This is a genomic window from Enorma phocaeensis, assembly GCF_900186505.1.
GTDB classification, from domain to species: domain Bacteria; phylum Actinomycetota; class Coriobacteriia; order Coriobacteriales; family Coriobacteriaceae; genus Enorma; species Enorma phocaeensis.
Genome location: NZ_LT891970.1, coordinates 308,754 through 770,126, shown reverse-complemented (window position 1 = coordinate 770,126; position 461,373 = coordinate 308,754). Strand labels below are relative to the sequence as shown.

At 62.0% G+C, this 461,373-nt stretch carries 387 protein-coding genes, 10 tRNA genes, 1 other RNA gene, 3 pseudogenes and 1 riboswitch (2 of these 402 running past the window's edge); of the genes and pseudogenes, 301 read left to right on the top strand and 100 right to left on the bottom strand.

Translation table 11 applies throughout. The annotated features are described in order from the left end of the window. From C1717_RS09535 to C1717_RS09510, 6 genes are all read left to right on the top strand, one after another. Nucleotides 1-365 carry the 3' portion of a J domain-containing protein gene (locus C1717_RS09535; RefSeq protein ID WP_102372933.1) on the top strand. It extends 259 nt beyond the left edge of the window, so the window shows 365 of its 624 coding nt (coding positions 260-624); its start codon lies off the left edge, out of view; its stop codon occupies nt 363-365. Between the two features lie 412 nt (nt 366-777). Then, nucleotides 778-1,245: a hypothetical protein gene (locus tag C1717_RS09530; RefSeq protein ID WP_245859621.1), complete on the top strand. Its 468-nt coding sequence runs from the start codon at nt 778-780 to the stop codon at nt 1,243-1,245. A 373-nt stretch (nt 1,246-1,618) separates the two neighbouring features. Then, nucleotides 1,619-3,457 (top strand): translational GTPase TypA, encoded by a 1,839-nt coding sequence (typA, locus tag C1717_RS09525; RefSeq protein ID WP_102372931.1) that lies wholly within the window; start codon nt 1,619-1,621, stop codon nt 3,455-3,457. Nucleotides 3,458-3,866: 409 nt separating this feature from the next. Further along, nucleotides 3,867-12,524 carry a metallophosphoesterase gene (locus C1717_RS09520; RefSeq protein ID WP_102372930.1) on the top strand — a complete coding sequence of 2,886 codons (8,658 nt, stop codon included), beginning with the start codon at nt 3,867-3,869 and terminating at the stop codon, nt 12,522-12,524. A gap of 619 nt (nt 12,525-13,143) precedes the next feature. Continuing rightward, the gene (locus C1717_RS09515) at nt 13,144-16,638 is read left to right on the top strand and encodes a SpaA isopeptide-forming pilin-related protein (RefSeq protein WP_102372929.1); all 3,495 of its coding nucleotides are present in this window, start codon (nt 13,144-13,146) and stop codon (nt 16,636-16,638) included. Further along, entirely contained in the window at nt 16,635-17,006 is a 372-nt protein-coding gene (locus C1717_RS09510) for a helix-turn-helix domain-containing protein (RefSeq protein WP_245859619.1), read from the top strand. Before C1717_RS09515 ends, C1717_RS09510 begins: the two co-directional genes overlap by 4 nt. A 112-nt stretch (nt 17,007-17,118) precedes the next feature. Here C1717_RS09510 and C1717_RS09505 read toward each other — a convergent pair whose 3' ends face one another. After that, nucleotides 17,119-18,033, bottom strand: coding sequence for a trimeric intracellular cation channel family protein (locus C1717_RS09505; RefSeq protein WP_102372927.1), 915 nt, complete (start codon nt 18,031-18,033; stop codon nt 17,119-17,121). 184 nt (nt 18,034-18,217) lie between these two features. Here C1717_RS09505 and C1717_RS09500 point away from each other — a divergent pair. The 13 genes from C1717_RS09500 to C1717_RS09440 all read left to right on the top strand — a co-directional run bounded on the left by C1717_RS09500 (nt 18,218) and on the right by C1717_RS09440 (nt 29,927). After that, nucleotides 18,218-18,308: transfer RNA gene (locus C1717_RS09500), tRNA-Ser, on the top strand. Between the two features lie 49 nt (nt 18,309-18,357). Then, nucleotides 18,358-18,448: transfer RNA gene (locus C1717_RS09495), tRNA-Ser, on the top strand. 78 nt (nt 18,449-18,526) lie between these two features. After that, the gene (locus C1717_RS09490; protein WP_180965914.1) at nt 18,527-19,447 is read left to right on the top strand and encodes a DUF4013 domain-containing protein; all 921 of its coding nucleotides are present in this window, start codon (nt 18,527-18,529) and stop codon (nt 19,445-19,447) included. A 371-nt stretch (nt 19,448-19,818) separates the two neighbouring features. Then, nucleotides 19,819-20,112 carry a 30S ribosomal protein S6 gene (gene rpsF, locus C1717_RS09485; RefSeq protein WP_102372925.1) on the top strand — a complete coding sequence of 98 codons (294 nt, stop codon included), beginning with the start codon at nt 19,819-19,821 and terminating at the stop codon, nt 20,110-20,112. Between the two features lie 87 nt (nt 20,113-20,199). Continuing rightward, a complete protein-coding gene (locus tag C1717_RS09480) occupies nt 20,200-20,664 on the top strand; it encodes a single-stranded DNA-binding protein (RefSeq protein ID WP_102372924.1) in 465 nt (154 codons plus the stop codon). 60 nt (nt 20,665-20,724) lie between these two features. Then, nucleotides 20,725-20,991, top strand: coding sequence for a 30S ribosomal protein S18 (gene rpsR, locus C1717_RS09475; protein WP_102372923.1), 267 nt, complete (start codon nt 20,725-20,727; stop codon nt 20,989-20,991). Nucleotides 20,992-21,011: 20 nt separating this feature from the next. Then, nucleotides 21,012-22,019, top strand: coding sequence for a YybS family protein (locus tag C1717_RS09470; RefSeq protein ID WP_102372922.1), 1,008 nt, complete (start codon nt 21,012-21,014; stop codon nt 22,017-22,019). 37 nt (nt 22,020-22,056) lie between these two features. Further along, nucleotides 22,057-22,587 carry a 50S ribosomal protein L9 gene (gene rplI, locus C1717_RS09465; protein WP_102372921.1) on the top strand — a complete coding sequence of 177 codons (531 nt, stop codon included), beginning with the start codon at nt 22,057-22,059 and terminating at the stop codon, nt 22,585-22,587. A 645-nt stretch (nt 22,588-23,232) separates the two neighbouring features. Next, on the top strand, nt 23,233-24,612 hold the full coding sequence (gene dnaB, locus C1717_RS09460) for a replicative DNA helicase (protein ID WP_102373123.1): 1,380 nt from the start codon (nt 23,233-23,235) through the stop codon (nt 24,610-24,612). 162 nt (nt 24,613-24,774) lie between these two features. After that, nucleotides 24,775-26,058, top strand: coding sequence for an adenylosuccinate synthase (locus C1717_RS09455; RefSeq protein ID WP_102372920.1), 1,284 nt, complete (start codon nt 24,775-24,777; stop codon nt 26,056-26,058). 62 nt (nt 26,059-26,120) lie between these two features. Beyond that, nucleotides 26,121-27,038 carry a DegV family protein gene (locus C1717_RS09450; RefSeq protein WP_102372919.1) on the top strand — a complete coding sequence of 306 codons (918 nt, stop codon included), beginning with the start codon at nt 26,121-26,123 and terminating at the stop codon, nt 27,036-27,038. A gap of 30 nt (nt 27,039-27,068) precedes the next feature. Then, complete coding sequence (gene purD, locus C1717_RS09445) at nt 27,069-28,373, top strand: phosphoribosylamine--glycine ligase (RefSeq protein WP_102372918.1); 1,305 nt, start codon at nt 27,069-27,071, stop codon at nt 28,371-28,373. Between the two features lie 450 nt (nt 28,374-28,823). Next, nucleotides 28,824-29,927: an ATP-binding protein gene (locus C1717_RS09440; protein WP_102372917.1), complete on the top strand. Its 1,104-nt coding sequence runs from the start codon at nt 28,824-28,826 to the stop codon at nt 29,925-29,927. A 502-nt stretch (nt 29,928-30,429) separates the two neighbouring features. Here C1717_RS09440 and C1717_RS10865 read toward each other — a convergent pair. From C1717_RS10865 to C1717_RS10930, 3 genes are read right to left on the bottom strand one after another with little or no spacing between them, the layout of a single operon-like run. After that, complete coding sequence (locus tag C1717_RS10865; protein WP_245859618.1) at nt 30,430-30,702, bottom strand: hypothetical protein; 273 nt, start codon at nt 30,700-30,702, stop codon at nt 30,430-30,432. A gap of 33 nt (nt 30,703-30,735) precedes the next feature. After that, nucleotides 30,736-31,290: an alpha/beta hydrolase gene (locus C1717_RS10860; protein WP_245859617.1), complete on the bottom strand. Its 555-nt coding sequence runs from the start codon at nt 31,288-31,290 to the stop codon at nt 30,736-30,738. Nucleotides 31,291-31,295: 5 nt separating this feature from the next. Continuing rightward, a complete protein-coding gene (locus C1717_RS10930; RefSeq protein WP_281255285.1) occupies nt 31,296-31,418 on the bottom strand; it encodes a hypothetical protein in 123 nt (40 codons plus the stop codon). Between the two features lie 3 nt (nt 31,419-31,421). Here C1717_RS10930 and C1717_RS10630 point away from each other — a divergent pair, with 3 nt between their 5' ends. Both C1717_RS10630 and arcC read left to right on the top strand, forming a co-directional pair. Next, nucleotides 31,422-31,565, top strand: coding sequence for a hypothetical protein (locus C1717_RS10630; RefSeq protein ID WP_180965913.1), 144 nt, complete (start codon nt 31,422-31,424; stop codon nt 31,563-31,565). A gap of 321 nt (nt 31,566-31,886) precedes the next feature. Further along, nucleotides 31,887-32,849: a carbamate kinase gene (gene arcC, locus C1717_RS09425; protein ID WP_102372915.1), complete on the top strand. Its 963-nt coding sequence runs from the start codon at nt 31,887-31,889 to the stop codon at nt 32,847-32,849. Between the two features lie 613 nt (nt 32,850-33,462). Here the strand turns inward: arcC and C1717_RS09420 are convergent. Beyond that, complete coding sequence (locus C1717_RS09420) at nt 33,463-34,113, bottom strand: GntR family transcriptional regulator (protein WP_102372914.1); 651 nt, start codon at nt 34,111-34,113, stop codon at nt 33,463-33,465. Between the two features lie 256 nt (nt 34,114-34,369). Here C1717_RS09420 and C1717_RS09415 point away from each other — a divergent pair, with 256 nt between their 5' ends. From C1717_RS09415 to C1717_RS09400, 3 genes are all read left to right on the top strand, one after another. Then, nucleotides 34,370-35,146, top strand: a complete 777-nt coding sequence (locus tag C1717_RS09415; protein ID WP_102372913.1) for an arginine deiminase family protein — start codon at nt 34,370-34,372, stop codon at nt 35,144-35,146. Between the two features lie 88 nt (nt 35,147-35,234). Continuing rightward, the gene (locus tag C1717_RS09410) at nt 35,235-36,716 is read left to right on the top strand and encodes a basic amino acid/polyamine antiporter (RefSeq protein ID WP_102372912.1); all 1,482 of its coding nucleotides are present in this window, start codon (nt 35,235-35,237) and stop codon (nt 36,714-36,716) included. 126 nt (nt 36,717-36,842) lie between these two features. Beyond that, nucleotides 36,843-37,676: a zinc ribbon domain-containing protein gene (locus C1717_RS09400; protein ID WP_219722309.1), complete on the top strand. Its 834-nt coding sequence runs from the start codon at nt 36,843-36,845 to the stop codon at nt 37,674-37,676. A 129-nt stretch (nt 37,677-37,805) separates the two neighbouring features. On the opposite strand, the gene C1717_RS10855 is transcribed toward C1717_RS09400, so the two are convergent. Beyond that, entirely contained in the window at nt 37,806-38,687 is an 882-nt protein-coding gene (locus C1717_RS10855; RefSeq protein ID WP_245859616.1) for a C39 family peptidase, read from the bottom strand. A gap of 658 nt (nt 38,688-39,345) precedes the next feature. On the opposite strand from C1717_RS10855, the gene C1717_RS09390 reads away from it, so the two are divergent. The 14 genes from C1717_RS09390 to C1717_RS09325 all read left to right on the top strand — a co-directional run bounded on the left by C1717_RS09390 (nt 39,346) and on the right by C1717_RS09325 (nt 53,722). Then, the gene (locus C1717_RS09390; protein WP_102372911.1) at nt 39,346-40,290 is read left to right on the top strand and encodes a zinc dependent phospholipase C family protein; all 945 of its coding nucleotides are present in this window, start codon (nt 39,346-39,348) and stop codon (nt 40,288-40,290) included. A gap of 199 nt (nt 40,291-40,489) precedes the next feature. Next, nucleotides 40,490-41,740 carry an MFS transporter gene (locus C1717_RS09385; protein WP_102372910.1) on the top strand — a complete coding sequence of 417 codons (1,251 nt, stop codon included), beginning with the start codon at nt 40,490-40,492 and terminating at the stop codon, nt 41,738-41,740. 132 nt (nt 41,741-41,872) lie between these two features. Further along, nucleotides 41,873-42,448, top strand: coding sequence for a QueT transporter family protein (locus tag C1717_RS09380; RefSeq protein ID WP_102372909.1), 576 nt, complete (start codon nt 41,873-41,875; stop codon nt 42,446-42,448). A 176-nt stretch (nt 42,449-42,624) separates the two neighbouring features. Further along, complete coding sequence (locus C1717_RS09375; RefSeq protein ID WP_102372908.1) at nt 42,625-43,812, top strand: glycosyltransferase; 1,188 nt, start codon at nt 42,625-42,627, stop codon at nt 43,810-43,812. Further along, complete coding sequence (locus C1717_RS09370) at nt 43,809-45,155, top strand: sensor histidine kinase (RefSeq protein WP_102372907.1); 1,347 nt, start codon at nt 43,809-43,811, stop codon at nt 45,153-45,155. The genes C1717_RS09375 and C1717_RS09370 overlap by 4 nt, the downstream gene beginning before the upstream one ends. A gap of 71 nt (nt 45,156-45,226) precedes the next feature. Further along, nucleotides 45,227-45,943 (top strand): LytR/AlgR family response regulator transcription factor, encoded by a 717-nt coding sequence (locus tag C1717_RS09365; protein ID WP_102372906.1) that lies wholly within the window; start codon nt 45,227-45,229, stop codon nt 45,941-45,943. Nucleotides 45,944-45,953: 10 nt separating this feature from the next. Beyond that, nucleotides 45,954-46,448, top strand: a complete 495-nt coding sequence (locus C1717_RS09360) for a YfcE family phosphodiesterase (RefSeq protein ID WP_102372905.1) — start codon at nt 45,954-45,956, stop codon at nt 46,446-46,448. A gap of 276 nt (nt 46,449-46,724) precedes the next feature. Next, nucleotides 46,725-48,137, top strand: a complete 1,413-nt coding sequence (locus tag C1717_RS09355; RefSeq protein ID WP_102372904.1) for a hypothetical protein — start codon at nt 46,725-46,727, stop codon at nt 48,135-48,137. Nucleotides 48,138-48,589: 452 nt separating this feature from the next. After that, nucleotides 48,590-49,348 (top strand): SDR family NAD(P)-dependent oxidoreductase, encoded by a 759-nt coding sequence (locus tag C1717_RS09350; protein ID WP_102372903.1) that lies wholly within the window; start codon nt 48,590-48,592, stop codon nt 49,346-49,348. A 157-nt stretch (nt 49,349-49,505) separates the two neighbouring features. After that, nucleotides 49,506-49,583, top strand: a tRNA-Asp gene (locus C1717_RS09345). 1,045 nt (nt 49,584-50,628) lie between these two features. Then, nucleotides 50,629-51,123: an RrF2 family transcriptional regulator gene (locus C1717_RS09340; protein WP_102372902.1), complete on the top strand. Its 495-nt coding sequence runs from the start codon at nt 50,629-50,631 to the stop codon at nt 51,121-51,123. After that, a complete protein-coding gene (locus C1717_RS09335; RefSeq protein ID WP_102372901.1) occupies nt 51,123-52,052 on the top strand; it encodes an HhH-GPD family protein in 930 nt (309 codons plus the stop codon). Before C1717_RS09340 ends, C1717_RS09335 begins: the two co-directional genes overlap by 1 nt. 109 nt (nt 52,053-52,161) lie before the next feature. Further along, nucleotides 52,162-52,701 (top strand): rubrerythrin, encoded by a 540-nt coding sequence (gene rbr / locus C1717_RS09330; protein ID WP_102372900.1) that lies wholly within the window; start codon nt 52,162-52,164, stop codon nt 52,699-52,701. A 433-nt stretch (nt 52,702-53,134) separates the two neighbouring features. Then, the gene (locus C1717_RS09325) at nt 53,135-53,722 is read left to right on the top strand and encodes a hypothetical protein (protein ID WP_102372899.1); all 588 of its coding nucleotides are present in this window, start codon (nt 53,135-53,137) and stop codon (nt 53,720-53,722) included. A gap of 485 nt (nt 53,723-54,207) precedes the next feature. On the opposite strand, the gene nth is transcribed toward C1717_RS09325, so the two are convergent. Then, nucleotides 54,208-54,867 carry an endonuclease III gene (nth, locus tag C1717_RS09320; protein WP_102372898.1) on the bottom strand — a complete coding sequence of 220 codons (660 nt, stop codon included), beginning with the start codon at nt 54,865-54,867 and terminating at the stop codon, nt 54,208-54,210. A gap of 2 nt (nt 54,868-54,869) precedes the next feature. Continuing rightward, nucleotides 54,870-56,243, bottom strand: coding sequence for a DNA recombination protein RmuC (locus C1717_RS09315; RefSeq protein WP_102372897.1), 1,374 nt, complete (start codon nt 56,241-56,243; stop codon nt 54,870-54,872). A gap of 221 nt (nt 56,244-56,464) precedes the next feature. Here C1717_RS09315 and mfd point away from each other — a divergent pair, with 221 nt between their 5' ends. The 8 genes from mfd (at nt 56,465) to C1717_RS09275 (ending at nt 65,252) form a co-directional block, all read left to right on the top strand. After that, entirely contained in the window at nt 56,465-60,052 is a 3,588-nt protein-coding gene (gene mfd, locus C1717_RS09310; RefSeq protein ID WP_102372896.1) for a transcription-repair coupling factor, read from the top strand. 150 nt (nt 60,053-60,202) lie between these two features. Beyond that, nucleotides 60,203-60,664 carry a MarR family winged helix-turn-helix transcriptional regulator gene (locus C1717_RS09305; protein ID WP_180965911.1) on the top strand — a complete coding sequence of 154 codons (462 nt, stop codon included), beginning with the start codon at nt 60,203-60,205 and terminating at the stop codon, nt 60,662-60,664. A gap of 269 nt (nt 60,665-60,933) precedes the next feature. Continuing rightward, complete coding sequence (locus C1717_RS09300; protein WP_102373120.1) at nt 60,934-61,359, top strand: PTS sugar transporter subunit IIA; 426 nt, start codon at nt 60,934-60,936, stop codon at nt 61,357-61,359. 135 nt (nt 61,360-61,494) lie between these two features. Further along, on the top strand, nt 61,495-61,989 hold the full coding sequence (locus C1717_RS09295) for a PTS sugar transporter subunit IIB (RefSeq protein WP_102372894.1): 495 nt from the start codon (nt 61,495-61,497) through the stop codon (nt 61,987-61,989). A gap of 104 nt (nt 61,990-62,093) precedes the next feature. Continuing rightward, nucleotides 62,094-62,954: a PTS mannose/fructose/sorbose/N-acetylgalactosamine transporter subunit IIC gene (locus tag C1717_RS09290; protein ID WP_102372893.1), complete on the top strand. Its 861-nt coding sequence runs from the start codon at nt 62,094-62,096 to the stop codon at nt 62,952-62,954. Between the two features lie 2 nt (nt 62,955-62,956). After that, nucleotides 62,957-63,811, top strand: coding sequence for a PTS system mannose/fructose/sorbose family transporter subunit IID (locus C1717_RS09285; protein ID WP_102372892.1), 855 nt, complete (start codon nt 62,957-62,959; stop codon nt 63,809-63,811). A gap of 114 nt (nt 63,812-63,925) precedes the next feature. Next, nucleotides 63,926-64,297 (top strand): hypothetical protein, encoded by a 372-nt coding sequence (locus tag C1717_RS09280; RefSeq protein ID WP_102372891.1) that lies wholly within the window; start codon nt 63,926-63,928, stop codon nt 64,295-64,297. 103 nt (nt 64,298-64,400) lie between these two features. Further along, a complete protein-coding gene (locus C1717_RS09275) occupies nt 64,401-65,252 on the top strand; it encodes a Cof-type HAD-IIB family hydrolase (RefSeq protein ID WP_102372890.1) in 852 nt (283 codons plus the stop codon). 54 nt (nt 65,253-65,306) lie between these two features. Here C1717_RS09275 and C1717_RS09270 read toward each other — a convergent pair whose 3' ends face one another. Further along, on the bottom strand, nt 65,307-66,305 hold the full coding sequence (locus C1717_RS09270; protein WP_102372889.1) for a YitT family protein: 999 nt from the start codon (nt 66,303-66,305) through the stop codon (nt 65,307-65,309). A gap of 515 nt (nt 66,306-66,820) precedes the next feature. On the opposite strand from C1717_RS09270, the gene C1717_RS09265 reads away from it, so the two are divergent. After that, nucleotides 66,821-68,860: a RecQ family ATP-dependent DNA helicase gene (locus C1717_RS09265; RefSeq protein ID WP_102372888.1), complete on the top strand. Its 2,040-nt coding sequence runs from the start codon at nt 66,821-66,823 to the stop codon at nt 68,858-68,860. Nucleotides 68,861-68,992: 132 nt separating this feature from the next. Further along, nucleotides 68,993-69,940 carry a homoserine O-acetyltransferase MetA gene (gene metA / locus C1717_RS09260; RefSeq protein ID WP_102372887.1) on the top strand — a complete coding sequence of 316 codons (948 nt, stop codon included), beginning with the start codon at nt 68,993-68,995 and terminating at the stop codon, nt 69,938-69,940. A 191-nt stretch (nt 69,941-70,131) separates the two neighbouring features. On the opposite strand, the gene C1717_RS09255 is transcribed toward metA, so the two are convergent. Together C1717_RS09255 and C1717_RS09250 are read right to left on the bottom strand one after the other, a co-directional pair. After that, entirely contained in the window at nt 70,132-71,814 is a 1,683-nt protein-coding gene (locus C1717_RS09255; protein ID WP_102372886.1) for a M26 family metallopeptidase, read from the bottom strand. A 65-nt stretch (nt 71,815-71,879) separates the two neighbouring features. Beyond that, a complete protein-coding gene (locus tag C1717_RS09250; protein ID WP_102372885.1) occupies nt 71,880-74,897 on the bottom strand; it encodes an insulinase family protein in 3,018 nt (1,005 codons plus the stop codon). 331 nt (nt 74,898-75,228) lie between these two features. Here C1717_RS09250 and C1717_RS09245 point away from each other — a divergent pair, with 331 nt between their 5' ends. The 8 genes from C1717_RS09245 (at nt 75,229) to C1717_RS09210 (ending at nt 85,225) form a co-directional block, all read left to right on the top strand. Next, nucleotides 75,229-76,377 (top strand): DMT family transporter, encoded by a 1,149-nt coding sequence (locus C1717_RS09245; RefSeq protein ID WP_245859614.1) that lies wholly within the window; start codon nt 75,229-75,231, stop codon nt 76,375-76,377. A 167-nt stretch (nt 76,378-76,544) separates the two neighbouring features. Next, nucleotides 76,545-77,699, top strand: coding sequence for a linear amide C-N hydrolase (locus C1717_RS09240; RefSeq protein WP_102372884.1), 1,155 nt, complete (start codon nt 76,545-76,547; stop codon nt 77,697-77,699). 212 nt (nt 77,700-77,911) lie between these two features. Continuing rightward, nucleotides 77,912-78,331, top strand: a complete 420-nt coding sequence (locus C1717_RS09235) for a DUF3830 family protein (protein WP_102372883.1) — start codon at nt 77,912-77,914, stop codon at nt 78,329-78,331. Nucleotides 78,332-78,333: 2 nt separating this feature from the next. Beyond that, a complete protein-coding gene (locus C1717_RS09230) occupies nt 78,334-78,858 on the top strand; it encodes a hypothetical protein (RefSeq protein WP_102372882.1) in 525 nt (174 codons plus the stop codon). Between the two features lie 325 nt (nt 78,859-79,183). Next, nucleotides 79,184-80,176: an IS30 family transposase gene (locus C1717_RS09225; protein ID WP_102371457.1), complete on the top strand. Its 993-nt coding sequence runs from the start codon at nt 79,184-79,186 to the stop codon at nt 80,174-80,176. A 491-nt stretch (nt 80,177-80,667) separates the two neighbouring features. Continuing rightward, nucleotides 80,668-81,744 (top strand): phenylalanine--tRNA ligase subunit alpha, encoded by a 1,077-nt coding sequence (pheS, locus tag C1717_RS09220; protein WP_102372881.1) that lies wholly within the window; start codon nt 80,668-80,670, stop codon nt 81,742-81,744. Nucleotides 81,745-81,756: 12 nt separating this feature from the next. After that, nucleotides 81,757-84,222: a phenylalanine--tRNA ligase subunit beta gene (pheT, locus tag C1717_RS09215; protein ID WP_102372880.1), complete on the top strand. Its 2,466-nt coding sequence runs from the start codon at nt 81,757-81,759 to the stop codon at nt 84,220-84,222. Between the two features lie 139 nt (nt 84,223-84,361). Beyond that, a complete protein-coding gene (locus C1717_RS09210) occupies nt 84,362-85,225 on the top strand; it encodes a hypothetical protein (protein ID WP_102372879.1) in 864 nt (287 codons plus the stop codon). Nucleotides 85,226-85,674: 449 nt separating this feature from the next. Here C1717_RS09210 and pyk read toward each other — a convergent pair whose 3' ends face one another. Next, nucleotides 85,675-87,144 (bottom strand): pyruvate kinase, encoded by a 1,470-nt coding sequence (gene pyk, locus C1717_RS09205; protein WP_102372878.1) that lies wholly within the window; start codon nt 87,142-87,144, stop codon nt 85,675-85,677. 311 nt (nt 87,145-87,455) lie between these two features. Beyond that, nucleotides 87,456-89,213 carry a sigma-54-dependent transcriptional regulator gene (locus C1717_RS09200; protein WP_102372877.1) on the bottom strand — a complete coding sequence of 586 codons (1,758 nt, stop codon included), beginning with the start codon at nt 89,211-89,213 and terminating at the stop codon, nt 87,456-87,458. Between the two features lie 174 nt (nt 89,214-89,387). Between C1717_RS09200 and C1717_RS09195 the strand changes: the two genes are divergently transcribed. The 25 genes from C1717_RS09195 to cpaB all read left to right on the top strand — a co-directional run bounded on the left by C1717_RS09195 (nt 89,388) and on the right by cpaB (nt 118,906). Next, entirely contained in the window at nt 89,388-90,752 is a 1,365-nt protein-coding gene (locus tag C1717_RS09195; protein WP_102372876.1) for a four-carbon acid sugar kinase family protein, read from the top strand. Further along, the gene (locus C1717_RS09190; RefSeq protein WP_102372875.1) at nt 90,731-91,885 is read left to right on the top strand and encodes an iron-containing alcohol dehydrogenase; all 1,155 of its coding nucleotides are present in this window, start codon (nt 90,731-90,733) and stop codon (nt 91,883-91,885) included. The genes C1717_RS09195 and C1717_RS09190 overlap by 22 nt, the downstream gene beginning before the upstream one ends. A 46-nt stretch (nt 91,886-91,931) precedes the next feature. Continuing rightward, on the top strand, nt 91,932-92,843 hold the full coding sequence (dapA, locus tag C1717_RS09185) for a 4-hydroxy-tetrahydrodipicolinate synthase (RefSeq protein WP_245859612.1): 912 nt from the start codon (nt 91,932-91,934) through the stop codon (nt 92,841-92,843). Between the two features lie 2 nt (nt 92,844-92,845). Continuing rightward, a complete protein-coding gene (pdxA, locus tag C1717_RS09180) occupies nt 92,846-93,901 on the top strand; it encodes a 4-hydroxythreonine-4-phosphate dehydrogenase PdxA (RefSeq protein WP_102372874.1) in 1,056 nt (351 codons plus the stop codon). A gap of 138 nt (nt 93,902-94,039) precedes the next feature. Next, on the top strand, nt 94,040-95,323 hold the full coding sequence (locus C1717_RS09175) for an SLC13 family permease (RefSeq protein ID WP_102372873.1): 1,284 nt from the start codon (nt 94,040-94,042) through the stop codon (nt 95,321-95,323). 78 nt (nt 95,324-95,401) lie between these two features. Further along, nucleotides 95,402-96,148, top strand: a complete 747-nt coding sequence (locus C1717_RS09170) for an SDR family NAD(P)-dependent oxidoreductase (protein WP_102372872.1) — start codon at nt 95,402-95,404, stop codon at nt 96,146-96,148. Nucleotides 96,149-96,256: 108 nt separating this feature from the next. Continuing rightward, the gene (locus tag C1717_RS09165; RefSeq protein ID WP_102372871.1) at nt 96,257-97,417 is read left to right on the top strand and encodes a sialidase family protein; all 1,161 of its coding nucleotides are present in this window, start codon (nt 96,257-96,259) and stop codon (nt 97,415-97,417) included. Nucleotides 97,418-97,513: 96 nt separating this feature from the next. Further along, entirely contained in the window at nt 97,514-98,011 is a 498-nt protein-coding gene (locus C1717_RS09160) for a NanQ anomerase/TabA/YiaL family protein (RefSeq protein WP_102372870.1), read from the top strand. Between the two features lie 8 nt (nt 98,012-98,019). Then, on the top strand, nt 98,020-99,210 hold the full coding sequence (locus C1717_RS09155) for an MFS transporter (protein WP_219722308.1): 1,191 nt from the start codon (nt 98,020-98,022) through the stop codon (nt 99,208-99,210). A gap of 111 nt (nt 99,211-99,321) precedes the next feature. After that, nucleotides 99,322-100,179, top strand: coding sequence for an AAA family ATPase (locus C1717_RS11010; protein WP_102373117.1), 858 nt, complete (start codon nt 99,322-99,324; stop codon nt 100,177-100,179). Then, entirely contained in the window at nt 100,107-100,610 is a 504-nt protein-coding gene (locus tag C1717_RS11005) for a DUF234 domain-containing protein (protein WP_180965910.1), read from the top strand. The genes C1717_RS11010 and C1717_RS11005 overlap by 73 nt, the downstream gene beginning before the upstream one ends. A gap of 115 nt (nt 100,611-100,725) precedes the next feature. Then, entirely contained in the window at nt 100,726-101,844 is a 1,119-nt protein-coding gene (locus C1717_RS09140; RefSeq protein WP_102372867.1) for an IS1249 family transposase, read from the top strand. Nucleotides 101,845-102,287: 443 nt separating this feature from the next. Continuing rightward, nucleotides 102,288-104,987, top strand: coding sequence for a cation-translocating P-type ATPase (locus tag C1717_RS09135; RefSeq protein ID WP_102372866.1), 2,700 nt, complete (start codon nt 102,288-102,290; stop codon nt 104,985-104,987). Between the two features lie 401 nt (nt 104,988-105,388). Further along, nucleotides 105,389-105,961, top strand: a complete 573-nt coding sequence (locus C1717_RS09130) for a zinc ribbon domain-containing protein (RefSeq protein ID WP_102372865.1) — start codon at nt 105,389-105,391, stop codon at nt 105,959-105,961. A 128-nt stretch (nt 105,962-106,089) separates the two neighbouring features. Then, a complete protein-coding gene (locus C1717_RS09125) occupies nt 106,090-107,709 on the top strand; it encodes a hypothetical protein (protein WP_102372864.1) in 1,620 nt (539 codons plus the stop codon). A 95-nt stretch (nt 107,710-107,804) separates the two neighbouring features. Beyond that, nucleotides 107,805-109,238: a zinc ribbon domain-containing protein gene (locus C1717_RS09120; protein ID WP_102372863.1), complete on the top strand. Its 1,434-nt coding sequence runs from the start codon at nt 107,805-107,807 to the stop codon at nt 109,236-109,238. A 68-nt stretch (nt 109,239-109,306) separates the two neighbouring features. Continuing rightward, a complete protein-coding gene (locus tag C1717_RS09115; RefSeq protein WP_102372862.1) occupies nt 109,307-110,317 on the top strand; it encodes a zinc ribbon domain-containing protein in 1,011 nt (336 codons plus the stop codon). 24 nt (nt 110,318-110,341) lie between these two features. Further along, complete coding sequence (locus C1717_RS09110; RefSeq protein WP_102372861.1) at nt 110,342-111,097, top strand: zinc ribbon domain-containing protein; 756 nt, start codon at nt 110,342-110,344, stop codon at nt 111,095-111,097. A 102-nt stretch (nt 111,098-111,199) separates the two neighbouring features. Continuing rightward, the gene (locus C1717_RS09105; protein WP_180965908.1) at nt 111,200-112,477 is read left to right on the top strand and encodes a zinc ribbon domain-containing protein; all 1,278 of its coding nucleotides are present in this window, start codon (nt 111,200-111,202) and stop codon (nt 112,475-112,477) included. 102 nt (nt 112,478-112,579) lie between these two features. Beyond that, nucleotides 112,580-113,230 (top strand): zinc ribbon domain-containing protein, encoded by a 651-nt coding sequence (locus C1717_RS09100; protein WP_102372859.1) that lies wholly within the window; start codon nt 112,580-112,582, stop codon nt 113,228-113,230. Nucleotides 113,231-113,440: 210 nt separating this feature from the next. Beyond that, complete coding sequence (locus C1717_RS09095; RefSeq protein WP_102372858.1) at nt 113,441-114,322, top strand: hypothetical protein; 882 nt, start codon at nt 113,441-113,443, stop codon at nt 114,320-114,322. Between the two features lie 152 nt (nt 114,323-114,474). Beyond that, entirely contained in the window at nt 114,475-115,269 is a 795-nt protein-coding gene (locus C1717_RS09090) for a LytR/AlgR family response regulator transcription factor (RefSeq protein ID WP_180965907.1), read from the top strand. Next, nucleotides 115,253-116,272 (top strand): ATP-binding protein, encoded by a 1,020-nt coding sequence (locus tag C1717_RS09085; RefSeq protein ID WP_102372856.1) that lies wholly within the window; start codon nt 115,253-115,255, stop codon nt 116,270-116,272. The genes C1717_RS09090 and C1717_RS09085 overlap by 17 nt, the downstream gene beginning before the upstream one ends. Before the next feature lie 51 nt (nt 116,273-116,323). After that, entirely contained in the window at nt 116,324-117,496 is a 1,173-nt protein-coding gene (gene rsgA / locus C1717_RS09080) for a ribosome small subunit-dependent GTPase A (RefSeq protein ID WP_180965906.1), read from the top strand. A 705-nt stretch (nt 117,497-118,201) separates the two neighbouring features. Beyond that, a complete protein-coding gene (cpaB, locus tag C1717_RS09075; protein ID WP_102372855.1) occupies nt 118,202-118,906 on the top strand; it encodes a Flp pilus assembly protein CpaB in 705 nt (234 codons plus the stop codon). Nucleotides 118,907-118,911: 5 nt separating this feature from the next. On the opposite strand, the gene C1717_RS10615 is transcribed toward cpaB, so the two are convergent. After that, nucleotides 118,912-119,178: a hypothetical protein gene (locus C1717_RS10615; RefSeq protein WP_180965905.1), complete on the bottom strand. Its 267-nt coding sequence runs from the start codon at nt 119,176-119,178 to the stop codon at nt 118,912-118,914. Between the two features lie 546 nt (nt 119,179-119,724). Here C1717_RS10615 and C1717_RS10610 point away from each other — a divergent pair. From C1717_RS10610 to C1717_RS09010, 13 genes are all read left to right on the top strand, one after another. After that, complete coding sequence (locus C1717_RS10610; protein ID WP_219722307.1) at nt 119,725-120,534, top strand: CpaE/TadZ family protein; 810 nt, start codon at nt 119,725-119,727, stop codon at nt 120,532-120,534. Next, the gene (locus tag C1717_RS09065; RefSeq protein WP_102373115.1) at nt 120,534-121,877 is read left to right on the top strand and encodes a TadA family conjugal transfer-associated ATPase; all 1,344 of its coding nucleotides are present in this window, start codon (nt 120,534-120,536) and stop codon (nt 121,875-121,877) included. The genes C1717_RS10610 and C1717_RS09065 overlap by 1 nt, the downstream gene beginning before the upstream one ends. Beyond that, complete coding sequence (locus C1717_RS09060; RefSeq protein WP_245859606.1) at nt 121,868-122,860, top strand: type II secretion system F family protein; 993 nt, start codon at nt 121,868-121,870, stop codon at nt 122,858-122,860. The genes C1717_RS09065 and C1717_RS09060 overlap by 10 nt, the downstream gene beginning before the upstream one ends. Further along, a complete protein-coding gene (locus C1717_RS09055; RefSeq protein ID WP_102372852.1) occupies nt 122,860-123,507 on the top strand; it encodes a type II secretion system F family protein in 648 nt (215 codons plus the stop codon). The genes C1717_RS09060 and C1717_RS09055 overlap by 1 nt, the downstream gene beginning before the upstream one ends. A 10-nt stretch (nt 123,508-123,517) precedes the next feature. Further along, nucleotides 123,518-123,706, top strand: coding sequence for a class III signal peptide-containing protein (locus C1717_RS09050; protein WP_102372851.1), 189 nt, complete (start codon nt 123,518-123,520; stop codon nt 123,704-123,706). 122 nt (nt 123,707-123,828) lie between these two features. Beyond that, nucleotides 123,829-124,359 (top strand): hypothetical protein, encoded by a 531-nt coding sequence (locus C1717_RS10515; protein WP_146003689.1) that lies wholly within the window; start codon nt 123,829-123,831, stop codon nt 124,357-124,359. A gap of 97 nt (nt 124,360-124,456) precedes the next feature. Next, a complete protein-coding gene (locus C1717_RS09040; RefSeq protein ID WP_102372849.1) occupies nt 124,457-124,645 on the top strand; it encodes a hypothetical protein in 189 nt (62 codons plus the stop codon). 106 nt (nt 124,646-124,751) lie between these two features. Beyond that, nucleotides 124,752-125,264 carry a TadE/TadG family type IV pilus assembly protein gene (locus C1717_RS09035; RefSeq protein ID WP_102372848.1) on the top strand — a complete coding sequence of 171 codons (513 nt, stop codon included), beginning with the start codon at nt 124,752-124,754 and terminating at the stop codon, nt 125,262-125,264. Beyond that, on the top strand, nt 125,236-127,281 hold the full coding sequence (locus C1717_RS09030; RefSeq protein ID WP_102372847.1) for a hypothetical protein: 2,046 nt from the start codon (nt 125,236-125,238) through the stop codon (nt 127,279-127,281). The genes C1717_RS09035 and C1717_RS09030 overlap by 29 nt, the downstream gene beginning before the upstream one ends. A 112-nt stretch (nt 127,282-127,393) precedes the next feature. Next, a complete protein-coding gene (locus tag C1717_RS09025; RefSeq protein WP_102372846.1) occupies nt 127,394-127,822 on the top strand; it encodes a hypothetical protein in 429 nt (142 codons plus the stop codon). A 2-nt stretch (nt 127,823-127,824) separates the two neighbouring features. Next, nucleotides 127,825-128,286 carry a DUF192 domain-containing protein gene (locus C1717_RS09020; protein ID WP_245859604.1) on the top strand — a complete coding sequence of 154 codons (462 nt, stop codon included), beginning with the start codon at nt 127,825-127,827 and terminating at the stop codon, nt 128,284-128,286. A gap of 1 nt (nt 128,287) precedes the next feature. After that, complete coding sequence (locus C1717_RS09015; RefSeq protein ID WP_102372845.1) at nt 128,288-128,545, top strand: DUF4160 domain-containing protein; 258 nt, start codon at nt 128,288-128,290, stop codon at nt 128,543-128,545. 9 nt (nt 128,546-128,554) lie between these two features. Then, on the top strand, nt 128,555-128,827 hold the full coding sequence (locus tag C1717_RS09010) for a DUF2442 domain-containing protein (protein WP_102372844.1): 273 nt from the start codon (nt 128,555-128,557) through the stop codon (nt 128,825-128,827). 119 nt (nt 128,828-128,946) lie between these two features. Here the strand turns inward: C1717_RS09010 and C1717_RS09005 are convergent. After that, nucleotides 128,947-129,020 (bottom strand) — tRNA-Gln (locus tag C1717_RS09005). A 53-nt stretch (nt 129,021-129,073) separates the two neighbouring features. Next, entirely contained in the window at nt 129,074-129,976 is a 903-nt protein-coding gene (locus C1717_RS09000; RefSeq protein WP_180965902.1) for a peptidoglycan-binding domain-containing protein, read from the bottom strand. A gap of 287 nt (nt 129,977-130,263) precedes the next feature. Here C1717_RS09000 and C1717_RS08995 point away from each other — a divergent pair, with 287 nt between their 5' ends. The 3 genes from C1717_RS08995 to C1717_RS08985 all read left to right on the top strand — a co-directional run bounded on the left by C1717_RS08995 (nt 130,264) and on the right by C1717_RS08985 (nt 133,796). After that, on the top strand, nt 130,264-131,031 hold the full coding sequence (locus C1717_RS08995; protein ID WP_245859602.1) for a response regulator transcription factor: 768 nt from the start codon (nt 130,264-130,266) through the stop codon (nt 131,029-131,031). Nucleotides 131,032-131,113: 82 nt separating this feature from the next. Beyond that, on the top strand, nt 131,114-132,892 hold the full coding sequence (locus C1717_RS08990) for a HAMP domain-containing sensor histidine kinase (protein ID WP_102372842.1): 1,779 nt from the start codon (nt 131,114-131,116) through the stop codon (nt 132,890-132,892). A gap of 109 nt (nt 132,893-133,001) precedes the next feature. Continuing rightward, nucleotides 133,002-133,796, top strand: coding sequence for a TVP38/TMEM64 family protein (locus tag C1717_RS08985; protein WP_245859601.1), 795 nt, complete (start codon nt 133,002-133,004; stop codon nt 133,794-133,796). A 35-nt stretch (nt 133,797-133,831) separates the two neighbouring features. Here the strand turns inward: C1717_RS08985 and C1717_RS08980 are convergent, their stop codons facing one another. Together C1717_RS08980 and galE are read right to left on the bottom strand one after the other, a co-directional pair. Then, nucleotides 133,832-134,839 carry a polyprenyl synthetase family protein gene (locus tag C1717_RS08980; protein ID WP_102372841.1) on the bottom strand — a complete coding sequence of 336 codons (1,008 nt, stop codon included), beginning with the start codon at nt 134,837-134,839 and terminating at the stop codon, nt 133,832-133,834. 90 nt (nt 134,840-134,929) lie between these two features. Beyond that, a complete protein-coding gene (gene galE, locus C1717_RS08975) occupies nt 134,930-135,991 on the bottom strand; it encodes a UDP-glucose 4-epimerase GalE (protein ID WP_102372840.1) in 1,062 nt (353 codons plus the stop codon). A 195-nt stretch (nt 135,992-136,186) separates the two neighbouring features. Between galE and C1717_RS08970 the strand changes: the two genes are divergently transcribed. Continuing rightward, nucleotides 136,187-137,464, top strand: a complete 1,278-nt coding sequence (locus C1717_RS08970) for a coiled-coil domain-containing protein (RefSeq protein WP_245859600.1) — start codon at nt 136,187-136,189, stop codon at nt 137,462-137,464. A gap of 89 nt (nt 137,465-137,553) precedes the next feature. Here C1717_RS08970 and cysE read toward each other — a convergent pair whose 3' ends face one another. Further along, nucleotides 137,554-138,255: a serine O-acetyltransferase gene (cysE, locus tag C1717_RS08965; protein WP_102372839.1), complete on the bottom strand. Its 702-nt coding sequence runs from the start codon at nt 138,253-138,255 to the stop codon at nt 137,554-137,556. 354 nt (nt 138,256-138,609) lie between these two features. Between cysE and C1717_RS08960 the strand changes: the two genes are divergently transcribed. Further along, nucleotides 138,610-139,656, top strand: a complete 1,047-nt coding sequence (locus C1717_RS08960; RefSeq protein ID WP_102372838.1) for a branched-chain amino acid aminotransferase — start codon at nt 138,610-138,612, stop codon at nt 139,654-139,656. A 363-nt stretch (nt 139,657-140,019) separates the two neighbouring features. Here C1717_RS08960 and C1717_RS08955 read toward each other — a convergent pair whose 3' ends face one another. Beyond that, a complete protein-coding gene (locus C1717_RS08955) occupies nt 140,020-141,099 on the bottom strand; it encodes a hypothetical protein (protein ID WP_102372837.1) in 1,080 nt (359 codons plus the stop codon). Nucleotides 141,100-141,513: 414 nt separating this feature from the next. Beyond that, nucleotides 141,514-141,603, bottom strand: a tRNA-Ser gene (locus C1717_RS08950). A gap of 86 nt (nt 141,604-141,689) precedes the next feature. On the opposite strand from C1717_RS08950, the gene tadA reads away from it, so the two are divergent. The 5 genes from tadA to bilS all read left to right on the top strand — a co-directional run bounded on the left by tadA (nt 141,690) and on the right by bilS (nt 148,621). Next, a complete protein-coding gene (tadA, locus tag C1717_RS08945) occupies nt 141,690-143,531 on the top strand; it encodes a tRNA adenosine(34) deaminase TadA (protein WP_245859598.1) in 1,842 nt (613 codons plus the stop codon). A 243-nt stretch (nt 143,532-143,774) separates the two neighbouring features. Continuing rightward, an RNA gene (gene ffs, locus C1717_RS08940) (signal recognition particle sRNA small type) lies at nt 143,775-143,870 on the top strand. A 58-nt stretch (nt 143,871-143,928) separates the two neighbouring features. Further along, nucleotides 143,929-145,701: an ABC transporter ATP-binding protein gene (locus tag C1717_RS08935; protein ID WP_102372836.1), complete on the top strand. Its 1,773-nt coding sequence runs from the start codon at nt 143,929-143,931 to the stop codon at nt 145,699-145,701. Continuing rightward, nucleotides 145,698-147,545, top strand: coding sequence for an ABC transporter ATP-binding protein (locus tag C1717_RS08930; protein WP_102372835.1), 1,848 nt, complete (start codon nt 145,698-145,700; stop codon nt 147,543-147,545). Before C1717_RS08935 ends, C1717_RS08930 begins: the two co-directional genes overlap by 4 nt. Before the next feature lie 536 nt (nt 147,546-148,081). Continuing rightward, nucleotides 148,082-148,621, top strand: a complete 540-nt coding sequence (gene bilS / locus C1717_RS08925; protein ID WP_102372834.1) for a flavodoxin family protein BilS — start codon at nt 148,082-148,084, stop codon at nt 148,619-148,621. A 3-nt stretch (nt 148,622-148,624) separates the two neighbouring features. Here the strand turns inward: bilS and C1717_RS08920 are convergent, their stop codons facing one another. Continuing rightward, nucleotides 148,625-149,134, bottom strand: coding sequence for an LURP-one-related family protein (locus C1717_RS08920; protein WP_102372833.1), 510 nt, complete (start codon nt 149,132-149,134; stop codon nt 148,625-148,627). Between the two features lie 145 nt (nt 149,135-149,279). Beyond that, nucleotides 149,280-150,122, bottom strand: a complete 843-nt coding sequence (locus tag C1717_RS08915; RefSeq protein WP_245859594.1) for a helix-turn-helix transcriptional regulator — start codon at nt 150,120-150,122, stop codon at nt 149,280-149,282. A 100-nt stretch (nt 150,123-150,222) separates the two neighbouring features. Here C1717_RS08915 and C1717_RS08910 point away from each other — a divergent pair, with 100 nt between their 5' ends. From C1717_RS08910 to C1717_RS08840, 15 genes are all read left to right on the top strand, one after another. After that, on the top strand, nt 150,223-151,158 hold the full coding sequence (locus C1717_RS08910) for an ABC transporter ATP-binding protein (protein WP_102372832.1): 936 nt from the start codon (nt 150,223-150,225) through the stop codon (nt 151,156-151,158). Between the two features lie 11 nt (nt 151,159-151,169). Further along, a complete protein-coding gene (locus tag C1717_RS08905) occupies nt 151,170-152,414 on the top strand; it encodes an ABC transporter permease (RefSeq protein ID WP_102372831.1) in 1,245 nt (414 codons plus the stop codon). Further along, complete coding sequence (locus C1717_RS08900; protein WP_102372830.1) at nt 152,401-153,621, top strand: ABC transporter permease; 1,221 nt, start codon at nt 152,401-152,403, stop codon at nt 153,619-153,621. The genes C1717_RS08905 and C1717_RS08900 overlap by 14 nt, the downstream gene beginning before the upstream one ends. Nucleotides 153,622-153,776: 155 nt before the next feature. Beyond that, nucleotides 153,777-154,958, top strand: coding sequence for a DUF362 domain-containing protein (locus C1717_RS08895; RefSeq protein ID WP_102372829.1), 1,182 nt, complete (start codon nt 153,777-153,779; stop codon nt 154,956-154,958). Nucleotides 154,959-155,160: 202 nt separating this feature from the next. Next, nucleotides 155,161-155,961 (top strand): PAQR family membrane homeostasis protein TrhA, encoded by an 801-nt coding sequence (trhA, locus tag C1717_RS08890; protein WP_245859591.1) that lies wholly within the window; start codon nt 155,161-155,163, stop codon nt 155,959-155,961. Between the two features lie 101 nt (nt 155,962-156,062). Continuing rightward, a complete protein-coding gene (locus tag C1717_RS08885; RefSeq protein ID WP_102372828.1) occupies nt 156,063-157,472 on the top strand; it encodes a hemolysin family protein in 1,410 nt (469 codons plus the stop codon). Between the two features lie 106 nt (nt 157,473-157,578). Beyond that, nucleotides 157,579-158,214 carry a hypothetical protein gene (locus C1717_RS08880; RefSeq protein ID WP_102372827.1) on the top strand — a complete coding sequence of 212 codons (636 nt, stop codon included), beginning with the start codon at nt 157,579-157,581 and terminating at the stop codon, nt 158,212-158,214. Nucleotides 158,215-158,388: 174 nt separating this feature from the next. After that, nucleotides 158,389-158,763, top strand: a complete 375-nt coding sequence (locus C1717_RS08875; RefSeq protein WP_102372826.1) for a YtxH domain-containing protein — start codon at nt 158,389-158,391, stop codon at nt 158,761-158,763. Continuing rightward, on the top strand, nt 158,763-159,551 hold the full coding sequence (locus tag C1717_RS08870; protein ID WP_102372825.1) for a hypothetical protein: 789 nt from the start codon (nt 158,763-158,765) through the stop codon (nt 159,549-159,551). The genes C1717_RS08875 and C1717_RS08870 overlap by 1 nt, the downstream gene beginning before the upstream one ends. A gap of 39 nt (nt 159,552-159,590) precedes the next feature. Further along, nucleotides 159,591-160,994, top strand: a complete 1,404-nt coding sequence (locus tag C1717_RS08865) for a polysaccharide deacetylase family protein (RefSeq protein WP_102372824.1) — start codon at nt 159,591-159,593, stop codon at nt 160,992-160,994. Between the two features lie 193 nt (nt 160,995-161,187). Then, a complete protein-coding gene (locus C1717_RS08860) occupies nt 161,188-162,348 on the top strand; it encodes a polysaccharide deacetylase family protein (RefSeq protein ID WP_180965900.1) in 1,161 nt (386 codons plus the stop codon). Between the two features lie 339 nt (nt 162,349-162,687). Further along, complete coding sequence (locus C1717_RS08855; RefSeq protein WP_102372822.1) at nt 162,688-164,535, top strand: magnesium transporter; 1,848 nt, start codon at nt 162,688-162,690, stop codon at nt 164,533-164,535. 3 nt (nt 164,536-164,538) lie between these two features. After that, a complete protein-coding gene (locus C1717_RS08850; protein ID WP_102372821.1) occupies nt 164,539-165,765 on the top strand; it encodes an Nramp family divalent metal transporter in 1,227 nt (408 codons plus the stop codon). 866 nt (nt 165,766-166,631) lie between these two features. Beyond that, the gene (locus C1717_RS08845) at nt 166,632-167,186 is read left to right on the top strand and encodes a hypothetical protein (protein WP_146003688.1); all 555 of its coding nucleotides are present in this window, start codon (nt 166,632-166,634) and stop codon (nt 167,184-167,186) included. Between the two features lie 336 nt (nt 167,187-167,522). Further along, nucleotides 167,523-168,407, top strand: coding sequence for a class II fructose-bisphosphate aldolase (locus tag C1717_RS08840; RefSeq protein ID WP_102372819.1), 885 nt, complete (start codon nt 167,523-167,525; stop codon nt 168,405-168,407). A 200-nt stretch (nt 168,408-168,607) separates the two neighbouring features. On the opposite strand, the gene C1717_RS08835 is transcribed toward C1717_RS08840, so the two are convergent. Then, the gene (locus C1717_RS08835) at nt 168,608-170,776 is read right to left on the bottom strand and encodes an acyltransferase family protein (protein WP_102373107.1); all 2,169 of its coding nucleotides are present in this window, start codon (nt 170,774-170,776) and stop codon (nt 168,608-168,610) included. 390 nt (nt 170,777-171,166) lie between these two features. On the opposite strand from C1717_RS08835, the gene pyrE reads away from it, so the two are divergent. The 4 genes and pseudogenes from pyrE (at nt 171,167) to C1717_RS08820 (ending at nt 174,085) form a co-directional block, all read left to right on the top strand. Next, nucleotides 171,167-171,853: an orotate phosphoribosyltransferase gene (gene pyrE, locus C1717_RS08830; protein WP_102372818.1), complete on the top strand. Its 687-nt coding sequence runs from the start codon at nt 171,167-171,169 to the stop codon at nt 171,851-171,853. 224 nt (nt 171,854-172,077) lie between these two features. Beyond that, a complete protein-coding gene (locus tag C1717_RS08825) occupies nt 172,078-172,632 on the top strand; it encodes a DUF5105 domain-containing protein (RefSeq protein ID WP_102372817.1) in 555 nt (184 codons plus the stop codon). 112 nt (nt 172,633-172,744) lie between these two features. Then, a pseudogene (locus C1717_RS11000) lies at nt 172,745-172,807 on the top strand (zinc-ribbon domain-containing protein); the annotation flags it as partial. A 90-nt stretch (nt 172,808-172,897) separates the two neighbouring features. Further along, nucleotides 172,898-174,085, top strand: coding sequence for an AsnC family protein (locus tag C1717_RS08820; protein WP_102372816.1), 1,188 nt, complete (start codon nt 172,898-172,900; stop codon nt 174,083-174,085). 46 nt (nt 174,086-174,131) lie between these two features. On the opposite strand, the gene C1717_RS08815 is transcribed toward C1717_RS08820, so the two are convergent. The 12 genes from C1717_RS08815 to trxA form a co-directional block, all read right to left on the bottom strand. Continuing rightward, nucleotides 174,132-174,791, bottom strand: coding sequence for an HAD family hydrolase (locus tag C1717_RS08815; protein WP_102372815.1), 660 nt, complete (start codon nt 174,789-174,791; stop codon nt 174,132-174,134). A gap of 8 nt (nt 174,792-174,799) precedes the next feature. Beyond that, on the bottom strand, nt 174,800-175,822 hold the full coding sequence (hypE, locus tag C1717_RS08810; RefSeq protein WP_102373106.1) for a hydrogenase expression/formation protein HypE: 1,023 nt from the start codon (nt 175,820-175,822) through the stop codon (nt 174,800-174,802). A gap of 125 nt (nt 175,823-175,947) precedes the next feature. Further along, complete coding sequence (hypD, locus tag C1717_RS08805; RefSeq protein WP_102372814.1) at nt 175,948-177,069, bottom strand: hydrogenase formation protein HypD; 1,122 nt, start codon at nt 177,067-177,069, stop codon at nt 175,948-175,950. After that, on the bottom strand, nt 177,066-177,356 hold the full coding sequence (locus C1717_RS08800) for a HypC/HybG/HupF family hydrogenase formation chaperone (RefSeq protein WP_102372813.1): 291 nt from the start codon (nt 177,354-177,356) through the stop codon (nt 177,066-177,068). Before C1717_RS08800 ends, hypD begins: the two co-directional genes overlap by 4 nt. Before the next feature lie 71 nt (nt 177,357-177,427). Continuing rightward, nucleotides 177,428-179,872: a carbamoyltransferase HypF gene (gene hypF, locus C1717_RS08795; protein ID WP_102372812.1), complete on the bottom strand. Its 2,445-nt coding sequence runs from the start codon at nt 179,870-179,872 to the stop codon at nt 177,428-177,430. 9 nt (nt 179,873-179,881) lie between these two features. Further along, nucleotides 179,882-180,325 (bottom strand): nickel-responsive transcriptional regulator NikR, encoded by a 444-nt coding sequence (gene nikR / locus C1717_RS08790; protein ID WP_102372811.1) that lies wholly within the window; start codon nt 180,323-180,325, stop codon nt 179,882-179,884. A gap of 1 nt (nt 180,326) precedes the next feature. Further along, complete coding sequence (locus C1717_RS08785; protein ID WP_102372810.1) at nt 180,327-180,575, bottom strand: hypothetical protein; 249 nt, start codon at nt 180,573-180,575, stop codon at nt 180,327-180,329. A 33-nt stretch (nt 180,576-180,608) separates the two neighbouring features. After that, nucleotides 180,609-181,403 carry a DeoR/GlpR family DNA-binding transcription regulator gene (locus C1717_RS08780; protein WP_102372809.1) on the bottom strand — a complete coding sequence of 265 codons (795 nt, stop codon included), beginning with the start codon at nt 181,401-181,403 and terminating at the stop codon, nt 180,609-180,611. A 10-nt stretch (nt 181,404-181,413) separates the two neighbouring features. Next, entirely contained in the window at nt 181,414-182,406 is a 993-nt protein-coding gene (locus C1717_RS08775; RefSeq protein ID WP_102372808.1) for a glycyl-radical enzyme activating protein, read from the bottom strand. Between the two features lie 120 nt (nt 182,407-182,526). Beyond that, nucleotides 182,527-184,950, bottom strand: a complete 2,424-nt coding sequence (locus C1717_RS08770; RefSeq protein WP_102372807.1) for a glycyl radical protein — start codon at nt 184,948-184,950, stop codon at nt 182,527-182,529. Between the two features lie 165 nt (nt 184,951-185,115). Next, nucleotides 185,116-185,628 (bottom strand): 6-phosphogluconolactonase, encoded by a 513-nt coding sequence (locus C1717_RS10995; RefSeq protein ID WP_425430945.1) that lies wholly within the window; start codon nt 185,626-185,628, stop codon nt 185,116-185,118. A 362-nt stretch (nt 185,629-185,990) separates the two neighbouring features. Further along, complete coding sequence (gene trxA / locus C1717_RS08760; protein ID WP_102372805.1) at nt 185,991-186,311, bottom strand: thioredoxin; 321 nt, start codon at nt 186,309-186,311, stop codon at nt 185,991-185,993. A 223-nt stretch (nt 186,312-186,534) separates the two neighbouring features. On the opposite strand from trxA, the gene C1717_RS08755 reads away from it, so the two are divergent. Continuing rightward, a complete protein-coding gene (locus tag C1717_RS08755) occupies nt 186,535-187,122 on the top strand; it encodes a hypothetical protein (protein ID WP_102372804.1) in 588 nt (195 codons plus the stop codon). Nucleotides 187,123-187,494: 372 nt separating this feature from the next. On the opposite strand, the gene C1717_RS08750 is transcribed toward C1717_RS08755, so the two are convergent. Beyond that, nucleotides 187,495-187,680, bottom strand: a complete 186-nt coding sequence (locus C1717_RS08750) for a DUF362 domain-containing protein (RefSeq protein ID WP_102372803.1) — start codon at nt 187,678-187,680, stop codon at nt 187,495-187,497. Between the two features lie 608 nt (nt 187,681-188,288). On the opposite strand from C1717_RS08750, the gene dnaK reads away from it, so the two are divergent. From dnaK to C1717_RS08685, 13 genes are all read left to right on the top strand, one after another. Next, a complete protein-coding gene (dnaK, locus tag C1717_RS08745; protein ID WP_102372802.1) occupies nt 188,289-190,196 on the top strand; it encodes a molecular chaperone DnaK in 1,908 nt (635 codons plus the stop codon). Between the two features lie 2 nt (nt 190,197-190,198). Then, complete coding sequence (locus C1717_RS08740; RefSeq protein ID WP_102372801.1) at nt 190,199-191,047, top strand: nucleotide exchange factor GrpE; 849 nt, start codon at nt 190,199-190,201, stop codon at nt 191,045-191,047. A 151-nt stretch (nt 191,048-191,198) separates the two neighbouring features. Further along, nucleotides 191,199-192,155 carry a DnaJ C-terminal domain-containing protein gene (locus C1717_RS08735; protein WP_102372800.1) on the top strand — a complete coding sequence of 319 codons (957 nt, stop codon included), beginning with the start codon at nt 191,199-191,201 and terminating at the stop codon, nt 192,153-192,155. 47 nt (nt 192,156-192,202) lie between these two features. After that, nucleotides 192,203-192,613, top strand: a complete 411-nt coding sequence (locus C1717_RS08730; RefSeq protein WP_102372799.1) for a heat shock protein transcriptional repressor HspR — start codon at nt 192,203-192,205, stop codon at nt 192,611-192,613. Nucleotides 192,614-192,851: 238 nt separating this feature from the next. Further along, nucleotides 192,852-194,030 carry an NAD(P)-dependent malic enzyme gene (locus C1717_RS08725; protein WP_245859585.1) on the top strand — a complete coding sequence of 393 codons (1,179 nt, stop codon included), beginning with the start codon at nt 192,852-192,854 and terminating at the stop codon, nt 194,028-194,030. A 214-nt stretch (nt 194,031-194,244) separates the two neighbouring features. After that, nucleotides 194,245-196,986: a sigma 54-interacting transcriptional regulator gene (locus tag C1717_RS08720; protein WP_180965899.1), complete on the top strand. Its 2,742-nt coding sequence runs from the start codon at nt 194,245-194,247 to the stop codon at nt 196,984-196,986. 46 nt (nt 196,987-197,032) lie between these two features. Further along, a complete protein-coding gene (locus tag C1717_RS08715; protein ID WP_102372797.1) occupies nt 197,033-197,518 on the top strand; it encodes a PTS sugar transporter subunit IIB in 486 nt (161 codons plus the stop codon). Between the two features lie 18 nt (nt 197,519-197,536). After that, nucleotides 197,537-198,316, top strand: a complete 780-nt coding sequence (locus tag C1717_RS08710) for a PTS mannose/fructose/sorbose/N-acetylgalactosamine transporter subunit IIC (RefSeq protein ID WP_102372796.1) — start codon at nt 197,537-197,539, stop codon at nt 198,314-198,316. Further along, entirely contained in the window at nt 198,309-199,172 is an 864-nt protein-coding gene (locus tag C1717_RS08705) for a PTS system mannose/fructose/sorbose family transporter subunit IID (RefSeq protein ID WP_102372795.1), read from the top strand. The genes C1717_RS08710 and C1717_RS08705 overlap by 8 nt, the downstream gene beginning before the upstream one ends. An 89-nt stretch (nt 199,173-199,261) precedes the next feature. Continuing rightward, nucleotides 199,262-200,488, top strand: a complete 1,227-nt coding sequence (locus C1717_RS08700; protein ID WP_102372794.1) for a hypothetical protein — start codon at nt 199,262-199,264, stop codon at nt 200,486-200,488. After that, a complete protein-coding gene (locus tag C1717_RS08695; RefSeq protein ID WP_102372793.1) occupies nt 200,485-200,889 on the top strand; it encodes a PTS sugar transporter subunit IIA in 405 nt (134 codons plus the stop codon). Before C1717_RS08700 ends, C1717_RS08695 begins: the two co-directional genes overlap by 4 nt. Before the next feature lie 165 nt (nt 200,890-201,054). Next, nucleotides 201,055-201,633 carry a xanthine phosphoribosyltransferase gene (locus C1717_RS08690; RefSeq protein ID WP_102372792.1) on the top strand — a complete coding sequence of 193 codons (579 nt, stop codon included), beginning with the start codon at nt 201,055-201,057 and terminating at the stop codon, nt 201,631-201,633. After that, nucleotides 201,633-202,970, top strand: a complete 1,338-nt coding sequence (locus C1717_RS08685) for a nucleobase:cation symporter-2 family protein (RefSeq protein ID WP_102372791.1) — start codon at nt 201,633-201,635, stop codon at nt 202,968-202,970. Before C1717_RS08690 ends, C1717_RS08685 begins: the two co-directional genes overlap by 1 nt. 81 nt (nt 202,971-203,051) lie before the next feature. Here the strand turns inward: C1717_RS08685 and C1717_RS08680 are convergent, their stop codons facing one another. From C1717_RS08680 to C1717_RS10730, 4 genes are all read right to left on the bottom strand, one after another. Beyond that, on the bottom strand, nt 203,052-203,858 hold the full coding sequence (locus C1717_RS08680; RefSeq protein WP_102372790.1) for an energy-coupling factor transporter transmembrane component T family protein: 807 nt from the start codon (nt 203,856-203,858) through the stop codon (nt 203,052-203,054). Then, nucleotides 203,842-205,656, bottom strand: a complete 1,815-nt coding sequence (locus C1717_RS08675) for an ABC transporter ATP-binding protein (protein WP_102372789.1) — start codon at nt 205,654-205,656, stop codon at nt 203,842-203,844. Before C1717_RS08675 ends, C1717_RS08680 begins: the two co-directional genes overlap by 17 nt. A gap of 15 nt (nt 205,657-205,671) precedes the next feature. After that, the gene (locus C1717_RS08670; protein WP_102372788.1) at nt 205,672-206,358 is read right to left on the bottom strand and encodes an ECF transporter S component; all 687 of its coding nucleotides are present in this window, start codon (nt 206,356-206,358) and stop codon (nt 205,672-205,674) included. Between the two features lie 8 nt (nt 206,359-206,366). Next, nucleotides 206,367-206,516, bottom strand: a riboswitch (FMN riboswitch). Between the two features lie 442 nt (nt 206,517-206,958). Further along, complete coding sequence (locus tag C1717_RS10730; protein ID WP_219722304.1) at nt 206,959-207,156, bottom strand: hypothetical protein; 198 nt, start codon at nt 207,154-207,156, stop codon at nt 206,959-206,961. Between C1717_RS10730 and C1717_RS10725 the strand changes: the two genes are divergently transcribed. The 4 genes from C1717_RS10725 (at nt 207,149) to proC (ending at nt 211,040) form a co-directional block, all read left to right on the top strand. Further along, on the top strand, nt 207,149-207,658 hold the full coding sequence (locus C1717_RS10725; RefSeq protein WP_219722303.1) for a Gfo/Idh/MocA family oxidoreductase: 510 nt from the start codon (nt 207,149-207,151) through the stop codon (nt 207,656-207,658). The genes C1717_RS10730 and C1717_RS10725 overlap by 8 nt on opposite strands. A 205-nt stretch (nt 207,659-207,863) precedes the next feature. Further along, nucleotides 207,864-208,823 (top strand): UDP-N-acetylmuramate dehydrogenase, encoded by a 960-nt coding sequence (gene murB, locus C1717_RS08660; protein ID WP_102372787.1) that lies wholly within the window; start codon nt 207,864-207,866, stop codon nt 208,821-208,823. A 96-nt stretch (nt 208,824-208,919) separates the two neighbouring features. Then, complete coding sequence (gene glyA, locus C1717_RS08655; RefSeq protein WP_102372786.1) at nt 208,920-210,170, top strand: serine hydroxymethyltransferase; 1,251 nt, start codon at nt 208,920-208,922, stop codon at nt 210,168-210,170. 81 nt (nt 210,171-210,251) lie between these two features. Continuing rightward, nucleotides 210,252-211,040 (top strand): pyrroline-5-carboxylate reductase, encoded by a 789-nt coding sequence (gene proC / locus C1717_RS08650; RefSeq protein WP_102372785.1) that lies wholly within the window; start codon nt 210,252-210,254, stop codon nt 211,038-211,040. Nucleotides 211,041-211,435: 395 nt separating this feature from the next. On the opposite strand, the gene C1717_RS08645 is transcribed toward proC, so the two are convergent. Further along, complete coding sequence (locus C1717_RS08645; protein WP_102372784.1) at nt 211,436-212,275, bottom strand: ABC transporter ATP-binding protein; 840 nt, start codon at nt 212,273-212,275, stop codon at nt 211,436-211,438. Nucleotides 212,276-212,735: 460 nt separating this feature from the next. Here C1717_RS08645 and ilvA point away from each other — a divergent pair, with 460 nt between their 5' ends. From ilvA to C1717_RS08620, 5 genes are all read left to right on the top strand, one after another. After that, nucleotides 212,736-213,956, top strand: a complete 1,221-nt coding sequence (ilvA, locus tag C1717_RS08640; protein ID WP_102372783.1) for a threonine ammonia-lyase — start codon at nt 212,736-212,738, stop codon at nt 213,954-213,956. 297 nt (nt 213,957-214,253) lie between these two features. Further along, a complete protein-coding gene (locus C1717_RS08635; protein WP_102372782.1) occupies nt 214,254-215,420 on the top strand; it encodes an Mbeg1-like protein in 1,167 nt (388 codons plus the stop codon). 419 nt (nt 215,421-215,839) lie between these two features. Next, the gene (locus C1717_RS08630; protein WP_146003686.1) at nt 215,840-216,802 is read left to right on the top strand and encodes a hypothetical protein; all 963 of its coding nucleotides are present in this window, start codon (nt 215,840-215,842) and stop codon (nt 216,800-216,802) included. Between the two features lie 658 nt (nt 216,803-217,460). Next, entirely contained in the window at nt 217,461-218,423 is a 963-nt protein-coding gene (locus tag C1717_RS08625; RefSeq protein ID WP_102372780.1) for a protein kinase domain-containing protein, read from the top strand. A 238-nt stretch (nt 218,424-218,661) separates the two neighbouring features. Then, nucleotides 218,662-222,045, top strand: coding sequence for a DEAD/DEAH box helicase family protein (locus tag C1717_RS08620; protein WP_144277182.1), 3,384 nt, complete (start codon nt 218,662-218,664; stop codon nt 222,043-222,045). Nucleotides 222,046-222,500: 455 nt separating this feature from the next. On the opposite strand, the gene C1717_RS08615 is transcribed toward C1717_RS08620, so the two are convergent. Then, nucleotides 222,501-223,493, bottom strand: a complete 993-nt coding sequence (locus C1717_RS08615) for an IS30 family transposase (protein WP_102372779.1) — start codon at nt 223,491-223,493, stop codon at nt 222,501-222,503. 313 nt (nt 223,494-223,806) lie between these two features. Between C1717_RS08615 and C1717_RS08605 the strand changes: the two genes are divergently transcribed. From C1717_RS08605 to xerA (C1717_RS08575), 7 genes are all read left to right on the top strand, one after another. Next, nucleotides 223,807-225,153, top strand: coding sequence for an AAA family ATPase (locus C1717_RS08605; RefSeq protein WP_204224173.1), 1,347 nt, complete (start codon nt 223,807-223,809; stop codon nt 225,151-225,153). 1 nt (nt 225,154) lies between these two features. After that, nucleotides 225,155-226,579, top strand: a complete 1,425-nt coding sequence (locus C1717_RS08600) for a vWA domain-containing protein (RefSeq protein ID WP_077071195.1) — start codon at nt 225,155-225,157, stop codon at nt 226,577-226,579. Beyond that, nucleotides 226,576-227,223, top strand: a complete 648-nt coding sequence (locus C1717_RS10720; protein ID WP_077071196.1) for an HNH endonuclease — start codon at nt 226,576-226,578, stop codon at nt 227,221-227,223. Before C1717_RS08600 ends, C1717_RS10720 begins: the two co-directional genes overlap by 4 nt. 33 nt (nt 227,224-227,256) lie before the next feature. After that, nucleotides 227,257-228,714 carry a type I restriction-modification system subunit M gene (locus tag C1717_RS08590; protein ID WP_102372777.1) on the top strand — a complete coding sequence of 486 codons (1,458 nt, stop codon included), beginning with the start codon at nt 227,257-227,259 and terminating at the stop codon, nt 228,712-228,714. Next, nucleotides 228,714-229,211, top strand: coding sequence for a hypothetical protein (locus C1717_RS08585; RefSeq protein WP_102372776.1), 498 nt, complete (start codon nt 228,714-228,716; stop codon nt 229,209-229,211). Before C1717_RS08590 ends, C1717_RS08585 begins: the two co-directional genes overlap by 1 nt. A 23-nt stretch (nt 229,212-229,234) precedes the next feature. Continuing rightward, nucleotides 229,235-230,359 carry a restriction endonuclease subunit S gene (locus C1717_RS08580; protein ID WP_102372775.1) on the top strand — a complete coding sequence of 375 codons (1,125 nt, stop codon included), beginning with the start codon at nt 229,235-229,237 and terminating at the stop codon, nt 230,357-230,359. Nucleotides 230,360-230,833: 474 nt separating this feature from the next. Beyond that, on the top strand, nt 230,834-231,832 hold the full coding sequence (xerA, locus tag C1717_RS08575) for a site-specific tyrosine recombinase/integron integrase (protein ID WP_102372774.1): 999 nt from the start codon (nt 230,834-230,836) through the stop codon (nt 231,830-231,832). Between the two features lie 88 nt (nt 231,833-231,920). Here xerA (C1717_RS08575) and C1717_RS08570 read toward each other — a convergent pair whose 3' ends face one another. After that, nucleotides 231,921-232,658 (bottom strand): restriction endonuclease subunit S, encoded by a 738-nt coding sequence (locus tag C1717_RS08570; RefSeq protein WP_146003685.1) that lies wholly within the window; start codon nt 232,656-232,658, stop codon nt 231,921-231,923. Between the two features lie 530 nt (nt 232,659-233,188). Between C1717_RS08570 and C1717_RS08565 the strand changes: the two genes are divergently transcribed. The 5 genes from C1717_RS08565 (at nt 233,189) to ilvC (ending at nt 239,196) form a co-directional block, all read left to right on the top strand. After that, on the top strand, nt 233,189-233,380 hold the full coding sequence (locus C1717_RS08565; protein WP_102372772.1) for a hypothetical protein: 192 nt from the start codon (nt 233,189-233,191) through the stop codon (nt 233,378-233,380). Between the two features lie 409 nt (nt 233,381-233,789). Beyond that, entirely contained in the window at nt 233,790-235,454 is a 1,665-nt protein-coding gene (ilvD, locus tag C1717_RS08560; protein ID WP_102372771.1) for a dihydroxy-acid dehydratase, read from the top strand. Further along, entirely contained in the window at nt 235,451-237,625 is a 2,175-nt protein-coding gene (gene ilvB, locus C1717_RS08555; protein WP_342745805.1) for a biosynthetic-type acetolactate synthase large subunit, read from the top strand. Before ilvD ends, ilvB begins: the two co-directional genes overlap by 4 nt. A gap of 1 nt (nt 237,626) precedes the next feature. Beyond that, complete coding sequence (gene ilvN, locus C1717_RS08550) at nt 237,627-238,103, top strand: acetolactate synthase small subunit (RefSeq protein ID WP_019239805.1); 477 nt, start codon at nt 237,627-237,629, stop codon at nt 238,101-238,103. A gap of 43 nt (nt 238,104-238,146) precedes the next feature. Next, complete coding sequence (gene ilvC, locus C1717_RS08545) at nt 238,147-239,196, top strand: ketol-acid reductoisomerase (protein WP_425430944.1); 1,050 nt, start codon at nt 238,147-238,149, stop codon at nt 239,194-239,196. Between the two features lie 484 nt (nt 239,197-239,680). Here the strand turns inward: ilvC and C1717_RS08540 are convergent, their stop codons facing one another. The 4 genes from C1717_RS08540 to C1717_RS08525 all read right to left on the bottom strand — a co-directional run bounded on the left by C1717_RS08540 (nt 239,681) and on the right by C1717_RS08525 (nt 243,884). Continuing rightward, nucleotides 239,681-240,154 (bottom strand): YbaK/EbsC family protein, encoded by a 474-nt coding sequence (locus C1717_RS08540; RefSeq protein WP_102372769.1) that lies wholly within the window; start codon nt 240,152-240,154, stop codon nt 239,681-239,683. Between the two features lie 219 nt (nt 240,155-240,373). Next, the gene (gene amrS / locus C1717_RS08535) at nt 240,374-241,321 is read right to left on the bottom strand and encodes an AmmeMemoRadiSam system radical SAM enzyme (RefSeq protein WP_245859583.1); all 948 of its coding nucleotides are present in this window, start codon (nt 241,319-241,321) and stop codon (nt 240,374-240,376) included. Further along, nucleotides 241,321-242,820: an AmmeMemoRadiSam system protein A gene (amrA, locus tag C1717_RS08530; RefSeq protein ID WP_102372768.1), complete on the bottom strand. Its 1,500-nt coding sequence runs from the start codon at nt 242,818-242,820 to the stop codon at nt 241,321-241,323. The genes amrS and amrA overlap by 1 nt, the downstream gene beginning before the upstream one ends. Before the next feature lie 131 nt (nt 242,821-242,951). Continuing rightward, the gene (locus C1717_RS08525) at nt 242,952-243,884 is read right to left on the bottom strand and encodes a LysR family transcriptional regulator (protein ID WP_102372767.1); all 933 of its coding nucleotides are present in this window, start codon (nt 243,882-243,884) and stop codon (nt 242,952-242,954) included. A gap of 159 nt (nt 243,885-244,043) precedes the next feature. Between C1717_RS08525 and C1717_RS08520 the strand changes: the two genes are divergently transcribed. Further along, a complete protein-coding gene (locus tag C1717_RS08520) occupies nt 244,044-245,501 on the top strand; it encodes a pyridoxal phosphate-dependent decarboxylase family protein (RefSeq protein WP_219722302.1) in 1,458 nt (485 codons plus the stop codon). Here C1717_RS08520 and C1717_RS08515 read toward each other — a convergent pair. Continuing rightward, nucleotides 245,498-247,390: a BglG family transcription antiterminator gene (locus C1717_RS08515; RefSeq protein ID WP_102372765.1), complete on the bottom strand. Its 1,893-nt coding sequence runs from the start codon at nt 247,388-247,390 to the stop codon at nt 245,498-245,500. The genes C1717_RS08520 and C1717_RS08515 overlap by 4 nt on opposite strands. 224 nt (nt 247,391-247,614) lie before the next feature. On the opposite strand from C1717_RS08515, the gene C1717_RS08510 reads away from it, so the two are divergent. The 6 genes from C1717_RS08510 to C1717_RS08485 all read left to right on the top strand — a co-directional run bounded on the left by C1717_RS08510 (nt 247,615) and on the right by C1717_RS08485 (nt 256,896). Further along, nucleotides 247,615-247,947 carry a PTS lactose/cellobiose transporter subunit IIA gene (locus C1717_RS08510; RefSeq protein ID WP_102372764.1) on the top strand — a complete coding sequence of 111 codons (333 nt, stop codon included), beginning with the start codon at nt 247,615-247,617 and terminating at the stop codon, nt 247,945-247,947. Continuing rightward, the gene (locus C1717_RS08505) at nt 247,937-249,337 is read left to right on the top strand and encodes a glycoside hydrolase family 1 protein (protein WP_102372763.1); all 1,401 of its coding nucleotides are present in this window, start codon (nt 247,937-247,939) and stop codon (nt 249,335-249,337) included. Before C1717_RS08510 ends, C1717_RS08505 begins: the two co-directional genes overlap by 11 nt. A 2-nt stretch (nt 249,338-249,339) precedes the next feature. Beyond that, nucleotides 249,340-250,656 (top strand): PTS sugar transporter subunit IIC, encoded by a 1,317-nt coding sequence (locus C1717_RS08500; RefSeq protein WP_102372762.1) that lies wholly within the window; start codon nt 249,340-249,342, stop codon nt 250,654-250,656. A gap of 75 nt (nt 250,657-250,731) precedes the next feature. Further along, nucleotides 250,732-251,034, top strand: a complete 303-nt coding sequence (locus tag C1717_RS08495; RefSeq protein ID WP_102372761.1) for a PTS sugar transporter subunit IIB — start codon at nt 250,732-250,734, stop codon at nt 251,032-251,034. 493 nt (nt 251,035-251,527) lie between these two features. Beyond that, complete coding sequence (locus C1717_RS08490) at nt 251,528-252,223, top strand: TetR/AcrR family transcriptional regulator (protein ID WP_102372760.1); 696 nt, start codon at nt 251,528-251,530, stop codon at nt 252,221-252,223. Nucleotides 252,224-252,225: 2 nt separating this feature from the next. Further along, on the top strand, nt 252,226-256,896 hold the full coding sequence (locus C1717_RS08485) for a 2-hydroxyacyl-CoA dehydratase (protein WP_102372759.1): 4,671 nt from the start codon (nt 252,226-252,228) through the stop codon (nt 256,894-256,896). 521 nt (nt 256,897-257,417) lie between these two features. On the opposite strand, the gene C1717_RS08480 is transcribed toward C1717_RS08485, so the two are convergent. Further along, nucleotides 257,418-258,596 (bottom strand): amidohydrolase family protein, encoded by a 1,179-nt coding sequence (locus tag C1717_RS08480; RefSeq protein ID WP_102372758.1) that lies wholly within the window; start codon nt 258,594-258,596, stop codon nt 257,418-257,420. Nucleotides 258,597-258,876: 280 nt separating this feature from the next. Between C1717_RS08480 and C1717_RS08475 the strand changes: the two genes are divergently transcribed. From C1717_RS08475 to C1717_RS08410, 14 genes are all read left to right on the top strand, one after another. Next, nucleotides 258,877-259,521: a hypothetical protein gene (locus C1717_RS08475; protein WP_102372757.1), complete on the top strand. Its 645-nt coding sequence runs from the start codon at nt 258,877-258,879 to the stop codon at nt 259,519-259,521. A gap of 285 nt (nt 259,522-259,806) precedes the next feature. After that, complete coding sequence (locus C1717_RS08470; RefSeq protein ID WP_146003684.1) at nt 259,807-261,555, top strand: serine/threonine-protein kinase; 1,749 nt, start codon at nt 259,807-259,809, stop codon at nt 261,553-261,555. Continuing rightward, nucleotides 261,555-262,142, top strand: coding sequence for a hypothetical protein (locus tag C1717_RS08465; RefSeq protein WP_102372755.1), 588 nt, complete (start codon nt 261,555-261,557; stop codon nt 262,140-262,142). Before C1717_RS08470 ends, C1717_RS08465 begins: the two co-directional genes overlap by 1 nt. Further along, complete coding sequence (locus C1717_RS08460; protein WP_102372754.1) at nt 262,139-267,829, top strand: hypothetical protein; 5,691 nt, start codon at nt 262,139-262,141, stop codon at nt 267,827-267,829. Before C1717_RS08465 ends, C1717_RS08460 begins: the two co-directional genes overlap by 4 nt. Before the next feature lie 85 nt (nt 267,830-267,914). Next, nucleotides 267,915-268,208, top strand: coding sequence for a WXG100 family type VII secretion target (locus C1717_RS08455; protein WP_102372753.1), 294 nt, complete (start codon nt 267,915-267,917; stop codon nt 268,206-268,208). Between the two features lie 85 nt (nt 268,209-268,293). Further along, entirely contained in the window at nt 268,294-272,916 is a 4,623-nt protein-coding gene (gene essC, locus C1717_RS08450; protein WP_102372752.1) for a type VII secretion protein EssC, read from the top strand. Between the two features lie 52 nt (nt 272,917-272,968). Next, nucleotides 272,969-273,262 carry a DUF4176 domain-containing protein gene (locus C1717_RS08445; RefSeq protein WP_102372751.1) on the top strand — a complete coding sequence of 98 codons (294 nt, stop codon included), beginning with the start codon at nt 272,969-272,971 and terminating at the stop codon, nt 273,260-273,262. Between the two features lie 57 nt (nt 273,263-273,319). Continuing rightward, on the top strand, nt 273,320-273,619 hold the full coding sequence (locus C1717_RS08440) for a hypothetical protein (protein WP_102372750.1): 300 nt from the start codon (nt 273,320-273,322) through the stop codon (nt 273,617-273,619). An 11-nt stretch (nt 273,620-273,630) separates the two neighbouring features. Next, entirely contained in the window at nt 273,631-275,073 is a 1,443-nt protein-coding gene (locus C1717_RS08435; protein WP_102372749.1) for a hypothetical protein, read from the top strand. Nucleotides 275,074-275,153: 80 nt separating this feature from the next. Continuing rightward, entirely contained in the window at nt 275,154-276,170 is a 1,017-nt protein-coding gene (locus C1717_RS08430) for a hypothetical protein (RefSeq protein WP_180965897.1), read from the top strand. Next, nucleotides 276,167-276,646, top strand: a complete 480-nt coding sequence (locus C1717_RS08425) for a hypothetical protein (RefSeq protein ID WP_102372747.1) — start codon at nt 276,167-276,169, stop codon at nt 276,644-276,646. The genes C1717_RS08430 and C1717_RS08425 overlap by 4 nt, the downstream gene beginning before the upstream one ends. 83 nt (nt 276,647-276,729) lie before the next feature. Continuing rightward, nucleotides 276,730-277,095, top strand: coding sequence for a DUF4176 domain-containing protein (locus tag C1717_RS08420; RefSeq protein WP_180965896.1), 366 nt, complete (start codon nt 276,730-276,732; stop codon nt 277,093-277,095). Further along, nucleotides 277,092-277,373, top strand: a complete 282-nt coding sequence (locus C1717_RS08415; protein WP_102372745.1) for a hypothetical protein — start codon at nt 277,092-277,094, stop codon at nt 277,371-277,373. The genes C1717_RS08420 and C1717_RS08415 overlap by 4 nt, the downstream gene beginning before the upstream one ends. Nucleotides 277,374-277,382: 9 nt before the next feature. Further along, the gene (locus C1717_RS08410) at nt 277,383-278,813 is read left to right on the top strand and encodes an FHA domain-containing protein (RefSeq protein ID WP_102372744.1); all 1,431 of its coding nucleotides are present in this window, start codon (nt 277,383-277,385) and stop codon (nt 278,811-278,813) included. 54 nt (nt 278,814-278,867) lie between these two features. On the opposite strand, the gene C1717_RS08405 is transcribed toward C1717_RS08410, so the two are convergent. Continuing rightward, nucleotides 278,868-279,653, bottom strand: coding sequence for a type III pantothenate kinase (locus tag C1717_RS08405; protein WP_102372743.1), 786 nt, complete (start codon nt 279,651-279,653; stop codon nt 278,868-278,870). A 795-nt stretch (nt 279,654-280,448) separates the two neighbouring features. Between C1717_RS08405 and C1717_RS08400 the strand changes: the two genes are divergently transcribed. Further along, entirely contained in the window at nt 280,449-282,185 is a 1,737-nt protein-coding gene (locus C1717_RS08400) for an OPT/YSL family transporter (RefSeq protein ID WP_102372742.1), read from the top strand. Between the two features lie 353 nt (nt 282,186-282,538). On the opposite strand, the gene C1717_RS08395 is transcribed toward C1717_RS08400, so the two are convergent. Next, entirely contained in the window at nt 282,539-283,759 is a 1,221-nt protein-coding gene (locus C1717_RS08395) for an IS110 family RNA-guided transposase (protein ID WP_245859336.1), read from the bottom strand. 232 nt (nt 283,760-283,991) lie between these two features. On the opposite strand from C1717_RS08395, the gene C1717_RS08390 reads away from it, so the two are divergent. The 5 genes from C1717_RS08390 (at nt 283,992) to C1717_RS08370 (ending at nt 289,748) form a co-directional block, all read left to right on the top strand. Then, a complete protein-coding gene (locus C1717_RS08390; protein WP_102372741.1) occupies nt 283,992-286,046 on the top strand; it encodes a DUF6020 family protein in 2,055 nt (684 codons plus the stop codon). Between the two features lie 160 nt (nt 286,047-286,206). After that, the gene (locus C1717_RS08385) at nt 286,207-286,491 is read left to right on the top strand and encodes a NifU family protein (protein ID WP_102372740.1); all 285 of its coding nucleotides are present in this window, start codon (nt 286,207-286,209) and stop codon (nt 286,489-286,491) included. A gap of 9 nt (nt 286,492-286,500) precedes the next feature. Beyond that, on the top strand, nt 286,501-287,322 hold the full coding sequence (lgt, locus tag C1717_RS08380) for a prolipoprotein diacylglyceryl transferase (RefSeq protein WP_102372739.1): 822 nt from the start codon (nt 286,501-286,503) through the stop codon (nt 287,320-287,322). A 126-nt stretch (nt 287,323-287,448) separates the two neighbouring features. After that, nucleotides 287,449-288,789, top strand: coding sequence for a phosphoglucosamine mutase (glmM, locus tag C1717_RS08375; protein WP_102372738.1), 1,341 nt, complete (start codon nt 287,449-287,451; stop codon nt 288,787-288,789). Nucleotides 288,790-289,007: 218 nt separating this feature from the next. Continuing rightward, a complete protein-coding gene (locus C1717_RS08370) occupies nt 289,008-289,748 on the top strand; it encodes a GntR family transcriptional regulator (protein ID WP_102372737.1) in 741 nt (246 codons plus the stop codon). On the opposite strand, the gene C1717_RS08365 is transcribed toward C1717_RS08370, so the two are convergent. After that, complete coding sequence (locus tag C1717_RS08365; protein ID WP_102372736.1) at nt 289,730-290,641, bottom strand: DMT family transporter; 912 nt, start codon at nt 290,639-290,641, stop codon at nt 289,730-289,732. The genes C1717_RS08370 and C1717_RS08365 overlap by 19 nt on opposite strands. A gap of 385 nt (nt 290,642-291,026) precedes the next feature. Between C1717_RS08365 and agaB the strand changes: the two genes are divergently transcribed. From agaB to C1717_RS08275, 18 genes are all read left to right on the top strand, one after another. Beyond that, a complete protein-coding gene (gene agaB / locus C1717_RS08360; RefSeq protein ID WP_102372735.1) occupies nt 291,027-291,503 on the top strand; it encodes a PTS galactosamine transporter subunit IIB in 477 nt (158 codons plus the stop codon). Nucleotides 291,504-291,609: 106 nt separating this feature from the next. Then, a complete protein-coding gene (locus tag C1717_RS08355; protein WP_102372734.1) occupies nt 291,610-292,413 on the top strand; it encodes a PTS mannose/fructose/sorbose/N-acetylgalactosamine transporter subunit IIC in 804 nt (267 codons plus the stop codon). Next, a complete protein-coding gene (locus tag C1717_RS08350) occupies nt 292,403-293,227 on the top strand; it encodes a PTS system mannose/fructose/sorbose family transporter subunit IID (protein WP_102372733.1) in 825 nt (274 codons plus the stop codon). Before C1717_RS08355 ends, C1717_RS08350 begins: the two co-directional genes overlap by 11 nt. Nucleotides 293,228-293,464: 237 nt before the next feature. Beyond that, complete coding sequence (locus C1717_RS08345; protein ID WP_219722301.1) at nt 293,465-294,469, top strand: SIS domain-containing protein; 1,005 nt, start codon at nt 293,465-293,467, stop codon at nt 294,467-294,469. Further along, entirely contained in the window at nt 294,469-295,344 is an 876-nt protein-coding gene (locus C1717_RS08340) for a PfkB family carbohydrate kinase (protein WP_102372732.1), read from the top strand. Before C1717_RS08345 ends, C1717_RS08340 begins: the two co-directional genes overlap by 1 nt. Before the next feature lies 1 nt (nt 295,345). Further along, nucleotides 295,346-295,774 carry a PTS sugar transporter subunit IIA domain-containing protein gene (locus C1717_RS08335; protein WP_180965895.1) on the top strand — a complete coding sequence of 143 codons (429 nt, stop codon included), beginning with the start codon at nt 295,346-295,348 and terminating at the stop codon, nt 295,772-295,774. An 88-nt stretch (nt 295,775-295,862) separates the two neighbouring features. Continuing rightward, nucleotides 295,863-296,975, top strand: a complete 1,113-nt coding sequence (locus C1717_RS08330; protein WP_102372730.1) for an SIS domain-containing protein — start codon at nt 295,863-295,865, stop codon at nt 296,973-296,975. Nucleotides 296,976-297,106: 131 nt separating this feature from the next. After that, nucleotides 297,107-298,168 (top strand): SIS domain-containing protein, encoded by a 1,062-nt coding sequence (locus C1717_RS08325; protein WP_102372729.1) that lies wholly within the window; start codon nt 297,107-297,109, stop codon nt 298,166-298,168. A gap of 79 nt (nt 298,169-298,247) precedes the next feature. Further along, nucleotides 298,248-299,369, top strand: coding sequence for an SIS domain-containing protein (locus C1717_RS08320; protein ID WP_180965894.1), 1,122 nt, complete (start codon nt 298,248-298,250; stop codon nt 299,367-299,369). A 104-nt stretch (nt 299,370-299,473) separates the two neighbouring features. Next, a complete protein-coding gene (locus C1717_RS08315) occupies nt 299,474-300,061 on the top strand; it encodes a hypothetical protein (RefSeq protein ID WP_102372727.1) in 588 nt (195 codons plus the stop codon). 18 nt (nt 300,062-300,079) lie between these two features. Beyond that, on the top strand, nt 300,080-300,742 hold the full coding sequence (locus tag C1717_RS08310; protein WP_102372726.1) for an HAD family hydrolase: 663 nt from the start codon (nt 300,080-300,082) through the stop codon (nt 300,740-300,742). A 137-nt stretch (nt 300,743-300,879) separates the two neighbouring features. Continuing rightward, a complete protein-coding gene (locus C1717_RS08305; RefSeq protein WP_102372725.1) occupies nt 300,880-301,686 on the top strand; it encodes a YebC/PmpR family DNA-binding transcriptional regulator in 807 nt (268 codons plus the stop codon). Between the two features lie 284 nt (nt 301,687-301,970). Next, entirely contained in the window at nt 301,971-302,522 is a 552-nt protein-coding gene (locus tag C1717_RS08300) for an Asp23/Gls24 family envelope stress response protein (RefSeq protein ID WP_102372724.1), read from the top strand. Further along, nucleotides 302,509-302,898 carry a DUF2273 domain-containing protein gene (locus C1717_RS08295; RefSeq protein ID WP_102372723.1) on the top strand — a complete coding sequence of 130 codons (390 nt, stop codon included), beginning with the start codon at nt 302,509-302,511 and terminating at the stop codon, nt 302,896-302,898. The genes C1717_RS08300 and C1717_RS08295 overlap by 14 nt, the downstream gene beginning before the upstream one ends. Nucleotides 302,899-302,967: 69 nt before the next feature. Next, nucleotides 302,968-303,540: an Asp23/Gls24 family envelope stress response protein gene (locus C1717_RS08290; RefSeq protein ID WP_102372722.1), complete on the top strand. Its 573-nt coding sequence runs from the start codon at nt 302,968-302,970 to the stop codon at nt 303,538-303,540. Nucleotides 303,541-304,014: 474 nt separating this feature from the next. After that, nucleotides 304,015-304,764 (top strand): methionine ABC transporter ATP-binding protein, encoded by a 750-nt coding sequence (locus C1717_RS08285; RefSeq protein WP_102372721.1) that lies wholly within the window; start codon nt 304,015-304,017, stop codon nt 304,762-304,764. Continuing rightward, a complete protein-coding gene (locus tag C1717_RS08280) occupies nt 304,757-305,443 on the top strand; it encodes a methionine ABC transporter permease (protein WP_102372720.1) in 687 nt (228 codons plus the stop codon). The genes C1717_RS08285 and C1717_RS08280 overlap by 8 nt, the downstream gene beginning before the upstream one ends. Before the next feature lie 53 nt (nt 305,444-305,496). After that, complete coding sequence (locus tag C1717_RS08275; protein WP_102372719.1) at nt 305,497-306,372, top strand: MetQ/NlpA family ABC transporter substrate-binding protein; 876 nt, start codon at nt 305,497-305,499, stop codon at nt 306,370-306,372. A 115-nt stretch (nt 306,373-306,487) separates the two neighbouring features. Here C1717_RS08275 and C1717_RS08270 read toward each other — a convergent pair whose 3' ends face one another. After that, nucleotides 306,488-306,925 carry a universal stress protein gene (locus C1717_RS08270; protein WP_102372718.1) on the bottom strand — a complete coding sequence of 146 codons (438 nt, stop codon included), beginning with the start codon at nt 306,923-306,925 and terminating at the stop codon, nt 306,488-306,490. Nucleotides 306,926-307,190: 265 nt separating this feature from the next. Here C1717_RS08270 and C1717_RS08265 point away from each other — a divergent pair, with 265 nt between their 5' ends. Continuing rightward, nucleotides 307,191-308,138 (top strand): undecaprenyl-diphosphate phosphatase, encoded by a 948-nt coding sequence (locus tag C1717_RS08265; protein WP_102372717.1) that lies wholly within the window; start codon nt 307,191-307,193, stop codon nt 308,136-308,138. A 423-nt stretch (nt 308,139-308,561) separates the two neighbouring features. Here the strand turns inward: C1717_RS08265 and C1717_RS08260 are convergent, their stop codons facing one another. Together C1717_RS08260 and C1717_RS08255 are read right to left on the bottom strand one after the other, a co-directional pair. Then, the gene (locus tag C1717_RS08260; RefSeq protein ID WP_245859336.1) at nt 308,562-309,782 is read right to left on the bottom strand and encodes an IS110 family RNA-guided transposase; all 1,221 of its coding nucleotides are present in this window, start codon (nt 309,780-309,782) and stop codon (nt 308,562-308,564) included. A 236-nt stretch (nt 309,783-310,018) separates the two neighbouring features. After that, entirely contained in the window at nt 310,019-311,413 is a 1,395-nt protein-coding gene (locus C1717_RS08255; RefSeq protein WP_102372716.1) for an NAD(P)/FAD-dependent oxidoreductase, read from the bottom strand. Nucleotides 311,414-311,626: 213 nt separating this feature from the next. Here C1717_RS08255 and C1717_RS08250 point away from each other — a divergent pair, with 213 nt between their 5' ends. From C1717_RS08250 to C1717_RS08225, 6 genes are all read left to right on the top strand, one after another. Beyond that, complete coding sequence (locus C1717_RS08250; protein WP_102372715.1) at nt 311,627-313,603, top strand: BglG family transcription antiterminator; 1,977 nt, start codon at nt 311,627-311,629, stop codon at nt 313,601-313,603. 2 nt (nt 313,604-313,605) lie between these two features. After that, the gene (locus C1717_RS08245) at nt 313,606-313,950 is read left to right on the top strand and encodes a PTS lactose/cellobiose transporter subunit IIA (protein WP_102372714.1); all 345 of its coding nucleotides are present in this window, start codon (nt 313,606-313,608) and stop codon (nt 313,948-313,950) included. Between the two features lie 83 nt (nt 313,951-314,033). Continuing rightward, nucleotides 314,034-315,434 carry a glycoside hydrolase family 1 protein gene (locus C1717_RS08240; protein WP_102372713.1) on the top strand — a complete coding sequence of 467 codons (1,401 nt, stop codon included), beginning with the start codon at nt 314,034-314,036 and terminating at the stop codon, nt 315,432-315,434. 17 nt (nt 315,435-315,451) lie between these two features. After that, entirely contained in the window at nt 315,452-315,742 is a 291-nt protein-coding gene (locus tag C1717_RS08235; protein ID WP_102372712.1) for a PTS sugar transporter subunit IIB, read from the top strand. A gap of 2 nt (nt 315,743-315,744) precedes the next feature. Next, nucleotides 315,745-317,064 (top strand): PTS sugar transporter subunit IIC, encoded by a 1,320-nt coding sequence (locus tag C1717_RS08230; RefSeq protein WP_245859580.1) that lies wholly within the window; start codon nt 315,745-315,747, stop codon nt 317,062-317,064. A 152-nt stretch (nt 317,065-317,216) separates the two neighbouring features. After that, on the top strand, nt 317,217-318,662 hold the full coding sequence (locus C1717_RS08225; RefSeq protein ID WP_102372711.1) for a DHA2 family efflux MFS transporter permease subunit: 1,446 nt from the start codon (nt 317,217-317,219) through the stop codon (nt 318,660-318,662). 380 nt (nt 318,663-319,042) lie between these two features. Here the strand turns inward: C1717_RS08225 and C1717_RS08220 are convergent, their stop codons facing one another. Further along, nucleotides 319,043-320,257 carry a phosphopentomutase gene (locus tag C1717_RS08220; RefSeq protein ID WP_102372710.1) on the bottom strand — a complete coding sequence of 405 codons (1,215 nt, stop codon included), beginning with the start codon at nt 320,255-320,257 and terminating at the stop codon, nt 319,043-319,045. 51 nt (nt 320,258-320,308) lie between these two features. Beyond that, entirely contained in the window at nt 320,309-321,031 is a 723-nt protein-coding gene (deoD, locus tag C1717_RS08215) for a purine-nucleoside phosphorylase (protein ID WP_102372709.1), read from the bottom strand. Between the two features lie 123 nt (nt 321,032-321,154). On the opposite strand from deoD, the gene C1717_RS08210 reads away from it, so the two are divergent. The 9 genes from C1717_RS08210 to C1717_RS08170 all read left to right on the top strand — a co-directional run bounded on the left by C1717_RS08210 (nt 321,155) and on the right by C1717_RS08170 (nt 334,772). Next, a complete protein-coding gene (locus C1717_RS08210; RefSeq protein WP_102372708.1) occupies nt 321,155-322,666 on the top strand; it encodes a M20/M25/M40 family metallo-hydrolase in 1,512 nt (503 codons plus the stop codon). Nucleotides 322,667-322,790: 124 nt separating this feature from the next. Next, on the top strand, nt 322,791-324,128 hold the full coding sequence (locus C1717_RS08205; RefSeq protein WP_102372707.1) for an MFS transporter: 1,338 nt from the start codon (nt 322,791-322,793) through the stop codon (nt 324,126-324,128). 106 nt (nt 324,129-324,234) lie between these two features. Continuing rightward, the gene (locus C1717_RS08200; protein WP_102372706.1) at nt 324,235-326,868 is read left to right on the top strand and encodes an ATP-dependent helicase; all 2,634 of its coding nucleotides are present in this window, start codon (nt 324,235-324,237) and stop codon (nt 326,866-326,868) included. Between the two features lie 66 nt (nt 326,869-326,934). Further along, nucleotides 326,935-328,278, top strand: coding sequence for a branched-chain amino acid transport system II carrier protein (brnQ, locus tag C1717_RS08195; protein ID WP_342745804.1), 1,344 nt, complete (start codon nt 326,935-326,937; stop codon nt 328,276-328,278). Nucleotides 328,279-328,430: 152 nt separating this feature from the next. Next, nucleotides 328,431-330,017: a glutamine-hydrolyzing GMP synthase gene (gene guaA, locus C1717_RS08190; protein WP_102373100.1), complete on the top strand. Its 1,587-nt coding sequence runs from the start codon at nt 328,431-328,433 to the stop codon at nt 330,015-330,017. 175 nt (nt 330,018-330,192) lie between these two features. Further along, nucleotides 330,193-330,390 carry a type II toxin-antitoxin system RelB/DinJ family antitoxin gene (locus tag C1717_RS08185; protein WP_180965892.1) on the top strand — a complete coding sequence of 66 codons (198 nt, stop codon included), beginning with the start codon at nt 330,193-330,195 and terminating at the stop codon, nt 330,388-330,390. A 116-nt stretch (nt 330,391-330,506) separates the two neighbouring features. Continuing rightward, nucleotides 330,507-331,031, top strand: a complete 525-nt coding sequence (locus tag C1717_RS08180; protein WP_102372703.1) for a type IV toxin-antitoxin system AbiEi family antitoxin domain-containing protein — start codon at nt 330,507-330,509, stop codon at nt 331,029-331,031. 14 nt (nt 331,032-331,045) lie between these two features. After that, nucleotides 331,046-331,849, top strand: coding sequence for a nucleotidyl transferase AbiEii/AbiGii toxin family protein (locus tag C1717_RS08175; protein ID WP_245859577.1), 804 nt, complete (start codon nt 331,046-331,048; stop codon nt 331,847-331,849). Nucleotides 331,850-332,231: 382 nt separating this feature from the next. Continuing rightward, entirely contained in the window at nt 332,232-334,772 is a 2,541-nt protein-coding gene (locus C1717_RS08170) for a DEAD/DEAH box helicase (RefSeq protein WP_102372701.1), read from the top strand. Nucleotides 334,773-335,371: 599 nt separating this feature from the next. On the opposite strand, the gene C1717_RS08165 is transcribed toward C1717_RS08170, so the two are convergent. The 3 genes from C1717_RS08165 to C1717_RS08155 all read right to left on the bottom strand — a co-directional run bounded on the left by C1717_RS08165 (nt 335,372) and on the right by C1717_RS08155 (nt 337,526). Next, nucleotides 335,372-336,202 carry a class I SAM-dependent methyltransferase gene (locus tag C1717_RS08165; protein ID WP_102372700.1) on the bottom strand — a complete coding sequence of 277 codons (831 nt, stop codon included), beginning with the start codon at nt 336,200-336,202 and terminating at the stop codon, nt 335,372-335,374. A 114-nt stretch (nt 336,203-336,316) separates the two neighbouring features. After that, on the bottom strand, nt 336,317-336,922 hold the full coding sequence (locus C1717_RS08160; RefSeq protein ID WP_102372699.1) for a class I SAM-dependent methyltransferase: 606 nt from the start codon (nt 336,920-336,922) through the stop codon (nt 336,317-336,319). Further along, nucleotides 336,909-337,526: a class I SAM-dependent methyltransferase gene (locus tag C1717_RS08155; RefSeq protein WP_102372698.1), complete on the bottom strand. Its 618-nt coding sequence runs from the start codon at nt 337,524-337,526 to the stop codon at nt 336,909-336,911. Before C1717_RS08155 ends, C1717_RS08160 begins: the two co-directional genes overlap by 14 nt. A gap of 486 nt (nt 337,527-338,012) precedes the next feature. Here C1717_RS08155 and C1717_RS08150 point away from each other — a divergent pair, with 486 nt between their 5' ends. From C1717_RS08150 to C1717_RS08140, 3 genes are all read left to right on the top strand, one after another. After that, entirely contained in the window at nt 338,013-339,005 is a 993-nt protein-coding gene (locus C1717_RS08150) for an IS30 family transposase (RefSeq protein WP_102371457.1), read from the top strand. A 196-nt stretch (nt 339,006-339,201) separates the two neighbouring features. Beyond that, nucleotides 339,202-340,503 (top strand): ATP-binding protein, encoded by a 1,302-nt coding sequence (locus C1717_RS08145; RefSeq protein ID WP_102372697.1) that lies wholly within the window; start codon nt 339,202-339,204, stop codon nt 340,501-340,503. A gap of 217 nt (nt 340,504-340,720) precedes the next feature. Then, complete coding sequence (locus tag C1717_RS08140; RefSeq protein ID WP_281255280.1) at nt 340,721-341,002, top strand: AAA family ATPase; 282 nt, start codon at nt 340,721-340,723, stop codon at nt 341,000-341,002. 72 nt (nt 341,003-341,074) lie between these two features. Here the strand turns inward: C1717_RS08140 and C1717_RS08135 are convergent, their stop codons facing one another. From C1717_RS08135 to C1717_RS08125, 3 genes are all read right to left on the bottom strand, one after another. Further along, nucleotides 341,075-341,443 (bottom strand): ACT domain-containing protein, encoded by a 369-nt coding sequence (locus C1717_RS08135; RefSeq protein ID WP_102372696.1) that lies wholly within the window; start codon nt 341,441-341,443, stop codon nt 341,075-341,077. 117 nt (nt 341,444-341,560) lie between these two features. Next, entirely contained in the window at nt 341,561-342,523 is a 963-nt protein-coding gene (locus C1717_RS08130; protein WP_219722300.1) for a DMT family transporter, read from the bottom strand. A gap of 744 nt (nt 342,524-343,267) precedes the next feature. Beyond that, complete coding sequence (locus C1717_RS08125; protein ID WP_102372695.1) at nt 343,268-344,374, bottom strand: IS110 family RNA-guided transposase; 1,107 nt, start codon at nt 344,372-344,374, stop codon at nt 343,268-343,270. 259 nt (nt 344,375-344,633) lie between these two features. Here C1717_RS08125 and C1717_RS08120 point away from each other — a divergent pair, with 259 nt between their 5' ends. After that, a complete protein-coding gene (locus C1717_RS08120; RefSeq protein ID WP_102372694.1) occupies nt 344,634-345,908 on the top strand; it encodes an ATP-binding protein in 1,275 nt (424 codons plus the stop codon). Between the two features lie 381 nt (nt 345,909-346,289). Here C1717_RS08120 and C1717_RS08115 read toward each other — a convergent pair whose 3' ends face one another. Then, a complete protein-coding gene (locus C1717_RS08115; protein WP_102372693.1) occupies nt 346,290-348,725 on the bottom strand; it encodes a hypothetical protein in 2,436 nt (811 codons plus the stop codon). Nucleotides 348,726-348,740: 15 nt separating this feature from the next. Continuing rightward, complete coding sequence (locus C1717_RS08110) at nt 348,741-350,618, bottom strand: DUF262 domain-containing protein (RefSeq protein ID WP_102372692.1); 1,878 nt, start codon at nt 350,616-350,618, stop codon at nt 348,741-348,743. 633 nt (nt 350,619-351,251) lie between these two features. Here C1717_RS08110 and C1717_RS08105 point away from each other — a divergent pair. Both C1717_RS08105 and fic read left to right on the top strand, forming a co-directional pair. Further along, the gene (locus tag C1717_RS08105; protein WP_102372691.1) at nt 351,252-352,544 is read left to right on the top strand and encodes an ATP-binding protein; all 1,293 of its coding nucleotides are present in this window, start codon (nt 351,252-351,254) and stop codon (nt 352,542-352,544) included. Between the two features lie 300 nt (nt 352,545-352,844). Continuing rightward, the gene (gene fic, locus C1717_RS08100; RefSeq protein WP_102372690.1) at nt 352,845-353,543 is read left to right on the top strand and encodes a protein adenylyltransferase Fic; all 699 of its coding nucleotides are present in this window, start codon (nt 352,845-352,847) and stop codon (nt 353,541-353,543) included. A 120-nt stretch (nt 353,544-353,663) separates the two neighbouring features. Here fic and C1717_RS08095 read toward each other — a convergent pair whose 3' ends face one another. The 5 genes from C1717_RS08095 to C1717_RS08075 form a co-directional block, all read right to left on the bottom strand. Next, nucleotides 353,664-354,854, bottom strand: coding sequence for a helix-turn-helix domain-containing protein (locus tag C1717_RS08095; RefSeq protein ID WP_102372689.1), 1,191 nt, complete (start codon nt 354,852-354,854; stop codon nt 353,664-353,666). Between the two features lie 214 nt (nt 354,855-355,068). Beyond that, a complete protein-coding gene (locus C1717_RS08090; RefSeq protein ID WP_102372688.1) occupies nt 355,069-356,967 on the bottom strand; it encodes an oleate hydratase in 1,899 nt (632 codons plus the stop codon). Nucleotides 356,968-357,140: 173 nt separating this feature from the next. Next, the gene (locus C1717_RS08085) at nt 357,141-357,755 is read right to left on the bottom strand and encodes a TetR/AcrR family transcriptional regulator (protein WP_102372687.1); all 615 of its coding nucleotides are present in this window, start codon (nt 357,753-357,755) and stop codon (nt 357,141-357,143) included. A gap of 377 nt (nt 357,756-358,132) precedes the next feature. Further along, nucleotides 358,133-359,344, bottom strand: a complete 1,212-nt coding sequence (locus tag C1717_RS08080; RefSeq protein ID WP_102372686.1) for an ATP-binding protein — start codon at nt 359,342-359,344, stop codon at nt 358,133-358,135. 127 nt (nt 359,345-359,471) lie between these two features. Then, on the bottom strand, nt 359,472-359,843 hold the full coding sequence (locus C1717_RS08075) for a transposase family protein (protein WP_146003682.1): 372 nt from the start codon (nt 359,841-359,843) through the stop codon (nt 359,472-359,474). Between the two features lie 227 nt (nt 359,844-360,070). Here C1717_RS08075 and C1717_RS08070 point away from each other — a divergent pair, with 227 nt between their 5' ends. Next, entirely contained in the window at nt 360,071-361,501 is a 1,431-nt protein-coding gene (locus C1717_RS08070) for an alanine/glycine:cation symporter family protein (protein ID WP_219722299.1), read from the top strand. Between the two features lie 72 nt (nt 361,502-361,573). Here the strand turns inward: C1717_RS08070 and C1717_RS08065 are convergent, their stop codons facing one another. The 6 genes from C1717_RS08065 to C1717_RS08040 form a co-directional block, all read right to left on the bottom strand. Further along, nucleotides 361,574-362,956 (bottom strand): ATP-binding protein, encoded by a 1,383-nt coding sequence (locus C1717_RS08065; RefSeq protein ID WP_102372684.1) that lies wholly within the window; start codon nt 362,954-362,956, stop codon nt 361,574-361,576. Between the two features lie 215 nt (nt 362,957-363,171). Continuing rightward, nucleotides 363,172-363,651 (bottom strand): PIN domain-containing protein, encoded by a 480-nt coding sequence (locus C1717_RS08060; RefSeq protein ID WP_342745811.1) that lies wholly within the window; start codon nt 363,649-363,651, stop codon nt 363,172-363,174. Nucleotides 363,652-363,689: 38 nt separating this feature from the next. Next, entirely contained in the window at nt 363,690-364,037 is a 348-nt protein-coding gene (locus C1717_RS08055) for a type II toxin-antitoxin system RelB/DinJ family antitoxin (RefSeq protein WP_102372683.1), read from the bottom strand. Nucleotides 364,038-364,163: 126 nt separating this feature from the next. After that, nucleotides 364,164-365,285 carry a HigA family addiction module antitoxin gene (locus tag C1717_RS08050; RefSeq protein WP_102372682.1) on the bottom strand — a complete coding sequence of 374 codons (1,122 nt, stop codon included), beginning with the start codon at nt 365,283-365,285 and terminating at the stop codon, nt 364,164-364,166. 60 nt (nt 365,286-365,345) lie between these two features. Beyond that, nucleotides 365,346-365,681, bottom strand: coding sequence for a type II toxin-antitoxin system RelE/ParE family toxin (locus C1717_RS08045; protein WP_102372681.1), 336 nt, complete (start codon nt 365,679-365,681; stop codon nt 365,346-365,348). A 165-nt stretch (nt 365,682-365,846) separates the two neighbouring features. After that, nucleotides 365,847-366,245, bottom strand: coding sequence for a hypothetical protein (locus C1717_RS08040; RefSeq protein WP_102372680.1), 399 nt, complete (start codon nt 366,243-366,245; stop codon nt 365,847-365,849). 514 nt (nt 366,246-366,759) lie between these two features. On the opposite strand from C1717_RS08040, the gene C1717_RS08035 reads away from it, so the two are divergent. From C1717_RS08035 to C1717_RS07995, 10 genes and pseudogenes are all read left to right on the top strand, one after another. Beyond that, nucleotides 366,760-367,353, top strand: coding sequence for a restriction endonuclease subunit S domain-containing protein (locus tag C1717_RS08035; protein ID WP_102372679.1), 594 nt, complete (start codon nt 366,760-366,762; stop codon nt 367,351-367,353). A 33-nt stretch (nt 367,354-367,386) separates the two neighbouring features. Next, a complete protein-coding gene (locus tag C1717_RS08030; RefSeq protein WP_102372678.1) occupies nt 367,387-368,907 on the top strand; it encodes a class I SAM-dependent DNA methyltransferase in 1,521 nt (506 codons plus the stop codon). 240 nt (nt 368,908-369,147) lie between these two features. After that, a complete protein-coding gene (locus C1717_RS08025) occupies nt 369,148-370,368 on the top strand; it encodes an IS110 family RNA-guided transposase (protein WP_245859336.1) in 1,221 nt (406 codons plus the stop codon). Between the two features lie 121 nt (nt 370,369-370,489). After that, on the top strand, nt 370,490-372,076 hold the full coding sequence (locus C1717_RS08020; RefSeq protein ID WP_180965888.1) for an IS3 family transposase: 1,587 nt from the start codon (nt 370,490-370,492) through the stop codon (nt 372,074-372,076). 95 nt (nt 372,077-372,171) lie between these two features. Continuing rightward, nucleotides 372,172-372,633: pseudogene (locus C1717_RS10925) on the top strand (restriction endonuclease subunit S); the annotation flags it as partial. Nucleotides 372,634-372,711: 78 nt separating this feature from the next. Further along, complete coding sequence (locus tag C1717_RS10920; protein ID WP_281255291.1) at nt 372,712-373,335, top strand: restriction endonuclease subunit S; 624 nt, start codon at nt 372,712-372,714, stop codon at nt 373,333-373,335. 158 nt (nt 373,336-373,493) lie between these two features. Beyond that, entirely contained in the window at nt 373,494-374,474 is a 981-nt protein-coding gene (gene xerA / locus C1717_RS08010; RefSeq protein ID WP_077071164.1) for a site-specific tyrosine recombinase/integron integrase, read from the top strand. Nucleotides 374,475-374,510: 36 nt separating this feature from the next. After that, the gene (locus C1717_RS08005) at nt 374,511-375,668 is read left to right on the top strand and encodes a restriction endonuclease subunit S (RefSeq protein WP_077071165.1); all 1,158 of its coding nucleotides are present in this window, start codon (nt 374,511-374,513) and stop codon (nt 375,666-375,668) included. After that, on the top strand, nt 375,665-379,048 hold the full coding sequence (locus C1717_RS08000) for a DEAD/DEAH box helicase family protein (protein ID WP_077071166.1): 3,384 nt from the start codon (nt 375,665-375,667) through the stop codon (nt 379,046-379,048). The genes C1717_RS08005 and C1717_RS08000 overlap by 4 nt, the downstream gene beginning before the upstream one ends. A 22-nt stretch (nt 379,049-379,070) precedes the next feature. Then, nucleotides 379,071-379,997 (top strand): restriction endonuclease, encoded by a 927-nt coding sequence (locus C1717_RS07995; RefSeq protein ID WP_077071167.1) that lies wholly within the window; start codon nt 379,071-379,073, stop codon nt 379,995-379,997. A gap of 123 nt (nt 379,998-380,120) precedes the next feature. Here C1717_RS07995 and C1717_RS07990 read toward each other — a convergent pair whose 3' ends face one another. Together C1717_RS07990 and C1717_RS07985 are read right to left on the bottom strand one after the other, a co-directional pair. Continuing rightward, complete coding sequence (locus tag C1717_RS07990) at nt 380,121-381,998, bottom strand: AbiA family abortive infection protein (RefSeq protein ID WP_275425383.1); 1,878 nt, start codon at nt 381,996-381,998, stop codon at nt 380,121-380,123. Between the two features lie 476 nt (nt 381,999-382,474). Further along, on the bottom strand, nt 382,475-383,452 hold the full coding sequence (locus C1717_RS07985; RefSeq protein ID WP_077071169.1) for a DUF4268 domain-containing protein: 978 nt from the start codon (nt 383,450-383,452) through the stop codon (nt 382,475-382,477). A 123-nt stretch (nt 383,453-383,575) separates the two neighbouring features. Between C1717_RS07985 and C1717_RS07980 the strand changes: the two genes are divergently transcribed. Further along, nucleotides 383,576-384,061, top strand: coding sequence for an McrC family protein (locus tag C1717_RS07980; protein ID WP_204224165.1), 486 nt, complete (start codon nt 383,576-383,578; stop codon nt 384,059-384,061). A gap of 167 nt (nt 384,062-384,228) precedes the next feature. On the opposite strand, the gene C1717_RS07975 is transcribed toward C1717_RS07980, so the two are convergent. Together C1717_RS07975 and C1717_RS07970 are read right to left on the bottom strand one after the other, a co-directional pair. Further along, nucleotides 384,229-385,191 carry an Abi family protein gene (locus tag C1717_RS07975; RefSeq protein ID WP_019129041.1) on the bottom strand — a complete coding sequence of 321 codons (963 nt, stop codon included), beginning with the start codon at nt 385,189-385,191 and terminating at the stop codon, nt 384,229-384,231. Nucleotides 385,192-385,414: 223 nt separating this feature from the next. Next, nucleotides 385,415-385,741 (bottom strand): hypothetical protein, encoded by a 327-nt coding sequence (locus C1717_RS07970; RefSeq protein WP_077071170.1) that lies wholly within the window; start codon nt 385,739-385,741, stop codon nt 385,415-385,417. Nucleotides 385,742-385,938: 197 nt separating this feature from the next. Between C1717_RS07970 and C1717_RS07965 the strand changes: the two genes are divergently transcribed. Both C1717_RS07965 and C1717_RS07960 read left to right on the top strand, forming a co-directional pair. Beyond that, nucleotides 385,939-386,607, top strand: coding sequence for a DUF3990 domain-containing protein (locus C1717_RS07965; protein WP_077071171.1), 669 nt, complete (start codon nt 385,939-385,941; stop codon nt 386,605-386,607). Then, nucleotides 386,588-387,280 (top strand): helix-turn-helix transcriptional regulator, encoded by a 693-nt coding sequence (locus tag C1717_RS07960; RefSeq protein ID WP_077071172.1) that lies wholly within the window; start codon nt 386,588-386,590, stop codon nt 387,278-387,280. Before C1717_RS07965 ends, C1717_RS07960 begins: the two co-directional genes overlap by 20 nt. A 32-nt stretch (nt 387,281-387,312) precedes the next feature. Here C1717_RS07960 and C1717_RS07955 read toward each other — a convergent pair whose 3' ends face one another. After that, on the bottom strand, nt 387,313-387,981 hold the full coding sequence (locus C1717_RS07955; RefSeq protein WP_102372676.1) for an MBL fold metallo-hydrolase: 669 nt from the start codon (nt 387,979-387,981) through the stop codon (nt 387,313-387,315). A gap of 187 nt (nt 387,982-388,168) precedes the next feature. Between C1717_RS07955 and C1717_RS07950 the strand changes: the two genes are divergently transcribed. From C1717_RS07950 to C1717_RS07905, 9 genes and pseudogenes are all read left to right on the top strand, one after another. Further along, complete coding sequence (locus tag C1717_RS07950) at nt 388,169-388,708, top strand: hypothetical protein (RefSeq protein WP_102372675.1); 540 nt, start codon at nt 388,169-388,171, stop codon at nt 388,706-388,708. A gap of 174 nt (nt 388,709-388,882) precedes the next feature. Next, nucleotides 388,883-389,557: a response regulator transcription factor gene (locus C1717_RS07945; protein WP_102372674.1), complete on the top strand. Its 675-nt coding sequence runs from the start codon at nt 388,883-388,885 to the stop codon at nt 389,555-389,557. A 132-nt stretch (nt 389,558-389,689) separates the two neighbouring features. After that, nucleotides 389,690-391,486: a HAMP domain-containing sensor histidine kinase gene (locus C1717_RS07940; protein ID WP_180965887.1), complete on the top strand. Its 1,797-nt coding sequence runs from the start codon at nt 389,690-389,692 to the stop codon at nt 391,484-391,486. Nucleotides 391,487-391,715: 229 nt separating this feature from the next. After that, nucleotides 391,716-392,384, top strand: a complete 669-nt coding sequence (locus C1717_RS07935) for a DUF4867 family protein (RefSeq protein WP_102372672.1) — start codon at nt 391,716-391,718, stop codon at nt 392,382-392,384. Nucleotides 392,385-392,525: 141 nt separating this feature from the next. Then, on the top strand, nt 392,526-393,017 hold the full coding sequence (locus C1717_RS07925) for an InlB B-repeat-containing protein (RefSeq protein ID WP_180965886.1): 492 nt from the start codon (nt 392,526-392,528) through the stop codon (nt 393,015-393,017). A 292-nt stretch (nt 393,018-393,309) separates the two neighbouring features. After that, on the top strand, nt 393,310-394,266 hold the full coding sequence (locus tag C1717_RS07920) for a tRNA dihydrouridine synthase (protein ID WP_102372670.1): 957 nt from the start codon (nt 393,310-393,312) through the stop codon (nt 394,264-394,266). 108 nt (nt 394,267-394,374) lie between these two features. Continuing rightward, nucleotides 394,375-396,537 carry a Tex family protein gene (locus tag C1717_RS07915; RefSeq protein ID WP_102372669.1) on the top strand — a complete coding sequence of 721 codons (2,163 nt, stop codon included), beginning with the start codon at nt 394,375-394,377 and terminating at the stop codon, nt 396,535-396,537. Between the two features lie 144 nt (nt 396,538-396,681). Further along, nucleotides 396,682-397,407, top strand: a complete 726-nt coding sequence (locus C1717_RS07910) for a DUF4241 domain-containing protein (RefSeq protein WP_102372668.1) — start codon at nt 396,682-396,684, stop codon at nt 397,405-397,407. A gap of 242 nt (nt 397,408-397,649) precedes the next feature. Next, nucleotides 397,650-397,958, top strand: a pseudogene (locus C1717_RS07905) (peptide chain release factor-like protein); the annotation flags it as partial. Nucleotides 397,959-397,970: 12 nt separating this feature from the next. Here C1717_RS07905 and C1717_RS07900 read toward each other — a convergent pair. Next, a complete protein-coding gene (locus C1717_RS07900; protein WP_102372666.1) occupies nt 397,971-398,693 on the bottom strand; it encodes a hypothetical protein in 723 nt (240 codons plus the stop codon). Nucleotides 398,694-398,820: 127 nt separating this feature from the next. On the opposite strand from C1717_RS07900, the gene C1717_RS07895 reads away from it, so the two are divergent. Further along, the gene (locus tag C1717_RS07895; protein ID WP_102372665.1) at nt 398,821-399,081 is read left to right on the top strand and encodes a hypothetical protein; all 261 of its coding nucleotides are present in this window, start codon (nt 398,821-398,823) and stop codon (nt 399,079-399,081) included. After that, complete coding sequence (locus C1717_RS07890) at nt 398,978-399,349, top strand: DUF4160 domain-containing protein (protein ID WP_342745803.1); 372 nt, start codon at nt 398,978-398,980, stop codon at nt 399,347-399,349. The genes C1717_RS07895 and C1717_RS07890 overlap by 104 nt, the downstream gene beginning before the upstream one ends. A gap of 67 nt (nt 399,350-399,416) precedes the next feature. On the opposite strand, the gene C1717_RS10600 is transcribed toward C1717_RS07890, so the two are convergent. The 4 genes from C1717_RS10600 to C1717_RS07875 all read right to left on the bottom strand — a co-directional run bounded on the left by C1717_RS10600 (nt 399,417) and on the right by C1717_RS07875 (nt 401,216). Continuing rightward, entirely contained in the window at nt 399,417-399,959 is a 543-nt protein-coding gene (locus C1717_RS10600; RefSeq protein ID WP_180965885.1) for a DUF4143 domain-containing protein, read from the bottom strand. Continuing rightward, nucleotides 399,947-400,315 (bottom strand): ATP-binding protein, encoded by a 369-nt coding sequence (locus C1717_RS10595; RefSeq protein WP_180965884.1) that lies wholly within the window; start codon nt 400,313-400,315, stop codon nt 399,947-399,949. The genes C1717_RS10600 and C1717_RS10595 overlap by 13 nt, the downstream gene beginning before the upstream one ends. A 334-nt stretch (nt 400,316-400,649) precedes the next feature. Then, nucleotides 400,650-400,931, bottom strand: a complete 282-nt coding sequence (locus C1717_RS07880; protein WP_102372663.1) for a type II toxin-antitoxin system YafQ family toxin — start codon at nt 400,929-400,931, stop codon at nt 400,650-400,652. Between the two features lie 6 nt (nt 400,932-400,937). Then, the gene (locus tag C1717_RS07875; RefSeq protein ID WP_102372662.1) at nt 400,938-401,216 is read right to left on the bottom strand and encodes a type II toxin-antitoxin system RelB/DinJ family antitoxin; all 279 of its coding nucleotides are present in this window, start codon (nt 401,214-401,216) and stop codon (nt 400,938-400,940) included. A gap of 235 nt (nt 401,217-401,451) precedes the next feature. On the opposite strand from C1717_RS07875, the gene C1717_RS07870 reads away from it, so the two are divergent. Next, nucleotides 401,452-401,817 (top strand): SWIM zinc finger family protein, encoded by a 366-nt coding sequence (locus C1717_RS07870; RefSeq protein ID WP_146003680.1) that lies wholly within the window; start codon nt 401,452-401,454, stop codon nt 401,815-401,817. 136 nt (nt 401,818-401,953) lie between these two features. Here the strand turns inward: C1717_RS07870 and C1717_RS07865 are convergent, their stop codons facing one another. After that, the gene (locus C1717_RS07865) at nt 401,954-403,174 is read right to left on the bottom strand and encodes an IS110 family RNA-guided transposase (protein ID WP_245859336.1); all 1,221 of its coding nucleotides are present in this window, start codon (nt 403,172-403,174) and stop codon (nt 401,954-401,956) included. A gap of 239 nt (nt 403,175-403,413) precedes the next feature. Between C1717_RS07865 and C1717_RS07860 the strand changes: the two genes are divergently transcribed. Both C1717_RS07860 and C1717_RS07850 read left to right on the top strand, forming a co-directional pair. Then, entirely contained in the window at nt 403,414-404,106 is a 693-nt protein-coding gene (locus C1717_RS07860; RefSeq protein ID WP_245859569.1) for a class I SAM-dependent methyltransferase, read from the top strand. 883 nt (nt 404,107-404,989) lie between these two features. Then, nucleotides 404,990-406,576: an IS3 family transposase gene (locus C1717_RS07850; protein WP_077071627.1), complete on the top strand. Its 1,587-nt coding sequence runs from the start codon at nt 404,990-404,992 to the stop codon at nt 406,574-406,576. A gap of 105 nt (nt 406,577-406,681) precedes the next feature. Here C1717_RS07850 and C1717_RS07845 read toward each other — a convergent pair whose 3' ends face one another. Continuing rightward, the gene (locus C1717_RS07845) at nt 406,682-407,902 is read right to left on the bottom strand and encodes an IS110 family RNA-guided transposase (protein ID WP_245859336.1); all 1,221 of its coding nucleotides are present in this window, start codon (nt 407,900-407,902) and stop codon (nt 406,682-406,684) included. 300 nt (nt 407,903-408,202) lie between these two features. Between C1717_RS07845 and bsh the strand changes: the two genes are divergently transcribed. Both bsh and C1717_RS07835 read left to right on the top strand, forming a co-directional pair. Continuing rightward, entirely contained in the window at nt 408,203-409,177 is a 975-nt protein-coding gene (gene bsh / locus C1717_RS07840; protein WP_102372659.1) for a choloylglycine hydrolase, read from the top strand. A 125-nt stretch (nt 409,178-409,302) separates the two neighbouring features. Next, the gene (locus C1717_RS07835; RefSeq protein ID WP_245859567.1) at nt 409,303-411,111 is read left to right on the top strand and encodes an MFS transporter; all 1,809 of its coding nucleotides are present in this window, start codon (nt 409,303-409,305) and stop codon (nt 411,109-411,111) included. A 144-nt stretch (nt 411,112-411,255) separates the two neighbouring features. Here C1717_RS07835 and C1717_RS07830 read toward each other — a convergent pair whose 3' ends face one another. Both C1717_RS07830 and C1717_RS07825 read right to left on the bottom strand, forming a co-directional pair. Then, nucleotides 411,256-411,498, bottom strand: coding sequence for an Rrf2 family transcriptional regulator (locus C1717_RS07830; protein ID WP_102372658.1), 243 nt, complete (start codon nt 411,496-411,498; stop codon nt 411,256-411,258). A gap of 23 nt (nt 411,499-411,521) precedes the next feature. After that, the gene (locus tag C1717_RS07825) at nt 411,522-412,028 is read right to left on the bottom strand and encodes an AAA family ATPase (protein WP_102372657.1); all 507 of its coding nucleotides are present in this window, start codon (nt 412,026-412,028) and stop codon (nt 411,522-411,524) included. Nucleotides 412,029-412,260: 232 nt separating this feature from the next. Here C1717_RS07825 and C1717_RS07820 point away from each other — a divergent pair, with 232 nt between their 5' ends. The 3 genes from C1717_RS07820 (at nt 412,261) to C1717_RS07810 (ending at nt 415,103) form a co-directional block, all read left to right on the top strand. Continuing rightward, a complete protein-coding gene (locus tag C1717_RS07820) occupies nt 412,261-413,547 on the top strand; it encodes a uracil-xanthine permease family protein (protein WP_102372656.1) in 1,287 nt (428 codons plus the stop codon). Between the two features lie 33 nt (nt 413,548-413,580). Further along, nucleotides 413,581-414,513: a GNAT family N-acetyltransferase gene (locus tag C1717_RS10915; RefSeq protein ID WP_102372655.1), complete on the top strand. Its 933-nt coding sequence runs from the start codon at nt 413,581-413,583 to the stop codon at nt 414,511-414,513. A gap of 113 nt (nt 414,514-414,626) precedes the next feature. Next, nucleotides 414,627-415,103, top strand: coding sequence for a hypothetical protein (locus C1717_RS07810; protein WP_102372654.1), 477 nt, complete (start codon nt 414,627-414,629; stop codon nt 415,101-415,103). An 86-nt stretch (nt 415,104-415,189) separates the two neighbouring features. On the opposite strand, the gene C1717_RS07805 is transcribed toward C1717_RS07810, so the two are convergent. After that, on the bottom strand, nt 415,190-415,756 hold the full coding sequence (locus C1717_RS07805; RefSeq protein WP_102372653.1) for a flavin reductase family protein: 567 nt from the start codon (nt 415,754-415,756) through the stop codon (nt 415,190-415,192). A gap of 145 nt (nt 415,757-415,901) precedes the next feature. Here C1717_RS07805 and C1717_RS07800 point away from each other — a divergent pair, with 145 nt between their 5' ends. From C1717_RS07800 to C1717_RS07625, 35 genes are all read left to right on the top strand, one after another. Beyond that, the gene (locus C1717_RS07800; protein WP_102372652.1) at nt 415,902-416,282 is read left to right on the top strand and encodes a winged helix-turn-helix transcriptional regulator; all 381 of its coding nucleotides are present in this window, start codon (nt 415,902-415,904) and stop codon (nt 416,280-416,282) included. 234 nt (nt 416,283-416,516) lie between these two features. Further along, nucleotides 416,517-417,272 carry a DUF3793 family protein gene (locus tag C1717_RS07795; RefSeq protein ID WP_102372651.1) on the top strand — a complete coding sequence of 252 codons (756 nt, stop codon included), beginning with the start codon at nt 416,517-416,519 and terminating at the stop codon, nt 417,270-417,272. A gap of 93 nt (nt 417,273-417,365) precedes the next feature. Beyond that, a complete protein-coding gene (locus C1717_RS07790; RefSeq protein ID WP_102372650.1) occupies nt 417,366-417,785 on the top strand; it encodes a flavodoxin in 420 nt (139 codons plus the stop codon). Between the two features lie 65 nt (nt 417,786-417,850). Then, complete coding sequence (locus tag C1717_RS07785) at nt 417,851-418,516, top strand: pentapeptide repeat-containing protein (protein WP_102373096.1); 666 nt, start codon at nt 417,851-417,853, stop codon at nt 418,514-418,516. Between the two features lie 170 nt (nt 418,517-418,686). Then, nucleotides 418,687-419,073, top strand: coding sequence for a GrdX family protein (locus C1717_RS07780; protein WP_102373095.1), 387 nt, complete (start codon nt 418,687-418,689; stop codon nt 419,071-419,073). Nucleotides 419,074-419,181: 108 nt separating this feature from the next. Beyond that, nucleotides 419,182-420,462, top strand: a complete 1,281-nt coding sequence (locus C1717_RS07775; RefSeq protein ID WP_102372649.1) for a glycine/sarcosine/betaine reductase component B subunit — start codon at nt 419,182-419,184, stop codon at nt 420,460-420,462. A 16-nt stretch (nt 420,463-420,478) separates the two neighbouring features. Beyond that, on the top strand, nt 420,479-421,795 hold the full coding sequence (gene grdB, locus C1717_RS07770) for a glycine reductase complex selenoprotein B (protein WP_102372648.1): 1,317 nt from the start codon (nt 420,479-420,481) through the stop codon (nt 421,793-421,795). Between the two features lie 230 nt (nt 421,796-422,025). Further along, complete coding sequence (locus C1717_RS07765) at nt 422,026-424,041, top strand: elongation factor G (RefSeq protein WP_102373094.1); 2,016 nt, start codon at nt 422,026-422,028, stop codon at nt 424,039-424,041. A 522-nt stretch (nt 424,042-424,563) separates the two neighbouring features. Next, nucleotides 424,564-424,638 (top strand) — tRNA-Thr (locus C1717_RS07760). 901 nt (nt 424,639-425,539) lie between these two features. Beyond that, nucleotides 425,540-425,624: transfer RNA gene (locus C1717_RS07755), tRNA-Tyr, on the top strand. A gap of 10 nt (nt 425,625-425,634) precedes the next feature. After that, a tRNA-Thr gene (locus tag C1717_RS07750) sits at nt 425,635-425,710 on the top strand. 4 nt (nt 425,711-425,714) lie between these two features. Then, nucleotides 425,715-425,791 (top strand) — tRNA-Met (locus C1717_RS07745). 87 nt (nt 425,792-425,878) lie between these two features. After that, nucleotides 425,879-427,069, top strand: a complete 1,191-nt coding sequence (gene tuf, locus C1717_RS07740; RefSeq protein WP_102372647.1) for an elongation factor Tu — start codon at nt 425,879-425,881, stop codon at nt 427,067-427,069. A gap of 369 nt (nt 427,070-427,438) precedes the next feature. After that, the gene (gene rpmG / locus C1717_RS07735; RefSeq protein ID WP_102372646.1) at nt 427,439-427,588 is read left to right on the top strand and encodes a 50S ribosomal protein L33; all 150 of its coding nucleotides are present in this window, start codon (nt 427,439-427,441) and stop codon (nt 427,586-427,588) included. A 15-nt stretch (nt 427,589-427,603) separates the two neighbouring features. Continuing rightward, a tRNA-Trp gene (locus C1717_RS07730) sits at nt 427,604-427,679 on the top strand. Between the two features lie 74 nt (nt 427,680-427,753). Then, a complete protein-coding gene (secE, locus tag C1717_RS07725) occupies nt 427,754-428,155 on the top strand; it encodes a preprotein translocase subunit SecE (protein ID WP_102372645.1) in 402 nt (133 codons plus the stop codon). A gap of 1 nt (nt 428,156) precedes the next feature. Then, a complete protein-coding gene (gene nusG / locus C1717_RS07720; RefSeq protein WP_102372644.1) occupies nt 428,157-428,693 on the top strand; it encodes a transcription termination/antitermination protein NusG in 537 nt (178 codons plus the stop codon). A gap of 118 nt (nt 428,694-428,811) precedes the next feature. Then, nucleotides 428,812-429,240 carry a 50S ribosomal protein L11 gene (gene rplK / locus C1717_RS07715; RefSeq protein ID WP_102372643.1) on the top strand — a complete coding sequence of 143 codons (429 nt, stop codon included), beginning with the start codon at nt 428,812-428,814 and terminating at the stop codon, nt 429,238-429,240. A 102-nt stretch (nt 429,241-429,342) separates the two neighbouring features. Continuing rightward, nucleotides 429,343-430,050 carry a 50S ribosomal protein L1 gene (gene rplA / locus C1717_RS07710; protein ID WP_102372642.1) on the top strand — a complete coding sequence of 236 codons (708 nt, stop codon included), beginning with the start codon at nt 429,343-429,345 and terminating at the stop codon, nt 430,048-430,050. A gap of 256 nt (nt 430,051-430,306) precedes the next feature. Then, nucleotides 430,307-431,404 carry a zinc ribbon domain-containing protein gene (locus C1717_RS10510; RefSeq protein WP_146003679.1) on the top strand — a complete coding sequence of 366 codons (1,098 nt, stop codon included), beginning with the start codon at nt 430,307-430,309 and terminating at the stop codon, nt 431,402-431,404. 317 nt (nt 431,405-431,721) lie between these two features. Beyond that, on the top strand, nt 431,722-432,072 hold the full coding sequence (locus C1717_RS07695; protein WP_102373093.1) for a PadR family transcriptional regulator: 351 nt from the start codon (nt 431,722-431,724) through the stop codon (nt 432,070-432,072). Further along, nucleotides 432,069-433,262 (top strand): permease prefix domain 1-containing protein, encoded by a 1,194-nt coding sequence (locus tag C1717_RS07690; protein WP_102372639.1) that lies wholly within the window; start codon nt 432,069-432,071, stop codon nt 433,260-433,262. The genes C1717_RS07695 and C1717_RS07690 overlap by 4 nt, the downstream gene beginning before the upstream one ends. A gap of 456 nt (nt 433,263-433,718) precedes the next feature. Beyond that, entirely contained in the window at nt 433,719-435,242 is a 1,524-nt protein-coding gene (locus C1717_RS07685; RefSeq protein ID WP_102372638.1) for a 2-isopropylmalate synthase, read from the top strand. A gap of 79 nt (nt 435,243-435,321) precedes the next feature. Further along, nucleotides 435,322-436,590 (top strand): 3-isopropylmalate dehydratase large subunit, encoded by a 1,269-nt coding sequence (gene leuC / locus C1717_RS07680; RefSeq protein WP_180965883.1) that lies wholly within the window; start codon nt 435,322-435,324, stop codon nt 436,588-436,590. Nucleotides 436,591-436,684: 94 nt separating this feature from the next. Beyond that, a complete protein-coding gene (locus tag C1717_RS07675; RefSeq protein WP_102372637.1) occupies nt 436,685-437,182 on the top strand; it encodes a 3-isopropylmalate dehydratase small subunit in 498 nt (165 codons plus the stop codon). Nucleotides 437,183-437,442: 260 nt separating this feature from the next. Then, entirely contained in the window at nt 437,443-438,552 is a 1,110-nt protein-coding gene (gene leuB / locus C1717_RS07670) for a 3-isopropylmalate dehydrogenase (RefSeq protein ID WP_102372636.1), read from the top strand. A 294-nt stretch (nt 438,553-438,846) separates the two neighbouring features. Further along, the gene (locus C1717_RS07665) at nt 438,847-439,467 is read left to right on the top strand and encodes a hypothetical protein (protein ID WP_102372635.1); all 621 of its coding nucleotides are present in this window, start codon (nt 438,847-438,849) and stop codon (nt 439,465-439,467) included. 134 nt (nt 439,468-439,601) lie between these two features. Continuing rightward, on the top strand, nt 439,602-440,249 hold the full coding sequence (locus C1717_RS07660) for a hypothetical protein (RefSeq protein WP_102372634.1): 648 nt from the start codon (nt 439,602-439,604) through the stop codon (nt 440,247-440,249). 269 nt (nt 440,250-440,518) lie between these two features. Then, the gene (locus C1717_RS07655; protein ID WP_102372633.1) at nt 440,519-441,100 is read left to right on the top strand and encodes a helix-turn-helix domain-containing protein; all 582 of its coding nucleotides are present in this window, start codon (nt 440,519-440,521) and stop codon (nt 441,098-441,100) included. A 27-nt stretch (nt 441,101-441,127) separates the two neighbouring features. Beyond that, the gene (locus C1717_RS07650) at nt 441,128-441,571 is read left to right on the top strand and encodes a helix-turn-helix domain-containing protein (protein WP_102372632.1); all 444 of its coding nucleotides are present in this window, start codon (nt 441,128-441,130) and stop codon (nt 441,569-441,571) included. Continuing rightward, on the top strand, nt 441,568-443,262 hold the full coding sequence (locus C1717_RS07645; protein ID WP_102372631.1) for a protein kinase domain-containing protein: 1,695 nt from the start codon (nt 441,568-441,570) through the stop codon (nt 443,260-443,262). Before C1717_RS07650 ends, C1717_RS07645 begins: the two co-directional genes overlap by 4 nt. A gap of 420 nt (nt 443,263-443,682) precedes the next feature. Continuing rightward, entirely contained in the window at nt 443,683-444,522 is an 840-nt protein-coding gene (locus C1717_RS07640; RefSeq protein ID WP_102372630.1) for a helix-turn-helix domain-containing protein, read from the top strand. Between the two features lie 13 nt (nt 444,523-444,535). After that, the gene (locus tag C1717_RS07635; protein WP_102372629.1) at nt 444,536-445,084 is read left to right on the top strand and encodes a hypothetical protein; all 549 of its coding nucleotides are present in this window, start codon (nt 444,536-444,538) and stop codon (nt 445,082-445,084) included. Between the two features lie 29 nt (nt 445,085-445,113). Beyond that, nucleotides 445,114-445,968 carry a hypothetical protein gene (locus C1717_RS07630; protein ID WP_102372628.1) on the top strand — a complete coding sequence of 285 codons (855 nt, stop codon included), beginning with the start codon at nt 445,114-445,116 and terminating at the stop codon, nt 445,966-445,968. Nucleotides 445,969-446,064: 96 nt separating this feature from the next. Continuing rightward, nucleotides 446,065-446,922 carry a DUF6591 domain-containing protein gene (locus C1717_RS07625; RefSeq protein WP_102372627.1) on the top strand — a complete coding sequence of 286 codons (858 nt, stop codon included), beginning with the start codon at nt 446,065-446,067 and terminating at the stop codon, nt 446,920-446,922. A 22-nt stretch (nt 446,923-446,944) separates the two neighbouring features. Here C1717_RS07625 and C1717_RS07620 read toward each other — a convergent pair whose 3' ends face one another. From C1717_RS07620 to C1717_RS07610, 3 genes are all read right to left on the bottom strand, one after another. After that, on the bottom strand, nt 446,945-447,118 hold the full coding sequence (locus C1717_RS07620) for a helix-turn-helix domain-containing protein (protein WP_102372626.1): 174 nt from the start codon (nt 447,116-447,118) through the stop codon (nt 446,945-446,947). 55 nt (nt 447,119-447,173) lie between these two features. Continuing rightward, entirely contained in the window at nt 447,174-448,124 is a 951-nt protein-coding gene (locus C1717_RS07615; protein ID WP_102372625.1) for a Fic family protein, read from the bottom strand. 77 nt (nt 448,125-448,201) lie between these two features. Beyond that, complete coding sequence (locus C1717_RS07610; protein WP_102372624.1) at nt 448,202-448,417, bottom strand: helix-turn-helix domain-containing protein; 216 nt, start codon at nt 448,415-448,417, stop codon at nt 448,202-448,204. Between the two features lie 287 nt (nt 448,418-448,704). Here C1717_RS07610 and C1717_RS07605 point away from each other — a divergent pair, with 287 nt between their 5' ends. Further along, nucleotides 448,705-450,021 carry an EcsC family protein gene (locus C1717_RS07605; RefSeq protein ID WP_102372623.1) on the top strand — a complete coding sequence of 439 codons (1,317 nt, stop codon included), beginning with the start codon at nt 448,705-448,707 and terminating at the stop codon, nt 450,019-450,021. 71 nt (nt 450,022-450,092) lie between these two features. On the opposite strand, the gene C1717_RS07600 is transcribed toward C1717_RS07605, so the two are convergent. Together C1717_RS07600 and C1717_RS07595 are read right to left on the bottom strand one after the other, a co-directional pair. Then, on the bottom strand, nt 450,093-450,692 hold the full coding sequence (locus C1717_RS07600; protein ID WP_180965881.1) for a DUF4230 domain-containing protein: 600 nt from the start codon (nt 450,690-450,692) through the stop codon (nt 450,093-450,095). Beyond that, nucleotides 450,685-451,533 carry a DUF4230 domain-containing protein gene (locus C1717_RS07595; protein ID WP_180965880.1) on the bottom strand — a complete coding sequence of 283 codons (849 nt, stop codon included), beginning with the start codon at nt 451,531-451,533 and terminating at the stop codon, nt 450,685-450,687. The genes C1717_RS07600 and C1717_RS07595 overlap by 8 nt, the downstream gene beginning before the upstream one ends. Before the next feature lie 445 nt (nt 451,534-451,978). Between C1717_RS07595 and C1717_RS07590 the strand changes: the two genes are divergently transcribed. The 5 genes from C1717_RS07590 to C1717_RS07570 all read left to right on the top strand — a co-directional run bounded on the left by C1717_RS07590 (nt 451,979) and on the right by C1717_RS07570 (nt 454,938). Continuing rightward, nucleotides 451,979-453,103 carry a hypothetical protein gene (locus C1717_RS07590; protein WP_146003678.1) on the top strand — a complete coding sequence of 375 codons (1,125 nt, stop codon included), beginning with the start codon at nt 451,979-451,981 and terminating at the stop codon, nt 453,101-453,103. Between the two features lie 23 nt (nt 453,104-453,126). Then, a complete protein-coding gene (locus C1717_RS10910; protein ID WP_219722295.1) occupies nt 453,127-453,501 on the top strand; it encodes a nucleotidyltransferase family protein in 375 nt (124 codons plus the stop codon). Continuing rightward, nucleotides 453,488-453,898 (top strand): HI0074 family nucleotidyltransferase substrate-binding subunit, encoded by a 411-nt coding sequence (locus C1717_RS07580; RefSeq protein WP_102372619.1) that lies wholly within the window; start codon nt 453,488-453,490, stop codon nt 453,896-453,898. Before C1717_RS10910 ends, C1717_RS07580 begins: the two co-directional genes overlap by 14 nt. A 54-nt stretch (nt 453,899-453,952) precedes the next feature. Further along, nucleotides 453,953-454,294, top strand: a complete 342-nt coding sequence (locus C1717_RS07575; protein ID WP_102372618.1) for an arsenate reductase family protein — start codon at nt 453,953-453,955, stop codon at nt 454,292-454,294. Between the two features lie 74 nt (nt 454,295-454,368). After that, nucleotides 454,369-454,938 carry an NAD(P)H-dependent oxidoreductase gene (locus tag C1717_RS07570; RefSeq protein WP_102372617.1) on the top strand — a complete coding sequence of 190 codons (570 nt, stop codon included), beginning with the start codon at nt 454,369-454,371 and terminating at the stop codon, nt 454,936-454,938. 77 nt (nt 454,939-455,015) lie between these two features. On the opposite strand, the gene C1717_RS07565 is transcribed toward C1717_RS07570, so the two are convergent. Continuing rightward, nucleotides 455,016-455,846, bottom strand: coding sequence for a mechanosensitive ion channel family protein (locus C1717_RS07565; RefSeq protein WP_102372616.1), 831 nt, complete (start codon nt 455,844-455,846; stop codon nt 455,016-455,018). Between the two features lie 280 nt (nt 455,847-456,126). On the opposite strand from C1717_RS07565, the gene C1717_RS07560 reads away from it, so the two are divergent. Beyond that, entirely contained in the window at nt 456,127-458,655 is a 2,529-nt protein-coding gene (locus tag C1717_RS07560) for an excinuclease ABC subunit UvrA (protein WP_102372615.1), read from the top strand. A 252-nt stretch (nt 458,656-458,907) separates the two neighbouring features. Continuing rightward, nucleotides 458,908-459,963: a hypothetical protein gene (locus tag C1717_RS07555; RefSeq protein ID WP_102372614.1), complete on the top strand. Its 1,056-nt coding sequence runs from the start codon at nt 458,908-458,910 to the stop codon at nt 459,961-459,963. Nucleotides 459,964-460,266: 303 nt separating this feature from the next. Here C1717_RS07555 and C1717_RS07550 read toward each other — a convergent pair whose 3' ends face one another. Together C1717_RS07550 and C1717_RS07545 are read right to left on the bottom strand one after the other, a co-directional pair. Further along, a complete protein-coding gene (locus tag C1717_RS07550) occupies nt 460,267-460,938 on the bottom strand; it encodes an AroM family protein (protein ID WP_102372613.1) in 672 nt (223 codons plus the stop codon). Between the two features lie 97 nt (nt 460,939-461,035). Continuing rightward, nucleotides 461,036-461,373, bottom strand: the 3' portion of a protein-coding gene (locus C1717_RS07545) for a DUF1177 domain-containing protein (protein ID WP_102372612.1). The gene runs 601 nt beyond the window's last position; only the last 338 of its 939 coding nucleotides appear in the window; its start codon lies off the right edge, out of view — the gene reads right to left on this strand; its stop codon occupies nt 461,036-461,038.

Here is a 461,373-nt window from a genome sequence, read left to right as displayed (position 1 = left end):
GTGCTTCGGGCGCGGGCGCTGGGAGCGACTCGCCGGCTCAGATTCGATTCGAGGCAGAGGCTAGGGCGCACGCTGCCGAGACCGCGCGGCTCACGGTGGCGGCGCAGCTGCGCACCATGTGCGAGCGGCGGCGCAGCATGGGCGGCTTGGCGGCGGTCGCCGCGCTCGCGATGCTCGTGACCTCCCGCATGCGCGGCACGCTCGGCATGCTCGTCTTCTCGGTGGCCTCGATGCTTACGGTATGGGGTATCGTGGACGTCGTGAGCCTGTCCAGTCAGATCGCGACCTTGCGCAAGCGCTCCGCCGACCTGCTGCGCCAGCGCGATGCCGCACGGAGGGTGGCCGAGGAGGCCTCCCGGCTGTAGCTGCACGAAGCCCGGCATCCGGTCCGCTTCCCGCTGGTGCCCCGTATGCGGCGATCATCGGCGCGTCGTGCACCGCTCAGGTTGAAATGTCCCCATAGCAGCATCTCGATTTCTTCGAAATAATCGAGATGCTGTCAGATAGCCGTTTTGGGGCTGTATCGGATCGATTCTGGCCAATCTGGGGCATCTCGATTGCCGAAGGCGCGGTTCCGTTCATCGAGCTCCCGAATAATAGCCATTTTCATCGTCGGAGCCCTCCTGAGCGTGCCCGACTGCCGGGAGGGACCGTCTCTGCATCATCGAGGTGCGGCAGAATGGACATTTTGCCGAGCGTCGCGGTCGTGCTACCCGTGCAGCCGCGGTTTCGCGGTGCATGCGCTACCATAGAGCGCAGCAAACGAGAGGAATGCCCATGCCCAAGAAGCCACAGCAACCGAGCCAGGTCTCACCGGAACTCGACGAGATGGTTTGCGACCTGATCGGCTACATGCTCGACGAGCTTGCCGACGGTGGCGATCCCGGTGTCATCACGTGCGTCGAGGATGCCGAGGGCACGCGCGTCGAAGCTTCGTTCACCGATGATGGCGAGGAGGCCTGCCTCGAGGCGGCACGGACGCGCATCGCGCAGAACGCTTCTGGCATGGCGAAGGAGAAGCTGGGTCCCATCGCGCGGTACGCCATCGGCTATGTGGGCGGCGTGCAGCTGGAGGACGGGTTCGCGGATGCGGTACTCGTGAGCTTCTACGAGCGCGGCCTTGCCGATGAGGAGGAGGTGCCGACGGGGTACTCGGCCTACGTTCTCTTCGAGGGCGCCGGCGAGGGCGATGGCTTCGCGTGGGCAGATCCAGCGCCAGCCGGTGCGGAGGAGCCGCTCATCTAGGTGGGAGACCGCTCAACGTTATCGTAGAGAATATGCATAACTATATAAAATAAATCGAAAATAATACGATTATATTTTATAAAGTGAAATTAATTTACGATTAGCCAATAAGAAATTCCTTAAACATACGACAGCGGTGCACAAGATGCATATTTGCTGCGAGGGCGCACGGCGGCATCGCTCGCAGCATAATGAGCCGAAAAGCTGCATGCGAAAGCACCTATGCACGTCCTCTGCACGTGGATTCGTAAAGATTCCGTCATCGGGGGCCATGTCGGGCACGGGCGAGGTGACAACGTGCCGCTAAGCGCTATAATCTGCTGGTTCACCGAATCAATCTGGTAATACCACCCTTACTAATATAGGAGCCTTCATGCGCGTCGAGAATCTGAGGAACATCGCTATCATCGCCCACGTCGACCACGGCAAGACCACGCTCGTGGACAAGCTGCTGCGCGCGACGGACGCCTTCCGTGCCAACCAGCAGGTCCAGGACCGCGTGCTCGACTCCAACGACCAGGAGCGCGAGCGCGGCATCACGATCCTCGCCAAGAACTGCTCCATCGAGTACAAGGGCATCAAGATCAACATCATCGACACCCCGGGCCACGCCGACTTCGGCGGCGAGGTGGAGCGCGTACTCAAGATGGCCGACGGCGCCCTTCTGCTCGTCGACGCCTTCGAGGGCCCCATGCCGCAGACGCGCTTCGTGCTCAGCCACGCCATCAAGACCGGGCTCTCGATCATGATCGTCATCAACAAGATCGACCGCCCCGGTGCCGACCCGGAGCGCGCCTACAACGACTGCCTCGACCTCATGGCCGACCTCGGCGCCACCGACGAGCAGCTCGAGTTCGCCATGGAGCACGTGGTCTACGCGAGCGCGGTGAACGGCTACGCGCGCCTCGACCCGCTGGCCGACGGCGACGACATGTACCCGCTGCTCGACATGATCATCCGCGAGATGCCGGCTCCCGAGGTCGACGAGACCGCGCCGCTCGCCATGCAGTGCGTGACCATCGACCACTCCACCTATGTGGGCCGCATCGGCATCGGCCGCATCTACTCCGGCACGCTGCACGACGGCGATACCATCCTCGTGGTGAAGAACGACGGCACCAGCTCCACCGCCACGGTGAAGCAGCTCTACACCTTCGACTACCTGGGTCGTTCCGAATGCCAGGAAGTCCATGCTGGCGACATTGCCGCCGTGGTGGGCATCGACCACACCGACATCGGCGATGTCTACACCGACCCCGAGAACCCGGTGCACCTCGATCCGATCGAGATCGACCCGCCGACGCTCTCCGTCGTGTTCGAGGCGTCGACCTCGCCGCTCGTGGGCCGCGACGGCGACATCGTGGGTGCGCGCCAGCTCAAGGAGCGCCTCGCCCAGGAGGCCGAGAACAACGTGACCATGCGCATCGAGGAACTCGAGGACAAGAGCGGTGTCGAGGTGTCCGGCCGCGGCATCCTGCACCTGTCCGTCCTCATGGAGACCATGCGCCGCGAGGGCTACGAGTTCCAGGTGGGCCGCCCACGCGTGCTCTTCAAGAAGGACGAGGCTGGCAACCGCATGGAGCCGGTCGAGCAGGCCGTGGTCGAGTGCCCCGACGAGTACTCGGGCAAGGTCATCGAGGTCTTTGGCAACGCCGGCGGCACCATGGTGAGCATGCAGGCGGGCAAGACCGTGACGCACCTCGAGTTCAAGATCCCCACGCGCGGCATCATGGGCCTCAAGAACCGCATCCTGAACGTCACCCACGGCGAGGGCGTGTTCTACCACACGTTCCTTGAGTACGGCCCCTACGCCGGCGAGCTGGGGCAGCGCAACAACGGCGCCATGATCTCCATGACCACTGAGAAGGCCGTGGCCTACGCGCTCGGCACGCTCCAGGAGCGCGGCACGCTCTTCGTCGAGCCCGGCACCGAGTGCTACGAGGGCATGCTCGTGGGCGAGCGCAGCAAGCCCGGCGACATGGTGGTCAACATCGCGCGCACCAAGAACCTGGGCAACCAGCGCAGCTCCACCGCCGACATCGCCGTGCAGCTCACGCCGCCGCGCACGTTCTCGCTCGAGGAGGCGCTCGAGTACATCGCCGACGACGAGCTCGTGGAGATCACGCCCAAGAACATCCGCCTGCGCAAGCGCATCCTCGACGCCACGGCCCGCAAGAAGGCCGCCGTCCGCGCCGGCCAGGTGAACAAGTAGCGCGTCCGACCCAGCGCGGGCGTCCGTTCCGGTCCAGCGCCGGAGCTCCTTCAAGCCGGCACGGGCGTTCTGCCCGGCCGGCTTGAGCTTTCTGTACGGCCGGCGCGGTCTTTCCGTCCATATCCGTGTATCTCGATAGATCCCGATTCATCGAGATACACGGATATGGACGCTCCCCGGGGGCTTTGTGGACCGCTCCGGTCATGGCCCCTGAACGGGCCGTTCCCCGTGGGCACATCGGCAGACAACCCTTCTACCTGCTGCCTTACCAAATCCTGAAACTCCTTTACCGCGCCCTGCAGGGCAGCTGACAAACCGTTCCTATGCTTGTCGTGGACTGTAGAGGTTCCGTGCGATAGCTGTGCGCAAACCGCGATGCGCGGATGATCGGGGAAGTCGAGGTACAGGTATGAACGATGCCGGCATGAAGGACCGCCGCCCAAGGGGAGATGCCGCAAGCGGCGTGAGACGTCGGCTCGTGGCACTGGCGGTGAGCTTCGTCCTGGTGGCCCAGGCGATGCTCTCGCCGCTTGCAAGCGTGGTGGCGTATGCCGAGAACGAGGGGGTCGCGTACGGCGGGTTCTCCTCGGGCGACGGCGCAGATGCCGCGCGGATTTCCACCGATGACGGCGAGCTGCGCATCGCCGTCCTCTCCGATATGCACTATTACCCCGTGAACTTCGTGAGCGACTGCGCCGACTACACTACCTACGTCGGCGGCGACCCCAAGATGCTCGAGGAGTCCGGCTCCATCGCCGACGCGGCGCTCGAGATGGTGCGCGAGGACGACCCGGATATCCTTATCGTCTCGGGAGACCTCACCAAGGACGGCGAGATCCAGGGGCACCGCGACCTGGCGGCCAAGTTCCAGGAGCTCGAGGACGAGACCGAGACCGAGGTCTTCGTCATCAACGGCAACCACGACATATATAACTACGAGGACGCATGCACGTTCGAGAACGGATACAAGGAGAGCGCGCAGACCACCACGCCCGACGAGTTCAAGGAAATCTACGCGAACTTCGGCTACAACGGCGATTTCGATGCGCGGTACTTCGCGAACCCCGTCTCCGGTGAGCAGGCCGGCGAGCTCTCATATGCCGTCGACCTCGGCCGGTTCACGATCGTCGCCATCGATTCCGGTATGTACAGCCCTGACGCCGGCACTGGTTACGACACCAACGAGCACATCACCGCGGGCCGCGTTGATGAGGACCTGCTTCCCTGGGTGACCGAGCGCGTGCGCGAGGCGGACGGCGAGGGCGACACCGTGATCGGGCTCATGCACCACGGTCTCGTGCCGCACTTTGAGGGCGAGGAGGACATTCTCTCCGAGTACGTCGTGGAGGACTGGCAGAACGTGGCGACCGAGCTGGCCGACGCCGGCATGCGCTACATCTTCACCGGCCATATGCACGCGAACGACATCGCGGAGTACACCACGGTGAGCGGGAACCGCATCACCGACCTGGAGACGGGCTCGCTTTCCTCTTGGAAGAGCCCCATGCGCACGGTGACCGTCGCCAAGGGCGAGCCGCTCGATGACGGCACCCAGCGGACGCACGAGACGTTCACCGTGAGCTCGCGCGGCGTGACCTCGATCGACTTCACCGACCATACGGGCCAGACCACACACATCGACGATTTCCTCGCCTACACCCAGGAGCGACTCTATCCCGAGACGCTCTTCAACAACATGGCCAACGGCATGCTCCGCCCCATGCTGCAGGAGATCGGGCAGACGGGTCTGCGGCAGTGGATCACCGAGATCCTACCCGACATCGACCTCGACGCGACGATCCTCGACCTCGTGCGCGGTGCGCTCGCAGGCGGCATGGATATCGAGCTCGGCACGGGTATCGGCCGCGTGCACGTGGAGTACCGCAACGGCGGCGTCCAGCTGTCGCCCTCTGGTACCGCGGGCCTCATCGGAGACATGACCATCACCGACGCGCAGCTGCTGCGGATCGTCTACGACGTGCTCGACAAGATCGAGGCGCGCTACATCGACGACCCCGATTGGCTGCTTGGGCAGGTCGACCAGATCGTCACGCGGGTGTCGAACTACGGGCTCTCCTCGCTCGACGGCGAGCAGCGCACGATCTACGACCTCGTCCTCGTCATTCTCACCGGCCATTACGCGGGGTCCGAGAACCCGCCCGCATGGGCGGCCGATGCCGTGGCGACCATCCGCCAGGGCGACATCGTGAGCGACCTCATCGTCCTGCTCGTCGACGACGTCATGCCGATCCTGGACGATGTCCTGGCGAACACGTCCATCGACACGGGCATCGCGTTCAGCGGCCTGTGGAAGACCGCGATCGACAGCGTGACCGATGACGGGAACCTCAAGGCGACGCTCGAGACGTTCGGATTCGACGAGACCGCCATCCGCGGGCTTATCGACGGGCTCATCAACGAGTACATGAGCCCGAGCTTCCTCACGGGCATGGGCAACCTCGTGGGGGACATCTGCGATTCCATGCTCTACGACACCAACGGCGCCGACGACACGATCGGCGGCGAGGGCCGCACCATCACCTTCGACGGGGCCACCGAGGCGCCCGCGCCCTCGGTGGAGAACGGCCTTCTGCCCACGCAGGTCACGATGACGCTGGGCGCAGACCCAACGACTTCGCGCAACATCCGCTGGTACACCGGCACCAACGTGGCTCAGGGCACCGTGCAGGTGGCCACGGATGCCGCCTTCGAGGACATCGTCGCCGAGGTCGATGCGAGCTCCGAGGAGGTCACAAAGCCCAGAACCCAGCTCAACCTTGGGCTCGTGACCACGTATGGCACCCAGCAGGCGATGAAGCACTCCGCCACGGTGACCGGCCTTGCCGAGAACGCCGACTATTTCTACCGCGTGGGCGATGCCGAGCACGGCTACTGGAGCGATGCCATCGCCTTCACCACGGGCGGCGAGGCGGATGACGCGGACGCCTTCACGTTCATCGACGTCAACGACTCCCAGGGCATGGTCGAATCGGACTACGATGTCTACCTGAACACCCTCTCCGCCGCGCGCGGGACCTTCCCCGATGCCGCCTTCACGATCCACGGGGGCGACTTCGTGGACGATGGCGCCAACGAGGACTACTGGACCTGGGCGCTCGATGACGATGCGAACGTGGCCCAGGGCATGGCCATGGCGCCGGCCGCCGGCAACCATGAGGCGAGAAGCGACGTCGAGGGCATCACGGACGCGAACCCCATCATCTCGCACTTCAACCTTGCGAACGTGCCGGAGGGTCAGGACCTCTCCACGGGCGTGTACTACTCCTTCGAGTACCAAAACGCCACGTTCGCCGTGCTCAACACCAATGACCTCGGTGCGGACGGTGGCATCTCGCAGGAGCAGTACGACTGGGCCTACCAGACGCTCTCCGCCGCCGATAGCGAGTGGAAGATCGTGCTGCTTCACAAGAGCCCCTATTCCAACGGGCCCCATCAGGCCGATGGGGACGTGGTGGCGATCCGTGCCCAGATGGATGCGCTCGCCGCCGCCTGCGACGTGGACGTGGTGCTCTCCGGGCACGACCATGTCTACAACCGCACGCCCTACCTCGTGCGCGGCGAGGCCCAGACCGTCACGACCGAGACCCAGACCTACCAGGGCACCAACTACGAGACCGCCGTCAACCCCAACGGCTGCGTGTTCATCATCGCTGGCACCTGCGGCGTCAAGAACTACGCGCAGGACACCACGGGTGGCATCCCCAGCCAGGTGGCGCTCGACCTGAGCGTCCCCGTCTACACCGGCTTCACCATCGACGGCGACCACCTCTACTACCGTGCCTATTCCGTGAACGGCGACACTTCGGATCTGGTCGACAGCTTCGCTATCTCCAAGGCGGAGGAGGAGACGCCCGCTTGGAAGCTGGTCGAGGAGCAGATCGCCGCGCTCCCCGAGCAGTCGGAGGTCGCACTGGGCGACGCCGCCTCCATCGAGGCCGCCCGGGAGGCCTACGACGGCCTTTCCGCCGAGGACCAGAGCCAGGTATCCAACCTGGACCGTCTCGTTGCGGCCGAGCGCATGCTCGCCCTGCTGCAGGACGTCGACGGCAAGCGGACGGTGACGGTCTCGGACCATGACGATTTCACCGCGGCGATCAACGACCCCGGCGTGGGCACCATCATCACCCAGGGCACGATCGAGTTCGATGAGGGCGGCCTGTTCGATGACGGCGACCGCGAGATCTACATCAGCCGCGACGTGGTGGTCCGCGGCACGGGCGAGCTCCGCTACTGCCGCTTCCATGTGCAGAACGGCGCGACCCTCGTGCTCGCCGACTCCGTCTACGTGAACAACACGCGCAGCCAGGGCTCCCTCTACGACGCGCTCAACCCCGTCGAGGTCAACGGCGGCGGCACCCTCATCACGCAGGACAGCGTGTCCCTGCGCACCGAGTACGGTACGGGCGGCAGCGACGAGGGCGTGGCCGTGAAGCTCATGGGGGCGGGCGCCACCGCGATTCTCGGCAGCTCGGGTACCTACTGGGGCTCCGAGGCGGCGGTGCTCTCCACCGCGAGCGGCACCACGCTCGTCATCAACGACGGCACGTATAACGCCAAGAACAGCAACCGCGTGGTCATCGACACCCACGGCGATGCCACGGTGAACGGCGGAACCATCTCGAGCATGTGGATCTCGGGCACGCTGCGCGTGAACGGCGGCACGTTCGAGCACCAGGACTCGGCGTCGAGCAACTGGACCCCGCTCGCCGTCTCGGGTGGCGACGCCTACATCACCGGCGGCACGTTCGAGTCCTATAACGGCCGCGACGGCAACGCCTCCATCAAGCTGGAGAATGGCGCCCGCCTGCACATCCTCGCCGATACCGATGGGGCCGTGCGGATCGGCGACGTGAGCGCCTACGTGGGCTCGCCCTCCACGACCGACTACGAGAACGTGCGCCTTGGTTACGTGCGCGCGAACGGCTGGAACGGTTCCGAGGACGGGATCTACCGTGTCGACGGGGCCGTGAGCGCGAGCTCCGTGGAGGAGATCGCGGCCCTCGGCGGCTCGCACCTCTCGACCGATGACGTCTCGGACAACGGCAGCTACATGACCGCGGTCCTGCCCGACGGCACGAGCACGGTCTTCGGCAGGTACTGGCTCTACGGCGGCAGCGGCGGCAAGGGCGCGCCCGCGGGCTCGGGCATCATCGGCTCCGGCGACGTCATCGTCTACGGCCCGGTGCGCACCATCCAGAACAACCCGGTCACGGGCGTGACCATCGACGGCGACGCCACGCGCCTCGTGGACCTCAACCAGGAGGGGGCCGACACGCTGCACCTCACGGGCTACACGACGCCGGCGAACGCCTTCGACAACGGCATCACCTGGAGCTCGGACGACGCGCAGACCGCTTCCGTCGAGGAGCTCAACGGCCAGGGCGTGGTCACGATCAAGCAGGCCGGTGGCGCCAACATCACGGCCACCTCCGACTCCAACCAGGACGTCTCCGCCTCGGTCGAGGTCATCGCCGTGCGGCCGGAGCTCGCGGGCGCCGACATGCTCGACGATGAGACCTCGACGGCGACCTATGCGGCTGACAAGGGTTTCGAGAGCGCCGCCTACGATGATCGTCTCACCTGGCAGTACTCGGTGAGCGACCAGACCATCGCGACCATCGACGCCGAGACCGGCGAACTCACCAAAGTCGCGGCCGGAAGCGTCATCGTGACCGCGACGCTCTGCCTCGACGGCAAGCCTACGGGCATCACCGTCGCCAAGGACGTCGTGCTCAAGGCGGTACCCGAGGCGCCCGAGGTTGATATCGTGAACGGGCTCATCGACGTCCAGGTGACCGACGCCAACGAGGCGATGGCCGCCGAGCACGGCCCCCAGACCTTCGAGGCCCTCATCGACAACTCCGAAGGCGCGAACGATTCCTACACCATCGGCGAGGTCTACTCCGAGGAGGTGGCTGCCGCCAACCCGCTCGAGGCATTCACGAACTTCCTCGGCGTCACGCGTGCTGCAAAGGTGTACAAGGTCGACGTGACCATCTATGCGGCGCCCTACGTGGCCGCCTTCGACGAGGCGCTCGGGCTCGAGGCGGGCACCCATGAGCTCGAGGGTGACGAGTCCGTGACCGTGACGCTGGTGTGGCGCGACGGCGACCCGTCTGCCGAACCCGCCGTCGAGGCCGGCTGGACGCTCGCGAATCCTGATGCCGCGACCATCGCGTTCAAGGTCATGTGCAAGTCCGCCCAGGCGGCTCCCGTGCTCACGGTGACGCCCGGCGCCGATCACGCGACGGTGACCGTTACTGGCGCTGACGGGGCTCAGCTCTACGGCGACATCCAGTGGTCCGATTACGAGACCGACTGGACCCCCAATACCTTCGAGACTCTCCCGCCCGGCACCAACGAGCTCCCGGTCAGGAGCGACGGCACCTTCTACATCCGTGCCGCGGGCGACGAGACCCACGACCCGAGCGAGGCCTCGAGCGTGACCATCAACAAGGTGACCTTCAAGGTCAACGAGGGCGAGGGTTCGTTCTCCGAAGGCTCCCCCACCACGTGGTACCTCGAGTCCGGCGAGGCCGTCGGTGCTGACAACATGCCGACCGTGACCCGCGACGGTTACGTCTTCGCTGGCTGGAAGACCGCGGACGGCACCGAGTTCGATGGTGCGACCACCGTCAACGGCGAGATGACGGTCACGGCGCAGTGGACCCAGCTCGTCACCCTCACCGTGACGCCCGCCGAGGGCAACACGGGCTTCACCTACGATGGCTCGGCGAAGACGTTCGGCTTCACCGTGGAGCCCGAGGGCGTCGCCGCCGACAGCTTCACGGTCGAGTACCGCGCGGCAGATGCGGATGAGACCGACCCCTGGACCGGCGAGGCGCCGGTGAACGCCGGCACCTACGACGTGCGCGTGACGCGCGGCGCGGACGGCACCTACGAGGCGTACTCCCAGCTCTTCGAGGACGGCCTCGTCATCGCCAAGGCGACGTACGCCACGCCCAGCGTCCTCTACTCCGACGGTGAGGCCGCGGGCTCCGTGCGCATCATCCTCCAGCACGGCGATGCCGATATGTACTACTGGAGCGAGAGCGACGACCTGAGCGATGCGCTCGAGGCCGAGGGCAACGAGTTCGAGGTGGACCATGCCGGGACCTACTACGTCTTCGCCCCGGCGGGCGGGAACCACAACGCGAGCGAGGTCAAGGAGGTCGAGGTGATCGGGGTCACCTTCGACGACGGCGACGGCATCGAGGGCGACGAGAACGAGGGCGCCGTCTTCACGGAGGGCGCGACCGAGGTCCTCATGGCCCCGGGTCATACCCTGCGCTCGTGGGGCGGCATGCCCAAGGTCTCGTGGGACGGCCATGAGCTCCTGGGCTGGGTCGCGCCCGACGGCAGCGAGGTGACCGACCTCACCGCTATCGAGGAGAGCATGACGCTCACCGCCCAGTGGAACCCGCCGGCGCCTGAGCCCGGTCCCGTGACGCCCACGGCTCCCACGGCCGAGCAGGTCTCCCAGATGCCGGGTATCTCGGTCTCGCTCCATGGCGTGAACGAGCTCAACAGCGAGGATGCCGAGGGCTCCCACCCGGATGTGACGTACGCGGCGACGGGGGAGAGCGCGCTCATCGCGGGCAGCCTCACGGTCGCCGAGCCCGTCCAGGACCAGCAGACCGGCGCCTGGACCGTCCAGGTGACGCTCGACGGCGGCGCGTACCTCGACAGCTACTCCGGCCAGTATGGCGAGCACTACTTCGCCGACCCCGCCGACCAGGTGGGCGAGCGCACCTTCGCCCTCGCCTACAACGAGACGACGGGTACATGGGCCGTGGCTGACGGTCAAGATGCCGCCTTCGCCTTCGATATCACGTGTTTGACGCTCCGTCCGGCGAACGCCGAGATCTACGTCGGCGGCGAGAGCGACACCGGCGGCCATTTCGTCGACCAGTACGTGGTTGACGGCCAGGGCAACGCCTACACGGTCGAGGAGCTCAACGCCCTGCTGAGCGATCAGACGGCGCGCATCGCCTACTTCGACGAGGGCGGTGCCGAGATTCTCGACGACACCGACCCCGGGACCTACGAGGCCCGAATCGTGCTCGACGGCACGTCGCGCTCGGGCGAGCAGGCCGTCGTCACAGTGGACGGCGAGCAGTATGTCTACGCGCTCGAGCCTGCCGATCTGGTGATCCGCAGCGTGTCCGATAGCGTCGAGGCCGAGCGCGGCAGCCTGAACGTCAACCTGCTCGGGGCGACCGATGCCGCGTCCGTCCGGGCGGCGCTCGCCGAGGCGTCCGGCGGCGTGGTCGCATCCCTGCCTGCGGGCACGACGGTCAACTTCAACGGCGACGCCGACGTTGCGCTCGCGGACGTCAGCGGCGTGACCCTACTCTCCGATGACCTGTTGCCCGGCCCGCGTGAGGGCGAGCTCGTTGCCCATGCCGAGGAGCAGCTGGGTGTGGAGATCGGTTCTGCCGACACCTATGACTTCCAATATCTCGACCTGGTCGATGAGAACCAGTCCAACGCCTGGGTGAGCTCCTCGCTCGGCACCGATGTCTACTGGCGCATTCCTGAGGGCGCCGACGCTTCGAGCGTACGGGTCTACCACTTCGCCGGCCTTCACCGCGACTACGACGCGGACGATGCCGAGGTCTCCGACCTCATCGAGGCGAGCACGGTGGAGACGGTATCCCTCCAGGTTGACGGGGAGAACGGTTTCGTGAGCTTCCATGTGGATGAGTCTGGCTTCAGCCCGTTCCTCATGACCTGGGAACAGATGGAGGACCCCGGCACTGATCCCGAGCCGGACCCCGATCCTGAGCCGGACCCCGATCCTGAGCCCGAGCCGGGCGATTCCGATTCGGGTGGCCCCAACGGAAACGTCGGCGGCTCCGGTGATATCGAAAGCGCGGGCGACGGCTCCCAGGTCAGCGGTTCGCAGGTCGCGAGCACCTCGGACGGAAGGCTCTCGTCCACGGGCGATAGCACCTGGCTGATTGCCGGCGGGGTAGCCCTGGTCGGCACGATAGCGGTCTGTGCCGGCGCCCTCATGCGCCGCGGCAGGCGGCACCGGGGCTAACGGCTACCACGGCGCAGTCCGCCACGGCCACGTGGAGGCGGCGCCACCGGGCATCGCATTAAAGCGGGTCCCTCGGCATCTGAGAAAGGTGCCGAGGGACCTCCTCGTTTGAAGGCCCCCGCTCGACCGGAGTGTACATAGTTCTGCATCTCGATGCATCGCGCGCGGTCGCCGCTCATCGAGATACATGAGGATAGCCATTCTGGGCCCAAAATCCGCCGATTCCATCCATATTCGTGTACCTCGATGAATCGGGGCCTGCCGAGATACAGGGATATGGACAGATCCAGGGAGCCCAGCGCGCGGGGGCACCTGTGCCGGCCGCCTGCGGTAGGCGGCCTTCCTTGGATTGTGACGCCCGCGAACAACGTGATGAATAAGATGCGCCATGGGGACAGTGCGCGCTCGCATGGTAGCCCGCCTTTCGAGGCCACCCCTCGACGCCGGCGCGCATGCCGTTAGGCACATGACTGCAACCGTCTGCCCGATGGTTTGCGCAAATGTATATAAAAACTAATGACCAGCTTGAAAAACACTTGCGTTTTTTTTTTCTTCGCTAGCCTAAAAAAAAGATGCATGTAATCGGATGAATATTGCATAAATGTGGTAGGGGGTACACATGCGGGGGAAGTCTTTGAGGGCACGGCTGGCGGCGCGGGCGTCGATGCTGCTCGCCGTCGCGTTCGTGGTGTTCAGCATCCCGATGATCGCCTATGCCGTGAACGGGTCGGGGCGCGCGTTCAGCGACCATACCGTTCCGACGGTCACGCCGCGTGGCACCACGATCAACCTGTTCGACTACTGGAACTCGAGCACGCAGGGCGAGAACCTCAACTGGGATACCGACCAGGGCATCAACGCCGGGCACCAGCTGCATTTCAACTCGGGTGTGTCTGGGAACCTGCTCAACTCCTGGACGGGCAACACCGGAAACCCCGGTGGCAGCCATCATGGCGCGCCGCTCGCTGGCATGCTCGAGAACACCTTGGTGAACGGCTACCCGAGCCTCAACGCTCAGACGATGAGCGGTGAGGCGAACATGGAGGGCGGCTGGCAGCAGGTGACGACCCCGGTCAGCTCCGAATCCCTCGCGTACCTGTTCAACAGCTACGACTACCGCACGAGCGGCGCGAACAACGTGCAGGGCAAGGCAGCCTACACCGACGTGCAGGGTCTGCTCCAGGTCGATGCGGACGGCTACTACTATTACGACAGCAAGGACAACTTTGCCTCGTTCAACGAGGGCACCAACTCCTTCACGGTGTATGACGCTCCCGCGGTCACCTACGGCAGCGAGCCGAACGTGACCTATGGCCAGTTCTTCCCCTTCGACAGCGCCGAGGATGTGTTCACGGAGGTCGGCGGAAACCTCGACGGCAGCCAGACGAACGCGGGCAGCCAGGACCTCAACCACTACTTCGGCCTCTCGATGACCTCGCGCTTCGTCCAGCGCGACGGCGGCACCAACAACGGCCAGGCCGTCACCTACGAGTTCTCCGGCGACGATGACGTCTGGATCTTCATCGACGGTGTGCTCGTGGCCGACCTGGGCGGCATCCACGACGCGGTGAGCGTGAAGATCGATTTCAAGACCGGGAGCATCAACGTCACCGCGGCCGACGGCACCACCGACGTTACGCCTTCGGACATGCGGACCATCAAGGAGTGCTTCGAGGAGGCCGGCCGGACGACGTCTGTCCAGTGGAGCGGCAACACCTTCGCGGACAACACGTACCACACCCTCAACTTCTACTATCTCGAGCGCGGCAACAACGCCTCGAACATGAACCTCAAGTACAACCTCGTGAGCGTCCCTGAGAGCGAGATCGTCAAGGTCGACCAGGACGGCACACCGGTCGAGGGCGCGACCTACGAGCTCTATCGGGCGAACGCGAACTACGAGAAAGAGGGCAACGCCGTCTATACCGGCACGACCGACGCCAACGGCCGCCTGGTCTTCACCGATGCCAACGGGTTCCCCATCGCCCTCGAGCAGCTCAAGAACGCGAGCAAGAACTACGTGCTCGTTGAGACCACCACACCCGATGGCTACCGGTCCGCGGACGAGGTGCACCTGTACTTCTCGGGCGGCAACCTGCTCGTTGACAACGAATGGGGCACGGGCGCCTACGCCCAGGCGAAGGTGACCACCACGCTTCCGGCGGACACGGTCTACGACGCCAAAACGGGCGACCCGATCGAAGTCGCCACGGACGGCCGCATGAACGGCACGGTCTTCGCGGTCGTGATGAAGCGCGACATGACCAAGGACTTCGATGACGAGACCGCCTGGTCGCCGGTCTCGGGCGACGCCATCGAGGGATGGACGGTCGCCGACGGCCACACCTGGGACGAGGTGCTCGCCGCCGCGCGGCGGAACCCCTACCAGCTGAGTGTCACGTCGAGCGGCGCCATCGAGGGCGATATCGAGAACATTCCCGGCGACGTGAACAAGTACCTCTACCAGATCAAGAACAGCGGCGAAGACGAGACCCAGGCCGAGTACACGATCTCGTACTACTACACCACCGCCACCTCGATCGACGGGGCGACGGCGGACAACACGCACCGTCTCTATTCCAACGGAGAGCGGGGGCATGAGGAGTTCGACCGCACCTTCTCCGTGCGCATCTACATGTCCAACATCTGGAACCGCCTCATCGTCCACAAGGTCGACGACGCCGGCAGCGCCATGAACGACGTCGAGTTCGCGCTCTACAAGGCCGCCGACGTGACCATCGAAGCCGACGGCACGGCCGAGCGTCCCGCGACGCAGCCGGTCGATACCGTGACGACGGGCGACCTGGCCGGTATCGGCTCGGGCTATGCGGTCTTCCCCTCGGGGAACAACGAGCTCATGACCGGTGACTACGTGCTGCTCGAGACGAGCGAGCCTGCGGGTCACGAGGCGAACAAGACCGCCATCCGCGTGACCGTGAACGACCAGGGCGTGTTCGCGCACGCCGGCACCGAGGACGACGGCGTGTCCGTGAGCCGCGGGATCGGCAGGGTCGTGCGCAGCATGCTCCAGTTCGCCGCCGGCGACAAGGTCGACGCGACCCTGCATGACGTCGAGGCGACGTTGCTCACCAACGACTCGACGGATTTCCTGACCGCGGACACTGTGTGGACGCCTTCCGCCGAGAGCATGCACCTGCAGTATGACAACGCGGGGACGGGTGCCGAGGACTACATCCCGGCGGAGGGGACCGGCAGCCCGTCGAGTCTCACGGTCGAGAGCGGCTGGTCGTCGCTGTCGATCCGGCAGTGCCTCGATCACGACGGCGACACGGAGTCGTTCAAGCAGGACCTCGGCGACCAGGAGCTCTCCGTGGTCTTCTCCAACAGCGTGACGGTCACGGTCGAGAACCCGCGCGTGGGCGTCGACTACGCGGTCGCGGGCGGCATCTCGGTCGAGAAGCAGCTCGAGGGCAAGGACCTCACGGCGGACAACCGCTTCGAGTTCGTGCTCACCGCTGCGGACGCCGCCTCCGCAGCGAAGGCCGGCATCACGAGCCCCGACCTGAGCGTCACCGTCCAGAACGAGGACGCCTCGATGGTTTCCGGCGTCGCCACGGCCCCCGTACCGTTCGACCTCGCCTGGCAGCGCTTTACCGCGGACGATGCGGACACGACGTACCGCTACACGCTCACGGAGACCGATACGGGCGTCGAGGGCTACACCTATGACGACACGGCCTACTCGATCGTGATCGGGACCGCGGTGGACCAGCAGACGGGTGCCGTCACGGTGACCACGACCGTCAGCGACGGGCTCGCCACCGAGCAGTACGTCTACTCCACGGTAGACGGCGCCTCCGGCGATCCGGCGACCATCACGTTCGAGAACTCCTATACGGAGCCCGAGCCCGAACCGGAGCCGGAACCCGAGCCGGAGCCCACGCCCGACCCCGGTGACGACACCCCGGACGATCCCGGCGATGGCTCCACGGGCAGCACGCCCTCCGAGGACCTGAGCCACGGCAACGGCGATGATGACGTGCTCGCCGCCACGGGCGACAGCACCCCGCTTCTCATCGGCGGCGTCGCCGCGGTGGGCGCGGTCGCCCTCGCCATCGGTGTGCTCGCCCGTCGCGCACGGGGCCTCAAGTGATAACCAGACCTCATGAGGGGGCCGCCCAAGCGGCCTCCTCCGCTACGGCTCCAGCTGTGGCCCCGCGGGTCGGGGCGGTCCCCACGACGGTGAACGGGCGGCACGCGTTCGCCGACGAGCGCACGCTCGTCCTCATCGCCCGCGCGACCGAGCGCGGGGAGGACATCCTGCTCAGCAAGCGCGAGATCGCCGAGCGGTTCGAGATGAACCAGCGATCCATCGACCGGGCGCTCACCCGGCTGAGGCGCGACGGCCTGGTGGTCTCGACGCCCCAGTTCAACGATGCCGGCGCGCAGGTGGGAAACGTCTACCGCGCGACCGAGGCGGGCATGGAGCGCGCGGTCGCGCTCACCAGCGGCACGGCGTAGCGGCGGGGCGGGCGCCTCGGGCTTCGGGACGCCATGGTGGCGGTTGCGCGTCCGCGTGCCGCTACCGATTCGGCCAGCATTCGAGCGCCTCGAGATGCGCCCACACGGCAACCTACATATCCAGGCGCCGCTGCTTGCGCTTGCGCTTGTTCTTGCGGAGGCGGGCGAGGGCCTGCGCGCGGCGCTCGCGCTCGCGGCGCGCCTCGATGTCGGCGAGCGTGCGCTCGCGGCGGTCCGCCAGCGCCTCGGCCGAGGCGACGACCGGCGTCTCCTGGCGCGGCGTCGACGGGCCGCCCTCGGCGCCGCGACGGTGACGGCGGCGCACCATGCGCGAGATGTCCACCTCGGTGGGCGTCTGGATGTTGAACTCGATCGAGAGCCAGCGCAGGAAGACGGTCACGCCGGTCGAGATCACGAGGGCGAGGATGTTCCATACGCCCAGCTTGCTGACGAGGAAGATGTAGGTCGCCGCGCCGAAGATGGCCGCGAGCGCGTAGAAGTTGCCGCGCTGGAAGATGATCGGCGTGCGCGCGAGGCAGATGTCGCGCAGCATGCCGCCGCCCACTGCGGTGAAGAAGCCCATCATGATGCACACGGTGGGGGCGAACCCGTACACATACGCCTTGTCGGCGCCGATGGCGGCGTACAGCCCCACCGAGAAGATGTCGAGCACGGCGATGATCTTGTCCGGCTTCTCGATGATGGCGGGGAAGACGAAGACCACGGTGGCGGAGACGAGGCACGCGGGCAGGGCGAGCGGCTGCTTCAGGATGTAGACGTCGCCCACCTGGAGGATGACGTCGCGGATGAGGCCGCCGCCGAGGCCGAGGAGTACGGCGAGCCAGAGGGCACCCACATAGTCGAGCTTGTTCTCGCGGGCGGTGAGCACGCCGGTGCCGGCGGAGACCACGACGACGAAGAGCTCGATCCACAGCGGGATGGAGGCGGGCTGCGAGGACGCCGTGGCGGTGACCGTCGCTGCGGTCGAGGCCGCGACGGGGGCCAGGGATGCGATCGCATCTGTCATCGGGGCCGCTCCTCTCGGGAATCAAGCACGGGGTCCATGCTATCTTACCTGCTGCGCGGCGGCTTGGCGCGTGCGCCTTGTAGACAAGTTGTGGAAGTCCGCCGCGGCCCGCACGCATCGCGTGGGCGGGAAAAACGTTGTTTGCAAAGCATGCGAGATACGGTACAATTTCGTGTGCTGTAACGGAGAGTTGTCCGAGTGGCCGAAGGAGCACGATTGGAAATCGTGTAGGCGCCAAAAGCGTCTCCAGGGTTCAAATCCCTGACTCTCCGCCAGATGCTTACCTCCGGCGCGGGCCCAGCTCGCGCCGTCTCACCCCGATGCGGAGGGGTGGCAGAGTGGTTGAATGCGGCGGTCTCGAAAACCGTTTGGCCCTTTCCGGGTCACGAGGGTTCGAATCCCTCCTCCTCCGCCAGTTCTGATTCGTAGGACCCCGTTCGGATATTCGAGCGGGGTTTGCTTGTATCAAGTGAGCGTGCAGATGGGAGGAGCGATGGAGACAAAGAGCTTCGGTCTTCTGGCATCATGGCGTACGCTCACCTCTTCTCAGGGTTGGTGGAAGCCGATTGCGCTGCTCACCTTGATGAGCTGGATTCCCATTGCTGGGCAGATCGCCGTGATGGGCTGCGCGCTCGAATGGGGCAGGTTCGCTGCTTGGGGATCGAATGAGCCTCCGCGTTGGGAGAGCATCAACTACAGCAAGCTCCTCAAAACAGGTGCTCGGGCATTCATCATCCAGGTTCTTATGGCCATCGTCTTTGGGTCGGCGCTCGGTTGGGCGTTCGACGGGCGCGGCGTGACCTTCTCCCCGTCCGGGGTTTGGCCCCGCGGCTCTTGGCTTGCGGACGAACCCGTGTATCGCATCGATGTCCTCGGCGCTATCGCCTGGGTGATCGGCGTGGTGCTCGTTGCCATACTTATCGCAGCGGTGCTTCGCGCCACGCTCTACGACGCTTTCTCTGCGGGATGGCGCCTTGACCGGATAACGCAGATGGTGGGTCGCGATCCCGGCGGCTTCGCGCGCACGGTGCTAGCCGTTGCCGCGGGCAGCGTGGCGATGGTCCTTGTGTATCTTGTATCGACGACTGCCGTCGGCATGGCGACGAGGGCCGGCTTTGCAGTGTTCGCGCTGCACCATGGGCATGGGCAGCTGCTATTCAACGGTAGGGCATTCCTCAACGGCCTCTTCTCCCTCGAGCCCTCTGTCATGCTGGTTGTGTCGATTGGAACGATAGCCTTGCAGTTCGTGCTGGGCGCCCTTGCGGTGTGCATGCAGCTCGCGGTGGTGCACGTCATGGCTACGTGGTTCCGTCGCTTCGAGGTGTGGCGCTGGGGCAACTCGTGCGATCCGCTTCCCGACGGCGTGCCTGCGTGCAAAGGGTTTAGGCAGCAAGAAGGTAGCGCAGGCGTATAAGGCGCTCGAGGTTTGCTTCCGCAGCCACGCTTCCCGTTCCATATAAGTATGGATTCCACGTGTGATCGTCCGCTGCATCGCGGCTGCCGTGTTCACCAGTGCACCTTTGGCGCCGGCTGCTACCAGCATAAGCAAGAACGGAGAAGGGTTCTTGTTGGGTTCCGGTTGGATATGCGGGAGGCTCCGGCGAGAAGATGGTTGGGGTGTCGGGGCAATATGCATACAGGGAGCGGCGTGAGATGTGTGGAGTCATGATGGCGTAGCTGCGCCTTCTTGTGTCCAGCAGCCCGAGCGGCTATAGTAACTGAGTCCTTTCCTGCTTCGGGCGCACCTTCACGACCTGAAGCCGTATGTCCAGAGGAGGTGACCACATGAAGGCCTATGAACTGCTGTTCTTCGTCAATCCTTCCCTCGATCCCGAGACCCGTCTCGCGGTGATGAAGCGTATCGACACCACCATCGCCGAGAGCAATGGCAAGGTTGACAACGTTGACGAGTGGGGCAAGCGCAAGCTCGCTTATGAGATCAACGACCTCACCGAAGGCGACTACACCCTCATCAACTTCCATGCAGAGCCCGCTTCCATCGCGGAGCTCGATCGTGTTCTGCGCATCACCGACGCGGTGGAGCGCCACATGATCGTCCGTCGCGACGACAAGGAGTAACACGCTGGTATGGAACGGGGCGCGAAAGCGCCTCAGGGGAGGCTCCCGCGCGGGACGCGCTCCCCAGCACGAGAGGTAGTGAGTCACATGAGCATCAACCGAGTTAACATCTCCGGCAATCTCACCCGTGATCCGGAGCTGCGCATGACGAGCGGTGGCACCCAGGTGCTCTCGTTTGGCGTGGCAGTGAACGACCGCCGGCGCAACCCGCAGACGGGCGATTGGGAGGACTATCCCAACTTCGTCGACTGCACCATGTTCGGCACGCGTGCGGAAGCGGTAAGCCGCTACCTCAGCAAGGGCTCCAAGGTCGCGATTGAGGGCAAGCTTCGCTACAGCTCTTGGGAGCGTGACGGCCAGCGCCGCAGCAAGCTCGAGGTCATCGTCGATGAAATCGAGTTCATGTCGCGCGGCCAGCAGGGTTCGGGGGACGGCTATGCTCCCCGCTCTTCATCCCAGGGCTATGGCCAGCAGTCCGCGCCGCGATCCCAGGCGCCCGTCCAGGCCCCGCCGCAGGTGAATGACGTCTACGACGACGACATTCCGTTCTAGGGCTTGGCCGAATGAGTGCGCTGGCGCCAGACGCCCGCGCAAAACGAAGGGTGTTTTGACATGGCTAATGATTACTCCGCACGTCAGCCGCGTCGTAAGTACTGCCAGTTCTGCAAGGAGCACACCGAGTACATCGACTACAAGGACACGCAGCTCCTTCGCAAGTACATGACCGATCGCGGCAAGATCAAGCCGCGCCGCGTCACTGGCGCTTGCACGCAGCACCAGCACGACATCGCGAACGCGATCAAGCGCGCCCGCGAGATGGCTCTTCTGCCGTACGCCGTCCCCGTGGTGTCCTCGCGCGGTAACCGCAACCGCGACTAGCCTTCCGCGAGCGTTACACGATGACTCCCAACGACCGTCGCGACACGCCGCAAACAGGGATCTTTCCCGCCGGGGTTCCCCATAAGGATGGGGCCCTGTGGTACGCCGAGATTGCTATCGCGGCGTTGATTGCGGCTTGGGGCGGCATGCTCGGCACGCTGTTTCTCGCCTTTGGCGTGAGGGTGCAAGCCGAGCGCTCCGGTGCGCGGTCGTTTATACCGAGTTTTGGTGCCGCTGCTGTGGGCTTGGTGCTCGCAGCGGTGCTGCTTGAGCTGGGTGTGTTGCCAACGGCGCTTGTTCCCGCATGCGCGGGCTTTGTCATTGCCGCCCTCATGTGGGCGCGGCGGGCAACGGTGCTTGCGGTAAGCGTCACGGTCGCCGTATGCGCAGCGCTTGGCTTGGCCATAGACGGTATCTCCCTCGCCATGCAGGGGATGGACGTCACGAAGGCCATGCCGGCGCTCCTTGTGGAGGCGTCGCGCCTCTCTGTGGGCACCAGCATCCAGGGCGACCTGGTTGTAGCGACTGCCGAGCCAATCTTCCGCGCGGTCTGGCCGTTCGTCTATGTGATGACGGCCCTGATCGATGTCGGGATGGCGGGACTCGGCTCCTTTTGGGGAGCGCAGCGCGGCGCGCCGGGCTTCGCGTCCCAGCAGGGGATGCCCCCGGCCAGGATGCCAAAGATCGCCCGGTTCGACGCTCCGCTGTGGGCGGTGGTGCTTCTAGCAGCCTCGATCGTGGGCATTGCCGTCGCCCAGGCCATGGGCAACGGGGCGGAGCTCCTGCTCGCCGCGTCGGTAACCCTGCTCCTCAGCGTGAGGTTCATCTTCGCGCTCCAGGGCTTCGGGGTGCTGTTCGGGCTCATGGACCGGTGGCGGCTCGGGTGCTTCATCCGCGCGGTGGCCATCGTGATCGCGGTATGGTTGGAGGCGATGTTCCTTCTGAGCATCGTCGGCCTCGTCGATGTGTGGGCGAACTTCCGCAAGCTTCCGCGGAACGACGCGCGCACGGAGGCACAAGATAAGTAATGCGCTGCCATATGCAGTGCGCAGGATAGGAGATCTCATGAAAGTCGTTCTTCTTGGTGAGATCAAGGGCAAAGGTGGAGAGGGCGATGTCGTAGAGGTCGCTCAGGGCTACGCCGAGAACTACCTGTTCCCTAAGAAACTCGCCGTTGCGGCTACCAAGGGCAACCTGAAGCAGCTCGAGGAGCGCCGTAACAACATCGCGAAGCGCGAGGCCGTGCGCATCGCCGATGCCAACAAGGTCAAGGAGACCCTCGAGGGCAAGCAGATCACGGTCGACGTGAAGGTTGGCGACGAGGGCATCCTCTTCGGCTCCGTGACCGCCGCCATGATCGCGGATGCCATCAAGGATCAGCTGGGCGTCGAGGTCGACCGCAAGCGCGTCGAGCTCGGTAAGCCCATCAAGGTCGCCGGTGCCCACGAGGTCGCCATCTCGCTGTATCGCGAGATTCGCGCCAACGTAGTGGTCCTCGTAGGCATCACCGCCGAGGAGGCCGCTGCCGAGGAGGCCGAGGAGGCTGTCGAGGCCGAGGATGAGGCCGTTGAGGCGACCGAGGAGGCCGCTGAGTAGCGTTCTGCTCGCATAGCGGGGACGGGCTGCCGGTTCGTCCCTTGGGGCTCGTATCGCGCTCCCTGCGCGGTGCGGGCCCTTTGCATGAGCGGCGCGCAGCGGGAGCCGCATCACGCGAGTCGCACGTGCGACATGGCTGCTGCTGCATGGTCTTTCATACACAGGCGCCAACTTTCAAGAAGAACTTGAAAGTTTCTCTTGACTTTTTCCAAGAGTAAGAAATCCACAGGTGGAATGGGGATAACGCTTCGGGAGACGCTTAGGAAGCGAGGGTAATCCACGAACGGTTCAACCATGCATCGCCTCCGGTTTGTAAGCTCTGTCCTGCGCAATGTATAGAACTAATGCATCTACCTGCGCCTTCACATAATGAACAACTATCGGAATGTAAATGCACTGCAAGTATCATGCTAGCGCTGAATAACAGCAGGTAGTCAAAGGTGCTGTGGAAAACTCAAGCTACTGCAACGACAAAAATGTGGAAAACGTTGATAACGCGATGCGCCGCAGAATGAGGCGCTCGTATTCTCCACATCGGCGTGTTGAAAGTTCACGCTGCTAAAATGGCCGCGAACTGCGGCCCGCACAGGACCCCGGATGTTCTACCATTGATGGCCCGCGACGCACGAGGAGAGGATGAGCGCGATGCCGGGTGACTACATGAGCGGTTCGATTGACCGCGGCGCCCACCAAGGGCTTCCCAACAACACCGAAGCCGAAGCGAACGTGCTTTCCGCCATGCTTCTATCGCCCGAGGTCATCGATGACGCCGTTTCGGCGCTCAGAATCGACGACTTCTATCGCCCCGCGCATCGCGAGCTCTTCGAGGCGATGGTCTCGATGAACGAGCGCGGCATTCCCGTTGACTCGATCTCGGTGCTCGATTACCTGAACTCGCAAGGCAAGCTCAGCGCCGTGGGCGGGGAGGCCTACATTCTGGAGTTGGTGGGCAATACCATCTCCCTTGTCAACTGGCAGCACCATGCCGAGATCATGCGTCGCGACTCGTTGCTGCGCGAGCTGATCTTCGCAGCGGGTAAGATCAGCGATCTCGCGTACGATGCGCCGCTCGATGCCAAGGAAGCGGTCGAGCAGGCCGAGAGCCTCGTGCTCAAGGTTACGGACCGCGAGGTCTCGAGCGCTTATCGCACGCTCACCGACTTCATGGTCGAGGCCTATAACGAGGCGTCCGAGGTCTGCGCTGCGGGAGGCCAGGCGCATGGCGTGCCGACGGGCTTCCCGAGCCTCGATCGCTTGCTGCTGGGCTTGCGCGAGGGCCAGCTCATTATCCTCGGCGCTCGCCCTGCCGTGGGCAAGACGTCCTTCGCGCTCAATCTGGCGCTCAACGCCGCGGCGGAGGGCTACACCGTGGGCTTCTTCTCGCTGGAGATGAGCGGCAAGGAAATCGCTCAGCGCCTTATCTGCGCCCAAGCGATGCTCTCCATCTCTGATTTCCGTACCGGACGCATCTCGCCCGAGCAATGGGCCAACATCAACGAGGCGACCCAGGAGCTCTCCAAGCTCGACATCCTCATCGACGATACGCCCGGAACCACGATCACCGAGATTCGCGCGAAGGCGCGCCGCATGCTCCACAACAAGGAGCGCGCCATCATCATCTTGGACTACCTGCAGCTTGTGAGCCCCCCAGCGGGACGTCGTGCCGAGAACCGCTCCGTCGAGGTTTCCGAGATGAGCCGAGGCCTCAAGATCCTTGCGAAGGACCTCGGCGTGCCGGTGATTTCGCTCTCGCAGCTCAGTCGTGCCGTAGAGAGCCGTACCGGCAAGAAGCCGCAGCTCTCTGACCTGCGTGAGTCCGGCTCGATCGAGCAGGACGCCGACATCGTCATGTTCCTCGACCGCTCGGCAGACGAGCAAGAGGCCTCGCGCGACGACCGCCCCGAGATGGGCGTCACCCGTGTCATCGTCGCGAAGAACCGCTCCGGCCCCATCGGTGACGTGGACCTCGCGTTCGTGCCGCAGTCGACTAAGTTCTACGAGCTGGACGGTTTCCACGAGGAATAGCGACGCCCGGTACCGGTTGGGTTTGACGTTTGGCGCATCCGCTGTCAACGTGAAGGAACGGTATCCGGACACGGTGGTTTACGTGAGCGGATATAATGGAAACGTTGTGTTACGCGCGCCCGCGCACGTCGTCTTGGCGCGCACGATTGATAGGAGTTGAGCATGGGCTCGGCAGTGCTGGTGGGAACCCAGTGGGGCGACGAGGGCAAGGGCAAGATCTGCGATCTGATCGCCCCTGATTTCGATTGCGTCGTTCGCTTTCAGGGCGGAAACAACGCGGGCCACACCATCGTGGTGGGTGAGCGCAAGTACGGCCTCCACCAGGTGCCATCGGGCATCATGTATCCGGATTGCATCTCGGTTATCGGCAACGGCTGCGTGGTGAACCCCAAGGTCCTGCTCGAAGAGATCGATATGTTCGAGGGCGACGGCATCTCCACCGCCAACCTCAAGGTTTCGGGCAACGCACACGTCATCATGCCGTACCACATGGTGCTCGACGGCGCCTACGAGGAGCTCCTGGGCAGCCACAACATCGGCACCACCAAGCGCGGCATCGGCCCGTGCTACCAGGATAAGATGGCGCGCATCGGCCTGCGCATGCAGGACCTGCTCGACGAAGGCGTTTTCCGTGACAAGCTCGGCCGCGTGCTCGACCGCGTGAACCCGCAGCTGGAGAAGATCTTCGGCCTGCCCACCTTCACGGTCGACCAGATCGCCGACGAGTACCTGGGCTACGCCGAGCGCCTGCGTCCTTACATCTGCGAGAGCGGCCTTCTGCTGAACGACCTCCTAGAGCAGGGAAAGTCCATCCTCTTCGAGGGCGCCCAGGCAACGCTTCTCGACATCGACCACGGAACCTATCCGTTCGTGACCTCTTCCAACTGCACCGCCGGCGGCGCGGTGACCGGTTCGGGCGTGGGCATGAAGAACATCGACCGCGTGCTGGGCATCATGAAGGCCTACATCACGCGCGTTGGCTCCGGCCCCATGCCCACCGAGCTCGCCTATGAGACCGAGGAGGGTCATATCCTCACCGAGCAGGGCTTTGAGTACGGCGTGACCACCGGCCGTCGCCGCCGCTGCGGCTGGTTCGACGGCGTCATCGCGAACTACTCCGCCCGCGTGAACGGCCTCACCGACATCGCCCTCACCAAGCTCGACGTGCTCTCCGCCTTCGATACCATCAAGGTCTGTGTCGCCTACGACGTCGACGGCGAGCGCTACACCACGATTCCCGAGCACGAGAGCCGCTTCGCGTCCGCAGTACCCGTCTACGAGGAGCTGCCCGGTTGGAAGGTGGATATCACCGGTTGCCGTCGCTTCGAGGACCTGCCGGTCGAGGCCCGCGATTACGTCTCGTTCATCGAGGATCTCGCCAAGACGCGCGTGTCGATCGTCGCCGTGGGCCCCGATCGCGACCAGACCATCATGCGCTCTTGGTAGGATCGCCCAGCGAGCAAGACAACGCTTCTGGTACGTCAGATCATCTGTTCAAGGAACGCCACATGAACCAGTTCGCCATCGTCACCGACAGCGCAGCCGATCTGCCGGCTTCGCTTGTCGAGAAGTACGGCATCAGGGTCGTGCCGCTGCACGTGACCTTCGGTACTACCGAGTATGCAGACGGCGTGGATATCGAGATCGCTGAGTTCCTCGATCGCTTGGAGCGTGTCGAAGAGCTGCCTATCACCTCGCAGCCTGCGCCGGCTGATTTCCTTGCCGTGTACAGCTCGCTTATCGACGAGGGCTACACGCAGATCCTCTCGATTCATCTCTCGGCTGCCCTCTCGGGTACCTGCGAGTGCGCCCGCGGCGCTGCCGCCTACATCGCGCAGGAGCGCGGCGCGCGCATCGAGGTTTTCGACTCCTGCTGCGCCACGGTCGAGCAGGGTGCCATGGTTCTCGAGGCTGCGTGCTGCGCGCAGGCGGGCGGCAGCATCGAGGAAGCGCTCGAGCGCGTGGGCGCCATCCGACGCACGGGCCGCATCTACTTCATTCCCGATTCGCTCGACAACCTGGTAAAGGGCGGTCGTGCAAGCAAGTTCCAGGGGATGGCGACCTCGCTGCTCAACATCAAGATCGAGGTCTCGCTCACCGAGACGGGCGCGATCGAGGTGCTCCATAAGGCGAAGGGCATGAAGAACGCCGTTTCCCACATCGTGAAGCTCATGGGCGAGCAGGCGGACGAGATGGGCCCGCTCGTGTACTACAAGCTGCATACCAAGGCCTACAAGGCGCTCGATTACATGGAAGAGGCGCTTGAGCGCTCGCAGGCGCCGATGCGCTGCCTCACGGTGGCGACCATCGGCCCCACCATCGCGACGCACGTTGGCCTGGGGGCGGTGGGGCTTTTCGCCTATCCGGAGGAGTTCCACAACCCTGAGCTCGACGGCATCGCCGAGTACCTGACGCCGAAGTTCTAAGCCGGGGCACTGCCGGCGGGAGGAGGAGCCATGACCGTTGACCATCAGACCATCGACATCCTGCTTTTGGGCAGCGGCGGCCGCGAGCATGCGCTTGCGATGAAGCTTGCCGAGAGCCCGCTGTGCGGAACGCTCTACATCGCGCCGGGCAACGGGGGCACCGCCCAGGTGGGCGAGAACGTGGCGCTCGCCGAGGACGATCCCGAGCAGGTTGCCGACTTCGCTCGCGAGACGGGAGTGGGCCTCGTGGTGATCGGTCCGGAGGCGCCGCTCGTCGCCGGTGTTGCCGATGCCGTGCGCGCGGCAGGCATTCCGTGCTTCGGCCCCGGGGCCGCCGGTGCCCGGGTCGAGGGTTCAAAGCGCTTCTCCAAGGAGCTTATGGGTCGCGCGGGCGTGCCGACGGCTGCCTACGGCTCATTCGCCGACGAGGCGTCCGCGCTCGCGTACGTGCGTGAGCAGGGCGCCCCGGTCGTGGTGAAGGCCGATGGCCTCGCCGCCGGCAAGGGCGTCATCGTGGCTACCGAGCTTGCCGAGGCCGAGGAAGCCGTGCATGAGTGCTTCGCCGGTGCGTTCGGCTCCGCGGGCTCCACGGTGGTCATCGAGGAGTGCCTGACCGGTCCCGAGTGCTCGCTTCTCGCCTTCACCGACGGCAAGACCGTGCGCCCCATGGCCACGGCACAGGACCACAAGCGCGCCCTTGAGGGCGATCGCGGTCCCAACACCGGGGGCATGGGCGTGTACAGCCCGGTTCCCATCGTGACCGACGACGAGCTCGCCGCCATGAAAGACGCCATGGCCGCCACCGTCGCCGAGCTCGCGGCGGAGGGCATCGACTACCGCGGCTGCCTCTACGGCGGCTTCATGCTCACCCCCGAGGGCCCCAAGGTGCTTGAGTTCAACGCCCGCTTCGGCGATCCCGAGACCCAGGTCATCCTGCCGCGCCTTGAGAACGATCTGGTCGAGGTCATGCTCGCCTGCGCTGAGCAGCGCTTGGACGAGATCGAGCTCGCGTGGCGCGACGAGTGGGCGGTCGCCGTGGTGATAACGAGCGCCGGGTACCCCGGATCGTACGAGAAGGGCAAGGTCATCACCGGCGTCAAGGATGCCGAGGCCATGGAGGGCGTCACCGTTTACCATGCCGGCACCGCGGTCCGCGAGGACGGCGCGCTCGTGACGTCCGGTGGCCGCGTGCTCGCCGTCACCGCGCTGGGCAACACGTTCGAGGCGGCCCGCGACCTCGCATATGCCGCCTGCGAGAAGATCGATTTCGAGGGCAAGACCCTTCGCCATGACATCGGCCTCAAAGCGCTTAAGGGCCGTGAGGCCTGGGCGTAAGGGCAGCTGACCCTTCTGATACTGGTAGTAGAACAATAGCGTGACGTTCATGCGGGCGTGGACCATGGGGTCCGCGCCCGTTTTCTGCTGATGCTCGAGTGCCGGTAGGTCCGCGCCGAGGCGGACGCGGATGGAACGTCCATTATCCGGGATCTCGATTCCCTGACTGAAATCGAGATCCTGCAATCGGGACATATCTGCTGCCAAAAGGTTCGATTCTGTCCATATCTAGGCATCTCGATGAAGGGGATTCGAGAATTGTCCATCGAGATCCACGGATTTGGACAGTTTCAACAAGGATGCGCGATAGTGGGGGCGTCTTGCCGACAAGGGACAGTCCGGAAAGGGCTCCAATCTCGAAGAGCAAAAAATAAAAAAAAGAGCAAAAAATAAAAAAGTCTCCTTAGCGACGGGTATGCTAACGGTAGGCCGCCGAGTACGGAGGATGCCATGCGGGAAACAGCCAACCCCTTCACTCCAACGTTTGGAAAGATTCCCGCCGTGTTGGCGGGGCGCGACGCGCTTATTCAGGAGCTTGAGACCGCTCTGATGTCTGGCGGCGGGGACCCAAATCTATGCAGCGTGTTCATGGGGCCTCGAGGTATCGGTAAAACGGTCCTTCTCGCGTATATGGCGCAGCGCGCAGAGTCAATGGGGTGGGTTGTGGCGAACGTGACGGCTCGTTCGGGCATGCTTGAGGATATTATCGAGCGTGCGACCGAAGCGGCGGACCGATACGTTGCCCATCATAGCGGGCCTCGACTCACGTCCATTACCGTTCCTGCACTCTTTGGAGCAACTTGGGAGTACAGAAAGCCTGCTTCCGGTAACTGGCGAACTCGAATGAACAACCTGCTCGATACGCTACAGCAACACGACATGGGTTTGTTGGTGACCATCGACGAAATTGATCCGAGGCTGGAAGAGCTGATAGATTTCACTGCTGTCTACCAGCATTTTGTTCGGGAAAACAGGCGCGTATCGGTGTTCATGGCAGGATTACCTGCGAATATATCGGCTTTGCTGTCCGATCGATCCGCTTCGTTCTTGCGACGTGCCGCACAGCACCAGCTCGGCCGCATTCCTGAACATGACGTTCGCCATGCAATCGAGGAAACTATTATCGAGGCGGGCAAAACGGTTGAAAGTGAAGCGCTCGACGTATTGACGAGTGCTTCCGACGGCTTTGCTTATATGGTGCAGCTCGTCGGGTTTCGGGCATGGGCTGCCGCGTCACAATCTAGGACGATCTCGTCAGAGCGAGCACGGGTTGGTGCCGAACAAGCGCGGAAAGACTTTATCTTTGGTGTGGTGAAGCGGACCTGCCAGGAGCTTTCCGATGGCGACCTTGCGTTTCTTGAGGCCATGCTCCCAGATCACGGAGCTCCCAGTAAGGTCGCAGATGTGGCTTCTCGCATGGGCAAGACTCCAAATTATGCGCGTGTATATCGGCAGCGCCTACTCGATGCTGGAGTTATTTCGGTGCCGAGGAGGGGAAGCGTTTCTTTTGAGTTGCCGTTGCTGCGCGAATATCTCGAGAATGAGACCATGTGAAATAAGAGTAGAAGCGTTATCTAGCTACGTCCGAATAAGTTCGAGCCTCGAATTGGAACTATTTTCGGGATTGACCAGGTGGAGCTTGCTCGCGAATCGCATCAACTCGGTTAGCGCTTGCCTTGGGACAGTCAATTTGAGGGATTGATTACTATACCGATTCAGGGCCTGTGCCAAGGGCGCATCCCGAGCGGCGGTCGCGTGCTCGTCGCCACTGCGCTGGACAACACAGTCGAGGCGGCCGCGGATGGAACGTCCGTTATCCGGGATCTCGATTCCCTGCCTGAAATCGAGATCCTGCAATCGGGACATATCTGCTGCTGAAAGGCTCGATTCTGTCCATATCTAGGCATCTCGATGAAGGGGATTCGAGAATTGTCTATCGAGATCCACGGATTTGGACAGTTTCGACAAGGATGCGCGAGGGCCGGCGCCTCGACGCGCCATGGCGGGGCTGTTGAACCGGCGCCTGCCACGGCTTGTTTCGAATGAGCCGGGCGGCCTACCCCTGCTGTGCCATCCATGCAAGCGCCTGCTGGTAGACCTGCATGCCGGCGGGATCGGTGACGTCGCGATCAAAGTCATGCGGCAGGAAGTAAACGGTCTTCATCACAGCGTGGGGCGCCAAGCGGGCAAGGGTCTTCGAAATACGCAGCGGAACGTCTTCGTCACCGCTGCTTGCTGCCACAAAAAGCGGCGGCAGCGTTGCGATGTCCTCGGTGGTAAGCGACCAAGCCATGGGTGTGCGTTCGGGCGTGCTGGCGTCGAGGCCCATCAGGTCGAGCCAGGCTCCCTCATGCTGGCGCGCCTAGACATAGAGCGCGTAGCGAAGCGGCTTGGGCCCGGACGTCACCGGTTCGTCTCCGATCATGCCGGCAACCGTGCTTTGCGCGACCGCGGGCAAGGCGACGTATGCCTTTGCCGGGTCGTGGAAGGCGCGATCGGTGAGGTCGTAGTAACCATAGAAGCTGAGGATGCCGAGCGGTTGCGGCAGCGGGCCTTCGTCGCGCGAGCGCTGGTGAATCTCACGAGCGAGCATAAGCGACAGGAACGCTCCGGCGGAGCGCCCAAAAAGGAAGTACCCATCGAGCTGACCTGCTTCAACGCGCCGAGCGATCGCATCTTCCCACGTGGCGTAGAGCGACTCAAGGGCATCGGGCAGCGCGCGTTCGGGTGCAAGGGGGTAATCAGCCGCGACAAGCGTGTACCCAGCGCCCGTGAGGGCGCGCACGTAGGGTGCGGGCAAATCATCGCGCTCGCCGTAGAGCATGCCGCCGCCATGCAGGTAGAACACGGCGATATTCCGGTTCGAAGCCGCGCTGGGCGGGACGACGGTCGTGAGTTCTGCGCTCGTGTCTGCCATGGCCATCAGCCCTTCCTCAGGGTGTAGATCTTGTCCGCGAGGATGATCTGCAGGTAGTCGTTGGGGTTCTTGACGTTGATGCGGTAGACCTCGCGCGCGCGTCCTACACCGAGTGGACCGACGACCACACGGTGCTCGAGGGGGTCGAGAACTGCTACCTCACCCCGCACATCGCCTGGTGCCCCTTTGAGACGCGCCATCGCATGATCGATATTGTGACCGACAACCTGCGCCACTACCTCGACGGCGACCGCATCAACTGCGTGAACCCGTAGGGTAGTGTCGGCCACGGGAGCGCAAGCGTGCATGAAAGATTCCCACTATGCATAAAGTTGGCTCTGAGGGAAGTTCCATGCATCCAGGGGCGAATGGGGCCGAATTTGATGCGAACGCGATGGTTTTATAGGCCATACCGTGGGGTTAAAGAAAAATCCACACGTGCTTACGCTGAGCGGCAAGAACATACCGCTCATCCGATTGCTAGCGCAATTCGAGTTGAGAAATGAATAAAAACGCGAACGTGGAGCATATAATCTCAGACCTACCCGCTCGAGCGCGGGTTGTTTGGCAGCTGGAATCGAAGGAAGGGAACGAATATGTCCAAGCCCATCGGCAAGCCCGACCGCATCGTGGTCGCCCTCGGCGGCAACGCCCTCGGCAACACGCCCGAGGAGCAGATCGAGCGCGTCAACAACACCGCCAAGGCGCTCCTGGGCCTCATCGAGCAGGGTAATGAGATCATCATCACCCACGGCAACGGCCCGCAGGTCGGCATGATCCAGAACGCCTTCGCCGCCGCCCACGAGGCCATCGGCACCCCGGCCATGGACCTGCCCGAGTGCGGCGCCATGAGCCAGGGCTACATCGGCTACCACCTGCAGCAGGGAATTGGCCGCGAGATGCATCGTCGCTATAAGCGCTGGCATGCCGCCACGGTCGTGACCCAGATCGAGTGCGACCCGGATGATCCGGCGTTCCAGAACCCCACGAAGCCCATCGGCCCGTTCCTCACCAAGGAGCAGGCTGACGCCCAGAAGGCCGAGCATCCCGAGATGACCTTCGTCGAGGATTCCGGCCGCGGTTGGCGTCGCGTCGTCGCCTCCCCGGAGCCCAAGAAGATCGTCGAGGCAGACTCCATCCTGAATCTGCTCGACAATGAGTTCATCGTCATCGCCTGCGGTGGCGGTGGCATCCCGGTCGTCCGCGACTACAACGACAAGGGCTGCTACAAGGGCGTCGCCGCCGTCATCGACAAGGACCTGGGCGGCGAGCTGCTGGCCGAGGACTGCGACGCCGACGTGCTCTTCCTGCTCACCGCGGTCGAGCATGTGGCCATCAACTTCGGCAAGCCCGACCAGAAGGAGCTCGAGGAGCTTACCGCCGACGAGGCCGAGAAGCTCGCTGACGAGGGCCAGTTCGGCAAGGGCTCTATGGAGCCGAAGGTTCGCGCCGCAATCAAGTTCGCGCGCAGCCGCAAGGGCCGCATGTGCATCATCGGCGCCCTCGACAAGGCCGCCGAGACCATGGCCGGCCTCTCCGGCACCCGCATCTACGCGTAAGCGCCTGCCGCATAGAATTTCAAGGGAGGCTCCCGGCATGTCCGGGGGCCTTCGCGTTTATCTGCGGCCATATGCCGCAGCGTTTTGAGAGCTCGATTTACCGGAGTGAAGCTGCGAGGTCGCTTCTCTCGGCGTCATCCGTGTTCGTGCAAATCCGGTAATCTATGATCTGAAATTCCGGTAGTCTCATCTATGTAAATCCGGTAATCAAATCATTGAAATTCCGGTACTAATGCTGGTTAACGTGGGAGGCAATCCTTCCGAACTTCGGAGGCCAACATCGTATCTCTATGGGGTGTCGCGAGTATCATGGGCTGAACTGCAGCTCACCGCTTATTCCCGACCGCATGGCGCAAAAGAAAGCATGCATCCATGGCATCCGCGTCTACACGCAAGCACCTGCGACATCCTAGAGCGAGCGCCTCTTGGAGGCCCCGACTTGGCTGGGCCTCCGTTTTTATTCGGAAGTCCTTCTTCTCCAATGTCTAGCCGTCGTGCCCGTTGAGCTACAGCGGTAGGGCCTGTCTCATTTTTGCTTCAGCCGATGCTCTTCCGGGCACTGTGCAGCTGGGCGTGCATGTATGGCGGATTATTTGCGTGGCTCTCGGCGCTGCTACCACACGGTGAACTCGGCATTCTCGGTACTCCAATGCACATCGCGAATATAATCTCGCACCGCGGTAGCGTCACCTGCCTCGAAAAGTTCGAGGATATGCCGATGCTCATCGTTCGCCTTGTGCAGGAGCCGATATGCCTCTTCACGGTCGACCGTGCTGTAGTCGCGTTTGATAAAGCATCGCTCCAGTTGGTGCAGCAGGTTGATAAGGCGGTCATTGCCGCAGAGCCGAACGTAGGTGGAGTGGAACTCACGCTGCAGGTCGTCGTATTTCAGCATGAGGTGGCTTTCGATGGCGAGATCCATCGACCCTACAAGGAAGCGCAGCTGCGAGAGGATGTCTTCGTCGAGCTTTGGGCAGGCGAGATACGCCGCTTGCCCGTCGAGGGGGGCGATGACCTCGAACACCTCAAGCGCGTTCTTGCGGTCGAATCCACGGACGCGAAACCCGCGGCGGGGAAGGTTGTCGAGATAGCCGTCGCTTGCGAGCTGGATGAGCGCTTCGCGCACGGGGGTGCGCGAAACCCCCATGGCATCGCAGATGGCTTGCTCGCTCACGCGATCTCCGGCAGAGAGCTCGCCTGAGTCGATGCGCCCGGCGATGTATGCGTAGACGTTGTCTTTAAGCGAGCTGCGCGGTGCGTCCAATTGGATCTCCTCGGTGACGGGACGGCGCTTCGTTGTGTATACCGTATGGGAAACATATCTGTAGGCAGGTAAGACAAGTATATCAAGCTCAATTTGCCATGGCATCGAGAGGGATTCCGGAACGCTCTCACGTTCACCGAGCAAAAACTACCGTTCATATTGTATACAATATACAACTAGGTTGGACGCACATAGGATGAAGGTGTCGAAAGGGGATGGAGGTCATCCCCGCACCGAGCTTTGGAGGTTCGATCCCATGACCAAGTTCAGCCACGTCATCATCCGCCGCCCCGGCAAGTCGCTCAGCAACGGCATCACGAGCGCCCCCGAGCTCGGCCAGCCCATCTATGAGCGTGCGATCGAAGAGCACTACGACTACGAGCATGCGCTCGAGCAGTGCGGCGTCGACGTCACCGTCCTTCCCGCCCTCGAGCAGTACCCGGACAGCTGCTTCGTCGAGGACCCGGCCGTCATCACCCGCTGCGGCGCAATCATCACCAACCCCGGTGCCGATAGCCGCAACGGCGAGAAGGACGAGATCGAGCCGGTCATCCGCCGCTTCTTCGATGACGAGCACGTCAAGCACATCGAGGCTCCCGGCACGCTCGACGGCGGCGACGTCATGATGGTCGGCGACCACTTCTACGTCGGCCGCTCGGCCCGCACCAACGAGGAGGGCATCCGCCAGTTCTGCGAGATCCTCGCCGGCTGGGGCCTCGAGGGCTCCGAGGTCCCGCTGGAGGAGGTCCTGCACCTCAAGACCGGCGTGAACTACATCGAGAACAACAACATGCTCGTCTCGGGCGAGTTCATCGACAAGCCCGACTTCGCCCAGTACAACAAGATCGTCGTGTCCGAGGAGGAGGCCTACGGCGCGAACTGCATCTGGGTCAACGACACGGTGATCGTGGCCGAGGGCTACCCGACCGTCCTGAAGGCGGTCCAGGACCTGGGCTACAAGACGCTCGTAGTCGACACCTCCGAGTACCGCAAGGTCGACGGCGGCCTCTCCTGCCTGTCGCTGCGCTTCTAGCGCTCCCCGTCCGCGAGGGCCGGTGAACCGGAAGGCCGGTCACCGGCCCTTGTATTCTGTATACAACCTGTAAGAGTAAGGAGTGATCATGGCTCAAGAGAGGGATAGCGCCGCGAGCGTGGGCGCCGACGGCATCATCGACCCCGAGGGCCTCGACCTGTTCCGCCTGACCATGATGGTGATTACCGCGAGCATCTGCGGCGGCATCTTCTCGCTTGCCGGCGATATGGCAGCAGGTGGGGCGAACTCCGGCGCGGTCATCGTCTCGTGGGCGATCTGCTTTATCGGTGTTTTTGCGCTGATGATGGTGTTCAACGGTCTTTCCCAGGCTCGTCCCAAGCTCACGGGCGGCATCTATGCGTACGCCGCTGCGGGCTTTGGCGACTACGTTGGCTTTAACTCGGCATGGGGCTACTGGATAAGCGCTTGCCTGTCCAACGTGAGCTTCGCCTTGCTGCTGTTCAGTGCGCTGGGCTACTTCTTCCCAGCTTTCGGCGAAGGCAATAACGTCCTATCCATCGTGTGCGCAAGCATCTTCTTATGGGTCCTCACCTTCTTGGTGACGCGCGGCGTCAAGGAGGCAGCGGGGATCAACGTCATCGTCACGCTTGCGAAGCTCGTACCGCTCGGCCTCTTCGTGCTCTCCATCGTGTTGCTGGGGAAGTTCGACCCTGCCATCTTCATGGATAACTTCTGGGGCGAGCCAGGCGGACCGAGCTTTGGCGAGCAGGTGGTCTCGACGATGATCGCGCTCGTCTGGGTCTTCACGGGCATCGAGGGCGCCGTTGTGATTTCAGGCCGTGCGAAGTACGTGAAGGATGTCGGGCGCGCGACGGCTTTGGGATTCATTGCCGTATTCGTGCTGTACCTCTTCATCTCGCTGCTCTCGCTTGGCATTATGCCGCGTGCCGAGATGGCCGAGCTCGCAACGCCCTCCATGGCGGGCATCCTCGAGCACGCCATCGGGCCCGTGGGCGCTGCGGTGGTGAACCTCGGTGTCATCCTCTCGCTCGTCGGGGCGATGCTCGGCTATGTCATTATTGCCGCCGAGACGCCGTTCGAGGCAGCGCGTCAGGGGACGTTCCCGCTGGCGTTCGCAAAGACCAACAAGCAGGGTGCGCCCATCGTGACGGTGCTGGTGAGCTCGGGTATCACCCAGCTCTTCCTCATCCTCTCCGTGATCGCGGCAAGCACCTATCAGTTCTTCTACACGTGCGCCGTCAACACGATCCTGATCCCGTATGTGTGTTCGGCAGCGTATTACATGGTAATCGGGTGGAAGAACGAGGACCTCGACGGCCCGCGTGCTCCTAAGCTGTGGGTTGTGCGCCTCTTTGGCACGCTCGGCTTCATCTACACCATCTTCTTGGTTTGGTCGACCGGGCTGCAAGGAGTCATGATAACGACCATCCTCTTCGCTCCGGCGATCGTCGTGTACGCGCTCGGCGAGCGCGGGCGCGGCAAGCCCGTGTTGCCGCTCGCACATGACAAGGTGATCGCCGTGGTCGTGGTCGTGGTTGCTGTTATATCCCTTTACATGCACTTTGCCGGCATCGCGCCGATTGTGTAGCCCAGCGTAGGAGGCAAACGCTACACTTATTCCTAAGGGCCGGGCGCCTCGTGCGCCCGGTGCCGTGTCTGCGCATGCTGCGTGCGGGCGTGGAGCCATAACGGCCTTGTGAAATGGGAGGAAATCATGTTCTGTCCTCATTGCGGCGCTCAGCTGCCCGATGGATCGGCGTTCTGCGGGAATTGCGGGTCACCGCTTAACGCGGCCCCCCAAGCCAATCCTAATCCGATGCCCGAGCAGCCCCCGGTACCGCCTGCGCAGCCGCCGGTGCAGCCGCCGGCAGGCCAGCCGGGTGGAGCCTATTACCAGGGGACGGCACCGCAGCAGGGTCCGGTGATGCCCGCGGTGCAGCCTGCTAAGCGCCCGTTCCATGTGACGCGCGGCATGACGATCGGCATCCTCGCGGTGGGCGTGGTGGCCATCGTCGCCATCGTGCTCGCGCTGGGCGGCATCTTCGGTGGCGGCCATGGCAGCGCGCAGTCAATCGCAGACAGCGTGGAGTCTGCTTTCACGAATTTGATCGCAAGCGATCTCGAGGGCGACGATTGGGAGCGGTTCGGATTGGACATCGTCTCCCTCATGCCCGAGGAGGCCGTCGAGGCGAGCATCGACATGCAAGGCTACGATTCGCGGGAGGATTTCGCTGAGTACATGGGGGAGTCCATGGGATCGTCGCTGAGCTATGCGACGACATATCTCGACATGGTCGACCTCTCGTTCGAGATCGAGGTTGGCAGCCGCCTGGATTCCGATGAGATCGACTCCATGAACGACAGCCTCGATGGCCTCGGCGTTGATCTTGAAGTCGAGGAAGCCTATGAGCTCGAAGGAAGCATCACCGCAACGCTGCTCGAGGATTTCGGTGGCTACGAGGCGGGCGAGTCGGAGTCGAGCGACATGGGCTACATCGGGATGTGCGCTGTCAAGATCGGTGGCTCTTGGTATCTGTGGGGCTACTAAGACCGAGCCGCCGGCGCGTGCTGAGCGTGCGCCGCGCGCAACGGTTCGAGGGTTCGCATCAGTCGGAGGGCGCTGCGCAGGCGGCGCCCTTTTTTGCGCGAAAGTCAGCCCATCGCCGAGCGTCACGGGCTACGCGGTGAACTCCCAGCACGCGGAGGCTTGGGAGAGAACGAGCGAAAGGTCCCAGGTTTGGGCGCTGCGGTAGCTGCTATTGGGGTCGTGCACCGTGACCCTGCCGTTCCCATCGATGCCGGAGAGCACGATGAAGTGGCCGGTTGTGGTGAAGTCCCCGGGTCCCATAGCGCAGATGACCGGGTGGCCTGCCTGCAGCGCTTCGGTAACGGCCGATGAGGAGACCTGAATGCTGGAGCCCGTGATGCCGAGCCCATCGGCTCCCTCAGACATGAACCTCCACTCGGTGGCGCCGGTGGGGGCGTAGTTGCCCTCGTCGGCATAGGCTGCCATCTGCGCAGGGTTGTACGAGGTGTCGCCGGTGAGGTAGATGTAGACCATCGTGAGGCAGGTCGGCCCGCAGCCGTTGATGGCGACCGTGTCGCCGGCGTAGGGCTTGGTGCTCCAGGCGGGGTCGATCTGGTAGAGGTAGGGCATGGTGCCTTGCTGCCACTCGCTCGCGGGTGTCGAGAGCGGGAGGCTGCCGGCATCAAGCGCGGCAAGGTCGAGGAGCCGTGCTTCTGCGGTGGCATCCGCTCCAATCGGAGCGGCGAAGAAAAGCGCCGAGACCAGCCATGCGGCGAGCGTTCCGCAGGCTGCGGTCGTGGCGGCGCGCGAGATGCTCACCGAGTTGCCGCTCCGGCTGTTCGACCATCCCCGCGATGAGCGGCGCGAGCCATAGCGCGAGGCGCCGGCAAACGATACGCTGCGGCTGCCGAGCCCTCTCGCCATCGAGAAGGACCCGCCGCGCCTCGTTTTGGACGAGAAGAGGCTGCCGACGGCGGAGCCGATCGCGCCGAAGACGGCAACGAAGACGGCGGCAATCGTTCCGAGGACCATAAGGGCGACTCCTCCGGGGCCTTGAGGTCCCGGACTTATCGAAGCGGCGCCGCGCTGCGGCCGCCGTGCACTATCGGTGCGCCGTGGAGGGCGTGCGGTGGCGCGGCTTCCAGCTCGCTGGGGGCGCGTGCCGCTGAGGCTGATGCTGCCGGGTCGCGCTCCGCCTAGTTGCCGGGATTCCACGGGTTTCGCCGGGCGCTTTCCGCGCGGGCGATGGCTCTCGGCGGGCTTTGGGCGTGCGGTTCTGGGTGCGGGGGCGCCCGTCTCCGTCTGCGCGATTCTCCGCGGGGGCTTATCGTCGTAGAGCGTTCCCTGGTAGATGCGTCGGCGTACCGGGTCATCGCTCCCTCGTGCATCCGAGGAATCGCGTACGGGGTTGTTCCGAGAGGAGGCGAGTCTTGCCGATCGCGGCATGGCGTTGCCAGCTCCGGTATAGGAGCCGCGACTGGAGTTGGACGGTTGCGCGACGGGCGTGGGTGATGGCGTGCGTTCGCCATCGAATCGCCGGCGTTCCGCCATCATCCCTCCCTTCAATCGTGCATGGCCCTAATACTACCGCATGATGGTGCGCAGCGCCGTCGGTGGTGCATAATGGGGACAGCTGGGGCCGCGATGCGAAAGTTGTTCGTGCGCAGGCTTCCCGGCGGAAAGGAATACCATGCCAGCACTCATCACGCATCGTCTCTTCGGCGAGGAAAGTATCGACACGCTGCCCCAGGGCATCATCGGGACGGAGGACGAGCGCATCGCCTTCCTGATCGCGAACCAGGGGCCCGACCCCTTCTTCTTCCGGGTGCGTACGCCCCAGCTCTCCGCATGCCAGGATCTCGGGCGCGCCATGCATCGCTGCCGGCCATCGCGGCAGTTCAGCGCGTTGCGTGACGGCGTCAGCCATCTGCAGCGGCACGATGCCGCGGTGGGGCGCGCCTTCGCGTTGGGCCTGCTCTCGCACTATGTGCTCGATCGCAACGCCCATCCGTTCGTCTATGCCCAGCAGTGGGGTATCCAGGCCGTCGACAGCACGCTCGAGAACGCGGGCAGTCAGGTCCACGCCGTCATCGAGAGCGATCTGGACGTGCTCATGCTCCAGCTCAAGCGCGGCGGGGTGACGGTCGATGACTACCCGCCGGCAAGCGTCCTCATCTCATCCGAGCGCATCGATAAGGTCGCCGGCACGCTGATGAGCTTCGTGGGCCTCAAGGTGTACGGGCTCAACGTGGGCGCGGCGGAGTACCATCGCGCTCTTGCGGACATGAGGATGGTCTACCGCATCATCGAGCCCGCCGGCACGCCGCTCTCGACGGCTATCGAGCGGGTCGAGGCCCTCGTGCGCGGCAACTCGCTTCTGGGTTCGCTTGCCCACCGCGTCACGACGGTACAGCCGTATCGCGCAGGCAACATGGGCCACGTCGCTTGGAGCAACCCCTTCACCGGCGACGAGTCTCATGAGAGCTTCCCCGAGGTCTTCGACCGTGCGCTCGAGGATTACCGCCAGAGCGCCGCGCGCTTCATCGAGTCCGGTGATATGGAGAGCATGACGCGCCATCTGAACTATTCCGGTCGCCCGCTCGACGTGTGCGAGGAGTTCGAACTGGAAGAATAGCGCCGGAAGAGAGGCGCCAGACGAGTGGAGCCCGGCGGGGTGCGATCGCTTCCTGCCGGGCTTCGCCCTGCTGCGTTTCGTCCTGCTGGCTCACGGTCCCCCATCGCATTCCCGAGCTTTACCAAATCCTGACCTCATCTGCGGCGCGTGTGCCGTACCATTGATGCATGTGTGCATGGGTAACGGGGAAGGAACGGCGATGAAGTACACGAAGCAAGAGCGCAACTGGGTGATGTATGACGTGGGCAACTCTGCCCTCGTCCTCTTCAACACCTCGGTCGTCCCCATCTACTTCGACGCCATCAACACGGCGGCGAACTCGGCGGAGCTGGTGACCGCCTGGGCGAATGCCCAGACCATCGCATCGCTCGTGGTGGCGCTGCTCATGCCGGTGCTCGGCTCGCTTGCGGATTTCGCCGGTAACAAGATCAAGTTCTTTCTCGGATTCTTCCTCACGGGCCTGGTGCTTTGTCTCGCTCAGGCGATTTCCATGGGGGCTATGCCGTTCCTCATCGTCTACGTGCTGTGCACCATCGGCCTCAATTCGTCGATGACGTTTTACGATGCCATGCTGCCGGACGTCACCACCGACGAGCGCATGGACGCCGTCTCCAGCTCCGGCTACGCATGGGGCTACATCGGCTCGTGCGTGCCGTTCATCGTGTGCATCGCGCTCATCCTGGGTGGGCCCGCGGTGCTCGGCCTCGATATGCTCCTGTGCGTGCGCATCGCGTTCGTGATCACCGGCCTATGGTGGCTCGCTTTCACGGTGCCGCTGGTGAAGAGCTACAAGCAGGTCTACTCCAAGCAGCTTGCACCGGGCGAGACCTTCGCCACCGAGGTGGTAAAGACCATCACCGGCCTGGGTCGCACGATGCGCCGCATCGCCGATGACAAGGCCATCCTCATCTACATGATCGCGTTTTTCTTCTACATCGACGGAGTGCACACGGTTATCTCGATGGCGACGACCTACGGCACGTCGCTCGGCATCGATTCCACCCAGCTCATTCTCGCCTTGCTCGTGACGCAGTTCGTGGCGTTTCCCTCGGCTATCGCCTATGGCAAGCTCGCCAAGAGCCAGGGCACGCTCAAGATGATCATCATAGCCGTAGCCGCCTACGTGCTGATCGTGCTTTTTGCGGCGTTCTTCCTCAAGTCCGCGCTCGAGTTCTGGATCCTCGCCATCGTGGTCGGTATGTTCCAAGGCGGCATTCAGGCGCTTTCGCGCAGCTACTTTGGCAAGCTCATCCCCAAAGAGCATGCCAACGAGTATTACGGCTTCTTTGATATCTTCGGACGCTACGCGAGCGTCATGGGAACTCTGCTAGTATCTGTCGTGACATCGCTCACGGGGGATGCTTCTTTAGGAGTGCTTTCCATCGGGATCCTGCTGGTCGTGGGCTTTGTCATGCTCATCCGGCTCTCCCGCATCAAGGGCATGGCGTAGCGGCTGTTGGGCACGGGGCCAGGCGCGATGGCCTTCGTGTGCGACGGCATCACCTTTGCCTCTGGCGTCCTATTGTGCCGGGCGTGTTGGATGTGCATCTAGTAAAGCCCTCCGACATAGAAGGTGAATGCCATGAAATCGAATGATGTCGCCCGTATAGGGGTCATCGCTGCCGTGTACGCGGCATGCACGCTCGTCGCTTTGCTGTTCCTGGGCAGCCTAGCGTGGGGTCCCATCCAGTTCCGCGTGTCCGAGGCGCTCTGTGCGCTCGCGCTCTTCACACCGGCCGCCATTCCTGGGCTCACGCTCGGCTGCGCCATCGCCAACGTCGCCAACATAGCGCTCTCGGGCACGGGCATGCTCGGCCTGCTCGACGTGGTCTTTGGCTCCCTGGCGACGTTCGCAGGGGCCTGGTTCACATGGAAGATGAGGAAGCACCCCCTTATCGCGCTTGCCGGGCCCGTGCTCGCTAACGCTCTGATCGTTCCGGCGTACCTGCCCATCCTGCTGCAGGCTACCGGTTTTTACACCATCCCCTTCACCTCGATCTCGCTTGATGGGGCATGGCCGCTCATGTATCTGTTCGGCTTGCTGACCACCGGTGCCGGCGAAGCAGTTATCATGTATGTGCTGGGGTACCCCCTTTCGCAATCGCTCGCGCGTGCTCCCTACTTCAAGGAGCTCTCTCCGTTCAAGCACGCAGCTTAAGCGGCGAGGAGGCGGCGGACACGCTTTGGCGAGGGTTCACGGTGAGCGCGGCGCCTGAGCCTATCGTGTCCCCGCGGCGGCGGATGCATGCCGTTCGCATGGTGGGATTGCGGCTGAGGGTACCGGATGCGCGCGTTCGGCAAGGCGCCCTGAACCCTGCCGGGAAAGGTCTCCTTATGGGGTCGGTCATCGTAATTCCCACCTACTGGGTGAGCGGCCATGCCGATGTGCATGCCTTTGGCAGCTACGACTACGCAACCCCGCTTGACAGCCCCGCACCCGAGCTTGCCCGCTGCCTTGCATCCCTCGAGCAGGTGCACGATGTCGCGCCCATCGTCCTGCTCGTGGTGTGCCCGCTATCTGCGACGACGGAGGTCTCGCGCCGCGTGGCGCAGATCGTCGCCGCGCACCCTTCGCTCGCCATCACGACGATCTGTCATGCTGAGGGCTCCAAGGTCATCGAGCGAATCGAGCGCATCGCGCCGCGCGGCGCGGGGGAGTGCATATCGCTGCGCGGGTACGGCGCGATTCGCAACATGGGTCTCGCCGTTGCGGCGATCAAGGGGTGCGACAAGGTCATCTTCCTCGATGATGACGAGGTTGCCTGTGACTCCGCGTTCATGGCGCAGGCGCGCTACGCGCTCGGGCATGAGACGCGTGCGCAGCTGCCCATCTTGGTGAAGAGCGGCTATTACTACAACGAGGCGGGATCGCCCTACGCCGAGGAGGGTAGGGCGGGGCTCGCGTCGCGCTGGTGGACCCGGCGGGCTGAGTTCAATGCCTGGATGCGCCACGCGCTCGGTGGCACGCGCATCTCGCGTTCCAACTACCTGTGCGGCGGCCTCTTCGCACTCGATGCCCGTGCGTTCACGCGGGTTGCGTTCGATCCCTATATCACTCGCGGCGAGGACCTGGACTACCTGTGCAACCTGCGCCTGCACGGGCTCGACGTCTGGTTCGACAACAAGTGGGCGGTGCGACGCCTGCCGCCCAAGGAGACGGGGACCGCGCAGCGCTTCATGGCCGACGTGTACCGTTGGTACTACGAGCGCGTCAAGCTTGCCGATGCGAGCCGCCACAACGACCTCACCTCGGTCACCGCGGCTTCGCTCATGCCGTATCCGGGGCCTTGGTTCTCGGACGAGTTGGATGGGCGGGTGCGCAAGACGGCGCTCGCCCGCGCCCTTGCCACCAAGGAGCGCGATGCCTATTGGGACATCTACTTGCATGGTCGCGCTCGCGCCGAGGCCTATGCGCAGGAGAACCGCGGGAAATACCTTCGCTTTCAGAGCTTCTGGCCCGCTATCATGGATGGCTTGTGGGGAGATTCCGCCCTTGCTTCCCGGTTGGAGGACCATAGATGAGCAAATCCGCGTCGCGTCCCGCATGGTTGTCGCGCGCGTCGTTCCTCGTGTGGGGCGTCGCTGCGCTCGCGACTTTCTCGATTGCCGCATACCTGGCCGTCCGGCTGGCGACCGGTCTTGATTCTGCGGTCGCCGCGATGTTCTGCGTGCTGCTCGCGGCGCTTGCCGCCCTGTGCGTCTACTTCGCCTTCAACCCGGACATGCTGCGCTCGCAATACACCGAGGCGACGCTCGCGATGGCCTCAGACATGCTCGAGGATTTGCAGGTGGGCCTCACGCCCGAGAGCGCTGGGGCGATCTGCCGTCGCCTGCTGCCAGAGACCCACGCGAGCACCATCGCCGTTACCAACGAGACCCATGTGCTCGCGTGCGTGGGCGTCATGGTGCGTGATTTCCCGCCTGGGTCGCTCATCCATACCCCCGCCACCCATTACGTGCTGGAGCACGGCATCATTCAGTCGTTTACGCAGGAAGTCATCCAAGTCGAAGAGGGCAGGACCTGCGAGATCCCGGCGGGTATCATCGCACCCCTCAAGGTGCGCGGCCGCGCCGTGGGTACGCTCAAGTTCTATTTCAGCACGCCGCATGCGGTGAACCGCACCCAGTATGCGCTCGTTTCGGGCTTTGCCGAGCTCATCTCCACGCAGCTCGCCATCCATGAGCTCGAGCTGCAGGACGCCCTCACGGCCCGCGCCGAGCTCCGTGCGCTCCAGGCGCAGATCAACCCGCATTTCCTCTTCAACACGCTCAACACCATCGCGTCGTTTACGCGCACCGATCCGACGCGCGCCCGCGAGCTCCTGCGCGAATTCTCCGCCTTCTACCGCTCAACGCTCGATAACTCCGGCTCGCTCATCCCGATCTCGCGCGAGATCGCGCAAACTCGGCGCTATCTCGTGTTCGAGAAGGCACGCTTTGGCGAGGATCGCATCGCCGACGAGTTTTCCATCGAGGAGGGGCTCGAGGACACGCTCGTGCCCGCCTTCATCGTGCAACCGCTGGTTGAAAACGCGGTCCGGCATGCTATGAAGGACGAGGGCCCCCTGCATATTCGCGTAACGGTGCGCGGATGCGAGGATGATGCCCTCTCCGTCGAGGTCGCCGACGATGGAGCCGGTATGGATGGCGAGACCGCGGCTCGTCTTTTCGACGGATCGATGCCCCAGGCCGACACCTCAGCGCCCCAGGGCGGGGGCGCCGGCGTGGCGATGCGTAACATCTCCGAGCGCATCAGGCGCTTCTACGGCCCGCGCTCGTTCGCGCGCGTGGACTCGCGCCCAGGTGAGGGCACCACGATCACCTTGCATCTGGATTTGCTGCAGAGTATCTTCCATGAGGGGTAGAATACAATCATTCACGGTTGAGGCGCACTTGATAGCGCTTGTAGATGAATAGATGAAGGGATCACAAGCCTATGTTGCGTGCGATGATCGTCGATGACGAGGCCCCTGCCCGCTCTGAACTGAGGTTTCTGCTGGAGCAGACTGGCAAAATCAACTCGATCACCGAGGCGTCGAGCGTTCGCTCTGCTATAGAGATGCTCATGGGGAACCGCATCGACGTCGTGTTCCTCGATATCTCGATGCCGGGCGCCTCGGGTCTCCAACTCGCTGAGGCATTGCATAAGCTCAAGAATCCGCCTGCGATCGTGTTCGTGACCGCCTACAGCGACCACGCGGTCGAGGCCTTTGAAGTCGATGCGGTCGACTATCTGCTCAAGCCTGTCGAGGAGGCCCGTCTTGATCAAGCGATCGAGAAGGTCCTCGCCCGTGCGAAGCCGCAGACGGAAAGCCGGGCAACCATCGAGCGCATCCCCGTGGAGAAGGGCGGCCGCAAGGTGCTCATCCCGGTCGATCAGATTCGCTACATCATGGCGAAGGACGACTATTCGTGCATCTTCACCGATGACGACCGCTTCCTCTCCACGACCTCGCTCGCTCAGTTCGAAGCCAAGCTATGCGACTTTGGCTTCTTCAGGGTCCACCGGCGCTACATCGTGAACCTTGCCTGCGTGGAGGACGTGGAAACGGTGCCCTCGGGCGCCATCCAGCTCGGTATCGCGGGCGTCGAGGACCGGGTGCCCGTGAGCCGCCGCCGCGTGGTGCCGCTCAAGAAAGCGCTGAGCCTGTAGGAGGGTGCCTGTGGAGGAGAACACCGCGCAGACGGCTGTCCGACGTGTCGACATCATCTCCGATACGCACGGCTACCTCTCCGATTCGCTCATCGCCGAACTCAAGGGCGCCGATCTTATCATTCATGCGGGCGATATCACCTCGGAGGATGATTGGGAGCGCCTTAAGATGCTCGGCCCGATCGTGGCCGTGCTGGGCAACAACGACTATTTTCGCGAGTACGGTCCCGAGGTAACGCGGCTCGTGCGCTTCTCGTTCGCAGGGCTCTACTTCGCCGTTTCCCATTATCGCGAGGACCTGCCGCTGCGCGAGGTCGACGTCGCGGTGTGCGGCCACACGCACCGGCCGGTCATCACGCAGGTGGGGAGCTGCCTGGTGGTGAATCCCGGCTCGCCTACATTCCCGCGCGGCGGCCACGGTCCCAGCATGGCGCGCCTCACGGTGGCCGCCGGGCGCGTGCTCACGGCCGATATCGTCGACCTGGCGCGCGACAGCTTCTGGTAAGAGGGCCCGCCGAGGGACCGTGCGACGGGTCGGGGCATTCAGGGCGACCTTCCGGTAACCAAGACGCAAACGAGTTAGAAAACAGCCCTGATGGCGGGATTGTTGTCCGTGCTCGGTCGGCGAATGAGGATGTTCGTTGCGACCCTGACGATCCCTCGATCGCTCTGCAGACCTCCGTGCTCGTCGATTACGATTCCCGCACAGCATTTCTCACACCAATCCGTCCTTATAATGGATACCAAGACTTACCATCTAACTCGCTCGAATGGATGTGCTATGGCTGAAAAGCGTTCCGAATTGGTTGTCGTGGAAAACGAGCTGCTCAAAGCCGAGGCCGAGCTTGTTGAGCGTTCTCTCAACGAGCGCGGCGTGTACGAGGCCGTCGCCGATATCGCGAGTGCTGATAAGTCTAGGGACGGCGCGGTAGAGAGCGAGTACTCGAAGTTCATAGAGCGGACGGGACTCGACTGGTTCTGCCCGCTCTGCAGCAACCAGGTCGACTTCAATCCGAGTGACAGCCCTGAGTCGACGTTGCAACGGTTCTGGTTCTCTTTCGTTCTGGGCACGATCGTCGGTGTGGCAGACTGTCTGTTCTATGTACGAAACGGCGTCGCTACGGCACATAGAGTTCAGCCGGCCGACGATAAGCAGCGCGGTGTCACCGTTCGCTTGTGTGCCAACGTACTCGATGGTACCGATATGGAGACCAAGGTTCGCCCGAGCTTGCGCGACAGTTACGTGTCCTCGTCCGTGTTCATGATGGAAACGAAGAAACCTTCCGTGGCGGCCGGCGCCGCGGCGGGGGCGTTCGTCGCCGGTGCCCCTGGCGCGCTCATCGGTGCGGCTATCCAACGCGATCGGAGGCGCGAGGCTATCGCCAAGGAGCGAGAGATGTTCTCAAACGCTCCGACGATGAAGGTTCCCACCAAGAAGATGTATCTTGACTTTCAATTCGCCACTGCAAGCGTCTTTGTCGACGAGCATTCGCCCAAGGCATATGACGAGTCTATCTTTATCGAGCAGGGCGAGGACGGGGAGCCTTTTTCCGAGGTGGAGGAAATTGCGTTTAGAGTTTACGCCCACTCGACTACCAACGCCGTCGTCTACGCTTCGGAACCGAATCATGAGCTATTGCTAAGGGCTGTTGCCGGCAAGGGTTTTTACAAGCAACGCGCATTCGGGCTCCTTCCGGGAAACGATATGTTCTCTAACCCCGATCATTTTAGCGAGCTCGTTGCTGAGGCCCATTCGCTTATGGATGTCGTGGATCCTATCAGCGACAAGGCACGTGACCCGCGATGGGCGCGGGCGAGGCAGGCCCAGCTTGCGTTGGTCCGCTACGGGCAGGAGCGTCGCTTGGGGGACTGGGCCGAGTTGTTCGACGTCATGCCGTCGGAAGACATGTGCGACTGTTTGCTTGATTCCGAGACGGCGGACGTAGCGTTCGAGCTGACCTTCAACAAGTACCGCAAGCTTGCGAACAAGGTCGATCAAATCAAGAAGCTCACAGAGGAGCGCGACAAGAAGATAGACGACATGGGCTCGTTCGGTCGTATCTTCGGCATGAGCCAAAAGGTCAGCGAGGAGTACGACAGGAAAATCAGGGAGCTGCAAGAGAAGCTCGATGATGAGGTCGAGGGCTTCGCCCAGCTGGGGCTCATCACGTCGCGCTACGGCTCGCGCAAGTGAGCGTTCGAGGATGCGCTTGAAACGGTTCTTTTGGTTACCGGCAGGTACTTTGGGCCGACTGTGTCGTGTCAGTAGTGATTTGACCATCGAGCCGTTAGTACCTGCTGGAGTGATTACGGTACTGTCGAGAAAAAAGACAAGGCGTCAGACCTAGAGATAGGGTCGAGAGCCTTGTTCATCTTAGCCGCAAGCGTTGGTTTGGAGCTGTAGTCCAACCGTTGTGATAATTGGCGATAAGTCGTGGTAATCCGGCCACGTGAAGTAAAGCACCCGGCCCCAAGCAAACGGGGTCGGGTACTTTTTGGGGTCGATTCAACGCCCAAAAACCCTCAAATACCCCTGTCCAACTGACCCAAAATTAAGCGCGACGACCGTTTGGCCGGCATCCCGATGGGATATAGAGGCTATATCGGCATATGCCGACGTAGACCAATCCGTCGATAGGAGTGAGGATGTTCGATCTTACGGGACGTGTCGTGGTGGTTTCCGGCGCATCATCGGGCTTGGGTTCCCAGATGGCGCGTGGGTTCGCTGAGCAGGGCGCCGACCTGGTGATCACGGCGCGCCGTATCGAGCGCCTGGAGGCACTTGCCGAGGAACTCCGCGGCGAGGGCGTGCGCGTGCTGCCCCTGAAGTGCGACGTGACCGACCATGCCCAGGTGGACGCCGCGGCGGCGGCCGCCGAGAAGGAGTTCGGCAAAGTCGACGTGCTCGTGAACTGCGCCGGCGCGGCCGAGAACGCGGGCGTGCTCGACATGACCGACGAGCAGTGGGACTTCACCATCGCGACCGACATGACGAGCGTGTTCTACGTCACGCGCGCCTTCGGCAACATCATGAAGAAGAACAACTACGGGCGCATCATCAACATCGCCTCGATGTACGGGCTGGTGGGCAACACCGCCATGGACACCGTCGCGTACCACACCTCGAAGGGCGGCGTGGTGAACTTCACGCGCGCCGTGGCCGCCGAGCTCGCGAAGTACAACATCACGTGCAACGCGATCTGCCCCGGCTACTTCGAGACCGAGCTCACCACCGATACGCTCAACACGGAGTCGTTCACACAGTACATGCAGGCCACGGTGCCGCTCGGCCGCTACGGCCGAGAGGGCGAGCTCAACGCCGGCGCCATCTTCCTGGCGAGCGACGAGGCATCGTACGTGACGGGCGTGATCCTGCCCATCGACGGCGGCTACACCTGCGTGTAGCGACGGGGGAGAGCGGGCGGGGCGGTTCTTGCGGCCGGCCCGGGCAGGCGGCCGGGGAGATTTGAGGAGACCTCGTCGCCTCATTTGGGATTTATCCCAAATTCCCCTTGCGCGCACGCGCGGCTCTTGGTACACTAGCTCTCGCAGCATTTGCTGAGGGGAGTTAGCTCAGTTTGGTTAGAGCGCCGGCCTGTCACGTCGGAGGTCGCGGGTTCGAGCCCCGTACTTCCCGCCATTGCTACGCAATAGCCCATCTGCCTCGTGCGGGTGGGCTATTTTCCTAGACCCCTCCACAACGAACAGCTGAATTCCCAGCGCCTCCACGCCCGCGCGAACGAGGGCCCCTGCATGCTCTTGGGGAGCATCGACCACGCGTTGCTAGGGACTCTCTGAAATACAACGCCGCGGACGGCCGGGCCTCCCTCTCGCGAAGCTTTTGAACCTCCCCGGTCCATCAGGGGCCCATCCGTTGGAAAAATGAGTGGCTCCATTCCCCCGAGCGCCCATTCGATGGAAAAATGAACGCCTTCGCCCCCTGAACGCCCACTCGTTGGAAAAGTGAGCGGCTTTTTCGTGCTCAAAAAATGCGCGAATGGGATGCCGTCGGAATAACCGCAGGTAGCCGGGTTGCCCGCCATCCGCTCCAGGCGGATTTTCCACACACTTTTCGATCGGATGGTCGCGGGGCCCCCATCGGCCTATATTCTGCATGGTTTCCAGCGCTTGCCGTCCCGTTCGGCGTTCAAATGATCGCCGAACGGGAGGAAGATGCCCATCCAGCGTTCAAATGATCGGCGAGTGGGAGGCGAAAGCCCATCCGGCGTTCAAATGATCGCCGAGTGGGAGCGGGGGCCCCATCCGACGTTCAAATGATCGCCGAGTGGGAGGCGGAGTCCCTCCGATGCCCGGAAGGTCCCTGTCGCAATGCGTGGTTGATCTTCCGACGCCTCCACGCGCGCGGGCGAGAGCTCTGCACGTCCCTGCGGAACATCAACCATGCGTTGCGGCAGGGCCTTTTGCTATCTGCGGCATCTGCGGGCAGGCTCTTTAGGATTCGTGCGGCATGCGTGGCGTCTACTTCAGGCAACCGGAAACCCCTCCTTAGCCTCGTTGGGGTTCTCGACGGGTTGAGTCCGTCGAGGCGCCCATGCTATCGCAGCGTTTGAGATATGTTGCTGGAATAGGAGCAATCGCCTTCATCGGCCGTGCGTTTGTATGGCATGATGATGGCTCGATTGCAATGAGTCGATTCGCTCTACGGTAGATTGACGGGAGACGTCGTGGACATCTCGAGGAAGACCGATTACGCCCTGCGCATGCTCTCGCTGCTCGTCGCACGTGAGGGCGAGCCGCTTTCCGTGAGGATTGCTGCCGAGCAGGTTGATGTGCCCTACTCCTTCGCCCGCTCCATCCAGCACGCGCTCACGCAGGCAGGCATCATCGCGAGCGTTCGCGGCGTGCATGGTGGCATGCGCCTCGAGGTGGATCCTGCCGAGGTGACCATGCTCGACGTCATGCGCGCAGTTGAGGGCGAGCTGTCGCTCAACGCCTGCACGGCACCGGGCGGCGATTGCGCGCGCATGGGCGTCTGCTGCTTCCATCCCCTGTGGTTGGGCGCCGAGCGCCTGCTCGAGAGCTACTTCCGGTCGGTTACGCTTGCCGACGTGGTGCTGTGGAAGCGCTTTCCCGCGGTGGATCCGAGCTTCTCCGACCCTGCGGCGTTTTGCAGCTATGCCGACTGCTCCTCGTTGCGCACGCACGGAGCGGCATCCTGATGTCGCCCGATGCTGCTGAGGCGTTCCGTTCGCTGGTGCGCGCGGAGGGCGTGCGCCTCTATCGCGATCTTCCTTGGCGTCGAACGCGCGACCCGTATCAAATCTGGCTTTCCGAGGTGATGCTCCAGCAGACCCAGGTCGCCCGCGTGGAGCACCGCATGCCTCAATGGCTTGAGCGCTTCCCTACCATCGAGGCGCTCGCGGCAGCCCCTGTGGCCGATGTGCTCGCTGCATGGCAGGGCATGGGGTACAACCGTCGCGCCCTCGCCCTCAAGCAGGCGGCGCAAGAGGTGGTCGAGCGGTACGATGGCGTGATGCCGCAGGACCTCGCGGCGCTCAAGGCGCTGCCTGGCATCGGACCTGCCACAGCTCAGGGCATTCGTTCCTTCGCGTTCGATTTGCCCGGCGTGTATCTCGAGACCAACGTGCGCACGGTCTTCCTGCACCACTTCTTCCCCGATGTGCCCGGCGTGCCCGATCGAGAGCTCGTGCCCCTCATCGAGGCGACCTGCCCTGGCGCCCCGGCCCCCTTTGCCGACCCGCAGGACGCTGCCGATACGCCGCGCGCGTGGTACTACGCGCTGCTGGACTACGGTGCCCAGCTCAAGAAGGAGCTTCCCAATCCATCGCGCCGCTCTGCGGGCTATGCGCGCCAGTCGCGCTTCGAGGGGTCGCGCCGGCAGAAGCGCGCGGAGCTGGTGCGCATCCTGCTCGATGCCCAGCACGCGGATTCAGGCGGGGTCACCCTTGCCGAGGCGGCACAAGCGCTCAACCGCGTAGAGCTGGCCGCCAAACGCCCGGCAGTGGCCGAGAAGATGGTCGAGGAGTTACTCGATGCACTGGTACGCGAGGGGTTCTGCACGGTTTCTGCTGTTCAGGACGGGGTTTCCAGCAAGGAGCTGACTGAGCGCATCTGGCGAATTGCGTAATTTAGATAGTGTCCTAATAAGGAATTGGAACCGCTTCCCGTTGGGTATAGAGTAGTCATAGCCGCATATCGCCGTGCGGAAAGAACCTCGAAATAGAAAGGGAAGAGCCATGGATTTCGAGAACTCTCAGACTAAGAAGAACCTCGAGACCGCGTTTGCGGGTGAGTCGCAGGCCCATACCAAGTATCGCTACTATTCCTCCCAGGCCAAGAAGGATGGCTACGTCCAGATCTCCAACATTTTCATGGAGACCGCTCTGAACGAGGCCGAGCATGCCAAGCTCTGGTTCAAGTACCTCCACGGCGGTGCGGTGCCGGGCACCCTCGACAACCTGAAGGACGCCGCTGCGGGTGAGAACTACGAGTGGACCACCATGTACGCTGAGTTCGCGAAGACCGCAGAGGAGGAGGGCTTCAAGGAGATCGCCGCCAAGTTCAAGGGCGTCGGCGCGGTCGAGAAGGCACATGAGGAGCGCTATCTCAAGCTTGCCGAGCGCATCGAGAAGGGCGAGGTTTTCGAGCGCGAGGGCGTCAAGGTGTGGAAGTGCGGCAACTGCGGCCATCTGCATGTAGGCCCGACCGCGCCCGAGATCTGCCCGGTCTGCAACCACCCGAAGAGCTACTTCGAGGAGCAGGTCGTTAACTACTAAGCGCTTGCTTTCGTGAACATCGATACCGTTTGGTAAGCGATTGGTTCCCAGTGTGGTCGGTGCCATGCTGGGAACCTTCTTTTTCTGTGGGGAAGCCATAGAAGCGTAGCGCGATCGAGATATGCCCTCGCGGCCGCATGGATGTCTGCGTCTCAAGCGCAGGCTTGGCATTTGAGGATGCCTTTCGCTTTGTCGGGCAGGTTGCGGGAAGCTTTCTGTTGGGTATCGGTAAGAACAGGGAGAGGAGGCGTTGGGCGTCCAAGCTGTAGCTCTCCTCGCTGGATCGCTGCAGGTAGCGACCGCATCCCCCGACTGCTCTTCGCGCCGCTCCAAAATAACCTCCCTCCCTCTGCCCGATTCCCTTGACCGCGCGAGTTCCCTCAGCCATGCTTGAGGCCCTCTCTCCCATGCATGCCCTGCGAAGGAGGCTTGCATGAATCTGTTCATCGAGACGCCCGAGCAGGTGTCTGCCCGCATGGCGCGCAACCGTCGGTGCGAGAGCGACGCGTGGCTCAAGGCGGTACAAGACGAGTACGCCGCTGAGCGCAGCAGCTCGAGCTGCGGCATGGGCCAAACCGGCGCTGCCGACGACCCGCTCGCTTCGTGGGAAGCTCCTGATTGGTCGGAGTTCCAACGTCAGATGCAAGACGATCGCCCTTGGTTCGACCCGCGCCGGCTTATGGGGAAGGGAAGCGCCAAGCGTCGCGCTCGGCAGCGCGAGGTTGAGGTGCGGGGAGACGTTGCTGCGACGAAGCAGCCTCAACCCGATCCCTCGTACTCGGTCGCGCAGGAATCCTACCGAGAGGAGCTCGCGTTCGATAAGAAGCGCGGTCGCAGGCGCCGGCTGCTCGCCGTGATGCGCGCGCTTGCGCTCATCATCATGATCCCGGTGCTGCTCTGCGCGATCTTTATCGGCTCGTATGTGCTCACCTGCATATTGAACGGCGCCTCGCCCGAGGAGGTGGTCGAGCTCCTGGGGTCCATGGTTTCCCGCATCAAGGAGTTCGTCCTCGCTCTGTGAATGCATGAAATGCGATGGCTGGATTAGGTGGCGACGGACAAAGTTTCGGTCGGTTTGATGAGGAGCGGGCCTCCCTTACCCTTCGAGTTGGATTCGAATTCGACGAGAAAGGGAGGCCCGAGATGGATCGCCGCCCGATGGCGGTGTAGGGGCGTAAACGAAATCGGGGTAGATTCAGATTCAGGGACCCTGAAACGTCCACATTCCCGCATCTCGACAAGGGGCCGGAAATCGAGATCCCGCTGATCGGACGGTTTCGGCCCTAGAGAGGCCGATTCCGTCCATCCGGAGGGATCTCGGCGGGATGGGGCCGGATCCAGGCGCGTCGAGATGCGGGCGGATGGCCGCTTCGGAGAAGGCCCCGCCGTGGCACGTGGCTGATATGCCGCGAGAGAGCGCGGGGCCCCTGCCCGCCCGCACGAGGAGGTCCCGGGGAATCAACTAAGTGTAGTGACAGAGCCTTTGCTTAAATGAGCATTAAGCGGCTACGCCCGTGCGCTGGGACAGATGTCTGCAAGCGGGCATTCGCCGCAGCGCGGCTTGCGCGCGTCGCAGATCTCGCGGCCGAGCATGATCCACTGATGGTTGACGTCGTTCCAGTACTCGCGGGGCAGGATCTTGAGGAGGTCCTGCTCCGTTTTGAGCGGTTCGTTGGCATGCGTTTTGGGTGAGAGCATGAGGCGGTGCGCGATGCGGTTCACGTGCGTGTCGACGGCGATGCCCTCGACGATGCCGAAGCCGACGTTGAGCACGATGTTCGCCGTCTTGCGTCCCACACCGGGGAGCTTCACGAGCTCCTTCATGTCGGCGGGGACTTGTCCACCATAATCAGCGACGATCATCTGCGCGCATTCGACTGCGTGCTTGGCCTTGGTCTTGTAGAAGCCGAGCGACTTGATGACCTCGGCGACCTCCGCCGGCGTGGCGCTGGCCATGGCCTCGGGCGTGGGCCACCGGCGGAAGAGATCCGGCGTGACCTTGTTCACCTGGGCATCGGTGGTCTGGGCGGAGAGCAGGACCGAGATGACGAGGCGGAACGGATTCTCATGGTCGAGAAAGCACTCGACCGGGCCGTAGCGCTCGTTCAGGCGGCGGCACACCTCGATGGCGCGCTCGCGTTTCGCGGCATTGGTCTCACGCGGCATGGCTAGTCCTCCTTAGCGGGCGCTGCCGTCTCCGCGGCGGCGCCATCGTTATCTGCGGGTCCGATGCCGAGCAGCCGCTCGGCCTCATCGAGGCTCTCGAGCTCGACGATGCCGTCGAGCGCTTTGCTCATCTTGTTGGCGCGCGCCCCGAGCAGCTCGTCCACCGTCTTACCCACGGTGTTGAGCTGCTTTTTGGCCCTGAGCAGCGACTCGTGGTAGCGGCCGAACTCGGTCTTCACCGCGGCGAGCACGTGCTGGATCTCAGCGGCGCGCTTCTGGATGGCGACGGTCTGGAAGCCCATCTCGAGACTGTTGAGCAGTGCGGCCATCGTGCTCGGGCCGGCGACGTTCACGCGGTAGGTGCGGCTCAGCTCCTCGATGAGGCCCGGACGGTTCACGATCTCGGCGTAGAGGCCCTCGAACGGCAGGAAGAGGATGCCGAAGGTCGTGGTCGCGGGCGGCTCCACGTACTTGTCGCGGATGTCTCTCGCCTCCTGCTTGATGCGGCCCTCGAGCGTCTTCCACGCGGCATCGATGGCGGCGGTGTCGCCCGCCTCCTCGGCGGCGCGCAGGTGCTCGTAGGCGTCGCCGGGGAACTTCGAGTCGATGGGGAGCCAGACCGTGTCGCCGTCGATGCCGGGGAGCCGCACGGCGAACTCGACGCGCGCGGTGCTGCCGGGGACCGTGGCGACGTTCTCCGCGTACTGGGCGGGCGAGAGGATCTCGCGCAGGATGGCGCCGAGCTGAATCTCCCCCATGATGCCGCGGGTCTTGACGTTGGCGAGGACCCGCTTCAGGCCACCGACGTCGCTGGCGAGGTTCTGCATCTCGCCGAGGCCGCGGCTCACAGCGGCGAGCTGCTCGTTCACGAGCTCGAACGATTGGCGGATGCGCACGGCGAGCGTCTCCTGAAGCTTCTCGTCCACCGTCGCGCGCATGCGGTCGAGCTGCGTGTTGGTGTCGGTGCGGATGCCCGCGAGCTGGCGGTCCACGACGGCGCGCATCTCGCCGAGCTCGCTTCTGGTCGTCGCGGAGACCCGGTCGAGGCGCTGCTCGACGTTCTCGCGGTTCAGGTTGAGCTGGCGCGCGGTCTCGGCGCGGAGCGCATCCATCTTGTCGCCGGTGCGATCGAGCTGGTGGGTGAGGGCGTCGATGCGCTGCTGGATAAGGGGGCTCGTGCTGGCGGCGTGCTGCATGAGGGCCGCGAGCGAGCGCTTCTCGTCCTCGAGCTCATCCTGCACGTCCGCGATTCGCTGCGCCAGCTCCTCCGAGCGCTCGGACTCGCGGCGCGCGAGCACGAGGGCTGCTATCGATGCCCCTGCAGCGGCGACGGCCGCGACAGCGGCGATGAGCGCGCAGATGAGAAGCGGGTCCATGCAAATCCTTCCGGCTGATGACGCGTCCCATTATACGTGCTCGGCAGGACCGCGCAGCGCCTTTCCGATTAGCGCTTCGCGCCAAGCTTGAGGAGAGTTTCGTGTAGGGGCGCCGGCTCGGTGCGCTGGGACCTATACTTAAAGCCCACATCGAGTCGCCCCGTGCGGGCGCGGAGCCTCCGCGTCCGCCGTTTCGCATGTCGCGTGCAGGAAGGATCCGCATGCTCATCCATCGCATCGCCGCACAGCTCTACACCGCCGAGGCCCCGCGCGCCATCGAGGGGGCGCTCGCCGCCGGCGAGGACGCCACGCTCGCCGTGTCGCAATCCGGACGCACCTTGCTCTTGGCAGCGCAGTTCGCGCGCAATCCGCGCCCGTGCGTCTACGTGGTGTCGGGCGAGGAGGCTGCCGACCGCGCAGCCCGAGCCCTCGCGGCATATGTGGGACTCGAGCACGTTGCGCGCTTCCCCGAGCGCACGGACTACCCCTGGCAGGACAAGCAGCCCGATGACGCCGTGGTGGCTACCAGGTGCGCCGCGCTCGGCCGCATCGCCCGCGGCGAGGCCTGCATCATGGTCGCCTCGGCTCGAGCGCTCCTGCGATGCGTCCCTCCGGCGGAGAGCCGCTATTGGGCATCGACGACCTTCACGGTGGGTGAGGAGCAGCCGTTTGAGGAGGTCCCTCGTCGCCTGGTGGGCATGGGCTACACAAGCGCCGACACGGCAGACGCTCCGGGTCTCTTCCGTGTTCATGGCGATACGGTCGACGTCTATCCTGCGCAGGCATCCGCTCCCGTGCGCATCGAGTTCTTTGGGGACGAGATCGACCGCATTCGCCGCATGGTCACCTCGACCGGACAGACCATCGGCGACGATGATTCCGTCGAGATTTTCCCCTGTCGCGAGCTGGCGCTCACCGACGACGCGGTGCATCGTCTGCACGTGGCTTTCTACCAGCTGGCGCAAAGCGATACCGAGCTTGCGGCCGTTTTGGAGCTCGCCGACGCCCGCGTGGTCACGCCCGAGCTCGACCGCTTCCTTCCTTTCATGTATGAAGGCACCGTGAGCCCGCTTGCGCACATGGGGCCGGATACCCTTGTGGTGCTCTCGGAGCCCCGATCGCTTTTCGACGACTGCTCGCGCGCGTACGAGGACCTGGAGCATCGCGCCAACGAGGCCGCAGGCGTGCGGTTGGAGGGAATCTATCTGCGCCCGCAGGAGCTCGACTTTGGTCGGCAGCAGCGCTTGAACTACGTGTCGATCATCCGAGCGGGCGGTTCGGTGACGGCAGAGCTCAAGATCGAGCAACCTGCGATCGCCGGCTCGGACGCGCGCTTCATTTCGCGCATTCAGGAGGTCACCGCCAACAAGTTCGCATGCGTGTTCGCCGCGCCGGACCGCGGGGCTCGTGAGTCGCTGGAGCTGAGCTTCACAGACGAGTCCATCACCTTCGAGGAGTCTCTCCAGGCGGCGCCGGAGAACCGCGGTGATATCGACCCCGCGGTGAGCGTGCGCGTCGCGGATCCTTTGAACGCGCGCCGCATCGAGCCGGCGGGGACGGGCGCGCAGGCCCCCGCCGCTCCGCAGACGGTGCCCACGCTCACGCGCGGGCGCGTGACCTTCGTGGACCTGCCATTGCCCGCCGGCGTGGTGGTACCTGAGGCGCACCTGGCGATCTTCTCCATCTCGGACCTGAATGCGCGCATGGATGCCCGTCGCGGCCGCAGGACGCGCCGCCGCGTGGATGTGACCGAGGTCACCTTCCCCTTCAAACCTGGTGACTACGTGGTCCATGCCACGCACGGCATCGCGCACTTCACCGAGATCGTGCGCCAAGAGGTGGCTGGCCGCGAGCGCGATTACTTCCTGTTGGAATACGCCGACGGCGATAAGCTCTACGTGCCGCTCGAGCAGGTCGATCGCATCACGCGCTACGTGGGCCCGGATGGCCAGAACCCGCGCCTCACGCGCCTCAACACCGCCGACTGGAGCCGCGCCACCACGCGTGCCCGCAAAAGCGCCAAGAAGCTCGCCTTCGACCTGGTGGACCTTTACACGCGCCGCTCGTCCATCACGGGCATCGCCTGCCCGCCGGACACGCCGGAGCAGCTCGAGATGGAGGCGAGCTTCCCATACGAGCCGACACACGACCAGCTCGACGCCATCGCCGACATCAAGGCCGATATGGAAGCTGCAAAGCCCATGGATCGGCTGCTTTGCGGCGACGTTGGCTTCGGCAAGACCGAGGTGGCCCTGCGCGCGGCGTTCAAGTGCGTCGACTCCGGCCGGCAGGTCATGGTGCTCTGTCCTACCACGATCCTCGCCCAGCAGCACTACCAGACCTTCTTCGAGCGCTTCGCACCGTTCGGCGTCGAGGTCGAGGTGCTCAGCCGCTTCCGCACCCCCGCGCAGCAGAAGCGCGCGCTCGCCGCATTCGCCGAGGGGAAGCTCGACGTGCTCGTGGGCACGCACCGCTTGCTCTCGAGCGACGTGAATCCGGCGAACCTCGGCTTGGTGATCATCGATGAGGAACAGCGCTTCGGCGTGCAGCACAAAGAGCAGCTCAAGAACTTGCGCGAGCAGATCGACGTGCTCACGCTCTCCGCGACGCCCATCCCGCGCACCATGCAGATGGCGATCAGCGGCGTGCGCGACATGAGCCTCATCACCACGCCGCCTACCGGGCGCCGTCCGGTCATCGTGCACGTGGGCGAGTACGACCCGGATGTGGTGAGCGCGGCGATTCGCTTGGAGCTTGGTCGCGGCGGCCAGGTGTATTACGTGAGCAACCGCGTGAAGACCATCGACGACGCCGTGGACCGCGTGCACGAGGCGGTGCCCGAGGCACGCGTGGCGGTGGCGCATGGCAAGATGAGCCCGCGCGAGGTGGAGGATGTCATGATCGAGTTCGCCTCGGGGCGCGTCGACGTGCTCGTGGCGACGACGATCATCGAGAGCGGCATCGACAACCCGCACACCAACACGCTGATCATCGAGGATTCGCAGCGCCTGGGGCTCGCCCAGCTCTACCAGCTCAAGGGCCGTGTAGGTCGTTCCGCGACACAGGCCTACGCCTACTTCATGTTCCCGGGAGAGCTCCCGCTCACCGAGGAGGCAACCGAGCGCCTGACCGCGCTTTCCGAGTTCCAGGAGCTTGGCAGCGGCATGCGCATCGCCATGCGCGACCTGGAGATCCGCGGCGCCGGATCCTTGGTGGGCGCCGAGCAGCACGGAAACCTATCGAGCGTGGGCTTCGACCTGTTCACGCAGATGCTCGGCCAGGCCGTGGCCGAGGCGCGCGGCGAGGTGGAGGGCGATATGGAGGCGGCGGGAGTTGCCATCAACCTGCCTGCCGACTACTTCCTGGACGAGGAGTACCTACCCGAGGTCGATCGGCGCGTGCTCGTGTACCGAAAGATCGCTGCGGCGGATACGCTTGCCGCCGTGGACGAGGCGCAGCACGAGTGCGAGGAGCGCTACGGGGAGCTGCCCGTTGCCGGCAGGAACCTGTTCGACCGCTCGCGACTGCGCATCCGGGCGGATCGCCTGGGGCTGGAGAGCATCTCGCTCACCGGCGGGCGGTTGGTGTTCCAAGGGGTCGACGTCCCCAAGGCGGCGGCGTTTGACCTGCGCAACCGGCTGGGTGCGGTGAACTTCCCCAAGAGCCGCAAGCTCTCGGTGCCGTACAAGGCGGGCGCGGGCTCCGGTTCCGGCGTGGGTCGCGGGCTCGACGCCGCGGATGAGCGCGGAGTGGTCGCGGCGGCACTCGGCGTTCTCTGCGAGTTGGGGCCGAGCGGTGACGACGATTAGGCAGCGGAAGAAGCTGTACACGGAATCACAGTGTTCGGAGGCGCTGAGGTATGATAAAACAGTTAATGATGTTATCTATTGCATCGTGTGTGCCGGATGCGCGTTGACCGATCGATTAGGCATGCGCTTTGGATATCGGAAAAGGTAGACATGGACTACGAGGAAGCGGCGCGAAAACTCATCGTATACTCCCAGGGCCTGGCCAAAGGGTCGCTGGGCACGGCCCGCTCGCTCGCAGTTGGGGAGGCACCCGTCCTGCAGTATCTATGCGACGAGGGCGGGGAGATGAACCCGTCGCTCCTTGCCGACAAGCTCGGCTATACGCGGCCCCGTATGACGCGAATCTTGGATTCCCTTGTCGCCAAAGGCTACGTCACGCGCCGCAACGATGAGAACGACCGGCGAAAGGTGCTGGTAAGCGCTACCGAAGAAGGCATCCAGTATGCCAAGCGCCAGGGCGACAGCAGTATCGCCGCCGTGGCGGCGCAGCTGAGCGCCTTGGGTTCCGATAGCGCTGCCGAGCTGGTCGGCGTGCTCGAGAAGGCATATAGCATCACCTACGATCGCGAAGATGTGGTGAGCGGGGGTAAGAAGAAGCGCCGCCGCGGCTAGGCCCACGCAGCCACGTACCGGTGAAATCCCAGCAGTTTGAGTTGCTAAACATAATAGTTAATACCGTTAACGGAATAACAGTTACCGTTCGCCGGCGATTTCTATCTATAAACTAATTAACAGTAATAATTATTTTGTAATCAGCCAGAGTTCGATGGCGTACGGCCTCGGCTCTGGTGGGGTGGAAGTCGTAGGAAAGCAAAGCGTCGATGGCGGGCTGTAGGGTTCCGCTGCTTGCGCTTGGCGATCGCAGGGGAAAGGTGCGAATCATGCGGTATCTCGTTCTGGTAAGTCACGGCACGCTTGCTCAAGGTGTGCACAGCGTCCTGAAGATGCTCGTTGGTGACAACGAGCAGATCTTGAGCGCGAGTCTCGAGGATGGTATGGGGGCTCCTGAGTTCGTGGAGCGCCTCGAGCACGTGCTCGAGGTCGTCGCAGACGACGATGAGGTGCTTCTGCTCGGCGATATCGTCGGTGGATCACCGCTTACCAACGCGATGAACGTGCTCGCAGGCCGCGGTCTTCTTGACCATGCGGTCGTGATGGGCGGCATGAACCTCCCCATGGCCATGACGGCGGTCATGCAGCTCCAGACGGCCGATGTGGCATCGCTCAAGCAGGCGATGCTCGACGAGGCGCGCACGGGAGCGCGCGAGATCGTCATAGAGACCGACGACGAAGAAGAGGACCTCTAGAGGTATCCCCCTAGGGTGCGACGGGGTCCCGGCCTCGCGGAGGCTCCTCCTTCCTTCCCGTCGCATCCTGTGAGGGTTTTGCATAGCAAGTAATGGAGGCGCGACCGGTCGCGCCCAGGAGAGAAAGGCACTGCTATGATCTCGTTCATTCGTATCGACGACCGTATGATTCACGGCCAGACCGTTACCCGTTGGGCGGTCGAGTACCCCTGCGACGGCATCATCGCCGTCAATGACGCGGCAGCGTCTAACCCGGTGCTCAAGAGCGCCTATAAGAGCGCCGCACCCGACAAGAAGACCTTCGTGTGGACCATGGACCACTTCAAGGAGAAGGCGCAAACCGTTCTCGACAGCAAGACGCGCTACTTCCTCATCACGAAGAACCCCGTCGACATGGCCGAGATTCTCGTGAGCTTCGGGTTCGTTCCGAACGACGTGAAGAGGGTCGTCGTCGGTCCCTGCAACGATCGCCCCGGCGCGGTGAAGATCGGGAACAACCAGTCGATCACCCAGGAAGAGGCCCAGGCGCTCGAGGACATCTCGAAGGCCGGCTACGATGTCGAGTTCCGCCTCATCCCCGATAAGCCCGTCGGCTCCTGGGAGAAGTTCCGCTCGCAGTTCGGGTTCTAGTTCCCTTGGTTTCCCCGGCTGCTCGGAAGCTGCAACGCGGCCGGTAAAATGTCCCGTCACGCCCCTGGGAGAGGGGATGCGGTTCGAAAGAAAGGTGGTATGTAATGACAGTCAACGTATTTCAAGCGGCTCTGCTCGGCCTGTTCGCCTGCTTGGCGTCGATGCCGGGCCTCGGAGGCACGTCCGTCGGCAACTACACGCTCGGTCGTCCCTTGGTCGCCGGCCTCATCGTCGGCATCATCTTGGGAGATGTGGCGCTCGGCATCATCGTGGGCGCCGCGATCCAGGTTGTCTACATCGCGCTCGTGACCCCTGGTGGAACGGTCTCCGCCGACGTCCGCGCAGCCTGCTACATCGGTATTCCCCTGGCCATGATGGCGGTGAGCGCGCAGGGGCTCGACCCCAACAGCGCAGATGCCGCCGCGCTGGCAACGACCCTTGGCGCTACCTGCGGCACCCTGGGCGCCATTCTCTTCTACGGCACCGCCACCATCAACCTCGTGTGGCAGAGCATCGGCTGGAAGGCGCTCGAGAACGGCGACACCCACAAGCTCTACCTCGTTGATATGGTGCTGCCTTGGATCTCGCACATCATCTGCTCCTTCATCCCGACCTTCGTGATCGTGTACTTCGGCCAGGATATGGTCGATGTGATTATGGGCGGCCTTCCCATGGACGGCCTACCCATGAAGACGCTCTTCGCCGTTGGTTCGTTGCTCCCGTGCGTCGGTATCGCCATCCTGCTCAAGCAGGTCATCTCCAAGCCCACCGATTTCCTGACGTTCTTCTTCGGCTTCACGCTCGCTGCGGTCATGGGCTGCAACCTCATCGCCTGCTCCGCTATCGCCTGCTTCTTCGCGCTCATCAACTTCGAGCTGTCGACGATCAAGGGCAAGCTGGCGCACGTGAGCGCTGGAGGCGCGATTTCCACTGAATACGATGACGACGATGAGGAGGATATCTAATCATGGCTGAGAACACCGTCGCCGCCAAGGGCGGCAAGAAGGTCTCCAAGAAGGCCTTGAGCAAATCGTTCCATAACTGGTACTACGGCAACCTCACCTGCTTCTCGCAGGAGCACATGCAGACCTTCGGCTACCTGGTTTCCATGCTTCCGATCGTTGAGGATCTCTACGACAAGAAGGAAGAACAAACGAAGGCGCTCACCACCTATTCGGCGTTCTTCAACACCGAGCCCCAGATCGGCGCGATGATCGTCGGTGTCACGGTCGGTCTCGAAGAGGCGCGCGCCAACGGCGAGGCAATCGACGACGAGACCATCAACGGCATCCGCGCAGGCCTGATGGGCCCGCTTGCCGGTATCGGCGACTCGCTGATCGTCGGCACTCTGATCCCGATCCTGCTCGGCATCGCGCTCGGTCTCTCCGAGGGCGGATCGGTCCTCGGCCCGATCTTCTACATCGTGGTCTGGAACCTGCTAGCCTACTTCGGCATGCGCTTCGCCTACTTCCGCGGGTACGACCTGGGCGGTGCGGCGGTCGAGGCACTCGTCGGCCCCAACGCAACCGCGCTGCGCGACGCTATCGTGAGCGTGGGCACCATGGTGATCGGCGCCGTTGCGGCGACCTGGGTTTCCATCTCGACCGCGTTGACGCTTCCCGGCGGCGGCACCCTGCAGGGCACGCTCGACGGCATCTATCCCAAGCTCCTGCCCCTCATCTTCACCATCTTCTGCTGGTGGCTCATGGCCAAGAAGAAGGTCAGCCCCATCGTCACGATGCTGATCCTTCTGGTCATCGCGTTCATCGGTGCCGCTGTTGGCTTCTTCGGCGCTGCGACCATCGCCGCGCCCACGGCGTAAACCGCAAGGACCGGGTACCCCATCGCAGGTCCGCTGATGATGGGGCGCCCGGCGCGGTGTGGAAGTCTGCGACTTCCCAGCGGGCCTCCCATTCGAACGGAAAGGATTCCCGAGATGCCAAAACCTCTTGAACGACTCGACACCTCGCGGTGGACGCGCGGCGACATCATCAAGGAAGCCAAGCTCCAAACGGATGCCGTCCAGCGCCTCGGCGTATGGCTGCGCCTGGCGTACTCGCTGGTTGCCATCGGGTTCATCGTAGGGATCTGGGCATCGCAGGCGGGGAGCACCGCCGGCATCGTGGGGTCCGTGATCTGCCTTGTCGTGGGCGCGCCCTGCGCCGTGCTCCTCAAGCTGGGGACCACGAGGGCGCGCCGAAACATCAAGGCGATGCTCGCGGCAGCGGGGGTTGACCTCGAGGATCTCGAGCGGCGATCTGCCGCCGGCAAGGAAGCTGACGCTGCGGATGGCGCTGCGCGCTCGTAGGCTGCAGACGGGATATCTACCAAAACAGAAGCGTGCGGGGTGTCGGGCGGACCTGGCACCCCGCACTTGAATGATATAAGTCCGGACCGAGGAGGCCATAGCCATGGATCGCTCCATATTCGCTACCGAGAAGGTTTCTGAAGACGAGCCGCCGGTGGGCATCGTGTTCACAGATGTCGATGGAACGTTGCTCGATGCCGAGCATCGCGTGATACCCGAGGCTTGTCCCGTGGTCCAGCGCGTTGTCGAGGCGGGGATTCCGTTCGTGCTCGTGTCCGCGCGCATGCCCGAGGGCCTGACGACTATTCAGCGTGAGATGGGATTCACTGGGCCGCTCGTGTGCTATAGCGGCGCCTACGTGCTCGATGAGGATGGGCGCGAGTTGCTGAGCCGTCCCATAGATCTGGCGGACGCCCTGGAGCTGAAGGCGTTCCTTGACACTGACCTACCGGAAATCTGCTGCTCGGAGTACGGTTTCCATATCTGGGTGTGTGATGACGACAGCGACCCGCGCATCAAGAACGAGGAGCGCATCACCACGCTCAAGGCCATGCGCGCACCGCTCACCGAAGCGTTTGACGAGCAAGGCGTCCACAAGTTCCTCCTCATGGGCGAGCCCGAGCAGATAGAGGCGGCGGAGCTGCGCGTCGCCGATGAGTTCCCGCAGCTTGAGGTCGTCCGCTCAAGCCCCATTTTGTGCGAGATCATGAACGGGGCGGCTTCCAAGGCCGAGGGCGTCCAGGTGGTCTGCGAGCATTTCGGCCTTGTCCCTGCCGATGCGGTGGCCTTCGGGGATGGACGAAACGATATCGCGATGCTTGACGCCGTCCCGCGCAGCTACGCTATGGGCAATGCGCCCGACGAGGTCAAGCGCGCCGCAGCGCGCGTGTGCCCTTGGACCAATGACGAGAACGGTCTTGCACGCATGCTGGAAGAGTTGCTGAGGGGCTGCTAAAGAACCGCTCTCTGCTCGTCGTGGAATGGGGACATCCAGAGGCTGCCCGGGCGCTTAGCGCCCGTCGTCCTGCATAAGGGCGCTGCGGCGCCTGCGTGCCGCCTCGCGCGCGGGCTGCTTTGCAGGATCGGGCACGGCGGTGGGGAGCGGCTCGTCCACGTGCCCGCTCCACCAACCGCCCACGAAGTTGTCCGTGCGGAAGACATTGATCACGGCGCCGGGATCGACCTCGCGCACGAGGCGGATGATGTCCTCGCTCTCATAGGTCGATACAACGGTGTGCAGCAGATACATGCGCTCGCGGCTGTAGCCGCCAATCACCTCGGCGCAGCTGATGCCGTGCTGGAAACTGTCTATGTAGGCATCCATGACCTCGTCGGCGTGGCGTGTGGTGATCTGCAGCGTCACACGGTCGTAGCGGTGGTAGAAGCTGTCGATGGTCTTGGTCGCGATGAACTGGAACACGATCGAATACGCCGCGTGCTCCCAGCCGAACAGCCATCCAAAGATCACCAGCAGGGCGCAGTTGCCCGCGAAGATGAAGCCCCAGATGGTCTTGCCCGTGCGGTTGGCCACGAGCAGCGAGATGAAGTCCGTGCCGCCCGTCGATGCGCCCGCCTTCAGCGCGATGGCGATGGAGAGACCAGAGATGAACCCGCCGAACACCACGAGCATGATCTGGTCGTCCAGGATGGGTTGGAAATCGAGGAAGCGCAGAAACGCTGCAGAGAGCGCTACCTGCAGCATGGAGAAGGCGACGAAGCGCTTGGAGATGCTGCGCAGGCAGATGAGCGCAAGCGGGATGTTGAGCGCAAGCATGCCAAGGTCGGTCGAGATGTGCACGCCCCAGATCGCGGTGATGCGGTCGATGAGCACGGCCACACCGGTGAAGCCGCTGGGCAAGAGGTTCGCTGGGTTGATGAACGCCTGGATGAGGAAGGCCTGAAGAAGCGCCGAGATGGTCACCGCGCCCGCTGTGATGATGCGCCGAATGACGGTGAGCCGTGCGAGCTCATGGCCAAGGTCGCCGATGATGTCGGTAGCAGTGTTCACGGTGCCTCCTCGTCTGTTTGCTGGTTCGGACCGTCATAGACGCGCACGGCGAGCTACCGCGCATGGCTCCTGCGGCTGCAGCGCCTTGAAGCACGAGGCGCTGCAGCCGCCGCGGCGTCTCCATTGCCAAGCGCCTTCGCGTGTTCCGTTCCAGGTTTGATGGGTTCCATATCGCAGGTCGCGCCGATTCTAGCATGGTCTGTGGAGCGCATCGGCTACCATGAAGACTCCATGCATCTTCCGCGAATCGGCCCTGAGAATCGGCCCTTGTGGCGAAACGTTGCCGGGCCGCGGGCGCGGGCCGGTCGCCGCGGGCGTCCACCCGGGTGCCCGGCTGGAATCTGCGGGCGCGATCCGGTCATTTGGCCGTCGGCTGGAATCTGCGGGCGCGATTTAGCAAGAGAAGGCTTTCTGAAAGGGCTTCTCTTGCTATTTTCTGCCCGCAGATTAAGGAGCAAGCAGATAGGGCGGAATCATGGGGAGGCCGGGCACGCCGGAAGGGAGGACTCGTGACGATGGGAGCTTTCGATGCCCAAGATGCTGCGTACACCATGGATGCAGCGCGCGAAGTGCTCGGGCGATACTTTGGTTTTGACACCTTCCGGCCTGGACAGGAGCGGGTGATCCGCGCCATCTTGCATGGCAGCGACGCCCTTGCGGTCATGCCCACCGGAGCGGGAAAGTCCATCTGCTACCAGGTGCCCGCGCTCATGTTTCCAGGTATAACGCTTGTGGTGAGCCCGCTCGTCTCGCTCATGGCCGACCAGGTGTTCTCGCTCAAGGCGGCCGGCGCGCGTCCAGCGTACCTCAACTCAACCCTCACGCCCGCACAACAGAACACGGTGCTCAAACGAGCTTCCGAGGGCTGGTACCAGATCATGTACGTTGCCCCGGAGCGCCTCGAGGATCCGCGCTTCCTCGCGTTCGCGCAGGCAGCGAGCCGGCCGGGAGGCATCGGCGTCCCGTTGGTCGCGGTCGATGAGGCGCATTGCATCTCGCAATGGGGCCAGGATTTCCGTCCTGCGTACCTCCAGATCGAACGCTTCGTGCGCTCGCTCGGCAAGCGCCCGGTGGTCGCTGCGTTCACGGCGACGGCGACCGAACGCGTTCGCACGGATATCGAGGACATGCTCGGCCTCAACGAACCCGAGCGCGTGGTTACGGGGTTCGACCGCGTTAACCTCTACTTTGGCGTCGAAGAGATGGGTGATAAGGCAAAGGCGCGTTGGATTCGCGATTATGCTCTCGAGCACGCGGGCGAGAGTGGGATCATTTATTGCTCTACGCGTCGTGCGGTGGAGGAGCTCGCCGATGAGCTGGCCCGCGGTCTCGCGCCGGCGCGCGTGGCGGTCGCGCGCTATCATGCGGGCATGTCGGTCGATGATCGCCATGCCAACCAGGAGGCCTTCATTGGGGATCGTGCGCCGCTGATCGTTGCGACCAACGCGTTTGGCATGGGGATCGACAAGCCCAATGTGCGCTATGTGATTCACCACAACGTGCCGGAGAGCATCGAGGCATATTACCAGGAGGCGGGCCGTGCCGGGCGCGACGGCGACCCGGCGAGCTGCTACCTGCTGTGGAACGGCAATGACTTTCGCTTGCGGCGCTTTCTTATCGATCGTGGCGACGAGGCGGACGCTGGCCTCGACCAGGACCAGCGTGACCAGGCGCGCCGAAACCGGTACCGGTTGCTTGGGCAGATGGAGGGCTACTGTCGGACAACGGGTTGCCTGCGGTCATATATCCTGCGGTATTTTGGCGATGCGGGTGCGCTCGGCGTTCATGCGGATACCCCTGCGGATGCGCCCAGCGGGCAGGAAGGCGTGCGCCGAGCGGCGGTGGGTGCACCCGAGCAGCGCACCGTCCACGGGTGCAGGAACTGCTCGAACTGTCTTACCTCGTTTGCCGTCGAGGATGTGAGCAAGACGGCGCGGGCCGTGATGAGCTTCGTCTCCGCGCATTCGGGGCGCTTCGGCAAGACGGTCATCGCCGAGGTGCTGCATGGTGCGAACAACGAGAAGCTCCGCTCGCTTCGCCTTACTGAAGACGAGGCCTATGCATTGTTGGCGGACGTGCCTCTCGCGTGCATAAAAGACGTGGTCGATCAGCTGTGCGGCAGCGGTTACCTAGAGGTTTCCCAAGGCCAATTCCCAGTCATCGCCTTGGGCGATCGCGCTGGGAGAGCTATCGCCGCAGGTGATGCGTTCACCTTCACCATCAAGAGCCGCGCTGCCAGGCGCGCGTCTGGCCTTCGCGCGCGGCGGGCGGTCGATCTGCTGCGGGAAGAAGCAGTTGGATCCGGGCGAGATCGCGTGGGCGACGACGTCGAGCTCTTCGAGCGCTTGCGCGAACTCAGGCGTGAGCTTGCGGCGGAGCGCGAGGTCCCGCCGTACATCGTGTGCAACGACAAGACGCTTCGCGGCATATGCCGCCTGCGCCCGCATACACGCGAGGAGCTGCTCGGGGTCTCGGGTATCGGCGAGCGCAAGGCGGACGAGTTCGGTGAGGCGTTCCTGGCGGCGGTCATCGCGTTCGAAGATGAGCGCGGATAGTTCATTTGACGTGCGCCTGCCGGCGTGAAAAGATAAAACGGCATGCGTGCGGGGCTATGCAGCGGGCTGGGTACGGCCTCATGCCCGGACATCGCTCCTCTCGCATGGCCAGCGCACGAAAAAGGAGCCCCTATGCCCATCCGCATCCCCAACGCTTTGCCCGCCACCGCCGCGCTCGACAGCGAGAACATCTTCGTCATGACGGAGTTCCGAGCCCTGCACCAGGACATCCGTCCGCTGCACGTGCTCATCTTGAACCTCATGCCCACCAAGATCGCGACCGAGACGCAGATCATGCGCAAGCTCTCGAATACGCCGCTCCAGATCGAGGTCGAGCTCCTGCGCACGGCAACTCACGACGCCAAGAACGTTTCGGAGGCCCATCTCGAGACCTTCTATCGTACGTTCGAGGAGGTCGAGCACGAGCATTTCGACGGTCTCATCATCACGGGGGCTCCCGTCGAGCAGCTTGATTTCGAGGATGTCGACTACTGGCCGGAGCTCCAGCGCATCATGGACTGGTCGGTTGAGAACGTGCACTCCACGCTGCATATCTGCTGGGGCGCCCAGGCGGGGCTGTACCATCATTACGGCATACAGAAGCGCGAGCTGCCCGCGAAGCTCTCGGGCGTCTATGGGCACTACCTCGTCAAGCGGTCGTCTCCGCTCGTGCGCGGCTTCGATGACCGCTTCAACGCCGTGCACTCGCGCTACACCGAGGTCAGGCGCGAGGATGTCGAGGCATGCTGCGATCTCGAGGTGCTCGCCGTGTCTGACGAGGCAGGTCTCTATATCGTGAAGAGCGTCGATAGCCGGCAGTTCTTCGTCTTCGGGCATCCCGAGTACGACGCAGACACGCTCAAGCTCGAGTACGAACGAGATCTGGACCGCGGTATCAACCCGGATATCCCGGTGAATTACTTCCCCGACGACGATCCCTCGCGCGAGCCGCTGAACACCTGGTGCAGCCAGGCCCAGTTGCTCTACACCAATTGGCTGAACTACTACGTCTACCAGACCACGCCGTACGACATCCGCCTCGCGGGCCGTCTTGCTCGCCGTCGCGCTGGGCTGGTGTAGCGGCTGCCTCCAGCCATTCGCTCCGGTTCGCGTTCGACCGGGCGCTGTTCGCGTGCATCGCGATTGACTTAAGCGGCTGTCGCGTACTCCTTCTTGCTGTATGTAGCGCTGACGCACAAAGCGGCCGCCCCAACGCTGTCACGATGGGGCGGCCTAGAATTTGCGTGTACGGCTATGGGGTACGGCAGGAGCTATCTGCGTTTGCGGATGAGCACGCCGAGAGTGGTGGTGGAGATGCCTGCGCCGATGCAGCCGAGGGAGGCGAGCAGCGCCGCATCGCCGGTAGCGGGAATGGTTCCTGTGGCGGGTTTTGCCTCCTGGACGGATTCCGGTGCGCTTGCTGGCTTCTGCTCAAGTGCTGCGAGCGCTTTCTCGATTGCGGAAGCCATCGCATCGACCTCGTCCTGGCGGCTTATGCCGAGGCCGGTTTCGATGGCGGCGATAGCTTGATCGAGCACGGCGAGCGATGCATCGGTATAGCGCGAGCGATCAAGCGCTTCCGCCTGTGCGACGGCGGCATCGACAGCGCTGTAGTCCGCGAGCCGCTCAAGAGCGGCGATGGCGGTGCTGATGGCATCGGCCATGGCATCAACCTCTGCCTGCCTGTCGGCGGTAAGCGTGCGATCGATTGCTCCTTGGGCTTCGGTTAGCTTTGCCACGCTCTCTGCGGTGTAGACTGCGAGGTCGGATGGAATGTCTGCCAGCGCTGTGTCGACGGCGGTGTAGTCTGCCGAAATGAGATGCGTCTGCGTGGCAAGCACCGGGTGCCCGCTCACGCCCATCGCCCAGCTCACGTTCTGAGACGCGTGCTGGTTCAGCTCGTCCACGAGAGCGAGGTTCGAGAAGTCGGCTACATTGCGTCCGATCGTGCCGTATGCGTCGTCGGGGGCGTCTTCGGTTGGGAAGGTTGCTGGATCGGGGCTGAAGCTAACCTGTCCATAGTCGGGCAGGAAGACTCCGTATGGGAAGCGGTAGGGCCCTTTGGCGGCGTCTCCGCCTTCCTGAATATAGGCACCGGTGGGCCAGAGGCAATGCTCGATGACGGTATTCTCTGGGAAGACGCCGAGAAATGACGCGAAGGTAGGCTGTGTGATGACGGTTGTCAGCACGACGCAGTTCCGCACCGTCGGCCCTTTGTCATCGAAGCAACCGCCGAGGATGCCTCCGTTGGATGAGGTTCCCGAAGCGATTTCGAGCGATCCATCGAAATAGCAGTCGGCGATGAGCGAGTCATCCTGCGCGTTTTCCCACTGTCCGACAAGGCCTCCAACGCAAGGGCCGGCCATCCCATCGACCGTGAGCTCGACTGAGGACGAGCAACCGATCACCTGTGAGCTTTCCGTGCACTGGCCGATCAGACCGCCCACGATGAATCCGCCCGGAGTGTACAGCGAGCCGGTCGCCCAGCAGTTCTCGATGACCGAGGAACTCGACCAACTCACGAGCGCTCCGATTTCAAGCCGCGTGTTGCTATCGGCTTCGATGATCATCGCCGCCTCAAGTCCGAGGTTGCGGATGGTCGCGTTGTGCACGGTGCCAAATAGGCCGTAGCGGTATTCGGTGCTGGGAACGTTATTCAGGTTGTGGACAACGTGCCCCTGTCCGTCGAATGTGCCGCTGAACGAGCTCGATGTGGAGTTCCTGCCGTCTTGGGAAATCGCCTTCCAGCCGAATCCGGACAGGTCGACATCCGTGTCGAGCACAATCGTCTTGCCGGTGAACGTAATCGGATTCTCCTGGTTGGTGAGCTCAGAGAGGCCAGCCAGGTCTTCAGCGGAGTCAAGCGTGAAGGTTTGGGCGCTGGGGTTTGAGGTGTACCAGCTTGTGTCCGATGTTCCATCCCATAGCGGGCGGGTGGGAAGACGTCGCGCCAAAGGAAAAGGCCGCTCGGGCAGCGAATCGCGCGACCCGGGCGGCCTATCGTTCGGAAACCGAGGGGCTATCCCAGCAGGTCCACGACGTTCCAGTTCTCGGCGCTGGCATCGATGATGTCGCGCCCGCCGAAGACGCACGCGGGCGCCTCAGCGGCGATACGGGTCACGTCGTCGCCGAGTGCGCGCAGGCGCTTATCGGTACAGGCGAGCATCTCCTCGCGTGCCTGCTCGCGGAAGTGCGCGGGCCGCTTGCCAAAGTAGGCGGCGTTGCGGCGCTTGGTGAGCGCATAGGGTTTGAGCGGGGCATCGAGTCCGGAGACCGTGCTCACGATGTAGCCCTCGAGGGTCGCGTGGTCCACCTTGAGGTGCTTGAGCCACGAGCCCGCTTGCGCGATGCGCTTGAGCGTCGGGTCGATCGCCGGGTCGCGGTAGGTCGAGAACGAGACCTGCCGGTCGATGGCGGAACGGAACCAGCAGCCGTAGGCGCCGCCCTTCGTGCGGATCTCGTTCCACAGGTAGCCGTAGGTCAACGCGCCCGCAGCGACGCTCCAGGTGCCATCGGTTGCGATGCCGAGCACGCGCGGGTCGGACGCGCGCGCCACATAGCACACGTCGCTCGGAATGACGAAGGCCTCGTGCTTGGGCTCGGGCATGGGGACGTAGAGCTCCTTGGCGGGAGCGGTGCGCGGCTCGAGGCCCAGGTTGCCGGCGGCGGACCAGTAGCGCTCGTAATCCTTCTCCGAGCCGGTGAAGCTCGCCATGGTGCCGGTCGAGGTGAAGATGCGGGTCTGCAGCTCGCGCAGCTTGTCGCAGAGCCCCTCCGCCTGCTCGTCGAAGTGGTCGAGCGTGTCACGCAGGAATCGGTAGAAGTCCACGCCGCCCAGCTGCTCGGCTACGACCGCTGCTGGTGAGACGTAGGAGAGCGCTCGGCCCACTGCAGCCTGGTGCCCGGCGGTGATAAACGCCTGCTCCATGCCGATGCGCATCTGCGTGAGCACGTCGCGGATGCGGTCGGTGTCCTCAAAGACGGTCTCCGCCCACACCTCACGCGGGATGGATGCGAGCATGTCGATCTTCTCGGAGAGGGCGCCGGCGGATACGGTGAGCATGGGGCGGGCGAGCTTGGCGTTGGGCTGCTGGAAAATCTCGGTATTGAAGGAGAGGAAGCCGAGGTTCGAGCCAATGTAGCTGTCGAGTTCCGCGGCGCTCCTCCGATCGGTGGCGAGTTGCTGCATGAGGCGGCAGAGCACCTTCACATAGGGTAGCTCGGCGTAGCTCACGTGGCTCAGGTCGAAATAGGTGAGCGCATAGGCGAGCCGGCGCGTGGGGATGTCGTGCCTGAGGCAGGGGATGGGCGCGGTGGTGTCCACGACGAGCGCGGGCTCGGGACGCGCCGGTCCGATGTCGGCGACATGCAGGCGCGGTAATTTGGCACGGTCCTCGGGCGCGTCCTCGGCTTCCTGCTGGGCGCGCAGCTCGGCGACGGTGTCGAGCACCTGCTGGAGATCCTCGTCGGACATGGCGTCCTTGATGGCAGCAAGGCGCGCGGCTTCATCGCTTGCTTCCCGGGCTGGGGTATCGCCGGTGGGCACGAGCTCCACGAGGGCATGGTGGTCGCTTTCCAGCACGAGCTCGGCAAGCAACTGCTCGAAGAAGTCGCCTTCGAGTGCTTCGCGCAGCTTGGTGTAGGTGTCGGCGTACTTGAGCGCGTCGGTGGGGGCGTCGTCGCTGTAGAGCCAGGTGTTCAGGGCGTCGCAGGCGAGCGCCACGCCGTCGGCGGTGCCGTAGTCGCGCTGGCGCAGGGCGTACTCGTTGCCCGAGATCACGGCCTCAAGGCGCTCGCGTGGAATGCCCTCGCGCACCAGGCGCGCACATTCGTCGAGCACGAGCTGCTGCAGCTGGTCGGCGACGCCGGGCTTGGCGTTCTGCAGAATGATGATCTCGTAGGGCTTAGCGTAGGTGGGCGCGGTGTAGCTCACCACGTTGCCGCCGAGGTCCGCGGCGAGGATGGCCTTTTTGAGCGGGGCTTCGTTGGAGCCGAGGATGGACTCGAAGAGGACGTCTGCTGCGACGGTGCGCGCCGCGTCGAGCGCGTCGCCTAGCACGTAGGCGATGCCCACGAGGGCGTTTTCCGGCGTGGTGTCCATGCGCACGGTCTTGTGCGCGCACACGACGGGCGCAGGGTCTCCGAGCTCATTGGGGCCGAGTTCCTCGGGGGATGCGCCTCCGGCGCGGCGGCGCGCGATGCAGGCGCTGGCGGCGTTCTCTTGCGAGAGGTAGCGCTCGTCCAGAAACGCGAGCTCGCGACGGATGTCGGCGAAATCGCCATAGAGCGTGATGTAGCTGTTCGGCAGGTTGTAGTGGCGCGCATGCGTGTCGATGAACTCCTCGTATGTGAGCTCGGGGATGTGGCGCGGGTCGCCGCCCGACTCGCAGGCGTAGGCCGTACCCGGGAAGAGCGCGGCGCACATCGCGTCGTCGAGCACGCTCATGGGGTCGGAAAGCGCGCCTTTCATCTCGTTGAACACGACGCCGTTGTAGCACAGCGTCCCCTCGCGCGGAGTGGCGTTGTCCGGCACGTCAAGCTCGTAGTGCCAGCCTTCCTGCTGGAAGATGGACGGCTTCGTGTAGATCGCGGGATTGAGCACCGCGTCCATGTAGACGTCCATGAGGTTCAAGAGATCCTGCTCGTTGGTCGATGCCACCGGGTAGATGGTCTTGTCGGGGTAGGTCATGGCATTCAAGAACGTTTGCATGGAGCTCTTGATGAGGTCGACGAAGGGTTCCTTCACCGGGAACTTGGCCGAGCCGCAGAGAACCGAGTGCTCGAGGATGTGGAACACGCCCGTATCGTTTGCGGGCGGGGTCTTGAACGCGATGGCGAATGCCTTGTTCTCATCGTCGCAAGCGAGGTAGAGCAAGCGCGCTCCGCTGGTCGCATGGCGAAGGACGTAGGCATCGGCGTCGAGCTCGGCGATGGTTTCGCGGCTCTCGACGGTAAAGCCGCAGACGGTGCTTCCGGGTTCGAGCAGGGCGTGCGCCGTCGCGCGCGGATCCGCATGCTCGGTCGAGGGGGTGGGCATATGCGTACTCCTTAGTTTGGCCATCGGCGCGCCTACGGTGCGCGGATGGGATGATGAACATCCACGAGTATACCCATGCGCCAGATTCCGCACGGGGGCGCACGCGGCAAGGGCGCTCGTTCCAGAGCGGCCCCAGGGCCGAATGGCTCGATGCTTCGGCGGCAGTGTGTAGCCTGTGTGAAGCAGCGTGCCCCGCCCGCCCGTGCGACATGGCATTACCGAAGGGCGCGCTCCGGCTGGCTAAAGCGCGCCCGGGATTTGCAAAACACTTGCGCTATCCTGCGGAATCTTGAGTTATGGTGAGATGGTGAACCAGAGGGAAGGCGGTGTCATGGGCGAACAGGATATGCGTGACGAGGTACAGGCTGCATCGAAGCGCGAGGCCCGCACGTCGGCCCGCTCCACGGCGGATCGTCTGCTCGCCGACACGCATGATGCCGCCGTGCGCTATGCGTCCATCCAGCCGGCTGCGGCGATTCCCGCGCTTGAGAAAGCCGCGGCTCGGGTTCTCTCGCCTGCATCGTCCAGACCGTACGGAACCGATGCCGCCTCTCGCAAGAAGCGCCGCCGGCTGCGCGAGCGCGCAAACGCCGAGAGCGGCCGCCGGATGCTCGCCGGTGTGCTTGCTACGTTCTTCGGCGGCCTGTTCTGGGGCTTTTCCGGCACCTGCGCCGACTTTCTGTTCGAGAACTACGCGGTGGACACCATGTGGCTCATGTGCATGCGCCAGATCACCGCGGGCGCGATGTTCCTCGTCGTGATACTCGCGCGCGCCAAGGATCGCTCTCGTCTGTGGCAGCTCCTTACCAACAAGCGCGACCTCCTCGTGCTCCTAGGGTTCTCCGCCTCGGGCGTGCTGCTCAACCAGTTCGGCTACCTTATGTCGATCCGCATCACCAATGCCGGAACGGCAACGGTTCTGCAGTGTCTCCAGCTCGTGATCATCATGGTGTACGCTTGCGTCACCACACATCGCGCGCCGCGCACGCGCGAGCTCATGGGCGTGGCTCTCGCATTGGTGGGAACGTATCTGCTGGCGACCGGCGGCGATCCCTCGAACCTTTCGATTCCGCCGTTCGGATTGTTCATCGGTTTGATATCGGCGCTCGGCGCGGCGGCGATGTCTATCGTCCCGGTCCGGATCCTGCCCAAGTACGGCGCCGCTGTCGTTACGGGATCGGGCATGCTGATCTGCGGCATCGTGTCGAGCTTGTTCATCCAGCCCTGGGCGCATATGGCGCCGTTTGATGGAATCGGATGGGGAGCGTTCTTGGTACTCGCGCTCGTTGGGTCCTGCCTGGCCTACTCGCTCTACATGCAGGGCGTCAAGGACATCGGCTCCATGCGGGCGAGCCTCATCGGCACGGTCGAGCCGGTCTCCGCCGCCGTTACGAGCGCGATCGTCCTCGGCACCGTCTTTACCGGCACCGACATCGTCGGGTTCGCCTGCATCATCATCATGATGGTTCTCACGGTATAGGGCGGCAGGACAGTTGCACGCAATTTGACGGGCAGGGTGGCTGCATGCCGGCGATGGTCGCCGTGATGAAGCCCGCGATGATCTTGACGATTTAATAGACAACGTCAACTACGACCTATCTTTTGCTAGCATGGGGCGCCGTTATCGTGCTTGTGAAAGGGGAGTCTGTGGAAGAGACGTCCAAGGTTGAGGGAAGCGCACGCGTGCAGAGGCCCGGCCGCGCGAAGCGCATCGTCGTTCGCGTGCTCATCGCACTCGTAGCGCTGGTCATCGTTGCCGTTGGGGCAGTCGCGTTCATGTTCAGGAACGAGATCGCGACGGTCGCGTCAATACAGAAGGTCAACGACTATCCGATGTACACGATGGAGTACAGCGGCGATTACGGTATCGATGAGTTCATCGCCCAGGGTGGCGCCTCAAACGATGCCGAGCTCATCGAGTTCGTGATCCAGCATCTCATGAAGGGCCTGCCGATTACCATCGACCTGCCCGATCTGGCATGCTCCACGTTCAACGCCACCACGTCCGAGGGCGATGCGATCTTCGGTCGCAACTTCGACCTGTCTTACTCGCCGAGCATGCTCGTGCGCACCGACCCCGAGGACGGCTACGCGTCCATCTCCATGGTCAACCTGGGCTTCCTCGGCTACGGCGAGGACAAGCTCCCCGATTCGCCCACCTCGAGCATCACGGCGCTTGCTGCACCCTACGCGCCGCTCGACGGCGTGAACGAGGCGGGTCTTGCCGTGGGCGTTCTGCTCATCGATACCGACCCCACCGATCAGCAGACCGACCGCGTGGACATCACCACCACGACGGCCATCCGTCTCATGCTGGATAAGTGCGCGACGGTCGATGAGGCGGTGGCGCTTCTCGAGCAGTACGACATGCACTCGAGCGCCAACAGCTGCTATCACTTCCAGATCGCCGATGCGAGCGGCGAGACCGTGGTGGTCGAGTACATCGGCAACGAGATGTCGGTGCTCGAGCCCGGTGACGAGACCACGGCTGGCGCCGCTGTCGAGGGACGCACGTATATGGCGGCGACGAACTTCCTGCTCACGCCCGGCGACTACGACTTCGGTAGCGGTCAGGACCGTTACGCCATCTTGGCCGATGGACTCACCGCGGCGGATGGCGTGCTCAGCGAGGACGCTGCGATGGATCTGCTCTGCGCAGTGGCACAGGAGCCGCACATCAACAGCCGCGGTGAGGAGAGCGCCACGCAGTGGTCGGTCGTCTACAACCTTGATGAGCGGACCGCGACGATTGCCGTGGGGATGGATTACGAGAATACCTTCGAGGTCAGCCTGGCCGAGTAGGCGCAGCTGCCGCTCCTGCCGTCTGCGGGGCGAATCGCGCTGGTGTCGCAGGCTGCGCAACCGCATGCGTGCTAGCATGGGGGGCATCGAACGGAGTGCGCGGGCTGGGGCGCCGGTATATAACCGGCGTGAAGTTTGGGCTCGGCGACCCCGCGCGCCGTTCGCCTCGTATTCGCCAGCGAGCCTAGTGAGCGACGGATCGAGGAGGCACCATGACCCAAAAGCTCAAAATCACCCTTGGAGGCGAGACGTACCTCGCCGACCTGCTCTGGCAGGAAGCGCCGCAGACCTGCGAGGCCTTTGTTGCGGCGTGCCCGTTCGAGTCGCGCGTGTTCTCCGCACGCGTCTGCGATGCCGAGGTCACCTATCCCGTGCCCGGCGAGATCGCGGACCTCGACCTCATGGAGAATCCCAAGTTCGAGGAGCCGGCGGGTTCTATCGTGTGGTACGGGGCATGGTCGTGCATCTGCATCTTCTTCGACGAGTGCGAGCCCTACGGTACCTGCAATATGTTCGCGCGCATCTGCGAGGCGGACCGCGAGCGGTTCGCCCGCGCCTGTCGGGCGGTTTGGGATGTGCCGGCGATTCCCATCTGGAACGAGATCGTCGAGGTAGAGGAAGAGGGGGAGTAGCCATGGCGGCAATCGAATCGCTCGACGGTCTGTCCGCTATCGAGTTGGCGCGCGAGCTGCGTGCGTGCGCAGACCGCATGATCGCGAACGAGCCCGAGGACATTGTGCGCCTGCGAGCGCGCAAGCTCGACACGGGGCGCGAGTTCTCCGTGTGGGAGTATACGATCGGCTACTGCATGAACCTCTCCGATGTGGCGAGCGTCCTGCGTGACCAAGCGGCGTGTGCCGCGCGCGGCGAGGAAGCGGGCGATGTCGCGACGCTCGCCCGGACCATGGAGCGGCTTTGCATCTGGTACGCCGGCCAGTTTGAGACTACGGGCAAGATGACCGACACCGAGGCGATCCTTACGCGCTGCGCTGCATGCTTTGCCGGGGCAGATGACGCGGATGTCTTCTGCGACCTGGCGCGCGGCCTCGAGCGCTACCTGGTGCAGCTCATGTTCTGGGTCGATCGCCAGCTCCCATGGAGCGCGGTGAGCGACCTGGTGCACGGCTACCGCCTGCGCCAAGCGGCGTCTGCGGAGTAGCAAGCTGCGAGCGGGGCTCGTCGTTGCCTCGGAACTTGCTGCCGGGTATCGCGATTCGCGCGCGGTAGCCGCTTCCAAGGCCATGGTCGCGACGAGCCCTGCTCATGTGGTTCCTGTTTGCGAAGATCGTGCCCGCTACAGCCATGCTCGCGAAGTTCGCGCCCGTGAAATTCGTACTCGCACAATCGACGGGCGGGTTTTAGCAAGAGGAGGCTCCGAAAAAGCCCTTAGTTTTTCATTCCAAGTGCAACAACGCCCGATGGGGACGGCCCATGGCGCCCTGATACGATGGTGCTTGCGACGACAACATCATCAGGAGGCAGCCATGGGCCGGTACAGCCATCTTACCATCGAGGAGCGCGAGGACGTCATGTGCCTGCGCAGGCAGGGGAAGGGCGTCTCCGAGATCGCCCGCGAGATCCACAGGGACAAGTCCACCGTGTCCAGGGAGCTCGCGCGCAACTCCTGCGCCGCGTCGACCGCGCGCCCCTGGTACCGGGCCTCGACCGCCCAGCGGCGCTACGAGGCGCGCAGGGAGGCGTGCCGCAGGCCGCGGCTGCTCGACGACCCCGAGAGGCTCGAGCTCGTCAGGGAGCACGTGCTCGAGGGGCGCTGGTCGCCCGAGCAGCTGGAGGGGCGCATCCGCCTCGAGCGCCCCGACCTCGCCGTCAGCGACACGACGATCTACCGCGCGATCGGCTCCGGCGCGCTCGACCGCTGCGTGGGCGGCCGAAGGGCGTCGGCGAGGCTGAGGCGCGGCGGCAGGCGGCGGAAGCGCCGGGACGGCTCCGAGCTGCGCGGGAAGATCAAGGTGTCGCACGAGCTCTCCGAGCGGCCCGCCGAGGCGGGCGCCCGCTCGCGGGTCGGCGACTGGGAGGGCGACACGGTCGCCGGGCGCGCCGGCGGCGCGTGCCTCGTCACCATGGTCGACCGCATGAGCGGCTACCTGGCCGGCCGCAAGTCGCCCTCGAAGAGGAAGGGCGACGTGAGGGGGGCGATGGTCGAGTCGATGCGCGGCCACGCCGTGGAGACCGTCACCCTGGACCGGGGCAAGGAGTTCGCCGAGCACGCCCTGTTCACCGAGGCCGTCGGGGCCGAGTGCTACTTCTGCCCGCCGCACCACCCGTGGGACCGCGGGACCAACGAGAACACCAACGGGCTGCTGAGGCAGTACTTCCCAAAGGGCTGCGACCTGGACGCCGTGAGCGACGAGGAGGTCGAGAGGGTGTACGATGAGCTGAACCGCAGGCCTCGCAAGCGCCTGGGGTATCTGACGCCGTACGAGGTCTACCGATCGGCCTCGTTGCACTTGCTGTGAAAAACTAAGCCCCTTTCTTGCTAAATCCCGCCCGCAGTTTGGAAGCCGCAGGTGTGGCCGCAGATCGTGAGCCGCAGAGTGCATGGTGCTCCGCTGCGGCGCCAAGTGCACGGTGAATAGGCTGGCAGAATGAGGCTCTCGCCGGTCGCACCTCGCCACAGCGTGTGCTATCATTTCGACCAACGCGTTGACGGAGAGGTTGGAACCTCGGATGTCGTGGCGAAGAGAGGGTGGGTCACCGGCTGAGAGCCCGCCCGCTGCGACGAGGAGCTGAGTTCACTCCCGAGCAGCGACCTGAACGGTCGCGCACCGCGCTCGCGAATAAGCGCTGGTGCCGATGCCAGTAGGGAAGCCGCCCGCCCGGGCGACATCGGGCCAAAGGGGGCATGCGGGGTGGACAGCCCGCAGCCAAGCAAGGTGGTACCGCGGATCGAATCCGTCCTTGGGCAGAGCATGCCCAAGGACGGTTTTTTGTTAGAGAGGATGGACACATGGCGTTGATCGACGAATTGGACGCGCTTGAGCGCAAGGCGCGCGAGCTCATCGGCCAAGCCGAGACCGCTGAGAAGCTTGAGAGTGCCCGGGTTGCGTTGCTCGGCAAGAAAGGCGAGATCACAGCGCTCATGCACATGATGGGCAAGGTCGCCCCCGAGGAGCGACCGGTGCTCGGCAAGCGCGCCAACGAGCTGCGTCGCATGGCCGAGGAGCTCTTGCGCGAGCGCACCGAGGATGTCAAGCGGCACGAGATGGCGGGCCGCATGGCCGCCGAGGCCGTGGACGTGACCCTTCCGGGCGTGCGCCCCACCATCGGCCACCAGCACCTCATCAACCAGATCAAAGAGGAGATCGAGGACGTCTTCTGCGCCATCGGCTACACCGTGGAGTCGGGTCCCGAGGTTGAGACGAGCTGGTACAACTTCACCGCGCTGAATGCCCCCATGGATCACCCGAGCCGTTCCGCGCGCGACACGTTCTACGTGGTCGACAACGCGCCCGGCTCCGTGCCGCATCCCGAGGAGCACGCGCACGGCGAGTCCGATGTGCTCCTGCGCACGCAGACCTCCGGCGCGCAGATTCACATCATGGAGCACCAGAAGCCGCCCATCTACGCCATCGTGCCGGGCACCGTCTACCGTCCCGACACGGCAGATGCCTGCCACCTGCCCCAGTTCAACCAGGTCGAGGGCCTTGTGGTAGACGAGGGCATCACGTTCGGCGACCTCAAGGGCACGCTCGATTACTTTGCCAAGTGCATGTTCGGTGCCGACCGCAAGACGCGCTACCGTCCGCACTTCTTCCCCTTCACGGAGCCGAGCTGCGAGCTCGACGTGTCGTGCAACGTGTGCGGGGGCAAGGGCTGCAGCTTCTGCAAGCACAGCGGTTGGATCGAGATCTTGGGCTGCGGCATGATCGACCCCAACGTCCTCATCAACTGCGGCGTCGACCCCGAGCGCTACACGGGCTTCGCCTTTGGCATCGGCGTCGAGCGCGTGGCGGCGCTTCGCTACGACCTGCCCGATCTGCGCACGCTCATGACGGGCGACATGCGCTTCTTGGCTCAGTTCTAAAGGGGGAGAGACATGCGCGTTTCCTATAGCTGGCTGAAGGACCTCATCGACGTCTGCGAGACGCCCGACGAGCTCAGCCGTGAATTCATCCGCACCGGCACTGAGGTCGAAGCGATCGATACGGTGGGCCAATCGTTCGACAACATCGTGACCGCCCAGGTGCTCGAGAAGGTGCCCCATCCGGATTCCGATCACATGTGGGTCACGAAGGTCGACGTGGGCCGCTTCAACCTCAGCGAGGACGGCGAGCCCGAGCCGCTGCAGATCGTCTGCGGCGCCCAGAACTTCAACGCGGGCGACCACATCGTGACCGCGCTCGTCGGAGCTGAGCTGCCGGGCGACATCAAGATCAAGAAGAGCAAGCTGCGCGGCGTCGTGTCGTGGGGTATGAACTGCTCCGCGCGCGAGCTGGGGCTCTCGGGCGACCATTCGGGCATCATGATCTTGCCCGAGGACGCGCCGGTGGGCGTGCTCTTCGCTGACTACCTGGGTACCGCGGACGTGGTGCTCGACTGCGAGATCACGCCCAACCGCCCGGACTGCCTCTCGATGATCGGCATCGCGCGCGAGGTGGGCGCGATCTTCGACCGTGACACCCATATCGAGCTGCCTGCAATCAAGCGCGAGGTTGGCCGTCCTACCGCCGAGGAGGTCTCGCTCGAGATCGCCGATGCGGGCCTGTGCGACCGCTACGTCGCGCGCATCGTGCGCAACGTGAAGGTGGGTCCCTCGCCCGACTGGATGGTCGAGCGCCTTGCGGCCGCCGGCGTGCGCTCCATCAACAACATCGTGGACATCACGAACTACGTCATGATGCTCACCGGCCAGCCGCTCCACGCATTCGACCTCGATACCTTTGCCGAGCGTGATGGGCATCGCCGCGTGGTGGTGCGCGCCGCGTGCGAGGGCGAGGTGTTCCAGACCCTCGATGGCCAGGAGCGCGTTCTCGATGCGGGCATGGGCCTCATCACCGATGGCGAGCGCCCCGTGGCACTTGCCGGCGTGATGGGTGGCATGGACTCCGAGATCGAGGACGACACGCGCGACGTGCTGGTGGAGAGCGCCTGCTTTGATTCGGGCCGAACCTCCCATACGAGCCGCGACCTGCAGCTCATCTCCGAGGCCTCGATTCGCTTCGAGCGCCAGGTGGACGAGGCGGGTTGCGTCGACGTGGCGAATCTCACCTGCGCGCTCATAGAGGAGCTCGCCGGTGGCGAGGTCGCCCCGGGCTACGTCGATCTGTATCCTGAGCCCAAGGAGCGCCCCAGCATCACGCTGCGCCAGGGGCGTGTGGAGCTCATCTGCGGCACCGCGATCGACCCTGCGTTCACCGAGCGTGCCCTCACGCGCCTGGGCTGCACGGTGGAGTGTGCCGCCGAGGACGGCGAGCCGGTGTTCCATGTGGTGCCGCCCACGTTCCGCCCCGACCTTGAGCGCGAGATTGACCTCATCGAGGAGGTTCTGCGCCTGTGGGGCATGGATCGCGTGGAGGCGACGATCCCCGCTGCCCGCAACCATATCGGCGGGCTCACGCACGACCAGCGCCAGATGCGCCGCGTGGGCTCCATCCTGCGCTCCTGCGGCCTCAACGAGACCACGACCTACTCCTTCGCCGCGCCGGGCGATCTCGAGAAGACGCGCATGAGCGCCGAGGGCCGCGGTGTACCGGTGGTCCTCATGAACCCGCTCGTTGCCGAGCAGACCGAGATGCGCCGCTCGCTGTTGCCGGGCCTGCTGCAGTCGGTCGCCTACAACGAAGCGCACGGCACCGCTAACGTGCACCTTTATGAGATCGGCACGCTCTTCCACGGCCGTGAGAACGCGAGCCTTCCCAAGGAGCGCAGGTCGCTCGCCGGCGTGCTCGCCGGCGCTTGGGGCGACGACACCTGGGCGCAGCGCCACGAGCCGCTCCGCTTCTTCGACGGCAAGGGCATCGTGGAGGAGCTCCTCGCCCAGCTGCGCGTCGAGAAGGTCCGCTTCCGTCCCGTCGAGGGCGACGCATATGCGTTCCTGCAGCCTGGCCGTGCTGCCGAGGTGCTCTCGGGCGGCACGGTGCTCGGCTGGGTCGGCGAGATCCACCCCGAGGTGCGCGACGCCTACGACATCTCGACTCCGGTGACCGCTTTTGAGCTCAACCTCGACACGGTGCTTCGCGAGGCGCATGACCAGGCGGCGTATCGCAGCTACTCGACCTACCCTGCGGTCGAGATGGACCTCGCCATCGTGGTGGATGAGGACATAACCTGCGAGACCCTCGTGCAGCGTCTGAGCTCTGCCGGCGGCAAGCTCCTGCGCGACGTGCGCCTGTTCGACGTCTATCGCGACGAGGAGCGCTTGGGCGCCGGTAAGAAATCGATGGCGTTCTCGCTCACCTATCGAGCCGACGACCATACGCTCACCTCGGACGAGGTCGAGAAGGTCCACGGCAAGCTCGTGACCAAGGTGTGCAAGGCTACGGGCGGCGAGGTGCGCAGCTAACGCTGCCACCTAGCGGCTCGTCTGCGCTGTCACCCAACGCGCACGTGATATAACAGGTCTAAACAACAGACTCACGGGTAGCTTGCTCGTGAGTCTGTTAGGCTTCTTTTGGACGTGCTGTTCTGATGTGGAGACGTTGATGCCCAGTTGGAACATTCATATCGCTCAGGCGGAGAGGGTCTTCTCCCAGAAGGGATCTGTTGCCCGCACCGTCCGCGACCGCAACGCGTTCCTCTTCGGGTGCTTCGTGCCCGATATCTACGTGGGCTACATGGTGCCGGCGGTCGAGCTGCCCATCGCCTACCGCATCACGCATCTCGCCGCTCCGGCGCACATTCCCAAGCCACGCGAGCGCGAATTCTGGGAGACCTACGTGGTTCCGGCAGCCAAGCGGGCGGGGATCGCCCGGGATGCCGTCACGCGAGCGGGCGACGCGTCAGCAGGTGCCGCGGACGCCTCGGATCTTATCCTGCCGGCGTCCCTCAAAGCGGAAGCCGAGCGCGTGAGCAGGGTCCATTACCCTCAGCGCTACGAGGGGGTGCCCGAACCGCCTTCTGTCGCCTGCGCAGCCGATACACACGTGGACGCCGAGGCGGTGGCGCAGTCCGTCTTCGACCTCGTGCTGGGCACGTGGTTGCATCTCGTTGCGGATAACCTCTGGAACACCCGGGTGAACGAGTTCCTTGACGCAATAGGCGGCAAGCCGAGCGAGGAGTTTCGCATCAAGAAGCAGGACGACTTCGACTTGTTTGGGAAGGCGCTCCCTATCGACTCGCTGCCGCGGGTGACCCCCCGTCTCGTTGCCGCTGCCGCGGCATTTCCCCAGTATCCGATCGAGGAGGCCGAAGTACGCTCCACCATTGGCGTGGCCCATGAGATCGTGCGCACGAACCACGGAGATAGACATCCGACGTACCGCCTACTCACGGAGGAGTTTTTCGCGCAGGTCTTCGCCGAGTCAGTCGCGCTACCCGATCGGCTGTTCACGGAGCGTTTGGGCTGAACAACGAGTCGGGGCCTCTCTTCTGCAAGCTGATCCGGGTGGTCGGGCGGGAAGCTGCCCCGAAGGAGCCTGAATAAAGAGCAGGATTCCGTGCCGCTGCGGTTGGGCGGGTAAGTTCCAGCCCGTTTGCAGTCGAGAGATGCCTCAGTTCGGCGATTCGTCGCTCTTGGCGGTGGTCGCGCCGGGAATCACCGAGTATAGAAGGCGTTGTTCATTATGAACCTGCAGGTACACGACTTGCCTCTCTGCAGCCTACCCGGCTGATAGGCGAACAGCCACCGCCAAGATGCTCGAAGATCCACGTGCTTACCTCGAGTGCGCGCGAATGAGAGCCCCTGCGCGTTCTTGAGGAAATCAACTATGCGTTGCGGCAGAGCCGCAAGAAAAAACCGGCGCAACGGAAAAGCGCTGCGCCGGGAAAAGACCGATGCGGTTTCGAGCGTGCGGGCTTAGCGCACCTCGGCCACGTAGACCACGTTGGTGGAGCTGACCTTGCCATCGCCGAGCGTGGAGTTGACGGAGGTCTTGGGATCGCCGACGGTCACGACGGTGACATCGCCTGCATCGACGTAGCCGCGCTCCTTGGCGGAATCAATCGCCTTGGCCACGGTGTCATCGACGCTGCCTTGGGTGATGGCAGCCAGGTGCGGCTCGACGCCCCAGTACATGATCATCTTCTGGACGGCCCACTGGTGACGCGAGAACGCGATGACCGGCGTATTGGAGCGGAAGTGCGAGATGAGGCGTGCGGTGCGGCCCGTGGTCGTGGGGGCGATGATGCACTTGGCGCCCACGGTGGTGGCCATGTTGACCGCAGAGAGGCCCACGACGTTGTTGACCACGCGGACGCCCTTGCTGCCCTCGGGCACCTTGAGCTCGGCATGCGGCGCCAGGTGCTGCTCGGTCTCGTGGGCGATCTGCGCCTGCATGCGCACGGCCTCGACAGGATAGCTACCAGCAGCGGTCTCGCCGGAGAGCATCACGGCGTCAGTGCCGTCGTAGATGGCGTTCGCGACGTCGGCGACCTCGGCGCGCGTGGGGCGCGGGTTGCGGATCATGGAGTCGAGCATCTGCGTAGCGGTGATGACCGGCTTGTACGCAGCGTTGCACTTCTTGATCATCTCCTTCTGCAGGTGCGGCACCAGCTCGGGTGGGATCTCGATGCCCAGGTCGCCGCGGGCGATCATGATGCCGGTCGAAGCCTTGAGAATCTCATCGAAGTTCTTGACGCCCTGAGCGCTCTCGATCTTGGAGAAGATGCCCACGTGCTCGCCGTTGTTGGCATCGCAGAGCTCGCGGATCTCGCGGACGGCGTCGCCGCTGCGAATGAAGGAGGCGGCGATGTAGTCGATACCCTCGGAGAGACCGAAGAGGATGTCCTCGCGGTCCCGCTCGGTGATGGCGGGCAGGCCGATCTCGACGTTGGGGAGGTTCACGCCCTTGCGCTCGCCGATCTCGCCGTTGTTCTTGACCACGCAGTGCATGTCTTGGCCGTCGACGCTCTCGACGACGAGCTCGACGATGCCGTCGTCGATGAGGATGCGCGAGCCGGGCTCGACCTCGGCGGGCAGGTTGATGTAGTCGAGGCTGATGTGGGAGCTATCGCCGAGCCAGTCCTCGCTGGTGGGCTGAGCGGTCACCACGATCTTGTCGCCGGTCTTGACGGAAATCTTCTGATGATCCTTAAGCAGGCCGGTGCGGACCTCGGGACCCTTGGTGTCGAGCAGGATACCGATGGTCATATCGAGCTCGTCGGCGATGCGGCGGACGCGCTCGATGCGCTCATGGTGCTCCTCATAGGAACCATGGCTGAAGTTGAAGCGGGCAACGTTCATGCCCGCCTTCATCATCTCGCGCAGCACATCGTCGTTGTCACAGGCCGGACCCATCGTGCAGACAATCTTGGTGCGTTTATACATGCAGACCTCCAAAAGTAGCGTTCTGCCGATACAACAGGTTCGTTGCAAGCGATTATAGGAGGAAACGTTCTGCAGTAAAACCACTTATCCGACAAAATATGCCGATTACCGATTGATTATGGACAAAAAGTGTAGAAACGTTTTCAAATCACGAACACTACTTTACATCATCCTGACATCGAGGCTTTTGGGCGAGCGCGTCTCACGGACGGGACGGGCTGCCCCTTGAAGGCGGGGAGGCCGAGCCGGCCATCCCGGGTCTGTTGCCCCAGGCATAGCAGAAGGGCAACCGACCCCCGTTTCCGATGCTCCTATTGCAGCAGGCCGTAGAGCGTCGTCCGCGATATGCCCAAGCTCTTGGCAGCACGAGATTTGTTCCCATCGTGCTGGGCGAGGACCGCGCGGGCGATGTCGCGGTTGATCTCGACAAGCGGCCTATCAAGGTCCAGCTGCGTGCCGCCCTCGCTCGGGGTCGCTTTCTCGGAATACCTCCGCATGTTCGAGAGCCCGTCGGCTACGTCGTTCGTCGTTATGATGCCGCTGGTATTTGCCGCAAAGAGCCATTTGACAACCCAGAAGAACTCTGTGACGTCGCCCTCCCATCCCTGCTCGAGCAAGAGGTCGTTCGCCTGGGGTGCGATAACCGGTGCCTCCCGTCCGGTGCTGCCCGCCAGAAAGGTGAGGTAACGGGGCGCGGCGAACGGCAGCACGCTCCATGTGCGCACGGGTGGGACCATGAGGGTGCTGCAGCCTGCAGCTTCGACGAAGGCGGGAAGCTCCTGCGCGCTCAGGCCGTCGGCGGAAGCCGAATCGGTGAAGATCACCCGGTAGCGCTTCGCGAGCTGCGTCTGGTTGATGGTCGCGGCAAGCTGCGTGCGCCAATGTGCGTCGAGCGCATCGATCTTCCTGAATAGCAGCGTGGCATTCGATCCGTAGAGCGGGGAGCGGTGGCTGTTCATCAAGAAATCCCAGCTGCGCTCCGTAAGCAGGCTGCAGTCGACGATGGCGAGCGGGCGGCTGGCCTGCTCGCTCAGGAGGTAGATGAGCTTGGCGCAAAAAAGCTCTGCCCCGCCCTTGGCTCCGGTGACGAGCACCGGCTTCGGCTGTGCCGCGGCGGGCTGCGCGAGCGCCTCGAGCACGAGTTCGGCCTGTATGGCGTGGAGCGGATCGGCTTGCATCTCGGTGCGAATGTCATCGGCGTTTTTGTATTGGATCCCGGTGATGCGGCTTTCATTGGGCGTGATCACCGAGGTGATGGCGAAGACCGTTCCATCACCTCCGCTCAGCGGGTTCGTCGTGATGGTGTACAGAAGACCCTCGCGCTGGATCATGAAGCGCTTCGGCGGGGCGGACGTCATACGGGCCTGCAGGTCGGGCAGGATGGCACGGTCGTGGGCGGCGAGGTTGGAGAACACGATGCGCCGGTCGTTGCCGAAGGCGACGAACGTGACGTCGCTCGCCTGGAGGATGTCTCGCAGCAGCTGGTTGCCGGCGGCGAGCGACGCCTGCTGCTCGCAGACGGCGACGGCTCGCTCGAATGCGTCGCGGATGCCGCTTTTGCCAGAGACGAGCAAGTGGGCTGGGAGCCCCATGTCGCAGGCTATGGTGTAGGAGCGGACGTCGCACAGCACGACCTCGTAATCGTTTCTCGCGATGTCGGCCAGGGCACCGGGCATCTCGTCTTCGAAATCAACGCCGTAGATGTCTATGTCGAAGGGGAAGAAGGGGTCGAGCTCGCGGGCGTTGCGCAGCACGTTGCGAAAGCCCACGAGCGCAACGGCGTCGACGCCTTCGGGCACCTCGCGGAGCATACGAAGCAGCTCGGGGATCGTGAGCTCGATTTCTATGACCGGCAGCGAAAGCTCATCCTCGAGGAGCTGCGCCGTGCCTCCGCGCGAGACGACCACATCGAAGTTGAGGTGGAAGACCGACAGCGCGCTTTCGAGGCCGCTCTCGATGTCGCCGGTCTCTATGGAGAAGTCCGTGTCGGGAAACTCCTCGGCAACCGCTTTGAGCTCGGGGACCATCTCGGGATATGGGGCGACGACGAGGATGCGCGCCTGCGCCATGCGAACTACCGCCTTCGTGCAGCTTTGTCCGAAACAGATAACTGTTCATATTATGAACAACTCCGGACGGAAAGATTGTACGGAATCTGAACAGATTTGGTCTCGTGCAAGATGTAACGCGATGAGGCGAATGCCGATACTTGCAACCATACGAGAGGAAGGGAGGATGGCCTCATGGAGATACTGCTTATCGCGGACGACCTCACCGGCACGCTTGATGGCGCCGCAGCGCTTGTGGGCGCAGGCGTCGATGTGTGCACGCGCATCGATTTCCAGAACGGGGCCGGGCTCCCCACGACGAACGCCGCCGTCCTTGCCGTGAACGCCGGCACGCGCCACGTTGTCCCGGCGGTTGCGCGGGAGCGCGTCGCGCGCATCGTGGCGGCCGGTCGGGCTGCGGGTGCGCGAGTCATTATGAAGAAGACCGATTCCGCCCTGCGGGGCAACATCGGTTCCGAGCTCGCCGGCGTGCTCGATGCCGTGCCGGGGGCAGGTCCCATCCGCTTCATGCCGGCGTTCCCGGCGATGAAGCGCGTGACCAAGGGCGGTATCCAGTACATCGAGGGCGTCCCGGTCAACGAGAGCGTTTTTGGAAGGGACCCTTTTGAGCCCGTTACGCGTTCCAGCGTGCGCGAGATCATCGCTTCCCAGGTTCCCGAGCTTTCGGTCGGTTGCCGTTCCATGGACAAGGGGCTCGAGGAAGATGCCGGTAGCGCAGACGTGATCGTCTACGACGCCGAGTCTGACGAGGAGATGTCCCGCTGCTGTCGCGAAGCGCTCGATGGCTCCTCGCCTGTGCTGCTTGCGGGTTGCGCGGGCCTCGCTCAGGCGCTCGCAAGCGTGCTCGACGAGCGCGGCCATCTCAGCGCGACCCGCTACCCCGGTCGCGGCCCGGGCAACCTGCTCGTCTTCTGCGGCAGCGTGAACGAGGTCTCGACCTCGCAGTGTGCCTATGCGCGCAAGGCGGGGAATCCTTCGTTCTCCCTCCCCGATGAGAGCAAGTTCTATCCCGAGTGGGTTGAGAGCGACGCGTTCAAAGCCTTTGAGAGCCAGATTGCCGAGAGCTGGCGCACGAACGCGCTCACCGTCATCGAATCCGGCGCGCGGTTCGATCCCAATGTCCTGCCTGGCGTGCACTACACCGGCACCACCGAGGATCTGCGCTGCCTGGTCTCGCGCAACCTTGGTCGCATCCTCAAGCACCTGGTGCACGGTTCCTGCCTCGTGTTCGTCATGGGCGGGGATGTGTTCCTCAGCTTCCTGGAGGAGATGGGCGTGACGAGCATCTCCTTGGTGGCGGAGGTCGCTACGGGCGTGGTGATGTCCGAGTTCATGTATGAGGGCTCGCCCGTGCGCGTCATCTCGAAATCCGGCGGCTTCGGCGAGCCGGATCTGTTCGTCTCGCTTGCATGCAGGCTCGCGCAGGGCAGCGCCCCCGTGCGCAGCACTGCATCATCGTCCGTTCCATCTTCACCGGTAACGTCGCAAAACCCGAAGAAAGAAGAGGTGTTGGTAGCATGCTCCAGTCCTATTGCCTAAAACTCCCCACCGCGGTGTACGCAGGCGAGGGCGCCCTCGAGAAGCTCGACGGGATTCTTGCCGCTCGCGAGCCCAAAAAGGTCGCGCTGTTCTGCGATAAGAGCATCTTCGATCTGGGCCTTACCGACCAGGCTCGCAAGATCATCGAGGCGCGCGGCATCGAGGTTGCTGTCCAGAGCGATCTCGCCATCGAGCCCACGTACAGCGAGGTCCAGGCGACCGTCGACTGGTTTGCTGGTGAGGGCGCCGATTTCATCCTCGCCATCGGCGGCGGCTCGGTCATGGATGCGGCGAAGCTCGTGAGCGTGCTCGCAACGTCCGAGTACACCGTGCATGACCTGCTGGATAACCCTGCGCTCGCGCGCAAGCAGGTCTATACCGTGATGGTTCCCACCACCGCCGGCACCGGTGCCGAGGCAACGCCCAACGCCATCGTGGCCGTGCCCGAGGACGAGCTCAAGGTGGGCATCGTGAACGACGCGATGATCGCCGACGCGGTGATCCTCGAGGCGGACATGATCAAGAACCTGCCGCGCAAGATCGCAGCCGCCACGGGCATCGACGCGCTCTGCCACGCCATCGAGTGCTACACCTCCACGAAGGCAAACCCCATGAGCGATACGTTCGCGCTGGAGGCCTTCGACCTCATCATCAACAACATCGAGCGCGCCTGCGACGACCCCGAGGCGCTCGACGCCAAGCGCGCCATGCAGCTCGCGAGCTTCTATGCCGGTATCGCCATCACGGCGTCGGGTACTACCGCGGTGCATGCGCTGAGCTATCCGCTCGGTGGCAAGTATCACGTCGCGCACGGCGTGTCGAACGCGATCCTGTTGAGCCCCGTCATGCACTTCAACGAGCCCGCCATCGCCGAGCGCCTGGCTGTGGCCTATGATCGCGCGATCCATGCGGGCGCCGCGACCGTCGAGGAGAAGGCAGCCGCTGTGATCGAGCGCATGGATGCGATCGTGGAGCACCTCGATATTCCCAAGAAGCTTGGCGAGTTGGGTATCGAGGGCGTCCCGATCGACCAGCTCGCCGAGGCGGGCATGAGCGTCCAGCGCCTGCTGGTGAACAACATGCGCGAGGTCACGCTCGAAGATGCCAAGGCCATCTACGCGCAGATCCTCTAGGCAGCGCATACGGGTGTCCAAGAATAGAAAGGTGGTAGTGTCGGCCATGGCTGATATGAAGAAGGTAGAGATCAAGGGCATCATCGTTCCTATCGTGACACCGATGAACGACGATGAGACCGTCAACCTCGATGAGTTGCGCCGCCAGGTCGAGCGCCAGATCGAGGCGGGCATCCACGGCATCTTCCCGTTCGGCACCAACGGCGAGGGCTACATCCTCTCCGGTGAGGAGAAGAAGGCTGTGCTCGAGACGGTCATCGACCAAGTGGCGGGCCGCGTCCCGGTGTATGCCGGCACGGGCTGCATCTCCACCAAGGAGACCATCGAGCAGTGCAAGATGGCCGAGGCTGCCGGCGCGGACATCCTGTCCGTTATCACGCCGAGCTTCGCAAAGGCCTCGCAGCACGAGCTCATCGTCCACTACACGAAGGTCGCCGAGGCAGTGCCCAGCATGCCGATCGTGCTCTACAACATCCCGGCTCGTACGGGCAACGCCATCGATCCCCAGACCGTGGTAGAGCTCGCCCAGGTAGACAACATCGTGGGAGCCAAGGATTCCTCGGGCGACTGGGACAACCTCTCTGCCTACATCGGCCTCACCAAGGATATGGACTTCGGGGTGCTCTCGGGCAACGACGCGCTCATTCTGAAGGCACTTCAGCGCGGTGCCAAGGGCGCCATCGCCGGCTGCGCCAACGTGTATCCCAAGAACATGGTGGGCATCTACGAGAACTGGGCCGCCGGCAACCTCGAGCAGGCCGAGGCCTGCCAGGCCGCCGTGGCGCCGCTGCGCGACTGCTTCAAGTACGGCAACCCCAACACCGTGGTGAAGACCGCGGTCAAGCTGCTCGGCTATCCCGTGGGCAGCTGCCGTGCCCCGTTCAACTACCTGTGCCCCGAGGGCATGGAGGCGCTCGCCGCCACGCTCGACGCCGACCGTGCGAAGGGGATGTGCTAGCCATGGCGAACACCGAGCTGCCCATCGTCGCCATTACCATGGGCGACCCCGCCGGAAACGGCCCCGAGATTACCGTCAAGGCTCTCGCCGACGCCTCGCTCTACGAACGCTGCCGCCCCATCGTGGTGGGTGATGCCAAGATGATCGAGCAGGCGAAGACCTTCGTGAATCACCCTGAGATCCGCGTGAACCCGGTCACGAGCGTCGCAGACGCCATGTTCGAGGCTGGCACCATCGACGTGTACCACATGGACCTCATCGAGGACGTTGCCTCGTTCAAGCTGGGCGAGGTCTCCGTCGAGGGCGGCAACGCCGCCTTCCAGAGCGTGAAGCGCACCATCGAGCTCGCTATGGCGGGCGAGGTGGATGCCACCGTCACAAACGCCCTCAACAAGGAGGCCATGAACCTGGCGCTCGAGCCCCAGGGCATGCACTTCGATGGGCACACCGAGATCTACGCTACCTACACGAACACCAAGAGCTACACGATGCTGCTCGCGCACCATGATTTTCGCGTGGTGCACGTGTCCACGCACTGCTCGCTGCGCGAGGCATGCGACCGGGTGAAGACGCCGCGCGTGCTGGAGGTCATCAAGCTCGGCTGGCAGGCGTGCCGCGACCTCGGCATCGAGTCGCCCAAGATCGCTGTCGCCGGCCTCAACCCGCATGCGGGCGAACACGGGCTCTTTGGCGACGAGGAGATCAACGAGATCATCCCCGCCATCGAGCTCGCTCAGGCGGAGGGCATCGATGCTGTGGGCCCGTGTCCGCCCGACAGCGTGTTCTCCGAGATGAACGGCGGTTGGTACGACATGGTTGTGTGCATGTACCACGACCAGGGCCACATTCCAACCAAGACGCTCGGCTTCGTTTACGACCGTGAAGCGGGTGGCTGGAAGGCGGTCGAAGGCGTGAACATCACGCTCGGTCTGCCCATCATCCGCACCTCGGTGGACCACGGCACGGGCTTTGCCCTTGCCGGCAAGGGGACGTCCAACGAGCTCTCACTCGTGAACGCAATAGATTACGCGCTGCGTATGGCGAGAGGAAGGGGGTAAACGCCATGTGCGGTCGCGGGGTTCCATCTGGATTGGAGCCCTCGGAACCCCGCAGCCAGTTGAGGGGCAACGTTCGCTAAACGCGCGCCCTTCGTACCTGATTGTATCGAGATATGGAAAAGGAAGGGGATAGGCACTATGACGATTCAGATGATTTGTGCTCTGGCGATCCTCGTCGTCATGGTCGTTCTGATCATGACCGATGCCCTCCCGTTCGGCGCTCCGCCGCTGCTGGCCGACTGCTTGATCGTCGTCGCAGGTGTGTTGTTTGGCGCTAATTGGGAAGTTAAGTGGGACATTCCGTACGCTTTTGCAGGATTCACTAATACAAGCGTATGGATGATTGCATTCTTTATGGTTGTGCTGGCGGCGTTCCAGAAGACGAGCTTTACGGCTAAGCTGCGCAACTGGATGTTCAAGCTGGTTGAGAAGGGCGGCTTCAAGGGCTATATGCTCCTTGTGATCCTTGTCATGGTCGCTTGCCTGCTCACTGGCGGTCACTCCACGGGTTACTATGTGCTCATCCTGGGCATCGTGTCCACCATTCCCTATGATAAGAACCTCCCGACCTCCAAGCTCCTCATGCCGCTCGGTTTTGGTTGCTATCACCCGGTTAACATCGCCGTCAACTTCGGCTTGTGCATCGGTATCCTTGAGGGCGCCAACATTGTGACCGAGAACATCTCCATGGTCGCCTTTACCGCGCTTACGCTTCTTGGTTGTGTTGGCTACTTCATCTGGTGCGTCGCTTCGTACAAGCTCCTCCCCGATCATCCGATCGCCGACCAGCAGGAGAAGAGCGATGAGGCATTCCAGAGCACTATGCCGTCCTGGAAGGAAGGCGTTACAGTCGCCAGCCTCGTCATCTCCGTGCTTGGCATGATGTTTGTAACTCAGCTCGGTGACATCGCTTACGTTCTTCCTGGCATTCTCGCCTTCATCCTCCTGGGTATTGGCGTCATCAGCTGGAAGGAGATGCGCGACAACCTGTTCTCGCCCATCGTCCTCATGATGTGCTGCGCTATCCCCGTGGCCAACGCGCTTGCCGATTCTGGCTTGGCCGCTCTCATTGGCAACGCCGTCGCTGGTGCTGCTGCTGATATGCCGCTGTTCGTCCTCGTGTTCGCTTTCTGCCTGCTCACGAGCCTCAGCACTACCTTCACTGGTGCGGCGTTCGCTTCTGCTTACATCTTCGTGCCCATCGTCATCGCGGCGTGCGTCTCGCTGGGTGTTGATCCCATCGGTCCCGCGGCTGCGACGACCATGTCCGCCTTCGCCGGTGGCTTCTTGCCGATTGATGGCTTGCCTGCACTTGTGTTTGGTATGGGCAACTATAAGATGACCGAGTTCTGGAAGTTCACGATTCCTATGTGGATTGTTAACTGCCTGTTCCTGGCTATTGGTGCCGTGCTCGTATTCTAAGCAACAAAGTTGGTGAAGGAAGCCGGCGCCCACAATGGGTACCGGCTTCTTTTGTATCTCCCAGAAAGGAGAGTCGAGATGAAGCTCGAAGGGAAATCGGCCATTATCACTGGTGCAACAAGGGGCATCGGTAAGCAGATTGCTCTTACGCTCGCCGAAGAGGGATGCGACGTCGTTATCAACGGAAATAATGAAGAGCTGCTCAATGTGGTTGCCGAGGAAGTGGCCAAGCGCGGGCGTGGCTGCCGTGTGGTGGTCGGTGATATCTCTAAGCCTGAGACGGCTGAACAGCTTGCCGCAACATGCCTTGAAGCGTTCGGCAAGATTGACGTGCTGGTAAACAATGCGGGCATCAACAGCCGCTTCCCGTTCCTCGAGCTTACGTTTGAGGAGTGGAGCCATATGATCGATGTCAATCTCAACGGAGCGTTCCATGCCTGCAAAGCGGTTCTTCCTCATATGGTCGAGCGCAAAAGCGGCGCAATCGTTAACGTGTCCTCCGCGGCTAGTAAGACGGCTCATGCGAATGCCTCCGCTTCCTATGGCGTTTCGAAGGCGGGCCTGAACTCGCTGACTCAGAAGCTTGCCTATGAGATGGCGCCCTACAACATTCGTGTTAACGGCGTTTGCCCTGGCCCCATTGAGACTGATATGTCTACCCAATGGACAGAGGAGTATCGAGCGAACATCACCAAGAAAATCCCGCTTGGCCGATTGGGCAAACCTGAAGATGTGGCCCGTCCGGTCGCGTTCCTTGCAAGTGATGAGGCGAACTTCATTACGGGAGAAACGATCAACATCAACGGCGGAAAGTTCATCGCGTAGCGCCAGACAAGGCTGTACGCGCTCTGAGCTGCGTCGCGATTATTCGCCGACGCTGAGCGCGTGTCCCGTTTCAAAATGACCCCATGTCGTTCATAAGGAGACAGCACGATGCCCAAGACACTTCCCGGCCTCACGCCGGATGGCCAGGTTTACTTCGATGAGGATATGCAGATCACCGAGGCGATGCTTCCGCCGGGGGCGTGGACGTCGCATCACGGTCCCGGGTTGCTCGAGACCCCTGCCGGCACGCTTCTGTGCTGCTGGTTCGCCGGCACCTTCGAGGGCGATACCGATGTGAACATCGTGGTGTCGCGCCTCGAAAAGGGTGCTGACCAGTGGAGCGAGCCCACGATGATCTCGACCGACAACGAGTTCTCCAACCAGAACCCGTCGTTGTTCTTAGCACCGAACGGCGAGATCTGGGCCATGTATACCTCTCAGCGCGGCCGCGAGCCGGGCAAGGACAACATGCAGTACACGAGCGTGATAAAGAAGCAGGTCTCCACGGATGACGGTCTCACCTGGGGCGAGCCGGAGGTTGTGCTTCCCGAGGAGGGCACGTTCGCGCGCCAGCCTGTGCAGGTGCTCTCGAACGGTCGCTGGATCTACGGCCTGTGGCTCTGCACGGATAGCGCCACCGGCCTTGCCGGCGACCCGAGCGCGTTCGCCATCTCGGATGACGAGGGCGCTACGTGGCACCGCGTCGACATGCCTAACTCCTCCGGGCGTGTGCATCCGAGTTTGGTGGAGCTTGAACCTGGACACCTGGTCGCGTTCATGCGGAGCCGCGAGGCTGATTGGATCTATCGCAGCGAATCTCGCGACTTCGGTGACACGTGGACCGAGCCCGTCCCCACGCCGCTTCCCAACAACAACTCCGGTATCGGCGTTGTGAAGCTCGCGAGCGGGCGCATTGCCATCACGTACAACCACAATTCCGCGCCGAGCACCTACGGCAAGACGGGTGCCTGGCCGGCGCTGCGCAACCCTGTGTCCATCGCGCTGTCCGAGGACGGCGGGCTAACGTTCCCGCTGATCCGCCATATCGAGCGTGGTGAGGGTTACGTGGGCGACGAGAATAAGTTCAACAACCGACAGTATGAGTATCCCTGCATTATCCAGACGCATGACGGCATGATTCATGTCGCGTACGCATACCAGACGCGTCGTGGCGTGAAGTGGGTGACGCTTTCCGAGGATGATGTTGCCGGCGCAGTGCGCGGTGCCGGCACATACAACCCCACATCCGGTGAGGGCGCGCGCAAGTAGTTTCTGACATCAGGGACGGGACCGTTTGTCGGATGCAAACACCCGTCCCTTTCTGTTGTCGGATAGGTGTCGGTGTCAGAACAAGGAGGGAGCAGCATGATATACGACGGATTATCCGCCATCGGGAGGTACCGCGGCATCGCGCACGGGCTCGATGTGCTGATTGACTGGTTGGATGAGCATGACGTCGCCGAGCTGCCGCTCGGCATCACGCAGATCGACGGCGAGCGAGTCTTTGCCAACGTGATGGACGCCAAGACGAAAGACCTCGAGGATGCTCGCTTCGAGGTGCATCGCCGCTACCATGACGTGCAGATCGACCTCGTGGGCGCCGAGCGCTTCCGTACCACGCCGGGTGCGGTGGAGCCAATTGCCGAGTTCGACGCGGGAGCCGACAAGGGCTACTGCCAGCCCGCTCCTGGCAATGACGATCTGCTGGAAGGCACGCTCGACCATGGTCGTTTCGCCATCTTCTGGGTGGGCGAGCCCCATAGCCCCAATCTGGTGCTTCCCGGCGCGGAGCCGGGCGACATCAAGAAGATCTGCTTCAAGGTGCTCGCAGATCAGTTTTGGGAGGAAGTGTCTGCCGAATGACCTTGCCGATGCAGATAGCCAGGCGCGAACGGCTCGTCACGCGGGATGCCGCCTTCATCTTGGCGGCGACGTTCTGCTACATGGCGTGCTTCATGGTTACCGGGCCGGTGGTCGTGGGTTTCACCATGTCGCTGGGCGCGACGGTCGCGCTGGCGGGCGTCGTCAGCGGTGTGACGAGCTTGTGCTCGCTGGTATGCAGGCCCGTTGCGGGCAACGTTACGGACCGTGTGGGCAAGCGCAGGCTCGCCATGGCGAGCGCCCTGCTCATGCTCGTGTCGTCTGCGGGGCATATCGTCGCAGCCTCACCGATCCAGCTCGTAGTGTTTCGCGTCATCGGCGGGGTGGGGTACTCACTGTGCTCCGTGTGCATGTCGACGTGGTTCGCGCAGACGCTGCCGCAGAACCGCGTCGGCGCCGCGATGAGCCTGTTCGGCATGATGAACGCGCTCGGTGTCGCGGTGGGGCCTGCCCTCGGCATCTCGCTTTTCCAGTCCGTCGGCTATCGCGCGGTGTTCGTGTGCTCCACGGTGCTCGCGGCGTGCTCGATTGCCTGCATGGGCATGGTGCACGACCCGGGACGGCCCGTTCGGAAGGAGAAAGTGCAGGATCAGCAGGATGCGCCACGCACGGGTATCAAGCTCTTGAGCATCGAGGCGCTACCGGCGGCGGTGATGATCATCCTGTTTGCCGTGCCCTATTTCGCAACCCAGTCCTATCTTGTGAACTATGTGGCAGACCGTGCGCTTCCTGTGGCGGAGGAGTGGTTCTTCACCATCTACGCCGCCGTGCTGCTGGCGATGCGCATCGTGCTGCGCGACGTGTTCGACCGCGTGTCGTTCCGCGTATTCACGCTTTGCTCGTCCGCATCGATGCTGGCGTCGCTCGTCCTGCTGTGGTGCATGCACGGGAACCTCGCCATGGTTGCTGCCGCCGTGTGCATGGCCGGTGGCTACGGCATCATGTGCTCCGTGTGTCAGTCCACGGCGGTGAAGCTTGCCGGCCCCGGAAAGACGGGACTTGCCAACAGCACGTACTACATGGGATTCGATATCGGGATGTTCCTGGGCCCGGCGGTGGGCGGAGTGGTGTACGGCGCGGTCGCGCCCGTGTGGTTCTACCCGGCGCTCGCGGTCTGCGTGCCGCTGGCTCTGGCCGTTTTGGCCGCCGCTCATTGTGTGCAGCGGGCAGGCGCGGATTGACCGATCTTGATATGAGTAGGCTCTCAAATACAGGAATCAATTTCACAGGATTCAAATCCTGTTACTGCGGTTACAGGATGAGGCCTACGCAGACGGAAGGGGTGATTTGCCATGATGGTTGGTCGAGAGCGGGAGCTGTGGACGTTGCAGCGTCTTTACGCCCGTGGCGGGTTCCAGTTTCCCGTGCTATTCGGTCGTCGGCGCGTGGGAAAAACCTATTTGATGTCGCACTTTGCTCAGGATAAGCCGACGATCTTCTTCACGGCGGTGGAGGACAACGCTGTTCTGAACCTGCGAAACCTGAGTCGGGAGATCTACGCCTACGACCAGCCCGATGCCGACCCTCGGCTCGCACCGTTGTATCAGGACTTTCAGACTGCCTTCGAAGCGGTGCTTACTCGAGCCACGAAGCGACAGGTTGTTTTCATCATCGACGAATATCCGTATCTAGCAAAAGCGGACGCGAGCATCCCCTCGATTCTGCAGGCCCTCATCGACCGGCACAGGGAGTCCTCCCAGCTGTATCTTATCCTATGCGGTTCGTCTCTCTCGTTCATGCGCGAGCAGGTCTGGGAGAGAAGAGCCCGCTTTACGGGCGTCGAACGGCACAGGTCGAGCTCCATCCGCTCGATTTCCAAGATGCGCGCAGGTTCCTCCCCGCGCTCGATCCGGTATCCGCTGCCGAGCTATATGGCATGGCTGGTGGCGTCCCTCTCTATCTCCAGCAATTCGATGACAGTATTTCCGTTGATGAGAACATCGTCGAGGCGTTCCTGGATCCCTCTTCCATCCTCTACGAGGAGCCCGTTAACCTACTCAAGCAGGAGATTCAAAAATCGAGCGCCTACAACGCGATCATCGAAGCGGTTGCTTCGGGCAAGACGGAAAACAACGAGATGGCGACATCGGCCGGCATCGCGTCGGGCGACCTCACCTACTATCTCAAGGAACTTCAACGAATCGGGCTGATCGAGAAGGAGCGCCCGGTGTGCGGCGGAAGCCGCCGTCCGGTCTATCGCCTGTCCGACAACCTGTTCCGATTTTGGTATCGATTCATCTTGCCGAACAGGTCGGCTATCGAGCGGCATATGCCCCAGCGCGTCGTCAAGCTGATACGTGGTCGTCTCTCGGAGTACATGGGACCTGTGTTCGAGCAGATATGTTGCGAATGGCTGTGGCGGCAAAATGCCGCAGGGACGCTGGGAGATGGATTCGACGAGGTCGGACGTTGGTGGGGGAACAACCCCAAAAAGAGGCGCCAAGAGGAGATCGATATCGTCTGCCTTGCAGATGGCGTGCCGGTTGCGCTTGGTGAGTGCAAATGGCGGGCTTATAGGACAAAAAGTGTGTCCGAATCATGGGCATCGACGCAGGTCGATGCCCCTTTTTCACGCGCTTAAATCTCCAGGGGGAATTTAACCACTCGGACAGAAAGTGTGTCCGGATTCGCTCCTGTCCCGCAGGTAGATGACTGAAAATCAGGCCGTTAAAACCCCGATTACCGAGGAGCTGGGGATGAAGGCGGTCAGGTGCCCCTCTTGCGGGGCGAAGATGAAGAGGAACGGGAAGACGAGCGCGGGCGCGCAGAGGTGGAGGTGCGGGGCGTGCGGCGCCTCGACCACGGTCTCCTACGACGACGCGGCGGCGAGGCTCGACGAGTTCCTGGCATGGCTGCTCTCGAAGGCGACGCAGGCGGACATGCCCGGGCAGGGGCGCACGTTCAGGAGGCTCGCCGCGGGCTTCTGGCCGATCTGGCCCATGCCGGAGCCCACGGGCGAGGTGCGCCGCGTTCTCTTCGTCGACGGCATCTGGCTCGCCCGCGACCTCGTCGTGCTGATCGCCTACGACGGCGAGCACGTGGTCTCGTGGTACATGGCGCAGGCGGAGGCATCGAGGGCGTGGGAGGCGCTGATGGCGCCCATCCCGGCCCCGGACGTGGTGGTGTGCGACGGCGGGACGGGCTTCGAGAAGGCGAGGCGCCGCGCATGGCCGCGCACGAGGGTCCAGAGGTGCCTCTTCCACGCGTTCTCGCAGGTGAGGCGCTATACGACGACGAGGCCGAGGCTCCAGGCGGGCAGGGAGCTCTACGCGCTGTCAATCGAGCTCATGCACCTCGACACCCTCCGCCAGGCCGACTGGTGGGTCGAGCGCTACCTGCAGTGGTGCGGGTTCTGGGCCGACTTCCTCGAGGACGTCTCCTACGTCGACGGCCGGCGCCAGTTCACCCACGAGAGGCTCAGGAAGGCGAGGTCGTCGCTCGCGAGGCTCGTGAGCGGCGGCACGCTGTTCACCTACCTGGACCCCGCGCTCACGGCGGAGGGGCCGCTGCCGCGCACCAACAACCCGATCGAGGGCGGCGTCAACGCGCAGCTCAGGGAAGTCCTGCGCAACCACCGCGGGCTGTCGCTCATGCGGCGCGTGAAGGCGGTCTTCTGGTGGTGCTACATGCACACCGAGGGCCCGAGGCCGGCGAGGGAGATCCTTCGCTCCATGCCCACCGACGACGACATCGACCTCCTGTACAGGACCTACTCGGCGTCGCCCAAGCGCGAGGACGGCGGGCCGGAGTGGGGCGACCGGGCCGTCTGGGAGGAGCTGCACCACAAGAACCCGTACCCCTTCTGGCTGGATTAGGACACGTGTTCTATCGAGACACACTTTTTGTCCTATAAGCCAAATGGCGTAACGAGCAGGTTGGTCTGGAAGCGCTCCGCGTGCTCGATGAACGGAGCGAACTGGTGCATGCGCCGTACGAAGCGCAAAGATTTCTGTTTTCTAAGACAGGCTTCACCGAGGCGACGCGAGAGCTCGCGGCGAACGATGCCCGGATCCATCTGGTTTCACTTGAAGAGGTTGCGGGGTGATGTGCCGGCAATGCGATCAGACGTGGTAGATATGGGTGTTCTAACCTAAGGGACACATGGATAATGTGCTGCATCACAGGCCCCTTGCGGCGCAAATCCGCTAAGATGTTGAAATACGTGGCAAGCCCTTGCCTTCCTGGAATTACTAACGGGGGCCATGGTAGTACCGGGGCGTTTTGCGCCCGCAGTTTAGATGTATCAGGAGGGATACATTTGAAAGAGTACCTATCTTCTGCAGAGGAGGTACTGGCGGAGCAATCCACCAGTGCTGAATCCGGCCTGACTTCCGCTGAGGCGCAGGCGCGCGCGGCGAAGTTCGGCCCCAACAAGCTCAAGGAAGAGGAGAAGACCCCGCTGTGGATCCGCTTCTTCCAGCAGATGGCTGACCCCATGGTCATCATGCTCATCGTCGCCGCCGTCATCTCGGCTGTGACCGGCATGATCCAGGGCGAGTCGGAGTGGGCGGACGTCATCATCATCATGACGGTCGTCATCATCAACTCGGCACTCGGTGTCATTCAGGAGGCCAAATCCGAGGAGGCGCTCGCCGCGCTTCAGGAGATGAGTGCCGCGCAATCCAAGGTCATCCGCGATGGCAAGCAGATCTCGCTGCACTCCTCTGAGCTTGTTCCCGGCGACATCGTGCTGCTCGAGGCCGGCGACGCCGTTCCGGCTGACTGCCGCGTGCTCGAGAGCGCCTCGATGAAGATCGAGGAGGCTGCCCTCACTGGCGAGTCCGTCCCGGTCGAGAAGCATACTGACGCCATCGCTCTCGCTGAGGGCACGGACGACGTGCCGCTGGGCGACCGCAAGAACATGTGCTACATGGGTTCCACCGTGGTGTACGGTCGCGGTCGCGCCGTGGTGTGCGGCACCGGCATGGACACCGAGATGGGCAAGATCGCCGGCGCCCTCAACGACGCCAAGGAAGAGCTCACCCCGCTGCAGATGAAGCTCGCCGAGCTCTCCAAGATCCTCACCATCATGGTCATCGTGATCTGCGTGGTCATCTTCGCCGTCGATATCCTGCGCGCGGGTGTGGGCAACGTCGCTGCTGAGCCGCACATGCTGCTCGATACCTTCATGGTCGCCGTGTCGCTCGCCGTCGCCGCCATCCCCGAGGGCCTCGTCGCCGTCGTGACCATCGTGCTCTCCATCGGCGTGACCAAGATGGCAAAGCGCCAGGCGATCATCCGCAACCTCAGCGCCGTCGAGACCCTTGGCTGCACGCAGGTCATCTGCTCCGATAAGACCGGCACCCTTACCCAGAACAAGATGACGGTCGTCAAGCACGAGCTGGCCTCTTCCGAGGAGAAGCTCCTTGCCGGCATGGCCCTGTGCTCCGACGCCAAGTGGGACGAGGAGGCCGGTGAGGCCGTGGGCGAGCCCACCGAGTGCGCGCTCGTCAACGACGCCGGCAAGGCCGGTATGATCGGGCTCGATGTGGAGCACCCGCGCGTGGGCGAGGCTCCGTTCGACTCCGGCCGCAAGATGATGTCCGTCGTGGTCGAGGAGGCCGACGGCAAGTTCGAGCAGTACACCAAGGGCGCGCCCGATGTGGTTATCGGCCTGTGCACCCAGGTGTACGAGAACGGCGAGATCGTCCCCATGACGGACGAGAAGCGCGATCAGCTGCTCGCTGCGAACAAGGCCATGGCAGACGAGGCGCTCCGCGTGCTCGCACTTGCGTCGCGCACCTATGACGAGAAGCCTGCTGACTGCTCGCCCGAGGCGCTCGAGAACAACCTGGTGTTCTGCGGCCTTTCCGGCATGATCGACCCCGAGCGTCCCGAGGTTGCCCCGGCCATCGCCGAGGCCCAGGGAGCCGGCATCCGCACCGTCATGATCACGGGCGACCACATCGACACCGCTGTGGCAATCGCCAAGAACCTCGGCATCGTCGAGGACCGCAGCCAGGCCATCACCGGTGCTGAGCTCGATAAGTTCTCCGATGAGGAGCTTGATCAGAAGATCGAGAACTACCGTGTGTACGCGCGCGTCCAGCCTGAGCACAAGACGCGCATCGTCGAGGCGTGGAAGTCCAAGAACAAGATCGTCGCCATGACCGGCGACGGCGTGAACGACGCGCCTTCGATCAAGCATGCCAACATCGGTATCGGCATGGGCATCACCGGTACCGACGTTACCAAGAACGTCGCCGACATGGTGCTCGCTGACGACAACTTCGCCACGATCATCCATGCGTGCGAAGAGGGTCGTCGTATCTACGACAACATCCGCAAGGTCATCCAGTTCCTGCTCTCCGCGAACCTCGCCGAGGTGTTCTCGGTCTTCGCGGCGACGCTCATGGGCTTCACGCTGTTCCAGCCCATCCAGCTGCTGTGGGTCAACCTCGTCACCGACTGCTTCCCGGCGCTCGCGCTCGGCATGGAGGAGGCCGAGGGCGACGTCATGAAGCGCAAGCCGCGTAACGCCACCGACGGCGTCTTCGCTGGCAACATGGGCCTCGATACCGTGGTGCAGGGTATCATCATCGCCGCTCTGGTGCTGATCAGCTTCTTCTGCGGCGTGTACTACGGCCTTGGCACGATCGACCTCGGCGTGCTGGTCGACAGCCTGAACAACGCCCAAAGCATGGCCGACGAAGAGGGCGTCATGATGGCGTTCATCACGCTCAACATGGTCGAGATCTTCCACTGCTTCAACATGCGCAGCCGTCGTGCTTCGATCTTCCATATGAAGAAGCAGAACAAGTGGCTGTGGGGCGCTGCGTTCCTCGCGCTCGTGCTCACGCTCGTCGTGGTTGAGTTCGACCCGCTGTCGATGATCTTCTTCGGCGTCACGCATCTCGAGCTCAAGGGCATGGTCACGGCGCTCGCGCTGGGCTTCCTGATCATTCCGATCGTCGAGGTCTACAAGGCCATCATGCGCGCCGTGGAGAAGGACAAGTAAGCGCTTCTCACGCGTTTCGCTCCGTGCGCTTATACATAGTGCCCTAGACGACGGGCGCGCCCACCGCATCACGGTTCTGGGCGCGCCCGTTTTCATGTACTGACATTTGAAATCCGCGGGCAGGATTTAGCAAGAAAAGGCTCCTCCTGAAGTCGATTCTTGCTAAATCCTGCCCGCGGATCGAGATGGCGCTTGGGCTATGGGACGACCAGGCAACCTGGTGCCTCAGGGACGGCGGTGCTCCCTGTCTGCTGGTGATTTCTTACACCCATCCCATGCGTTATGACGGGCACACGGCGGAGCCAAGTCATGTGCGGTAGGCTCGGTTGGGTCGTTAAGATAGGGTGGTGCGGCCAACGCGCCGGTTAGGCACCCGCTCAAGGTGATATGAGGTGGTTGGAATGCGCTACATCGATGTTCTGTGGGGCGCGCGCGAGTCGATCCGTTCCGGCCGGGGCGATCTGGAGCGCAAGCGTGAAGCCAGCTTGCAGCTGCTCGGCGAAGCGGTGTACCGCCGTATCGCCGACGGCGACGGTCGTACACTCGAGGTCGATGAGTCCATGCGCGAGGCGACGCGGGCGATCCTCGCCTGCGATGCGGAGCTCGCCGAGATGGCTGCCCTGCAGCGTAAGCATGACCGTGAGCTCGCAGAAGAGGCAACGCGGAATGCGATAACCAACGCGGAGTGGGCGATGGTGGATGACTGGGATGACATGACGTTCATATGCCCGAACTGTTTCACGAGGACCTCCATTGAGCTTGACTATTGCGTCGGGTGCGGACAGCCGGTAAAGGATTTGGTTCTGCATGGCGTTCGCCTGCAAATCGAGGAACAGCACCGGAAGGAAGAGGCGGCTCAGGAGCGCTGCCCGCACTGCGGGGCACCGTTGTCGGAACGCTACAAGATGGCGCTCTTCTGCCCGTCGTGCGGCGCGAAGCGTGATCAGCCGAGCGCCGGAGCGACCGTTAGATAGGAAGGGGCGAACGGCAGCCCTCGGTGAGTTCTGCCATCAGATTCGCTGATTATTACAACAAAGCCTGTGACGGCATCCCTTTAGGTACGGTGAGGAGAGAGGCTCGCCACTAGGGGAAAGGGGCTGTCATGGTGGGTGGTATGCTCATGACGGGACGCATGCGGGCGTGGGTCGTTGTCGCGCTGTGCGCGGTATCGCTCGCGTTGCCGATAGCGGGGTGCGGTCAAAGCGAGGGTCGAACTGACGGGGAGCTCCCCGACCCGGATATGCCCTACGGGGTGCAGACCTCGGTCGAGGCGCATCGTCTCATCGATGGCATTGACGGGATCTCGACGGGGGAATCTACCTGGAACGAGCGGCGCGAAGAGGCGCGTTGGCGCACCACGGGGCACGATACCTACGTTGCAGAGATTACGCCGGACGGCGTGGGCGAGTATCGGACGGCCTCGCAGGTCATGTACGGATACGATGACGATGGCCGCATGGCCTTCGCGGACGACTACGGCGAGGCTGGAGCGCATGTCTCGCTGGTGACCTGGGAATACGACGGCAACCAGGTGGTCGAGGAGACCACACGCTACTCGAACGGCGAGGAGTCGTCGCGTGAGGTCACGACGACCGTCGAGGAGGAGGATGGGTCCTCCCGCTCGGAAACCCGCGACGCCGCCGGCGCTCCGATCTCGAGTACGGAGACGACCGTCGAGCAGGACGGCGATGGGTCGACCGAGACCGTCATCAGCCGTGATGGGAACGGGACGATCGTCTCGGCGGTGACGAGGGAGTTCGACGCGGCGGGAAATCTCGCCTCGTACCGCACCTACGAGGGCGATCCTGCGACCTCTCCGGCGCAGGCCGAGGTCGTATACGAATACGATGACGAGGGTCGCATGCTGGGCTCCGTCCGCAGCGACCTCGCAGACCCCCTCTATGGTGACGATGCGTGGCTGGAATACAGCACGTACCCGGAATTCGGCGAGGTGACGCTCCATGCATCGGGATCGTCGTCGGGCATGAGCCCCGACAGCTTCCACTTCACGGTGCGCGACCAGCAGGGGAACATCACCTACTGCTTCGAGGACCTCGACCCCGATGATGAGATGGGGATGAGCTCAACCGCCTACTACATCGACTACGACGGCTTCGGCAACCCGACCGAGCTGGTGAGGCAGGACGGCGGCATCACCACGGAAAAGCAGGTCTTCGACTACGACGATTACGGCAACCTGCTGAGCGCGGCGACCGTGACCTTCATCGGCCCGGAGATGCCCTCGCAGGTCGAGGTCGACGTCTACAGCTACGCGGGCGATGACGATGACGCCATCGAAGCGGTCGACCCCGCGACGGTGGAGATCCCCGAGTACACCGAGGACGACAGCACGTACCGCCTGATCTACACGCAGGGGACCGATTTCATCGAGCCCATGATGGATGGTGGCTCGTGGGTGTTTACGTATCGCGAGACAGACGAGGGAACGGGGATGCCGGCGGGGCTCGTGACGGTCGCCTGGAATGAACATAACGCCGGGCGCGAGCTCTGGGTCGGCACGGTCGACGAGGGCGGCATGGCGTACGACACCAACTGCTTGGCGCAGTGCTACACCGCACCGGATGGCAGCGTGTACGTGGCCGGCTATGACGGCACGCGCATCGTGATGACGCCCGCGGGCGAGGGCGCGATGGAGGTCGAGGGCGCGCTCGCTGACGGCACGCCGGTCGATGCCGTCGCCGAGTGGGATGCGAGCTGGTAGCGGCTGACGATCATTGCCGGGGCGGCGCTGGCAACACGGACCTGCCGTCCTGCTCTCGTTGGCCGACGATATCGAGAACACATGGGGAGCCCGCTATGGAGTGTCATACCTGCCACAAACAGATTGCCGACAACTCGACGTTCTGCCCCTATTGCGGCATGCCGGCGGGCGGTGTCCAGACGGGGAGCGCACCGTCGGGTGGATCGTCGGAAGGCAACGGGCAGACAGTCGATACCCATCAAGAGGACCTGCGCGGGATTGGCGGCTACCAGCCCGTTTCGGCGCCGCCGCGCCGCAGGCTTCCGCTCCCCGTGCTGATCGCCCTCGGCATCTTCGGCGTCATCGTCGGCCTCTTCGCGCTCCTGCTCATCTTCAGCAGCTGTTCCAGGGGATCTACCGGCGGCGGGACGGTTGCCGCGCCCGCGCTCCCGACGCCTTTCGAGGGGCGCGTGCGCCTGCGTCCCGAGGGCGCCATGGGGGTGGATTTCACGGTGCTCGACGGGGAGTCGACGCTGAGCATCGAGGGTGTCGACGGCGGCACGATGAGGCTCACCGCCGGCCTCGACCTGGTCAGCGCGGAGTCGGGGTCCGGGGTCTACCGCTACGATCTCGACCAGCTCACCATCGACGGCGTTTCCCATCCTGTCGAGGACATCTTCTTCCCTGGAGGGGTCCCTGCGGATGCCGACTCGGCGATCGAGGCATATGTCGACGCGCTTACCAACGCGCAGGCGCAGATCATCATCCCGGCAGGTGCCGTCGACGGCGACGTCGCGGGCGTCTGGGGGATACGCTACACCGAAGGCGGCTTCCCCTATCCCGGTCTTATCCCAAGCGACGTCGGCTTCATCTTCACCGAGATCATGGTGTCCGTCAACGATGACGGCACGTTCACGTTCACCGCCGCCATGGAGGCCGTGGGCGACGATGCGGCCAGCCTCGACGTATCCGAGGCCGAGATCGCGATTTCCGGCACCTGGCAGGATAGCCATGCCGGCAACGTCTCGTTCCAGCCCGAGACCCTCCGCGTGACCGCCGACGGCGTGCCCGAGGAGGAGACCTCTCTTTCCGGAATCGCCCCGCAAATCTTCGCGGGCGTGGACACCGCCGATGTCCTGCGCGGGATCGAGGGGGCGCCCTCCGACGGCTCGGACGATGTCGAGCCGGACGACGCGGGCGACGCCGCCTCGGCCGCGGCCGGTATCGGTGCCGATGCGGCACAGTCCGCTGCCGAGGCGCAAGGAGAGCCTTCCGATGATGCCGCCGACTCGGCGGGCGGTGCGAACGACGTGGACGTCTCCACCATCACGGACTGGGCGTTCATGGAGACCGCGCGCATGGAGCTCGGCGTGCCCCAGTACCTGGATTTCACGTTCGAGATCGGCGAGCCGTATGTATGGGAGGGCACCGGCATGACGGTTACCCCGATCACCTTCTACCAGGACGGCTACGTCATCGCGAGTGCCGATTGCGACGAGGACGGCGTTCCCGTGAAGAACATGCTGCCCTACACCGGGGACCGCTACTGACGCCCCCGGTCAGGCCATGCCGTTGCGAGCAGCTCGCGCTCGGGCCGTCTCGCTCGGAAGGTTCCCGTATGAAGTGCCCCAACCCCACATGCAGAAGAGAGGTCGCCAACGCCTCGGCGTTCTGCCCGTACTGCGGCTTGCCGATGAGGAGGGCGCCGCGACCGGCGCTCATCGCCGGTAGCGCGGTTGTCACGATCGTGGCCGTCGTGGTGGTCTTCATCGTCTTCCGGGGCCTCGGCGGGAGTTCTGCGTCCTCGTTGCCTGAGCCCTTCGAGGGCACTATCGAGGTCGTGGTCGAGGACGCAATCGTTTCGGACTTCACGGTTCAAGGCGGTCAGTCGACGTGGATGGTCGAGGATCCTCTTTCGGGAGGGCCACCGCTTGAGATCTCGGCTGCGCTCCCCCTCGTCGCTGCGGAGTCTGGCGCCGGAGTCTATGACTACGATCTGGAGGGCATAGCGCGGGGCGACCTCATGGCGTCAACCGCCGAGGAGATCGAGTCCGCCTTCGGCTCATCGACCGCAGACGAGCTCTTGCTGCAGTCCCAGGTGCAGCTCATCATCCCCGTCGGGGCGGCGGAAGGCGACATCGTGGGCACGTGGGGCATCCGGTACGAGGAGGGCGGTCTTTTCATCCCCATCTATCCGTACCCCGATGATGGCGCGATGTCCGTCATCAACGAGCTGACGCTGGACGTCAAGCGTGATGGGACCTTCTCGCTGGTCGTTGCGTTCGACGTGGTAGGTGGCGAGGGTGCGAGCGCACCTGAGGACGCGGGCATCCGCGGCGAGGCGGCGGCGGAACATGAGGAGGCCGTCGAGGATGCTCTTCATGAGAGCGCCGGTTTGGTCGAATATGCTCTCGTCTACGAAGGGTCCTGGTACGGCAGGGATATCGAGACCCTGACGTTCCGTCCGGAAACGGGCTACCGGATCGTCGATACCGTTCCCACGGAGCCCGAACCGGTATCCGATTTCATTCCACCTGTGTACGTGGGTGTTATGTCGGCCTCATCGGCGGGCGACACCTCTTCAGCCTCGGTCCAGGCGGGCGCATCCCGCGCGGACCTCCCCAGATAGCCTCGATACGGAAAGGAACCAGCTATGAAATGTCCCAATCCTGCATGCGGAAAAGAGATTGTCGACACCGCGGCGTTCTGCTCGTACTGCGGTACGCGGGTGCGCCCGGAGACACCGGTTGCGCATCGTCCAGAGCAGGTGACCGCAGGGGATGCCGATGCGCACCGGAGAGCGAGCCGCAATGCCGTGCCTGACGGCCGATCCGCCACCGACCGGTCCACGGGAGGGATGGGCACTGTCTCGGACTCGAGCTCGCAGAGGCGTTACGTGGATACGCGTAAGAAGCCGGTCTGGGACAACAGGAATACCCTCTTCTGGAAGCACATCAAAGGATTCGCGACCGCGTCGCTCGTCTTCACCGCCCTGCTGTTCTTGGTGCCGGCGGCGAGCTTTCCCTGGGTGGGCGGCGTGTCGTTGATCGACGCGTTGCTCACGGTGTTCCGGATCGCCTCCATTCCCGAGGTTTCGTCCTACATCGGCACCTCAACCGATCTCAGCAACGCGATGGGCGGGCTTGTCTTCCTGGCGCTTGTCGGGGTGCTTATGCTTGCATGCAGCATCCGCGGGTGCCGGTTGGCGTGGTCCGGCATCGCCAAGGGCGCGGACCTCGGCGTGCGGTTCAACGGGGTCTTAGGGCTCATCATCCTGTTCGCGGGCTTGGCTGCGGGGGCGACGGGCATCTTCCTCATGTGCGCTTTCGCCCATGTCGTGATGTGGGGCCTGATGATGGGGGCCTACTTCCAGGAAGGCCTCCACGGCTTCAAGGACAACATGCGCTAGGCGGTCCGGTGGAAGCGCGGCCCTATGCCCCGCGCGGCGGGGCCGCCGCCCGTTCGCCGCGCCAACGCGTCGATGGGTCCCTATCGTAAGAAAGGTAGAGCCATGCAGTGTCCCAACCCAACCTGCGGCAAGCAGATCGCCGACAACGCCGCATTCTGCCCGTACTGCGGGAGCAAGGTTCTGGTGGCGGCACCCGATGCCGGAGGCGGCAGGCGCAAGGTGCGCGCCCGAGGCCCCCTTGTGGCGGGTGCCGTCATCGTTGCGGTCGCGCTCATCGCTGCCGTTGCCTTCGGTATCGCCCAGATCACAGCGAAGCCCCAGCTCAGCGAGGAGGCCGTGATCGAGGCGCTCGAGCCCGAGCTTGCGAGCAAGGAGGTCGAGCCCCCGACCGGGACGTGGTTTGCCAGCGAGCCCCTCGAGTACGTATCCTCGCAGGTCGATTCCATCTCCGAGGTCCATAACGCGGACGACCGCAAGGTCGTGATCGTGAAGAGCACCTACGAGAACGCGAGCGTGACCGTGACGGTCACCTACGAGACCGTGTTCTACCTCGAAGACGACGCATGGCAGTACCAGTCGTTCTCGCCGGTCGAGCAGACGTACGTGCCATCTGGGCATATCGCGGACGAGGCCCTGATCGAGCACGTGCCGTCGTTTCTCGAGTTCGTCGACGAGGAGCATCCCGTGACCGAGCCCGACGGCGACGAGGTCTCGCTGATGGAGCTCTACGGCGAGAGCTTCCAGGCTGAGGTCCTCGACAACTCCACCGGGGAATCGGGCGGCTCGGCGACGCTGGCCATCTCCGCCATGCACGGCATCTCCTCCTATGCGGGCGAGATCGAGGTCTCGTTCGATTGGGACGACGAGGCGGGGGATTGGACCTTCGTCGACGTGCGGCCCTCCGACGACATCGCGTTCGCGAGCTTCGACGGGTTGCTGGGTACCTGGACCGGCGAGTTCTACGAGGAAGAGCACAACGACAGCATCTACAACCTCGCCGCATGCTATGGCGGCAGGGCCAACCCGCCCTCGATAACCTTCAAGAGCATCGACGAGCAGGCGATGACGGCGGTCGTCGACATCACGTGCTTGGTCCATGGGCACGGGTCGCTGGACAACCCGGCGGACAGCGCGGAGGGCGACGAGGTGATCACGGTCAACGACGTGCTCATCACCTTGGAGCCGGATCGGCTCGACGACTGGTACCAGGTGTACGAGCAGGAGCGGTACCGCGTCTTCATCCAGACGGGAAGCGACGGGACGCTCAGGGTGAGGATCGAGACGATGAGAGTCCACGATACCGGGCGAGGGCAGGCGTGGCGCACCGACTACTTCACGATGACCCGCGTGGATTCGAGCGAGGAGGCCCCCGCGGCGTAAGCGCCCTGCAGAGCGCGAGGCCATGGCAGATGCGGGCTGCCGCACGCTCCGGCAGCCCTGAAGCAAGAACCGTCAATCGGCAGAGACGAGGAAGGAACACCCATGGAAGACATCACCGCCTATCAGAACGAGATCGACGCGATCGCCGCGGCGAGGGAGCAGTCCGAGGCCGAGATCGAGCGGCTCGACCAGGAGGCGGCGCCCGCGTACGAGGCGCTGGGCCGCAAGGCGTACGAGCTGGTCGGCTTCCTGCCCGCGGAGCAGCGCAACCAGCTCGCCACCGAGATGGTGCGCGTCGACGAGTACGCAAGCAAGATCGCCGGCCTGAGGCAGGGCATCGCCCGCGGTGCGGAACGCGTTGACGAGCTCGAGCAGCTCATCCGCGCCGAGCAGGAGCGCGCCGCCCGCGAGGCAGAGGAGCGCGAGCGCGCCGAGGCGGCCGCACGCGAGGCTGAGTCGGTAGCGCAATCCGAGCAGACCGAGCAGATTCAGCCCGAAGCCGACCAGGCCGCGGAAGCGAAGGCGCCGGTCGATGACGATGCGCGCATCTGCCCGGTGTGCGGCGAGAGGATCCTGAAGAACTTCAGGTTCTGTCCCGGATGCGCCGGCAAGGTCGAGGAGCTCTTCCCGCCGGAGCAGCCGGCCGTCCCGCCGGTCACGCACAAGGAGTGCCCGCAGTGCCATAAGCAGTGGGACGACGAGATGAACTTCTGCGCCGATTGCGGCGTGCCGCTCATCGAGGTGCGCGGGTAGCCGCTGTGCACACCTGGCGCCGAGCGGTCGCGCTGCCCCGCGGTCGGCGGTGCGGCCCCTCGGCAGGGCGCGAGGCCCCGGATGCCCCGGGGCCTCGTCATGTGCGGCTGCCGGGACGTCGAGATCGCCCGAAAAGCAACGGCTCGGTAACGAATGCTGGATGCGCGTGCGAAATCAGGTATCTTCATATCGTGGGGAGGGGGTAGACGGATGCCGATCGAGCTCTTGGCGCTGTGTTCATGGCTGCTGAGGACCGCGACCGATGCGTCGCAGGTGGCCGTGGTGATGCTCGCCCGGCCGGCGCGCCGTCCTCGCTTGCTCGCGGCGATCTGTGTGGGCGCGGTGCTCGTCAGCTGGTTCGAGCGAGGCGTGCTGGGCGCCGCGGTGGCGAACCCCGTCTGGTGGCTTGCGCTCTATATCGCCCCGCTGCTGCTCTGGAGCGGCCGCTTCGCGTTCCGTGCGATTCTCCTGGGAGCGGACCTGCTCTGCATGGCCTTCGCGGAGGCGCTGGGCGCGCTCTTCTGGCTCTTCGTCACGGGGACGCCCATCGGTTCGTACGAGACCGCGTCCATGTACCCGCTCGTCGACTGCATCCTGCGCGTGCTGGTGCTCGCGCTCTGCTTCGCTAAGATCCCGCTGCTCAGACGCATCGGTGACGCACTCGATGCCTCGAACATGCCCGATGCGCTGCTCATGCCGCTCGTGGTGCTTATCTTCGCCCAGATGATCGGCCTCATGGTGTTCTACTATGCCTCCCTGGAGGCTCTGACCGCAAATCCGCTGTATCTTGGAGGATCCGTTGTGGGCTCGGCGTTGAGCGCCGCCGCAGACTACCTGCTGCTCGTCTCGGTCGCCCGCGCCTCGGATGCCCGACGCGACCGCGCCCGTGCCAAGGAGCTCGCCGGTGCCGTCGAGGCTCGCATCGCCGAGGAGCATGCGGCGCTCGAGGACGCTGCGGCTGCCGCCCGCCTGCGCCACGACGCCCGCAACCACCTGCAGGTGCTCGTCTCGCTCGTCGAGCGGGATGGGCTGGGGGCGGCATGCGTCTACGCCCGCGGCGTCGCGGACAGCATGGACCGGGAGGGTGCGTAGCGCGCCATGATGACCGATTGCCATCGACGGAATCGCCGCACCACGACTTGTACCGTTAGGTATCATGGTAGTCTGTGCGCTTCTGAGGTTCCCGGCGGGACCTCCCGGGCAGTCGGGCCCGTGTGCGGAAGATGGAGGGGAGGGGTATATCCATGGCGCATGTTCACACCATCGCGGTGCTCGAGGACGAGCCGCTCCAGCGCGGTCGCCTGCTCGATCAGGTCGATGCCTGCGTGCGGCCGCTGCTTGCGGGCGATGACGCCTTCCTGCGGGAATTCGCGTGTGCCGAGGACCTCGCCGCCTACGTGCGTGCCGGCGAGCCCTTGGACATCCTCCTCGCCGATATCGTGCTCGACTCTCCCTCCGCCGGAAAGGCGGCCGCGGACGGCGCTTCGCTTGCCGGCGATTGCTCCGCTGCAGATACCTCCCCGACGGCGATCGATGCGGTGCGGCGCCTCATGCTCGCCCAGCGCGGGGTCCAGGTCATCTATGTGACCGGCTACGACCAGTACCACACGCGCGCCTACGAGACCGAGCACGCTTGCTTTCTGGTCAAGCCGGTCGACGACGGGGAGCTCGCCTTCGCGCTCCGGCGCGCCCTGGATCGCGCCGCACGCGGCCGGATGGAGCCGTTGCGCATCAGGTGCGGCTTCGAGGAGCGCATCGTCGACCCGCGCGATATCGTCTACATCGAGAGCGAGCGGCGCGTGCTCAACATCCATACCGTGGTCGAGGCCATCCGGACCTACGGGAAGCTCGCGGACCTGGAGGGAAGCCTGCCCGCCGATTTCGTCCGTTGCCATAAGAGCTTCCTGGTCAACATGCGCTACATCAAGGCGATCGGCCAGGGCGAGCTCAGGCTGGCCCAGGGCGAGAGCGTCCCGGTGAGCCAGAGCAGGAGGCGTCAGACGCAGGAGGCGGTGCGTGCGTATGCCCGTGGGATCTAGCGGGGCGCTGCTGCTCCCCATTGCGCTCGCGCCGATCGTCGCCGTCGCGCTCGAGACGGCCGCGCTCATGGTCATGCTGCGCGGGCAGTCGGCGGGCCGGCGCCTGTCCATCCTGCTCTTCCCCTTGAGCCAGGTCGTCCTCGTGGTGCAGGCGGTGCTCGCGGGGACCTGGTACGGGCTGGGGGAGAGCTTCCTTGTGCTGGCGGCTGCGCTCGGCGCGATATGCGCCGTCGTGAACATCCCGCTCATCATGCTGATCCTGCGCGCGGAGCGCCGTGACGAGGAGCGCGCGCTCAAGCAGGCTGCGGAGCGGCAGCTCGCATACCAGGAGGAGCACCTCGAGCGGACCCGCCGCGCCGCCGAGGCCGTCGACCGCACGCGCCGCCAGTGGGGCGAGCGCTTCGACGAGATCGCCCGGGCGCTCGATGCCGGCGACCGCGCCCGTGCCGAGGAGCTCATCGCGGACGCGAGGCGGCTCGTGCTGCCGCCCGAACGCTTCTGCGACCACAGCGCCGTCGATGCGCTGCTGGCATCGAAAGCGGGCGAATGCTTGAGGCTCGGCATCGATCTCAAGCACGAGGTGGAGCTCCCGCGCTCGGCCGGAATCGATGACGTCGAGCTCTGCGCGCTCATGTCCAACGCCGTCGACAACGCCATGCGGGCATGCGCCGGGCTGCCGGAGCGGCGGCGGTGGGTGCGCGTCGCGTCGTGGCTCCGCGCCGGGATGCTCGTCATCGACGTGACGAACCCGTACGACGAGGTGTCGCGGGGGGAGGACGGCCCGCGCCGCTCGGACGGCTCGTCTGCCGGTGCCCCTGGCGACCGGCGGCGCGAGGACGCAGCTTCCGGTGCCCTGTGCGTTCCCGAGCACGGTTGGGGCCTGGACATCATGCGCTCCATCGCGGCGCGGCACCACGGCACGGTCGACTGCTCGCAGGCGGACGACATCTGGCGCACGCAGGTGACGCTTCGGGTCGGCACTGACGCCTTTGCGGTACCATAGCTAACGGCAAGTCGATGAACGGATGCGGTGGGGCCGCAGCGGAGGACGGGCATGGCGAAACGGGCCAAGACCAAGGGCAAGCGCGGCGCGCGCCGGGCACAGGAGGGCACTGCCGCATCCAGGCGGCTCGACGCTGCCGCGGCGATGGCGTCCCTGCCCAAGATAGATGCCCTCCACGACCTCCCCGCCTTTGCCGATCTCTGCTGCGACGAGCCCCAGCGCGCGGCGTTCGATGCCTTTTGCCTGACAGTGGAGAACCCGGACGAGATGCACTTGGGCTGTGTCATCCGGCTCGACCGCGGGTTCCCATTGGTCGTGACCGAAGGCGCGACGTTGCGCGCAGAGCATGCGGTGGGCTTCGCCAAGCAGGATAAGGATCTCGGCGAGGTGCTCTATCCTGCAGTAGGCGATTGGGTGGCCATTCGTATCGCGCCCGAGCACGATATGGGCGTGATCGAACGCGTCCTGCCTCGACGCACGGCGTTCGAACGCTGGCGCGGGAAGAATCGCGGAGAGCGCCAGGTGCTCTGCGCGAACGTAGACACCATCTTGATCGTGCAGGCGCTTGGTGCCGGCGAGGTGCTGCTCGGGCGTATCGCGCGTTCGCTCGTGCTCGCGGCGGACTGCGGTGCCGAGCCGGTGGTGGTGCTCACCAAGGCCGATCGCTGCGATGACGAAGAACTCGCCCGCGAACTCGCGCGCGTGAGAAGGCTTGTAGGTCCGGAGGTGCGCGTGGTCGTGACCTCCTCTGTAGCGGGGCTCGGGCTAGACGAGGTGCGCGCCTGCGTGGGACCAGGCTCCTGTGCGATGATCCTAGGCGAGTCGGGTGCTGGCAAGTCGACCTTGCTCAACATGCTGCTCGGCCATGAGGCTCTTGAGACGGGAGCGGTTCGTGAGCGCGATGATATGGGACGGCACACTACGGTTGCGCGCGTGATGGTGAAGCTTCCCGGTCCTTATGGCGTGATCGCCGATGCGCCGGGTCTACGCAGCCTGCTGCTCGTGGGGCACGAACGCGGTCTCGCGCGGACGTTCTCCGAGGTTGTGGAAGCGTCGCTTTCCTGCCGATTCAACGACTGCACGCACACGCATGAGCCTGGTTGCGCTGTGCGCGAAGCGGTCGAAGCGGGCGACATCGACCCCATGCGTCTCGAGGTTTTCAACGCGCTCGCTTCCGAGATGCGCGTGAGCGCCCAAAGTCTGGACCCGGATATTCATCTGTAGGATGCTCGCTGCCGCGCACTCCGGCGTGGTGGGCGGCGCCTCCGGTGTCTTGCAGATTCCGCCTGCTAAGCTTTATGCAGAACGTCTGGCATCGCTCCATATAGTCTCGTTGAAATATACGGGAATCTTAAAACACACCGGATGCGAAAAAAATTCGTATCGAGTTACGGTGGTCAATTGCGCTGACCAGGGTTATACCGGTAACGCGTGCTTCACTTACCTGCGGTTATTAGTCCAGTACTAGGCTGTGTAATTAGGAATATCAGCTTTGACCGCCGTAACCCGTCATGAATAAAAAACGCAGCGGGAATTAGTGCTGAAACGCTAATCCTCCAACTGCCACCGACGCCGCGGCATTATGGCGGAGTCACAGCGCCCCGGCGTATCGATGGATGAGGGCGCTCGAGGCGCTTGGCGTTCGGTCGACGCAGGGCCGTTTGCGTATAGCGCTCGAGGCTCGTTTTCGTATCGTGCATAATGGGGTGCCTACCAGCAGCTTGCCGTAATGGTCATATTCGAGGATCTCTTACAGGAAGCCAACGAGAGCTCTTTCGCTTTCTTTCTGGATGGATGGATTGTGGAAAGGGTTCGGTAAGGTCGCGTTCAAGGAATTCAGGCCGATGCCCGCTGACCCGCCACGCTCTCGCACAATTGAACCAAGGAGGAAACCGCAAGAGGCAATGGCCCCTAGACGGGAGGCGACGCATGAAACGAACGACGAGACTGGTGCTGAGCGTCGCTGCGGGGTGTCTTGCGATGGGACTTGCGCTTGCGTACGGCTCCTCCGTTCGCGCCGAGGCCGAGCAGGCGAGACAGGAGCTGCTTGCAGCCTATGGGGGAGACCTGGTTACCGTCTGCGTGGCCTCGAGCGCAATCGATGCGGGCGAAGAGCTTGACGAATCGAACGTCCACACAGAGGAGTGGATCGCGAGCCTGCTGCCTCCCGGTGCGGAGACCTCAATCGAGGAGGTGGTGGGAAAGCGCGCCACCTCTTCGATTCCTGAGCGGGCGGTCATCTGCCCTGCCTATTTCACGGAGCACGAAGGTGCACTTGAGGTCCCGGAAGGCATGGTCGCCGTTTCGGTTGCAGCTGATGCCTCGCACGCGGTTGGGGGATCGGTCCAGCCCGGGGATGAGGTCGACGTATACGTCTCGAATGTGGGCGTCGCGGACCTGTTGTGTCGCGCTTGCATCTTGGAGACGAGTGCGCACGCCAGCGAGGCGGATGGCGCCGACTTGAGCTGGGTCACGCTTGCGGTCGAGCCGGAGCGCGTTGAGGAGCTGCTTGCGGCGACCGGAAAGGGAACGGTGAGCCTGACCGTGCCGGGGGCTGGGGCGGCTTTGGCGGATGCCGAGGAAGCTGCGGACGTCGAGGATGCCGAGGAGATCGCAGAGGAGGATGTGTCATGAAACCTCTATGGCTTGCATGCTGCGCGAGCGAGGACTATCCGAGGGCTCAGCGCGAAATCGAATTCGATGGCGCAGGCACCCAGGTGCTTCGGCTCGATGACTGCTCGATGCTCGAGCGCGTAGCGGGGGCGTTTAGCGAACCTCCTCGAGGAATTGTGCTCTACAGACGTCATTCTGAACCTGCCGATCTGGAAGCTGTGGTCGCGCGTATCAGGGGTGCGCACGAAAGCGTCCGTTTGGTCGTCATCCTTGACGAGCTCGATGTTGCTCACATCGCACGGCTATTCCAAGCGGGCGCGTCCGAAGTCGTAGCTGCACATGATCGGAGGGAGGGCCACGCCGTTCCTACAGCGGAGAGCACCTCTGGGCATGCTCAGGGAGAGAGGCCGTACATATCTAATTGCTCATCGCTGTATACGCCTGTTGAGCCTGGGGCGCCGCGTGAGACCGATGGGCTTGCCTTAAACGCACCGGAAGCCGCCCACGTCGAGGCGCCCCAGGATCAACTCGAGCGCAATGGTTCACATCGGGACCCGCAACGTGACTGCCGCGATGGCTCTCATCATGATGCCCGCTCTGGTTCCCGATGCGCCCAGCCACACGGCGAATCGCGGCCAGATGCGTCATCGGGCATCCTATCGGGTGCAGCGGTGGAGGAACTCGATGAGCCGGCTGACCCGCCTACCTCGGTAGCTGCTCCGAACCAGTCCGATCGTCAAGCGCTGCGGGCTCCCGAGGTACCGGACCCACGCAATCAAGCGGGCGCCCCGGCAGGCGCGAAACGGCCAGTGGCTGGCCATGCACCGGTGATATGCCTTTTGTCCGGCCAAGGCGGTGCCGGAAAAACCACGCTTGCCGCCGCGATGGCCTGGTCTGCCGCGCGGCTTGGTCTGCGGGCGGCAGTTGTCGATCTGGATTTGATGTTTGGCAATCTCTACCGTTTGGTAGGGGTGGATGCGCCGCGAGACCTGGGTGCGCTGATCGCCTCTGCTCGGCAAGGCGGCCTCGATGAAGAGTCTGTCGTGGGAGCTTCGATGCGCGTTGCGCCGGGCTTCACGCTGTGGGGGCCCTTGGCGGTGCCGGAGCAAGCGGAGCTCATGGGGCCTGCGGTTGAGATGCTGATCGATACGCTTCGCAGCGAATCGGATGTGGTGTTCGTCGACACCTCGACTCATTGGGGCGATGCGGTGGCAGCGGCGGTGGAGCGATGCGATCGGAGCCTCATGGTCTGCGATGGAGCGGTAGGCTCGCGCGAGGCGCTTGGCCGCGCCATCAAACTGGTCGAACGGCTTGGCGTGCCGCGTGCGCGCATGACCTGCGTGGTCAATCGCGTGGGACCTCGAGGCTGCGAGGAGGAGCGAGCCTCCGGCCTCGAGATCGAGGCTTCGTTGAGCTCGACGATGCGCATCGCCGATGGGGGCGTCGAGGTGGCGGAGCCCCTCCGAGCAGGGCGCATGGATCAGCTCATGGCATCCCCGCGCCCATTCGCGCGATCCGTGCGTTCAGCTACCGGTAAGCTGCTGCTCGAGCTGGGTTGCCCTGTTGACCGCACGCGGCTGCATATCGATGAGGAGGACGAACCCCGGGCACGGTTGCGCTTGCCGTGGAACAAGGTAGGCGGTGCATGATGGGCGTCTATGCTAGGTTCGAGCGGTCGCGCAAGGTCCGGCGCTCAGCGCGTTCGGTGCACGAGGCGCGCGGCGCGCTCTCGCGAGAGCGGCGCGAGGCGGCGCGTGCGGCGAAGCGGGACGTGATGGAGCGCATGGGTTTCTCCGAGGTTGCTCGCATAGCGGCGGAACCGGATGCGGCCCGTTCTCGAGAGGAACTCAGGCCTGCAGTGGAGGCAGTGCTCAACGCGCGGGAAGGAGAGACGCTGGAGCCTCTCGAGCGCGAAGAGGTCGTTGCTGAGGTGCTCGATGACATCGTGGGTCTCGGCCCTTTGCAGGCGCTTATCGAGGACGACTCGGTCAGCGAGATCATGGTGAACGGGAGCGGATCGGCTTTTTACGAGCGGTACGGAACCCTTCATGCGCTAGGAGCGCTCTTCGAGAACGACGAGCAGATTCGCATCCTCATCGATCGGATCATCTCGCCTTTAGGGCGGCGCGTCGACGAACGGAGCCCTATCGTGAACGCACGGCTCAAGCTCGGCTACCGTGTGAACGCCGTGATTCCGCCGGTGGCTTTGGACGGACCCGTGCTCACCATCCGCAAGTTCTCGGACCGCATCAGCTCGCTCAAGGAGCTGGTCGATCTGGGCTCGCTGCCCGGTTGGTACGCCGGCCTGCTTTCGTGCGCGGTTTCGCTCAGGCAGGACCTCGCAGTGGCGGGCGGCACCGGGTCGGGTAAGACAACGCTGCTCAACGCGCTTTCCTGCGAGATTCCCATCGGCGAGCGCATCGTGACGATCGAGGATTCCGCCGAGCTCAAGTTCTCGCGCCATCCTCATGTGGTGCGCCTCGAAGCGCGCCAGGCATCGATTGAAGGCGAGGGCGCGGTCTCCATTCGAGACCTCGTCACGAACGCGCTGCGCATGCGTCCGGATCGCATCGTGGTGGGCGAGGTACGCGGCGCGGAGTGCATCGACATGCTCCAGGCCATGAACACCGGACACGACGGATCGCTTACCACGCTCCACGCCGGTACCGAGGAGGAGGCCATCGTGCGCCTGACGCTTTTAGCGCGTTACGGCATCAATCTTCCATCCGAGCTCATCGAGGAGCAGATCGCCATGGCGCTCGACGGCATCGTGATGTCGGAGCGTCGCGCCGATGGCCGCCGGTTCGTCTCGTCGTACTCGGGCGTGCGCCGAGCGGCCGGCGGTGGCGTCGAGCTCGAGCGCTACGTTTCGTTCGATAGCGCGACGGCAACCTGGAGCTTGGAGACCGAGCCGCCATTCATAGCCGAGGCTCTCAGGGCAGGTCGGCTCACCACGGAGGAGGTGGAGGAATGGAGGCGTTCATGCCCATAGCGACCGGGCTTCTTGCTGCGCTGGCGGCATGGGTGCTCATAGGGGCAGGAGTTGATGGCTGTCTCGGCCAGACGCCGCGTGATGGCGGGGGCCCCGCGGCGCAAGCTGCCGTTTCGGCGAGGCTTGCGGGGGAGGTGCGGCTGTTGCTGCGGCGATTGGGCAAAGCAATTCCAGACGAGGTCGCCAACCGTCCCGGCGTGCGAAGGTGCGTGCGTGAGCTCGCGCAGGGCGCGCCGAGGGCAGTGCCGAAGCCATTTCGGGCTGCTTTGCGTTCCTTGCAGGGCCCCGTGGACGATGCGGTGGCGCGCGGGCTTTGGGTGGCGCTGACTGCCGCATCGGCGCTTGCCGGCGGCATTGTGGCGCTCTCGCCCTGGGGCATCTTGGTGGGAACCATAGTTCCGACTGCCGTGCTCGCGGTAAACGCTTCCCGCAGGGACCGCATGGATGCGCAGCGCGTGGAGAGCGCCATGCCCGAGGCGTTTTCCGCTCTGGCGATCTCGCTTGGCTCGGGGCATACGCTGACGCAGGGCATGCGCTTCGTAGGAGGCCATGCAGAGGAACCCATACGCTCGGAGTTCTTGCGTGTGGCCTGTTCTATCGAGTGCGGGATTCCGGCGAGTCAAGCGCTCGATGATTTGCTCAAGCGCATGCCCGCTCCGGGCCTCGGCCTGGTGTCGCTTGCTCTCAAGGTGTCCCAGCGCACCGGTGCCCCGCTGCGCGATCTGCTTGCGGACGCCGCCGCTATGGTGTTGGAGCGCACCGAGCTCATGCGAAGGCTCGATGTCAAGACCTCGCAAGCTCGTATGTCGGCCCGTTTGGTGGCACTCATGCCCATCGCGATGGTCGGGGCGCTCACGCTGCTGTCCCCGGACTTTCGCGACGGGCTCGCGGAGCCCGTGGGGGTGGGCAGCGTCGCGGTGGCTCTCGCGCTCAATGTCTGCGCGTGGATCATCATCAGGCGGATTATGGAGGTCGAGGTGTGATGCTGTCGCAGGGATTGCTGCTGGGTGCATTGGGAGCGGCTGTGTGCTTGGCGTTTTGGCTGCCCCTGGGCGCATCGGCTGCCGAGCGCCTATGGATGCGCGGGCTTTGGGACACGGGGGTACGGCGCATCAGCGCCCTTGCGGAACCTTGCGTTTCCGCTGCGCGCGACGCTCTCGTATCGCGCAAGGGCCGCGTGCCCGATTCAGTTGGCTTAGGCGATGTGTCCGAGATGATCGATGTGGTGCGGCTGGGCCTTACCGCGGGGCTTTCATTCGATGCGGCGGTCGCGCTCTATAGCGACGAGCGCGACACGGCGCTTGCCGGGCACCTCTCTCGCGCCCGGCTCTGCTGGCAGATGGGCGTCTGCTCGCGCGAGGAGGCGCTTGCCGGCGTGGCGGCGGCTACGGGAGTGCGGGCGCTCGAGTCGTTTGCCATCGCCGTTACGCAGGCGCTTTCATTGGGTGCCCCGCTTGCGGAGACCTTGGAAGGGCAGGCGAAGGAGATCCGCTCGGCTCATCGCGCCGAGGTTGAGCGCGAGATCGAGCGGGTACCCGTCAAGCTGCTGATACCTACGGGCACGTTGATTTTGCCAGCGCTCTTGTTATCCATCGTGGGACCGTTGCTCGCTGCGAGCGGCATGATCTAAGGAGGTTCGAATGGTTTGGAAGACGCGCACCTTTGGCAAGTTATCGGAGTTGTTGGGGGAGGAGCGAGCCCAAGGAACCACTGAGTACGCCATCCTGGTCGGGGTCTTGGTGGTCATAGCGATCATCGCCATCATCGCGTTCCGGGACCGGGTGAGTGAGCTGTGGACCGCGATTTCCGACGGCATCAACAGCCTGTAGGAAGCCGTGGGGGTGCGGGCGGCGAACGCAAGGAGGAAGGCGCGGGCTCGCGCGCGCTGAGCTGGCTTCCGCCCGCACTCTGTATAACGGCAATCGTGCTTGCCCTCGTCATGGTCTCTGCTGTGCCCGTGGTTACTGGTGGCAGCTCGGTTGCTGGAGGCAGTACCGCGCGGAGCGCGGGAGAAGCTTCGATATCGCAGGAAGCGGAGGTAGGGCGATCGGGGGCCTCGAATTCGGGTCGGCAGCCCGATTCGCCGGCAGAGGAAGGGGGTGCGCCCGCATGCTCGCCGGGCCTTGATGGCGCCGGTGCTGAGGATGAGCAAACGCAGGGCGGGCGGGTAACCTCCGCGACCTTCATGGAGGAGCTTGCCGAGCTGGCGGAGGCCACGGAGGAGGCGGAGGTATCCATGAGCTGGGAGGAGCGCCGTGGTCTTGTCGATGTTGCCGGCGATGTGCTGCGCGCTTACGAAGAGGCCGAAACCGCTCGTCTCGCGACGAGCGGGTTCGTGGACTTGAAAGGCAATATCTGGGGAGCTGTGATCGAGGATGAGCGTGGGTGGGTCGACGTTGTGACGGTGATGGAGGGAGCGGGCAGCGCAAGCTCGCATGTGCGCATCATCAGGATGCTCCCCCGCGGATGGGAGGGATCGTGATATGGGAAAGGCCTCGGGAAGGGTTGCCGCGCCGCCATGTTCGCATCGGCTTATATGCTGGGCGAGGGAATGTTCTTCATGCCGCACCGGGAGGGGCATGTCTTACGAGGAGCTCGCCCAGGCAACGCTTGAGTACGCGCTTACCATCTTTGCTCTGCTTGCCCTCGTTGCGGGGCTGGCGATGGTCTGGCGTGCGGCAGAGGCGGGCCTGTTCACCGCGCTCATCGAGGACAGCGCATCCCATGCGATCGATGGTACCGGCGTGGTCGACATCGCGTTGTACTGATGCCGCCAAAAGAACGTTCTCGAGCGCGATTGCGCCGCATCGTCACGCACAGCGCTCTCGCATCCTGCGAACGGTCGTCTCGCCAGGGGCGGATACCGGGTTGGGGATGGGCGCACGCAGCGCACGGTGCAAGGTAGCGTGCCTTGCGGTTGAGCGCCGGGCGCAGGCCACGGTGGAGGCGGCGTTGCTGCTGCCGGCGTTCCTAACCTTGCTGTTGCTCGCCCTGCAGCCGATCTGCCTGCTCTATACGCGTGCGGTTATGGAGTCCGCTGCGGCAGAGACGGCTCGTCTCATGGTTACGGCGGACGAGGGAGACGAGGAAGGGTGCCGTTCGTTTGCCTTACGCAGGCTTAGCGCTGTTCCCGACGTTGAGATCTTCCATGCTGGCGGACCGCTTTCCTGGGAGATTGAGCTGTCCTATGCGGAGGCCGGTGCGGGGAGGGTGGCGGTGTCCATCGCGGGGGCCGTGAGTCCGCTCCCTGTGCTGGGCGCATTCGCGGGCGCGTTTGGCTCGACGAACTCCCAGGGGGATGTAGTTATGGAGGTCGAGGTCGCCTACGAGGGCAGGCCTGCATGGCTGGAGGGTGATTATGACGCGTGGACGCAGGTATGGAACTGACCTCTTTTTGGAGGAGGATGGTTATACCACGCTTGCTGCTGCAGTTTCGATGCTCGTGGTGCTATCTCTTCTTTTCGCCATCGCGAGCGGCATCTGGAGCATGTCGCGCTCGGGGGATGTTCAGGTGGCGGCCGATACAACAGCGCTTGCCGGCGCAAACGTGGTTTCGTCGTATCACACCACGGCAACGGTGCTCGATGCCGTGGTGTTCAGCATGGGGCTGGCGGGCTTGTGCGTGACGGGGGTCGGGTTGGTGGGCCTTCTCATCCCCGGCGCCAACGCGGCGGCGTCCCAGACCATCGACACGGGCTTGCGCATGCTCGACGCGCGCAACGACTTCGCCGCTTCTGCGTCGCGCGGGCTCGAGCGGCTCGAGCAGGCGCTGCCCTTCCTGGTGGCTGCGAACGCTACGCGCACATGCGCGGCACAGGGGACTTCATCCACTGCGTACACGGGCACCGCCCTCGCGGTGCCGCTGGAGTCCGCGTCGGACTTTCCTGCTCTGGAGGGCGAGCAAATCGCGACGGAAGGGCTCTCCGAGCGTGCCGGCGCGCTCGATGAGGCGGCAGACGAGCTCGCCGCCGCTGCCGAGCGCACAGCGGAGGCGAAGGAAGCAGCATGGATCGCGGACTGCGGCCGCGATGGGGCGAACATGCAGGAGCGTGCGGGGAGTCTCTCGAGCATTGCGCCGGGACAGAACCCTGATTACGAATCGAGCATCACCTGGGACCCCAATGTGGCCCTAGACCGGACACGGGCGTACTACGCTGCTCGCTTGGCGGCGGAAGCGCCCGAGGGTGCTGGTGCCGAGGCGGCTGCTGATTCCGCAGCGCGTCGGGCATTCTACCGTTTTGCGCTCGAGAGATTTGAGGATGCTCGGGTGGTGGAAGAAAACGGGCGGGTTACCTCGACGGTCGAGCTGCTCCCCCGCAATACCGCCGAAGTGCGGGGAACCACCCTCTATACGGATGCCGTGTGGCCGTCGACCTACGAGGACGCGGGTCTTACCTTGCATTACGGGACAGGTTGCCCGGGCGCCACGGGCGCGCGTGGGCCCGTCCTTGCCCTTTCCGCGATAGATGGCGGTGGCGCCCGCGAATGCCCGGTCTGCCGTTTCAGCGTGGGCGACGTGGGCAAGACGCCGGCAGCATCGACCTCTATCGACAACGGATTCGAATACCACCTTCGCGAATTCACGCTTGCGCTCGATGAATATGTCGCTGCGCGCAACCACGAGCTCGAGCTCGAGCGGCGCGCGCTGGAGGTTGCAGAGGGAGCGGGGCAGGCGTTCGAAGAGGCGCTGTCGGTGCTCGAGGGCAAGCGCCCGCGCATCGCTCCGCCGGGCAGATACGGCACGGTTGCATTCGTGGTGGCGGGGGAGGCAGCCGCCCCGGACGCTTTGGACAACGGCTTTGCTCCCGCTGCCGGCGTGGCTCAGCGCGCTGCCATATCCGGTGCCGTGCTCGCGCCGGATGCTGCTACAGATGATTCCAACGTGTTGGCGTCGTTCTTCAGCACATTCGAGGCGCGCGCGGGCGAAGGTGGGACGGCGGGCCTCGTCAGCGATGTGATGGGGCTCTGGGGTTCGCTGCTTTCCGCTTATGGGGACGTTGCAGAAAGTCTCTCCTCGCTAACGGATAGCCTGCTTGGCGGACTTGAGTCCATGGGGCTCGGTCCGGTGGCGCGCTGGATGGGGGATTGTGTAGACGGTGCGGTGAGCGCGCTCGATATCGAACCGGTCGACCTCCGCTCGCTCAAACCGGTGATCACCGATACCGCCAACGTGCTCGAGCATTCGGATGTCTCCGGCATCACCGATGTGCAGGGGTTGCTGCGGTCCCTGCCGCTCGGCTCGACCGACCCTGCAGCCCTCATGGAGGCGCTGGGTTATCGGGTACGCGAGGAGCTCGCGCAGACAACTATCACCTTGGTCGAGATACCCCTACCTGGTGGAGGCTCGGTTCCCTTGACGGTGCGCGTGCGCGACTTGCTGGGAGGTGGCGTTGGTGCCGGATGAGATTCTGCCGAGCGAATCCTGCAGGCAATCATGCAAATCGCACGAGTCTCACCATCGTGTCTCTGGAAGAATTCCCCCACTAGGAGAGGAGCGCGCGCAGGCTACGGTCGAGATGGCCGTGGTCGTCCCGGTTCTCATCGTGCTTGCGCTCATCGCCTACAACCTTATGCTCTTCCTCTCAGCTTCTGCACGCTTTGACCGCGTCGTGCCGGATATCGTTATCGCACAGGGCGTCTCCCCGCAAACCGCGGGCGTGGACCCGGGTTCCGTGCTCGATGCGAGCGGAGTCATTCAGGCGCAGCTTGCTTCTGCCATGGAGGGCTACGAGGTCGAGATCGAGGTATCGAGTTCGTCAAGCGAGAACGCCTCATCATCGATGCTCTCGCTCGTAGGATCGCTCAGGACCTATCGTTGCACGATGCGCATGCGTCCTTGGCCAAGCGGGCTTTCCATAGCCGGCGTGGAACTCGGAGCTCCCGCGGTGCTTGAGCACGAGCGAGCAGTGACGATAGATCCATGGCGACCGGGCGTGGTGGTGTAGCGATGCAGGCGGGCGAAATGTCGCGCGGGGCCGCCGCACGGGTGGCCGCCGGGGCGCGGGCGACCGACCCGTATGGGTTCAGGCGCGCGCTGCGGGCGTTGGGGTGGGAGCCCGCCCGGCTGCTCGTGGCCGAGTCCTTCTTGCAGCGCCTGGTCGGGATGCTCGCCTTGGACCCTCGCGAGGGCGCGAAGCCCACGGGGGCGGGTCCGGGCACGGGTCCGAGCGCAAGGCTCTCGGTCGTGATGGCCTTCCCACGCTGCTCGTCGGTCCATACCTGCTTCATGCGCTCACCGATCGACGTCGCCTTCATCGACCGGGAAGGACACGTGCTCTCGGTCTGCCAAGGGGTGCCCCCATGGCGCATTCGCACCTGCCGCGGCGCCGCATCCGTGCTCGAGCGCCTATCGCGCTGGCGGATTCATGTCTCTTCCGGTGCTCGTGCCATCGAATCGAGAAAGGGATAAAATGCCGGCAATCAGCATGTTCTTCGGTATCGTCATCACCATGAACTGGGCGGATCACGAGCCGCCGCATTTCCATGCACGTTATTCGGGGTATAAAGCTAGTTACATCCTCGATGGCAGGCGTAGCGCGGGCACCATGCCTGTGCGGCAGGAGCGTATGATTCTCGCATGGCTGGAGATCCACAGGGACGAGCTCATGGCGAATTGGGAGCTTGCACGTGATAACCAGCAACTGTTCAGAATCGATCCACTGAGTTAGGAGTAGCCCATGACGAGCGTATTCGACATCCCGCTGGTTGACGTTGTCGAGGTTAAGCCGCTCGAGGACTATCGTCTGCTCGTTGCGTTCGAGGATGGGAAGCGGGGGATCTTCGATTTGTCCCCGTATCTCGATGGGGAGGTATTCAAGCCGTTACGGGACCGGTCGCTCTTCCGTGCGGCGAGGATATCCTATGGGACGGTGGCATGGCCCGGCGAGATCGACATCGCGCCCGAGCGCCTCTACACCGACATGGTTCCGCTGGAGGAGCCGCGGTCCTGAGGAAGCCCTCCGCGCATGCCCCTTGAGATAGCGCGAGACCCGGTGACGCAGCCCCATCTCCCCGCGGGCGAGAAGAGAACAGCCCGGACGCCGCGGGGCATCCGGGCCGCTTGCTCACGTGGCTGGGGCAGAGGGATTCGAACCCCCGTAACCGGCACCAAAAACCGGGGTCCTGCCGCTGGACGATGCCCCAATGGAAGCGTGCATGCGGGGTATCCACCCCGGCATGCAGTTCAAACAGTGTACCTAATCGCTCAGCGCATCGCAAACGCCGTCGAGCAGTTGGACCGCAAGGGCCTGGGCATCGCTTGCCGTGAACGAGCCGTATCGCGTGAGCCCGGTGAGCTCGATGCGCAGAAGGGCCGGGCGTGCTGTCGCTGCGGCGAGCGCCGTGCGGATGCGCTGCCCCACATTCGCGCACTCGGCGAGCACGATCGTGGCACGAGGGGCACAATCATCGGGCAGGGGGTCGCTCGCGATCTCGAAAACGATATCGACATCATCGGGGGCCTCGCGATCGCAAAGCTGCATACCGCTGCTATTGGTTGTAGCGGTGGCAATGTTCCACATGCGCGATGCGACGTTGCGGGCGATGGGGTCCACGCCAATCACGGCGATGCGGTTGCGCTCGAGCACGCTTGCCGCGCGGGCAAAGCCAATGTGGACATCGGATTCGCTCACCGAGGGCTTGCCCTTCCAGATATGATGCAGACGGTTGATGTAGTTGAAGGTGTCCTGGAACGCCATGCCGTCGGCGAACAGGCCCACGTTCTCCTGGAACTGCTGAAGACCTGCCTCGGTATGGGGGCCAAAGTAGCCGTCCGCCTCGCCGCAGGAGAACCCGAGCGCGTTGAGGGCGTGCTGCAGCACGCACACGTCGGCTCCGTGAAAATTTGGAATGCGCAGGTACAGGGTGCGATCGCCAAGTTTGTACGACGCGTCGACGAGTTTGCCCCAGCACTCCATGTCGACATCGTCCATAACGGCGATGCCCTGCTCCGCGCGGAAAGCGCGCACCGCCGCCGCAGTCGACTCTCCAAAAGAGCGCTCGTCAAGCTCGGCGCGAGCGATGTCATGGCCGAGGTTGACCAGGCGCGTCTGCACGTCTTCGACTGCCGGTCCCTGCATGCCGATGGTGATGGCCTCCATGCGGCCCCTTTCCCTCAAGAAACGCGCATGTCACGGCGCTCGGGAGCCACCTTACCATGCACGGAAGTATCAACGGTGGCTATAGTCTAGCAAGGAACGGGATGCGGTGCTTCAGTAGCCTGCCACCGGTGGTCGCCTACTCCACAAAATGTGCGCTGTAGACGGATTCTCGACATTTCTAATCCAAGATGATAAAGGGAAATGCTGTGACGGGTGCCGGATGGGGAGTCGCGCGCAGTTGCGCTCCAAGGCAGCGCTCTGGCAGCACGGCGAGTTGGGAGAAACGCGTGGAGGCGGGAAAGCGTCTGCTCATCGTTGATGATGAGCCGGATATCTTGCATATGCTCAAAGAGTTCTTCGAGATGGAAGGCTATGCCACGCGCTGCGCATCGAGTGCCGAGGAGGCGCTCGGCATCGTAAACGGATGCATGGAGCGCGCGGGGGCGACCGACGCCTTCGGAGGGACGCCTGCAGGGGATCGAGATGAGATGGAACCGATCGACCTTATCCTGCTCGACGTGAACATGCCGGGGATGGATGGATTCGAGCTCTGTCGGCATCTGCGCACGTGCTTGAGCTGCCCCATCATCTTCCTAACCGCGCGCATCGAGGATGTCGACCAGCTCGACGGATTCTCCGCCGGAGCAGACGATTATGTACTCAAGCCGTTCTCGCTCGAGGTCTTGGGCGGCCGCGTGCGCGCCCACCTTGCGCGCGACGAGCGCCTGCGCGGGCAGCGTCCTAGGAGCGTCCGCGTCTTTCCCGAGGTGACCATAGACTATGGCGAGCGGACCGTCGTGGTGGCCGCGACCGGTGCCGTGCTCGATCTCACGCGCATCGAGTTCGACCTCGTTGCCTTTCTGAGCAAGAATCCAGGGCGCGTCTACGACCGCTCGCTGCTCTACGAGCGGGTTTGGGGATGGGATGCGACGGGTGACCCGTCGATCGTCCGCGAGCACGTGCGGCGCATCCGCCGAAAGCTTTCCGACGCGGGCGTGCAAGGGGAGCTCATAGAGACGGTATGGGGCGTGGGCTACCGATGGGGCGTTCGATGAGGGGGTTCGCTAGTCGGGGACTGATCAAACCGCTGACGGAGCAGCCCCAGGCAGATTTGCCGGCAGATGGGAGGGAAGAGGCATGGCACGTCGATTGCGCGTGCGAGACCGTGTGACGTCATGGTTTCGCAATCCTTCCATCATGAGAGCCTTCTTTGGGTATGCGGTCGTGTGGGCGATCGCGGCAACGACGGCGACCGTGCTGGGAATCTCGGTGCTCATGGAGCTGTACTATGCGCATACGGAGGAACAGCGCGCCGAGCATGTCGAGGTCAATGCGGGTCCCTACATCTACGATGCAGCATCCGGGGAGCTCGTCCCAGCGACGCCCGTCTACCTGAACGACACATACGATCAGGTTGTCTTCGTTTCGTTCGCGGCGGCGCAGGAGAACTACTCCGCGAGCGCAATGGTCGGCGATGGCTGGAACTACGACTCGCAGGTGGTCGATGCCACGATGGAGTTGCTGCGCAATGATCCGGTTTATCGGGTTCGGGATTGGGGCGGGAATTACACCGAGCAGGATTACATCGAGACGGACGGAAGGCCCTACGATCCCGAGATCAGCATTGCAGTCGATGACCTGCCTGCCTACGATGAGCGCGAGCGCGCGGAGCGCGCACAGGTGGCGGACGTCCTGGACGATACCGAGCTCGGCGCGGGCGTGATGACCTCGAACGTCGCGTACTACGTATTCTTGGAAGAATCGGCGTATATGGGGCCCGTAGACTGGGCGCTGCGCCTTGCCGCGGCGTTTGCCGTCCCGATAACAGCTTATGGCGGCGGCGCGGTCCTGCTGTTCCGGCGCTTCTACCGGCGCTACATCTCCGGCCCGTTGGCAGAGCTCGCGAGTTCGGCCAATCGCATAGCCCGGCAGGACCTCGATTTCGAAATCTCTCCGGTTAGAGGTCGCGAACTGGGCAGATTGAGCGAGGTGCTCGAACGCATGCGTGCATCGCTGCTCGATGCGCAGCGCGAGCTATGGCGAACGGCTGAGGAGCGAAGAAGGCTCAACGTCGCGTTCGCCCACGATCTTCGTACCCCGATAACCGTGCTGAGGGGCACGGTCGAGATGGCGCGGATGCGCCTGCGGCGAGAAGGCCTCGACGCGCGGGGTGCGGCGTGCTCGGAGGATGGCGAATGCTCTGGGATCGCCGGTCCCCGCGATGCGGACGCCTCTGCCGAAGTGGATGCGGCGAAGCGCGCATCGGCGCTTCTGGATACGCTGGCCGCCCAGGTCGATCGACTGGAAGCGTATACGGTTTCCATGAGTCGCGTCGGGAGGGTTGAGGACCGCGTGCCGCATCGCTCCGCGTACCAATCCGGCTACATCGCAGAGCTTTTGGAGGAGTATGCACGCGCATATGCCGACTCGCGTACGGCGGATGTCGCCTTGAGCTTCCAGATGTGTTGCGAGGCCGCAGAACTCGTCTATCTCGATTTGCAGATGGTGGAAGAGGTGTTCGGCAACGTGCTTGCCAACGCGTTCGGCCACGCGCGCGAACAGGTTGCGGTCGCGCTCTCGATGCAGCCTGCGGGAGGGGCCCTCGCGGATGCGCTCGACGTCTCCGGTTCGGGCGGGCATCGGCAAGACGTCGTGGAGAGGGGACGGATGCCCATGCTCGTGCTGACGGTCTCAGACGACGGACCCGGGTTTTCCCGCGAGGCGCTTGAACGCGGATGCGATCCGTACTACGGCGAGCGGAAGTCTGCGGAGCACTTCGGGCTGGGCCTCCATATCGCTCGGACGCTTGCCCGCCGCCATGGCGGGGACATCTCGCTTGAAAACCGGGAGGAGGGCGGCGCGCGCGTGGTCGCGAGCTTCGCTGTCGTGCAGGATTCCTCAGAAAGCCCTGCTTGATTCTTTACGGATTCCTTATAGGCGCTTTGTAGCATCGATAGCGAGCCAATGCTCGCCGGCCGCTCCACGCGGGTGGGGACAGGTTGCGACCAGCCTATGAGGAGGGGACATGATAGGAGAGACCGCTATGGGGACTGTTCGGGACTCCTCTGGTGCGTTCGGTGCTCCCGCGGTGATGCGGGGGCAGTCCACCGGGCGTCAGTCGGCTGGCGGCGCCCGGCGGGTCCTGACGCTCAGGCAGAAGCGAGGGCTCGTCATCGGGGCGACCGTGGTGGTGCTCGCGGCAATCTTGCTCGTGTGCTGGAATTACCTGCCCGGCATCTATGCCTGGCTAGCCGACTCGTCGGTTCTCCATGCGTACGTTGCCGAGCATGCCGTGCTGAGCAGGCTCGCGGTGCTGGGCATGAACGCGCTCCAGATCATGCTGGCGTTTTTGCCGGGTGAGCCGATTGAACTCGCAAGCGGCTACGCCTTCGGGTTCTGGGAGGGTACGGCGCTCTGCCTCGTCGCGAGTGCGGTGGCGTCGTCTGCGATCTACGGGATGGTGCGGCTCTTTGGGTGGAAGGTCGTGGGACTCTTCTTCGACCGGAAGCAGTTCGAGCGCTACGCCTGGCTGCGCGATGCGCGGCGTCTCGAGCTCATCATGCTCGTCGTCTTTCTCATTCCGGGTACGCCCAAGGATTTCCTCACCTACTTCGCCGGCCTCACGCGCATGCGCTTCGCGCCGGTTCTCGCCATCACCACGCTCGGCCGCATTCCCTCGATCGTCACCTCGACCGTCGCTGCCTCGGCGTTCGGGTCGGGTGATTACACGGTGGCCATCGCCGCGGTGGTGGTGGCGTGCTTGCTCGCGCTCGTTGGCGGCTTTGCGTGCAAGCGCTTCGAGGCGCACGTGCGCGAGTAGGGCTCTGATGCCAGGGCCCTACCGCTTCGGGTGCCCTAGCTCAGCCGCTCGATGAAGAAGTCCGCCATGTCCAAGAACAATGCACGGCTCTCTGCATCGAGCTCGATTCCGGCGAGCGCCTGCTTTGCGCGTGCGGTGAGATCCGCCGCGTAGGAGCGCGCGAACTCGATGGCGCCGGTCTCCTGGAAAATCCAGACGGCGCGATCGAGGTCCGCGGAGGCGCTGGTGCCGGAACTCAAGATGGCCTCAAGCTCGTCGTGGAAGCGTTCGTCAGCGAGGGCGCGCACCGCGACGAGCGTGCGCTTGCCCTCGGTGATATCGGTTCGCCAGTCCTTGGCGCGGTCGCTTCCCACGATGTTGATGAGGTCGTCTTGGATCTGGAACGCAAGGCCTGTATCCAGGCCGAACGAACGGAGCGCCGCAACCTGCTCCTCGCTGCCGCCGCCGATGATGGCGCCGCAGGCGAGCGGTACCGCGCCTGAGTAGTGGGCGGTCTTGAGCGTCGCCATGCGTAGGTAGTCTTCGATGGTGAGGTCGAAGCGGCCGTCGCGAACCCAGCCCAGGTCGAGCGCCTGCCCCTCGATGGTCCGCTCGGTCATGGCGGTGAGCTCGCGCAGGACGCGCACGCGCGTCGCGTTGTCGAGTGCGGGGTCGTTGAGCACGGCGTCGGTTACGAGGGTGAGGTCGAGGTCGCCGCAGTTTATCGCCAGCCCCGTTCCCTCGGTGAGGTACAGACAGGGCTTGCCGCGCCTGAGCTGGCCATGGTCGGCGATGTCGTCGTGGATGAGCGCCGCGCTCTGGAAGTGCTCGATCGCAGCAGCCGCGCTCCGGGCCCGCGCGGGATCCCCGCCAACCGCCTTGCAGGCAGCGAGGCAGATGAGCGGCCGATGGCGCTTGCCGCCGTTTTCCGTGAAGGTGCGCAGCGGTGCGTAGAGGTAGCGCTCAAGATCGGCATGCTCGGTCTTGTCGGTGAAAAACGACAGCAGGTAGTCGTCAAGGTCTGTATGGTGCTCACTCAGGTACGCGGCGAAGGCGTTTGCCATGGATCGTTCTCTCCCTAGATGCGTGGAGCGAGGCGTGCGACGGACCGGCTTCATAAGAAGGCCAGCGGCGTGCATGCCTACCCAATGGGTTTAGCACTGGGTGGCGAAGCCATCAGGATTGTTGGACTGCCATCTCCAGGAGTCGCGGCACATATCGTCGAGGTTGAAGCGGGCCTTCCAGCCCATCTCCTGCTCGGCTTTCGTGGCGTCGCACCAGTTAGCGGCGATGTCGCCGTCGCGGCGCGGGCAGATCTTGTACGGCAGCGTTTTGCCGCAGGCGCGCTCGAAGGCGTGGATGACGTCGAGCACCGAGGAACCGGTTCCGGTGCCCAGGTTGAAGATGCCCACCTCGGAGCGACCGTTCATCCATTCGAGCGCCGACACATGGCCGCATGCGAGGTCGACCACGTGGATGTAGTCGCGCACGCCGGTGCCGTCGGGTGTGGGGTAGTCGTTGCCAAAGACGTTCACGCACTCGCGCTTGCCCACCGCGACCTGCGCCACGTAGGGCACGAGGTTGTTGGGGATGCCCTTGGGGTCCTCGCCGATGAGCCCCGAGGGGTGCGCGCCGATGGGGTTGAAATAGCGCAGCAGCACGACGTTCCATTCCGGATCGGCGGTGTGCAGGTCCATCAGGATCTGCTCGATCATCCATTTGGTCCAGCCGTAAGGATTGGTTGCGGGCTTCTTGGGATCGGCCTCGGTTACGGGCGGGTTGTCCGGGTCGCCGTAGACGGTCGAGGAGCTCGAGAAGATGATCGACTTCACGCCGTGCTCGCGCATGACATCGCAGAGCGTAAGGGTGCTGCCGATGTTGTTGGCGTAGTACTCGAGCGGCTTGTGGACGCTCTCGCCCACGGCTTTGAATCCAGCGAAATGGATGACGCGATCGGGGTGCTCGGCATCGAAAATCCGCTCCAGTGCGGCGCGGTCGTTCACGTCGGCCTCGTAGAAGGTGAGGTTCGCGGCGGCATCGGCCCCCACGATCTCGCGGATGCGGTCGAGCGCAACCGGGCTCGAATTGGAGAGGTCATCGACCACGGCGACGCGGTAGCCGCGCTCGAGGAGCTCGACGGTGGTGTGGGAGCCGATGAAGCCGGCTCCGCCGGTAACGAGAACGCAGGTGTCTTGGGGCGCAAGTTCTTGAGACATGGGTACTCCTGTTCGCGAAGGCGATGCCGACGCGGCAACGCTGCATAAAAGTATACCGGCTGTGTCGCAGCGTCGCTCGGCGGAAATATGTGGTGCTGTCGGAAACGATGTTCTCGGATGTGAGACTAGGCGCGTTGCGCTATCCTGTATAGCTGTCAGGGAGACATATACACACAACACTGATCCGGAGCACGTATGTCACACCTTAACGACCACGCCGCGCCAGAGCGCTCAGGCCACACCCCTATCGATACCGAGCCGATCGTCCACCTTGGTGGCGACGGTCCCGCCTTCTCGCGTCGCAGCGCACTCAAAGCCATGCTATCCATGGCCGGGGCGGCTGCATTGTTCGGTAGCCCCGTTGCTGCCTTTGCCGTCGACGAGGAGCCCCAGGCGAGCCAGGAGACCCTTGATGCCCTGAGCGACGCCCAAGCTGAGTATGATGCCGTGAAGGCGCAGCTCGACGAAATCTCCGCGCAGTACCAGGATCTCAGCCGCCAGCTGGACGAAACGATGGGCCAGATCGAGGACGTTCAGGCCCAGATCGACCAGACCCAGGCGGAGATCGATGCAAAGCAGGCGGAGCTCGAGGAAAAGCAGCGGGCTCTTTCCGAGCGCGTCGCCGAGGACTACAAGGACGGCGGCAACACCGCGCTCGCGCTGCTGCTTTCGTCCGCGACGCTCGACGAGCTCATCTCGAACGCCTACTACCTGGGCAAGATGAACGAGAGCGACCGCCAGGCTATCGCCGAGATCCACGATATCCAGGAGGAGCTCTCGCAGCGCAAGGAGGATCTCGAGACCCAGAAGGCAGAGCTGGAGGCGCTCAAGGAGCAGCAGGCTGAGCAGCTTGCCGAGATGCAGGCCAAGCAGCAGGAGGTCCAGGAGACGCTCTCCGGCCTTGACGGCGAGGTCCAGCAGCTCATCGCCCAGCGCGACGCCGAGATCGCCGAGGCGATCGCCGAGGCGGAGGCCGAGGAGCAGCGCCGTCGCGAGGAAGAGGAGGCGCGCAGGCAAGCCCAGCAGGGGAGCGGCGGCGTGCCCGATTTGCCCGCGGCTGGCAGCGGCCAGGATTACAACGCCGCGAGTGCCGCGCAAAAACGCATCGTCGACTCGTGCTACTACACCCCTTGTCCCGGTCCCAACTACTGCGCCAAGTGGGTTTCGTGGGTGTTCAACAACGCCGGCTACGGGCGCGTGTACGGCAACGCGAATGACATGTACAGCGCCTGGTGCACCAGCTCGAGCAAGGACAACCTGCAGGTGGGCATGATCATCGCGGTCTCCACCCACAGCCATACCATCGCCGGCAGCATCTGGGGCCATGTGGGCATCTACATCGGCGATAACAAGGTCATGCAAAACATCGGCTACATCAACACGCAGGACCTGGACAGCTGGATCCAGTACTACGGGACCACGGTCACCCCGCGCTGGGGCTGGGCGAACGGCATCGATCTCTCCGCCCAGTAGGGCTACCGGACATCGAGATTCGACATCGAGCGACGTAGGCGGCTGCAATCGGCGGCCGCCTTCTTATGCAGTCGATGCCGCGCGTATCCCTACAGCTCTGCCAGATTCCTTACGAACTCCCTGAGCTCGGCAATCTCTGCTTCCAACTCGGCGATGCGCCGCTGGTTGCCGATGATGCCGGCGCGGTTCATGCGCGATTGCTCCTCGACCGGGTCGGGCATGCTCTCGCGATGCTTGCTCGCTTCGAAGGTTTCCTCCACCACGCGGCAGCCGTTTCGGCGCACGATGCGCCCGGGGATGCCCACGACGGTGCAGTCGTCGGGCACGTCCTTCACCACCACCGAGTTGCCGCCTACTTTGACGTTGTTGCCGAGCGTGATGTTGCCGAGCACCTTGGCGCCGGCGCCTACGGTGACGTTGTTACCGAGCGTTGGGTGGCGCTTGCCGCACTCCTTACCGGTGCCACCGAGCGTGACGCCCTGGTAGAGTACGCAATCATCGCCCACGACGGTTGTCTCGCCAATCACGACGCCCATGGCATGGTCGATGAAGAACCGCCTGCCCAGTTGCGCGGCAGGGTGGATTTCCACGCCGGTGAAGAATCGGGTGATCTGCGAGATGATGCGCGCGATGCTCTTGAGCCCGTGATTCCAGAGCCAATGCTCGGGAGTGTGCATCCACTTGGCGTGGAGGCCGGGGTAGGAAAGGAAGATCACCAGAGCGTTTTGCGCGGCAGGATCGTGCGTCTTAACGGTTGCGATGTCCTCACGGACCGTGCTGATAAAGCTCATGAGCGCCCCTTGGTGCGGGTATTGCGTATCGGATCGTCGGCTTTGCATTGCCGGCATTGCGTGCCGAGCACTGGTCGCCGATGGCCGGGTGGTTGTATCGTGCGCTTAAGTATAGCGAAACACTAGGATTAAAACGCATCACACGCAACAAGCACAAGCTCCGCAGGCTGCCTGTTTTCCGGGCTTGTCTGGTAGGAACTTGATTGAGCCAAGGGTTTCGGTTAAATGTTCCCGCTGTGTTTGAAAGCGTCCGAGTACTCTATTGCAGAGGAGTAGAATCTGCTTTTGGAATCATTTTGCGCGGCGCGCACGGGTGCCGCGCACGAATTCGTCGACAGTGAAAGGAAGGTCAACATGGCGGTGGAGAAGAAAGATATCGACTGGGGCAACTTGGGCTTCGCCTACCAGCCAACGGATTACAGCTACGTCTGCAACTACAAGGACGGTGCCTGGGAAGAGGGCGGCCTTACCGCCGACCACAGCCTGGTGCTCTCCGAGTGCGCGGGCATCTTCCACTACTGCCAGGAGGTCTTCGAGGGCCTCAAGGCCTATACCACCAAGGATGGCGACATCGTCTGCTTCCGCCCCGATCTCAACGCCGCGCGCATGGCGGATTCTGCGCGCCGCATCGTGATGCCGCCCTTCCCCGAGGATAAGTTCATCGAGGCCGTGAAGATGGTCGTCAAGGCCAACGAGGCATGGGTGCCGCCCTTCGGTTCCGGCGCTACGCTCTACATACGTCCGTTCATGGTCGCCACGGGCGATGTCATCGGCGTGAAGCCCGCTGACGAGTACCAGTTCCGCATCCTCGTGACGCCCGTGGGTCCGTACTACTCGGGCGGCGTCAAGCCCGTCGCTTTGAAGGTTCCCGCCTACGACCGCGCCGCACCGCATGGTACCGGCGCCATCAAGGCGGGCCTCAACTATGCCATGAGCCTCTATCCGAGCGTCGAGGCGCATGCCGAGGGCTTCGCAGACAACATGTTCCTCGATCCGCAGACGCATACCTACGTCGAGGAGTCCGGCGGCGCGAACTTCCTGTTCGTCGATAAGGAGGGCACGCTCGTGGTGCCCCAGTCGCACACCGACTCCATCCTGCCGTCCATCACGCGTCGCAGCCTCGTTTACGTCGCCGAGAACATGCTCGGCATGAAGGTCGTCGAGCGTCCGGTGCTCTTCTCCGAGGTTCAGCAGGGCGCATTCACCGAGTGCGGCATGTGCGGCACCGCTGCGGTCATCAGCCCGGTTGGCAAGGTCGTCGACGGCGAGACCGAGACCGTCTTCGGCGAGGGCGGTATGGAGCACGTCGGTCCCGTCATGCAGAAGCTGCGCGAGACGCTTACCGGCATCCAGGATGGTGAAATCGCCGGTCCCGAGGGCTGGATCGTGAAGATCTGCTAATTGACCAGCGCTTTGATTTGCGTGCTCGGCACTTTGAGTTTCTTGTTCGATGCTTCGTGCCGAGTATCCGGTGTTTTGGGCAGCATGTAGCGGGGCGCTTCCGTTTTGGGGCGCCCCGGTTTTGAGAATTGGCCTTGTTCGGCGTCTCCTCGGGGGCGCAGCCATCGCATATCCATCAAAAGTCGCGAAATTAAGGGCGAATTTGACGGATATGCGATGCTTTCTCATGGTGGTTCAACCTACCGAAGTGCTCTGCTCTATCGTTGCGGGTTGCGTCGCCGCGAGCCGCACCATCGCATGCCGCGCCATGCGGGGTTCCACCGCTGTAGAGTCCCTAACTGGCGGTATCGAATTCCGGGTTTATCATTTTTCCCGATTTGTAGCCCATCGTCTTATAACGAAGAGCCTGAGCTCGTTCTGTGCGCTCTGAAACGCCAGCGAGTCGTCGACGGGGATATTGCATGCCGCTGCGATGGTGTTCAGCGCTCGCCGTAGCTTCAGCTGGCTGGAAAACTGTCCGCGCGTGAGCGTGAACATGGTATAGCCCATCATGCTGAGCGCTCCGTGCCGCTCCGCGTCGTGGGCACTTCGCGTCGTCTCCTCATGCGCTTGCCCGTTATATTCGACTCCGGCTTTTGCACGTGCGATGTAGAGATCGATTTCGAAGAAACTCGATGTGGTGAAGCGGGCATGTTCGCGTGGAACGTCGATGCGCTTATTCAGCTCGAATCCACGGAATCGGAGCCCGCCGAGTTTTCGAGGACAAGCGATCATCATGGCTGTGCCAGTTTCCATGGGAGAACGCGACCCGTCGCGAACGCTTGCAAGAGCTCGCCGTGCCCTCTGCGCTCCAGGCGCATTCGGATGCGCGTCGATCCATGCGCGTAACGCGGCCCGTGAGAGGAACGGCTCGTGTTCGACATAGTCGTCATCCTCCAAGATGGTGTACCGTCCGCAAAGCTCGTATCCATACTCAATCAATTCGAGCGGTGACATCCATGTGGCCGCTTGGACGAAGCAAAGCGGTTCGCAGACTATGAGGGCGTTTGGAGCTAGGGGAAGAACAAGTTCGGCGGTTATCAGATTGCCGAGCACATGCGTGGCGACCGCTTTGGATCCGGTCCGGTCCGATGGAAAAGAAACCAGGAGATCCAGCGAGGCGTCTTCATCATGCGCCACGCTCCAACGGGAAATCGCCTGACGGACCGTGCGCGCTATAGCGCGAGGGCACGTACCGGCATCGTTCAAACCAATGTCCGAGAAAAGGGGCTCAAGGTCGATGGCGTTGCCAAAGGGATCGACCGAGAGAAGCGGCACGTTATCCTGCGGGCGCATGCCGGCATCACGGGCGCTTGCCAGCCATTTCGTACGACGCTCGACAACGGTGCGGGCGTGATAAATGCGCCAAGCTGTTTTATGAGATAGAACGATGGGAAGGTCCATACTGTGCCCTCCTTGCGTCGTGCGATGTACACATCGTTCTAGCACACCATATGGAGAGTGGGAAGCTTTGAGCTAAAGGTGCTGTTCGCGAATTTCGAAAGCATCGCACATCCGTCAAAACGGCCTGAAATGCAGAGAGATTTGACGGACATGCGATGCTTTTGGAAGAGCTTTACTGACCGCATTGTCGAACTTGGCGACACGGGATTCGCGTGATCGCAAAGTCCATACTTGATTGCAAGGGATTTGCTTGATTGGTAAAGGGCTTCGGTGTTTTGGATGCAGGGGCGCCTCTGTTTTGCAGGGGCCCGAAGGGACTCCGCGCCTGAGCAGTGCCTGAGGAGCATGGGTCAAAAGTGAGAAAACGAGCACGAGTCCCGTCCGGCTTGCCGGGCGGGACTCGTATGCAATCCATGGCGGAGAGAGGGGGATTCGAACCCCCGGAACGCTTGCGCGCCCAACGGTTTTCAAGACCGCCGCATTCAACCGCTCTGCCATCTCTCCGTGAGAGGTAATGATAGCATCGAATCGTGATATGGTGCCGCGAGCTTGCGGGCATCGACGGAAAACGAGCGAAAGGGCGGCTCGGCATGGGCGGGGAGAATGCTGAGGAGAGCATGGGTGCAGAGCTCCGTGAGCAAGATGAGCGCTTCATGCGGGATGCTCTGGAGGAGGCGCAGGCAGCTGCAGCCGAGGGAGAAGTCCCCATCGGGGCGGTCGTGGTCCACGAGGGGCGCGTGATCGCCCGTGCGCACAACCGCCGCGAGCTCGAGGAGGACCCCTCGGCGCATGCGGAGTTCCGCGCCATGGTGGCCGCTGCGCGCGAGCTCGGTCGCTGGCGTCTGACGGGCTGTACTGTCTACGTGACGCTCGAGCCGTGCCTTATGTGCGCGGGGCTCATGGTCAACGCGCGAATCGACCGATGCGTCTTCGGTGCGTTCGATCCTAAGGGCGGTGCCGTGGGGTCGCTTTTCAACGTGAGCGATGACCGCCGCCTGAACCATTCGTTCAGCGTCACCTCGGGTGTGCTCGAAGGGCCGTGCGCGGAGCAGCTTCGCTCATTTTTTGCCGAGCGCCGTGCAGGCGGGGGGATCGTGCACGTAGATGCGGTGGCCCCTGAGCCAGGCGGTGCTGTTTCAGACAAGCTTCAAGATATCGATGACAACCGCCCGTGTGACGTGCGGAGCGGGGGTATCCAGGCGGTTGATGCGTTTTGCAGGCCGTTCCGCGTCCTGCTTGCAATCGACTCCTTCAAAGGATCGGCTTCGAGCTTCGAGGTCGAGTCATGGGTGGCTGAGGGCATATGCCACGCATCTCCAAGGGCCCAGATCACGCAGCTGCCGCTGGCCGACGGCGGCGAAGGGACCGTCGACGCGCTGCATCGCGTGCTTGGCGGAACGATCGTGCGCCGCCGCGTCGCGGGGCCCCTCGACGATCCGGTCGAGGCGTCGTACTTGCTTGTGGGCGAGGGCGAGGATGCCTTCGCGGCGATCGAGATGGCCGAGGCAGCTGGCATCACGTACTCGCCTTGCACCCATGAGGCCGCCCTGCGTGCCTCGACCCGCGGTGTGGGCGAGCTGGTGCTCGATGCAGTGGCTCGCGGGGCACGGAAGGTGTATTTCGCCATTGGCGGCTCAGCTACCAACGATGGCGGTGCGGGCCTACTCCAGGCATTGGGCGCACGTCTGCTTGACGCTGCGGGCAACGAGATCGCTCTCGGGCTCGAGGGCTTGCGTGAACTTGCGCATATAGACCTCTCTGGAGCGCTCTCGGCGCTTGGTGGCTGCGAGCTCACGGTCTTGTCCGATGTCGATAACCCGCTGGTGGGAAAGCGCGGGGCGCTGCGCACGTACGGTCCGCAAAAGGGCTTGCTTGCCGATATCGAACGTGACGAGGCCGAGATGCTCGTAGCGGAGTACGACCGTTGGATGGTTGCATACGGGCGCGCCCTCGATGCGGCGCGGACGCGGGCCGGCATCGTGCAGACCGCCGGTCGGCCCCTCTTCCGCTCCGTCTTGGGCGTTCCGGGAGCCGGAGCGGCGGGCGGCCTCGGCGCCGCCCTCATCGCACTTGGCGGGCGCATGGCTTCCGGCACATCCACCATGCTCGATATCCTCAACTTCGACGATGCTTTGCAGGGGGCGGACCTCCTCATCACAGGAGAGGGCTTTATGGACGAGCAGACCGCGTACGGCAAGGCGCCGGCTGGTGCTGCCGCTCGCGCCAAGAGGCGCGGAGTCCCCGTCATCGCACTGGTAGGCGGGCGCACCGACAACCTCGACAGCGTTTACGCCGCCGGCATCGACCTCGTGCTGCCCATCTGCCGTCGCCCCATGCCCCTCGAGCAAGCGCTCGAACAGGCGGATGCCCGGGCGAACCTCATTGCGGCAGGGGAGGCGGCCGCGCGCGCCTATCTGCTGGGTGTACGGTAGCCTGCCGCCTGCAGCCCGGTGCATCTGGATGCCATGGGCGGGGTCTCGCATCATGCTTGAGGGCGTCGAACCCTCACACCCCTACGGACCATTCCAGAGGCTGGGAGTCTCACTTCATGCTGGCAGGGCGAACAGCTCGGGCGCGGAGAGATGACGCCGATATGAGTGGCTTGGATGTGATTGCCAAGTCGTCCTCGACGCGAGGGGACTCAACAGGTACTATTATCGAAGCGCTCTGCGCGTTCGATGGGTTCGGGTGACGATATGTTCCGAACCTGGTCAGGTCCGGGAGGAAGCAGCCATAAGGAGCCTCTGCCGGGCACCCGGATCCATCGGATGCACGGGGCGCTTTGTTGTAACCCGCGTTTGATCTGGCTGCATTTTCGGGGAATCTGGCATGTTCAACCTGATAAAACGTTATGGACGATCATACAAGGTCAACCTCACGATCGGCCCGCTCACCAAGCTCATCGAGGTCGTGTTCGACCTGTTCACGCCGCTCGTCGTTGCGTGGATGATCGATCGGGGTATCCGCGGTGGCAACGTGAGAACCGTCGTTGACGGTGGGCTCATCCTGCTTGCGATGGCGGCGGTGGGCATTCTGTTCGCGCTCGTTTGCCAGAAGATGGCCTCGCGCGCGTCGCAGGGCATGGGTACCGACATCCGTCACGACCTCTACCGTCGCATCAATGAGCTTTCTCATGCCGATCTCGACCGATTCGGTACGCCGTCGCTTGTTACCCGTATCACCAATGACGTCAACCAGGTGCAGCTTGCGGTCGCGCTTGGCATTCGCCAGCTCATCCGATGGCCGCTGCTTGCGGCGGGATCCATGGTCGCAGCGCTCGCCATCGACATCAGGCTGGGGCTCATCTTCTTGGTTTCAACGCCCGTTATCGGCGGGGCGTTCTGGTTCGTCATGGCCAAGTGCGTGCCGTTCTACCGCGGTATGCAGGTCAAGCTCGACCGGCTTGCGCTCATCACGCGCGAGGGGCTGTCGGGTGCACGGGTCGTACGCGCCTTCACGCGTGAGGACCACGAACGCGAGCGGTTCCGCGAGGCAGCGGCCGATCAGGCCGCGACGGCCATCGCCGTGGGCAGGCTTTCCTCGGTTCTTAACCCGGTCACATTCCTGGTGATGTACGGGGCAGTCGCGCTCATCCTGTGGATGGGCGGTATCGAGGTACAGGTGGGTGACCTCACGCAGGGCGAGGTCACGGCGTTCGTGAACTATATGACCCAGACGCTGCTTTCCATTGTGTACGTGGCGAACCTCGTCGTGGTGTTCACCAAGGCAAGCGCCTCGGCTGCGCGCGTGCATGAGGTACTGGATTGCGCGCCCAGCGTCACCGACGCCGGCAACAAGCCGGTCGAGCTGCCTGTTCTAGGGCAGGACGGCGCCATGCAGGTGCCGGCGCTTCGCATGCGCGACGTCTCGTTCTCCTACCCTGGCGCCTCGGCTTCGGCTCTTTGCGGCATCGACCTTACGCTCATGCCCGGACAGACGCTCGGTGTAATCGGCGGCACGGGCTCGGGCAAGTCAACGTTCGTTTCCCTGATTCCGCGGCTGTACGACACGGCATCCGGTGCGGTGGAGGTGCTCGGCCACGACGTGCGTTCCTGGCCGCTCAAGCAGCTGCGTCATGTGGTTGGCATGGTGCCGCAGACGGCATCGCTCATCTCGGGCACGATCCGCTCGAACCTCACATGGCGCGACGCGCACGCAACCGATGAGGAACTGTGGCGTTCGCTCGAGGTGGCACAGGCTGCCGATTTCGTGCGTGCCCTGCCCGAGGGTCTCGACAGCCCCGTCGAGGCGGGCGGCAAGAACTTCTCGGGTGGTCAGCGCCAGCGTCTGACCATCGCCCGTGCGCTTGTAGGCGATCCGCTCCTCCTCATCTTGGACGACTCCGCCTCGGCGCTCGATTTCAAGACGGATGCGGCGCTCCGGCAAGCGCTTGCGGCAGCACGTGCCCGCGCCGCGGGCGAGGGCAAGCTGCCGTCTGCGACGGTGGTGGTCTCGCAGCGCGTTGCGAGCGTGCGCGACGCCGACCTCATCATGGTCATGCGCCGCGGTCGCATGGTGGGGCTCGGCACGCACGATGAGCTGCTGCGCGACTGCGCCATCTATCGCGAGATCGACGAGTCGCAGACGGGAGGCTCTCGATGAATCCTTACACTTCGACCGGTTCGGTATCCACGGTCGCATCCAGCATCGCCGACAGCGGCGCAAGCCTTGGCGGTGGGAGCCAGGGCGGCAGCCGCGCTCCTTTGGGTCCTGTCGTCCGCAGGCTCATGGGATACGTGCGTCCCCATGCCGTGAGCTTTTTCGCCTCCTTCGTCTCGGCTGCTATTTCTGTGGTGCTCCAGCTTTATGTGCCCATCTTGGTGGGGCGTGGCATCGACTGCATCGTGTCAGCCGGACGCGTTGACTTCGACTCACTCGCGCCGCTCGTCGTGCAGCTGGTGATTTCCGCGGCGGGCGCCTCGCTTTTCCAGTGGGTTCAGGGGTACTGCGTGAACCGCCTGGCGTACGAGATCGTGCGCGACCTGCGCATCCAGGCAAACGACAAGCTCTTCCGCATGCCGCTGGCAACGATCGACGCGCATGCCCACGGCGATTTCATCAGCCGCGTGGTGAACGACGTCGATCAGGTGGGCGATGGCTTATTGCAAGGGTTTACACAGCTTTTCACCGGTATCGCCACCATCGTGGGCACGCTCGTGTTCATGCTTGCCCTTTCGGTGCCTATGGCGCTGGTTGTGGTGCTCGTCACGCCGCTCTCGATGCTCGTGGCATCGCTCATCGCCAAGTTTTCTAACAAGAGCTTTGCGATGCAGCAGCGCGTCCAGGGCAGACTCGGTGGTTATGTCGAGGAGCTCGTGGGCAATCAGAAGCTCGTCGACGCTTTTGCACACGGCGATGCCGTGCAAGCCGAGTTCGACGCTATCAACGCAGAGCTCTATATCGCAGGCGAGCGCGCGCAGTTCTTGAGCTCGCTCTCCAATCCCGGCACGCGTGCCGTGAACAATGTCATCTACGCTGTGGTGGCGGTGATCGGGTGCGTGTGCGCCATCACCGGTTTCCCTGCGCGGCTCACCGTAGGCGAGGTGCAGATCTTCCTCTCGTACGCCAACCAGTACACGAAGCCCTTCAACGAGGTGACGAGCGTGATCACCCAGATCCAGACCGCCTTCGCCTCGGCGCGGCGCCTGTTCGAGCTGCTTGATGCCGCGGAGGTGGAGCCTGATGGCGCGGCTGCCGTCGAGCTCGTCGATGCCGCGGGAGAGGTCGAGCTCGACCATGTTGACTTCTCCTACGTTGCCGACCGACCGCTGCTGCGCGACATCTGCGTGCATGCCATGCCCGGCCAGCGCTTCGCGTTGGTGGGTCCCACCGGTTGCGGTAAGACCACCCTGATCAATTTGCTGCTGCGGTTCTACGACGTCGACCGCGGTGTGGTGAGCGTGGATGGCCACGATATCCGCGAGGTGACCCGTCGCAGCTTGAGGCATTCGTTTGGCATGGTGCTGCAGGATTCTTGGTTGTTCGAGGGCACGGTGCACGATAACATCGCATACGGTAAGCCGGGCGCCACGCGCGAGGAGGTTGTGGCCGCTGCCGAGCGTGCCCACGCCGATGCCTTCATCCGCGCGCTTCCGGCGGGCTATGACACCGTGATTCCCGAGGACGGCGGCGCTTTCAGCCAGGGCCAGCGGCAGCTGCTGTGCATCGCGCGCGTGATGCTCACCGATCCGGCGATTCTTTTGCTCGACGAGGCCACCTCGTCTATCGACACCCGTACCGAGTTGCAAGTGCAGGCTGCATTCGACGAGCTCATGGCCGGCCGCACGAGTTTTATCGTGGCGCATCGCCTTTCGACTATTCGCAACGCCGACTGCATCCTCGTGATGCGCGACGGGCAGATTATCGAGCGCGGCACCCATGATGAGCTGCTCATGCGCGGCGGCGCATACGCAGAGCTCTACAATTCCCAGTTCGCTAGGGCGTAGGGCTGCTTCCCTGCCGGGGGGCACCCAAGGCAGGGGCCGTACCAAGGGGTGCGGTTCTCTGCCGCGGACGTCTCTCTGCGCGACTCAGATGGACGCCGGCGGCCTTCGAGCGGCATTGTGAGCGCCGCTTCAGAGGTTCGATGTTCTTGGCGGTGGTCATTAATAAAAACCCTGAGTAGACAGCCCTATTCCCCGATAAGAATTGCAGGTTAAGGCGCTGCATCGATTCGGTGTACTTTGGTCTGACGAAGAAAACCACCGCCAAGAAGCTCGAACTTTCCGCGAGCCCGTTATGAACGTTAAGGCTTGCCCAAGACGCGAAGAATCGAAGGTAAATTCGAATAGCGTGCACCTTAGAGCGACGTATGCGCCTGTTCGTAGTTTGGGTGTTGTCGAGCAAAGCTGTTGCTGGCACCGGGATGACCGAGCTGTCCGTATGCGACACGGCGAAGCGGGTAGTATGGGTTGCGGTACGTAGGTTCCATCTAGGTTGCCTGTACGGCGAGCCCAGCTGGATCACCAGAAAGGGGCCATCTATGCGGTACGCGATTCTTTATAACAGTGCAAGCGGTAATACGAAGCAGGTTGCAGAAGCGCTCGAGCGCGCGCTTAGAGCAGCGAATGCCGAGGTTGCATGCGTCCAGATTGCCCCGGGCGATACATGCGCGACGATCGACGCGGCTGGCGTTGAGGGGGCCGATGCGGTGCTCGTGGGGTTTTGGTGCGACAAGGGGACGTGTACCCAAGAAGTCGCAGATGTGCTCGCCGAGCTCGGCGGCAAACGCGTGTTCCTCTTCGGTACCGCAGGATTTGGGGGTGCTCCTGAGTATTTCGAGCGCATCCTTATGGGCGTGCGCGCCAAGCTCCCGGAGGACGCCGAATACCTTGGTGGGGCAATGTGCCAAGGCAAGATGGGCGCGGGGGTTCGCCGACGCTACGAGGCGATGCTTGCGGAGAAGCCCGGCGATGCGCGCATCCAGGGCATGATCGATAACTTCGATGCGGCGCTCCCGCATCCCGACGATGACGATCTCGGGCGCATCGTGCAGACGGCAAAGCAGGCACTCGGGCTTTAGGCGCTATGCGGGAGCAGCAGGAGCCGTCGCCGCTCCCTGGCCTCGGATCAAGAATTGCTTTAATACCACAGCGATAGCAACGACGCGTTCGACGTCGGTCTCGTGGGGGATGTCAACGTCATAGTCGGCCATGATCGCGCACGATTGTTTCCGTATGCGGGCGACGATGCCGGTGGCATCCTTGATTTCAAACTCACAGGCAAGGATGCTTTTGCCTGTGAGTTCCCATCCAAGCTCCGGAACCTCAAAGCGTATGTTGAAGCCGAGCGGGTCGCGCAATAGGCTGAACGTCGTTCCGTCTGCCATGGTAACCGTGTTGATGCTGCGGAGAAGTGAGAACTGTTTGGGGCAGATGCGCGCGATCTCGGTTCCCGTTGCGTCTTCGATGACGGTCTCGTTCACGGGGAGTTGCATGAGTTCGGACCATGCATGGTAGCGGAGGGTTCCGCCAGCGTCGAAAACATCCATTTCTTTGTGCATGGTGAAGCGCTTGCTTGAGATGCGGAGCTCCATTGTTCCTCCTTGGCGGCGGGGATGCTCGGTCGATACCTGGAGAGTCTGGTGCGTGGGCGCTGCTGGGGCTTTGACTTGGACGGACTTCTCGACTTATACCCGAAAAGCGTGGACGGGCGATAAGCTCCTGGTGGAACCCGCCGGCCTACCCGCGCCAGTAAGCGATGGCGATTTGCGTACGGTTCTTGAGGTGCAGCTTCGATAAGATCGAGGAGATGTGGTTACGCACCGTTCCTTCGCTCATATAGGCGGCCTGCGCGATTTCGCGGTTGTCGAGTCCCTCAGCAATGAGCCGCGCCACCTCGAGCTCTCGTTCCGTGAGTCGCTTGAAGACGGGCGGTTGCAAGTCGGAAGCGCCAGATGACGAGATTCGCTCGCCGGGACTGCGTGTTGCCCCTACGACGGTTGAGCCCTCGCTCCTTTTGATGCTCGTCTTGAGCTGGGCTTCAAGTTCATGCTTTTCATCGAGAAGGAACTGGGTGCGCAGAGCGAGATCGTCGCGGGTTCGATGCAAGGTCTCCTGACGAGCGAGCATGCGATTGGTGCGTGCGGATAGTAACCCTGCGACGGCGCAAAGGCATGCAATGAGGAGGGCATCGTCCAAGGGGGCTATCCCGGCGAGGGCTGTGATGACGAGTGCTGCAGCGGGGACGCCGACGGTCCAGCGGGTGAGTGTCGCGCAATGAAACTCGCGCATTGAGTCATATACAGCAATGGGCAAGAGCCATGCCCCCGCTCCGCTCGCGAACGCCGCAAGTGTTAGGGCGATGGGAGCGCAGGGACGCCAGCTCGCGGGAAGGACCTCGTCGAGTGCCGCCGCACAGAGCGCGAGCAGCGCCACGATGACGTCGTTTGCGCCGATTCCGGCATCCGGCCGTCCCATATATGCAACCATGCAGACCAGGCAGCAGGCGAAAAGAGCGGTTTTGTCGATGATGCGTTGCATGCGCACTATGGTATCAAACCGCTCCTCATCGAAGAGCATCATATCGCTAAACCATTTACCAGCAAAAACGGAATCCATGACATTTGTCACTGGTGCTAACGCGCGCGCCCTGCCACCATGGTCGCGAGGATTGGAGGCATCAGTGGATATCGTCGCCGTGGATGGTCTGGTCAAACGCTATGGCGAGGTGCTCGCGCTCGACCGATTCGACTTGCATATCGCCGAGGGAGAGATCTTCGGCTTGCTCGGCCCCAACGGCTCGGGAAAGACGACCGCTATCAACTGCATCTTGCAGCTGCTCAGCTATGACCGTGGTGATATACGCCTTTTCGGCGAGGATATGGCGCCGGCTCGCTACGACCTCAAGCGGCGAATCGGCATCGTGCCGCAACAGGTGGCCGTGCTCGAGGAGCTTACCGTCCGCGAGAACATCGACTTCTTCTGCTCGCTCTACGTGGCCGATCGCTCGCGCCGGCGCGCCCTCGTGGACGAAGCCATCGCGTTCGTAGGCTTGGAAGATTACACGCGCTTCCGTCCCAAGAAGCTTTCCGGCGGCTTGCTCCGCCGCCTCAACATCGCGTGTGGTATCGCGCACAAGCCCGAGCTCATCTTCTTTGACGAGCCAACGGTCGCTGTGGACCCGCAGAGTCGCAGCGCCATCCTCGAAGGCATCAAGGGTCTGCGAGACGAGGGTGCCACGGTGGTCTATACGAGCCACTACATGGAGGAAGTCGAGCAGATCTGCTCGCGCATCATGATCATGGACGGTGGCCGCGTTCTGGCGCAGGGTACAAACGACGAGCTCAAGCGTATGGTCGCAGTGGGTGAGAGGATCGTGGCCGAGGCGGCGCAGGTGCCATCTGTGGTGCTCGATCGCTTGCGCGCGTACCCGCACGTGCTCGACGCGACGTTCGACGCAGGCGTGCTCACCATTCGTTGCGAGCCCAGTGAACATAACCTCACGGATGTGCTGGGCGTGCTGGGTGCCTCGCGCGTGCGGCTGGGGCGCGTGTACGCCGAGCCACCCACCCTAAACGACGTCTTTCTCGAACTTACCGGCCGCGAGCTGCGCGATTAGGGGAGGACACGATGCTGAGCACGTTCCGAGCGACCATCCGCATGCTGCTGCGCACGCCGAGCGCGCTGGTGTGGGGGCTCGCGTTTCCCATTATCTTGGCTACGATGTTCGTCTTCATGTTCTCGGGCTTCCGGACGGCGGAATCGATCAACGCCGTTCCGGTGGCGGTTGTCGCGGATGACGCCTGGAATACCTCGACATTCTCTCAGGTTATGGATGCGCTTGCAGAAGGCGAAGAGCCGCTGCTTTCCTGTATCGAGGTGGCAGACGAAGGCTCCGCGCTCGAGCTGCTCTCTACAGGCGAGGTGGACGGCGTGTTCATGGTTGATGGGTCTGCTGTTACCGGCAACGCAACCGCTGCTCTCGATGGACCGAATCCCGTCCTCGCATTGCCGCGGCTCGTCGTTGCTTCCGAGGATTCTGCTGCGCATGGCGGTGCAAACGGCGGCTACGAGGTGAACCGGTCGATACTTGTCTCAATCGCGAACTCATATGCGCAATCGGAGGCGCTCATCGACGACCTTGCCGCGAGCAACTCAGCAGCGCTTGCTGATCCCGAGGCTGTAGCGCGGGCGCTCTCGCTCGATGCCCGGACGGAGCGCGTCTCGCTTACTCGTTCCACGCCGGATGAGACTGTTCGTTTCTACTACGCACTCATGGGAATGGCCACGCTTTTTGCCGCACAGCTCAGCATGCTTGCAGTGGCGAGCATTCGTCCCACGGCATCTGCGGTGTCTGCGCGGCGCTGCATAGCGGGCACGAGCCGCATCCGACAGCTTGCCGGTGCGCTTCTTGGATCATGGCTGCTCTCGTTCGCGTTTCTCACGGTTGCGTTCGCCTACATCCGCCTGGTTGTGGGCATCGACTTTCAGGGCCGCGAAGCGCTGTGCATCTTGGGCGTCGCCGTGGGGGCGTGGCTTGCTACGGGCATCGGTGCCATTGTGGGGTCGTTGCCGCTGCAAGGTGGCGTGAGCGCCGGATCGGGTATCCTCACGGGCCTGACCTGCGGACTCGCTATCTTCGCTGGACTATACGGCCAGCCCACCATGGAGCTCGCCGACGCCATTGCCCGCGCAGTGCCGCTTTCGACCTGGGTGAATCCCGCCAAGCTCATCTGCGATCTGTTTTACAGCCTCTACTATTACGAATCGCTCGCGCCGTACCTCGCGCGCCTTGCCGCCTGCGCGGCTTGGGGCGTTGCGTTTTTCGCATTCGCGGCGCCTATGTTTAGGAGGCAGCGGTATGCGCATCTGTGAATCTGCTCTGGCGATCGCATTCCGCCATCCCATATACTTGGGCGTTTACGTGCTGTTCCTCTCGGCATTGGGGACGTTCCTCACCATAGGGGTCCAATCTGGTTCAACGCGGGCGTCCGGCTCCGCGCCCGCCGCGCAACAGGAGGATGGTTACGCGCCCATGCAGGCGAGCGTCGCTGTAATCGATCGCGACGGGTCCGAGCTCTCAGCGGAGATCTCGGCGCATCTTGGGGAAACGCAGGAGCTTGTGGATATTGCAGACGATTCATTTGCGATGCAGGACGCGCTTGCAACAGGCCTGGTCGAGGCGATCGTCATCGTACCCGAGGGGTATGAGGCCGACCTCCTCGTCAGCGCCCGCTCGGGTGAGGAGTTGCCGGCACTGCAGATCGCCTATGGAACGGACACCCAGGCAGCAGCCCTTTTGGACACGCAGGTTGCGCGCTGGACGGCACTCGCTTCCGCCTCCGCTGCGCTTGAGCCTTTCGCGAGTGCTTCCAACGTAGCGGGCTTGGTGCGGCGCGCCTCCGCTGCGCATGCGGATGTCTCGGTGGAGCGTGACGTCGCGGCGGCCGAGACTGCGCGTCCGCTGCAGGCGTACCTGAGCTTCACCTCGTACTCCATAACTTGTTCGGTGGTGGTTTGCGCTGGGCTCGTGCTCTCCACCATGAATGAGGATCGGCTTCGGGCGCGCATATTCGCCGCGCCTGTGCCGCCACGACGCTTGGGTTTGAACACGCTTGCGGCATGCGTGGTACTCGTCGTTGCGGTATGGGGTGCTACGAGTGTGGTGGGCCTTGTGGCAAGCGGAGCGTTCGCGTCGACTGCCGGCATGCTTCCCACTAGCATCGTGTTGGCGCTCATGGCGATGCTCGTGTTCGCATTTGTCCCGCTTGCCTTGGCGTTCACGTTCGCACAGGCCCGCTTCGGCGAAGATGCGCTCAACGCGCTTGGTAATATCGGTGGCATGCTCATGTCCTTTTTAGGCGGGGCATGGGTGCCGCTTTCGTTGCTGGGCGACTCGGTGAGGGCGGTAGCTCATTTCGTGCCGACGTTCTGGACGAACGACGCAGTTGCCGCTGTGTTGGGCGCTCCCGTGCTCACCATGGAGGTGCTCGCGCGCTACGCGTGCGGCGTTGGGGTCACAGCGTTGTTCGCCGTTGCGATCGCCTGCGTGGGGCTCGCCCTCACTCGGCATCGTGTTTAGCCCCTGCGGCCCTTCCTCGCTCGTGGCTTCCCTTGCTGCGGCGAGCCTGGTCGCACAACCGCTTGCCGTCTGCTCGGGTCCCATCACTTGACGCATCATGGCATCCGCACCGTACAATCAAGGTGTCGCTTGTACCGGATTGAGGGAGGACCCCTATGGAACCTGCCAAGGTTTACTTCACGAACATGCGCACGAGCTCCCATGAGAACCTCACGCAGAAGCTGCAGCGCCTCATGCGCGCCGCGGGCATCGCTGAGCTCGACTTGGAGAACAAGTTCGTTGCCATCAAGATCCACTTTGGCGAGCTGGGCAACTTGTCGTTTTTGCGTCCCAACTACGCGCGCGCTGTCGCCGACGTGGTGAAGGAGCTCGGCGGCAAGCCATTTCTCACCGACTGCAACACGCTATACGTGGGTAGCCGCAAAAACGCCCTCGAGCATCTGGATTGCGCCTACCAAAACGGTTTCACGCCGTACGCGACCGGTTGCCAGATCATCATCGCCGACGGCCTCAAGGGTACCGACGAGGTGCTCGTGCCCGTGAAGAACGGGGAGTACGTCCAGGAGGCAAAAATCGGCCATGCCCTCATGGACGCCGACGTGATCATCAGCCTTACGCACTTCAAGGGCCATGAGCAGACCGGGTTCGGCGGCTGCATGAAAAACATCGGCATGGGCGGTGGCTCGCGTGCCGGCAAGATGGAGCAGCACGTTGCCGGCAAGCCGAACGTCGAGGCCGAGCACTGCATAGGATGCCGCGCATGCGCCCGCAACTGCGCGCATGACGCCATCACTTTCGAGGGTACCCGCGAGCGCACGCTTGCCAACGGCGAGGTCCGCACGGTGCACGTTGCCCGCATCGATCACGACCGCTGCGTGGGCTGCGGCCGCTGCCTGGGCGCCTGCAACCAGGACGCCGTGGTCCCCGGCGCAGACGACGCGGTCGACAAGCTCAACTACAAGATCGCCGAGTACACGCAGGCGATCGTGCAGGATCGCCCGCAGTTCCACATCTCGCTTGCCATCGATATCTCGCCCGAGTGCGACTGCAATTACTGGAACGATGCCCCCATCCTGCCCGACCTGGGCATGTTCGCGAGCTTCGACCCGGTGGCGATCGACCAGGCGGCAATCGACATGGCGCTTGATGCGCAGGCGTTCCCCAACACCATGCTCACCGACGAGGAGGAAAAGCTCGAGGCGAGCGGTGGCGTTCCCGAGCGCTGCCAGCATGACCATTTCAACCTCACGCATCCGGACACCAACTGGCGCTCGATGATCGAGCATGCCGAGAAGATCGGGCTGGGAACGAGCCGTTACGAGCTCGTCGAGGTCTAAGTTGGGACGTTGCGGACGGCGTCAGCGGTTCCATGACAGATGAAGTGCGCTGGGGACAGCGGGGCTGTTCCCAGCCTCCCGTACGAGGGGTGCCATATCTGCAGGCGTCGTGCGAACCTGCAGATATGGCACCCCTTGTCTGCGGACTATGCTCTTTGCTAGAATAGCGAACAGTCTATATTGGGAGGATAGCGTTCCGTAGATGTCTGCATCCAGCGACAGTTCCACACCCCGAAGTACGATGGGCGCGACCGACGCGCCCACATTCGAAACCCCGCTTGAGGACGTATGCGCTACGTGCCGCAAGCGTCGCCGCTCCTGCCCAAAGTATCCGCGTGAAACTGAGGATGCCGCTGCGGGCAAACAGCCACCGCACTACACCCTCGGTGAGGAGATCGCCAATTCCATCACCCATGGTATCGGGTGCCTTTTGGCCATCGCAGGCCTGGTGCTGCTCATCGTCAAGGCGGCGCTTGGCGGTGCCGAGCCAACGCATCTTGTCTCTGCCATCGTATGCGGCGTGACGCTCATCTTCGAGTACCTCGCCTCGACGCTTTACCACGCCATTCAGGTGCCGGCTGCCAAGCGCGTCTTTCGCATCATCGACCATAGCAGCATCTACCTGCTCATTGCTGGGTTCTATACGCCGTTTTGCCTCATCACGCTGGCCGAAGCGGGCGGCATCGTGCTGTTTGTGGTGGTTTGGACGCTCGCCTTCGCCGGCGTATCGTTCGAGATCATCGGCCGCCAACGCCAGCCGCGTTGGGTCACCATCCTCATCTACCTTGTTATGGGATGGCTCGTCGTGTTCCGCTTGCCGCAGCTTGTTGCCGCGCTCGATCCGGTGGCGCTCGCGCTGCTGACGGTGGGCGGCCTGTGCTACACCATCGGCACGGCGTTCTACCTCATGAAGAAGATCCCCTACATGCATAGCATCTGGCACCTGTGGGTGCTGGCGGGGAGCATCTTCATCTTCATGGCGGTGATTCTCTACGTGATTTGATAGCGCGTGCCGGCACTTGCGCCGGTCTTCGAGTTCGTTGGAATGCCCGCCGGTAAATCCGTGCGGTGTCGGGGTGTCCCCAGGAGGTTCGATCCAACACTATGGGTGCAGTTGCGTTCTCCATCATAGCCACGTTCCTGTTGACGCTGCTCAACGGGTTCTTCTCCATGTCAGAAATGGCGCTTACCACGGCTAAGCGCGCCACTCTCGAGCACGATGCCGAGGAGGGCGACCGTCGCGCCACGCTCGCGCTCGACCTCGCGAACGACTCAACGAACTTTCTGGCTACCATCCAGGTTGCCATCACGCTGGTGGGCTTTTTCTCGGCAACGGTCTCGTCAAACACGCTTTCCGACCCGCTTACACGCTGGGTCGAATCGTTCGGCATCACGCCGCTTTCCGCAATCGCGCCCGTGGCGTCGCCCATCGTGATCACGCTCATCGTCTCGTACCTGTCGATTGTCGTGGGCGAGCTCGTGCCCAAGCGCATCGGCCTCTCGGATGCCGAGGGCATGGCGAAGTCCGTCGCAGGCCCGATCTCAACGTTCCGCAAGATCGCCCGCCCGCTTGTGTGGCTCACGCAGGCAAGCGCCAACGGCATCTCCAAGATCATGGGCATCAAGAGCGCCGATGACCGCCAGAACGTCTCCGAGGAGGAGATCAAGTACATGGTCTCCGAGCAGGACACCCTGCTCGACGAGGAGAAGCGCATGATCCACGAGATCTTCGACCTGGGTGACGCGGTGGCGCGCGAGGTCATGGTGCCGCGTGTGGACGTGACCATGGTGGAGGATACCGACACCGTAGAGGAAGTGCTCGACGTCATGCGCCGCACCGGATACTCGCGCATCCCGGTGTACCGCGAGGACACCGACAACGTGGTGGGCATAGCCCACATCAAGGACCTCATCGAGCTTGCGCTTTCCAGCAGGGGCAAGGGGCCGGTTGCCGGAAGCCTGCGCGACGCGACCTTCGTACCCGATACCAAGGACATCCTGCCGTTGCTTTCTGAGATGCAGACCGCCCACGAGCAGATGGTGGTCGTGGTGGACGAATACGGCGGTACAGCGGGCGTCATCACCGTCGAGGACATCGTGGAGGAGATCGTCGGCGAGATCGAGGACGAGTTCGATCCCGACAACAAGTACCTCACGCGTCTCTCGCGTCGCGAGTGGCTCGTAGACGGGCGCTTTAGCTGCGATGACGCTATCGAGCTGGGATGGCCCATCGAGGAGAGCGACGAGTACGAGACCGTTGCCGGCTGGATTCTCGACATCTGCGACGGCATGCCCAACATCGGTGAGGTTTTCGAGGTGGAGGGCTTCCGCTTCAAGGTCCAGTCCATGCGCGGGCAACGCATCTCGCTCATTCGCGTGATCGCCCCCGAGGAGCCCGTAAAGGAATCTGATGAGGCTTCTAGCAGCAACGATGATGGTGCTGCTACTGGTGGAGAGCGTTCCGGCGAGGATGGTGCCGCTGCTGGGAAGCCTGTGCGCTCCGGCAGGGATTAGCACCGTTCGCGTACCCGATGCGCCCGCGATGCGCTACGATGGCTGAAAGCGCCGGCATGCACGCATGCATTCCGCGACGCCGTCTGCGCCCGAGGAACGGAGAGACATGGCACATCTGTTCAACATCATGAGGATCACGGTGGGGGAGCGCGATCTTACCGCTCGCGTTCTGGTCAACCCCGGCATGCCGGTAAGGACGTCCGAAGATATCGAGGCAACCGCGCGCGTGTACTACCTGGCTCCCGCGATCGCCAAGCACGTGTGCCTGGGCGACGCCGGCCGCGAGTTCCAAGACTGCATGGGTGACACCGAGCTTGCCCATCTGCTTGAGCATCTGACGGTTGAGATCATGAACGCGACAGGGCTTGCCGGTGCGATCTCCTGTGGACGCACGCATGCGGTCGCGGAGGACCCGCGCCTGTTCGACATCGAGCTGAGCTGTCCTGACGATGCGCTTACCATCGGCGCCCTCTCGTCGGCTTCCTTCATGATGGAGTGGGCCTTCTTGCACCCCGAGGCGACTGCACCCGACTATGCTGGCACGGTCGAGGGCCTGCGTCAGCTCGTGCTGGGCTTGCGCGGCGAGGACGAGGGCTCGGTAGAGAAGGATGCTGCGGAAAGCGATGCTTCTGCGGAAGACGTCTCGCTCGCGAGCGACGATGATGAGTCGGTGGCGCCAGCGGACGGGGAGCCGGTCGTCGAGCCCGTGTTCGGCGGTGCGGCGGCGGTGAACCGCGGCTAGCGAGCAGCTCGCCCCCCGCTCTCGTTTGACCTTTTGCAGGTCTTTAGAGCTATCTGCTTGGTTACCATTGAGGTTTCATAGTCGCGGCAACCGGTCGAGCGCTGAGCACGGGTATAATAGTGACCCACTATGTACGCCGTCATGCAGGCGGCGCCTTGAGGAAAGGACTTGAACATGGGTAAGGCCTTCAGCTTCATCGTAGGAGCCACCATCGGAGCCGCTGCTGGCACCATCGCCGGTATACTGCTCGCCCCGCGCTCTGGCGCCGAGACGCGCGCCATGGCCGCGGATATGGCGAACGATGCTTGGGATAACGCTCGCGATATGTATGAGCAGGGTGCTGAGCAGGCCCGCGCTGCCGTGAATGACTTTGGTCCCATGATGGACGCCAAGACCGATGAGCTGCGTGCCAAGGTCGACCTTGCCCGCGAGCGCATGGACCAGCTGCGCGAGACCTTGAACGATGCCATCTCTGGTGCCGCCATCCCTGCCGTCGATGTTCAGGTCGAGGTCGCTCCCGAGGCTGCCGAGGCTGCTCCCGAGGCGTAATGCGCACCAAAGATATCCAGGGGATCAAGCTCTACCGCATGCCGGCAGCCGATCGCCGCACCCGCAAGGACGGAACGCCGCGCGAGCCCAAGAAGCTCGGGCGCGTTCACTTTCCCGTGTTCACCCCCGATGGGCGGCGTGTGGTGGGGTTCATGGTGACTCCGCCCGATATCGTCGGCGTGGTCAAGCAAGCTGATCGGTTCGTCGCGCTCGACTGCCTCAAAGTCTACGAGGGCGTCTTCGCTGTCGAGGACCGGCGTGACGCTTTCGACGCTCCTGCTGCCAAGCGGCTGGGGATCGATTTGGATGCATGCATCATCTGGGTGGGCATGGATGTGAAGACGCGTTCCGGCAAGGCGCTCGGCTACTGTGCCGATGCCAGCTTCGACGCCAAGACCGGGCGGGTCAAGAGCTTCTCGATCACGACGGGAAGCGCCGCTACCGCCCTTTTGGGCACGGTCGAGATGCCGGCGAGCGCGCTTGACGGTTATGCCGAAGCCACGATGGTCGTGGACGATGCGGTCGAGTACCTGGAGCCATCGGGCGGCGCTGCCGCCAAAGCTGCAGAGACCACGGCGAAGATCGGTGCCAAGGTGAGCGAGGGCGCGCGCGTGCTCGATGAGAAGGGTTCGGCTGCGGTCGAGAAGGGTACGCGAGCCCTGGGCAAGCAGCTCGGCCGTACGCGCGGCATGTTCGGCGCCTTCAAAGACGAGTTCAAAAAAGCCGCTGGCCCGGCTCCCAAAAAGGCCGCGGGCTCTACATCCAAGAAGAAGGGTTCGACAACATAGCCCTGCGGGCATGCGCCCGCCCATGCGAGGAGGAAACCATTGCAGAAACGAACCACCTCCTACAACACAAGACGACCCACTCCTCGTCGCGCGCCGGCGGGCAAAGGCTACCAGCTGCCACGCGGAAGGAGCCGTGCCACACGCCGGCCCGGAGCGACGTATCTCAACCATACTCAGGGTTTCGGTGGTGGTCGCCGCCGTCGCGTGAACCCTGATCCGCGTCGTCGTGCACGGCGCTCGTACGCCCTCATCATCGTGGGCTGCGCCCTGCTCTTCTTTGCCGCCAGCGTGATCTGGTACCTCAACCGCAGCGTCTCCATCACCTTGAACGGCGAGGAGGCAAGCATCCATATCAACGGGACCATACAGCAGCTCATCGAGAACGAAGGCCTCGATGAGACCTGCGAGCCGGGCGACCTGCTCGCGGTCGACGACTCGGTGCTCGAGCGCGAGGGGGGTGCGCGCTACACCGTGACGCTCGACGGTGAGGCGGTCTCTGAGGATGCGCTCGCCACCACCGAGCTCACGGGTGGTGAGGTGCTGGAGATCACCGACGGTGCAGACACGTACGAGGAGCATACGGTCCAAGCGACCGAGCTTGCGCCTGCGATCACGGTCGATGGCACCGGCTCCATCCAGTATGTTCGGACTTGGGGTGTGCCCGGCCGCTCCGAAGTGTGGACCGGTGCGCAGTCGGGCATCACGTTCGATAGGGGCATCGTTCAAGAAACGGTTGACTGTGAAGTGGTGCGAACATCGGTCTCGCCAGACGATAACAGCAGGTACGTGGCCCTGACCTTTGACGAGGGGCCAAGTGGATACACGCAGCAGATTCTCGACATATTGGATGAGAAGGGTGTTTCTGCTACGTTCTTCCTGCAGGGAGACGCCGTCGAGGAGCACCCGGAGCTCGCGGCCGCCATCGCTGATGCGGGGCACGAGCTTGGTTCGAACGCTTACAGCAACACGAACCTTACCGGCCTCACGGGCGAGGAGCTGCGTTCCCAGATTACCCGCGGGTTCGATGCGATCGAGCAGGCAACGGGCCAGCGCCCCGGCCTGCTGCGGGCGCCGTTTGGATCCTTCACCACCCAGAATTGGGCCGATTCGATGGATCTTATGAGCGCGGTGGTGTATTGGAGCGTCGACTCCGGTGACTGGGAGCTGCCCGGGTCGGATGCCATCGTCGAGAACGTCATGGGTTCTGTCCGCAGCGGCAACATCGTGCTGCTCACCGATGGTGACGCAACGGGCGAGCAGCTCGTGGCGGCTTTGCCCGATCTGATCGATCGGCTCGAGGAAGAGGGGTATCAAATCGTGACGGTGAGCGAGCTCGTCAAGACGGATAGCGACCTTGCCGAGGAGCTGGACCTTGCGCGTGTCGGCCTCCCGGATGGGGCCGCCCTGCCAACGGTCGAGTCGGAAACAGATGAGACGGCGTAGCCGCAAGGCCACCGAATAAGGGAGCATCATGAACGGGAGCCGCAAGGGTCCGCATATTCAGCGCGGAGGAGCATCCGATCTGCATTTTGGCAGCGGTCCAAAAAGATATCGCGCGTCAGGTGCGCGCACTGCAACCATACGCCCGCAGCGTACGAAGTCGCCGCGCCGCAAGCCGCCATTCAAGGTCTTCGCGGTGCTCGCAGGCATTCTTGCCGTCGTGGTCCTTGCTGGCGTGTGGTTCGTTGCGCTGCGCAGCGTGCCGGTTCCGGTCAACGGGCAGGAGCTGTCCGTGCGCATAGGAACGCCGCTCGAGACCTTCCTCGCGGATAACGACTATTTCGGTGCAACACCGGGCCGCTTGATGTCGGTGGGCGGCAACGTCATCGACGAACGGGGCGGAAATCCCTGCGCCGTCGTGCGCGACGGGCAGGAGCTCACCACCGATGAAATCGCAGCGACTGCGATGGGCGATGGCGATACGTACACCGTTTCGAACGGGACGGATGCGGTCGAGCCCTACACGGAAGAAGAGGTCACCATCCCTCCCGCGGTTCAGAAGGAGCGCGGCGGTGCGGTCCAGTACGTCAAGCAGTGGGGCCAGGCGGGGCACAAGACCGTCCTGCATGGCGAGCGCTCTGGCGAGACCGCGGATGCCGAGGGCGCCGTGCCCGCGACCGACATGATCATCGGCTCGATCAATCTCAAGCCCGAGGGCGGTCCGTATGTGGCGCTTACGTTCGATGACGGCCCGAGCCGCTACACCCCAGATATCCTTGCCATCCTTGCAGACAGGGGCGTCCATGCGACGTTCTTCTGCTTGGGGAACCAGGTCGCTAGCAACCAGTCGGAAGCCAAGGCGATCGTGGACGGCGGACATGAGATCGCGAGCCATACGCAATCGCACCAGAACCTCCCCACCCTCGAGCGCGATTCGCTCCGTAGCGAGATCTCGACGGCTTTCGACAACATCGAGCAGGCCACCGGAGTGCGCACACAGATGATCCGTGCTCCCTATGGCGCCTTTACCGAGCAGGAGTGGGGCCGTGCAGGCGACATCGTTGGCTGCAACGTGCTCTGGAACGTCGACACCCATGACTGGGAGCGCCCCGGCGCACAGGCCATCGCCGACACCGTGCTCAACAACGTGCGCAATGGTTCCATCGTGCTCATGCACGACGGCGGTGGCAATCGCGAGCAGACGGTCGAGGCTCTGCCCCTCATCATCGATGGCCTTCATGATCGGGGCTATCAGATCGTGACCGTGGGCGAGCTCATCGAGCTGGACGGCAGGATTCCGCAGGCGGTAGTGGGCAACGCGGTGAGCATGCCCGAGGACGCTGCGCTTCCCGCTTAGCTCATAAGCCTCATAAGCCGGACTTGATTGCGGGGTATGCCGAGTGCAGCCCGCTTCGCGAAACGCGATACTTCCCGCTCAGCTCAAGGCCTGCTCCGTAGTATAGTAGGTAAGGCCGCAGCGCCACGGTTTCCGGGGCGCCGCGCGTTGTGTTGGGTCACGAGAAAGGTGCCAGGTGAAATCTAAACCTCGACCTCATAGTCGGTGACCCCAGCGGGTGCCCTTCTATCGGCGCACGCGTGGGGTTGCTCCCGGTGCGCCGCGAGCGGCGTGCTGCCGTTGCGCTGGATATACTTCGCACCCGGACGCCTAGTCCGGGATCTCTGGAAGAAGGGCTCCATGAATTACCTTTCCGAGCTGCTTAAACTGCCCGTGCTCGATGTGGATGGGAAGCGCCTTGGCGTGGTGAACGACCTGGGCATCGCCACGGGCGAGGTTTTCCCCCATGTTACGTCGCTTGCCTTCCAAGGACCGGGCAAGACTCCGTTCATGATCAGCTGGCGCAAGTACGTCGATCATGTTGACGATGAGGGCGTTCACCTTAAGACGCGCGATACGGACGTGCGCTTCTCCTTCTTGCAGCCCGATGAGCTCCTGCTCGCGCGCGACATCCTCAACAAGCAGATCGTCGACACCCAGGGCCTCAAGGTCGTGCGCGTAAACGATCTCAAGCTTTCAAGTTCCGGCGAGAACCAGCTGCGCCTGCTCGGTGCCGAGGTCGGCGCGCGCGGCTTGCTCCGCGCCATGCATCCTGCCCTCGAGCGCTTTGCGGCGCGCATCGCGCGCGCGGTCGGCCATCCGCTCGAGGAGGAGATCATCGCTTGGTCCTACATGGACCTGCTCGAGCGCAGTACGCAGACCATCAAGCTCTCCGTGTCGCACAAGACCCTCGACGAGCTCCATCCCGCGGACATCGCCGATATCATCGAGCAGCTCGACCCGCGCCTGCGCGGTCAGGTGTTCGCCCAGCTCGATACCGCCCAAGCGGCAGAGGCAATCAGCGAATTCGATGACGACGACCTTGTTGCCGAGGTCCTCGAGGGCATGAGCGACCGGGACGCCTCCTCGATGCTCGCCCTTATGGATCCCGATGACGCTGCGGACCTTATCGAGGAGCTCGACTACGAGAAGGCGGAGAAGCTCCTGCGCCTTATGGGCGTCAAGGAGGAGCGCGCGATCCGAAACCTGCTTGGCTACGGTGAGAGCACGGCGGGCCGCATCATGACCTCGGAGTTCGTGGCGCTGTCTGCCACTGATACAGCCGAGGATGCCATCGAGGCCATTCGCCGGCTCGATGAGGACTTCGAAAGTGTCTACTACGTGTACACGCTCGATGGCACGGGGGCGCTCACCGGCGTGCTCTCCCTGCGCACGTTGATCGTCGCCGATCGCGAGGAGCGGCTGTGCGACTTGGCATACCGTGATGTCGTGTGGGTTTCGCCCGACCTCGACCAGGAGGAAGTGGCCGACGAGATGGCGAAATACGACCTCGTTGCCGTGCCTGTATGCGATGAGAACCGGCATATGCTCGGTATCGTGACGGTCGACGATGCTCTCGACGTCATCGCCGAGGAGCATGAGGAGGACTTGCAGATCGCTGGCATTGGCTCAGGCGATGCCGTGCAGGGCGAGTCGACGCACGTGCTGTCTTGGTTCGCGCGGCGCCATTACTGGATTCTGGTGTGGGCGGTCGCTTCGGGTATCATCGCGGCGCTCTTGGGCTCGCTTGGCGTTGGCTCGCAACGCTTCATCTACCCGATGTGCGCCATGCCCGCGGTGCTCCTCACAGCCAGCCGCTTCTCGGCTTTCGTGCGAAATTACTTTCTCGAGTACGACGAACGCGAGCACGAGGGTGCGCCGTACGTGGCATTCTTGCTGCAGACGACTGCTATAGGCGTGGTGCTCGCGCTCGTGGTGTTTCTTTGCGGCCAGCTCATGGTGGGTGCGGCGTTTACCGGCGGCGAGCAAGCGCTGCCTGCCAGGCTGTTCACGGCATGCTTTGGCTGCGCGGCGGGGACGGTGCTCGTGAGCGCTGCGAGCTCGGTCGTCTACTTGAAAGCGCTGTTCTGGCGCGACGAGCACGACATGAACACCTCGGGCACGGCGATGAGCCTGCTTGCGGTGCTCATTGCGGGAGCGCTGTACGCCGTCGCCGCCACCGTTTCCGTCGCGGTTCTGGCGGGGTAGACCATGGCGCGCGAAGGGCGGGGAAGGCTTACCCTCATGGCGGTGCTCGGCGCGATGGGGCCAGGGCTTCTTGCAGCGCTTGCGGGCAACGACGCAGGCGGAATCGCTACCTATTCAAGTGCTGGCGCTGATTTTGGCTACGGCACGCTTTGGATTCTTCCGGTGATGGCGGTGCTGCTCATCGTGGTCCAGGAGACTGCGGCGCGTTGCGGCTGCGTTACGGGCAAGGGCTTCGCCTCGCTCATCCGCGAGCGCTTCGGCGTTCGGCTCTCGGCGCTCGCGATGGGGGCGCTTCTTATTGCCAACACGGCCGTTACCATCTCCGAGTTCGCGGGCATTGCGAGCGGCCTGGCGCTGTTCGGCGTTCCGGCTGCTATTTCTGTTCCGCTTGTGGGGCTCATCATCTGGCTCATCACCATGAGCGGTAGCTTTCAGCGCATCGAGAAGATCTTGCTGCTGGTAAGCTGCGTTTTCATCACCTATGTAGCGGCTGCCTTTCTTGTAGGGCCCGATTGGCGCGAGGTCGGGCTTGCGACGGTGACCCCGCGCCTGCTGCCGGATTCCGATTACATATCGCTGCTCGTCGCTACTATCGGCACCACGATCGCGCCCTGGATGATATTTCTGGCTCAGAACAATGTCGTCGATAAGAACATCGATGAGGACGGTATCGCGCTGCAGCGCGTCGATACCGTCACGGGTTCCGCGGTTGCATGCGCCATCGCCTGGTTCATCATCGTCACCACGGCGACGGTGCTGCATCCAGCGGGTATCGAGGTTGCCGACGCAGCCGATGCCGCCCAAGCCCTCGAGCCCATCGCAGGACACTGGTCGACCATCCTATTCGGTGCCGGACTGGTGGCGGCGAGCTTCCTTGCGGCGTGCGTCTTGCCCGGAGTGACCTCCAGCGCGATCTGCGAGGCGTTCGGATGGGAGCGCGGCGCGGACCGTACCTGGGAGGAAGCGCCTGCGTACCGGGGCTTCATCACGGGCATCGTGCTCATCTCCGCGATGCTCGTCATCCTGCCGGGCGTGAACCTCTTCGATATCATGATGAGCGCTCAGGTCATCAACGGTGTTCTGCTGCCGGTGCTGCTCGTCTTCCTCGTCCTCATAGCCCAGGACCGCCTCATCATGGGGGAGTGCCGCAACGGCCGCGTCTGGAACATTCTTACCTGGGCGACCATCGTGCTTATCACGGTGCTCACGGTCGTGATGTTCGTGCTGTGACGCTGCTGCTTGTTCATTCGGGTGAATCCACGAGGTACCCGTATGCCCGGAGCGAAGGGCTATTCAGCATTGATGTGGCCATCAGCCAAAGCCTGGCCATTCAGCCGAAGCTTGGCCATTCAGCAGGAACGCGGCCATTCAGCCGAAACAATCTATGGGCGGAAAATAGCAAGAGGAGAGGCTCAGAAGGGGTCTCTCATGCTAAATCCTGCCCGCAGTTTTCGATGGGCTTTCAGGCTCTAGAACCTATGGCTATCTTTACCGGATGTCCATAGGGTCGTGTTGGGTGAGGGAAGTGAGCAAATCGTTTGCGCACCGGCCCGCCATCAAAAGCACATCAAGGAAAAAACGGGGCCACCTGCCTGCATCGGTAAGCAAGGGGAAAGATTGCCGTTGGAGATGCGTTGGACTGACCTGATAACCTGCGCAAATGGACGGGAAGCGCGCGGGGAGGCTCCATGCACGCCAGAGTTTCAAACCGTATACTCGAATCGATGACGCCCCTCGAGAAGCAAGGTTTGCTGTATTGCCCGAAGGATCAGCTGACGCAGCGCGCTTGCAGGGCCCGCGTTCGAAACGGAATGCTTGTCGAGCCAGCGCCAGGCTTATTTGCGCGGGCTGAGTGCTGGGAGCAGAGCAATCCCTGGACGCATCCGTATCGAATCATCAGGTCGTTGGCGCACGTGCATCCAGGATGGGTCTTTGCATCGTTTTCAGCGGCATGCATCTACGGACTGCCGGTATCTATCGAGCTCCTCGACCGGATACACATAGCAGTTCCAAACGGGTCGCATTCTGGAGGCAAAGGTTTGGTCGTCCGTCATCCGATGGCCCTTGAGGGAGACCGCAGGGTTATGGGGGTTCGCGTGGCGTCGTTGGAGCGCGTGGTGGTTGACTGCATGCGCGAAGCTCCCTTTCCGGAGGCCTTGGCGATAGCAGATGGCGCGCTCAGGCTGGGAGACTGGCCGCATGCCCGCCTTGTTGAGCTGACGGAACGCTACGGTGCCGGACGGCCGGGCATCCGGGGGGCGCGACGAGTCGCGCAGTATGCGGATGCGCGTGCGGAAAGTGGTGGCGAGTCCGTGGCGCGTGGCGTCATGATCGAGGAGGGGTTCGCCGTGCCGGACCTCCAGACGGTCCTCCCCAACGTGCTCGATCCCAATCGACCGTTTCGCGTGGATGGTAGCTGGCGGACACCTGATGGCAGGTTGATAGCGTTCGAGGCTGACGGTGAGGAGAAGTATCGGCAGTTTGCAAGCCGTCACGGAGGGGATGCCGTGCGGAAAATGATGAAGGAGCGCCAGCGGGAGGCACTTCTCACGGCTGCTTGCGATGCGCTGATCCGTTTCGACTTCCGCACCGTCAAGGCACCGGGCGCCCTTGCGCGTCTCCTAGACAGCTATGGCGTGCCTCGCGCTTGAGGTCCCTACCCAGTCGACCGCAATCTGCGGGCAGCTTTTAGCAAGAGAGACCCCTCCTGAGCTCCTTCTCTTGCTAAATCCTGCCCACAGTTTTTGCGTAATGCAACATGGAAGCGCGCGTCGCTCGCATGGAAACCGGATTGTCATCTTCTGAGGTTCCAACGTTCGGCGCTCACCGGAGAATCGGGCGGCGTTGCCGAGAAACCTGTCGATGACTTCATCGTGGGAGTGAAAACGTGCCATGATGAGAAAGGATGCTGCGCGCAGGCGAGGGCGATCCACCTATCGCGGCCGTGTGCGGCACGGGAGATGCTGCCTGAAGAAAGAGGTTGGAACATGCTCGTTACCATGAAGTCGATTCTCGACCACGCAAACAAGCACAACTACGCCGTCATGGCGATTAACTGCATCAATATGGAGATGGTACGCGGTGCGATTGCCGCTGCAGAAGAAGAGCATTCGCCGATCATCATTCAGATGGGAATCGGACAGATCAACAACCACGCTCATATGGAGGACATCGCTCCGATCGTACAGAACATCGCGCGCCGCGCCAACGTGCCGGTGGCTTTGAATCTCGATCACGGCGGAAAGTGGGAGGACGAGGTCCGTGCCATGAAGCTCGGCTACACCAACGTCATGATCGACGCGTCTGCCCTGAGCTACGAGGAGAACAAGAGCCGCACCGCGCTTGTGGTTACCGCCGCGCACGCCATGGGCATCTCCGTTGAGGCGGAGCTCGGCCACGTGGGCCAGGCCGATGCAGGCGACGGGCGCACTGATGATATGTACACTAACGTCGAACAGGCGGTGGAGTTCGTTCAGGAGACCGGCTGCGACGCGCTCGCCGTTGCCATCGGCACCGCACATGGCCAGTATCCTGAGGGATACGTGCCCAAGCTTGACTTCGATCGCCTGGCAGAGCTCAAGGCTGCACTCCAGATGCCCCTCGTGCTGCATGGTGGCTCCGGTGCCGGCGAGGAGAACCTGCGCCGCGCCGTTGCCGGCGGCATCAACAAGGTGAACGTTGCCACCGATGCGTTCCAGGTCGCAAAGGACGCCGTGCTCGCGAAGCTCGAGGAAAACCCCAAGGCAAACTACATGCAGATGGAGATGGCTGCCGAAGCCGGTGTGAAGGCGTTCGTGAAAGATTACATCCACGTTTTGGGTTCGAACGACCGCTATACGTTCGAGGATAAGGACACGGGCTCGAAGGAGTAACGGCTGAAAAGCAGCGGTTCTATCGTGAGGAAGCCGAGCGGTTCCTCGCGGTAACGCATCTGGTATGAAATGCATCTGGCACGAGAAGGCCGCGCTTACGTGCACAGTGCACGACGGCGCGGTCTCGCTGCACCTTGCTTTCGCAACGGTTTGCCCAGGTGGATCGTCGCAGCAGCCGCCTTCCGTGGCTATCGCTAAGGCTACTCCTGCGGGGCACCGTTAGCGATACGGTCCCTCTCATAGGCGCGCATGCGGTCGAACATGCTTTGAATCTGCGTGTTGATCTCATTCACGCGCTGGTCGCGCTCCGCGCCCTCGAAGCGGAACGGCAGGTCATCCTTGACGCATTCGTATACGAGATTGACGTATTCCTCGGCACCCTGCGTGGTGAGATGCGTACCGTCGCCGTCGAAGAGGTCGTTTCTGCCCTCGCTGTAGCCATACCAGTCGATGACGCGAACATTGTCGTAGCGCTGCGCCGCACCGTTCAGCGCCTCGTTAGTCGCGGCGACCCACTGGCGAGGGCTGCGCGTGGTGATGAACACCACGATGCGCTCGTCGCCGACCGTAGCCATAAGCTCGTCGATGGCGCTATCGGTTACCAAGCCGTTCGTGCCGAGGGCGAACACCGCGATGCGCCCGGCGAGGTTCTGCTGGGCGTAGCTCTGAAAGATGCCTGCCGCCGTGCCGAACTGCCTGCTCTTGGCGGCGTCGATATGTCCATGGGGAAAGCGCGTGTTGAACGTGTCCACGCAGCGGAGCGAAACGGAGTCGCCGATCATGAGGATGTCGTAGGCGCCATCGGGGAAGCCGTCCTCGTTCGCATCGGTGGCATCGCCGGGTTCGGCGGCAAGCGCTGCAGCCTCGTCGGAGTCTCCTTGGTCTTCGGGGCTTCCGGAATCAGCGGCGCCGTTTTCGATGAGATCGGCACCCTCCGCGCTGAGTGCAGAGGTGCTGGGCACGAATGCAATGCCGCCGAGTGCGAGGATCAGCGCGAGTGAAACGGCACCGGTAGTAATCGCATGTCCGCGCAGGAAATCGGGTATGCGCACGCTTCCCGTGCGTACGTCGGCGATAAATGAGCCCAACGCCCCATGGCGGAACGGCGTCTCGATGAAGTGGTAGGAAAGCTCGGCTGCGAGAAGAACGACCCCGAGCTGGATGAGGTACATCCACCACGGAGTTGCGCTGATGTTGGAGACGGGGTTCATGAGGGCGAGTAGCGGATAGTGCCACAGGTAGATGCTATAGGAACGCTTGCCGAGCCACACAAGGGGACCGAACGAGAACACCCGTGCAAGGAGGCCGTTGCTCTGCACGCAGGCGGCGATGAGGACGACGGTGAGCAACGAGCAGATCACGGTTCCACCGCGGTACATGAACGGGGTGTAGCCGTTGGCCATGATGGTCATGGCAACCAAGCCGGCGATAGCTGCGATGCCCAGAAGATCGAGCGCGAGCGTGCTGGAGCCTTGACGGCGCGCTGCCCGCACGGAGGTAGCGCGGCTATGGGCGGCTTCGGCAACGTAGCTGCTGCGCGTGGCGGCGTTGGCGGCTTCAAGCTCGGCGTCGTAGCCCTCCTCCTCGCCGCCGCCCGGGAGCAGTTTGCCAAGGCCGATCTCACCCAAAAGGCGCCTGGGGCTCATCGAATCTTCCGGGATGAAGGCGAGCCAGGCGCCAAGCAACATGGAGAACGCACGGGTATCGGTGCCGTAGTACACGCGGCTGGGATCGGCTGCGGGGTCGTAGAGTACCGCCATGGCGATGGCCGATGCCGCGGCGAGCACGAGCGCGATGCGACGCACCGCTGGTTTCCTGGCACCCACCTTAAGCAGGAGGAGTAGCAGCAGCGGCCACACCACGTAGAACTGCTCCTCGATGGCGAGGGACCAGAAGTGGGTGAGGGGCGAGGGGTCGCCCAGCGCATCGAAGTACGAGACGTTCTGCAGGATCTGCCACCAATTGTTGAAGAAGAACAGCGACGGGACGATATCCGGGCGCATCTTGGTGAGCATCACGTGGTTGAAGAAGGTGCACAGAATGGCGACGACCACCACGAGCGTGACGGTTGCCGGCACGAGTCTGCGCACGCGGCGGATCCAGAACCCCTTGAGGTCGATGGATTGGCTCTGCTCGAACTCGGCGACGAGTAGGCGTGTGATGAGATAGCCCGAGAGCACGAAGAACATCGTGACGCCTAGAAAGCCGCCTTGTGCCCAGGTGAAGTTAAGGTGATAGAGCACCACGGCGATGACAGCGAAGGTGCGGATGCCGTCGAGCGCGGGAATGTAGCGCGAGCGGGGCCGCTTGGGCTCCGCCTCGGAAGTGATTCCGGTGGCTTCCCGAGATGCGTCGCGTTGTCGAGTCATGCGAGCATCATGGCGATGGGCTTGCCGCTCGGGCGCCTGAGTGCTGCTCGCCGGGCGCTCGCTGGGAGTACGGCGAGCAGAAGTCTGGCTGCGATGCGCGTGGCCTCCCTCTGCCCTGCGCGGATGGGGACGTTCGGTCATCAGCGAATCCTCGATAATTCGTGCGATATCATGTCTTGAACCTTGGAGATTATACTCTTCCCAGCGGCGAGGAGCCCGGTTGCATGCCGTTTCGCCGGTAATCAACAGTCTGTCCAGCACTTGCCCAAAGATTATCCATATGCTCCAGCGCGCGCGACGGTGCGCGAAGCCTCCCTGCGTTCTGGTAAGCTAGTTGCAGGCCGAGATCCCAGGCGTCCTGCCTGCGGTAGAGAATGAGGAGGCGCGTCCATGGAGGCGTACAAGCAGGAGTTCATCAGGTTCATGGTCGAGAGCGACGTGCTCAAGTTCGGCGAGTTCACGCTCAAGAGCGGGCGCACCTCGCCCTTCTTCATGAACGCCGGCGCTTATGTCACGGGCGCCCAGCTCAAGCGTTTGGGCCAGTACTACGCACAGGCCATCCACGATAACTTCGGCCTTGATTTCGATGTCGTGTTCGGCCCGGCATACAAGGGTATCCCGCTTTCCGTCGTGACCGCCATCGCCCTCGATGAGCTGTACGGCAAAGAGGTCAAGTATTGCTCCGACCGCAAGGAGGTCAAAGATCACGGTGCCGACAAGGGCGGCATGCTCGGCTACGAGCTCAAGGATGGCGACCGCGTAGTCATGGTCGAGGACGTCACCACCTCGGGCAAGTCGATCGACGAAACCTATCCCAAGCTCAAGGCAGCTGCCGATGTCGAGGTCAAGGGCCTTATCGTGAGCCTCAACCGCATGGAGGTGGGCCGCGGCGGCAAGGTGACCGCGCAGCAGGAGATCCAGGAGCGCTATGGCTTCCCCGTCGCGTCGATCGTCTCGATGGATGAGGTCGTCGAGGAACTCTACGGCAAGGAGATCGACGGGCGCGTGGTGATCGACGACGACATCAAGGCGGCGCTCGATGCCTACTACGAGCGCTATGGCGTGAAGGCCCAGTAAGCGATTTAGCTATCTGGTGAAAGATGCTTGACAAAGCCCTCGGGTGCCGCAGCCCGAGGGCTCTGCTAATGTATCCCTGCCGAGCAAACCGGCGCGTTCACAGAATGGAAACGCGTGGCGAGGCCTTGCCGGAATGGCGCTTGGGTACAATCGGGATACCTTGGTGACCGGGACGCGTCCAGGTATTCGAGGACATGCCCCACTCTTCTGCTATGGGAGGAATCATGAAGAAGCGTTTCTTGTTGGTGCCGTTTATGGCGGTCGCGCTGGTGTTTTCGCTGTTTCTAGCCGGGTGCGGCGGCACCGATCCGGAACAGCTCATTCGCGAAGATCTCGAAGCCAGGCTCGGCGAGATCGATGAGCTGGACGAGGCGATGGCTGCCGGTCTGGAAGAGTCGGTGGGCGACGATCTCGATTCGTTTGGCATTACCGCCGAGGAGTTCTCCACTGCCTATCTTGACGGCTTCGGCTATGAGATCGGCGACATCACCGTCGATGGCGATACCGCTACGGCCGAGGTGACCATAACGGTCAAGTCCTACAACGACATCATGTCCGCGCTCCAAACCGATTTCGGCGAGTGGCTCAATTCCGAGGAGGCGAGCGCTGTTACGAGCGAGGAGGAGCTCTACCAGGAGCTTGGCAGCATGCTGATCGAGGCCGTCCAGAACACCGAAGCTACCCAAAACACCCTCACGGTCGACTACACCAAAGATGGCGATGAGTGGACCATGGACTCCAGCTCGCTGAGCGAGATCAACGCTCTCTTCGGCGCGTAAGAATCCCGCGCCTAAACCCCGCGCCTGCAATCGCGGTGAGCTTGATGCGCAGCGCGCCACATGCTGCATGGCGTTACTGTATTTGACAAGGTAGAACGGATGGGGGGACGAGATGTTTTGCACGAAGTGCGGAGCCGCGGTGCCTGAAGGATCGGCGTTTTGCACTGCCTGTGGGAATCCCATGGCCCAGGCCGGGACGGGCTCGTCCACCCCATTTTCGCCGGTGCCGCCCGCGCAACGGCCCACGCCCCCGCCTTCCCAGGTGATGGACGGCTTCACGCCTGCGTCAGGCGGTACCGCTCCGTATGGGCGAGCTCCGTACGGCCAGGGCGGAGGCCAGCCATATGGCCAGGGCGGCAACGGGACCTATGGGCAGACGCCCCCAAATGCATACCAGGCACCCCGCTATGCTTCTGGGCAGCAGCCCTCCCCTCAGTCCCCTCAGCCATCCCAACAGGCGCCGCGCAAACGGCCCGCAGGCAAGATCGTCGCAATCGCGCTCGGCGTCGTTGCGCTCCTCGCGGTGCTCGGTGTTGGCGGATTCTTTGCCTATCAAACGGTTTTCGGCGAGAAGCCGGAAGAGATCATAGCCGCCCATGCCAACGAGCTCATGGCTGCCTACGCGGATTCCGCTTCAGGCGAGGGTTCCGCGCTCATCGATGAGGCGGACAGCATCTTGGCCGCGCTCGGCAACTATCCTCATCCGGGCAGCGATGCCTACGAAGCGTGGCTCGACGATTCGTCGTATGAGGTTGGCGGGGTCACGGTTTCCGAGGACGGTACCACGGCAACGGTCGATGTCACCGTGACGCACCGCCCGCTCATCGACTCGGTCGAGGAGCACGAGGGCGTCCGTGACAGCGCGGGTGATGAGCAGGAGCGCGAGTTCGTGCTCTCCTATCGCCGTTCTGGTGACGAATGGCGGCTGGACGACGAGGCCGAGGCGGAAGCGGCGGTGTACGCGGCTTACCTGCCCACCGATGAAGAGCTCATCATCTCGGACGTCTACTGGTACCTGGGTGATCCCGACGAGATCGACGGCCAGATCATCGCAGCGCTCCAGGAGTCGGGCGACCAGAGCTTTGAGGCGCTCGGCATCACCATGGATGAGTTCCTCGACGCGTATCTCGATGGCTTTGGCTATGAGGTAGGCGATGCGAACGTCGACGGCGACGTGGCGACCGTGCGCGTGACGGTGACCGTGAAGCCTTACGATGACATCGTGCTCGAGTTCCAAAACCAGTTCCAGCTCATGATGCAGAACGTGGATCCTGCGACCATCACAAGCGAAGAGGAGCTCTACGAAGCCAGCGGCCAGCTTCTTTTGCAGGTGGTGGAGGGCATTCCGACCCAGAACTACACGGTCGAGCTCGTCTTCGTGCAGGATGGCGACGGCGTGTGGTGGATGGACGAGGCTTCGCACTACGCCTTGATGGGGATCTTTGGCGGGTAGGCACGAGGTAGAGGAGCCGAACGCATTCGCCCCTTGCCAGCGGGGTTTACGCCCCGCGAACGATACGTTCGAGCTCCGCCGGATCCTCGACGATGTAATCCGCGCCCGCCTGCACGAGTTCCTCGCGTCCGCGGAAGCCCCATGTGACGCCTGCGACGGCAAGGGCGGCATTATGGCCCGTCTCGACGTCCACACTGCTATCGCCAACGTAGAGGGTCGTCGAACGCGGTGCTCCGAGAGACTCGATGACGCGCAGGGTCATGGGCGCCGCGGGCTTGGGAGGAAAGGCGTCGATGCGTCCCTGAACCAGGGAGAACCTTTTGCCAAAAAAGTGCTTTACGAGCGGGACCACGGCTTCATGGTCCTTGTTGCTGAGCACCGCGAGCGTAGCCCCCGCGCGTGCCAGCGCGTCGAGCGCCTCGGGTATTCCGGGATAGGGTGCGGTATGGTCTTCCCGGTGCTCGCCATAGGTACGCAGGACCTCGGCAAATGTGCGTTCGAATACCTCGCTCATCCCGGTGTACTCAGCGGGGATGATCCGTTCGACGAGCTTGGGTATACCGTTGCCCACCTTGTAGCGATAAGCGTCGACGGGAAACGTCTGCCATCCGTTGCGGGCGCATACGATATTGCATGATGCGGCGAGATCCTCCAGCGTGTCGAGGAGGGTGCCATCGAGATCGAAGATGACGTGCGTGAAGCGCATGGATTCTCCTAGCAGATGCGGGGGAGCTGCTCGCCCACGACCATGTTGAGGACCCGCTCCGCCCCCCAGGCAGTGCGCACGCGCACGCAAGGGGAGCCGGCGCGTCGCGCCTCGACGACGGAGCCTACGATCGCCGCCTGTCCGCCATAGCGGGATGCGCGCATAGCTGCGAGCGATGCGGATGCCTCATCGGCGGGGACCACCGCGACCATCTTGCCTTCGTTGGCGACCTGCAGGGGGTCGTAGCCGAGCATGTCGCACGCGGCGCGCACCTGCGCGTCAACGGGGACCGCCGCCTCGTCCAGCTCGATGTCGACGCCGCTTGCTTGAGCGAACTCGTTCAAGGTGCTTGCCAGTCCGCCGCGCGTGGGATCGCGGAAGCAGCGCGCGTGCGGTGCCGCTTCGAGTACGGCTGCGACGAGCTGGTTTAACGGCGCTGCGTCGCTTGCTATGTCGGTCGTAAACGAGAGCCCCTCGCGCGTGCTGAGAATTGCGATGCCATGGTCGCCCATGGTGCCCGATACCAAGATGACATCTCCTGGTTGGCAGGATGACCCGGATAGCGTGACGCCCTCGGGCACCTCGCCCACGCCGGCGGTGTTGATGAAGATGCCATCAGCCTTACCGCGGCCCACGACTTTGGTATCGCCCGTGATGATCGCCACGCCCGCCTCTTGCGCCGTGGAGGCCATGCTCGCGCAGATGCGCTTGAGGTCGGCAAGCGGATAGCCCTCCTCGAGGACGAAGCCGCAGGAAAGGTAGCGCACGCGCGCACCCGAGGTGGCAACGTCGTTCACGGTGCCCGAGACCGCTAGCCTTCCGATATCTCCTCCAGGAAAGAACTGCGGCGTGACCACGAAGGTGTCGGTCGACAGCGCGATGCGTCCGGTTGCCGGTAGCTCGGCTACTCCTGCGTCATTGCCGGCGTGCAGCTCGGGCGCACCAAAGGCGTCGAGGAACACCTCGTCAATGAGGCGCTTCATCATCTGGCCGCCTGAGCCGTGGCTCATCTGGACGGTGGTCTCGCTCATGTGCATGAGAACCTCCTGATGCTCATCTTCTCCGGCCTTCACGTCATGTGGCTACGATGGGGCGCGGCGGGTCGCAGCGGGCGCACCGGGACACGGTGCGTGCTCGGGATAGGGCGTGTGCGTCGTTAGATACGATACGTATGATACGCCGCGCAGCTGCCCTCGCTCGACACCATGCACGGACCCACGGGATGCTCGGGCGTGCATGCGGTATCGAAGAGCGGGCAGGAGCTCGGAGCGATGGCCCCGCGCAGGACGTCCCCGCAGCGACAGCCTCGCGGTTCCTGCGTGGGCTCGATCTCGACCGCGAAGCGCTCGCATGCGTCGAAGCGGCTGTACCGCGCACGGATGCGCATGCCCGACGCGGGCAGCACGCCCAGGCCGCGCCAGGTGGCATCGCATGGCTCGAACACGCGCTCGGCGATTTGCCGGGCCGTCTGGTTGCCCTCGTCGCAGGCGCCTCGTCGGTAGGCGTTTTCTATGGCGGGCGCACCTCGCTCGATCATGTCGATGAGCAGCGCGATCCCCTCGAGGATGTCCACCGGTTCGAATCCCGTCACCACGCCGGGGATGCCGTACTCCTCGGCAAGGAAGCGGAAGGGGGCGAGTCCCGTGATAGTCGAGACATGGCCGGGCAAGATGAAGCCGTCGATGGCGGTCTCGGGGTCGTTGACGATGGCTCGCAGCGCGGGCGGCGTGGTCTTGTGCATGCTGAGCACGCTGAAGTTATCGACTCCACGCGCGCATGCCTCCAGGATGGACGCGGCGATCGCGGGGGTCGTGGTTTCGAATCCAACGCCTAGGAAGACAACCTCGCGCTGGGGTTCGCGGCTGGCGAGCTCGATCGCATCGCGCGGGGAGTAGACCACGCGAATGTCCCTGCCTGCCGCCTTCTCGCGCGCGAGCGAAGATGCGCTGCCAGGGACGCGGACCATGTCGCCAAAGGTGGTGATGGTTACACCAGGTATGCGTGAGAGCGCGATGGCGCGGTCGATGTCGCCATTGGCCGTCACGCAGACCGGGCAGCCGGGGCCGGAAAGCAGGCGAAGCCCGGTGGGCATGACCGATCGAAATCCATAGCGCCCGATGCTCATGGTGTGCGTGCCGCATACCTCCATGAGATTGATCTCGCGTTCTCCTGCCGTGCGCTGGATGCGAGCGATGAGGCTGCGCACGAGTTCCGGATCCCTGAAGGCGCCGAGGTCGAAGCGGGCGGTGCCGGTGCCTACCGCGCTCAAGCCGCTCATGCGAGGTTGCCTTCGCTGGCGGGGGCTCCTTGGTCCGCTTCCTCTATGTCGCTTCCAGGCATGTCCTCGCGTGCAAGCTCATCGAGTTCGCGCACGAGCTCGATGGTTTGGCGCGCCTCCTGCTCGTCGACGATCTGGATGCTAAAGCCGGCATGGACCAGCACCCAATCACCCACCTTCGCCTCGGGCGTGAGGGCGAGCGAGATCGATCGGCGGACGCCCAGCATATCGAGGGTGGCATCGGAACCGTCTATTTGGACAATCGTACCGGGAATTGCAAGACACATGGGTGTGCTCCTCTGGTTGGCCGGCTATCGATGGTACTCTCAGACCCGCGCTACGGCAAATGACCGGCTGGTTACGCGGACTCGTCGAGTTCGCGATCTCGGGATCCGCGCGAGATGCGCGCGCACGCAATTGCGGCCTGGCCATATGCGATGCAACCGTCGTTTACGGGTACGGTCGAAGGGATGAGGACCTTGAGGCCTGTTGCAGCAAGCCTTCGGCGCACCTCTTCGAGCAGGATGCGGTTCATGAAGACCCCGCCGGAAAGCGCCGCCGTGCGTACTCCCGTCTGTGATGCGAGCGCTGAAGCGGCTTCCGCCGTCATCCGTGCGAGCTCAACGTGCAGCGCGTAGGCGAGTTCGCAGGTGTCGATGCCGGCAACAAGGCCGTCTAACAACAGGCGCAGCATCGGTGCGGGATCCAGGGCGAGTACTCCGTCGCTCGCCGAGCAGCAGCCGCTTGGATCGGATTTACCGTCTCGCCTCGCGCTTCCAGGCGGATCGGGGTGGTCCGGTCTTCGTGCGCGATTTGCCGCTGCTTCGAGTTCGATGGCGGGTTCGCCCTCGTAGGTTGCCGTGCTGCAGATGCCGAGGATCGCCGCGCAGGCATCGAGAAAGCGGCCCGCGCTGCTGGTGAGCGGGGAGTTGATGCCGTGATCGATCATGGTAGCCAGGGTCTCGCAGAGGTTGGTGCCAAGCGCGTCGCACAGGTTCGATGCTCCGGGGTGATCGAGCAGGCCATGCTCGCGCAACAGCGCATAGGCGCAGCGTTTAGGGTCTCGAACGGCTGCCTCGCCGCCGGGGAGCGGCCAGGGGGCAAGGTGGGCGGCTCGCTTGAAGGAGGCAAGGTCGGCTATGAGGAACTCCCCGCCCCAGATCGTGCCGTCGCTGCCGGCGCCGGTGCCGTCGAAGGCGATGCCCACCACATGCGCGGAGGGATCGATCACGCCCAGCGCCGCCTTTTCCGCGATGACCGACGCGATGTGCGCATGGTGATGCTGGACCTCGATGAGCGGCAACGCGAGCCGTCTTGCCTCCGTGCGCGCCCAGAGGCTCGTAAGGAAGCTGGGATGCAGGTCGCAGGCGATCGCCTGGGGGGCGAGGTCGAAGAGCCGAGCCATGTGCTCGCGTGCCTCATGCCATGCATCGAGCGTTGGTGCGTGCCCCACGTCGCCGATGTGCTGGGAGACAAAGCAGCGCAAGCGGCCGTCAGCGTCCTTGCGCGCGTAGGCTAAGGTGGCCTTCTGCTCGGCGCCGCACGCGAGAACGGTGGGTATATCGCCCCCGGTGGCAGGCAGCTCGAGCGGCCGGGGCGCATAGCCGCGCGCGCGTCGCACGGGGAGAGCCGTCGGTTCGGGTGCCGTGACCACACGAACAACGGAGTCGTCGAAGCGGGCGCGGATCTTACGGTCGTTACCGAGCAGTGCATCGGCGATGCCGGACGCGACGAGGCGCTCCCACGCCGCGCCGTCGTCGATCTCGATGGGCTCGCCGCTCACGTTGCCGCTGGTCATGACGATAGGGCTGCCGAAAGATGCCATGATGAGGTGCTGGAGCGGCGTGTAGGGGAGCATGACGCCGAGTTCCGGGAGGTCGAGCGCTACGGACGGGGCGAGGGGCAGCGCGCCACCGGGCTTGCGTCGCAACAGGACGATAGGTCGTATGGACCCGGTGAGCAGAGCGAGCTCCGTGTCGTCGATGCGGCACAGCCTGCTTGCTTGCGACAGGTCGCGGACCATGATGGCGAGGGCCTTGCGCGGTCGCCGCTTACGGAGGCGCAGCGCGCGCACGGCGTCCTCATTCGCGGCGTCGCAGGCGAGGTGGAACCCGCCGAGTCCCTTGATCGCGACGATGTCGCCCGAGCGCAGTAGCTCGCAACAGCGCTCAATGATCGCGTCGCTATCCTCGCGCGTGGCACCCACAAGCGCGCCGGCGTCATGAGCGGTGCGCCAGGTGATGTGCGGCCCGCAATCGAAGCAGGCGTCCGGTTGGGCGTGGAAGCGCCGGTCGAGCGGGTCGGCATACTCGGCGGCGCATTGCGCGCACATGGGGAACATCCCCATAGAGGTAAGCGGCCGGTCGTAGGGCAGCGCTTCGATGATGGTATAGCGCGGCCCGCAGTTGGTGCAGTTGATGAAAGGGTAGTGGTAGCGACGGTCCGTCGGGTCGAAAAGCTCGCGCAAGCAGTCCGGGCAGGTGGCGATATCGGGCGAGACCAGGGTCGTGCGGGCGCCTTCGTCGTCTGAGGCGACGATGGAGAATCCCGTAATTCGGTCGTCTTCATCAGGGCAGGGCTGGACGTCGATGCGGTCGATGCGAGCTGCTGCGGGCGCGTGGGCGCTAAGGGCCTCAACGAACGCGTCGAGTTGGTCTTGCGGGGCGAACGCATCGATGTGCACGCCGTCGGTCGCGTTCAAAACAGAGCCGCCGATACCCGAGGCAATGGCCTCGCGGTACACGAAGGGGCGCATGCCCACGCCCTGCACGATACCGGTGATGTGTATGCGCACCCGTGGCATAGCCGCCAGTTAGCGTTCGAGGCTCTGGTCCGTGGCCGCGCATGTGAGCTCGCCGTGCTTCACGCCGCGCAGGCCCAGCAGCTTGTCGGCGAGCTCGTAGACGCGCTTGCCCTTGCCGCGCAATGCCAGGATTTCGAGGCAGTTGTGATGGTCGAGATGAACATGCATCGTCGAGACGATCTCGGTGGTGTAGTCATGCTGGATCTCGTCGAGGCGGCGGGTCAAATCCCCGGTGTGGTGGTCGTAGATCATGGTAAGCGATCCAATGACCTGGGCATCGGGCGTGCGCAGCTCCTGCTTGACGAGCGATGAGCGGATGAGGTCGCGGATGGCCTCGGAGCGGTTCGCGCCGTCTCCCCTGCGCGCGATCTGCGTGTCGAACGCCTCCAGCAGGTCTGCCGGCATAGCGATGGAGAAGCGGACGAGTTCGCTCGACGCATGCGAAGCGCCCATATCACACCAGCTTAACGGTGCCGACCGCGTTGTGGTCCGCCTCGATGGCATCCTCATAGCCCCCAAGCGCCTCGCGAGCTTCGTCGAGCGCTGCGAGCGCCGCTTGCAGCTTCTTGCCGATGCGGGGCATGTCGTATGCCTCGGTCGCATGGAGCAGGCTGTGGGTCCAGTCGCGTGCGAGGGCAACGGATTCATCGACCTGCTTCACGCTCATGGCAAGCTGCCCCATGTTCATTCCCACGTCATGCATGGCTGCCCCTTTCGACGGCTCGCAACGCTCGTATCACAATTCCGCCTTGCCACGCGCGCTCCCCATGGGGGCGACCATGATATCGCGGCAGGCTGCCTTCAAGCGTTCGAGGTAAGCCGGATCGACCAGCCCGTCGGTGACCACATGGTCGTATTCGTCGAGCCGTGCGTTGCCTGCGAGCGCTCGCTCGCCGAATTTCGTGGAGTCGATGACGAGGTAGGTGTCGTCTGCGGCGGCCATGATCGCGCGCTTGACGGTGGCATCCTCGATGGTGGGCTGCATGACGCCGTCCTCGACGGTGCAGGCGTGTCCGCCCAAGAACGCCTTGTCCACATGGATCGTATGGTAGAACTCGATCGCGAGGTCGCCGATGGCTCCTGCGGACACCTTGGAGTAGCGTCCCGGCACGAAGATGATCTCGAGGTCATCGCGCTCGAACACAAGGTTTGCCACGGGCAGGGAGTTGGTGAAGACGGTCACGTTGCGGGCGGTGATATGGCGCAGCACCTGCAGAGGCGTGGTCCCGCAGTCGATGATGATGCTCTCGCCGTCGTGGACCGTGCCCGCCGCGAGCTGGCCGATAGCCTGCTTCTGGGTGACCTGCAAGCTCGTCTTTGCAGCGAAGCTGGGCTCGCGGTTCTGCGCCTCGCGATTGAGGTAGGCTCCGCCGTAGTTCATGGTGACGAGCCCCTGCTGCTCAAAGAGCCTCAGGTCGCGTCGGATGGTCATAGTCGAAACGTCGAAGCGCTCGGCGAGCTCCTTGATGTCCGCGACGCCCTCTTCCTCGAGTGTCGCGAAGATGCTCATCCGGCGTTCCGTTACGTTCATCGAAGACTCCTCAGCCGCTTACCGTCATGGTGAGCCCAAGCTCCCTACCGTAGTCGAGTATCCACTGCACGTCCTGGTCGGTTGGTTCCGGGACGTCTGGGATTGGATACTCGAGCCCGAGGTCGCGGTACTTCCCTAATCCGAGTTTATGATACTTCAAGACGTCAACCTGCCGTACCGCGCTGCCCAAGCTCGAGATGAAATCCAGACGGCGCTCGACATCGCCGCGCTCGTCGTTGTAACCGGGCACGACCACGAGGCGGACGATGAGCTCATGTCCATCCGCGGCGAGCCGGCGGGCGTTCTCGAGTATCCTGGCGTTGCCCTGTCCGGTGCAGCGCCGGTGGATCTCAGGATCCCAGGCTTTGATGTCGTAGAGCACGAGGTCCGCGAGGTCCAGCACAGGGCGCATGCGGTCATAGTCCCATAGTCCTGCGGTGTCTAGCGCGATCTGGATTCCCTCGGCGTGCAGTCGCTCTGCTACCGCGCGCACGAAATCTGCCTGCATAAGGCACTCACCGCCGGAAAAGGTCACCCCTCCTCCGCTTGTCTCGTAGAATGCCTTGTCACGCAGCAGCTTGGATGCGACCTCGCTCGCACGCATCTCCCGCCCCTTGAGCTCATAGGCGTCAAAGTTGCAAACATCAGGGAGCTCGAAGAGGTTCTCGATGTTGCCGCGGTCGATGGTACAGCCATCCTCTGCAACCGTGATGCTGCCGGCGGGACGGGCGTGTTGCGCGCATGCCCCGCAGCGATGGCAGAGGTTCGCATGGTACATGACTTTCTTGCCCGGGTACATGCTCTCGGGATTCGAGCACCACAGGCAGCGCAGGTTGCACCCAACCATGAACACCGTGGACCGTATGCCCGGTCCGTCCTTGGTCGAGTAACTCTGGATATTCATCACCAAGCCCACCGGATCGTGCCCGTATGCCGCGTCGAGCAACGGGGCGCCTGCCGGGGCGTGCGGTTGTTTGTCGGCATGCGGTCGTTCGTCTGCCATGGGAACTCCAATCGAGGGCAAGAGGCAGCCCGTCCAAAGGAGGAAGACGGGCTGCCAGGAAGGTGGGTCGCCGGGAACGGGGCCACCAAGGCCCCTGGAACCATGGCTACTCGGCGGTTCCTAGAGCGAGAGCTCGGTACGCTCGATGATGGCATCCTGGGTCTCTGGCATGAGCGTGTTGAACAGCGCGCAGTATCCGGCTACGCGCACCATGAGGTCCATGTGGTCCTCGGGGTGCTTTTGAGCATCGCGCATGGTCTCGGTATCGAGGACGTTGAACTGGTTGTGGAAGATGTTCTTGTAGCGCATCGTCTCGATGAAGTTGGTAAACTTCTCCAGGTTATCCTCGCCGGCGAGCGAACCGGGCGCAAAACGCATGTTGAGCAGCTGGCCACCGGCCATGCGCTTGTTGGGGAGCTTGGAGACCGAGTTGATCACCGCGGTGGGGCCGTTATGGTCGGCACCGAGGCAGGGCGAGCAACCCTCGTTGAGCGGCTTGCCGGCAAGGCGGCCGTCGGGCGTGGCGCCCACGTCGAAGCCGTTGGGCACGTAGCTTGTGATGTTGCTCGTCGACATCGAGTAGCGGCAACCGATGGGACCCTCGCCGGCACGGTCGGTCGAGTAGTTGGGGATGAGTGCGAGGTAGCTTTCGTACACATCAGCCACGATGGGATCGACGTAGTCATCGTCGTTGCCGAACTTGGGGACGTTGCGGCACATCTTGCGGATGCGTGCGCCCTCGGGTCCCTCGAAGTTATCGTGCATGGCACGGCGCAGCTCATCGAGGGTGAGCTCCTTGTCCTCGAAGACGAGCTTCTTCACCGCGGCGAGCGAGTCGCCTACCACGCTCATGCCGATGTTGGATTGGCTCACGTAATCGTACTCGGAGCCGCCGTTCTTAAGCGTCTTGCCGCGCTCGAGCACATAGTTGATGGTGCAGCTGGCAAAGGCGTCGGCGTCGTGGTACTTAAGCGAGCGGTCGCAGACCTTGTCGCAGTCGACGGCGAGCTTCATGTAGAAGTCAAGCGCCCAGCACCATTCCTTCCAGAGCTCGTCGTAGTCGCGGTACTCGACCTCGGTGCCCTCTTCGCCGTTCACGCTGAAGAGCTGGATGCCGGTCTCGGGGTCGCAGCCGTTGTTGAGGATGATCTCCAGGATCTTGCCGAAGTTGATATAGGTCATGCCCGTGGCGCGGTGGCCCCAACGGCCCGGGATGGCGGTCTCGACGCAGCCCATGGACGCGTAATCGCGAGCGACGGACTCATCGACGCCCTCGAGCGTGAGCATCGCGGGGATGACGACCTCGTCGCAGAACATGGAGGGCATGCCGTAGCCCTTGCGGATGAGGCGCGCGGCATCCTTGATGAGGGAATGCGGGGTGTGCTTGGAGAAGCGCACCGACAGGTTGGGCTCGGGCAGGCGGCTCTGGTTCATGGCCTCGAGGCAGAGGTAACTCAGGTCATTGGTGCCATCGGTACCGTCGGGCCGCATGCCGCCCACCATGAGGTTCGAGTAGAGCGGATAGCCGCAGCTGTACTGGGTATGACCCCAGGGACGAATCTTGTTCAGGCTGTTGGTCATGATGAAGAAGTGCGTGATGATCTCGAGCGCCTTCTCGCGGGTAAGTTTACCGGCTTCTATATCGGCCTGGTAGTAGGGCCAGACGTACTGGTCGAAGCGGCCAAAGCTGAACGAGTGCCCATTGGACTCGATCATCATGAGCGTGTGGGTGAGGTAGACGCACTCAACGGCTTCGTAGAAGTTGCGGGCGCCGCCCTCCATGAAGGTCGCGAACGTCTTGCCGATGAACTCGAGCTCCTGCTTGCGCTTGGGATCGGTCTCGCGCTCGGCGTCCTCGAAGGCGAGTTTGGAGAACCGCTTGATATAGCTGAGCGCGGCGTTGTTGGCGATGATCGCCGCCTCGTAGAAGTCGCGCTGCTCCTGGGTGAGATCAGGCTTCTCGAGCTTCTCCTGGGCGATCTTCACGAATCCGCCGTAGCCGTGCTCGAGCACGAAGTCATGATTGGGGATGATGTGGCCGTCGCCGGACATCGAGATGCCCCCACGGTGGAGGACGCCCTGCTTCTCGGCCTTGAAGTTGATCTCGGGGAGATTGCGCAGGACCTCGTCCTCGTGGGTGATGCCTTGCCAGTAGGGCTGCAGCGCGCGCAGGCGGTCCTTGGTGTCCTCGGTGATATGGAACATGTCCCCGCGACGATGCTCGAACTCGTCGAGCTCATCGATAACCCAGTTGAACGAGTACTCCGGGAAGATCGGGGCGGCGAAGTTCTTGCTCGCCTGGTTGCCCACGATGAGCGAGTCGGGCTCGATGTAGATGGTCATCTGGGACAGGATCGCATCGAGTGCCTTGGCGCGGCGGATCACGATCGGCTCGCCCTCGGTCTCCTGGTAGCTCTTGGTGATGATCTCCGCGCGCTCGGGGCAGATGGTGGGCGTGCGGTGCTCCATACGGTGCTGGAGCCTATCTATGCGCTCGAAATCGCAGTCATCGTTTTGGGGCTTGAAGCTGAGGAACGATTCCATGTGGCCTCCCTTACCATAGGGCCTCTACTAGGTTGACAATAACACAAAGCAACGCTTATCAAAGTGTGAAACTGTGAAATATTGAGATATCGAGAAAGAAGTTCACAACGGATGCGATTGCTAGCACGGGACGACTCCGACATGTGCGTTCAGGGAGCCGTCCCGTCAAGATGATCCGGTGCATGTACAGTGCCCACGAAGCCACGCGTTGCCGAGCCGTCCCTGCGAGATGCTATGGGCGCTGCCGGCAACCGTCTTCTCGCTCAGGCGTTCGAGATGCGTATAAGGGTGCAGGCTATCGGCAGGCATGTTGAAGCAGATGTGCCCGTCGCGCCCGATGCCGAGGAAGATGAGGTCGAACCCACCGGCATCCTGGATGAGCTTTGTGTATGCAGCGGCTGCGTGCTCTGGGACGGGGTCGAGTGCGTCAGGCGCAAAGGTGCGTGCGCGGTCTACATCGACCTGGCTGTAGAGCAGCTCGTCGAGGAAGTGGTAATAGCCCTGAGGGTGGTTGCGGCCGAGGCCAAGATATTCATCCATGTTGAACAGCGAAGCCTTGGCGAAGGAGAGGCCTTCTCCATGATGCTTGCGAACGAGATCCTCGAGTACATGCACAGGGGTTGAGCCCGTAGGCGGGCTCAAGGAAAGCTCGGGCTTCTCGCGAAGCGCGGTACTGATGATCTCTGCGACGTAGGAGCTTGCTTCCTTGTTCGGTTTCCTTGACCACGACCTTCATGCGGATTCCTTTCCCAGATAGTGAACGGGGCAAGAATGATAGCATGAAGTAACGAGAAACAACAGAAATAACTGCAACAAAATGATTCTTATCGTTAAAGAACGATACAATTAACAACATGAATCATCACGGAGGCATCGTGTCATACGCTGTGGACGCACATTTTGGCATGCAGAAAGCCGTGACGCCTCTGCTCTAGGCCTGGATGACCTCTGCATAAAAAGGGCGGGTCGCCTTGTTGGAGACGACCCGCCTAGGAACAGATTGCCATGCTTGAAGCTGGTAGCTGAGATGTGCCCGACGCTTACAGATACTTCTCAATCTCAGCCCTCAGCTGCGGCTTGGGCATGGCGCCCACCGTGCGGCCGGCCTCCGCGCCGTTCTTGAGGACGATGAGGGTGGGGATGGACATGACCCGGTACCTCATTGCGATGTCCTGGTTCTCGTCCACGTTGCACTTGGCAACGAGGACACGGCCGGCCAGCTCCACCGCAAGCTCATCGACGATCGGGGATACGGTGCGGCAGGGTCCGCACCAAGGCGCCCAGAAATCCACGAGCACGGGCAGATCGGACTGAAGAAGGGTTTCGAAATTCTGGGTGTTTACGTTCACGATTTCGGACATGGTTCCTCCTGACAGGGTGCGCCTCGCTTCAACGGGGCGCGGGATATGCGGTCGATGGCGTTATACCCACTTGTACTTTGAGGGTTGCAGATGGTTGGAGCGTTTGGGGCACGCTGGTCGTCGCGTCACCGAGAGTTCGTCCCGATTACGGCTTTGCGCGAGCGCTTCGGCATCACGCTTCGCCGTACAATGGATACCTCAGGCTCACGAGGAACGGAGCGACATGGCGATATCGACTTCGGAATACACGAATGCCCTGGCTGACGCGTTGGAGCTCGAGCTTGCAGCGCTCACGCGTGCGGGCGTGCGAATCTGCGGGAACGCGCTGTCGCCTGTAGCGCTGGTAAAAGGTGAACTGAACGAGGCGGAGCTCGCTGGTGAGGACTTGCTTTCTGGTGCAGATGGAACGGCGCTGAGGGCGGCGCTCGAGCGGCTCGGCTACGCCCCTGAGGAGTTCTGCGCCGTTTCCGCCGTCGCAGGTAAGGCGGAGCCGGGCGTTGAGAATGCCATCGCATGCGGCGAGATGCTCCCGCCGACGCTTTTCAGGGAGGCGGTCGAAGCGCTCGATTCCGAGGCTGTTATCTTGCTCGATGAGGTCGCCGCCCAGGTGATGCGCGAAGCCTATGCGAGCGAGCTTGCCGAAATCGAGCAGTTCGATGTTGCCATGCTCGAGCCTGGACTGGTGGCCCACGTGCTCGGCAGGCGGGTTCTCGCACTTGGCGGATTCGAGGCGTCCCTCTCGGATGCACGGGAAAAGCAACGTATGTGGGCCTATCTCAAGCTGTTGCCCCCGGCGGGTGCACCCTACTAGCGTCAGACCATCGGTCGCTGATCTATACGTCGGAAAGCGGCCTATCGTACGAAAGATCCATTATGGCGAAAGCGCTTCGTACGATTTCTGCACTATTGAGTAAATGAATCGTAAGATATCTGCACTATCAAGAAGTGATCGTAGGAATTCTGCATCGCTAAAAATAATATCGTAATAATCATGCAAAACTGCATAGCTCATCGTAAAAATAATAAGAAAATATATATAAAAATGAATTTATACAACGATATGAACTTAAAAACTGCAATTTTCTTACGATAAGCATTCTTATACGTAATCATAGAGTGATAAAGAGAAGGGCCCCTGAAGGGGGCCCTTTTGGTGCCACAAGGCATGTGGTTTAGCGAGGTGCTAGTCCTCAGCGATCTCGGTAATCGCGCCAGCCGGGCAATTGTCCTGGCAAACGCCGCAGGCGATGCAGGAATCCTCGTCAACCACGGTGGCGACGTCCTGAAGCTCGAGAACGCCCTGGGGGCAGTCGTCGACGCAGACACCACAGGCGATGCACTCGTCGGCATCAATAACGGGATGGGCCATAGTATTCCTCCTCTGATCGCACTCGATGCATTTGGCGAAAAGCACATCGAGTTTTTGATGGCGTAAACATACCACGCACAAGACGCATTGCAAGCCTCGGCGCCTGTCTTTTTCTACCGTTCACCGAGTTAGGTACATATAACTTAGTAGGCGGGAACGCTAGCTGGGAAAGGAGGCTTTTCGATATCAACGAGGCATGCATGTTGGTTCTGCGCCAATACGATTGAAGTGTTGAAATGAGGCCTGTCCATGTTGATGTCTGAATAGTTCTTCGACGGAAGGTGACGGTCGTAGGCTATTTCAGCGTGTCGGGTTGTTTGAATGAGACGATAAAAGGCCGATCGCTTCATGCTCTCAGAGGGCGTAACGTACAAGTGGGGGCTTCCTTGCGACGAATTGATTCAGATGCGCACGATATGCGTGCTGCCTGCTGGTTTATTCATGAGATTACCTATCGTTGCGTGCAATAAAAAATCTTATATGTGTTGACTTAGATTTTGTGAATCGCCGAGTATAACCTGTGCGCCAACGGGATATGATAAGGAGCGAACGAACAAAAGAGCAATGTTTCGCATCTGGCGGGACAGCTCAAAAGGAAGGGAATTTCCATGGGCAACAAGATTCTCGGTATCGACCTGGGTACCACCAACTCGGCGATGGCTGTGTTCGAGGGCGGCAACCCCACCATCATCGTTAACGCCGAGGGCGACCGCACGACCCCGTCGGTGGTCGGCTTCCGCGCCGGCGGCGACCGCATCGTGGGTAAGGCTGCTAAGAACCAGGCCGTGACCAATCCTAAGAACACCGTATTTTCCATCAAGCGCTTCATGGGCCGTCGCTACTCTGAGGTTGCCTCTGAGATTAAGACCGTTCCGTATGAGGTGCACGAGGGCCAGGGCGGCCGCGCCGTGGTGCACATCGACGGTGAGGACTTCACGCCCGAGCAGGTCAGCGCCATGATCCTGCAGAAGATGAAGACCGACGCTGAGAAGTACCTCGGCGAGACCGTGACCGATGCCGTCATCACCGTGCCTGCCTACTTCAACGATGCCCAGCGTCAGGCGACCAAAGACGCTGGTAAGATCGCTGGCCTGAACGTCAGGCGTATCGTGAACGAGCCGACTGCGGCCGCGCTTGCCTATGGCTTCGACAAGGGAGGCTCGGATCAGCGCATCCTCGTCTTCGACCTGGGCGGCGGCACGTTCGACGTCTCGATCCTCGACCTTGCCGATGGTGTCTTCGAGGTCCTTTCGACCGCCGGCGACAACCATCTGGGTGGCGACGACTGGGACCAGCGCGTCATCGATTGGCTGGCCGACAAGTTCCAGGCCGATAACGGCATCGACCTGCGCCAGGATCCTATGGCACAGCAGCGCTTGAAGGAGGCGGCCGAGAACGCCAAGAAGGAGCTCTCCGCTGCTCAGCAGGCAACCATCAACCTGCCCTTCATCACCGCAGACGCCACCGGCCCCAAGCACCTCGACTACACGCTTACCCGCACCGAGTTCGAGCGCATCACGCACGACCTGCTCGAGCGCTGCAAGGCGCCGGTCACGAACGCCCTGCGCGACGCCGGCCTCAAGCTCTCCGACCTTACCGAGGTCATCCTAGTCGGCGGCTCGACCCGTATGCCTGCTGTCCAGGAGCTCGTGAAGAACATGACTGGCAAGCAGCCGAACATGTCCGTGAACCCGGACGAGGTCGTAGCCTGCGGCGCATCCATCCAGGGTGCCATCTTGGGCGGTGACTCCACCGTGGGCAGCGACATCCTTCTGCTCGATGTGACCCCGCTGTCGCTCGGCGTCGAGACCATGGGCGGCATCATGACCAAGATGATCGACCGCAACACCACCATCCCGACGTCTAAGACCGAGATCTACTCCACGGCTGCCGACAACCAGACCTCCGTCGAGATCAACGTCCTTCAGGGCGAGCGCGAGCTGGCGCGCGACAACAAGTCGCTCGGCAAGTTCCAGCTCACCGGTATCCCGGCCGCGCGCCGCGGCGTGCCGCAGATCGAGGTCACTTTCGACATCGACGCCAACGGCATCGTGAAGGTCTCCGCTAAGGACAAGGCCACCGGCAAGAGCCAGGAGATCACCATCTCCGGTTCGACCGCGCTTTCCGACGAGGAAGTCGACCGCATGGTCAAGGACGCCGAGGCGCACGCCGAGGAGGACAAGCGCCAGAAGGAGGAGGTCGAGGTCCGCAACCAGACCGACAGCCTGGCCTACTCCACCGAGCAGACTCTTTCCGAGCTGGGCGACAAGGTTCCCGCCGATGTGAAGAGCGAGGCCGAGACCGCTATCGCCGACGCTAAGAAGGCCCTCGACGGCACGGATGTCGATGCCATCAAGAGCGCTGGCGACAAGCTCCAGGAGATCGCCTACAAGCTGGCGCAGATGGTCTATGCCGATGCGCAGCAGTCCTCTGGTGACGCTGGTGCCGCCGGCTCCGCGGATGACGACGTGGTCGATGCCGACTACGAGGTCATCGACGACGATCAGGACAAGTAATCATGTCCGCTCAAGACACTCGCACGGAGGCGGCCGCTACCGCCGCTTCCGCTGACTCCAAGGAGAAGGATGTGAAGATCCCCGTAGAGGCGGCTGAGGAAGCCGAGGCGCCCGAGATGCCCTCCGAGCAGGTGGAGCATGAGGAGGAGACTCCCGAGCAGGCGGCTCGCGAGCAGGAGCTGAGCGAGGAAGAGATGGTCGAAGCGGCCATCCGCGCTGGTGAAGAGGCCGCTCAAAACGACTTCAAACTCAAGTACGAGCAGGTAACCGCCGAGCTCGCTGAGGTTCGCCGCCAGCTTTCCGAGGCAGAGGATGCCCAGAGTGCAGCCGATGCCAAGGTCAAGGAGGCCCAAGATCGCGCGACCCGCGTGCAAGCGGACTGGGAGAACTTCCGCCGCCGCACGGCAAGCGAGCGCCTCGCCGAGAAGGAGCGCGCGACCGAGAAGCTGGTCACGGCGCTGCTCCCGGTGATCGATGACATGGAGCGCGCTATCGACCATGCCCGTACGCAGGAGATGGACGAGGCGTTCTCTCAGTTCGTCGACGGCGTGGAGGCGGTGCACGCCAAGATGCTCGATGTGTTCGCGCACGAAGGCGTTGAGCCCATCGATCCCAAGGGCGAGGCCTTCGACCCGCTCGAGCACCAGGCCGTGGGGCGCGTCGAGGATGCGGGCTCCTATGAGGAGACCGTGCACGATGTGTACCAAAAGGGCTACCGCATGGCCGACCGCGTGCTACGCGCGGCTATGGTCACGGTAACGTACGGCGGCGAGAAGCGCCCCGAACCAGAGCCCGAGGCTGATTCCGAGGAGGCGCCCGCAGAAGCGCCTGCCGAGGATACGCAGGAGTAAGGAGAAGGGCTCCGGGGCGCAGGCTTCGGAGCCCTTTCGGTGGGACGGCGGAGATGGGCCGATTGCCCCATCGTGTGCAGCATGAACAACAGAGAGCGCACGTGGGGCACTCGATCCCGCTCCCACGGTCCTAAAGGAAAGGAGGCAGGCGATGCCGCAGGCGACAAAGACGTTCTATGACGTGCTCGGTGTGAAGCGCGACGCCTCCCAGAAAGAGATCAAGACGGCGTTTCGCAAGCTCGCGCAGAAGTATCATCCCGACGCGGGCGGCGACGAGCAGAAGTTCAAAGAGATCAGCGAAGCATACGAGACCCTCTCCGACGAGACGAAGCGCAAGGAGTACGACCAACTGCTCATGTTCGGCGGCATGCCGGGGGCAGGCGGCGCTGGTGGCGCGTATACCTATGCCGGTGGCGCGGGTGCCGGCGATTGGGGCGATATCTTCAGCCGCATCTTCAACGGAGATGGCGGTTTTGGCGGAGACTGGTCGGCTGGGTTCGGCGGTATGGGTGGCCGCGCGTCGAGTCGCCCGCGCCAGGGCAGCGACATCTCCCTCACGATCGATGTGTCGGCGGAGGACGCGTTCCGCGGGGTTGCGCGCAAGGTGATCTATCGCATCCCCTCGACTGGTGAACAGCAGACCGTCATGGTCACGGTGCCGGCGGGTGCTGTGGATGGCGGACGGGTCCGTTTGCGCAGTAGGGGCGAGTACGGCACCAACGGCGGCGGTCGCGGCGACCTCATCGTGACCACGCGTGTGGAGGAGCACCCCCTGTTCAAGCGCAAGGGCGCCGATGTGACCATGACGCTTCCCATCTCGGTGTACGAGGCGGCGTTGGGCTGCCAGGTCGACGTACCCACGCCGGGTGGCAAGACCGTTCGTCTCAAGGTGCCCGCGGGCACGCAGACGGGCAAGACCTTCCGTTTCAAGGAAATGGGCGCTCCGGATGTGAAGCATCGCGGACGCACCGGCGCGTTGCTGGTGACGGTCGAGGTGCGCACGCCTTCGCGGCTGACCGACGAGGAGCGAGCAGCGTTCGAGAAGCTTCGCGCGGCAGACGCTCGCGATTACCGCAGCGGGGTCGACCGCTACCGCGCGACGTTCTAACATGATGGCGGCGGCCACCCGGTCGCCGATGAGGTTTGGGGACCGATATGGCAGACGATTCGAGAAACAAGCCGCTGTACATGATCAGCGTGGCGGCGGAGCTCACGGGCATGCACCCGCAGACCCTGCGCGTCTATGAGTCGAAGGGCCTCGTGAACCCCAAACGCTCGGGGGGCAACACGCGTCTGTACTCGCGCGCCGATATCGAGCGGCTCGAACTCATCAACCAGCTCACCGACGAGGGCATCAACCTTGCCGGCGTGGTGCGCATCCTGGATATGAAAGAGCGTGCCGAGGAGCGTGAGCGCGAGGTCGAGAAGCTCCGCGCCCGGGTACGCGAGCTTGAGGAGCAGGTGCACGAGTACCAGATGCAGAAGAAAATCACCGCGCTTGTTCCGCGTGGCGGATCGGCGGATCCTGAGCAAGTGCTCAAGGGCCTGCTCGGCGGCGGCATCTAGGTGCTCGGCGTCTAAACCGTTCCAGCATACGTGGATATTGGAAGTTTGACGGGGCGCTGCCGAGAGGCGGCGCCCTCGCCGTATCATGGCGCGTCGAATGTCTCGATCACGTGTCGAAAACAACGGGGGTGCACGGCCGGCGCACGGGCTGTCCGTATACTCACATTGAGCGATGGCGGAACGCCTCGCTTGCAGGCAAGGCGCCTGGGGTACCGGTGTGCGATACGGGAGGTCGAACATGACGGACGACATGGGAACGTCGGCATCGCTTAGGATGCACGAAGCATGGCAGGGCAAGGTCGAAGTCGTGAGCAGGGTGAGGCTCGACGACCCCGAGACGCTCGCCATAGCATATACACCCGGCGTTGCCGAGCCCTGCCTTGAGATCTCGCGGGATCCCGAGGAATGCTGGCGCTATACGCGCCGAGGAAACCTGGTCGCGGTCATCACCGACGGCTCGGCGGTACTGGGTTTGGGCGATATCGGCCCGGTTGCCGGTATGCCCGTCATGGAGGGCAAGTGCGCCCTGTTCAAAGCGTTCGCAGACATCGACGCATTTCCCCTGTGCGTTGACACGCACGATGTTGACGAGATCGTCCGCTGCGTCCAGCTCATATCTGGCAGCTTTGGCGGCATCAACCTCGAGGACATCGCCGCCCCGCGCTGCTTCGAGATAGAGCGCCGCTTGAAGGAGGTCTGCGACATCCCGGTGTTCCACGACGATCAGCACGGCACCGCGGTGGTAACGTGCGCCGCCCTGCGCAATGCTTGTCGGGTGACCGGCCGCGATATCTCTCAGGTGCGCGTGGTCATCTCGGGCGCCGGCGCGGCGGGGGCGTCGATCGCAAACCTCATGCTGCGCATGGGCGTGACCGATATCACCCTTTCCGACATCGATGGGGTCGTTTACGCGGGGCGCCCCGGTCTTTCGGGCATGCTTGCCCAGCTGGCCGAACGTACCAACCCGCGGGACCTGCGCGGCACGCTCGCCGACGCCATGGTTGACGCCGACGTCTTTGTAGGCGTGTCGGCGCCCGGCATCGTCTCGCGCGACATGGTGCGCTCCATGCATGCGGAACCCATCGTGTTCTCGATGGCGAACCCCGTTCCAGAGATTATGCCGGATGAGGCGCTCGCCGCCGGTGCGGCGATCGTTGCCACAGGTCGCTCGGATTACCCCAACCAGATCAACAACCTGCTGGCATTTCCCGGCATATTCAAGGGTGCGCTGGCTGTGCGCGCTCGCGACATCACCCAAGATATGCTCGTGGCGGCTGCAGATGCCATCGCTGGGCTGGTGGGCGACGACGCGAAGCGTGACCTGATCATTCCGAGCCCCTTTGACGAGCGGGTTGTGCCGGCTGTCTCCAACGCGGTGATGGCCTGCGCCCGCGAGACGGGCCAGGCGCGCCGGTGACCCCGTGCTTCGCAGCGTTCTGTTTGACGCTGCTGCAGTAGTCCCTCCTTTACATAGCCGCGATGCCCGGCACGTGTCGAGCATCGCGGCTCATTTGTGAAGGAATGTCGCCCACGTGACGAAAGCGAACGGCATGTGGCGAAAGGTTCCATTGTCGCAGGATGGTTCGGGCAAGCCCCGTACAGTTGGAGACGCAGAAGGGAGGACTGCCTCGATGAGCATCCCGGAGACACAAAAAGACGTGCTTGCGTATCTCGATGGCATCACGCGTGAGATCGACCGCTCGCGGCTCGATCGGTTCACGACCGCATCCATCGCAAGCGCGCTCGCGGTTTCCCGCAACCTCGCGAGCCAGTATCTCAACGATCTTGTTCGGGCGGATTTGGCGGTCAAGGCCGGCAGCAAGCCCGTGTACTACTTTCATCGGCGCGATCTTGAGCGCTACATGCAGGTTGGCTTGGACCGCTCGACGTTCAGCTCGGTGGACAGCCTGTTCTCGCAGAGCAAGCCCGCGGCACCAGATTTTGAAAGGGCAATCGGCAGCGAGCTGTCGCTGTCTGCCTGCATCGACCAGATTCGCGCCGCCATGGTGTATCCGCCCTGCGGGATTCCCGTCTTGCTGCTTGGCCAATACGGTACGGGCAAATCGCTGTTCGCCGAGCTCGCATTCGAATATGGCGTGCATCAGGAGATCCTTCCGGCATCCTCGCGCTTCGTGCGCATCGAGTGCTCCCATTACCGCGAGGATGCCGTTCGTTTGGTCGACGAGCTGTTTGGTGATGGCGAGAACGATGGCCTGCTTACAGCCGGCGACATCGGCCTGCTCTACCTGAAGGACATCGATCAGCTGCCGGTCTCCATGCGCGAGGTCATCGTGTCGCGGCTCTGCCCAGAAGGAATTCGCGCCAATCAGGCTGATGGCGCCCATGGCGTGCGCGTCTTCTTCTCCATGGCGGGGGAGCGCGATTCTGCGGAAGCGCGCGAGCTCATCCGGCGCCTTCCGATCATGGTGTACCTGCCCCCGCTGCGTGACCGTACGCCGGAGGAGCGCGAGGAACTCATCTTGCATTTCCTGAAGCTCGAGGGCCGGCGCATGGGCACGGATGTGTTCATCAGCAAGGGCGCCTTCCATCGGTTGGCCGAGGCCGATTACGATGAGAACGTTCGCGGCATGCGTGCGGCGATCACGGCTTGCTGCGCCGAGGCGTTCCTGCGGCTCGAGGGCGATCGCCTGCAGATCCGCACCTACCAGCTGCCGGATGAGATCATAGATGGTGCGCCGGTGACCCACGATGACGAGGATCTGCAGCTCATCGATGTTACCCGGACCGCCGCCGTCCAAGGCAGCGAACACGAGCTGCGCCTGCTGTCGCCGATGATCGAGTCGTGGGACCTCTATTGCGCGGGTAGCATCACCAGCGACGAGCTGGCCGACCGCATCATGCGCAGCACGCGTGACTATGAGGACTACCTGGTATTCGAGGACCAGCGCCTGCTGGCGCGCTCGGGTGCCTACGGGCACGTGGTCGATGAGATCATCGATGGCGTAAACAGCCTGTACTCCATCAACCTTACCAAGAAGAGCGCGCTGGTGGTGACGCGTGAGGTCTGCAGCCAGATCTGGCCTTCGATGCAGCTTGCGCACTGGAAAGCTGAATACGCGTCCGATCTAGCCGCACTGTTCTCGACGGTCTTTCCGCATCAGGAGTTCTGCTCATCGGTTGCCGACCGCATCTCCATGGAGCTGATGCGCACGCTGGGCATCGAGCTCGATGCCCTCACGCGTCTGCTGATCGCTGCGCACGTGGACGCTGCGCAGGTCGAGCCGGGCAGTCGGCGCAGGTTGGGGATCATCCTGGCGCACGGGTACTCGACGGCGACCAGCTTGGCCGATGCCGCGAACCGCCTGCTTGGCACGCGTGTGTTCGAGGCGATCGACATGCCTTACGACCAGCAGGTGCGTGATGTCATAGGCAAGCTGCAGCAGATTATCGACCACTTCTCGTTCTGCGATGAGCTTGCCATCCTGGTCGACACGGGGTCGCTGCGCGACATCTACAAGGACCTCCAGGCGTTCTCCGACAAGACCATCGGCATCGTCAACAACGTGTCGACCGGGCTCGCGCTCGAGGTGGGTGTGGGGTTGATCGCAGGCCGCTCGCTGGACGAGGTGCTCGAGAACGCTGTTTCCTCATGCGTGTGCAGCTACCGGCTGGTCCAGCGTTCCGTGCGTCAGGACGCGATCGTGTTCTGCGCCGAGGGCGGCATCGAGGCAGCCGAGAAGATCAAGGAGCTTATCAGCCAGAGCCTCGATCCCGCTGCGGACGTGCGCCTCGTGGCTCGCGACTTCCGGCAGCTGGTGGACAACGGCATCAATGATTCGGTCTTCTCTCGCTTTGCGGTGCGTGCAGTGATCGGCACGAGCAACCCGCAGCTGGTCGGCGTGCCCTACATCGCACTCGAGGACCTCATCGCTGGTAGGAGCGATGTCCAGGTCGACCGCGTCTTCTCGCGGTATCTGGACCCTGAGGGCTTGGGGGCGTTCCGGCGCAACCTCGTTAAGAACCTGACGCTGCGCAACGTCGTGGAGTCGATCACTATCTTGAATCCGTCGAAGCTCTACTCAGAGATCGAGCGCGCTGTTGGCACGCTGCGGCTGCTGACCGGAGCGCCGATCGAGAGCCGAATGATCGGCCTGTACGTGCACCTGTGCTGCCTCGTCGAGCGGCTCGTGACGCGCACGCCCATCGAGAGCTGCGACGATGAGACGTTCGAGCGCGACCATGCTGATTTCATCGAGGCGTTCCGCGAGAGCTTCGCCGATATCTCCGCCCACTACCACGTCGAGGTGCCCGTCGCCGAGATCGTGTACGCATACGACTACATCTACCCGCAGCACGCCCTGCGCAAGCGTGCATACCCCATGAACGGATCCGTTGGCCAGGAAGATGAATGAGCGGCCCGTTCCCGCTCAGGCAGACAGGAAAGGAAAGGTGAGAGGTTTGAGCATCGTTGCAGCACGCATCGACAACCGTCTGCTGCACGGCATCGTCGCCACGCAGTGGGTGCCGGAGTATCGGCCCCAGCGTCTCATGGTGATCGATGACGAGTACGCAAACGACCCGACCAAGAAGGCCGGCATGCGCATGGCCAAGCCTGCGGGATTGGCGCTGTCGATCATCTCGCATGAAACGGCGATGGCCAATTTCAAGGCCGGCAAGTATGACGACCATACCGTGTTTGTGATCGCACGCGACCCGCAGACCATCCTGGACGTGATTGAGTGCGGCCAGACCATCCCTGAGCTCGTGCTCGGGGGCACCGTGACCCCGCCGGAGGGCACCGCTGCCCGCCAGGTGAGCCGTCGCGCGTATGTGCTCGAGTCGGACATCCCGGTCTACCGTGCCATCGGCGCCACCGGATGCAAGATGTCGGTCCAGTACATCCCCGCCGACAAGGCGGAATCGCTCGACGCGTTGATTTCATAGTGAAAGGAGATGGGATAGATGGAACTTTCGATCGTCCAGATCATTCTCGTCGCTCTCATCGCAGGTATCTACCGTTTCGACCGTATCGGTACGCAGATCAACGGCCATAACTGCGTGCTGTGGGCCACGCTTGCCGGTTTGGTCATCGGAGACCCCTTTACCGGCATGCAGATCGGCGCGACCTGCATGCTCATGTCCCTCGGCGTCGCCGCCCTTGGCGGCTCGTCGGTGCCCGACTACATCATGGCGGCTATCGTCGGCACGGTCGTGACCGTGACGACCGGCCAGGACATGAGCGTCGGCCTGACCATCGGCATCGCCGTCGGTCTGCTGTGGGTGCAGATCGACGTCATCGTCAAGACGCTCAACATCTTCATGGCGCACAAGCAGCTCGATTTCGCACATAAGGGCAACTACGGCATGATGAAGGCTGTCACCTGGATCGGACCCGTGCTGTTCTGCGTGGGCGAGATGCTTCCCGTGCTGATCGTCATGCTCATCGGCGGCGACGCCGTGAATGCGGTGCTCAACGCCATGCCTGCTTGGTTCACCGGTGGCCTCTCGATCGCCGGCGGCATCCTGCCCGTTGTCGGTATGGCCATGCTCTTGAACTACATGCCGGTCAAGCAGTTCTTCAGCTTCGTGGTCATCGGCTTCGTGCTCTCCGCCTACCTGGGCCTGGGCATCCTGCCGATCGCCATGCTCGCTGGCGCTGCGGCCTACGAGTACTACAAGTCCCATGCCGCCGCCCCCGCTGCCGCCGCCCAGACCTCGGAAGGAGTGCTCGAAGATGAGTAACGAGACGCTTAGCAGCCAGACCGAGCCCGAAATCAAGGTCGGTCCCAACCCCGATGGCTCCTTTGATCCCGTCCTGACCGATAAGGATCTCGAGAAGTGCGGTCGCCGCTGGAAGATGGCGGTCATGGGCTTCAACTACGAGACCCAGCTCGCTCCGTCCGTGATCTTCGCCGAGGCGGATGCCCTGCGCAAGATCTATGCCGACGACGAGGAAGGCTACAAGCGCTCCCTCGAGAACGCCGGCCGCTACTTCAACGTGACCCCGCCGGTTGGCGGCTTGCTGCTCGGCGCCGCGCTGGCCATCGAGGACAAGCAGCACAACCAGGGCCTCGAGGCAGTTAACGACCTCAAGGTCGGTCTCATGGGTTCCATGTCCGGCATCGGCGACTCCATCCTCTGGACGCTCGTGCCAACCGTCATGGGTTCCATCGCGGCATACATGGCACAGGAGGGCAACCCCGTCGGCATCTTCCTGTGGCTCGCCGTCGGCCTCGTCATCTTCTGGTGGTCGCTCAACAACTGGAAGACCGGTTATAAGTTCGGCACCTCGCTGATCACGACGCTCGCCGACAAGATTCCGGTATTCACCGAGGCGATGAGCGTGCTCGGCCTTACCGTCGTAGGCGCGCTCATTCCGTCGGTCGTCAGCATCACCGTCGGCCTCACCTTCACCATGGGCGACGTCACGCTGAACTTCCAAGAGGGCATCCTCGACATGATCATGCTCGGCATCATGCCGGTGCTCGCAACCTGGATTGTGTACGTGCTGATCAAGCGTCGTGTCAATCTGATCGCCATCATCGTGGCCATCATTGTCATCTCCATGGTCTGCTCGGCATTCGGCATCCTGGTGTAGATTCGGAGCCGCTTAGGTGCTTTCGCGGAGGGGTGGCCGCTCCGCCCCTCCGCCCGCATGCTATGGGTTCCTAGTTCTGGAGGTCTACGATGATCAAGGTGGCAACCACCTGCGTGCGCATCACGCCAACGGGTGTGTTCTACATGGATGGCTACGGCAGCGATGAGCGCAGGCTGCCGGCGCTCGGGGTCCATGACGACGCCTATGCGGTGCTGCTCCTCGTCGAGGTAGATGGCACGCGCACCATGTTCGTGTCGCTCGACGTGTGCAACATCAACCGCTCGCGTACCGAACGGCTTCGCGAGCTGCTCTGCGAGGCGCTTGAGATCGACGATGAGCATCTCGTAGTGAGCACCATCCATTCCCACTCGTGCCCCACGAGCCTGCGCGAGGGGGGTATCACCGGCAAGGAGACCCTCGGCTGGCCGGAGATGGTCTGCGGCCTGGTGGTGCAGGCGGCAACCCTTCTTCCCGATGAGCTCGTCGAGGCGAGCTGCGAGGTGCTGCGCACCCATGTTCGCGGTTGGTACAGCAACCGCAATTCGAAGGACAAGCCTTTCGACGACGAGGTCTTTGTCGTGAAGTTTGTGGATGCGGCTGGGGCCACGGTCGCGGGCATGCTGAACTTCAACTGCCATGCCACGGTGGTGGGTCCCAAGAACCGCTACCTCACGACGGATGTCCAGGGCGCGGTCCGAGCTCGAATCGCCGATTGGATCGGGGTTGTGCCCTATACCTTTACGGGGGCATCGGGCGATTTGGGCAACCGGCAGTTCCGCAAGGGAAACGACTTCGCCGAGCTCGCTCGCGTTTCGTGCGGCATCGCCAACGAGATCATGCGCGGCTCGTTCGAGCCGATCGAGCTCTCGGCGCCCGCGGTGTCGGTGTTCCACCAGGACATCGACTACGACAACACGGTGTATTGGCCCAGCTACCGCGAGAAGGTTGCCGAAGCCCAAGCCGTGCTCGACGATCCGGAGGCGAGCTTTGATGCGAAGAAGCTCGCGCGCACCGAGGTGACTCGCCTCACGGAGCGCCAGCAGATCGAGCGCATCGCGTTCCCGATCGACATGCGCACCTACGACTTCGGCTCTGTCGTGTTCGTCACGTTCCCCGGTGAGCTTGGCTCCACGCTGGGCATGCGCATCAAAGCGATGTTCCCGGGCAAAGTGGCCATTGTGATAGGCTATGCGAATGACGGCCAGGGCTACTTCGTGCCGGCGGGCGATTTCGGCCTCGGGTACGAATCATTTGTGACGAAGCTACCCGAAGGCGGTATCGAAAACGTGCTAGACGCATTCGGGGGACAGGTATGAGGCGGATCGTCATAGCTTCGCATCATAGGTTTGCTGCGGGATTGAGGGACACGCTGGAGTTCATCGGCGGCGACCAGCTGGGCATCGTCGATATCAACGCCTATGTGGACGAAACGTCTCTTGATGACCAGATCGCCGAGGTGTTCGCCGGATTCGATCCCGATGACGAGGTCTTGGTGTTCACCGATATGATGCAGGGCAGCGTGAACCAGGCGTTCCAGCGCTACATCGGGGACAAGGTCTTCGTGGTCACCGGCGTCAACGTCCCATGCGCCCTCGAGCTCGCCGTCGCCGGCGGGCAGCTGGCTTACGAGGACATCGCCCGTACGGTCCAGAGCGCCCGCGACCAGCTGGTGTTCATGAACGAGTGCATCTCCGTCGTGGATGAGGATGACGAGTAGCGCATCATGAGAGGCTCATGCACCCTTTACGAGCGGCCCCGGCACCTGGTGCCGGGGCCGCTTGCATGATGCGGAGACAACTCTTCCCGTATAATCTCATCATCTGCGGTGCCCGGCACGCGGGCGCGATCGGCCCGTTAGCGGGCATGGGCGAGATGGGATGCCATGAAAGAGCTAGAGGAGTACATCAGCCGGTACGGAACGGTGAAGGAGGGAGATGTCCTCAAGGTCGACACGTTCCTCAACCACCAGTGCGATGTGGAGCTGTTCGACCGCATGGGCGTCGAGTGGGCGCGTCTCTTCGCGGGCAAGCGCATCGATAAGATCCTGACGATCGAGGCCTCGGGTATCGGCATCGCATGCGTTGCCGCGCGCAGCTTTGGTAACGTCCCTGTTGTGTTTGCCAAGAAGTACCAGTCCATCAACTTGGATGGCGAGCAGTATGTGACGAGCATCCACTCCTTCACCAAGCAGCGCGACTACCACGTCATCGTGGCGAAGAAGTTCCTGAATGCCGGCGAGCACGTTCTGCTCATCGACGACTTTCTGGCAAACGGCTGCGCCCTGAGGGGCCTTATCGAGCTGTGCGAGGAAGCGGGTGCGGTGGTCGAGGGGATCGGCATCGCGATCGAAAAGGGCTTCCAGGGCGGCGGCGACCGTCTGCGCGAGCGCGGCTACGACCTCCAATCGCTTGCCATCGTGGAAGAGATGGACCCCGTGACCGGCACGATCAGGTTCCGCTGATGGCGGCGCGCGATACACGCTCCGAGCGCGTCGACACCGCGCAGGCGCTCGGGGACTTCTACGCGGATATCTCCCTTGCCCAGGGCTTCCCGTATGGGCTACAGCACGTGCTCGCGATGTTCGTCGCGAACCTCGCTCCGATCTTCATCGTGGCGGCAGCGGCGGGGATGGACGCCGAGCAGTCGTCGGCGCTCATCCAGAACGCCTTGCTCATGGCCGGTTTGGGCACGATGATCCAGCTCTTCCCCCTTTGGCGCGTGGGCGGGGCTCTGCCTATCGTGACGGGTATCAGCTTCACGTACGTCTCGGCGGTCGTCGCCATCGTTGCCGCGCAGGGCTACGGAGTCGCCGTGGGTGCCATCATCGCGGGCGGCCTCATCGAGGGGGCGCTCGGTCTCACGGTGCGCTATTGGCGTCGTGCGGTGCCGCCCATCGTATCGGCGGTCGTGGTGACCTCCATCGGCTTCTCGCTCCTTTCCGTCGGAGCGGAATCCTTCGGCGGAGGTTCCGGTGCCGAGGATTTCGGCAGCTTGCAGAACCTGCTCCTAGGCCTCATCTCGCTTGTGGCCTGCCTTGCGTTCCAGAGTCTTGCCAAGGGGACGAAAAAGCAGCTTGCGGTTCTGTTCGGCCTCGTGGTGGGATATGTCGCCGCGCTCGTGCTCGGCAAGGTCGACCTGAGCGCCTTCCAGGGGCTCGCTCCAATCTCGATCCCGCAGGTGCTCCCGGTCGCCCCAGAGTTTGATCTGGGCGCCATCATTTCGGTGGGCCTGCTCTACCTGGTGAGCTCGGTCGAGGTCATGGGCAACACCACGGCGCTTACCAAGGTGGGATTCGACCGTGAGCCCACCGACCGCGAGATGTCCGGTGCCATCACGGCTGACGGTGTGGTCTCCTCCATTGCCGGCATCTTCGGTTGCTTGCCCATCACCTCGTTCTCGCAGAACGTGGGACTGGTGGCCATGACGCGTGTCGTGAACCGCCGGGTCATCGCCTGCGGCGGGGCCATCCTCATCATCGCTGCCTTCGTGCCGGCGGTGGCAGCCATCTTCAACTCCCTGCCCGAGGCGGTTCTGGGCGGGTGCACGATCATGATGTTCGGCAACATCGTGCTTTCGGGTGCCCAGATGATCGCTGACGCGGGGTTCACGCAGCGCAATATACAGATCGCCGCGCTCGCGCTCGCCTCGGGTATCGGGTTCACGCAGGTGCAGGGTATCTTCGCGGCGTTCCCGCCTATCGTGCAGTCCATCTTTGGGAGCAACTGCATCGCGGTCGCATTCGTGGTCGCCGTGGTGGCGAACCTGCTGCTGCCCAAGGAGCAGGCCGACGAGGAATAAGAGCCCCCGTTCGATAGGATGCGAAGGCCGCGCGCTATCTTGCAGCGTTCGCTCGCCGTGCGGCTAGGGGTCGTCCACTTGCTATCCGATGAACTTGAGCGCTGCGAGCATGATGAGGTAGGTCGCAAAGAGCGCCGCCGCTGCGCCGTCATGGCGGATGTCGAGACGGAGCGCATGATAGTGCGTGCGGCCTGTTCCTCCCGTGTAGCAGCGCGCATCCATCGCGCGGGCGAGATGCTCCGCATGGCGCAGGGCGCTTGCGAAGAGCGGAACCACAAGCGGCACGCATGCACGCGCATAGGCCAGCGCGCCCTTGCCTTCGAGCGCCGCTCCGCGAGCCGTTTGCGCCACCGCGATATGCTGCGCCTCCCGCGCCAACGTGGGTACGAAGCGCAGCGCGATCGAGAGCACCAAGCAAAGCTCGCCGACGGGCAGCCCGAGACGCGTGAGCGGCGACAGGAGGCGCTCGGCGGCATCGGTGAGCGCCATCGCCTGCGTCGTGAGCATGAGGAGCGACCCCATGAGCAGCAGCAAGAGGAACCGCATCGTATAGAAGGCCGCTGCGGCGATGCCCCCGCTGTGCAGCGCAAGCGGGCCCAGTGCGACAACGACCTCGCCGGTATGCACGAAGAAGAGGTTGAGCAGGGAGGTCAGCAGCAAAAACGCTATGACCGGGCGGATCTGCGCGAGCAGCCTCCCCAGCGGCACCCGGGCGGCGAGGATGGCCCCGATGCAGAAGGCACCGGCGACCGCGAGGGTCGCGATGTCGTCTACGAACAGGCAGCTCACCATAAAGAAGATAGCGATCAGGAGCTTCACGCGCGGGTCGAGCGCATGGATGGGCGAGGCAACCGAGTAGTAGCTCCCCGCGCTAACGCGTACGCCCATGGAGCACCTCCTCGACGAGCTCGTCCAAGGTAAGCGGTTCGGACGCGAGCTGAGCTCCTTGCGACGCGAGTACGCGTGAGAATGCCAGCGCGTCCGGGATGCCCGGTAGAAGGTCGCTGTTGTTCAGGAAGAGGTCGCGCGGCGTTCCGATCGCAGCGACTGCGCCGTGGTCCAGGGCGACCACGCGGTCGGCCAGCTCGGCAACGTCATCCATGGAATGGGTGACGAGCAGGATGGTCGATCCGTTGGTCTTGAGCGAGCCGATGAGCTCCTTCATGCGCGCTCTGCCGCGTGGGTCGAGTCCCGCCATGGGCTCATCAAGGACCAGGAGCGGCGTCTCCATAGCGAGGACGCCTGCGATGGCGACGTTGCGCTGCTGCCCGCCTGAGAGCGCAAAGGGCGAGCGCGCGATGAAGTCCGGCGCGGTGGGGAGGCCCACTGCATCGAGCGCCCGAAGGACGCGTTGCTCGACCTCGGCTTCGGTGAGGCCGAGGTTGCGGGGGCCGAAGGCGACATCTTCGAAGACGGTCGCGGCGAAGAGCTGGCGCTCGGGGAATTGCCCGACATATCCGATGCTCGAGCGAATGGCCGAGCGCCGTTCGAGGTCGGTCGTATCGATGCCGTTTACGCGGACGGTTCCCGCGTTGGGTACCTTGAGCGCGCAGGCGAGTTCGACGGTAGTCGATTTTCCTGAGCCCGTGCGGCCGATGAGGGCGGTAAGGCTGCCACGGGGCAGCGCGAAGCTCACGTTTGCGAGCGCAAGCGGGCCGCGTGGCGCCGCCGTGCGCGATGCCCGCCCGCGCAGGCGCGCGAAGAGCCCCGGGCGCCTGCGCGGATCGTGCTCATCGGCGTAGGAGAAGGTCGCCCGTTCGAAGGTGACGGCGTCGTTGCCGTTGCGCGCGACGCTGCTGCCGGCAGCCGCGGGGACGGTTTCAGCGGTAGCAGCGACCGTGGTTGTGGTTGCGAGCCGCGACGCAAGCGCGCCAGCGAGCTCCTCGGCATCTGCCGTGACCGGAAGGCCGGGAACGGCGTCGCTGAGGCGCTCGACGAGCTGTATGGTGAACGGCAGCTCAAGGCCAAGAGCGCGGATGGCATCGCGTTGGGAGAAGACGTCGCCGGGGGTGCCGTCGAGCGCCACGCGGCCCTGGTCGAGCGCGATGACACGGTCAGCGCGCAAGGCGTCGTCCATGAAGTGGGTTACATGCACGATCGTGATGCCTCGCGCAACGAGGTCTGCGGCTATGCGCTGGATGGCGGCGCGACCGGGGGCGTCGAGCATCGCCGCCGGCTCATCGAGCAGCAGCACGCGCGGCTGCATGGCAAGCGCTCCGGCGATGGCGACCCGCTGGCGCTGCCCGCCCGACAGGTCGGCAGGATCCGCTTGGGCGAGCGCCGCCATGTCGACGGCAGCGAGCGCTTCATCGACGCGGCGGACGATCTCTCGCTGGGGTACACCGAGGTTTTCAGGGCCAAACGCCACGTCATCGGCAACGATGCTCGTAACCATCTGATCGTCCACGTGCTGGAACACCATTGCGGCTTGCCGACGGATCTCGATGAGGCGTTCGGGTTCGGCAACCGGGTCGATTCCAAAGATGCGGGCACTGCCCTCGGTGGGAGCAACGAGCGCATTCATGATTTGGACGAGCGTCGACTTGCCGGAGCCATTGCCGCCTAGCACGCAGGTGTAGGTGCCCGCCTCGATGGAGAGCGAGATGCCGCGCAGCGCCTCGTCGCCTGGCTGGTCGCTATATGAGAAGCGGACGTTTTCGAGCTCGATGATGGGTTCGTTTTCCATAAACCGCCTGCGAGCTTATGCGCGGACGGCGTCGCCGGCGTCCGAGTCGGCGCTGGTCGCGGTAGGCGTGGCGCCCGTAGCGCCTGCATTCGCCATAGGGTGTTCAGCTGCAGCCGCATTCGTGTCTGATGCGATGGAAGCTGCGGAAGCCGGGCTCGCCCCAGCGCCTCTGAGCACGTTCATGCAGGGGGAGAGCAACGCTTGCCCCGCGATGATGTTGATGACCATCTTGAGCGCGTTGAACGGAAAGAGGATGGGCGCGATCATGAGCGCGACATCGCTTATGGTCACTCCGGCATAGAGCGGGGTCACATAGAGGTTGGCAAGGCAGATAACCGCAATCGAGAGGATGGCTCCGAGCACCATGCCCGTCAGCGAGCCAGCGCGCGTGCGGTCGCGCACGTACACGATGGCGGCGGGTATTACGAAGGCGCAGGTGGAAAGCATGCCCATCGGCGCGCCGAACGGGTCGAGGAACACGCGGGGAATCCACGAGATGATGGCTACGGCAGCGCCCATCCGAGGCCCGAAGGCGAGGGCGGCGATAAGGCAGACAATGCCCGACGGGTCGTACATGAGCCACGGAGCCGCCGGGAAGATGGGGATCTGGATGAAGCTCAAGATGAGCGATGCGGCGGTGAAGAGCGCCGCGAGCGCAATCGAGCGAGTGGATATCTTGGTGGTGGTGAGCGTGCTGCCCATGGCAGGTGCCTCCGTTTCTTCCATCCGGACTGTACCGTCGGCCCCGGACTCTCACCGGGTCAGCCGCTTGCGCGGGTCGCGGGCTTCCGACGTGATGTGACCCAAGTCGCGCGTCGGTTACCGCCGGTAGGGAATTTCACCCAACCCTGAAACTATGCGACTACACTATAGTCCTTTTGCCGGCGCGAGCAACTGCACGCTGCGGTATTTTAACGGTTGTCGCGCTCCCGTTAGGCCGTCCCCTAAACTTAGGCTGTCCCCTAAATCTCTGTGCGCTTTATGACCAGTTTTGCCACCTACAGGGCCTCAAAGCGTGCCAAAAGCGCTCAGAGGCTTGGAAGACAGGGCGCGGACGTTAAACTTGCCCGCGTTCTGGAACGCACGGACCACCGTGTTCAAGCTGCCCATATAATGGCTTTGACGCCTACAACATCGCGTGTCGTGGACGAAATCCGCATACAGCCGCACGACGTGCGGTGGGAGAGGAAGGGCCACGATGCGCCAGCTCACTATTGCCTACATCGGTAACGGGAAGAGCGTAAACCGTTATCACATCCCCTATGCCCAGACCCTTCCCGAGATGTTCCGCATCAAAACAATTTACGCGCGCCGTATTACCCACGATACCTGGGCGGCGGTGCCCGACGTTTCGACTCCGATTTCCTTACCGCGCAGCGCGTGCTCGCGTCGGGCAAGCTCGGGCACGTGTTCGAGATCGTGACGAGCTTCGACAACTGGCGCCCGCACATGATGGATGGCTGCGCCTTCGATACGGTCGAGGATATCGCCCATGTTCATGCGACCCACCCGCGACCAGTTCATCGCTTGGCTTGGTGAACCCGATCGCGTGAACAGCGAGCTTCGCCAGATGCACGGGCCGGGTACGGCGGCGGATTACTACGACATCGACCTCTACTACGATGCGCGGGGCATCAAGGCGACGGCGCATGCGAACTACGCCTGCGCCTACCAGCGGCCGAGCTTCGAGATGTACGGTGATCGCGGTTGCTTCCTCAAATTCGGAAAGGACCTGCAGGAGCGCGACCTCAAGCACTTCTACCTGCCGCTTGGACATGCCGACTTTGGCGTCGACTCCGTGGATGACTATGGATACTTGCGCTATGTCGACGATGAAGGGGTGCTGCGGGAGGAGCGCGTCGTGAGCGAACGGGGCTCGTATGCGAGCTTTTACGAGGCGCTGTACGAGACGGTGGCGAACGGCGCCCCGCAGCTCGTTGCCCCCGAGGAAACCCTCGAGCAGCTCCGCATCATCGATACCGCTCTTAGGGGTATGGCCTAGGCGCGGACGGGTAGGGGTGCGTTGAGCACGATGGCGTCCAAGCGCCCGTGCTTGAGGAGCATCGCGATCGTTGGGTGTCCCTCGGCGCTCTGAGTCGGTTGCTGCCGGTTCGGTGAATCGGCGGAAGACGTTGGCATCTCGGGTATAGTGCTGTCTGAAAGCCCTTGTGCGACGCTTTTGCCGCACCGGTATACAGGTGGTTTCTATGCACGATTACGACAGCTTCAACGAGGATGTCATTTGCGCGCTCGCAGCTGCAGCCGGCGAGGATAACGTTCGCATGGTCGAGCCCATGCGAGATCATACGACCTTCAAGATCGGCGGCCCGGCGGATGTCGTGGTTGCGCCCTGCACGCCCGAGGCAGCGGTGCGGGCGCTCGACCTTATCGCGCTCGCGGGCGCTCCGGTGACGGTGGTGGGCAACGGTTCGGATCTGCTTGTGGGTGACCGCGGCATCCGCGGGTTCGTCATGCTGTTGCGCGACAACCTCGCGCAGGTGCGTGTCGACGGTTACCGCGTGCACGCCCAAGCCGGCGCCTTGCTGCGCGATGTCGCGCTCGTTGCGGCCGGCGCGGGGCTTACCGGGCTTGAGCCGCTCTGGGGCATCCCGGCGGCGGTAGGCGGCGCCTGCCATCAGAACGCCGGTGCCTACGACACCTCCGTCGCCGATGTCCTCGAATCGCTCACCGCGTACGTACCGGGCGCCCGGCAGCAAGACGGCTCACGCGCCAAGGGATCGGTGCGTACGTTCGCCGCAAGCGAGCTCGATTTTGGGTATCGCCGGAGCAGGGTCGCCACGGATGGCCTCATCGTGCTCGAGGCAACTTTCGCGCTCATGCCCGGCAACGAGGCGCAGATTCGTGCGCAGATGGATGACTATCAGCGCCGCCGTGAGGAGAAGCAGCCGCTCGATTTGCCCTCGGCAGGATCGACGTTCAAGCGTCCGCCGGGGCATTTTGCCGGCAAGCTCATCATGGATGCCGGTTTGCGCGGAGCGCGCGTGGGCGACGCCCAGGTTTCAGAGAAGCATTGCGGTTTCGTGGTGAACGTCGGCAACGCCACGGCGGCCGACGTCAACGCCCTCATCGAGCGCATCCAAGACGAGGTGCGCGAGCAGTTCGGCGTGGAGCTTGAGCCCGAAGTCCACCGCATCGGCGAGTTCTAATGCATCGAACGCGTCTGCGCTGCGTGCAGATGGATGCTCTTGCATGCCCGCGAAGCCCTCTGCGGACGCTGCTACGCTACTAGGAAGGTATCGAATATGGACTACGAACACATCTCGCAAACCGATCCCGCGGTGTTCTCTGCCATCGAACAGGAGCTTGAGCGCCAGCGTGGCACCATCGAGTTGATTGCTTCAGAGAACATCACCTCACCTTCCGTTATGGAGGCCATGGGGAGCGTGCTCACCAACAAGTACGCCGAGGGGTATCCGGGTCGCCGTTATTACGGCGGGTGCGAGAAGGTCGACGTGGTCGAGGACCTCGCACGCAAGCGCGCATGCGAGCTCTTTGGCTGCCGGCACGCCAACGTGCAGCCGCACTCGGGGGCGAGTGCGAACCTCGCCGCCTACATGGCGCTCATCGAGCCGGGCGACACGGTCATTGGCATGAGCCTGGACCAGGGTGGACATCTCACCCATGGGTCGCCGGTCAACTTCTCTGGCAGGCTGTACCGTTTCCTCTCCTATGGGCTCGATCCCGAGACCGAGACCATCGACTACGACGCGCTTGAACGTCTTGCCCATGCCGAGCGCCCTAAACTCATCGTGGGCGGCGCGTCTGCCTACCCGCGCACAATCGACTTCGAGCGCATGGCCGCCATTGCGCACGGCGTGGGCGCGCGCCTCATGGTCGACATGGCGCACATCGCGGGCCTCGTCGCCGCAGGCGCCCATCCTTCGCCGGTGCCCTTCGCGGATGTGGTGACCTCTACGAGCCATAAGACCCTGCGTGGGCCGCGCGGCGGCTTCATCCTCACGAATGACGACGAGCTCGCCCGTGCGATTGACAAGGCGGTTTTCCCGGGCACGCAGGGAGGTCCGCTCATGCATGTCATCGCTGGCAAGGCGGTCGCCTTCGGCGAGGCCCTGCAGCCTGCGTTCCAGACCTATATCGGGCATGTGGTAGAGAACGCCGCGGCCCTGGGCGAGGGCCTTATCGATGGCGGGCTGCGCTTGGTGTCGGGCGGCACCGACAACCATCTATGTCTGGTTGACCTCACTGCGTCGGGCGTAACGGGCCGCGATGCCGAGCGCCTGCTCGATACGGTGGGCCTTACGGTCAACAAGAACGCGATCCCTGGCGAGCCGCGCTCTCCCTTCGTCACAAGCGGCATCCGCGTGGGTTCCGCTGCGGGCACGACGCGCGGGTTCACGGCGGATGAGTTCCGCGAGATCGGCGGTCTCATCGCGCGCGCCGTCTTCCATGCAAAGGACGAGGCGGAGCTCGCGGCGATCCGGGCGCGCACGGCGGAGATGCTTGCCGCGCACCCCCTGTATCCCGAGTTGTAGACTCTGTTCTGTGCGATATGTATCCCGCAAGGCGCCCGGTGGCAGCTTGAGGTGGCACGGGCCAAGCAAGGAGTGAAGAGGATGGATAGTTCCCAGGTAAAGATCGGCTTCATAGGATTTGGCAACATGGCGAGCGCTATGGCGGACGGCTGGATTGCTTCGGGCAAGGTTCCGGCAGGGCACCTGTACGCGTGCGCGGGGCACTACGACGCCCTCGTGGAGCGCACCGCCTCGCGCGGCATGAACGCCTGCCACGATGCAAGCGAGGTCGTCACGGCAAGTGACGTGGTGGTCGTCGCGGTGAAGCCCTACCTCATCGAAGGGGTTCTCGCTCCCGTTGCGGGCTTGCTTGCAGGGAAGACGATCCTTTCCGTGGCGGCAGGGTGGAAGAGCGAGGATTACGAGCGCGTGATACCAGGCACGCATCATCTCTCGACGGTGCCCAACACGCCGGTTGCCATCTGCGAAGGCGTAATTGCCTGCGAGGCAGCTCATACCCTCGATGCCGGTGAGTACACCCTTTTGAACGAGTTGCTCGGGCTTCTTGGCACGGTGGTCGAGGTGGAAAGCCGTCTGCTTTCTGTTGCGGGCACCGTGGGCGGTTGCTCGCCTGCGTTCATCGCTATGGTTATCGAGGCCTTAGGCGACGCAGCGGTGAAGTACGGCATCCCGCGCGCCAAGGCGTACGCGATGGTGAGCCAGATGGTTGCCGGAACGGCCAAGCTGCAGCTTGCGACCGGCCAGCATCCGGGCGCCATGAAGGATGCCGTGTGCTCACCCGGTGGGACCACCATCCGCGGCGTTGCGGCGCTTGAAGAGGCGGGCATGCGCTCGGCCTTCATCAAGGCGATCGACGCCATCGAGGGGTAGGAGCTTCACGCCCTGCCGACTTGCAAGGCCTTCTACCACGCGCAATACTGCTTCCTGTCTTCAAATCGATAATCATGCATAATCATAAAATAATATGCATGATTATCGATACATTTCAAATCACCGGAACAGTTCGCGTCAAGTTACGGTGATTGCTTCCGGAGACGCTAGGGAGACCGTTGTTTAGCCGATTATAATCCTGCGGGAATATAGGCTTTCTTGCGGGTCTCCCTAGCCTTTCGTATTCCGACCACCGTAACCCGTCATGAATAAACGCCGAAGCCTGAAGCCGTCCGCTTCGGATGGGATTTCGCCGTATCGTCCCGTTGTGACGTCGCGATGTGACGACCATACAAGGCTTTGGGGAAACAGGGCGGATCAACTAGTTGGAACTTCTAGTATTTGCCCTGCAGCGAGTACCAGCCGTTCCGCTCTTCAACGGAGAGCGGTACGCCAAAGAGGGCCGACATCTTCTCGCTTGTGAGGAGATCCTGCTTGGGGCCATCGGCGAAGATCGTCGCATCCTTGATAAGGAGCACCCGGTCTATAGCGGGGATGATGTCTTCGGGATAGTGCGTGACGAGCACCACCGAGCGACCTTCTGCGGCAAGCAGTCCCATGGTACGGCGCACGTGGTACATGCCCTCGGGGTCCAGGCCCGTGCAGGGCTCGTCGAATATGAGGATCTTAGGGTCGCTCATGAGCTCGCGCGCCACGAGCACCCGGCGAACCTGGCCGGTTGAGAGCGTGAGCACATCCCGTTCAGCGAGGTCGGCGATGCCGAGTCGCTCCAGCGCGTCGAGGGCTTGGGCGCGTTGTTCCGCGGTCGCTTCGACATGGTTGGGAAGGCCGAGCGTGCCGAATATCCCGCCGCATACGATGTCGCTCACCGGAAGGTGCACGCGCACCTGGTCGTGCATGGTGGCTGAGACGATACCGAGGGCTTGCTTGATGTCGGAGAGCAGCGGCCGCGCCTGGCCCCTGAACCGCACCGGGGGCTTCTCGCGGTAGAGCGGGAAGATTTCACGCGTAAGCAACTGGATAAAGGTTGATTTGCCGGCGCCGTTGGGGCCGAGCAACGCCACGTGCTCGCCCTCCGCAAGGTCGAACCGGTCGACGGAGAGGATGGTTTTGCCGGCGCGCACTACCTGCGCGTCGCGCAGCGAGAACAGCGGCGGTGTGCCTTCGTGGGCAACGTGTTCTGTGTTGTGCGTCCGGTATGCGACCTGTTCCATGGCTAGCTCGTCCTCATTTCGACGTGATAGTCCGATACTTTACTACACCGGAGCATCGGCTGGGATGTGCGGCGTGGCTGTCTGCCGCGCCGGGATGCTCTCGGAGCGCGCGAACTCGTGGGGCAGACGTCCTGCACCGCTGGTGCCGATGCCATGATTCGCGGCTTCTCCGAGGTGCCCACCATGCTCGTGCAGATTACATGAGACAGGTGGGAGCTCGACGAAGCGTCTCGCGACAATGAGGCATGGCGGCGTTGCCATATCATTTCAGGGGTGTCCGTTCCCGATGCCAGCGCATCAGCGGCATGCGCCGTGGTATGCTACGGAGTCACTTCACTTCAGCTCGCTGGAGTGTTAGCAGCAAGAATCGATACGGCAGCGCGGCGACGCGGGGTGCACGCCGCCCCTTGCGGAGCGCAGACCGCCTCGCGGCGCCGCCGAGCACGTGGAAGGGGTGCCCATGCCCGAGATGCTCACGCTCGATGCCTTCGAGGAAGCGTCGGAAAAGGTTCGCGAGGTGACGCTCAAAACCGAGCTCGTAGAGAGCCCGTACTTCAGCCAGATGAGCGGCAACCGCGTGTTTCTCAAGCCCGAGAACATGCAGCGTACCGGTGCGTATAAGGTGCGTGGTGCCTACTATAAGATCTCGACGCTCTCCGAGGAGGAGCTCGGGCGCGGGCTTATCACCGCATCCGCTGGCAATCATGCCCAGGGTGTTGCCTATGCTGCCGCGCGTGCCGGTGCGCGCGCCATCGTGGTGATGCCCACCACGACTCCGCTCATCAAGGTCGAGCGCACCAAGGGTTACGGTGCCGAGGTCGTGCTGTTTGGCGACGTATATGACGAAGCCTGTGACTATGCGATGCAGCTCGCCGAGGAGCACGGCTACACCTTCGTGCATCCGTTCAACGATCCCGTGCTCGCTACCGGCCAAGGGACCATAGCGATGGAGATCGTGCAGGAGCTGCCGTTGGTGGACACGATTCTCGTGCCGGTAGGCGGGGGCGGGCTGTCATGCGGCGTGTCGACCTTCGCGAAGCTCTATAATCCCAAGATTCGCGTGATCGGCGTGGAGCCGCAAGGGGCTCCTTCGCTCACGGCTGCGCTCGACGCCGGCCATCCCGTGCGCCTCCCGTCTGCGGATACCATCGCAGACGGCACCGCCGTGCTCGAGGTGGGCGACAAGGTCTTCCCGTACCTCAAGGAGAACCTCGACGATGTCATCACCGTGCCCGATGACGAGCTCATCGTGGCCTTTCTCGACATGGTGGAGAACCACAAGATGATCGTTGAGAACTCCGGTTTGCTCACAGTAGCGGCGCTCAAGCACCTGCCCGCGGAGAACCGTCGCGTCGTCTCGATTCTTTCGGGCGGAAACATGGACGTGATCACGATGTCTTCCGTGGTGCAGCACGGCCTCATCGCACGCGACCGCATCTTCACCGTGAGCGTGCTTCTGCCTGACCGCCCCGGTATGCTGGTGCGTGTGGCGCAGGCAATCGCCGAGGTGAACGGCAACGTCATCAAGCTCGAACACAACCAGTTCGTGAGCACCAATCGCAACGCCGCCGTGGAGCTGCGCGTAACGATCGAGGCGTACGGCACCGCGCACAAGGAGCAGATCATGGGCGCGCTGCGTACCGCCGGCTTCGAGCCCACGCTCAGCGCGACGATGCTCTAGTGGACATCTGAGGTCAGGTGTCAGACTCTCACGAGTGTCTGGTGTCAGATTGTCGCCCCGTGGCGTCCGATTTCGCGGTCCCGAAGCAACTCGATTCAGCTATGAGTACGAGTGATCAACCGTGGCGTCGAGATCACCCATTTCAGAAATGACGACCTGCGCTTTTGTCCGCGCGAGTCTTCATTGGGGCGGGAACTGGAGCAACTTGTACTCATAGCCGAATCGAGCATTCTAACGGGGCTTGCGCGTGGGTGCGGGTGCGGCGGGGTATAAGCGCTCAAACGACGAAAGGAACCCATGCCGTACCTCTTTGACTACGTGGAACACGAGCTCGCGACGTTCGACCAAAAGCCGTTTTGCTCCGTTGACGCGGCGGTGCTCAGCCAGGCGTGCATGATCGACGGCGTCGGTGTGGTGCCGGAACCGTCTGCGATGCCGGCACTTATCGACCGCGCGCTCACATTGCTTGCACCCGATGCGCGCAGCGCGACGTTCACGAGCCTCATGCGGTCGGAGCTCTTCGACGGCATGTTTACCGGGCTTGTTCCGGATGATATTCGGCGCCTGCTCATGGCGCTCGCGGCGAGCCCGCGCTTTCGCGACCTACGTCTGCGCGGGTACCGCTCCGTGTTCGACGAGTCGTCGCATACGCAGTTTGCAGCAACGACGTTCACCTGGAGAAGCGCGTTCTCGTTTGTGGGGTTCCGCGGCACGGATATTTCTGCCACCGGCTGGCGTGAGAACTTCGACATGACGTATAGGAATGAGGTATCGGCGCAGAAGCTCGCGCGGGAGTACCTGGAGCACATGGCGCCGCGCTTGCCGGGCGATCTGCACGTGGGCGGGCATTCCAAGGGCGGCAACCTCGCGCTCTATGCGGCACTGACCTGCAGTGCGGAGGTGCGAGAGCGCATCGATCGCGTGTGGTGCCTCGACGCGCCGGGTTTCCGTCCCGAAATGATAAAAAGGTGTCAGACACCATTTTATCAATTGGGGGAGGACTCCCGCATCGAGCGGATTCTACCGCAGGATTCGCTGGTAGGCGTGTTACTCGAGTGTCCGGCGCCGGCGCGTGTGGTACGCAGCAACGCACAGGGGCTCATGCAGCACTCCGTGTTCACATGGGAGATTTCGGACGACCGGAGCGATTTCGTTGAGGCCGAGCGCCTGGGCGAAGGCTCGCAGGCGCTCCATGATGTTTTGGCCGAATGGCTCGCCAGCATGGATGACGAACGTTGCGAGCAGGTGGTGGATGCGCTCTTCGCCGCCCTGGGAGCGAGCGGCGCCCGCGATGCCCGCGACGTGTTCCTTGGCGGAAAACCGTTCCCGCAGCTCGTGAGCGACGCGGCGCTCAACTTGGACGAGGAGTCGCGCGACGTGTTGGGAGCTGTCCTGGGCGACCTGGCCGCCATCGCCGCCCGCCGCGTCGGCCGCGACCTCGCTGCGGCGATTTTCGGGGAGTGATGGGCTGGTGCCAGGTGAGGCCGGCGAACTCGCGCCTTGAGTCGGTGGGTTTTTGGATCTGCTGCGAGTAGCCCAAAATCGCCCAATGCTCCTACCAGCGCGTTTGTTCTTCGCGGGAGGCGCTCTACTCATGCTGTCCCGAAAAACCCACCGACTCAAGGCTCGAGTGTTGTCGAAGGGGCAATTCGAGCGGGCGAGAAAGATGCGGGCGCGCAATCCGGGCAGGCGGAGAGGATCCGGATGTGCAGTTCGGGCGCGCAATCCGGGCAGGCGGGGAGCCGGAGCCCCGGCAGAGCGCCCGAACTCCAAGCTGAAATTCTCATATCACGTATGATGGTACAATGATGGCCGTATGTGCGAGGGGCTTCATGAACGTGCCGGCCAAATAAAAACGATTGTTCAAGCGCTGGAGCAGGCGCATGGCATTGCCATCCATGCTCATGGGTCTCGTCGCGTTCCCCTTCACGCTTCTCGGCTTCGGCGCGGTCGTGTACACCGCAGCGCTGCCCTCGCTCGTCGCCGGGGCTGAGCAGGGCGATGGCCTGTATGCGCGCGTCTCGCAGGACGGGCTCGTCCAGGCGCTGGGCGGATCTTCAGCAGGCAGTGACGCTTCGGACGCGGGTTCCCAGGGTGCGAGCGACGGCGATGGCGCATCCTCCAGCCGCGAGACCATTACCGGCGGTGGCGCGAGTGTCGGCGGCGCCAGTGGCGTCAACGGCGGTGCAACCACGCCGATCATTCCAGCGGACGATGATGACGCGCCCGGGGCAGCTGGGCAGGGCGGCGAACAAAAGCCCGGCGATGGCCAGCACGGCTCCTCCGGCGACGACCAAGGGCAGAAGCCCGGAACGGGTGGCAACGGCTCTGGCAACGATAACCCCCACGACTCTGGCTCTGGCGCCGGTTCTGATCCCGGCGACGATGGCAGCCAAGGCGAAAACAATGCCCAGGAACAGGCGGACTACGAGTTCCTCCGCGGGGAGTTCGAGGCACTCGAGGGAAGCAACGGCTACATCGCACGCGTGAACGCATGCACGGCGGCGTTCGAAAATGACGCCTTCGCCTCCGCGGAGGTGCGCAGAAACCATGCGGCGCACTGCTCCGCCCTGGAAAGCGAGGTTTTCAACCGTTACGCGACGCTCCTTAACACTCGTGTAAGCAAGAAATACACGGCGGCTCGCGGCGACCTTATCGCTATGTATCGCTGCTTGGCCACGTATCTCAGCACGCTCGGGAGCGCATGGGAAATCAACACCGGCTTCAGCGACCCGGCGAGCCACGTGGACGAATTCATGCTGCCGCTCAAAAACGCCGAGGTAAATGGCGAGAATGCGAGCCTTGCAGAGTTCAATGACTACTACAGCGAGTTCGTGCCCTCATGACGGGGTTCGAGGGAGAAGAGCTCGCTGCGCCGGTGGGCGAACCAACAGCGTCTATGGCGCCGCGCCTGCGCGTGGTGCGGATCGAGCGGTTCGAAGCGGCGGTTTCGCTGGCAGATGAGGAGTGCGAAGCATATCGCCGCAGGTTCTGCACGCTGTTTGTAGACGATGACCGCGCCCGTCGCGGCGGCTTGGGCAACGTTGCCTATGCGCAGAACGCCCTCGGGGAGAAGCTAGCACTGAAGACCGTGCTCGCGCCCGCGCGCGAAGAAGGGGAGGACGAGGAGTCGTTCTCGAAGCTCGTGGAGGTGAGGCGGGCGGCATTTCGGCAGGAATATGAGGGACATCGAGCGCTCGCGGGCTTTTGCGGCGTGCCACGGCTCTTCGGCTATGGCTTCGTGGAAGGCGAGCCGGCCATCGTGATGGAGTGGATCGAGGGGGAGACGCTCCGGGAGGTGCGGGCGCAGCTCTCGGCCGATGATGCCGGCCGCGTGTCACCGCTTACGGTGGCGCGGCTCGGCCGCGACCTGTTCGACCTGCTCACGCGTATCGACGACATGGGCGAGGGGTTCGTGCACCGCGACATCTCGCCGTCGAACGTCATGGTGCGCACGGGGCGTATGACGGTGCGGGATCAGGCCAAGGAGGGGTCGTTCGACCTCTGCCTGACTTTGGGTCCGCAGCATCGACGCAGCGCGCGCCCGAGGCGTCGTTCACGGCGCGGGTCGGCGTCGCGCGTCTGGCAACGCCCGGCTACGCTCCGCCCGAGATGCTCTCGAACGACATTCCGAACCTCGCCGCGCGTCGCTCATCATCTGCCGTCGACGTGTATGCGGCGGCGAGCGTGCTCTTCGAGCTTGCGTGCGGCGAGCTGCCGTTCGACATCTCCGGAGAAAAGCAAGATGATTCCCCGTACCGCGTGAAAGTCGACGAACAGCCGCGACCCTTCGTCTCGACGCATCAGGCGAGCGCCGATCTTTCGAGCCTGATGCGCCGCGAGCCCGACGTCGCCGTCGTGGCGGGCAAGGTGGCGATCGACCTGGGGCTCGGCCCCAACGCGCCGGCGCTGCGCGACGCCCTCATGCTTGTCGACGAGCAGCTGGCGGATGTGCTCGCGCCCTGCTTGCATCCCGACCAGCGCAAACGGCCTTCGTCCGAGGCGATGCGCGACGGGCTTTCGGCGTTCTGCAACGCCTATGGGCAGAATGTCGCGCGCGCCCTGCGCGGCGAGCCGCTCATCCCCTGCAACGGATCGGCGTCGTGGCTCGATGCCGCCTCGCCGTTCGCGCTCCGCCGCATCGTCCGCACGGTCGGGAAGGCGCTCGCCTTCGGTGTGCTCCTGGTGGTGGCGGTCGAGACGGGCCTGCTCGTCGACGGTGCCGCCGCGCGCATTTCCCTTGGCTCGGGTGCGTGGGAGGGTCGCCTCAATGGGCTTGCCGTCGCGGCGGCGCTGCTCATCCCGGCACTCTGCGCGTATGTGGTGCGCAAGGGCGAACGCGGCACGCGCGCAGCGTTCCTGCGCGGCACCTTCGCCCTGCTTATCGCCGAGACGCTTCTTTTCGTGCTTGTGAGTCTGATCGATTTCGAGGCCGGTGGCCAGGCGCGCGGTATCGTATCCCGGTGACGAGATTGCTCTGGGCGCCTCGACGATCTTTGTGGCCATGGAATGAGACATTGGGGTCGGGTTCAATTGACTCAATGAGTCATTTGAACCCGACCCCGTTGACTCTTCACGGCATGGCAGGCAGAGGCCAGTCGAGAACGTGCGGGAAGCTACTACGAAAAGCCCCATCGAACTGCATCGGAATACAGCGGCGATTGCCATATAATTTGAAAACTGACTCTTTGTCGATGGGGTAGCCATGAATTTCGATTTTCTTAGAGAAACACCCGAGCTCGAAGCGTTATTCGAACGTTGCAATAAGGCAGAGCAACTTGCTATTTCATTCCCAGACATGAGCTGCGCATCAGCCCGAACTGCACTTGAATACATCGTGGCTCTTGTTTATCAATCCGTGATTCACCAAGATGCTTCGTCCCAGACGCTTTTTGAAAGAGTGACCGACCCCACTTTCGTTGAATATATCAACGATGAGACGATAATATCCGCGATTCACACGGTTAGAATTAACGGCAACTGTGGAGCACACGGAAATACGGTAACTCCGGCGGTTGCTTGCAAGACGCTCGAGCAGCTCCAATATATTATTGGCGAAATATGCATGAATTTAGGGGTTATCAAGGATTACCCTGTATTTGTTTCTCCGTTGAAAAAGGTTACGGAAGTATCGAATAAGCCAAACGGCAAGTTAGATTCCTCTGACGTTAAAGAACCAGCTTCTTGCACCTCTGCGCCCGAAACCGCTGCGCCGACAAAGCCGGAGCCACCGCTCACTCTAACCGAGGAGGTCGTTTCTCACTTCGCTCCAACTTTACGTCGAGCTAAGTTCAATGTTTTCCGCCGGAGAAACGAAGAAGAGAACAGACGTCTATTCGTAGAAGCCTCCCTTCGCGAAGCACACTGGCTCATTGCTAACTCGAGCAATCAGGCTTATCCTTCGACCGCTTCAATCGATATAACGTTGGACGATGGTTCAACGATTGACTATGTTCTCTATGGCAAAGACGGCCGCCCCCTCGCCGTCATTGACTTTACGCATTCCGGTAGCAGTCCAATCGAGGGGCGTGTTGCAGCACGGCATGCTGCTGAGGTGCTTAAACAACATTACGGGTATATCCCAACCGCATACTACGTTTTCGGTTACCACATTTTCTGTCTTGACTGTTTGGGCTTCCCCGCTCGTCGCGTCTTCGGTTTCCACTCGCTCGGCGAACTCGAACTGCTCAAGCAACGCGCTGTGTCTCGTAAGAGCATCACGCAACCCAGTATCAATGATGAAATAACCAATCGTGAGTATCAGAAAAAAGCGATATCGGCAATCTGCCAAGCATTCTCGAATAATCGTCGTCGCAGCCTTGTAGTCATGGCCACGGGAACCGGCAAAACGCGTGTCGCAATTTCAGCGGTCGATGTTTTGATGCAGGCCGGGTGGATAAAAAACGTACTATTTCTTGCCGATCGCACGAGCCTCGTTCGGCAGGCTCATAAGAACTTTAATAAGCTGCTTCCCAATATCACCACATCCATATTCACTGGAACTAGCGACAGTAGGGATAAGAACGCCCGCATTATTTTTGCTACATACCAAACTATGATTCGCCTTGTTGACGGGGATACAAGAGAATTCGGAATTGGACGATTCGATTTGATTATCGTCGACGAGGCACATCGATCGCTCTTCTCGAAGTATGGAAAGTTGTTCCATTACTTCGATGCGCTCATGATCGGTCTCACAGCAACCCCTCGTAGTGATCAGGACAAGAGCACCTATGACGTGTTTTTTCTTCCAAGCGGCGAACCCGATTTTGCATATGAGCTCGAAGAGGCGATTCAGGATAAGTATCTCGTCGGCTTTGAAGTCTGCGATCGAACAACCGAGGCTCTTCGTCGAGGTATTAGTTATGATGATCTTTCCGAAGAAGAGAAGGCGGCTATTGAAGAGGAATTCGGAGAAGACCTCGATACTGCCTTAACGGTGTCCGACGAGACAAATGACATCGTTATCAAACCGGGTAGTACCATCATAAACGTGCGCACCATTGACCTCATGCTTGCAGATCTTATGCAAGAAGGGCTTAAGATCAATGCGAATGACACTTTGGGCAAAACTATTATTTTTGCCAAGAATCACAAAGAAGCCGAGGTCATTACGAAGCGCTTTCAGGCACTCTATCCCAGTCTTGGTGCAGATTTCTGTAAGCTCATCGATAGCCAGGTTGAAGATGCTTTGCGACTTGTCGACGTCTTTGGCGAGCGAGACAAGATGCCACAAATCGCCGTAAGCGTTGATATGCTCGACACAGGCATAGATGTCCCCGACATTCTTAACCTCGTCTTTTTCAAAACGGTACGCTCTAAAATCAAATTCTTACAAATGGTTGGTCGGGGCACGCGATTGTCAGAGGGCATCTTCGGTCCAGAGGGCGATAAACAAGGTTTCCTTGCTTTCGATTATTTTGACAACTTCCGTTATTTTGGAACGCGCGGTACATGGTCTACCGTCATGGGAAGTGGCAATGTTGCTAAGCCCTCGTCGCAGAGCTTCCTCCGAGATAAACTTATGCTCGAGATGCTCGTGCAGCTACAGGGAAAGAAAGCCCCTACCGAATTCGAAGCAAAGTATCGCGATGCTCTCCTGCAGTATTTTGAGGCTGGAGTTAGCTCGCTCAATAACGACGCTATCGAAGTCGACCGTAATATCGCCTTTGTCAATAAATATCGGACTGAAGGAGCTTGGAATCACCTAAACGAGCATCGCGTTGCGGAAATCGAGGATCGTATCCTACCGCTTTTCTCCCATAACACAGAACCTGCCAAGGTCAAAAGTTTCGATATCCTCATGCTTACGGTAGAAGTGAAATGCGATGAATATCTCGAAAGCGGCAAAGACCCTCGAGCCATCAAGCATGGCTTCAAGCGTGCTGGTGATGATTTTACCCATCGCATGGAGGCGCTGCTCAAACTGAAAAGCATTCCCGCCATCCAGAAAAAGGAAAAGCTCCTCATTGATATGATGGACGGCTCGTATCTCTTCGATTGCTACTCTCTTGAACGCGCGGAGTACGTTAGGAACGAGCTCCGTGATTTGATGCAGTACATTCCGGATCGGCGGGAGTACTACGTGGTTGATCTTCCGGATACTCTTATCAAGGGTGAAGACGTATATGGAATCCAAGGTAAGACATACGCTGATCGCTACGAAGAGTATTTGAGGGATGACGACAATACCGCTCTTTCTAAACTACGCTCACTCGAGCCTCTTACCGAGGATGAAAAGAAAGAGCTCAAAGATGCCTTCACGAAAAGGCTTGGCAGTGAAGCAGAATATGCCGCATGGTCCAATAGTGCACCTCTCTTCGCATTCTTAAGAAAAAAGACTGGTATATCCGATGAAGCCATTAAGACCAAGCTCGGACACATCCTTGATGCGCCGGAATTGGACGATGAACAGCGTGCATTTATGCAGCAAGTTGTGGACTATGCGTGCGCAAACGGAGACGTCGAAGCTAAAACGCTCTTGAATGATAGCCCCTTTATCAACTATGACCTCAATGCGCTCTTTGGAGATAGATTCCCCATGCTTAAAGAGTTGTTAGATGTACTTCATAAACCAGTAGTTGGCTGATGACCATGGACGTCAAAGATATTCTAGAAAAACAGGGCGTCCAACTCCTTGGTATCGATTTGGATGCGCTTGAAGAAGAGCTTCGCACAGGGGAATATGATTCCTCTTATGCTAGGGACTGTCTCGAGAAGATTTCTGATATTAGGGCGGCGCGCAAGGCGGCTCGTGAAATGTCGTCGAGGCCCTCATCAAGTACAGTCCTACATCACAATGCATCTTCTTCTTCTGGAAAGAACCAGTCGTTCTCAGGGCATTCTACAGAGAGTCTTCCCAAAACGCAGCGTTCGACGTTTGCACGCGGCCTTCTTGCGGTGAGAGATGGCGGCGGCTCCGTAAAATTACTCCGCGACCTCTTGGCTAGCTACCCTTACGCTAATGAAGTATTCATTGATGAGAATATTGATCTCTTTACGCAAGATGAACTTAAGACACTGCTTAAAATCAAGCTTAGTTTTTCACAGCAAGTGCAACGAGGCCGATCGGTAGACCTCGTACGGCGTCAGATACCCCAGGCGCTTGCGAGGCCTGCGGTTCAGCTCATCGTACACCCTCTCGACCTCCTCGTCGCTCACGGCGTCCAGGTCGCAGCCCTTTGGGAAGTACTGCCTCAGCAGCCCGTTGGTGTTCTCGTTGGTCCCGCGGTCCCACGGGTGGTGCGGCGGGCAGAAGTAGCACTCGGCCCCGACGGCCTCGGTGAACAGGGCGTGCTCGGCGAACTCCTTGCCCCGGTCCAGGGTGACGGTCTCCACGGCGTGGCCGCGCATCGACTCGACCATCGCCCCCCTCACGTCGCCCTTCCTCTTCGAGGGCGACTTGCGGCCGGCCAGGTAGCCGCTCATGCGGTCGACCATGGTGACGAGGCACGCGCCGCCGGCGCGCCCGGCGACCGTGTCGCCCTCCCAGTCGCCGACCCGCGAGCGGGCGCCCGCCTCGGCGGGCCGCTCGGAGAGCTCGTGCGACACCTTGATCTTCCCGCGCAGCTCGGAGCCGTCCCGGCGCTTCCGCCGCCTGCCGCCGCGCCTCAGCCTCGCCGACGCCCTTCGGCCGCCCACGCAGCGGTCGAGCGAGCCGGAGCCGATCGCGCGGTAGATCGTCGTGTCGCTGACGGCGAGGTCGGGGCGCTCGAGGCGGATGCGCCCCTCCAGCTGCTCGGGCGACCAGCGCCCCTCGAGCACGTGCTCCCTGACGAGCTCGAGCCTCTCGGGGTCGTCGAGCAGCCGCGGCCTGCGGCACGCCTCCCTGCGCGCCTCGTAGCGCCGCTGGGCGGTCGAGGCCCGGTACCAGGGGCGCGCGGTCGACGCGGCGCAGGAGTTGCGCGCGAGCTCCCTGGACACGGTGGACTTGTCCCTGTGGATCTCGCGGGCGATCTCGGAGACGCCCTTCCCCTGCCTGCGCAGGCACATGACGTCCTCGCGCTCCTCGATGGTAAGATGGCTGTACCGGCCCATGGCTGCCTCCTGATGATGTTGTCGTCGCAAGCACCATCGTATCAGGGCGCCATGGGCCGTCCCCATCGGGCGTTGTTGCACTTGGAATGAAAAACTAAGAGGCATTTAGCGAGGCATTCCTAGAAAAATACTTTACGACTCTTGACCATGAAACACTTGCCAAGAATCAGATATTCTCCGAGGAATTTTTTATTACGCATTTTGTTGACCTTGATGCAGAAACAGTTTTGCGAAAGGGAATTAACGAATGGTGTGATAGGGCGAAAAGGTCTACCAAGCTCGACGTGTTCCTTCGTATTAAAGGAGTTCGGTTTTGATTTCAATTAATACCGCAAAACGACTTGTTAAGAGGGCCTTGCTTGCCAACATTACTACAAATAAAAGTGACCTTGCCATCACGCCGCTTATTTCGGGTAAGCACGGCATTGGCAAATCCGCCATAGTAAAAAGCATTGCAAAAGAGTTAGGCGGCGTGTGTCTCACCATAGAGGGCGGCACACTTAAAGAAGGAGAGATAACGGGGCTTCCCTATCAATATGACACTGGCGATGGTCACGTTGCCTTCCGTTTCCTTCCTTATTATGTTGTCGAGCGCATCCAAGAGACCGAAAAAAGGCTCTTCGAACGGGTGCATCCGATGATCTCCTCGAACGACTCGAACACCTTGCTCGACGAAGCTCTTGCTGGTGACGTAAATCGATATGCCATGAACGACATTTCGTCCGAGGAAAAGATACGTCTTTTAACTTCAGGGGAAATCGTTCCCGTCATCGTCTTCATCGACGAAATCAACCGTACGGAAAATACCGTCTATAAAGAGCTGATGAACATTCTGCTTACGAGGACGGTTAACGGTTATCGCTTCCCCTGGTGGGTGTTTTTTGTAGGCGCCATGAATCCAAGCACGCAGAACAGTATTTACGCAACTAATGAAATGGATCCTGCACAGCTCGACCGTTTTCTCAAGCTTAAGGTGACAAGCAGCACTGGTGAATGGCTCCGTTATGGCAAACAGGAAGGCGTTTCCCCGTCTATTCTTCGTTTTATCAAAGAGCATCCTAAATGTTTGTCAGAAACATCTGCCGAACTTGAGGATGAAGAAAAACCAACCCCATCACCTCGCGGCTGGGACATGGTCGACACCATCCTCTCAAGCGAGCCCTTGCTCAGAGCCTTCTTTACAGATGCGGAGAACGCAGAGAGGACTGTTGCAAAGGATATGAAGACGCTTGTCGCATCGAAGCTCGGCCCAACCGTTGCCACCATGTACTTCGCAAGCCTTGTAGAAGAGGTTCCTGCTCTAACTGCGGAACAGATTCTTGGGCTCGATAAAAGACAGCTCGAAATTGCATCTACAGTTAAGGGGATGTCCGTAGCGAAGCGTGTTCAATCCTGCGATTCCGTCCTAACGTATCTCACAGATAATATTGAGTTTCTTATGCTCAACAAAGCGGGTTTTGAGAAGATCAAGTTACGGCTTTCCGCCTTCGTCGCATCACTTGACCCTTCAACAAAGCTGCTCTTTGCTCAAAAAATCGCTGCAACAACCACCTCTGATGGAAATAACCTAATTGAGTTCATCTTTGATATCTTTGAGCGGGATCTCATCGAAATGCTCGACCTCTCTGATGAGATAAGAGCGCAGATCGAGGCTAGTTAATATGGTGAACAGCGAAGGGATTGTCGATCTTCACCGTGAAATAAGCGAAGCCGTTCTAAAGTATGAAAAGAGCGCCGATCCGGCGCTTCTGAGTCACATTAACGATGGATTCAGTCGTTTTGCCCAGCTCGTCACGTTGTTCCTTGTTTCGGAACGGGATACCTACTACGGCTATTTCTTCATGGCTATGACATTTAGGCCAAATCCTAACATGGACGCCATTGCAGGTATTCTCCTCGACGCCTACCCGCCCATCTTTGAAGCGAATCCTCTTCGCCTATTCAAGCTTTCGCTCAAAGAGATACTGTATGTCTTCTGCCATGAAGTGGACCATGTTGTTTTTAACCATCCGGCAGAAATGGTTCGCTCTAACCCGGAAAAACAACCCGACCTATTTAAACTTTTCAACTACGCTGCCGACGCTTCTGTAAACGATCAGCTTAATTATGAGGCGGCTTGTGGAAAGAAGTTCCTTGCACCCCCCAAGGGAATCATCACGTCTCAGTTCATTTCTGCGCGATTCAACATCGCTCAAGTGGCTCCGCGTCAAGATTACCTCTACTACTTCAATCTCATCAAAGATGTGGCTCTTCCGGAGGAGATGGGGAATAGCAAGGAGCCTGGGTTTGAAGGCGGGCCTCTCGCTGGCGGCTCCTCGGTCGAATCGGGGGGCGACGAAGGGGCTGAATTTGAAGAAGGGCTGCTTATAGGCAACCATAGTTGGGAATCTTCGACCGGGGAGGACGAGGAGATAACCGGTACGCTTGACGAGATGCTTGAATCTGCCACTAAAGCATTTCTGAATAACGTAAACGAGCTCATGGGAGCCGAAGCGCGAGGCATGATGCCCGCCTACTATATAGAGCGACTTGAGCAAATTAATGCGCCGGCCAAGCTTAACTGGAAGCAACTTCTTAAAAAATATGTCGGCACCATCTCTGCAGAGAAGATTAAGACGAAAACGCGACTCAATCGCCGACAGCCGCTTCGTTTTGATTTATCCGGTACAAGGGAGAGCAAGACGCTTAAAATCGCCATCGCGATAGATACTTCCGCCTCGATGGATAGTGAACAACTTCGCCAGATCTTTGCTGAAGTTTTCGCCATCGTTGCTCAACGAAGATGTGAAATTACCGTTATCGAGTGCGACGCAGAAGTTCGAAATGTATACCGCATCACATCGCCCGATGATGCAAACTTAGAGGTATCAGGAAGGGGCGGCACCTGCTTCTCTCCAGTAATTCACTACATCAATGACCGTCGCTATTATAGAGATGCCTTACTTATTTACTTTACGGATGGGTATGGCGAGAAGAGTATTCCCCGACCGCGTACCTATCGCAATCTTTGGGTCATTTCTGGCGTAACGGTTCACTTATCTGTGGAACAGCCCTATGGTCTCGTACTCCCCTTGGAGGACGCATGACGATAGCTGACTCGCGAAACTATACCGAAAGAAAGCTGTACGCACGTGCGGCAAAAGATTGGTGCCACGTTCGCGCTGCGACCAACGACGCCGTCGAGTATGACGGATCTCAAGATCAAGGGGATAATCTGATTCGCTGCGCAGTTCATCCCTTGGGATGGCTGGATATTCAGATTGGCTTTGATAGTGTGCTTGCCAGCTGTGGAGAAGCATCTTCTACCATTGTAAGCTACAGCCTAGAACGCTTTGATCAGCTTACGTTTCAAGCACGACTCGATACGTTCCTTGCTAGCTTATTGAGTGGTAACTCTCGCAACGCCGCTCAGCCTGAGTTTAGGGAAGGATCGCGTTGTGAGGTCACGCTTGATCGCTATGAGCGAAGTGAGGCGGCGCGGAAGGCATGTATAGCGGCTCATGGAGCTACGTGCGCCATATGTGGCTTCGATTTTTCTCATACCTATGGGCCTACCTTTGCTGGAATCATCCAAGTTCATCATATTGTTCCTCTACATGTTACCGGCAAAGAACATGAGGTTGATCCGATGCACGACCTTATCCCGGTTTGCCCGAATTGCCATGTCGCGCTCCATTCAAAGCCAGATGGCACATATCTTCCTGACGAGCTTCGAGCTCTCATGCGATAATTGGAAAGCAGCGCAATTTCGAACGGAGCATCCATGATCACTGGTGAACTCAAAACAAAGGTCGACGGCATCTGGGACATTTTCTGGTCCAATGGCGTGAGTAACCCTCTCACGGTGATTGAGCAGCTCACCTACCTCATGTTCATCAAGATTCTCGATGATAACGAGACGCGCCGCGAGAGGAATGCGGAGCTCCTGGGCGAGTCCGTCACTGACCCCATCTTTGACGCCGATCACCAGAACTGTCGGTGGCACATCTTCCGCAACTACGAGCCCGACGCCATGTACGAGAACATGGTTCAGAACGTGTTCCCCTTCATCAAGGGCGTGCTTGGCTCAAGCAAGGACACCGCCTTTGCCAAGTACATGAAGGACGCCATTCTCGTGGTGAGCAATGCGCGTACACTCACCCGAATCGTGGACAAGCTCGAGGAGATCGACCTTTCCAACAAAGACATCATGGGCGACGTCTATGAGTACCTCCTCTCCAAGCTCGCCACCAGCGGGCAGAACGGTCAGTTTCGCACGCCGCGCCACATCATCAAGATGATGGTCGAGCTCATGCAACCCACCCCTGAGGATGCCATCTGCGATCCCGCGATGGGCAGTGCAGGCTTCATCTGCATGGCGGCCCAGTACATCAAGGACCACTACAAGACTGAGCTCATGCGTGCTGACGTCCAGCAGCGTTTCCAGACGACCATGTTCACCGGTCACGACACGGATTCCACCATGATGCGCATCGGTGCCATGAACATGATGTTGCACGGCGTCGAGGCTCCCAACATCTCCCAGCTCGACTCGCTCTCCGAGGACAACGAGGAGCGTGACGCCTATACCCTCATCATGGCAAACCCGCCATTCAAGGGCAGCCTCGACAAGGAGACCATCGCCAAGGACCTGCGCAATACGGTCTCGACAACCAAGACCGAGCTCCTGTTCCTGGCGCTCTTCCTCAAGAGCCTCAAGATCGGCGGTCGCTGCGCCTCCATCGTCCCCGACGGTGTTCTCTTTGGTTCCCAGAAGGCGCACAAGGCAATCAGGAAGGAGCTCATCGAGAACAACCGCCTCGTCGCGGTAATCTCTATGCCCTCCGGCGTGTTCAAGCCCTACGCTGGCGTGTCCACCGCCATCCTCATTTTCACCCGAACCGACAACGGCGGTACGGACGACGTCTGGTTCTACGACATGCAGGCAGACGGCTTCAGCTTGGACGACAAGCGAGAGCCCATCAAGGACAACGACATCCCCGATATCATCGAACGCTTCCACAACCTCGAGGCCGAGAAGGACCGCGCCCGCACCGAGAAGAGCTTCATGGTGCCCGTGCAGGAAATCATCGACAACGACTACGACCTCTCGATCAACAAGTACAAGGAGATTGTCTACGAGAAGGTCGAGTACCCGCCCACCAGCGAGCTGATTGCCGAGATTAAGGACCTCAACGAACAGATTGCCAAGGGCATCGCCGAACTGGAGGCGATGCTGTGATGGGTGCTCTCCACTCTTCCAAACAAGGACAGAAATTTATTTCTTTAGAACAGTTCTCGAAGCTCATCGGTAAAACAGAGAGCACCATCAAGCGGCGACGCACCGAAATACCTGGAGTTGAATACGTCAACGGGGTGTGGAAGGTTTTGGAGGGCACGAGATTCCCGTTCAAAATCAGAAGCTGCAGTATTACCGATGACGAGGACAGAAGGCGCGTTCTTCTTTCTGCTATATCAACGTATAGATACATCGATGCAAAGATGCTTGGCGTGTATCCGAAGACATTTGAAAACTACTTAGGAGATCTGCTGCAAGCCAATCTCATTCGAGAAAACGGTTCTCCCAATCGCTATGGAGCGAATTATTACGACTGCACTCCCGAGGGCAGCAAAATTGCAAAGTTGAACAAAGAAAGCGCACGGAGCAAATTAGCTAACTTGGTTTCTTCGTGTATCGGAACATTCTCTGGTGCAATCTATTCGGAAATATTTTGCTAAGTCGGGTGGGAAGCGTAAACGACATGACCTCATCAATAGTAAAGCTCGGTAACGTTGCTACATATTACAATGGATACGCTTTTAAACCTTCTGACCGAAGCCCGGAAGGGAGAAGGATAGTTCGCATACAGGATCTGACCGGATCTTCATATGAAACAAACTACTTTTCCGGCCAACTACCTGATAAATTCGCAATACAGCAAGGGGATGTTTTAATCTCTTGGTCGGCAAGCCTTGGTGTATACGTATGGAATGACGAGCCCGCATGGTTGAATCAGCATATTTTCAAGGTCGGATTTAACAAGCTCCAAGTCAATAAGAGTTTCTTTGTTCATCAGATTGATTATCTACTGAAGGCAAGTTCAGACCTTGCCCATGGCGCTACCATGCGTCACCTTACAAAAAACACCTTCGATTCTCTGCCATTTCGGTATCCCGACCAAACAGAACAATTGCATATAGCTAACGTTTTAGACAAAGTTGACCTGCTTCTCCACAGCTGTTCGAATGTGCTTGAGAAGCTGGATAGCTTAATCAAATCCCGGTTTATTGAGATGTTCGGGGATTACAACCTTGCTCCCCAAAAGAGGGAATGGGCATCGATCTCGTCCGTCGGAATAGTTGTTGGTGGAGCTACACCCAAGACAAAGGTGGACGCTTATTGGGGCGGCAACGCAGTCTGGATTACGCCTGCAGAGCTTAAGGACGGGAATGTTTTTGTCGACGACTCCGCACGCAAGCTGACCCCCGAGGGGATTAAGAGCGCTTCCCTCACCCTAATGCCACGGAACACCGTCATTCTTTCATCGCGCGCACCGATAGGCAAAGTTGCGATTGCTAACTGCGATCTGTACTGTAATCAAGGATTCAAGAACATTATTTGCGGAGACACCCTTGCCCCCAGGTATCTCTACGAGTTGCTACGGTTCAACTCCGACTTTCTTAACTCCCTTGGCAAGGGGGCGACTTTCAAGGAGATATCAAAGAAAACAGTTGAAGAAGTGCGTATCCCCATCCCGCCTATTTCAAGCCAGCAGGAGTACGAAATCTTTGTCTCTCAGGTCGACAAACTGAGGTTTGACGTACAACAGCAAATCGAAAGACTGGAAACTCTCAAGAAGTCTTTGATGCAGGAATACTTCGGCTAGCAGCAGCGTATAGCTTTGGCTATATGTGGCAGTAGTCGCAAAGCAACGTCTGCTCGCTTCTACGCGGAGCCATTTCTTCCGTGAAGAAGCGAGCAGACGTGGGGAGTGTGCGCTTTCGTACACTGGTATCGAAATATCAGCCCCTCAATAGAGGGGACCACATTCTTGGATATCAAGACTCCAGCATCAATCGAGTAGAAAGCTTGGTAAAGCGAGCGAAGTAGGGGCTGTATCTATCGATACCCATCGACTTGTTACGCGCACGATAGGACTCATCACAGACTGAACTGGAAACTAGCGCCAGCCCCGCGCGGAAATGAAAATCCAGGAGAGTAGTTTCTCCAAGATAATCACCTCCCTTCACTATGTGTCCCAGCGGAATGCTGAGACACCCTCATTATCTAGCCGATAAAAACAAGGCGCAAGAATCTCTTCTTGTGATAACGCACGGCCACATCGATGAAATGAGGAGCTATGGGGTATTCCAGTATTTCCGATGACATCACACAGGCATTGTTGCCTCACCTTAACAATGCTCAAATGAAACAACTCATATCTGTACTTGATAGAGTGTTCACAAACTACGATATTCGTCCAAGAGACACAGGGGCAGCTCTATCACTTGGACCAACAAACCCCGAGCTCATGGAGTCTTTTCTCTCCGCAAAGCGTCTCGAGGGATGCAGTGAAAACACACTCAGGTACTACAAGGCCGTCCTCTCCCGCATGATCAATACCACCAGCAAGCACGTAACCCATATGCGCACCGAGGACCTGCGTCAGTACCTCTCAGATTACGAGCTACACTCTCACTGCAGCAAGGCAAACATCGACAACATCCGTCGCATTCTCTCAAGCTTCTTCTCGTGGCTTGAAGATGAGGACTATATTCTCAAGAGCCCCATCCGCCGCATCAAGAAAATCCGCTCAACGAGAACCGTCAAGGACACCTATTCCGACGAGTCGCTTGAGAAGATGCGCGACGGAGCGAAGACGCTTAGAGACCTCGCCATCATCGATCTTCTTGCCTCCACTGGTATGCGTGTTGGCGAGCTGGTCAAGCTTGATGTAGCTGACGTAGATTTTGAGCGTCGTGAATGTGTTGTACTCGGCAAGGGCAACAAGGAGCGACCGGTCTACTTTGATGCACGAACGAAAATCCATCTTCGGAATTACATTGCATCCAGAACTGACAGCTCCCCCGCCTTATTCGTTTCGTTGTGTAAGCCATATCGCAGACTTCGCATCAGCGGAGTGGAGAGCAGGCTTAGAAAGCTAGGCAAGGAACTCGGAATGGACCGCGTGCATCCGCATAAATTTAGGCGCACCTTGGCGACGCGCGCCATCGACAAGGGAATGCCGATCGAGCAGGTCCAGAGATTGCTCGGTCACGCCAAGATCGACACCACGCTTACGTACGCAATGGTCGATCAGAGCAACGTACGATCATCACACAGAAGATATATCGCGTGACGCGAGCGCCTCAGCAGACCATCTCGTGGTTGACGAGCAGTTTTTGACGAGGGTTTCTTGTGCGCGACGTTCTAAGTGGAGTCTGCGGTCATGAATATGAGCGTGACGAACGGATTGTATCCGCCAGATAGGGCTTGGATTTCTCCAAGTCGGCGCACGAAAAGAATGAATCCGCGCTGTTGTTGAATTGACCTCTCTGGGAAAGGAGCTCGTCACAGGTCTTTTTCCCTGAACATCCCGTCGTTCTTAACTCGGGCTTTCTATTGGGTGGAGAGTGGGGAGGAAAAAGCAGGCTCAAATCGTCAAACCTCAGTTTGTCGACCTGAGAGACAAAGAGAGCAAACTCTCGCTGGAGGGTGAGTGTCGGGAAAGGAATCTTAAAACAGCCCACACTTTTCGCAGATAGATTTGGTTGTGAGCTGCCATTATCTGACATCCACATCTGACGAAGTACATCGTCAGACGTGAGTACATAGTACAGATAGGGTGTGAGCAATTGTTCCGGATTCGGCCTGATAATCAGAAGAGATGACGCGATGGCACCCGAGCTGAAGTCTGCTATGGCACTTTTTCCCAAGGATCCGCGCAGGCAGTACAGAACGTCCCCTTCACGGATTTTCCCGCTGCTCAACCTATTATAAGTTTCTTGCCCAATGTAGTTCATTCCATCGAAGCATACCCGTCCACCAGACAGATGCCCAGCATTAATGAACGGGATTCCGCTGGGAACAAACTCATCTCGAGAAGGATAATTTTTCCCTCGATCCCCATTGATCAAGATAGCTACTTTATCTAACTCTACCTTTTCAGCATTGCTCTCGAACATCTCAATAAACCGGGATTTGATGAGGTCATCGAGAAGGGAGACGGACAGGCTTGAGGAGCCGACCGGTTTACTAGCCTTCGCTAGCCTTTCCAAAGCGATTTGTTATTTGGCGACGAGGGGCGGAATCGTATCCAACTGATAAAAAGCTCGTCTGATATATAGCCGAACCCTGTTTGCCGACCAGAACAATCGCATGGCCTTGGACGATACTGCGAGAGAAAGGGGCGAAGAAAAAAGGTGCTGCGGTTGTCCAGATCGGTTGTCACTTCTCACGTGTTCTGCTGTTTGCTGTTTATCGTTGAGCGCGCTATATTGAAATATCTGGCACATCCGCCGATTATTTCTAGAAAAAATCAGCGTCTCTGCCTATTACTTTCATCCTATTGCCCGACAATCGTTCGCCTGTCTGCCAAGGATTTCGGCTTCGACGGAACCGTGTTCAGCGTCCCGCTCTATGCGGCGGTGTTGGTGGGAGAGCTGTGAGCTTCATTAGATTCTTTGGTTGGCTTGGCGCGGTAGGGGAGGTACCCATGGACGAGCGTATTCTCATAGACGTTGACCGCCTGCGCGCGGCGCTCATCGACGAGACGGGGCCGGCGGCGTTTTCGGGCTCGCCGTGGGCGATCGTGGACGTGGCGGCGCTCGAGGACGCCAGCCCGCAGGAGCTCGTCCGCGAGGCAGAGCGCCGCGGCTGGGATTTGCGCCGCTTCGAGGCCCGGTGAGAATCTGAGTCCTGGACGGAAATTCTCACTCCATCGCGCCAAAGTGTTTCCTGCGTGTTTCGTGCGCTGGTTGTCGCCTGCCTACGACCACGCCCATGCGACACTTACAACACTCAGCAAATGCGATGACAGGGCGAGTACCAAAGGCGCGTGCCACAGCGAGCGGGGGAGCGTGAGAACCCGCGGCGCACAGTTGGGAACACACCCTCGAGCAGCTCGGCTGAACGCGTGCCCGCGCCCGGCGATCCCGGAGCGTCCCACACGTACGTACGCCGCGCCGGAGCCCTCCGTTACGGGCATCGAGGTTCGCGCTCGCGCCTAGCCTCGCATTTCCTGATACCGGCAGCAAAAAGCCAAGCCGCCTGCGGCGTCGCGCCCGCCGGCGGCCACAAGGAAAGCGAGGGAGCACATGCAGCTGCGAAGCGATGCCGTGAAGAAGGGGCTTGCCCGCGCACCCCACCGGAGCCTGCTCAAGGCAGACGGCCTTACCGACGAAGAGCTCGAACGCCCGCTCGTCGCCGTCGTCTCCGCGCAAAACGAGGTCATCCCCGGACACCTTCATCTCCAGCAGATCGCCGATGCCGTGAAGGCCGGCATACGCATGGCTGGCGGCACCCCGCTGCAGATCAACACCATCGGCGTGTGCGACGGCATCGCGATGAACCACGAGGGCATGCACTACAGCCTCACCTCGCGCGAGGTCATCGCGGACAGCGTCGAGTGCGCCATCCAGGGTCACCAGTTCGACGCGATGGTGCTCATCCCGAGCTGCGACAAGATCGTGCCCGGCATGCTCATCGCTGCGGCGCGCCTCAATATTCCCACCATGCTCGTCTCCGGCGGCCCCATGCTCGCCGGTCGCGATCGCCGCGGCTGCCAGACGGACCTGAACACGCTCTTCGACGCCGTCGGCCAGGTCACGGCCGGCACCATGACGCCGGAGGAGTGCGCGTGGCTCGAGAACACCGCCTGTCCCACGTGCGGCAGCTGCTCCGGCATGTTCACGGCGAACTCCATCTGCTGCCTGGCCGAGGCGCTCGGCCTCGCGCTCCCCGGCAACGGCACGGTGCCCGCCGTCTACTCCGAGCGCATCCGCCTCGCCAAGCAGACGGGCATGCAGGTCATGGAGCTCGTCGAGAAGGGCATCACGGCGCTCGACATCCTGAACGAGGCGTCCATCTACAACGGCATGGTGCTCGACATGGCCTTCGGCGGCTCCACGAACACGATGCTCCACCTCACGGCCATCGCGCATGCGGCGGGCTGCCCCGTGACGATGCAAGATTGGGACGAGATTTCCGCCCGTACGCCGAATATCGTGCGCATCGCGCCGGCAGGCCCCCTGCACATCGAGGATCTGAACACCGTGGGCGGCATCTCCGCCATCTTGGGCGTGCTGGGGCGTGCGGGGCTGCTGCGCGAGGACGCCTGCACCTGCCATGGGTGCATGAAGGACTGGATTGCCGCGTGCCCGCAGGCCGACGGCGAGATCGTGCGCGAGGTGGCAAACGCCTACAGCGCGCAGGGCGGTCTCAAGGTCATGCAGGGCAACCTCGCGCCCGATTGCGGCGTGGTGAAGAAGAGCGCCTGCGACCCCGCCATGTACGTGCACTCCGGACCCGCGCGCGTGTTCGATAGCGAGGAAGCCGCGTGCGAGGCCATCTTCGGCGGCAAGATCAATCCCGGCGACGTGGTGGTCATCCGCTACGAGGGACCGGCCGGCGGTCCGGGTATGCGCGAGATGCTCACGCCCACCTCGGCCATCTGCGGCATGGGGCTCGCAAGCTTCGTGGCGCTCATCACCGACGGCCGCTTCTCCGGCGCCTCCAAGGGTCCGTGCATCGGTCACGTTTCGCCCGAAGCCGCGGCCGGCGGTCCCATCGCGCTCGTGCAGGAGGGCGACATCATCGACATCGATATCAATGAGGGCACGCTTGACGTGCGCCTTTCGGACGAGGAGCTGGCCAGCCGCCGCGCCGCGTGGCAGCCGCCCGCGCCAAAGTACACCACGGGCGTGCTTTCGCGCTACGCCAAGCTCGTGAGCAGCGCAGATAAGGGGGCATATCTCTCATGACGGATAAGATGCAGAACAACCCGGCCGCGACGGTTGCCGCGACGGCCAGCGCGCCCGCAGCCACCCCCGCGCCCGCCCAGCCGCTCGCCGGCAGCCCGCGCACGCCCGACATGCCCGACGACATCCGCCAGCACCAGTGTGCGAGCGCGGTTTTCGGCAAAACCGCCACGCCCGTCACGCGCGAGGAGCGCCTCGCCATGAAGGAGCGGGCCATGAGCGGCAAACCGTTCGGCCCGGGCAGCCGCGCCCCGCACGAGGGCGCGACCATGACCGGCGCGCAGGCGGTCATCGCCTCGCTTGAGGCCGAGGGCGTGGACGTGCTCTTCGGCTATCCCGGCGGCCAGGCCATCAAGATCTACGACGCGCTCTACGACTCCACGAAGATCCACCACATCCTCGCCCGCCACGAGCAAGGTGCCGTGCACGAGGCCGACGGCTATGCGCGCGCGACCGGCCGCGTGGGTGTGGCGCTCGTCACGAGCGGCCCCGGCGCCACGAACACGGTGACGGGCATCGCGACGGCGTACATGGACTCCGTGCCGCTCGTGGTCATCACCGGCCAGGTCACGCGCGGGGTTATCGGCACGGACGCCTTCCAAGAGGCGGATATCGTGGGCATCACCATGCCCGTGGTGAAGCACAGCTTCCTGCTGCAGTCCACGGACGACCTCACGCGCACGTTCCGCGAGGCGTTCTACATCGCCTCGACCGGGCGCCCCGGCCCCGTGCTCATCGACATCCCCAGCGACCTCGCCGGCGCGCAGATGGTGTTCCATTACCCCGATTCCGTGAACATCCCCAGCTATCGGCCTACGTATCGCGGCAACGCGAAGCAGGTGAAGCAGGCGGTCGAGCTCATCCGCCAAGCCAAGCGGCCGCTTCTCATGGCGGGCGGCGGCGTGGTGAGCAGTCACGCGTGCGACGAGGTCGTGGAGCTCGCAGAGAAGATGCAGATTCCCGTGGTCACCACGCTGCTGGGCAAGGCGGCCGTGCCGTGCTCGAACCCGCTCAACTTGGGTCCCGTGGGCATGCACGGCTCCAAGTACGCCAACATGGCCGTGACCGAGTGCGACCTGCTCATCGCCGTGGGCGCACGCTTCTCGGACCGCGTGACGGGCAAGCTTTCGGAATTCGCCCCGCATGCGACGGTCATCCACATCGACATCGACCCAGCCGAGATCGGCAAGGTGCGCAACCCCCGCGTGCCCATCGTGGGAGACGCGCAGGTGATTGTGGCTGCCATCAACGAGCGACTTGACCGCGTGGAGGCGACGCCGCAGGACGCCGATTGGGTGGAGACCGTGTTCGCATGGCGCGAGCGCTGGCCGTTCTATACCGAGGATTTCGCCGATTACCCCGATCGCATCGCCCCGGAGCAGGTGCTCGAGGCGCTTTCGAACAAGCTCGACCCGCATGCGAGCGTCGTGACGACCGAAGTGGGCCAGCACCAGATGTGGGCTCACCAGCACGTGCATCGCGAGGAGTCGCGGACGTTTCTTTCCTCCGGTGGCCTGGGAACCATGGGCTTCGGCTTCCCGGCGGCGATCGGTGCGAAGATCGGCCGGCCGGACGCGCAGGTGGTGTGTATCGCGGGCGACGGCAGCCTGCAGATGAACATCCAGGAGATGGCGACGGCCATCGGCAACGGCGTCGCGGTGAAGGTGCTCGTCATCGACAACAACGCGCTCGGTATGGTGCACCAGTGGCAGCGGCTCTTCTATGACGAGCGCTATAGCTGCACGGAGTTCACCGCGAACCCGGATTTCGTGAAGCTTGCCGAGGCATATGGCTGGCAGGCGGAGCGCATCACGCGGCCGGACGAGATCGACGCGGCACTCGACCGCATGCTCGCTGCCACGGGGCCGTACCTGCTCGACGTGGTGATTCCCACGGCACAGACCGTGTACCCCATGGTGGCACCCGGCGCGGCGATCGACGACATCATCGGCGCGATCGACGTGACGCTCGGCGGCGTGCGCGTGACGGAGAAAGGCATGAGCCCGGCGGGCGAGATGGCAGGGTCCGTTGCGGAACCGCTGCCGCTCGACGAGAGCGACCCGTCGCTGCGCGTCGCCGGCATCGCCCGTGATAATTTGGTGTCAGACACCTTTTTATCATTTGATGGAGAAGACGCCGCTGCGCAGGCCATGCCCCAGAAGGGAGGCGAGTGAGATGCAGTACATCCTCTCCGTGCTCGTAGAGAACAAGCCCGGCGTGCTCTCCCGCGTGACCGGCATGATCAGCCGCCGCGGGTTCAACATCGATTCGCTCACCGTCGCGCCCACCGAAGACGTGACCATGAGCCGTATGACCATCATCGTCGAGGCGGACGAGATCGCCTACGAGCAGATCACCAAGCAGCTGCACAAGCTCGTGAGCGTCTACAAGATTTCCGACATGACGCATGAGGACGCCATCGAGCGCGAGCTCGTGCTGTTCAAGGTCTCCGCACCCGCCGACCGTCGGCACGAGATCATCGAGATCGCAAACATCTTCCGCGCGAAGATCGTCGACGTGGGCAAGAACACGCTCACCGTCGAGGCGACCGGCACGGCGAGCAAGCTTGATGCGATGGAGGATCTCTTCCGCGGCTACGGGCTTCGGCAGATCACGCGAACCGGCAAGATCGCGATGTCGCGGAGCAGCTAGACCCCCTGCCCGTGGATGATAATTTGGTGTCTGACACCTTTTTATCATCGCTGCGCAAACAAGGTACCATCAGCCACGAACCCAAAGGAGAAAGAACATGGCTGTTACGATCTACTACGAGAGCGACTGCAAGCCCGAGATCATCCAGGGCATGAAGGTCGCAATCATCGGCTATGGCTCGCAGGGGCACGCCCATGCGCTCAACCTGCTCGACTCGGGCTGCGACGTGCGCGTTGGCCTGCGCGAGGGCTCCAAGTCCGCCGAGAAGGCACGTGAGGCCGGCCTCAAGGTCTGCTCCATGGATGAAGCTGCCGAGGAAGCCGATCTCATCATGATCCTCGTCCCCGATGAGAACCAGCCCAAGGTCTACGAGGAGCACATCAAGGCCCACCTCAAGCCGGGCAACACGCTCGTCTTCGCGCACGGCTTCAACATCCACTACGGCTACATCGTGCCGCCGGAGGACGTGAACGTCATCATGTGCGCTCCTAAGGGCCCCGGCCACATCGTGCGCCGCCAGTACACCGAGGGCTCCGGCGTGCCGGATCTGGCCTGCGTGGCGCAGGACGCCACCGGCAATGCTTGGGACATCGCGCTCGCGTATTGCTGGGGGGTGGGCGGCGCCCGCTCGGGCATCATCAAGGCCACCTTCAAGGAGGAGACCGAAGAGGACCTCTTCGGCGAGCAGGCGGTGCTCTGCGGCGGCCTGGTCGAGTTGGTGAAGGCTGGCTTCGAGACCCTGACCGAGGCCGGGTATCCGCCCGAGCTCGCGTACTTCGAGTGCTACCACGAGATGAAGATGATCGTGGACCTCATGTATGAGAGCGGCATCCACTTCATGAACTACTCCATCTCCAACACAGCCGAGTACGGCGAGTACTACGCTGGCCCCAAGATCATCAATGCGGAAAGCCGTGCCGCCATGAAGGAGCTGCTTGCCCGCATCCAGGACGGCAGCTTCGCGCAGGAGTTCGTCGATGACTGCAACAACGGCCATAAGTGGCTCCTCGAGCAGCGCGAGAAGATCAACGAGCATGAGATCGAGAAGACCGGCGAGAAGATTCGCTCCATGTTCAGCTGGATCAAGAAGTAACTGGTCATTTTGGAGCAGGGCTGCTCTGACTCCCTGGAAAGGGCTGCTCTGGCGGTCTGCTTTCTTGTGGCTATGACGCGACGAGAAGGCTAGCAAGAACAACGCCGTGTGGGCTGTGCGTCTGCAGCCTTCACGGCGTTCTCTTTGGCATCGATGTGCGCCCCGGAACGTCAAGCCGGCGGCGGAGTGTCGGCAAAGCATTGGCGGAGCGTCGGCAAAGCGCCGGCAAAGCATCGGCGAAATCTGCCCGCTTCCGGTTTCCCGTCCGCGCTAAGTTTCCTGAGAATAATCTGCGGGCAAGATTTAGCAAGAGGAGGCCCCTCCGAGCGGGTTCTCTTGCTAAATCCTGCCCGGCGTTTATCGGTTCAGGTTGTCGATCAGCACCTTAGCCGTTGATCGACAGCTCAGCCCGTCGATTAGCAGAGCTGCTCGTCGATCATCGATTGCCCGTCGTTATGATCGGGGCGAGAATGTTCCGTCGCCGCTACGCTTCCGGTAGCTTGCAGACGTTCACCCAGGTGCAGGGCGCGCAGAGCTCCTCGAGCTCGGCGGGCGCGAGCTCGATGGCGCTGTTGGCGCTGCCACATGCCGGGAAGACCGTGTCGAAGCGCTTGAGCGAGGCGTCAAGGTAAACGTCGCAGCCCTCGTTCACGGCAAAGGGGCACACACCGCCGACTGCGTGACCGATGAGCGGTTCCGCCTCGTCGGCTTTGAGCATCTTGGCCTTGCTGTGGAATTGGGCCTTGAACTTGGGGTTATCGATGCGCGCATCTCCGGCGGCAACGACGAGCGCCACACGATCGCCTATGTGGAACGAAAGGGTCTTGGCGATGCGCTCGGGCGCGCAGCCTACGGCTTCCGCGGCGAGATCGACCGTGGCGCTCGATACGTCGAACTCCATGATGCGATCCTCCATACCGTGCTCGCGCATGAATGCCCTTACCTTGTCAATCGCCATCGCGGACTCCTGTCTCAGATCCCGTGCTCCGTAACGGGTCAAAGTATAGCGCGGGAGTACGAGGCGGTGCGGAGCGCGCGGGCGAACAGGGCGGGACGAAGCGCGCGGGCGAGCAGGGCAGGACGAAGTGCGTGAACGAATGGGGTAGCGCGGAGCACGCGGGCGAATGGGGTAGCGCGGAGCGCGCGGTGAAAGCCGCGGTGTCGGCGCATGGCGGGGTCAGCAGTTCCCGGTGTAAACATGGTCCAGGTAGCGATGCGCCACATCGGCTAGGCGGTAGACGTCGGTGACCGGCGTGGGACTGCGGTCAAGCATGCGCCAACGGGGGAAGAAGCGAGACACGTGATAGGCGATATCGCGGCTGCCGCGGCCCTCGTCGAGCGCGGCGAGCCATCGGGCGCACGCGGCGATATCGGCGTCGGTGTCGTTCATGCCGGGAACGACGAGCGTGGTGACCTCAAGGTGGCAGGTGGGGTCGCAGGCGAGCCGCTCAATCGTGGCGCGTGCGCAACGGAAGGCGCCCGCATCCCCGCCGAGAGCCCGGTATGCTGCGGGATCGAAACCCTTGAGATCGATGTTCGCCGCATCGATAAGGCCATCGAGTGCGTCGAGCACGGGCGCCTCGGCGCAGCCGTTCGATACGAGGACGTTTACCAGGCCGCGCTCGTGCGCGAGCAGCGCGCAGTCGCGAACGTATTCCCAGCCCACCAGGGGCTCGTTGTAGGTGTAGGCAATGCCCGCGATCCGCGGGTCTCGTGTCCGGGCCTGCTCGGCAAGCTCTACAAGTTCTGCAGGATCGATGGTGCGCCAAGCAACCTCGCTTGCGCCTACCTGGGCGATTTCATGGTTCTGGCAGAAGGGGCACGTTAGGTTGCACCCATAGCTTCCGAGCGAAACCACCAGTGTGCCCGGCATGAAGCGGGCGAGCGGTTTCTTCTCGATCGGGTCGAGCGCGAGCGAGGTAACACGTCCGTAGGACTCCGTCATCACCGTTCCGTCGATATTGCGACGCGCCCGGCAGCGACCGAGCTGACCGAGTTTGAGCCGGCAGTGGTGGGGGCACACGGGGCAGGTCGCGGTCGCGCCTGCGCTTTCAGCGGATGGCGCCGTGTTTCCGCCCTCCATGTACGCAGCAGGCTGCTCTGCGCCCGTGTTCGCGGCAGGCATCATAGGTACCTCGTCACGGTAAAGCGCTCGAGCGAGACGCCGGGTTCGTTTAGGTCGATGCCACCCTTGCGCGCAGCGATCCTCAGCTGCTCCGCCACGGTGTCTATGCCGTCGAGGTTGGGGAGGAGCAAGCCGCGCCGCCCGCTTGGGGCGCTCACGATCACGCCGTAGCGGGCGGGGTCGAGCTCCGAAGGCCCCATGATGGGCTCCGGCGCTGAGAGCACGTCGACGTCGTAGATGAGCTCGGGTAGCTCGGCGGTGGTCACGGGGTCGAAGCGCGAATCGCGGCAGCCCGCGCTCACAGCGTTGGCGCAGACCTCTTCGACGAGGCTCTCGCGCGTGGGCAAGATCGTTCCGATGCAGCCACGCAGCTGCCCGTCTTTCTTAAGCGAGACGAACGCCCCCTGTTTTCCGCAGGCGATCTCATCGGGTAGATTGCCGAGAAGATCCGCGGGCAGGTCATGCGCACCGTTGATGCGTACTCCGTCGCGCACGAACGATTCGAGCGAGTACCGCGCGATGCGCACGAGCGGATGCTCGGCAGCGCGCGTTGCCGCCAGGTGCTCCTCGTGCCAGGCGGCGTAGCGCTCATCTAGCGCGCGCTCGGAGCAAGCGCCTTCGGTACCTTGCGGTATGAAGGCGGCGATGCCATAGCCCACGCCGAACGGCCCCTCGTAGCTCAGCAGCTCCGGAGCGACCTCCGTGCGATCGAGCGCTCCGGCCATGATCTGGAACGATCGCAGCCCGCATTCGGCTGCTCGCTCGCAGAGCGCGGGGTCCGCGGCAAGCAGGCTCAAGAAATCCCCCTGTTCGAACGCCTTGCAAACGAGCTGGTCGAACGCGGGGCCTTCCGGAGCGTAGCCATAAGGGCCGTCGGCAGTGAGTTTGTGCGAGAGGTCGCCCGATGCGATATAGACCACGCGCCGGCCGAGCTTAGCGGCAACTTGCTGCACGAGCTGCCCCAAGCGGTAGTGGATGGCGGGGGACAGGCCCGCGATGCCAAGCCGTACCACGCGGCAGGGGAGGCGCACGTACCGCCCTTGGGCTCCGCCGCGGTCCTCCGATGTGCCCTGCGGTACACCGCGATCGTCGACGAGCCCGTATCCGCGCGCGACGAAGTGGAGCGGTACGAGCACGCCCCAGTCGAGGTCGCGTTCGCGTTCGCCGAGCGTTCCAGCTGGGAGCTCCTCGGCGGATGCGACGCACGCCAGCTCGTCGACGAAGGGCTCGTCATAGGTTGCGGTATAGCCCACCTCGGGCGCACCGAAGCGGGCAAAGTTGCCGCGTGCGCCGCTGCCCGGGGCGATGTGCAGGTAGTCGAGGTACATCGCCGTGTGCGGACTCGAGATCACGAGCGTGTCGGGGTCGAGTGCGGCAATGCGGCGTCCCACCTCGGCATACGCGTCGACCGTCGCTTGTATCTCGCTCACGCGATCGCCGCCGACGGCGGGGATGATGAGAGGTGGATGCGGAACGGCGAACGCGGCAACGATGGGCATGGCGGCCTCCTTTACTCGCTGTTCCCAGTATTCCCCGTGCCGAGCATGCTAGCCGCGTCTTGCGCCATCCGCGTTGACCCCGGCGCCACCCTGGTCGCGTTTGCGTCGCCCGCGCGAATCCCGAGACTTGCTTAAGCTGCGCCGCCCTCGTCGCGTTGCATCCCGCTTTCGCCGAGCATGCGCTCCGCAAGCTCGGCGAAAGCTGCCATCGCGGGCGTCACCCACTTCTCGCGGTGTCGGAACGACTGGACCCACATGCGCACCGGCTCGAGCGCGGTCGGTACGGGCTCGAGCGTCCTCGCGGCGAACGAGTTTTCGACGGCGTAGCGTGGAAGGAACGCGATGCCCACGCCCCGCTCCGCCAAATGGACGAGCGTCTCGGTGTTTCCCGCTTCAATCACGGGTTCGATGCTGCAATCATGCTCGGCAAGCGCTCGGTCAAGCTCGGAGCGATAGCTCTCGCCGCGCTCGGTGAGCACAAAGGGAAGGCGCGCGAGTTCTGACGGCTCAAGCGGTTTCTGGCAGGAGCAGACGTCGGGTTTCGCGGCGAAGACGATGTCTTCTGCGCGTATGAGGCTGCGTTCGAACCCTCTTAGGGCGAGTTTGCGATCGAGCGTGTAGAAGAGGTCGATCTCGTTGGCGCGCGCAAGCTCCGCAAGGTAATCTCCGCGTGTTGCGCGCACCTCGAGCCTTACATGGGGGTGCTCGCGTGCGAAGGCGGCGAGCACATCGGGTAAGAGTGCCGTGGAGACCGATTCGACGCCTCCGATGCGCAGCGTCCCTACCAGCTCACGGCCGCCTGCAGCGCTGCTAGGGCGTACGGCGTCGGCGGCTCGCTCGGCTGCGCTCAGTACCTCGTTGGCGTGGAAGCTAAATCGCCGGCCTTCATCGGTGAGGCGCACGCCATGGGGAATGCGATCGAACAAGCGAGCTCCGAGTTCGCGTTCCAGCTGCTTGACCTGCATGGTGACGGTAGGTTGAGAGTAGCCGAGCTTTGCGGCTGCTTGCGAGAAGCTGCCGCACTCGACGATTTTGAGGAAGGTCTCGAGCGCCCGGATCTCCACTGCCTGCCCCTTCCGCTCAGCGACATCGCGCTCCGTGCCGTTCTACGACATAAGGAACAATTATCGCCCTATGCATACTATCAATTATACAAATACCGCGCGCCGTGGCAGCATTGTCGATGAGCGAGGGGCGTTGCTGAACCGGGGAGAGGATGCGCTGTGTATACCCGAAAAAACGATATGGAGCAAGACGTCGAGCGCGCTGCGGTGCGCTTCGTATGCGACCTGTTCGAACGCAATCGCCGGCTCTCCGAGGGGCCTGTGATCGACCAGGTCGACGAGGAGGTGCTACGGGAGGTCGAGGCCATGGGGATCCCTGCAGAGGGGCGTCCCCTCGAAGACGTCGTGCTCGACATGGAGCATGACGTGATCGGGTACGGCTACAACTGCGACCACGCCCGTTTCATGGGCATGGTGCCCGGTCCCACCTCGGCGGTATCGTGGCTCGGCGACATGATCGCCTCGGGCTACAACCGCCATGCCGGCGGGGTGGCCAACTATCCGGCGGGTTGTCGTGCCGAGCAGGTGCTGCTGCGCTGGCTTTGCGATCAGGCGGGATTCCCGCAGACGGCGACCGGCGTTTTCACGTCGGGCGGTTCCATGGCGAACATGACCGCTTCGATCGCCGCGCGCGACGCGAGGCTGCCCCAGGACCGATGGGGCGACGGCGTTGCCTACATCTCCGAGCAGACGCACAGCTCCGCCGCCAAGGGCCTCCACATGATCGGGGTGCCCGATGCGCGCATTCGCAAGATTCCGGTGGACGAGGGCATGAGGATGCGCGTTGACGAGCTTGAGCGCGCGATTACAGCCGATGAGCAGGCTGGCCTGCGTCCCTTCCTCGTGATCGCCACGGCAGGCACCACCAACACCGGCGCGGTCGATCCGCTCCGTGAAATCGCCGGCATCTGCGACGCGCATGACCTGTGGATGCACGTCGACGGCGCGTTTGGGGCGTCGGTTCTGCTCACGCGCTATCGCGACATGCTCGACGGTATCGAGCTCGCTGATTCGCTCACCTGGGACGCCCATAAATGGCTTTTCCAAACGTATTCGTGCGGCATGGTGCTGGTGCGCGATGCCCGAGACCTGCTGCGTAGCTTTGCCACGCATCCCGAGTACCTGAAGGACCTCGAGGAGTCGGCGGCAGAAGATGCGCTCATCAACCCTTGGGAGCTCAGCCCCGAACTCACGCGTCCCGCACGCGGCATCAAGCTGTGGTTTACGTTGCAGGTCATGGGTTCCGAGGGCATGGCGCGCTCCATCGAGCATGGCTTCGATCTGGCTCGTTGGGCCGAGGACGAGCTGCGCCGCACGCCCGGTGCCGAGGTGGTCACACCGGCGCAGATGGCCATGTGCACGTTTCGCTTCTGTCCGGATGGGCTCGATGCGGCAGCGCTCGACGAGCTCAACCAGCGCGTGTCCCAGCGCATGCTCGCGAGCGGTTATGCAGGCATCTTCACTACCGAAATCGGCGGTAAGAAGGTGCTGCGCATCTGCGCGATCCATCCGCGCACGTCCGAAGGGGAGATGCGCGAGGTCGTTCGCAGGCTTGCGACCCTCGCCGACGAGGAAGCCGCTGTGATGCGCGGTGTTCAGGTGGGTACCAGCCGTTAGTCGTAGACCAGGCGCTCCAGAAAATCGCTGAGCGTCGTCGCTTCGGCGAGACGATGGGCGCGCTGCTTGTCGCAAAGCGACCGCACCACGGTATCGTAGATCTCCATGAAGCGTTTCCGGTCTTCGCGGCAAACGGCGATCATCAGTACGATGTGCACCGTCTCGTTGCCCCATTTGACGCCGCGCTCGCTGAGCAATACGGCGACCATGGTGCGCGCGGCACTCATTTCCAGGGCGTGGGGTATGGCGAACAGCCCGAAGAACGACGTTGGCGACATCTCTTCCCGCATAAAAACGGAAGCGATGAAGGTCTCATCGACAATGCCGAGCTCGACGAGCTCCCTGCCGAGGAAGCGGATCGCCTCGTCTTGGGTGGGAATGTCGCGACGGGTGAACAGCCGCTCGTCGAAGAATGGCTCCAAGAGCGCCTTCGTTCGCTCAGCGTTTCGCTCGCGCAGGCATATACCTACGGCATTCTCTATCTTGAGGTAATCGGACGGCGTGAAGAACGGCGAGACGAACACGACGTTGCGTAGGGCAAGTGGCCTGTTTCGCGTCGTAACAACGAGATCCGCCTGCTCAAGCATATCGGTGTCCAGATCAAGTTCATCGCACTCCGAGACGGTCGCCACGTCGGTGAAGCGCCGCTCGATCTCATCGCGGATGCGCTCGGAGATTCCCTGGTAGCGGTCGCACATGAGGACGATGCGCACCTTGCGCTCGGCTGTCATGTTCTCGATCAGCAAGCCGACATGGATGCAGATGAAGCCGGTCTCGCCGTCGGTGATCTCGATGCCGAAGGCATCCGCGAGCTTCTTTGAGATGAGCAGTGCGAGTTCGTAGACGAACGGACAGTTCATCTTCACGTTTTCCAGGATCCCGGTATCGGTGATCTGTACCGCCTCGGTACGCTCGATCAGCGCCTTGACGTGCATCGAGAAGTTGTACAACGATTGCGTGAACCCGATATGTAGCTGGAAGGCATCGAACACCTCGTTGGCGATGCGCTCTACGGTGCTTACAAGCTCGGACATCTCGAGGCCGTGGGCAGCGTCGGCGGAATGCTCCTTCGGCTCGATCTGACCGGTTAGCAACGATGCGAGATAGTCGATGTCGCCGGTATCGGGGGCAATGCGGCGGCGTTCGGAGCACTCGCGGCAGATATCGCGGGCGATGATGTGCACGGCATCGTCGCGGTCGCCCTGATCGGCATGCTCGGTGATGTAGGAATTCGAGCGCATGCGGTAGAGCGCTACGGCCATGTTGGCGATGAGGTTTTGCGTGTAACCGGTTTTAATCCGGTAACCCTGCGCATCTACCGCTTCGAGGACGATGCGCTTCAGGGCATCGATATCCAGATCCTCGAAGTATGCTGCGAGTCGGTCCCATGTGGAAAACGAATTCGTCGCCTCCTCCACGAGGAGCTGACCTATGAGCGCGCGCTTGTCTGCTTCGCGTCCCTCGATGCGGAGCTTGTTGCGCCTACGGGTGAGTTCTAGATTGAAGCGCGCAAGCTCAGGGCGCAGGCGGCGAACGCTGCGCTCGAGTACCGGTGTGCTCACAAAGAGGGCTTCGGATAGGTCATCGATGTCAACGGGGTCATCGTTTTGAGTGAGCGCCTTCAGGAGCGTGTGGTCGATCGGCGTGCCCTCCGATCCCGGTTGAGCGGCTTTCGCTTCTCCGATCCAGGTGCTGTTGAGCGAGGAGGGTTTGATTCGATAGCCCCGGTAAGAGCTTTGGATCTCGATTCCTGAGCGGTTGATCTGGGAGATTTCTCGCTGGACGGTGCGCACGGAGATGCCGAGCTCCAGCGCGATCTCGGCACCGGTGACGGGGCCGTTCGCGGCACGGATGACCGAGAGGATCTGCCTCTGTCTCTCGCTCAGCATTCAGCCCCTTTCAACCAGAACAAGTATGCATAATCCTGAATGAATATCAAATGAGAAGCATCCAGTCTGAATAGAATGCTGACCGATAGCGGCTAAGTATGCAAAGCGGGTTTGGCGGGACCCCCCGCCATCACCGACTGGGCCTGCACAGTCTCCATGTCATACATTCCAAGCATCGAGAACTCGATGTTGGATGGGATTCGGACAAGGAAGGAGGTGGGCCCGTGGACAAGGAAGCGGTTCAGATGATGTCGTTTCAGCTGGTAGCTCATGTCGGCGAGGCGACAGCGCATTTCACCGAGGCGATCAAGTTCGCTCGCGAGGGTGACTTCGAGGCTGTTGATCGCGAGATCAAGGCTGGTGACGCTGAAATCATCGAAGCCCATAACTCGCAGACGGACCTGCTGCGCTGCGAGGTTACTGGCGAGGAGATCGAGTTCAGCCTGCTTCTCGTTCATGCTCAGGACCACCTGATGACCACCATCGTATTCGAGCGCGTTGCCAAGGAGCTCATCGAGGTGTATCGGGAGCTTAGGGAGGTGCGTGATGCCAAGTAAGTTTCTCTGGGGAAGCGCGACGGCTGCCTATCAGTGCGAAGGGGCTTGGCAGGAAGGCGGCAAGGGTCTTTCTAACTGGGACGCGTTCTGCCATAGCGACAAGAACATCGTGAATCCCGTCAACGCTGATGTCACCTGCGATCATTACCATCGCTTTGAAGAGGACATCCGGATGATGGCGGAGGGAGGGCAGAACACCTACCGCTTCTCCATTGCATGGACTCGCATCATCCCTGGTGGCGTGGGCGAGGCCAACGAAGAGGGCGTCGCGTTCTACAACCGCCTCATCGATTGCTGCCTCGAGCACGGTATCGAACCGCTCGTCACGCTCTACCACTACGACCTGCCGCAGACGCTTTTCGAGCGCGGCGGCTGGGAGAATCGCGAGACCTGTGATGCATACGCCGCCTACGCGAAGGTGTGCTTCGATCGCTTTGGCGACCGCGTGAAGCTGTGGGCTACCATCAACGAGCCCAACTACGAGACCCAGTGCTGCTATGCAGTGGGCAACTATCCGCCCAATGTGCAGGATCTTAGCCGCCGCTGGTGTGCGATGTACCATCTGCTGCTCGCGAGCGCGATGGCGGTGCGCATCTTCCGCGAAGGCGGCTACCAAGGCCAAATCGGCCTGGTGAGCGACTCGTACTCCATCGAGATCCTGGAAGACACGCCTGCCTACAGAGAGGCGCAGGAGAACGCCGAGTACTTCTACAACCGCTGCGTCAACGACACGTGCATCCTCGGCACCATGCCGCAAGGCTTCGTCGATCGCATCGTAGCCGATGGGTGCGACCGCAGCTACGCCCTTCCCGGCGACGAGGAGATCTTCCGTGCCGGCACGGTCGACTATCTGGGTGTGAACGCCTACTCGCGCTACCTCGTGAAGCCCTATACCACCGGTGAGACCTGCCTCAAGGCGAGCAATACCGGCAAGAAGGGCGATCGCTCCACGGCGGTGGTCAAAGGCTGGTTCGAACTCGACCGCGACGATTCCGTTCCCAAGAACGACTGGGACATGGAGCTCTATCCCAAGTCCCTGTACAACCTCCTCAAGAGGCTTGAGGAGCTGTACCCGGGAACGACGTACTACATCACCGAAAACGGTATGGGTTACAAGGACGTCCTCGAAGAGGACGGCACCGTCCACGACCCGTATCGCATCGAGTTCCTTCAGGGGTTCGTCGACTGGATGCTCAAGGCGCGCGACGAGGGCGTGGACGTGCGCGGCTACTACGTCTGGTCGACGATGGATGTGTATAGCTGGATCAACGGCTATGCCAAGCGTTATGGCCTGGTCTATATCGACTACGACCACGGCAACGCGCGCATCCCTAAGGATAGTTACTACTGGTATCGGGACTACATCGCTCAATTGGAAAAGGAGGAGTAGGAATGGAGAAATTTACTTCCTGGGTCGAGAAGAGCATCGCCCCGGTCGCGGGTAGGCTCGGAGCCAACCGCTACATCCAGGCGATCCAGAGCACGTTCCTGACGCTGATTCCGTTCATGACGATCGGCTCGATGGTCCTCGTGATCATCTCGCCGCCCATGGACTACACGACCATGGAGCCCGGGTTCGCCCAGTCGTTCATGCAGGGATGGGCGGCGCTGGCAGACTTCCTGTACCTGCCGTTCATCATCATCAACATGGTGACGACGGGTTGCCTGGCCATCTGGGTGTCGGCAGGCCTTGCATTCTTCCTGTCGCGTCACTACAAGATGAATTCTTACCTGCCAGTCGCGCTCTCCACCGCGTGCTTCTTCGCCACGGGCGCACTTGATGTCGAGGGCGCCTTCACCACCGGTTACTTTGGCGGCACGGGCCTGTTCTGCGCCATCGTGATATCGATCTTGTCGCTCGAGTTCTACCGGTTCCTCTGTGACCGCAACGTAGGCCGCATCAATCTGCCTGGTATGGTTCCTCCCGCCCTGAGTGACTCGATGGCGCATCTCACGCCTGCGGCAATCGTGCTTCTGGTCGTCGGCGTGGTCGGCGCTGTTGCCCTTGAGCTCACTGCCGCGCCGCTCGCTAACCTCATTGCGACGATCGTTTCGCCGCTCGTCGGTGCCGTCAACAGTCCCGGCGGTATTATGCTCATCGGATTCCTCATGCCGTTCTTCTTCTGGTTCGGCATCCACGACTCCGTGCTCACGAGTCCGCTGAGCGCCTTCGAATACGCCAATCTCGAGGCCAACATGCATGCGTACGCGGCAGGCGTTGCCGCCACGGCGCTGCCCTATACCGTTACCCCGCCGTTCATCTGGTACTTTATGACCATCGGCGGCAACGGCGCCACGCTCGCCCTCGCCCTGCTGTGCCTGCGCAGCCGTTCCAAGCAGGTCAGTGCTATCGGCAAGCTCGGCATCGTGCCGGTGTGCTTTGGCGTGAATGAGCCGATCATCTTCGGCCTGCCCGTGATGTACAACCCGCTCATGTTCATCCCGTCGATCCTCAACATGGTGCTCAACGCCGGAATCACCTACGGCGCGATGGCCATCGGCCTCGTGAACAAGCCGTTCGCCTATCCGGGATGGAACGTGCCCGCGCCCATTGGTGCGTTCCTCTCTACGATGGATATCCGTGCGGTCGTGCTCATCGTAGTGCTGATCGTCATAAACCTGTTGGTGTACTATCCGTTCTTCAAGGCGCATGAGCGCAACAAGCTCGCCGAGGAGGCCGAGACGGCACCGGAGCCCGCTGAAGCGTAACGGCGGGTATAAGCCATCAAATGCGCCCCGCAGCGCACGCTGCGGGGCGCTTATGAGACAAGGGAGGATCATGCTATGAAGTGGATGCTGTGCTGCTATGCAGGCATGACGACGAGCCTGCTCGCGGTGAAGCTCGAGGAGGAGACCGCTGCACGCGGATTGGACGTCAAGGTTGCCGCGACGGCGATTGCCGAAGCGGAATCCAGCCTCGAAGGCGTCTCCGCTGTTCTGCTTGGCCCGCATGTGCGCTTCTCGGAGGACACCATTCGCAAGGCCGCAGGTCCCGATATGCCGATCTACGTGATTAAACCGCAGGATTTTGGCACGATGAATGTCAAGGCGATCGTGAGCGACGTGCTCGCGATGCTGCCCGCGTAACGCTTCTGGGCTCGTTCCCGGTGCTCGTCTTGCCTTCCGGCTGGCAGGCATGCTGCGTTCTGCATCCAGCATATGCCCTGCATGGCGAGCATTCGGATACGCGGAAGCTCTTCTTTGCGGAGGGCCGGTGCACAGTGAGTGCTCCGGCCTTCTTTCATTCGTCCGTGTTTGCCATGGTCTGTTCGGTACGAGTTGCAGTCGCTCGCGTTGCGCAGCGCCTGCGTGAATCGCGGGCAGAAAATAGACGAAAGGCGCCCTGCGAGAGGCCTCGTCCGTCTATTTCCTGCCCGCAGATTTATCGAGCTGCTTCCAACGTTCGCTGTGGGCTGTGGTGGCGCAGCGGGTAGTGAACGACGCTCTTTCCACAGCGCTGCGTAAGGGATTCCTGACAGTTGTGGATACCCTGCGGCGACTGAATGATGTTTCACGCTGTGTGCAATAATACACGCCGAGTGAAGGAATGGGCCTTCATCAGACGTGAAACGGACCGCACATGCCTCTTTTGAGCGGAGCCGCGGCGAAGAGCGACCGGAGGAGCTTGCGCAGCCAGCATCTGCTTCGTCAAGCGCTTGCCGACGAGCTCAATGCAGGTGAGGACCTCACGCGGGTGACGGTGGCGGCGCTCGCCGAGCGCGCCGGTACCTCGCGCCGCACGTTCTACACCCACTACCGCGATATACCTGACTTCATCGAGCGGGTCGAAGGCGACATCTTTGACAAGATCCGTGAGCTCATCGCCGGGATTGCCGCTCGCGACCTCGCGGCGCTTTATCACAGTATCGATGAGCTGGAGCCTGCGCCGGGTACGGTCGAGCTGCTCGCCTACCTCAAGCGCGACAGCGACGTTATCGGTGCGCTTCTGGGGCCGAGTGGCGATCCCGCCTTTGCGCAGCGGCTCATGGAGCTCGCGCGCGAGACGCTTGCCGAACGCATGAAGATGGGGATCTTCCCCGGCGCGCTGGGCACGTTTTTCGACTATTACCTCACCTACGTTGTTTCCGCCGAGATCGGTGTTGTGCAGCGTTGGTTCGCCAACGGGCTCAAGGAGAGCCCCGAGACGATGGCGCGCATCATGACCGTTATCGCCTTCGTCCGTCCCGGCGATCTATATGGCATGCCGATTGATATCAACGTACCTGAATACGGCATGAAACTGATGAGCTTGCAGTTTGAGAACGAGGAGAACTGACTATGAACGACGAGATTAAGCAGGGCGTTGTTCCCGAGGGTGCCATCTGGAACCCCGAGGCTGCGACGGGCGACCTTCATCTCGGCATCGACGTGGGATCCACCACGGTGAAGCTCGCCGTGCTCAACGACGAGAACCAGATCGTCTACGCCAAGTACCAGCGCCACCACACCGACGTACGCGCCTGCGCCCGCGACCTGTTCGTGGGGGCTGCCGGACTATTGCCCGAGGCGCAGATGACCTGCGCCATCACGGGCTCCGGTGGTCTGCTCCTGTCGCAATGGCTCGGTCTTGAGTTCGTGCAGGAGGTCATCGCGAGCAAGCGCGCCGTGGAGACCATGATCCCGCAGACGGATGTTGCCATCGAACTCGGCGGTGAGGATGCCAAGATCATCTACTTCGACCAGGGCATCGAGCAGCGCATGAACGGCACCTGCGCCGGCGGCACGGGTGCGTTCATCGACCAGATGGCCACGCTCCTGCACACCGATGCTTCCGGTCTAAACGAGCTTGCCCGAGGCGCTACCACCATCTACCCCATCGCGAGCCGCTGCGGCGTGTTTGCCAAGTCCGACGTGCAGCCGCTTTTGAACGAGGGCGCGCGCCAGGAGGACGTGGCCGCATCCATCTTCCAGGCCGTGGTGACGCAGACCATCTCCGGCCTGGCGTGTGGTCGCCCCATCCGCGGCAACGTCGCCTTCCTCGGCGGCCCGCTGCAGTACCTCTCCGAGCTGCGCAAGCGCTTCTACCTCACGCTCGAGCTCGACGAGGAGCACCGCATCGTCCCCGAGAACGCGCACCTCTTCGTGGCGAGCGGCGCGGCCATGGCGCACGAGTCCAACAAAACCGCAACGTTCCCTGAGCTCATCGCCGCCATCGATGCACTCGGCGACACCCAGGGCTCGGAAGTGGCGCGCCTGGACCCGCTCTTCGCCACGCCCGAGGACTACCAGGAGTTCAAGACCCGCCACGACCGGGAGGTCGTGCCGCGCGGCGAGCTCGCGGGCTATCAGGGCCGCGTGTTCATCGGCCTGGACGCCGGCTCCACCACCATGAAGGCCGCGATGGTGGGCGAGGACGGTCAGCTCCTCCACACTTGGTACGGCAACAACAACGGCGACATCCTGGGTACGGCAAAGACCATCATGGCCGACTTCTACGCGCACATTCCCGCGGGCTGCGCCATCGGCCATGTGACCACCACGGGCTATGGCGAGGCGCTCCTCATCGAAGCGCTCAAGGCCGACTCGGGCGAGATCGAGACCGTCGCCCACCTCCGCGGCGCCAAGGCGTTCTTGCCCGGTGTGCAGTTCATCTTGGATATCGGCGGCCAGGACATGAAGTGCCTTCGTGTTGCCGACGGCGTCATCGAGCACATCATGCTCAACGAGGCCTGCTCTTCGGGCTGCGGATCCTTCATCGAGAGCTTCGCCGTGTCCATGGACATGGGCGTCGAGGAGTTCGCCCGCGAGGCGATCGGCGCGGCGCAGCCCGTCGACCTCGGCAGCCGCTGCACCGTCTTTATGAACTCCCGCGTGAAGCAGGCGCAGAAGGAAGGTGCCACGGTAGGCGACATCGCGGCCGGCCTGTCCTACTCCGTCATCAAGAACGCGCTTTTCAAGGTCATCAAGCTGCGCGATCCCAAGGAGATCGGCACCCAGGTGATCGTCCAGGGCGGCACCTTCATGAGCGACGCGACGCTGCGTGCCTTCGAGCTCCTCACCGGCGTGAACGCCGTGCGCCCGGACATCGCCGGCTGCATGGGCGCCTACGGTGCGGCCCTGCTCGCGCGCGACCGCGCTGGCGCCGAGGGCATCTCGACCATCCTCTCCGCCGATGAGATCGCCGAGCTCACCGTGACCCAGCGCCACGCGCGCTGCGGTCGTTGCTCCAACAACTGCCAGCTCACCATCAACGACTTCGGCGGCGGTCGTCGCTTCATCACGGGCAACCGCTGCGAGAAGGGTGCTGGCAACCACGCCAAGAAGAAGGAGGTTCCGAACCTCTTCGCCGCCAAGAACGACCTGCTCTTCAACCGCCCCGTGCGCGCGGAGGAGGACGCCCCGCGCGGCACCGTGGGCATCCCGCGTGCTCTCAACATGTATGAGAACTATCCGTTCTGGCATGCGTTCTTCACCAAGCTCGGCTTCCGCGTGGTGCTCTCGGACGACTCGAGCAAGAAGACCTACGACGCGGGCATCGAGTCCATGCCGTCCGAGTCCGTGTGCTATCCGGCCAAGCTCAGCCACGGCCACGTGATGAACCTCATCGACAAGGATGTGGACTTCATCTGGATGCCGTGCATCCGCTGGGAGCGCAAGGAGGACCCGGCGGCGGGTAACTGCTATAACTGCCCCATCGTCATGAGCTACCCCACGGCGCTCGGCTTGAACATCGACGAGATCGCCAGCAAGAACGTCGAGTTCATGTATCCCTTCGTGCCGTATCACGACAAGATCGAGCTTAAGCGTCGCCTGTATGAGCTCATCGCTGTCGAGCGCGTGCAGGATGCGGAGGAGGGCCGCGGCCGCGTGCGCGGACCCAAGATCACCCGTTCCGAGATCGACGCCGCGGTGAACGCCGCCTATGAGGAGGACGCGCGCTTCCATCGCCAGATCCAGGAGATGGGCGAGGAGACCATCCGCTGGATCGAGGAGCACGGCGGCCATGGCATCGTGCTCGCCGGGCGCCCGTACCATAACGATCCCGAGATCAACCACGCCCTGCCCGAGCTCATCACGAGCTTCGGTTTCGCGGTGCTCACCGAGGATTCGGTGGCGCACCTGGTGAAGCCCGACCGTCCCATTCGCGTGGTCGACCAGTGGATGTTCCACAGCCGTCTGTACCGCGCGGCCAAGCTCGTGACGCTCCGCAACGACCTCGACCTCATCCAGCTCAACTCGTTCGGCTGCGGACTGGACGCGCTCACTACCGACCAGGTGCAGGAGATCCTCGAGGGCTCCGGCAAGATCTACACCGTGCTCAAGATCGACGAGGTCTCAAACCTGGGCGCGGCGCGCATCCGCATCCGCTCGCTCATGGCGGCGCTCAAAGACCAGGAGGCCGAGCGCGCCGCTGAGGCTGCGGCTGCTGGTCGCGCATTCGAGCAGGGCGACGCCGCCCCCGTGGCTCCGAGTGAGGACGCCCCGGCCTTCGCCACGCATAAGTACGCGCTCTCGGCGCAGCGCCGCGCCAACTCGGCGGCGTTTCCCAAGGTGCAGTTCACCGAGGAGATGCGCAAGGAGGGTTACACCATCCTCTGCCCGCAGATGGCGCCCATCCACTTCGATTTGGTCAAAGAGGTCATGAAGGCGGCGGGCTACAACTTCGTGCTGCTGCCCTCCACCGATCGCGGCGCCGTGGAGGCAGGCCTGCGCTACGTGAACAACGACATCTGCTACCCCTCGATTCTCGTGACCGGTCAGATCATGGAGGCCATCGAGAGCGGTAAGTACGACCTCAACCGCACCGCCGTGATCATCAGCCAGACGGGCGGCGGCTGCCGCGCCACCAACTACATCGCGCTCATCCGCAAGGCCCTGCGCGAGAGCGGAAACCCCCAGGTGCCCGTGATCAGCTTGGCGGCGGTGAAGCTCGACGAGCAGAATCCCGGTTTCAAGCTCACGCCGAACCTTCTCAAGGCCGCCGTGTACTGTGTGCTCTTCGGCGACGTGATGATGCAGATGCTCTATCGCACGCGTCCGTACGAAGCCACGCCAGGTGCCGCCAACGCGCTCTTCGAGGAGTACATGGAGCGTGCGCGCGAGCTTGCGCCCAAGTTCACGCGCCGTAGCTTCACCAAGCTTTCGCGCGAGGCCATCCACGCGTTCGACACCATGCCGCTTGTGGGAGAGGGGACCAAGCCGCGCGTGGGCGTGGTGGGCGAGATCCTCGTCAAGTTCCACCCCACGGCGAACAACCACGTGGTCGAGGTCATCGAGGCCGAGGGCTGCGAGGCCGTGGTGCCGGGTCTGCTGGACTTCTTCCTGTACTCCATGTCGAACGCCAAGGTGCAGAAGGACGAGCTGGGCAGCTCGGCTGCATCGCGTGCCACGATGGATGCCGTGATCGGGCTGGTCGACTGGATGCGCAAGCCCGTGGACGAGCTGCTCGAGCAGAGCGTGCGCTTCGAGCGGCCCGAGCCCATCAGCGTCATGGCTGAGAAGGCCACGCAGGTGCTGTCGCTCTGCAACAACATGGGCGAGGGCTGGCTGCTCACGGCTGAGATGCTCGACCTCATCGACCATGGCGCGCCGAACATCATCTGCACGCAGCCGTTCGCATGCCTGCCCAACCACGTGGTGGGAAAGGCCGTGATCAAGGAGCTGCGCCGCCAGCATCCCGAGAGCAACATCGTTGCCGTGGACTACGACCCGGGTGCCTCGGAGGTGAACCAGCTCAACCGCATCAAGCTCATGATCAGCGTGGCCAAGGAGAACCTGCGCGCCGGCAAGGGCTTCACCATGGAGAGCGTGAAGCCGCTCGCGATGGATATGGACGACAGCAAGTTCCGTCCGTATCACGGCGACGACGCCGGGCATGCGGCGGGCGTAGGAGCTGGCACTGGTGCTGGCATTGCCAGTGGATCATGTACTGCATGCGGCGCCGTGAGCGATAACGCTGTGGCCGCCGTCGCCGAGCGCCTGGGTGAAGGCGTAGACGCGGCTGAATAAGCTTGCAAGGTGGGCGGCGCTGCCGGCTGCACGCGCCATTGCGCGCGTCTCCAGGCACGTCGCCCTTTTCCAGGTACGGCGCCCTTTTGCATGGCATGTGGCGCATGGAGTATGGTGCTTGATGTAGCCCGGTTCGCTTGGCGACCTTTTGCGCGATGAACATCAGCTGTGTCATTCGGCCATCATTTGTACCTCGACCGGCGGCACCCTGCCCTTTTGATCATCATTTGCATAACAAATGACAGTGCTATGCCCATTCGGGAATCATTTGTACGTCGAGTGTCCTCGACGCCCCATTCGATGAAATTCTGAGCGCTTTTTTACTGCGCAAAATATGGTCGAATGGGCTCACAAATCAATCTGCCAATATAGTCGCAGGTAGATGACTTACATGAGAAAGCAGCTCCCACGCGAAGCTTCAGAGATGTATACATATTTCGAGCGAATGGGAAGAAAAACCCATTCGCTCAATATATGCGTCGCACCGTGTCATGACGGCGATGCACCCTGCCCTGCTCAGGTTACGCTGCCGTATACACCGTTTCTCCCTTGATGAGCGTGTGCAGTACATGGAAGTCGCGGTCCATGATCACGAGGTCCGCGCGACGCCCGACTTCGATCTTGCCGCGGTCCGTGATGCCCAGGCATGCGCAGGGGCTCTCGAAATACAGGCTCGCGGTGTCCTCGTGCGAGAGGCCGATGCCGTCACGGCAGAGCTTCAGGATCTTGTCCCATGTGTTGTCACCGCCGCAGATGGTGCCGTCCTCGGCGGTGACGGTTCCGTTTTCCACCACGATCGAGCCGTAGTACGGCATGGTATGGCGTCCTTCGGGCAGCCCGGACATGCAGGTCATGTCGGTGATGCCATAGCAGTGCCCGATGCCCTTGAGCCGTATGGCGAGTTTGATCCAGTCCGAGGCGACATGGTGGTTGTCGCAGGTAAGCTGCACCTTGATGCGGTCGTCGAGCAGTGCGCCGATGACCGGGCCGTTGATGCGGTGGTGCATGGCCTGGAAGCAGTTGTACAAGTGCGACGTCTGGTCGAGGCCGTTGTCCGCTGCCTCGCGTACCTGGTCGCTCGTGCATTGCGTGTAGCAGACCTCGGCATGGACGCCCTCGCCGGTGACCCAGCGAATCCAGTCCATGGCGCCCGGTGCCTCGGGAGCGACGTTGATGAGCGCGACGTCGGAGAGGTCGCCGTCGGTCATGATGAGCGTGTTCTCGCGGGTGGGAAGCTGGGTGAACTCGGGATTGTAGCAGGTGTGCTGGTCGGGATTGGTGAACGGACCCTCATAGTGCAGCAGGAAGGGATCGGCGCCGGTGGTGGTTCCCTCTGCGATCTCTCGGCGCACGGAACGGATGCAGCGTGTGGAGTAGCCGAGGTTTTCGAGCGAGGAATCTGCGCCGAGTGTTGCGACGACGGAGGTCACGCCGGTTCGCGGAAGGCGCTCGCAGATTTCGCGGACCTGCTCCTCGCCGTGGCCAAGGTAATCCACGAGGCCGTTCTCGTAGAACGACCGACCGAATCCGCCGTGGATATGCGTGTCGACGCCGCCGGGGTAGAGGTAGGCGCCGGCTGCATCTAAGACGTCGGGGTCGTCGATGTGCTCGCCGATGGCGGCGATCGTGCCGTCGCAGCATCGCACCTCGAGCTCGTGGAACGATCCGTCGATGAATACCTGCGCGTTCGTGATCTTCATGTAGGTACCTCCTAGCTGCGCGATCCGGCCTTGCGGCCGGTCAGCTCGATTCTAGGAAGGGCGGCAAGCGGCGGTCAAGCGAGTTGTATGGGGTTGTATCATGCGCCGGTGAACGGCACGCGCGGCGGTGCGAACGGGTGAGGAACGTCGCCTGTCGGTACCCGTCTGCGACTTCTTGCCACGGTCTTTACGAAGCGCTGAGGTGGAGGGGTTATACCGTCTTCTAAAGGATTTCGCGGCGGCCGCGTGCTGGTGCCGCGCAGGATGCGAGGAGGGCACCATGCCTGAGTGGGCGAGTTGTACCTGCCTTATCGGCGAGGACGAGTATTACCGCATGACGGCGCTGCGCGACAGCCGTCGCCTGCGTACCGCCGGTGTGGGCCTCGTGATCATCGGCGCGGTGTTCTCCGTCCTCGGCATGGTGATGATGGGTTCGGGCTCCGGGATGAGCGCCGTCGGGATCGCCGTGGTGGGAGTTCTCCTGGTAGCCATGGGGGCCTATGTCCTCGTGACGGGGCGCGTCCTCGGCGGTGCCGCCGCCCATGGTGGGCAGGCGCGGGCTTACCTGGCCAGACACGGCGCTGCGGGCGACCCCCTGTGCTACCAGCAGACGGTCACCGTCGGCCCCGATGGGGTCACCATCACGTACGGCATGGTGGGGGCGCATCCCCAGCAGCTGGTGACCAAGATGTTCCCTTGGAGCGAGTGGAAAGCTGCCCGGAAGTCGGCCGACGCCGTGTTGATCGAGCGCGACACGCATCAGGGCGGTCTCTCGGACCTCTTCGGCTTCAACTACCTGCTGCGCATGGCAGAGCGCGACGAGTTCGACGACGCCTTCCTGCCGGCGAGCTCGCTGGTGGGCCTTACGCCCCAAGAGGTGGTGGACCGCGCGCAGACGATGATCGCACGGCATCGAGGGAAATGAGGGGGAACCCTCCATACGATGCCAGGGGAACCGGTAGGTTGAGCGACGATGACCCGCCAGGCGATATGCGCCGTGCGTCTTGGTAAAGAACAGCAGGGTCAACCCATTACCGGTTCCTTACACTTTACGGTCGTCTTACCGAACTTCGCTTCAAACCTTGCACCGACGTGACGATGCGCTGAAACCCGTTCCATAGACTGCGAGATAGCGTGCACCTTGAATCGCGCGCTGCATCTTGGAAGTTCCTACCGGGGAAGCGAGGCATCGGTGGCCCAGAAGCCCGACATGCAAGAGCGAATCGCATCGCCTCAGGCAGGTGCGGATGCCGGTCAGCGCGTGGTCGGCGACCGCTACCGGCTACTCACGGTCATCGGCCGCGGCGGCATGTCCACCGTGTACCTTGCCCTCGACACCGTTCTCAACAAGCAATGGGCCGCCAAGGAGATCCGCCATGTGGAGGATCCCGTCCAGCGCGAGCTCATCGTGCAGAGCATCGTGACCGAGGCGAACATGATCAAGCGCTTCGACCACCCCGCCATCCCGCGCATCGTCGACATCGTGGACGAGGCGGGCACGCTCTACGTCATCATGGACTACGTCGAGGGCCGCACCCTCGAGGACATCGTCTCCGCGTCGGGCCCGAGACCCGAGGACGACGTGGTCGACTGGGCGCTCCAGCTTTGCGATGCTCTCAGCTACCTGCACGGCAGGAAGCCGCCGGTCATCTACCGCGACATGAAGCCGTCGAACGTGATGCTCAAGCCGAACGGCATGGTGGAGCTCATCGATTTCGGCATCGCGCGCGAGATGCACGAGGACGGCTCGGACGTGACGGCAGCCCGCGGCGACACCGTCCAGCTGGGCACGCGCGGGTTCGCTCCGCCCGAGCAGTACGGCGGCAGCGGCCAGACGGACGCCCGCTCGGATGTCTACGCCCTCGGCGCGACCATGTACAACCTGCTTACGGGCAAGAACCCCGCCGAGCCGCCCTATGCCATCCTCCCGGTGCGCCAGGTGGTGCCCGAGCTCTCCCCGGGCATCGAGCGCATCGTGGCGCGCGCCACGCAATCCGACCCGGCGGACCGCTATGCGGACTGCGCCGAGTTCGCCTACGACCTCGAGCATTACCGCGAGCACGACGCCGCCTATCGCGCGCGGCTCACCCGCAAGTGGCACGCGTTCGTGGGACTCGTGGCCGCGGCGGGCATCTTCCTCGTGCTGGGCATCTCCGGCACCGTGGGCCGCATCGTGGCTACCGACGGCGATTTCGACCATTGGATGGCCATCGGCGAGCAGAGCTCGCAGGAGGGCGAGGCGACCGATGCCTACGTGCGCGCCGCCTCGATCAAGACGGGCGACACGGCGCCGTACTTCGGCCTCATCGAGCGCTACCGGGCGGACCTCAGCTTCAGCTCTGCCGAGGAGCGCCAGCTGCGCGAGACGATCCTCCCGCACCTGGCCGAGCTTGAGGGGTCGCCCGATTACGCCGAGCTTTCCTTCGAGATCGGCAAGCTCTACTGGTATTACTACCAGATGGACGAGGCCGATACCGTCGATCGCGACGCGGAGCGCGGCGAGCGCATCAGGGCTGCTGAGCTGTGGATGCGCCAAGCCGCCGAGGACCCCTCTTTCGAGGACCACGACCTCGCGCTGACCTATGCCGACATCGCGGGCTTCAACACCGAGATCGTGCCCCTCATCAACGAGGGCTCGGACGAGGGTCTCTACGCGCCCTACTTCGAGCGTCTCCAGGCGCTTGCCGAGGCGAACCTCACCGAGGACAACGACGTGGTGCGCCTCGAGACGGCCAACCTCATCATGGACGCGGTGCGCACCTACCCCCGCAAGTTCCGCGCCGACGGCGTGGCCCGCGGCGAGCTCGACGGCTTGATCGACCGGGCGCTCGAGCTCGCGCGCTCGACCGACCCCACGACCGACGTGCTCGATGCCGAGCAGGCGCGCGTCCTCGAGGCCGAGGGTGCCGCGCGCGAGTCCGTGGCTGATGCCTACATCGATGCAAGGGCGGTGCGCTAATGGACGCGAACGCTTTCGGTGCGCTCGAAATCGCCGGTTACGCGATCGCCGTCGTGTGCGCGATCGCCGCCGCGGTGGTCTTCTTCACGCAGCACATCAGCGAGGTTCGTGACGAGATGACCGGCCGCGCCGCCGTGCGCGCCATCGAGGAGCTGCGTGCCGGCCGTACCGGTGTCGCGCGCGTGCTTTCCGCAGGTAAACGTGGTGGTGCTGGCCAGGGCGTTCCGGGTGCCCGCCATTCGGCAGGTTCGGCGCGTACGAGCGGGAGTCTGCGCGTGCGCATGATGGCCGATGACGCGGCAGAGACCGAGCACATGGAGGAAAGCGAGCTCGGCACGACGCTTCTTCGTGCCGAGGATCCCGCGCAGCAGCCCGCATCCACCGGCACGGGTGCCGCCGCCGAGGAGTCCGAGGCCGGCACCACCCTGCTCGGCGGCAAGGGGCCTTCTGACGAGGAGGCGCCCTCAGAGGCGGGCACGACCCTGCTTAAGAATGACGAGCCGTCCGAGGCGGGCACGACCCTGCTCGGTGATGACGAACCCTCCGAGGCTGGGACCACGCTGCTCACGAAGGGAGGCGCGCGATGAGCGATCGCAGAAGCGACGAGGAGCGCCTCTTCGACGCGATGCCGCGCTTCTCCGCCGCGCGCCGCGCGCGCGTGGTGGTGGCGACGGTGGCGCTCGGCTGCGCGCTCGGTGCGGCCCAGCCCATGATCGGCTATGCCGAGGGAACCGCGGCACCCGCCCAAACAACCCAGCAGAGTGCCTCGGCCGGCAGCGCTGAGGGTTCTACTGCCGAGCGCGCTGCCGGCCAGGCCGCCAGCCAGGCCGATGACCAAGCAAGCGCTGGCCTGGGAGCCAACGGCGGGAGCACGACCTCGCTGCGCGACCAGGTCGCCCCGGATTCGGGTGCGAGCGGCTCCACCCAGGCGGCGCCGCGTATCGCCGATCGCATCTGGTTCAACACGCTGGCATCCGACTTCATCGTGCCCTACGGTGTCGACGTGCCCGCGTGGCTCAATGCCCATGACGGCATCTTCCTGCACGACTGGTCTTCCATCTCGACGTCCGAGGTCGCCCGGCGCTATTTCGACGGTCAGGGCCCCTTCGTGTACGCGGTGGGCGTCGGCGCCTACCCCAACGGCGGCGACCTCTCCGACGTGCTCGCTTGGGCGCAGGTGAGCGACCCCGATGCCGTGAGCCTTCCCGGTATGAGCGGCCTCGCCGGCATCGACCATGTCGCCGCCATGCAGCGGGTCGACGAGGCGGCGGACATCGCGCTTGCGCCCGAGGACGTCCTCGACGACCTCGCTATCGAGCGGGCGGACCGCACCCGCCACGAGCTGGCGACCACGGGCTCGTGGCGCGCGGGCGACCTCGCGGTCTGGCTCGGCGCCGCCGACGCCGGTGCGGGCCTGGTCTCCGTTCCCGAGGGCGCCGGCGCGCTCGCGCTCTCAGACACCTATGCGCTCAACCTCGACGCGACCTTCTCCTCGACGGAGGCGGGCTCGCGCGTGGCGCTCGACGAGACGGGCCCCTACTACGTGAAGGCGCCCCGGGACATGACCGTCCTCGGCACCGATACCGATCTTGCCGCGGGCCAGGTGCTCCGGCTCGAGGTGCGCCGCGACGAGGCGGCGCCCCGGCTCGGCACGGTCGAGCTCCTTGACGCCGACGGCCAAGCACTCGATGCCGCCTCCAGCTGGATCGCGGGCGGCATGCTCACCGTGGGCGCCGACGGTCTTACCGTACGCATCGCCATCGACGACGCCGCGCCGGAGGGCACGGGCGAGAGCTCCGGCGTTGCTGCCGAGGACGTCGAGCTCACGCTCGTCTGCGCAGACGGCAGCACGGTCACGCTGCCCGCAGTCTCGTTCGAGGACGGTACGGCGGAGTTCCGCATCACGGCGGCCACGGCCGGTACGGCCACGTTCGAGCTCGCTAGCTCCCAGGTGACGGTAACCGATGCGGCGGGCAACACCGCCACGGCAGCGCTTGCGGACTCCGCGTGGGCAACCGCGAACGGCGTGACCCAGGTGCGCTTGATAGACGTCGCCTCGCAGGCGCCCGCCCTCGTGCTCGACGCCATGGGAGACGCCGATGACGAGGTGGCCCAGGACGGCACGCTCGTCAGCAACGCCGACGAGGTCACGCTCGCTGGTGAGCTCATCGATCCCTTCTTCGACGAGCTTGTAGCAGATGCCACGTGGGTGGCCGCGCATCCCCTCACGGCGACGACGGACGGCACCGCGACGGCTATCGACCCGGCGGAGCTCGCCCCTGCCGGCGAGGGTGGCGCGCGCGCCTTCGGCCTGTCGGGGCTCACCGCCGAGGGCAGGCATGAGGTCGACGTCTCCTACGAGGGCGTCAGCGCCGTCCATGCAGGCCTGGGCGACTTCAGCGCGACGGCATCTGCCGAGGTCCTCATCGACCGCACCGAGCCCGTGGCGGACGGCTTCGAGGTTTCCGGCGGCATCGACGAGGACGCCGTGGCCGCCATGCCACAGCAGGGCAACGTCCTTATGGACGACGGCATCGCCCTCGAGCTCCACGTCGTCGACGAGCCCGCCGCGGGTGCAGATGAGGCCTCCGGCGTGGAGACGGTGACCGTTGAGGTGACCCGGCGCGACAGCACGGGCGGCCAGGGCACCGAGCTTCCCGGGCAGACGCTCGTCCCCGGCTCCGATGGCACGGTCCGCTTCGAGCTCGACGACGAGGGCTACTACGATTTCGACGACATCGCGATCACCATCGAGGATCGCGCCGGCAACAAGGCGTATACCACCCTTGCGAGCGTGATCGATGTCACAGCGGGCGCAGATGGCCTCGATGGCGCCGTCATCGCCGAGACCCAGGCGGTGAACGTGGACCTGGCGGTCACGCTCGACGGCGAGGAGCAGGAAGGCGAGTTCGTCCCCGCCAGGTCCGCGGTGACCCTTGCGGTGCACGACCCCTGGTTTGCCGTGCGTGCCCACACCCCGGGCTTTGCGAACGGCTTTACGGCTGCACTGACCACGGCTGCGGGCGAGGAGGACCTCTCGACGCTCTTCGATGCCGACGGGTTCACCTGGGACGCCGCTCAAAACGCGTGGGTCTTCGAGATTCCGTTCGAGCGCGTCGCCGGAGCGCTGGCAGACGGCACCTACGAGCTCTCCTACACGCTCCTCGATGCCCATGATGAGCTTGCCTTCGGTGTGGACACCACACCGCCTGCCCTGAGCGATGCCGCGGTCGATGACGTGGATGCCGAGGATATCGCGCAGATGCCGGACGGCGGCCCCCGGGTCCTCGTAGGCACGAGCCGTACCCTGCGCGTGCGCGTGCAGGACCTGCTTCCGCGCGCGGAGGGCGCCGAGTCCAGCGACGCCCGCGGTGACGAGGACGGCACCTCGGGCGCGGATCGCGACGCGCTCCGCGTGACCATGGTTCGCAGTGATGACGTTGCAGGAGATCATGATCTGCCGGCCGAGGAGCGCGCGCTCGAGGTGGATGACAGCGGATGGGCCGAGGTCACCCTCGATGCCGAGGGCCTCTACAACCTCTCGGACATTTCGTTCCATCTGGTCGATTGCTATGGCAACGAGTCTACGGTGACGCTTGCCGATTATGTCGCGGCGCTTCCTGAAGAAGAGCAGGGCGCATGGGCCTTCGATGCGCTGTTGGTCGATGATCCTGAGTCGACGCCCGTCATCGAGATGAGCGTGGCGGATGTCGAGGGGAACCCCGCCTCCGCCGACCCGTACTACCACCGTGGCGACGTTACCGTCACCCTCACGATCGACGACCCATGGTTCGCAATCTACCGCGCGCTCGACGGCGACAGCGCGCTCGTTACCGGCACGCTCCGCCTCCCGAGCGAGGACGAGCCCTCTGACCTGCGCCTCCAGCTCACGGCGATGGATTTCTCGCCTGTGGACGATACGGACCCCGCCGGGCTCTGGGCGGCGACCTACGCGCTGCCCCGCTCGGCAACCGATGCGCCGCTGCCCGCCGAGGGCGCTTACGTGGTCACCGCGCGCTACGGAGGCATCGCGAGCGCGCTCGGCATCGGCGAGGCCGCTCAACGGGAAGCATCGTTCGCGATCGACTACACCGCCCCCGTGCTCGGCGCGCTCGTCTTCTCCGAGACCGAGCCCTACCCCGTGAACGAGGACGATGAGCCCTGGGGATGGGTCTTTGCCGAAAGCGAGCAGGTGACGCTCGACGTTACCGATAACCTGGCGGGCATCGCCGGCGACGCGTCCGTGCTCGCCGTGGCGGGCAACGCCGCGCCCGAGCTCGCCTTCAGGGGTTCTGAGGACGGCCTCGCGGGCCAGATGACCTTCGCGCTCGAGGGAGACGGGACGCGCCTCGAGCTCGCCGGGACGAGCATCACCGTGGCGGACCGCGCGGGCAACACCGCCAGCACGGGCGACTTCTCGGCCTATGCCGCCTCGAACCTGCCGACCGGCGCTGCGGGCATCGCCATCGATACGGAGGAGCCGCAGATCTCCTTCTCCTTCGACAACAACGACGTGCGCAACGGGCGCTACTACAACTCCGCGCGCACGGCAACCGTCACCGTACGGGATGCGAGTTTCGACCTCATTCAGCAGTTCGATCCCGAGCGGCCCGTCGCCACGGTGACGCGCGACGACGGCGACCCGCGGACGGCGCTTGTTGCCCAGGACTTCGAGCGCGTCGAGCTTGAGGACGGCACCGTGGTCTTTCGTGCCCAGGTTGCCTTCGAGGAGGACGCCGATTGGGTGATCTCCGCGCAGCTCACCGATCCTTTGGGTCACGCCTCGCCGGTGGTGAGCGAGTCCTTCATCATCGATACCGAGGCTCCCGTCCTCATGGTTGAATTCGACAACGACGATGTCGCCAACGGTATGTACTACAACGCGCCGCGTACGGCCACCATCACCGTGAACGATCGCAACTTCGCAGCCGAGCTGGGCAGCATCAATGCTCAGAACCTCTCGGGCGGGGCGGCGCCTGCCGTAAGCGGCTTTACCGAGGTGGAGTCGCGCCGCACGTGGCACGCGAGTGCCTCGTTCACGGGCGAGCAGCACTACCGCCTTCAGGTCGCGGTGACCGATTTGGCAGGCAATGTGGCGGAGCCCTTCGATTCCGAGGAGTTCGTTATCGACATGACGGCGCCTTCGGTCTCCATCTCCGGCGTCGAGGGCGGGCACGCCTATGCCGGCGCCGTGGTGCCGCAGGTGAGCTTCTCTGATATCAACCTCGACACCATGGGTTCGGCTGCCATGCTCGAAGGTGTGCGCTCCGGCTATGCCTACACGCCGGACCTAGCCGAGACCATGTCCGACACCGAAAAGACCACCAACTTCGGCAACATCCCCTACGAGGTTGACTGCGACGATGTCTATACCGTCACAGGCGAGGCAATCGACCTTGCCGGCAACACGGCAACCGTGAGCATGCGCTTCTCGGTGAACCGTTTTGGTTCGACGTACTACTTCGCGCCCGGGTCCGAGGGCATCGCCGGGTCCTACCTCGCCGAGCCGCAAGACGTGCGCGTGGTGGAGGTCAACGTGAGCGGCATCGATACGGGGAGCACGCGCGTCGAGCTCGCACACGACGACCGCGTCGAGACGCTTGAGGCGGGAGAGGACTTCGAGCTCGCTCCCAACGCTTCTGACAACGGTTGGAGTGCCACGACCTACACACTGCCCGCGTCACTCTTCGACGAGGACGGCTACTACCGCGTCCTGCTCACCTCGACCGACGCCGCTGGCAACCTCGCTCAGAACACCATGCGGGGCAAAAGCGGCGACCGTTCGGGCTCGTTCCCCATCGACTTCGCGATCGACGGCGCGGTGCCCGCCGCGAACCTCATCGGCGTGTCCAACGCGGGCGTCTACCTCGATCCGGCCAAGACCGTCACGGTCGACGCGGGCGACAACATCGAGATCGCCCAGGCACGCCTCACGATCGACGGGCGCGAGGTGGCCACATGGGATGCCGCCGCCTTCGACGCCGGTGCTCTGCCCGAGGTCGAGCTCACCGTCGACGGCCGGCCGCACACCTACGTGCTCGAGGTGCGCGACCGCGCCGGCAACGTCTCTTCCGCCACGTACGCCGATGTGGTCGTCACGGGCGATCTCATCACGTTCGTGCTCAACACACCGCGCCTGCTCATGGGCAGCGTGGGCGGCATGGTGGTGCTTCTGGGCATCATCGGCGCCGCGGCGTACCTCGGCTGGCGGCATCGCCGGCGCACGAGGTCGCGCAGGAACCCCTTCGGCCACGGGCCGCAGGAGGCCGCTTAGGGTCTCACCCCGCTCCGAGCGGGTGGAGATAGTCAGGAGGAGCATGCACGCAAGGGCGGCATGCGACGACGAAAGGAAGGTAACCATGGCAGGACAGATCAGGATCACCCCCGACCAGATGCGTTCCCGTGCGAATGAGTACCGTGTCGAGGCCGACAACGTGGGCAACGTCATCACGCGCATGGATTCGCTCCTGAACGCGCTGCAGTCCGAGTGGGAGGGCGAGGCCAGCGCGGCCTACGAGGCCCGCTTCAACGAGCTGCGCCCCGGCTTCGTCAAGGCCCAGGACCTCATCAACGAGATCGCCCAGAGCCTCGACGCCACGGCCCAGTCCCTCGAGGAGACCGACGCCAACATCGCGAGCGCGTTCCGCGGCTAAGTCGCACACGTTACGCATCGAGCCTGCGCCCGTCTCCGGGCGGGTGCAGGCCCCTCATCGCAGGAGCCCGGGCGAAAGGAAGCCGGTGGAACGTCAGCTGCTCATCACTCTCATGTTCGGCGACACGAGCCGTACCTACCCCTACGATGTCGCCGCTCGCGCCTCGCTCACGCTGGGCGTGCCCGTCGGCACGGGCACGGTCGCGATCGGGCACGTCGAGCCGGACGGCGAGGGCGCGGCGCTCTTCCCCGAGACCTCCTGCGCCCTGTACACCGCGGCGGGTGACGAGGTGGGTGCCTGCGCGCTGACGGGCTCGGAGGGGACGGTCCTCTCGATCGTCTCGCCCAAGCTCGATCAGGCCATCTCCCTCTACGTCCGTCCGTCGGAGCCCGGCGGGCGGCGCTTCGCCAAGCTCGGCTTCGTGCACGACGTCGAGGTGCCCATCGGGCGCACCGTCGAGCGCGGATTCCTCTACGCGAACCCCTTCGTCTCGTCGATGCACGCGCGGCTCGTCCTCACGGGCGACCGCTTCGCCATCACCGACCTGGGCAGCGCGAACGGCACCTACGTGAACGGCCGGCGCATCGAGGCGCATCGTGCGTGCGAGCTGGCCGCCGGTGACGTGGTGGCGATCCTCGACCTCACGTTCGCCGTGGGCGCGCGCCTCATCTCCATCAACGGCCCCGCCGGCTTCTCCGTGGTGGGGCTCGACGCATGCCGCGCCGTCTCGCACGCGGCGTTCAGCGCGGCCTGTCCGCCCGCGACCGAGGACGTGGCCGAACAGGCGCTGTTCTACCCGGCCCCGCGCCTCACGCGCACCTACAAGCCCGAGACCTTCCAGGTGGACGGGCCGCCTCAGAGCAAGCAGCGCGAGGACGAGCCCGCCATCATGCAGATGGGCCCGTCGTTTCTGATGGGTATCGCCTCCATCTTCATGGTGAGCTCCGCGGTGTCGCGCCTCATGGGCGGCGCTGACGTATGGCAGACGCTGCCCATGATCGCGATGTCGATCTCGATGCTCGCGGGCATGCTCGTGTGGCCGTTCGTGAGCCGCCGCTACAACAAGCGCCGCGATCAGCGCGAGGAGCTGCGCCGCGAGGCCACCTACACCGACTACCTGAACGGCGTGGAGGCGCGCCTGCTTGCCGCTTGCGACGATCAGGCCGCCGTGCTCCGTGAGAACCGCTTGCCGCTCGACGAGGTGCTCATCCGCGCCCGCGACCTGTCGCCGCGCCTCATGAACCGCACCTCGGTACACGACGACTTCATGGACCTGCGCGTGGGCACGGGCACGGTGGAGCTCGACGCGAACATCCGCTTCCCTGAGCGCCGATTCTCCATGGACGACGACAAGCTGCTCGATAAGGTGACGAACCTCGCCGAGCGCCCGCCCCGCGTGCACGACGTGCCGCTCGCCTTCGATCCGGTGGCGCATTTCGTGGCCGGCGTGCTGGGCCCGCGCCCGGAGGTGTGGGCGTTCACCCGCGGCCTCGTCGCGCAGATCTGCGCGCTCTTCAGCTACCAAGACGTCAAGATCGCGCTTGTCGCCTCGCCCGAGGAAGAGGCCGAGTGGGGCTTCATGCGCTCCGTGCCGCACCTGTTCGACGACGCTGGCGTCTCGCGCCTGCTCGCTACCGATGCGGCAGCGCTCATGCAGCTCGGCATGCACCTGGAGCGCGTGCTCGAGGCCCGGCGCGAGGTCCGTGCCGAGGTGATGGGCGACTACGGCACCTATTACGTGGTCATTTGCGCAAGCAAGGAGCTCGCCGAGCGGTCGCAGACCATCGCGAACCTCGCCAAGCAGCGCGTGAACCGCGGCATCTCCCTCATCTACCTGGGAAGTGAGCTCAAGGACCTCCCGCGCGAGTGCGCGCACGTGGTGGACCTCTCGCGCGACGACGCGCTGAGCGCCTTCGGCCGCCGGACGAGCGACCTCGGCGCCATCGGCGAGGGCGGGCAGGGGAGCGCCTGCATGTTCGACCGCGCCGATGTCTCGGGCTCGCTCGAGGCCTTCGAGCCCGATATCGAGCTCGGCGCCGCCGCGGCGCGCCGCTTCGCGCTCGACATCGCCCGCGTGCACCTCGATATGGCGGAGCAGCGCACGAGCCTGCCCACATCGCTCGGCTTCCTCGAGATGTACCGCTCGGGCAACGTCGCCGCGCTGGAGATCGACCGTCGCTGGATCGAGAACGACGCCTCACGCACTATCGAGGCGCCCATCGGCGTGGACGCGCAGGGCGAGCTTTCCTATCTCGACCTGCACGAGAAGGTACACGGCCCGCACGGTCTCGTGGCGGGCACCACCGGATCGGGCAAGAGCGAGTTTCTCATCACCTATATCCTCTCGATGAGCATGAACTACCCGCCCGACCAGGTGGCCTTCGTGCTGATCGACTACAAGGGCGGCGGGCTGGCGGGCGCCTTCGACAACGAGCGCGTGCAGCTGCCGCATCTCGCCGGCACCATCACCAACCTCGACGGTGCGGCCATCTCGCGCTCGCTCGTCTCCATCAAAAGCGAGCTCAAGCGCCGCCAGGACGCCTTCAACCGCGCGCGCGAGGCCACGGGCGAGGCGACGATGGACATCTACAAGTACCTCTCCTACTACCGCCGCGGCGTGCTCACCGAGCCCCTGCCGCACCTCATCATCGTGGCGGACGAGTTCGCCGAGCTCAAGCAGCAGGAACCCGGCTTCATGGACGAGCTCGTCTCGGCCGCGCGCATCGGCCGCTCGCTCGGCGTGCACCTGATCCTCGCCACGCAGAAGCCCAGCGGCGTGGTGAACGACCAGATCTGGTCGAACTCGCGCTTCAAGGTCTGCCTCAAGGTGGCCGACGTGGCCGACTCCAAGGAGATGATCCGCCGGTCGGACGCCGCGGGCATCAAGGAGGCCGGCCGCTACTATATGCTCGTGGGCTACAATGAGTATTTCACATGCGGCCAAAACGCCTACACCGGGGTGAAGTACGCGCCCGCCGACGAGTTCGAGCCCAAGGCCGATACCGCGGTCGAGCTCATCGACGACATGGGCGCCCAGATCGCGACCCTGAAGCCCGCCTCGCGCGCCCGCGCTACCAAAGAGGCTGAGATCAACGTCGTCCTGGCGGAGATCGCTCGCGTGGCCGCCCAGACCGGCAAGCGCGCGCAGCGCCTCTGGCTCGACCCGCTGCCCGAGGTCCTCCCGCTCGACGGCCTCGAGGCGCGCTACCGCATCGAGCATGCGGAGGGTGCGCTCGTATCGACGGTGGGCGAGGTGGACATCCCCGCGCGCCAGGAGCGGCGGCCGCTTGCGGTGGATATCGCGCAGGCGGGCAACGTCCTCGTCTACGGCGCGCAGGATTCCGGTGCGGACGCCCTCGTGGCGACCATGCTCTACTCGCTTGCCGCGAGCTACGGCCCGCGCGACTTCAACCTCTACGTGGCCGACCTGGGTCAGGGCGTGCTCGCGCCCTTCGCCGAGCTGCCGCAGTGCGGCGGCGTGGTGATGCAGGGCGACCTGGAGCGCATGGTGAACCTCTTCAAGATGCTCGAGCAGGAGGTCGCGCGTCGGCGCAAGCTCCTGGTGCCCTACGGCGGCTCGCTCGACGCGTACCGCGCCGCGACGGGCTCGCCGCTGCCGCGCATCGTCTTCGCGCTCACGAACCTCGCCTCGTTCTACGAGCTCTATGCGCCGCTCGAGGACCGGCTGAACGCGCTCGCGCGCGACGCCGTGCGCCTCGGCATCCACTGCATCGTGACGGCGACCTCGGCGATGACACCGCGCATGCGCCTCAAGGCGAACTTCGCGCGCGTGCTCGCGTGCTTCTTGAACGACGAGACCGAGTACGTCACGGTGTTCGGGCACAAGCCGCAGGTCATCCCAGTGCATGTGGCCGGCCGCGGCGTGGTCGAGCTCGACAAGGAGGTCCTTGAGTTCCAGGCGGCGACTCCCGCCACCGAGGACGCGACCATCGCCGACGCGGTGCGCGCCCTCGCCCGCGAGGTCGAACCCGCGCCCGCTGCTCCAGCGATCCCGGAGCTCCCCGAGCGCGTCACGTGCGCCCAGATGCCGCCCGTGCTCCCCGGCGAGGTGCCGGTGGGCTACTCGAAGGACGCGGTGGAGCCGGTCGCGTTCCCGTTCGCCAAGTCGCCCTACATGCTCGTGCTCGGCAACGATGCCGATGGCATCGGCCGCTACCTGCGCGGCATGTGGGAGACCATCGCGGCCGACCCCGCGGCGCCGGTTGCGGCCATCGACCTCACGGGGGCGCTCGCACCCTTCGCGGCCGACGCGCGCATTGCCACGACCGAGGAGGCCGCGGGCGAGAAGGTGCGGCTCATCACGAGCGGGGCGGAGGAGTGCTCCGTCTTCATCTTGGTGAGCGTCGCCCAGATCATGGGCAAGCTCGCCGTCGACGACGCGAAGCGCCTGCAGGACTACATCATCGGCGAGAAGGCCCAGGGCCGCACCGGCCTGGTCGCCACGAGCGAGCTGTGGCGCGTTCGCCAGGCCTACGACCCATGGTACAAGGCCCTTTCCGCCTACGGCAACGGCGTGTGGATCGGCAACGGCATGAGCGACCAGACGGTCTTCCGCATGGCGCAGGCCTCGGCCGAATACCGCAAGCCCCTACCGCGCTCCGAAGGCTTCCTCATCCTGCGCGGCGCCATCGACGGCGTGCGCTTCACCGAGTGGACCGACGAGCCCCAAGAGAACGTGGAATCCTAAGCAGCCCGACGTGGAACCGTGGCAACCCAGATAAGACGCGAGGAGGAACGATATGGCGAACAAGAGGATGTGGCTTCCCGTGGGGTCCGTGGTGACCCTGAAGAACGCCGAGAAGCCCGTGATGGTAGCCGGCTTCATGGCGCGTGACGCCGCGAACGGCGATACCTGGGACTACCTGGGCTATCCCTACCCCGAGGGGCGCCGCAACGGGCAGGATCTGTTCTTCAACCGCGATCAGATCGCGGCCGTGGGCCAGGTGGGCTTTCTCAATGCGGAGGGGTGCGCCCACCAGGCGTTCATCGCCACGAGCGCCGAGGCCATCGCAAACGGAATCGTGCGCCCCTAGGCGCTTGGACCTGGCAGGCATCGACTACGGATACCGATCAGATTGGACGGTGACAGCATGGCGAACGTGACCATCTACCTCGATCAAGAAGCAGCCCTTGATGCGGCATCGAAGTACAACAAAGAGGCTGAGGCATTCCAGGATCAAGAGAGCCGCGTGTCGGATATGGAAAGCGACCTCTCCGAGTTCGAAGGCGACGCCGCCACCGCGGCGAAGGACACCCTCGAGCGCATGCAGCTGTGCATGAACGAGTTGGCTAGCTGCATCCTCGTGCATTCCGGCATGATCCAGTCTGCCGTGGGCTCCTTCGTCGATACCGACCAGAGCGCGGCCTCGAGCATCACGATCGTGAAATAAGGGGGTAACCGATGTCGTTCAACGCGAAGAAATCGGGCGTGAAGGACGCGCGGACCGAGCTCGGCCTGCTCCAGCAATGGGTGAGCGACTGCAATGCCCGCTGCGCCGAGGTAAATACGTCGTTCGGCGCGGTGATGATGGGGTCGTGGGCCGATGCCGAGATCTCTGCCGCCGTGCAGCTCCAGACCTATCTGCTCATCTACGCCGACGCGCTCAGCGCCATGCACACGACCTACGACAGCATGATCGGCGACCTCGACGGCACGCTGTCGACCCGGCGCGACGCGGTGCTCGAGAGCGTCAAGGCCTCGACGGGCAACGACGACGTGGTGCACTTCGAGGACAGCGGCGCGGTGACTTCGGGTTGCTCGACGGTGCAGGACGCGCTGACCGCCCTCGACACGCAGCGCGCAGGCGCTCAGAGCGCGCTTGCCGGCCTTGAGAATTCCGGTGCGATCGCCGCGGCGCTCGACGCGCTGGGCACGGCTATCCAAAACGAGAACGAGGCCGTGGAGAAGGTGCGCACCAGCTACACCGACTACCAAGATGCCGTCGATGAGTTCGAGGGCGACTTTGCCGATGCCCTTGCGATCGAGAACTTCATCACCGACGATATGCTCTCGAATGCCTCGGATGCCATGAGCGCGCAGTTCGAGGGCACGCCGGTCGCCGGCTTCATCGGTGGCGCGGCCGACTTCAAGAAGAACTATCTCAAGCCGGTCAAGACCACCCTCGACAACCTTGCCAAGCCGCTCGCCGAGATCGACCCCGAGAACGCCGTCGCGCTGTGGAAGTCGTTCAAGAGCGTCGCGCTCGAGGGCAACTTCTACCAGGCCGACGAGCTGGTGGATTCCCTCGACATGTTCCTCACCAACGGCGGCGGCAAGGGTGGTTATTGGTCCAAGTACTGGGACGACCTCACGGGCTTTCTGCGTCCGTCCCAGTACGCGAGCCAGGCCAATAAGATCACCGGCGCCTTCGATTTCACCACGAGCGGCTCGCGCAACAAGATCTACCTTGACGACATGGCCCAGAGCGTCGATGACTTCGCCGATGTCACCGCGCGCACGGGCACGGTGCTCAAGTCCGGTGCGAAGTACCTCGGCTACGCCGGTGACTTCATCGAGCTTGGTTGCGGTCTCATGGATGCTTCGAACGCCTATCAAACAACGGTGGGCGACCAGGCTCAGAAGACGGCGGCCGCTGTGGTCACGGGCGGCGGCGCGCTGCTCAAGTTCGGCGCGGGCAAGGCGGCCGGTGCGCTTATCGGCACGTGCCTGGGCGGCCCGCTCGGCGCGGTCGTCGGCATCGGTATCGGCTGCGTGATCGACGAGGGCGCGAAGGCCATCGGCAACTTCTTCAACGAGAGCGGCATCACGCAGGGCATCACCGACGGCTTGGCGTGGCTGTTCCGCGGCGGCAAGGAGGACGATTCGGCCTTCGCCCCGGCATAGAGCCCTTCCATCCAAGGTGGGCGATGGGGTGGGAGCTCCACCTCAACGGGATTCGATACGTAGAGATAAGCGAGTGCACCATGTTCGGATTGTTCAAGAAAAAGCAAGTCGACCTAGCGGGCCTGCCGCTCGAGGAGATCAAGTTCACGAGTGAGGACCTGTTCGTGCTCATGGGCGGGTTCGATATCGGTAGCGTTGCGGTGAACGGCAGGAGATTTCCGTGGCGGGAGGTCGAGCGTGGTGATGAGGTGGCGCGCTGGCGCCGTCAGGTCGTGAACCGCTACGCCCCCGCCGGCCTCGTCGACGCCGAGGGGCGGCCCCAGGGCAGGCTCGCCGAGGTGCTGCGCCCCTTCGCGAAGCCCGGGCTGGGCATCGTGGGCAGCACGCGCGGGAGCCTCTCCAGGTTCAACGTGGAGATGGCGATTTGGGGGGACGAGGCGTCGTTTTTGAGCGTCGCGGCGGGTGACGGCCTCTTCACCGTGGCGAGCGCCGGTGCACCGGACCAGTGGGCGGCGTCGTTCGCTCGCGCCTTCGGGCTCGAGGGGCGCTTCCGGCTGGCTGAGCGGGCGTGGCACTGCGACTTTCTCATGGGGCCTGCCGACAAGGGGCTCAACACCCTCCTGCTCGGCAAGGATGCCGCCGGAATTCGCGACCTCGCCGCGACCAAGGGGTTCGACGCCCGGCCTCTGCTCGACATCGTGGCCGGTATCGAGGCAGCGAAGAGCGTGGATGCGCTCAAGCTGACGACGATCGACTTGCGCGGCGTCGAGCTCGACCGCATCGAGACGCCGAGCGGTACGTTCGCGAACAACGTGCCCGCCGCATCGAGCGCCATCGATATGCGCGTGAAGCGCATGTCCGTCCTGCCAGAGTACGGCTGGGTCGCGACGGAGACGACCGCCCCGCGCACGGGCCTTCCGGCAAACTGGCGCGAGCGTGGCGAAGAATACCGCCTTGCCTCGCGCTTCTTCTCGGGCGACCTGATCGCCGATACCGACCTGTTCGACTTCGTGACCGATGTCCGCGACTGCCCGGCTGAGCTCGGTGGCGTGCCGAGCGGCCAGCCGTGCCGACCGATCGAGGAGGATGGCAGATGAGCCTCAGTAGTCTTTACGCAAGTAGAAACAGCTGCTATGACCAGGTGCGCTATTGGCAGGGGAGTGCGGCTGAGTACAGCCGGCAGATCGCCGACCTGACCGGCCAGCTCGAGCACAAGCGCGACCAGCTCGCCCGCGCGCAAAACGTCCTCACGGAGGTCTCCGCCCTGACCGGCAAGGACGAGACGGTGACCTCGGAGCTCCTGAACCTCTCCAACGCCGTCTCGGTCGCGCTCGAGGAGTCGGGTGCGAGCTCCACGGCGACGCAGATCAGCGAGGAGAACGCCGGACACATCTCCGACGCGATCTCTGCCTGCAACCAGCTGATCGAGCAGCTGAACCAGGAGATCGCCCAGCTCGAGGCCGCACTTGCCACCGCTCAGGAGGGCCTCTCGTACTCCAACGGGCGCGCGTCCTACTACAGCCAGCGCGCCGACCACTACTCGTACCTCATCGCGACGTACGACGAAGACTGATACGTGGAGGCTGGCGCGCGGGGATGATTGCGCCGCACCGCCCCGTCCGCCGACATGCCTTCTTTTGGAAAGGAACGACTGATATGGTGAAGATAGATGCATGGCTCCCGGTTGGCTCGGTCGTGCATATCGAGGGAGACGATGGTCTTGTCGCCGTGACCGGCTACATGCAGCAAGACGCGGGTTCGGGCCGGCTGTGGGATTACGTGGGCGTACCCTATCCCATGGGATGGCAGGGGCCCGGCAAGGACGTGATGTTCGACCGCGAATCCGTGGACTGTCTCTACTACGTGGGCATGCAGGATGAGGACAGCGTGCGCATGCTCGACATGCTCACGGCCACCGAGCCGGCCTACTACCAGGCGAAGTACGAGACCCGCACCGAGCTGGGCCTGCCCGTCGATGACGTGAAGGCGCGCCTGGCCGCGTGTAAGGCACGGCGATCATGAGGGACAAGGTGCTGCTCGAGGTGCTCCTCCCGGCGACGGGGAGCGTCTACGAGTTCAGGGTTCCCTTCGATGTGACGGTCGAGACGGCGGCGCGCCTCATGGCGCAGGTCCTCGCCTCGCGTGAGCCGGCGCGCTACGAGGCCACCGACGAGGTCGATCTCATGCTCTGCTGCGGCGCGGGCGCCCATGAGGGCGAGGAGCTCAACCCCAACGAGACGATTCGTGCGCTGGTGGGGCAGGGGATCCTGGTCGACGGCACGCCCGTCGCATTGGTGTAGGGCCGCATCATGAAGACCCGTACGGTACGTGATCGGCGCGCGGGAGCGCTCTCGCTCTCGGTGCGCCCCCAGAAGGGTGAGGCGGTCGACTACGCTCTGGCGGAATGGCTGCGCGCGGCAGACGAGCCGTATCTGCTTGATTTCTCCTACACGCTGGAAGGCCGCGAGGCGGAGCTGTTTTTCGACCTCACGGGCACCGAGGCGCTGCCGCGCTACCTCAAGCAGGCGCGCCTCGCCTCGTCGCAGTTCCAGGGCATGCTATGCGCCGTGCGCGAGCTGCTCGCGCTGTGCACCAAGCGCTCCATGGCAACCTCGTTCGTGCGCTTCGATGCCGATATGGTGCGCGTCGCCGAGGGGGGCGACCTCAAGTTGGCGCTCATCCCCTTGACGGGCGTGCCCGCCGTCGCGGCCAACACGCCGAGCGAGCTGCTGCGCTTCCTAGCGGAGAAGAGCCGGTTCGTTGTGGGCGACGACGCGCGACATGCCGACGCCGTCCTCGATTTCGTGCGGCGCAACGCGGTGCTTTCGCTCACGGCGCTCGACGCCTTCCTCAAGGAGGAGTACGGGACGGTGCATCTGCGCTCGGAGGGTTCCGGCGGCGCGGGTTCCCAGGCGCTGGGTTCGGGTTCGCTCGGCGCCTCCTCGGGGCGGTTGACTGGTAGCGGCCGCCTGCACGACCCTGCGCCCGCGCGTTCGACCACCGGGACGGCGCGCGCCGCCTACGACGCGATATCCATGGTGCTCGACGCTCCCTCTGCTGCCGAGGTGATCGGTCGTCAAGGCGTGTCCGACCGCGTGCGCGACGGCATCAGCGGCACCTCGCCCACGGCGGGGCCGCGCACGGGATCCCTCAGCCTGTCCTCCGCCACTGTCGACGCTGCCCTCGCGAGCGCGCCCCCGGTACGCGCCGTGCCTGCGTCGGGCCGGTTGGCTGCGACAGGCAATACGGGCGTCACGGCGAGCGGCGCGACATCGCGTGACGCTGCTCCAACGAGCTTCTCGGCACCTTCGCCGGCAAGCATGCCGGCCGCGGGGCCCGCTTCAGCGCCCGCATCCGTTTCGCATGCTCAGGTTGGCTACGCACAAGGGACGACGCTGCTCAGCATCCCCGCCTTCGGCAAGGCCGCCTCGGCGTCCACCACTCCCGCGAGGAGCCTGGTGCGTGAGCGCGACGGAAAGCGCTTCGACCTTCCCAACCTGTCCGAATGCGTTCTCGGGCGCTCGAAGACCTGCGATGTTTCCCTCGAGGGCAACAGCAACATCAGCCGTCGCCACGCGTCGGTCGTCTGCGAGGGCGTCGATGCCTTCCTCGTCGACCTGGGGTCCGCGAACGGCACGGCGGTGGGCGGCGAGGCGCTCCCCGCAGGCGAGCGGATACGGTTGACCGCCGGCACCTCGGTCATGCTCGCAGATGAGCGGTTCACCTACCTCGAGACGTAACGCGCTTGCCGCCAAGGTCGCAGCTTACGGCCGTCGAGGTGCACCCTGCTCGGCTCAGCGCTTCTTGCGGTTGATCTGCCAGATGAGCGCGAGTCCGCGCAGGGTTAGGGTTTCATCCACCACGGTCTCGTGCCGCAGCAGGGCGGCGATGGCTTGGGCCCCGTCGCCGGTGAGCACGACGGGCGCCCCGTCACCCAGCTCATCTGCGATGGAATCGATGAGGCCGTCGATGCGCGCCGCCTCGCCAAGCACCACGCCCGACTGCATGGCTGCCTGCGTGCTGCGGCCGATGACATTCTCGGGGGCCCTGAGCTCGATCATCGGCAGGCGCGCCGCCGCTTGGGCAAGCGAGCGGGCGCCGAGCGCGACCCCGGGGGCGATGATGCCGCCCGCAAAGGTTCCCTCGGCATCGATGACCTCGAAGTTCGTCGTCGTACCAAGATCGATGGCGATGACCGGGGCACCATATGCCGCGCGCGCTGCCACCACGTCGGCGATGCGGTCGGGGCCCACCTCCGCCGGGTCGTCGTAGCGCATGCGCACGCCGGACTTGAGGCCGGGCCCCACGACAAGCGCCCGCACGCCGCATAGATCAGCAAGGGCGCGGCGCCAGGCGTCGGTGAGCGTGGGGACCACGCACGATAGGATGGCATTCTGGGTCGGCTCGGCACCCATCGCCGCAAGTGCTTGCCCGGCTTGGATGCGTGCCTCATCGGAAGTGATGCGCGCTGGTGTGGTGAGCTCGCAGGTTCCCAGGAGCTCGGGCGCGTCATCGGTCCACGAGAAGAGGCCGAATCTTGTGGTGGTATTACCGACGTCGACGGTAAGTAGACGGGACATAGCGCTCCTTCTTCGATGCATCCAAGCAAAATGTACCACGCCGCCGTACCAACGCGCTTGCAAACGGCCGCCTATCGGACTCGCCCCTGTGATATGCAGCTTGCGGTTCGGTCTGTCCCCCGAGAGGCGGCAACGCCTCAACAAAGCATCTCTACTCTTGCATACCTGCTCTTGCATATCCGCTCCTGCAAACCCACCGATCGGCTTGCGCCTTATTGCCTTTTTCCTTATCCGGCATATTGTTTCTAGCCGATCGTTCTGCCGACCATCTTGTGTCAGCTGCCTTGTGTCAGCCGTCCTGTGAGTTCCGGCCGCTTCTGGTCATCCGCGCAGGCTTGTGTTTACCCACATATGTCCATATTGACGGATTTCGATTTCTCCCGGTTCGTCGAGATGCAGGTAGATAGTCATTTTGGTGAATCTGAGAGCCGATTCTGTCTATCTAGAGGCATCTCAAAATAATAAGGAACCTAAGTGTTTTGTCGAGATGCGGCTAGATAGACATTTTAGGAAGAAGTTCTTGGGGAGAGGTCCTTGGAGAGAGGCTCTTGGGGGCGGGCCCCCGAAGAGGGATCCTGGAAAGAGAGGCCCTTTGAATCCTCGTGCACCTCGAAGTCACCTTCTCGCAGTTGCCGTTTCAGCTCAAGCCAGATCCGGGCTGCTTTTCTGTGCCCTCTGTGTATCTGTTTTCGCTGTAGCGACATCAAATGGAGAACGTCGAGCTATAATCTGCGGCGTCTGCCACGTAACCCGACTCTCCGCCAGAGGGGGAGCGGATATACGAAGGAGCTCAATATGGCTATCGCACATGCTCGCGCTGGTTTGCGCGGCCAGCTGAGCGCCGCCGGTATTCTGATCGGCTGCGTCGGCTGCATCATCATCACGGCATCATCGGTCTACACCGCCCTTAAGATGGGCGCCCTGCCGTGGCCGACGATCTTCACGTCCATAACCGCTCTCGTGCTGTTGCGCGCTGTTGGGCGCACCAGTCTTAATGAGGCGAATATCACGCAGGTCATCATGTCCGCCGGTTCCATGGTTGCAGGTGGCCTCGCGTTTACGGTGCCGGGTGTTTGGATTCTGGGTCTCGCAGATGAGGTTACCTGGCAGGAGATGCTCGGCGTGGCGCTTGCGGGCACGTTGCTGGGGCTCGTGTGCACCGCACTGATCCGGAAGCGGTTCGTAGACGATAGCGATCTGGAGTACCCCATCGGCACGGCGGCGGCCGAGACGCTGCTTGCAAGCACAGCGGGCGGGGCTACGGGGCGCAGGCTCTTTGGCTCCATGGCGTTCGCGGGTGCGTGGTGCGTGGCCCGCGATGCACTCGGCATCATCCCGTCGCTCGTGGCGACGCTGCCTATTCCCGGCGTGAGTTTTGGCATCCAAGCATCGCCCATGCGGCTCTCGGTTGGCTTCTTGGTAGGAGGCCGTTCTGTAGCATGGTGGATGGTCGGCGCCGTGGCGGGAAGCTTCGGAATCGTTGTCGGTGGCACGGCATTGGGCTTTTGGGATGTCGCCGGTGCCCAGGGCATCGTGAGCAGCCTCGGCATGGGCCTTATGATGGGTTCGGGACTCGGCGTGGTAATCAAGGACATCGCGTTCCCGCTCGCGCGTGCATGGGGGCGCCGACGGGTGCAGGAGCCCGGTCGTTCTTCGCGCGTGAGCGTTGAGCCTGCAGATGAGGGTGAGCCGAATTCTGCCTGTCGGGAATCGGTGCGCCTTACCGATGTGTTTTCGCGGATGGATGCGGGCCTGCTCGCGCTCCTCGTTGCCACTGCTGCACTGGTCTGCTGCTTCGCCCTTGGCTTGGAGCCGCTGGTAGCAATCGCGATCGTGCTGCTCTCGTTCGTGACCGCGGTGATGAGTGCTCAGTCCGTGGGCCAGTCGGGCATCGACCCGATGGAGATCTTCGGTCTCATCGTCCTGCTCTTCGTGGCGGCATTTTCGCGCACTACGCAAGTGCAGCTCTTTTTCGTCGCCGGGATCATCGCCGTGGCATGCGGGCTCGCAGGCGACGTGATGAGCGACTTCAAAACCGGGCAGATTATCGGCACGGATCCTCGAACGCTTTGGGTCGGGCAGGCTATCGGAGCACTTCTCGGTGCTGTCGTCGCCGTTGCGGTCATGGTCGCGCTCGTAGCTGCATACGGGACGGATGCGTTTGGACCTGAGGGAACATTTATTTCCGCTCAGGCGAACGTGGTCGCCACGATGGTCGCGGGCATTCCGAGCATTCCGGCGTTCGCAGCGGGGCTCGCAGGCGGTACGCTCCTGTATTGCCTAGGGATACCGGCCATGATGCTAGGACTCGGAGTGTATCTGCCCTTCTACATGTCGCTCACCACGGGATTGGGCGCGCTCGTCCGCGTGGCGTTCGACCGGGTGCGCCGCATCCGCGCTGAGCGCAGCGAAGAGGCTGCGAAAGAGTTGGATGAGACGGGTGCCGTCGTTGCCTCGGGCGTACTTGGCGGCGAATCCATCATAGGCGTCATCATCGCTCTCGTTAGCGTGGTACAGGGGCTTACGGGGTAAGCGTTGCGGCTCTGGTGAGTTGCCCACAGCAGCATCTTCGGGCTGATGTCCTTGGGAGGGCAGCTCGTTCGACAGGTTCCTGCGATCGGCATTCATTTGTAAGGGATCGTTTATCTATATGGACATTTCATCGCGCATCCGAGGCGCGTGGTAGTCTTTCCACCGGGTTCCGAGCTGCCGGAGCCCTCGTGAGTTCGGCTTGATTCCGTTCTGGTGGTCTTTCTCAAGGGGGGAGATCAACCGGGGGGTGTTCCTATAGTTTTGTCAACTGATTTTGTTGGCAAAGATCACTGCTTTCGAGCATGCTGACGCCAGCCCTTGTCGGGCTGGCGTTTTTCTATGGCTCTGGCTAGCTAGGCCGAGTACGGGACCTTGTCCCTCATGATCGCGTAGATCACCTTCATCCTCTTCCTGGCGACCGCCTTCAATGCCTCTCCGTGGCACATGCCGCGATCCCTGCATTTGCGGTAGTAGTCGCCGAACCGGCCCCTGCTCCTGCTAAGCGAGTTGCAGGAGAAGATGAGCAGGTTTTTCAGCCTCTTGTTTCCCTGGCGCGAGGCGCTCACCGACGATATCGACTTGCCTGACTGGCGGTTCCTGGGAGCGATTCCGCAATACGATGCGAGGTGGTCGTGGTCGGGGAAGTCGTCGATGTCGATGCTTATCACCAGCTCCGATGCGGTCCTTGGGCCGATTCCTGGGATGGTCAGCAGGCATTCGTAAGTGCCGTCCTCGACGAGCAGCGCCGTTATCTCCGTGTCGAGCCTTGCGGCTTCCTCGGCGGACTCCCTGATACGCCTGGCAAGCATCCTGACCTGCGGGTTCTCTGCCATGACCTGGTATTCGGACGGGCGCGTCGACGACGATATCGCCGCCAGCGCGGCGTCGATGCGCGCCCTGTTCGCGCCGCGGGTCACGGCGCCGACGGCAGGCTTGCCGGCATCCAGGATGCCCCAGGGGCCGCCCAGGGACTCCATCATCTTCAGCCAATGGGGATCGGCCAGGTCGGCCAGCGCCTCGAACGCGGGGCAGCTTTCCAGGAGTATGCTCCTGAGCCTGTTCTTGTCACGGGTGGAGCAGGTGACCATGTGGTTCCTCTGCGCCGCCATCGACCTTGCGGCCTCGAGCCTCTCGTCGCGCCTTGGCACGGGCAGCAGCGAATCCGGGATGCCGAGCGCCGTCTTGGCTATGACCGCGGCGTCGCGCTCGTCGGTCTTGGCGTCGCCCGCGAACAGCTTGGCAGCTCCGTGGGCGGCGATTCCCGGCAGGTAGGCGACGGGCAGCCCGGCCAGCCTTGCCCTCGATATCGCCAGCGACCCGATGTTGCGCACTTGGTCGACGACGACCAGCGTCCCTGCATCCACTCGGGCGAACAGGCTGTCCAGGTCATGCTCGGTGTTGGCCACGGGGCCGCTGGCGAGGATCTCGCCCTGCCTGGTCACGTGGCACGCCCAATGGGAGAACTTCCCGACGTCGAGGCCTATTACGGCAGGGCAGGCGGTGGCTTCGGTCAGCATGATGGTATCCTTCCAATCGTCGGTCGATCGGAATGCTGCCTCGCGCGACACCCACATTACCTGGCCGTGGCGCTCTTTGGTCGGAGGAGCCCGGCAGTTTCCTATTAGTCGTCAGAAGCAGCGGCGCCCGCGTCGGCAACACCCCCCGGGCCCTCAAGGGGCAGGGGCATAAGGCCGTCCGCGGGCGCCCGATCGGCAGTCCCTCGGGACATATGTCAATCGTAGTCCGACCGTCTAAGCGGATGGCTTAAGCGATTGGGCTAACTACTTCTCAAACTGTAATGGGGTTATGTCAAAAAGAGAACCGCGCCTCGTGAGGCATGGCCTCATCGTCGCGCTTCTTGCAGCTTGGTGCGCACTCGGCATCTTGGTCGATCTTTCGGGCGCTTCTTATGGCGAGATACATAAGCTCTATGGTGATGTTCAGGGAGCAGCGTATGTCATTGCCGAGGTCCTGTGCTCGCTTCCGGCGCGCGATGACGCCGTCTTCACCCTGCTTGTAGCCATCCTGCTCTACCAACCGCTTCGCACGTTGCATGGTGCGGAGGGCGAGCGCATGCGGAAGGCGGGCGGCGCTGCCGCGTGGGTCGTCGGCGCCCTCTTTGCGGCGGCGCTCCTCTTTGGCAGGAGCTTCGACGAAGTGGGAAGCTCCGATTACGTGACGGGCGGCATCGCAGCGGGCGTCCGGTCCTTTATGTTCTTCTCGAGCTGGCTCATCTTGGGGCGTTACGGCGTCTGCCTGCTGTTCTGCTGGCTTGATGGGGTGCGGGCAGAAGCCGGCGCCGCTCGTATGGCCCCGGCTGCCGGGGGTCGCATCGGCGCTGCCCGCCTTCCGGCGATCGCGTCGCGGCTGTGCTCATGGTCTGACCGGCATCCGTTCGCCGCTCCCGCGATCGTTCTCGCCGTCGCATGGCTTCCCGTGCTCATTGGCTATGCGCCTGCCCTGTTCATGTGGGATACGGATACTCAGATCCTTCAATGGTTCGGGCTGCCGAACCACATCAGCTCATCGGTGCGGCTGCTCGATCCGAGCGTGTTGCTCACGCAGCACCATCCGCCGTTTCACACGGCGCTCGTCGGACTCTGCGTTCAGGCGGGCATGACCTTTGCGGGCAGCGAGAACGTCGGCATATTTCTATATGCATTCCTGCAGTGGGCATTCGACATCGCCGCTCTAGCGTGGGCCATCAAACTGCTCTCCTCCATGGGGACGGTGCGGGCCGTGCGCCTTGCGGTGCTCGCATTCCTGGCACTCGTCCCCGCGTTCTCGAACTACAGCGTCCTCGTCACCAAGGACGTGCCCTTTGCAGCGGCGGTGCTGGTGTTCGCGATGGAGCTCGTGTTCCTGGTCCGTGCGGGCGGCTCACCTGTTCCCGCACGCCATGTCGTCATCCTCTCGGTATCATCTGTGGCGACAGCGTGGCTTCGCAGCGGAGCGGTCGCGGTGGTCATCGCAGCCTGCGTCGCGGCGCTTGCGGTGTCGCGTCGGCATCCCACCGCCCGCCGGTGCATCGCGGCGTCGTTGGCGTGTAGCGTCGGTGTCTCCCTCATCCTCACATCGGCGGTCTATCCCGCGCTCGCGATCACGCCCTCCAGCAAACGCGAGGTGCTCTCCATACCCGAGCAGCAGGTCGCGCGCTTCATGCGAGATCATCCGGGTTGGGTTACCTCCGATGAGCTTCGCGTGGTGGACGCCGTTCTCGATGCGAGCAAAATCGCCAGGGAGTACGAGCCGTCCCGGTCCGATCCCGTCAAGGCGACGTTTCGCGAGGATGCGAGCGCCGATGATCTCCGTCGATTCTTTGATCTGTGGGCGCGCTGGTTCGCAGAGGATCCGGGGTGCTTCCTATCCGCCACGGCGGCCAACTACTATGGCTATTTCTATGCCGGGAGCGCGATGAGTTGGAGCTATACCTCGTATTCAAGCGGCGTTGCCATGGCGAACGCCGAGACCGATTGGTTCAAATCGGGGATCGCGCGGTATTTCTCATTCGAGCCGGCGCAAAACCCGGCCTCGCGTGCGCTTGACGGGCTGTGCTCGGGGTATCGGTTGCTGTTCCAGCGTTTGCCGCTGCTTACGCTTACCATGCAGGCCGCCCTTTACGATTGGGCTCTTCTGTTGATCACGGTCTACGCGATCATCAGGCATCAGATTCGCTTGGCTCCGCTGCTCGTCGCTGCCTGGGTTGTTCTTGCTGTCGCGCTTGCGGGCCCATGCAACGCCACGACGTATTTTCGCTACGCGTACCCGATAGCCGTCATCGTGCCATTTGCATTCGCGCTCGCGATCGGGCGGGGAGAGGGTTTGCGGGCGAGAGGTTCCGGAAGCGATGGGGCGCACTGAGATGGACCGCGGCTTGAGGCCCCGTGCGGTGGCGCCACATCTCCTAGGGCTCTCGGCATAGGGTGCAATGAGCGCGAAATGCGGGTATACTGCGTGCAGTTATGACAACGATGCACATCGACCGCAACCACACTGCGCTGCGGTTATGAAAGGAATCGCCATGGCTGTGAATGAAGAGCTTCTCAAGCAGGTGCTCGAGCAGATTCGTCCGAACCTCCAGGGCGATGGCGGCGATATGGAATTCGTCGGCGTTGACGAGGACGGTGTCGTTTCCTTGGAGCTCCAGGGCGCCTGCGCTGGATGCCCCATGAGCCAGCTCACCCTCTCGATGGGTATCGAGCGCGTGCTCAAGGAACATGTCCCCGGTGTTACCCGCGTTGTCGCGGTGAACGATCTGGGCCAGGGCGGCTTTGGCGACCTCTACGACGAGTACGCTCCGTTCTAGTAGGTAACCGTGCTCACCGACATCTACCAAAGCATCGACCCGGTGGCGGTGTCTATCGGGCCGATCACCATCTACTGGTACGGCCTCGCTTACGTGGTGGGTGCCATTCTCACGGGCATCGTGATGTGGCGCACTCAGCGGCGCTGGGGCTTCAAGATCACCGCCGATGATCTCATGACCGTTGTGTTCGGCGTGATGATCGGCTTGGTGATTGGCGCGCGCCTGTTCTACGTCGTCTTCTATGGCGACGGCTACTACTGGGAGCACCCGCTCGAGATCCTCATGACTAACCATGGGGGCATGAGCTTTCACGGCGGTTTGGTGGGCGGCGTCATCGGCGGCATCGTGGCCTGCCGCATCTGCAAGCTCTCCGCTTGGACCGTGGCGGATCTCGCAGCCATCGGCGTGCCGGTCGCGCTCTGCCTGGGGCGCTGCGCGAACTTCGTGAACGGTGAGCTATGGGGAAAGCCGACCGACCTGCCCTGGGGCGTGGTCTTCGGCGGCGCGGCGGGCGATATGCCGCGTCATCCCTCGCAGTTGTACGAGGCCTTCCTCGAGGGGGTCGTGCTGTTCATCATCTTGCAGGTCATGAGCCGTCGCAAGCCGCCGCTCCCGCAAGGGGTCTACATGGGGACGTTCGTGCTCGGCTACGGCATCGTGCGCTTCCTCATCGAGTTCGTGCGCGTGCCGGACGTGCAGCTCGGCTACATCCTGGGTGGGGTCATCACCATGGGCCAGCTGCTCTCGCTGCCGCTCATCCTCATCGGGGCGGGGCTCATCGTCTACGCCCTGCGCGCTGCACGCCCGCAGCGCGGCTATCTCGAGGTGTAGCACGTCCCAAACAGTCACCCTCTCTATGGTATTTCTCGGTGCGTGGCCGTCTGACCTGTCTGGCTGGTACTGAAAATAGGTACCATGTGCGCGTGGCACCTGCTACCGATAGGGAAGGTTCAAACGATGAAATACTTCGGCACCGATGGTTTCCGCGGCCGCGCCAACGAGGGGCTCACGGTCGACCATGCATTCAAGATCGGTAAGTTCGTCGGCTGGTACTACGGGCTGCGCCAGGGGCGCAAGGCCAAGGCCGTCATCGGCAAGGACACGCGCCGCTCGAGCTACATGTTCGAGAACGCTCTCGTGGCGGGTCTGGTCGCCGCCGGTGCGGATGCCTATGTGCTCCGCGTGACCACCACGCCTTCGGTGAGCTATGTCGTGCGCCACGGCGACTTCGACTGCGGCATCATGATCACCGCGAGCCACAACCCCTTCTACGATAACGGCATCAAGCTTATCGACTCCGGTGGCTACAAGATGGCGCCCGAGGTTCTGGAGCAGGTCGAGTCCTATATCGATGGCGAGATCGACGTGCCGCTCGCAACGGGCGAGCATATCGGCCGCGCGGTCGACTATGTTGAGGGCCGCAACCGCTACATCGCCTCGCTCATCGCATCGGCCAAGTTCACGCTCCAGGGCTATCGCATCGCGCTCGACTGCGCGAACGGTGCCTCCACGCCCATCGCCCCGGGCGTGTTCCGTGCGCTCGGCGCGGACGTCCATGTGATTTCCGACGAGCCTGACGGCTTCAACATCAACGTGGGCTGCGGCTCCACCCATATCGAGCGTCTCCAGGCGTTCGTCCGCGAGGAGGGCCTTGACGTGGGCTTCGCCTACGACGGCGACGCCGACCGCTGCATCGCGGTCGACGAGTACGGCAACGTCTGCGACGGCGACACGATCATGTACGTGTGCGGCGCGCACCTCGCTTCCAAGGGCGAGCTTAACGGCAACACGGTCGTTGCCACGGTCATGAGCAACATCGGCCTGTTCAAGGCCCTCGACAAGCTCGGCATCTCCTACGAGAAGACCAACGTGGGCGACAAGTACGTCGCCGCCTGCATGCAGGAGCACGGCTACTCGCTCGGCGGCGAGCAGAGCGGCCACATGATCTTCTCCGCTTACAGCGCCACGGGCGACGGCGTGAACACGAGCCTGCGCGTCATGCAGACCATGATCGAGACGGGCAAGACCCTGGGCGAGCTCGCCGAGCCGCTCACCATCTATCCGCAGCTGCTCAAGAACGTGCCTGTTTCCGACAAGAACGCCGTCATGGAAAACGAGGCCGTGAAGGCCGCGACCGCATCGGTCGAGACCGCGCTCGAGGGTGAAGGCCGTGCGCTCGTGCGCGCGAGCGGCACCGAGCCTCTGGTTCGTGTGATGGTTGAGGCCCCGAGCATCGAGCTGTGCGAGCGCTATGTCGACGAGGTCGTGCGCGTCATCGAGTCGGTGGAGAACGCATAAGCAGACCATCGGGTCGGCACTCCAGATCGAATAGGCGGCCTCGCCTGGTGCCAACATCTGCATCGTGTCGGCGGGGTGTTACAACAACTCGACGGGAAACCAGCGTTTCCCGTCGAGTTTTTCGTATAATAATGTAATAACGCGCAGGTGCAGCCACCGTACCTTTGCGTGTATACCGTCAATAGCGTTGACGCTCCCGAGAGGAGATCGTTAAGAAGATGCCCGGCCCGCTAGATGATTCTTCGACAGCCCCGTATTACCTCCAGATCGTGGGAAACATCCGCTACGACATCGACTCCGGCAAGCTCCGCGAGGGAGACAAGCTGCCGAGCGAGAAACAGCTGTGCGATCTTTACCACGTGAGCCGCGTGACGGTGCGCCATGCACTCGACGAGCTGGCCGAGGCGGGATACCTCGAGAAGCGCCGCGGCAAAGGCACCTACGTCAAGAGCGCTCGCGACATGGTCCTCATGCATCCGCGCGTCGATATCGACGTGATCAGCTTCACCGATGCCTGCCAGCGCAGCGGCATGGAGCCCGGCGCCATCGAGATCGAGGTGACGCGCGTCGTGCCTAACGAGGATGAATGCGCCTTCTTCGGCATCGACGAAGACCAGAAGGTCCTGAGGGTAAAGCGTGTCCGCACCGCCGATGGAGTGCGCATCATGTATGAGGACAACCGCTTCGCGCCGACTGGCTTCGAGTTCCTGGAGACCACGCCGCCCTCGGGAGGGTCGCTCTACCGCCTTATCGAGGAGCATACGGGTAAGATTCCGCATATGGTGGGCAGCTGCATGCTCACCTCGAACCGCGCCGCCGGCGATATGGTCACGCATCTGCAGGTCCCCGCGGGCGAGCCGCTGTTCGTGCTCGAGGCGAACTACTGCGATGCCGACGGCACACCCATGTACATGGGCAAGCAGGTCATCATCGGGGCGCGCTACTCGTTCGCGCTGTAGGTCCCCGCTCCCTCGAGAACCGTATCCTCAAGCTCCGCGCCCTCGAGCGAGGCGTCTTCCTCCGCCGCGCTCAGCTGCTGCTCGAAGTGCAGGTTGAGCACGATGGAGAGCACGATGAGCGCCGCGCCGATAAGGGCGAAGCGGCCGAACCCCTGCCCGAAGAGGATGAACGCCCATAGCGGCGCCAGGATGACCTCGCTCATGCAGATGAGGTTCGAGCTGAACGGCGGGACGGACTTGAGCCCGTGGGCGAGCAGCACGCTCGCGATCCCCTGGCAGATGAAGCCATTCACCGCCATGCTCGCGATGTCCTGGAAGGAGAGGCGGGGGAGCTCGCCTGCCGTGACGAGCGAGGCGGCGCCCACCGCCATGGCGATGACGCAGGAGATCATGTAGGAGATCACGGCATCCGAGCTGGGCTTCGAGTTGAGATAGAACATGAGCCCGAAGAAGATGCCCGACACGATGGCGCAGAGGTTGCCGAGCGCGCCCTCGGGGCTCAGCTCGTCGAAGAAGAAGAGCACCATGCCCAAGATCGCGAGTGTGACGAACACCACCTGCTTGACCGGCGGGAGCTTGCGCGTGTCGATGGACTGGTAGACGATCACGAAGACCATCGAGCAGTACTGCAGCACGATGACGTTGCCTACGGTCGAGAGCTGGTTGCCGGCGTTGAAGGTGATCGCGACGATGAACTGCGCGATGCCGACGGCGATGATGAGGGGGTTGAAGTGCAGCTTGGGCCGGGCGATGAGGACGCAGGAGATGATGGCGAACAGCGCGTTGCCCGCGGACACCAGTACCGCCGACAGGTGGTTCGAGGCCACGAGCACGCCTGTGAAGCTCCAGAGGAGCGCGGTGCCGAACAGGGCCAGGTATCCGGAATGCTTCATGGGTCCCCCTCGAACCATACAATATAAGACAAGTGAGACTACTGTATACCTTACCGGGGGTCGGCTCAAGATGCGGCGGGTATGTTCCGATGTTTCATGGGTCGCACATGGCCATGATGGCATTAAACATTTTATTATAGGTAACTCTTAAGCATCGTGGTGCATCTTCCTGCGGATTCATACGTTTACCTGTCGTATGATGCCGCTCATGGAAAAACGGTTGCCGGTCGCCCATATCAGCGCCATATTTAAGACAGCAAGAACATGTATTGCGATGTCTTATTGGCGCGCGATCGATGTTAACGTGCGGATGACGCGAAACAGGGTCGCAACAGACAAGCTCTATGGTGGTCTTGTGTATCAGACCTTCGAAAGAGGAGGAAACATGGCGGAACCCAATATCGTCCTAGCCCGCATCGACAACCGTCTGGTCCACGGCCAGGTTGGCAACTCGTGGGTCGGTGCGTCCCAGGCGAACATCATCATCGTTGCCGATGATGAGGTCGAGCATGATGACGTGCAGAAGCAGCTTATGAAGATGACCGTCTCGGTCAACCCTAACCTGCGCATCCTGTTCTGGTCGCTTGACCGCACGATCGAGAAGATCTCCACCGCCAAGCCCGACCAGCGCATCTTCATCGTCGCTCGCAACCCGCAGAACATGCGCAAGCTCGTTGATGGCGGCGTGCCTATCAAGGAAGTCAACATTGGCAACATGCATGTGGGCGAGGGCAAGCGCGTTTTCCACGAGCAGCACGTCTACGTAGACGATAACGACGTCGCTGACTTTGAGGCCATGAAGGCCAAGGGAGTCAAGGTTTACGTTCAGATCGCGCCTGGTGACAAGAAGTACGACGCCTAACGGGTTATAGATTCTGCACCATGCGCTCTGATGGAAAAGGGGTCCCGGATTAAGGGGGTGCACCGCAAAGAGAACCGGTTTTTTGTAGGTACGTATTGGAGGGAAAATGGAAATCACACTTATCCAAGGTCTTCTCCTGCTCGTCGTGGGCTTTATCTGCGGCGTAGACCAGTGCTGGGAGGCTTTCTACTGGTTCCGTCCCATGGTCGTGTCGTTCTTCGCCGGCATCGTCCTTGGCGACATCCAGCTTGGTGTAGCCTGCGGCGCGGTAGCGGAGCTGTCCTACCTCGGTCTGCTCACGGTCGGCGGCACGGTGCCGCCCGATCCGCTGATGGCCGGTATGATGACCGTCGTCATCGCGTACACCACGGGTCAGTCGCCTGATGCTGCCATCGGCCTGTCCCTGCCGTTCGCCCTGCTCGCTCAGTGGCTCGGCATTATGTGGAACACCGTCTTCGTCGCGCTCGCCCACCGTGGCGACGAGCTTGCCAAGAAGGCTGACACCGCTGGCTTCCGCGCCACCGTGTACTTCGGCATCTTCGTCAAGGCCGCTACGACCGGTGTCGTCGTCTTCCTGTGCTCCTACGCGCTCCAGACGCCCATCCAGATGTTCGTCAACGCCTTCCCGACCTGGCTCATCCACGGCTTCGAGGTCGCGGGCGGCATCCTTCCCGCCGTCGGCCTTGGCCTGCTGCTCATGGTCATGCTGAAGACCCAGAACGTCGCCTACCTGTTCCTCGGCTTCGTGATGGCCACCTTCCTCGAGATGACCAACGTGCTCCCGATCGCTATCGTGGGTGCCGCGCTCGCCTACATCAACTTCTCGCATGAGAAGAAGGCCGACGATGTCGCCGCGCTCATGAAGTCCGGTTCCGTGGCTGTGATGGGAGATGACGACAATGAGCTCTAACGAGAAGACCGCTCTCACCAAGACCGGCCAGCCGGTCAAGAAGCTCAGCAAGGCCGACCTCGACAAGATGTCCCTGTACTCGGTCATCGAGCAGTCCGCCTTCAGCTTCGAGCGTATGCAGGCCATGGGCTTCACCGAGTCGATGCTTCCTGCGTTCAAGAAGATGTACGGCGACTCGAAGGAAGACATCTCCGAGTTCATGACGTACAACATGGAGTTCGTCAACACCGAGCCCCATATGGCCACCTTCATGATGGGCCTCATCCTCTCCATGGAGGAGAAGGGCGAGGACCGCAAGGTCATCGAGGGTATCCGTAACGGCCTCTTCGGCCCGCTCGCCGGCGTCGGCGACACCATCTTCTGGTTCACCGTCCTGCCGATCTCCGCGGCCATCTGCTGCTCGCTCGCCCAGGACGGCTCCGTCCTCGGCCCGATCCTCTACATCGCGATCTGGTTCCTCGCGGCCATCTCGCGTATCCTCTTCGGTCGCCTGGGCTACACCCTCGGCACCAAGCTGGTTACCTCCATGTCCGAGTACACCAAGTACCTCACCGAGGCCGCTGGTATCCTCGGCGTGATGGTCGTCGGCGGCCTGATCCCGTCCTACGTCTCCATCGCCTTCAGCGAGGACCTCGCCTTCGGCATGGAGGGCACGACGGTCCAGAGCGTGTTCGACAACGTGATCCCGAACCTGCTGCCCCTGTGCGCCGTGTTCCTGATCTACTGGCTCTTCAAGAAGAAGGCCAACGTCCTGGCTATCATCATCGGCATTATTGTCGTCAGCATCCTGCTCTCCTTCCTTGGCTGGATGTAAGAGAGTGACTCGATAGCGAGCGACAGCGGGGCCCCGGATTTCCGGGGCCCCGTTTGTATCTAGGCCGTTGGCGGACGGTATCCCACCGTTCACCGGGGCCAACGGATAACTTGTATCATATTGTATTGTTGTCCTATAATGTCTTATACCGGATACCGATGGTGTTCGGCACGCGGCGTGATGCCGCGGACGCCCGGATCGATGCCATGCCGGGGGGCATGGCGGAGGGGAGACGCAATGGATATGGTCACATTCGATGAGGCGGCTCTGCTCGCCCAAGGGGATTTCATCTACAGCCATCGCTCCGAGCTCGAGACGATCGCCGATGACATCTGCAAGAAGGGCTTCAAGAACATCCTGCTTTCGTCCTCTGGCGGATCGCAGGCCATGCTCGATCCCTTTGCGACGTTCATCGACCAGATGAGCGACATCCCGGTGTTCTCGGTGCTTTCGGGCGTGCTTGTGCTCACCGGGCACAACCAGATCTCCGAGGACACTCTCGTCTTCATGTCGAGCAAGTCCGGCGACACGAAGGAGACCGTCGCGGCTGCCAAGTGGCTGCGCGAGCGCGGCGTCACGATCGTTTCGGTCGTGGGCAAGCCCGATTCCCCGCTCGAGGAGCTGAGCGATTACACCTTCGTGTACGGCGACGGCCGTCCGCAGGAGTTCGTGCTCTACCTCATCATCGGCAAGATCCTCGCCAACAAGGGCTACTTCGACGCCTACGCGAAGTTCGCCGACGAGCTCGCCAACCTGCCCGCGGCGCTCGTCTCGGTGCGCAAGCAGTTCGATGCGCGCGCCATCGAGTATTGCAAGGCGACTCATGACGACCCGTACAACATCTGGATCGCCTCCGGCGAGCTGTGGCCAGTCTGCTACGCCTACTCCATGTGCGTGCTCGAGGAGAGCCAGTGGATCCGCACCAAGTCCGTCTCGAGCCCCGATTTCTTCCATGGCACACTCGAGCTTGTCGAGAAGGACACGAGCGTCACCCTGCTCGTGAGCGAAGGCAAGACGCGCGCGCTCGACCTGCGCGTGAAGAAGTTCATCGAGCAGTACTCGGACAAGCACTTCGTCATCGACATGGCCGACTTCGACCTGCCGGGTATCTCCGACGAGTTCCGCCCGCTTCTGGGACCTGTCGTCGCCAATGCCGCGTTGCAGCGCATCTCCAAGAACATGGAGCACCTCACCGGCCATTCGCTCGATATCCGCCGCTATTACAGGACGGTTGAGTACTAATGAAGATCCTAGGCCTCGGCGACAACGTTTTCGACGTGTACGAGAACATGGACCTCGCCTATCCGGGCGGCAACGCCGTCAACGTCGCCGTGAACGCCGCCCGCCTTGCTGCCGACGCCGCCTACCTGGGCAACGTGGGCACCGACGACAAGGGCGAGATCATGATGGGCGTGCTCGCACGCGAGGGCGTGGACACCGCGCGGTGCCCCCGTCCGGAGAGCAGCACGACCAAATGCTGCATCGAGGATGTCATCGACGGTGAGCGGCACTGGAAGCGCAACGACCTGGGTGAAAACTGGGCGGGACCGCTCGAGCTCACGCCGGAGCTCGTGGCGTACGCCGCCACGTTCGACGCGATCCTCACGAGCTGCAACGCCAAGATGCCCGAAGAGGTCGCCAAGCTCGCCGGGGTGCCGGGTATCGTGGTCTTCGACTTCGGCGAGAAGGACAAGTATCGTACGCCCGAGTACCTGGCGCAGGTGCTTCCCGCGGTCGATGTCGCCCAGTTCTCCATGAGCGGGATGTCCCGCGAGGAGGTGCTCGCCGAGATCGACCGGATGGGCATCACCTGCACCGTGTTGGCTACACGCGGTGCCGCCTCGCCGCTTCTGTGCGCTGACGGTACGGTGTATGAGGGCTTGCGCTCGGAGGGCACGGCATCGGACACCATGGGTGCCGGTGACGCGTTCATCACGGCGCTCGTGTGCGATCTGATCGCGGCCGGTTGGCGCAAGGGGAGCGCGCTGGAGCCGTCTATGGCGGAGCATGCGCTTGCCGCCGCAGCGAAGCATGCTCAGGAAGCCTGCGCGCAGGCAGGAGGCTTCGGCCATGCGTATCTCATCGTAGATGGGGTTTTCCAGGAAAGGAATGACTGACATGATCGGATTGATCGTAACGGGCCACGCACACTTCGCGACCGGCGTCACCTCGGCGCTCGAGCTGCTTGCGGGCACGTTGCAAGACGTCGCCATCATCGATTACGAGGGAACCCAGGCTCCCGAGGAGCTGCAGGCGGAGATCTCGAAGGCCATCGAGGGTCTCGCCGAGGCTGACGGCGTGCTTATCTGCACGGACATCCTCGGCGGTACGCCGTTCAAGTGCGCGGCGACCATCGCGACCGGAGATGCCCGTGTCCGCGTGGTCACCGGCACGAACCTCGCGTTGCTCATCTCGGCGTACTTCGCCCACACGGGCGCGACGGACGCCGATGCGCTTGCCGTTCAGGCGCTCGAGGAAGCGCGCAACGGCGCCGTGAAGTTCGAGCTCGCCGTCGATGACGACAGCGATGATGACGAGGAGCTGTAGCGCTCAGGCGGCGTTCCGGTAGCGCCGCGCCGTCAACTTGTCTTATAATGTATTGGAGTAGGTTTCCAGCAACGTCCGAGGAGGAACCATGGCAGACACCACGCCCACGATGCTCACGTATATCGAGGAGACTCCTGCCCAGCTCAAGCTCAACGTCGAGCGCGCCGAGGAGCTGACCCACGAGCTCGTCGACCTCTACGTCGAGAAGAAGCCCCATGCGATTTGGATCATCGCCTGCGGCTCCAGCTCGAACGGCTCGCAGTGCGCTCGCTACTTCATGATGAAGTACCTCAAGCGCGAGGTTAAGATCGTCACCCCGTCGACCTTCATCTACGGCGAGAACCACCTCCACGAGGACGACTTCGCCTTCGTGATCTCGCAGAGCGGCTGCTCCACCAACTCCATCGCAGCGCTCGACATGCTCAAGGAGATGGGGATCACCGCCATCGGCCTCACCGGCAACGTCGAGTCCGACTTCAAGGACCATGCGGACCTCGTCGTCGATTACGGCGTGGGCGAGGAGACCGTGGGATACGTCACCAAGGGCGTGGCCACGCTCGCGCAGTTCCTCATGCTCTTCGCGATCGAGGCCGGCGTGCGCACCGGTACCGTCACCGAGGAGGAGCGCGCCGCGCTGCTCGAGGAGATGGCCGACGCCCCGCGTCGTCATGAGGTCGTGCAGAAGGAGACCTGGGAGCTCTACAACCGCCACAAGGCCGATTTCACCTCGATGACCGTTGTGAACCACTGCGGCTTCCTGCAGGGCTACGGCATCACCTGCGAGGGTGCGCTCAAGTTCGGCGAGACCATCCAGATCCCGAGCTTCGCCTACGAGGGCGAGGAGTGGATCCACGGTCCCAACCTGCAGCTCACGCCCAACTACACCGTCGTGTGCATCGACCACCTCACCGAGGGCTCCGACCGCCTGGTCGACATCTACCTCGCGGCGCGCACGGTGACCGACCATGCCTTCATCGTGACCAACTCCGACCGCGTCGACGACGATCATGCCATCCGTCTGCCGTTCGACATCACAGAGCCGCTCATGATGCCGCTCTACGTGCTGCCGTTCTACCAGATCATCGCGCATCAGGCGACGACCGACCTGCATCGCTGGGAGAAGCATCCGCTGTTCGAGGAGCGCTTCCGCAAGGCCATCAGCACCAAGACCGACAAGATCGACCAGATCATGCCCAACTAGGGTCGAACCTAGGATCATGGGCGGGGGCGCGCACCGTTCCGCCGCACGTCCCCGCCCGACCAGGGCGATGCCATATCGGGCGGGCGCGAAGACGCGTCCGCCCGTTTCGTGTCCGACGAAAGGAGAGCACCGTGCTCAATCTGGACACCACCAGCTCGCTCATGTGGAGCGAGATCCACGAGCAGGCAGACTGCATCGAGGCCTGCCTGCGCGAGAACCGCGCGAAGCTGCAGGAGGCGGCGAACCTCGTGCGCGAGCGTGGCATCACGACCGTCGTCTTCGCCGCGCGCGGCAGCAGCGAGCACGCCGCCCAGGTGGGCCGCTACGTGTTCGAGACCAAGACGGGGATGGTGTCGGCCATCGCGCTCCCCTCGACGGTGACCTGCTACGGTGCCGGTCCCGACCTCTCCCACGCACTCGTGGTGGGCATCAGCCAGTCGGGCGGCGCCCAGGATTGCTACGAGGTCATGCGCAAGTGCGTCGATGACGGCGGCGTGTGCGTCTCGATCACCAACGAGCCAGGCAGCATCATGGCGGGCATCGGCCACGTGCGCATGAACAACGCCTGCGGTCCCGAGCTCTCCATCACGGCAGCCAAGTCCTACATGACGCAGCTCGTGCTCGTGGTGGGGCTCGCGGCCTATATCTCGGGCGACGAGGAGCTCCTCGCCACGCTCGACGAGGCTGCGGACGTCGTCCGCGCTTCCTATGAGCTGGAGGACCAGGTGCGCGCTGTCATCCCCGCGTATCGCAACGGTTCACACATGCTCGTCTTCGGTCGCGGCCTGCTCTACGGCTTGGCAACCGAGACCGAGCTCAAGATTCAGGAAACGAGCTACTTCGACGCCCGCGCGTATGCGGCGAGCGATTATCAGCACGGGCCCATCGCCACGACGCAGCGCTTCGTGCCCGCCCTCTTCTTCATCGCCGACCGGCAGACCAACGACGGCATCGTCGATCTGCTCGACCGGATGCATGAGGAGCGCAAGATCTTCGCGACGGTCGTCAGCAACGACCCTTCTATCGCTGAGATGGGGGAGCAGCAGATCGTCATCCCCGCTTCCTTCGACGGGCTTCGCGCGGTATTCTGCTGCGCGGTCATCTCCCAGATGTTCGCCTGCCTGCTCTCCCTTTCTCGAGGCTACGACCCGGACCATCCCGAGGGCGTGTCCAAGCATACGGTCACGGTGTAGGACCTGGTAAGACCTGCGCGCCGCGCCGTACGCGGGTGGCGCCTAGCTGCAAACTGCGACTCATTTCATGGAGGCAGATATGTCCAAGACGACCATGCGTGATTGCATTGAGATGACCCCGGCCGCGGTGCGCGGCCAGATCGAGCGCGCCGACGAGCTCATCGGCGGGCTCGCGGCGGCCTTCGCCGCGCGTATGTGGCGCCGCCTGGTGCTCGTCGCCTCGGGGTCGAGCTACACGGCGTCGATGTGCGCCCGCCCGTATCTCGCCCAGACCCTCGGCATCCCGGTCGAGGTTATGTTCCCGTTCACCTTCGCGCACTATGAGTCCAAGCTCACCGGCGCCGACGACTTCGTGATCGTGGTCTCGCAGTCCGGCGCGAGCGTCAACTGCATCGATGCGCTCAAGGCCGTGGCTGCCGCCGGAGCCGTGCCGCGTCTGCTGACCACCATCACGGACTGCGACTGCGCCCGCGTGTCCGACGAGGTCTACAACTGGGGCTGCGGCGAGGAGGCTGTGGGCTACGTGACCTTCGGCCCGATGTCGCTCGCCACCTACCTCATGCAGTTCGCCGCCCGCGTGGCCGAGCTCGGCGGCGCGCAGGCCACCCTCGCCGCGTGCGTCGCGGGCATTGAGCGCGCCATCGCCGCCCACGGCGCGGTGCTCGAGCACGCCGACGCCTTCATCGCCCGCGTCTACCAGCAGCTCATGCAGATGGACCGCGTCTACGTGCTCGGCTGCGGCAGCAACTACGGCACGGCGCTCGAGGGCGCGCTCAAGATCGGTGAGACGGTGAAGGTGCTCGCGGTCGCCTACGAGCAGGATGAGTTCCTGCACGGCCCGGCGCTCCAGCTGAGTCCGCGCTACACCGCCTTCGTCATCGACGGCGGCGACGAGACGACGGCGCACGCGCGCCGCGTGCACCAGGCGCTCTGCAAGGTGACGCCCAACGCCTACCTCGTGAAGCCCGAGGCGCTCTGCTCCGAGGAGGAGCTCGCCGACCCGCGCGTGGTGGCGCTGCCCATCGAGGGCGAGGAGCCCTTCACCTTCCTGTACTGCCTGCCCGTGTTCCAGACGGTTGCTTCCACGCTGTCGAGCGACCTTGACAGCCTGCCCTCGCATCCGCTGTACTACGAGATGAACAAGGTCATCGATTTCCGCACGGAGGAGTTCCGCGCGGAGCATCCGGCCGAGGAGGACTAGGGTCCCAGGCCGGCGCGGCAGGGGCGGCGCGCGTGCGCGTCGCCTCGCGCTGCCGGCATGTCGGGGACCGGCCATGGCCGGGGCCGGAAGGATTAGGAGCGTCCATGTACGAAGCCGCCCGCAAACGCCAGAACATCATCGTGCTCACCCTCGTGCTCGCCCTCGCCGTGCTGCTGTTTTTGGGGTACAACCTGATCGTCGCCTATGCTGACGGCAGCATGATCGGGGTAGCGGGCATCTTCATCGCGCTCACCGGCATCTGCTACGTGGCCATCCGCGCCGTGGTGCGCCATACCGAGGCGGTCATGATCCACTCGATGGTCGCGGCGGGCAAGGTCGCCCTCGCGCGCGTCGAGCGCGTGACCCCGCTGCGCGACGTGCGCGACTTCTGCCTCGCCAAGCACCATCTGTTCACCTTCGATCTCACGGTGTTCACCGATGCGGGCGAGGAGCTCGCGTGCACCGTCGTGGAGGACATCGTCGAGGGCGTGGACCGGCCTGCGCCCGGCACGTTCTTCTACGTGACCTACGACGGCGATCCCGAGCACACAGGCATCGTGCCGACCATCAACATCTACGTCTCACCGCAGCTCAAGGAGCGCGTGCGCGCCTACGAGGAGCGCTGGCACCCGCGGTATCTGGAAGTGCTGCGCTCGAACGGCCTCATCTTCCGGCCGTTCGGCAAGAACTGATAAAGGGGGAAGGGGCGCATGCTCACCGACAAGAAGGCGATCATCTTCGACATGGACGGCGTGCTCGTCGACAGCGAGCGCGTCTACCAGGACGCCATCCGCACCTACTTCACGGCGCACGGGATCCCGGTCACCGATGAGGAGTACAACATCATCGCGGGCGCGTCCGGCCAGGACAGCCGCCGCATGTTCTCTGAGTGGTGGGAGCGCGCGACGGGCGAGAAGCGCTCCGGCCGCGAGATCGACCACGAGGTGTTCATCGAGATCGGCGGCGAGACCTTCGACTACGCGACGATCAGAAACCCTGGCGTGCCCGAGACACTCGCCGCCCTCAAGCAGCAGGGATGGCGGCTCGCACTGGCCTCGTCCTCGCCTAAGGACAACATCGTGCAGGTGCTCGAGCAGTGCGGCATCAAGGACTGCTTCGAGCTTCTGGTGAGCGGCGAGGACTTCCACCAGAGCAAGCCCGACCCTGCCATCTACCTGCATGCCATCGACGAGCTTGGGCTGCCTGCCGAGGACTGCATCGCCGTGGAGGACTCCGACTACGGCATCACCGCTGCCAAGCGCGCCGGCCTCACCGTCATCGCCAAGCGCGAGGAGCGCTTCAACTTCACTCAGGAGGGCGCGGACTATCTGGTCGACGAGATCCCGGGGATCCTGGATGTGGTCAAAGGGTAGCGAGCTTATGCGATAACGACGGGTCTTTATCGGAAAAGCCGTTCGGTATATCATATTGCAGTTCACGGTTAGATGGGCAGGTGTGCCGCGGCGCCGCGCGTCGGGCAGCCGGCCAGAAGCGTATAGAAGGAGCTCGCATGTCCGGACATTCCAAATGGGCAACAACCAAGCACCGTAAGGGCGCTCAGGACGCCAAGCGTTCCGCCCTGTTCTCCAAGCTCTCCCGCAACATCACCGTTGCGGCGCGCTTGGGCAACGACCCCAACCCGGACAACAACGCCTCGCTCGCCGCTGCTGTCGCCAAGGCCAAGGCCCAGTCGATGCCCAAGGACAAGATCAAGTCCGCCATCGACAAGGCGTTCGGCGCCGGCGCTGACGCGGCCGTCTACGAGAATATCGTCTACGAGGGCTACGGTCCCGCGGGCGTCGCCGTCTACGTGGAGTGCCTGACCGACAACCGCAATCGCACTGCGGCAGATGTGCGCTCCGCTTTCAGCCATGCGGGCGGCAACCTTGGCACTTCCGGCTCGGTCGCCTTCCAGTTCGAGCGCAAGGGCCAGGTCGTGGTCGCCAAGGAGATCGTCGACCCCAACGACAAGAAGGAGAACCTCATGGCCAATGGCGCTGCCGGCGATGAGGAAGAGTTCATGATGGCCGTCGCCGAGGCCGGTGGCGACGACTACGAGGACGCCGGCGAGGAGTGGGTCGTTTGGACCAACCCTGGCGACCTCATGGCCGTCTCCAAGGGTCTGGAGGAGCAGGGCATCGAGGTCAAGGGCTCCGAGCTCACCATGGTTCCTACCACCCCGACCGCGGTTTCCGCTGCCGATGCCAAGAAGGTCCAGCGCCTTATCGACCGCCTCGAGGATCTCGACGACGTCCAGGACGTGTATAACACCATGGATATGACCGACGAGGTCATCGCCGCGCTCGAGGAGGAGTAGTCCTCGCGCGTCCGCTTACGATGGAATAGCGTCTAGCGTCTTGTTGAGCAGGGAGGGTTCCTTCGGGACCCTCCCTTTTACGAAGGATGCCATACCAACTGAAGGCATGCTCGCTATACGGTTCTTGGCACTCGATAGGCGCGGCCGGATCGAGCTGCTCTTCTCCGACATGTGTCGAAGTGCTTAAGCAAGCTCCGTTGTTTTCCGCCCGGCTCGGCGTCGCTTATAATCAAGCACAGTATTGGCGTGCAAGGCGCCGGCGAGAGATGCCGCAAGGGAGGGTCATGCGTGCGCTGAAAAAGATCTGCACAATCGTTTACCTGCTCTCCGCGGTGGTCGTAGCCGGCGGTTTCGCCTGCCTGCAGTTCGGCTCGGAGCATGTGAGGAACCGCATCGCCGAGTTGCTGGGGCATCCCGCCGGTCGAATCGTCCTCATTGTCTGCACCGTGGTCCTGCTCTTAGGCGTCCTCATCACCGCGCTGCTCGTGTTTGCCGAGCGCTCGCCTCTGACGAGCGTGCACCCCGGGGGCAACCCCAACATCGAGGTGCGTCTTGCAGCTCTTACTTCGGTTGCCCGCGCGGCGGCAGAAGAGAACGATGTGCTGGTCGACCGCGTTCGTAGCCGTGTGGTCGGCCGCGATGGGACCCGGGCGCTCATCACGCTCGAGGTAATAGCATTTACGCAGACAGGTCTTGCTGATCTGGGCGCGCACGTGCAGGAGCATGTGACCGAGGCGTGCGAACGCATGCTCGGGTCTCCAGGAGTCACGGTGCGCATCCGGTTTCTTCCCAGTAAGACGACGGTAATCAAGGAGGGTTCACGTGAGCAGGCGTAGCAAGGGCGCGTCCTCGCCCAAGTTTTCCATAGATCAAGAGGAGCCCGTTGCCTTCGATGACAGCATGCCGGACATGCAGGAGGAAGAGCCCCAGAAGAAGCATGCCCAGTTCCTCACTGCGGAAGACCTCGAGGGGGCCGTGGGCTTTGTGCGAGGTCTTGGAGCTGCGGCTTGGCATTATGCCGGCAAGCACCCCTATACCGTCTCGTATGGATTCATCGGTTTGATTCTCGCGGTGCTCATCCTGACCATCGGCCTGTGGAGCACCATCGTCATCGCCGTATTCGTGCTTGTGGGTGCCATGGTCGGGCAGATCCGCGATGGCGAGAACGGCATCGTGAACTTCTTCAGACGCCTCTTTAGCAACGGGCGCTGAGCCAAGGGGTACGTATTGCCCGGACGTGCGGGCGCCATCGCACGCGATGGATGAGCGAAAGGGATCGCAATGACCAAGAACGATTCGATGGAATCCGCTGTCGAGCTCGAAGCCGTTGAGGAGGAGACGACGGTGCAGGGGCAGCCTGAAGCGCTTGATGCGGATGAAAGGGTTGCTGTTGCCGAGGCAGAGGATGTCGCGCAAGATGGAAGCGAGGAAGAGGAGCTCGAGTCGGAGGACTCCCTTACCTATGCAAACGGCGTGATCGAGAAGATCGTTGCCATGGCGACGCGCGAGGTCCCGCACGTGCTGGGCATGAAGGGCAACCTCGTCCACTTCTTCCAGGAGCAACTTGGAGCCGAGAACCTCACCAAGGGCGTGACGATTGAGGTTACGGATGACAACCGCGTGATCATCAACATCTCCGTGATCATCGAGTATGGTTGCTATGCGCCCGATATCTTCGACGACATCAAAGAGCGCGTGGTCGAGCGCCTTGATGCAATGACCGGTCTGGAAGTCGCTGGCATCAACCTGCGCATCGAAGACGTTCTTACCCGCGAGGAGTATGAAGCCAGCCGCAAGACCTTCCTCGATAACTTGAAGAGTGAGGACAAGCGCGATGAGGAGCCGGAGGAGTAGGCTTCCGATACAGGCGAGATGCAATAATTTCCAGTTGTGAGTGAGTGGAGGGCGTCTTCTGAAGTAGCGCAGAAGACGCCCTGCATCTACCTGCGCGTTTTCTGTGCCCAATCGCAGGACTACTCGCCAGGTCGGGGAAAAGCCACTCACTTCCGGCATTTTTCATTGTGCGGGATCGATAATACCTGCGAAAGGGACGAGGATGCACCGCCGTGCCTGCTGCGCTCGACCGCCTCTTCCATTTCGAGTCTATTTCTGCTTGCGTATATGCAGGTGCGCTGCTAGGCTAAAGTACATGATTTGCTCTGCCTCACATATCGCGATGATGATGGTCATGGAGATGCCCTCGCCCGGGCACTTTGCCATGCCGCTCGCATGCAGCGGGCATGGAGAGACCGGGCGCCTCTACTAGGTCATCTCCGGCGGGAGATGACCCGCCTTTCAGTAAGACCATATTATCGAGCGGAGCTCCCCGTGATAGAGATACAACACCTAACCAAATCCTACGGTTCGGCTGCCGATGCGCCGCACGCTCTCGACGATGTCACGATCTCCATCGAAGACGGCGACATCATGGGCATCATCGGTATGAGCGGTGCTGGCAAATCGACGCTCGTGCGCTGCATCAATCTGCTTGAGCGTCCCACATCCGGCAAAGTTGTAGTCGATGGTCAGGATGTGACGGGGCTTTCGGGCGCCGCGCTTCGGAGCTATCGGCGCCGTGTGGCTATGATTTTCCAGAGCTTCGGCCTGCTGGCGCAGAAGACTGTTCTCGACAACGTGTGCTTTCCGTATCGGGCTGCAACCGGTCGCGTTACGGCTGAAAATCGCTCTCGTGCGCTCGAACTGCTCGATATGGTTGGCCTTGCCGAGAAGGCAACGTCATATCCATCCCAGCTCTCCGGTGGCCAGCAGCAGCGCGTGGCCATCGCCCGAGCGTTGGCGTGCGACCCGGAGTACATCCTGTGCGACGAAGCGACGAGCGCGCTCGACCCGGCAAGTACGAATGTCATCCTGAAGCTCTTGCGCGAAATCAACCGCAAAACCGGGGTCACCATCATCGTGATCACGCACTCTATGGGCGTGGTCGAGAAGATCTGCCGCAACGTGGTCGTGCTCGATCACGGCCGCGTCGTGGAGCAGGGGAGCGTGGATGCGGTGTTCGCGAATCCCACTTCAGATGCTGCGAAGGTGCTGCTCGAAAGGGTTGATTGGGATGCCTAGCGATGTGACGCTTTTCATCGAGGATTACGGCGAGCTATTAAGCCAGGGTCTCCTCGATACCCTTATCATGCTGTTCGTTTCGACGGCGATCGCTTATGTGATCGGCACGGCGCTCGGCGTCATCCTATACCTTACGGCACCGGGCTCGCTGCGCCCCATGGGCGTGCTCAACGCGGTGCTCGGCTGGGTGGTGAACATCGGTCGCTCGCTTCCGTTCATCATCCTGCTCATCTCGCTCATGCCCATGACCGAGTCGCTCGTAGGGACCACCTCGGGTGTGCGTGGCGTTATCCCGCCGCTTGTGGTGTCGATCGCGCCGTTTGTGGCTCGCATGATCGAGCAGTCGCTCGCCGAGGTCCCGCGCGAGTCGGTCGAGGCAGCCGAGGCATGCGGGGCGAGCATCCCGCGCATCGTGTTCTCGGCGCTTCTGCCCGAGGCCCTTCCCTCCATTGTTCGCGGCGTGTCCATCACGCTCATCGCCGCACTCGGTTACACGGCCATCGCCGGTGCGGTGGGCGCGGGAGGACTGGGCGATATCGCTATCCGCTATGGCTACTATCGTTATGAGGACCAGATGATGGTCGTCACCGTGGTGCTGCTCATCATCTTGGTGCAAATCATTCAGAGCGCATGCGACGTGATCGCCCGCAAGATCGATCATCGCACGCTCGGCAACTAGACGACGCGCTGCATGGCCGTCGCACCATCTCGAGATCTGTAAAGGAGATCATCATGAACTTCGATAACGCTTTCCTCTCCCGCCGCGCCTTCATCGCCGGCGCAACCGGCGTTGCTGCTGCGGCATCGCTTGCCGCATGCGGGTCCAATGACGCCGCATCCGGCTCTGCCGCAGGTTCCGCCGATGCGGCAGAGCCCGTCACTCTCACCGTCGGTGCGAGCCCGTCGCCCCATGCGGTGATTTTGGAGGACTATGCTGCGCCGCTCCTTGAGGAGCAGGGCATCGCGCTCGAGGTCAAGGAGTACACCGACTACATCCAGCCCAACAAGGACACCTCGAACGGTACGATCGATGCCAACTACTTCCAGCACATCCAGTACCTCACCGACTACAACGAGGAGAACGGCACCGATCTGGTGAATGTCGGAGCCATCCACTTCGAGCCCATGGCGGTCTTTGCCGGGCGCTCGAACGATATCGAGAACGTTGCCGACGGCGCCACGATCGCCGTGCCGAACGACCCCACCAACGAGGGTCGCGCCCTGCTGCTCCTGCAGGACCTCGGTCTTATCACGTTGGAGGAGGGCGCCGGAGTGACGGCAACTCCCAACGACATCGCCGACAACCCGCATAACCTCGAGTTCTCTGAGCAGGAGGCGGCAGCGCTCCCGCGTACCAAGGATGACGTGGACTTTGCCGTGATCAATGGCAACTACGCCATCGATGCGGGGCTCTCGCTTGAGGACGCGGTGGCCATGGAGGACGCCGAGTCCACCGCGATTCGCGAGGATTACGCGAACGTCATCGTGACCACGCCCGATCTGGAGAACGATGAGCGCATCACCGCGCTTGTGAATGTGCTCCAAACCGAGGACTTCAAGGCTTATCTCGAGGAGACGTTTGGCGGCTCTGCTCAGCCCGCGTTCTAATTTAGGCGCATCAGCGGCCCTCTTGAGCCGCGATGTAGAACCGAGCGCATAGAAGAGAGCGGCGCCCCGGGGAGTATCTTCGGGGCGCCGTTGCGTTACCGGGGGTGCGTGCGCGCTACTTCACGACGAGGATGTCGCAGTCGGTGTTGCGGAGCAAGAACGTCGAGATGGAGCCAAGGAGAGCGTACTTAATGGACGAGAGCCCGCGTGCGCCGCAGAGCACGAGATCGGGCTGGACCACGTCGAGCATCTCGTCCTTCAGTGTCTCACGGATGCGGCCGGAGCGAATCATGATCTCGACCTCGGGGATATCGGGATTGGCCTCGGCTTCTTCGACCTGTTCGGCGATGGAGTCCTTGAAGGCGCTCTCTAGTCCGTTGATGAGGTCGACCGGATAGGCGCCTGCGGACTCGAGCGCCGTGGAGTCGATGACATGCCCGATATAGAGCTTGGCCCCGTTGTTGGCTGCCACCTTGATAGCGCGTGCGAGGACAAAATCCTGCTGGTCGGTGCCGTCGAGCGCTACAAATACCTTGCCATAGCCTTCGTTCATCGTGAACCTCCTTATGCGAGCACGATGCGGGGTACGCCCCGCTTTCAATCCGTTATACCCCTCCGGTATGCGCTCGCTCCTCATTATTCTGTGAACGATGGCGCTTTCCCTGCGCATGCGCGTTCGACGGGCGATAATGGCATCTGTTTGCGGGCGCACCCGGCGCCCGGCGCGCTCGGGGACATTCACCGTCGGCGCGAAACGATCGCGGCGCTTCGCGGTAGCCATCCGACTCAAAGTCGCGCATGGCCGCAAGGGAGGCATGATGGACATCATCGAACTGTTGAAGTCAGCGTTTCTAGGGCTCGTCGAGGGCATCACCGAGTGGCTGCCCATCTCGTCGACCGGGCACATGATTCTCGTAGACGAGTTCATCAAGCTCGATGTGACCCAGGAGTTCTGGAACATGTTCCAGGTCGTGATTCAGCTTGGTGCCATCCTTGCCGTCTGCGTGCTGTTCTTCCATCAGCTAAACCCGTTCAGCCCCAGCAAGGGACCTGATGGGCGCCGTGCTACTTGGGTGCTCTGGGGCAAGATCGTGGTGGCCTGTCTGCCAGCAGCGATCATCGGGATCCTCTTCGATGACTACATGGAGGAGCACTTCTACAACGCATACGTGGTCGCGACGGCTCTCATCGTCTACGGTGTCGCGTTCATCGTCATCGAGGCATGGCGCGCCCGCCGCCGCGAAGCTCGTGTGATGACCGAGAGCTTCGAGCGCACGCTGCGACCTGCCGGTGCGCACTTTGCTGCTCCCGCAGCGGATGAGGCGCCGGTACCTGATGAGGATGGTGATTTCGGAGCCATCGCCTCGATCGACGACCTTCCTTGGAAGACGGCGTTCGGTATCGGGTGCTTCCAGGTGCTCTCGCTTATTCCCGGAACATCGCGTTCCGGCTCGACCATCATCGGCGGCCTGCTTCTGGGCACGACCCGTTCTGTTGCGGCGGAGTTCACGTTCTTCCTTGCTATCCCGGTGATGTTTGGCGCGAGTGCGCTCAAGCTCGTCAAATACGTCTTTGTGGACGGGGGCGGTTTCGGTACGACGGAGATCGCGATCATGGTTGTGGGCTGCGCCGTTGCCTTTGCCGTGTCACTGCTGGCCATCAAGTGGCTCATGGGCTTCGTGCGGCGCCACACGTTCACGGTGTTCGGCGTCTACCGCATCATCTTAGGCGCGCTCGTGCTCCTGTACTTCTTGGTCCTCTCGTAGGGCGCAGCGTGCAGGCTGTGCACGCTTGCCTGCTGGATGGCCGACTGCCTGTCGAACAATAGCAACGTCGACGATCTAAACTGTCCGCTTTCGCGCATCTCGACTTACCTGGTTTTATCGAGATGCACGATAGTGGACAGAATTGCCCGAAAAAACCGCTCTTCTGTCCATGTTCCAGCATCTCGGCGATTGGCGGCGGAGGATCGTGCATCGAGATGCGTGAATCGGGACGGTTCGTCTTGTGCAGATCTTGCGTGCTGGCCCCTCACGAAGGAAGGTTGCCCCGGACGCGAGGGGAGCGCATCCGGGGCCGGGGGGTGTTCCTATAGTTTTGTCAACTGATTTTGTTGGCAAAGATCACTGCTTTCGAGCATGCTGACGCCAGCCCTTGTCGGGCTGGCGTTTTTCTATGGCTCTGGCTAGCTAGGCCGAGTACGGGACCTTGTCCCTCATGATCGCGTAGATCACCTTCATCCTCTTCCTGGCGACCGCCTTCAATGCCTCTCCGTGGCACATGCCGCGATCCCTGCATTTGCGGTAGTAGTCGCCGAACCGGCCCCTGCTCCTGCTAAGCGAGTTGCAGGAGAAGATGAGCAGGTTTTTCAGCCTCTTGTTTCCCTGGCGCGAGGCGCTCACCGACGATATCGACTTGCCTGACTGGCGGTTCCTGGGAGCGATTCCGCAATACGATGCGAGGTGGTCGTGGTCGGGGAAGTCGTCGATGTCGATGCTTATCACCAGCTCCGATGCGGTCCTTGGGCCGATTCCTGGGATGGTCAGCAGGCATTCGTAAGTGCCGTCCTCGACGAGCAGCGCCGTTATCTCCGTGTCGAGCCTTGCGGCTTCCTCGGCGGACTCCCTGATACGCCTGGCAAGCATCCTGACCTGCGGGTTCTCTGCCATGACCTGGTATTCGGACGGGCGCGTCGACGACGATATCGCCGCCAGCGCGGCGTCGATGCGCGCCCTGTTCGCGCCGCGGGTCACGGCGCCGACGGCAGGCTTGCCGGCATCCAGGATGCCCCAGGGGCCGCCCAGGGACTCCATCATCTTCAGCCAATGGGGATCGGCCAGGTCGGCCAGCGCCTCGAACGCGGGGCAGCTTTCCAGGAGTATGCTCCTGAGCCTGTTCTTGTCACGGGTGGAGCAGGTGACCATGTGGTTCCTCTGCGCCGCCATCGACCTTGCGGCCTCGAGCCTCTCGTCGCGCCTTGGCACGGGCAGCAGCGAATCCGGGATGCCGAGCGCCGTCTTGGCTATGACCGCGGCGTCGCGCTCGTCGGTCTTGGCGTCGCCCGCGAACAGCTTGGCAGCTCCGTGGGCGGCGATTCCCGGCAGGTAGGCGACGGGCAGCCCGGCCAGCCTTGCCCTCGATATCGCCAGCGACCCGATGTTGCGCACTTGGTCGACGACGACCAGCGTCCCTGCATCCACTCGGGCGAACAGGCTGTCCAGGTCATGCTCGGTGTTGGCCACGGGGCCGCTGGCGAGGATCTCGCCCTGCCTGGTCACGTGGCACGCCCAATGGGAGAACTTCCCGACGTCGAGGCCTATTACGGCAGGGCAGGCGGTGGCTTCGGTCAGCATGATGGTATCCTTCCAATCGTCGGTCGATCGGAATGCTGCCTCGCGCGACACCCACATTACCTGGCCGTGGCGCTCTTTGGTCGGAGGAGCCCGGCAGTTTCCTATTAGTCGTCAGAAGCAGCGGCGCCCGCGTCGGCAACACCCCCCGGGCCCTCAAGGGGCAGGGGCATAAGGCCGTCCGCGGGCGCCCGATCGGCAGTCCCTCGGGACATATGTCAATCGTAGTCCGACCGTCTAAGCGGATGGCTTAAGCGATTGGGCTAACTACTTCTCAAACTGTAATGGGGGTCGGGTTAGAGCTCCTCGGCGAGGTAGCCCCCCATGAGGTGGCCCATCACGCTCGCCATCATGAGGCCGCGGGTCCAACCGCTCGAGTCGCCGAGGCAGTGCAGGCCGCGCACGTTGGTGTTGAAGCGCTCGTCCATGCGTACGCGGTTGCTATAGAACTTGAGCTCGGGCGCGTACAGAAGCGTCTCGGCTGAGGCGAAGCCGGGAATGGCTTCGTTCACGGCCAGCATGAAGTTCACGATGGAGGTCATCGTGCGGTAGGGTAGGGCGCTCGTGATGTCACCCGCCACCGCGTCGACGAGCGTGGGCTGCACGTTGGAGCGCGAGAGCTCTTTTTCCCATGTGCGCTTGCCGTCGAGGATGTCGCCGAAGCGCTGGACGAGGATATGCCCGTCGCCGAGCATGTTGCACAGCCGGCCGACGTTTTGCGCGTAAGCGATGGGCTGGTTGAACGGCTCACGGAAGTTGTGGGTCACGAGCACCGCCAGGTTGGTGTTCTCGGACTTGCGCTCCTTATAGGAATGGCCGTTTACTACGGCAAGGCCGCCGTCGTAGTTCTCCTGGGACACGAAGCCGCCGGGGTTCTGGCAAAACGTGCGGACCTTGTTGCGGAACGGGTTGGGGTAGCCGATGAGCTTGCCCTCGTAGAGAACGTCGTTCACATGCTCCATGACCTCGTTGCGCACCTCGACGCGCACGCCCATGTCGACGGGCCCGGGCAGATGCGAGATGTCATGCGCCGTGCAGAGGTGTTCGAGCCAATCGGCACCGCGCCTGCCGGTGGCAACCACCACCGCTCGAGCGTCGATGCGCACCTCGCCATCGGGGCCCGTAGCGAAGACGCCGCTGCATCGACCGTTCTCGATGATGAGGTCGCGGCAGTCGTGGGAGAAGAGTATCTCGACCCCGCGCTCCAGCAGATACCGCTCGATACGCAGGTAGATCTCCTGCGCCTTCTCGGTTCCCAGATGGCGAATGGGGCAGTCGACGAGCTTGAGGCCTGCCTGGATGGCGCGAAGGCGAATGTGGCGGATGGCATCCGGGGAATCCAGGCCCTCGACGCGATCGTCGGCGCCGAACTCGAGGTAGATGCGATCGACCTCTTCGATGGTCCGCTGGGCGAGATCGGTCCCGATGAGCTCGGGCAGGTCGCCGCCCACTTCATGTGAGAGCGAGAGCTTGCCGTCTGAGAACGCGCCGGCGCCCGAGAAGCCCGTGGTGATGCGGCAGGGCGTGCAGCCGACGCAGTGGCCGACCTGCTCCTTAGGGCAGCTGCGGCGCTCCACGGGAAGGCCCTTCTCAACGATGACGATATGGGCCTCGGGGTCGAGTGCGTTGAGCCTGAGCGCGGTGAAGATGCCCGAGGGGCCCGCACCTACGATTACCACATCAGCTTGCATGGTCGTTCCTTTCCATCCTCGATTCGTCCGCAGGATACTTTAGCGCCATAAAGCGGGTGCCACAAGGCCGCCGCTGAGCGCGCTCACTCATTGTCGCTACGAACGCCGCTGGTACATGCTATTCTTCTAGTTCGGTTGCCGCCAACATGGCAGACGTCGCGATGGAATCCGCCTAGGTGGCCTCATACGATAAGGCTGTCGAAGGGGGCGCTCGTGCAAGCTATCGAGCTGGTCACATATCTGAAGCAGCGGGGTGCGGCATCGGTCGATGAGCTGATGGGGGAGTTCAACGTGAGCTCCCGTACCGTTCGCCTGCACGTTCAGCGTACCAACGATGCCCTCGCCGGGCTTGCGCGGATCGCGTATTCGCGTCGCGCGGGCGGCTATGTTCTCACGGTTTCTGACGAGGAGGGCTTCAGGGCGTGGTGCGACCGCATGCATCGCTTCTCCGATGTCGATGCCACGGCCGCCGTCAAGCGTGTATCCTATCTCGTCAACGACCTGCTGGCGCGCAACGACTGGGTCACCATCAGCAGCATGGCCAAGGTCCTTTACGTGTCGCCGCAGAGCATCTCGAAGGACCTGAAGGCCGTCGAGGCCAAGCTTGCGGAGTTCGGCCTCGCTCTGGAGAAGAAGCCCCGCTACGGCGTGCGCGTGCAGGGATCCGAACTCGCCCGCAGGCTCTGTCTGGCCAGCGCCGCATCGGAGGACCTCATCGGATCGCATCCGTTTGGCGACGAGGCGCTTCCCCAGGTTGTGAAGACCATCGCCGACTGCATCGAGCGCGCGCTCGCCCAGACGCCGGTCTACATGAGCATGCTTGCCTTCCAGAACCTCGTGGTGCACACCGTGGTCGCGTTCTACCGCATCAAGGAAGACTGCGTGATCCTGCTCGACGACGAGACGCTGGAGCGCATGCGCCGCGCACCCGAGTTCGAAGCTGCGACGCTCGTCGCCGCCCAGCTCGACGAGGCGCTCGGCATGAACCTTCCCGAGTCGGAGATTGCCTATATAGCGATCCATCTCGCGGGCAAGAAGAGCATCGTCCCCGAGGATGACCCGGCGCGCGCGGAAGCTCGGCGGGAGCCCGCCGCAGATTGCGAGGCGGCCGCGGCAACAGCGGAGGGCGGCAGCAGTCTCATCATCCCCGACGAGGTGTGGAACGTGGTCAGCGAGATGCTCGATCGCGTGTGGGAGCTCTTCCACTTCGACTTCCGCGATGACCTGGAGCTGCGCATGAATCTCGCGCGGCACATCGTACCGCTGGCGACGCGCCTGCGCTATAACCTGAGCGTCGACAACCCGTTGCTCTCGGACATCAAGACGCGCTTCCCGCTCGCATTCGCCATGGCGACCGATGCCGCCGGTGTGCTCGAGCAGCACTACGGCACCGCCCTCTCGCAGGCGGAGACCGGCTACATCGCGCTCGCCTTCGCGCTGGCTCTCGATCGCCTGCGCGAGGAGGGGCCGCGCCGCAACGTGGTCGTGGTCTGCGCCTCGGGGCTCGGAACGTCGCGCCTGCTGGAGAACACCATTCGCCGGCAGTTCGGCAACCGCATCGACAAGGTGGTCCCCAGCGATGCCCTGCATGTCGCGACGATGGACCTCACCGGTTTCGATTACATCTTCACGACCGTCCCGCTGGCGGACGAGTTCCCCATTCCCGTGCAGGAGATCCATTCGTTTTTAAACGAGGGCGATATCCGTCAGATCGATGAGCTGCTGAGCGCGTCTGCCGGTATGGGCGCGGGCAAGGGTATCTTCGACCCCGCTTGGTTCGAGCCGCATCTCGACGCCGCGACCCCCGCCGATGCCATCGGGCAGCTGGCGCAGATCATGGTCGAGCGCGCCGGCGCTCCCGCCGAGCTCGCCGAGCTCGCCGTCGCACGCGAGCGGGCGTCCTCGACCGCTTTCGGCAGCGGGCTCGCCCTGCCCCACCCTATCCGCGCCCTGCCCGGCCCCACACGGGTCTGCGCGGGCATCCCCGAGCACCCGATACGCTGGGGCGATAAGGACGTCGAGCTGGTGCTGCTCGTCGTGATAGGTGACGACAGCCGCAATGCGCTGGATTGGTTCTTCTCCCGGATGGCCGAGTTGCTATCCCATGAGGAGCGCGTGAAGCGCATCGTGGACGATCGTGGATATGCAACGTTGGTACGCGAGATCGCACACGGAGAGGAAAGGAACTGATCATGGCAGAGGAAGCAAAGGCCCAAGAGGCCATCGACGAGGAGATCAACCTGCTGTCGTTCGCGCTCATCGCCGATGCCGGCGAGGCGAAGAGCCTGGCGTTCATGGCGCTCGCGGACGCCAAGAAGGGCGATTTCGCGTCGAGCGACGAGAACATGAAGCAGTCCGACGAGGCCTATCTGCGCGCCCATAACAAGCAGACCGAGCTGCTCGTCAAGGAGGCAAACGGCGAGCATACCCCGGTGAACGTCATGCTCGTGCATGCCCAGGACCATCTGATGACCTCCAATCTCGCGCGCGAGCTCATCCGCGAGCTCATCGAGCTGTACCGTCTGCGCAGCGCCTAACCGGCGCGGCGGCCGGACGCGTCGCGCAATGAAGGATTCGGGAAACGCCGGCATCCGCTGGCATGGCAGCAAGGAGGAGAGATATGGAGGACCGGGCACCGTTCTTCTGGGGGAGCGCCACCGCTTCCTACCAGTGCGAGGGTGCGTGGCAGGAAGGCGGCAAGGCCGAGTCGATGTGGGACCGCTACCTGCATGAGAACGACCTCGAGAACGGCGACGTCGCGAGCGACCACTACCATCGCTTCCGCGAGGACATCGAGACCATGGCGAAGGGCGGCCAGAACGCCTACCGCTTCTCGCTCTCGTGGCCCCGCATCATCAAGAACCGCGAAGGCGAGGTGAACGAGGAGGGCATCGCGTTCTACAACAGCCTCATCGACACCTGTATCGAGTTCGGCGTGGAGCCGTTCGTGACCATCTACCACTGGGACCTCCCGCAGTACTGGGAGGATCTGGGCGGCTGGCTCAACGAGGAGACCGCACGCGCCTACGAGCACTACGCGCGCGTCTGCTTCGAGCGCTTCGGTGACCGCGTGCGCTACTGGGCCACGTTCAACGAGCCCAAGTGGTTCGTGATGAGCGGGTACCTCATCGGCAACTACCCGCCGGCGCTCCAGGACCCCGAGAAGTGCGCGCACGCGGCCTTCAACGTCATGTACGCCTCGGCGCTGGGCGTCAAGGCCTTCCGCGAAGGCGGCTACCAGGGCTCTGTGGGCATCGTGCACAGCTTTGGCCCGGTCGACGGCGTGGACGACACCCTCGAGACCCGGATCGCCATGCGGTTTGCCGACAACTACGCCAACAACTGGGTGCTCGACACCGCCGCTACCGGCGAGCTGCCGATCGATCTGCTCACCGATCTTAACCGCAGGTTCGACCTGTCCTACATCACGCCCGAGAAGCTCGCCGTGCTGCGCGAGGGAACGGTCGACTTCCTCGGCCTCAACTACTACTCCCGCGTGCTCGTGAAACCCTATACCGACGGCGAGACGTCGCTGGTGGTCAACAACTCCGGCAAAGCCTTCAAGGGCAGCCAGCGCGTGGTCATCAAGGGCTGGTTCGAGCAGGTGCTCGACGACCCCAACATGCAGACCACCGAGTGGGGCACCGAGATCTACCCGGACGGGCTGCGCCGCGGCCTCATCGAGGTCACGCGCCGCTACCACCTGCCGATCTACATCACCGAGAACGGCATCGGCGTGGCCGAGGACGTCACGGCCGGCGAGGTGCAGGACGACTACCGCATCTCCTTCATGAAGGATCACATCGCGGCCATCCAGGCGGCCCAGGAGGCCGGTGCGGACGTGCGCGGCTATTTTGTGTGGAGCACCTTCGATCTATACTCTTGGAAGAACGGTTGCCGCAAGCGCTACGGCCTTGTCGCGGTCGACTTCGAGAACGGGTACACGCGTACCCCCAAGAAGAGCTATCGCTGGTACCGCGATTTCATCGCGGGGCAGCAGGCTGATGTGTCGGAACGCTAAAAGGGGAGGAAAGACACATGAGGAAAGTGATACTGGTCTGCAACGCCGGAATGTCCACGGGCATCATGGCGAAGAAGATCGAGGAGGCGAGCGGGAACACCCTGGAGGTCAAGGCCTACGGCGAGGCCGAGTTCGAGGACCATCTCGACGGCGTCGAGATGATTCTCGTGGGTCCCCAGATCCGCTATCTGGTGCCCAACATCCAGGAGAAGGTCTCCTGCCCGGTGGACTCCATCGCCCCGCAGCACTACGGGGTCATGAACGGCAAGGCCGTCTATCAGCAGATCATCGACCGTATCGGAGCTTAACAATGAGTAACGTCATGGACACCTTCACGGCGTATCTGGAGAAGCACGTTCTCCCCATCGCCAACAAGCTGAGCACTCAGCGCCACCTGCACGCCATCCGCGACGCGTTCATCTCGCTCGTGCCCATCACGCTGTTCGGCGGCATCGCGACGATCCTCTCGTCGTGCCCCACGGTCGACGAGAACTCCAACGCGTTTTTGCTCGCGTGGTCCGATTTCGTCGCCGCCAACTCGACGCTGCTCACCTGGGCCAACACGATGACCCTCGGTGCGCTGTCCATCTACATCTGCATCGGCGTCACCTACTTCCTGTGCAAGCACTACAAGATCGACGCGTTCATCCCGGTGGTGCTCTCCACCGCGGGCTTCCTGCTCATCTGCTTCGGGCCGGTGGAGCTCGGGTTCGACGCCAAGACGGCGAACATCCTCTACCTGGACGGCAAGGGCCTGCTCTGCGCGATCTTCATCGCGATCCTCACCGTCGAGTCCTACCATGCCATGCGTGAGCACAACGTCGGCCGCATCTCGCTGCCGCCGTCGGTCCCCGCGTCGCTCTCCGAGGCCTTCGCCTCGCTCGTGCCCGGCATCATCATCCTCGCCGTCGACACCGCGATCTTCCAGGTCTTCAACCTCATGGGCACCATCCTGCCCGCGTTCATCTACACCAACCTCGCGCCCGTCTTCGATGCGACCGACTCGCTCGGCTTCGCCATCATCGCGACCGCGCTCGTCCAGTTCTTCTGGTTCTTCGGTGTGCATGACGCCGCCCTCTCCGGCGTGCTCGGCCCCATCCGCGACGGCGGCCTGTCGCTCAACGCCGCCGCTGCCGCTGCCGGCCAGGAGCTCCCGAACATTTTCACCACGCCGTTCTGGGTCTACTTCGTCGTCATCGGCGGCTGCGGCTCGGTGCTGGCGCTCGCCATCTTACTGCTCCGCTCCAAGTCCAAGCAGCTCCGCACCATCGGCCGCGTGGGCATCGTGCCGGCGTTCTTCAACATCTCCGAGCCCATCATCTTCGGTGTGCCGCTGATGATGAACCCGATGTTCTTCATCCCGTTCTTGCTCACCTCCACGGTGAACGCCATCATCGCCTACCTGTGCATGCTCACGGGCATCGTCGCCAAGACGTTCGCCCTGCTGTCCTGGAACATGCCGAGCATCTTCGGCGCCTACCTGTCGACGTTCGACTGGAAGGCCGTCGTGCTCGTGGTGGCGCTCATCGCCATCGACGCCTTGATCTACTACCCGTTCTACAAGGCGTATGAGAAGCAGCTCGTGGAGCAGGAGGAGGCCGACGAGGCCACAGAGGCCGAGACCGCCTAGGCTCGTCTTGCCCATCCGTCCGTGTGGGCGCACCCCTGCGGACGGTTGACTTCGAGGGTGCCTGCCGCTTGCGGTGGGCACCCTTTCCGTTGCGGGTGCTCGAACTTGGCCCTAGCGGCCGCGCGGGTGTGCCGCGCTGGAAAGGAGACCAGATGGTAGAGAGAGATGCGCAGCGCCCAGCGCGTGCGGACGGTCAGACCGCGGTACCGTTCGAGCGGCGCCTCGACGCGCGCCTCGTCGCCTCGATCGTGGCGGCGGGCAGTCTTTCGTTTTGCGCCGTCGTCTTCGAGACCGCGATGAACGTGGCGCTCCCGGCGCTCATGAAGGAGTTCGCGGTCGACACCGCCACGATTCAGTGGATCACCTCGGGCTACTTGCTCATGCTCTCGGTGATGATTCCCACGTTCCCGTTCCTCAAGGCCCGTTTCCCTTTGCGGAGGCTTTTCATCGTAGCCGTCCTCGCCTTTCTTGCCGGTACGCTCATGGCAGCGGCGGCACCGTCCTTCCCGATACTTCTGCTTGGTCGCGTGGTTCAGGGCGTGGGGACGGGCATCGCCATCCCACTCATGTTCAGCATCGTCATCGACCAGGTTCCTTATGAGCAGATGGGCCTCATGATGGGCGTCGCGTCGCTCATCACCTCGTTCGCTCCAGCTGTGGGACCCTCCTACGGCGGCATCGTGATGGAGATCGCCGGCTGGCGCATGGTCTTCCTCTGCCTGGTGCCGATCGTTGTGCTGTCGTTCATCGTCGGATCGCTCTGCGTGCGCCAGGCGACGCCGCTTGGCCGTCCGCGCTTCGACGTGCTCGGGTTCGTGCTTGTGGCGATCGGATTCTTCTCGCTCATCTATGGCATCAACCTTGCTTCGCGTGAGGGGCTTGGCTTGAGCGTGCTGCTCATATTCGCGCTGTGCGTTGCCGCGCTCGCGGGTTTCGGAGTCCACGGGCGGCGATCTGATGACGCCCTCATCAATCTCGAGGTCTTCGCGTATCCCTCGTTCGTCCTGTCGGTCGTTGTGGTTGCCTCGGTGGCGTTCGCCATTTTGGGCTTCGCGTATCTCGTGCCCAACTATGCCCAGCTCGCGCTCGGTGCATCTGCCTCACTGTCGGGAACGCTGCTGCTGCCCGGCTGTGCTCTTGTGATGATTTCGCCTATCGGCGGGCGCATCCTCGATCGGGTGGGGGCGGCTGTCCCCGTGGCGATCGGCATGGTGCTGATGCTTGCCTCGACCGCGTTGTACACCGCATTCGCTGCTTCGCTCACCCCGATGCTCATGCTCGCGTTTTACGTCCTCTTCGGCCTGGGCCAGGGGTTGGGCTTCAGCACGACCATGACGCACGGGCTCATGTGCTTGCCGGAGCGGTTGCGCACAGACGGCAACTCGCTGTTCAACACCATGCAGCAGCTGGGTGGATCTGTGGGCGTGAGCGCTGTTACGGCCGTGGTGGGAGCGGCGCAGGCCGGCGCGAGCGACATGACAGCCGCGACCGCCGTAGGTGGATTCTGGGCGTTTGTCTTGCTCTTCGTAGTCATCGTTGTCGCTGCTGCGAGCAGTATCGCCGCTTTTCGTTTGAAAAAGATGCAGCGCGGAGCTTAGGCAGATTCTGCGCGAATGTTGTCGAGTAGGGCGAGTGAGAGGTGCAGGGAAGGAGGGGACGGCATAGTCTCTTCCTAAATATGCATCAATAACTATATTCATTAAAATATATACAAAATAATGCAATATAGTGCGATGTTGCTGGAAGTTCGCAACGAGTTACGGTGGTCGTTCTGGATTTTGCTAAGTAGACAATGATTTCAGGTGTCATAATCCTGCGGAAATGCCTGCGGCATCACTTGTGTATTTGCTGATTCCGCAAACGATCACCGTAACCTGTCTTGAATCATTTTTGCCATCGCTTTGGAGTGCATCATCAGCAGTGAAATCTGCTGTACGCCGGTCATTCTCGACCGCCGACTTGAAACGCGGCAAAGCGGCTACGAAAGGCGGGGTAGAAAGCTCGTTCCCTCCCCCATGTCGGGTACACCGAAGTTTTCGAGGATCGTCGCCCCGAGATCCGAGCAGGTGGTCCGCAGCCCAAGGTCGACGCCGCCTGGGTGCATCGAAGGCGACCACACGAGTAGCGGGACAAGCTCGCGAGTATGATCGGTTCCTTGGTAGGTCGGGTCGTTTCCATGATCTGCTGTGACCACGAGCAGGTCGTCGCTGTGCATCGCCTCGATCACATGACCTAGACGCTCGTCGAAGGCCTCCAGGGCCTCGCCATCGCCAGCGGCATTGCGCCGATGCCCGTACATGGCGTCGAAGTCCACCAGGTTGGTGAAGCACAGGCCCTGCCAGTCATCGGCCATGACCTCGTCGACGTGGTCCATGCCGTCCATGTTGCTCTCGTTGTGATACGAGCGGTCGAAGCCCTGCCCGCAGAAGAGGTCCCAGGTCTTTCCCACCGAAATGACATCGAGCCCTGCATCTTGCAGTGCGGTGAGCGCTGTGGGGCCGGTGGGCTCGAGCCCCAGGTCGCGCCGGTTCGCCGTGCGGGTGAAGTCCTCCTTGCAGGTGCCCACGTACGGGCGGGCGATGACGCGACCCATGGTGATCTCGGGCCCGTTCACGAGCGTGCGCGCGTAGGCACAGATGCGGTAGAGCTCGTCGAGCGGGATGACGTCCTCGTGCGCGGCGATCTGCAGGACGGAGTCGCCCGAGGTGTAAACGATGAGCTCGCCGGTCTTAAGCTGGCGTTCACCGTAGTCGTAGATGACCTGCGTACCGGAATAGGGCTTGTTGCAGAGGATTCCGCGTCCGGAGAACCCCTCGAGCTTCTCAAGTAGCTCTTGCGGGAATCCTTCGGGGAAGTAGTCGACGTGGAAGCGCGCAGGCAGGCACATCATCTCCCAGTGCCCGTCGAGCGAGTCGTTGCCGAAGCTCGTGACCTGCATGCGCCCGTGCGCGCCGGCCACGCGCTCGGGCACCGGAACGCCCGCCAGCCCGCCCGGGTGCGTGCGCGCGATGCCGAGCCGCGCCATGTTGGGGATGGCAAGCGGCCGGCCGAGCTCGCTTGCGAAGAACTCCGCCATATGGCCGAGCGTATCGGCGCCGGCGCTCTTATAGCGGTCGGCATCGGGCGCGAAGCCCACGCCGATGGAATCGATGACGATGACGAGGACGCGGCGGAACCGCGGCGATGCGGGCATGGTTTCTCCAATCGAGCAGGTTGTGCGCGAGCGCTGGGGGCACCGGGGCTTTTACGCCCCGTTCGCGGCGACGGCGAGCGCGATCTCCATCATGTGGTTGAAGCTCGTCTGGCGCTCCTCGGCGGAGAGACCCTCGCCGGTAAGCGGCTTGTCCGAGACGGTGAGCAGGCAGAGCGCCTTCTTGCCGGTGCGCGCGGCGTTCATGTAGAGCGCGGCCGCCTCCATCTCGACGGCGAGCACGCCCATCTTCTTCCAGGCGAGCGCGCAGGAGGGGTCCTCGTCGTAGAAGACGTCGCTCGAGAGCACGTTGCCCACGCGGATCGGCACGCCCTGGGCGCGGGCGGCCGCAACGGCGCACTCGAGCAGGTCGTAGCTCGCGATGGGGGCGAAGTCGCCGGGCAGGTTGAACTGGTGGACGTAGCGCGAGTCGGTGCAGGCGCCCTGGGCGGCGATGACGTCGCGCAGCTCGACCTCGTCGGCGTAGGCGCCAGCGGAGCCGATGCGGATGATCGCGTCGACGTCGTAGAAGTTGTAGAGCTCGTAGGAGTAGATGCCCACGCTCGGCATGCCCATGCCGTGGCCCATCACGGTTACCGGGCTGCCCTGGTAGGTGCCGGTGAAGGCGAGCATGTTGCGCACCTCGTTGACGCAGCGCGCGTCATCGAGGTACTTCTCGGCGATGTAGCGCGCACGGAGCGGGTCTCCGGGCATGAGGACGGTCTTTGCTATATCGCCGGCTTTTGCTGCGTTATGCGGGGTGGGTGTTTTCAGCATGGGTGGCTTCCCTTCTTGCGATCGGCGACGCGGGGGCTGCGTCGCTACTTATAGGTCTATGATACTGGTATTGCAAAGCTGATGGGCCCGTGCGCGGCGCGGGCACGATGAGGGGAGCGGCGTATGCGCGCTCGGACGGTTGGAAAAATCGCGGCGACGGTTGTCGGTATGGCGGCGGGCTCGCTTACATCGGCATGTGCGCTGCGCGCGGCTCGCATGAAGCCGTCGCGTCCCAAGGGCAGCCCTTTGGGATCTGATGGGTTCACGGCGGGCGACGGGGCGATCGAGCGTTTCCAGGAACTGCTCCGCATTCCCACGGTATCGCGTGATGACCCCGCACTCGTGGACCGCGAGCCCTTCGAACGCTGGGTCCCCACGTTGCGCCGCCTGTATCCGTTGACGTTCGATGCCTGCGAGCTCATCCTGGTAGACGAGTTCGGCATCCTGCTGCGCTGGCCGGGCGCCGATTCCGCGCTCGACCCGGTCCTGATGATGGCGCATCACGACGTGGTTCCCGTCGAAGGCCAGCAATGGGAGCACGATCCCTTTGGTGCCGAGGTCATCGATGGCGAGATCTGGGCGCGCGGATCGCTCGACACCAAATGCATCATCGGTGCTTTCTTCGAGGCAACCGAGCACCTGATCGGTCAGGGCTACGTGCCGCCGCGTGACGTGTGGTTCTTCTCCTCGAATGCCGAAGAGGTGAGCGGACCGGCTGCGCGCGATGCCGTTGCATGGCTGCGCGACCGCGGCATCCGTCCCTATATGGTGCTCGATGAGGGCGGGGCGGTCGCCGGCGATACGCCGTTGGGGGTGAAGGTGCCCGTCGCGATGGTGGGCGTGTCGGAGAAGGGGCACGTCGACCTATCGGTTACGGTTTCCGCCGACGGCGGCCATGCCTCCACGCCCAAGGACACGGACGCTCCGCGTCTGCTCGCCCGCGTATGCGAGCGCATCGCGGCAAATCCGGGCATGCCGTGCTTCACGGAGGCGCTCGATGCGACGCTGGCTGAGCTCGCGAGCCGCAGCAACGTGCTCTATCGCCTCGTGTTCTCGAACCTCTGGCTCACGCGACCGCTTGTTGCCAAGATCATGGCGGCAAACGGCGAGACCGCGGCTATGCTTCGCACCACGTATGCCCTCACGCAGCTCGAGGGATCGAACGCCCATAACGTGCTGCCGCCCGTGGCGCGTGCGAACTTCAACGTGCGCGTTGCGCCGTTCGAGAGCGTTGCCGATGCCGTTGCGCGCGCCCGGTCGCTAGCTGCCGAGGAATGCGCGGCGAGCGGGGTCAGCCCGGATCATGTGACAATCGAGGTCGACGAGGCCATCCCCTATACCGAGCCCGCGCCCGTGAGCCCGTTCGAGGACGACGCCGCCTTCGATTACCTGCATCGCTGCGTGGCGGGCGTGTATCCCGAGGCGGGCTTCGCGCCGTACGTGCAAAACTCTTGCACCGATTCGCGGGAGTTCAATGCCATCTGCGACCGCGTGTACCGGTTCTGCGGCTTCGAGTATTCCGGGGAGGCTCGTTCGCTCATCCATGCGGAGAACGAGCGCATCGGGGTGGACGTGTATCTACGGGGCATCGAGTTCTACGCTGCGTTCCTGCGTCATCTCGACGAGCTGGAGTAGAAGCGGCGTGGTGCTGCCGAGGTCGCGCCGCGGTTGCCTGTGGCGTATACGTGTTCGACGGGGTGATTGGACGGGCCGGTGAGCTCCATCGACTTGCCCAAACTATTCATAGGGAGGATCCGGTATGGCGACAGATAAGAAGGCCGTGAAGGCGGCGAGCAGGCTCGATTATGCGAGCGTGGCGTTTGCTGCGTTGCCCTTCATGGGCATGATCAGCTTCTGGCAGGTGTTCGACGGCATCGTGCCGCTCATGCTCACGGATACCTTCGGGCTCGACAACGCAACGACGGGCGTGGTCATGGCGCTCGATAACGTGTTCGGATTGTTCCTGCTTCCGCTCTTCGGAATCCTGAGCGATCGCTGTGCCAGCAAGTTCGGTCGGCGCACGCCGTTCATCATGGCGGGGTCGGTCGTCGCCGCAATCGCGGTGCCGCTCATTTCCGTGGCGAACAATCTGCGCAGCTTCCCGCTGCTCATCGCCATGATCTTGCTCACGCTCGTGGCCATCTGCTCCTACCGGACCATGACCGTGGCGATCGTGGCGGATATCACGCCGCGTCCGCTGCGTACCAAGGCGGACTCCATCGAGAAGATCGTGGGGTATGCGGGCACCGGAGTCATGCTCGTGGCCATCACGCTGCTCGTGCCGGACGTCGAGCATCCGGATTACCTGCCGCTCTTCGGCTTACAGGCGCTCTTCATCATCGGCTCCGCGATCCTGTACTTCTGGCGCGTGCGCGAGCCTCAGCTTGTTGAGCGTATGCACGAGAAGAGCCTCGAGATGGGCATCGAGGAAGCCGAGATCGATACCGATGACTCGCCCGAGGCGGGCGGCAGGCAACGCGTCACGGATCCTTCCGTGCGCATGTCCATCATCATGATCCTTGCCGCGACCTTCTTCTACTACATGAGCTACAACGCCATGACCACGAACATCTCGCGCTACGCCGACGCGTTCTTCGGCATGGCGGGAGGCAGCTACGCCATCATCAACATCGTGACCATCGCGGGCGGCTTGCTCTCGTACGTGCCCATCGCCAACCTCTCGCTCAAATACGGCCGCAAGGTCATGGCCGTCATTACGTCTGCCGTGGTGGTGGCGGGCTCTGCCATCATCTGGCTCGTTCCTGGGTTCAATCCGCTCTTCTACGTGGTGTTTCTGTTCATGGGCGCCGCGCTGGGCGGTGTGGACCTTTGCGTATACCCCATGCTGCTCGAGCTTTGCGACTCCAACAGCGTGGGACGCTACTCCGGCTACTACTACACCGTCTCCATGGCGGCGCAGGTAGTGACCCCCATCCTCTCCGGTATGGTGATGGACGCCGCGCCCGCGATGCTGTTTGGCTACATCACGCTCATGGGCGCCTTCATGCTCGCAACCGTACTTGCCGCCAAGCACGGTGACACCATCCTGATCGACGAGGTCGCTCGTCGTGAGGAGGCGTACGAGGAGCGTCGTTGATCGCGATGCACGTCCGCTCCATAGCTTTATCCGGGTTGGCGAGTATACTAGGTGGGCTCAACGCAACCAAGGCGCGGTGCGCGCCGCGCGATCGCCCGGAGGATGAATGCCCAGCTACGCCGTAGATATCGACTCGCTCAACCCCGCGCAGCGAGAAGCCGTGCTCACAACAGAGGGTCCGCTGCTCGTGCTCGCCGGCGCGGGCTCGGGCAAGACGCGCGTGCTCACCTACCGCATCGCGCACATGATTGCCGATCTGGGCGTGCGCCCCTGGCAGGTGCTCGCCATCACCTTCACTAACAAGGCCGCCGCCGAGATGCGCGAGCGTTTGCAGGCGCTCCTGCCGGAAGGCACGCGCGGCATGTGGGTGTGCACCTTCCACGCGATGTGCGTGCGCATGCTCCGCGAGGATGCGGATCTCCTGGGCTATACCGGCCAGTTCACCATCTACGATGACGATGACTCGCGCCGCATGGTGCGCGACATCATGCAGGCGCTGGGGATAGAGCAGAAGCAATACCCCATCAACATGATTCGCTCCAAGATCTCCACGGCGAAGAACGCCATGGTAGGCCCAGAGGAGTTCAGCCGCCTGGCGAACACGCCGCCCGACCAAAAAGCCGCTCAGGTCTATCTGGAGCTTGAGCGGCGCCTGCGTGCGGCCAACGCCATGGACTTCGACGACCTGCTCGTGCGCGCGCTCGAGCTCCTGCGCACGCGCCCCGACGTCCTCGACCGCTACCAGGAGCGCTTCCGCTACATCAGCGTGGACGAGTATCAGGACACCAACCATGTGCAGTACGAGATCGCGAACCTGCTCGCCGCTAAGTACCGCAATCTCATGGTGGTGGGTGATGACGACCAGTCCATCTACAGCTGGCGTGGAGCGGACATCTCGAACATCCTTGACTTCGAGCAGGATTTCCCCGACGCGTGCGTGGTTAAGCTCGAGCAGAACTATCGCTCGACGGGGCACATCCTCTCGGCGGCCAACGCCGTGGTGCGCCACAACTCGCGCCGCAAAGACAAGCGCTTGTTCACAGCGGCTGGCGACGGCGAGAAGATCCGCGCCTACCAGGCCTCCGACGAGCGCGACGAGGGCCGCTGGATCGCTGGTGAGATCGAGAAGCTGCATGCCGCGGGCACGAGCTATGACGATGTCGCGGTGTTTTACCGCACGAACGCCCAGTCGCGCATCCTCGAAGACATGTTCCTGCGCGCTGGCGTGCCCTACCGCATCGTGGGCGGGACGCGCTTCTTCGATCGCGCCGAGATTCGCGATGTCATGGCCTATCTCAAGATGATCGTGAACCCCGCAGACGAGATGAGCGTGAAGCGCGTCATCAATACGCCGCGACGCGGCATCGGCTCGACCTCTATCGCCAAGATCGAGGGGCTTGCACGGCAGAACCGTTGCTCGTTCTTCCAAGCATGCGAGTTCGCTTGCGCCGAGACGGGCATGTTCAGCGCCAAGGCGCGTACCGCACTCGCCGATTTCGTGGATATCGTTCGAGAGGGACGCCGCATGGACGGCGAGCTCCAGCATGTGATCGAAGCCATCGTGGAGAAGAGCGGTCTCATCCAGGCTCTACGGGCTGAGGGCACCGTCGAGGCGGAGGGCCGCATCGAGAACATCCAGGAATTCCTAGGCGTCGCCGCAGAGTTCGAGGAGACTCACGATGACATCGAGGGTACGCTCGAGAGCTTTGAGGAGCTGCGTGCCGCAGGCATCGCGGACGGCGTGGCGCAAGAGGCCGTGGCCCCTGTAGCGCCGCTGGATACGCGGGCCATGCCAGGCGTGCAAGCCGCCCCGGAAGAGGCGCTCGATGAGGCACTCACCGATGCCCAAGCGGCGCTCGCTCGGCTTATCGCGAGCAATACCCTGGCGGCGGCTCCCGTAGCGCCCGAGCATGCCTCTCAGGTCGCCTCCGAGATCGAGCGCACCTACGGTCCGCTCACCTGCGCGGCGCTGCCCGCGTTGCTCGAGTGGCTCGCGCTCCGCAGCGACCTCGATGCGCTGGCGGGGGAGAGCCATGCCATCACCATGATGACGGTGCACTCCGCCAAGGGCTTGGAGTTCCCCGCGGTCTTCGTGGCCGGCCTTGAAGAGGGCATCTTCCCGCACGTCGCGGGATTCTCGGACGATCCGGCTAAGCTGGAGGAGGAGCGGCGCCTTGCCTACGTCGCCATCACGCGTGCCCGCAAGCGGCTATTCCTCACCTACGCCGCCACGCGACGTACCTATGGTTCCACGCAGGCCAATCCGCGTTCGCGCTTTGTTAACGAGATTCCCGAGGAAGACATCGAGTTCACCGGTGTGGGGTCGTCGGGTTTCTCGGGGACCGGCTGGGAGAAGCGCGGCGATCGCCGAGGGACATACGGTTCCGGTGTGGGATCGGAAATGTACGGCGGCAACGTATTCGGCTCGTATACCCGATCGGCTGGCGGGGCGACCCGTCATCGCGGCGTCAGCCCCGATGCCGGTCTCAAGCCGGCGACGTTTGGCAGCGGTTCCGGCCAGCGCCGCGTATCGGCTGCGAGCAGCCATACGGTTGAGCAGCGCCGTCCCGACGCCGCTAAGGCCGCGGAGACGTTCGCGGCCGGCGATACCGTTCGCCATAAGACCTTTGGAACGGGAACCGTTATCTCGGTCGCGGGCGATATGATAGAGGTCCGGTTCGAGAAGACCGGACAGGTGAAGAAGCTCATGAAGGGCTTTGCACCGATTGTGAAGATGTAGTGCGGCTACCGGTTGGCGGCAGCTTTGAGCTGGCGGTAAGCGGTATCCGGAAATAGGGGGATGCACGTGTCAGAACCTGAGATGACGAACGGAAAGAGGCTCTCGGCGCGGGCATCTCTCACGGTAGGGGCGACGCTCTTTTCGATGTTCTTCGGCGCGGGGAACCTCATCCTGCCACCGCTTCTGGGCGCTCAAGCCGGGCAGGATGCCCTGCCTGCGCTCATAGGCTTCCTTGTCACTGCTATCGGGTTTCCGGTGCTCGGCATCGTGACCGTGGCACTCGCTGGTGACCTCAAGCATCTGGCGGGGCGGGTAAGCGGCTGGTATGCATCGCTCTTCGCCATCCTTGTCTACCTTGCCATAGGTCCGTGCCTCGCCATCCCTCGCACCTCGTCGACGGCGTTTGAGATGCTCGTGCCGTTGCTGCCTGCGGACGCCCCGGTGCTTGCTGTTTCAGTGGCTTTCTCCGTCGTGTTTTTTGCGGTGGCGTTCGCGCTCGCCCTGCGCCCGGGTAAGCTCTCCCATGTGCTCGGCCGCATCTCTGCACCTGCACTCATCATCCTCATCGTCCTCGTAGTGGGCTCCTCCATCATCGCGCCGCTCGCCCCGGCGCAGCCTGCGGTCGTCCCGTATACCCAAAACGCTGCCGTGCAGGGATTCATCAACGGCTACCAGACCATGGACCTGCTTGCGGCTTTGTGCTTTGGGATCGTGATCGCCCTGAACGTGCGCGATTTAGGTGTGGAGCGGCCAAGCGCCGTGGCTTTCGAGATCTCGCGCGCAGGCGTGATCGCCGGCGTGCTCATGCTCGTCATCTACTGCGGTCTGGGGTACGCGGGTGTGGTTACCGGTGCGCTCGTGCCGGGCGCCGGCAACGGGGCGCAAGTGCTTACCGCAGCTGCGACCGGGCATTTTGGCACGGCAGGCACCGTCATCGTCGCGGCGATCTTCCTCATTGCGTGCCTGAACGTGTGCACGGGCCTTATCAGCAGCTGCGCGAGCTACTTCGCCGAGACGTTCCCACGGGTGCCCTATCAGGTTTGGGCAGCTGTCTTTGCCGTGTTCTCGTGCGCGGTGTCGAACTTCGGCCTTACCGCGATCATCACGTTCTCGGTGCCACTGCTCAACGCTCTCTATCCGCCGGCAATCGTGCTCGTGCTCATGGGGCTCGTCGCGCGCCAGGTCGATCGCGTCCCTTACGTGTGGAAGTGGGTCGTGGCGATCGTTGCGGTCGAAAGCGTTCTTGCGAGCGTGCGCGATGCGTTCGCCCAGGGCATCTGGCTGCCGTTCGACGCGCTGCCCTTGGCGGATCTGGGATTGAGCTGGGTGGTCCCTGCTCTTGCGGGCGTTGCCATCGGCATCATCCATTCGGTTGTCGTCGCCTCGGCCTCGCGGGAGCCTGAAGAGTAGGGCGTGCCAGGTCCCTCTGTGCGTGTTCATGCTGTGACGAGGGCTTTCATGGGCGATGGGCGTGTAAAATTATCGAGTTCGACATGATGCGCCCTTGGCGGGCGCTGCGCAATCGAGAGGGGATGCCTGTGGCTTCGCATGCTAACGACCAAGTGAACCAGAAGGTGCTCGTATTCGACTTTGGCGCGCAATATGGGCAGCTCATCGCCCGGCGCGTCCGTGACCTGCATGTGTATTCGGAGATCGTGCCCTGCGACATCACCGCTGACGAGGTGCGCGCCCTTAAGCCGGCGGCGCTGATTCTCTCGGGTGGGCCCGCTTCGGTCTACGCCGAGGACGCCCCATCGATCGATCCCGCGATTTTCGAGCTCGGATTGCCGGTGCTGGGCTTCTGCTACGGTCACCAGATCATGGCCGTGACGCTCGGCGGCGAGGTCGCCCATTCCGAGGTGGGCGAGTACGGACCGGCGACCATCGAGCGCGAGCGCGAGAGCGCGCTGTTCAACGCCACGCCGCTCGAGCAGACGGTGTGGATGAGCCATCGCGACGCCGTGGACCGCGTGCCCGAGGGCTTCACCGTCACGTCGCGTACCGAGGTGTGCCCTGTCGCCTCGATGGAGTGCCCGGAGCGCAAGCTCTACTCTACGCAGTTCCATCCCGAGGTGCGCCACACCGAGTACGGGCAGCAGATTCTCTCGAACTTCCTCTTCGATATCTGCGGGCTCGAGCCCACATGGACCATGGACAACCTGGTGGAATCCATGACCGCGCAGATTCGCGAGCAGGTGGGCGATGACCGCGTGATCCTGGCGCTCTCGGGCGGTGTGGATTCCTCGGTGGTCGCCGCGCTCGGCGCGCGCGCCATCGGCCGCCAGATGACCTGCGTGTTCATCAATCACGGCCTGCTGCGCAAGGGCGAGCCTGAGCAGGTGGAGGAGGTCTTCACCAAGCAGTTCGATGTCGATTTCATCCACGTCCATGCCGAGGATCGTTACGCCGCGCTGCTCGACGGTGTGACCGAGCCCGAGGAGAAGCGTCGCATCATCGGCACGCAGTTCTGGAAGGAATTCTTCGCCGTCGCCCAGCAGCTCGAGCTGGATGGCCGCCCGGTGAAGTACCTCGCGCAGGGAACCATCTACCCCGACATCATCGAGTCCGGCGCACGTAAGACCGGCGGCAAGGCCTCGACGATCAAGAGCCATCACAACCTCATCCCGTTCCCCGATGGCGTGCACTTCGACCTGATCGAGCCGCTTGACCATTTCTTCAAGGACGAGGTGCGCGAGCTCGGCTTGGCCCTGGGCCTGCCCGAGCATATCGTGTACCGCCAGCCGTTCCCCGGCCCGGGTCTTGCGATCCGCATCATCGGTTCCGTCTCCCCGGAGAAGCTCGAGATCCTGAAGAACGCGGACGCCATCGTGCGCGAGGAGCTCGATGCTTACAATGCGCGGCTCTTCGAGCTGACGGGCGAGCGCAACAGTGAGCACAGCTGCTGGCAGTACTTCTGCGTGCTGCCCGACATCAAGAGCGTGGGTGTTATGGGTGACGAGCGCACCTATGCGCGTCCCGTCATTCTGCGCGCCGTTGAGTCGAGCGACGCCATGACCGCCGACTGGGCGAAGCTGCCTTATGAGGTGCTGGCTCGAATCTCGAGCCGCATCGTGGCCGAGGTTCCCGGCGTGAACCGCGTGGCGTACGACATCACGTCGAAGCCGCCTGCGACGATCGAGTGGGAGTAATAAAAATACGTGCAATACACGTGCATGACAGTATAGATAGCACCCATGGCGCATTGCATCATGGGTGCTATCTTTGTGTATGGAAGTAGGGTCACGCCATGACGGATTCCAGGGACAGACCGCCTGCCGCGCGTACAATCGCCGTATTGTGCACACACGAGGCAGGGAGGTCCGCATGGAGACGGTCAACGTCACCGTACGCATGGAGAGGCAGACGAGGGACGACGCGGCGAAGCTCTTCACGGAGCTCGGCATCAGCATCATCCAGGCGATCAACATGTTTCTCAAGCAGGCAGTGAGGGAGCAGAGAATTCCCTTCGAGGTCGCCGCCAGGCCCATAATCGAGTATGGCAACGAGAGCATGGAAAAGTAAGCACGTGTGCCCATCGCGTCGGCCGCCGCAGCGCCCTTACGGCTAGGCCAGCCGCCATCACAGGGCTGCATACTTTTGATAGGTCGAAAGTATAGTAAATATGCTATACTTTCGGCATGGCAAAAATCGACGACATATACGAGGCGGTAGACGACTTCGGCCTAATCACCTCTGCCGAGGCGGCCGAGCTCGGCATGTCCAGGGCGGAGATGGTCCAGCAAGAAAAGCTGGGGAAGCTCGTGCGCGTCGCGCGCGGGGTGTACCGCATGCCCATTTGGCCGTCGCAGCCGCAGGCGCCCTATGCCATCGCCGTGAAGGCGGCGGGTGAAGGGGCCTTCCTCTGCGGAGAGTCGGTTGTGGCGCTACTGGGGCTGGCGCCGACGGACCCTACTAAAATGCGTCTCGCGTCGCCGAGGCGCTGCCGGCGCAATCTGGGCCCCGGGGTCACCTTGGAGCGAATGGGCGGGACGCTCCCCGTCTACCTGGACGGCATCGCCTGCCAGCCCTTGCCGGCCGCCATCGCGGCAGCCTCGAAGACCATGGGGGTCGACAGGGCCATCGAGGCCGCAAGCGAGGCGCTCGCACGCGGCTACATAACCAAAGAGGAGGAAGAGCGGATCAAGGAGGAGATAGCCCGATGAGGAGGCCCAACAGCATGCGCCATCTCGACGACGCGATACGCAGGCTCTGCGGGGGCGCGCCCCAGGACTTCGTGAGGGCGCGCACCGTGATGGCGAACGCGATCGTGGCAAGCATGCTCCCCGACGGGGTCGTCAAGGGCGGCAGCGCGCTCAAGATGCGCTTCGGCGAGGAGAACACGCGGTTCACCACGGACCTGGACACCGCCACGGCGACCGATCCCGCAGCCTACGCCGCCCAGCTCGACTCGAGGCTCCGCTCCGGCTGGGAGGGGTTCTCCGGCCGCGTGGTAGAAAGGGACCCGGCCTCGCCCGATGGGATTCCCGAGCAGTACGTCATGCAGCCGTATGACATCAAGCTGGACTACCTCGGGAAGCCCTGGTGCACGGTGCCGCTCGAAGTCGGCCACAACGAGATGGGCGACGCAGACGCCGCAGACTGGGCCGAGCTGACGGACGCCGACGAGCTCTTCGAGGCGATGGGGTTCCCCGCGCCCGGCAGAGCTCCCCTCATGCCGCTCGACCACCAGGTCGCCCAGAAGCTCCACGCCGTCTCCGGCCCGGGCGATCGGGCCCGCGATCTCATCGACCTCCAGCTGATCGACGCCAGAGCCGAGGTTGACCTTACGGCTGCGAGGGCCGTCTGCCGGAGGCTTTTCTCCTACAGGCGGGCGCAGGCCTGGCCGCCGGCCATTGCCAAGCAAAAGGGATGGGACGAGATGTACGCCGCCCTCGCAGAGGGCCTGCCCGTGCTCCAGGATGTTGACGAGGCGATTCGGTGGGCCAACGAATTCGTCGCCAGGATCGAAGACGCCCGGTAGGCTCGGGCGGAAGCGGACGGGCGGTGCCGGCCTGGGGAAAGCGCGCAGCAGGAACGGGGCCCGTCTACTGCTTCTCTCTTGCCATGCAATCAAAACGCCTTGAGAGCCCACTCGCCAGCTTTCGTGACCCACAAAAGCGCCCTGCCCCGCCCTGAAATCCGTGACCCAGATTTGACCCCATGGATTCGCGGCAATTATTGAGACTGGGCGTAAAAAGAACGAACTGGAGAGAGGTTTTTGCTATTGAAGAGGTATCTGAAAAGGTCCTGGAACAAACTGAGAACCTCAAGGCAGAATCGAACTGCAGCTACGAAGCGATGAAATGGTCAAAGCAGGCAACATCTGATTTGCAACGTCGAACAGCATAGCTAAGGACTATCAAATGGTTGATTTTAAAAAGATGGCAGCATCGCAGAACCCTACGCTGCGCATAAAGCCTGATGAGATTTTCGATAGGCTGCCGAAACCCCAATCCTTTGATGATTTACATAGCAGCCAGGCTGAGGTACTTGATGCATGGTTTGCTAACAGAAAAACGAAAGACACCGTTATCAAGCTTAATACGGGAGGTGGCAAAACCCTTATAGGCCTGCTGATTGCCCTCTCTAGTGCACGAGAGCTAAAACGTGGAGCATTGTACCTTGTCGACAACAAACAGCTCGTCCATCAAGTGTGCGAACAAGCAAGGACACTTGGAATACCCGCTTCCGAATATAACGGAAGAGTATCGCTTACTGCGGATTTCAGAAATGGCTCAACGATTCTCGTTGCCCATTATCAAGCCCTCTTTAACGGCAAGTCCTCCTTCGGCTTGGAAGGAGGACCCGAAGCCGAGGAAGTTTCAGTAATCATCATAGATGATGCGCACTCTTCCTTTGACTCGGTTCGAAGCGCATTCACGGTGGAGGTAAATGCATCGGATGCGCCTGGCTTATATCAAGAAGTTGCGACGCTCTTTCGCTCAAGCTTTGATGATATCGATAGGGTGTCAACTTTCGACGATTTCGTTTCTGGGGCTCGCACAGCTGGCGAAGAGGTGCTGGAGGTCCCATTCTGGGCGTGGGAAAAGCATCGACAGAAGGTCGCCCGAAGCATTTCTGATTTCGCAGCGTCAAACGAAAAAGGCACGCTTACGGCAAACTCTATAAGCTTTGGCTGGGATCTCATCAAAGACGATCTCAAGTACTGTCTTGCAACGCTGAGTCGCGACAGATTCTCAATTACTCCAATTCTTCCCCTTGTGGAGAAGTTTCCGACATTCGAAGAAGCACCTAGAAGAGTGTACATGTCTGCAACGTTTGCTGACGAAAGTGCGATCGTTAGATCTTTTGGATGCAAGAAAGATGACATCAACGTCATCTCCCCCAAAACACTTGCTGGTGTAGGGCGGAGGATGGTTCTCGAGATTGGGGCAAAAGAAGAGCTTCGAACCGCGCTCGTCGAGAAAATGATTGCCCTTGCGAAAGACAAAAAGGGCGTCGTAGTCCTCGAACCGAGTTTTGCAACTGCAAAGCAATGGGAACAATTGGGAATCCCCGCTGTAAAAGGAAGCGAGGTTGTTCAGGCTGTAAACGCCCTGAAGGCAAGCAAGCTGGACACACCTATTGTATTTGCAAATCGATACAACGGTATTGACTTGCCAGGCGATGCATGCCGTATGCTTGTCGTCTCAGGCCTCCCCAAGGGGATGTCCGATTACCATAAATTGATGTCGAAAATCCTAGTCCATAGCAAAGTCTATGCCCGCTCAATCGCCCAAAACATTGAGCAAGCAATGGGCAGAGGTACAAGGGGTTCGGGTGATTACTGTGTCGTTGCTTTGATTGGATTCGATCTTTGCGAGTGGGTTAATGACAACCGCCACGCTGTGTTCTTGACCCCTACAACAAGAGCCCAAATCGAATGCGGGCAAGGCATTATGAACGAAGTAAAGTCAGCAAAAGACTTCGTTGAGGTTATCGACCAGGGAGTCAATGACGACCCCGATTTTGCAGCCTATTTGTCAAGCTATGTGGCAGATAAGGTCAACGATTTTGAATTTGTTGACGACAGCATGCTCGAAGATTTTGCTCTCTGTGAAAGAAAAGCGCTAAACGAATGGCGCAAAGGCAGGAGTGGTCGAGCTGTCGAGCTCCTAAAACAATTTACGAATAGTGAAAATATAGACAATTCAGTAAAGGGGCTTGTCCTCCGCCTGGCAGCTCAAATTGCCTATTCGGATGACGATGTAGAGACTTCCAGAGAGCTACAAACTCGCGCAAACGGGCTCAACCGTTCACTTGCTAAGCCCATGTTCTCTAGCTCAGACTCTGACGTTAGCTTGCAAGCAAGAAAGATAATTGAATTCATTTCGCGCCAAACTCGAAAAAGCAGCGATGTGTCGACGAAATTCGACACAGACTTGAAATCCTTATCGGAGCAATGCGATTCAAAAGAATTCGAATCAAAACTTGAGCTGCTGGGGAAATACCTTGGTGCTAGCTCGAAACGTTACGACGATAACGGTGACGGACCCGACGTTGCCTGGGTTTTTGAAGAAGAGGGTATTGCTTTTGCCTTTGAGGCAAAAAACGAAAAACTATCGGATAATCCGCTCACGAAACAAGAACATGGACAGCTTCAGGTCGCAAAAGAGTGGTTACGAGCTCAGTATCCAAAAATGAATTGTTTTGCAATATCTGTTCATCCAAATAATTTGGCATACAAGAATGCAAGTGCAGAATCAGCATTAGTGCTTACGCTTAATAAGCTTAACGGGCTTGTAAAATCGATTGGTCAATTGATTGCGATCCTAAGTCATGGAACGCTTAATGAGAGAGGTCGATTGGCGGAATGCGAGACGCTAATCGACCAACATAACCTTCGCCCCGAACAGATCCTTGATGCCAGGGTTGAAACATTCATAGCTAAGGAACAAGGGTAGACTCGTGGTGGATTCCTCGCCAAAACCGACCGTATTAAAGCGCTTGAGATGTTTTTCAATCTTGGTCATTACAACGGCTGATCTTAGTTTTCAGAAGAGACAACTGCTGGATAACGGATGCACAGAAGTTTTGGCGGCATCCATCCATGCCAACATCCTCGAGTTCATGCAGGAAGGGAGGACCTTTTAAGGGCTTGTAGAGCTTCTCTACCTTGTCCTCCCTTGACATATAGCACCCGTGCGACTATTCGGTACTGCTCGCAGCTTGCCGTGACCCACCGTGACCCACGAAATCACCCCCGGTTGACCCGAAAACCGTGACCCAGATTTGACCCCATGGATTTTCGTCACTTTTTGAGACTGGGTGTAAATAGGATTCACTAGAACAAACTGCGACAAACTGGGACAAACTAGAGAGAGTTTTTAACTATTGAGTGGGAATAGAACAGACGTTCGATAAAATAATATAGTATCAGATAGCGGGCACGGTTTCAATCGAATCCGTGCCCGCTGCTGTATGTGTGTCCTAGCACGCCCAATATGCGCCGAAAAAGCCGTCTTCTTCAACGTCAAAGTGAATGCGCTTCATTTTTTGCCTCTCAAAATCTTATTTTCACGATTTGCATTTTCATCCCGTTGTCACCGACCCTTGCGAGAAACCGGAAAAAGCCGCTAACAGAAGGGTCTCTCAAATCGTTGTAACCCAGCATATAGCCGCGACTTGTGACCTGCAGACGGCTGTTCCACGTGCCGATTTCCTTGGCGGCATCCGAAACCGCAAAATATGCCCCCACATCCTTGATTTTTGCAGTCTTAAGCCATGTTTTTGCGATCATCTTTACTGCCGTTCGATTGGCAGCATCAAAGACCAGCACGCCGCCGGGGAAAGCGTCCGCCATCTCCCGCACCAGTTCCCGGACCTGCTGGGTCAGAAAGTAATAGAACACCCCGGAGGCAAAGAACACCGCCCCGCCGGAGGCATCGATTTTGCCGAACCATGCGGTGTCTTTCAGATCGCAGGGGATATTTTGTTCTCGATCCTCGGCGGGCAGCAGCTGCTGCCGCAAGGCAATCACATCCGGGAAGTCCAGATTGTAGATCTTGCATCTACCGTTGTCGCAGGTTCTGCCGGTGTTGTCCAGCCCGCAGCCCAGATTGACCACCGCCGCATCGGGGTGGCCTTTCAGGTAATCCCGCACCTCGAAAGCAAGATCACCCTGCCGCATGGCCACCTCCAGCGCACCAAAGCGCTGCATCAGGCTGCGGGAGTTTTTCTCTGCCTCTGAAAAGTCGTAGTCGATCTGGTCGAGCAGGCGAACCGCTGTTTCATCCCTGTAAAGGTTCGGGTACAGCTCCGTACACAGCTTCCGGGAATACAGCGGGAGGGTCAGCGTCTCCTGCACGGTGTCTTTCTCAATTATGCATTTCATAGGTTTCTTCCTCAGTGAATAAAACTGTCACAATTGCCGCCAGCACAGCCGCTATGGCCGTCACGCCTATCGCCATGTGCAGGATGGATGCAAAAATGCCCGTGCTTGGTGTCCTTACTTCCGTGCCGTGACGCAGAGCCACCTTTTCTTTTTGCGTATCTGCACCTCGTGAAAGCCCGCCTGCTCCAGACACGCCTTTAATTCAATGTCCTTGTAGATGGTCATGCCGCCGATGATCCGCGTCCACCTCTCGTCCTTATCCGTATCGCCATCGCTCTCGTTGCAGATAAGAATTGTCCCGCCTGGCTTCAGCGTCCGCCAGACCTCACGGAAGCATCGGGGCAAATCAGGCCAGAAATAGACGGTCTCGAAGGCCGTGGCGGCGTCGAAGCAGCTATCCTCAAACACCATATCCGCCACACTGCCTTGCAGAACGGCGCAACGCCCCTCCTGAATTGCGGTACGGTTGAGCTTTCTAGCCATCTCCACGCTGACGGGCGAATAGTCGATGCCCTTGACGACGCCATGCGGGCATTTTTTCAGCAGCCGTTTTATGTTTGCCCCGCCGCCGCAGCCGCAATCTAGCACCTTGGCGTTTGGCGCAAGTCGTAGAAATCGAAGTCCCCACCGCGCCACAGGGCTGTGGCCCAGATTCATCATGGCAACCATAAGTTTTCCGCCGAGGCCCACGGGCTTGCGGGTGTTTTCAAAGAACGACATCTGGCTCCTCCGATTTCGTGCATTTCGCATAGGTCAACGGGAACGAGGCCTTCAGCACCGCGCTTTTCCGCACCGCCCAGCCGTTTTGACGCAGGAAACGTAGGTATTCCTCGCTTGTCCATCTGCTGTGGAGGGGGAATCCCGCCATACTCATGAAAAAGGCTTTTGCCTTGCCGGAAATCGAGTTTCCCGCGTGGGTGAAGGTTGGCGCGATGAGCACGCCGTCGTCCTTCAGTACCCGTCTGATTTCTTGCAGTGCCTTTTCCGGATGCGGCACTATGTGAAGCGCGTTGGACGCGATCACCACTTCGAAGGACTTCTGTGCATAGGGCAGGCGGAACATATCTTGTACGGAAAAGTGCAGCTTTGCGGATTGATTGTCCCGCCTTGTTTCAAGGATCATCTTTGCAGAAGCGTCCGTAGCCTCGATATGCGCCGCCGCATTCACGATGCTCTTTGCGATAAGCCCCGTGCCGGTGGTAACTTCCAGTACGGTTTTTGCTTTCACCACCGGCCTGATCAGCTCATACGCCGCCCGGTCCTTTCGCATGAAGCGGTCGTACCGACTGGCATTCTTGTCCCAGAAGCCCTTGCGTTCGTGCATGGCTATCGCCCCCAAATAGTTAGAATCATCTAACTATAACAGACGAATCATGCAGTAAGATAAGGCTAACCTTATTTTCTTGGCTAAGACGCATCTCTTCGGTTTTCGCTTATAACGGCGCGAGTCAGATACTAGGCTGGAGCTGAAGAAGGAGCTTGGCGGACAGGTAGGTCGATAACGGTTCCCGGAACGGTGATCCAGCCAATTACACCAGGGCTCTAGTCATGCTGGTAAACCCAATCCATGACGGGAAATAGGTCCTTTTCTCTAGTTCGACGTCTTTCGCGGGCGACGGGTTAACGTGGCTGGCGGGATTCCCTGCACAAAGCCGTTGTCGTCACCGCCTCCAGGCATTCCCGAAATCGCGAATCAAGGGCCTGATTCGCCCTTAGTTTTTCATTCCAAGTGCAACAACGCCCGATGGGGACGGCCCATGGCGCCCTGATACGATGGTGCTTGCGACGACAACATCATCAGGAGGCAGCCATGGGCCGGTACAGCCATCTTACCATCGAGGAGCGCGAGGACGTCATGTGCCTGCGCAGGCAGGGGAAGGGCGTCTCCGAGATCGCCCGCGAGATCCACAGGGACAAGTCCACCGTGTCCAGGGAGCTCGCGCGCAACTCCTGCGCCGCGTCGACCGCGCGCCCCTGGTACCGGGCCTCGACCGCCCAGCGGCGCTACGAGGCGCGCAGGGAGGCGTGCCGCAGGCCGCGGCTGCTCGACGACCCCGAGAGGCTCGAGCTCGTCAGGGAGCACGTGCTCGAGGGGCGCTGGTCGCCCGAGCAGCTGGAGGGGCGCATCCGCCTCGAGCGCCCCGACCTCGCCGTCAGCGACACGACGATCTACCGCGCGATCGGCTCCGGCGCGCTCGACCGCTGCGTGGGCGGCCGAAGGGCGTCGGCGAGGCTGAGGCGCGGCGGCAGGCGGCGGAAGCGCCGGGACGGCTCCGAGCTGCGCGGGAAGATCAAGGTGTCGCACGAGCTCTCCGAGCGGCCCGCCGAGGCGGGCGCCCGCTCGCGGGTCGGCGACTGGGAGGGCGACACGGTCGCCGGGCGCGCCGGCGGCGCGTGCCTCGTCACCATGGTCGACCGCATGAGCGGCTACCTGGCCGGCCGCAAGTCGCCCTCGAAGAGGAAGGGCGACGTGAGGGGGGCGATGGTCGAGTCGATGCGCGGCCACGCCGTGGAGACCGTCACCCTGGACCGGGGCAAGGAGTTCGCCGAGCACGCCCTGTTCACCGAGGCCGTCGGGGCCGAGTGCTACTTCTGCCCGCCGCACCACCCGTGGGACCGCGGGACCAACGAGAACACCAACGGGCTGCTGAGGCAGTACTTCCCAAAGGGCTGCGACCTGGACGCCGTGAGCGACGAGGAGGTCGAGAGGGTGTACGATGAGCTGAACCGCAGGCCTCGCAAGCGCCTGGGGTATCTGACGCCGTACGAGGTCTACCGATCGGCCTCGTTGCACTTGCTGTGAAAAACTAAGCCCAAATTGCGCACGAATCAGCCCTTAGGCGGTACGATGCGGCACGTATCGACAACACTCGGACTGGATTAGTCGCTGAGTGGGAGTAAAGTTCCGACTGATTTTCTCTAAATCTGGTTCTTTTACGGCCTTATTTTCGCTAAATCTTGCGAAAATAAGGCCGTAGCCATTTCAAGGGAGGGTCAGCGTGGAACGATTCCTCATGAACGAGCTCGTTGCCTGGAAGGACGGGCCCCGTCGCAAGCCGCTCATTCTCAACGGCGCGCGCCAGGTCGGCAAGACGTGGCTGCTCCGGGAGTTCGGCAGGACGCAGTTCGAGAACGTCGCGTACGTGAGCCTCGACGACAACGCGAGGATGCGCGAGCAGTTCGAGCTGGGCTACGACATCCCGCGCATCATCGCGGCCATCCAGTTTGAGACGGGGGAGGCGGTGTCAGAGGGCGCTACGCTCATCGTCTTCGACGAGATCCAGGCATGCCCCAAGGCACTCACCTCCCTCAAGTACTTCTGCGAGGACGCGCCCGGGTACGCGGTGGCGGCAGCCGGCTCGCTTCTGGGCATCACCGTGCACGAGGGCAGCGGGTATCCCGTCGGGAAGGTGAATACGCTTGACCTTTATCCCCTTAGCTTTCGGGAGTTTCTTGTAGCAACGGGAAACCGGACGCTCTGCGACCTTGTCGACACGGGCGATGCCAGCCTTATTAACAGCTTCTCAAGCAAGCTCATTCCGCTCCTCCGCCAGTACTACTACGTCGGCGGCATGCCGGAGGCGGTGAGCGTCTTCCTTGAGCGAGGCCTGTTGGAGGATGCTCGCGAAGTGCAGCTCGATATTCTGCGCGGCTACGAGCGCGACATCTCGAAGCACCTAAGCAGGGCCGAGACCGAGTACACGCTCGCGGCGTGGCGGTCGATCCCGTCCCATCTCGGGAGGGAGAACAAGAAGTTCGTGTTCAGCCACATCGCCAAGGGGGCGCGGGCGAGAAACTACCAAGCCGGCATCACATGGCTCACGCAGGCCGGCATCACGACCCTCGTCCGCAGGATATCGAAGCCCGGAATCCCGCTCGCCCCCTACGCCGACGACACGGCGTTCAAGCTCTTCCTGGTGGATGTCGGCCTGCTGGGCGCTATGGCCGGGCTCGACAAGGAGGCGGTCATCGGGGGGAACGAAATCTTCGAGGAGTTCAAGGGCTCCCTCACCGAGCAGTACGTCTGCCAGCAGCTCGTCTCAGACTGCGGGCTCACCCCTTACTACTGGTCGGCCGAGAACTCCTCGGGTGAGATTGACTTCCTGGTGCAGAACGCGAACAGCGTCTATGCCATCGAGGTGAAGGCGAAGGAGAACCTGCGCGCCAAGAGCCTCCGGGCGTTCAAGGGCGCTCATCCGAAAATAAGGTCCGTCCGCTTCAGCCTCTCGGGATACCGTGAGCAGGGTTGGATGAGGAACGTCCCGCTGTACGCGATGCCGAACATGGGGTTGTGGGGATAGGCCGAGCAATGTGATGGTCTGCGTGACTGTTTACGGGGAGGCGGCAATGGTCGTAGGGCCGGAGATGGGGCATGCAGTGATTTGAGCGGGACGTGTTTAGCGTGACAGCATTTTGAGCCGGGCGTCTCTGTGGCACAAGACACTTCTATTGAGAAGAAATGCCGCATACGGCAAAACTGCTCAATAGAACCGACTTGGAAACCAAGATGAGGTACGCGTGGAAATCGGGCATGACCAATACCTCAACAGACTCAACGGGCTTCTGCGCATGAGAAACGTCGACGTGTGCGTGACGGGGGGCAACTCGAAGCTCCTCTCGCATGACGTCATGACGGAGTTTCGGGGCCGCGGAGACGAGGTTCGAATACGGCCGTTGTCCTTCTCCGAGTTCATGCAGGGCTCCGGCGGCGACCGCTACCAGGGCTGGGTCGAGTACGTGGTGCGTGGAGGCATGCCGCTCGCTCGCGTGGCCCCGAATCAAAAGGGCATCACGATATAGAGACACCCTCGTGTCCTCCTACGTGAGGGGCAGGCGCACCACAAAGACGCTGCCTAGGAGAAGGCGGTGCCGTCACTCGACGATTTCGTATCCCGCTCGCTCGAGAATGTCCAGTGCTCTCTGGTAGCTCTCCTTCTTCACCAGAACGTAGTCGGTGTTGTAGGTCGAGATGGCAAAGATCGAGATGCCGTTCTCCGCCAGCGTCTCCGCGATGCCGGCCAGTATCCCGATGAGAGGGAAGTCCAGCATCCCTTGGATGCGGAAGCCCCTCAACCAGCCGTCTCGCTCAACAACGTTCGACGGGACATCGCTGGTGGCGCATACCAGGGAGTTCTCTTCATCCGTCTTGCCGATGAAGCAGTACTCTGCGCCAAGGTCTACCAGCGAGTAGTCCTTCACCTTGCATACCGAGAAATCCTGATCGAGCTCCTTCGGCTTCATGGGGCCTGCCCCTCCTGTATTCCGATTCCGCCCCTTCCCCTTAGATAATCGCATTGTCCCCGCCGGCTGCGGCATCCGACCGAACGTTCGGAGGCCGCAGCTGCCTCATTGGCGCGGCTATACCGTCGGTCTCTGCGCACGATCCCCTCTCAGCGCGGGCACTTGCGCGAGGCACACGCCGGCGAGGATAACGACCACGCCCAGCCATTCGATGATACCGAGGGGCTCGCTAAGCACGATCATGGCGATGAGAAGGCCGGCGGGGAGCTCGGCGGCGGCCATGACGGTGGAGAGGCCGGCGGGCAGGTGCGGCGAGCCCAGGCCGAAGAGCAGCACCGGGCACATGAGGCCGAAGAGGCCCGCTATGGCGGCGAAGGGCAGGATGCCCTGAAAGACGACGCCGGAGACGAGGTAGTCCGGGCACACGATGAGCGACATGAGGCCGGCGCCCAGGCACACGATGACGCCGCGCTGCTCGTTGGAGCACTCTACCTCGACCTTGCCGGAGAGCGTGACGAACAGCGAGCAGGTAACGGCCGCGCCGAGGGCGCAGGCAAGCGCTACGGGATCGTAGCCGGCAAGCCCCGTCTTGTAGACGCCGCTTGCGAACACAGTGCCGAACACGATGACCGCGGCCGAGGCGACTTCGAGGGGCCTGGGCGCGCGGCGCGTCATGACGGTCTGCCAGACGAGCCCCATCCAGGTGAACTGGAACAGCAGCGTGAGCGCCACGGGCGCGGGCAGCACGCTCATGGCGTAGCAGTACAGGATCGAGGTGGTGCAGGTGAGAGCGCCGAGACCCATGAGCTTAAGTGCCTGCAAGGGCTCGATGCGCCGCAGGCGCTTGCTGCGCACGCACCTCAGGGCGGCGGCGATCGCGAAGAACAGGCAGCCGAACCAGGCCTGGCTCGCCACCACCTGCGCAGAGGTGAACCCTGCCGCGTACGCGAGCTTGTACGTGGTGGCCATGGCGCCGTAGCAGGCCCCGCCTGCGAAAACCTGCAGGGCGGCTATTACCCGGCGGCGACCGGGCGTCGCGGCTTCGACAGTAGAGGTCTCCCGATCGATCACATGCTTCATGCCCTCTCCTCCTTCCGCCCCGCATGACGCGGGGCACAGGCTCCACACGACCCGAGCCATCGGAAGGAGGCGCTGCCCGTCGGGAAGACACTGACGACCGGTATGAAAAAACCACGCGACCGAGACCCGGTTGCGTGGCAAAAAGGTGGCTTGCGCCCAGAAAAGTCCACACGATTTTAGACCGGTTCAGTCTAAAGAACGCTCCTGAGGAAGTCAAGAACTAAGTCGCCGCACCTGCGCGCAGGCGTTCCAGCATCAAACGGGCTTTGAGCGAGAACCGGCCGAGCCGCCTCGCGGCATCGCTTGCAGCGCGCTTGACATCACGCGGAACGGGTCCATAATGAGCCTTGAAAATCTCAGCGGATTTTTCTGGATGCCGTCACCTTTTCGCCGCTCGCCTGCCTCTGGCAGACGGGCGGCTTTTCTAATATGAGCTGAACATTGTCAAGAGGCAAAACCGGCCCGACCGCCCGCGGAGCTACCGCGACCGGTCGGGCCTACCTATCTTCACCCGGGGGCGCCGCCGCTTGAGGGCGTGTCTGTTCGACGCACGTTCGGCATTCTAATATCCGCGCGTGGCCTCGTCGGCTGCGCATTTCGTTGCTACGGCTGGGGGCCTCGGCCGAAGTCTGTATGGCGGGCGTGGCGGTTCCCCGCTGCCCATAAAAAGAGACTCGAGTGGCCTCCCAACGGCCTCGAACGCGGCGGGCCCCGGGGTCGGACCCTGTTTCGCTCGGGCGGCCGCTACTCCGCGGCCATCCTCGCTATCGCCCAGGCCCAGCACGCCATCTCGCGCGCGGTGGCGCAGTTGGCGACGACGGGGCGCTTGCCGGCCCCCGCCATCGCCTCCCTGCGGTCGATGAGCCTGCGGTTGCACTTCGTCGCGTGCCTCCTCACCGCGGGGGCGACCTCCTGGCCCGGGGCGAGCGGCTTCGGGTCGCGCGAGGACATCGGCACGTGCCAGGCGGCCTCGACGAGGGCGGAGCGCACGTGGGCGTTGCCCGCCCGCGTGATCCCGCCCTTCGACGACGTCTCACCGCTCGAGTGCTCCGAGGGCGTGAGGCCGCACCACGACGCGAAGGCCGGGGCGGTGGGGAAGCGGGAGAAGTCGCCCGCCTCGCAGGCGAGCAGGAACGCCGTGGCGACGTCGCAGCCCTTCACGCACCTGAGGGCGTCGACGACGGGCCTCCACTCCGGCCTCCCGGCCGACTCGGCGACCTTCCCCGCCAGCTCGTCGCGCGCCTCCTGGCAGCGCCTCACGCAGTCGCGGTAGTGCTCGTAGGCGGCGGCGTCATCGGGCTCGTCGAACTCGATCGCGTCGGCCCACTTCCAGTACGCGCGCGTCCAGTTGCCCCTCCTGCGCCCGGTCGGCGTCGACTCGTCGAAGACGTGGCCGTGGCGCAGCAGGAACTTCGACATCCGCTGCTTGGCGCGCTGGAGGTCGTCGCGCGCGTCGGCGAGGGCCCGCGACAGGTCGCGGGCGGCCTCGGTGCGCTCGTCGGGGACCCACACCTCGACGACGTTCCTGGTCGCGAGCAGGCGCGCCAGGAACTCGGCGTCGCGCCTGTCGGTCTTCCTGCCCCTGTCGGCGGCGGGCCGCTGCATCTTGGAGACGGCGCCCACGACGCAGTCCAGGCCGAGCGCGCGCAGGGCGCGGCAGAGGTGGAAGCCGGTGACCCCGGACTCGTAGACGGCCCTCGGGGACTCGAAGCCGAGCGCCCACTCGGCGACCGCCGCCGGGTCGTAGCCGAACGAGGCCCGCTCGGCCTCGCCTGTCATCGGGTTCAGGGCGAAGGCCTTGATGCTGCGGGCGTGGACGTCGAGACCGATGGCTGTGACATAATGGGACATGGCCCCTCCTCTGTCGTATGTGGCGCGCGGCCACGGTTGCGGGATACGACCATTGTCGCCCGACCCACGGACCTGCGACAGGAGGAGGGGCTCAATGTTCAGCTCATATCGTCTGAGGAGCCGATTTGCCAAACTTGCTGGTCTCTTTTGGGCTCCCATTGCCTAACTGTTCAAGTTAGGGGGTATTCATTGAAATTATGTGCTAAATACCCTCTAACTCGGGTACGAACGAAGCAAAGAACGACGATGGAGGTGGGAAGTGGAGCTATTCAGGCGTGAGAACTATCTCAGGAAGATTAGGGGCTTCTATCATGATGACGAGATCATAAAGGTTATCACCGGCGTGCGGCGCTGCGGAAAGTCCTGTCTTATGCAAACCGTTGCCCAAGAGCTCGTCGAGAGTGGCATCAGCTCGGCTTCCATCGTCTACCTCGATCTCGACAGTCGCAAGCTGCGGAAGGTCAAGACTGCCGACGAGCTCGAGGCAGCGATAGATAGTGCTTCCGCCGGCGCACCTGACGGATTGAAATACCTGTTCATTGACGAGGTTCAGAACGTGAGGGGCTACGAGGAGGTTGTGAACGCCTTTCGTACCGATGGGGGTTGGTCCATCTTCATCACCGGCTCTAACAGCTACCTGCTTTCGGGCGAGCTCATGACCAAGCTGACCGGTCGCTACATTGAGTTCGAGATGCAGACGCTCACCTTCAAGGAATACGAGGACATGAAGGTATTTCTCGGCAAGTCGGTCAACCCCAATCCCGTGGTAGAGCTCGATGCTTACATCTTGGAGGGCGGCTTTCCCAAGGCGCTCGGATACGAGGCACTCGTTGATAAGCGAGCTTACGTCAAGTCCGTTGTCGAGGAGATTCTGGAGAAGGACGTCCGTCGCAGGGTTCAAGTTCGTAACATGCCCGTGTTCGAAACGGTCAGAAAGTACATCACGAACAATTTTGGGGCAACGACAAGCCTGACTAATATCCTTGACGACCTTGCGAAGCAGGGTGTCCATATTAAGCGCGAGACGCTGGACCGCTACCTTCGGATACTCGAGGACGCCAAGATCATACGACGTTGCGAGCGCTTTGATATGAAGTCGCGCAGGTCGCTTCGAGGTGAGCAGAAGTACTATCTTGCCGACCTGAGCTTCTACTTCGCGCTCAACACGGACAACCGCATCAACTACGGGCCCGTGCTGGAGAACATCGTGTACAGCTACGCGCGGAGCTTGGGCTACGAGGTGAGCGTGGGGCGTATCGGCAAGCTCGAGTGCGACTTCGTCATGAGGTCGCCTGCGATGGAGTACGCCTACGTGCAGGTGGCGATGACCATCATGAATAGCCTCTCGACCGAGGATCGCGAGTACCGCCCGCTCGAGCAGGTACGGGACAACTGGCCCAAGTTCGTCATCACGCGCAACGACCCCATCCAGCACCGTAGCGGCATCGTGCACGAGAACGTGACAGAGCTGATCGGAGAGGGGCGGACGTTCGGGTTGGAACAAGCGAGCGCCTTGCCGGAAGTGGACTACTAGGAAGTTACTCTTATCTGCTCGGCCCTACTCTGACCCGCGCCAATTGCTTAGCAAGCTGCGTGACATGAAGCTGAACTGCGGTCTTCTATTCTGATGATGGTTGGGTTGTTCGCTGGCTACCCTTATCCACTCTAACCTACTCGGACCTACTCTCATCTACTCGGCATGAAGGGCAGGGCAGGTGAGAGACTTAAATACGCTAGAGCTTTCGAACAACGATGACATTCATGCTCCGATATCGCTCGGCGGTGAGCTGCCAGCCGCTTTTTGTACAGTTTCGCTTATGGAATTGTCGACAAACCCCTTGCGTTTCATAGAGCGCATCAGTGCTTATTGTCGGAACAACGTTGTTGGCAGCTGGCGCTTGTCCCTCAATGTCGCTCATGACCCCATCTTACCACCAGCTGGCAAGGCGCTCATCTTCTTGGTCGCCGTCTTCAGAGTCTTGGCGAGCTCATCACTGCTGCGTCGCATGAACTTCCGACTCCGGTTCAGGATCTTAATCATCTTCTTCGGGCTGATCTCATCCTTGTCATCCGCTCCATCGTTATCGTCATCGGGCACCTTATCGTCAGGCACTCCACGCTTTATCGTCTCGATTTCCACCTCAAGCTCGAGTATCCGCTGGTTCAGCACGGTATGGATCTCAGCGACGGAGTTGAGGTCGTCGTACCGCCCGATAAGCACTTCCTTGCAGAAGGCCACGAGCTTGGCGCACTCGTCCAGTACATAGCTCCCGTTCGTCACAAGTGCCATCGACGTCGCGGCAGAGACGCCGGAACCACCGACGGCTCCGAGCAGCGCGCCACCGCCGGCTATGAGCATAGTCCCGCCTGCCATGCCGGTGCCACCGGCGGCGATGGCGCCGCCGCCAAGAAATGCAAGGCTGGCACTCGTGAGAGCGGCTCCGTGCAGCGCGGCCGCCTCAAGCCCCAGAGCCGCTGCCAATGTCGGTGCTATGGCGGGTGCGAAGTAGAACGCGAGACCACCAGTCGCTGCCACGACAACCACGGTTCCTGCAGCTCCAACGACACGTTTGGTAACGGCACCGTCAAGCTTACCGCGTGCGCTGTTAACCGCTTTGTCTAGCTTCGTGAGGTCCTTCTTTTCCACGACGCTTTGGCGCTCGCAGAACACCTCGCCGAGGTAGTCGCTGCCGAGCTTGAGCCCCTTGTAGAGCTTGTCGTTGTCGCCATGTAGCGGAACGTAGGGCTTAAACCGCTTTGCCTCCATCGCGATGAGCCACAGCCAGGAGCTGTTTGCGCGGTTATCGAGTCGTGTCGCGACGGAGTCGTATATGGCATCACTGCCTAGGAAGTACCCGGCGCTTGCTGCCCAAACGAGGTCGACCGTTTCGACGACCATCTCGCTCCATTCCTTGAGCCATGCGCGCTTCCTCTCGGCGCGCTTTGGGTGCTTCTCTTCTGTGATGTCGTGGGCGACGATGGCGTATTCGATCGAGTGCAGCATTCGCGCCTGCATGAAGTCGAGCTTGAGGCAGCCAAGGTCGGAAAGCCCGTGCTCGTATGCCTCCTCTGGGCTCTCGCCCTCTTCCAACTCCTTGTCTTTGAGCGTGGCGTTTACGTCTACGACGCAGGCGATCATGAAAGTCGCCACGCCCACGTAGTTCACACGTAGGAAAAACGTGACGGGGTCCTTGCCCATGATGGCCCTCACGGCGGCGTCGGCGATGTCCACGCCGGTGAAGACGCCGCTCGACACGGTGACCATGCGGCGCATGGCGGGGGTGCCCCAGGGAAGAATGTCCTCGGGGGCGATTCGCTCGAGGTCGCCAATGCAGCGTATCCCAAGGTCCCTGACCTCGCGGGCAAGCCTCCTGCAGAAGTAGAACCCGCGCACGACGCACTGGTTTATGAGCACCGGGATGGTCTGCCTTCCGACCTCGCCGAGTATGCCGACCTCGGTGCGCAGGTCGAACTTCCTGACGCTGTCCTTGATTATCCTGCCGTTCTCGTCGTGGTCGGCAAGCAAGGTTCCGTTGAAGAGCTTGGTCACCCACAGACGGAAGCCCATGTCTCCGTCGCCGGACTCTTTGAAGAACGGGAGCGCCGAGAGCTCCTTCATGAGCGATACGAGCGGGCCGGGAATGCCGGTGCCGCCCATGAGCGCGCCGCTGGAGCCTGCCATGTCGCTTAGCATGTGGAAGAACCAGCCGATGGTTCCGAAGGCGATCTTCTCCTGGAAGTTCTTTCCGATGCAGGCCCTGTGCGACTCGGGGACGGGAGCAACGTGCAGCATGCCCGCCCTGTCGGTTCCCACGACAAGCCCGGTGAACTGGGTGAATATCGAGAAAAACAGGCCGCCGATGCTGAAATGGTGCGAGAAGTCGCGAAGGTGGTGCTGCAGTCCTCCGCCGAAGTCGTTGGTGTTGCCATCAGCCGCAATCGGGTGGTTCTTCTCGAGCGCTTTTATCGCGTCGTTCAGGTCATCCCCGGAGTAACCTTCCACGCGGGCGACCTTCATCACCACCTTCTCGATCTTGTCCCTGCCCCATTCGCTTGCGCGGTCAAGTGAGAACTCGCCTACGTAGAAGACGTCGATGAGACCGGAAAGCACGCCGCTACTCACCGCGACGATGTAGTCGAGCTTGTCGGCTTCGTCTACGTGGGGCTCCCACTTGATATCATCTTCAAGCGTCTCGGTCACGCCAGCGTAGACTTCGCTAATGTCCGACGAGCCTCCGAAAGAGCCGTTTCCGGCCATGAGGAGCTTCGGCCTCTTCTGGAAGGCAATCTCGTACTGGATGAGCGGCCTGTCGTCATCCATGAAGAAAGCAGTTGCGACTGTATTGTTCATTCCAGCTATGCCTCGCTAAAACTCGATATCGTCGAACGTGAATGCCTTCAATGCGAGCTTCACGAGCTTCTCGGTCCTCGCCTCAATCTGCTCCTTCGTCCAGCTGTCCACGCTCACGAGGTCGTCATTGAGGTTGAGTTCGTTGCGGTACCCGACGTTCGCGCCGTTTGAGTCCTTGCGGTCGCGTTTCTCGACAAAGGGCATGTTGCTCAGCTTCGAGTTGTAGCCGGTGATGGTCAGGTTGCCGAGGGTGTGGACGTATGCAGCCTGAATCTCCCGGGCTTTCGCCTTGTCTCCACCACCGATCATGTCCACCCAGCTCGCTGGGATGTTCTCGCCCTGGGGGAACACGTGCTCGATGGTCCATACGTAGTTACCCGACGGGTAGCGCTCCCAGAGCCCCTTCATCTCCTTGGTGACGCTTGGCTCCGCGAGCACGGTGAGGATGTAGCGCGTCATGTCCGGGTTCACGTCGTATATCGGTCCCTCAAGCCGCTCCTTGAAGGTCGCGTCGCTTGACGAAACGTCGACAAGCCTCCGCTTGATGTAGCGGGCGACGTCTACGCCCTCTATCCGCTCGTCCTCGATGCCCTCGCAGATGCTAATGAAAAGGCGCTCCAGATCGCGGGTGGGCGGCGTGTCGGTCACGTTGCGCCTCACGAAGAACCTGACCAGCAGCGCGGCGATTCCGGCGATGAGGCTGTCGTCCAGGTCGAGATCCGACCTTTTCTTCATGAGGTAGAGGAGCATCAGGTAGGAGGGGACGCCCTGAGCGCGTGCGATCTCCACGAGCTGGCGTACGAGCTCGGCGTCCATGCCCTCGCGGTCAACCCCGATGATTTGCGAATAGATGGCGGAGTTGCCGATGAGCTCGTCGAGCACCCCGAGCGCACCGGGGTTTTGGCCGATCCTCATTTCGTAGATCTTGAGCAGGTTCGAGCGGGTGGCCACCGAGCCGAGCGGCAGTTGTGCGCCGCCCTCCTGCACGAAGGGCCTGTTCACGTCGCGGCGGAAGGCGTCGTAGTTCTGGCGGAAGAAGCGCTCCTGGGTGGCGTAGTCGTCGCCAAGGTTGCTAAGCACCTCCTGCCATTGTTCAAAGTAGTAGTCGAGCTCGTCACCATCGGCGTCGGCCACCTTCGCAAGCAGGGTGTTCTTGATTAGGTCCACGGCGGAGAGGGGCACACCTCGGTTGTTCAGCGACGCGAACAGCGTGTAGGCGTCGGCGTGGCTGTCTACGTTGATCTGCACGAGCACGGCCGAGTAGAGAGCCCTGCTCTTGTCGAGCAGGGTGCGCACGGCATCGTCGTCACCCATGCCGGCGATCTCCTCGCCAAGCCGGTCATAGAAGTACTCGAATGCCTTAGACATCTTGCGCACGCCGTGGTACTTGGGCCTCTGCATCACGACTGCGAGTCCGACGTGTTCCTTGAGGATCCAGCGGTAGTCGTCCTGGTTGTGGTTCTGAACCTGAGGCACCACGCGCGTCATGCCCTTGTTCGACTTGAGGACGAGCCTGTTGCGCAGCGGTCTGATGTCGTCGAGCTGCATGTCCTCGTCTATGGCGTCTGGGTGCTCGTTGATGCGGGCGTACAGCGCTGCGAGTAGCAGGCTGATGGTAGTAAGCCTCTGCTGACCGTCGATGACTTCGAACTCCACTATGTTGGTCTTCGGGTCGATCTCGCCCTGGATGACGATGATGGATCCGAGGAAGTAGCCTGGGTCATTGTCGAAGACGTCGTCGTAGAGGTTCGCCCAGTCTCGCTGGCCCCATGTGTACTCACGCTGGTAACGGGGTATGTTGTAGACCTTCAGCGCATCGGTTGATAGGATGCTTGCTACGGAGGGATCACTTACGTTCTTGATCATCTCATCCTGGCTCTCGTTATACGGCATATGGTTTCGGTTGGTTTGATATGGAGACGGGCTTTCCTTACCTTTCGAATTGGATTCGGACTCGACGAGAAGGGGAGACCCAAGATGAATCTTATCGCACCAGGCGCCGTCGCTGCGTTTCGATTCGCCTTCCGGGAGCTTCCGAGGGAGGAGCCATCCAATATCGCCGCGCTTGAAGGGGGCGGCCGTGGTCTTGGTTCCTGTGTGCGGTCATCATGTCGAAATTGCTCACATTTTGATACACGCGGTGCTCAGAAGCCGGTGGCAGTCCGATTCTGAACACTAATCTGGACAACAATATGGACATGTCCGGAAATTGTCCTGAATAGACCAAGGCTTGCTTATAGTTCCCGTTGATCGATGGGCGTGTATGAGGTTGCGATTCGGCGCCAATTCGGTTGAGAGCGAGGCGCTCGGCCGCCTCCAGATGTTTGGGGTGCCAAGGCCATTAGCAAGTGTATGCGCTTCGACAAGAAGTCGCCCAAGCCACACTCTGGGGTGAGTAGAGGTATCGCCTTACAAGCTTGGGCTTCAGAATCACTTTCTCCCGTTTCAATGGCCTCTATTGAGAAAAAATGCCGCATGCGGCAAAATTGCTCAATAGAAGCAATCGGGAATCAAGGCGAGGCACACATGGAAATCAGGCGGGACCGATATCTCAACAGGCTCATCGACCGCATGCACAACGGTATGGTTAAGGTGGTCACGGGCATCCGTCGTTGCGGGAAGACGTATTTGCTCTTCAACCTCTTCGGCGACTACCTGCGCTCGGAGGGCGTCGATGACGAGCGCATTATCGAGGTCGCGCTCGACGTCGAGGAGAACGCCGCGCTCCGCGACCCCGCCGCGCTGTCCGCGTACCTGCGCTCGAAGATTGCGAACAGACACGAGCAGTACTACGTCTTTCTCGACGAGGTCCAGTATGCCATCTCGCGCGAGGAGCTCAAGAGCCCGGACGTCCCGCCCCGGCTCTATGGCGTGCTCAACGGGCTTCTGCGCATGCGCAACGTCGATGTGTACGTGACGGGGAGCAACTCGAAGCTCCTCTCGCACGACGTCATGACGGAGTTCCGGGGCCGTGGGGACGAGGTGCGCGTGCGGCCGCTGTCCTTCTCCGAGTTCATGCAGGACTTCGACGGCGACCGCTACCAGGGCTGGGCCGAGTACACGGTGTACGGCGGCATGCCCCTCACGCTCTCGATGCACACGGACGAGCAGAAGGCGCGCTACCTCGAGCGGCTCTTCGAGGAGACGTATCTGAAGGATGTCGTGGAGAGGTACGAGATCAGGAAGCGGGATGAGCTTGACGACCTGGTGAACGTGCTCGCCTCCGGCATCGGGACACTCACGAACCCGAACAAGCTCGAGAACACGTTCAGGAGCGTGCTCCATTCCAAGATCTCTTCGAACACGATTTCCAGCTATATAGGCTACCTCGAGGACGCCTTCGTCATCGAGGAGGCGCGGCGCTACGACGTGAAGGGGAGGGGCTACATCGGCAGCCCCCTGAAATACTACTTCGAGGACGTGGGGCTCCGAAACGCGCGGCTCGGCTTCCGTCAGGTCGAGGAGAGACACATCATGGAGAACGTGGTCTACAACGAGCTCAGGGCGCGCGGGTACTCCGTGGACGTCGGCGTGGTCGAGAAGCGCGTCCGCGAGGAGGGCAGGGACGTTCGCAGGCAGCTCGAGGTGGACTTCGTCGCCAACAGGGGCTCCGACCGCGTCTACATCCAATCGGCACTGGAGATGAGGACTCCCGAGAAGGCCGCCCAGGAGAAGGCCTCCCTGCTCGGCATCACTGACAGCTTCAAGAAGGTCGTGCTCGTGCGCGACGTGGTGAAGTCCCTGCGCGACGATCGGGGCGTGGTCACGATGAGCGTGTTCGACTTCCTGCTCGACGAGCATAGTCTTGCGGGGATATAGGAGAAAGAGCCGCTAGCTGAGTTCAATTTTGAGTTCAACTCGGGCGCGTGAAATGTGACTGATTTCGGTTAACGGGGAGACGACGCTACAGCACGTAGACGAGAGGCCATGGAAATGCACGATTCGATTACTGAGTGGGAATAGCACCTTCAGCCTGATCTTCTCCAAAAATGGTTATATTACGGCCTTATTTTCGCCACTCTGCACGAAGATAAGGCCGCGCGCTCTGCCGGTGTCCGCCTGCTTCGACGAGTCGGTACAATTAGTGTCAGAAATTGGGCATCCAGAAAGGCGGAAGCTGTGACGCTTGAAAACAAGCTTGGCATAGAGGGTGACGTGGAACTTGCCCGCGAGGAGGAGCGGCTGACGAAGAAGCGCGCTCTCGAGCTGTTCGAGAACGGACTTCTCGATACGTTCGAGGTTGGCACGTTCGCAGGCCTATCTAAGATTCACGGCTATCTCTTCCAAGACGTGTACGATTTCGCGGGCGAGCTCCGCACGGTCAACATTGCCAAGAGCAACTTCCGTTTCGCGTCGGTGATGTACCTTTCCGCCGCCCTCGACGCCATCGACGGGATGCCGCGGAGGACGTTCGACCAGATAGTCGAGAAGTACGTGGAGATGAACGTCGCCCATCCCTTCCGCGAGGGCAACGGGAGGAGCACTCGCATCTGGCTCGATGCCATCCTCAAGCGAGAGTTGGGCGTGGTGGTCGACTGGAGCCGGGTGGACAGGGAGGACTACCTTCTCGCCATGGAGCGCAGGCCGGTGCGGGACACCGAGATCAAGGCGATCTTAAAGGACGCCCTTACCGACGCTGTCGATGATCGCCAGGTCTACATGAAGGGAATCGACGCGAGCTACCGCTACGAGGGCTACAGCACCTACACGATGGATGAGCTTGCCTCTGAATTAGGCGGGGATGGGGAAGGCGTCAGCTCCGGGAGGATGGACGATGCCCCCATTTCGTCTGGGTGTTGCGGTAACGCTGACGAATGATGCTGTGAGCACCAAACCTTCAAGGAGGCATCAGGGGATTCCTCTGCTTGTCGGTAAAGCGATGGCTGGCGTTGCATTTATTTCCACCAGCCATCGCTTCACATTGAGCACCAAGCAGACTTAGGAGACGACATGCTCGAGCGATGCCACCATCTTTTGGTACCGCGCATCGTCGTTCGCGAACGCGCGCCATTCGGGTGAGAGAATGCGCTCGGCGGCGTTTTGGCGCAGGGCAGCGTGCAACGCGTCTACCTGGTGCGCCTTGTGCTCCGCCCATGCCTCGCCGAAGCGCGCGGGGTCGAGGCGGTCGTTCAAATGGTCCCAGAGTTCGGTCGCCGCCGTATCAGGGTCCACTGGGGCATCGATCACAGCTCCCACCGCGCGCTCGAGCGCGGCGAGGGCGCCGTTCCTCTCGCCTGTGCGGCGCAGCGTCTCGGCCACCTCGAAGGATATCGTGGCAGAGAAGAACGGATTCATCTCACCCATACCCAACGTGTCGAAGATCGAACGAGCTGCTGTGTCAGCCGTCTGCGCAAAGGCGGCGTCGTCTCGCATGCCCACCTCCTGTACGAGCGACGAGAGCACGAAGTTCGCTGCCCGAAGTCGCTCAGTTTGCAGAAGCTCGAGCGCCTCGTCGTCGCGCCCGAGCTTGCGGTAGGACGAGGCGAGAAGCATCGTCGGTGCGCCCGCATCCTGCCGGCGAACGAGCGCCTCCAGAAGTGCCGTGGCCTCCTCGTAGCGCTCTGCCTGGAAGAGCGCTGTTGCTTTCTGTTGCTGCGCGAGGAAGAGAATCGCCGGATCCGTTGCAACCTCGAGTGCGCGGTCGATCAAGGTGAGGGCTTCGTCTGTGAGCGCGTCGGCGTCGGACGGGGCGTTGGCCTCGATGCCGGCAGCGCCGTCCTGGTCGGGCGATGCTGCGAGCGGCGTGGTCATGCCCGCGGCCCATAGGGTGAGAAGCGACGCAAGCATGAGCAGAAGATTCGCGTCCGAGTAGTGCTCGGCAGCGAGCGTGCGCAGCCGCTCGTGCGCTGCGGTTCGATCTTGCTCGGCTAGCGCGTAGACCTCGGCGTAGAGTGCGGCCGACTCGGCTTCGGTGAGCGCGTCGTGCCAGTCAAAGAGCTCGTCCAAGGTGAGCGAGAAGTACGCGGCGATGCGCGGCAGAAGGCTTATGTCCGGGAGGCTTTGGCCGAGCTCCCATTTGGACACAGCCGCCTTCGAGACGCCGAGATGCGCCGCCAGGGCTTCTTGGGTTATGCCGGTACGATGCCGTTCACGCGCGATGGTGCGTCCGATGTTGATCGTTTCGCTCATGGGCTGTCCTTTCATTGCGATGAATGGATGGCGGCCGGCTGCTGCTTCCAGTATGGAATCAAGCTCCGATGGAATCAAAGGAGCAGCAGTTGACTTTGAGCGCAACGGGTCAACCAGGGCGCGGCGTCCCCGCCGTGACCATGGTGGAGGCGTTGGCGGTCACGGCGGGGCGCGTGTGGCAGCTGTTGAGGATCTTGCCTTGCGGCGCCTGTTCCTACGAGATCGCCTCGAACTCCCTCAGGACCTTCTCGATGTCCGTCCCCTTGATCTTCTTGAGCGCCTCTTTGAGCGCAAACCGCTCGACCAGGCCGAGCTTCATGTCGGTGATCGGCTTGCCGTCGCGCAGCTTCACGCTTGCCATGAGCAGGTCGCGCACGTCAAAGACGCTGCCCCACACCTCGGGCACGCCGCGGTCGACGTCGCAGAGCGTGTAGACGGCCTCCATGCCGGTTCGCATGGAATACTCGGTGGTGAAGATGGTGTCGCGCGGCGTCTCGGCGAACTGGCCTATGAAGGCAAAGTTGACCGCGCCGTCGGGTACCACGTCGGGGCGGTCTCCTGCGGCGCGCGGCATGAAGAACGCCGTGATATAGGGCATCATGACCGGCACCGTGTTGGCATGGTGCGCGGCGAGCTCGGCGATGCGCGCCTCCGGGACGCCCATGTGGTAGAGCCACTCCTGGCAGATCTCCTCGCCGGTGCAGTCGCGCATGGGCTTCTTCACGTAGTTGCCGGGTTCGTCGGGGAACAGGCCGTACACCCACACGCACAGCTCGTTCTTGGGCTGGTCGCGGAACTGCTGCTGGCGGTTGAGCGTCCAGCTCATGAGCCAGTTGGAGTCGGTGCAGGTCACGATGCCTCCGGTGACCACGTGGCCGGTGAAGGGGTCGCGCTTGCAGATCGCCTGGATGTAGGGCGGGATCTCACCGTCGAGGGTCGTCACCGTAGCGCTCATCCACTTGGTCTTCTCGGCATCGCCGCAGAAGGTGTCGGGACGGCCGAAGCTGGGGTCCTGCTCCGCGATGCGGCGCCACATGTCCCAGCCGCCGCCCGGGGCGAGCTCGGGCTTCCACGCGGCGGGTTTGTCCTGCGCCCCCATGGTGGAGTTTTCTACGCAGCCGCCGTTGGTGATGAAGACGAGGTCGTTCTCGGTGAGGTCGATGACCGTGGTCGCGCCGGGTTCGGCCTCGTCGCTCGCGGTGGTCTGGCTCAGCACGATGCGTGTCGCCACCTTCTTCGCGGGCGAGCTGTAGGGGTTGCGCGGGAAGGCCGCCTGCTGGATGCGCTGGATGGTGTCCTGGCCGGTGCCGGTGTGCGGGCGCACCGGGCCCGCACCGCCTCCGATGGAGAACCTTATGTCCTCGACCTTCGTGTTGAAGTGGAACTGCACGCCTGCTGCCTTGAGGTACTCGATGAGGGGCAAGATCATCGACTCGTACTGGTTGTACCTGGTGAAGCGCAGGGCCGAGAAGTCTGGCAGCCCAGCGATGTGGTGGATGTAGCGCTTGATGTAGAGCTTCATCTCGAGCGCGGAATGCCAGTTCTCGAACGCGAACATGGTGCGCCAGTACATCCAGAAGTTGGAGGAGAGCACCTCGTCATCGAAGAAGTCGGTGATGGGACGGTCGTAGAGCTTCTCATCGGGCGTGAAGAAGAGCTCCATGATCTCCATGGCAGCCTTGTCCGAGAGGCCGAACTTCCCAGCGCATCCCGCGTCTTGCCCGCGGTTCTTCGTTGCGCGACAGAGCGAGTAGTTGGGGTCCTCCTTGTTGAGCCAGTAGTACTCGTCCAAGACGGAGACCCCGGGCGTCTCGATGGAGGGGATGGAGCGGAACAGGTCCCACATCACCTCGAAGTGGTTGTCCATCTCGCGCCCTCCGCGCATGACGTAGCCGAGGCCGGGAATGTCGAGACCGTCGCATGCGCCGCCGGGCACGCTGTCTTTCTCGAAGATGTGGATGTTCTTGCCTGGCATCTGGGCGTCGCGAACGAGGTAGCACGCCGCGGAGAGCGCCGCGAGGCCCGTGCCCACGATGTAGGCGCTCTTGTGATCGATGCCCGCGGGTTTCTTGGGGCGAGCAAATGCTTCGTAGTTGCCGCTTGAATAGTACATGACAGCACCTTTCTAACGTGCGCATCGGGCGTGTCCCGTGCGTCTCATTCCATGGTGGAGCTGCGATGGGCGGCGCACCATAGACAGTGCCGTGCCTCTGTACGGTTTCTTATCAATACGGCCGAATTGTACAGATGGGCGAGAAAGGCGGGCGAGGTGCCCGTATCGCGTTCCTACGGAGCGGCAGACCCTTCCGGAACGCTCCCCTCGCTTCCGGCGACGTAGCCGCCGGGAATCTCGAGCCGGTCAAGCGCGGTTTCGATGGCACCGTCTGCGATGGTAGCCACGCGCTGCACCAGCCGCTGCGGGTCGTCGCGCATGTCTCGGGCGATCCAGTCCAGAACCGTCCCGATGAGCGCATGGGCGAAGAAGTGCGCGATGAAGTCCCTGTCCTGCTCGCGCACGTGTCGTCGCGCCGCGTGTTCGTCAACTACGCTTTTCACCAGGTCGCTCACCACGGGGACGAGAAACCGTTCAACCTGTTCGCGGCTCATGTCGTGATAAATGCTCGCGATGAAGGACTTGTTCTCGCGCAGGGCGAGAAAGGTGTCCAGAAGGCCGGTCTGCCAGGTGTCGGCGGTCTTGTTGCCGGCGATGGCTCGTGCGGCGTCCTCTTCGCACGCCCATTCGACCAGGTCGTAGATATCCTGGAAATGGTAGTAGAACGTCATGCGACTGATGCCGCAGTCGCTCGTGATGTCTGCGATGGTGATCTTGCCCAGAGGTTTCTCGAGCAAAAGGCGCTTGAGCGACTCCTCGAGCGCGCGTTTAGTGAGCTGACTTGGCATGGGCCCTCCCGGTGGTCGTTTCTCTCCGTATACCCGTGCGCGCGAGGGGATTCGCGGACAACGGTGGTGGCGCAAACGGAGTTGGCCGTATCGGATGGCGGACACGCTAGTTTGGGCAGGAATCCTAGAGCCTAGAAAAGGCTCGTTTGAAATTGCTCCCCACATACTGCTTGGGAGAAAAATGGGAATACGGTGTCGGCGTACAGTTTCTGTTGGTTTGATGCGGGCGCGGAGCGTCCCTCTTCGGATGCAGGTGTCTGCCGCGCGTAGACCGACCGCGCACTCAACTTCGCTTACGTCTCAAGTTTCACGAGTCTGCGCTGGCACACGTCTCGTATGAACGCTGCGGCGTTGCTGCCGAGGAGCGCCCTCCCGAGCTATTTCAGAAGCCAATCAACGAGGCTGCGCTGCTCAATGCCGTTATGGTCCGTCGCGCCGATGCGGTCCAGGGTGAGCAGCGTCTTGGGGTAGGCGTCCCCCAGCAGCTCGAGCGGACGCAGCTCGCGACGCAGCGTCGCCTCGTCCAGTACGGACAGCGCGACCTGATAGTAATGCGGCTTGCCCTCTCGCTCGGCAACGAAGTCGATCTCCAGATCTCCCACACGCCCTACGCGCACCGAGTGATAGCGCCGCAGCAGCTCTAGATACACGACGTTTTCCACGCGATGCCTGAGGTCGCTGCCGTCGCGTCCGAGCAGCAGGTGTCTGAAGCCAAGGTCGCCGAGGTAGTACTTGCCCCCCTGCTGCAGCAGGCGCCGACCCTTGGCGTCATAGGGGTCGGCCTTGAAGATGAGGTAGCACTCCATGAGCGCGTTGAGGTACTCGCTGACGGTGGTTGGGGAGACTTTTGAGCCGTTGGCCGTCAGCGTGTCCGCGACCGTTTTGAGCGAGAAGCGATTTCCAGCGTTATCGGCGAGAAAGGCGAGAAGCGCGCGCAAGACCGGCATGCTGATGCGGGGGTGCCGCGTCGCCACGTCTTTGACGAGGACGGTGTTGAGCACACCGTCAAGGTACTCGGGCACGTCCTCGGCGGGCAGTAGGGAGGCGTACGGCATGCCCCCCAGCGAGAGGTAGCGGTTGAGCAGCTCGGTATCGTCCGCGTCGTCCGTAAAGGCGGAGCGGGCGCCACGATACTCCGCGAACGAGAGTGGCAGGAGTCGGAACTCAACATAACGGCCGGTAAGCAGCGTGGCAAGCTCGCTCGAGAGCAGATCGGAGTTCGAGCCGGTGACGTAGACGTCGCAGTCTTCGCGCGCATACAGCGCGTCGACTGCTCGCTCAAAGCCCTTGACGCGCTGGGGTTCGTCGATAAACACGTAGCAGCTCGGGGAGCTGATGCGGGCGACGACGTAATCGTAGAGTTCTTGCGGCGTGGTGGGGGCGGCAAAGCCCAGGCGCTCAAGATCAACCGAGACGATTGACCTCTCGTTCACGCCGGATTCGACAAGGGCTCGCTGGACCAGTTTGAGCGCGGTCGACTTACCGCAACGCCTCAGGCCGGTCACCACTTTGATGACGTCACGGTCCTTCCAGCGGAGAAGCCAATCAGTTGCCTGAGGGCGCGGGACGATGACCGGCTGGTTTGTCATGAGCGAGTCCAATCTGTCCAACCAAATGGATAGGCTAAGGAAACATATTAATTTTATCCATTTATCTAGATGGATATCGGTGAATTGGTAAATCTATCCAACAAACTGGATATATTGGGGCCTAGAATCAGCCTTGCGGCACATCACGTATCACCTGCGCGTCGTGGCCGCGGAAGAACTCGTCCCTCATATGGCTGAAGATCTGCACGGTCGCCTCGTTGTCCGCGCAATTGCCCTTCCTCGACATGCTCCGGATGAACCCATTCTCAGCGAGCGTCCTGACGTACGCCGCATGCTGGTGCTGCCAGCCCATGTCATCGACCGCATGGGCTGCGTCCCCGCGCGCTACGCCCACGTGTCCGCCTCCCATGAGTCCATGTGCATCGACTACGCGTGTTTTCGGGCACTTACCTGACGACCAAAGGAGCTCCGGCGTGTGCTGGGCAGGCGCTTGTGCGCTGCCGAACGTCTCGGCGGCGCCCTTTACGCTATTCGCCATGGCCAACGGGCTTGTCTTTGCAGGGGCTCGGATCGCTTGGAGCGGGGGAGCAACGGGCATGTCCGGCCTTCCGCCCGAGGGGGATGGTTTGGCTGGGATTGGAGCGGGGCTGCCGTGGGCCATTTGCGGGCGCGCGTTCACATCCCCGAAACACGGGGCATGTACATTAAACTCTTAGGCCGCGCTGTCCGCGCGCTGCCGCCAAGAGGCCTATCGAGGGGAAATCCATGCTTGACCAGATTATGTCTATGCTGGCCGCACTGAATAACAACGTGCTATGGGGCATCCCCATGGTCGTGCTGATGATCGGGACGGGCGTGTTCCTGCTCATCGTTACCAAAGGAGCCGTGTTCACGCGTTTCAACGTCGTGATGCGCTACACCACCAAGACGCTCTTCAACCGCCCCGACAAATCTGAGCTAGAGCATGGTGCCATCTCGCCGTTCCAAGCGGTATGCACCGCGCTTGCCGCCACGCTCGGCACGGGCAACATCGTGGGCGTGGCGCTTGCCGTGGCCACGGGCGGCCCGGGCGCTATCTTCTGGCTGTGGTTGAGCGCGCTCGCGGGCATGGTCATCAAATACTGCGAGGTCACCTTGTCGGTGGCCTATCGAACCCGCAACGAGCGCGGCGAGATCGTGGGCGGCCCCATGTACTACATCTCGCGCGGCTTGGGCGTTTCCTGGCTCGCGGTGCTCTTTGCCATCTTCGGCTTCTTGGCATCGTTCGGCATCGGTGCGAGCGTACAGGCTAACTCACTTGCCACCAGCGTGAATGCGACCTTTGGCATTCCGCTTCCCGCTATCGGCGCCGTCGTGGCGGTGCTCGCCGGGCTCGTCCTCATCGGCGGCATCAAACGTATCTCTCAGATCACCGAGGTGCTGGTGCCCTTCGCAGCTGTGTTCTATCTCATCGCCGCCTTCGTGGTGCTCGTTTTCAACGCGGCCGAAATTCCAGCCGCCATCGGCATGATTTTCCGCGATGCCTTCACCGGCACGGCGGCAACGGGCGGCTTCGTGGGGGCAACGGTCATGTATGCCTGCCGCGTGGGCATGTCGCGCGGCGTGTTCACCCACGAGGCGGGCATGGGTTCGGCGCCTATCGCGCACGCTTCCGCCGACACCGACCATCCCGCCCGCCAGGGCCTATGGGGCACGTTTGAGGTGTTCTTCGACAGCATCGTCATGTGCACCATCACGGGGCTCGTGATCATTACTTCCGGGCTCTGGTGCGCAGACCCCATGATGTCCGAGGGCGCCATGAGCTCGGCGGCGTTCGGGCAGAGCATCCCGGGCGGCCAGTACGTGGTGACGGTGGGCCTCATGCTCTTCGCCTTCGCGACGCTCATCGCGTGGTACTACTACGGCGAGAAGTGTGTGGAGTACCTGTTCCGCGCGCGCCGGGGCGCCCGTGTGGCAATCCGCATCTACCAGGTGGCCTATGTGGCCATGGTGTTCGCGGGCTGCGTGGCGAACCTCGATGCCGTATGGGAGTTCGCCGACTGCTTCAACGGCCTCATGGCGATTCCCAACCTCATCGCGCTCATTGCGCTTGCACCGGTGATCAGGAGCCTCTCGCAGGATTTCTTCCGCGATCCCGACGTGCGGCGCCCGCGCAACACGGACTACGACGGGCTGCTGGTGTTTAGGGACAAGTAATGGGTTGATTGGGGACGGGTTTGTTTCATCCCCTTCGGACGCGAGGAATGCCTGCACACCAATGGCGAGCGCCTACCGATACAGCTCCTCCAGCCCGATGAGCGCCGTGCGCTCGTCTGCCTGCGCCTCAAACCCGGAGCGCGAGAAGAACCCGTACCGGTGGCACGTGAGCCCCGTCCGCTGTACCTGCTCGATCTCATCCTCGATCATCCGTTGTGTGATGGGTGTCGTGCGGAATTTCGCCTCGTAGAAGGAGTATCCGAGCGGGTCTTTGGTTACAACGTCGAACTCTCCGTTCGTCCTTGTCACCGGATCGTCGTAGGAATACGTGCCTATCAGGTCGAAGGGTGGCTCGCTATTACCCATGCGGTTCTGTCGTACGAGGTACTGGCGGCACACCTCCTCGAAGGCGCGGGGGACGAATTGGGTCTCAAAGTCGTCGTTCACGTAGCGGTCGTAATAGACCTCGGGGTCAAGGACGCTGCGCTGCGACAGATACCTGAAGACGTAGCGGTAGTAGAACTTGGAGAGCCCGTCGCAGATGACGTACGAGGTACGCTTCTTGTTGTTGGGATCGTTGATGGGTGAGCGCCGTTGGACAAGCTGCATCCCGATCAGCCTGTTGAGCACGTTGACCAGCGTCGCGCCGCTGGAGACGTGCGACTGGCTCAGGATGTCTCGGTAGCGGGCATGCCCGTCGGCGAGGGCGGAGAAGATCTCGTGGGCGTTGCCGATTTTCGTAATCTCGGAGAGCAGGTAGGAGGGCACCTCGTCCTCAAGCCGCGCATCCGGCTCGAGAATCAGGTGAATGAGGTTCTCCCGAACCGATGCGTTCTTGTCAATGAGGCGGTTGTAGTACGGAATGCCGCCGAACACGCTGAAGAGACGAACCTTATCCTCGCAGGAACGCTCCGGATAGAACTGCGCAGACTCGTAGTAGTCCATCGGCTGGAGGTTGATCTTGAGGTCGATGCGCCCATAGAGGGGGTTGTCTCGCTCCAGCAGGGACTTCATGACCTCTACGTACGACCCGCAGAGGATAAGCGAGAGGTGCGAGCGGTCGCGATACTCGTCGAGAAGAACCTGGAGGATGCTGTCCATTCCTTTCACGACGTCGCGGAGGTAGGGATACTCGTCGATGGCGAGCACGATCTTCTCGCCTGTCGCTCGGTCGAAGACAAAGCGCAGGGCGGCCTCGATGTCGGAGAAGGCGAGCGGCGGCATATCGAAGGCCTCCGCGATGACCTCGGAGAGGTTTTTCGTGTTGTTCTCGGTGGTGGTCTGGCGGCACTCGTAGTAGATGGTACGTGCGTCGCTTGCCTGCCGCATGGTGTGGAGGATGAGCTCGCTCTTGCCAACGCGCCGCCTGCCGTAGAGGAGTGCTGCGTTTTGGATGGGGGAAGAAAGCTGGGCCAGGAGCTTTTCCTGCTCTTTCGTGCGGCCGATGAATGTCATTTTTGCTCACCTCAGTTTACTCAAAAAAGTTGAGTCAAAATTTTTGAGTAAAGTATAACAGATTAGCTTGATAGGGGTTGCTTGGGGACGGGCTCGTTTCATCCTCCCAGGCACGAGGATTACCGAAGCTGACGCACTCGACTCCGAGCTCGCCGTCCCCCCAGGCACAGGGCGCTACGGCTTACTCCAGCTGCGCATATGCGCCGTTCAGGTAACTAACCATCGAGCTCGGCGAGCAGCTCGAGCCCTTCCTCGGCGGTAATGCAGAAATCGCCTACGTGCCGTCTGAGCGTGTCGTCGTGCGTCATGAGGAAGTTCGCATCGACGTCGTCGAGCGCGGCGAGGACGAGGTCATCTTCGAAGTCATCGTGGATGCGCTTGTAGGTGAAGGCGCCGAGCACCTCCGTGTGGCCGATAGGAGCGACGAGGGCTTTTTCGAGAACGCTGCGCACACAGCCCCAGGAAACCTCGCGCGCGGCAGCGGCGATATCGGGCGAAATGTCCTTTCCGGCGCGCCGGGCGTCGAGCTTCATGAGGCTCGCCAGTTGGTACGCGAGATCCTTAAGCGAGAGCGATGGAACATAGAGAGCGATGTCCTCGCGTTCGTAGGCCTTCGCTATAAACGCGCTCACCGCATGGTGATGCACGCCGCGCGCGAGGAAGTAGTCAAGCCAGATGTTGGTGTCGACGAGGATCTAGATGGGGAGGCGAGCGCCTTTGCACGGGGACTTCGTCATGCGAGCCCCCATTTCTCGAGCTGCTCGGCCGCGGCAAGCTCGCGGAGCTCGTCGTAATCGACGGCGCCATCCACGGGCTCCTCGATGCCGACCTCCTGGTAGAAGGTCGAGACGATCGCAGCGCCTTCAGACATGCGGTCGGGAGTGTCGCCGTCCGTTGCGCCAGCGGCTTGATCGCCGCGCAGCAGATGCGTCAAGGCGGGCGGGAGCGTGCCCTGCGCGGTAGCGAACTCCCACAGCGCGCGCACGACCTGCGACGGCGTGTACCCAAGCTCGGCGATGACGGCGTTGCCGGATGCCTTGAGGGCGGAGTCCATGCGGATGTTCATCTGTGCGGCAGACATGGCGGCCTCCTGCTATACATATCTTAGAATAAGTATAGCAAAGTGCGGAAACGGATTGCCTTCAGTGAGATCGCTCTGCCGCCTGCCGTTGCGCCCTCAGATGAGGCTTCCAGATCAAAGATTATTCTAGATAGAATTATTCTGCGGAGAATAATCTTGCTCTTGGAACGGAATGCGCACGTCGAAGATAAGCTGGTTGCAGTAGCTGCGCTCGAGCATCCGTTTCCGATGCAGTTCCTGCACAACAATACAGGGGACATCGCCCTTCTGTCGCGCCTTCGCTTCGATGTCGCGGGCACGGTTCATGCCCCGATACTCACCCACGCCTCCGCCGAATAGCCAAGCACGAGCAAATTGGTTTGCAGCCACCTCTTCGCTTTTTCGCTTGTTGGATGACTTATTGAATTCGAGCTGCGTTGTGGGGGTTTCATCATTAAGGATGTGGCCGAGCTCATGGAAGAGCGTCCAGATTACATGGTTGTTTTTCTTGCGGCGACCGGTGAGCTGAATTACGGGCACGCCGTTGCGCGTCCAAATGACAATGCCGTAGATGGGAAACTTTTCGGGCGGCTCGATGAACTGGCATATCACTCCAACGCTATCGAGCAGCTGAATTATGTCGTCGAGCATAGTGTCGTCGGCAGACAGAACACGCTCCTTGAGTTGAGGGAGGAGCTTCTCCAGCCCGTTCCGATCGTATTTGAGGCAGTGGGCGCGTTTGTATGCGGCAGTATGCTCTCCGGCTGCGAGCCAGGTCATCATGAGCGCTTCGTCGTATGTAGCGCTGGACTCGCGGAGCGTCGAAAGCGCCGCGCCGAGCTTAATGGAGCAACCAGCAGAGAAGGATTCAAAGGTGCCGTAGCCGGTAAAGCTGAGCAGATCCGATAGAACCTGTGTCTTATCCCGCATGGTCGCCGTGGTGGCTCCCAACTTACGCAGGTATGCGCCAAGCTGAGGCGTGACAATGCCTTCATGCTGCTTCAGCTGCTGATCGTTTCGCAGGCGAGTACAATCATTCTGATACTGTGCTTCGTAGCGAAGCCATGCGTCACTCGGAATTGAGGTGACGCGGCCTAGCTTAATCGCGGTATCTGGCGTAATCGGCGCTTTTCCGTTTATGATCTCGTTAACAAGTTTCCTAGACACATCGAGCTGCTGGGCAAGTTCTGCCTGGGTGATGCCGTTGCCCTCCTCCTCTATCCATTCCTGGAGGAACTCACCCGGCGCTACGGCATAGTTGGTAGGCATGAGTTATCATCTCCTCTTCCAGTGTTTAATTTTCAGGTATCGCTTTTAAGTTCGCCTTGCTTACTCTTCGTGATAATCAATTATTTCGACAACGCGCGCCTCGGTCGACTGCCTTTCCTCCTCGATATCGATAATCCGGACGCCATTTTTGAGCGGCTCGATGATGATTCGTTCGTTAGAAGAGACGGCACCTGACCACTGACCCTTCCTGTTTTCCTTGAGCCGATGCCATTTGCCCAACGGGTCGTTCATCTCTAGTTGCGCAATGCTGTCGCTTGCTTTAAGCGCGGCGATTCGAAGCCTTAGCTTTCGCTCGATGTCTGGTCGCCGCTTATGCATCTCGCGCTCGTCCTCGCAAAGCTTCTGGAGCTTCTTGGTTTGAAACGAGACTTTCATTGATCGCTGCCCATGAGGAGGGGATGATTGTGTGTCATGTTTACGCCACTCCTTTCATGTAACCTGATTAGTTACATGTAGTATAGACGCTTTGCTTGTACATGTCTATAATGATGTAACGAAATAGGTTACTCATCTTATATGACGTGCATTGGAGGAAATCCTCTACTCAACAGAAGTGCCGGAATTCCTTAGCGCGGCCATATCCTCCTTGCTCAAAAGCCAAAGCCGCGAGGGAGCTTCTGAGATTCCGTCGGCGTCGAAGACGACCTTATCGTTGTAGAACACGCCCGCTTTCGCTGGCTCATCGCATTGGCTGAATTCCGCCGGTTCGGCGGGACGCATATACCGTGTTACGCACAGGCAGCCGTCGTCAAAGAAGATGGCGCGCCCGCATTCGTTGCAAAGCCAGATCTCCGCTTTTTCGCCGGGGAGATAGGGCAGGCGGAAGAATGTCTCGCTTTCTGCGTACTCGTTCATGAGGTTCTCGGAGACAAAGCGGTGGATAGTCTCGACACTGTTGCCGCGGACGTCGTTGCCGCAAACGCAGCCAATATGTGCCATGCGGAGCTCCTTAGAAATCGACTAATAATTTAGATGTCGCTGACTACAGTAAATGCCACACGGTTAAGGGCGGGATGTCTGGCAAACACAGGAAAGGGCTTGAATATAAAGCTCAAGGTGTTGATATCGATATTATCGATGCGGATACTTTTTTCGAGATGCTCGGTGATTAACGCTAGCCGCGCTCTGACAGAGCGCACCGTTGTGTTCGCAACGCAATAGATGACGCCAGCTCACGCGTCAACTCTGTTGAGACTAACCGATTGCAAAAAAGCTGATTATGCAGTAATAGAAATGTTCAAAATAATTAGAACATTTCTATTGACTCGTTTCACCTCTCCAGTATTATTGTTCTTAACAATTGGAACATGTTTCAGCTTCTATCAGAATCCACATCGGATTGAAGAAAGGACGATCGCGTAAGTCATTAGTGTTGTAAAGAGACCACCAGAACTGGTGCATAGCAAAACTAAGCGCCGTTGTGGTCCGCATGCCATTCAGAAAGGAGATGAACATGCCTTGCGAATACCTGCCTCTTGGCTCGCTTGTTGATATAAAAACTGGCGCACCTATGAGCCGCGCAAAAAAAATAGCAGTCGGAGACGACCTAATTGAAACAAGGGTGCTCGTTCCAGCCGCGATGGCAGATTCGCGCATCGATGACGCTCAGCTTGTGATCGAGAAGGTTTCGAAGGTCAAAGAGGAGCTTTTTACACGAGAGGGCGACGTAATCATCAAAGCATCTACCCCCTATGACTGCGTCTACATCGACAAGGAGCATGAGGGGCTGCTGGTCACCTCATTTGGTCTCATACTTCGGTCGACCTCGGAATCATTAGTTGATATGCGCTACCTTGCTTTATTTCTCGGACTCGAACAAGCAAACACAGAGCTTCAGAATATGAGTAAAGGCATGACCATCCAGCTTCTAAAGAAGAGGGATATCGGTGACTTAATGATTCCCGTTCCTTCGGCAGAGGAGCAGGCGCGGCTCGGAGCTCTTTCTGAAGGTGTCCAAAAGTACAAAGAACTTTGCCGCGCTATATCCGAAAAGAGCAGCGTGTTACTTCAAAGCGAGTTCGCTCGTATAGTGCAGGCTATTAACTGATTCAAAGACGGCCACAAGGAGAAGGACTCCAATATGATTACCGGAGCAACAAAGAGCAAAGTTGATGCCATCTGGCAGAAGATGTGGGAGGGCGGTATCACTAACCCGCTCGATGTTATCACCAATATCACCTATCTAATGTTCATGCGTCAGCTTGACGAAAAGGAACTCAAGACGGAGCGCATGGAGGCGATGCTCGGTGAGCCTCTGCCGCACATCTTCCCGGATGAATTCGAAAACGATCGAAAAGAGACTATTGCCGGCAAAGAGATGCGCTGGGGCAGCTTCAAAGACAAGCGTGCCGAAGAGATGTATCGCATCATTGACCGATTTGCTTTCCCGTTCATTAAGACCTTGGGTGACGAGTCTGCATATTCCCGTGCAATGGAGAACGCTACCTTTGGGTTCCCCGCAGGTAAGCCGTCGCTCTTGGAGAAGGCGGTTACAGGTGTAGATGAACTGCTCCGCGATTTCGACGAGCATATCGGTGACTTGGGCGACCTTTACGAATACATGCTCTCAAAGCTCTCGACGGCGGGCACCAATGGCCAGTTCCGCACACCCGCCCACATCCGCGACATGATGGTGAAGTTTGTTGATCCCAAGCCTGGCGAGCTCATTTGCGATCCAGCTTGCGGTACAGCAGGTTTCCTCATTTCCGCTGCCGAACACATTCGTAGCAACTATGAGAATGAGATGACGACCGCACAATGGGATGCCTTTACGGGTACGAACGGCGCAGATCCCCAATTCAGCGGTTTCGAGATGGATCAGACGATGCTGCGCATTAGCGCTATGAACCTCATGCTCCATGAGGTCGAAGCTCCTGATGTTCGCTATCTTGACAGTATTTCGCAAAAGAACGGCATTTCTAACAAGTTCGATGTCATTCTCGCGAATCCACCTTTTACTGGATCGGTTGACGTCGAAGACATCAATAAGAATTTGCGCGCCATCGTTGACACCAAGCAAACCGAGCTGTTATTCGTTGCGCTGTTCCTGCGCATGCTCAAAATCGGTGGTCGCTGCGCTTGCATCGTTCCGAATGGTGTGTTGTTCCGTTCAAACTCCAAGGCGTATAGGCAGCTGCGTCGGGAGCTGGTGGAGAACCAGAAGCTTGAAGCCATTATCTATATGCCCAGTGGGGTCTTTAAGCCGTATTCGGGCGTAAGCACGGCAATCCTTGTATTCACCAAGACCAATGCCGGTGGCACAGATGGCGTCTGGCTTTACAACATGGAGAGCGATGGTTTTACGCTTGATGATAAGCGCGATCCAGACGAGAAACGTAACGATATTCCGGATATCCTTGAGCGCTGGGCAAAGCTTGATTCCGAGCGCGAGCGCGAGCGTACGGAGAAGAGCTTCCTCGTTCCGAAGCAGGAAATTGTTGACAATGGCTACGACTTCAGCTTCAACAAGTACTCAAAGACCGAATATGAGCGCATTGAGTATCCGCCCACTGAAGAAATTCTGGCCGATCTTGAAGACCTTAATGCCCAGATGGCGGTTGGTCTAGCCGAACTTAAGAAGATGCTGGGCGGTGATCTCTAATGACGAACAAACCCATTACAGTTTGAGAAGTAGTTAGCCCAATCGCTTAAGCCATCCGCTTAGACGGTCGGACTACGATTGACATATGTCCCGAGGGACTGCCGATCGGGCGCCCGCGGACGGCCTTATGCCCCTGCCCCTTGAGGGCCCGGGGGGTGTTGCCGACGCGGGCGCCGCTGCTTCTGACGACTAATAGGAAACTGCCGGGCTCCTCCGACCAAAGAGCGCCACGGCCAGGTAATGTGGGTGTCGCGCGAGGCAGCATTCCGATCGACCGACGATTGGAAGGATACCATCATGCTGACCGAAGCCACCGCCTGCCCTGCCGTAATAGGCCTCGACGTCGGGAAGTTCTCCCATTGGGCGTGCCACGTGACCAGGCAGGGCGAGATCCTCGCCAGCGGCCCCGTGGCCAACACCGAGCATGACCTGGACAGCCTGTTCGCCCGAGTGGATGCAGGGACGCTGGTCGTCGTCGACCAAGTGCGCAACATCGGGTCGCTGGCGATATCGAGGGCAAGGCTGGCCGGGCTGCCCGTCGCCTACCTGCCGGGAATCGCCGCCCACGGAGCTGCCAAGCTGTTCGCGGGCGACGCCAAGACCGACGAGCGCGACGCCGCGGTCATAGCCAAGACGGCGCTCGGCATCCCGGATTCGCTGCTGCCCGTGCCAAGGCGCGACGAGAGGCTCGAGGCCGCAAGGTCGATGGCGGCGCAGAGGAACCACATGGTCACCTGCTCCACCCGTGACAAGAACAGGCTCAGGAGCATACTCCTGGAAAGCTGCCCCGCGTTCGAGGCGCTGGCCGACCTGGCCGATCCCCATTGGCTGAAGATGATGGAGTCCCTGGGCGGCCCCTGGGGCATCCTGGATGCCGGCAAGCCTGCCGTCGGCGCCGTGACCCGCGGCGCGAACAGGGCGCGCATCGACGCCGCGCTGGCGGCGATATCGTCGTCGACGCGCCCGTCCGAATACCAGGTCATGGCAGAGAACCCGCAGGTCAGGATGCTTGCCAGGCGTATCAGGGAGTCCGCCGAGGAAGCCGCAAGGCTCGACACGGAGATAACGGCGCTGCTCGTCGAGGACGGCACTTACGAATGCCTGCTGACCATCCCAGGAATCGGCCCAAGGACCGCATCGGAGCTGGTGATAAGCATCGACATCGACGACTTCCCCGACCACGACCACCTCGCATCGTATTGCGGAATCGCTCCCAGGAACCGCCAGTCAGGCAAGTCGATATCGTCGGTGAGCGCCTCGCGCCAGGGAAACAAGAGGCTGAAAAACCTGCTCATCTTCTCCTGCAACTCGCTTAGCAGGAGCAGGGGCCGGTTCGGCGACTACTACCGCAAATGCAGGGATCGCGGCATGTGCCACGGAGAGGCATTGAAGGCGGTCGCCAGGAAGAGGATGAAGGTGATCTACGCGATCATGAGGGACAAGGTCCCGTACTCGGCCTAGCTAGCCAGAGCCATAGAAAAACGCCAGCCCGACAAGGGCTGGCGTCAGCATGCTCGAAAGCAGTGATCTTTGGGGACTGCGGTGGGAATCCTGGACCAAGGCGGGACAGGAGGAGAACCGCATGTACAGCCAGGGGCAGAGGAAGCGCGCGATAGAGACCTTCATCAAATTCGACCATAGCTACGCCGACACCGTCGCAGAGTTAGGATATCCGACGAGAGCCTGCCTGCGTAACTGGTGGAACGAGTACAAGAAAACCGGTGAGGTGCCCGAGAGCAAGTTCGCCACCGATCCGAGGTACACCGCAGAGATGAAGCAGCGCGCCGTCGAGCACTACCTCGAGCATGGAAAGAGCCTGGTGAGGACGATGAGGGCGCTGGGATATCCCAAGAGCCGCGAGGTGCTCGGCGACTGGATCGACGAGATAGCGCCCGGGCAGCGCAAGTATAGGGGCCCGAACCCAAAGACGCCGCCGATTCCAATCGAGAAGAAGGTGCAGGTGGTGGCGGAGCTGGAGGCGAGGACTGGGCCCGCCGCGGTGATAGCCGAGCGTCACGGCGTGTCGAGGACCGCACCCTACTTCTGGCGCAGGGAGATGATGGGCGATAATAACGGGGGACCCGAGAAGAAGGGAGAACCCGTGAGCAAGGAGTTCGACGACCTGCCCGATGACATCGAGCAGCTTCAAGATATGCTGCGAGAGGCGAAGATGCAGCTCAGAAAGGTGCAGCTTGAGCTCGACGTACGCCAGGCGACCCTCGAGATGGTAAAAAAAGACCCGGGCGCCGACCCGGACCGCCTGGCCAACGCGGAGAAGGCGGCGATGGTGACGGCGCTGAGGACCAAGTATAAGCTCTGCGAGCTGCTCCCCGTGGTGGGCATGGCCAAGAGCAGCTACGAGTACGCGAGGAACGTGCAGCTCAAAGGCGAGACCGAGGAACACGCGTCCGCCAGGGAGGCGGTAATAGCGGCGTTCGAATCCAGCGGCGGCACCTACGGCTACAGGCGCATCGTCGCCGAGGTCAACGCCGGGTCTGGATCTGAGAGCCGAGTCGGCGAGTGGACCGTGCGTGCCATTATGGCCGAGGAGAACCTGGTCGCATGCGCCGCCAAGAAGAAGCGGCGCTACAGCTCCTACGAGGGCGAGACGTCCGCAGCGCCTCCGAACCTACTGCTAGACGAGCGGGGAAAGCACCACTTCCGCGCCGACAGCCCGAACGAGACATGGATAACGGACGTCACCGAGTTCCGCATCCCCGCCGGCAAGGCCTATCTCTCGCCAATCGTCGACTGTTTCGACGGAATGCCGCTGAGCTGGTCGATCTCCACGTCTCCCGATGCCGAGATGGCGAACTCCTCGCTGCTCGGAGCGTGTGAGTGGCTCGACGAGGGCGACCACCCGGCCGTGCATTCGGATAGAGGCGGTCATTATCGCTGGCCAGGCTGGATAAAGATATGCGAAGAGAACGGCCTGGTCAGATCGATGTCGAGGAAGGGCTGCAGCCCCGACAACGCGAGGTGCGAGGGCTTCTTCGGAAGGCTCAAGGTGGAATTTTTTTACGGACGCGACTGGGATGGGGTTACAATCGAGGAGTTCATCACCATGCTCGACGCGTATCTGAGATGGTATCGTGACATCAGGATCAAGAGCGACCTGGATTACAAGAGCCCCATGCAGTACCGAAGGGATTTGGGACTAGTCGCATAGGATGGATTTGGTCCAGGATTCCCACCGCAGTCCCTTGCCAACAAAATCAGTTGACAAAACTATAGGAACACCCCTTTGCGGGGGAGAAGGTAAGGCTTGGAGATTTAGGGAAAACGATATGCGGCGGTACACCTTCAAGCAAACATCCTGAATTTTTTGCTGGATCAATACCATGGATAGGAACTACTGCACTAAACGGAGGAAAGCTAGATAAAGCGGATGCGGTGAAACTGATTACTAGGGAGGCGGTAGAAAAGAGCGCAACCAAAATAATACCGCCCAATTCAATCATGGTTGGTATTCGTGTTGGCGTTGGAAAGGTTGCTATTAATTCCGTTCCAATGTGCACAAGTCAAGATATAGTCTCCGTTGTTAGCATTGACGAGGCTGAATGGTGCAAGGAATACATATCAATGGTGCTCCAATACAAGGCGCCTGTTTTAGCTGCTCAGGCACAGGGAGCAACGATTACTGGGATTTCGTCTAAAACTCTCAAGTCAATCACAATCCCCGTTGCTCCCCTCGAGACTCAGAGGAGGATTGTCGAAGAACTAAGGGCTATCGAAGCGCAGAAGGTTGCAGCTAATTCGATTCTCAAGTCTTTCAGCGCCCTGGTCAAATCCCGCTTTGTCGAGATGTTCGGGGATCCAAGCGACAATAGTCGGAATTATCAAGTTGTTTCAATCGGAGAAATCCTCTCTGTTCAGCCATCGAACGGCCTATACAAACCACAGAAGGATTATGTTACCGATGGTTCTGGGGTGCCTATCATTCGTATTGATTCGTTTAACGAGGAAGGCCCTAACTATTCTGCATTGAAACGGTTGAACTGCACACAGAAAGAAACAGAAAAGTATGGCTTGCGTGATGGCGACATTGTGGTTAACCGAGTGAACAGTATCGGCTGTATGGGCAAAACAATGCTCATAGATCACCTTCCAGAAGTTGTGGTGTTCGAGTCCAATATGATGCGCATGCATGTGGAAGAGTCGACAATGTTTCCTAGATTCCTGCGTCATCAGATGACTTCAGATTATGCAAAGCGCTATTTCGAATCTCATGCAAAAAAGGCTATCGGTCAGGCGAGCATTAACCAGGCGGACGTCAAGGGGCTAAAGGTTTTAGTACCCCCATATGTCGATCAAAAATCTTTCCTTGACTTCGCCGCCGAGGTCGACAAATCGCGGGTTGTGGTGCAGAAGCAAATCGAGAAGCTCCAGACGCTTTACGACAGTCTTGCGCAAGAGTATTTCGGCTAGAAGCTTGCTGTGAATAAGCCGTTTCGTATTGATGCCGGCGACATGGAAACGAGCAAGTTCATCAGGTGCGTTTAGTGGCGTAGCTGCTTGTTGCAAAGCCCGGATGCTCGTTGGCTTCATTCGCGCTACGCTTGCCTCCCGGATGAATGGAGGCAGGTATGTTGTCAGTTAGCGATGCGGTTCGTCAGGTCGAGCGGATGATGGTGACGACGTTGGACGGTACGCAGATGCGCCGTCTGCACGATGCGCTCATTGAGTGCTTCGTTGAGCAGACCGTCGAGCGTCATAAACGCCTCGGCAACACTGAACTCCTCGAGGCGTTTCTCGATGCTAAACGCCTCGAGGGTTGTTCTGGTCGTTCTCTTAAGTACTACCGGAGTACGCTTGTGAGGTTTGTGGGCACGCTCGACAGTTCTCTCGTGCTGGCTACAACCGAGCAGATCCGCTCATATCTGGGCGGTTATGGAGAAAAGAGCGGCGCTGGTAACGTGACAATCGACAACGTTAGGCGCATCATATCGAGTTTTTTCTCATGGCTTGAAGCGGAGGATTATATCTATAAGAGCCCCGCTCGCCGAATTAAGAAGATTCGAACGGTAAAGACAGTAAAAGAGACTTATTCCGATGAAGTAATTGAGCTGATGCGTGATGGCTGCACGACAAAGCGCGACCTCGCAATTGTCGACTTACTGTCATCAACGGGTATTCGCGTGGGAGAGTTAGTGAACCTCGACCGTGAGGACATCGACTTCGAGGCAAGAGAGTGCATCGTTTTGGGAAAAGGCGGAAAGGAGCGTCGCGTCTACTTTGATGCACGAACGAAGCTTCATTTAGTCGAGTATCTTGCGGAGCGCAACGATGATAATCCGGCTCTGTTCGTCTCGCTCTGCAATCCTAATAGAAGGCTGCAAATTAGCGGGGTGGAGATACGGCTTCGCGAATTAGGACGGCGTCTGGGCATTTGTCGTGTCCATCCCCATAAGTTTAGGAGGACGCTTGCAACGCGCGCTATTGATAAAGGCATGCCCATCGAACAGGTTCAAGTGCTGCTAGGGCATCAAAAGATCGATACGACGCTCAGGTATGCAATGGTCGATCAGCGTAACGTTCGGATGTCGCATCGAAGGTACATCGCATAAAACAAACCCCCCTTTGCGGGGGAGGGTGCCCGCCGCGTGAGGCTGGGGGAGCTGATTTCCAAGGCGAAGGCTGAGCGCTGTGGGGATAGGTCGTTCCCAGTTCTATCGATGACCATGCACGATGGAATCATTGCGCAATCGGAGCGTTTCAAGAAGGCGATCGCTTCGAAAGATGTTAGCTCATACAAAGTCGTCTATCCTGGCCAGCTCGTTGTTGGCTTTCCAATAGATGAGGGCGTGATTAATGTTCAGGGGTTTGATGAGCCTGGAATCATGAGTCCCGCCTACAACATTTGGAATATTGACGCGAGTATTATCTTCCCGGACTACCTTGATCTTGCGCTGCACGGACCTGGCTGCATGGCATATTACGCTGACAAGATGAGGGGAACCACTGCTCGACGCCGCACCCTGACGTCAGATAGCCTAACTGCAATGAGCGTACCGCTTCCAGACATCAACCAACAGAAACATATCGTTGGTATCTTCGATGCCGTCAGAGTACAGATGAATGCGTGCCGCCATCAGCTCTCTCTACTCGACGATCTGGTCAAATCCCGCTTTGTCGAGATGTTCGGGGATCCTGCTGCCTCGCCAAAATTCGAAACATGCCGAGTCGAGGATATTGCGGACGTGTTTGTTGGCGTCGTAGTTAAGCCGAAACAGTATTATGCGGATGATTCGAAAAACGCTGTAAAAGCTTTTCGTTCGCTTAACGTTGGGGAGATGCACATTCGCGATAACGATTGGGTCTATTTCACCCAAGAGGGCAATCAAGCAGCTTCGAAATCCATTCTAAAGAGTGGGGACATATTGATTGTTAGATCAGGGTATCCCGGAACTTCGTGTATCGTTTCTTCTGAATATGAGGGATGCAATGCCATTGACTTAATCATAGCCAGAATTAAAGATGACGGAGTACTACCCGAGTTTCTTGCGGCGTTTAACAACAGCACCCGTATGAAGGATTTGATTGAGCGAATGTCCGTTGGATCCGCACAGAAGCATTTCAATGTCGGATTCTATAAACAAGTTGAGATTCCTTTGCCGCCGATTGAAATTCAGAGGGAATACTTGGCATTCCAGCACCGAGTCGACAAATCGCGGTTTGTCGTTCAACAACAGGTGGTTAAGTATAATGACGTTATTGCATCCAGTGGAATTGCGATTATCGGGCGGGACGAGTTGGTATGAACTTCGATTTCCTCAAACGAGAAGATGGCTACTATAGCCTCTTTGCGGATGCCTGTATCGAAGCGGAGAGGGTTTTCTCTACGTCGCCCGCCATGTGTGCTGTCGGTTGCCGTAAGGCGCTTGAGCTCGCGGTTAAGTGGGTCTATGCAATTGATACAGACATTAGCATGCCCTACCGCGACAATTTGTCATCTTTGCTCCACGAACGGTCGTTCATGGATGCCGTTGATGAGCGCGTATGGCGGAAGCTCCTTGGGATAAACAAGCTTGGAAATCTTGCGGTACACACCGAGCGTGTCGTTACACCCGCGGACGCGATTTTGGTACTGCGCAGCCTTTTCGAGTTCGTTGACTGGATCGACTATTGCTACGGCCCAGATTATTCTGTACGAACATTTGATGAGAAAAAGATTCCAAAGAAAGGAATCCAACTCACAGCAGCTCAGATTAAGGTCGTTAAGGATCGCGAGTCACTTCTTAATGAAAAGGACGAGGAAATTAAGCGGCTCGAGGCTGAGCTGAAGAAGCTGAGCGCTCAGGCGGCTCAAATCAAAGAAGAGGATAGGCCGAAGCGCGATTTCAACCCAGAAGACATCTCCGAATTTGAGACGCGCAAGCACTATATCGACTGGGATCTTGCGCTCGCTGGCTGGAAACTCGACGAGACCGTTCTTCAAGAGCGAGAAGTTCACGGCATGCCGGTTGAACCGGGTAACAACACGGGTGTGGGCTACGTTGACTATCTTCTTATGGGTAAAGACGGGCGTCCACTCGCCATTGTCGAGGCGAAGCGCACCTCTTATTCTGAACAAAAGGGTCTCAAGCAGGCGCGGCTTTACGCAGGTTGCCTTGAGAGGGAGTTTGGCTATAAGCCGCCTATATTCCTCACGAATGGATTCGCTACACTGTTTGTCGATGACGAAAACGGTGCTCCACGTCCGGTAAGCGGATTCTTCTCGCAAGATGATCTGCAGAAGCTTTTTAACCGTAGGGCGGCTACGGTAAAGCCTACGACCCTGACAGTAAATGAAGCGATAGCTGGCGGCGGAAAGCGCTATTACCAGATTGAGGCTATCCAACGCGTATGTGCTAACATCGAAGAGGGGCATCGCAAGAGCTTGCTGGTTATGGCTACGGGAACCGGCAAGACTCGTGTTTCGGCCGCCCTGGTTGACGTGCTCATGCGTTCAGGGCATGTTAAGAACGTCCTCTTCTTAGCGGATCGCGTGGCGCTTGTCAGGCAAGCAAAGCACGCTTACCAAGATTATCTGCCCAATGAGTCTCTGTGCAATCTCTGCTCAAATAAGGATGAGCGCAATGCTCGCATCGTTTTCTCCACGTATCCGACCATCATGAATGCAATTGATGGGGAGCGAAATGAAGACGGCGACCGTATGTTTACGCCAGCGCATTTCGACCTCATTATTGTTGACGAGGCGCATCGCTCTATCTTCAAGAAATATCGGGCGATTTTCGAATTCTTCGACTCTCTTGTCGTTGGACTCACGGCAACACCTGCCAACGAGGTTGATCGAAATACGTACGACTTCTTTGATGTTGAGCGTGGCGTGCCGACCTATGTTTACGAATACAAAACAGCAACGGAAGTCGACCATGTCCTTGTTCCGTATTACGGCATAGAAACTCATACGAGCTTTATCGACGAAGGTATTACCTACGACGAACTATCTCCTGAGAAGCAAGAACAGCTTGAGGAAGACTTCGAAGATACCGGCCAAGAAGTCCCTGACAAAATCGAGAGCACGGACCTTAATAGATGGGTGTTTAACGAGGAAACGGTCGACAATGTTTTAGTCACGCTCATGGAGAAGGGCATCCATGTCCAGGGCGGTCAGGAGTTGGGCAAGTCGGTAGTCTTTGCCCAAAACCAAAAGCACGCGCGCTATATTGTCGAGCGTTTCGGTAAGCTTTATCCAGGGCTTCCAGGAGACTACATTCAGGCTGTTGTTCACTCTGACGACTATGCGCATACCATTATTGAAGATTTTGAGCTGAAGGTTCGGCCGGTTATCGCCGTGTCGGTTGACATGATGGACACAGGCATTGATGTGCCCGAAATCGTAAATCTCGTATTCTTCAAAAAGGTTCGCTCCAAGATTAAATTCTGGCAGATGATTGGTCGCGGAACCCGTTTATGCGAGGGGCTGAACGTTACTGACCCGTTGGATGGCACCCACGAGGACAAGGAGCGCTTCTTCATTTTCGATTGGTGCCGCAATTTCGAGTTCTTCCGTGAAAACCCGCACGTTGTTGAAGGGAAGTTAACCGTTTCCGTTGCTGAGCAGGTTTTTTGCAGGCAGGCAGAGCTCGCTATGCTTCTGCAAAACAGCGCTTTTACGGCCGATGACTATCAGGCATGGAGAAAAGAGCTCGTCGAAACTATGCACGGCCAGGTAATCGCTTTGAATGACGAGCTCTTCACCGTTCGTAGACATCGCCGAGAGGTGGAGAAATACCGCCGTATCGAATCCTTTACGCTGCTTTCTGACGTTTCGTTTGCCGAGCTTAAGAATCCGATTTCGATGCTTGTTGTCAATGATGAGGCGGACTTTTCTGCGTTGCGCTTTGATAACGTCATGTATGGTTACATGATTGCGACCTGCAAAGCCCAAAATACAGATTCGTATAAGAAAAAGATTGTGAGCATGGCAAGGCTGTTGCAGTCGTTGTCGACCGTTCCCCAGATCAACGAGCAAATGCCCCTGATTAGGCAAATCGCAGAAGGGGACATGCTGGATGGGGCTACCCTGCTGCTTCTTGAAGATATTCGCAGGCGACTTCGCTCGCTTATTCAGTTTATTATCACTGGGCCGCAACGACGGGATGTTATCACCCACCTGGATGACCCGATTACGGAAATGACCTATGGAGTGTCCGCAGATATTGGTGAAAACTTCGAGAACTATAGGCTTAAGGTCGAGCGCTATCTTAGGGATTATTCTAATAACGTGGTTATTCACAAGTTGCGGACCAATAAGCCGATGACTGAATATGAATTTAGCCAACTCGAGCGTATCTTTACTCACGAACTTGGCAATGCGGAAGATTACGCAAAAGCATATCAAGATACTCCGTTTGGCCTTTTAGTTCGTCGGGTAGTTCATCTCGACCGGGACGCGGCGATGGAGGCCTTTGCCGATTTTCTTAGCGATCAGAGCCTCAATGAACAGCAGATCTCGTTTATTAAACGCGTAATAGATTATGTGGTTGAGAACGGATATATGGAGCCTGCGGCACTTAATCATCCACCGTTCGATCGCCCGAAATCTTTCATGCAGATGTTCAATACTCAACAGCAGATGAACTTGGTGACTGTGATTAAGTCAATTAAAGAGAATGCCATTTCTCCCGCTGCGTAAACCAAAGCGAAAGGTTCCCGCCATGCCAATCCCAACTCAAACCGAGATGTTTCTTATGGTTTTGGAGCTCATGAAAGACGGCAAAGAGCGCAAGCGCATCGGCATCATTAACGACGCCTGCGATATGCTCGGTCTTTCGGATCGAGAGCAGGCACTAGTTACCTCAAGCGGTGTCCCGGTTTATCGCAGCCGTGTTAGCTGGTCGGTCTCTTATCTCGCGCGTGCGGGCATGCTTTCCAAAGTGACACATGGCGTATACAGGATTAGCGATTACGGAAATGCTGCTGTTGAGAAATACGACAACGCGCAGCTGCTTTCCGATGAAATCAACAAGGCTATTGCAGAAAAGAATCCTTGGAAGTCGAAGAAAAAGGGTGATGCCAAACAAAAGGGGGATAAGGATCCGTTGGATGAAGGGGTTCTTCCTGATTCCATCAACGAGACGTCTCCGCAGGAGCAAATCGACGCTGCTTTCGCACAGTTGAAAACTGACCTGCAGGACTCGTTGCTTTCCTCGATTATGGATAAAGACCCGGGCTTCTTCGAGAAGCTTGTCGTGGATCTTCTGGTGAAGATGGGTTACGGGCAGGGCGAGCAGACGCGTATCAGCAATGATGGCGGTATCGACGGTATGATTGCAACGGATGCTCTGGGCTTTGACCCAATCTATGTCCAGGCCAAGCGCTATTCGGCTGAAAAGCACGTTGGGCGCCCCGAACTTCAAGGTTTTGCAGGCGCGCTTGGGAGCATCTCGCGCGGCGTGTTCATCACCACATCAAGCTTTGCGCAGAGCGCGATTGATTGGGCGCGGCATTACCCTCATGCAACGCTTGTGCTTATTGACGGCAAGCGCCTTACCGAGCTGATGATTCAGTACGATCTTGGCGTTTCGACTGAAAAGGTATACCGCATCAAGCGAATTGATGGCGACTACTTCGGGGAAGAGTAGCGCTTTGTCGCATATGGAAGCTACAACCTCTGCCACTCGTTAGCAAACGTGTGAGATGCTCTTGCGACTAATGTAAAGCGGCTTACAGGACACGCTGTTTGCCCTGTAAGCCTTATTTGGGAATCAGGACGGATCCCGATCTAGCGGGTCAGTGTTGTTGTGACTACGTGGCAGCGGCAATTCAACGTCCTCCAATATGCTTGCAATGAGCCCTTCGAGAGATTGCTTTGTTTTAAGTATTTCTATTTGATATGTATTGCGAATCAAATTTGAGCCCGCATGGATTAACGGATTATCTCGGCGAAGCCTTTCGGCGGCATGTATAATCTGTTCAGATTTCGGTATCTCACAATATAGCTTAGCTAGCTCTTTTTCACTATATAAGAAGCCCCTCTGCTTCTTTTTCAGTATTTTGCGTTTGAAGAGAGTCGAGAATCTATCGAAATAGGCTCGATAGTACGATATTTGTTCAAAAAAGTTTTGCGTTCTTCCATGGAACAGCTGGTTGACGAATTGGATTTTGCTCCGATCATCATCGGCGATAACGAATAGTATTTTCGATTCAACTTCTGTAATCGGGTCGCGGATGAATTGGTCGTTAATACAATATTTATCGATAAAGATGGACAGTCCGAGTTCTGACTTGCGCAGCAGCGACAGAAGGTCACGGTGATGCATTCCTCTGTTGATGAGATAGTTTAGCGCGATGAGCGTGTCGATACTGGACCAAGTCCCATCTCTATAGGACAGGAAAAGCGTATTCAACAAACGTTTGATTAGATAATCATCATGAGTATCAAGAATGCACTTAACAAGTTCGTTTGTTCCATAAGTCAGAATGACCTTGCCGCTCAATAGAGCTTTTTTGATTGAGTTCTTGACGCTTAGGCAACTTAAATTGGCATTGCTATAAATAACGCTCCGGAAAGCAGTCATTGAATCTATATGCCTATCTTCTTGAGAAAATGTCAACTCGACAGCTGCTTTGAAGTCTTGCTGGCAATAATTCCTTTCGAATGACATGCGAGCAATCTCTTCAAACAATTGAGATATGCGACCTGGGGGGTCTTCAATTACTTCCCCCGTGTAATGACCTGAGAAATCAACGCATGATTCTGTTGCTTCGGCTAATGAGAGCTCACTTGTTTGGCCGAATTCTACCTTGTTCAGATTTAGAGCAAGTCCGTTTTTCCTCAAGATATCTGCGTATTTATTGAGAATCAGTTCCTTTATTTTGAATGGGGATGATTCGTTCGACACGTTGATAAATATGAACATGTCATCCACATAGCGAATCATTTTGAATGACTCGGCACCGCAATTGCTATCAATGCAGCGGAAAAGCTCCGCATCGATGTCGGAAAGATATACCTTGGTAGCCAGGAAGCTCAGCGTCGGATGGTTTTGAATGGTTGGAAACTTACCCGCTCCGCAATAGAGCAGTAGCGCGCGAAGGAAAAGGCAGTCGGTAGCTGAGAAATTCTTATCGGAGTAACTTTGCATCTTTGACATGAGCTTGTCGACATCAATTGAGTTGTAGAAATTGGAGAGGTCTGTTTTGAGGTAGTAGGAGTACTGGCTTTTTGCAATCCGTTTCTGGTCACAATACCGTCGATAGCTATCCTTATACTGCGCGCAGTTGTTTGCTAGATCGCCGGCGTATTCACATATCATGTCTTCGCGCGGGTCAGCGAAACATCTCTGGTACTCAATCCCAAAAGCAACAAGGTATAAAAACATAATTGGAGAAATGAGTGTTGAATCGCGAAATGACGCGCCTTGCTTCTGAATGAAACCACTAGTTACATAATTCATCGAAGCACAAGCAATGAAGGCACCGTCTTTAATGTAAGCCGAGAAAAAGTTCCCCGAAGATAGAAGTTGCCAATCAAAAGTGTTGAGAACTGAGAATGGATACCATTGTAGATAGCACCTCAAGCGACGTTTCTGGTCCTTCATGGTTTTGCATGCTGCTTTCCAAGAGCTGTACGAGGGGTGCATCATCAGCAAGCCAATCTTTACTGATATCAGTCGTGAAGTAGCTTGGATATGCGAGCGGTATCGACATGCAAATCCGCGCTGCGGCAATCGTAGCATGAGCCTAGAAGTCGTAAGAACAAGCTTTCAAATTGTCAGACGGGTCTCTATACGGAAAAGCAAAAACCGGTGATGTCTGTAGTTTACATGCTGGGCATCATTGCTCGTGCGCCAGTCGGCTAGAACTCTCCCTGTTCTGCTTCGAGTGCGTCGTGAACTTCTTTGTGTCGAGGTTCAAGTATCTGCCGCGTTCGCTAATACGCATTTTTTACATCGCGTCTGGATAGGGCTTTTTCATGGTTAACTCGGATGCAGGTTCGGCATGCGGACAGGTCGTGAATGCAACAGCACTGTTGCATGACTTCAGCTTAGGAATCATGCGCTACATATAATAGGCGGCTTATAGCTCAGCCAGCTGTTCTCAAAATATGATTTTGCGTTTAGTTATCAGTCGTCAGGGCGCTTGCTTTACTTTCGATCGTCTCGAACTCATTCTCCAGGCGAACCATTTCATTTTGAAGAGCCGTAATCATGTTAAGCTGCCAATCTATGAATTCCGGCCACTTCTCACGATTGGCTTTGATGTCATGGCCGCTCTTATAGAAACGAACGCCTTTGCTTTTCCTGTTATATGGTGTTCCGGCAATACCGAGTGCTTGTTCAAGCTCTTGACGGCGAGAGAGGACAAAGTCGCCAAAATCGGTATCGTGCACACACGCCTCTACACCAATCTGTTTCTTCTGCGTATTAATCAAAAGTACCAGATGGTATCTTATCGAGCCTGCTCCTAATTCTGTCCAATGATGCGCTTGCGGCTTGTGCGGTTTAAACGATTGTGAAAAGGTCTCGTTTTGAGCAGCGCAGTCGACGTACGTCTGCCAGTATTCGAGTTTGATGCGCTCAGTTTCCGAGAGATCCGACTTGGCTTTTTCCGCACGTGCCCACTCGTTGGGTGATTCTACTACGTTGAATCGAGGAGCCATGGGAGAGTCGCCAATGCGCCACACCTCGATTTCAACCAAGAAGAACGCGCAGTCGCTGTCTGTGTGTTCGTTGAGCCATTCGATTGCGTTGCGATGTTCGTCGCGCGCACGCGCAACGACCCAGATCACCACACCTGCTCCTTTGCCTGCGGCATATGTAATGATTTTTCCCAAGTGATCATGGTTGGTATCTTCGAGCTGGTTTTCGATAATCACCTTACGCTCTGTGTCAGCCTCTTGAGCAAAGATGTCTACCGCAAACGAGCCGACTGCACTTTCTGTATCCTTGAGCTCGAGTTCAATGGAACAGGCATCGCCAAGCATGGTGAGGTTTTCTTCTTGTGCAAGCCACTTGGTAAAGTTAAGTGCTTCATGTGGCCAGACGTCCCGGACGTTTACCTTTTCGATCTTTCCGAGTTTGGGCTGATTTGCCATGGCTTTGCTTTCTGCGCGGCGCGGTTATGAATTGGAATAACTGTACCACGAGGATGCTAGGGAGGAATTCAATATGCTCGCCAGCGGAGGCGCTTTGCTGAGGCGTATCGCCTGAGAAAAAAGGTGCGGCTTGCCGACGTCTTGAACGGCGACTCGCTGCATCGGCTGTACGAGAAATTCATCCTTGAGTACTACTGCAAGCACTGGAACTGGCTGCATCCCGCCGCGCGTGAGATCGGTCATGGGATAGGCGATTCGGCGCCAGCCTTCTTGCCGCGTATGCTCACGGACGTGACGCTGGCCAACGGAGACAAGTGTCTCATCATCGACGCGAAATGCTACGGAACGATTCTGGGCACCCACTACGACAAGGAGATTCTCTCACCGGCGAACTTGAACCAAATCTTCTCGTATGTCATGCATGCGGCGAACGCGTTTGACGGCGAAGCCTCGGGCATGCTGCTCTATTCGAAGACGGAGGGCGCGGAACTCGAGAGCGAGAGCTGGTTGGAGCTGGGTCATAGCTACCATGTGCGAACGCTCGATTTGAACCAGGACTTTGCTGGCATCGCCGCGCAGCTCGATGCGATTGCGGAGTTATTGGGCTAAGGTATGTGCGGGCGCCTCGCACCAAGGTAAGCTAATTTATGCAAGATTTCACGCATAAGAAAGGCCCGACTCATCGGGCCTTTCCAGGTGTAGACCGAAGCCTTCCACCGCGATTGGTTGTAGTCTAGCATACCCGGAGTTCTTTCGCCATTTCAGCGATAGGCAGTTTACCCATTGCTCGCATATTTCCGTAAAGCGGTAAGCTTATTGCGCGCGGTTGTTTTGATGATTTTGGAGTAGATGTTGAAGGGCAGTTCAGCGTAGAAGACCTTCAAGATGTTTTCATAGCCTGAAATGAACTGCTTGCATTCGGTTTTAGTCAAACGCATCTTGCGCATGAGGTAGGCGATGAGAACGATGTAATCAGTTATGTCGGAGAAATCGACGCCGACAACTCCTGTTTCCTGCTTTATGAGTTGAGCAACTCCAGAGTGGACAGCGCCGGATCGGAAACGAACATCGAGCACAACACCATTATGCGCAACAGCATTCCGGAGATCTTTTAGGGCAAAAATAATGTCTTTTAGGCGGCGCTCCGATTCCAAGTTGGTGGGCATATCAAGATCGCGAACGATGGACGTTTGAACACGCTTGTTGAGACATTCGTAGAATGCGCCAAAATTGCCAAGTGTCATAACTTCGAAAATTGCCCAGATGGGGATATCCTTGTCAGCATCACGGAAATGGCCAATGACGTCACGATTTTTATGGTTGCGAAAGATGAGGTTGTCAATTTCGCCGCGCAGTCGTTGGCGTCTATCCCACGCTTTGCGATATCTATCCCCTCTGTAGTTTCGGTAATCAGTGAGGCTTTGCTTCCAAATGTTTTCAAACGTTGCCGAGCCCGTGTCTTTGAGAACGGCTTCAAGCGTATAGTTTTTGAGGCATGTTTCAATTTGCACGACATGGGGGTAAAGCAGCGTTTTGACTTGCATGTCAAAATCGTAGAGAGCGGCAACCTGTGAGAAGTCCGTGAGTGGAAGTCGGTTGCTTGCTTTTCCCGCAAAGCGGTAGCCCTTGTATCCATGATAGTAGCCAATATTCTTAAGCTTGCGCTTCTGGGCTGAGCCTTTGATTGCTATGCCGCAATTTCGTAAATGCTTCATGAGCGAATTGAGCGTTTTGGGCATTGTGATGCTCCGAGATTCAATAAGGTAACGGAAGCATATTCTACCGCTGGAAATGGACGCGTCGTGTGGGATTGTTCGCGAGGTTGATTATTTGGAATCAGATCACTATGCCGTGCATTCTTTTCGTGCGAGGTTTTGCCCCGCTTGATCAAGGAGGCTCTCGATGCGGCAAAGCGCAGTATCGCGAGACGCTCGAACTCACCAAGATGGCACCGCACTGCCCCTACCTATACGTCACCAGCGTATGGAACCCTTCCATGCTGCCGGTGAGTCCCTGGCCTTGGATCGAATTGAACTTTACGTCCAGGATCTCGTAGCCGTCGTCCTGCATGGCGCTGACAATCGCGTCGATCTGCCCGGTGTACTTGTTCTCGCACTCGAACGTCTGGTTGAGGAACTTCGAGAAGCTGTTCAGCATCACGACGTGCACCTTACCGTCCTTGGGCGCGAGGCTTGCGCGCACGGTGTCCCGGTATTGGAACATGCCGTCGTTCCGGTACTGCTGCGCCTTGTTTTCGAGCTTTTCCTCATGCGAGCCAAAGATTCCCATAATGCGTCCTTTCGAATGGTGAACGATGGCGAGCCTGCGTCTTTAGGACATCGTATCGCACTGGGACGACTGCGGTCTTTGAGCACATGGGTGAGCGGTCTGCAAGTTGGGAGACAAACAGCCGTATAGCACATCCTGCTTTTGTGATACTATCACTACAGTGATACTTCAGATACAGAAACGGAGGCGGTGGCGTCGTGATCCTCTGGCATGGGTCGTCCGAAATCGTTAAGCAACCGCGCTTGGAGCTGTGCCGTCCATACAACGACTACGGCGCGGGCTTCTACTGTACCGAGCATGAAGACCTCGCAAAGGAATGGGCGTGCCCTGGCGAAGCGGATGGGTTTGCGAATCGCTATGAGCTTGCTACGGACAAGCTCGCCATCCTCGACCTTTCTAGCTCGGAATATTCGGTGCTCACTTGGCTCGCTTTGTTGCTCGCAAATCGCCGTGTCGATCTCTCGAATGCCATCGCTCGCACCGCTCGCGACTACCTGCTCGATCGCTTTCTCATCGACACATCGGGCTTCGACATCATTCGCGGATACCGTGCAGACGATTCGTACTTTTCGTTCGCGCGGGCGTTTTTGAACAACACGATTTCCGTAGCGCAGCTTTCCGAGGCTATGCGTTTGGGAAATCTGGGCGAGCAGGTTGCGCTTACCAGTGCGAAGGCGTTCGAGCGCATCCAATGTACCGGCTATGAACTTGCGTCTTGCGAGATCTATCACGCGCGTAGGGCCGAACGCGATCGCCGTGCGCGGAGCCAGTACCAATCTCTTTGCGCGCAGCTCGATCGCACCGGGCTGTATGTTCGCGTTATCCTGCTCGAGGAGGTCGATCCCCATGACCCACGTCTCTTCTAAAGGCCGTGGCGTCGTTGCCCGCGCGTACGACGTCCTCTACCTAGAAGACGCCATGTCCTGCCTTGCATGCTTCTTCGACTATGCGGCTTGGGACTACGGTGCCGAAGGATTTGAGGTTGCGAACCTTTTTGCGTCGAGTCGGCTTGCCCGGCAGTTCGAAACGGGGGCACCGTGGGTGGTTTCTGGGCGGTCGGGCATCGAGCTCTTCTGGGGCATGTGCGGCGAGCTTGGTTACGACGATGAACAGGCGATGATCGAGCAGGGCTTTCGACCAGACAGGACGCCTGAGTATTGGGCGGGCTGGATCGCCGCGTACGTCCAATGGCGGTTTGCGCTTACGTTCCGCACGGTTTTCGATGTGTTGCCGTTCGATGTGCTTGTCGACTTGTACGACCCGTGGCACGAAGCATCCGAAGAGCGTGTGGCTCAGTTGTTTGCGGAGCGGATGACAAGCTATCAGGGGCAGACGAACCTCGCGCGCATGCGGAGTGCCTGTGGATACACACAGCGTGAACTCGCCGAGCTATCTGGTGTTTCACTGCGGTCGATACAGATGTATGAGCAGCGCAACAAGGATATCAACCGGGCGCAAGCTTCCGCCGTGGCGCAGATTGCTCGCGTGCTTCACTGCCGGGTAGAGGATCTGCTCGAACCGGTTGTTGCGGTGGCGTAGCCCGGTATGCGACGTCTGCGGGGTGCAGCGCTCTACCGCTCAACCTTCCGCACGACTTCGATCCCCGGCGCGACCTCGGCAGCGAACTCGTCGAAGTCTTCCCGCGCGCCCACGATGCTGCCGTAATGGATGGGCACCACGGTCTTCGGGTGCAGCGCGTTCACGAACGCTGCGGCCTGATGCGGGTCGCACGTGTACGTCCCGCCGATGGGCACGAGCGCCACGTCGCACGTCACCTGCTCGTTATCCGGGTTCTGGTCGGTGTCGCCCGCCGCGTAGTAGCGCACGCCGTCGACGGTGAGCACATAGCCCAGCCAGCCGTGCGTCTGCGGGTGCATCCCCAGGCGCTCCGGCTCCACGTTGTATGCAGGCACGGCCTCGACGGCAACGCCGGGCAGCTCGAGCCGCCCGCCCGCTTGCAGCAGGTGCACCGCCGTCGCCCCAATCTCATCCGCCACACGGGCTACCTCGGCACCCATGCTTGCCGGTGCCACGAGTTCGGTGTGGTCACCCGCCACACGCGCGATGTCCTCCGGCGAGAAGTGGTCGAAGTGCGCGTGGGTTATGAACACGTAGTCCGCGTCGTGCGCCGCCTCGGCATCCGTGAGGCTGAAGGGGTCAAGGTAGATGACCACGCCATCCTTGCTCTGGATGCGGATGGCGCTTTGCGTGAACACGCGGACGTTCTCGAGGCTGGTCATGGGCGTTCCTTCTTGGGTTGTTCTGCGCCGGGCATATCCCGTTCATACCCCATTTGCGCGCTCAGAGCCGCGGCAGATTCTCTCAGCTATTTCTCAGGTTCCTTCGGCATTATGACCATGCGCCCAGAGGAAGGCGCAAGGATTAGCGAAAACCGCTCGAAGCGGAACGCAAGAGAAGGAGGACATCATGAAGAAGCTCGACCTCGCCAACCCCAAGCTCGCCCTCGTCCCCCTGTGCATGATCGGCCTGTGCGGCGTGCTCTTCCTGACCGGCTGCGACACGTCGGCGGCAAGCGCTCTGGTTTCAGGTGCGACGAAGGGACAGAGCGTGGTAGCAAGTGTCGACGACGCCAATGGCGCGAACCAGGCTCCGGCGACCACGCAGGCTCCCGCCCCGGGCGCTACGGACTACGACGATGGCAACACCAACTACGACGACGGCGCCACGGACTACGACGGCGCCACGGACTACGACGGCAACAGCGTGTACGAATCGGGTGACAGCCTCTACGACGATTCTTGGGATGACGGAAACAGCGGCTACGATGACGGCGCTTCTGCCTACGTCGCACCCGCGCCCGCCCCCGCGGCTTCGGCACCCGCGGTCTCTGCTCCCGCTACGGGCAACAGCGGCTACAGCAACTACGACTCCGACAGCGGCTACGACGCGGACAGCGGCTACGACGCGGACAGCGGCTACGACGCGGACAGCGGCTACGACGACTAGCGCGGCGATGTTAAAAAACCCCTGGGGTTATTTTACATGCTGTAAGGAAACGGTAAGGCTTTTCGGATAGAGCTACCACTTGCCGAAGGAGGGGCGCTACGCTGCAAGGGCGGGCGCCCTTCTCCGTAGAATCGACTTGCACGGTGCGCTCTGAGCGGAATGGATGGGATTCATATGCGCGTCTTGGTCGTTGAAGACGAGGAGAACATCGTCGCGTACCTCAAGGCGAGCTTGGAAGACGAGGGTTTCACCGTCGATATCGCCTGCGACGGCAACACGGGTCTGGAGATGGCGCTCACCGAGGCGTACGACGTCATCACCCTCGACATCATGCTCCCCGGCATGAACGGCTACAACGTGTGCGGCGAGCTGCGAGGCGCGGGCATCACGACGCCGGTGCTCATGCTCACTGCCAAGGATGGCGAGTACGACGAGGCGGATGCGCTCGATATTGGTGCCGACGACTTTCTTCGGAAACCCTTTTCGCTTGTGGTGCTGGTAGCGCGCCTGCGAGCGCTGCTGCGGCGCGGGGCGAGCAAGGGTTCGGCAAAGCTGCAGGTGGGTGACCTCACGCTCGATCCGGCTTCCAAGGCCGTCGAACGCGGCGGCACGGCGATCGAGCTCACGCCGCGCGAGTTCGCCTTGCTGGAATACCTCATGTACAACGCGGGGCAGGTGCTCACCAAGACGCAGATCCTCGACCACGTGTGGTCGCCGGGGTACATGGGCGGCGACAACGTCGTCGAGGTGTACGTGGGCTACCTGCGGAAGAAGGTTGACGTGGCGTTTGGGCAGCGTCTCATCCACACCGTGCGCGGGGTGGGGTATCGGATGTCCGAGCCAGCGTAGGGCGACGCAAGGCCGGTGTCCGGTATGGGTGATGCCGCTGGGACGTGCTGCCGCGTGGAAACGCGATGTCGCACGGGCGCGCCAGCGTGCATGACGCCGCGGGACACATTGGCCAGAAACCAGGGAGAGACCATGCATCTTTTCAAAAGCATTCGAGGGAAGGTTTCGGTAATCACCGTCGCGGTGTGCGCGGCTGCCATGGTCGCCATTACTGCCGCCGTTGCGCTGGCGACGGGCTGGGCGATCAGCGCCACCATCTCGGGCAGTCTTGATCAGCGCCTCGACGAGATCGAAGCGCAGGTCGCTGCCGGCCAGATGCCCGACGAACTGCGCGGGACCGGCGCCGATCTTGTACAGATCATCGATGAGTCTGGAAACGTGGTGGCGTCGAGCGATTGGGCGAGCGACGTGGCACCCATCTCGGAGGGTGGTCTGGCGCCGGGAGAGGAGCGCCGCGGCGAGCGTGAGCGCGTCTCTCTGAAATTTGATATGGCTGATGAGCAGCCTGCCGAAGACGATGCCGACGACGTGGCGCCGCAGGCGGAGGAGCGCGAGCAGGCGGATCCCTCGGCAACGCCGCAAAGTAGCCCGTCACGTCCGCAAGCTTCCGCGCCGGCAGCCTCTTCGAACTATAACAGCGGGTATTCGTCTGCTCCCGCTCCGTCGCAGCCGCAACAAGCTGCCTCGAATTACGACGACGGGGGCAACTCCGGCTACGACGACGGAGGTGCTTCCGGCTACGACGACGGGGGCGACTCCGGCTACGACGGCGACGCCTCGGTGCGCGGCCGCATCCATGCACATGCACGCCATTTCGTGCAGCAGCGGCTTCCCTTCGTGGCGGAGCAGGCGGGCGCATCGTCTGCCCAGGAACTTTCGGTATCGGTCGAGGAGATGCACATCGACGCCACTACGGCGCTCGGTATCGAAGGGCCGATCCTCGTGGTGGAGCGCGGCGTCCAGACGCCCGATGGCGTGGTCACCATCGCCGCGCTGACGTCGCTCGCTCCCGCGCGCGAGGCAATGAGGACGGTCGCCATCGTACTTGCCATCGCCATGCTTGGCTCCCTGTGCGCAGTCGCGGTGCTCTCGTGGTTCGCCGTCGCGCGCACGCTCGCGCCGGTCGAGCGCATGCGCGCGGAGGCCGCGACGATATCCATCGGCGACTTGAGCCGCCGCTTGCCCGTGCCGGAGCACGATCGCGACCTGGAACCGCTGGCAACCACGTTCAATGATATGCTCGCGCGCCTCGAGGCTGCCGTCGCGGAGCAGCGCCGTTTCGTCTCCGATGCGTCGCACGAGCTCAAGAGCCCGGTGGCGGCTATTCGCGTCATGCTCGAGACCATGCGCGACCATCCGGACGCGGTTGACGCGGATACGCTTGCAAACGACCTGCTCTCTGAAAACGAGCGTCTGGGCGGTATTGTGAGCAACCTGCTGTTGCTCGCGCGCCAGGATGAGGGCGTGTCGCGTTTGGACAAGCAGCAGCTCGACCTGTGCGACCTGCTCTATGAAGAGGCCTCGTCTTTGAAAGCGAGGGCGTCGTGCGAGGTCGATGTTTCCGGTGTGGAGCCGGTGGTGTGCACGGCAGATCACGAGGCGCTTTCGCATGCGGTGCGCAACGTGCTCGACAACGCAGCGCGCTATGCACGGAGTCGCGTGGCGATCTCGTGCCGCAATGTTGAGAACGCGGACGGCGAATTCGTCGAGATCGTTGTGAGCGATGATGGGCCGGGTATCCCGGAACAGGATCGCGAGCGCGTGTTCGGTCGGTTCGTACGCCTGGAAGAGGGTCGTTCGCGCAAGAACGGCAGTACCGGGCTGGGTCTTTCTGTGGTACGGACGATCGCGCGGCAGCATGGCGGCGATGCGCGCTTTATCGACCCCGAACTCGGCGGCGCGAGCATCGCGATTCGCATCGAGGCGTAACCGAGAGCCCCTTCGACGCCTCCTCTCTATCTGTTTTGAACTGCGCCACCAAAGCTGACATTGAGAAGCATAACTTACAGGAATTTGACCTACATCGACGATAAACGGGGATGTAGAGCGAATCTGTGCATGCGAATCGCGCGATAATCGACGCATGCGACGTTGCCGGTGCGGGTGCGCCGTCCGCGCTGCATGTCAGTCGAATCCCAGCAGAAGAAGGGGAGACACCATGCTCATCGAATCCATCTATGACGAATCATTCCGCAACTATGGTCGCGTGTGGGCAGATGTTCCCGCCGCGTTCACCGAGCCCGTGGTCCACGCGCTCGCCGAGCACGCGCCTTGCCCGGAGGACGGCACGAAGTACGAGGCCAGCGCCGCCGCACTCGAAGAGCTCGAGGTCGCGCCCGCGCTCAAGGGGCTTCTCTTCGGCGGTCGCCCCACTCAACTGGGTTGGTGCTGCGGTCATAACACGCGTCTCAACGCCCTGGAGTACCACCGTTCCAGCGAGTTCAACCTCGGTGCGGACCACTTCATCCTGCTCCTTGCGAAGCAGCACCAGATAGAGGGGATGGGCGTCGACGCCACGCTCGACATGTCGCTCGTGCGCGCGTTCCGCGTGCCTGCCGGTGTGCTCGTCGAAGTCTTTGCCGACACCCTGCACTATGCGCCTTGTCAGACAGGCGATGAGGGCTTCCGCACGCTCGTCGCGTTGCCCCAGGGCACGAACGGCCCTCTGCTGGAGCTCGATTCTGCGCTTGCCAACGCCGGCGATGCCCCGCTCCTCTGGGCTGCCGATAAATGGCTCATCGTGCACGCGGAGAGCAACAAGGCTGCCGCCGGCGCCCACGTGGGTCTTCAGGGCGAGAGCATCGATATCGCGGAGGATATCGCGTAGTAGTCAAGCAGCATACGGCATGGGCGCGGGCGCAAAAGCGAAGTGCCTGCACGAAGAAAGAGGGCAGCCTCATGAAGATCGCTATTCCAACCATGGGCGCGGGCGGCCTCGAGTGCGAGCGCTCGGGTCATTTCGGCCACTGTGGCTGCTTTATCCGGCTGGACGCAGAACGGTGCTGCGGTGGGCTCCTTCGACGATCCCTCCGCAGCTCAGACCACCTTCACGATGCCGGCGGGTGCCGTCGAGCTCACTGCGAACTACGATGCGCATAGTCTGGCGCACCACGACGGACAGGATCCCACCTGCACCGACCCTGGCTGGGCTGCCTATGACGAGTGCGCCTGCGGCTACTCGTCCTATCAGGAGATCCCTGCTGCCGGCCATAGCTTCGTAGACGGCGTCTGCACCGTGTGCGGCGAGAAGGAGTCGAGTCAGGATCCGGACCAGACGACCCCCGTCAATCCTGAGCGCCCGGCTGAACCCAGCGAGCCCGGCTCGTCTGAAGGGCTGGAGCAGGAAGCGGCCGCCATTCCGGCTACGGGTGATATGAGCATGCTCGCGGTGGCTGCGGCGGCGGTTGTTGGCGCTGCGGTGCTCGCAGGCGGGCTGCTCGCAAGGCGGCACAGGAGCTAACGCGACGGTACGACAACCTTTATCTAGATGAGACTTTAGGGCGGATGCTTAGGTAACGGGCATCCGCCCTTATCGTCTGCCGTGCGCTGCATGCCAAGTCTCACTTCAAGACTCTCCGCAAGACGCTCCATCGTGCCTCTCTATGCTGGGCCATTGAACCGGTTTCGGTTTAGGCAAGGCGGCGAGCGCTTCTTCGCCGTATGCAGTCCGCGCTACAATGTCTCCATTTGATGGTAGCCGCCCTCGATGCGGCTTAGGTGCCGCGGCAGGAGGGAAAGGGGAGCCGACGCCGATGATATTCTCGCTTGCCCCCATGGAAGGGATCACGGGAAGCGTATTTCGCAGGGTCCACGCGGAGTGCTTCGGCGCCCTCGACCGCTACTACACTCCGTTCCTCGCTCCGCCGCAGGTAGGCTCTTCGTTTGGCGGCAAGGCGTATAAAGAGGTCGACCCGGAGCGCAACCAAGGTCTCGACGTAGTTCCGCAGCTGCTCACCAACGATGCAGACAAGTTCGTGTGGGCAACGCAGGTGCTTGCCGATATGGGCTATGCGGAGGTGAACTTGAACCTGGGGTGCCCTTCCGGGACGGTCGTTGCCAAGGGGAGGGGTGCCGGCTTTCTCAGAAACCTCGGGGAACTCGAAGGGTTCCTGCAGGAGGTATGCGACCGGTCGCGTCTTCCGATTTCGGTCAAGACGCGGGTCGGTGTGCTGGAAGACGCTGAATACGAGAAGATCCTCGAGCTGTACTGCCGCTTCCCGCTCCAGGAGCTCATCGTCCATCCTCGTGTTCAGAAAGATCGCTACCAGGGCGTTCCGCGCCTGGAGCCCTACGGCGAGACGCTCAGACGGGCGCCGTTTCCTGTGGCGTATAACGGGGACATCTTTGGGACCGATGACATGGCGGCGTTACTCGAGGCGTATCCGGAGACGCGCCACGTGATGCTCGGCCGCGGCATCCTCTCCAACCCCGCGCTGGCGCGCATGCTCAACGGCGGGCAGGCTGCCGCAGCAGCCGAGCTCAAGCACTTCCACGACAAGCTCTTCTGCGCCTATGAGGAAGAGATCGGCGGCAACGCGGTGTTTCGCATGAAGGAATGGTGGTACTACGCCAAATATTCCTTCGCAGACCCGCAGGTCGTGCATCGCGCGGTGCGGAAAGCTCGCAAGGTGGGGGAGTACGAGGAAGCGGTCGAGCGCGTGTTCCAGACGCAGGGGCTGAGCGCGGAGCCGCGCTTCGGGGGGTTCTAGGCGGATGCTTCCTGCCGGGCATCCCGGCGACCGGTCACGTCCGGTTGCCCCTGTCCGCGTGGGCGGGTATCCTAGTCACTCCAACATCGAATGGTCTGGAGTCATTGCATGGACATAACCCTCACGCTCGCAGAAGAGCTGAGCCTCAAGCCCGCCGCCGTTCAGGCCGCCATCGACCTTATCGACGAGGGCAACACGATTCCCTTCATCGCGCGCTACCGCAAGGAAGCCACGGGCGGTATGGACGACGTCGCGCTTCGCACCCTCGGCGACCGCCTTACCTACCTGCGTAATCTCGAACAGCGCAAAGAGGATGTGATCATCCTCATCAACGCCCAGGGCAAGCTCACGCCCGAGCTTGAGTCCGAGATTCGCTCCGCTACGCAGCTCCAGCGCGTCGAGGACCTCTACAAGCCCTACCGCAAGAAGCGGCAGACGCGCGCGCAGAAGGCTCGCGAGGCGGCGCTCGAGCCGCTCGCCAACATGATCATCATGCAGGTCACGCCCAAGGGCGGCGCGACTCCGATCGACGCGGCCGCCGCATACGTTACCGCCGAGGCGGCCCAGGCCGGTTACGACACGCCCGAAAAGGCCCTTGCGGGTGCTCAGGACATCGTGGCCGAGACGGTTGCCGAGGACCCGGAGAATGTTGCCGACCTGCGTTCCTTCACCGAGGGCACGGGTGAAATCGTCGCGGCTGCGGTGGATGCGGACGAGAAGACGCCGTACGAGCCCTACTACGATTTCTCCGAGCCGGCGCGCAAGATTCCCAACCATCGCATCCTCGCCATCGACCGCGGCGAGCGCGAGGGCAAGCTCCGCGTGCGCGTGGGCGTGGACACGCAAGCTGCCGTTACTCGCCTCGGTTCCCGCTGGCCGCGCCGTCAGGGCCCCTTCGCACCGGTGCTCGACGCCGCCATCGCCGACGGCTACAAGCGCCTCATGGCGCCCTCGCTCGAGCGCGAGCTCCGCGCCAAGCTCACGGTCCGCGCGCAGACGGACGCTATCAAGGTCTTCGGCAAGAACCTCGAGAGCCTGCTCTCGGCCCGTCCGGTGCGCGGAGCGCGCGTGATTGCGCTTGACCCTGGTTTCCGCACGGGCTGCAAGGTCGCAGTGCTGGACGAGACGGGCAAGCTGCTCGATCACGGCGTCGTCTACCCCACCAAGCCGCGTCACGACGTGGCGGGCACTAAGCGCGAGCTGGCGCGTCTGGTGAAGAAGCACCATATCAACACCATCGTGATCGGCAACGGTACGGCGAGCCGCGAGACCGAGGAGGTCGTGTCGGGGTTCATCGCCGAGCAGGCGCCCGATCTGCGCTATACCATCGTGAACGAGGCCGGCGCGTCCGTGTATTCGGCGAGCGAGCTGGCGAGTGCGGAGTATCCGGAGCTCGATGTGACCACGCGCGGTGCCATGAGCCTGGGCCGACGCCTGCAAGACCCGCTGGCCGAGCTCGTGAAGATTCCGCCGCAGTCCATCGGCGTGGGCCAGTACCAGCACGACCTTGACCAGGCCGAGCTCTCGCGCACGCTTGGCAACGTGGTGGAGGACGTGGTGAACCGCGTGGGCGTGGATGTGAACACGGCGAGCGCGAGCCTGCTGGGCTACGTTTCCGGCATCACGCAGCCGGTGGCGAAGAACATCGTGGCGTACCGCGAGGAGAACGGCGTGTTCACCGACCGCAACCAGCTCAAGAAGGTGCCCAAGCTTGGGCCGAAGGCCTTCGAGCAGTGCGCGGGCTTTTTGCGCATCTCGGGCGGTAAGAACCCGCTCGATGCGACGAGCGTGCACCCGGAGAGCTATGCGGTTGCCACGCAGGTGCTCGAGCGTGCCGGCGTGACGGCGGCGGACCTCGCGGCGGGCGGCATCCCGGACATCGATAAGCGCGTGGGCAACGTGGCCGCGCTCGCGGGCGAGCTGGGCTGCGGCTTCATGACGCTCATCGATATCATCGACGAGCTCAAAAAGCCCGGCCGCGACCCGCGCGACGATGCGCCCGAGGTGGTGTTCAGCCGCGCGGCACTCTCTATCGACGACCTGCAGCCGGGCATGGAGCTTACCGGCACCGTGCGCAATGTGGTCGACTTCGGAGCCTTCGTGGACGTGGGCGTGCACCAGGACGGCCTCGTGCACATCTCCAAGCTGGCGAAGCGCTTCGTGAAGCACCCGAGCGACGTGGTGGCCGTGGGCGACACCGTGAAGGTGTGGGTGGAAAAGGTCGATCGCGACCGCGGCAAGATCTCGCTCACCATGGTGCAGGGGAAATAGGGCAAACCGCTGCCGGTCGGTCGTATTCAGCAAAGCCACAGGGCGGTTGGAGGCGACCGGTCGGCCCCTTGCAGCCGTTGGCGCCGAACCCGCCGGAGTATGATGGGGCAACGGAGGGTATCCGGGCGAGGACGGAGGTTCGTTATGCCTACGACGGAGTGGATGAGCCAGTTCGAGGCGGTCAAGGGCAAACTTGACTGCAAAGTTGACCTGGATGCGTATTTCTCCGAGAAGACCATCGGCTGCATGCCGGTTGACGTGCTGGACATCGGCAGCATCAACATCCCCACCGGCACGGTGTTTGCGTGCGACCCGTTGGTGTGGCTTGAGGATGCGCGGCCCTTCATCCAAACCATTCCCGTGGGAACGTACCCCGTGAAGCTCTGCGTGGTCGTTGACGAACAGCTCGGTGACCGCTATGCCTGCATCAAGGTGGCGGTGAGCGACCAGAAGCCCGTTCGGTACGAGCTGGGTATGATCGGCGACGAGGACCTAGCGAGAGAGCTTGAGGACGGTGCGTTCTTCGGGTTCGGCGTCGATGCCGGCATGGGTTGCATCGCGGACATCCAGACCCAGAAGGCGTTCCAGGCCTACTGGGCGAAGCGGCTTGAGGAAGACGAGGACATCAACCCGTATGACGATCTCTTCTTCGGGCTGCTGGAGGAAAACGCTCGGGTGAACCCCCAGTACCAGACCGAGGGCGGTGACTGGCTCAACTGGACGGTGCCCGGGACGGACTGCAACCTTGCTATGTGCACAGCGGGCTGGGGTGACGGAGCCTACCCGGTCTACTTCGGGCACGACGCGCAGGGCGAGATCTGCGGTGTGTACGTGCACTTCATTGATATCGTGGAGTGCTACGACGCGTAGTTGGCGCGCTGGTCCGGATGCAGCCATCTATGGTTTCGTTTCAACGTGGCACGAAACGTGATACGTATAAATTAGCGTCTCATGTTTTGCATTGACGTTTCGCTGATACGGGAAGATGGAGTTCTCTGTGGCACACAGAAACCGGGCTTCCCGTTTCATTTCGATGTAGGGAGAGGAGGTGTGGCATGAACTGGCGAGATTATGAGAGGTACGCCCGACAGAGCGCCGACGAGCTTGCGCGCGACTGCGAGGTGCAGGTGTTCCGGGCGAAGGGCCCGGGCGGTCAGGGCGTGAACACCACGGATTCCGCGGTGCGCATGACGCACGTGCCTACGGGCATCACCGTGACCGCGCGCGAGACGCGCAGCCAGTTCCAGAATCGCCAACTCTGCCTGCAAAAGCTCTCTCAGGCCATAAAGCGCCGCGCCCAGCCGCCGCGCGTGCGTAAGAAGACCAAGGTGCCCAAGGCCGCACGCGAGCGCCGGCTGGCGGATAAGCGCCATCGGTCCCAGTTGAAGCGCCAGCGCGGCCGTGTCGGGGATGGGTGGTAGGAGCTGACAGGCTCATTCCATGTGCTGTCCAACAATACGCGCATCGGCAACAAAGTCGTATACGGTCCATGTCGTGTCTGGTGAAGCCGGTGCGCAGGTGCCCGTCATTGCCTTTATTTCGGTTACTTCGCAGACAATGCGCTGGCCTCGCCTAAGGCGCAGGAACGCGCGCTCAAGCGTGAGGCTGTTGAAATCGTAGTAGGGAGAGAACGGAAGCAATGTTCCGTCGGCATCGCGGAATTGAACGTATTTAGTTCCATTCGGATTGGATTCGAAGTGTGCGAACAGTTTGTCCCCAACGCCGACTGAATTCATGGCAAGTAGATGGGCGGTTTCGATTGGTCCTCCTCCAATCAGGCTGCTTGCCCAGATTTCTATACGTCCCACGTAGGCTGGGTCATCTCGTTCGAAATCTTCCGGTGTCGCATGCCTGAGCTCATGGATCTGGCCGCGAGTTTCAACCTTCTGATCGATTGTCTTTGCGTTTGCGTACACTGGATCGGTGAAGTAATCTCGGGCGTCCGTCCCTATCCATTCCGGCTTACCTGGAGTTGGGGGATCCAGGGGAGGGTTAACGAGCTCCACTTCATCCTCATAGAACGTAGTAGGGTCTCCACCTTCGTCGATTGCGAGGAAGTAAGACTCTCCAACCTGGAGAACGGTAAACACCTGTCCGATTTCGACGTCCCGGTCTGGGTCAAGCCCAGCGCGGGAGCCGACGTAGCGTATTTTCATGGCCTAACCTCCCTGAAGTGATGGTATGCCGTCTCGACGAGAATGACCGGGTGGTCTGTGTAAAAGGTGCGCTCCGTAGCTCCAACCATGTACGGGTATAATTATCGATGCGCGAAGGAGGTGCACCATGTTCTACAACTATGTTGAACTTGAAGATGGAACACAGGTCGCATATTCCAATGTGCTGGATGACGGTATAGTCGAAGTGTCGATCGAGCGACCGATTGAGCTTGGCTTCGATTCGGCGCGATGCATGCTTCCAGCGTTTGAGTGGTCAGACATCGATGGCTTCGACGATGAGGATCTGGCGTACCTCGATTCTTTTATCCATAACAATGCCCCGCTCATTCTTCGATTGGCACGCGAGGCGTCGAAGTCCTATGCCTAGGCTATTCCTGTTCCAGGGCTTTGCAATCTTTTTCTGGACTGGCGAGGATGGTGAGCCGGTTCATGTTCACGTTGCAAAGGGGCATCCTTCAGCACATGCCACGAAGATATGGCTTACTCGCAACGGTGGATGCTTGCTTGCAAGTAATGGAAGCAAGCTTACAAAGCGCGAGCTTGCCAATGTTATGGACTTTGTCATGGCGAACCATGCCGATATTTGCCGGCGTTGGTGCGACTACTTTCATGGGGATATCGCGTTTTATAAGTAGCTCATGTCACATGATGTGCTATGACGTGCTTCGTTATCGGGTGTGCTGCAGCGAGGTACGGCGTGCACTAAATCGCCCAAACCGGGAATGCCCACGCTCGTCCGCTTGCGGGGAGTGTGCCTTGAGCCATGTAGACGATGGCACTTGTTCCAATTTCATGTTTGAACATCGAGAGCTCGGGTGTCACGTCAGGAGCGTTGACTGAGTCTAAGACGTTTAGGTTGCGCGCGTCTTTGCGCGAAGGGGATGCCGTTTTCCTCATCTCGATGGGGAAGAGCGTCCCATCGCGCTCCATCAGCAGATCGATTTCCTTCTTGTCGTTGTTGCGGAAGAAGTAAAGCGGCGCGCGCTGCCCGGCGTTGAGGAAGCTCTTGTAGATCTCTCCAAAGACATGGGTCTCAAAGACCTGTCCGCTCATGGCGCCGGTTTCAAGAGCTTGTGGGCTGGTCCAACCTGTAAGATACGCTACCAGCCCGGTGTCGAGGTATGACTCGTAAGCGCCCGCGCGCAGGTCTTTCGGTAGGGAACGAATGGCCGGAAGCGAGCCGGCGCAGATGCGGTCGTATGCTTCTGCCGCGTCATATGGCTTAGATACGGTTACACGGCGCACGAAGTAAACTCGACCGGGGAGAACGGCTCAGAGGGAACTCCGGAGATCCCTGCACCGGAGAGGCCGAGCATCTCGATGACGCCGACGCGCCCCGCAAGCGATTTGGAGGCTTCCTTCATAAGATGGAATGGCTGGGAGCTGGTGAGCCAGACAGTTCCGGTTTGGTCGGACGCGTCGACGATCTCCTTGATGTAGGGGAGAAGCTTCGGCGCTTTCTGAATTTCATCGATGAGAACGGGAGGACGGTAGCGCTGGAGGAAGAGCACGGGGTCTTCCTCCGCCGCTTGCAAGATAGCGGCTTGACGACCAATAAACGAAGCAAAGTGCAGGCAGGTAAGACACAAGATATAGGTCACGGCTGGTTGTCTACCGCCTACCGAAAGACAAACTGTATGAGTTGTGAAGCAGCTGAATACATTCCTGCAGGTAACCGCTTCTAAAGATGAATTATCTTAAGCCTGATAGCCAACTAAATTAATCATTTAGCTTGGTGCATGGAGTCAAAGCGATGTGGTTTATACATTCTTTTATTTGCTGCTGAGGCGCCGTCGGTTCGCCGATTTGTTCGATGGACGGCTGCAGCTTCTTTGCGGAAAACAAAATCAAGCAAAGTGACCCCGTCTGGCGCTCTTCATCATTTCTGAGAGAGGCGTGCGGGGTACTGTCGCCGGATAGTTTACTATGCCGACGTCACTCGTCAAATAGATCGGAGTGAGTTCCGGTGCGTGATGCGACAAGGATGAACTTGTCTTTGTCTATCGCGTACACAAGGAGCCAGTCGGGCCGGATATGACATTCGCGGAAACCGACATATCTGCCAATGAGTGCATGATCGCGATGCCGCTCATCAAGCGGTTTCTCTGCGCAAAGCTTATCAAGTACAACTTGGAGCTCATTCATGTTAAGCCCGCGCTTCTTCATCCGCTTGTAGTCACGTTTGAATTGCGAGGTGGGGACGAGCTTGAGCGCCATGTTCGACTACTCGTCTAATGCGGCGAACATTGCCGACGCCGAGTCATAGGACTCAGCGGGCATTTTCCCGGCAAGCATATCGCGAGCTTCGAGCATCGCCGCTTCGGTCTCGCTGTTGTACCGCGGCTGCCGAACCTCGAAAGGCAACCCGCCCTCGAGAATCGATTTGTGCAGGAAGATGTTGATTGCTTCGGTAAGTGTCATTCCGAGGCTTCCGTAAATTGATTCTGCCTCTGCCTTGATCTGCGGATTGACCCTCATGCTGATCGATGCGCTTTTAGCCATTGTCACTCCTTGCATTGACATTGCATATGCATTGTATCACATACCCATTTGCTGATAGATTGTTCACGCTGTACGGCTATCCTAAAAAAGCGCGCCTTGCATTATCTTCTGGTTGGAAAAGGGGGCGCATTGGCGCCAACCCAAAGGAGGCCCTCCCATGCAACTTCTCTCAATTCTCCGGATGGCGAGTGGGGTTTCCTTGTGGCGAGGGCTCGACTATTTGGAACAGGGGCGCGTGAAGAACCTCCGGCCTGACGGCAAGGGCGTCTTCGATGCCGAGGTAGAGGGCACGGCGAATCTGCCCTACACCGTCCACGTGGATACCATGCACGTTCGACAGTCCTATTGCGACTGCCCGCACGCGGCGGGAACGAGGCGTAGCTGCAAGCGCATGGTTGCCACGGTGTTCGCCGTCTATCCCCAACAAATCGATGCTTTCAAATGGGGGGTCGAACAGGCGGAGCTGGAATACAAGCGTGAGGAGGTAGCCCATCGCGCGGAACTCGTCCGTTGCGTGAACAGCCTCAAGAAAGATGAGCTTTGCAAGGCCTTGCTTGACGCACTGATCGAGCTGGAGGAATGCCACGACCGTTGGTGGTAGGGCTGCGCAATCCGTTGTGTCTCAAAGGGGGTGTTCCTATAGTTTTGTCAACTGATTTTGTTGGCAAAGATCACTGCTTTCGAGCATGCTGACGCCAGCCCTTGTCGGGCTGGCGTTTTTCTATGGCTCTGGCTAGCTAGGCCGAGTACGGGACCTTGTCCCTCATGATCGCGTAGATCACCTTCATCCTCTTCCTGGCGACCGCCTTCAATGCCTCTCCGTGGCACATGCCGCGATCCCTGCATTTGCGGTAGTAGTCGCCGAACCGGCCCCTGCTCCTGCTAAGCGAGTTGCAGGAGAAGATGAGCAGGTTTTTCAGCCTCTTGTTTCCCTGGCGCGAGGCGCTCACCGACGATATCGACTTGCCTGACTGGCGGTTCCTGGGAGCGATTCCGCAATACGATGCGAGGTGGTCGTGGTCGGGGAAGTCGTCGATGTCGATGCTTATCACCAGCTCCGATGCGGTCCTTGGGCCGATTCCTGGGATGGTCAGCAGGCATTCGTAAGTGCCGTCCTCGACGAGCAGCGCCGTTATCTCCGTGTCGAGCCTTGCGGCTTCCTCGGCGGACTCCCTGATACGCCTGGCAAGCATCCTGACCTGCGGGTTCTCTGCCATGACCTGGTATTCGGACGGGCGCGTCGACGACGATATCGCCGCCAGCGCGGCGTCGATGCGCGCCCTGTTCGCGCCGCGGGTCACGGCGCCGACGGCAGGCTTGCCGGCATCCAGGATGCCCCAGGGGCCGCCCAGGGACTCCATCATCTTCAGCCAATGGGGATCGGCCAGGTCGGCCAGCGCCTCGAACGCGGGGCAGCTTTCCAGGAGTATGCTCCTGAGCCTGTTCTTGTCACGGGTGGAGCAGGTGACCATGTGGTTCCTCTGCGCCGCCATCGACCTTGCGGCCTCGAGCCTCTCGTCGCGCCTTGGCACGGGCAGCAGCGAATCCGGGATGCCGAGCGCCGTCTTGGCTATGACCGCGGCGTCGCGCTCGTCGGTCTTGGCGTCGCCCGCGAACAGCTTGGCAGCTCCGTGGGCGGCGATTCCCGGCAGGTAGGCGACGGGCAGCCCGGCCAGCCTTGCCCTCGATATCGCCAGCGACCCGATGTTGCGCACTTGGTCGACGACGACCAGCGTCCCTGCATCCACTCGGGCGAACAGGCTGTCCAGGTCATGCTCGGTGTTGGCCACGGGGCCGCTGGCGAGGATCTCGCCCTGCCTGGTCACGTGGCACGCCCAATGGGAGAACTTCCCGACGTCGAGGCCTATTACGGCAGGGCAGGCGGTGGCTTCGGTCAGCATGATGGTATCCTTCCAATCGTCGGTCGATCGGAATGCTGCCTCGCGCGACACCCACATTACCTGGCCGTGGCGCTCTTTGGTCGGAGGAGCCCGGCAGTTTCCTATTAGTCGTCAGAAGCAGCGGCGCCCGCGTCGGCAACACCCCCCGGGCCCTCAAGGGGCAGGGGCATAAGGCCGTCCGCGGGCGCCCGATCGGCAGTCCCTCGGGACATATGTCAATCGTAGTCCGACCGTCTAAGCGGATGGCTTAAGCGATTGGGCTAACTACTTCTCAAACTGTAATGGGGAGTAATGCCGTGGTTGCCTCATATGCATCGATAGCCAGTAAAGAGGACCTCCTTGCTGCCGACGCTACATGGGACATTGCCCTGTGCGGCCGTTCGCTTCACGTGGACGCTCAGGTTCGCTCGGACTTGGTATCCTCTGGCGCGCACGAACCAACCCCGACGCCGTATTTCGTGCTGGAAGAGCTGCTTGGCAAGCTTGGTCTCACGGCGAACGATCACCTGCTCGATGTAGGCTGCGGAGCGGGCAGGGTTCTCGCCTATGCGGCCTCGCGTCTTCCATGCCGGGCAACGGGCGTGGAGCTGGACGCCCATCTCGCCAACATCGCCTCATCGTGGGCAGCATCGTCTCCTCAGCTCAGCGTCATCGCTGGCAGCGTGCTCGACATCTCGCTCGCACCCTATACCTGCTTCTATCTGTTCAATCCGTTCGATACGGCGGTGCTCACGCGCTTCCTCGACAAGGCCGAGCGCGAGGCAGCGCGGCCCTTTGCGCTCGTCCACATGTCCGATAATGGCGAATCGTTCGCCTACCAGGGCCGTTCCGGTTGGCGGCTCGTCCGTTCGGGCAGCATTCAGATGTTCCAAACGGCTTCTGGTAGAAGCATCAAGTTCTACGAGTTCCCGCAGCATTATTCCGTCTGGTATTACGAAGGCGTGCGACAGATTCGGCGCGGTGCGTCTGGCCGTGCTGCAACGTCCTAGTCGGTTCGCTACGCCTTGGGGCGTGGGCCAGAGCGTACTCCCGGAGCTCCGGCGTAAGCTCCATGTCGTACCTCTCGAAGTAGTACGCATCCTCGTTAGACCGGCTGAAACCGTCCCGACCAATGGCGGCAAGCGGTATGTCGGTCTCCTCGCCGGACACCACGTCGAATATGAACCCCGCCGCGAATATGTCGTAATCTGAAGCGTTGAAGAGGCGCATGATGGCGGCCTTGCCGGGGTCGGGCCTGTGGAAGACGCGGCCCTTGGCGCGGTCGTATGGGTCCCTCACGACTTGCCCTCCTTCCGCTGCGGGTGGAACGTGACCCACTCGCCATCATCGTCGCATCTCTTGTTCCCAATAGTGACGTCGTCGGGGTTTCTTTGCAGCTGTGGCATCACGGCCGGTGGTCCAACTGGGTTATTGTCAGGAGGCGTGACTCGTTTCTTCTGGAGCAATGTCATCCTAACCGGCGGTCAAACATAGCGAACCTGCGCTTCGCTAGCTATTGTTTTATGCCCCGGTGATTCCGGGCGTGCCACCACATGCGGAACGCGACGAACGACACGACGAACGCGATTGCAAACGTCTTCATCTCTGCACCTCTTGATCGATCCCGACTCCGCATGGGTCCCATAACGTCGCGATTCTCATGCGGGCAGCGCTTCCGCTCCATCCCACAACCCCGCATTGGCCTAAGAAAAAGAGATAGGGCAGTTCCGATTCTCTTACTGACATCTTGTCAAAAGTATTACCGCCCTTCACTCATTCCTAAGTATATCGCCAGTAACTTGGAGGGTGTTCCTATAGTTTTGTCAACTGATTTTGTTGGCAAAGGGACTGCGGTGGGAATCCTGGACCAAGGCGGGACAGGAGGAGAACCGCATGTACAGCCAGGGGCAGAGGAAGCGCGCGATAGAGACCTTCATCAAATTCGACCATAGCTACGCCGACACCGTCGCAGAGTTAGGATATCCGACGAGAGCCTGCCTGCGTAACTGGTGGAACGAGTACAAGAAAACCGGTGAGGTGCCCGAGAGCAAGTTCGCCACCGATCCGAGGTACACCGCAGAGATGAAGCAGCGCGCCGTCGAGCACTACCTCGAGCATGGAAAGAGCCTGGTGAGGACGATGAGGGCGCTGGGATATCCCAAGAGCCGCGAGGTGCTCGGCGACTGGATCGACGAGATAGCGCCCGGGCAGCGCAAGTATAGGGGCCCGAACCCAAAGACGCCGCCGATTCCAATCGAGAAGAAGGTGCAGGTGGTGGCGGAGCTGGAGGCGAGGACTGGGCCCGCCGCGGTGATAGCCGAGCGTCACGGCGTGTCGAGGACCGCACCCTACTTCTGGCGCAGGGAGATGATGGGCGATAATAACGGGGGACCCGAGAAGAAGGGAGAACCCGTGAGCAAGGAGTTCGACGACCTGCCCGATGACATCGAGCAGCTTCAAGATATGCTGCGAGAGGCGAAGATGCAGCTCAGAAAGGTGCAGCTTGAGCTCGACGTACGCCAGGCGACCCTCGAGATAGTAAAAAAAGACCCGGGCGCCGACCCGGACCGCCTGGCCAACGCGGAGAAGGCGGCGATGGTGACGGCGCTGAGGACCAAGTATAAGCTCTGCGAGCTGCTCCCCGTGGTGGGCATGGCCAAGAGCAGCTACGAGTACGCGAGGAACGTGCAGCTCAAAGGCGAGACCGAGGAACACGCGTCCGCCAGGGAGGCGGTAATAGCGGCGTTCGAATCCAGCGGCGGCACCTACGGCTACAGGCGCATCGTCGCCGAGGTCAACGCCGGGTCTGGATCTGAGAGCCGAGTCGGCGAGTGGACCGTGCGTGCCATTATGGCCGAGGAGAACCTGGTCGCATGCGCCGCCAAGAAGAAGCGGCGCTACAGCTCCTACGAGGGCGAGACGTCCGCAGCGCCTCCGAACCTACTGCTAGACGAGCGGGGAAAGCACCACTTCCGCGCCGACAGCCCGAACGAGACATGGATAACGGACGTCACCGAGTTCCGCATCCCCGCCGGCAAGGCCTATCTCTCGCCAATCGTCGACTGTTTCGACGGAATGCCGCTGAGCTGGTCGATCTCCACGTCTCCCGATGCCGAGATGGCGAACTCCTCGCTGCTCGGAGCGTGTGAGTGGCTCGACGAGGGCGACCACCCGGCCGTGCATTCGGATAGAGGCGGTCATTATCGCTGGCCAGGCTGGATAAAGATATGCGAAGAGAACGGCCTGGTCAGATCGATGTCGAGGAAGGGCTGCAGCCCCGACAACGCGAGGTGCGAGGGCTTCTTCGGAAGGCTCAAGGTGGAATTTTTTTACGGACGCGACTGGGATGGGGTTACAATCGAGGAGTTCATCACCATGCTCGACGCGTATCTGAGATGGTATCGTGACATCAGGATCAAGAGCGACCTGGATTACAAGAGCCCCATGCAGTACCGAAGGGATTTGGGACTAGTCGCATAGGATGGATTTGGTCCAGGATTCCCACCGCAGTCCCAAAGATCACTGCTTTCGAGCATGCTGACGCCAGCCCTTGTCGGGCTGGCGTTTTTCTATGGCTCTGGCTAGCTAGGCCGAGTACGGGACCTTGTCCCTCATGATCGCGTAGATCACCTTCATCCTCTTCCTGGCGACCGCCTTCAATGCCTCTCCGTGGCACATGCCGCGATCCCTGCATTTGCGGTAGTAGTCGCCGAACCGGCCCCTGCTCCTGCTAAGCGAGTTGCAGGAGAAGATGAGCAGGTTTTTCAGCCTCTTGTTTCCCTGGCGCGAGGCGCTCACCGACGATATCGACTTGCCTGACTGGCGGTTCCTGGGAGCGATTCCGCAATACGATGCGAGGTGGTCGTGGTCGGGGAAGTCGTCGATGTCGATGCTTATCACCAGCTCCGATGCGGTCCTTGGGCCGATTCCTGGGATGGTCAGCAGGCATTCGTAAGTGCCGTCCTCGACGAGCAGCGCCGTTATCTCCGTGTCGAGCCTTGCGGCTTCCTCGGCGGACTCCCTGATACGCCTGGCAAGCATCCTGACCTGCGGGTTCTCTGCCATGACCTGGTATTCGGACGGGCGCGTCGACGACGATATCGCCGCCAGCGCGGCGTCGATGCGCGCCCTGTTCGCGCCGCGGGTCACGGCGCCGACGGCAGGCTTGCCGGCATCCAGGATGCCCCAGGGGCCGCCCAGGGACTCCATCATCTTCAGCCAATGGGGATCGGCCAGGTCGGCCAGCGCCTCGAACGCGGGGCAGCTTTCCAGGAGTATGCTCCTGAGCCTGTTCTTGTCACGGGTGGAGCAGGTGACCATGTGGTTCCTCTGCGCCGCCATCGACCTTGCGGCCTCGAGCCTCTCGTCGCGCCTTGGCACGGGCAGCAGCGAATCCGGGATGCCGAGCGCCGTCTTGGCTATGACCGCGGCGTCGCGCTCGTCGGTCTTGGCGTCGCCCGCGAACAGCTTGGCAGCTCCGTGGGCGGCGATTCCCGGCAGGTAGGCGACGGGCAGCCCGGCCAGCCTTGCCCTCGATATCGCCAGCGACCCGATGTTGCGCACTTGGTCGACGACGACCAGCGTCCCTGCATCCACTCGGGCGAACAGGCTGTCCAGGTCATGCTCGGTGTTGGCCACGGGGCCGCTGGCGAGGATCTCGCCCTGCCTGGTCACGTGGCACGCCCAATGGGAGAACTTCCCGACGTCGAGGCCTATTACGGCAGGGCAGGCGGTGGCTTCGGTCAGCATGATGGTATCCTTCCAATCGTCGGTCGATCGGAATGCTGCCTCGCGCGACACCCACATTACCTGGCCGTGGCGCTCTTTGGTCGGAGGAGCCCGGCAGTTTCCTATTAGTCGTCAGAAGCAGCGGCGCCCGCGTCGGCAACACCCCCCGGGCCCTCAAGGGGCAGGGGCATAAGGCCGTCCGCGGGCGCCCGATCGGCAGTCCCTCGGGACATATGTCAATCGTAGTCCGACCGTCTAAGCGGATGGCTTAAGCGATTGGGCTAACTACTTCTCAAACTGTAATGGGTTGCGGGCAGAAGAGAAGTATCTATCGCTTCGACCCGAGGTGTTGCCTCGGGCAAGAAAGGGGGCGGGCCCATGTGCACGGGCATCCGCTTTACCGGCACCTCAGGTTCCATGTATTTCGGCCGGAACCTCGATTGGACTCAAGGCTATGGCGAGCGCGTGGTGGTGACGCCCCCTGCTGCCGAGGTGCCCGCCGCTTTCGAGCGCCCCGGCGACCTCGATAGCGCGCACGCCCATGCGGTGATCGGCATGGGAATCGTGGCGGGCGGCGTCCCACTCTACTTCGATTGCGGCAACGACGCCGGTCTCGCCGTTGCGGGTCTCAACTTCCCGCAGAGCGCGCGCTATGCCGCCAACGCCAGCAGCCAGCCGGGTGCGGTGAACGTCGCCGCGTACGAATTCCCCTTCTGGATCGCGCGCAACTTCTCCTCGCTCGACGAGGTGCGCGGCATTCTCGCTCATACCGTCGTTGTGGCCAAGCCCGTCTCGCCCGACCTTCCCGTTGCGAACCTGCACTGGATTGTCGCTGACGCCACGGGCAGCATCGTGGTCGAGTGCCTCGAAGGCGGTCTCAAGGTGTGGGAGAACGATGCCGACGTGCTCACCAATGAGCCCGATTTTGGCTGGCAGCGCACGAACCTTCGCAACTACCTGGGCCTCACCAATTACGAGCCCGCAACGGCAACGTGGGGGAAGGCGCAGCTTGCGCCCTTCGGATCGGGCATGGGCATGCAGGGGATTCCTGGCGACTACAGCGGCCCCGCGCGCTTTGTGAAGGCAGCGTTCGTGAACAGCCATTATCCTGCGCAAGAGTCCGAAGAGGCGAACGTCATGCGGCTTTTCCGCACCCTCGGCTCGGTCGCCGTTCCTTTGGGCGCTGCTCTCATGGCGGACGGCTCTTCCGAGATCACCCTGTACACGAGCTGCTTCTCGGCTGCGACGCTCACGTACTATCACGCTACCTACGATGAGCCGCAGATTCGCGCGTATCCGCTTTCCGCATGCGATCTAGGTGGAACCGAGCCCTTCTTCGCCCCGGCGGCATAAGCCGCGCCCATCGCATTCCGTTCACGTCGTTCGCGCCCGCCCGATGCGCCTCTCTCAGATGGCGATGCGGGCGGGGCCTCTGGCGTCAACGTTCATCATCAGCCTCCTCTCTGAAAGGCACTCACGTGAATACCACTCAGCAATCGCGGGCCTCGCGGCCCGTTGGACCCGTTTGCGCTGCAGCCGGTGCGCCGGCGGCAGGCGTGGGCGGCGCCCCCGTTTTGGCAAACGCCGTCCCTGCATCGAACTTGGCTACGAAGGAGGCGAGGCATGGGCCTTCGAAGCAGGCATCTGCTCCCTCCGCCTCGCGGTTCCTGCTTCTGCCCATCATCGTCCTCATCCTTGCGCAGATGGGTGCCACCGGTGATAACGGGGCGCTCTCGCTGGCCACGGCGTCGCTCACAAGCGACCTTGGAGCCACTACGGCCCAGATCCAGCTCGCCAACATGATCTACCCGCTCGTAGGCGGCGCGTTCATGATTGCAGGCGGCCTTGCCGGCACCATGGTCGGCTGGAAGAAGACCTTCCGCGGCGGCATTCTGCTGTGCGCCCTCGGCGAGGTTGTGCTTGCCCTGGCACCCAGCATGAACGTTTTCATCTGGGGAGGTCGCGTGCTCGTGGGGCTTGGCGCAAGCTTCATGATCCCATCGGTCTTAGGGCTCATCCCGCTCATCTATCAGGGGCACGACCGTGTGATCGCGTTCGGGGCCATCGGGGCGGCATCGGGTCTCTCTGCGCTGCTGCCGCTCGCGCTCGGCATGGTCATGCAGGTATCCGGCATGCACGTCACCTTCCTCGTGCTTGCGGGCTACTTCGCACTCGTATTCGCCGCGTCGTTCTCCCTGCCTGCTATCGAGCAGCCGCGCGAGCGGTCCGGGTTCGACGGCGTGGGCGTCGCCCTTGCCGCATCCGGCCTGTTCCTCATGCTCATCGGGCTTTCGGGCATCTCGTCGTGGGGCCTTATCGCACCGCTCTCGGGCGCTCCCTTCGCCATCCTCGGCATCTCGCCGGCGCTTCCCATGGTCGTCGCGGGCATCGTGGTGCTCGGCGTTCTCGTGGCATACGAGCGGCGCGTCGAGGCGCGGGGCGGCATCGCGGTGCTGCCGAGCGCGTTCCTCACCGATCCCCAGGTGCGCGCCGGCCTCGTGGCCTGTGCCCTCACGTTTTTCTTCATGGGTGCTCAGTCCATCCTCATGGCGCCTTACCTGCAGCTCGTGGCCGGATGGTCGCCCGTCGCAGTGGGAACCATCTCGATCGTTACCGGCGTTCCCACCTTCGCCTTGGCCCTCGGCATTCCCAAGTTCATGCCGCACGCTAGCCCGCGCCGCGTGATCCAGGCGGGTTACGTGGCCATGGCTGCCGCGCTCGGCATTATGGCGCTCTCCGTTACCGAGAACGGCTCCAGCACGCCGCTCGTGTACCTGGGAGCCTTCATGGCGGGTGTGGGAGCGGGCACGGTCTCCTCGCATGCGAGCAACGTGGTGGCGATGGCACTTCCCGAGCGTGAGGCCTCGCAATCGGGCGGCATCCAAAGCACGATGCGCAACGTGGGCCAGGCGCTCGGTGTAGCGCTGCTGGGCGCCGTGCTGATCTTTGGAATCACCGGTACGGTGCGCAGTCGCGCCGCATCCGATTCCTCCATCTCGCCCCAGGTGTCTGACGCGCTTGGGAACGTGAGCATCGACCTGGGCAGCAACCGCACCTTCGAGGATGAGATAGCGGGCATCTCCATGACCGATGCCGAGCGCAAGGAGCTCGTATCGATCGAGTCCGCAGCGCGCCTCGACGCGGTGCGCCTGGCCTATGCGGTGGGCGCGGCCGTGGTGCTGGCAGGGCTCATCACCACTCCGGCCATCCGGGGCGAGGGCAACAGCGGGCATAGTGGCAGCAATCGCACAAAGGTCCATGTTGCGAAGGGCGGGCGCTCCCGATGAGCGTAGCTGCTTAGTGCATGCGACAGCCCGTCCAATCGTTGCGAGAGGCGCCTCCACCGGGGGCGCTTTTCTATCGCACGCCGGAACGATCCTCAATTACACGCGGGCGAGGCGCCTGGTCGCGCGATGGGGGAGGGCTGATTGCTAGAGATCATGCCCTCCCTCGCCATCTTGAGCTTGCTGGGAGAGCATCGATTCCAATCGGTTGGATAGATCTGCCAACGTTGTTTGCGCCAGCCGGCTCTCGAGCGCGTTCTGGGCAGCGATGAGCTCGCTGTCGACGACGGCGTGGACGTTGCCTCCCACAGGGCAGGCCGGGTTGGGATTTGCGTGGAAGCTGAACAGCTCGTTCGTGACGCAGTCGACGGCGCGATATACATCCAGCATCGCCTTCTGCTGCAGACATGTCGTCAGCGTGCCAGCGCCAAGATAGCGTCGACAACCTCCTTCGGCGCTCGCCCCGTGGTATCAATGAGCTCATTGCTCAAGGCAGGGTACAGGGGTAGCCGCGCGACGCTCCGCTCCACCACGTCGCCCTCGCGCACGCCAGCCGCAATGTCGTGTTCCAACCGCGCCCGCAGCTCATCTTCCGCACACGTGAGCGACACGCTAACAATCTGACGCCCGGTTTCGGTAAGGGGCAAGCGCCCAAGGATCTCGTCGATAATGGCCTGCTCGTGCATCACCCAGCAGAACACGATGTTCTCGTAGGCGCTGCAGCGTAGGAAGTTGCCGAGCACGTGGCAGATGTTGTCGAGTACCATGGTGCGGGTCTCGTCGTTCACGGTGAAGGGCCGCGCGTCCCAGCACCAATCGCCGTCGAGCATCACGGCAGCAGGAAGCTCGTCGCGCAGGTGCCGGGCGACCGTGGACTTGCCCACGCCCATGGTGCCGCCGATGAGATATAGGGTCTTCATACGCGTCGCCTCCCAAGGTGTATTCCGGCAAAAGTATAGACGGGTGGCGCGTGGGGAGTCAGTCCTCGCTTCATTGCTGACAGGAAGCGCCATATTGTTCCGGAATCTGAGGGGCCTCAGAACGTTACCGCACGTAGTTCGACTGCACGCTCAGCTCCTCCCCTCGCCGCGTATATGCGAGAATAGCCACAGCGCGCTGCGCACCGAGGCAAACGGCGAACGAGGGGGCCGCATGAGCAAGCACGAACGAGAAGTGATCGGCGTCGACGACCGCGTGTCGGTCGGTCGCGCCATCCCGCTGGGCATCCAGCACATGATGAGCATGTTCGGATCGACGGTGCTCGTGCCCGTGCTCACAGGGCTCGATCCCAACGTGGCCATCATGTGCTCGGGCATCGGCACCATTTGCTATCTGCTGGTCACGGGTAACAAGATTCCCAGCTATCTGGGGAGCTCCTTCGCCTTCATCAGCCCCATCCTCGCCGTGGGCGCCACGCAGGGGCTCGACGCCGCCATGTCTGGTGTCGTGGTCTCGGGCCTCGTGTTCCTGGCGGTTGCCGGCATCATCAAGCTTGCCGGCACCGGATGGATCGACCGCCTGCTGCCGCCCGTGCTCGTGGCGTCGGTGATGGTCGTCATCGGTGTGGGCCTTTCCGCCACAGCGGTCGACATGGCCTTCATGCAGGACCTCCCGGACGGCACTGCGACTTTCTACGGCATGGGTGCCATCGTTGCCGCCATCACGCTCATCGCGGCGGTGGTGTTCTCCAGTATGGGCGGCATCTTCGGCACCATCCCGGTGCTTCTAGCCATCATCGTGGGCTATGTGGTCTCCATCCCGCTCGGGCTCGTTGATTTCGCACCCGTAGCCGAGGCTGCCTGGATCGGCCTGCCGAACATCTCCGCTCCGCGCTTCGACGTGGGCGCCATCGCGCTCGTGGCTCCCGTGGCCATCGTCGTGGTGATCGAGCACATCGGTCACCTGCTCGCCGTGGGCGAGATCGTGGGCAAGGACTACCGCGACATGCTGCCGCGTTCGCTCGCCGGTGACGGCATCTCCACCATGATCTCAGGCTTCTTGGGCGGTCCTCCAACCACCACGTACGCAGAGAACATCGGCGTCATGAGCGTCACGCGCGTGTACTCGACGCAGATCTTCTGGTACGCCGGCGGCTTCGCGCTCGTCATCGGAGGCTTCTGCCCCAAGCTGGCGGCACTCATCCAATCTATCCCCAGCCCGGTCATGGGCGGCGTGTGCCTTTTGCTTTTCGGCCTTATCGCCTCCAACGGCCTGCGCATGCTCGTATCCAACCGCGTGGACTTCGACGTCAACCGCAACCTCATGATCGCGTCCGTCGTCATCATCGTGGGCGTGGGCATGGAGACCTCCGGCATCTCGATTCCCATCGGCGACTACACGCTCCCCGGCATGGCCACCTCGGCGCTGGCGGGCATCCTGCTCAACCTGATCCTGCCCGGCGGCAAGGAGGAGGCCGAGGAAGCGGGGCAGGAGGCGTAAACGGCTGGCGTGTCGCGTTATACGGGAGGGGCTATGACATACACAGTATCGTATGCTTCTCCGTTGGGAGAGGCGTTGTTGGCAAGCGACGGATCCGCGCTCACCGGCCTGTGGTTTGCGGGGCAGAAACACTTCGCAGCGGGGCTTGCTGAGGATGTTCGTGAGGAGTCCGACCTGCCGGTGTTCGAGGCGGTGCGTGCCTGGCTCGACGCGTATTTCGCGGGCGAGGAACCTGGGCCGCTGCCGCCAGTTGCCTTCGCGGGGACGCCGTTCCAGCACATGGTATGGGAAGAGCTTCTTCGCATCCCACGTGGCGAGACCTGCACATATGGCGATCTTGCCCAGCACATCGGTGAGCGCCGCGGCGCGCCGACCTCTGCGCGCGCAGTGGGGACCGCGGTCGGGCGCAATCCCGTATCCGTCATCGTGCCTTGTCATCGCGTGCTCGGCGCGAGCGGTGCGCTCACCGGTTATGCGGGAGGCGTTTGGCGCAAGCGCGCGCTGCTCGCGTTGGAGCAGCGGGGCATATCGATTGCGGAGGCCGCTGAGCGCCCCGGCACGCTGGTCCAGCAGCTCACCGAGGTGTGGGAGCGCTCCGTGCGCGCCACGCACGCCTTTCTGTCCGAGGACGATATCGTGCGTCTGCGCGGTATGGTTCCCCGGGCGTTTGCCGAGGTTCCGCATCTGCTTGTTGCCTGCCGCGCCGGACGAGCCATCGGTTTCGCGGGTGTTGACGGCGCCTTCCTCGATATGCTGTTCCTGGATGCCGCCGCGCGCGGCATGGGCACAGGCCGGCTGCTCCTCGAGCGCGCGACGGAGCTCTACGGCGTGAGGGAGCTTTCCGTCAACGAGCAGAACCCGTATGCTGTCGGCTTCTACGAGCATATGGGTTTCTCGACCTATCGCCGCACGGAGACGGACGAGCAGGGCGATCCGTTCCCGTTGCTCTACATGAGGCGGGCCTAATATCGCCGCGTGGGCTGGAGCGCGAGCCGAGGAGTATTGTTCGTGAGCGTCGTTTATCATTCGCGCGGCAGGGAAGAAGCACTGCTAGGGCACATATGTTGAAAGGTGCATCTATGCAGGCTGACCCTCCATCCGAGCATCGCGCATCGAAGAAGCCGTCCGGTGCGGGCTCCCCATCGTCCCAGATCGATTCAGGTAAGGCGAAGGGCGTCGTCCAGATAGTTGCAGGCGCTGCGGTCGCCGCGGCGGGTGTGTCGCTGTGCGTGCTGCCCGGTCCCGGTCTGGCGGTGATTGCAGGTGGCGTGGCGCTTGCGAGCAAGGGCCAGCGCGCCTATTCGGGCCGCGAGCCGACCAAGGTCGAGCGCAAACTCGATGCAGCGGCGGAAAAGCTCGGCGATGCCGCGAAGAGGGAAGCCGCCAAGACCGCGAGGACGGTTGCCCGCGAGGCGCCTGTGGTGGCGGAGAAGGTCGCACGCGCCGCCGGCAAGGGCGTTGTGGCGGCAGCGAAGGCGGGCGGCAAACTCGCGGTTGCCGGCAGCAAGGCGGTCGCGCGGAAGTTGCGCGATGCGCGCCACGACGGCGTGCGCTAGGGCAAGTGATTGCAGCGCGGGCCGGCTTCCCTCGCAGGCGGTGAGAGAGGCCGGCCCGCGTGCATTCGGGTTTCAGGCAAAAGCCGCTACATGAACCGCTTGCCGCTGTTCCAAGCCTGGCCGACCTTCTCACCCAGGGCGTAGTAGCCGCTCTGGAACTGGTCGAATGCGAAGGCGTTGAGCTTCACGGGGTCGACCTTGCCGTCCTCGTTCAGCACGGCCTCGTCTGCCAGCACGTTCTCGATCTTACCGAGCACGCGCAGGCCGTAGGGCTGCTCCTGCATCTCGACCACGCTGCACTCGAGCGTGATGGGGTACTGGTCTACCACCGGTGCGTCCACGCGGCTGCTCTTGGTGGCAGTCATGCCCGTGCGCTCGAACTTGTCGGCAACCTTGTTGCCGCTCGCGATGCCGAAGTAGTCGCTCTCGTCCAGGTGCGCCACGTCGGCCACGCTCAGCGTGAACGCGCCGCGCGCCTCGAGGTTCTTTGCGGTCTTGTGCCCGCGGCTGATGTTCAGCGCCACCATGTCGCGCGCGCAGATACCGCCCCACGCCATGTTCATGACGTCGACGGTGTCGTCCTCGTTGTAGGGTGCGATCATCAGCACCGGCATGGGGTAGAGCGCGGGCTGCACGCCGATCTCTCTCTTCATGGAATCCTCCGTTCGTTGCGGTTGCATGGACGGCGATATGCCGTTACCACTGTGATACGCTTATGCCAGCCATACAACAAGTACCGAAATCGACGTCAGGTACTTACCTTTAGTAAAGTTATGAGATGGGAGAGAAGCTACGGAGATGGGAAACGCATGCTGCGACGCGTGGGCTCGCATCGAGGAGGCGGATTTCGAGGATACGGGTTTCTGCTACACGCTCTCACTTATCCAGGGCAAGTACAAGATGGTCATCCTCTACTGCCTGATGGAGTTTCAGCCAGTGCGCTTCAACGAGCTCCGTCGCTATCTTAAGACCGTTTCGGACAAAACGCTCAGCCGCGCGCTCAAGGAGCTCGAGGCGGACGGGCTCATCAGCCGCATGGCCTATCCGCAGATTCCGCCCAAGGTCGAGTACAGCCTGACGGAGCGCGGTGCGTCGCTTATGGAAGTGCTCGACGCCATGTGCGTGTGGGGCAGCGAGCATCGCGACTGGCAGCGTCCTGGCGAGCATGGCCATACCTAAAGGGACGCAGGCATTTGGGTAATACGCAGCCGAGATCGGTGCTGAGCGTAAACCAGCGCAAAAGGGGCGATCATGATTGCCGGCCCCGAGCAGTCGGGAAAGCATGGCTTAGGCATAGCTTGCTGCCTAGAAGTAAACCTAAGGAAACTATTTGAATGAGTGGCTAGCTTTCTCTCAAGAGTTAAATATTGGTAACTTTATAGCTGATAGACGGCAATCAGCTATGGGAGAGCCATGGACGAGCAGGTTACAGGACAAAGGCTTGAAGCATCGCTGGTACGGATGTGCGCGCCTGCGTTGTTGGGAGCGAAGCCCGCCAACATGTTCACCTTTGTGGGCAAGTACGCCGATGCGGATCAGGTGGCGGTAGGGCGCATGCAAGGTGCGCGCGGCTATGTGTGCCCTGGCGAGCGCGATGGCGATTGCGCGTGTCGCCCATGTCCCTGTTCGCTGGTCGAGGGGCGCCGTTCGGAGCTTTCGCGTGCCGTGCGCAGCTTCGACCGCATATTGCAGGATCACGGTGTTCGCGTGAGAGTCGTCGCGTGGCGCTCGTTTGGTGCCATCGTCTTGGCGTATCGGCCCCAGATGCTTGCGGAGCATCTTGCTGACGAGCGGATGCAGGCAGCGCTGGGACGCTTGGGGTATCCCGTTTGGCAGGCGATGGGCGGCGATGCCGGCGAGATGAGCCTATTGATGCTCGGTCAGCAGCTCGACCATCTTGCCCAGCGCTTTGCGGCGGAGAAGCTGCCCCATGAGGTCGGCTTTTTCTTGGGCTACCCCTACGAGGACGTTATGGGGTTCGTGCGCCATCGCGGACGGCGGTATCGCTACTCGGGGTGTTGGAAGGTGTACGGCGATCCGCGTCCGGCGGTGAGGTTGTTCGCGCGATACCGGCGCTGCACGCGCCGCTGCGAGCGTTTGAGGAATACGGGCGCGACGCTTATCGATATCGTAGCCTTCCATCGATTTTTCGAGACGCAGTCCAGATAGGTCAATCGGCGTGCGGGTGAAAGACCCATGCGCCTAAGGCGGGTCCGTCTGATCGTGCATGAGCATGGCGACCCATAGCAGAAAGGATGCAGTATGAGCAAGGTAGCGATCGTCTTTTGGAGCGGCACGGGCAATACAGAAGCCATGGCAGAGCTTGTGGCGGAGGGCGTGCAGTCCGCCGGCGGCGAGGCGAGCCTGATCCAGGCGGTTGAGTTCTCGCTCGATGAGCTGGATGCCTATGACGCCTTTGCCTTCGGGTGCCCCGCCATGGGTTCCGAGGAGCTTGAGAGCGAGGAGTTCGAGCCCATGTGGGATGCCGTCGAGCCGGAATTGTCCGGCCGCAAGGTGGCGCTCTTCGGTAGCTACGATTGGGCGGATGGCGAGTGGATGGACCTGTGGCGCGAGCGGGCGGAGGCTGCGGGCATAACGGTTGCCGAGACCGTCATCGCCAAGAACTATCCCGACGACGAGGCTTCGGATGCCTGCCGTGCCCTCGGCGCCTCGCTTGTCTAGTTGGGCGATGCCTGCGCTCGCCCTGCTACCATAGATGCAGGGCAAAGCGAAAGGTGGCGATGGAGATGGCTCGGCGCACAGGGTTCGCGAAGGTGAGCGAGCGCATCGGACGGCATATCAGCGAGGACGAGCTCCTGCGCGAGCTCGCCGGTGGCGAGGCCCGCATCGCGATGACCGCTATCGAGGGCATCGACCTCGCCGGGATGAGCGTCGACGCGGCTACCTTCGAGGAGGTCGTCTTTCGCTCCTGCACCTTCGACGACGTCGACTTCTCGCGCTGCGGCCTCACCGATGTCATCTTCATAGACTGTCGATTCGTGCAATCTCCCATGGATCGATGCTGGCTCAACCGCTGCGAGTTCCGGTCGTGCTCGGCGCTTGGCATGCAGTTTCGCAAGAGCCGTTTGACCGGTGTCGGTATCGAGGACAGCCAGTTCAGGTACGCGGATTTTTCCGAGTCGACCATGGAGCGCTTCCGGGCAGCTCATACTGGCTTTGGCGAGAGCATCTGGCATGGCGCGCGGCCCAAGCGCATCTCGTTCGAAGGCTGCGACCTCACGAAAGCGGAGTTCTTCCGCACGCCGCTCGCCGGCATCGATGTTTCCACTTGCGAGTTCTCGGGCATCACGGTGTCGAGCGACTTCCACGAGCTGCGCGGGTGCATCGTGAGCCCCCAGCAGGCGGTCGAGCTTTCCGGCCTGCTGGGCGTGACGGTGCGCGAGCAATTGTGATGCGGAGGATCTTGGGCGCACGGGATCCAGGCGCGGGGGGCTATGGGGCGCAGCGTGTTGGGAGGACACTCGTTTAGGCAGGTGACGCCCCAATTATGCAGCCTTTGTCGGCCCTGTTCTTTTTCCCGTCCATCACGTACCATAGATGCGGGCGAGAGGCGGAGGTGGCCATGGGTCGAACAGCATATCTGATCATGACCAATAACCCGCTTGTTGTAGAACGGCTCGGGGACACGCATGAGGTGGAGTTTCTCGAGACCTCGTACGAGGGCCTTCTTCTGGCGGTGCGCGACAAGGTCCACGAGGGGCACACCCTGCTCTCGCATCCCCTGGCGGGGAGCGTCAAGCCCAACGAGACCCCGTATAGGTCGATCATGGTCTCGTGCGAACGATGCGATGCGGTGGACGCGCGGTCCCTCTCGTTGATCGAGCGCGCGATCGAGGCGTGCCGCAAATTCGAGGACAAGACCAGTGGCTACGGTGAACGGGCACTGAAGGACTTCCAGCTGATTGACTGGACGCTGCTTGAAAGCGGCCTGGATTCTGCGGACGCATGAAAGCGCCGCGGTGCCCGTCCGAGCGGGAGCAGGCACCCACCACCGGCGGAGCCGGGGCAGAACAGATAGGTCGTACATCTCATTCGAGCGCAAAGGAGGAAGCGGGAAGTGAGATTAGAGCTGGGACGAATTTACATCAAGGACATCCAGTTCGCATCAGAATCCAAGATCGAGGATGGCGTACTGCACGTGTCAGAGGAGGCGCTACGGGCCGTCGCCCTCAAGGACGACAAGATCGCGAGCGTGTCCTTCGACATCGCGAAGCCTGGCGAGTCCGTAAGGATCACGCCGGTCAAGGATGTCATCGAGCCTCGCGTGAAGGTCGAGGGCGCAGGCGGTGTGTTCCCGGGCGTCATCGCCAAGGTTGACACGGTCGGCTCGGGCGTGACCTATGCCCTCAAGGGCATGGCCGTGGTGACCGCGGGCAAGATCGTCGGCTTCCAGGAGGGCATCATCGATATGACGGGCCCCGGCGCCGACTACACGCCGTTCTCCAAGACCCTCAACCTGGTTATGGTGTGCGAGCCGGTCGAGGGGGCCGAGACGCATGACTACGAGCGGGCCGTGCGCCTTGCGGGCTTCCGCGTCGCCGCCTACGTCGGCGAGCTCGCGCGCGACCTCGAGCCCGACGAGACCCAGGTGTACGAGACCTGCACCATCAAGGAGGGCATGAAGAAGTATCCGGATCTTCCGCGCGTGGCTTACGTGCAGATGCTCCAGAGCCAGGGTCTGCTGCACGACACGTACGTCTACGGCGTCGACGCCAAGAAGATCGTGCCGACGATCATGAGCCCCACCGAGACCATGGACGGCGCGATCGTCTCGGGCAACTGCGTGTCCGCCTGCGACAAGAACCCCACCTACGTGCATGAGAACAATCCGGTCATCGAGGACCTGTTCGAGCAACATGGCAAGACCATCAACTTCGTGTGCCAGATCATCACGAATGAGAACGTCTACCTCGCCGACAAGCAGCGTTCATCCGATTGGACCGCCAAGATCTGCAAGATGCTCGACCTCGACGGCGTCATCGTCTCGCAGGAGGGCTTCGGCAACCCCGATACCGACCTCATCATGAACTGCAAGAAGATCGAGGCCGAGGGCGTCAAGACCGTCATCATCACCGACGAGTACGCCGGTCGCGACGGCAGGTCGCAGTCGCTCGCCGATGCCGATATCGCGGCCGACGCCGTGGTAACCGGCGGCAACGCCAACCAGGTCGTCGTCCTGCCCAAGCTCGACAAGGTCATCGGCACCTTGGACTACGTCACCAAGATCGCCGGCGCGAGCGAGGACACCCTGCGCGCCGACGGCTCGCTCGAGGTCGAGCTCCAGGTGATCACGGGCGCGACCAACGAATGCGGCTTCAACAAGCTGAGCGCACGCTAGAAAGGAGGGTATCTCGATGGCAAAAATCAAGGTAGCGCACTACATCAACCAGTTCTTCGCCCAGATCGGCGGCGAGGAGAAGGCGAACTATCCCGCCGAGCTGCGCGTCGGCGAGATCGTGGGTCCGGGCATGGCGCTCGCCCAGAACCTCGGCGACGAGGCCGAGATCGTGGGCACGATTGTCTGCGGCGACTCCTATTTCAACGAGAACCTGGAGACTGCTACAGCCGAGATCCTCGATATGGTGAAGGAACTCAACCCGGACGTCTTCGTGGCGGGTCCCGCCTTCAACGCGGGCCGCTACGGCGTTGCCTGCGGCACCATCGCCGCAGCCGTCCAGGACCAGCTGGGCATCCCCGCGGTGACCGCCATGTACGACGAGAACCCGGGCGCGGAGATGTTCAAGGACAAGGTCTACATCGTCGCCACCAAGAACAGCGCGGCCGGCATGCGCGCCGCCATGAAGAAGCTCGCGCCGCTCGCCCTCAAGGTCGCCCGCGGCGAGAAGCTCGGCGCCTCCTGCGAGGAGGGCTACATTCCCAACGGCACCCGTGTGAATTTCTTCGAGAAGGAGCGCGGTTCCAAGCGTGCCGTGAAGATGCTGCTCGATAAACTCGCCGGCAAGAAGTTCGCGACCGAGTACCCGATGCCGGACTTCGACCGCGTCGACCCGTGCCCGCCGCTCAAGGATCTCACGCACGCCAAGATCGCGCTTGTGACCTCGGGCGGTATCGTGCCCAAGGGCAACCCGGACCATATCGAGAGCTCGAGCGCCTCGCATTACGGCGAGTACGACATCACGGGCGTGGACGACCTTACCGAGGAGTTCTACGAGACGGCGCACGGCGGCTACGACCCCACCTACGCCAATGAGGACGCGGACTGCGTGCTGCCCGTCGACGTCATGCGCGATCTCGAGCGCGAGGGCGTCATCGGCGAGCTCCACCACCTCTTCTACTCGGTGACCGGCAACGGCACCGCCGTGGCGTCTGCCCGCGCGTTCGCGGCCGAGTTCGCCCAGAAGCTCGTCGCCGATGGCGTGCAGGCCGTCATCCTCACCTCCACTTGAGGCACGTGCACTCGTTGCGGTGCAACGATGGTGAAGGAAATCGAGCGCGCCGGCCTGCCGGTCGTTCACATCTGCACGGTGACCCCGATCTCCATGACCGTGGGCGCCAACAGGATCGTTCCGGCGGTGGCGATTCCGCATCCGCTGGGCAACCCCGCGCTCAGCGCGGAGGAGGAGAAGGTTATGCGTCGCCGTATCGTCGAGAAGGCTCTCGAGGCCCTGACGACCGAGGTCGACGGCCAGACCATCTTCGACTGGCAGTAAGCTGCAGGTAGCGCAGCACGCTGCGACTGCTGCTGCGGGCCGCGGTTGAGCGCTCTTGGGCGCGCTGTTCGCGGTGGGCCGCGGGGCAAAACTGCAACAAGGGGCGTCGGCGCGTGCCGGCGCCCCTTTGCGTCTTGCGCGGCGCGGCGCGGCGAGATGAGCGTCCGAGCTGCGCATGTGCCATACTTGCTCTGGAAGATTCGAGGTAGAAGAGGGTACGCGTGGAGTGCATGAAGCAGGCGGTGGTGGGGCTCGTCGCCCATGTAGATGCCGGTAAGACGACGCTTGCGGAGGCGCTGCTTGCGCAGGCGGGCGCTATTCGCCGCGTAGGCCGCGTGGACCATGGCGACGCGCATCTGGACACCGATGCCATGGAGCGCTCGCGCGGTATCACGATCTTCTCGCAGCAGACCGCCTTCGACGTGCACGGCGTGCATCTTATGCTGCTGGATGCACCCGGCCACGTGGACTTTTCGGCAGAGGCGGAGCGGACGCTCCAGGCGCTCGATTACGCGGTGCTGGTGGTTGGCGCAACCGACGGCGTGCAAGCCCACACCGAGACCATGTGGGAGCTGCTCGGTCGCTACGGCGTGCCCGTCATGGTGTTCGTGAACAAGATGGACCTCGCCGTTGATGCGGATGATGCCGTACGCGCGGAGCTTCTGGATAGCCTGCGCCAGCGCTTGGGGGCAGCTGCCGTCGACGGTGCCGCGCTGCTTACAGGCGATGCCGAGACGCTCGAAGACGCAGCGGCTACAGACGAGCAGGCGCTCGACGAGTACCTCGCCAGTGGCTCGCTCGGCCGTGCCACCGTTCAGCGCCTTGTGGCAGAACGGCTCGTCTGCCCGGTGTTTTTCGGCTCGGCGCTCAAAGGTGCGGGTGTGGGGGAGTTCCTCGAGGGGCTCTGCGAGCTTGTTGTCTCAAGGGCGTGGCCGCAGGATTTCGCAGCTCGCGTCTACAAGGTGAGTCGCAACGCGCACGGGGAGCGCCTCGCTTGGGTCAAGGTCACCGGCGGTGTGCTTCGAGCCAAGTCCACGGTTTCCGGCGTCGATCGCGGCGAGCCATGGGAGGAGAAGATCGACCAGGTGCGCCTCTACGACGCCGAGTCGTACCAGACGGTCGCGGAGGTGCCTGCGGGGCGAATCTGCACGGTGACGGGGCTTTCGCATGTGGTGCCGGGCAGTGTCCTGGGCGCTGAGCCTAGCGGACTCGCCCCGGCGCTCGCTCCGGTCCTCTCGTACCAGGTCATCCCCCAAGGTTGCGACGTCCATGCGCTCGTGCGTGCGCTTCGCGAGCTCGCTGACGAGGACCCGCTGCTGGGCACATCTTGGCAGGAGGAGCTCGGGGAGGTGCATGTCCAGCTTATGGGGGCGGTCCAGCGTGAGGTGCTCGAGGAGCGGTTGCGCGAGCGCTACGGCCTATCGGTGGCCTTCGGCCCGGGAGGCATTCTCTACCGCGAGACCGTCTCCGCGCCGGTGCGCGGAGTGGGCCATTTCGAACCGCTCAAGCATTACGCCGAGGTCCAGCTGCTCATCGAGCCTCTGCCGCGCGGTGCGGGGCTGGAGGTGGGTACGCGATGCCCGGAGGATGCGCTCGACCGAAACTGGCAGCGCCTCGTCCTCACCCACGTACTCGAGCGCGAGCACCGCGGCGTGCTCGTCGGCGCTCCCATCGCAGACGTGCGCATCACGCTTCTTGGTGGGCGAGCGCATGCCAAGCATACCGAGGGCGGAGACTTCCGGCAGGCGACTTATCGGGCGATCCGGCAAGCCCTCATGGAGGCTCGCGCGGCGGGCGCCTGCATGCTTTTGGAACCTTGGTACCGCTTTTACCTGCGAGTTCCCGCAGAGAAGATCGGTCGCGCCCTTGCCGACGTTCAGCGCATGTCCGCTGCGTTCGATCCTCCTAAGATCGAAGGCGACATGGCCGAGATCTCTGGCAATGCTCCCTCATCCGAGATGCGGGAGTATGCGCTCGAGGTGGCGGGCTACACCGGTGGCCGTGGCCGATTGCGCTTGGAGTTCGCAGGCTACGATACCTGTCACGACGCCGATGCGGTTATCGCTCGCGCAGCGTACGAGCCGGAGGCGGACCTGCCCAACACTCCCGACTCGGTCTTTTGCTCCCACGGCGCCGGCTACACCGTGAAGTGGCAGGACGTGCCGGAGCACGCGCACGTGACCGTGGAGGAGAGCGGCCTGCGCCCATGGCGCGCGGCTGATGCGTCGTTCTTCTCGCGCGGTTAGCGCGAGGTGACCAGCCGAATCCGTAAAGCGCCCCTCTTAGTGCGCGAAAGAGGCATCTTCAAAGCCGTTTTCTTCATTGAGCTGCGATCAAAGACGGCTTTCACTGCTTTGATTTTATATTCATGACGGGTTACGGTGGTCAAATTGAAAAATGCTGGGTAGACAGGCCAAACTCGATACTGAATCCGCAGCTAGATACAAAGTAGGATCGTTGTCTACTCGGCTAGATTGGTGTTGACCACCGTAACCCGCATCGAGCAAAATCGCGAAACAGGGTTCTGGGGATATTTGTGTATACGCTTCAAGAACTATGGCTCCCAATTTGCATACAGAGTCAGAAGCTTGACTAGTTGTCGCTGAAGGGATGGCCAAAGCGGGCATTATCGTGGGGACGAACACGACGGCTTCTGCTGAAGAGCTCGCTGGTCAGCAATCATGGGGCTTCTATCATCAGCATTGCGGCCTTGCCGCCGTCCGGGGCATTCAGTATCCTATAGGGGCATCGCGCTCAGGCGCGGGCGTGCCAGCGTGGCTCAACGGTAGAGCTTCTGATTTGTAATCAGACGGTTGCGGGTTCGATTCCTGTCGCTGGCTCCATGCAAGCATGCGGGTTCGGTTTCCTTGTGGGACTGAGCCCGTTTCGCTATCTCCCACAACCCGTGGATTGCTGCTTCCGATTCAAGGTAGGCCGAGTTCTGCCGTTCGCGTGTAGTGAACGGTGATAGCAGCACCGGGCCTGGTTTCGAATGCGCTGGTCGCGCGATATCGAAGGTGACAGGGCAACGTTGATTAAGTGTATAAAGCCCTACCGTAAGCATGGCTTGCTTTAGAAAAACCAATCGTAAAGAAGGGAGCGCGGCATCCTATTTCGACTTCGTGGTGTACGAAGCGGAGAACGGCAGGGTCAAGCTCGCGACCGAGGTCGATAGTACCTAACACCGCGCGCCCATGCGAAAGATCGAAGAGCGGGAGATGCAAGGTGCCTTGCGGGGCGTTGCCGACCGGTGGGCGCGCGACAGGACCAAGGAAGCCGTTACACTGACCATGGGAGGTACGCGCGCTTCCGGACGAATCGGCAGAGTCGATCGCCAAGAACGGGGACTTCGCGGCGCCCGTGTTTCATGTCTCAGTGTCTGTTCACGGAGGGACCAGCGCCAACGAGTTCCATGCGCTCAAGCGGCGCGACGGAATGGCGAGGCGTGACGCGGGCAGCGGCGATGACGTAACCGTAGAGGATCTGCTCGAGAATCAAGCCGTCTGAGACGGTGAAGCCATTATTGTACGACGCCCTTCGTCCATAGCGTTTTCACAGGAGTTTATCGAGAGGCTTTGCCTAAAACCCCAGCTCACAAGGGAGATTGTGAAAGGATAGATACGCCCGGCACCGTGTATTAGAGCAAAACGGTTGACAGAGGGAGGCCAGCCGTAATACTATTCACTCGCTCGCGGAGGTGCTTGCTCCGGCATGGACAAACAGCTTTGCGGGTCTTGCTTGATTGGGAGTGTGCCCGAGTGGTTAATGGGGACGGGCTGTAAACCCGTTGGCTCTGCCTACCAAGGTTCGAATCCTTGCGCTCCCACCAGCAAGCAAGCGCCTGTATAGCTCAGTCGGTAGAGCACTTCGTTGGTAACGAAGAGGTCACCAGTTCAAGTCTGGTTGCAGGCTCCAGTACGGCGGTGTAGCTCAGCTGGTTAGAGCACACGGTTCATACCCGTGGCGTCACTGGTTCGAATCCAGTCACCGCTACCAGGTAACAAGGTGGCTTTCCCGCATGGGGGAGCCACTTAAGTTAAAGGGCATGTCCCTGCCGGGGACGACCTCAAGGAGGAGGGCTTTATGGCCAAGGAAAAGTTCGAGCGTACTAAGCCGCATGTTAACATCGGCACCATCGGCCACGTGGACCACGGTAAGACCACGCTGACCGCCGCCATCACCAAGGTTCTCTCCGAGACCGATGGCTGCAAGGCCGACTTCACCGCCTTCGAGAACATCGACAAGGCCCCCGAGGAGCGCGAGCGCGGCATCACCATCTCCGTCGCTCACGTCGAGTACGAGACGGCCACCCGTCACTACGCTCACGTCGACTGCCCCGGCCACGCCGACTACATCAAGAACATGATCTCCGGTGCTGCCCAGATGGACGGCGCTATCCTGGTCATCGCTGCTACCGACGGCCCCATGGCTCAGACCCGCGAGCACATCCTGCTCGCCCGTCAGGTCGGCGTGCCCTACATCGTCGTGTTCCTGAACAAGTGCGACATGGTTGACGACGAGGAGCTTATCGACCTCGTCGAGATGGAGACCCGTGAGCTCCTCTCCGAGTACGATTTCCCCGGCGACGACATCCCCGTCATCCGCGGCTCCGCTCTCGGCGCCCTCAACGGCGAGGAGAAGTGGTACGATTCCATCCGTGAGCTCATGAACGCTGTCGACACCTACATCCCGACCCCCGAGCGCGACGACGCCAAGCCGTTCCTGATGGCCGTCGAGGACACCATGACCATCTCCGGCCGTGGTACCGTTGCTACCGGCCGTGTCGAGCGCGGTGTGCTCAAGCTCAACGAGCCCGTCGAGATCGTCGGCATCAAGGAGACCCAGTCCTCCGTCGCCACCGGCATCGAGATGTTCCGTAAGACCATGGACTTCTGCGAGGCTGGCGACAACGTCGGCATCCTGCTCCGCGGCATCAAGCGCGAGGACATCGAGCGCGGCCAGGTTCTCTGCAAGCCCGGTTCGGTGCACCCGCACACCAAGTTCACCGGCGAGGTCTACGTCCTCACCAAGGAGGAGGGCGGCCGCCACACGCCGTTCTTCGATGGTTACCGTCCGCAGTTCTACTTCCGTACCACTGACGTGACCGGCACCGTCAAGCTCCCCGAGGGCACCGAGATGGCCATGCCTGGTGACCACATCACCATCGAAGGCGACCTCATCCACCCGATCGCCATGGAGGAGGGCCTGCGCTTCGCTATCCGCGAGGGTGGCCACACCGTCGGCTCGGGCGTTGTCTCCACGATCATCGAGTAACTCTGAGCTACTGGCTCAGATCGCGTGATCTTGCACCCGGCTCCTCTTCGGGGGAGCCGGGTTCTTCTCTCTCAGGGGATCTGCTGCGATGACGATGTCGAACCCTGCCCAAGCAGAACTGCAGCCGATGCGATGATCGTTATTGCGATTGCCTGAGGGACTTTTCCCGACACCCTGCCACGTGCGCATTGGACAGGTTCTGGCGCACTGTGTACGCGGCATGCTGTCGGGAGCGTCGATTGCAGGCGGTTTATGTAACGTGTCTGCAGATAGATGCTGGAACACAACTTTACATTGACAGAAGTCGAAGGCAGATGCTATCGTATCCCATCGTGCCCGTACGGGGCGGTATTTGGAGGTAATTGATTCATGCGTACTCTCGTCACCCTTGCATGCACCGAGTGCAAGCGTCGCAACTATACGACCACCAAGAACAAGGCAAACATGCCGGATCGTATGGAGATCAAGAAGTATTGCCCCTGGTGCCGTCATCACACGCTGCACAAAGAGACTCGTTAGTCTCTTAGCATCTACACGCCAGTAGTTCAATTGGTAGAGCATCGGTCTCCAAAACCGAGTGTTGAGGGTTCGAGTCCTTCCTGGCGTGCCAGTTATCAATCCGTAAGCCTCGATTTCGAGGCTTACGGTTTCTAGTGTAAAGCGCTTTTGCGCGGAGGTAGTGGAATGGCCAACAAGAAGCATAAGAAGAAGGCCCAGCAGAACAAGCCGCAGACGGCCCCTGCTTCTCAGGCCTCTACCGCCAAGTCCTCGCGCGAGGATGCCAAGGCCGAGAAGAAGAATCTCGCCGCCGAGCGCAAGAAGGCCGAGGCCGAAGCCAAGGCTAAGGCTGCTAAAGCCAAGGAGAAGGCCAAGAAGAGCACCAAGCCAGGCATCTTCACGCGCGTGAAGAACTACTTTGCCTCGGTTCGTACGGAGATGCGTCGCGTCACCTGGCCGAGCAAGAAGGATCTCGTCAACTTCTCCGTCGCCGTGTGCGTCTCACTCGTCGTCGTGGGCATCGCGATCGCCGCGCTCGACTTCATCATCGGCGAGGGCCTGTTCTTCGTCTCGGGTCTGAGGAGCTAACATGACCAAGCGCTGGTATGTCGTTCACACCTACTCTGGATACGAGAAGAAGGTCAAGACCGACCTCGAGCACCGTATCGAGACCATGGGGATGCAGGATCGCATCTTCGACATCGAGATTCCCATCGAGAGCGTTACCGAGATCAAAGAGGGCGGTAAGCGCGAGACCAAGGACGTCAAGATCTTCCCGGGTTATGTCCTCGTCCGCATGGAGATGGATGATGACGCTTGGACCTGCGTGCGCAACACGCAGGGCGTGACCGGCTTCCTCGGTGCAAATGGCAAGCCCTCGCCGCTTTCTCGTGACGAGTACAACAAGATGATGCATAAGTCCAAGAAGGGCGAGGCTCCCAAGCGCACCGCTGTGGGTCTCGAAGTTGGCACGGCTGTTCGCGTCACCTCCGGCCCGCTTGCGGACTTCGATGGCCAGGTGTCCGAGGTCAATGCAGACGCCGGCAAGGTCAAGGTCACGCTTATGATCTTTGGCCGCGAGACGCCCGTCGAGCTCGGCTTCGATCAGGTGGCCGTTATCGCCTAGTTGTCCGTTCGCGCGTGCCCGTTCCCTTGTAGGCCGCTCACCAACAAGGGTGCTTCTAACGAGCGGGCGCTGACGATATAGCATGTTAGGTACCGTTAAGGTTCAGGAAGGTTTCAAGATGGCTGAGAAGAAGGTTGCTACCGTCATCAAGCTCCAGATTCCTGCCGGCCAGGCCAACCCGGCGCCCCCCGTGGGCCCCGCGCTCGGTGCTGCCCAGGTAAACATCATGCAGTTCTGCCAGGCGTTCAACGCCGCTACGCAGGACAAGGCCGGCGACGTCATCCCCGTCGTCATCACCGTCTTCGAGGACCGTTCGTTCTCGTTCGAGTGCCACACTCCGCCGGCGGCCCACCTCATCAAGAAGGAGCTTAAGCTCAAGAGCGGTTCCGCTGTGCCGCAGCGCGACAAGGTCGGCCAGCTCACCGACGAGCAGCTCACCAAGATCGCCGAGATCAAGATGCCGGACCTCAATGCCAACGACATCGAGGCCGCCAAGAAGATCGTCGCCGGTACCGCCCGCTCCATGGGTGTGACCATCGCCGAGTAACTTTGTATCCTACGGGTTCGCCATGGGGGCGGGCCCGTTCGTGCGCAATGGGGCGCACATCGATGTGGGAGGGCGTTGCCCGTTGACCACAGGAGGTAGAACATGCCTAAGCATGGAAAGAATTTCCGCGCCGCCGCGGAGAAGGTCGAGAAGTTCAAGCTCTACACCCCGCTCGAGGCCGTCCGCCTCGTGAAGGAGGTCGCGCCGGCTAAGTTCGACGAGACCGTCGAGGCTCACTTCCGCCTGGGTATCGATACCCGTAAGGCCGATCAGAACATCCGTGGCTCCATCTCGCTGCCCCACGGCACCGGCAAGACCGTGCGCGTCGCCGTCTTCGCCGAGGGCGAGAAGGCCCGCGAGGCTGAAGAGGCCGGTGCCGACGTCATCGGTTCCGACGAGCTCGTTGCTGCCATCCAGGGCGGCGAGATCAACTTCGATGCTGCCATCGCCACGCCGAACATGATGGCCAAGGTCGGTCGCATCGGTAAGATCCTCGGTCCTCGCGGCCTCATGCCGAACCCCAAGCTCGGCACCGTGACCATGGACGTCGCGAAGATGGTTTCCGAGCTCAAGGCTGGTCGTGTGGAGTACCGCGCCGACCGTTACGGCATCTGCCATGTGCCGGTTGGCCGCGTTTCCTTCGATGACCAGAAGCTCGTCGAGAACTATGCCGCGCTCTACACCGAGATCCTGCGCGTCAAGCCCTCGAGCGCCAAGGGTCGCTACGTGAAGAGCATCGCCCTTTCCTCGACCATGGGTCCTGGCGTCAAGGTCGACCCCGCCGTTCAGCGCGACTTCATGGCTGAGTAGCCTGCGCCGCCCTCAAAGCTTATCTGCTTAAGCCCGGTTGCCATTCGGCACCGGGCTTTTTCATGCGCCGAATGGCCTCTTTCGGGATGGGGCCATTTTAGGTCATCATAGCCATGCGTGGTGGCGGCCGAGCGCGACACTAGGAGACCCAGACTCAGAGAGACAATGCGTGTCAAGGAGTTCGATCGCGCAATTCGGTGTCCGCTCAACGATGTAAACTCATCTTGAGCAACGATTGATATTTGTGAAGTGCTAAATGTACTGCAGCGATTGTGGCGCGAAAATTGTTGGTTCGGGGCGCTTCTGCTCGAATTGCGGCACCCTTGTTAGCGCGTCGAGCAGTGCGTCGCGCCAAGGGGGTTCTCGCGGTGCCAAGCGCGCGTCTGGAGAATTAAACAGAGAGGCTCTCATTATCTATCTGAGAAATCTCGAAGCTCTCGAGTTTGCAGTTAGACGCCACAGCCGGTTGCGGGATTCCAGCTTGTATGCGTATCGCCATGCTGCGAATATGAACCATGTTGGGTGCATACGAGTGAATCGTTTCACAGGCAGGCTTGAGTTGCAGGGATATGTATTTGTTCGCTGGAACGGAGAATATCCTCAAATATTGTGCAATGCTCATGGTGAGGTCTATCTCGCGGAAGGCAATCTTGATCCTAAACATGTTTCGGTGTGTGTGGACCTAGGCCAATGGGGTAAGGAAATGTATTGGAGGGCTCTCGACAAACAGGCTATGGAAGACCTTCGCAAGAACATAATTCTATATAAGGATGGCTTGTTCGGTCTGGGCAAATACACCAGGCGTATATGGGGAAAAGTGGATCCCGTTGAAGGCGATAATGTTTTGAGGAGAATCGAGGAAAACTTCCTTCCTACGGCGCAGGATAAGTGGATAAGAAAACAGGCGAAAGTTGAAAGGAAGAAGCAGGCTGCGGAGTCGATTGAAAGCGAGCTCAGCCAAGCTAAACATCTTTTGCGCAAGAGCTACAATCTCAACATCATTCCTAACCAGTATCGCAATCTTTACGCTGTAGATTTCCTGTACTCTTTCTTGAAATCGTCTAACCTCACTCTTTCAGAAGCGTTGCTGCACTTCAACCTAGAGGAGATAAAGCAAAAGCTAGACAAGGTAATCGAAAAACAGGAGCAGATAATTCTGCAAAACGAGATCATCATCGCCCAAAACGAGAAGTTGCTAAAAAAGAATACTGCGATGTTGAATGGATTGGCTAGTATTGAGCGTACGGCAGAGAATATCGCTGGTAGCTCCGCTCTAGCTGCTCAATATTCGAGAATAGCCGCAACGAACAGCGAGACCTGCGCTTGGTTCTGCGCGGTCCAGACACGCTGGTGATGAAAAAGAAGAAGCAATTACCTGCCGGTTCGCATCAGTGAGCCGGCATTTTTTATTGTCATGGGACAAACTCGCTCGCTTTATCGCATGCAAGACGAGATGCTCGCTCGGCGCACCTTGTAACGCGTCATTAATCTCACCCGTGGGCCCGATGCTGCGTGTAGGAGTCTGCAGCGAGAAACGTTACAACGAAAAATATATATCTAGAATAGTATATCGACACACATAGTATCATGTGCTACAGTAACCGCAAGCAAGCGGGGTATGTAGCCTATGGAGTGAGGCAACGCCCGCGCCCTATGCCGGGAGGTGAGCTGATGTCTGCGCGAGATGCGGTAAGCGACCTGATTCGGGGGAACATCGACGCGATCATCTTGTGCACCCTCGAGGACGGCGACAGCTATGGGTACGAGATTCTCAAGCACATAGCGACCGCCAGCCATGGGGAGTACGAGATGAAGGAGCCCTCGCTCTACACAAGCCTTAAGCGCTTGGAAGGGCAGGGATTCGTTCAAAGCTACTGGGGCGACGAAACGCAGGGCGCCCGACGCAAGTACTATCGCGTGACCCAGGCGGGAACCCGCGAGCTTAAGGAAGCGACCGAGCGGTGGGTCCGCGTACGCGATATCATCGACCATTTGCTCATGCAGGACGGGGGAGACCGATGAACGAGCTGCGTATGTACGTCGAGCATCTCTTCGAGGGGAGGATGCTCACGGCCGAGAACATCGAGCTGAAAGAGGAGATCTACGGGAACCTCGTCGCACGCTACGAGGACTATATCGCATCCGGCATGAGCGAAGCCGAAGCGCTCGAGAAGACGAAGGCGAGCTTCACGAGCCTCGATGATCTGCGGGAGGATGCCGAGCCAACGGGAGATGAGGCGTCACCGGCAGGCTCGGCAGCGAGTGCGGCATCACAGACGAGTGCCGGGACGGCGCCCACGCGCGTCATGCCCGCCGCATCGGCCCCGGCTTCTCAAGTGCCGCCTGCCGCTACCGGCTCAGGTTCGCCTGCGGGCACGGTGCCAGGCGTGGCGCAGCCGCCGTCAGGTGTGGCTGGAGCGGCGAACCAACATGGCAAGGCAGCGATGCCGTGGAAGAGGATCGCCATCATTGCCGCGGCAGTGGTGCTCGTGCTCGCTGTCGCTGCGGGCGTTTACGAGTTCGTGATAGACCCGGCGCTCGACCGTGCCGAGGATGCTGCCGAAGCAGAGGCGGAGCGCCAGTGGCTCGAACAGCAGAACCAGAGCTCCGGGAACGGTCAGGGCAACGACGGCAGCCAGGGAAACGGCCAGAGCGCTCAGGGCGGTACAGGGGCGACGTCGGGTTATGGGGATGCTGAGGACCAACGTGAATACGAGGCTACGAAGGCGGTGGACGATGCCATCGCAGCGCATCCCGTCGACGACCTCAAGAGCTATACGGGAAACAGCCTGCCCGACCAAGGGTTCTTCGAGCACCTGCCGCTGAGCATGTACGTGTCGAGCACGGGTGCGGAACAGGGCGGCAACGCAAGCTACGGCGTTTGGTACGCCGGAGTGCTGGATGATATCGACGGGGATGCCATCGACCGCGCGTTGGTCTATAACGCGGTGGCGGCGTTCAGCGTGTATCCCGAGCTGCAGACGGTAATCTTTACCGTGCAGGAGTCAGATGAGACGGCCTACGACGCGAACGTCTACTCGTTCAACCGCGCTACGCTGGAGCATGCCTTCGACAATGCAAGTGGTGGAGCCATCACGCAGCTCAATAGCTCGCTGTATGAATCGCAGGAGAGCTGGGACCAGGTGCGCGATTACGTGACCCGCAACCACTTCTACGACCGCCAGGCCGACCTGGCCGAGATCGACGACTAGCCAGCGGCCCGTCACGAACCCGGCAGAGACCGATGCCCGGCCGGACCGAGGCGATTCTCTGCCAACGCGTTAACAGATGGAACGCTTACCGAGAGCAGGCTTGCGCACCGCTCACATTCTGCTAGACTTTAGCGCAATGCAGTGCCCGCCGGGCGCTGCGGGCGAAGGGATGGCACATGATGCACGCATCGAACAACAGCGCACGGATGGCCCGGGTGGCCGCTGCCGCGCTGATGCTATCCCTAGACGAGCTACTACTAGGCGCTTGCGCGTAGGGTACTTCGTCTGCTTATCCGCTAGATGATTCATCTGAAGCACCCCACGCGTAACGGACGTCTTGCAGGACGTGAAACGCGGCGGGGTGCTTCTCGTGTATCGCATGGAAACGCTTTACCTCCTGCAAGTACCAAGCAAGCAGCCCGGGCACGACCGCCACGGGCGAGAGCAGGAGGAAGCATGACCAGGAAAATCAACATCTTCGACACCACGCTCCGTGACGGCGAGCAGTCACCCGGCGCCAGCATGAACACCGAGGAGAAGCTCGTCATCGCGCGTCAGCTCATCCGCATGAACGTGGACGTCATCGAGGCGGGCTTCCCCATCTCGAGCCCCGGCGACTTCAAGAGCGTGGAAGAGATCGGCCGTATCGCCGGTGACAAATGCACCGTTTGCGGCCTGACGCGCGCCGTGGACAAGGACATCGAGGTCGCGGCCGAGGCGCTCAAGACCGCCAAGCGCCCGCGCATCCACACCGGTCTGGGCGTCTCGCCGAGCCATCTGCGCGACAAGCTTCGCATGACCGAGGACGAGGCGATCGAGCGTGCCATCCATGCGGTGAAGCTCGCGCGCAACTTCGTGGACGATGTCGAGTTCTACGCCGAGGATGCCGGCCGCGCCGACCAGGATTTCCTCGTGCGCATCATCGAGGCGGCCGTGAAGGCGGGCGCCACGGTGGTGAACATCCCCGACACCACCGGCTACAACATGCCCTGGGCCTTCGGCGCGCGCATCGCCGACCTGCGCGAGCGCGTGGACGGTATCGAAGACGTCACCATCTCGGTGCATACGCACAACGACCTGGGCATGGCCACCGCGCTCGCCATCGAGGCCGTGCGCAACGGCGCCACACAGGTGGAATGCACCATCAACGGCCTGGGCGAGCGCGCGGGCAACACGGCGCTCGAAGAGGTCGTCATGGCGATCCGCATGCACGGCGCCGAGCTCGACGCGCACACCGATATCGTGACGCAGGAGCTCACCCGCGCCTCTAAGCTCGTGAGCTCGATTACCGGCATGACGGTGCAGGCAAACAAGGCCATCGTGGGCGCCAACGCCTTCGCGCACTCGAGCGGCATCCACCAGGACGGCGTGCTCAAGGCGCGCGATACCTACGAGATCATCGACCCCGCCGACGTGGGCGCCGGCGGCTCGCAGATCATCCTCACGGCGCGCTCGGGCCACGCGGCGCTGCGCCACCGCATGGGAGAGCTCGGCTTCACCTTCACCGACGAGGAATTCGAGGACATCTACCAGTCCTTCCTCGAGGTGGCGGACAAGAAGAAGGAGGTCTACGACGAGGATCTGGAGAGCATCGTGCACGAGCGCGAGCGCGTCTCCACGGCGGTGTGGGACCTCGATGCCGTGCAGGTGTCGTGCGGATTCCCCCTCACCCCGACGGCGACCATCACGCTCACCAACGTCGATGGCGCGACCTTTACCGAATGCGCTTACGGCACCGGTCCCATCGATGCGGCATACAAGGCGGTCGATAAGATCGTGGCCGTCGCGAACGACCTCTCCGAGTTCTCGGTCAAGGCCGTGACGCGCGGCATCGACGCGCTGGGTGAGGTCACCGTGCGCGTGACCGCGGAGAACGGCGAGGTCTACATCGGGCGCGGCTCGGACGGCGACATCATCGTCTCCTCGACCAAGGCCTATCTGAACGCGCTCAACCGCCTCATCTCCGATCAGGGTAAGTAGCCTGGTAACCCTATGTACGACACGCGCCCGTGCCAGTTGATGAAGGGTGCACATGACTAAGTACGGAAGGAAGAATCACATGCCACGTCCCATGACCGTAGCCGAGAAGATCCTCGCGGCGCACGCCGGGCTCGAAGAGGTGCGCCCCGGCCAGCTCGTCGAGTGCGATCTCGATCTGGTGCTCGCGAACGACATCACCGCGCCCATCGCGATCGATGTGTTCCGCGAGCTCGGTGCCACGCAGGTCTTCGACCGCGACCGCGTGTGCCTGGTGCCCGACCACTACGCGCCCAACAAGGACATCAAGAGCGCCGAGCAGACCAAGAAGATGCGCGACTTCGCGCACGAGCAGAAGGTCACCCACTACTGGGAGCAGGGGTGCGCGGGCATCGAGCATGCGCTTTTGCCCGAGCAGGGTGTCGTGGTGCCGGGCGATTTGGTGATCGGCGCCGACTCGCACACCTGCACCTACGGAGCACTCGGCGCGTTCTCCACGGGTGTGGGCTCCACCGATGCCGGCGTGGGCCTGGCGACGGGTCGCGCCTGGTTCAAGGTTCCGCCCACCATCAAGTTCGAGATCGACGGCGAGCTGACGGACGGTGCCACGGCGAAGGACGTCATCCTGCACATCATCGGGCTCATCGGCGTTGACGGTGCGCTTTACCAGGCGATGGAGTTCACGGGCTCGGCTATTCACGCCATGTCGATGGAAGGCCGCATGACCATCTCCAACATGGCGATCGAGGCGGGCGGCAAGGCAGGCATCATGGAGGTCGACGACGTGGCGCGCGCCTGGCTCGAGGGCCGCTGCCAGCGCCCGGCCGTGGAGTACCATGCCGACCCGGACGCCGAGTACGCGCAGGTCATCCACATCGACGCTGCGGACATCAAGCCCTGCGTCTCGTGGCCGCACCTGCCCTCGAACACCCATCCCGTGAGCGAGTCCGGCCACATCGCCGTCGACCAGGCGGTGATCGGCTCCTGCACCAACGGCCGCATCGAGGACATGCGCGCCGCCGCCGAGGTGCTCCGCGGCCGCCGCGTGGCGAAGACCGTCCGCTGCATCGTGATCCCCGCCACGCAGGCCGTCTTCAAGCAGTGCATGGCCGAGGGGCTGGTCGATGTCTTCATCGACGCCGGCTGCGTCTTCTCGACCCCCACCTGCGGCCCGTGCCTGGGCGGCTACATGGGCATCCTCGCCGCGGGCGAGCGCTGCGTCTCGACCACCAACCGCAACTTCGTGGGCCGCATGGGCGACCCCACGAGCGAAGTCTACCTCGCGAGCCCGGCCGTCGCCGCCGCGAGCGCCGTCGCCGGCCGCATCTGCGCCCCGTCGGATTTGGACTAGTCACGCTGACCGGGTTGCCGCTCTGGAGCTGTCGCGGGCTCGAGCCGTCCCGCGGCATCCCAGCGGCCCCGGAACCCATCAGAAAGGAACACCCATGCATTTCGAGGGAACCGTCTTCAAGTACGGGCGCGACGTGGACACCGACGTCATCATTCCCGCTCGCTATCTCAACAGCTCAGACCATACGCACCTTGCGGCGCACGCGATGGAGGATCTCGACCCGACGTTCCACGAGCGCGTCCAGCCGGGCGACATCGTGGTGGCCGAGGAGAACTTCGGCTGCGGGTCCAGCCGCGAGCACGCGCCGGTGGCGCTCAAGGCGGCGGGCGTCTCGTGCGTAATCGCCAAGAGCTTCGCGCGCATCTTCTACCGCAATGCCATCAACGTGGGTCTTGCCATCATGGAGTGCCCCGAGGCCGTCGATGCCATTGCCGATGGAGCGCGCGTGTCCGTGGACACCGAGACCGGTACCATCACCAACCTTGATACCGCCGCGACCTTCACCGCCGAGCCCTTCCCGCCCTTCATCGCCGAGATCATCGAGGCTGGCGGCCTGGTGGAGCGCACACGCCAGAAGCTCGCGGCACTATAGGCATTTGGCGGTCGGATGGGAGCGCAGTAAGAGCGAAGCGCCGATTGCATAAAGCTGATCCCAAATTGCATGCTCAGCCGTAAGTCCAAAAAAATGAGCGACTTGCGGCTGAATAGAGCGTGTTTGAAACGTTTAAACCAGCTGTAAGTCATCGAATTCGTGCGTTACGGCTGATGAGGGATTTCGACATCCGAATGTTGGAGGGGAACGTGGACAACCCGTTTGGATCCGGTCCGTCATCGATTGATTGGAGTTGCAACGTGAAGAAGAGCCATAAGGTCTGCACCCTGCCCGGTGACGGCATCGGCCCCGAGATCATCGCCGAGGGCAAGAAGGTGCTCGCCGCGGTGGGCGCCAAGTACGGCGTCGAGTTCGTCTGCGAGGACGCGCTCATCGGCGGCGCGGCGATCGACGCGACCGGAAATCCCCTGCCCGACGAGACGCTCGCAGCCGCGCGCAGCTCGGACGCTGTGCTGCTCGCCTCCGTCGGCGGCCCCAAGTGGGACACGACCGACCCCGCCGCACCGCGCCCCGAGCAGGGGCTCTTGAAGATCCGCAAGGAGCTCGGCCTCTACACCAACCTCCGCCCCGTGCAGATCTTTGCCGCGCTGGCAGACGCCTCGACGCTCCGTCCGGAGGTCATCGACGGCGTGGACATGATGATCGTGCGCGAGCTCACGGGCGGGCTGTACTTCGGCCGGCGCGAGCGCTTCTATGACGAGGAGGGCGCAGGCGCGGACGGCAAGCCCGGTCAGCGCGCCTACGACACGCTCGAGTACCGGGAGTACGAGGTCAAGCGCATCGCGCGCCAGGCTTTTCAGGCCGCGCGCAAACGTCGCGGCAAGGTGTCGAGCGTCGACAAGGCCAACGTGCTCGAGACGAGCCGCATGTGGCGCGAGATCGTCCACCGCATCCACGATGCGGAGTATGCGGACGTGGAGCTCGAGGACGTGCTCGTGGACAACGCGGCGATGCAGCTCATCAACCGCCCCGCGACCTTCGACGTCGTGGTGACCGAGAACATGTTCGGAGACATCCTCTCCGACGAGGCTGCGCAGATCACCGGGTCGCTCGGCATGCTCGCCTCCGCGAGCCTGGGCGACGGCGTGGCCCTCTACGAGCCGAGCCATGGCTCCGCGCCCGACATCGCGGGCCAGGGCATCGCGAACCCCCTCGCACAGATCCTCTCTGTGGAGATGATGCTGCGCTACAGCTTCGACATGGGCGATGCCGCCGACGACATCCGCCGTGCGGTGACCGCGGTCCTCGACGAGGGGTGGCGCACGCGCGACATCGCCGACGCCGCGACCCCCGCCGACCGCGTGCTCGGCTGCGCAGCCATGGGCGACGCCGTGGTGGCGCACCTCTAGGAGCCGGACGCCCGCGTGCGGGCGGTGCGCAGGTGACGGCACCCGCGTGCGGGCACCCCGCCGAAGCCGTCGGCTCCCGTCCACCGCCGCTGTTACAGCGCGGGGAGGGGGTTGTCTCCTATAGCGGTGCGGTAAGGGCTTGGCATGATCGGCGTTAGGAATGCGTAAGGGCTTGCGGCTCGTCGGTCTTGCGACACCGTGCGCGTATGGCCGGGTGCTACAGTCATCCCGTATGGCAAGAATCGCTCATAGGGTCGGTGCCTTACGCGCCGGCCCTTGCTTTGAGGAGGCCGCATGGGGACCGACGATTTCGATGACGGCTACGGGTACGCGTCTCCGCACGTTGACGACCGGCCGGCAAGCCCCAGCGAGGACGATGAGGGCCCCATCCGCGGGTCCCGCCCGGTGCTGCCGTGCCTTGGATGCAGCGTCTTCGTACTGCTTATCGTTGTGGGCACCTTCGGCATAACGCTCAACTCAATGGGCTTCTTCGTCATGGGGACCGCCGGCATCGTGTCTATGTACCTCAAGGCGGTGTGCTGCTGTCTGATCATCGCCATGCTTGCGGTGCCCGTTGTGGGCGGCATCATCGCCGCGGACAAGTTGCTTACCAAGCTCCTCGCGAGCGTCGCCGCCGTTGCGGTGACCGTTCTGGTCGCGTGGATCTTCGTGGTGAACCCCATCCTCGACATCCCATATCTCGCCTCGCCGAGCACCGTCGAGCTCGAGGACGTGAGCTTTGGCAGTGAAAACGTCAACGATTCGGTGTTCTTCAAGATTTCCGGCACCGATGCCGAAGGCCGCGAGCTTACCTTCGACATCGACCGGGGCTTCGCGGACACGTGGGACCTCGCCGACGGCGACGCCATCGTGACGTACCTGCCGCATTCGGAGACGGTGCTCTCGATAGAGTAGGTGGCCCGGCGGGGAGTTGCAGGCAAGCGGGGCGGCGGGCGAGCAGAGAGCCGCGGACCAGCGACGGCGGCTGCCTTCTGGTCGCGTATCGGCTGGTGCTCCCGGTAGCCACCGCAAACAGGGAAAGGTATGGCATGCAGGATAAGCGGGTCGAGCCTCCAACCGAGGAAGAGCTCAAGCGCATGTCGCAAGACGAGCTCGTCGAGTTGATCAAGAGCCGCGTGGCGCAGGAGGAGGTGGAGAGGAGCCCCGTCCAAGAGGGCGTGCCCGTATGGCGCATCGTCGGGTGCTACGTCGTGGCCGTTCTTGCCATCGCGTTCGTCGTCTGCATACTGTTGCGCTCCTGGTTCGGCATGCTCATCATGGGGGTGCCGGGCATCGTGGGGACGTATGCCAGCGCCGTCCTGTTCGTTCTCGTCATCGCGTGGATCGCGCGCCCTGTCGCCCAGGGCGTCGTGGACGTGACCCATCCGGTGAAGCGCACCTTCGCCGCGTGCGTCGCCATCGGCATCCTCGGATGGCTGGCGTGGCGATTCGTGTTGTGCCCCGTGCTCGATATCCCGTGCTTGGCGTCTCCGGCGGTTGTCGAACTGAGTGACGTGGAGGTATACAGCGATGCCGGGGAGTTCGGCGTGGACTACCGGCTCAGGGGAGAGGACGCTTCCGGCGCGCGCCATGTTTTCACTATCGACGAGGCCTTCCATGATTCATGGGACCCCGCCGACGACGATGCGACCGTGACCTACCTGCCGCACTCCCGGACGGTGCTCGCGGTGGAATAACCGCGTTTCGGTGGCGTGGGATGCCGTTTGGGCCCACGTGAAAATACATTCGATTCGGTATTAGGTGTGAAGATCGCGAGTCTCCTGCCCAAGGCACTTTGGATCTTTCAGCGACCTGCGGTTTTGTTGCTGTGAATGGCCGGCCTCAGCACCCTTGGCGAAAACTCACACCTAGTTTTTCATTTCAAGCGCAACGGCCCCGAGCTGGGACGGCCCACGGCGCCCTGATACGATGGTGCTTGCGACGACAACATCATCAGGAGGCGACCGTGGGCCGGTACAAGCATCTTACCATCGGGGAGCGCGAGGACATCATGCGCATGCGCCGCGAGGGGCGCCGCGTCGGCGAGATGGCGCGCGAGATCGGCAGGGACGAGTCGACGGTCTCGAGGGAGCTGCGGCGCAACTCGCGCGAGCGCTTCTACCGGGCATCGACCGCGCAGCGCCGCTACGAGGCGCGCAGGGAGCGGTGCCGCAGGCCCCGGCTGCTCGACGACCCCGAGAGGCTGGAGCTCGTCAGGTCGCGCGTCCTCGAGGGGCGATGGTCGCCCGAGCAGCTCGAGGGCAGGATCCTCCTCGAGCGCCCCGACCTCGCCGTCAGCGACGCCACGATCTACCGCGAGGTCGCCGCGGGCAGGCTCGACCGCTGCATAGGGGGCCCGAGGGCGTCCGCCAGGCTCAGGCGCCGCGGCAGGCGCCGGAGGCAGCGCGGCGAGGCCGAGCTGCGGTGGAAGAGTAAGTCGAACATCTGTTTTCAAGAAGTACCTCTCACATCAAAACAAATCCGAACTCTTCGACAGCGTGCGGCTCTCTATGAGAAGCCATATTTTGCAAGAGGGGTATCATGGTGATGCTGCGCGATGGACGAGGGGGATGGTATGACCGAGGAGCATCTGACGGCTGATCTGCTTGAGCAGCTTCGTGCTGCCGCAAGACCCGAGGACTACCTGCTCCAGGGCGAGACCATCGATCGTGAACTATCTGACTATCTTAACGAGCTGAGAAAAGATCGCGGCATGAAGCGCTCTGCCGTGGTGCGTGAGTCGACGGTAAACGAAACCTTCGTTTACGATATCTTCAAGGGGAAGAGCCTCCCTGGTCGTGATAACGCAATCAAGCTCGCGCTTGCCCTGCATTGCAGCCTTATTGAGACGCAGCGGATCCTAAGACTTGCGGGCGTTTCTGAACTCTGGCCCAAGCGCTCGCGCGACGCCGTCATCATCTGGTGCATCGAGCGTGGCCTCACATTGGCGCAATGCGATGACGAGCTCTACCGCTTGGGCGAGCGCACGCTGGTGAATCCCGAGGATGGTTCCGTATGAACCGTGAAGAAAAGCAGGCGCTGCATGGCATGAGCATCGACGACGCCTACGTGGTCGAGCGCCAACTCGCACATGGGATCGATGGCGTGACGGAGCTCGTGTCGCTCGATGCTGCCGGCCCGTTCGTGCGCAAACGCATTCCGCTCGCAAGCGTGCGCCGCATGGTGTGGGCAGCGCTTGCCGAATGCGAAAACCCGTATCTACCACGCGTGCATTCCATGTACGAGCTGCCCGATGAGTTCGTGGCGGTATGTGACTACGTGCCAGGCGAGACGCTCGAGCAGGTCATGGAACGACGCGGCCACCTCCCGCTTGCAGAGGTCGCGCCGATCGTCGCGAATGTGTGCGAGGCTGTCGCTGAGCTCCATGCGCACGGGGTGGTTCACGCGGATATCGCCCCACGCAACGTGGTGCTCGCCGAGGACAGTGCGCACCTCATCGATTTCGGTATCGCGCGGATGGTGTTCGACAAGCCAAGGCGCGATGAAAAGGCGTGGGGGACCAGGGGATTCGCCGCTCCCGAGCAGCACGGATTCGCTGCTGTGGACGTCCGTTCCGACATCTACGCCATCGGCCGGCTCGCGGGCTATCTGCTCACGGGCGCCGTGCTGGCAGAAAAGACTTTCGAGGGCGAGCTCCGCTGTTCAGGCCTGGTGCCGGAAGGTGTGTGCCAGGTGCTTGGGCGTGCTTGCGCCTTCGAGCCGAGCTCCCGGTACCAGAATGTCGAGGATTTTGCGACGGCGTTTGCCGCTGCATGCGCTGGCGGCGCCGTCCCGGCGATTCCGGGCGCCTTTCCGGGAAATCAGCCGGCATACGCGCAGGATGCTCCAAACGCGAAGCAGCCTGCATCGTACGAGCGACAAGTGCCCGTCCAACGCACCGAGCGGTTTCCCGCGCATCGTAAGGTCATTATGCTCGCGTTTACTGCGCTCGCTGTCGTGTGCGCATGTGCCGCCATCTATCTACTTGTCAAAGACGATCCCTCTCCAAGCATCTCTCAACAAGGAGAGAAGGCGCAAGCGCTTACGGATAGCTCTGCCGGGCGCTCCGATATGGGCGTCCCGTATGTGGACGGCACGGATGGCGCGTCGTCCGATTTGGCCGATCGGGCGGCAAGTGGCCTGGTTATTACCGAGTCGACGTGGTATATGTCCAACGGTTACGTGCATTTCGCAATCGCCATAACGAACACCACCGAAGATGTCCTCGCGCTGTTTCCCACCGTGGTCGTCACGGGCAGAGCAGCCGATGGCAGCATCCTCTTCTCGAGCGATCAGGTGCTCAACGATCTCTATCCTGGCGAGACAAGGTATTGGGGGAGCATCGCGGGCGACGGCTCGTCCGTGCCGGATACAGTCGAGTTTTCCGTGAACCGTCCAGATGACTGGGAGGTTCAGGCGGTGGCGGGCGAACCGAGCAGGCTGACCATTTCCAACGTTTCGAGGAGGCGAGGTCAGTTCTCTGACTTGGTGGTCACGGGTGAGGTGACGCTGGAATCGCTTTCCAGCGAGAGCATGGCTTCGCAGGTGCAGGTCGTTGCTATAGGGCGCGATTCCCAGGGCAATATGGTTTTTGGCTTTATGGGATACACCTCCCTTCCTGCGGAAGGTGAAACTGTGCCGTTTGAGGTGTCCAGTTCTGATAGCCTGCCGGAGTTCGAAACGGTTGAGGTATACGCTTACGGCTGGTAGGTCAATCACCTCGGCATTCATCAAGTAGTTTGCATCATAAGCGCACGGCGAGGCCATTGGCGATTGCCGTGCACTTTTCGTCGGCACGAGGGGCGAAAAGCCGCCCCGTCATTCAGCATGTAACGCCTACGCCCCACAACCGTCCGTTTACCGGCATGTTTTCAAAACTCAGTTGGCAGCTGAGGAAACGCTTCCATCGATTCGCAAGAATTACACCGCCTTTCATGGAAGGACCGGGCTCGCTTCCGGTCGAAATATCCAGGAAAGGGATGGTGTATGAAGCGAAGGTTGCCAAGGGAGGAATCCATGAGCGCTTCAGAAGCGCAACGCCGCTTGCTCGCGCAGCGCGCCGTGCGCCGCCAACGCTCCCTTGCCGCCCGGTTACCGGGCGGTACAGGATGGAGCGCGAGGGAGGTGCCTATGTGGAAGCGGTCAGACGTCGAGCGCCTGACGGGCCTCACGCGCCACATGATCCAGGACCTATGCAACCCCAATACCAACGGGGACGGTCTGGGGTTCTGGGAGCCGGCGATATCCAAGCCGGGGTATTCGCGTTTTGATGAAGGGGACCTGCTGGCGTTCTATTTGGTGCGTCAGCTCATGAAGGCAGGGTTCACGCTCAAGGAGATCGAGTCGGCGGTGTTTGATCTGATGGAAGACGATGGCTCGTTCGAGCGTGCGCTGCGCCGGAAGGCGACGGTACTGCATCGGCGCCGTGCCGAGCTTGATGGCAAACTAAGCACGCTCGAGTATCTGGAGGCGGCGGCAACGGCGGCGACCGATGATCGCTTGTACGCCGTAATGGAGGCTGCGCTGATCCAGAGTGCTGAACGTGCCGTGCGGGTTGCGACGGCTGAGCTACAGGCTGCGGAGGCGGATGAGGAGTCCGTGCGCCGCGGTATGCGCGAGCTGGTTGCTGCCGTGCTCGGCGTGTTGCGGGGCGACGAGGGGCCAGCCGATGCGGACGGGTACGGAGCCGCTCTGCTGGTCGCTGGCTGGGTGTGCGAGGTTGATGAGCTGCTTGCTGATGAAGCAGCGCCCGCCAGCCCTGCAGCGCAGAGGTTGATGCGGGAGATAGCGCATGCAATCACGGGTGATTGCGCTGATGATGAGCGCGATGCCCTCGCGGCCCGGTCCCTCGTTGCGTTCCTTGATGAATCGGAAAACGGTGTCCCCATCGAGCTCGTCTTCGGCGAGGGCTCGTTTGCATTCCTTGGTCAAGCTGCAAGAGCTTGTGCCGGGATGTCGGAAAACGAATAGGAAGGAATCGGATATGGACGGAACGGATCGCTCGATAGAGCAGAGCAATGCAAAGATGCAGCTCATCGCACGTATCGCTATGGTCGTGGCGGCAATCGTGCTGGTTGCGGCATTCTTCCTCCCGTGGGCATCGGCCGACGCGGAGTATCGCGAGGCGGCGGCCCAGCTGCCCGATGTGATGTACTACGAGCCGACGGGTCTTACCGCCGCCGACGCCGCCGACCTGTCGCTTTTCGAATACGCCCAGGTATACGGCTCGATGGAGGATTCCCCCTGGGTTATGTATCAATACATTATCTTTGCAGGGCTTGCTATTGCAGCAATTGCTCTCGCGCTTGCCGCATGGGGCAAGCCCATCGGGGCAGCGGTGTTCGCCATTCTGATGCTTGCCTTCTCGCGCCTTATGGTGTGGGACTTCAGCGACCGCGGCGTGCTCCCCAACAGCACGCACGATTGGGGCATTGCGTCCACAGTGTTCGTCATCGGCTCGATCGCGCTCATTGTCGCATCGATTTGGTTGTTCGTGCTTAAGCGGCAGGAGAAGGCTGCAAACAGGGACTAGACATATTCGAGGGAGATAGGAGTGCTGCAATGAAGAAGGCAATCGCAATGGTAGGCGCGCTGGTTCTGGCGGCGACACTTTCGGCATGCAACGGTGGGGGAGGGGCTGGCGGGGGAGGCAGCGATGCATCATCCTCGTCAGCATCCAGCCAGGTGCATGAGCAGGTGGCTATCAAAGAATCGACCGATCGACACACGTGGTACGTAAAGGATTACGTTGGCATGAATGCGGCTTCGGTCGGATACAACGCCATGGATGGAACTCGACGCGATGCTTATGGAGCGGGTACGCTCGAGATCATTTTCCGCACCCAGGATGGCTCATATGTTGAGTACTCCGAGGGAGACGAAGGGGGTCAGCCGGAATCTCTGCAGAATTACATGGTGGTCGCTCAGGACCTCGCTCCAAACACGGAATTGAACTACGTTTTCATGCTCGATGAAAACGGCGAAGAATACGAGAACTTGGTTAACGTCCAGAACTACGAGGAGATCGTTCTGTACGTAGCTCCCGTTTCCTCGAACGAGCAGGCTCCCGATCTGACCGTTGTAGAACCGTCGCCGGATAAGTACACGCGTTATGTTAAGGACTACACGGGTCGGAACCTGGCAACGTGTGGGTATCTTTCGATGGCGGGAACATACAATGATTCATATGGGCAAGGATACATCAGGTTCGATATCACGACGGATGATGGGTCGTATATCGACGTGGCGGATCCTGAAGCCTTAAGGCAATATGTGGTTACCGGGCAAAGCGTTGAACCAAATACCGAGATCACCATGACGTTCATGACCAATGAGAACGGCGAGGAATACGATAACCTTGTTGATACGCAGAGCATCGAGAGTATCAATCTGACGGTCACAAGGATTTCCGAATAGGCTGCTAAAGAATGCATAACGGAAGCACAGCCAATATCACGCAAAACTGAATGAGAGGTTGCTATGAGAAGGCGTTCCTTGGTTGGAATCATTGGCATGCTGTGCATCACCATTTTTGCAGGTTGCTCATCGAACACGGAAGCGGGGTCTGCACAGGGTGGAACGGCTGCGGTCGCATCGCAAGGGTCGGCTGTTCCGGCAGGTGATGCCATTACCATCGATCAGATTGACTGGACGGTCCAAGAAGAGGTCATCGACGGCGACCGCTGTGTTGGATTCAGCTATGTGAACAATTCCGATTATCCGATTGTAAGCATCAGCATCGAATTCACGCAGTCAGGGGATGTAACTGATGAACAGCGATCCGTTTTCGACGGCATGTATGCTGAGGATTCCGGCTACATCCCGCCTGTTGATGCGGATGAGTTGTATGTCGATGCGGAGAACCAGCATTACGCTGCGCCCGGTGACGAAGCTGATCCATGGACCTGCGAGCTTTCGTACTCGCTGAATGCCCTTACCATGGAGCAGTATGAGCTGATGGAGCCTAATATGGCTCATATCCGCTATATCGGAAGTGATGGGAACATCTATTCCGAGTACTACGATTTTCTCAATGACACTTACGAGCTTGATGAGGGGGAGACGAAGGAGACTGTCGAATCTGATACGTGGCCGACAAGCGATCTTGCCGGCATGATGCCTCAGATGGAGGCTGCAGCGATTGCTGTAGAGCATGATGATGACGAGTCGTTTGAGGTTTTAGCCTACGGCGCCACAGAGGATGATTTCAACTCCTATATTGAGCAGTGTCGGGAAGCAGGCTTCGACACGGTCGAGGATGAGAGCTCGATGAGCTGCACGCTTCGTAACGCTGATGGCTATACCATCGACATCACGTATTATCGAGCTTACGACTATTTCTACTCAGAGATTCTTCCTCCTGAGGTTTGATGGTCCGCTCTAGTGAATGGGCTTAGAAGTCCACCAGCTCACGCACGGGTATGTCGAGCGCACATGCGATGCCAATGAGAACGTCGATGCCTACGTCAGCCGTTCCTGTTTCGATCTTCCAGAGATAGGAACGGCTGATGCCCATCATGAGGACGAGTGATGTTGAGAGGCTTCCAGCGTAGCGGTGTCCCGACATGATGCGAAGTCCAACGTCCCTATTCGCGAAAGAGGCCCACGTTTGCCGGAGCGTCTTAAACAACCCACGTTCCACCCCGGGCGGAACCCTCTCGCCTGAGCCTGCCTTCGCTGCGAAGTTTTGCCACAAGGCGTTCGGCAGAGCGTTTGGAGCAGTCGAGCAGGGCGGTGAGACCCGCGACCGTTCCTCTGGGATGTTCCGAGAAATAGGCAAGTGCTTGCGTGGTACGGGTTTCCTCGGTGCTCTCTGGTCGTGCGAAGGGAAGCAGCGCATCACGAATGACCTGAAGCATGAACGTGACAAAGCACTCGGACGACCCTGCTGAGTTTGACGCAGCGAGAGCGGCGTAGTATCCCTGTTGACGCTCGCGAATGACGCTTTCGACGGGTAACCAGGCGAGAGCCGGCCTCCAGCGAGCAAGCAGCAGCGTATGCCAAAGCCTGCCTGTGCAGCCGTTTCCGTCTGAGAATGGGTGTATGAACTCAAATTCATAGTGGAAGATGCACGAGGAGATAAGTGGGTGCAGGTTGGTGCCGGCGAGCCAGCCGAAGAGATCGGCCATGACTTGAGGAACGTATCGCGCGGGCGTCCCCGCGTGAATGTGCGCATCCCCGCTGAAGACTCCGACATCTCCCGTGCGGAAACAGCCGGTATGCTCGATTAGTCCGTTCATCATGATGCGATGGGCGTGTAGAAGGTCATCCAAGTTCAACGGATCAAAAGAGCCGATCAGCTCATATGCTCGCCGGGCGTTTTCAACCTCAAGAATGTCCTTGGCTGGGCCAAGGACGCGCTTGCCATCCATGATGGCGGTGACTGCATCTTCAGAGAGCGTATTGCCCTCAATCATGAGCGACGAGCGAATCGTGCGGATGCGGAGTTCGCGATGGAGGGTTGGGCTGGTCTCGAGATGCGAATCGTGATGCAACATGCCGACAAGCTCGGCGATCTCCATGCCGAGGTCATCAATTTCCGGCGTCTTCTCAAAGGGCGGCTCGTATGCCATATAGCCTCCTTTTACCGCCATTATTTTACCGCCAATGGCGGTAAAACGGAGAGGGAAATCGCCTTTCGAAATGCGCCCTAAAACTCTATTAGCTCGCACACCTGCGTGTCGAGTGCACGAGCGATCTTTATGAGAACGTCAATGCCGATGTCGGCCGTTCCCGTCTCAATCTTCCAGAGGTAGGACCGGCTGATACCCGTCATGAGGGCAAGTTGCCGCTGCGAGATGCCCTGCGCAGTGCGCAACTCGCGGACCTTAGTGCCCAGACGTCTCTTTTCGCGTGCATTCTCCATTCTTTGAGTATGCGTACGGTATAGTGGAAATTGGTACTCTATAGAGAGCATAGTTAAGAGAGGATACGAGGGAGAGGTTCACTCGTGGCATCGAGTTGGAGCTGCGTGTCTCGGTTTTGCGCAATGTGTCCGTAGGACGATGAGCTAAGCTTATTTGAAGAGATGTTGCACGAACAATATGACAGCTCTAGCTATAGCAATCGTTTCTGTGCTGGTTTTGCTTTGATTGCGAGTAAATAAAAATGTGCTTTCTTGGGGCTGGAAAGCATTAGAGAACAGGGGTGGTCATGGACAATCGTAACGACTCAAGGGCTACGGAGCTCAGCGATCGAAAGAGTCCGTTTCCCGATGTAATCAAACTTGCACAAGGCGCTGCACAAGGGGCAGCAGGTTTTGTTGCTGACGCAGTTGGCGGCGCGGGTAACTTTATTGAGGGAATGCTTCCTCGGGGTGCTGGAGAGACTGACGGATCTGAAGTTTCACACAAGGCCTGCGAGCCAACAGTGCGAGAAGATTATGTTGCTCCGGATCCTATGTATGATTCGCGTGAGATGCGAGAGCTAAGCGAGCTTACAGAACGGTACGAAAAGCTGACCGAGCCAGGTATTCTGGACCGCGCCGGAAGCGCTGTGATGGGCTTCTTGCCCGACGGGGTTAAAGACCTTGCAAGAGGTGCGGCCGAGTCGCTTACGGAGCAAGAACTCTATACACAAATGATGAAAATCGTTGCAGAGGGTTTTGGGACGCTCGAACGGTATGCTGCCGCCGCGACGGTTTCAGATAAAGATGTGCTTGCATCGGTGAACAAGGAAGCGGAGGAGCATCTGTCATCCCTCGATGAACTCTGCTTGCTTCGGAGTTACGTCGTTGCAAGGGCGGCTCAAGGTCAGAATGTTCAGCATCTTCTTCTGGCGGCAGTTGAGGGCGCGGCAACGGGCGCGGTTGGTTTCGCAGGGATTCCATTTAATTTGGTTCTTAGTATGTTTCTATACTACCGAGCAGTTCAGTCAATTGCCCTGTCATATGGATACGATGTCAGAAATGATCCCTCGGAGCTAATGATTGCCTCCCAAGTTCTTTCGTTTGCTTTCTCTCCGACCGGGGCAGACTTGGGTGGCGCTGCTGGCGTGGTTGGCAAAATAATGGGAATTGCTGAGGTTGCCACGGTTGGCCAAGTGGTGAAAAAGGGTTGGCAGGCGATGGCTGAGCGGGGAGGGGCATGCCTGCTCATCGCACAGATGCGCGCCCTTGCTCACGCTTCTGCTCGCAAGGCGCTTGAGAAGGCGGGTAAGGCCGGACTGGAAAGAAGCGCCTTCCGGAACATTCTTGAACAGGTTGGGAAGCGCTTGCCGCAAAAGGCCGTTCAGCGTGGTGTCCCCATTATTGGCGGTCTGATCGGTGCGCTATTTGATACCGGTCAGATGCAGCGCACCCTATCAATCGCCGATACGTTTTATCACAAGCGCTTTTTGGTTGAGAAAGAGCTTCGTGTTTCGGATCTTGTGGATCATATCGGTTTGGACTCCGAGATGACCGACGATGTTGCGGAAGATGTGCTTGAAACAATCCGAGAGGCTGACGACGCTGGCGATAGCGAAGAATAGCCTTTCCTACAGGAAGATACTCAGAGCGCGAGCAGGAATCTATCCCCTGCTCGCGCTCTCGTTGTTCTGTCCTATTCCTCCGGATCGACAAACCTCACGGAGTATTCCTCTCCAACGGTATCGCCGTAGTTTACGATGAACCTTTCGATGAGTTCTTTTGCGCGCTCTCGCGCTTGGAACAGCAGGCTTTCGTCGTTGTTAACGGTCTCTCGGACGGTTTCCTGCGCATTTCGAAGCGCGGTCATCCTGTCCTCATTGGTGATCTCGGTGAACCATCCCTGTTCGGTAAGAGGGTCGGTGATGCTCTCTTCATCAATCTGCGGATTGGTAAGGACTTCTGCTTCGGGAAGGGTAACGGTGTAGACGCCGTTCTCATCGGGGCCGGTGATGCTGATTTCGTTTACGTTGATGCCGATTTCCACGATCGCGGTGTATTCGAACCACATGCGCTTATAGCCCATGCCGCCTAACCAACCCATGCCGCCGGCTTCCTGGGTGAACTTGGCGACATTGTGGTAATAGCATTTCAGCGTCGAGAGCTCGGCAATCTGTCGAATTTGGGCGCTCTCGATGGGTTCCGGTTCAGCCGATTGTTGCTCGCATCCAGATAGCGCGAGTAGAGATGACATTGAGAGAAGAAGTATGCACGCAAGTTTTCTCAAGCTATTCATCGGAACCATCTTCCTCCGTTACCGGCCCTTCATCATTCTCGGACGTTGATTCGATGTCAGAACTGGAGGAGTCGGTGTTATCCCCCCAACCGAGCGTATAGTCGCCATGCTCAAGCAATGGAGTGATGAGCGCTTCGACCGTGGACTGCAGGTTTTCGCGTGCAGTAGTGTAGATTTGCCCATCCTCTTGCATCTCGGTAAGCGCGTCTTCCTTGCACAGGGCAATGATTTCTTGCAAGTCTGCACGGGGGTTGCTTGGCATGAACTCCAAGGTTGTTTCATCGAGTATCGGTTCATCGATGTCAATCTCTGGAAGAATCGGCGTAACTACTCGAGTGTCCTCGTCGATCTCGAACGTAATCTCACTCATGTCGATACCCGCCCGAACGGTAGCACAATATGCGACGCTATACTGTACGCTACCGTTCTCGTCTAACGCTTGGGCGATGCCGTTGTAAACGAATTCAGCTGAAGACAGCCTGCTTATGTTCACCACTCGCTCGAGGTCCGACGTCGTTATGACAGTAGGTTCTGGTTGAGACGACGAGCATGAGACAAAGGTAAAGATGCCTCCGCCTCCAACTATGATCGCCGCAACTATTGCCAACGGGATGAAAAGTCGCATAGACTTGAGGGCCGCAAAAGAGAATGATGGCGTATTTCGATTTGTCCGGCGCTCCTCTCTCAGTTTCTTTGCGTAAGCCTTGCTCTCGGTGCGGATTGCCTTTGCGCGCGCCTGTTCAGCGCGGCGTTCTGCGTCGGCAAGCTCCCTTTTGGCCTGAAGAGTTTTCCTCTCCTCCTCCAAGGCGCCCTTATCCGTAGATGAACCGGTATCTTCCACCCCTGTTCCTTTCCCCCCGACCAATAGATTCGGCATTTATCGATATTATCGACGCTACTATTATGCCTCAGGAGTGCTTTCTATTGAGAGCAAGCTGCTATATTACCTGCGCTTGCATAACGTTAGTTTTCCCGGCTCATGATGATGAGAAGTCGTGGCTATGTAACTCGGTGAGCATGTTGTTAGCAAGATCCGGTCTTTTTTGCATTCGACGTGCTTAAGCACCCATCTGTCCAGATCCCCGACGATTCATTCATTATGGATTGCGGTATTGAAGCATTCTCTCCGCAACTCGAGCTTGAGTGAAAGAGGAGGGGTATTAAAAGCTGCTCGCGCTTCCTGTTGACCGGATACACTAAAAGAGTGTCGATTAGTTGCGAATTGGCATTTGTTTGGGACCGACGCAGCGGCGGGTCTACATCGAACGATAGGCACGGAGGTAGAGATGCCTAACAACGCTGACCGTAAGGCGCGTGGTCGAGAGGGGCTGGCTGTAAGGGAGGGGCGCTTGACGCGCCGTCGCGAGCCGGACTCATTCGATCCGGGCGACTATTTCGTCCCATCTGGAGAGGGTGGTTGCGCAGGGGGTCCAAGCCGCGCGAATGTGATCGTCGCTATCGTGCTCATCGTGCTGGCGCTTATCTCGGCGTTTCCCGTGCGAATCCATTTCTCGTCACCTGATGCTTTCGAGCACACCATCGAGAAGCTCGATGATAAGCGCAATACCGTCCTTGGGCTCACGACCGCGGCAACCGGTGCATCGGTGGCGCTCACCGCGATCCCGGATGACGTGGGCACGCCCGTGGCAGAGAAGCTCATGGACCTAAGCGGTGACCTACTTGTGGTTCTTACGGCAATCTACCTAGAGAAATATCTGCTTACTGTGTTTAGCGTCTTGTCGTTTGGGTTCCTGATCCCGCTCGCGTTGGCAGCCCTTGCCGCCTATGCGCTGTTCCAGCATCGCGTGCCCCTGCTGCACGCTCTTCCTCGTCTGGCAGTTAAAGTGCTGCTTATGGGCGTGCTGCTCGTTGCGACTGTCCCCACGAGCGTCGCAATCACCGATATGATCGACCACACGTATGACATTTCGGTTTCGCTTGACAGCCAGGCGGAAGGCGGCAAAGAATCGGGTGCGGGTGATACCGAGGACTCGGATAGCGCCGCCGCAGCGACTTCCGGCAGCGCCTCCACTGATGGCGGATCCTCCGCCATCGATGATTCCGCCAACGCCGAAACAGAAGATAACGGCACCTGGATCGAGCAGGGCTGGGAGTTCATCTCCGGCATCCCGGAGGCGCTTGCGAACGGTGCATCCCAGGTCACCGATGCCATGCTCACCCAGCTTGGAAACTTGGTCGACGGCTTCGCGGTCATGATCGTGACCTCGTGCGTGGTGCCGCTTGGTGTGCTCGCATTCTACCTCTGGGCAGCGAACCTCATCACGGGCATCAGTGTGGAGGTACCCATGCGCGCTCTGCGTCCGCGTTCTTTCAGCGGTCGTGAGGGCTCGGCTGGGTCCCGCGCGCTCACCAGGAAGCAACCGAGACAGCATATGGACGTTGATGAATGACAATGCATCCAGGCTCCTCATAAATGGGTGGGATTAGGGCATGCATCGCATGGTTGCACCCCGAGCTGCAGCATCATGGTAGCCTGTACCGTAAGGAGGTGGCTCATGGCGGCGATTCCTATAGAGCATGTGTATATGACCAGATCCGCGAGTTCGCTCGCGCCCGCAACGTGAGGTGTGTGGTGCTCTTCGGCTCCCGTGCCCGTGGTACAAACCTGCCGAAAAGCGATATCGACCTCGCGTTTTCCGGCGGCGATGCTGTGGGCTTCGAGGAAGATATCCAGGAACGCCTCTGGTCGCTTCTCAAGGCCGATATCATCAACCTAGATGAGCCGATTTCGTCCGAGCTCCGGCATGAGATTGATCGTGATGGGAGGGTGCTGTATGAAGCGCTATGAGAACTATGCATCCGCGCTCCGTGTGCTGGAAGCGGCACCGCACCAAGACCTCGATAACGAGTTCATCCAAGGCGGTATCATCGATAAGTTCTTCCTGCAGTTCGAGTTCGGCTGGAAACTGTTGAAATGGGCGCTCTCGTATGAGGGCGACCCCATAGCGGCGTCTGGATCTCCGCGTGACATCATCAAGAGCGCGTACGGGTACTTTGATTTCCTCGACGAATCGCTTTGGCTGTCGATGCTGCGCGACCGCAATAACACCGCTCATGTGTATGACGGTGAGGCGGCGGGTAGGCTGGCGGAAACGATTATCAAGGCGTACATTCCTGCGTTCCAAATGCTTGAACAGGGAATGCAGGCGCGCTATGGCAAGATGTTTCTTGAGCCGGAGGCGTAGCCAAGCCGGTGAGTGACGGACGTCTCAACTCAGATGCCACATAGGGGAGGCACCATGAACATTCAGATCTTCGGTACCAAGAAGAGCTTCGATACCAAGAAGGCACAGCGCTACTTCAAGGAACGGCGCATCAAATTCCAGTTCATCGACCTGCGCGAGAAGGAGATGAGCAAGGGCGAGCTGCAGAGCGTGATGCGCGCGGTGGGCGGTCTCGACGCGCTCATCGACCCCAAGGCAAAGGACCAGGACACGGTCGCGCTCATCACCTACCTCGCCGAGAGCCAGAAGTTCGACAAGCTCCTCGAGAACCAGCAGGTGCTGCGCGAGCCCATCGTCCGCAACGGCAAGCAGGCCACGGTGGGCTACGAGCCCGATGCTTGGAAGACCTGGGAGTAGCGGCTGCCCCGCGCCACGTTCATGGCGGAAGCGGCGCTAGCCGTCTGCCAGCCAACACCCCCGAAAGGATTCCCATGAGCACCCTCATCGTTTACTGCCACCCCTACGAGCAGAGCTTCTGCCACGCTATGCTTGACGCGCTCTGCGAGCGCTGCGATCGCGAGGATACCCCGTACCAGGTCATCGACTTGTATGCAGACGGGTTCGACCCGGTGCTCTCCCGCGCGGAGCTCGCAGTCTACGGCGCGGGCACGGCGCTCGACCCGCTCGTGACGCGCTGCCAGGAGCTCATCGCTGCATCCGACCGCCTTGTGTTCATCTTCCCCATCTGGTGGAACGACATGCCCGCCATGCTTAAGGGCTGGCTCGACAAGGTGCTGCTTGCGGGCTTCTCGTGGGAGCCCACGGGCGCGGGACTCAAGGGCACGCTCACCTACATCACGTCTGCTGAGGTCTACACAGCGTCCTCGAACCCCACCGAGTTCATCCGCGAGCGGACGGGTGACGCCATCCAGCGCATGTTCATCGAGGGCACGCTATGGCAGCTCGGCATTCCGAGCGGCGTTTGGAAGAACTTCGGCAACATGGATGTCTCCACGGAAGAGGAGCGGAAGGCGTTCTTGAGGCACCTGTCGGGTGAGTAGCCTCCCGCGTCGAGGTGTCTACCCGCGATAGCCGTCCGCGGCAGTCCAGGGACCCGGTCGCCTCGCTAAAGGCCCCGCTATCCCAGCTTCCGCGCGACCGCGCGCACCACGGCGTCGGTGGCGTCGCCCGTCTTGCTGGCGTCCTCCACGGTGAGGATGACCTTGCCCTTGATGCCCAGCTCGCTGATCTCAGAGAAGAACACCTTGGGCTCGCCGATGATGGGCGAGATCTCGCTCGCCGCGGCTTGCGCCTCGGCGATGATCTCGGCTGTGAGCTCGTCGATGTCCACGAGCTCGCCGTCAGCCTCGCCGGTAGCCGCCGTGCCTTCGGCAATCTCGCCCTCAACGAGCGCGGTCTTACGCCGCGGAATCGCGAACGGCACGCTCATGCGGTTGGCGGGCAGCAGGTGCACGAGCGCGGTCTTGGAGATGATCGAGTTGGGGATGATCACCGTCTGGCCCAGGCTGTCCTTGATGGTGGTGTGGCGCCACGTCACGTCCTGCACCACGCCGCGCTCGGTGCCCACCTCGATGTTGTCGCCGGGTTTCACGATGCCCATGAAGGTCATTTGCAGGCCGCCGATGAGGTTGGAGAGCGTGTCCTGAAAGCCCAGCGACACGGCGATACCGCCGACGCCAAGGGCCGTGATGAGCGAACTCGTGTCCACGCCGAAGCACGAATCAAGCACGACGCTTCCGCCGACGATCCATATGAGCGCGCGGATGATGTTGATGATGATGCTCGATGTGGGCAGCGGGTTGCTGTCATGGTGCAGCACATGCGAGACGGCCTTGGTGGCGAGCTTCGCGACCGCGGCGGTGGCGATGATGAGGACGGCTGCCCAGAACACGTTGCGGAACAACGGGGTTTGTAAGAAGCCGAGGATGGTGGTCACGAGGTCCTGCACGGGCTGCCTTTCTGTGCGATGCGCTATTCCAACCATGATACCCACTTGTTGCGAACGCTTTGTGGGCAACGCTTGCGATTGGGCTTACTGGGGGCGACGGGCACAGCGGCGTGGCGGTAGTGAGAGGGGTATCTGTCATGTGGATGGGACAACGACGACATGGATGGCTGCCCCACAATATGACACGGCGCCGGGGAAGTCTGCCGCGCCCTGCTGCCGGCTCGCGGCTCCGTGCGCGGAGTATACTCGTTGCGAAACATGACCAATGAAAGGGCGCAGCATGGAGCGAGAGCGAGCGGTGAAGCACGCCGACCGGCACCAGCCTGATCATATCGAGGTGCGCGGCGCGCGGGTGCACAACCTCAAGAACGTGGATGTGGACATACCGCTCGGCTGCCTGGTGGGCATCGCCGGCGTGTCGGGATCGGGCAAGAGCTCGCTCGCGCTCGGCACCCTCTACGCCGAGGGCAGCCGTCGCTACCTAGACGCGCTCTCCACCTACACGCGCCGGCGCATCAGCCAGACCGCCCGCGCCACGGTGGACGAGGTGCGCTACGTGCCGGCGGCGCTCGCGCTGCGCCAGCGCCCGGGCGTGCCCAGCGTGCACTCCACCTTCGGCACCTCCACAGAGCTCCTCAACTACCTGCGTCTCTTGTTTTCCCGCCTGGGCAGCCATGTGTGCCCCAACGGGCACCATGTGCCGCCGAGCATGAACGTCGCCCTGGAGCGCCCGCTCACCTGTCCTGTATGCGGGGCGGAGTTCCATGGCCCCGGTGCGGAGGATCTAGCTTTCAACAGCGGCGGCGTCTGCACCACCTGCGGCGGCACGGGTATCGTGCGCACGGTGGACGAGGCCACGCTCGTGCCCGACGAATCGCTTTCCATCGACGAGGGCGCAGTGGCGCCGTGGAACACCCTCATGTGGGATCTCATGAAGCAGGTCGCGCGCGAGATGGGCGTGCGCACGGACGTGCCGTTCAGCGAGCTCACGGCCAAGGAGCGCGACATCGTCTTCCACGGTCCCGCCGAGAAGAAGCACATCCTCTACCACGCCAAGAAGGGCGACAACTTCGCCGAGCTGGACTTCACCTACTTCAACGCCGTCTACACGGTGGAAAATGCGCTCGCCAAGGCCAAGGACGAGAAGGGCCTGGCGCGCGTGTCGAAGTTCCTGCGCGAGGACGTGTGCCCGGACTGCCATGGCACGCGCCTCTCCGCCCGCGCGCTCGCGCCCACGGTGGACGGCATGAACCTGGGCGAGGCCACGCAGATGACGCTCGACGAGCTCGCCGTGTGGGTGGCTTGCGTGCCCGGGCTCATGCCCGAGGAGATGCGGCCCATGGCGCGCGCCATCGTGGCCGAGATGGCCGAGCCCATAGAACGTCTGCAGCAGCTGGGCTTGGGATACCTGAGCCTCGACCGCGCCAGCTCCACGCTCTCGACGGGCGAGCGCCAGCGCGTGCAGCTCGCCCGCGCGGTGCGCAACCGCACGAACGGCGTGCTCTACGTGCTGGACGAGCCATCCATCGGCCTGCATCCGTCCAACGTGGAGGGCCTGCTCGGCGTGGTGGACGACCTCCTGGCCGACGGCAACTCCGTGGTGCTCGTGGACCATGACGTGCGGGTGCTCCGCCAGGCGGACCATCTCATCGAGATCGGACCCGGCTCGGGCGCGGCGGGCGGTCGCATTATCGCGCAGGGCTCGGTAGCGGATATCGAGGCCGCACCGGAGACGCGCATCGGGCCGTTTCTCTCCGGGTCGCGCTGTATTCGTACGCGCGAGCGCGCCGGTGCGGATGAACTGTTTGCGCAGGGCGCCATAGTGCTCGAGACGGACGCGATTCATACGGTGAAGCCGCTCGAGGTGCAGATCCCGCGCGGTCGGCTCACGGCGGTGACGGGTGTGTCGGGATCCGGCAAGACCACGCTCGTTCTCGAGAGCCTCGTGCCCGCCCTCAAGGCGCGTGCCGCGGGCGAGAAGCTTCCGGCGCACGTGCGCGCCCTCGACGCGGCGGGTATCCAGCGGGCGAATCTCATCGACGCCACGCCCATCGGCGCGAACGTGCGCTCCACGGTGGCGACCTACTCCGGCGTGCTCGACGACCTGCGCCGCGCCTACGCCAAGCTGCCCGAGGCCAAGGAGCGCGGACTCAAGGCGGGCGCGTTCTCGTACAACACGGGAAAGCTGCGCTGTCCCACATGCGACGGCACGGGACAGATCTCGCTCGACGTGCAGTTTTTGCCCGACGTGGACATCCCGTGTCCGGATTGCGGTGGTTCGCGCTATGCCCGCGCGGCGCACGACATCCGCCTCATGGGCGATCTTAGCCTGCCCGAGCTTCTCTCCTATACGGTGGACCAGGCGCTCGAGGTGCTGGTGGAATCCAATCTGCGCTCAGCGCTGGTCAAGTTGAAAACACTGTCCGACCTAGGGCTCGGCTACCTCACGCTCGGCGAGGCGACGCCGGCGCTTTCCGGCGGCGAGGCGCAGCGCCTCAAGCTCGCGAGCGAGCTCAACCGCAGCCAGGAGGACGCGCTCTTCGTGTTCGACGAGCCGACCATCGGCCTGCATCCGCTCGACGTGGAGGTGCTCCTGGGCGTGCTCCAGCGGCTCATCGACAACGGGGCCACGGTGGTGGTGATTGAGCACGACCTGGATATGATCGCGAACGCCGACTACGTGATCGACCTGGGTCCCGGTGGGGGAGAGGACGGCGGGCGCATCGTGTGCGCTGGCGCTCCCGAGGAGGTCGCCGCGTGCCCGCAAAGCATTACCGGCCGCTACATCGCCGAGGAGCTGGGGCGTTAGGTTCATATCGCATGTGCTTCGATGCAGCCGATGCGCCGCGATTCCGTGATTTTTTTAGTGCTTGCCAGCAGGTTTTGATGCGTCCTGCGCACCCGCTTCCTCGATTTGGGTGCCTCTATCTGCTCCGGTGAGATGAAGGGACGAACGCGGTTGGGTTGATGTTTGATGGGGGAGACTCCCGCTGACGATTCGGTAAGGTCGCTCTGATATTGGTAGGCATCTTTCCAATGCGCCAATCAAGGAGCATCGCCCGTGGACATGGTGCTTGCCGGGAGAACGGCCTTTCAATTTCATCGCATTCCGCCTCAGGTTGCGATGCTCGTCAATGAGGAGCTCGATGTTACGAGCGCGCTGGGCCCTCGCATGCTCGCGCGCAGGCAGTCGTATTTCCATTACCTGACGACGCCACTGGAAATACTGGTGTTCGAAAGGCGGGCTAGACACGCTTCCAAAGGCATTCATAGAACGCTATGGACCGGTGAGCTCCCCGTTGGGAGCGTTTGGGATATCGATGCTTATCTCAAGGTCGCCTCTCCGGCTTTAACGCTCTTCTTATTAGCCCAGCGTGTAAGCATAATCCAGCTCGTGATGGCGATGTATGAACTTACGGGACGCTTCACCGTGTTTGCGGCGGATCCGAAGCACATGGAATACCTCGAGCATGCGGGCGCGCTGTCGGATGCCTCGTGGAGGCTTGCCCCGGGCCGGTCCGGTCAGAGCACCTTATGGATGCGTCCCCCTTTGGTAACCATAGAGGAACTTTGGGATATGTGCGAGAAAACCAGGGGCAGAAGGGGGCACAAGGTTTTCGAGCGCGCGCTTAAGGAAGTGAAGGGGGTCGTGGCGTCTCCCCTTGAGGCGAGAGCCGTGATGCGGCTATGCGGCAGCCGTTCGCTTGGAGGCGAGGGGTTCGGCCCGGTGGAACTCAATTCCAAGGTTCGGTTTAGCCGGGCGGCCCGGGCGGTTACGGGGCAGGACCACGGTATTGTCGACATATTGTTTCCCGCAGATGATAGGCATAAGGATTTTGCCTATGAGTGCCAAGGGCGAGCAGTGCATGGTCCATACGGTTTGACGGGCGCCGATGCCAACCGACTGCTGGGCCTGCAGCTCATGGGCATAGATACGGCGCTTCTCACCTATGAGCAGCTGGCAGATCAATATAGATTCGAACAGGTGCGCCGCCTAACCGCTGACAAGCTTCACGCGAGGTATCAAAAGAAGTCGGCTGCCCTGCTCGAGCATGAGAGACAGCTGAGAAGAGAGCTGTTTATTGATTGGGAGGATTTGTGCGGGGAGGTGCGATGAGGAGCGACACCTGTTTCCCACGGTTGGATTGGCGGAATAAATGACGCCTGCTTCACCGGAAGGCGTGGGTTACGCGAAGGACTCAAATTCTTTTCCAGAAGTGAGTGCGAAAATGCCGACTCCCGAAGTAGACCCTGTTTTTGGACAGGAAAACCGCAGATAATTTCTTCGGCAAAAAGGTGGCTACTCGGGGATTCTCGAATTAGGCACTCACTTCTGAAATTATTTGCTCTGGGGTCATTCGAAAGGGATTCAAATAGCGGATGCCCAAGTCGCCGCGCGCCCTATTGATGGGCGCGGCGACTAGCCAAGCAGCTCGGAGACGGTGCTTGCGACCAACGTGCGTGGGAGCAGCACGTCGAGACCGGATTCGCGCCGCGCTATATCGCGCATCGACACGGAGAATCCCATGCAATCGAGGCAGAGGAACGCGCAATTGCTGCCGCGCAGGGAGCGCGCCGCGCGCGCGATTGCGTCGAGGTCGCCGTAGGGAGAAGCCTGAACTACCTGGATGGAAAGGCCCGCGTCGCCCCACCATGCGCGCGCTTGCTCCACCTGGGCTTTATCGGGGACCATAACAGCGATGGTTCGCCCGCCGGCAAGGGCGTGCGCGACGCTGTAGAACAAGGGCTGCGGGATGATGAGGGGGACCTTGTGGCGTAGCTCTGGGAAGCCGCCGGTGCAGAGCAGGATGATCGCGTCGGCACCAGCGGCCTCGGCTTCGTCGATGCGCTTCTGCACCAGCGGAACAATTCGGGTGCCAGAGAAGGTGGCCTGGCGCCCGTCGCGCATGCGCGACACGAGCACCTCGTCGCCGGGCAGCGGCTTGAGTTCGCGTTCGACCTCTTCGAGGGTCATGTCATCGAGCGCGCCGTATTCGATGAGCTCGAGACCGGGGGCGAGTTTGCTGCGGATGTCGTCTGTCATATCGATCCGGGGCGACTGGCCAACGGTGATTCCTGCGATCGATCTCATGGTCTGCCTCTTTCACGGCTTGATCCGGCAGTCTGAACGGCGGTTCGCATGAAAAGCAGCGAGGGGTCCGCGCGGACCCCTCGCTCGAGATGCGATGCTAGTTTGCGCCGCCCATGGTCTGGTAGCGCTCCATGGTTCCGTAGAGCTCCACGAGATGGGCCCATTCGCCCTCATCGTAGAACTTGCAGGAACCGGCTCCGAAGAGCTTGGCGACCTCGACCGCGAAGCGCGCGGCTTCCTCCACGTCGTTCGCGTGGGTGGCTCCGGTCGCGCAGCCGGCAACCATCTGCTCGGTGGCGATGGCCACGCCCACAACGGGGGCCGAGGTAGCGGTCGTGGGCTGCAGGATGCTGTTCAGGTGGTAAAGGTCGTTGCCGTAGGGGGTGATGTCCTGCTGGGACAGGGCAAAGACCTGCGGCATCTTACCGGTCACCC

What these genes read in the sequence shown, in the direction of transcription:
- C1717_RS09530 (WP_245859621.1), top strand. Translation starts at nt 778, where the DNA reads ATGCCCAAGAAGCCACAGCAACCGAGCCAGGTCTCACCGGAACTCGAC.
- typA (WP_102372931.1), top strand. Translation starts at nt 1,619, where the DNA reads ATGCGCGTCGAGAATCTGAGGAACATCGCTATCATCGCCCACGTCGAC.
- C1717_RS09520 (WP_102372930.1), top strand. Translation starts at nt 3,867, where the DNA reads ATGAACGATGCCGGCATGAAGGACCGCCGCCCAAGGGGAGATGCCGCA.
- C1717_RS09515 (WP_102372929.1), top strand. Translation starts at nt 13,144, where the DNA reads ATGCGGGGGAAGTCTTTGAGGGCACGGCTGGCGGCGCGGGCGTCGATG.
- C1717_RS09505 (WP_102372927.1), bottom strand. Translation starts at nt 18,033, where the DNA reads ATGACAGATGCGATCGCATCCCTGGCCCCCGTCGCGGCCTCGACCGCA.
- C1717_RS09490 (WP_180965914.1), top strand. Translation starts at nt 18,527, where the DNA reads ATGGAGACAAAGAGCTTCGGTCTTCTGGCATCATGGCGTACGCTCACC.
- rpsF (WP_102372925.1), top strand. Translation starts at nt 19,819, where the DNA reads ATGAAGGCCTATGAACTGCTGTTCTTCGTCAATCCTTCCCTCGATCCC.
- C1717_RS09480 (WP_102372924.1), top strand. Translation starts at nt 20,200, where the DNA reads ATGAGCATCAACCGAGTTAACATCTCCGGCAATCTCACCCGTGATCCG.
- rpsR (WP_102372923.1), top strand. Translation starts at nt 20,725, where the DNA reads ATGGCTAATGATTACTCCGCACGTCAGCCGCGTCGTAAGTACTGCCAG.
- C1717_RS09470 (WP_102372922.1), top strand. Translation starts at nt 21,012, where the DNA reads ATGACTCCCAACGACCGTCGCGACACGCCGCAAACAGGGATCTTTCCC.
- rplI (WP_102372921.1), top strand. Translation starts at nt 22,057, where the DNA reads ATGAAAGTCGTTCTTCTTGGTGAGATCAAGGGCAAAGGTGGAGAGGGC.
- dnaB (WP_102373123.1), top strand. Translation starts at nt 23,233, where the DNA reads ATGCCGGGTGACTACATGAGCGGTTCGATTGACCGCGGCGCCCACCAA.
- C1717_RS09455 (WP_102372920.1), top strand. Translation starts at nt 24,775, where the DNA reads ATGGGCTCGGCAGTGCTGGTGGGAACCCAGTGGGGCGACGAGGGCAAG.
- C1717_RS09450 (WP_102372919.1), top strand. Translation starts at nt 26,121, where the DNA reads ATGAACCAGTTCGCCATCGTCACCGACAGCGCAGCCGATCTGCCGGCT.
- purD (WP_102372918.1), top strand. Translation starts at nt 27,069, where the DNA reads ATGACCGTTGACCATCAGACCATCGACATCCTGCTTTTGGGCAGCGGC.
- C1717_RS09440 (WP_102372917.1), top strand. Translation starts at nt 28,824, where the DNA reads ATGCGGGAAACAGCCAACCCCTTCACTCCAACGTTTGGAAAGATTCCC.
- C1717_RS10865 (WP_245859618.1), bottom strand. Translation starts at nt 30,702, where the DNA reads ATGGGCCTCGACGCCAGCACGCCCGAACGCACACCCATGGCTTGGTCG.
- C1717_RS10860 (WP_245859617.1), bottom strand. Translation starts at nt 31,290, where the DNA reads ATGGCAGACACGAGCGCAGAACTCACGACCGTCGTCCCGCCCAGCGCG.
- arcC (WP_102372915.1), top strand. Translation starts at nt 31,887, where the DNA reads ATGTCCAAGCCCATCGGCAAGCCCGACCGCATCGTGGTCGCCCTCGGC.
- C1717_RS09415 (WP_102372913.1), top strand. Translation starts at nt 34,370, where the DNA reads ATGACCAAGTTCAGCCACGTCATCATCCGCCGCCCCGGCAAGTCGCTC.
- C1717_RS09410 (WP_102372912.1), top strand. Translation starts at nt 35,235, where the DNA reads ATGGCTCAAGAGAGGGATAGCGCCGCGAGCGTGGGCGCCGACGGCATC.
- C1717_RS09400 (WP_219722309.1), top strand. Translation starts at nt 36,843, where the DNA reads ATGTTCTGTCCTCATTGCGGCGCTCAGCTGCCCGATGGATCGGCGTTC.
- C1717_RS10855 (WP_245859616.1), bottom strand. Translation starts at nt 38,687, where the DNA reads ATGGTCCTCGGAACGATTGCCGCCGTCTTCGTTGCCGTCTTCGGCGCG.
- C1717_RS09390 (WP_102372911.1), top strand. Translation starts at nt 39,346, where the DNA reads ATGCCAGCACTCATCACGCATCGTCTCTTCGGCGAGGAAAGTATCGAC.
- C1717_RS09385 (WP_102372910.1), top strand. Translation starts at nt 40,490, where the DNA reads ATGAAGTACACGAAGCAAGAGCGCAACTGGGTGATGTATGACGTGGGC.
- C1717_RS09380 (WP_102372909.1), top strand. Translation starts at nt 41,873, where the DNA reads ATGAAATCGAATGATGTCGCCCGTATAGGGGTCATCGCTGCCGTGTAC.
- C1717_RS09375 (WP_102372908.1), top strand. Translation starts at nt 42,625, where the DNA reads ATGGGGTCGGTCATCGTAATTCCCACCTACTGGGTGAGCGGCCATGCC.
- C1717_RS09370 (WP_102372907.1), top strand. Translation starts at nt 43,809, where the DNA reads ATGAGCAAATCCGCGTCGCGTCCCGCATGGTTGTCGCGCGCGTCGTTC.
- C1717_RS09365 (WP_102372906.1), top strand. Translation starts at nt 45,227, where the DNA reads ATGTTGCGTGCGATGATCGTCGATGACGAGGCCCCTGCCCGCTCTGAA.
- C1717_RS09355 (WP_102372904.1), top strand. Translation starts at nt 46,725, where the DNA reads ATGGCTGAAAAGCGTTCCGAATTGGTTGTCGTGGAAAACGAGCTGCTC.
- C1717_RS09350 (WP_102372903.1), top strand. Translation starts at nt 48,590, where the DNA reads ATGTTCGATCTTACGGGACGTGTCGTGGTGGTTTCCGGCGCATCATCG.
- C1717_RS09335 (WP_102372901.1), top strand. Translation starts at nt 51,123, where the DNA reads ATGTCGCCCGATGCTGCTGAGGCGTTCCGTTCGCTGGTGCGCGCGGAG.
- rbr (WP_102372900.1), top strand. Translation starts at nt 52,162, where the DNA reads ATGGATTTCGAGAACTCTCAGACTAAGAAGAACCTCGAGACCGCGTTT.
- C1717_RS09325 (WP_102372899.1), top strand. Translation starts at nt 53,135, where the DNA reads ATGAATCTGTTCATCGAGACGCCCGAGCAGGTGTCTGCCCGCATGGCG.
- nth (WP_102372898.1), bottom strand. Translation starts at nt 54,867, where the DNA reads ATGCCGCGTGAGACCAATGCCGCGAAACGCGAGCGCGCCATCGAGGTG.
- C1717_RS09315 (WP_102372897.1), bottom strand. Translation starts at nt 56,243, where the DNA reads ATGGACCCGCTTCTCATCTGCGCGCTCATCGCCGCTGTCGCGGCCGTC.
- mfd (WP_102372896.1), top strand. Translation starts at nt 56,465, where the DNA reads ATGCTCATCCATCGCATCGCCGCACAGCTCTACACCGCCGAGGCCCCG.
- C1717_RS09305 (WP_180965911.1), top strand. Translation starts at nt 60,203, where the DNA reads ATGGACTACGAGGAAGCGGCGCGAAAACTCATCGTATACTCCCAGGGC.
- C1717_RS09300 (WP_102373120.1), top strand. Translation starts at nt 60,934, where the DNA reads ATGCGGTATCTCGTTCTGGTAAGTCACGGCACGCTTGCTCAAGGTGTG.
- C1717_RS09295 (WP_102372894.1), top strand. Translation starts at nt 61,495, where the DNA reads ATGATCTCGTTCATTCGTATCGACGACCGTATGATTCACGGCCAGACC.
- C1717_RS09290 (WP_102372893.1), top strand. Translation starts at nt 62,094, where the DNA reads ATGACAGTCAACGTATTTCAAGCGGCTCTGCTCGGCCTGTTCGCCTGC.
- C1717_RS09285 (WP_102372892.1), top strand. Translation starts at nt 62,957, where the DNA reads ATGGCTGAGAACACCGTCGCCGCCAAGGGCGGCAAGAAGGTCTCCAAG.
- C1717_RS09280 (WP_102372891.1), top strand. Translation starts at nt 63,926, where the DNA reads ATGCCAAAACCTCTTGAACGACTCGACACCTCGCGGTGGACGCGCGGC.
- C1717_RS09275 (WP_102372890.1), top strand. Translation starts at nt 64,401, where the DNA reads ATGGATCGCTCCATATTCGCTACCGAGAAGGTTTCTGAAGACGAGCCG.
- C1717_RS09265 (WP_102372888.1), top strand. Translation starts at nt 66,821, where the DNA reads ATGGGAGCTTTCGATGCCCAAGATGCTGCGTACACCATGGATGCAGCG.
- metA (WP_102372887.1), top strand. Translation starts at nt 68,993, where the DNA reads ATGCCCATCCGCATCCCCAACGCTTTGCCCGCCACCGCCGCGCTCGAC.
- C1717_RS09250 (WP_102372885.1), bottom strand. Translation starts at nt 74,897, where the DNA reads ATGCCCACCCCCTCGACCGAGCATGCGGATCCGCGCGCGACGGCGCAC.
- C1717_RS09245 (WP_245859614.1), top strand. Translation starts at nt 75,229, where the DNA reads ATGGGCGAACAGGATATGCGTGACGAGGTACAGGCTGCATCGAAGCGC.
- C1717_RS09235 (WP_102372883.1), top strand. Translation starts at nt 77,912, where the DNA reads ATGACCCAAAAGCTCAAAATCACCCTTGGAGGCGAGACGTACCTCGCC.
- C1717_RS09230 (WP_102372882.1), top strand. Translation starts at nt 78,334, where the DNA reads ATGGCGGCAATCGAATCGCTCGACGGTCTGTCCGCTATCGAGTTGGCG.
- C1717_RS09225 (WP_102371457.1), top strand. Translation starts at nt 79,184, where the DNA reads ATGGGCCGGTACAGCCATCTTACCATCGAGGAGCGCGAGGACGTCATG.
- pheS (WP_102372881.1), top strand. Translation starts at nt 80,668, where the DNA reads ATGGCGTTGATCGACGAATTGGACGCGCTTGAGCGCAAGGCGCGCGAG.
- pheT (WP_102372880.1), top strand. Translation starts at nt 81,757, where the DNA reads ATGCGCGTTTCCTATAGCTGGCTGAAGGACCTCATCGACGTCTGCGAG.
- C1717_RS09210 (WP_102372879.1), top strand. Translation starts at nt 84,362, where the DNA reads ATGCCCAGTTGGAACATTCATATCGCTCAGGCGGAGAGGGTCTTCTCC.
- pyk (WP_102372878.1), bottom strand. Translation starts at nt 87,144, where the DNA reads ATGTATAAACGCACCAAGATTGTCTGCACGATGGGTCCGGCCTGTGAC.
- C1717_RS09200 (WP_102372877.1), bottom strand. Translation starts at nt 89,213, where the DNA reads ATGGCGCAGGCGCGCATCCTCGTCGTCGCCCCATATCCCGAGATGGTC.
- C1717_RS09195 (WP_102372876.1), top strand. Translation starts at nt 89,388, where the DNA reads ATGGAGATACTGCTTATCGCGGACGACCTCACCGGCACGCTTGATGGC.
- C1717_RS09190 (WP_102372875.1), top strand. Translation starts at nt 90,731, where the DNA reads ATGCTCCAGTCCTATTGCCTAAAACTCCCCACCGCGGTGTACGCAGGC.
- dapA (WP_245859612.1), top strand. Translation starts at nt 91,932, where the DNA reads ATGGCTGATATGAAGAAGGTAGAGATCAAGGGCATCATCGTTCCTATC.
- pdxA (WP_102372874.1), top strand. Translation starts at nt 92,846, where the DNA reads ATGGCGAACACCGAGCTGCCCATCGTCGCCATTACCATGGGCGACCCC.
- C1717_RS09175 (WP_102372873.1), top strand. Translation starts at nt 94,040, where the DNA reads ATGACGATTCAGATGATTTGTGCTCTGGCGATCCTCGTCGTCATGGTC.
- C1717_RS09170 (WP_102372872.1), top strand. Translation starts at nt 95,402, where the DNA reads ATGAAGCTCGAAGGGAAATCGGCCATTATCACTGGTGCAACAAGGGGC.
- C1717_RS09165 (WP_102372871.1), top strand. Translation starts at nt 96,257, where the DNA reads ATGCCCAAGACACTTCCCGGCCTCACGCCGGATGGCCAGGTTTACTTC.
- C1717_RS09160 (WP_102372870.1), top strand. Translation starts at nt 97,514, where the DNA reads ATGATATACGACGGATTATCCGCCATCGGGAGGTACCGCGGCATCGCG.
- C1717_RS09155 (WP_219722308.1), top strand. Translation starts at nt 98,020, where the DNA reads ATGCAGATAGCCAGGCGCGAACGGCTCGTCACGCGGGATGCCGCCTTC.
- C1717_RS11010 (WP_102373117.1), top strand. Translation starts at nt 99,322, where the DNA reads ATGATGGTTGGTCGAGAGCGGGAGCTGTGGACGTTGCAGCGTCTTTAC.
- C1717_RS11005 (WP_180965910.1), top strand. Translation starts at nt 100,107, where the DNA reads ATGGCGACATCGGCCGGCATCGCGTCGGGCGACCTCACCTACTATCTC.
- C1717_RS09140 (WP_102372867.1), top strand. Translation starts at nt 100,726, where the DNA reads ATGAAGGCGGTCAGGTGCCCCTCTTGCGGGGCGAAGATGAAGAGGAAC.
- C1717_RS09130 (WP_102372865.1), top strand. Translation starts at nt 105,389, where the DNA reads ATGCGCTACATCGATGTTCTGTGGGGCGCGCGCGAGTCGATCCGTTCC.
- C1717_RS09125 (WP_102372864.1), top strand. Translation starts at nt 106,090, where the DNA reads ATGGTGGGTGGTATGCTCATGACGGGACGCATGCGGGCGTGGGTCGTT.
- C1717_RS09120 (WP_102372863.1), top strand. Translation starts at nt 107,805, where the DNA reads ATGGAGTGTCATACCTGCCACAAACAGATTGCCGACAACTCGACGTTC.
- C1717_RS09115 (WP_102372862.1), top strand. Translation starts at nt 109,307, where the DNA reads ATGAAGTGCCCCAACCCCACATGCAGAAGAGAGGTCGCCAACGCCTCG.
- C1717_RS09110 (WP_102372861.1), top strand. Translation starts at nt 110,342, where the DNA reads ATGAAATGTCCCAATCCTGCATGCGGAAAAGAGATTGTCGACACCGCG.
- C1717_RS09105 (WP_180965908.1), top strand. Translation starts at nt 111,200, where the DNA reads ATGCAGTGTCCCAACCCAACCTGCGGCAAGCAGATCGCCGACAACGCC.
- C1717_RS09100 (WP_102372859.1), top strand. Translation starts at nt 112,580, where the DNA reads ATGGAAGACATCACCGCCTATCAGAACGAGATCGACGCGATCGCCGCG.
- C1717_RS09095 (WP_102372858.1), top strand. Translation starts at nt 113,441, where the DNA reads ATGCCGATCGAGCTCTTGGCGCTGTGTTCATGGCTGCTGAGGACCGCG.
- C1717_RS09090 (WP_180965907.1), top strand. Translation starts at nt 114,475, where the DNA reads ATGGCGCATGTTCACACCATCGCGGTGCTCGAGGACGAGCCGCTCCAG.
- C1717_RS09085 (WP_102372856.1), top strand. Translation starts at nt 115,253, where the DNA reads ATGCCCGTGGGATCTAGCGGGGCGCTGCTGCTCCCCATTGCGCTCGCG.
- rsgA (WP_180965906.1), top strand. Translation starts at nt 116,324, where the DNA reads ATGGCGAAACGGGCCAAGACCAAGGGCAAGCGCGGCGCGCGCCGGGCA.
- cpaB (WP_102372855.1), top strand. Translation starts at nt 118,202, where the DNA reads ATGAAACGAACGACGAGACTGGTGCTGAGCGTCGCTGCGGGGTGTCTT.
- C1717_RS09065 (WP_102373115.1), top strand. Translation starts at nt 120,534, where the DNA reads ATGGGCGTCTATGCTAGGTTCGAGCGGTCGCGCAAGGTCCGGCGCTCA.
- C1717_RS09060 (WP_245859606.1), top strand. Translation starts at nt 121,868, where the DNA reads ATGCCCATAGCGACCGGGCTTCTTGCTGCGCTGGCGGCATGGGTGCTC.
- C1717_RS09055 (WP_102372852.1), top strand. Translation starts at nt 122,860, where the DNA reads ATGCTGTCGCAGGGATTGCTGCTGGGTGCATTGGGAGCGGCTGTGTGC.
- C1717_RS09050 (WP_102372851.1), top strand. Translation starts at nt 123,518, where the DNA reads ATGGTTTGGAAGACGCGCACCTTTGGCAAGTTATCGGAGTTGTTGGGG.
- C1717_RS09040 (WP_102372849.1), top strand. Translation starts at nt 124,457, where the DNA reads ATGTCTTACGAGGAGCTCGCCCAGGCAACGCTTGAGTACGCGCTTACC.
- C1717_RS09035 (WP_102372848.1), top strand. Translation starts at nt 124,752, where the DNA reads ATGGGCGCACGCAGCGCACGGTGCAAGGTAGCGTGCCTTGCGGTTGAG.
- C1717_RS09030 (WP_102372847.1), top strand. Translation starts at nt 125,236, where the DNA reads ATGACGCGTGGACGCAGGTATGGAACTGACCTCTTTTTGGAGGAGGAT.
- C1717_RS09025 (WP_102372846.1), top strand. Translation starts at nt 127,394, where the DNA reads ATGGCCGTGGTCGTCCCGGTTCTCATCGTGCTTGCGCTCATCGCCTAC.
- C1717_RS09020 (WP_245859604.1), top strand. Translation starts at nt 127,825, where the DNA reads ATGCAGGCGGGCGAAATGTCGCGCGGGGCCGCCGCACGGGTGGCCGCC.
- C1717_RS09015 (WP_102372845.1), top strand. Translation starts at nt 128,288, where the DNA reads ATGCCGGCAATCAGCATGTTCTTCGGTATCGTCATCACCATGAACTGG.
- C1717_RS09010 (WP_102372844.1), top strand. Translation starts at nt 128,555, where the DNA reads ATGACGAGCGTATTCGACATCCCGCTGGTTGACGTTGTCGAGGTTAAG.
- C1717_RS09000 (WP_180965902.1), bottom strand. Translation starts at nt 129,976, where the DNA reads ATGGAGGCCATCACCATCGGCATGCAGGGACCGGCAGTCGAAGACGTG.
- C1717_RS08990 (WP_102372842.1), top strand. Translation starts at nt 131,114, where the DNA reads ATGGCACGTCGATTGCGCGTGCGAGACCGTGTGACGTCATGGTTTCGC.
- C1717_RS08985 (WP_245859601.1), top strand. Translation starts at nt 133,002, where the DNA reads ATGATAGGAGAGACCGCTATGGGGACTGTTCGGGACTCCTCTGGTGCG.
- C1717_RS08980 (WP_102372841.1), bottom strand. Translation starts at nt 134,839, where the DNA reads ATGGCAAACGCCTTCGCCGCGTACCTGAGTGAGCACCATACAGACCTT.
- galE (WP_102372840.1), bottom strand. Translation starts at nt 135,991, where the DNA reads ATGTCTCAAGAACTTGCGCCCCAAGACACCTGCGTTCTCGTTACCGGC.
- C1717_RS08970 (WP_245859600.1), top strand. Translation starts at nt 136,187, where the DNA reads ATGTCACACCTTAACGACCACGCCGCGCCAGAGCGCTCAGGCCACACC.
- cysE (WP_102372839.1), bottom strand. Translation starts at nt 138,255, where the DNA reads ATGAGCTTTATCAGCACGGTCCGTGAGGACATCGCAACCGTTAAGACG.
- C1717_RS08960 (WP_102372838.1), top strand. Translation starts at nt 138,610, where the DNA reads ATGGCGGTGGAGAAGAAAGATATCGACTGGGGCAACTTGGGCTTCGCC.
- C1717_RS08955 (WP_102372837.1), bottom strand. Translation starts at nt 141,099, where the DNA reads ATGGACCTTCCCATCGTTCTATCTCATAAAACAGCTTGGCGCATTTAT.
- tadA (WP_245859598.1), top strand. Translation starts at nt 141,690, where the DNA reads ATGGGCGGGGAGAATGCTGAGGAGAGCATGGGTGCAGAGCTCCGTGAG.
- C1717_RS08935 (WP_102372836.1), top strand. Translation starts at nt 143,929, where the DNA reads ATGTTCAACCTGATAAAACGTTATGGACGATCATACAAGGTCAACCTC.
- C1717_RS08930 (WP_102372835.1), top strand. Translation starts at nt 145,698, where the DNA reads ATGAATCCTTACACTTCGACCGGTTCGGTATCCACGGTCGCATCCAGC.
- bilS (WP_102372834.1), top strand. Translation starts at nt 148,082, where the DNA reads ATGCGGTACGCGATTCTTTATAACAGTGCAAGCGGTAATACGAAGCAG.
- C1717_RS08920 (WP_102372833.1), bottom strand. Translation starts at nt 149,134, where the DNA reads ATGGAGCTCCGCATCTCAAGCAAGCGCTTCACCATGCACAAAGAAATG.
- C1717_RS08915 (WP_245859594.1), bottom strand. Translation starts at nt 150,122, where the DNA reads ATGATGCTCTTCGATGAGGAGCGGTTTGATACCATAGTGCGCATGCAA.
- C1717_RS08905 (WP_102372831.1), top strand. Translation starts at nt 151,170, where the DNA reads ATGCTGAGCACGTTCCGAGCGACCATCCGCATGCTGCTGCGCACGCCG.
- C1717_RS08900 (WP_102372830.1), top strand. Translation starts at nt 152,401, where the DNA reads ATGCGCATCTGTGAATCTGCTCTGGCGATCGCATTCCGCCATCCCATA.
- C1717_RS08895 (WP_102372829.1), top strand. Translation starts at nt 153,777, where the DNA reads ATGGAACCTGCCAAGGTTTACTTCACGAACATGCGCACGAGCTCCCAT.
- trhA (WP_245859591.1), top strand. Translation starts at nt 155,161, where the DNA reads ATGTCTGCATCCAGCGACAGTTCCACACCCCGAAGTACGATGGGCGCG.
- C1717_RS08885 (WP_102372828.1), top strand. Translation starts at nt 156,063, where the DNA reads ATGGGTGCAGTTGCGTTCTCCATCATAGCCACGTTCCTGTTGACGCTG.
- C1717_RS08880 (WP_102372827.1), top strand. Translation starts at nt 157,579, where the DNA reads ATGGCACATCTGTTCAACATCATGAGGATCACGGTGGGGGAGCGCGAT.
- C1717_RS08875 (WP_102372826.1), top strand. Translation starts at nt 158,389, where the DNA reads ATGGGTAAGGCCTTCAGCTTCATCGTAGGAGCCACCATCGGAGCCGCT.
- C1717_RS08870 (WP_102372825.1), top strand. Translation starts at nt 158,763, where the DNA reads ATGCGCACCAAAGATATCCAGGGGATCAAGCTCTACCGCATGCCGGCA.
- C1717_RS08855 (WP_102372822.1), top strand. Translation starts at nt 162,688, where the DNA reads ATGAATTACCTTTCCGAGCTGCTTAAACTGCCCGTGCTCGATGTGGAT.
- C1717_RS08850 (WP_102372821.1), top strand. Translation starts at nt 164,539, where the DNA reads ATGGCGCGCGAAGGGCGGGGAAGGCTTACCCTCATGGCGGTGCTCGGC.
- C1717_RS08840 (WP_102372819.1), top strand. Translation starts at nt 167,523, where the DNA reads ATGCTCGTTACCATGAAGTCGATTCTCGACCACGCAAACAAGCACAAC.
- C1717_RS08835 (WP_102373107.1), bottom strand. Translation starts at nt 170,776, where the DNA reads ATGACTCGACAACGCGACGCATCTCGGGAAGCCACCGGAATCACTTCC.
- pyrE (WP_102372818.1), top strand. Translation starts at nt 171,167, where the DNA reads ATGGAGGCGTACAAGCAGGAGTTCATCAGGTTCATGGTCGAGAGCGAC.
- C1717_RS08825 (WP_102372817.1), top strand. Translation starts at nt 172,078, where the DNA reads ATGAAGAAGCGTTTCTTGTTGGTGCCGTTTATGGCGGTCGCGCTGGTG.
- C1717_RS08820 (WP_102372816.1), top strand. Translation starts at nt 172,898, where the DNA reads ATGGACGGCTTCACGCCTGCGTCAGGCGGTACCGCTCCGTATGGGCGA.
- C1717_RS08815 (WP_102372815.1), bottom strand. Translation starts at nt 174,791, where the DNA reads ATGCGCTTCACGCACGTCATCTTCGATCTCGATGGCACCCTCCTCGAC.
- hypE (WP_102373106.1), bottom strand. Translation starts at nt 175,822, where the DNA reads ATGAGCGAGACCACCGTCCAGATGAGCCACGGCTCAGGCGGCCAGATG.
- hypD (WP_102372814.1), bottom strand. Translation starts at nt 177,069, where the DNA reads ATGAGCGGCTTGAGCGCGGTAGGCACCGGCACCGCCCGCTTCGACCTC.
- C1717_RS08800 (WP_102372813.1), bottom strand. Translation starts at nt 177,356, where the DNA reads ATGTGTCTTGCAATTCCCGGTACGATTGTCCAAATAGACGGTTCCGAT.
- hypF (WP_102372812.1), bottom strand. Translation starts at nt 179,872, where the DNA reads ATGCCACGGGTGCGCATACACATCACCGGTATCGTGCAGGGCGTGGGC.
- nikR (WP_102372811.1), bottom strand. Translation starts at nt 180,325, where the DNA reads ATGGGCGCTTCGCATGCGTCGAGCGAACTCGTCCGCTTCTCCATCGCT.
- C1717_RS08785 (WP_102372810.1), bottom strand. Translation starts at nt 180,575, where the DNA reads ATGCATGACGTGGGAATGAACATGGGGCAGCTTGCCATGAGCGTGAAG.
- C1717_RS08780 (WP_102372809.1), bottom strand. Translation starts at nt 181,403, where the DNA reads ATGAACGTAACGGAACGCCGGATGAGCATCTTCGCGACACTCGAGGAA.
- C1717_RS08775 (WP_102372808.1), bottom strand. Translation starts at nt 182,406, where the DNA reads ATGGCAGACGAACGACCGCATGCCGACAAACAACCGCACGCCCCGGCA.
- C1717_RS08770 (WP_102372807.1), bottom strand. Translation starts at nt 184,950, where the DNA reads ATGGAATCGTTCCTCAGCTTCAAGCCCCAAAACGATGACTGCGATTTC.
- trxA (WP_102372805.1), bottom strand. Translation starts at nt 186,311, where the DNA reads ATGTCCGAAATCGTGAACGTAAACACCCAGAATTTCGAAACCCTTCTT.
- C1717_RS08755 (WP_102372804.1), top strand. Translation starts at nt 186,535, where the DNA reads ATGGCGATATCGACTTCGGAATACACGAATGCCCTGGCTGACGCGTTG.
- C1717_RS08750 (WP_102372803.1), bottom strand. Translation starts at nt 187,680, where the DNA reads ATGGCCCATCCCGTTATTGATGCCGACGAGTGCATCGCCTGTGGTGTC.
- dnaK (WP_102372802.1), top strand. Translation starts at nt 188,289, where the DNA reads ATGGGCAACAAGATTCTCGGTATCGACCTGGGTACCACCAACTCGGCG.
- C1717_RS08740 (WP_102372801.1), top strand. Translation starts at nt 190,199, where the DNA reads ATGTCCGCTCAAGACACTCGCACGGAGGCGGCCGCTACCGCCGCTTCC.
- C1717_RS08735 (WP_102372800.1), top strand. Translation starts at nt 191,199, where the DNA reads ATGCCGCAGGCGACAAAGACGTTCTATGACGTGCTCGGTGTGAAGCGC.
- C1717_RS08730 (WP_102372799.1), top strand. Translation starts at nt 192,203, where the DNA reads ATGGCAGACGATTCGAGAAACAAGCCGCTGTACATGATCAGCGTGGCG.
- C1717_RS08725 (WP_245859585.1), top strand. Translation starts at nt 192,852, where the DNA reads ATGACGGACGACATGGGAACGTCGGCATCGCTTAGGATGCACGAAGCA.
- C1717_RS08720 (WP_180965899.1), top strand. Translation starts at nt 194,245, where the DNA reads ATGAGCATCCCGGAGACACAAAAAGACGTGCTTGCGTATCTCGATGGC.
- C1717_RS08710 (WP_102372796.1), top strand. Translation starts at nt 197,537, where the DNA reads ATGGAACTTTCGATCGTCCAGATCATTCTCGTCGCTCTCATCGCAGGT.
- C1717_RS08705 (WP_102372795.1), top strand. Translation starts at nt 198,309, where the DNA reads ATGAGTAACGAGACGCTTAGCAGCCAGACCGAGCCCGAAATCAAGGTC.
- C1717_RS08700 (WP_102372794.1), top strand. Translation starts at nt 199,262, where the DNA reads ATGATCAAGGTGGCAACCACCTGCGTGCGCATCACGCCAACGGGTGTG.
- C1717_RS08695 (WP_102372793.1), top strand. Translation starts at nt 200,485, where the DNA reads ATGAGGCGGATCGTCATAGCTTCGCATCATAGGTTTGCTGCGGGATTG.
- C1717_RS08690 (WP_102372792.1), top strand. Translation starts at nt 201,055, where the DNA reads ATGAAAGAGCTAGAGGAGTACATCAGCCGGTACGGAACGGTGAAGGAG.
- C1717_RS08685 (WP_102372791.1), top strand. Translation starts at nt 201,633, where the DNA reads ATGGCGGCGCGCGATACACGCTCCGAGCGCGTCGACACCGCGCAGGCG.
- C1717_RS08680 (WP_102372790.1), bottom strand. Translation starts at nt 203,858, where the DNA reads ATGGGCGTACGCGTTAGCGCGGGGAGCTACTACTCGGTTGCCTCGCCC.
- C1717_RS08675 (WP_102372789.1), bottom strand. Translation starts at nt 205,656, where the DNA reads ATGGAAAACGAACCCATCATCGAGCTCGAAAACGTCCGCTTCTCATAT.
- C1717_RS08670 (WP_102372788.1), bottom strand. Translation starts at nt 206,358, where the DNA reads ATGGGCAGCACGCTCACCACCACCAAGATATCCACTCGCTCGATTGCG.
- C1717_RS10725 (WP_219722303.1), top strand. Translation starts at nt 207,149, where the DNA reads ATGTTCATGCGACCCACCCGCGACCAGTTCATCGCTTGGCTTGGTGAA.
- C1717_RS10730 (WP_219722304.1), bottom strand. Translation starts at nt 207,156, where the DNA reads ATGAACATGGGCGATATCCTCGACCGTATCGAAGGCGCAGCCATCCAT.
- murB (WP_102372787.1), top strand. Translation starts at nt 207,864, where the DNA reads ATGCACGATTACGACAGCTTCAACGAGGATGTCATTTGCGCGCTCGCA.
- glyA (WP_102372786.1), top strand. Translation starts at nt 208,920, where the DNA reads ATGGACTACGAACACATCTCGCAAACCGATCCCGCGGTGTTCTCTGCC.
- proC (WP_102372785.1), top strand. Translation starts at nt 210,252, where the DNA reads ATGGATAGTTCCCAGGTAAAGATCGGCTTCATAGGATTTGGCAACATG.
- C1717_RS08645 (WP_102372784.1), bottom strand. Translation starts at nt 212,275, where the DNA reads ATGGAACAGGTCGCATACCGGACGCACAACACAGAACACGTTGCCCAC.
- ilvA (WP_102372783.1), top strand. Translation starts at nt 212,736, where the DNA reads ATGCCCGAGATGCTCACGCTCGATGCCTTCGAGGAAGCGTCGGAAAAG.
- C1717_RS08635 (WP_102372782.1), top strand. Translation starts at nt 214,254, where the DNA reads ATGCCGTACCTCTTTGACTACGTGGAACACGAGCTCGCGACGTTCGAC.
- C1717_RS08630 (WP_146003686.1), top strand. Translation starts at nt 215,840, where the DNA reads ATGGCATTGCCATCCATGCTCATGGGTCTCGTCGCGTTCCCCTTCACG.
- C1717_RS08620 (WP_144277182.1), top strand. Translation starts at nt 218,662, where the DNA reads ATGAATTTCGATTTTCTTAGAGAAACACCCGAGCTCGAAGCGTTATTC.
- C1717_RS08615 (WP_102372779.1), bottom strand. Translation starts at nt 223,493, where the DNA reads ATGGGCCGGTACAGCCATCTTACCATCGAGGAGCGCGAGGACGTCATG.
- C1717_RS08600 (WP_077071195.1), top strand. Translation starts at nt 225,155, where the DNA reads ATGGTGAACAGCGAAGGGATTGTCGATCTTCACCGTGAAATAAGCGAA.
- C1717_RS10720 (WP_077071196.1), top strand. Translation starts at nt 226,576, where the DNA reads ATGACGATAGCTGACTCGCGAAACTATACCGAAAGAAAGCTGTACGCA.
- C1717_RS08590 (WP_102372777.1), top strand. Translation starts at nt 227,257, where the DNA reads ATGATCACTGGTGAACTCAAAACAAAGGTCGACGGCATCTGGGACATT.
- C1717_RS08585 (WP_102372776.1), top strand. Translation starts at nt 228,714, where the DNA reads ATGGGTGCTCTCCACTCTTCCAAACAAGGACAGAAATTTATTTCTTTA.
- C1717_RS08580 (WP_102372775.1), top strand. Translation starts at nt 229,235, where the DNA reads ATGACCTCATCAATAGTAAAGCTCGGTAACGTTGCTACATATTACAAT.
- xerA (WP_102372774.1), top strand. Translation starts at nt 230,834, where the DNA reads ATGGGGTATTCCAGTATTTCCGATGACATCACACAGGCATTGTTGCCT.
- C1717_RS08570 (WP_146003685.1), bottom strand. Translation starts at nt 232,658, where the DNA reads ATGTTCGAGAGCAATGCTGAAAAGGTAGAGTTAGATAAAGTAGCTATC.
- C1717_RS08565 (WP_102372772.1), top strand. Translation starts at nt 233,189, where the DNA reads ATGGACGAGCGTATTCTCATAGACGTTGACCGCCTGCGCGCGGCGCTC.
- ilvD (WP_102372771.1), top strand. Translation starts at nt 233,790, where the DNA reads ATGCAGCTGCGAAGCGATGCCGTGAAGAAGGGGCTTGCCCGCGCACCC.
- ilvB (WP_342745805.1), top strand. Translation starts at nt 235,451, where the DNA reads ATGACGGATAAGATGCAGAACAACCCGGCCGCGACGGTTGCCGCGACG.
- ilvN (WP_019239805.1), top strand. Translation starts at nt 237,627, where the DNA reads ATGCAGTACATCCTCTCCGTGCTCGTAGAGAACAAGCCCGGCGTGCTC.
- C1717_RS08540 (WP_102372769.1), bottom strand. Translation starts at nt 240,154, where the DNA reads ATGGCGATTGACAAGGTAAGGGCATTCATGCGCGAGCACGGTATGGAG.
- amrS (WP_245859583.1), bottom strand. Translation starts at nt 241,321, where the DNA reads ATGCCTGCCGCGAACACGGGCGCAGAGCAGCCTGCTGCGTACATGGAG.
- amrA (WP_102372768.1), bottom strand. Translation starts at nt 242,820, where the DNA reads ATGCCCATCGTTGCCGCGTTCGCCGTTCCGCATCCACCTCTCATCATC.
- C1717_RS08515 (WP_102372765.1), bottom strand. Translation starts at nt 247,390, where the DNA reads ATGCTGAGCGAGAGACAGAGGCAGATCCTCTCGGTCATCCGTGCCGCG.
- C1717_RS08505 (WP_102372763.1), top strand. Translation starts at nt 247,937, where the DNA reads ATGCCAAGTAAGTTTCTCTGGGGAAGCGCGACGGCTGCCTATCAGTGC.
- C1717_RS08500 (WP_102372762.1), top strand. Translation starts at nt 249,340, where the DNA reads ATGGAGAAATTTACTTCCTGGGTCGAGAAGAGCATCGCCCCGGTCGCG.
- C1717_RS08495 (WP_102372761.1), top strand. Translation starts at nt 250,732, where the DNA reads ATGAAGTGGATGCTGTGCTGCTATGCAGGCATGACGACGAGCCTGCTC.
- C1717_RS08490 (WP_102372760.1), top strand. Translation starts at nt 251,528, where the DNA reads ATGCCTCTTTTGAGCGGAGCCGCGGCGAAGAGCGACCGGAGGAGCTTG.
- C1717_RS08485 (WP_102372759.1), top strand. Translation starts at nt 252,226, where the DNA reads ATGAACGACGAGATTAAGCAGGGCGTTGTTCCCGAGGGTGCCATCTGG.
- C1717_RS08480 (WP_102372758.1), bottom strand. Translation starts at nt 258,596, where the DNA reads ATGAAGATCACGAACGCGCAGGTATTCATCGACGGATCGTTCCACGAG.
- C1717_RS08475 (WP_102372757.1), top strand. Translation starts at nt 258,877, where the DNA reads ATGCCTGAGTGGGCGAGTTGTACCTGCCTTATCGGCGAGGACGAGTAT.
- C1717_RS08470 (WP_146003684.1), top strand. Translation starts at nt 259,807, where the DNA reads ATGCAAGAGCGAATCGCATCGCCTCAGGCAGGTGCGGATGCCGGTCAG.
- C1717_RS08465 (WP_102372755.1), top strand. Translation starts at nt 261,555, where the DNA reads ATGGACGCGAACGCTTTCGGTGCGCTCGAAATCGCCGGTTACGCGATC.
- C1717_RS08460 (WP_102372754.1), top strand. Translation starts at nt 262,139, where the DNA reads ATGAGCGATCGCAGAAGCGACGAGGAGCGCCTCTTCGACGCGATGCCG.
- C1717_RS08455 (WP_102372753.1), top strand. Translation starts at nt 267,915, where the DNA reads ATGGCAGGACAGATCAGGATCACCCCCGACCAGATGCGTTCCCGTGCG.
- C1717_RS08445 (WP_102372751.1), top strand. Translation starts at nt 272,969, where the DNA reads ATGGCGAACAAGAGGATGTGGCTTCCCGTGGGGTCCGTGGTGACCCTG.
- C1717_RS08440 (WP_102372750.1), top strand. Translation starts at nt 273,320, where the DNA reads ATGGCGAACGTGACCATCTACCTCGATCAAGAAGCAGCCCTTGATGCG.
- C1717_RS08435 (WP_102372749.1), top strand. Translation starts at nt 273,631, where the DNA reads ATGTCGTTCAACGCGAAGAAATCGGGCGTGAAGGACGCGCGGACCGAG.
- C1717_RS08430 (WP_180965897.1), top strand. Translation starts at nt 275,154, where the DNA reads ATGTTCGGATTGTTCAAGAAAAAGCAAGTCGACCTAGCGGGCCTGCCG.
- C1717_RS08425 (WP_102372747.1), top strand. Translation starts at nt 276,167, where the DNA reads ATGAGCCTCAGTAGTCTTTACGCAAGTAGAAACAGCTGCTATGACCAG.
- C1717_RS08420 (WP_180965896.1), top strand. Translation starts at nt 276,730, where the DNA reads ATGGTGAAGATAGATGCATGGCTCCCGGTTGGCTCGGTCGTGCATATC.
- C1717_RS08415 (WP_102372745.1), top strand. Translation starts at nt 277,092, where the DNA reads ATGAGGGACAAGGTGCTGCTCGAGGTGCTCCTCCCGGCGACGGGGAGC.
- C1717_RS08410 (WP_102372744.1), top strand. Translation starts at nt 277,383, where the DNA reads ATGAAGACCCGTACGGTACGTGATCGGCGCGCGGGAGCGCTCTCGCTC.
- C1717_RS08405 (WP_102372743.1), bottom strand. Translation starts at nt 279,653, where the DNA reads ATGTCCCGTCTACTTACCGTCGACGTCGGTAATACCACCACAAGATTC.
- C1717_RS08400 (WP_102372742.1), top strand. Translation starts at nt 280,449, where the DNA reads ATGGCTATCGCACATGCTCGCGCTGGTTTGCGCGGCCAGCTGAGCGCC.
- C1717_RS08395 (WP_245859336.1), bottom strand. Translation starts at nt 283,759, where the DNA reads ATGTGGGTGTCGCGCGAGGCAGCATTCCGATCGACCGACGATTGGAAG.
- C1717_RS08390 (WP_102372741.1), top strand. Translation starts at nt 283,992, where the DNA reads ATGTCAAAAAGAGAACCGCGCCTCGTGAGGCATGGCCTCATCGTCGCG.
- C1717_RS08385 (WP_102372740.1), top strand. Translation starts at nt 286,207, where the DNA reads ATGGCTGTGAATGAAGAGCTTCTCAAGCAGGTGCTCGAGCAGATTCGT.
- glmM (WP_102372738.1), top strand. Translation starts at nt 287,449, where the DNA reads ATGAAATACTTCGGCACCGATGGTTTCCGCGGCCGCGCCAACGAGGGG.
- C1717_RS08370 (WP_102372737.1), top strand. Translation starts at nt 289,008, where the DNA reads ATGCCCGGCCCGCTAGATGATTCTTCGACAGCCCCGTATTACCTCCAG.
- C1717_RS08365 (WP_102372736.1), bottom strand. Translation starts at nt 290,641, where the DNA reads ATGAAGCATTCCGGATACCTGGCCCTGTTCGGCACCGCGCTCCTCTGG.
- agaB (WP_102372735.1), top strand. Translation starts at nt 291,027, where the DNA reads ATGGCGGAACCCAATATCGTCCTAGCCCGCATCGACAACCGTCTGGTC.
- C1717_RS08355 (WP_102372734.1), top strand. Translation starts at nt 291,610, where the DNA reads ATGGAAATCACACTTATCCAAGGTCTTCTCCTGCTCGTCGTGGGCTTT.
- C1717_RS08350 (WP_102372733.1), top strand. Translation starts at nt 292,403, where the DNA reads ATGAGCTCTAACGAGAAGACCGCTCTCACCAAGACCGGCCAGCCGGTC.
- C1717_RS08345 (WP_219722301.1), top strand. Translation starts at nt 293,465, where the DNA reads ATGGATATGGTCACATTCGATGAGGCGGCTCTGCTCGCCCAAGGGGAT.
- C1717_RS08340 (WP_102372732.1), top strand. Translation starts at nt 294,469, where the DNA reads ATGAAGATCCTAGGCCTCGGCGACAACGTTTTCGACGTGTACGAGAAC.
- C1717_RS08335 (WP_180965895.1), top strand. Translation starts at nt 295,346, where the DNA reads ATGATCGGATTGATCGTAACGGGCCACGCACACTTCGCGACCGGCGTC.
- C1717_RS08330 (WP_102372730.1), top strand. Translation starts at nt 295,863, where the DNA reads ATGGCAGACACCACGCCCACGATGCTCACGTATATCGAGGAGACTCCT.
- C1717_RS08320 (WP_180965894.1), top strand. Translation starts at nt 298,248, where the DNA reads ATGTCCAAGACGACCATGCGTGATTGCATTGAGATGACCCCGGCCGCG.
- C1717_RS08315 (WP_102372727.1), top strand. Translation starts at nt 299,474, where the DNA reads ATGTACGAAGCCGCCCGCAAACGCCAGAACATCATCGTGCTCACCCTC.
- C1717_RS08310 (WP_102372726.1), top strand. Translation starts at nt 300,080, where the DNA reads ATGCTCACCGACAAGAAGGCGATCATCTTCGACATGGACGGCGTGCTC.
- C1717_RS08305 (WP_102372725.1), top strand. Translation starts at nt 300,880, where the DNA reads ATGTCCGGACATTCCAAATGGGCAACAACCAAGCACCGTAAGGGCGCT.
- C1717_RS08300 (WP_102372724.1), top strand. Translation starts at nt 301,971, where the DNA reads ATGCGTGCGCTGAAAAAGATCTGCACAATCGTTTACCTGCTCTCCGCG.
- C1717_RS08290 (WP_102372722.1), top strand. Translation starts at nt 302,968, where the DNA reads ATGACCAAGAACGATTCGATGGAATCCGCTGTCGAGCTCGAAGCCGTT.
- C1717_RS08280 (WP_102372720.1), top strand. Translation starts at nt 304,757, where the DNA reads ATGCCTAGCGATGTGACGCTTTTCATCGAGGATTACGGCGAGCTATTA.
- C1717_RS08275 (WP_102372719.1), top strand. Translation starts at nt 305,497, where the DNA reads ATGAACTTCGATAACGCTTTCCTCTCCCGCCGCGCCTTCATCGCCGGC.
- C1717_RS08270 (WP_102372718.1), bottom strand. Translation starts at nt 306,925, where the DNA reads ATGAACGAAGGCTATGGCAAGGTATTTGTAGCGCTCGACGGCACCGAC.
- C1717_RS08265 (WP_102372717.1), top strand. Translation starts at nt 307,191, where the DNA reads ATGGACATCATCGAACTGTTGAAGTCAGCGTTTCTAGGGCTCGTCGAG.
- C1717_RS08260 (WP_245859336.1), bottom strand. Translation starts at nt 309,782, where the DNA reads ATGTGGGTGTCGCGCGAGGCAGCATTCCGATCGACCGACGATTGGAAG.
- C1717_RS08255 (WP_102372716.1), bottom strand. Translation starts at nt 311,413, where the DNA reads ATGCAAGCTGATGTGGTAATCGTAGGTGCGGGCCCCTCGGGCATCTTC.
- C1717_RS08245 (WP_102372714.1), top strand. Translation starts at nt 313,606, where the DNA reads ATGGCAGAGGAAGCAAAGGCCCAAGAGGCCATCGACGAGGAGATCAAC.
- C1717_RS08240 (WP_102372713.1), top strand. Translation starts at nt 314,034, where the DNA reads ATGGAGGACCGGGCACCGTTCTTCTGGGGGAGCGCCACCGCTTCCTAC.
- C1717_RS08235 (WP_102372712.1), top strand. Translation starts at nt 315,452, where the DNA reads ATGAGGAAAGTGATACTGGTCTGCAACGCCGGAATGTCCACGGGCATC.
- C1717_RS08230 (WP_245859580.1), top strand. Translation starts at nt 315,745, where the DNA reads ATGAGTAACGTCATGGACACCTTCACGGCGTATCTGGAGAAGCACGTT.
- C1717_RS08225 (WP_102372711.1), top strand. Translation starts at nt 317,217, where the DNA reads ATGGTAGAGAGAGATGCGCAGCGCCCAGCGCGTGCGGACGGTCAGACC.
- C1717_RS08220 (WP_102372710.1), bottom strand. Translation starts at nt 320,257, where the DNA reads ATGCCCGCATCGCCGCGGTTCCGCCGCGTCCTCGTCATCGTCATCGAT.
- deoD (WP_102372709.1), bottom strand. Translation starts at nt 321,031, where the DNA reads ATGCTGAAAACACCCACCCCGCATAACGCAGCAAAAGCCGGCGATATA.
- C1717_RS08210 (WP_102372708.1), top strand. Translation starts at nt 321,155, where the DNA reads ATGCGCGCTCGGACGGTTGGAAAAATCGCGGCGACGGTTGTCGGTATG.
- C1717_RS08205 (WP_102372707.1), top strand. Translation starts at nt 322,791, where the DNA reads ATGGCGACAGATAAGAAGGCCGTGAAGGCGGCGAGCAGGCTCGATTAT.
- C1717_RS08200 (WP_102372706.1), top strand. Translation starts at nt 324,235, where the DNA reads ATGCCCAGCTACGCCGTAGATATCGACTCGCTCAACCCCGCGCAGCGA.
- C1717_RS08185 (WP_180965892.1), top strand. Translation starts at nt 330,193, where the DNA reads ATGGAGACGGTCAACGTCACCGTACGCATGGAGAGGCAGACGAGGGAC.
- C1717_RS08180 (WP_102372703.1), top strand. Translation starts at nt 330,507, where the DNA reads ATGGCAAAAATCGACGACATATACGAGGCGGTAGACGACTTCGGCCTA.
- C1717_RS08175 (WP_245859577.1), top strand. Translation starts at nt 331,046, where the DNA reads ATGCGCCATCTCGACGACGCGATACGCAGGCTCTGCGGGGGCGCGCCC.
- C1717_RS08170 (WP_102372701.1), top strand. Translation starts at nt 332,232, where the DNA reads ATGGTTGATTTTAAAAAGATGGCAGCATCGCAGAACCCTACGCTGCGC.
- C1717_RS08165 (WP_102372700.1), bottom strand. Translation starts at nt 336,202, where the DNA reads ATGAAATGCATAATTGAGAAAGACACCGTGCAGGAGACGCTGACCCTC.
- C1717_RS08160 (WP_102372699.1), bottom strand. Translation starts at nt 336,922, where the DNA reads ATGTCGTTCTTTGAAAACACCCGCAAGCCCGTGGGCCTCGGCGGAAAA.
- C1717_RS08155 (WP_102372698.1), bottom strand. Translation starts at nt 337,526, where the DNA reads ATGCACGAACGCAAGGGCTTCTGGGACAAGAATGCCAGTCGGTACGAC.
- C1717_RS08150 (WP_102371457.1), top strand. Translation starts at nt 338,013, where the DNA reads ATGGGCCGGTACAGCCATCTTACCATCGAGGAGCGCGAGGACGTCATG.
- C1717_RS08135 (WP_102372696.1), bottom strand. Translation starts at nt 341,443, where the DNA reads ATGAAGCCGAAGGAGCTCGATCAGGATTTCTCGGTATGCAAGGTGAAG.
- C1717_RS08130 (WP_219722300.1), bottom strand. Translation starts at nt 342,523, where the DNA reads ATGAAGCATGTGATCGATCGGGAGACCTCTACTGTCGAAGCCGCGACG.
- C1717_RS08125 (WP_102372695.1), bottom strand. Translation starts at nt 344,374, where the DNA reads ATGTCCCATTATGTCACAGCCATCGGTCTCGACGTCCACGCCCGCAGC.
- C1717_RS08115 (WP_102372693.1), bottom strand. Translation starts at nt 348,725, where the DNA reads ATGAACAATACAGTCGCAACTGCTTTCTTCATGGATGACGACAGGCCG.
- C1717_RS08110 (WP_102372692.1), bottom strand. Translation starts at nt 350,618, where the DNA reads ATGCCGTATAACGAGAGCCAGGATGAGATGATCAAGAACGTAAGTGAT.
- C1717_RS08105 (WP_102372691.1), top strand. Translation starts at nt 351,252, where the DNA reads ATGGAAATCAGGCGGGACCGATATCTCAACAGGCTCATCGACCGCATG.
- C1717_RS08095 (WP_102372689.1), bottom strand. Translation starts at nt 354,854, where the DNA reads ATGAGCGAAACGATCAACATCGGACGCACCATCGCGCGTGAACGGCAT.
- C1717_RS08090 (WP_102372688.1), bottom strand. Translation starts at nt 356,967, where the DNA reads ATGTACTATTCAAGCGGCAACTACGAAGCATTTGCTCGCCCCAAGAAA.
- C1717_RS08085 (WP_102372687.1), bottom strand. Translation starts at nt 357,755, where the DNA reads ATGCCAAGTCAGCTCACTAAACGCGCGCTCGAGGAGTCGCTCAAGCGC.
- C1717_RS08080 (WP_102372686.1), bottom strand. Translation starts at nt 359,344, where the DNA reads ATGACAAACCAGCCGGTCATCGTCCCGCGCCCTCAGGCAACTGATTGG.
- C1717_RS08075 (WP_146003682.1), bottom strand. Translation starts at nt 359,843, where the DNA reads ATGGCGAATAGCGTAAAGGGCGCCGCCGAGACGTTCGGCAGCGCACAA.
- C1717_RS08070 (WP_219722299.1), top strand. Translation starts at nt 360,071, where the DNA reads ATGCTTGACCAGATTATGTCTATGCTGGCCGCACTGAATAACAACGTG.
- C1717_RS08065 (WP_102372684.1), bottom strand. Translation starts at nt 362,956, where the DNA reads ATGACATTCATCGGCCGCACGAAAGAGCAGGAAAAGCTCCTGGCCCAG.
- C1717_RS08055 (WP_102372683.1), bottom strand. Translation starts at nt 364,037, where the DNA reads ATGTCTGCCGCACAGATGAACATCCGCATGGACTCCGCCCTCAAGGCA.
- C1717_RS08050 (WP_102372682.1), bottom strand. Translation starts at nt 365,285, where the DNA reads ATGCCTACCAACTATGCCGTAGCGCCGGGTGAGTTCCTCCAGGAATGG.
- C1717_RS08045 (WP_102372681.1), bottom strand. Translation starts at nt 365,681, where the DNA reads ATGAAAGTCTCGTTTCAAACCAAGAAGCTCCAGAAGCTTTGCGAGGAC.
- C1717_RS08040 (WP_102372680.1), bottom strand. Translation starts at nt 366,245, where the DNA reads ATGGCACATATTGGCTGCGTTTGCGGCAACGACGTCCGCGGCAACAGT.
- C1717_RS08035 (WP_102372679.1), top strand. Translation starts at nt 366,760, where the DNA reads ATGCCTTGCGAATACCTGCCTCTTGGCTCGCTTGTTGATATAAAAACT.
- C1717_RS08030 (WP_102372678.1), top strand. Translation starts at nt 367,387, where the DNA reads ATGATTACCGGAGCAACAAAGAGCAAAGTTGATGCCATCTGGCAGAAG.
- C1717_RS08025 (WP_245859336.1), top strand. Translation starts at nt 369,148, where the DNA reads ATGTGGGTGTCGCGCGAGGCAGCATTCCGATCGACCGACGATTGGAAG.
- C1717_RS08020 (WP_180965888.1), top strand. Translation starts at nt 370,490, where the DNA reads ATGTACAGCCAGGGGCAGAGGAAGCGCGCGATAGAGACCTTCATCAAA.
- C1717_RS10920 (WP_281255291.1), top strand. Translation starts at nt 372,712, where the DNA reads ATGTTCGGGGATCCAAGCGACAATAGTCGGAATTATCAAGTTGTTTCA.
- xerA (WP_077071164.1), top strand. Translation starts at nt 373,494, where the DNA reads ATGTTGTCAGTTAGCGATGCGGTTCGTCAGGTCGAGCGGATGATGGTG.
- C1717_RS08000 (WP_077071166.1), top strand. Translation starts at nt 375,665, where the DNA reads ATGAACTTCGATTTCCTCAAACGAGAAGATGGCTACTATAGCCTCTTT.
- C1717_RS07995 (WP_077071167.1), top strand. Translation starts at nt 379,071, where the DNA reads ATGCCAATCCCAACTCAAACCGAGATGTTTCTTATGGTTTTGGAGCTC.
- C1717_RS07990 (WP_275425383.1), bottom strand. Translation starts at nt 381,998, where the DNA reads ATGCACCCCTCGTACAGCTCTTGGAAAGCAGCATGCAAAACCATGAAG.
- C1717_RS07985 (WP_077071169.1), bottom strand. Translation starts at nt 383,452, where the DNA reads ATGGCAAATCAGCCCAAACTCGGAAAGATCGAAAAGGTAAACGTCCGG.
- C1717_RS07975 (WP_019129041.1), bottom strand. Translation starts at nt 385,191, where the DNA reads ATGCCCAAAACGCTCAATTCGCTCATGAAGCATTTACGAAATTGCGGC.
- C1717_RS07970 (WP_077071170.1), bottom strand. Translation starts at nt 385,741, where the DNA reads ATGGGAATCTTTGGCTCGCATGAGGAAAAGCTCGAAAACAAGGCGCAG.
- C1717_RS07960 (WP_077071172.1), top strand. Translation starts at nt 386,588, where the DNA reads ATGACCCACGTCTCTTCTAAAGGCCGTGGCGTCGTTGCCCGCGCGTAC.
- C1717_RS07955 (WP_102372676.1), bottom strand. Translation starts at nt 387,981, where the DNA reads ATGACCAGCCTCGAGAACGTCCGCGTGTTCACGCAAAGCGCCATCCGC.
- C1717_RS07950 (WP_102372675.1), top strand. Translation starts at nt 388,169, where the DNA reads ATGAAGAAGCTCGACCTCGCCAACCCCAAGCTCGCCCTCGTCCCCCTG.
- C1717_RS07945 (WP_102372674.1), top strand. Translation starts at nt 388,883, where the DNA reads ATGCGCGTCTTGGTCGTTGAAGACGAGGAGAACATCGTCGCGTACCTC.
- C1717_RS07940 (WP_180965887.1), top strand. Translation starts at nt 389,690, where the DNA reads ATGCATCTTTTCAAAAGCATTCGAGGGAAGGTTTCGGTAATCACCGTC.
- C1717_RS07935 (WP_102372672.1), top strand. Translation starts at nt 391,716, where the DNA reads ATGCTCATCGAATCCATCTATGACGAATCATTCCGCAACTATGGTCGC.
- C1717_RS07920 (WP_102372670.1), top strand. Translation starts at nt 393,310, where the DNA reads ATGATATTCTCGCTTGCCCCCATGGAAGGGATCACGGGAAGCGTATTT.
- C1717_RS07915 (WP_102372669.1), top strand. Translation starts at nt 394,375, where the DNA reads ATGGACATAACCCTCACGCTCGCAGAAGAGCTGAGCCTCAAGCCCGCC.
- C1717_RS07910 (WP_102372668.1), top strand. Translation starts at nt 396,682, where the DNA reads ATGCCTACGACGGAGTGGATGAGCCAGTTCGAGGCGGTCAAGGGCAAA.
- C1717_RS07900 (WP_102372666.1), bottom strand. Translation starts at nt 398,693, where the DNA reads ATGAAAATACGCTACGTCGGCTCCCGCGCTGGGCTTGACCCAGACCGG.
- C1717_RS07895 (WP_102372665.1), top strand. Translation starts at nt 398,821, where the DNA reads ATGTTCTACAACTATGTTGAACTTGAAGATGGAACACAGGTCGCATAT.
- C1717_RS07890 (WP_342745803.1), top strand. Translation starts at nt 398,978, where the DNA reads ATGGCTTCGACGATGAGGATCTGGCGTACCTCGATTCTTTTATCCATA.
- C1717_RS07880 (WP_102372663.1), bottom strand. Translation starts at nt 400,931, where the DNA reads ATGGCGCTCAAGCTCGTCCCCACCTCGCAATTCAAACGTGACTACAAG.
- C1717_RS07875 (WP_102372662.1), bottom strand. Translation starts at nt 401,216, where the DNA reads ATGGCTAAAAGCGCATCGATCAGCATGAGGGTCAATCCGCAGATCAAG.
- C1717_RS07865 (WP_245859336.1), bottom strand. Translation starts at nt 403,174, where the DNA reads ATGTGGGTGTCGCGCGAGGCAGCATTCCGATCGACCGACGATTGGAAG.
- C1717_RS07850 (WP_077071627.1), top strand. Translation starts at nt 404,990, where the DNA reads ATGTACAGCCAGGGGCAGAGGAAGCGCGCGATAGAGACCTTCATCAAA.
- C1717_RS07845 (WP_245859336.1), bottom strand. Translation starts at nt 407,902, where the DNA reads ATGTGGGTGTCGCGCGAGGCAGCATTCCGATCGACCGACGATTGGAAG.
- bsh (WP_102372659.1), top strand. Translation starts at nt 408,203, where the DNA reads ATGTGCACGGGCATCCGCTTTACCGGCACCTCAGGTTCCATGTATTTC.
- C1717_RS07830 (WP_102372658.1), bottom strand. Translation starts at nt 411,498, where the DNA reads ATGCTGGATGTATATCGCGCCGTCGACTGCGTCACGAACGAGCTGTTC.
- C1717_RS07825 (WP_102372657.1), bottom strand. Translation starts at nt 412,028, where the DNA reads ATGAAGACCCTATATCTCATCGGCGGCACCATGGGCGTGGGCAAGTCC.
- C1717_RS07820 (WP_102372656.1), top strand. Translation starts at nt 412,261, where the DNA reads ATGAGCAAGCACGAACGAGAAGTGATCGGCGTCGACGACCGCGTGTCG.
- C1717_RS10915 (WP_102372655.1), top strand. Translation starts at nt 413,581, where the DNA reads ATGACATACACAGTATCGTATGCTTCTCCGTTGGGAGAGGCGTTGTTG.
- C1717_RS07810 (WP_102372654.1), top strand. Translation starts at nt 414,627, where the DNA reads ATGCAGGCTGACCCTCCATCCGAGCATCGCGCATCGAAGAAGCCGTCC.
- C1717_RS07805 (WP_102372653.1), bottom strand. Translation starts at nt 415,756, where the DNA reads ATGAAGAGAGAGATCGGCGTGCAGCCCGCGCTCTACCCCATGCCGGTG.
- C1717_RS07800 (WP_102372652.1), top strand. Translation starts at nt 415,902, where the DNA reads ATGGGAAACGCATGCTGCGACGCGTGGGCTCGCATCGAGGAGGCGGAT.
- C1717_RS07795 (WP_102372651.1), top strand. Translation starts at nt 416,517, where the DNA reads ATGGACGAGCAGGTTACAGGACAAAGGCTTGAAGCATCGCTGGTACGG.
- C1717_RS07790 (WP_102372650.1), top strand. Translation starts at nt 417,366, where the DNA reads ATGAGCAAGGTAGCGATCGTCTTTTGGAGCGGCACGGGCAATACAGAA.
- C1717_RS07785 (WP_102373096.1), top strand. Translation starts at nt 417,851, where the DNA reads ATGGCTCGGCGCACAGGGTTCGCGAAGGTGAGCGAGCGCATCGGACGG.
- C1717_RS07780 (WP_102373095.1), top strand. Translation starts at nt 418,687, where the DNA reads ATGGGTCGAACAGCATATCTGATCATGACCAATAACCCGCTTGTTGTA.
- C1717_RS07765 (WP_102373094.1), top strand. Translation starts at nt 422,026, where the DNA reads ATGAAGCAGGCGGTGGTGGGGCTCGTCGCCCATGTAGATGCCGGTAAG.
- tuf (WP_102372647.1), top strand. Translation starts at nt 425,879, where the DNA reads ATGGCCAAGGAAAAGTTCGAGCGTACTAAGCCGCATGTTAACATCGGC.
- rpmG (WP_102372646.1), top strand. Translation starts at nt 427,439, where the DNA reads ATGCGTACTCTCGTCACCCTTGCATGCACCGAGTGCAAGCGTCGCAAC.
- secE (WP_102372645.1), top strand. Translation starts at nt 427,754, where the DNA reads ATGGCCAACAAGAAGCATAAGAAGAAGGCCCAGCAGAACAAGCCGCAG.
- nusG (WP_102372644.1), top strand. Translation starts at nt 428,157, where the DNA reads ATGACCAAGCGCTGGTATGTCGTTCACACCTACTCTGGATACGAGAAG.
- rplK (WP_102372643.1), top strand. Translation starts at nt 428,812, where the DNA reads ATGGCTGAGAAGAAGGTTGCTACCGTCATCAAGCTCCAGATTCCTGCC.
- rplA (WP_102372642.1), top strand. Translation starts at nt 429,343, where the DNA reads ATGCCTAAGCATGGAAAGAATTTCCGCGCCGCCGCGGAGAAGGTCGAG.
- C1717_RS10510 (WP_146003679.1), top strand. Translation starts at nt 430,307, where the DNA reads ATGTACTGCAGCGATTGTGGCGCGAAAATTGTTGGTTCGGGGCGCTTC.
- C1717_RS07695 (WP_102373093.1), top strand. Translation starts at nt 431,722, where the DNA reads ATGTCTGCGCGAGATGCGGTAAGCGACCTGATTCGGGGGAACATCGAC.
- C1717_RS07690 (WP_102372639.1), top strand. Translation starts at nt 432,069, where the DNA reads ATGAACGAGCTGCGTATGTACGTCGAGCATCTCTTCGAGGGGAGGATG.
- C1717_RS07685 (WP_102372638.1), top strand. Translation starts at nt 433,719, where the DNA reads ATGACCAGGAAAATCAACATCTTCGACACCACGCTCCGTGACGGCGAG.
- leuC (WP_180965883.1), top strand. Translation starts at nt 435,322, where the DNA reads ATGCCACGTCCCATGACCGTAGCCGAGAAGATCCTCGCGGCGCACGCC.
- C1717_RS07675 (WP_102372637.1), top strand. Translation starts at nt 436,685, where the DNA reads ATGCATTTCGAGGGAACCGTCTTCAAGTACGGGCGCGACGTGGACACC.
- C1717_RS07665 (WP_102372635.1), top strand. Translation starts at nt 438,847, where the DNA reads ATGGGGACCGACGATTTCGATGACGGCTACGGGTACGCGTCTCCGCAC.
- C1717_RS07660 (WP_102372634.1), top strand. Translation starts at nt 439,602, where the DNA reads ATGCAGGATAAGCGGGTCGAGCCTCCAACCGAGGAAGAGCTCAAGCGC.
- C1717_RS07650 (WP_102372632.1), top strand. Translation starts at nt 441,128, where the DNA reads ATGACCGAGGAGCATCTGACGGCTGATCTGCTTGAGCAGCTTCGTGCT.
- C1717_RS07645 (WP_102372631.1), top strand. Translation starts at nt 441,568, where the DNA reads ATGAACCGTGAAGAAAAGCAGGCGCTGCATGGCATGAGCATCGACGAC.
- C1717_RS07640 (WP_102372630.1), top strand. Translation starts at nt 443,683, where the DNA reads ATGTGGAAGCGGTCAGACGTCGAGCGCCTGACGGGCCTCACGCGCCAC.
- C1717_RS07635 (WP_102372629.1), top strand. Translation starts at nt 444,536, where the DNA reads ATGGACGGAACGGATCGCTCGATAGAGCAGAGCAATGCAAAGATGCAG.
- C1717_RS07630 (WP_102372628.1), top strand. Translation starts at nt 445,114, where the DNA reads ATGAAGAAGGCAATCGCAATGGTAGGCGCGCTGGTTCTGGCGGCGACA.
- C1717_RS07625 (WP_102372627.1), top strand. Translation starts at nt 446,065, where the DNA reads ATGCTGTGCATCACCATTTTTGCAGGTTGCTCATCGAACACGGAAGCG.
- C1717_RS07620 (WP_102372626.1), bottom strand. Translation starts at nt 447,118, where the DNA reads ATGTCGGGACACCGCTACGCTGGAAGCCTCTCAACATCACTCGTCCTC.
- C1717_RS07615 (WP_102372625.1), bottom strand. Translation starts at nt 448,124, where the DNA reads ATGGCATACGAGCCGCCCTTTGAGAAGACGCCGGAAATTGATGACCTC.
- C1717_RS07610 (WP_102372624.1), bottom strand. Translation starts at nt 448,417, where the DNA reads ATGGAGAATGCACGCGAAAAGAGACGTCTGGGCACTAAGGTCCGCGAG.
- C1717_RS07605 (WP_102372623.1), top strand. Translation starts at nt 448,705, where the DNA reads ATGGACAATCGTAACGACTCAAGGGCTACGGAGCTCAGCGATCGAAAG.
- C1717_RS07600 (WP_180965881.1), bottom strand. Translation starts at nt 450,692, where the DNA reads ATGAATAGCTTGAGAAAACTTGCGTGCATACTTCTTCTCTCAATGTCA.
- C1717_RS07590 (WP_146003678.1), top strand. Translation starts at nt 451,979, where the DNA reads ATGCCTAACAACGCTGACCGTAAGGCGCGTGGTCGAGAGGGGCTGGCT.
- C1717_RS10910 (WP_219722295.1), top strand. Translation starts at nt 453,127, where the DNA reads ATGGGTGGGATTAGGGCATGCATCGCATGGTTGCACCCCGAGCTGCAG.
- C1717_RS07580 (WP_102372619.1), top strand. Translation starts at nt 453,488, where the DNA reads ATGAAGCGCTATGAGAACTATGCATCCGCGCTCCGTGTGCTGGAAGCG.
- C1717_RS07575 (WP_102372618.1), top strand. Translation starts at nt 453,953, where the DNA reads ATGAACATTCAGATCTTCGGTACCAAGAAGAGCTTCGATACCAAGAAG.
- C1717_RS07570 (WP_102372617.1), top strand. Translation starts at nt 454,369, where the DNA reads ATGAGCACCCTCATCGTTTACTGCCACCCCTACGAGCAGAGCTTCTGC.
- C1717_RS07560 (WP_102372615.1), top strand. Translation starts at nt 456,127, where the DNA reads ATGGAGCGAGAGCGAGCGGTGAAGCACGCCGACCGGCACCAGCCTGAT.
- C1717_RS07550 (WP_102372613.1), bottom strand. Translation starts at nt 460,938, where the DNA reads ATGAGATCGATCGCAGGAATCACCGTTGGCCAGTCGCCCCGGATCGAT.